This window comes from Geodermatophilus bullaregiensis (genome assembly GCF_016907675.1).
Lineage (GTDB): Bacteria > Actinomycetota > Actinomycetes > Mycobacteriales > Geodermatophilaceae > Geodermatophilus > Geodermatophilus bullaregiensis.
Genome location: NZ_JAFBCJ010000001.1, coordinates 3086264 through 3543547, shown reverse-complemented (window position 1 = coordinate 3543547; position 457284 = coordinate 3086264). Strand labels below are relative to the sequence as shown.

The window sequence follows — 457284 nt, the reverse complement described above, 5'->3', positions numbered from 1 at the left end:
TCGGAACCAGTCCATCGCCGCCTTACCGACGAAGGCGTTCCCCGCAACCGCAGCCGCGGCTGTGCAGGCGCAGGCCTGGAGTACGGACCGCCGCTTCACGCCTTGCATGATGACTCCTGTCCTGCTGTCGCCGACCACGGCTGCGGCGCGTGCTCGAGTGCACGGCTGGGACGTCCGGTCGGACCTGGTCCGACCAGCCGTGTCGAGCCCCAGCGTCCGGGATGGGACGCACGGGGAAGTCCCAGCCCATGGCCGCCGGCGGAGACGCACGCCGGGGAGAACGTCTGCCGGACCCCCGGGACCGGTTCGACCAGGACGAACCACCCCGGCAGCAACGTGACGGCGAGCCGCATCGAGACCTCCGGTGGGGTGGAGGATGCGCCACGGCGACGGGTCGACGCGATGCTCCACCAAGGAGCGGTCCACCTGTGTCACCGCACCTCTCGGGTCGGCCCGATCACTCCTGGCGCTGCATCGCAGCGATCCCGGCTTGCCACGCCTGCTCGGTCATCCCGTCCTCCGGGAAACGGTCCGTGAGCTCGAGCAGGACCATGCCGTGGACGAATGCCCATGCCGCGCGGGCCCGGGCGGGGTCGCCCGTGGCTCGCTGGAGCGGCGCGGCGGTGCGCTCCTCCAGCCCCGGAGGCAGGTCCGCGCGGGGCAGGGGCCGGTCGGTCATCAGCCGGTACAGGTGCGGGTGCCCGTGCGCGAAGGCGCGATAGGCCTCGACGAAGGCCGCCAGGGGCTCCGGCGTTCCATCGGTGGCCGCCTCGAACGCGGCGGCGGCCTCCTCGAAGCCCGCGATGACGATGGCGACCTCCAGCGCCTCCTTGCCGGGTACGTGCTTGTACAGGGAGGGGGCCCGGATCCCCAGGACCTCGGCGATCCGGCGCATGGTCAGCGCGTCCGACCCCTCCCGCTCCAGGACGTCGCGGGCGACGGCCACGATCTCGCGCGCGCGGACCGAGAGCGGGTCAGCCACGGATGTTCGGGGCCGCATGCTCCGCCCGGCTCTTCAGCGCCTCGTTCATCGCCACGAAGGCGGGCAGCGTGCTCCGGTCCAACCATGCGGCGAGGAACGGGACCAGCACGCCTCGGAAGTCCTCCTGCTGGACCAGCCGGGTGCCGCTTCCCCGCGGCTCGAGAGTGAAGACGTGCTCGGCGTCCATCAGCCCGGGCATCCCCGACGTGCCGCGCCACCGCAACTGCCGGGGCACGTCGACCTCGACGAGCCGTGGGCGCAGGGTCGTCGCCCGACCGCCGACCGGCTGCATGGTCACGGTCAGCCGACGGCCCAGCTCCACGACCCCCTCGGCCCGCAGGATGAACGGGTTCCACGCCGGGTAGGCGGCCAGGTCGGTGAGCACCTCCCACACCTGCTCAGGTGTGGCATCGATGTCGACGTCGGCGGACAGTCGCTTGGCCATGACACTCCTCCTCGGATCGGCTAATGCTGTTAGCTCCCAGGATGGCTAACCCCGTTAGCCGCGTCAAGACCTGGATGCGCACGGTCTTCGGTCAAGGCTCTTGGGTCGCTGGTCCCACACACCCCGCGCCCCGCCGGCCCAGCACCACGGTCGGCGCCAGCACTGCGGCAGTGCATGCGGGGAGGGACCCACGGCGTTGGTCGAGCGAACCGGCCCCGGTCCCCCCGCTCCGCGGGTCCCAGCACGCGTGGATCTGCACGGCCGGGTTGCCGGGTCACAGCCGGAGCGGCCGCCCCGCGCTCGACCGACCGGAGCGGGGCGCCCGCCCGATCGCCACGCACCAGGTCGGTCAGGCCCCTGGCGGCCTGAACGCCCCGCGGACCTCCCTCGCCTTGCCGAGGACGGTGAGCAGCTGGTCCTGGTCCAGCAACTGGTGGGTCTCCAGACGTCCCAGGGTGCCGCTGCTGAAGGAGGTGACGCTGACCGCGGCGGCGGTCTCGGCGTCCGGCGCCTCCAGAACGACCAGACCGTCGTGCCCGCCGAGCATCCAGTACAGCGCCTCCAGCCGGCCGCCGGCGGCCTCCGCCGCGGCTCGCACAGCAGCGGTGCGATCCCCCGGCTGGTCGATCAACCGAGACCACGTCTCCGCGGTGTAGGAGAAGAACACGACGAACCTCGGCATCTCCGACCTCCTCGCGGGCGCCGCCGATCGTGTTCGAGATCCGACCAGTTCGAGCCAGGGACGTCCAGGGTCTTCGGGCGGTGGAACGGCGCCCGGACGCCGCGGTCCCCGAGTGGGCGCAGTCGGCCACGACGGACGAGCCCCGCTCGCAGCTACGGTGAAGGGGCGCCCAGCGAGTCGGGGGTGGAGCCGAGCGGACCCGGACCCCGGGTCCCCAGCCTGCCAGGCCGTCATGATCGCGTTCACGCCAGTGCCACGACGGCGGTGAGCACCTACAGCCACCTGTGGCCCACCGCGGACGACCGCACGAGGCTGGCCGCCGGACATCTGTACGCGGGCAGTCGCCGACCGGGTGCGGTCGATGACTCAAACGAGCCACCGGCCTCCACAGACGGCTTCAGTGAGCCGTCGAAGCGGAACGAACCTGGGGTCATCGGACGCCGTCGACAACTGGTGAACACACTCTCCGAGCTGCGCGTACGCAGTTGAGCTCGATCGGCAGGAACGGGCCGTGGCCGACCGTTCTGCGGACTGTGTGCGGACTGCTCGCGGTTCGGCTCACCCCTCCACGCACCCCGTGCCCGTGGTGTCGACTGCTCTGGAGTCCGCTGGAGTCCGGTCGTGTCCTCCGCGGGTCCCCGCTGCCGGCTGAGCCCGGAGGAGGCATGACCTGCTTCCTGATCTGGCACACCCGGCGCACCGGCGAACTCGACCTCACCGAGTCCGTCGGCGGGCGCGCGAGGTGGCTCCGGCCGCTCCCGTCAAGGCGAAGGGCGCCCGTACCCACGCGGATCTGGGAGTCGTCGTCTCGGCACCACCACCCGGCGCCGTCACCGGCCGCTCCCGGTCAGGGACGGGCTCCCGAACTGATGCTCCCCACCGCCGACCGGGGATCCACCGCCGGCGCCACTCGGTGATCCCGACCGTCCTGAACCGGTTGACGACCGCACGTTGCCGACCGTGCACGAGGTCGACGGCCGAGCGCTCACGCCCGGTCGTCGGGGTCACAGTCAGGGGCCATGGTCAGGGGGTCGGGACGGTGATGGTGGGGACCGTGATGGTGGGGACCGTGATGGGCTCCGCGGTCGTCGGCTCCGCGGTCGTCGGCTCCGCGGTGGTGGGTGCTGCGGTGGTCGGCTCCGCCGTCGTCGGCTCCGCGGTGGTGGGCTCCGCGGTGGTCGGCTCCGCGGTGGTGGGCTCCGCGGTGGTGGGCTCCGCGGTGGTCGGCTCCGCCGTCGTTGGCTCCGCGGTGGTGGGTGCTGCGGTGGTCGGCTCCGCCGTCGTCGGCTCCGCGGTGGTGGGTGCTGCGGTGGTCGGCTCCGCCGTCGTCGGCTCCGCGGTGGTGGGTGCTGCGGCCGTCGGCTCCGCGATCGTCGGCTCCGCGGTGGTGGGCTCCGCGATCGTGGGCTCCGCGGTGGTGGGTGCTGCGGTCGTCGGCTCCGCGGTCGTCGGCTCCGCGGTCGTCGGCACCGCGGTCGTGGGTGAGGCGGAGGCGCTGGTCTGTGACGGCGTCGTGGTCCCCGCCGAGGTGCTGGCCCCGGCCGGGGTGGCCGCGGACGAGGTGGTCGCCGCGGACGAGGTGGTCATCGGGGCGGAGTCGTCCGTCGGAGCTGGCGTCGTCGTCTGCGGAGGCGTCGTCCGGGACGGAGTGGTGGGGATCGTCGGCGTCGTCGTGTCGGGGAGGGACTGCGCGAGAGGGGTGTCACTGGAGCCCTCAGGCGTGGCGGTCGCGCCACCGGTGGTCCGTTGCCCCTCCGGTGGGGGCGCCCCGGACAGGGCTGGGTCCGCGAGGGTCATCGGTCCGGAGGGGTCGGGGCTCGATTCGTCCGAGGTCGAGGTGCCGGCGACCCCGTCCCCCGTCGCCGCCACTCGCCCGTCTGCGGCCTTGCCGTCCGCACGGTCCTGCGAGGCCTGTACGGCACCGGCCACGCCGAGGAGCATCCCGAGGACGGCGGCGCCGGTCAGGAGGCGCCTGGCCCTCCCGAGGTCCGTGAGGCGCCCCCGCCGCGCCGGAGCGACCAAGACGGCCGGGGAGGTGCCCTGCACAGCACGGCCGGGACGGCCGGCCGGTGGCGGGGTGGAGGTCGGGGCTCCGGCTGCCTGGGTGGCCTGCTCGCCGGCGTCGCCGGCGTCGGTGGTGTCGGTGGTGTCCGGGTCGTCGGTGGTGCGGCCGGCTGCCTGGCGGGCCTGGATGCCGGACTTGTTGCTCAGCGCCAGCTGCGGGAGGAACAGGAACACCACGAACCCCAGCGCGGCCGCGCCGGCGGCGATGAGGAACACCAGGTCGATGGCGTCGGCGAACCCGGCCTTGAACGGCAGGGCCAGCAACGCGGGCAGGTCCTGGATGAAGGAGGTGTCCGACAGGTCGCCGCCGGCCGGCAGCCGGCCGCTTGCCAGGGCCTCGGCGACCCGGGGGTCGGCCGCCGCGGCCGCGGTCACCGACTGCTCGATGTCGCCGGGCAACCGGCTGAACAGCACCGACAGGAAGGCGGCCGTGCCGATCGTCGCGCCCATCTGCCGGAAGAAGGTGACCGAGGAGGTCGCCACCCCCATCTCGCTGGGCGGGACGGCGTTCTGCACCGCCAGCACCGCCGGCTGGAAGTTGAACCCCAGTCCCACGCCGAGCAGCACCATGCACGGCACCAGCGCCCAGAACGAGGTCTGGGCGCCGACCACGACCGACAGCGACACCAGGGCCGCGGTCATCAGCACCGTGCCGGCCAGCGGGAAGACCCGGTACCTGCCGGTCTTGGAGATCGTGATGCCCGAGCTCATCGCGCCGATCATGATGCCGACGACCAGCGGGATCATCTGCAGGCCGGCGACGGTGGCGCTGGAGCCGTGCACGATCTGCAGGTACTGCGGCAGCAGCAGCAGACCGCCGAACATGCCGGCGCCCACCACGACGCTGCCGGTGGTGGCCACGGTGAAGCTGCGGTTGCCGAACAGCCGCAGCGGCAGCAGCGCCTCGGTGCCGTAGGCCCGCTCGGCGAGCAGGAACAGCACCAGGCCGACGGCGCCGATGGCGTAGCAGACCAGGGCACGCGTCGACGTCCAGCCCCACAGGCGGCCCTGCTCGGCGATGACCAGCAGCGGCACGATGCAGGTGATCAGGGCCAGCGCGCCGGGCCAGTCGATGCGGTGCTCGCGCCGCTGGTGGGGCAGGTGCAGCACCCGCCAGACCGCGGCGAAAGCCAGCCCGCCCAGTGGCACGTTGATCAGGAAGATCCACCGCCAGCCGTCCAGGCCCAGCAGGGAGCCCTGCCCGGCGAAGAACCCGCCGATGACCGGGCCGAGCACGCTGGAGGCGCCGAAGACGGCCATGAAGTAGCCCTGGTAGCGGGAGCGCTCCCGCGGCGGCACGATGTCGCCGATGATCGCCAGGGCCAGCGACATCAGCCCCCCGGCGCCGATGCCCTGCACCGCCCGGTAGCCGGCGAGCTGGTACATCGAGTCGGCCAGGCCGCAGAGCACCGAACCGGCCACGAAGGCGGCGATGGCGAACAGGTAGAAGGGCCGCCGGCCGTAGATGTCGGAGAGCTTGCCGTAGAGCGGGGTGCTGATCGTGGAGGTGATCAGGAACGCCGTCGTCGCCCACACCTGCAGGTCATAGCCCTGCAGGTCATCGGCGATGGTGCGGATCGCGGTGGCCACCACCGTCTGGTCCAGAGCGGCGAGGAACATCGCGACCATCAACCCGGCGACGATCGTGAGGATCTGCCGGTGGGTGAAACCGCCGTCCTCGGCCGGGGCGGTGGCCGCCACGCGGGCATCCCGGCGCTCGGCCGCACTACTGCGCGAGGTCCGGGTCATGAGCTCTCTCTCGGGGACGAGGACGGCGGGCTCGGTGGGCCGACGACCCACCGGTGTTGCGGTGGTCGGTCCTCGGAGCGGCAGTCGTCGGCACGGCACTCGTGGAACGGCTCGGCCACCGAGTGCTCCGGGGTCGACCGGGTCCGCGAGTGGTTCAGGCCGGGTCCCGATCTGCAACGGGGCCAGGTCATGGCTGCTCCTCGGTGGTACCGGTTCACCGGTGACGACGGGCACGCCACATGGGTGGAGGCCTGCGCGTCGACCCCCGAGCGGATCCGGCTGGCAACTCCCGGATGAGACACGTCAGTCAGGACCAGGCACACGCTATGGCCGCTGCAGAGACGGCCACATCCGCCGCAGGTCTCATGCCGAGCACACGACCATCGATGTAGAGGAGGACCGTGAGGCCCTGCGACCTGAGGTGCGGGTCATCGGCACCTCCACCGAGTGGCAGCGGACACAACAGGCACGATGTCCCGTTCCGGGATCAGCGTCGGGCGCGTCAGGGCTGGAGCCGCCTCCCACCCGGGAAGGGGGTCGAGCGGGGCAGGACCGGTGTCCGGGCTCGAGAGCCGGTGGCGCCGCCACCGACGCCAGGTGCCGGCTCAGCGGGTCCGGTAGCGCGTGTGGACCAGTCCGCTGTCGAAGGCGCGCTCCTCGACCAGCTCGAGATCGAGGCGCACGCCGTCGGGGAAGAACCGCTGGCCGCCGCCGACCACGCTCGTCGTGACGAAGAGGTGGTACTCGTCCACCAGGCCGGCCGCGATCGCCTGGGCGGCGAGGTCCGGGCCGTCGACGGTGAGATCGGACCCCGCCTCGGCCTTGAGCCGGCGGACCGCGTCCGGGTCGAAGGTCCGCTCGATCCGGGTCCTCTCGCTCGACACCGACTCCAGCGTCGTGGAGTGGACGATCTTCTCGGCGGCCTGCCAGTCGTGCGCGTACTGCAGGACGTGCGGCGGCGCGGCGGGGTCGGTGTGCGCCGTCTCCCAGAAGACCATCGTCTCGTACGTGCGCCGGCCGTAGAGGTACGTGCCGACGGAGCGGAAGACGTCGCCGATGAAGGCGTGCACCTCCGGGACCTCGGCCCCCGCGCCGAGGTCGCCCTCGGCCGCCTCGGCGTAGCCGTCGAGCGAGGTGATCATCGAGTAGGTGAGCTTGACCGCCCTGACCAGCGCATTCACAGCTGGGCACCGTCGGCTGCAGTTGACCGGTCCTGACCGGTTTGCGGACTCCGTGCGGACTGTCCCCCGCGCCCGGGGCCAGTCGCCGAGCGGTGTCCGCCTCGTGACCCAGCCTCCTCGCCCGCCGATCACACCGGCCGTGGATGGAGCTCATCGGTGCTCAGTCTCATCCGTGCAACTCCCGCTGTGAGGGTGACGGCGCCGTCCTCGGCGCAGCGGGCCCGATCACTGCGGACCGCCCAGCAGACCGACTGTGCGCCGGTACGGGCCGGGTGATGCTCCGGCCGATCCGCTGCCCGGGCGGGCGGATGTCGAAGCCGGCGGCGACTCGCCCGGTCGTCAGGACCTGGGCCGGCTCGAGGAGGTGGCCGACCTGCGGCGGTGACGGACCGGAACGCCACGGGTCGGGGTCAGCCGCGACGGCCGGTGGCCACGGCAGGTGGTGCACGAGGACGTGGGCCGTGGGCGCGGGCCGACGGGCCGCAGCCCCCGGGAGGAGGGCCAGTGGTTTCCCCGGGCGCGAGCACGCGTTCGTCAGTGCGACGGTCGTGCCGCCCGTGAGGGGAGGTGGATTCGTGGACGGTGCGCCGGTGCTCCTGGCCGTCGCGGGGAGTCGTGGCGAGGCGGACCTGATCGTCGGGCTGCTCCGCAGCCACGGCCTGCGAGCGGCCGTGGTGACGGACGACGCCGGAGGCCAGGAGCCGCAGCTGCAACTGCAGGGCGGGGTCCGCGTGCTCGTCGCCGCGTCCGACGAGGCCTCGGCCCGTCGGCTCGTCGCCGACGCCGCACCAGCGGCCGCACCGGTGGAGGACAGCTGATCGGGTCTCGGCGGCCCGTGGCCTCGCCTGATCCGAACCAGCTCCGCCTAGACCGACCGACACCACACGCCACACCCCGCCGCCCGTGAACAGAACGGAGTCCGTCATGACCGGCACCCTCGAGGCCGCCGTCGAGATCCGCCCGTTCCACGTCGACATCCCGGATGCGGCGCTGGAAGACCTCCGTCGACGCATCGCGGCCACGAACTGGCCCGAGAAGGAGACCGTCGAGGACCAGTCCCAGGGCGTGCCCCTCGCCATGGTGCAGGAGCTCGCCCACCACTGGATGACGGACTACGACTGGCGCAGCTGCGAGACGATGCTGAACTCCCTGACGCACTTCATCACCGAGCTGGACGGTCTGGACATCCACTTCATCCACGCTCGCTCGCCGCACGAGGACGCGCTGCCGATCGTCGTCAACCACGGCTGGCCCGGCTCGATCATCGAGCAGCTCAAGATCATCGACCGGCTGACCGATCCCACGGCGCACGGTGGCAGCGCCGCGGACGCGTTCCACGTGGTCGTCCCCTCCATGCCCGGCTACGGGTTCTCCGGGAAGCCGACCAGCACCGGATGGGGGCCCGAGCGGATGGGCCGAGCCTGGGCGGAGCTGATGCACCGCCTCGGTTACGACCGCTACGTCGCCCAGGGCGGCGACTGGGGCGCGTTCGTCGTCGACCAGATGGGCCTGCAGGCGCCTCCGGGACTGCTCGCCATCCACACCAACATGCCCGCCACCGTTCCGGCCGACGTCGACAGGGCACTCCAGCTCGGTGAACCGGCGCCGTCCGGTCTCTCCGCGGAGGAGGGACGTGCCTACGCCCAGCTGGCGAGGACGTTCACGCAGGTGGAGTACGCCCGCATGATGGCGGCGCGCCCGCAGACCCTGTACGGCATCGCGGACTCCCCGGTCGGCCTGGCCGCCTGGCTCCTCGACCACAACGACGCCGACGGACAGCCGGCCGCCGCGGTCACGGCTGCGCTCGACCGGGACACGAGCGCCTCGGGCGAACTGACGCGCGACGAGGTCCTGGACAACACCACGCTGTACTGGCTGACCAAGACGGGAGTCTCCGCGTCCCGCCTCTACTGGGAGTACCGGGGTGGGTTCTTCAACACGAAGGGCGTCACCATCCCGGTGGCCATCACGGTCTTCCCCGGTGAGCAGTACCAGGCGCCGCGCAGCTGGGCGGAGCGCGCCTACCCCGAGCTCGTCTACTACAACGAGGTCGACCGGGGTGGCCACTTCGCTGCATGGGAGCAACCGCAGCTCTTCGTCGAGGAGCTCCGCGCAGCCTTCCGCTCGCTGCGCCGGCCACAGCGGTGACGCCGCACCCGGGCGGTTCCCCCCGTGCCGGAGGTCAGGCGTCGACCAGGGAGTCCCACGGGCGCGATGCGGCCGCAGGCACCGCGACCTCGTGACGCGACACCGCGCAGCAGGGAGCACGGTCCACGGGGGCAGCGGCCTCGTCCTCCCCTGCAGCGACCGTGGGCGGCTGCAGGCGGACCTGCTCACCTCCATCGACCCCGGACCGCACGAGAGGACACACCTGCCGTGACCGGAACCCGCCCGAACCACGTGGTGCTCGTCCACGGCCTCTGGGTCACCCCCCGCAGCTGGGAGAACTGGGTGCCCTACCTCGAGGGCAAGGGCTTCACCGTGCACACCCCCGCCTATCCCGGTCTCGAGATCGAGGTGGAGGCCCTCCGAGAGGACCACGACAGGATCGCGAGCCTCACGGTCCGCGAGACCCTCGCTCATCTGGCCGACGTGATCGGCACCCTGGACAGTGCGCCGATCATCATCGGCCACTCGTTCGGCGGCACCCTCACCCAGCTGCTGCTCGCCCGCGGACTCGGTGCCGCCGGTGTGGCCATCGACTCGGCCCCGACCGAAGGCGTCCGGGTCAGCCCGCCGGCTCAGGTCAAGGCGCTGTTCCCCGTGCTGAAGAACCCGGCCAACCGGCGGAAGGCGGTGGAGTTCACCCCCGAGGAGTTCCACGACGCCTTCACCAACACCCTCACCGCCGAGGAGTCCGAGGCCGTCCGGGACCGCTACGCCATCCCGGCCCCCGGCTACTGGGTGTGGGAGTACGGGATCCTCGCCAACCTCAAGCCCGGCCACCAGGACACCTGGGTCGACTACTCCGCCGACCGTGCACCCCTGCTCTTCATCGCCGGCGGGGAGGACCACATCATGCCGCCGGCGGTGAACCGGTCGAACGCCAAGCACTACAAGCGTTCCCCGGCGGTCACCGACTACCACGAGTTCGAGGGCCGGGACCACTGGACCTGCGGGGCGCCCGGATGGGAGGCAGTCGCCGACCGTGCGCTGGACTGGGCGCTGGCCCAGGCCACCGGCCCGGCGCGGCCGACCGCAACGACCGCCTGACCAGCGAGCCAGCGCCGCGGCCCGGACTCAGCCCCCTGCTGGACGGGCACTCACAGGCTGGAAAGCCTGCAGCCGGTAGAGGGCGCCGGCATGGCGCCGGCCGCGGTCTCGACCCCGACCAACATCGTCGATCACGCCCTGCTGCCCGAGACCCTGGATGCGCTGAGGCCGTCCACACGAGGCCCTCGACGAGCGCGGACTCCTCGGTCGGATCGCCCACCGCGGCGAGCCCACACCGATCCAGGTCGGGAGACGACGAGTCATCGGGCGGACCCGCTCCTGGCTGGATGACTTCGGCGGACTGCGCCGCCGCACCTGACGTCGCCGCGCCTGCGTGGACGCCCACCTCGCCCTGGCCGCCGCGATCACCACCATCCGTGGACCTCGCCGGGCGGCTTGGTACCTCCACCGTCGGGACGCGCGACCAGGATCACCACGGACCCGCTGACCTACTGACGGGAGCTGCTGAGCGCGACGGCCCGAAGTCAGCACCGGATCGCAGCCTCCCTGCGCCAGCATCCGAACAGGTCGACCGCCTGTCCGACGACTCTGCACGAGCCCTGACTCCCAGAGGTCCCTCCGACGACGTCGACGCGGCCCTGCTGCACCTTCGCGTCCCTGCCAGGCCGGCGTGGTCCTGCCGCTCACACTTCAGGGACACATGGGCTCAACCGGCGTGTATCACGCGTGTGCGTCCGATCTCTGTCTGTCGAACCCGAGGCACGGCGCCCCGGGCGGAGACAGGGAGGCTCCTGTGCCAGTCACCGTGGGGAACTTCGTCGTTGCAGCTGATCAACCCCTGAAGCTCAGAGAGCACGGCGACACGAGAGTCGTGACGTTCACCATCCCCGCCCATCCCGCGCTCACCAAGAACACGAGAGCGGTGGTGAGTGCACAAACCGAAGTCGACGTGCAGGCCGACCTTCTCGGGTGGAGCCTGCTCATCAACAACGTGAGCGTCACCGCGTTCAAGGAGAATCGAAGCCGCCTCGGGGCAGTCCAGGAGGAGTTCGATGCAGATCTCCTTCGCGTCGGGCAGAACCAGGCGAAGGTGACCTTCAACTTCGGCCAGGGAAAACTGGAGGTGTCAGACCTGGTGGTCCATTACAGGGTGGACATCTGACCCGAAGCTGACGCGGCCGGGCCGAGCGCGCAGTCGGGGCCGCTGACAGCGACGACACGTCGCGTACACGAGTCGCTGCCAACAGGTCATGGGATGCGCGATGACCTGGACGCGTGACGCTGGGGTGTCGTCCTCCAGGTCAGTGGTGCGCCAGGCTCATCGCCCGAAGCCGGGCCTCGTGCCGGGAGTGCCACGGGCTGCCGGTCGTGGTCGGGGCGCGGATGACGGACGCCCGGCGCTGACGGTGGGATGGTCGTCAGCCGACCGCGAGTGCGGTCGGTGCTGTGTCGATGGCGGTGACGGTCCAGGTGTCGCGGTTGGCGACGCCGAGGTGGCGGGCGTTGCGGCGGGTGGCGATCTGGTCGCCGACCCCGATGCGCTGCCCGGCCCGGGTGGGAGCGACCCGGGTGTCGTCGACCCGGCCGGCGGCGATCAGCCGGTCTCGGATGGCGGCGCTCGGCTCGCCGGCCTGCTCGCGGGTGTCGACCACCACCGCGAGGTCGGCTGCCCGGCTGACAGCGGCAGCGATCGCAACCAGGGAACCCGTCATCCGGCGCCGTCTGCGCAACCTGGTCGGTGCGGACGAAGCGGTGCACCGCGTCGAGGGTCAGGTGGGCTGCCGGGTCGACCTGGCGGGGCGGCGCGGTCCAGGACGCCGCTGCGGCCGACGGCGGCGAGTTGGTGCCGGTCGCCGAGCAGCGCCATCAGGGTCACGTTCCCGTCGGCGACGGTCAGCAGCGAGCGGGCGGTGTCCTGGTCGAGCGTCCCGGCCTCGTCGACGACCAGCAGGTCCCCCGAACGAGCTCCGCCTCGGCCCCTGGGCCGGCGTGGGCCGCGCCGGTGACCCGGTCGGCGTCGCCCACGGCCAGCCGGGTCCAGGCGCCGTCCTCGGTCCAGTGCCAGCCGTGCTGGGAGGCCAGCCACGCCGCCGACCTCGCGGCAGCGCCCACCTCCGCGGCGGCCACTTCGGCCGCCTCGAGGGTCGGGGTGACCAGGTTCCTCCACGGAGGCGACCGTGAGGTTGCTCTGCACACGTCCCACGGTCGGGTTCTCGGCTGCGACGCGACCGCTAGCCTCGGGCCACGATGATCCGTGGGCGCAGGGACGAGGACCTCGACCGCCTGTGCGACGTCCTCGGCGAGCTGGACGACCATGCCGGCGTCCTCGCGGGACGGCAGCCGCGGGACTGGCTGCAGGAGGTCGACGCCGAGCGCTCGTGGGTGTTCGACCAGGCGCCGGTGAGCGTTGCCCCGACCCGGAACGTGGTCGGCCACGTCCAGATCTACCGGCCGCTCGACGCCCGCTGGGTCCTCGACGTCGTCGCACAGACCCACCGGAAGGCCGACGACCTGCTGGTGATCGGACGACTGTTCGTGAAGCCGTCCAGGCACGACTATGGCATCGCGCGGTACCTGCTGAGGCAGTCGGTGAAGTACGTCGAGACGCGCGGAGGTCTACCGGTGCTGGACCCGGACGACCTTGCCTTCGTGCCACACTCGCTGTGCGCCGAGCTCGGCTTCAGGGACTTCCGGACCGGTGACTGCATCCCGAGTGTCCTGATCCGGGCAGAGTGACCGCACAGTGACCACGGTGGTGGACCAACCGTTGCGGCTCTTGCACGGGCCATTGCCGTACGGGCAGGGCGGACCACAGGCCTGGGTCTGTCTCTGAAGGCTGCCGTCGGGACATCCGGTCACGCGACGTCCGGCGGCTCTTCGTGTCTGCTGGTGACACGCTCGTGAGGGGACCAGCACTCGATGGTGTTCCCGATTCGAGGGAGATCGGCTCAGCCGATGCCGACCGGATCCGGCTGGCTCTGGCAGGCATCCGGGCCGCGCAGGACGAAGTACGGCCGCGCACACGGCTGGCCGACAGAGCTGAACCGGGCCCGCTTCTACGAGTCCCGCTGGGACCGCGACGAGCGAGAGCTTGGCGGCTAGCTGAGCGGGAGGGACGGTTCCATCGATCGTCTGCAGTCGACCGATGGAACCTGACCGCGTGACCCAACCTTTTCAGATTCGGCGGCTGCCCTGAACGTACGCGCGTCGACTCTGTGCGCGCTCCGAGCGCGGCAGTCGGTGACTAGCTGACCAGCTCGCATGGGGGATTGACCTCCCCGAGGCCGACTTCCGGGCGATCGTGTACCAGTCGATCAAGGACTGACCGGCGGTTCCGGGCGGCGGCGGGTCCCCGCCGCCGCCCGCGGCTCATCGCCTCCGGGCTGCGACGTCGTCACCGTCCAGCGGGACCTGGCGCACGCCGGCGCCACCACGACGCTGAACAGCTACAGCCTCCTCTGGCCCACTGCTGAGGACCGCACGAGGCGTGCCGCCGAGGAACTCTTCGCGGACAGTCGCGGACCGGGTGCGGACTCGGCCACCCCAACAAGTCGCTAACCTGCACGAATGCTGTCACCTACACGTTGAAGCGGAACTCCACGACGTCGCCGTCGGCCATGACGTAGTCCTTGCCCTCGATGCGCACCCAGCCTCGGGACTTGGCCTCGGCCATCGAGCCGGCCTCCATCAGCTGGTCGTAGGACACGACCTCGGCCTTGATGAAGCCGCGCTGGAAGTCGGTGTGGATGACACCGGCCGCCTGCGGGGCGGTCGCGCCGACCGGGATGGTCCAGGCGCGCGCCTCCTTCGGCCCCGCCGTCAGGTAGGTCTGCAGCCCCAGCGTCCGGAAGCCCACCTTCGCCAGCTGGTCGAGGCCCGGCTCGTTCTGCCCGATCGACTCCAGCAGCTCGGCGGCCTCCTCGGCCGGCAGCTCGGTCAGCTCGGCCTCGGTCTTCGCGTCGAGCAGGATCGCCTCGGCCGGCGCCACCAGCTCCCGCAGCTCGGTGATCAGCGACTCGTTGGCCAGCTCGTCGGCGTCGACGTTGAAGACGTACAGGAACGGCTTGGTCGTCAGCAGCGTCAGCTCGCGCAGCGGTGCGGGGTCCACGCCGGCCGCGAACAGCGTCTGCCCACCGTCCAGCACCTCCTGCGCCGCCTGCGCGGCCGCCAGCAGCGCGGCCCGCTCCTTGTCCTTGCGCGACTCCTTCTCCAGCCGCGGGATGGCCTTCTCCAGCGTCTGCAGGTCGGCGAGGACGAGCTCGGTGTTGATCGTCTCGATGTCGTCGGCCGGGTCGACCTTGCCCTCGACGTGCACGACGTCGGGGTCGCTGAACACGCGGATCACCTGGCAGATGGCGTCGCTCTCGCGGATGTTGGCCAGGAACTTGTTGCCCAGACCCTGCCCCTCGCTGGCGCCGCGCACGATGCCGGCGATGTCGACGAACGACACCGTCGCCGGCACCACCTTCTGCGACGAGAACAGCTCGGCCAGCTTGCCCAGCCGCTGGTCGGGCACGCCGACGACGCCGACGTTCGGCTCGATGGTGGCGAAGGGGTAGTTGGCCGCCAGGACGTCGTTCTTGGTCAGCGCGTTGAACAGGGTCGACTTGCCGACGTTGGGGAGACCGACGATCCCGATGGTGAGACTCACGGGGGTCCAGGGTAGGCGGTCGCCGGCCAGACCCCGGACCGCCGACGCCGCCGTCACGGCCGCGCGGCACCCGCGGGCCGGTACGGCTCCTCGCGGACGGCGTGGGCGGCGACCAGCTTGACCACCAGCAGCGGGCCGAACCAGCCGAGGCCCGCCGGTGCGGCCACCAGCGGCGCGCCGGTCAGCGCGACGGTCACCACCGCGGCGGCGAGCGGGCGCCGCAGGTAGAGCGGCGCGCGGACGACGAGGACGGTCCCGGCGAGGCAGAGCAGGTACCAGGCCAGCGCCCACGTCCACGACGCGCCGGGCAGCAGTGCGGCGACGGCGAACGGGTGCAGGTGCAGCGCGGAGAACCCGGTGGGGCTGCGCAGGAACCGTCGCACCGGCGGGAGGTCGGCCGGCGCAGGCGAGTGGTAGAGCCGTTTCGCCGTCCCCAACGCGTTGGCCGGCACCCCGCCGGCGACGTCGACGGTGAGCGCGAGGACCACGAGCCACTGCCACCACTGCCACGGCACGTCCTGCACGACTGCGACGCCGACCACGGCCCCTGTGGCGAGGCCCGCCGCCGCCCAGACCGACCACCGCTCCGCACGGACGGCGCCCGTGCCGAGCAGCCAGTCCGGCCGGCCCGCCGGGACCACCCAGTCGACGACCGCGACGTCCCCACGCTCGCTCATGCGGCCGAGTCAGGCACGGGACCGCAGGGTTGTCGACCTACTCCGGCAGGCCCGGATCCCATCCGCTCCCCGGAGGAGGTCGCGGCGCCTGCCGTGCCCTCGCGCCGCAGGGGTTCCAGACACGACCATCGGGTGATGCCGACCCCCGTCGACCTCGCCGCCGTCCTCGCCTCGATCGACCAGCCGTGGTCCCCGCACACCGTCGCCGTCCTCAACGACCACGACCTCCGCGTCGTCCACACGCGCGGCGAGTTCACCCGCCACAGCCACCCCGAGACCGATGAGGTGTTCCTCGTCCTCTCCGGCTCGCTCACCATCCGCATGGACGACGGTGACGTCACCCTGGGGCCCGGGCAGCTGTACGTCGTCCCGAAGGGCACCCCGCACCAGCCGTACTCCCCCGATGGCGCGCAGGTGCTGCTCGTCGAGCCGAGCGCGACCGTGAACACCGGCGACAGCCCGAGCGAGCACACGGCCGAGCGCCGCGTGGTCGAGCAGTAGGGATCAGGCCGCCGGGGCCAGCGGTGCCGGGACGCGTCCGAGGCCACCGCCGGCCGGACGGCCACGGTCACCGCGACCCCGGCCCCGGCAGCAGCCCCCGCTCGACCGCGACCATCACCGCGCGGGTCCGGTCGTCGACGCCGAGCTTGGCGAACACCCGCAGCAGGTGGGTCTTCACCGTGGCCTCGCCGATGAACAGCTCCCGGCCGATCTCGGCGTTGGTCAGCCCGCGGGCCACCCCGGCCAGCACCTCCAGCTCCCGGGCCGTCGGCACCTCCACCGCGGGCGCCCGCATCTTCGACACCAGCCGGGCGGCCACCGGCGGCGCGAGCACCGTCTCCCCGCGGGCGGCGGCGCGGACGGCGTCGGCCAGCAGCGGCAGCGGCGCGTCCTTGAGCAGGTAGCCGGTGGCGCCGGCCGCGACGGCGCGCACGATGTCGGCGTCGGTGTCGTAGGTGGTCAGCACGAGCACCCGGACGCCGGGGTGCGTGACCGCCAGCTTCTCGGTCGCGGTCACGCCGTCCATGCGCGGCATCCGCAGGTCCATGAGGACGACGTCGGGCTGCAGCGACGCCACGAGAGCCAGCGCCTCGGCCCCGTCGGCGGCCTCCCCGACGACGTCGAGGTCGGGCTGCGCCGCCAGCCAGCCGACCAGCCCGCCGCGCACCACCGGGTGGTCGTCGACCACCAGCACGCGCGTGCTCACGAGCCGGGCACCCGCACGGTCACCCGCGTGCCCGCGCCCGGCGCCGAGGCGACGTCGACCTCGCCGCCCACCTGCGCCACCCGCCCGCGCAGGCCCTCCAGCCCCGACCCGGCGACCGCGGCGGGGTCGAAGCCCACGCCGTCGTCCTCCACGTGCACCGACACCTGGCCACCCACCCGGGACAGCCGCAGCACCACCGCCGTCGCCCCCGCGTGCCGGCGGACGTTGGTCAGCGCCTCCTGCGCCCCGCGCAGCAGCACCACCTCCTCGTCCCGCCGCAGGCCCGGGGCGGCGTCGAGCGCCGCGGTGTCCACCCGCACCGCCAGCCCGGTCTCGCGCGCGAACCGCTCGGCCAGCCGCTGCAGCGCCTCGACCAGCGTCGACCCGTCCAGCGCCACGGGCCGGAACGCCGCCACCACCGCCCGCGCCTCGGCGAGGTTGTCGCGGGCCACCTCCTCGATCACCGCCAGGCGCTCCCGCGCGCCGTCCGGGTCGGCCGGCAGCAGCGCGGACGCGGTCTGCGCCATCACGACGATCGACGTGTAGCCCTGCGCCAGCGTGTCGTGCACCTCCCCCGCCAGCCGCTCGCGCTCGGCCAGCACGCCGCGCTCGCGCTCGGCCGTCGCCAGCTCCGACCGGGTCGCCTCCAGCTGGGCGATCAGCGAGGCCCGCTGCGCGCTCTGGTGCAGCACCCGGCTGATCCACAGGCCCAGGGCGAGGCTGAACGTCAGGCTGACGGCGGTCTCGAGCAGGACGTCGGTGCGTCCGGACGCCGCCGTCGCCACCGGACCGGCGGCGCTGGCCACCGAGAGCGCGACGGTCCAGAACAGGCCGGTGAGGGTCCCCTGGACGACGAACCAGACCTGCGGGTAGGCGAGGAAGAGCAGGAACAGCAGCCTGTCGCCCAGCCAGCCGATGAGGCCGAAGGCGACGACGAGGACGCACAGGTACAGCACCGCCCGGCCGCGCGCGCCGGACGCGATCGCCGGCGCCCCGGCGACGGCGTAGGCGACGGCCAGCAGGGCCAGGACGACCAGGACGGGCTCGCGCCGGTCGTCGCCGACGGCCTCCCCGGCCACCGTGGAGACCACCGCGAGCAGCCAGAGCGCGGCGGAGATGACGTGCAGACCGACGACCGTCGCGTGCCACCCGCGCTCGGACAGCGGCTCGCCGTCGTCGTCCCCCGCCGGTGGGGGGACGACGACGGCGGCCAGCCGGCGCGTCAGGCTCACGCGGTCCGGCGCCAGCGGAAGGTCCGGGCGCACACCACGACACCGATGATCACCCATGCGGCCAGCACCAGGGCAGTGGTCCCGTGCTCCCAGCTGCCGGCCGGCTCGACGGCCGCGGCGGCGTCGGGGAGGAACACCGAGCGCATGCCCTGCACCAGCCACTTCAGCGGGAACACCGCGGCCACCTCCTGCATCCACGACGGCAGCTCCGAGAAGACGAAGAAGACCCCGGAGAAGAACTGCAGGACGATGGCGAACGCGGCGATCCCGTTGCCCACCGAGCGGGTGCTGCCGACCGAGGCCACCGCGATGCCCAGCACCGTGCCGGCCAGCGCGCCGCCGAGCACCACCCAGGTGAAGGTCAGCCAGCGGCCGGTGTCGGCGGGCAGCGGCACGTCGTAGGCGGTCGCGGCCACGGTGAGCAGCACCGCCAGCTGCAGCACCGTCGTCACCAGCACCTGGCCGGCCTTGCCGAGGAAGTAGCCCACCGCCGGGGTGCCGAGGGTCTGCAGCCGGGCGAGGTCGCCGCGGTCGCGCTCCTCGGCGATCGCCGTCCCGACCGCCTGGAAGCTGGTGAGCATGATGCCGGTGGCGGCGATCCCGGCGAGGAAGTACTGCGCGAACGGCACCCCGCCCGGCCGGTCCTCGTCGGCGAACACCGACGCGAAGATCACCAGCATCACGATCGGGTAGGCGAAGGAGAACACCACCTGCGCCGGGTCGCGGACGAACAGCCGCAGCTCCATCAGGGTGCGGGCCGCGCCGATGGCGGCGGCCGACGGCGGCGCCGGCCGCCGGGTGGCAGGGGGCAGGACGGCGGTCATCGGAGGTCTCCCTCGGGGGTCGCGGGGACGGCGCCGACCATGCGGAGGTAGACGTCCTCCAGGCCGGGACGGGTGACGGTCAGGCCGGGCACCTCGCCCGACGGGTGCGCGGCCAGCAGGTCGCGCAGGACGGCGGCCGGTTCGCGGGTGCGCACCTCGCGGGTCGCGCCGTCCTCGGTCCAGCGGACGGTGGCGACCTGCCGCAGCGCGGCCCCGAGCTCGTGCGGCGGGGCGACCTCGACCAGCCGGCCGTCGGTGAGGACGCCGACCCGGTCGGCCAGCTCGGCGGCCTCGTCGAGGTAGTGGGTGGTGAGGACGACGGTGGTGCCGCCGGCGCGCAGCCCGCGGACCAGCTCCCAGAACCGCCGGCGGGCGACCGGGTCCATGCCGGTGGTCGGCTCGTCGAGGAACAGCAGCTCGGGGCGGCCCTGGACGCCGAGCGCCACCTCCAGCCGCCGCCGCTGGCCGCCCGACAGCCGCGCCACCCGGGTCCCCGCCGCCGCGGTCAGCCCCACCGCCTCGATCAGCTCGCCGGACTCCCGCGCGGTGCCGTGGTAGCGGGCGAAGTGGTCGACGGTCTCCCGCACGGTCAGCGCGTTGCCGGCCCCGGTGCTCTGGCCCACCACGCCGACGCGGTCCCGCCACGCCCGCCCGGCCGTCCCCGGGTCCTCCCCGAGGACGGTGACCTCGCCGGCGTCGCGCCGGCGCACGCCCTCGAGGACCTCGACGGTCGTCGTCTTGCCCGCGCCGTTGGGCCCGAGCAGGGCGAAGACCTCGCCGCGGCGGACGTCGAGGTCCAGGCCGTCGACCACCGCACGGTCGCCGTACCGCTTGACCAGCCCGCGCACGCGGACCGCCGTCTCCTCGTCGCGCGCCGCGGCCGCGGGGGCCGACGCCGTCCGGGTCGCTGTCATGGCACCACCCTGTCCCCGCCCGGCGTCCGGCGGGACGGCCGTTGCGTGGGTCCGCCGTCCACCGGTCGGTGGACCACGGGGGACGAGGCGTCAGCCGGCGGTGCCGAGGACCGGCCGGCCGGCCAGCGCGCCGACCACCTCGACCGCGGCGTCCCAGTACCGCGCGTAGTGGTCCGGGTCGGCGTTGCGCTGGGTGCGGTGCGCGGCGATCGTCGGCGGCAGCGACCGCCAGTCGGGCACCTCCTGCAGCGCCCGGAAGAAGTTCGTGGCACTGGTGGTGGGGTCCATCCGGTCGGCGTAGGAGCCCCAGGCGCCGTTGGCCCGCTGCTGGAACAGCCCCCGGGAGTCGGGCCCGACGGCGTCCCCGCGGTCGAGGACCCGCAGCGAGGACTCCCCCATCGCGGTCATGACACCGAGGGTCTGGGCGCAGGTGTCCAGGCCCAGCGCCTCCCCCGCGTTGACGATCGCCGCGGCGTTGGCCAGCTGCTCACCGGCGTACCCGGCGACCGGCCCCCCCGGCACGGTGGCCGGGTCGACCCGGATCCCGGCCTCGGCCGCCGCGCACTCCGCCGAGGGCGGCGCCTCGGCGGTCACCTGGCGCACCACCAGCAGTGTCCCGAGGACCGCCAGGACGACGGCGACCACGACGAGCGCGCGTCGTCCCCGTGTCCCGTGCACACCCGCCCAACGGACGGCGGGCCACCAGGGTCCCCGACCCCCGGCCTACTGGACCGGCGCGTCCGGCGGCGGCAGCTGGACGCGCAGCTGCTCGTCGACGGAGGTGACGCCGTCGATCGCCAGCAGGGTCGGGCGGGCGTCGGCGGGCGCCTGGCCGGTGATCAGCCCGAGCGTGCCGAGGACGCGCTCGACCCGCATGCCGGAGGCGCTCAGCGCCCGGGCCACGGCGTCCATCTCGGCCAGGTGCCCGTCGTCGACGGTCACGCTGAACTTCGCCAGAGGGGGTGCCACGGCGGGAGACTACGCCGCTCCGGCGCCTTCCTGGGGTGCCAGGACCAGCCCGCTGCCGACGTCGACCGACGGCTCGAGCAGCCGCCGGCTCGCCTGGGTCAGCGTCGCCCACAGCTCGTAGCCGCGCCGACCGGTGGCCTCGGCCCACAGCGCAGCGAGCCCGGCGACGTGCGGCGTGGCCATGCTGGTGCCGCTGATCGTGTTGTAGCGGGTGGGCATCGGCCAGGTCGACAGCACGTCGAGCCCGGGCGCGGCCACGTCCACCTCGCCGCCCGGGGTCGCCAGGCTGCGCGCGGAGAACCAGGTCACCGCCAGGCCCGGGTCGAGGGCGCCCACGGCCACGATCTCGACGCTGTTGGCCGGCGCGCCGACGAAGCCGGGGTCGCCGTTCTCGCGGTCGGCGTTGTTGCCGGCCGCGGCGATGACCAGCGACCCCTGCTGCAGCGCCCGCCGCCCGGCGGCGGAGTAGGGCGGGTGGGCCTCGGCGACGTCGGCGCCCAGCGACATCGACAGGACGGCGCAGCCGTTGGACACCGCCCAGTCCATGCCGGCCAGGATGCCGCCGTCGTCGCCGCTGCCCTCGTCGCTGAGCACCTTGCCGATGAAGACCTCCGCCTCCGACGCGACGCCGTAGCGCGGCCCGGCCGGGGGCAGGCGGGGGCCGCAGGCGGTGCCGGTGCAGTGCGTGCCGTGGCCGTGCCCGTCCTGCGCCGAGGTCACGCCGGGCACGAACGACTCGGACGTCACCGAGCGGCCGGCGAAGTCCGGGTGCTCGAGGTCCAGGCCGGTGTCGAGGACGGCGACGCGGATCCCCCGGCCGGTGAACGGCGACGTCGTCGCCTGCACCGCCTGCAGGCCCCAGGTGGCCGCCGGGGTGTCGGCGAACGGCGGGGGCGGGGCGGCGCCCCCGCCCCCTCCCCCGCTGCCGACGAGGCGGCCGGCGAGGTCGGCGACGCCGTCCCGGTAGCCCTCGACGTAGGACGACACGTCCTCGGGCAGCACGTGGTGCACCAGCTCGGGCGACACGGACAGCACCGGACGGCGGTCCGCGGTCGCCGACCGCAGCGCGGTGACCTGGTCGGGGGCGGCCGAGACGACGGCGATGCCGAGCCGGGCGAACACCGTGGCACCGGCGTCGTGCAGGGCCTGCGCGGACACCTGGCCGGACGTGAAGTCCCGCGAGTCGGCGACGTCGGAGATCCCGGCCGCCGACCAGTCCACCGCCGCGTCGTCGGCGGTGTCGGCGAAGACGACGACCTGCCGCCCGGTGGTCTGCACCGCCGGGCGCCTGCTCCGGCCGGCGCCGGCTCGCGGATCGATCACGGGTCCCCCTCGTCGACGGACGTGCGGGGACCCGGCCGGTCGGTGACCCGCCGCTCCCCCTCCGCCGGGGCGGGCGCCCGGCGGTCCCCGCAGTCTGCTGGGCAGGGGGAACGGCCGCGAGCCGGCCGGTCCACGGCGGCGTCCGGAAACCGCCAGTCATCCCCTCGACCCGGTGCCATGCTCGTGTCCGTGACCGCTTCCCTCGACGCCGAGCGCTGCTATCGCGCGGTCGCCAGCCGGGACGCCCGCTTCGACGGCTGGTTCGTCACCGCCGTCCGCACCACGGGCATCTACTGCCGGCCCTCGTGCCCCGCCCGCACGCCCGCGGCGGCGAACGTCTGCTTCTTCGGCACCGCCGCCGGCGCCCATGCCGCCGGCTTCCGCGCCTGCCGCCGCTGCCGGCCCGACGCCGTCCCGGGCTCCCCGGAGTGGGACGTGCGCGCCGACGCCGTCGCCCGCGCCATGCGGCTGATCGCCGACGGCGAGGTGGAGCGCACCGGCGTCCCCGGGCTGGCCGCGCGGCTGGGCTACTCCGAGCGGCAGGTGCACCGGCTGCTGGTCGGCGAGCTCGGCGTCGGCCCGCTGGCGGTGGCCCGTGCCCAGCGCGCGCAGACCGCCCGGGTGCTCATCGAGACCACCGACCTGCCGATGGCCGACGTCGCCTTCGCCGCTGGGTTCGCCAGCGTGCGGCAGTTCAACGACACGATCCGCGAGGTCTTCGCGTGCACGCCGTCGGAGCTGCGCCGGCGCCGGCCGGGGGGTGACGGCGGCACGCCGGGCTGGCTGACCCTGCGGCTGGCCGCCCGCGCGCCGTTCGACGCTGCCGAGGTGCTGCACTTCCTCGGCGCGCACGCCGTCCCCGGCCTGGAGGAGTGGGACGGGACGACGTTCTCCCGCGTGCTCGACCTGCCCGCCGGACCGGGCGTCGTCCGCCTGTCCCCCGCGGCCGACGGCGGCCCGGCCGTGACCGCCCAGCTGCTGCTGGCCGACCTGCGCGACCTGCGCGCCGCCGTCCCCCGCTGCCGGCGGCTGCTGGACCTCGACGCCGACCCGCTCGCCGTCGACGACGTGCTCGGCGACGACCCCGCGCTCGCGCCGCTGGTGGCCGGGGCGCCCGGCCGCCGGGTGCCCGCCTCGCCCGACGCCCCGGAGACGGCGGCGCGCGCGGTGCTCGGGCAGCAGGTGTCGGTGGCCGGCGCCCGCACGCTCACCGCCCGCGTGGTCGCGCTGGCCGGGACGCCGCTGCCCGAGCCGGTCGGCACCCTCACGCACGCCTTCCCCCGGCCGGCGGCACTCGCCGAGGCCGACCTCTCCGCCGTCGGCCTCACCGGCGCCCGCCGCCGCACGCTCACCGGGCTGGCCGCCGCGCTCGCCGACGGCCGGGTGGCGCTCGACCCCGGCTGCGACCGCGAGCAGGCCGCCGCCGACCTGCTGGCGCTGCCGGGCATCGGCCCGTGGACGGCGTCGCTGGTGGTGATGCGCGGGCTCGGTGACCCCGACGTCTGGCTGCCGGGCGACCTCGCGCTGCGCCGGTCGCTGGCCGCGCTGGGCAGCTCCGACGCCGACGCCGCGACCCGCTGGCGGCCGTGGCGCTCGTACGCCGCGGTGCACCTCTGGGCGCTCGCCGCACCCACACTGTTCACCCGCTCCCCCGCTTCCGATCGGAGTGCGTCATGACCCCACCCGCCGCCCGCTTCGCCACCGTCGCCACACCCCCGGGCCCCTTCACCGTCGTCGTCACCGACGGTCCCGACGGCGGTGACGTCGTCCTCGCCGCCGGCTGGACCGACGACGTCGCCGAGCTGCTGCCCGTCGTCCACCGCTCGCTGCGGCCGACCTGGGTCGAGCGGGTCGACTCCCTGCCGGTCCTCGACGCCGTCGAGTCCTTCCTCGCCGGCGACGTCACCGCCATCGACGGGGTCCCGGTGCGGCAGCGCTCCGGACCGTTCCTCGAGGACGCGTGGGAGGTGCTGCGCACCGTGCCCCCGGGCGAGCCCGACACCTACGCCGCCTTCGCCGCCCGCTGCGGCCGGCCCACGGCGGTGCGCGCCGCGGCCAACGCCTGCGCCCGCAACGCCGCCGCGCTGTTCGTGCCGTGCCACCGGGTGCTCGGCTCCGACGGCGGCCTGGGCGGCTTCCGCTGGGGGACGCCGGTGAAGCGCTGGCTGCTCGACCACGAGGCCGAGCACGCCCCCGTCCCCGTCGAGGCATAGCGGGACCCCGTCCTCCCCACCACCCGCACGCTCGCGACGGGCCCCGGGACGGGGCCGCCTCCCAGGAGATGTCGGTGCGCTGAGGCACCCTGCCAGGCGTGGACGCCGCCTCGCTCCTGCTCGGCCTGCTCCTCGGCGCGCTGCTGGGGGCCGCCGTCACGCTGGGGGTCGTCACGCTGTCGGCCCGCCGGCGGCCGGCCGAGTCCGGGCTCGACCCGCTGCACGAGTCGATCGACCACCTGCACCGGCTGCTCGCCGGGATGGAGCAGGCCCGGGCCACCGCGCACGGGGAGCTGCGCGAGCAGATGGGCACGGTCGGGCAGACCAGCGCGCTGCTGCGCCAGGAGACGGCGGCGCTGGTGACCGCGCTGCGCACCCCGCACGTGCGCGGCCGGTGGGGCGAGGTGCAGCTGCGCCGGGTGGTCGAGGTGGCCGGCCTGCTGGAGCACTGCGACTTCGTCGAGCAGCCGTCGTCGACCAACGACGAGGGCGCCGGCGTCCGGCCCGACCTGGTGGTCACCCTCTCCGACGGGCGGCAGGTCGTCGTCGACGCCAAGGTGCCCTTCACCGGCTACATCGAGGCGGTGCAAGCGCCCGACGAGACGGTCAAGGCGCAGCGGGTCGCCGCGCACGCCCGGCAGCTGCGCGCGCACGTCGACCAGCTCGCGGCGCGTCGCTACCCCACCGCGTTCCGCCCGGCGGCACCGTTCACGGTCCTGTTCGTGCCCTCCGACGGCTTCCTCACCACGGCGCTCGAGGCCGAACCCGGCCTGCTCGAGTACGGCTTCGGCCGCGACGTCGTCATCGCCACGCCGAGCACGCTGCTGGCCCTGCTGCGCACGGTGGCGCACTCGTGGCGGCAGGAACGCCTGGCCCGCGACGCCGACCAGGTCATCGAGGTCGGCCGCCGGCTGCACGCCCGCCTGGCGACGCTGTCCGGGCACCTCACCCGGCTCGGTGCGGCGCTCGGCTCGACGCTGACCCGCTACAACGAGACGGTCGGCTCCTACGAGCGCTCGGTGCTCGCCGCCGCGCGCCGCTTCGAGGACCTCGGCGTCGGCGAGACGCCGGTGCCCGCGCCCGCGCCGGTGGAGGCGGTGGTCCGGGCACTGCGCCCGGCCGACGACGACGCCGTCCCCGACGACGCGGCGCCCGACGACGCCGTGGGGGTCGACGGCCCGGTGCGGGTCGACGACGTGGTCCGGATCGACCGGCCGCCCCTGCCCGGGCGGACCCTGCTGCCCCACCGGGACCTCCGGCCGGATCGGGAGCTCCGGCCGGACGCCGACCGCCTGGACGAGGCCGGACCGGCGCTGCGCTGGCGGACCGGGGGGACCGCGGACGTCTGACCGGCGGGCACCGGCAGGTCACCGGCCGGCCGCCGGGCCACCGGGGGACCTCCCGTCCCGCCCGTCACACCACCCCCGCCCCTCACCGAGAGTTGCCAAATCGACACGGGGACCTGTCAGCGGGTGACATCGGGAACCGGTCCCGGAGGGAGCCGGCCGTCGCTACGGTGAGCACCGACAGCGGCCCGGACCGGGCCGGCCGGTCCGGACGGGAGGTACGCCATGGCCTCGGCGAGCGCCGCCGACACCTGGCGGGACAGCGGAGTGCGCCCGCAGCGCCCCCAGGCCCGCCCGCAGCCCCCGCGCCCCGACCTGACCGGACCGGACCGCCCCATGCGCATGTCCCGCCCGCCCGTGCCGCCGCCCCCGCCGCGGGGCCGCCCCGCCGGGCCCGGCGCCGGCCACGCTGGCGGCCACGCCACCGGCCGGACCGCCCGTCCCGCCGGTGACGCCCGGCCCCCGGCCGCCCGCGCCGCGCAGCACGTCCCTCACCCGGGTGGGCGCCCGGTGACCGACCGCTCCGCCGGCGACGTCCCCGAGCGCCGTGGCAGCCGCGCCTCCGGCCACGGCGCCGAGCGCTCGAGCAGCCGGATCGCACCCCCCGCGGAGGGCGGCAGCCGGCTACGCGGCGTCCTCGCGGTGCTCGGTGTCTTCGTGATCACGCTGGCCGGCGGCGCGCTCGACTCGTTCCTCGGTGTCGGACTCGGCACGCTCACCCTCGTCACGCTGGTGGCGGCCACCGCCGTCGCGACGCTGCTGGTCCGCAAGCGCGACCTGCTCACCCTCGTCGTCGCGCCGCCGCTGGTCTTCGTCGCGGTGGCCGCGGTCAACGTGGGCCTCGCACCGTCGGCCAGCCTCAACCTGCCGACCATCGCCACCGTGCTCGTGCGCGGCTTCCCCACCATGGCCGTGGCCACCGTCGTCGCCGTCGTCGTGGCGGTCGTCCGCTGGGCCGCCCGGCGCTGACAGGAGGACCTCCCCGCGGGGGGGGCCACGACGGCAGAGGGGCCCCCTCCCGACCGGGAGGGCCCCTCTGCGCGTCCGGGGGACGGGTCAGGAGGCGGTCTCGCCGCGCTTGGGGCGCAGCTCGTGCGGCAGGGCGAACACCAGCCGCTCCTCGGCCGCCTTCACCGTCTCGACGTCGGGGTAGTCGCGCGCGGCCAGCCAGTCGAGGACCTCGCTGACCAGCACCTCGGGCACCGACGCGCCGCTGGTGACACCGACGGTCCGCACGCCCTCGAGCCAGGCCGGGTCGATCTCGGCGGCGTAGTCGACGAGGTGCGCGGCGCGGGCGCCGGCCTCGAGCGCCACCTCGACCAGCCGCACCGAGTTCGACGAGTTGGTCGAGCCCACGACGATCACCAGGTCGCACTCGGCGGCCATCTGCTTGACCGCCTGCTGGCGGTTCTGGGTGGCGTAGCAGATGTCGTCGCTGGGCGGGGACTGCAGGCCGGGGAAGCGGTTCTTCAGCTGGTCCACCGTGGCCAGCGTCTCGTCGACCGAGAGCGTGGTCTGCGACAGCCACACGACCCGCTCGGGGTCGCGCACCTGGACGTTGGCCACGTCGTCGGCGCCGTCGACGAGCTGGATGTGCGACGGCGCCTCGCCGGAGGTGCCCTCGACCTCCTCGTGGCCGCGGTGGCCGATCAGCAGGATGTCGTAGTCGTCGCGGGCGAACCGCTTGGCCTCCTGGTGCACCTTCGTCACCAGCGGGCAGGTCGCGTCGATGGTGCGCAGCTGCCGCGCCGCGGCCTCCTGGTGCACCGCCGGCGAGACGCCGTGGGCGCTGAAGACGACGACCGAGCCCTCGGGCACCTCGTCGGTCTCGTCGACGAACACCGCGCCGCGCCGCTCGAGGGTGGCCACCACGTGCTTGTTGTGGACGATCTGCTTGCGGACGTAGACCGGTGCGCCGTGGATCTCCAGCGCGCGCTCGACGGCCACCACCGCCCGGTCGACGCCGGCGCAGTAGCCCCGGGGATCGGCCAGCAGGACCCGTCCGCGCTGATCAGCCATGCACCCATCGTAGGTGGCGCGCCGTCGGCTGCCGGGCTCCCGAGGAGATGCGCGACACGCCGACGGCGCGGAGTGCCGCCCGACCGGGTGGCCGGGCGAGAGGCCACGATGCCGTTCCGCGGAGCCTGCGGCAGGCTGGGGCCATGTCCCGTGAGATCCCCGAGCCGATCCGCGCCGCCGCCGGGCTGGCCGTCACCGTCCTCGACGAGGCCCGCCGGCTCCCCTCGACGTTGACCGGGCTGCCGGTGCGCCTCGTGGGTCTGGCCCTGCAGACGGCGATGAAGTTCCAGCAGCAGTGGTCGGGTCTGGTGGCCCGCGGCGACGAGGTGCTCACCGGCCTGCGCGGTGAGAGCGAGCCCGGCATGGCCACCTTCGACGAGGACGAGGAGGACGCCGGCGGCGCCGCACTGGTCGCCGAGCCGATCGACGTCCTGCGCACCTCGGCCTTCGACCGCGCACCCGACGTCGACACCACCGGCATCACCGACGACGAGGTCGCGGCCCTCCCCGGCGACCCGGCCGCCGATGCCGTCGTCGCCGCGGTCGAGGACACCGCCGCGGCACTCGACGACACCGACGCCCGCATCGGCGACACCGAGGTCGTGCTCACCGAGGTCGACGTCATGGAGGTCGACGTCGACACCGACGCGGCCGGCCTGGTCGACGACGAGGCCGCCGGGCTGCCGCCGGACCCCTCCCCGGCCGAGGTCGTCGCCGCGGTCGAGTCCATCACCGACCAGGTGCAGGGCGCCGAGGAGGCCGAGGTCGCGCTGCAGGCCGCCGACACCGGGCTCACCACCGAGGACGCCCTCGAGAGCGCGCTGCTCGAGGCCGAGGGCACCCCGGAGACCGCCGGGGACACCACCGAGCAGGACACCCCGGCCGCCAGCGACCCGGGCGGCTCACCCGTCGGTGAGCTGGCCGGCGCCCCCGACGTGGGCAGCGACGACACGACGATCCCGGACGCCGCCGACTCCGGCACCGCCGACACCGACATCGGCCGGGCCGACACCGACACCACCGGCGCCGACGCCGGCGTGCTCGGCGAGGACGCGCAGTCCGGCACCACGACCGACGACGCCGCGACCGAGGTCGACGTCATCACCCCGGACGGCGAGGTCGCCACGGTCGAGGGCACGGTCACCGACGAGGGCGTCGTGGCCCCGGAGGACGCCGACGCGGCGACCACGGCCGAGGACACCACGACCGAGGCCGCCGAGGCCGACGCCACCGCCACCGGCGGGGGCAGCGACGTGGTCACCGACGAGCACGCCCGCGTCGACGAGCAGATGGGCGCCGAGCCGGACGCCGCCGACTCCGGCGGCGGCACCACGACCGCCGACACGACGAGCACGACCGCCGACACCACGGTCGAGACGACCGGGGACACCGTCACGGAGGGTGGCAGCGACGTCGTCACCGACGACCACGCCCGCGTCGACGAGCAGATGGGCGCCGAGCCGGCCGCGGCCGAGGGGGCCGGCCCGACCGACACCGCGACCGACACCGCGACCGGCGAGGCCGCGGTCGAGGCCACCGACGAGGGCGGCACCCCGGTCGCGGCGGCCACCGGCGTGCCGGCCGACGCCGGTGGGGCCGACACCGCCGACGAGGACACGGCCGGGGTGGAGTCACCGATCGATGGCTACGACTCCTTCACCATCGCCCAGCTGCGCGGCCGGCTGCGCGGCTACCAGCTGGCGACCGTGCAGGACCTGCTCGCCTACGAGGAGGCGACCCGCGCCCGGCCGCAGTTCGTGACGATGCTGCGCAACCGGCTGGAGAAGCTCGAGCAGCAGGCCGCCGACGCCAGCCCGCTGCAGCCGCGGGGCTGAAGGCACCCACCGCACCACTCGGCGGCCCGGGACCTCGCACCGGGGACCCGGGCCGCTGCCGTCGCCCCGTGGGTCCCGGGCGGCCGTGTCGGTCGCGTTTGGCACCCTCGGGGACATGACCGCCCCCTCCTCCCCCGAGGCGCCCTGGCCGGTGCGCACGGTGGCCCGCAAGGTCGCCGAGTGGATCGGCCGGCTCGGCGAGGTGTGGGTGGAGGGTCAGGTCGCCCAGCTGTCCCGGCGCGGGTCGGCAACGGTCTTCCTCACCCTCCGCGACCCCGCGGCCGACCTCTCGGTGCCGGTGACCTGCGCCCGCGACGTCGCCGACCGGCCGGGCCTGGAGCTCACCGAGGGCGCCCGCGTCATCGTGCGGGCGCGGCCGGACTACTACATCGCCCGCGGCTCGTTCTCGCTGCGCGCCACCGAGATCCGCGCGGTCGGGCTCGGTGAGCTGCTGGCCCGCATCGAGCGGATCCGCCGGCTGCTGGCCGCCGAGGGCCTCTTCGACGCCGCCCGCAAGCGCCCCCTGCCCTTCGCCCCGGCCGTCGTCGGCGTGGTCACCGGCAAGGACTCCGCCGCCGAGCGGGACGTGCTGGTCACCGCGCGCCGGCGCTGGCCCGCGGTCCGCTTCGCCGTCCACCACAGCCTGGTGCAGGGCGTCAACGCCGCGTCGTCGGTCATCGAGGGGCTGCAGCGGCTCGACCGCGACCCGGAGGTCGAGGTCATCGTCGTCGCCCGCGGCGGCGGCTCGGTGGAGGACCTGCTGCCCTTCTCCGACGAGGGGCTGGTGCGCGCGATCGCCGCCTGCCGCACGCCGGTGGTCACCGCCGTCGGCCACGAGACCGACACCACGCTGGTCGACCACGTCGCCGACGTCCGCGCGGCCACCCCGACCGACGCCGCACACCGGGTGGTGCCCGAGATCGGCGAGCAGCGGCGGCTGGTCGACGGGCTGCGCGCCCGTGCCCGGCACCTGCTCACGGTGCGGCTCGACCAGCAGGAGCGGTGGCTCGAGGGGGTGCGCAGCCGGCCGGTGCTGGCCGCCCCCGAGCGGCTGCTGCACGGCCGGGCCGACGACGTCGCGGCCCTGCGTGCCCGCGCGCGCCGGACGCTGACGCACCGGGTGGAGAGCGCCGAGCGCGACCTCGAGCACGCCCGCGCCCGCGTCTCCGCCCTCTCCCCGCAGGCCACGCTGGAGCGCGGCTACGCCCTCGTGCAGCGGGCCGACGGGGCGCTGGTGCGCGACCCCGCCGAGGTCGGCGACGACGAGCCGCTGACGGTGCGGGTGGCCGGGGGCCGGCTGCCGGTGCGCGTCGACCGCGACACGGGCGGCGTCGGTGGCGCCGGGCAGGATGGGCAGGCGTGAGCGCGCCCGAGCCGACCCCCGACCAGCCGACCCCCGACCAGCCGACCCAGACCTACGAGCAGGCGCGCGAGGAGCTGGCCGAGGTGGTGCGCCGGCTCGAGGCCGGCGGGCTGACCCTCGAGGAGTCCCTCGCCCTGTGGGAGCGCGGCGAGGCGCTGGCCGAGCTGTGCCGGCACTGGCTCGACCGCGCCCGCGAGCGCCTGGCCGCGGCCGGGCCGGCCGACCAGCAGGGCTGAGGTCCGGCGGCCGCGTCCTCAGCCGGTCGCGACCGGCGCGACCGAGGCGGCCACGGTCTCGAGCTCCTCGTCGTCGGCGGAGCCGGTGACCAGCACCGTCACGCCGGCGTCCTCCCGGGACAGGACCGTCTCCCCCCGCGTGCTGGTCGAGCGGGTCCACTCCTCCCCGGACAGCTGCACGCTGCCGTCGGCCTCCGCGCCCTCGAGCACCGCGGTGAGCGGGTCGGCCTCCGGGTCGTCGCTGACGACGAAACCGGCGTACTCCGTCGACGGCGTCACGTAGCCGATCTCGAGGGTGACCGGGGCCCCCTCGACGGCGTCGCCGGCGTCGGTGCGCGCGCTGGTCGACCGGTAGCCGTCGGGCAGCCCGGTGGGCACGGGGACGGCGTAGCTCGCGCGCGCCGACGCCAGCTGCACGGTGCTGGACGGGTCGATCGGGCGGACCGGGTCGCCGTCGCCCTGCCGGAAGGCGATCCAGCCGACCGCGAGCAGGCAGATCACCACCAGGGGCAGCAGCGACCGGATCATGTTGGCCGCGCTCATCCGGTTGGCGCGCTCGACCGCGGACGCGGGCGGCGGGGGCTGCTCGTCCGGGGTCTGCTGCGCCTGCTCGCCCGGCGGGCCACTCGTGGTCACTCCCCTAGGATCGCAGCACCGCCCACCCACCCCGTCGCGCCGGCGCCGGTGGCCGAACTGGAGGTCCCGTGACCCTTCCCGTGCCCGATGGCCCGCTGACCACGAGCACCCACGCGAGCAGCTTCCGCGCCGACCGGCCCGCGCCCGACCGCAACCTCGCCCTCGAGCTGGTCCGCGTGACCGAGGCCGGGGCGATGGCCGCCGGCCGCTGGGTGGGCCGCGGTGACAAGAACGGCGGCGACGGCGCGGCGGTCGACGCGATGCGGGCCCTCATCGGCACGGTGAGCATGCGCGGCGTCGTCGTCATCGGCGAGGGCGAGAAGGACCAGGCGCCGATGCTCTTCAACGGCGAGGAGGTCGGCGACGGCAACGGCCCGGAGTGCGACGTCGCCGTCGACCCGGTCGACGGCACCACGCTGATGGCCAAGGGCATGCCCAACGCGATCGCGGTCATGGCGGTGGCCGACCGCGGCGCCATGTACGACCCGTCGGCGGTGTTCTACATGGACAAGATCGCCACCGGCCCGGCCGCCGCCGACGTCGTCGACATCACCGCGCCGGTCGCGGAGAACATCCGCCGGGTGGCCAAGGCCAAGCACAGCTCGGTCTCCGACGTCACCGTCTGCATCCTCGACCGGCCGCGCCACGAGCAGCTCGTGCACGAGGTCCGGGAGGCCGGCGCGCGGATCAAGTTCATCACCGACGGCGACGTCGCGGGCGCGATCGCCGCCGCCCGCGAGGGCACCGGCGTGGACCTGCTCATGGGCATCGGCGGCACCCCGGAGGGGATCATCACCGCCTGCGCGCTCAAGTGCATGGGCGGCGCGCTGCAGGGCCGGCTGTGGCCCAAGGACGACGAGGAGCGGCAGAAGGCGATCGACGCCGGCCACGACCTCGACCGGGTGCTCTCGATCGACGACCTGGTCAGCGGCGACGTCTTCTTCGTGGCCACCGGGATCACCGACGGCGAGCTGCTGCGCGGCGTGCAGTACCGCGCCGGTGGCTGCACGACGCAGTCGCTGGTCATGCGCTCGCGCTCGGGGACCATCCGCGCGATCGACAGCCTGCACTCGCTGGAGAAGTTGCGCGCCTACTCCGCGGTGCCCTTCGACCGCTCCGACCCGGAGCACTGAGCTCCCCGATCACGCAGCGGGCCCGGCGTCCTGGTGGACACCGGGCCCGCGCGGCCCCGCCGCAGGGTCCCGCCGCGACCCCCGCGAGCGGTGGGGAGGACGAGGTCCTTCCTCAGTCGGTGAGCCGGCTCTCGCAGGTGCCCAGCTCCTCGTAGGGCAGCCGCCCGGCGCAGGTGCCGGCGTACTGCTCGTAGTCCGAGCCGACCGGGGTCCCGCGCCACAGGTCGTCGCAGACCGCGTAGTCCCCGGCGAAGCAGGCCTCGGCCTGCTGCTGGAAGAGCGGGTCGTCGCCCAGACCGGTCGGCGGCGCGGGGTCGGTCGGGGTGACCGCGCCGCCGCCGTCGCCGAGGCGCTGCTCGCAGGCGGCGACCTCGTAGTCCACGCGCCCGGCGCAGGTGCCGGCGTACTGCTCGTACTGCGACCCGGTCGGCGACGTGCGCCACAGGTCGTCGCAGGCCGCGAGGTCCCCGTCGAAGCAGGCCTCGGCCAGCGGCTGGTACCGACCGTCCGGGTCCGGGCCCAGGCCGGTCGGCGGCGTCGCCTGCCCCGCGGCGCCGCCACCTCCGGGGGAGGACGGCGAGGAGGACGAGGACCCCGACGACGGGCTCGACGACGAAGCGCTGCCCGAGGTGGTCGGGTCGGCGACCGGCGTGGTGTCGTCACCGCGCAGGAGGAAGAAGAGCCCGACGGCGAGGCCGGCGATCAGCAGCACACCGGCGACGCTGAGCGCGACGACCAGGTTCCTCCTGCCCGTGGGCGGCTGCGGCTGGCCGAAGCCCGGCTGGCCGTAGGGCTGCCCGTACTGCTGCTGCGGGTCGTAGCCACCCGGCTGGCCGTACGGCTGCTGGCCGTACGGCTGGTTCGGGTCGTAGCCGTACTGCTGGCCGTGGGGCTGGCCGTACTGGGGGCCGTACTGCTGGCCGTACTGGTTCGGGTCGTGGCCACCCGGCTGTCCGTACGGCTGCTGTCCGTACGGCTGCTGCGGGTCGTGGCCGGCGGGCTGGCCGAACGGCGCGGTCTGCTCCCGCTCGCCACCGGGCGGGCCGAACTGGCCGGGTGGGAACTGCGCGGTGGGCGGCGCCGGCTGGCCGGGCTGCCGGGCGGGGTCGTCGGACTGGCCCCAGCCAGGCTGCCCGGGCGGCCGGCCCGAGGGGTCGTTGCCGCCCTGGGGCGGATACGGGGGCTGGGACATGGTGTGCGGACTCCTGGGTCGAGGTCGTGTGCGCAGGTCAGGCTAGGTCTGGCCGGGGACGCCGAGAAGCACGGCGAGGTCACGGGACGGCTCCGGCCGGCCCCACCACCCGCCCGCACCGCGGTCCCGTCCCTCGGGCACCGGGAGGGTCCAGCGGCTCAGTCCAGGTCGGTGCAGTACGGGACCTCGTACTGCTTGACCCGGCCACCGCAGGTGGTGGCGTACTCCTCGTAGGCCGACAGCGGCGGGGACTCCAGGTAGAGGTCGTCGCAGGCCTGCAGGTTGCCGTCGAAGCAGCTCTGGGCGTAGCCGTCGAGGACGGGGTCGGAGCCGAGCCCACCGGGCGCCACCGGGTCGAACTGCTCGACCGACCCCAGGACCCCGCCGGTCGGGTACGGGTCGGCGTACCAGCCGAGGTCCTCGGTCACCGACGAGGTCATGCCCTCGCCGATCGCCTGGCCCACGTCGTCGGCCGCGCCGGTGAGCACCAGGGCGCCGACGGTGGCGGCCAGCACCATGCCGAGGGCGAGGACGGCGGCCGTGGCGAGGGCGGTGAGCACCGGGCGGCCCCCGGACGCGGGCGCGGCGGGAGCCGGCGCCGGCAGGGTGACGGGGGTGCGGCCGGCGGTGGGGTCCCAGGTCCCCCACGGCGTCCAGGCACCCGGGGCAACGGCACCGGCAGGGACGGCACCGGCCGCCGGCGGCGCCCAGGAGGGCGGGTCCCAGGACGGCGGGACGGGGGTGGGGCCGTCCGCGGGCGACGGGTGGGACACGGGTCCTCCTCGGGACTGGCGGCGTCCGCGCACGCTAACGGCCCGCACGGGTCCGTCCCGCGTCCCCACCCCGGGCCTGGGAGGGGTGGGGAGGACGGGGTCCTTCTAGGGTCACGCGTGCAGCACCGACCCCACCGACACCACACGGGAGCGCAGCGTGGCCACCGAGCAGGACTACCGCGTCGAGCACGACTCCATGGGGGAGGTCCGCGTTCCCGCATGGGCCAAGTGGCGGGCCCAGACCCAGCGCGCCGTCGAGAACTTCCCCATCTCCGGCACCCCCATCGAGCGTGAGCTCATCGCCGCCCTGGCCGCCATCAAGGGCGCCGCGGCGCGGGTGAACGCCGACCTCGGCGTGCTCGACGGCGAGGTCGCCGGCGCGATCGCCGACGCCGCCGCCTCGGTCGCCCGCGGCGAGTGGGACGAGCACTTCCCGATCGACGTCTTCCAGACCGGCTCGGGGACGTCGAGCAACATGAACACCAACGAGGTCGTCGCCAGCCTGGCCACCGAGGCGCTCGGGAAGCCGGTGCACCCCAACGACCACGTCAACGCCTCGCAGTCGTCCAACGACGTCTTCCCCTCGGCCATCCACGTGGCCGCCACCCGGGCGATCGTCCGCGACCTGGTCCCGGCGCTCGAGCACCTGGCCGGCTCCCTGGAGCGCAAGGCCGAGGAGTTCGCCGAGGTCGTGAAGAGCGGCCGCACCCACCTCATGGACGCCACCCCGGTCACCCTCGGCCAGGAGTTCGGCGGGTACGCCGCGGCCGTGCGCTACGGCGTCGAGCGGCTGCAGGCCTCGCTGCCGCGCATCGGCGAGCTGCCGCTGGGCGGCACCGCCGTCGGCACGGGCATCAACACCCCACCCGGCTTCGCCGCCGCGATCATCGACACGCTCGCCGCCGAGCTGGAGCTGCCGCTGTCGGAGGCCCGCGACCACTTCGAGGCGCAGAGCTCGCGCGACGCCCTCGTCGAGGGCTCGGGCCAGCTCAAGACGATCGCCGTCGGCCTGGTGAAGATCGCCAACGACCTGCGCTGGATGGGCTCGGGCCCCCGCACCGGCCTCGGCGAGATCCAGCTCCCCGACCTGCAGCCGGGCAGCTCGATCATGCCCGGCAAGGTCAACCCGGTGATCCCGGAGGCGACCATCCAGGTGGCCGCCCAGGTGATCGGCAACGACGCCGCCGTCACCTTCGCCGGCACCACCGGCGTCTTCGAGCTCAACGTGACGCTGCCGCTCATGGCCCGCAACGTGCTCGAGTCGATCCGGCTGCTGGCCAACGTCAGCCGGATCCTCGCCGACCGCTGCGTCGACGGGATCGTGGCCAACGTCGAGCAGTGCCGCACCTACGCCGAGTCCTCGCCGTCCATCGTCACGCCGCTGAACAAGTACATCGGCTACGAGGAGGCGGCCAAGGTCGCCAAGCAGTCGCTGGCAGAGCAGAAGACCATCCGCCAGGTGGTGCTCGAGCGCGGCTACGTCGAGCAGGGCAAGCTCACCGAGGCCCAGCTCGACGAGGCCCTCGACGTCCTGTCGATGACCCACCCGTGACCGGCGGGGGTGGACCCGGCGCCGTCGCGGCACCGGTCCACCCCTGCCGCGGGCGGCTCCCTGTCGTCTGGACCGCCCGACGCCAGTAGCGTCGGCCCACGATGACCGAGACAGCTGGCAGCCGTGCCGACACCGCCCCCGAGGTATCTCTCCGGCACGGGGGAGGTGAGCTCCCGCTGCGCGTGGTGCCGGCCACGGAGGGGTCCGCCGGCCTCGACGTCTCCAAGCTCCTGGCGACGACGGGGCAGGTCGCCCTCGACATCGGGTTCGTCAACACCGCCGCGTGCACGTCGGCGATCACCTACATCGACGGTGACGCCGGGATCCTGCGCTACCGCGGCTACCCGATCGACCAGCTCGCCGGCAAGGCGAGCTTCCTGGAGGTCAGCTACCTCCTGATCTACGGCGAGCTGCCCACCGCCGACCAGCTGGGCGAGTTCGACGAGCGGCTGCGGCGGCACACCCTGCTGCACGAGGACCTCAAGCAGTTCTTCAAGGGCTTCCCCCGCGACGCGCACCCGATGCCGGTGCTCTCCTCGGCGGTCAGCGCCCTGTCGACCTTCTACCAGGACTCGCTGGACCCCTTCGACGAGCGGCAGGTCGAGATCTCCACGGTGCGGCTGCTGGCCAAGCTGCCGACCATCGCCGCCTACGCGTACAAGAAGTCGGTCGGCCAGCCGTTCCTCTACCCCGACAACTCCCTCGGCCTGGTCGAGAACTTCCTGCGGATGACCTTCGGCTTCCCCGCCGAGCCCTACGAGGTCGACCCCGAGCTCGCCGCCGCGCTGGACATGCTGTTCGTGCTGCACGCCGACCACGAGCAGAACTGCTCGACGTCGACGGTCCGGCTGGTCGGCTCCTCGCACGCCAACCTCTTCGCCTCGGTCTCGGCCGGCATCAACGCGCTGTTCGGCCCGCTGCACGGCGGGGCCAACCAGTCGGTGCTGGAGATGCTCGAGGCGATCCAGCGCGACGGCGGCGACATCGACCGCTTCGTCGAGCGGGTGAAGAAGAAGGAGCCCGGTGTCAAGCTCATGGGCTTCGGCCACCGGGTCTACAAGAACTACGACCCGCGCGCGACGATCGTCAAGCAGACCGCCGACACGGTGCTCGACAAGCTGGGCGGGGACAACGAGCTGCTCGACCTGGCCCGCCAGCTCGAGGAGATCGCGCTGTCCGACGACTACTTCGTCGAGCGCAAGCTCTACCCGAACGTCGACTTCTACACCGGGCTGATCTACCGGGCGATGGGCTTCCCCGTGCGGATGTTCACCGTGCTGTTCGCCCTCGGCCGGCTGCCCGGCTGGATCGCCCAGTGGCGGGAGCTGATGGACGACCCGGCCACCAAGATCGGTCGCCCGCGGCAGGTCTACACCGGCGAGACCGAGCGGGCCTTCGTCCCGCTCGCCGAGCGCTGACCCGGACGGACATGGGCAGCGAGCCGCCCGGCGAGGACGCCCTGGTCCTGCCGCCGATCCCGCTGGCCACCGGGCGGCTGCTGCGCAACGACGACGACCGGCCGGTGGCGATCACCGCCGTCGAGCTGGTCGTCTCCACCGCGGACGGCGCCGAGCACCGCATCCCGCTGGTGCCCCGGCACGGCGCCTGGTGGCCCCCCGACCGCTGACCCTCCCTGCGTCCGTGCCCGTCCGCGGAGGTGCTCCGTGCACCTCCGCGGGCGGGCACGGTCGTGCCGCACGCCCCTGCTCCCGCACCGGTCCCCCGGGTGGGGGCACTCCCTCCCCCGGAGGGGTGAGACCGCCTCCCCCCTCCCTCCTCCGGGTCCTCCGCCGCGTCGATGAGACGGCTGAGCGCTCCACGGCACCGTGCCGCGGGGCCGGCCACGCCAGTCGAGACGCCCGGGGGGACCACGCCGTGCCCGCACCACGCACGACCACCCTCCCGCGTCCCCCGGCGGCCGGCCGCGCCGTCCCCGGTCCGGAGCTCACCGCCCGCGAGGCCGAGGCGCTGCGCGCCCTGCTGGCCGCCCGCGCCCCCGGGACCCGCGCCGCGCGGCCGGGCACACCCCGCCCGCGCGCCGGCACCCCCGGCAAGCCCGCGGCGAGGAAGCGGACGCGCACTCCCGCCCGCCGCCGTCCCGCCGCCCGCCCGGCCGCTCCCCGCCGCACCGGCGGGCGCGGGCCCTGGCGCGCCCGGCTGCTCGTCGTCGGCCTGGCCACCCTGCTGGTGCCGGTGCTCGCGGTGCTGGTGGCCCCCACCACGTCGGCACCCGGCGCGGCCACCGTGCCCGCCGACGCGACCGGGCTGGCGCTGGCCGCCCGCAGCACGCTGCTGCAGGACGCCGACGCCTACCGGCGGCTGCAGACCGAGATCGCCGCGCGCCGCGCCGAGCTGCAGCAGGCGGTGGCCGCCGAGCAGTCGGCCCGCGCGGCCGTGGCCGCCGGGCAGGCGTCGGTCGGCGCCGCCGCGGCCGACCTGTACCGCGCCTCGGCCACCACCCGCATGCCGGTGCTGGGCCTGGACGCCACCGCGCCCGGCACGACCGCCGACGTCCTCTACGTCCAGGCCCTGGCCGACCGCGCCGCCGGCGACCGGGAGGCGACGATCGCCCGCGCCCAGCGCGCCGGGGCCGCGGCGCGGACCGCCGCCGCGCGGGTGGCCGCCGCCCAGGACGCCGTCGACGCCGCGACCGAGCAGGCCGGCACGCTGCTGGCCGACGTCCGCTCGACCGTCGCCGGCCTGGGCCTCGACGTCTCGGTGCAGCTCGCCGCGCTCGGCACCGTCCCGGCCGCCGGCGACCAGCAGGTCCGCAACACCGCCGCCCTGCAGCGCTGGCAGGCCTACCTCACCGGGTTGGCCGCCGCCGGGATCGAGCCACCGGCGGCCGCCGAGCTGGCCGACCCGGCCGCGCTGCCCGAGGGCTTCTCCCCCGCGCTCGACGCTGCGGGGCAGGCCGTGCCCGGCGTCGCGTGGGCCGTCGCCGGCAACCGCCCGGTGACGGTGCTGCCCGCCGAGACCGTGGCCGCCGTCAGCGGCGCGCTGTCGCAGGTCGGCCGCCCCTACGTCGCCGGCACCGCCGGACCCGGCACCTACGACTGCGGCGGCCTCGTCGCCGCCTCGTGGCTGCTCGGCGGGTACGCCCTGCCCGGCACCGCCGCGGAGCAGTGGGCCGCCGCCCCGGTGGTGCCCGCCGCTCAGCTGCAGGTGGGCGACCTGGTGGTCTCCGACGGCGGCGCCGACGTCGGGATCTACCTCGGCGAGGGCGACGTGCTCGGTGCCTCGGCGGCCACCTACCAGGTCGGCGTCCGGTCGCTGCCCGACGACGCCCGCGCCGTCCGGATCACCCTCCCGGCCCCGGCGGAGCCGAACGCGCCCCTGCCCGCCTCGGTCTCCGGCCGCGGTGCCTGCGGCGCGCCGCCGGCCCCGGTCGGGCCGGTCAGCCCCGCCTGGGGCGGGTGGGCCAACGGCCGCATCCCGACCTCGGCGCTGTGCCCGGTCGCCCGCGGCCACGCGCTGCGCTGCGACGCGGCGGCCGGCTACACGGCGCTGGCGCAGGCCTACCAGGCCGCGTTCGGCACCCCGCTGTGCATCACCGACTCCTACCGGTCGATGGCCGCCCAGACCGACGCGTTCCGCCGCAAGCCCGCGCTGGCCGCCGTCCCGGGGACGTCGAACCACGGCTGGGCGCTGGCGGTGGACCTCTGCGGCGGGGTCAACGTCGCGGGCACGCCCCAGTGGACCTGGATGACCCGGCACGCCGGCGAGTTCGGCTTCGTGAACCCCGACTGGGCCCGGCCCGGTGGCGAGAAGCCCGAGCCGTGGCACTGGGAGTTCGGCACCCTCGCCTGAACGGCCCCCCTGCAGGGTCCCGCCGCGAGCCTGCGAGCGGCGGGGGGCAGGGGGGTCCTTCTGCTACAGCCAGCGGAGGTCGGGGACGCGGGCCCAGGGCAGGCGCACGCAGGGCTCGCCGGTCTCGCCCGCCAGCCGGGTGGCCACGGCGGCCGAGGCGCAGGCCAGCGGCCGCGCCGGGGTGACGACGACGTGCGGCTCCTGCAGGCGCAGTCCGGCGTCGGCGATCCGCGCCAGCAGCCGCCCGGGAGCGGCCAGCGCGGCCGAGGCCAGCACCGGCGCGCCGGGGTGCGACCACAGGGCCACCGGTCCCTCCACGCGGAGCACGCCACCGGAGTCGGCGGCGCGGGCGGTGGCGGTGGTGCGGGTGCGGGCGACCACGGCGGCGTCGACCCCGTCGGAGGGCGTCCAGGCGACGGCGCGCTCCCCCCGGCGGACGACGACCTGCCAGCCGACGGCGGTCCGGGTGGCGTCGGTCCAGTCGAGGACGGCGAGGCCCGAGGCGGCGGCCGCGGCGTCGCTGACCGGGCGGGCACCGACCCAGTCGGTGAGCGCGGCGGCGACCCCCGCGGCGGTGGGTGCCACACCGGCGTGGGTCATGTCCTCGGCGAGGTCGACCAGCGTGCTGCGCACCCGGCGCTCGTCCTCGGCGAGGACCAGCACGGGGCCGCGCACGGGGTCGCGGAGGAGGGCGGCACGCAGGCCGCCGGTGGCCAGGCCCGGCAGCACCGCGGCGGCCGCCGCGCGCACCTGCTCGGCGGTGACCGGCTCCGGCCGCGTCCGCTGCAGGAGGCCGGCACGGGACCGGGCGACGCGCCCGGGGGTCACCGGCGACGCCCGGAGAGGGCCGCGCGCAGGGCGGCCGGCAGCGCGGCCGCGTCCAGGACGCTGTCGAGCTCGGCCGCCGACAGCCGCACCGGCAGCACGTCGTCGGCCCAGCCGGTCACCCGGCGGACGCGGGCGGCCGGGGCCGGCCAGACGGCGTCGCGGGCGGCGGCCACGTGCAGCTCGGTGAGCACGTCGGCGAGGTGGACGGCGGTGACCGGGTGCACCGCCGGCTCGGCCAGGGCGGCGCGGACGGCGGCCGCGAGCTGCGCGCGGTCGTCCTCCGACAGCCAGTGCGGCAGCAGGACGGCGGCGGTGGGGTCGCCGGCGGGCAGGACGCTCACCGTGCACCTCCCCCCGGACGGCTCTGCGGTCCCGGCTCACCGGCGCCGGCGGCGCGGGCGGGACTCGCGGTCACACCCTCCCTATCGGCAGGTCGGTGCCCGGTTCGACCCGGCGGCACCACACCGTCCCCGCGAGCTACTCGCTGAGCTCGGTCAGCCGGTCCTTGAGCACCCGCTCCACGCGGTCGGCGTGCACGTTCATGTTCCGCACGGAGGTGCCGAGCTCCGCGGAGACCTGCGTCTTGGTCTGCCCGCCCCAGGTGGTGAGGTACCAGGTCGCCCAGCCGAGGACGTTGGGCTGGGCGGCCCGTTGGCCGCGGGCGGCGGTCGGGTCCGGCGCGCAGGCGGCGGTCAACGCGTGCGACAGGACGGTCTGCTCCGCCTCGTCCATGATCTGGTCGGGCGCCTCGTCGGAGTCGGGCAGGAGCACCTCCGTGGCGTCCGGCCCGCCGTCGAGCGACTGCAGGTTCCGCAGCGAGTTGAGGGTGGCGACCGTCTGCGAGTTGCGGCGCAGCGTGGCCACGCTCTGGCCCATGAAGGCGGCCAGCTCGCGCTCGGTGGGCCGCCGCTGGTGCTCGGCCTGGAAGGCCGCGATCGCCTTCTGCTGCCGGTTCTCCGTGTCGGCCGCCGTGCGGCCGTGGGCGTTGCGGCCCAGGTCGTGCACCCACTTGGACAGCTGGGTGGCGAGGAAGGCCCCGAACGGGACGCCCTTGGTCTCGTCGTACTGGCCGACGGCCTTGAGGATCCACTCGGCCACCTGCTGCCCCAGGTCGTCGGGGTCGGGCAGGTGCAGGCGGATCGTGCTCATGTTGCGCTGCAGCCGCTTGAGGCTGACCGGCAGGTAGTGCCGGCACAGGTCGTCGAGGAAGGCGGGCGGCAGGTCGCGCGGTGCGCGCCGGCGGACGCCGGGCTCCGCGCGCAGCCCCACGGTGGTGCAGCCCTGCTCGGCGCACCACGCGCGGATCCAGTCGGCCAGCAGCGGGCCCTGGCCGCACGGGCCGTCGACGCGGTAGAGCCCCTCCCCCTCGTCGTGGCTGACGGTCACGCCGTCGGGCAGGTCGGCCCGGAAGCGCGCCAGCGGCAGCTCCCGGTCGACCCGGAAGTGCACGCGGTCGCGCGGGGTGATCGGGGTCCGTGCGAAGCCCTCGGCCTCGGGCACGCCGCCGAAGACGAGCGGTGCGCGGAACGGGGTGGCGGTGTCGGAGGACGGGGCGGGGGCGGGGTGGTTCACCGGGACTCCAGGACGATCGCGGGGAGGACGACTTCCGAGCAGGAGGCACCTGCGACCCCTCAGCAGGGGCGCGCTGCCGGCCCCGTCCCGGGCCCCGCCCTGAGCTCGCGAGGGGTGGGGAGGACGGGCGGCCCTCCTGCAGGGTCCCGCCCCGAGCGTCAGCGAGGGGTGGGGGGCAGGAGGGTCCTTCTTCAGGCGGGGACGTGCTCGACCGGCCGGGCGGCGCGGGGCGCGGGGACGGGGCGGACGTCGTCGTCGCCGGCGGCCAGCAGGACCTGGGCGGCGGCGCGCTCGGCCGGACCCGGCTCGGCGGCGTAGACCGGCATGTGGTCGTAGAGGACCGTGAAGAGGTCGCTGACGAAGGCGTAGGCCGCCTGGGCCTGCAGGGAGAACCGCGCGATGGCCTCGCGGGGGCCGAGCTCGACGCCGACGGTCACGCGGACGACGCGCTCGTCCTTGCCGAGGCCGCTGACGGCGAAGCCGACCGCGGGGTGCGCGGCGGCCAGCGCGGCCAGCTCGGCGAGGCAGCGGCGGGTGGACCCGCGGCGCGGCCGGAGCTGGACGTGCACGACGACGGTGTCCGCCGGGCCGGCCCCGGCCAGCTGGTCCGTGCTTGCTGCAACGCTCTGTCGCAATGTGATCGCCCCCTGTGACGTGCTTGGGGGCAACTCTGGCGGATGAGCGGACAGTGACGGGCACACAACTCGCCGTGCCCTGCGCAATGTCGGGGTCGACCTTCGTCAGGTCTTGCCCAGGACGGGGTCCCGACCGGTCCGGCGGGTCCGCGCCACGGCGAGAGTTGCCGAGCCGCGGACCCGCCGTCGGTGGTGAGTCGTCAGCGGGCGGGCGCCTCCGGCGAGGCGGCAGTCCGGGCGGTGGTGTCGGCGGCCGCGGCCGTGGCACCAGCCGGGGCGGCGGGAGCGGTGTCGGCGCCCGGGGCGAAGGCGGCGAGGGCGCCCAGCGTGTCGGCGGTGACCTGGGCGGCGAGCAGGTTGGCCTCGGCGATCTGCCGGTAGACCTCCTCGCGGTGGATGGTCACCTCGCGGGGGGCCTTGAAGCCGAGGCGGACGGTGCCGCCGCGGACCTCGACGACGTGGACCTCGATGTCGTCGCCGATGCGGATCGTCTCGCCGACGCTGCGGGTCAGTGTGAGCACGGGTACCCCTCCATGGGTGTGTCTCGGCCGTCCTGGCGTGGCCCCGTCCAGAGGCTCGTCCCGAGCGTGCGAGGGACGAGGAGGACGGGGTGTCCTTCTTCTATCGGCGCAGGGGACGCCGGATGGGATGACGACCATCGGACAGGACCACCTGGGTGGCCCGCCAGTTCGCCGGGTTGACCACCAGGGGCGCGCGCAGGTTCGCCGTCGCCGCCGCCGGCCCCTCGGCCGGGACGGTCACCAGGCAGTACACCTGGGCGTCGGAGACGTCGTCCAGGCCCAGGTCGGCGAGCGCCGCGGGCGGGACCACCGGCGTGTAGTCCGGGAAGTACCGGGCCGGGGGCACGACCAGGAACCGCGGACCGCCGGCGTCCAGGGACTGCAGCCAGAACAGCAGGCCGTCGCCGTCGGCCGTGACGAGCACGTAGTCACGGAACTCGGGGAAGCCGGGCAGCGGGGTCACCAGGCCGAGCAGGGGCAGCGTGGCGACGGGGGCGAGCGTCATCGGAGGAAGTCCACGAGCGAGGGCTGGATGACCTTGGAGGTCGCCGAGAGTGCGGCCTGGTAGCCGGTCTGCTGGAACTGCAGCTGCATGATCGTCTTCGGCAGGTCGACGTCCTCGACCAGGGCCAGCTGCTTGCTCAGCGACAGCTGGAGGTCGGTGTTGGTCTGGGCGGCGGTCCCGACCCGCGCGGCGCGGGCACCGATCGACGACACGGCGGTCAGCAGCCGCTCCACCGCCACGTCGAGGGCGGCGAGGTCGTCGCCGAGCGCCTCGGGGGCCCCGGCCACGTCGGTGGCGATCTTGCCCACCAGCGCGAACAGGTCCGTGCCGGACGGGTCCCCGAACGCCTCGGGTCCGGTGACGTCGATGCGGACGTCCTCGGCGTCGGCGATCCGCCGGGTCACCCCGACGACCGGGACGCCGTAGGCGCCGCCGACGCCGTCGTAGGCACCCGTGGCGTCGTAGGCGGTGGCCCCGGAGGTGATGCCGCCGAACAGCGGCCGGCCGTCGACGGACTGGTTCGCCAGCCCCAGCAGGCTCTCCCGCAGGGCGGCGACCTCGGTGCTGATGGCGACCCGGCCGCTCGCGGACAGGACGCTGCTGTTGGAGGCCTGGACGGTGAGGTCCCGGACCCGGTTCACCTGCGTGACCATGCTCTGCAGCGTGGTGTCGGTGAAGTCCATCCAGCCCTGCGCGTCGGAGATGTTGCGTGCGTGCTGGACCGCGGCGCCCTGGTCCTGCCGGACCTGCATGGCCCGGTTGACACCGGACGGCGAGTCCGACGGCTTGCTGACGACCTTGCCGGACGTGAGCTGCTGCTGCAGCTTGCCGAGGTCGGAGAGGTTGCGGTTGAGACCCTGCAGCGCGGTCTGCGTCACGGCCCGCTGGGTGATGCGCACTCAGGTCACCGCCCCACGAGACCGGTGCGGCTGATCAGGGTGTCCAGCGCCTCGTCGATCGTCGTGATCATCCGGGCGGCCGCGTTGTAGGCGTGCTGGAACGCCATCATGTTGGTCATCTCCTCGTCGAGGTTGACCCCGGAGACCGACTCGCGCGCGGCGTCCACCTGCGCGGAGAGGACGGACTGCACCTCGAGGTTCCGGGTCGCCACGGAGGCCTCCACGCCGAGGCTCACCACGAGCTTGCGGTAGAGGGCGTCGGGGCCGGCGGGGTCCAGGCTCAGCGTGAACAGGGCGTCGGCGTTGCGGGCGTCGGCCGACGGGGTGCCGCCGGTGACCGCCGGGGAGACCCCGGCCGCGGCGACCCGCGCCGGGTCGGTGACCCGCAGGGTGAGGTTCGCGGCCGTGACCGCGCTCAGGTCGACGGGGTCGGTGCCCGACCCGTCGTCGAACAGCGGCCCACCCGGGGCGCCGGTCGCGTCGAAGCCGGCGGTGTGCGCCGCGTTCAGGCTGCCGGCCAGCGACCGCGCCAGGGCGTCGAGCTGGGTCCGGTAGCCCGGGACGATGGTGGTCAGGGCGGTGAGCTGCCCGCCGGCCGTCCCGCCGGTGCGCAGGGTCGTGCCGCCGGGGTCGGTGACCAGACGGGGGGCGTCGGTGCCGACGCCGTCCGGGTCGTCGGTCCCGGCCAGCCGCACCCCGATGGCACTGGTGCCCGAGACCAGCGTGGTGCCGCCGATCGTCACGTCGACGACGCCGTCGGCCCGCGGCACCACCGTGGCACCGACGGCCTGCGCCAGCCGGGAGACCAGGGAGTCACGCCGGTCCGCGAGCTCGTTGACCGGCAGGCCGGAGAGCGTCGCCAGCCGGATCGAGTTGTTCAGGTCGGCGATCGAGACCGCCGCGGTGTTCACGTCGGCGGCGAGCACCGCGAGGCCGTCGCGGGTCTGGTCCCACTGCTGGTCCAGGGCGGCCCGCGTGGTGTGCAGGCCGGCGGCCAGCGTGTCGAGGCGCTCGACCACCTGGCTGCGCGGCGCGAGCTTGAGCGGGTTGGTGGTGAGGTCGCTGAAGGCGGACCACACGTCGGTGAGCATGCTCTGGATGCCGCTGCTGCCCGGCTCGCGGAAGTTCTCCTCCACCTGGCCGAGCGCTGCGCTCTCCGCCGTCAGCCGGGCGGTGTTCGCCGTCTCCAGGTGGCCGCGGGCCTCGAGGAAGGCGTCCCGCACGCGGCGGACCCCCTCGACGTCGACGCCGCCGTCACTGCCGTTGCTCACCGAGTGGACCGCCGGGACCGCGGTCCCGCCCATGGCCTGCAGGTCGACCCGCTGCCGCGAGTAGCCCTCGGTGTTGACGTTGGCGATGTTCTGGCCGGTGACGTCCATGCCGCGCTGGGCGGCCCACAGCGCCGTCGTCGCCGTGTTGAGCGAGCTGAACCCGCTCACAGGGCACCGTCCAGGGTGACGGCGCGGTGCGCCGAGGACTGCGAGCGACCGCTGGCGCCGTACGTGCCCGCCGACGGGGGCCGCACCGACAGCAGCGCGTCGCCGATGGCCGACAGCCCGCCCTCGATCAGCTCGCGGTTGGCGTCCGACAGGCTGCGCAGGTCGGTGACCAGCACGAGCAGCGCCTCGTGGTGCCGGGCGAGCAGGTCGTTCCACGGCGCGGGGGCCACCTCGGCGAGCTGGCGCAGCGAGGGGTCGACCCCGACGCCGAGCCGGGTCGCCAGCGACTCGGTGACCGCGGCCCGCTCGACCTCGAGCGTGCGCAACTGGTCGAGCACGACCTCGATCTCGTGCGCGATGCGCGCCAGCCAGCGCGTCTTGCCCGACAGGATGAGGTACTGCTTCTCCTCCGCCTTGAACAGCAGCAGGTCGAGCAGCTCCTGCTCCCGCCACAGCAGCGTCGACAGGTGCTGGAAGTCCACGTCCGCCACCGCCTCCCTCGTCCTGCCGGCCGGGCGGTCCCCGGCCGGCGTCGTCAGCGGTCAGGCCATCGGCACCGGGCGACAGACCCTCAAGCCGAGATCGCGGGATCGGCAGATGTTGCCCCTCGGAGGTGGTGCGGTCCGGCCCGGGGGCAGCCGAGGAAGCAGGCGTGCCAGCAGCCCGCCTCCCGGTGACCGAGCGCCCCGCCCACCTGCGCCCCGCCACCCCGCGCAGCGTCCCGCTGCGCGGCGCTCCCCCGCGCGTGGCCGCCCCGCCCGCCGCGACGGCGAGGTCGGAGGCCGACGTCGAGGCGCTCGTCACCGCGCACCTCCCCCTGTGCTCCTTCGCGGTCAACGCGGTCGCCGCCCGCATCTCGCTGCCCGGCCACGTCAGCCGCGACGACCTGCTCTCCTGCGCCAGGCTCGCGCTCGTCGAGGTCGCCCAGCGCTTCGACCCCTCTGCCGGGGCCGCCTTCGCCACCTACGCGCTCCCCCGCCTGCAGGGCGCCGTCCTCGACGAGCTGCGCTCCGGGGACTGGGCCAGCCGGTCGGTCCGCGCGGCCGCACGGCGCACTCAAGCCGCGGCCGACGCGCTGACCATCCGGCTGGGCCGGCCGCCCACGCGCGAGGAGCTCGCCGAGAGCCTCGGCGTCCGCCGTGGCGAGCTCGACGCGCTGCAGGTCGACGTGCACCGCGCGGTCATGGTGAGCATCGACGCGGAGAGCGGCGGCGACGGCGGCTCGCTCGATCTGCCCGACCCCGGCGAGTCCCCCGAGCGCGCGGTGCTCCGCGGCGAGCGCTCCCGCTACCTGCACGACGCGATCCGGGCACTCCCCGACCGGCTGGACGAGGTCGTGGAGCGCAACTTCTTCGGTGGGGAGTCGCTGACCGACATCGCCGCCGACCTCGGCGTCACGCTCTCCCGTGTCTCGCAGATGCGCGCCCGTGCGCTGACGCTGCTGCACGCGGCGATGAGCGAGGTCTGGGACGGCCGGGCGGTGGCCGCCGACGGCGGCGTGCGCGCCCGCAACCAGCAGCGCCTCTACGTCGACCGGGTCGCCGGCCGCGGTGCTCCCGACCGTGGGGCGCCTCCGGTCAGCGCACCCCCGCTCCCCCGCAACCGCACGGCCTGGCAGCGGGCCTACGGGGCGGCCCGACCCGCCTGAGTGAGAAAACGGGGAAGAAGATCCCGGTTCGCCTCAAGACCCGGCTGATCCCAGCCGTAACACCTCGTGCAAGCCCCGCAGCACGGATGCAGCGGGAACAGGGAAAGACCCCGTCCAAGGAGGATCACCATGGGTCTGCGCGTCAACACCAACATCGCGGCACTCAACTCGTACCGCAACCTGTCGGCCACCGACACCCAGATGGGCAAGTCGCTGGAGAAGCTCTCCAGCGGTCTGCGCATCAACCGCGCCGCCGACGACGCGGCCGGCCTGGCCATCTCCGAGGGCCTCCGCTCGCAGATCGGTGGCCTCAAGGTCGCCGTCCGCAACACCCAGGACGGCATCTCCGTCGTCCAGACCGCTGAGGGCGCTCTCACCGAGACCCACAGCATCCTGCAGCGCATGCGCGACCTGGCCGTCCAGGCCTCGTCCGACGGTGGGCTGAACGCCGACGCCAAGAAGGCCATCCAGTCGGAGATCGGCCAGCTCAAGTCCGAGCTGAACCGCATCGCCGACACCACGCAGTTCAACGGCAACAAGCTCCTCGACGGCACCTACACCGGGAAGAGCTTCCAGGTCGGCGCCAACCAGGGCGAGACGATCAGCGTGGGTGTCGCCACGGCCATGAACATCACGGGGCTGGGTGTCTCCGGGGTCTCGGTGACCGCCGGGACCGCCATCAGTGCCGTCACGGTCCAGCCGGTGACCGCTGGTGCGGCGGGCACGGTGACCATCTCGGCGACGCAGCTCGACACGCTCGACGAGCTGAAGAACCTGAACGGCACCATCACCGTCGGCAGCAAGAGCCTCGACCTGTCCACGGTCAAGCTCACCGGTGCGACCGTCGACGACCAGCGGGCCTCGCTGGTGACCGCCATCAACACCGCGTTCGGCCCCAGCGCCACCGCGGCCGGCGGTACCGGCGCGGACCCCCTGGTCATCACCGGCGTGACCGGCGGCGCCGGCGAGACGGCGCGGGCGGCGGCCGACCGTGCGGTCGTGTTCTCGGCGTCGACCGGCGCCGACACGGCCATCACGGCCATCGAGAACGCGATCAAGACCGTCTCGACGGTCCGCGCCGACCTGGGTGCCGTGCAGAACCGGTTCGAGCACACCATCAACAACCTGAACGTCGCGGTCGAGAACCTGTCGGCGTCCGAGTCGCGGGTCCGCGACACGGACATGGCGCAGGAGATGGTGAGCTTCACCCGCTCGCAGATCCTGTCGCAGGCCGGCACCGCGATGCTCGCCCAGGCCAACTCCAGCTCGCAGGGCGTCCTGCAGCTGCTGCGTGGCTGATCCCACCCCGTAACACCGCACCACCCCGGTGAGGGGGGAGGCCCCGCGCCTCCCCCCTCACCCACATCCGCCCCCGCCCGACACCGGAGGAACCGACATGGCAGGAATGGCCGTCGACGGCCTCGTCTCCGGGCTGGACACCACGAGCCTGATCAACCAGCTGGTCTCGGCCGAGGCCGCGCCGCAGACGGCGCTGAAGACCCGGCTGAGCGCGACCACGGCCGCCGCCACCGCCTACCGCACCGTCAACAGCCGCATGGACTCCCTGCGCAGCGCGGCCGAGGCGCTGAGCTCGGCCGACCTCGCCGCCGCGCGCACGGCCACCAGCAACAGCACCGACGTCACCACGAGCGCCACGTCCTCGGCGGTGACCGGCAGCAGCCTCTCCTTCTCGGTCACCGCGGTGGCCAGTGCCCACACCGTCACCAGCCACCTCGAGTGGAGCTCGGCCACCGCGGACGTGCGCACCCCCAGCGCCGGCGGCACCGACATCGGCTGGCCCATCCAGGTGCGCAAGATCGACGGGACCGCCGACGGTGCGCTCGTCGGCACCATCGACGTCCCCGCCGGCGCCACCCTGCGCGACGCCGCGGCCGCCATCAACGCCAGCGAGTACGGCCTGCGGGCCACCGTCGTCCAGCTGGCCCCGGACCGGTTCCGGCTGCAGGTCACCAGCGCGGGCACCGGCGAGGCCTCGCAGTTCCGGCTCCGCGGCGCCGGCGAGACCACCGAGACGGCGGGCTCGGCCTTCGTCGTCGAGCCCCCCGGCCGGGACGCCGAGCTGGTGCTCAGCAACGGCCTGGTCGCCCGCTCTTCGACCAACACCTTCGCCGAGCTGCTCACCGGGGTGTCGGTCACCGTGTCGAAGGCCGCCCCGACCGCGACCACGACCGTCCGGGTGGCCAGCGACCCCGAGAGCGTCGCCGCCAAGGTGCAGGCCTTCGTCGACGCCGCCAACGCGGCGCTCAAGGAGATCAGGACCCAGAGCTCCTCGGCCCAGGGCAGCACCGCCGTCCTCAAGGGCGACAGTGCCCTGAGCAGCCTGACCAGCGAGATCCTGACCAAGTTCGCGAGCGCGGTCGACACCTTCGGCTCGCCGGCGACGCTGGGCATCCAGCTGAAGAAGGACGGCACGGTGCAGTTCGACAAGGCGACGTTCCTCGCCGCCCTCGAGAGGGACCCGGCGAAGGTCCAGGGCATGCTGGGCGGCGTCCCGGCGAAGCCCGGCCCCCCCGCCACCGAAGCGGTCGAGGGCCTGGCCCAGCGTGTGCAGGCGCTGGCCCAGCGTGCCTCGGACGCGGCCACCGGCACCCTGACGAGCCTGGCCAAGGGTCGCGACACCCTCGCCAAGGACATCCAGAACCGCATCGCCGACTGGGACACCCGGCTCCAGCTGCGCAGGAACATGCTGACCCGCCAGTTCACCGCCATGGAGACGGCGTTGAGCTCCCTCAAGTCACAGTCGAGCTGGCTGGCCGGCCAGCTCGCCTCGCTGCCCAGCTCAAGCTGACGCCCGTCCGGCCGATGCTCCCCGTACCACCGCACACCCAGGAGTCAGCTCGATGAGTGCCGCGTCCCTCCGCGCCCGTTACCTCGACGACGCCGTCAGCACCGCGTCGCCGCAGCAGGTCCTGGTCATGCTCTACGACCGGCTGGCCCTCGACCTCGAGCGCGCTCAGGTGGCGCTCGCCGGCGGCCGCCCCGACGACGCCGACGCGCAGCTGCGGCACGCGCAGGAGATCGTCTTCGAGCTGCTGAGCAGCCTGCGGGTCGACGCCTGGGAGGGCGGGCCGCGCCTGGCCGCCCTCTACAACTGGCTGCTCGCCGAGCTCACGCAGGCCGGTCTCAAGCGCGACCGCAACCGGGTCGCCTCCTGCCTGCAGATCGTCGAGCCGCTGCGCGACGCGTGGCGCCAGGCCGCCGTCAGCCTGGCCGCGAGTCCCGCATGACCCCGCCGGACTCCCCGGCGGAGCGGCGCCACGCGGAGTGGACCGTCGTCCTCGAGGAGATGGAGGGCGAGGTCATCGACGCGGAGCGCTCCATCCGGGGCAACCGCGCCGAGGAGATCGCCGCCTGGGGCCGGCGCATGGAGGACTGGGTGCCGCCGAGCGCCCTCGGTCCCCTGCCGATGGACCTGCGCGAGCGCGCCGCCCGGCTGCTGCAGCACCAGCTCGCCGTCGCCGAGGAGCTCGTCGAGCGGATCACCCAGTCGCAGCGCCAGCGCGACCTGGCCGCCCGCATGGCCTACCGCCCCCGCCCGGTCGCCGCCTTCGTCGACCGCGCCCTGTGACCCCCTCCCCGTAACCCGCACTCCCCCGACCACCCGGCCGGGCCCGCCACACCCCGTGGCCGGCCCGGCCGTCGTCGTTCCCGGGCCCCGGGCGGTCACAGGCGCACCGGGCAACCCGTTCGTGCCGCCCGTCCCACCGGTCACCCGTGTGGCGGACGACGGTCAAGCGGCCGCGGCCGGCTGCCGAGGAGGGACCTGCACGGACAGCACCACTCTCGCCACGGATCGGCGGCCCTCCCCGCGCTCGCGCGGGTGTCCCGACGTACCCGGAGGCCTGTCGTGTCCTGCCGTCCTGCCCGCCGGCGGTCCGCCCGATGATCGGCGACGTCACCACGACGACGCTGCACGCCGCCCTCGCCGGGCTGGCGCAGCGCAGCCGCGTCACCGCGGACAACATCGCCAACGTCCAGACCCCGGGCTTCCTGGCCGGCCGCACCGACTTCGAGTCCTCGCTGCGCACGGAGCTGCGCCAGGGCACGTCGCCCACGGTCTCCGGTGGCTCGATCGCCCGCTCCTTGGAGCCCACCCGCGAGGACGGCAACAACGTGAACCTCGACAGCGAGACGGTCATCGCCACCGAGACCGGCCTGCGCTACCAGCTCGCCCTCAACGCGCTCGACGGCAAGTACGGCCTCCTGCGCTCGGCCCTGCGGACGGCGTGACGTGTTCGACAGCCTCGACATCTCCGGGTCCGGCCTCTCGGTGCACCGCCGCTGGATGGACGCCGTCTCGGACAACATCGCCAACATCAACACGGTCAGCTCGACCGACGGCGAGGCGTTCAAGGAGCGCATGGTGGTCGCGCAGGCCGTGGACTACGGCTCGGGCGAGGGCGGCGTGCGCATCGCCGGCGCGGAGTTCGGCAGCGGCGAGGGCCGGCTGGTCCACGAGCCCGACCACCCGCTGGCCGACGACGAGGGCTACGTGCGCTACCCCGACATCGACCTGGGTGAGCAGATGACCCAGCTGATGATGGCCCAGCGCGGCTACCAGGCGAACCTGGCGTCCATGGAGCGGGCCACCACCGCGTACCAGGCCGCCCTGCAGCTCGGGAAGGGCTGACCATGACCTCCCCCATCGGCGGCGTCTCGCTGCCCGGCGTGCCCAGCATCGGTGCCCTCGGCGGGGTCGGCGACGCCACCGCCGCGGCGTCCGCGCCGAGCACCACCGGCGACGGCTTCGCCGCCACCCTGGCCGGCGCGGTCGACCAGCTGCAGGGCCTGCAGTCGACGTCGAGCGGTCTGGCCACCGCGGCCGCCACCGGCGACCTCAAGGACGTGCACGACTACATGATCGCCGCGCAGGAGGCCTCGCTGGCCACCGAGGTGGTCGTGACGCTGAAGAACAAGGCCGTCGAGGCCTTCACCGAGATCATGAGGATGCCCATCTGATGCCCGCCGCACTCGCCGGGCCGCTGGGGAAGCTGCGCAGCGCCCTGGACGCGATCAGTCTCGGCCAGAAGGTCGTCATCGGCCTGCTCGTCGCCGCGCTGGGCCTGGGCGGCTTCTCCTTCTACAGCTGGATCACCACGCCGACGATGGCGCCGCTGTTCTCCAACCTGGCCTCGACCGACGCCTCGGCGATCGTCGACGAGCTCAACGCGAGCGGTGTCGCCTACGAGCTCGCCGACGGCGGCGGCACGATCATGGTCGCCAACGACCAGGTCTACGACCTGCGCCTGCAGATGAGCGGCAAGGGCCTGCCGGCCGGCTCCGACACCGGCTACGCCCTCCTCGACGAGCAGGCCATCACCACCAGCGAGTTCCAGCAGCAGGTGCAGTACCAGCGCGCCGTCGAGGGCGAGCTGGCCAACACCCTCGAGGCCCTCGACGGCGTCTCGCAGGCGGTCGTGCACGTGGCGCTGCCGGAGGACGAGGTCTTCGCCACCGACGAGGGCGAGCCGACCGCCTCGGTGCTGCTGGACCTGGCGCCGGGCACCGACCTCGGCGGCGAGCAGATCCAGTCGATCACCAACCTGGTCTCCTCGAGCATCGAGGGCATGGACCCCGAGCAGGTCACCGTCAGCGACTCGACCGGCCAGCTGCTCTCGGCCGCCGGCCAGGGCGTGACGTCGGCGTCCGGCGACGCCCGCTCGCAGATGGAGACCGACTACGAGACCCGGCTGGCCGCCAACGCCCAGTCGATCCTCGACACGGTCCTCGGCGCCGGCAACGCCCGGGTCTCGGTCCGCGCCGACCTGGACATGTCGCAGCGCGACAGCACCGCGACGACCCACGGCTACACCGAGGGCACCCCGCCGGAGTCCGAGCAGACCTCGCGCGAGACCTACACCGGCGACGGCACGGCCGTCGGCGGCGTCCTCGGGCCGGAGAACACCGCCGACGCCGCGGACGGCACCGGCGGCGGGCAGGCGACCTACGAGACCGAGTCGACGACGGCCAACAACTCCGTCGACGAGACCGTCACCAACACCGTCACCGCCCCGGGCGAGGTCAAGCGGCTCACCGTGGCCGTCGTGCTCAACGACACCGTCGCCGGTGACCTCAACCAGGCGCAGGTGCAGGACCTGGTCGGCAACGCGGTCGGCCTGGACGCGGCCCGCGGTGACGACATCAGCCTCGCCTCGCTGGCCTTCGACACCAGCGCCGCCGACGAGGCGGCCGCCGAGATGGCCGCGGCCCGCGAGGCCGAGCAGCAGGCGCAGATGTGGTCGCTGATCAGGACCGGCGGCATCGCGCTGGGCATCGCGCTGCTCGTGCTCGTCGTCTGGCTGCGCTCGCGCCGCCGCGGCGAGGACGAGGAGGACGACGAGGACTACCCGCTCGAGCTGGACGAGGGCGTCATGGCCGAGCTCGAGCGGCTGCGGGTGGCCAGCGCGCGGGACGACACCGCCGTCCTGGACAACCGGGCGCTGGAACTGGAGGCCGCGGAGCGGCAGCGGGTGCGGGGGGAGATCTCGAGCATGGTCAGCGAGCGTCCGGACGAGGTGGCGCAGATGCTGCGCGGTTGGCTGAGTGATGTGAAGTGACGCTGGCCAGTGTCGAGCAGCTGGTGGGCGCGGGCGGGACCAACCTCCCCGCGCTGCCGCCGGCTCCCCCGCGCCCCGAGCTGCCGGGCCTGCGCAAGGCCGCGGTCTTCCTCGCGCAGATGAACAAGGAGGAGGCCGGCGTCCTGCTGGCCAAGCTGCGGCCCCGCGAGGTCGAGGCCCTCACCCGCGAGATCATGAAGCTCGGCTCCATCGAGCCCGATGACGTCGACGGCGTGCTCACCGAGTTCCACCAGATGATGAGCGCGCAGCGCTACGTCGGCCGCGGTGGCGTGGACTTCGCCCGCGAGATCCTGGCCGCGGGCCTGGGCGAGGACAAGGCCGAGGGCATCCTGGCCCGGCTCAACGTCGTCTACACCGAGGTCCCGTTCGCCTCGCTGCGCAACGCCGACGTCCGCCAGCTGGTCACGTTCCTCAAGGACGAGCACCCGCAGGTCATCGCGCTGGTCCTGGCGCACCTGAGCGCCGCGCAGTCGGCCGAGGTGCTCTCCGGCTTCAACCCCGAGCAGCAGGCCGAGGTGGCCCACCGGATCGCCACGATGGACCGCACCTCCCCGGAGATGGTGCGCCTGGTCGAGGAGGAGCTGGGCCGGCGCATGGGCTCGCTGCTCGCCCACCAGGACATGTCCACCGTCGGCGGCGTGGAGACCCTCGTCGAGATCATCAACCGCTCGCCGCGGCCGACCGAGCGCTCGATCCTCGAGTGGCTCGACAGCTCCGACCCGGAGCTGGCCGAGCAGGTGCGCGCGCAGATGTTCGTCTTCGAGGACATCGTCACCATCGACGACCGCTCCATGCAGCTGGTGCTGCGCGAGGTCGCGGGCAACGAGCTTGCCACCGCCCTCAAGGGCGTGCGCCCCGACGTCCGGGACAAGGTCGTCCGCAACCTCTCCGAGCGCGCCGCCGAGAACCTCGCCGAGGAGATCGAGCTGCTCGGCCCGGTCCGCGCCCGCACGGTCGAGGAGGCCCAGGGCAAGGTCGTCGCGGTCATCCGCACCCTCGAGGAGCAGGGCGTGCTGACCATCTCGCGCGGCGGGGACGATGAGTTCGTCTCCTGAAGGACCCCAGGAAGGACCCCGTCCCCCCCACCGCTCGCGCGCTCGCGGCGGGACCCTGGACGGGGCCGCTCACCGGATGGGCCGGGACACCGTGCTGCTGCGCGGGGCCTCGGCCAGCGCGGCAGCGCCCTACCGCTCGGTCCCGGGGACGACGGTGCCGGCGGCGCCGCGGCCCGCGCCGCAGCCGGCCGGCCCGTCCCCCGTGGTGGCCACCGCCCCCGAGGTCGTCGAGCGGCGCGCCACCACCCGCCGCGCCGCCGACCTCCCGGTGCCCAACGGCCGCGGCGTGCTGCGGCTCGGCGACGTCTACGCCGAGGAGCTGACCCGGCTGCGCGAGTTCGCGCACGGCGAGGGCTTCTCGGCCGGCCACGCCGAGGGCATCGCGGTCGCCGGCCAGGTGGTCGCCGAGGCCGAGGCCGCCGCGGCGGCCCGGCTGGCCGACGTGCAGGCTCGCTGGGAGCGGCGGATGGCCTCGGCGACCGCGGCGCTCGGCGCCGCCGTCGCCGCCCTGGAGGCCGCCGCCGTGCCGACCGCCGACGACGTGCGCGACACCGTCCTCGACGGCGTGCTCACGCTGGTCGAGGACCTCCTCGGCCGGGAGCTGTCGGCCACCACCACCGCCGGGGTCGACGCCATCCGCCGCGCGCTGACGCTGGTGCCGTCCGACGCGCCGGCGGTCGTGCGGCTGCACCCCGACGACCTCGCCGAGGTGCCGCCTTCGGCGCTGGCCGCGCTGCCGCCCACGGTCACCGTGGTCGGCGACGGGACCGTCGAGCGGGCCGGCGCGATCGCCGAGTCCGGTCCGCGCCGGGTCGACGCGCAGCTGTCGACGGCGCTGGCGCGGGTCCGGGCGGTGCTGTCGGCGTGAGCGCCGCCGCCGTCCTCGCCCGGGCCCGTCTCGCCGCGCGCCCCGAGCTCACCGGCTCCGTCGTCGGCGCCATGGGCCTGACCCTCACCGTGGAGGGCGTCGTCGCCGCGGTCGGCGACCTGGTCGAGGTCGACCCCGGCCCGCGCGGGCTGATGGCCGAGGTCGTCGCCGTCTCCCGCGACCGGCTCACCTGCATGCCGCTGGGCGAGCTCGGCGGCGTCCACGCCGGGGCGCCGGTCCGCAACACCGGCATGCCGCTGCAGGTGCCGGTCGGCGAGGCGCTGCTCGGCCGGGTGCTCGACGGCCTGGGGCGGCCCGTGGACGGGCACGGCCCGCTCGGCGCGGGCGTCGACTGGGTGGACCTGGCCAGCGAGACGCCGCACGCGCTGTCGCGCCGCCGGGTCGAGGAGCCGCTGCCGGTCGGCGTCCGCGCGCTGGACACCCTCGTGCCGGTCGGCAAGGGGCAGCGGCTGGGCATCTTCGCCGGCTCCGGCGTCGGCAAGTCCACCCTGCTCGCGCAGATCACCCGCGGCACCGAGGCCGACGTCCGCGTCATCGGGCTGATCGGCGAGCGCGGCCGCGAGGTCAAGGAGTTCCTCGAGGAGAACCTCGGCGCCGAGGGCATGGCCCGCACCGTCGTCGTCGTCGCCACCTCCGACGAGCCGCCGCTGGTGCGGCTCAAGGCCGCGTTCGTGGCCACCCGCATCGCCGAGGGCTTCCGCGACCAGGGCCGCGACGTGCTGCTGCTCATGGACTCGATCACCCGCACCGCGATGGCCCAGCGCGAGGTCGGCCTCTCGGCCGGCGAGCCGCCCGCCACCCGGGGCTACCCGCCGAGCGTCTTCGCGATGATGCCCAAGCTGCTGGAGAAGGCCGGCCCCGGCGCGACCGGGTCGATCACCGGCCTCTACACCGTGCTGGTCGAGGGCGACGACCACAACGAGCCGATCGCCGACACCGCCCGCTCGATCCTCGACGGGCACGTGGTGCTCACCCGCAGGCTCGCCACCACCGGCCACTTCCCGGCCATCGACGTCCTGGAGTCGATCTCCCGCGTCGCCGGGGCGGTGACGACGCCGGCCCGCATGGCCGACGCCCGCGAGGCCCGCCGACTGCTCGGCGCGCTGCGCGACGTCAAGGAGCTGGTGGAGATCGGCGCCTACCAGCCGGGCAGCGACCCGCTGGTCGACCGCGCCCGGGTGCTCTCCCCGGCGCTGGACGCCTTCCTGCGCCAGCCGCTGGACGACACGACCGCCCCCGACGACGCGTGGTCGATGCTGCACCGGCTCGTGACGGCGGGCTGACGTGGGCAAGCGGGCCGCCTTCCGGCTCGAGCCGGTGCTGCGGATCCGCCGCGCGGCCGAGCAGGCCGCCTCCCAGGCCGCCGCCGAGGCCGACGCCGCGGCACGGGAGGCGCACCGCCGCGCCGACGAGCAGGCCGCCGCACTGGCCACCCGGCTGCCCCCGCCGTCGGCGCCCGCGCACGTCTTCCTCGCCGCGATGGTCGCATCGGGCGCCGCGGCTGCCGATGTGACAGCTGCACGGGCGACGGCGCAGGCCTCGGCCGAGCACGCCGGACTGCTCCGCGCGCGGTGGACTGCCGCCGCCCAGGAGACCAAGGCGCTGGAGAAGCTGCGCGAGCGGCACCTCCTGGCGCTGCGGACCGCCGAGGCCGCCGCGGAGGAGCGGGCCGTCGACGACCTGGTGACGCGCCGGCACGCGGTGCGCGCCGCGGGGAACGAGGGAGAGGAGGAGCCGTGGAGGGCCTGACCGCGGTGCACAGCCGCATCGCCGAGATCCAGAACCGGATCCTGACCTTCGCCTCGGCGTCGTCGACCTCGACGTCGGCCGCCACGTCGTCGGCGTGGTCGAGCGCGGCCGCGGCCGCCGGCCTCACCGGCACGTCGGCCACCGCCGCGACCGCGGCGCCGGGGAGCAGCGACCTCGAGTCGCAGGTCGTCGCGGCGGCGTCGCAGTACCTCGGCGTCCCCTACGCCTGGGGCGGCACCGACCCCTCGGTCGGGCTGGACTGCTCCGGCCTGGTGCAGCGGGTCTTCGCCGACCTCGGCATCGACCTGCCGCGCACCAGCTCGCAGCAGGCGACCGCCGGCACGCCGGTCGCGAGCCTCGACGAGGCGCGCCCCGGCGACCTCGTCTTCTTCGACAACTCCTCGTCACGCCCGGGCATCGACCACGTCGGCATCTACGTCGGCGACGGCAAGATGATCGCCGCCCCGCAGGCGGGCGAGAAGGTCAGGATCCAGGACGTCGGCGACCCGGCGCTCATCCGCCGGGTGCTGCCGCCGGCCGCCGCCGCGTCGGGCCCCGCGCCGGCCCTCGCGGCGACCGGCACCGGGTCGGGCCTGGCCGGCGTCCCCTACGCCGACCTGTTCGCCGCCGCCGGCGCGCGGCACGGCGTCGACCCGGCGCTGCTGGCCGCCGTGGCGAAGGTCGAGTCCGGCTTCGACTCCTCCGCCGTCTCCTCCGCGGGGGCCACCGGCCTCATGCAGTTCATGCCGGCCACAGCCCGCGGCCTCGGCGTCGACCCCTCCGACCCGGCGTCGGCGGTCGACGGCGCGGCCCGCTACCTGCGCCAGCTCACCGACCGCTTCGGCTCCACCGACCTGGCGCTGGCCGCCTACAACGCCGGGCCGAGCGCGGTGGCGCGCGCCGGCGGTATCCCGCCCTACGCCGAGACCCAGTCCTACGTCCGGAAGGTCACCAGCGCCGCGGAGGCGTACTCATGACAGCTCCAGCCCTGACCGCCGTCCTCCCCGCCCCCGCCCCCGCGGCGGCCCCGCCCGCCGCCGACCCCGGCTCGGCCGCCGGCTTCGCCTCCGCGCTCGACACCGCGGTGGCCGACAGCACCTCCGCCGACGCCGGCACCGGCCGGGCCGCGGCCGACGACGACGTCCCGGCCGACGACGAGGTCGCGCCCGCACGTCCCGAGGTCCCCGGCGACGTGCCCGACGCCCCCGCGGACGGGACGCCGGTCGCCGGCCTGCCCGCCGGGTGGGCGCTCGCGCTGGTCCTGGGCACCCCGGTCCCGCACGGGAACGGCCCGGGGTCGACCGCCGCGCACGGCGCCGTGGCCGCCGGCGAGGTGGCCGTCCCCGGCGTCGCCGCCGGCCTGCCGCGCGGCCTCGCCGGCGCCGAGCCCCTCGCGGGAGCCCTCCCCGGGGCCGCACCGGCCACCCCCGGCACGCCCGCGACCGGTCTGCCCCTCCCCGCCGACCCGGCCGGCGCGGTCCCCGCCACCGGCGTCCCGTCCGCCGCGCCGGCAGCGGCCGCCCCGGCACCCACCACGCCCGCGGCCGCGCTGCCCGAGGTCCTGGTCGTCGTCGCCGCGGGCCCCGCCCCCGCCGCCGCTCCCGCCACCGCCCCCGCCGACCCCGGGCCGGGCACCTCCGCGCCGTCGCCCGTCGGCGCGACCGCCGCGGCACCGGTCCCCGCCGGGGCGGCCGGCGGGGGCGCGCAGCCGGGCACCGGCGACCCGCAGGACCGCCCGGGCGACTCCCCGGCCGCCGTCCCCACGGCTCCCGCCGCGGGTGCCGCCCCCGCCCCGACGGCACCGGTCGCCACGACCCCGGCCGTCCCGGCGGCGACCGACACCCCCGCCCCGCCGGTCGCCGGCCAGGTCGCCCCCGCCGTCGCCACGCTGGCCTCCGGTCCCGACGGCACCCACACGATGACGCTGGTGCTCACGCCCGAGACGCTCGGCCAGGTCGAGGTCCGGGTCACCGTGACCGCGGGCACCCTGGACCTCTCCCTGCGCGGCGCCTCCGAGCACGGCCGGGCCGCGCTGCTCGACGCCCTGCCCGACCTGCGCCGCGACCTGGAGGGCGCCGGCCTGACCTGCTCGCGGCTGCAGGTCGACCGCGACCCGGCCGGCTCGGCACAGTCGCAGGCACAGCAGGCCTGGCAGCAGGCCCAGCAGGGCGGCGACCGCTCCGGCGGTCGCGGCCAGGCCGACGACCGCGCCCGCCCGTGGCAGCGCGGCACCGACCCCGACGGGAGCCGACCGGCTGCCGCCGCCATCCACCCCGCGTCGAGCGGCCTCGACGTCCGGGCCTGAGAGGAGCCGACGATGACCGACCCCGTGGGCGGTGTGGGCAGCACCCCGGCCTCGTACACCGCCACGACCTCGGTGGACCGCAGCGACCAGATGGGCAAGGACACGTTCCTGCAGCTCCTGGTCGCCCAGATGCGCTACCAGGACCCGGGCAACCCCACGAGCACGACCGAGTTCATGTCGCAGACGGCGACGTTCACGCAGGTCGAGAAGCTCGAGGAGATCGCCTCGCAGAACGCCTCGCTGCTGTCCCTGCAGCGCTCCCTGTCCGCGGGGGCGCTGGTCGGCCACACCGTCAGCTGGACCGCCGAGGACGGCACCACCCAGACCGGGTCGGTCTCCTCCGTCCGCTTCAGCGGCGACGAGCCCACCGCGGTCGTCGCGGGCACCGAGGTGTCCCTCGGCCGCCTGACCGAGATCTCGCTGCCGGCATAGCGAAGGACCCCCCTGCCACCCGCAGCTCGCGAGCTCGCGGTGGGGCCCTGCAGGGGGGCCACCACCGACCTCTGACCTCCTCCTGAAAGGCCTCCCCCGTGCTCCGATCGATGTTCTCGGCCATCTCCGGCCTGCGCGCCCACCAGACCAAGCTCGACGTCACCGGCAACAACATCGCCAACGTCAACACGGTCGGCTACAAGTCGAGCCAGACCGTCTTCGAGGACACCCTGTCCCAGGTCATCCGCAACGGCTCGGCACCGACCGACCAGACCGGCGGCACCAACCCCGCGCAGGTCGGTCTCGGCGTCAAGGTCGCCGGCATCACGACCAACTTCGGCCAGGGCTCCACGCAGAACACCGGCCGCTCGACCGACTTCATGATCAGCGGCGACGGGTTCTTCGTGACCCGGTCGGGCAACGAGTCGCTGTACACCCGCGCGGGGTCCTTCGACTACGACGGCCTCGGCAACCTGGTCACGCCCGACGGCGCCCAGCTGCAGGGTTGGATGGCCCAGGACGGCGTCGTCTCCACCAACGGCGCGATCGGCCCGCTGACGATCCCCTTCGGCCAGGTCATGGCCCCGACGCGGACCCGCGAGGGGACGGTCGTCGGCAACCTGTCGACGGCGTCGACGGCCGCCGACCCCCTCGCCACCCCGCCGGTCGCGGCCACCGCGGTGCAGACGCAGATCACCGCCTACGACTCGCTGGGCACCGCCCACCAGATCGCCCTGACCTTCACCAAGGCCGGCGCCAACCAGTGGGACGTGGCCGCCAGCGAGGGCGGCGTGCCCATCGGCGGCGCCCAGCGCATGTCCTTCGACCCGTCGACCGGCCTGCCGCTGACCGGCACCGCGTTCACCGTCCCGGTCGCCGGCGCCAACTGGCCCGGCGGTGGCATCGCCGTCGACCTCAACGGGATGACCGAGTTCGGCGGCAAGACGTCGCTGACCCCGGACGACGTCGACGGCAACGCCATGGGCACGCTGCAGTCGATCTCGCTGAGCGGCGACGGCACGATCATGGGCGTCTACTCCAACAGCCTGCGCGAGCCGATCGGCAAGCTGGCGCTGGCCACCTTCGCCAACCCCAGCGGCCTGTCCAAGGCCGGGAACACCAGCTTCCGGGTGGGCGACAACTCCGGTCAGCCGGTCATCGGCGAGGCCGGCAGCGGTGGCCGCGGCTCGCTGACCGCGGGCGCGCTGGAGATGTCCAACGTCGACCTCGCCGAGGAGTTCACCGGCCTGATCGTCGCCCAGCGCGGCTTCCAGGCCAACAGCCGCGTCATCACAAGCTCCGACGAGATCCTGCAGGACCTGGTCAACCTCAAGCGCTGACCGAGGGCCCCTCGCCCTCCACGCCGCGCTCCGCTCGGCGCGGGCCCCCCGCGAGGGGGCCGTCACCGGCCCGGCACCCGCTCCCCCGGGGTACCGGGCCGCGTCGCGTCGTCCCTCGGTCCGCTCCTCGCGCGCGAGCGGCGGCCCGGGACGCGTGTGACGTGCGGGAACGCGGTGCCCGGTCACCCGCGCGGGGGATGCGGCGGGGGCGGTTCGGCTCAAGCAGCGCGCGCGCAGGACCGATGGTCTCTGCGACCGGCACCGCACCCACCGCGGCCGCCTCCCGCCCCACCGAGCCAGAGGACCGACCCGTGATCCGTGTGACGCGCCTGAACGGGGAGCACTTCGCGCTCAACCCCGACCTCATCGAGCGGGTCGAGGGTCACCCCGACACCGTGCTGTTCCTCGTCGACGGCACCAAGTACATCGTCTCCGAGCACGTCGACGACGTCCTCGACGAGATCCGCGAGTACCGCGCGAGCATCCTCGCCACCGCCTACGCGATGGACCGCGGCACCTACCGCACCCCCGCCCAGCCGGCCGACGACGCGCCCCGCGCGTCGGTCGTGCCCTTCCCGGCCCGCGAGGAGCGCTGACCCGTGGACCCCTCCACCCTCATCGGGTTCGTCATCTCGCTCGTCGCCCTCCTGGTCTTCATGGTCATGGAGGGCGCCGACCCGACGTCGCTGCTGTTCCTCCCCGCCATCATCCTGGTGATCGTCGCCACCTTCGGCGCGGCGATGTCCGGCCAGACGATGAGCGACCTCACGAAGGTGGGTGGCTGGTTCAAGCTGGCCCTCATGCCGGCCAAGGTGCCGCCGGCGACCGACCAGATCCAGACGCTGGTCACCCTCGCCGAGAAGGCCCGCAAGGAGGGGCTGCTGGCGCTGGAGGCCCAGGTCAAGTCGATCGAGGACCCGTTCCTCAAGCGCGGCCTGCAGATGGGCATCGACGGCACCGACCCCGAGGAGCTGCGCGCCGTCCTGGAGAGCGAGATCGCGGCCATGAAGGCGGAGGACAAGGTCGCCGCCAAGTTCATGACCACGATGGGCGGCTACGCGCCGACCATCGGCATCGTCGGTTGCATCGTCGGCCTGATGAACGTGATGGGGAGCCTCAGCAACCCCGAGGCCCTGGGCCCGATGATCGCCGCGGCCTTCGTCGCCACGCTGTGGGGCGTCATGGCCGCCAACTTCTGGTTCCTGCCGATGGGCGCCAAGATCGTGCGGGTCAGCGAGCTGAAGGCGGCCCAGATGGAGCTGCTCGTCGAGGGCATCGCCGAGATCCAGGCCGGCACCAGCCCGCGCGCCGTCCGGCTCAAGCTCACCTCCCTCATCCCGCCCAGTGAGGTCGCCAAGGAGGCGGCATGAGCTCCGGCGGCCACGGCGGCCGCCGCCGGGCCAGGAAGCACGAGGAGGAGGAGCACGAGAACCACGAGCGGTGGCTGGTGTCCTACGCGGACATGATGACGCTGCTCCTCGTGCTGTTCGTGGTGCTCTTCGCGATGAGCCAGGTGGACAAGGAGAAGTTCGCCGCCCTCGCCAGCGGGCTCTCGGAGGCCTTCGGCGCCCCCGTGACCGCGATGCAGGGATCGGCGGGCAACCCCGAGGCCTCGGTCCTGGACTCCCTCGACGCCGCCGTCGACGTGCAGATCCCGCCCGCCCCGGCCGCGCAGGAGTCGGTCGACGCCGCGGCCGCCGAGGCCGCCCGGCAGGAGGCCCAGCGGGTCGCCGCGGAGGCCCAGGCGGAGTACGACGAGCTGGCCGCCGCGCGCGACGCGATCGACGCCGCCCTCGCCGCCGCCGGGTACGCCGACACCGCCCGCTACGAGATCGACGAGCGCGGCCTGGTCGTGCACATCGTGTCCGACCCGGTCCTCTTCGGTCCCGAGGAGGCCGACCTGCGGCCACAGGGCCGCGACATCCTCGACGCCGTCGCCCCGACGCTGGCCGCGCTGCCCAACCGGCTGGGCATCGAGGGCCACGCCAACCACCTGCCGGTGACCCCGGGCGGGCGGTGGCCGTCGAACTGGGAGCTGTCGGCCTACCGGGCCACCACCGTCGTCCGGTACCTGGCCGCCGCCGGCGTCCCGCAGGACCGCCTGTCCGGCACCGGCTACTCCGACACCCGCCCGCTGGTGCCGAGGACCGACCCGGACGCCGTCTCCGTCAACCGCCGCGTCGACATCGTCGTGGTGTCGAACGCCTCCGCCGAGGCCACCGAGCTGCTGCCCGGCCTCGACGCCCCCGCACAGGAAGGCACTCCCGAGTGAGCACCAAGAGCAAGGCCAAGGACAAGGAGAAGGACGCCGACGGCGAGGAGGCCGCGGGCGGTGGCAAGAAGAAGCTGCTGCTCGTCCTGGTCGTCCTCCTGGCCGCCGCCGGCGCCGCCGCGTACTTCTTCCTGTTCGCCGGCAGCGGCGAGGCCGCGGCCGAGGAGCCGGTGGCCGGCGAGGTCGTCGCCCTCGAGCCGGTGACGGTCAACCTGGCCGGCGGCGGCTACCTCAAGGTCGGCATCAGCCTGCAGACGACCGAGGACGCCGCCGGCGGCGGGCACGGGAGCGGCGGCGTCGACGGGTCCAAGGCCCTCGACATCCTCATCGCCACCTACTCGCAGGCGCAGCCCGCCGACGTGACCGGCGCCCGCGAGGCGCTCAAGGAGTCGCTGGAGCAGCAGATCATCGAGGCCTACACCGACCACGACGTGGAGATGGTCATGGGGATCTACTTCACCGAGTACGTCACCCAGTGACCGCAGCGCCACCGGCCCCTGCGGTGGCGCCGGCCCCACCGGACACACCTCGGTGACACCCCGGCGCACCACGCGTCACACCCTCCCCGGCTGACCGGCGGCGCCCCGCGCCGCCGGTCAGCTCGCGTTCCGGGCCCGCCGATGAGGGGACCGTGACCCGCCCCGAGAACGCGACCGCGCCCACCGGGCCCGGTCCGCAGTCGCCGGGCGTGGGCGGCCGCAGCCGGCGCGGTGCGCCCCGCACCTACGACTTCCGCCGCCCGACCAAGCTCTCCCGCGAGCACGTCCGCGTCCTGCAGATCGCGCAGGAGTCCTTCGCCCGCCAGGCGACGACGGTCCTCACCACCCTGCTGCGCACCGGCGCCCGGCTGGAGCTGCTCGGCATCGAGCAGCACTCCTACGACGACTACGTCGCCACGCTGCCCAAGCCCTGCTTCCTGTCGACGTTCACCCTCGAGCCGCTGGCCGGCAAGGGGCTGCTGGCCTACCCGCTCGACATCGCGATGGCCACCGTCGACCACATGCTCGGCGGCTCCGGCGCCGCCACGCAGCCCGAGCGGCCCATGACGGCGATGGAGACCACCATCACCGGGCAGCTGCTCACCCGGCTGCTGCAGGAGTTCACCGCGGCGTTCACCCACGTGGCCGACCTGCGGCCGGTCTCCGACGGGATCGAGTACGACCCCGCGCTGGCCCAGGCCGCGGCCGGCTCGGACACGGTGATGGTCGCCCGCTTCACCATGACCATCGGCAGCCGCGAGGGCGACGCCTCGCTGGTGCTGCCGTTCTCCTCCTTCGCCAACGCGCTCAACAGCGCCGCGTCCCCGCAGCTGTCGGAGTCCGCGCAGCGGGAGCGGCAGCGCGCCGCCGAGGCCCTCGCCGACCGGCTCGAGCTGGTGCCGGTCGACGTCAGCGTGCGGTTCACGCCGCTCGAGGTCTCCTCCGAGGACCTGCTCAGCCTCACCGTCGGTGACGTCCTGCTGCTGAGCCACCCGCGCGACGCCCCGCTCGAGGTCACCACCAACGACGTCACGTTCGCCCACGCGATCGCCAGCAACCACCGGCGTCGGCTGGCCGCCGCCATCGTCCCCACCCCGTCCGCCGCCGCGAAGGACCCCGCATGACCGCCACGCTCGACCCCGCCCAGGCCCACTCGCAGGCGTCGGAGACCATCACCGCCGTCGTCGTCGCCGCCGCGCGGGCCGCGGCCGCCCTCGTCCCGGCCGGCACCGAGCTGGCGCCGGGCGCTGCGGTGACCGACCCCGACGCCGTCCCGCTGCCGCCGTCCGCGGCCGCCGCGGTCAGCGCCCGGCTCTCCGGCGAGGTCACCGGCGACGTCGTCCTGGTGCTCTCCGCCGAGGTCGTCGAGGCACTCGACAACTCCCCCGTCGGCCCGATGGACGTGGCCACCGCGCTGCGCCCGGCACTGGAGGCGGCCGCGGCCACCCTCGGCCGGGTCCGCGTGGACGCCGAGCGGACCGAGGACCCGGTGACCGCGCTCGACGGGCTGCGGGACAAGGGCATGTTCGTCGCCGTCCCGCTCGTCGCCGGCGACGACCACCAGGCGACCCTCGCGCTGCAGGTGACGCTGCCGACCGCGGCGCGCACCCAGCGCGGCAGCCTGGAACTGCTGCGGCACGTGGCCATGGAGGTCACCGTCGAGATCGGCCGCACCCGGATGACCGTGGGCGAGCTGCTCTCGCTGCACCCCGGCGAGGTCGTCGAGCTCGACCGCGCGGCCAGCGCCCCGGCCGACCTGCTGGTCAACGGCACGCTCATCGCCCGCGGCGAGGTCGTCGTCGTCGACGAGGACTTCGGCCTGCGGATCAGCGAGATCGTCACCGACGCCGCCACGGAGATCGGGCAGGCCGCGTCGTGACGTGGATGGTCATCCGGCTCCTGCTGTCGCTGGCGTTCGTCGGCGGCGTGCTGTGGTTCGCCGCGCGGCTGGCGCAGAAGCGCGGCCTCGGGCAGTCCGGCGGCATGGTCGACGTCGTCGCCCGCCAGCGCCTGGGCCGCACGAGCACCGTGAACGTGGTGCGCATCGCCGACCGCGTGCTGGTCGTCGGCGCCACCGAGGAGCAGGTCACCCTGCTCGCCGAGCTCGACGGCGACGTCGTGGAGGCCACGCTCGCCGAGCGCGCGGCGCCGCCGACCGGTGAGGACGGCGAGCCCCTGCCGGCCGCCCGACCCGGGGCGCGGGTCGGCGGCGCGCTGGCCGGCTCGGTCCTCGACCGCAACGGCTGGACCGGCTTCGTCACCCAGCTGCGCGACCGGACGGTCCGCCGCTGATGCGCGCCGCCCCGCCCGCCGCCGTCCGCGGCCTGCCCCGCCGGGTCGCCGTCCTGCTGCTGGCCCTGCTCGGCTGCGCCGTCGCCGGCGTGCTGCTGGCCGGGCCCGCCGCGGCCGCCCCCACCGCGCCCACGGCACCGACCGCGCCCACCGCGCCGGCCGTCCCCGCCGTCGACGGCGGCGTGGACATCTCGGTGGGCAGCGGCAGCCCCAGCACCTCGGTCACGCTGATCCTCGCCGTCACCGTGCTCTCGGTGGCGCCGTCGGTGCTGCTGCTGTGCACCTCGTTCACCAAGATCGCCGTCGTCCTGTCGCTGACCCGCAACGCGCTGGGGTTGCAGTCCTCCCCGCCCAACTCGGTGCTCACCGGCATCGCGCTGTTCCTGACCCTGTTCGTGATGGGCCCGGTCATCGGCGACGTCAACGAGGTCGCCGTCCAGCCCTACATGGACGGTGCGCTGAGCGCCACGCAGGCCTACGACGTCGGCGTGGTGCCGCTCAAGGAGTTCCTGCTCGACAACACCCGCGACGACGAGCTGCAGCTCATGGTCGGCCTCTCCGGCGAGGAGCAGCCCGAGGACCGGGCGGCGGTGAGCATGACGACGCTGGTGCCGGCGTTCGTGCTCTCCGAGCTCAAGAGCGCCTTCATCATCGGGCTGGTCGTGTTCATCCCGTTCCTGGTGCTGGACATGCTGGTCAGCGCCGCGCTCATGGCGATGGGCATGATGATGGTGCCGCCGTCGATCGTGTCGCTGCCGTTCAAGCTGCTGCTGTTCGTCGTCGTCGACGGCTGGGCGCTCATCACCACCGCGCTGGTGGGGAGTTACACGTGAGCGAGCTCGCGAGCTCACGGATGAGCACGGCAGTGCCGCGAACGACGGCGACGAGCGCCAGCGAGGAGTCGTCGTGAGTGACGCCGATGTCACCGAGATCGCCGTGCAGACCATGATGGTGGCCGCCAAGGTCGCCGCCCCGGTCCTGCTGACGGCGCTGCTGGTCGGCTTCCTGATCTCGCTGTTCCAGGCGGCGACCCAGATCCAGGAACCGACGCTGTCCTTCGTGCCGAAGATGATCGCGGTCGCCATCGCGCTGCTGGTCACGGGCAACTGGGTCCTCGCGGAGCTGGTCAGCTTCACCGAGACCCTGTTCGACTCGCTGCCGCGGCTGCTCGGGCGGACCTGACCGGCATGGACCTCGAGGTCCCGGCGGTCACCCTCGCGGCCCTGCTGCTGGCCACCGCCCGTGCGGCCGGCTTCGTCCTGCTGGCCCCGCCGTTCAACACCCGCGCCGTCCCGGCGCCGGTCAAGGGCGCCCTGGCGCTGGCGCTCGCGGTCGCCCTGGTCGACCGCGTCGCCCCCGGGCTGCCCGACCCGACCACCGGCTTCCTCGTCGTCACCGCGGTCAGCGAGGTCGCGATCGGCGCGGCGCTGGGCTTCGTCGTCCAGCTGTTCTTCACCGCCGTCCAGTTCGCCGGCGAGCTGCTCGACGTCACCGGCGGCTTCACGCTGCAGCCGGCCTACGACCCGCTGGCGATGACGATGAACTCCGTCGTCGGCAAGCTGCACTCGCTGCTGGCGACGACGCTGCTGTTCACCAGCAGCGGGCACCTGCTCATCGTCCGCGGGTTCGCCACCTCCTACGAGGGGCTGCCGGTGTCCGGCGGGTACCCGGCCGAGGCCGTCGGCGAGGTGGTCGTGACGGCGTTCTCGATGATGTTCCTGTCCGCGCTGCAGATCGCCGGGCCGATGGTGGCGGTGCTCCTGCTGGCCGACGTCGCCCTGGCGCTGCTGTCGCGGGCCGCCCCGGCGCTGAACATCTTCGCCATCGGCTTCCCCGTCAAGATCATGTTGACCCTCGCCCTGCTCGGGCTGACCTTCCCGCTGCTGCCGCCGGCCCTCGACGCCCTGCTCGAGCAGGCCACCCGCGCGGTCATCGGGTTCCGGAGCGGGTGAGGGCGGGTGGCCAAGGACGGCCCGGGTGGTGAGAAGACCGAGAAGCCCACTCCGCAGCGCATCAAGAAGGCGCGCAAGGAGGGGCAGATCCCGCGCACCCAGGAGCTGGGCACCTGGGCGGGGGTGGCGGTGGCCAGTGCGCTGCTGCCGATGCTGGTCGGCAACGCGTTCGACGCCGTCGGCCGGCTGTTCGTGCAGGTCGGCTCGGTGGCCGAGCACCCCGAGCCGGAGGCGGTCTCGGTGCTGCTGGGCGAGGCGCTGTCGGCGTTCCTCGGGACGCTGCTGCCCACCGCGATCGGCCTGATGCTCGTCGGCGCGCTCGCCTCGGCCGCGCAGGGCGGGGTCACGGTGTCGGCCAAGGGCATGAAGCCGACGCTGCAGAAGTTCAACCCGTTCCCCGGGATGAAGCGCATGTTCGGCACGCACGGCCTGTGGGAGGCGGTCAAGGCCGTCCTCAAGACCGCGGCGCTGGGCACGGTCGTCGTCGTCACCAGCGGGCGAGCGCAGGCGATGGTGTCCGCGTCGGGCGCCCTGCCGCTGTCGGCGGTGGTCGCCACCTTCGCCGACTCCGCCGTCCTCATGTTCCGCGTCGTCGCCGTCACCGGCCTGGTCATCGCGATCGCCGACTACGTGATCGTGCGCATGCAGATCATGAAGAAGCTCAAGATGAGCAAGTACGAGATCCAGCAGGAGCACAAGCAGTCCGAGGGCGACCCGCACGTCAAGGCCCAGCGCCGCGCGGCCGCCCTGGCCATCTCCCGCAACCGCATGATGGCCGACGTCGCCACCGCCGACGTCCTGCTGGTCAACCCCACCCACGTCGCCGTCGCGCTGAGGTACGAGCCCGAGCGCGGCGCGCCCCGGGTGGTGGCCAAGGGCGCCGACGAGATCGCCGCGAAGCTCCGCGAGAAGGCCGCCGAGGCGCGGGTGCCGCTGGTGCAGGACGTCCCGCTGGCCCGGGCGCTGCACGCCTCCTGCGAGATCGGCCAGGAGGTACCGCCCCAGCTGTTCACCGCCGTGGCCCGGGTGCTCGCCTTCGTGATGCAGCTGGGCAACCGCGGGGTGCGCGGCGGCTTCCACCGGCCCGGCTTCGAGGCCCCCGACGTCGCCGGCCTGCCGAGGGCCGGCCGCAGGCGGGCGCCGATCGCCTCCTGACCCCCGCCGCACCGCACACCCCCGCCGACGGCGAGGGGTGTGCGGGTGCTGCCGTCCCCTGGGGCGGGTGTGACGGGTGGGTCGGGGGCCGTCGCCCTCCCCCGGGCGGCTGCCGATGGAGTGCCCGTGCGAGGGATGACGAAGGCAGCCGTGCCGATCGGCGTGGTCGCCATCGTCCTGATGCTGGTCGTGCCGCTGCCTGCCGCCGTGCTGGACATGCTGCTCGGCTTCAACATCACGGCGTCGCTGCTGATCCTGCTGGTCTCGATGCAGATCAAGCGGTCGCTGGACTTCGCCGTCTTCCCGTCGCTGATCCTCATCGCGACGCTGTTCCGGCTGGCGCTCAACGTCTCCTCCACCCGGCTGGTGCTGACCGACGGCTACGCCGGCAAGGTCATCGAGGCCTTCGGGCACTTCGTGATCGGCGGCTCGCTCGTCGTCGGCCTGGTGATCTTCGTGATCCTCACGATCATCCAGTTCGTCGTCATCACCAACGGTGCCGGGCGCGTGGCCGAGGTCGGTGCCCGCTTCACCCTCGACGCCATGCCCGGCAAGCAGATGGCCATCGACGCCGACCTCAACGCCGGTCTGATCAACGAGAAGCAGGCCCGCAAGCGGCGCACCGAGGTCACCGCCGAGGCCGACTTCTACGGCTCGATGGACGGTGCCTCGAAGTTCGTCAAGGGCGACGCCATCGCCGGCATCATCGTCACGCTGATCAACCTCATCGGTGGCTTCGCCATCGGCGTCATGAGCAAGGGCATGGCCCCCGCCGACGCCGTCTCCACCTACTCGCTGCTGACCGTCGGCGACGGCCTGGTCTCCCAGATCCCGGCGCTGCTGCTGTCCACCGCGACCGGCATCATCGTCACCCGCTCGGCCACCGAGGGCGACATGGGCAGCGACCTGCTCGCCCAGCTCGGCCGCTTCAAGCAGCCGGTGCGCATCGCCGGTGGCGCGGCCCTGGCGCTGTGCCTCATCCCCGGCCTGCCGAAGCTGCCGTTCGTGGTCATCGGCGGCTTCTTCCTCGTCATGGCCTCGCGGATGAAGGAGGCCCTGCCCGAGGACGACGAGGCGGCCGCCCCCGCCGTGGCCGACGAGCCGGCCCCGGACTCCCCCGAGGCGATCGCCGAGAAGATGCGGGTCGACCCGCTCGAGCTCGAGGTGGCCTTCGACCTGGTCGACCTGGTCGACACCTCCCGCGGCGGCGACCTGCTCGACCGGGTCAAGGCGCTGCGCCGGAAGGTCGCGATGGAGACCGGCCTGGTCATCCCGCTGGTCCGCACCCGCGACAACCTCGACCTGCCCGCGTCGCAGTACGTCATCTGGCTCAACGGCGTGCCGGCCGCGAAGGGCACCTCCCCCGCGGGCACCGTGCTGGCCATCGGCGACGCCCTCGACGGGCTGCCCGGCCGGCCCACCCGCGAGCCGGTGTTCGGCCTGCCCGCCAAGTGGGTGCCGGTCGAGCTGCAGCGGCAGGCGGAGATGGCCGGCGCGACCGTCGTCGACCGCTCCTCGGTCATCACCACGCACCTGGCCGAGGTGGTCCGGCAGAACGCCGCCGAGCTGCTCGGCCGCGAGGACGTCCGGCTGCTGGTGGAGATGGTCCGCCGCACCCACCCGGTCGTCGTCGAGGAGCTCACCCCCGCGCTGCTCACCCTCGGCGAGGTGCAGCGGGTGCTGCACGCGCTGCTGGCCGAGAACGTCTCCATCCGCGACCTGGTGCGCATCTTCGAGGCCCTCTCGGTCCGGGCGAAGGTGTCCACCGACGTCGACGGCCTGGTCGAGGCCGTGCGCGCGTCGCTCGGCTCGGCGATCAGCCACCCCTACGTCACGCCCGACGAGCGGCTGCACGTGCTGACGCTGGAGCCGGGCTTCGAGCAGCGCCTGCTCGAGGCGGTCCGGCAGAGCGACGGCGGCCAGGTGCTCGCCCTCGACGCCGGCTCGGTCGACGCGCTCGTCACCGGCTGCAGCGGGCTGCTCGAGGACGCCGAGAGCCACGGCCTGGCGCCCGTGCTCGTGTGCTCCCCCCAGGTCCGGGCCGCCCTGTCCCGCCTGATGCGCCAGGTCCTGCCCCGCCTTCCGGTGATCTCCTACTCGGAGGTCTCCCGGACGGCCCAGATCGAGTCACTGGGAGTGGTGAACGGTGCCGTTGCCATCCGTTGAGGCGCCCACGCCGGAGGCGGCCGTCGCCGCGGCGCGCGAGCGGTACGGCTCCTCCGTGCGGATCACCGGCGTGCGCCGCATCCGCTCCGGCGGGGTGCTGGGCTTCTTCGCCACCGAGCGCTTCGTCGCCGAGGTGGAGGACGTCGAGCCGGCGGTCACGCGCCGTGCCTCCCGGGAGCCCGCTCCGCTGTCGGAGTCGGCCCGCCGGATCGAGGCCGCGCTCAGCCGCGACGCCGGTCCGCTGTCCGACGACTCCGACGTCTGGCGGGCGCACGAGCTGCGCCGCGCGCGGGCCGCCGCCCCGGCTGCCGCCCGTCCCTCCGCCGCCCGTCCCTCCGCCGGTCGTCCTGCCGCCGGTCGTCCTGCCGCCGGTCGTCCTGCCGCCTCGCGGTCGGCGGCCGGAGCGCGCCCCGCTGCCGGGCTGCCCGACCCGGTCGCCGAGCTGGCCGGCCTGTTCGGCTCCGACGGTGACCAGCCCGAGGTCGACCTGTACTCCCGGTCGGCGTTCCCGACGGCCGCCTCCCGCGCCGGCGCTCCCCGTGCCGCCGCCGCTCCCCGTGCCGCTGCTGCTCCCCGTGCGGCCGCTGGTCCCTGGTCCGCCGCGGACCGGTCCGCTGCCGTCCCCGCCGCTGCCCCGGCTGCCGGGCGGACGGCGACCGCCGGTGCCCGCCGCGCCCCGGTGCGCCCGCCCGCGACGCCGGTCGAGGACGCCGCCGGTCCCTCGCTGTTCACCGCCGCGCTGGCGCAGGTCGTCGCCGGCGACCGCGAGGTCCGCGAGGCCGTCGACGACGCCGTCGCCTCCGCCGCGGCCGCCTCCGCCGCGGCCGCGCTGCGCTCGGCTGCCCCTCCCGAGCGCGAGGAGCGGGCCGCCCGGTCGGTCGTGCGCACGCCCGCACCGGCGCCCGCCGCCCCCGCCATGCCGCTCGCCGCAGCGCTCGCCGCGGTCGCCGCGGTCACGCCCGCGCCGGCACCGGCCCCCGCGCCGGTCGCCGCGCCGGCACCCGCCGTCGCCGAGCAGCCCGCGCCCGCCGCGGCCGCCGTCGTCGAGGCCCCGCCCGCCGCGCCCGCCGCAGCCGCCGTCGTCGAGGCCCCGCCCGCCGCGGCTCCGGTCGTCGAGGTCGCCGTCGAGCTGCCGCGGGTCGCCGAGCCGGCCGAGGTCGCCGCGCCCGAGGTGGACATGTGGGCCGAGCCCGTCCCCGCCGTCCGCCCGGCGGTGCCCGCCCGGCCCGCCGCCCAGCAGGCGCACGCGCCTGCCGCGGCGGAGGCCGACGAGCCGTCGGCGGAGGACGTCGCCGACGAGACCGCCGACGACGAGTCGCTGCTGGCCGAGCTCCTCGGTGACGCGGCCGAGGACGAGCACCGGGCCGAGCCCGCCGTCGAGCAGCCGGTGCTGGCCGTCGTCGGCCGCGCGGTCGACACCGTGCAGCGCCGCGTCGCTGCCGAGGTCGCCGTCGCCGACGAGCCGCCCACAGACGTGCTGCCGGCCGTCGTCGTCGAGCCGATGGAGGTCCCGGCACCGCAGCCGGTGACCTCGGAGTGGGCCGCCGAGGAGCAGCCCGCCGGCCCGTCCACCGGGCGCGAGGAGGCGATCGCCGAGGTGCTGCGCGCCGCGCTCGCCCACGACACCCCCGACGACGCGCTGACCGACATCCTCCGCGGCGTCCTCGCCAGCGCCTCGACCCAGGGCGGCGTGCACCGCGGCCGCCCGCCGGTCCCGGTCAGCTCGCGCCGCGTCACCGCCGAGCCGGGCTGGGTCGAGGCCTCGGCCGAGTCCGACGAGTGGGAGGTGGCCGCCGACGTCCGGGACGACGTCGAGCCGCTGGCCCTCGCGCCCACCGCCAGCGACCCGGCCCCGCTGCCGCTCGACGCGACCGCCGTCCTCCCCCCGCTGTCGCTGCTGCCCCCGCCGACCCCCGGCACGGAGCTGGCGGTGCCGCGGCTGCTGGGTCGCCCGCCGGTCCCGCCGGCGCGGCGGCTGCCGCCGGTGCCGGGTCAGGCCGTCGCCCGGGTGTCCGCGCCGCGGTCGGCCCAGGGCCTGGCCACCGTGACCCGCCTGCCGGTCGACGCGCGCGCCGCCGGCGGCTGGTCGAGCGGCCGGGTCGTCGTCCCCTCCGTGCGCGAGCGCGGGGTGGGCGGTCCCTCGGGCGGCGACCTCGTGGACCCGCGGGTGGTCGAGGCGGCCGGCACCGTCGCCCGGCTGCGGGCGCTCGGCCTGCCCGAGGAGCTGCTCGGCGCCGGCTTCCCCGCCGAGGTCGCCGCGCACGGCACCTACGCCGCGCTCACCCGGGCCCTGGGCGGGGCGCTGCCCCCGGCACCGTCGGCCCCCGCCGGCGCCGGGGAGGTGCTGCTGGTGGTGGGTCCCGGCGTCGAGACGCTGGCCGCCGCCCGGTCGCTGGCCGTCTCCATGCGGCTCGACGGCGACCGGCTGCAGTGGGCCACCCGTGGCGACCTCGCCGCGCTGGCGGCCGAGGGCAGCCGGATCACCTCGGTCGACACCGCGATCGAGCGCAAGCAGGAGGCCGCCCGGGCCGGCACGCCGACCGTCGTCGCGGTCGACGCCCCGATGCGCGCCGGTGGGCGCACCTGGCTCGAGCAGATCATGGCGATCTTCTCGCCGGTCGCCGTCTGGGCCGTGGTCGAGGCCACCCGCAAGCCCGAGGACGTCGGGCCGTGGCTCGACGCGCTCCCCCGCGTCGACGCCCTCGTCGTCCAGGACACCGACCTGACCGCCGACCCCGCCGCCGTGCTGGGGCGGACGGCGGTGCCCGTGGCCCTCCTCGACGGCGTCCGGGCGACCGCGCACCGCTGGGCCTCCCTGCTGTGCGAGCGACTGGAGGCACCGGGGGCATGAGCCCGCTGCGCTGGGACGTCCTCGCGGTGGGGTTCGTGCTGGCCCTGCCGGTGTTCGCGCTCGGCCTGCGCGGCGACTTCTCGGCCGACGAGGTCGTCGTCCGGCTGCCGTGGTGCCTGCTCGCGGGCTGGGGCGCGGTGGCGCTGCTGCGGTTCGCCGCGACGCCGTCCCGCCCGCCCGGCACCGAACGGACGCCGTCCGCCACCGCCGGCGACCAGGACCGCACCCCGACGCCCTGACCCGACCGCTCCTGGGGTGCTGTGCGACCCGCTGGGGTCCTGCAGCACCCCGGCAGGTCGCAGTCGGCTCCAGGACCGGGTCGTCCACAGGCAGGGCGCTGTCCACGACCCCGCCAGCGCCGGCCCGACGAGCTGCCCGGCGCGCGACGGTCCCCCGCGTGAGCGATGCCCCACCCCGCGTGGTCCTCCGCCGCGACGCCCTCGACCAGGGCTTCTCCGACGACGAGATCGGGCGCCTGACCCGGCGCCAGGACTGGGTCCGCCTGCGTCGCGGCGCGTACCTCGACGGAGCCCCTCCCGACGGCGCAGCCGCGCGGCACCGGCTGCTGGTCAGGGCTGCGCTCGGCGGCCTGCGTCGACCGGCCGTGGTCAGTCACCAGTCGGCGGCGGTGCTGTTCGGCCTCCCGCTGTGGGGCGTGCGGCTGGACCGGGTCCACGTCACCCGCCGGCCGCCGTCCTGGAACGACGCCAGCCGTGCCCTCGTCGTCCACGTCGGGAGCCTGGGCGACGACGAGGTGGTCGAGGTCGGCGGTGTCCTCGTCACCAGTCCTGCGCGGACCGCCGTCGACCTCGCCCGCACGCTCCCGTTCGACCGCGCCGTCGTCGTCCTGGACGCGGCCCTGCACACCGGCCTGTGCACCGGACCGTCACTGAGCGAGGCGCTGGGCCGCTGCGCCGGTCGGCCAGGGGTCCGGTCCGCGAGCCGGGCCGTGTCCTTCGCCGACGGCCGGAGCGAGAGCGTGGGCGAGAGCCGGAGCCGGGTGGCCCTGCACCGGCTGGGTCTGGTGCCGAGCGACCTGCAGTTCCGCGTGCGGACGCTGGACGGGGTGCTGCTCGGCCGGACCGACTTCGCCTGGGAGGACCGCCGGGTCGTCGGTGAGTTCGACGGACGCGTCAAGTACGGCCGGCTGCTGCGGCCGGGGCAGCTACCCGGTGACGCCGTCTTCGAGGAGAAGCGGCGCGAGGACGCGATCCGGGACGAGGGCTGGGGCGTCGTCCGCTGGACCTGGGCCGACCTCGACTCCCTCACCCGGCTCGGCGCCCGCGTCCGGCGAGCGCTCAGCCGCGGCGGATGAGCCACTCCTGGGGTGTTCCTCGACCTTCGGGAGTGCTGCAGGACCCCAGTGGATCGAGCAACACCCCAGGAGAGCTCGGGCGGGGCCGCGCCGGGCGTCAGAGCGGGAGGTCCTCCAGCATCTCGGTGACCAGGGCGGCGATCGGCGAGCGCTCCGAGCGGGTCAGCGTGACGTGCGCGAACAGCGGGTGCCCCTTCAGCTGCTCGACCACCGCCGCGATGCCGTCGTGCCGGCCCACGCGCAGGTTGTCCCGCTGGGCGACGTCGTGGGTGAGCACCACCCGCGAGCCCGAGCCCAGCCGCGACAGCACGGTCAGCAGCACGCCGCGCTCGAGCGACTGCGCCTCGTCGACGATCACGAACGAGTCGTGCAGCGAGCGGCCCCGGATGTGCGTCAGCGGCAGCACCTCGATGAGGTCGCGCGAGGCGATCTCCTCCAGCACGTGCCTCGACACCAGCGCGCCGAGCGTGTCGTACACCGCCTGCGCCCAGGGCGACATCTTCTCGCCCTCGCTGCCCGGCAGGTACCCGAGCTCCTGCCCGCCGACGGCGTACAGCGGCCGGAAGACGACGACCTTCGCGTGCGCCCGCCGCTCCATCACCGACTCCAGCCCTGCGCACAGCGCCAGCGCGGACTTCCCGGTCCCGGCCCGCCCGCCGAGCGAGACGATGCCGATCTCGGGATCGAGCAGCAGGTCGAGGGCGATCCGCTGCTCGGCCGAGCGCCCGTGCAGCCCGAACGCCTCGCGGTCGCCGCGGACCAGCCGCACCTGCTTGTCCGGCATGACCCGGCCCAGCGCCGACCCGCGCGAGGACAGCAGCACCAGCCCGGTGTGCGCGGGCAGCTCCGCCGCGGCCGGCACGTGCGCCTCCCCGCCGTCGTAGAGGTCGTCGAGCTCGGCGTCCTCGACCGACACCTCGGCCATCCCGGTCCAGCCGGCGTCGACGGCGTCGTGCACCCGGTACTCGTCGGTCTCCAGGCCGACGGCGGCCGCCTTGACCCGCAGCGGCACGTCCTTGGTGACCAGGCAGACGTCACGGCCCTCGGCGCGCAGGTTGAGCGCCACGACCATGATCCGGCTGTCGTTGCTGTCGGCGCGGAAGCCGGCCGGCAGCACCGACGGGTCGCTGTGGTTGAGCTCCACGTGCAGGGTGCCGCCGTCCTCGCCGATCGGCACCGGCGCGTCGAGCCGGCCGTGCGTGACCCGCAGCTCGTCGAGGATGCGCAGCGCCTGCCGCGCGAACCAGCCCAGCTCCGGGTGGTGCCGCTTGTCCTCGAGCTCCCCGATCACCACGAGCGGGAGCACCACGTCGGCGCTCCCGAAGCGCAGCAGGGCACCCGGGTCGGACAGCAGGACGGAGGTGTCGAGGACGTGCGTGCGACGAGCGGTCACGAGGCATCTCCCGTGGGGCGCGGTGATGGCGCGCCCCGGCTCGAGGGGGACCGGGGCCCCGGCACAGGGACCGGGCACCGGCCCCCTGGTCGACGGTGTCGTCAGCACCAACCGGGCCTCCCGTGGACGGCGGGGCGGGCCCGTCGTCCACCCCGGACGCTAGAGCCGGCAGGTGACAGGAGCATGACGACGAGGGGGCGTGTCCCCCCTCCGGGGCACACACCCGCCCCAGCCGTCCCACGGAACGGGGTCACCCGTGCCGGCCGCGCCCCGGGACGTCGGGCGGCCACGGCTGCTGCCAGGAGGCCGGCATCTCGCGGGTCGGCGGCACCTCGCGGGACGGCGGCACGTCCCGCGGCGGCCAGTCGTCGCGCGGCCAGTCGTCGCGGGGCGGCCAGCCGTCGAGCCGGTCGGGGCCCTCGGGACGGCGGTCGCGGCGGCTGCGCGACCGGTCCCGGGCCGGGCCCCGGCGCGGGCGCAGCGCGACCAGCGCCCAGAGCACGGGCACCAGCAGCACCGGCCACTGCAGCGCCAGGTCGCCGACCCACAGCAGCCCGGCGAGCAGCAGGACGAACAGGCAGCCCGCCGTCCACAGCCCGAGGGCGCGGGCCTCCTGCGGGTCGCGGCGGGACACGGCTCAGGCGGCCGGCAGCTCGGCGGTGACGACCGCCGGGGTCAGCGGCTCGTCGAGCAGCCGGACGAAGCGGTCGGCGACGTCCTGCCCGGCCGGGCGGGCGTCCAGCCAGCGGGCGAGCAGGTCGTAGCCCTCGACGTAGGTGGTGATGTAGGCGCGCCACAGCGGGTGGGTGAGGAAGCGCAGCTGCTGGCGGGCCCGCTCGGCGCTGACCAGGGACCAGCGCTGCAGGTAGGCGGTCACCTCGTCGGCGTCGGCGCCGCGGTCGTGCAGCAGGACGGCGGCGTCCTGGCGCACCCGGTTCAGCGGCGCGGCGGCCGCGGCGATCCGCTCGGCGAGGTGGCCGTCGAAGCCCAGCCCGAGGTCACCGAGCACCTCGGCCGCCCACGGCCCCCAGCCGGGCCCGACCGCGGCGTCGACGCCGAGGTCGGCCAGCCCCTCGGCCATCAGGCACTCGGGGGTGTTCACCAGGAAGACGGTGTGCTCCAGGTGCCCGACCCGCTCGACCAGCCCGCGCTCCTTGCGGCAGTGCTCGGTGTGGTGCCCCGGGTAGGACTCGTGCGCCACCAGGTGGGCGAGCTGGCTGAGCCGGTGCGGCAGGTCGGCGTTGATCGCGACCCGCGAGCGGTAGTCGCCCTCGTAGTAGTTGAAGCCCGACCACGGCCTGTCGGTGACCACCTCGTAGCGCACCGTCTCGACCTCGGGCAGGCCGTAGCGGCCGCGGACCCGGTCGCGCAGGGCGCTGGACAGCGTGTCCACCGCCTCGCCCAGCCGCTGCGGCGGGCACTCCTCGCGGCGGCGGTGCGCGGCGTACCGCTGCGCCAGCGTCCCCTCGCCGGGCAGCAGCGTGCCCAGCTCGGCGTGCGCGGCGGCGTAGGCGGCCGGGTCGCCCAGGGTGAGGTCGACCTGGAAGTAGCTGCGCACCTCGTCGAGGAAGCCGACCGGCTCGCCGCTCATCTTCCGCGCGCTGCACTCCAGACCGGTGAGCTGGCCGCGGAGGAAGTCGGCCCGGTCGTCGGGCAGCCCCGCGGCGTCGAGCTCGCGCAGCAGCGCCCGGGCCCGGTCGCGCAGCCCCTGCGGCGTGGGCGCCGGCTCGTCCTCGACCTGCGCGCGGATCCGCGGGTCACCGGTGTAGGCGTCGACGAAACCGGCCTCCAGGCGGTCGAAGCGCAGCCCCAGCCGGACGTACTCGAGGGGGACGTCGACCGCGCCGGCCGCCGCGCCAGGTGTCATGGCGGCCAGTCTCTCAGCCGCCGAAGCGACGGTGCCGTGCGGCGTAGGCCCGCAGCGCGCGCAGGAAGTCCACCCGGCGGAAGTCGGGCCAGTACACGTCGGTGAAGTAGAACTCCGAGTGCGCGGTCTGCCAGAGCAGGAAGCCCGACAGCCGCTGCTCGCCGCTGGTGCGGATGACCAGGTCGGGGTCGGGCTGGCCGCGGGTGTAGAGGTGCTCGGCGATGTGCTCGACGTCGAGGACGCCGATCAGCTCGTCGAGCGTCGTCCCCCGGCTGGCGTGCTCGGCCAGCAGCGACCGGACGGCGTCGGCGATCTCCCGCCGTCCGCCGTAGCCGACGGCGAGGTTGACCGTGGCCCCCGGCCGGTCGCGGGTGACCTCCTCGGCCTCCTTGAGCACGGTGACCGTCTCGGCCGGCAGCAACCCCAGCGCGCCGACCGGGTGCAGCTGCCAGCGGCGGTCGGGGGCGGAGAGGTCCTCGACGACGCCCTCGATGATCCGCAGCAGCGGGGTCAGCTCCGGCTCGGGCCGCGACAGGTTGTCCGTCGAGAGCAGGAAGAGCGTGACCACCTCGACGCCGGCCTCGTCGCACCAGCCGAGGAAGGAGGCGATCCGGTCGGCGCCGCGGCGGTGCCCGGCGTTGGGGTCGAGCAGGCCGGTGGCCCGGGCCCAGCGCCGGTTGCCGTCGATGATCGCGCCGACGTGGCGGGGGACGTCGGCGCCGACCAGCTGCCGCGCCAGCCGGCGTTCGTAGAGCTGGGTCAGGACGTCGCGGACCCACTGACGCGTCCCCACGGGGCACACAGTAGGCCCCGGGCGTTCACGTTCCGCAGCCGTCCCGGCGCGGCGTGCTGCCGAGCCGGGGAGGTGCCGGGGACCTCACAGGTCGCTGCCGGTGCACCGCCACCCCCGGCTCCGTAACCTCGGTCCATGAGCGCTGCCGCCCCCGACGACCGCGAGCCGGTCCGGGTGCAGGCCGACGACGGGGCCGAGCTCGAGGCCACCCGCGGGCCTGCCGTCGCCACGGTCCTCGAGGAGGGCCAGCAGGTCGAGCGGACCTGGGTCGCCGAGGACTTCGCCGACTCCGACTGGGAGCACCCCGACACCCGCCCGCGGATGCGCGGGTGGCTGCACCTGTTCGCCTTCTGCGGCGCCGTCGTCGCCGGCGCCGTCCTGATCCCGCTGGCCGCCGTGCTCGGCGCCCGGTCCGGGTTCTCCGTCGCGGTCTACTGCGCCACGATCTGCGGGCTGTTCGGGATCAGCGCCCTGTACCACCGCCGCCGCTGGTCACCGCGCGGCTGGAAGATCATGAAACGGCTCGACCACTCGATGATCTTCTTGTTCATCGCGGGCACGTACACGCCCTTCGCCCTGCTCGCCGTCGACGAGCCGACCGGCTACTGGGTCCTCGGCGGGGTGTGGGCGGGCGCGCTGGCGGGCGTCTGCCTCAAGCTCAGCTGGCCGACGGCGCCGCGCTGGGTCGGCGTCCCGCTCTACGTCGGGCTGGGCTGGGTGGCGGTCTTCATCCTCACCGACATCCTGCACATCGCCGGGGTGACCTCCCTGGTGCTGCTGGCCGTCGGCGGCGTGCTCTACACCCTCGGCGGCATCGCGTACGCGATGAAGAGGCCCAACCCCGTGCCCGGTGTCTTCGGCTACCACGAGGTCTTCCACGCCATGACCGTCGTGGCCGCCGTCTGCCACTACATCGCCGTCTACTTCGCGATGTACAACTCGCCGTTCCTGTGATGGAGGACCCCCTCCTCCCCACCCCTCGCACGCTCGGGGCGGTGCCCTGGAGGGGGCCAGCTCAGGCGAACGGCGGTCGCGGGTCCGCGCGGCTGGACAGCCTCCCGGCGGTGCGCCAGGTGCGGGCGACGAGGTCGCGGTCGGCGTCGGTCACCAGGTTGCCCATCACCCGCAGGGCCACGGTCATCAGCGCGCGCGAGCGCATGCCGACCGGGCCGGCCGCGGGCAGGAAGCGCGGGACGGTGAGCAGGCCGGCCAGCCGGCGGGCGATGGAGAACGCCTCGCCGTAGTGCCGCCGCAGCTCCGCCGGCCAGGCGGCGCTCCAGTCGTCGTCGCCGAGGAGGTCGACCACGGTGCGGCCGGTCTCCAGGCCGTAGTCGATGCCCTCGCCGTTGAGCGGGTTGACGCAGCCGGCCGCGTCGCCGACCAGCGCCCAGTTGCGCCCGGCCACGCCGGAGACCGCCCCGCCCATCGGCAGCAGCGCCGACGCCGGCGCCTCCACGGGCCCGGACAGCCGCCAGTCCTCGCGGCGGGCGTCGGCGTAGACCTCCATCAGGGCCTTGAGCTGCACCCCGGCCGGACGGCGGGCGGTGGCCAGCGTGCCGACGCCGATGTTGACCTGCCCGGACTCCGCGCCCAGCGGGAACACCCAGCCGTAGCCGGACAGCAGCTCGCCCTCGGCGCCGCGCAGCTCCAGGTGGGAGGAGATCCACTCGTCGTCCGCCCGTCCGGAGCGCACGTAGCCGCGGGCGGCGACGCCGTAGGCGGTGTCGCGGTGCCACTCGCGGCCGAGCACCCGGCCCAGGGGCGAGCGGACGCCGTCGGCCACGACCAGCCGCCGGCAGCCGACGGTGACCGTCTCGTCGTCCGCGGTCTCGAAGACGACGCCGGTCACCCGGTCGCCGTCGCGCTCGACGTCGACGGCGCGGGCACCCTCCAGCGGGACGGCGCCGTCGGTCGTCGCCACCTCGCGGATCCGGGCGTCGAGCTCGGTGCGCGGGACGGCGCTGCCGTGGTCGGGGAACTCCCCGCCGGGCCAGGGCAGCTCCCACGTCCGGCCGAAGCCGGCCGCGCGCAGACCGCGGTTGCGGGCCCGCGCACGCGCCCACTCCCCCAGGCCCAGCCGGTCGAGCTCGGCGATCGCGCGGGGGGTCAGCCCGTCGCCGCACGCCTTGTCGCGGGGGAAGACGGCGGCGTCGGCGAGCAGCACGTCGTACCCGGCGCGCGCCGCCCAGGCGGCCGCGGCGGACCCGGCCGGACCGGCTCCCACCACCAGCACGTCGGTCGCGGCGGGGACGGCGGGGGCAGGGGGCACGACCCCAGTGTCCCTGCTCGTCGCGGCAGCTCAGCCGAACAGGGGGAACCGGGCGGCGGCCTCGCCGAGCCCGGCCCGGTCGGCGTCGGTCAACGGCTCCCGGCCGGTGCCGCGGCGGGCGGCGGTCGCGTCGTCCCACCCGGCCGGCAGCGGCCCGCCGTACAGGCCCTCGAGCACCCGCCGCACCTCGGCCAGCGCCTCGGCGGGCGGGCCGGGCCGGTCCAGGTGCGCCACCAGGTCGAGGTGGTGGACGGCGGCCTCGACGGCGAGCGTGGACAGCAGGTCGTCGGGGCGCAGCACCCAGCCCTGGGTGCCCAGCAGCTCGTCGGGCCGCGCCCGCCCGGCGGCCACCCCCACCGCCGCGACGAGCTCGGCGTACACGGGCGCCAGCTCGGGCAGCCCGGTGGTGGCGCTGGCCCGCACCCGGGTGCGCCAGGCGGTGTCGGCGTCCTGCTCGGCGGTCGGCTGCCAGGACCGCCAGTAGGCGACGGCGTCGGTGGTGGGCGGCCCGCCCGCCGGGGTGGCCAGCGCGACCAGACCCCGGCGGGCGTCGTCGACCAGGTGCAGGGTGAGGTCGAGGACGGCCCAGCCGGCGCACCCGCTGGGCTGCCATGCCTCCTCCGGCGCCAGGTCGGAGACGGTGGCCGACAGCGCGCCGCAGGTGGACCGCAGGAGTTCCAGGCTCACCGCGGCAGCCTCGCAGAGCGTCAGTCGAGGCGCGGACCGCGCGCCCGGACCTCCTCCACCGACGACATGGCGTCGCGCAGCTCGGTCAGCCACGCGTCCGCGTGCTGCCCGACCAGCCGGACCGCCCAGACCAGGGCCTCGGAGCGGGAGCGGGCCACCCCGGCGTCGACCAGCGTGTCGAGCACCAGCCGCTCGGCCTGGCGCAGGCGGGTCATCACCGGCACCGAGGCGTTGGTGAACACCTCGCGGACGTCGCCGCACGCGGCGCCCCAGGCCACCGAGCGGCCGTAGCGCTGCTGCGCGGCGTCGGCGATCGCCATCCGCTGCTCGCGGGTGTCCTCGCGGAAGCGGGCGATCCGCCCGGCCCGCGCGGCGCCCGGGTCGCCCTCGCCGGCGTCGGGCTCGGCCAGCGGCCCGACCACGGTGATCTCGTCGCGGTCGACCACCAGGTCCACCGGGCCGGTGAACCACTCGTCGGGCAGGCGGCCGGCGAACCAGCCGGCCACCTCGGCGCGGTCCACCGGCGGCGAGGTGTCGCCGCCGCGGCCACGGCCGCCGGGGCCGCGGCCGCGGAAGCCGGCGGCGCCCATGCGGGCGAAGGGGTGGTCGGCGAAGCGATGGTGTCCGTGCACGACGGCCTCCTGCGGTCTCTGATTACGTGATTACACGGTAAGACCGGATGCCCGTCTCAGGAAGGGGTCATCGCTGCGCCGAGAGCGGACACGTCGGTCACCGGCGCCGCACACACGAACCCGCGGCAGACGTAGGCGGCCGGGCGCCCGCCGATCGCCGGCCGTCCGGCCAGCAGCGGCACGCCCGGGGTGTCCGGCTCCCCCACGACGACGACGGCGCCCGGGCTCGTCGACGCCCGGGCGGCCGCGGCCAGGGCGTCGCGGTCGGGCCCGGCCGGGCCGCTGACGGCCACCTCCAGCGGCCCGGCCAGCAGCGCCTCGGCCACCGCCGCGGCCCACCCGGCCGCGCGCGGCGCCCGGCGGACCAGCCGGCCGAGGGAGCCGACCGCCGCCTCGCCCAGCTCGCGGTGCCGCGGGGAGCCGGCCAGGGCCGAGGAGGTGACGGCGGCCCCGGCGGCCGCGGCGATCCCGGCCGGCGTCGGCCCGTCGGTCGGGTCGAACGGCCGGGCGACGAGCGCCTCGGCGTCGGCCGCGGTGTCGTGCCAGCCGTCGGCGTCCACGAACCGCTCCGCGACGACGTCGAGCAGGTCGCCGGCGAGCTCCAGCCACCGGCCCTCGCCGGTGGCCTGGTGCAGCGCGAGCAGGCCCTCGGCGAGGTCGCCGTGGTCCTCGAGGACGCCGGCCGGCGCCCCGGCGACGCCGTTCCGCGAGGCCCGCCGCAGGCGGCCGTCGAGCCAGTGCACGTCCGCGAGCAGGGTGGCCGCCCGGCGGGCCGCCGCCACCGACGCCGGGGACCCGGTGAGGACGCCGTGCTCGGCGAGGGCGGCGATCGCCAGGCCGTTCCAGGCGGTGACCACCTTGTCGTCGCGGGCCGGCTGCGGCCGCCGCGCCCGGGCGGCCAGCAGCCGCTCCCGGACCGCGGCCAGCCGGGCGGCGTCGTCGGGGTCGCGCGGCAGCTGGAGGGTGGAGCTGCCGTGCTCGAAGGTGCCGGCGTCGGTCACCCCGAACACCCGCGCGGCCCACCGGCCGTCGTCCTCGCCGAGCGCCTCGACCAGCTGGCCCGGCGTCCACACGTAGGTCAGCCCCTCGACGCCCTCGGTGTCGGCGTCGAGCGCCGAGGCGAAGCCGCCCTCGGGCGTGCCGAGGTCGCGGACGAGGAAGGCCGCCGTCGCGTCGGCCACCCGGCGGGCCCACGGCTCGCCGGTGGCCCGCCACAGGTGCAGGTAGACGCGCAGGAGCAGGGCGTTGTCGTAGAGCATCTTCTCGAAGTGCGGCACTGCCCACCGCTCGTCGACGGAGTAGCGGGCGAAGCCGCCGGCCAGCTGGTCGCAGATGCCGCCGCGGGCCATCGCCTCCAGCGTGCGGCGGGCCATCTCCAGCGCGGCGCCGTCGCCGGTGCGAGCGTGCGCCCGCAGCAGGAACTCCAGGAGCATCGACGGCGGGAACTTCGGCGCCCCGCCGAAGCCGCCGTACCGGCCGTCGTGCTCCCCGGCCAGCGCGGCCACCGCGGCGTCGAGGTCGGCGGCCGCCACCGGGCCGGGCGGGCCGAGGTCCAGACGGCGGGAGATGCCCTCGGCGATGCGGCTGCCGGCCGCCTCGAGCTCGTCGCGGCGCTGCGTCCACGCGTCGGTGACCGCGGTGAGCAGCTGCCGGAACGACGGCACGCCGCGCGCGGGCCGCGGCGGGAAGTAGGTGCCGCAGTAGAACGGGCGCCCGTCGGGGGTGGTGAACACCGTCATGGGCCAGCCGCCGGAGCCGGTGAGCGCCTGGGTGGCGGTCATGTAGACGCCGTCGACGTCGGGCCGCTCCTCGCGGTCGACCTTGACGCAGACGAAGCCGGCGTTCATCTGCGCCGCCGTCGCCGCGTCCTCGAACGACTCGTGCGCCATGACGTGGCACCAGTGGCAGGCCGCGTAGCCGACCGAGACCAGCACCGGGACGTCGCGCTCGCGCGCCTCGGCGAAGGCGTCCGGGCCCCACTCGCGCCAGTCGACGGGGTTGTCCGCGTGCTGCAGCAGATAGGGGCTCGTGGCGTCCGCGAGACGGTTCGGCACGGACGGGACCTACCCCCACCCGGCCGGGCCCACCCGGCCGATCACGGACCGTGAGCCGGGGACGACGGGGACGAGACCTGCCACCTCGTGTCGCACCGCGGGGCCGACGTTCTGGCAGATCCTGCCCATCGCCGGGCGGCGGATCGACACGTACGGGCAACTCCGGCCATGGCGCTTCCCGGCGTGTCGTCGCACTCTTCCCCCGTCCGCACGTCCCCACCACCGATGCTGGAGGATCCCGTGGTCTCCACCCGCACCCGCGCCGCCGTCGTCCTCGCCGCCACCGCGGCCGCCGTCTCCGTCGCGGCCGCCCCGGCCACCGCCGCCCCGTCCTGCGGGGTCGTCTGGGGCTCGACGCCCGAGACGGCCGCCGACTCCGGCGGTGGCACGCTCGACGACGTCCGCACCGGCCGGCACGACTGCTACGACCGGCTGGTGCTCGACCTCGACGGGGTCGACGCCGGCGACGTCGGCTACGACGTCCGCTACGTGCCCGCGGTCCGGCAGGACGGCTCCGGCACCGCCGTCCCGCTGCGCGGCGCCGCCGACCTGCAGGTCGTCGTGCACGTGCCCGCCCACGACGGGGCCGGCCGGGCCACCTACGACCCGGCGGACGACGCCGAGGCCGCGGACGTCAGCGGCTACAGCACCTTCCGCCAGGTCGCGTGGGCCCGGTCCTTCGAGGGCCGGAGCACCGTCGGGCTCGGCGTCCGCGCCCGGCTGCCCTTCCGGGTCGTCGTCCTGGACGGCCCGGACGACGGCGCCCGCCTGGTCGTCGACGTGGCGCACGCCTGGTGAGCGCGCGGGGGCCGGCCGGCCGGCGCCTGCCGGCCGGCCTCCGGTGCCCGGGGAGCGACCGCCGGGTCAGCCCGCCGCGGGCAGGGCGACGGCGCTGCCGCCGACCCGGACGCCGCTGCCGGGGTCCTGCGGCACCTCGACGGTGAGGACGCTCGGCCGGCCCATGTCCTCGCCCTGCAGCACGGTGAGGACGGCCGGCAGCCCGACGTGCCCGCCCTCGCGCAGGTAGCCGCCCAGCGCGGCGGCGGCCGCTCCCGTGGCGGGGTCCTCCACCACGCCGCCCGGAGGGAACGGGTTGCGCGCGGCGAAGGTGGTGGCGTCCTGCCGCCACACGAGGTCGACCGTCGTCCAGCCGCGCCGCGCCATGAGGTCGGCCAGCGCCGGCCGGTCGTAGTCCAGGTCGCGCAGCCGCGCCCGGGTGCGCGCGGCGAGGACCGGGTGCCAGGCGCCGGCGTAGGCCACCCGCGGCGGCAGGGCGGGGTCGAGGTCGCCGGCCGGCCAGCGCAGCGCGGACAGCAGCGCGCGCAGGTCGGCGTCCTCCAGCGGCACCGTCCTCGGCGGCACGCTGGTCAGGGTGGCGCGCCAGGCGCCGTCGTCGCCGCGGTGGGTGACCACCTCGACGGGGCCCGCCGCGGTGGCCAGCAGCAGCCGCCCGGCACCGGAGCGCTCGGCGGTCGCCACCGCGGCGGCGATCGTCGCGTGGCCGCAGAAGCTGACCTCGGCGCGCGGGCTGAAGTAGCGGACGCCGACGCGGTCCGGGCCCGGCAGGAGGAAGGCCGTCTCGGAGTAGCCCACCGCAGCGGCGGTGGCCAGCATCTGCCCGTCGGTCATGCCGGTCGCGTCCAGGACGACGCCGGCCGGGTTGCCGCCGCCCGGGTCGGTGCTGAAGGCGGTGTAGCGCAGCACCTCCCCGGGCGCCGGTGCCGGCCGCTCCCCGGCGCCGTCCCGGTCGTCGGTGGTGGGGGTCACGGCTCCTCCTCGGACCGGGTCGACCGGCTCAGAACTTGGCCGCCACGTCGCGGGCGGCGGCGTGCGCGCGCCGGCGGGCACCGTCGGCGTCGGCGGTGACCAGCCCGGGGCGCAGGGAGACCTCCTGCACGTCGGACACCCCCGCCCAGGCCAGCCAGTCGCGCAGGTAGGGCGCCTGGAAGTCCGAGCCGAACGACGACGGGCGACCGGGACCGTACACCGCGCTGGTCAGCAGCAGGACGGCCTTCTTGCCCTGCAGCAGCCCCGTGTAGCCGGCCTCCGGGTCGAAGCCGAAGAGCATGCCGGGCTGGCTGACGACGTCGATGAACTGCTTGAGGACGTAGGGGATGCCGGCGTTCCACATCGGGACGCTGAACAGGTAGCGGTCGGCGGCGTCGAAGCGCTCGAACGTCGCCACCGTCCGCGCCCACGCCTCGCCCTCGGCGCCCTCGGGCACCCCGCCGGCGAAGACGGTCATCTTGGCCGCGGCGGCGGTCGGTCCGAACCCGGGCAGGCTGCCGTCCCACAGGTCCAGGGTGTCGACCTCGTCGAGGGGGTTGAGCTCGCGCCAGGTGTCGAGGAACGTCGTCGCCAGGGCCAGCGACTCGGAACGGGCGCCGCGCGGCGAGGCGGACACGTGCAGCAGTCGGGACATCGGGACTCCTCCGTTCGGCCGCGGCCCTCCGCCGCGTCGGGTCCCGACCGTGCACCCGCGACCTGTCACGCCGCTGTCACGGCCGCGTCAGGACGCGACCGGCGGTCCTCCGCGACGCCGGGCGGTAGCTTGCCCTCGTCGCGGTCACCGACGTCGCACGGGAGCCGGCCGGTGGAACTGCTGGTGCTGGGCCCGCTGGAACTCCGGCGGGAGGGCCGGCCGGTGACGGTCCGGCGCGGCCGCCCCCGCCGGCTCCTGCTGTCCCTGCTGCTGCACCGGGGCGACCCGGTGGCCCCGGGCACCCTGGTCGACCGCCTCTGGGGCGACGACCTCCCGGTCGACGCCGCCAACGCCCTGCAGGTCCTCGTCTCCTACCTCCGCCGGACCCTCGCCGGCACACGGCTGCGGATCGAGCACACCCCGGCCGGCTACCGGCTGGCCGTCGACCCGGACGCCGTCGACCTCCTCCGCGTCGAGCGGCTGGTCGCGGCCGGCCGGGCGCCGGGCGCGACGCCCGCCGAGCGCCTGCGGGCGGCCACCGGGGCGCTGGCCCTGTGGCGCGGGCCGGCGCTGGCCGAGGTGGCCGAGGACGACTTCGCCCAGGGCGAGGTGGCCCGGGTGGAGGAGCTCCGGCTGCAGGCGCACGAGGCGCGCGCCGAGGCGCTGCTGGCCCTCGGGCGGTCCGACGACGTCCTCCCCGACCTCGGCCGGCTGGTGCGCGAGCACCCCTACCGCGAGCGCTTCGCCGGGCAGCTGGCCCTCGCGCTGTACCGCGCCGGACGGCAGGCCGACGCGCTCGCCGTGCTCGACGCCGCCCGCGCGCGGCTGGTCGGCGAGCTGGGGCTCGACCCGGGGCCGCAGCTGCAGGAGCTCGCCCGGCAGGTGCTCCGCCAGGACCCCGCGCTCGACGCGCCTGCCGGCGCGGTGCCGGCCGGGCCGCCGCCCGCCGTCCCGCCGCCGGTGGTGCCCGCCGCACCGGCGACGTCGCCGGTGCCCCTGCCGCTCACCTCGCTGGTCGGGCGGGACGACGACGTCGCCGCGGTGCGCCGGGCGCTGACCCGGCACCGGCTGGTCACCCTCACCGGTCCCGGCGGCACCGGGAAGACCCGGCTGGCGGTGGAGGCCGTGCGCGCGGCCGAGCACACCGTCTGGTGGACCGACCTGGCCGCCACTCCCCCGGGTGGGGTGGTCGTGGCCGTCGCCGCCGCCACGGGGACCGGCTCGACGTCGGCGGACGGCGCCCTCGCGGAGCTGGTGCGCGGGATCGGCGGCCGCGACGCGCTGCTGGTGCTCGACACCTGCGAGCACCGGGCCGGCGAGGTGGCCGCGCTGGTCCGGGCGCTCACCGCCGGGTGTCCCCGCCTCGGCGTCCTCGCCACGAGCCGGCGCCCGCTGGGGGTGCCCGGCGAGCTGGTCCTGGCGGTGCCGCCGCTGCCCCTCCCGGCCGGCGGCGACCTGGCGGCGGTCGCGGCGTCCCCGGCGGTGCGGCTCTACGGCGAGCGGGCCGCCGCGGCCCGCCCCGGCTTCGTCCTCGACGCCGGCAACGCCCGTGACGTCGCCGCCGTGTGCCGCCTGCTCGACGGGCTGCCGCTGGCCATCGAGCTCGCCGCCGCCCACGCCGCGGCGCTCAGCCCGGCCAAGACCGCGGCGCTGCTCGGCGACCACACGCGCCTGCTCGGCGAGGGCGAGGGCACCGGCCGGCACGCCGGGCTGCGCGCGGTCATGGACTGGAGCTACGGCCTGCTCTCCGCCGAGGAGGCGGCCTTCCTCGACCGCCTGTCGGTCTTCGCCGGGGCGTTCCCCCTCGAGGCGGCGGTGGAGGTCGCCGGCGCCGGCCTCGCCGCGGACGGCCTCCGGCTGCTGCTCGGGCTGGTCCGGCAGTCGCTGGTGGCCGCGGCCGGCGACGACCGCTTCCGGCTGCTCGAGACCGTGCGGGCCCACGCCGCGGCCCGCCTGGCGCGCGACCCCGCCGAGGCGGGGTCGGCCCGGGACCGGCACGCCCGCTGGTACGCCGCCTTCGCCGAGGAGGCCGACCGCAGCATCCGCGGCGCCGACCAGGCCGGCTGGCTCGCCGACCTGCGCACGGCCGGGCCCGACCTGCGGGCGGCCCTGCGCCACTGCCTCGACGGCACCGCGTCGCGCGCGGACCTCGGCGCCCGGCTGGTGTGCGCGCTGTCCTGGTACTGGTCCCACGAGGGCTCCTTCGCCGAGGCCCGCACCTGGGTCGCCGCGGCGCGGGCCGCCGGTCCGCACGGTCCGCGGCTCGACGCCTCGCTGCGGCTGGCGGCGGGCATGCACGCCGAGTCGGTCGGCGACCTGCACACCGCCGAGCACGAGTGCCGCGCGGCGGCGGCCGGCTTCGCCGCCGTCGGCGACGTCCGCGGCGAGGCCCGCGGCCTCCTGCACCTGGGCACGGCGCACTGGGCCCTGGGACGGCCGGCGGAGGCCGCCGCGGCGCAGGACCGGTCCATCGCGCTGTACCGGTCGGTGCGCTCCGACAGCGGCGCGGGCCTGGGCCTGGTGCTGCGCGCCCGCACGGCACTCGACGCGGGCGACGCCGCGGCCGCCCGGGAACTGCTGCTCGAGGCCCGGCCCGTGCTGGACCGCGCCGGCGACCGGCACCTGGTCGCCCTCTGCCTGGAGCAGCACGCCCGGACCTGCCTGGCGCAGGACGACCTGGCCGGCGCCGGCGACCTGGCCGGCGAGGCGCTCGGGGTGTTCGAGGCGGCCGGCTACCCCGAGGGCGTCACCGCGGCGCTGCAGACGCTGGGCCGCGTGGCCCTCCGCCGCGGCGACCCGGGCGCGGCGTCGGGCCGGTACCGGCGGGCCGCCGGCAACGCCCTCGACCTCGGGCACCCCGCCGCCGTCGCGGAGAGCCTCGAGCTGCTCGCGGAGGCGACCCTCGCCGCGGGGGACGCGCCGGCCGCCGCGCGGCTGCTCGGCGGCGCCGAGCGGGTGCGGGCCGACCACGGTCTCCCCCGCACCCGGTCACAGGCCGCCGAGCACGACCGCTGGCAGCCCCGGCTGCGCGCCGCGCTCGGCGACGGCTACGCGGCGGCGGTGGCCGACGGCGGACGGCGTCCGGTCGAGGACCTCCTCTGAGCCGGCCGGCACCGGGTGGTGGACACAGGCTGAGTACTGAGTCCATACTCAGGACCGTGGCCGTCACCGAAGCACTCTCCCTGTTCGGTGACCGCTGGGTCCTGCTGGTCGTCCGCGAGGCGGCGCTCGGCGTCCGGAGGTTCACCGACCTGCAGCAGACGACGGGTGCCCCGCGCACCGTCCTGGCCGACCGGCTGCGCCGGCTGGTGGCCGCCGGGGTGCTCGAGCAGCGCGAGTACGTGCTGCCCGGGGCCCGCCCGCGGCCGGAGTACGTCCTGACGCCGGCCGGACGCGACCTGCTGCCGGTCCTGGCGGCCTTCTCCGACTGGGCGGCGCGGCACCTGGCCGACGACCGCCCGCCGGACGTGACCTACCGGCACGCCGGCTGCGGCGGCCACGTGGGCGCGCACCTGGTGTGCGACTGCGGGGCCGACATCACACCGGGCGACCAGCTGGTCGCCTCCGTCCTCCGAGAGGGAGCCCGATGAGCACCACCCTGCCGTCCACCAGCGACGCCACCTTCGCCGCCGACGTCCTCGCCAGCGACCTGCCCGTGCTGGTCGACTTCACCGCGTCGTGGTGCGGGCCCTGCCGCATGGTGACGCCGGTCCTCGAGCAGCTGGCCGAGGCCGAGCGGGACCGCCTGCGGGTGGTGCAGCTCGACGTCGACGCCAACCCGGAGGTCACCCGGGCTCACCACGTGCTCGGTATGCCGACCATGTCCCTGTTCCGGGACGGCGAGGTGGTGACGACCATCGTCGGCGCCCGGCCGCGGGCGGCGATCGACCGGGCGCTCGAGCCGTACCTCGCGGCGCGCTGACCCGCCGGGCGGGCCCGCCGGCGTCAGCGCGCCGGCGGGTCCGTCCGGCCGTCGTCTCCGGACCGGCCCTCGGGGCGGGGCCCCTCGATGGCGCGCGGCGCCCTGCGCAGCGAGTCGAGCACGTCCTGGCCGGGCTGCCGCGGCGGGTCGACGAGCTCGGCCGGCGTGTCGGGGACGACCACCGACGGCCCGTCGTCCTCGTCGAAGCTGCGCGGCAGCTTCTTGAGGTGCCCGCTCATCGACCTGACCAGCAGCGCCGACGCGGCCAGCAGCACCAGGATGAGGAACAGGCCCAGCGGACCGGACTTGCCGACGTCCTCGGGCAGCTGCGGCTCGGCGGCGAGCACGACCTGCAGACCAGCGGATCCCAGCGGCGTCACGGGACCGGCACCTCGCTGCGGATGCCGGCGAACAGGTCGTCCTCGGGGAGGGCCGAGTCGACCAGCGAGCGGGCCAGCTCGTAGTCCTCGGTGGGCCACACCCGCTGCTGCAGGTCCATGGGGCAGGCGAACCAGCGGCCCTGCGGGTCGATCTGGGTGGCGTGCGCGATGAGCGCGGCGTCCCGGACCGGGAAGTACTCGGCGCAGGGCACCCGCGTGGTGACCCGGGCGCTCATGTCGCGCTCCGGGTCCCAGTTGGCCAGCCACTCGGCGTAGGGCGAGTCGGCGCCGGTCTCGAGCATGGCCTCGTGCAGCGCCCGCGTCCGGGTCAGCGTGAAGCCCATGTGGTAGTAGAGCTTGCTCGGCTGCCAGGGCTCCCCGAGGTCGGGGTAGCGCTCGGGGTCACCGGCCGCCTCGAAGGCGAGCACCGACACGTCGTGGGTCTTGACGTGGTCGGGGTGCGGGTAGCCGCCGCGCTCGTCGTAGGTGAGCACGACGTGCGGGCGGAACCGGCGGATCAGCGCGACCAGGGGCGCGGCCGCCTCCTCGGTGGGCACCAGCGCGAAGCAGCCCTCGGGCAGCGGCGGCAGCGGGTCGCCCTCGGGCAGGCCCGAGTCGACGAACCCGAGGAACTCCTGCTGGACGCCGAGGATCTCGCGGGCGTGCGCCATCTCCTCGGCGCGCAGCTGCGGCAGCCGCTCCCACACCTCGGGGCGGTCGAGCGCCGGGTTGAGCACCGAGCCGCGCTCGCCGCCGGTGCACGTCGCCACCATCACCTCGACGCCCTCGGCGACGTACTTGGCCATCGTCGCCGCGCCCTTGCTCGACTCGTCGTCGGGGTGGGCGTGCACGGCGAGCAGGCGCAACGGGTCCGCATCGGTCACCCGACCAGTGTCCCCCGGCGCGGCACCGGGACGCCGCGGACCCCGCCCCTCGGACGGGTGGGTGTGCTGCTCGTCACTGTGCGGTCGGATACGTTCCGTCTCCCCTGCGGGCCCCGGCACCACCGGAACAGGTCCGTGCAGGGGCCCCTCGGCCGGTGTTAGCTTGGCCGGATCGACGTCGCCGCCTCCCGGCCGGGAGGTGGCCCCCGAGCTGCAGGAGTACCACGCGTGACCACCGGCACTGAAGAGCAGGGCATCTGGCTGACCCAGGAGGCCCACGACCGGCTGAAGGCCGAGCTCGACCAGTTGGTGGCCGGACGGCCGGCCATGGCCGCCGAGATCAACGCCCGCCGCGAGGAGGGCGACCTCAAGGAGAACGGCGGCTACCACGCCGCCAAGGAGGAGCAGGGCAAGCAGGAGGGCCGCATCCGGCAGCTCACCGACCTGCTGCGCAAGGCCCGCGTGGGCGAGCCGCCGACGACGGCGACCACCGCCGAGCTCGGCACGGTCATCACGATCAGGTTCCAGGGCGACGACGAGACCGAGAAGTTCCTCCTCGGTTCGCGCGAGATCGCCGGCACCACCGATCTGACCGTCTACTCCCCGGAGTCGGCGCTCGGCGCGGCGATCCTCGGCTCGGCGCCGGGCACCACGGTCACCTACCAGGCCCCGAACGGCCGCGACATCACCGTCGACGTCGTCGCCGTCGAGCCGTTCGTCCCCTGACGCCCGTGGGCCGCGGGGTGCGGTCCCGGCGCGCGGAGAACACCGGGTTCGAGTGCGGGTGGTGCCACTCCCCCGTCCCGGCGAACACCGACGGGCACTACCGCAACCACTGCCCGTACTGCCTGTGGTCGCTGCACGTCGACGACCTGCCCGGTGACCGCGCCAGCGGGTGCCGGGGGCTGATGGAGCCGATCGGGCTGGTCGAGAAGTCGGGCAAGGGCTGGCAGGTGGTGCACCGCTGCACCACGTGCGGCCACCGCCAGCCCAACCGGCTCGTCCGCGACGGCGACGCTCCCGACGACCTGGACCTCGTCCTCTCGCTCCCCTGGCTGTAGGCGCCCACTGGGGTCCCCCTCGTGGTCCTGGGGTCTCGCAGGGCCCCAGGACCACGAGAACGACCCCGGGAGCCGCGTGTGAACGCCCGTTGCCGGTGCCGTCAGACCGGCGCGAGCCTCCGCACGCTGAGGTCTGCGACATCGAGGACGTGCACGCCGTCGTCGTTCGCGTACACCAGCACCCGGCCGTCCCGCATGACGGCCGCGGTGTCGACGGGGTGCCACGGGCGCTGGTCCACCACCTCCCCGTCATCGGTCAGGCGGACGAGAGTGTGGCGGCGCCCCTCGTAGCCCACCCGCAGGACGACCCACGTCCCCGATGCCGCGTCGTGGCTGACGGGGCCGATCCCCTCGTCCGGCCACGCGACGGACGCACGCGCCGCACCGTCCCGGTCGAAGACACGCAGCACCGATCCGCTCTCCTCCGCCTCGACGACCGCGACGGTCTCCGGACCGCCCGCGGCGTGGCTGACGGAGAAACCGACCGCGGGCGTGCGCCGCCACGACGGAGTCAGGTCGGCATCCGCCAGCCGCAACCACCCGGTACCGGCCAGGAGCGTCGTCCGCGGGTCGAGCGCGACGACCGTCGTGACCCCGCGCAGGGACGTGAGCTCTCGACCGGTCGTCGCATCGAGGACCACGGTCGGTTGGCTCGCGTAGCCGACGGCGACCCGGCGGCCGGACAGGACGGTCAGCTGCTGCACGTTCGTGCGTGATCGGTTCTGCCACGCGCGTCGCCCGTCGAGGCCGTACGCACAGACGCCGTGCCGCGCCCAGGCGCCGGCGACGACGACCGGGACCGGACCTGACGCGAGGGTCAGCCGGGTGCCACCGGCGTCGAGGACGGTGTCGAAGGCAGCGACGCGCACACCGCGGAACGACGACCAGACCTCGACCGCCCGCTCCCAGGCGCCGATGACGACGAGGTCGTCGTCCCACGGCGCGGCGGCCGGGTGCCGGATGCGGCTGCCCACGGGTCAGGCGGGGGCGAGACCGCGGCGGCGCAGCAGCGGGGCGGGGTCGGCGTCCCGGCCGCGGACGGCGCGGAAGGCCTCCAGCGGGTCCACCGACCCACCGCGGGCGAGCAGCCGGTCGCGGAAGACGTCACCGTTCTCCCGCCGCAGCCCGCCGTTGTCCTTGAACCACTCCACGGTGTCGGCGTCGAGGACCTCCGACCAGATGTAGGAGTAGTAGCCGGCCGCGTACCCCCCGGCGAACACGTGCTGGAAGTACGTCGTCCGGTAGCGCGGCGGCACCAGGTCGGAGGAGACACCGGCGTCGGCCAGCGCCCGGCGCTCGAACTCCGCCGGGTCCCCGACCTCGGTCTCCGGCGTGATCCGGTGCCACGCCTGGTCGAGCAGCGTCGCGGCCAGGTACTCCAGCGTCGCGAAGCCCTCGCCCCACAGCGACGCGGCGTCGATCGCCTCGACGACGGCGGCCGGCAGCGGCTCGCCGGTCTCGACGTGGCGCGCGTAGTGGCCCAGGACCTCCGGCCACAGCGCCCACATCTCGTTGACCTGGCTCGGGAACTCGACGAAGTCCCGCGGCACCGCGGTCCCGGCGAAGCGCGGGTAGGTGACCGCCGAGCTCAGTCCGTGCAGGGCGTGGCCGAACTCGTGGAACAGCGTGGTGACCTCGTCGAGCGTGAGCAGCGTCGGCCGGCCCTCGGGCGCACGCGCCACGTTGAGGTTGTTGACGACGACCGGCCGGGTGCCGAGCAGCCGCGACTGCGTGACGAACGAGCTCATCCACGCCCCGCCGCGCTTGCCCTCCCGGGCGAGGAAGTCGCCGAGGTAGAGGCCCACCTGCTCGCCGTCGGGACCGGTGACCGCCCAGACCCGCACGTCGGGGTGGTAGCCGGCCAGGTCGGGGCGCGGGGTGAAGCGGTAGCCGTAGAGCAGCTCCGCCGCGCGGAAGACGCCGTCGACCAGGACGCGGTCCAGCTCGAACCACGACCGCAGCGCCGTGGTGTCCACCGAGTACCGCTCGGCGCGCACCCGCTCGCTGTAGAACGCCCAGTCCCAGGGCGCCAGCTCGGTCACGCCGTCGCGGGCGGCGACCTCGACCAGCGCCTCGGCCTCGGCCCGCGCGTTGGCCACCGACGGGCCGACCATCGAGGTCAGCATCGCGTCGACGGCGGCGGTGCTGCCGGCGGTCTGGTCGGCCAGCACCAGGTCGGCGTGGGTGGCGAAGCCGAGCAGCCGCGCACGCTCGGCCCGCACCCGGGCGATCCGCGCGGCCACCGGCCCGTTGTCGTGCTCCCCGGACGACGCGCGGCCCACCGACGCCTCGAACACCCGGCGGCGCAGCTCCCGGTCGCGCAGCCGGGCCAGGACCGGCTGGCCGGTGGGCAGCAGCAGCGGCAGGACGTACCCGTCGAGGTCCCGGTCGGCGGCGGCACGGGCCGCGGCGGCCACCTCCTCCTCGCCCAGCCCCTCGAGCTCGGCGGCGTCGGCGACCCGGACGGCGGCGGCCTCGGTGGCCAGCTGGAGGTTCTGCCCGAACCGCGTGGACAGCTCCGAGAGCTCGCGGTTGAGCCCGGACAGCCGCGCGCGGCCGGCGTCGTCCAGGCGCGCCCCGGCCAGCACCCGGTCGAGGTGGTGGCGCTCGACCAGCCGGACCGCCTCGGCGTCCAGCCCGGCGTCGTGCCGGGTGGCGTGGACGGCGTCGACGCGGGCGAACAGCGCCGGGTCCAGGCGCAGCGCGTCGGCGTGCGCGGCCTCCAGCGGCGCCACCTCCCGCTCGATCTCGCGCAGGCGCGGACTCGACAGCGACGACGCGAGGTTGCCGAACACCGCCTCGGCGCGGCGCAGCAGCCGTCCCGAGCGCTCGAGGGCCTCGATCGTGTTGCCGAAGGTCGGCGGCTCGGTGGACGCGGTGACCGCGTCCAGCTCCGCGCGCTGCTCGGCCATCCCGGCCAGGACGGCCTCGCGGCAGTGCTCGAGCGAGATGTCGGCGAACGGCGGCAGCCCGAAGGGCAGGGGCGACGACTCGAGCAGCGGGTTGTCGGTGGACACGGCGGGGGCGGGCTCAGCGCTCATCGCCGTCCATCCTGCGCTCCTGCACCGCCTTGCGACGCCGGTGGGGCGGGAGCCGGGCCGAGGGACGCGGGTGGCCCGGGACCCACCGGTCCCCGGGCCACCCCCGTCCCCGCCCGTCCCGGCGGGGACGCCGTCCTAGCGGCTGGCGGTCCGGCGGTAGATCCGGACCGACAGCGGCACGAAGACCGCCAGCAGCAGCGCCGACCAGATCAGCGTGTAGAGCACCGGGTGCTGCAGCGGCCACGCGTCGGGGGCACCCAGCCCCGGCGCGGTGTTGCCGAACAGCTCCCGGGCGGCCTGCACGACCGCCGACACCGGGTTCCAGTCCGCGATCACCTTCAGCACCGTCGGGAAGTTGTCCGTCGGCACGAACGTGTTGGCGATGAAGGTCAGCGGGAAGATCACGATGAAGCTGGCCTGCTGCACCACCTCGGGGGTGCGCACGAGCAGGCCCACGGTCGCCATCAGCCAGCTCATGGCGTAGGCGAAGAACAGCAGCAGCGCGAAACCGGCCAGCGCCTCGAGCAGCGAGGACCGGATCCGCCAGCCGACGATGAGCCCGGTCACACCCATGACCACGATGGAGAGCGCGTTGAGCGCCAGGTCGGCGACCGTCCGGCCGACCAGGACCGCCGAGGACGCCATCGGCAGCGACCGGAACCGGTCGATGAGGCCCTTCTGCAGGTCCTCGGCGAGGCTCGCCCCGGTGATCGTGCTGCCGAAGACGATGGTCTGGGCGAAGATCCCCGGCAGCAGGAACTCGGCGTAGCTGATGCCCTGGATGGGGATGGCGCTGCCGAAGACGTAGCGGAACAGCAGCACGAACATGATCGGCGACAGCGTCGCGAAGACGATGAGCTCCGGGACCCGCCTGACCTTCACCAGGTTGCGGCGGGTGATCGTGAGGCCGTCCTCGACGGCGACGGACAGCGCGCTCATCGGGCACTCCCTGCGGTCTCGGCCGGCGTGCGCCCGGCGGCCACCTGCGCGGGTCCTGTGGGGTCGGCGCCGTCCTCGGCCGCGTGGCCGGTGAGCGCGAGGAACACGTCGTCGAGGTCGGGCCGGCGCAGCCCGACGTCGAGCACCTCCACGCCGGCGGCCGCCAGCAGTCCCAGCGCCTCGGCCAGCGCCTCGGTGCCGCCCCGCACCGGCAGGCTCAGCCGGCGGTTCTGCTCGTCGAGGTGCGGCTCCCCGGCGCCGAGTGGCGCCAGCTGCCGGGCGGTCTCCACCAGGTCGTCGGCGCGGCCGACCGTGAGCTCCAGCCGCTGCCCGCCCACCTGGGCCTTGAGCTCGTCGGCGGTGCCGCGGGCGATGACCCGGCCGTGGTCGATGACCACCATCCGGTCGGCCAGCCGGTCGGCCTCCTCGAGGTACTGGGTGGTGAGCAGGATCGTCGTCCCCCCGCCGGCCAGGTCGGCGATGAACTCCCACATGCCCAGCCGGCTGCGCGGGTCGAGCCCGGTGGTGGGCTCGTCGAGGAAGAGCACCCGGGGCCGGGCGATCAGGGAGGCGGCGATGTCCAGGCGCCGGCGCATGCCGCCGGAGTAGGTCTTCGCCGGCCGGGACGCGGCGTCGCTGAGGTCGAAGCGCTCGAGCAGCTCCCCGGCCCGGGCCCGCGCCTCGCGCTTGCCGAGCCGGTAGAGCCGGCCGACCATCTCCAAGTTCTCGAAGCCGGTGAGGTACTCGTCGACGGCGGCGTACTGCCCGGTGAGCCCGATGACCGAGCGCACCCGGTCGGGCTCCCGGACGACGTCGACGCCGGCCACCTCGGCGCGGCCGCCGTCGGGCAGCAGCAGCGTGGTCAGGATGCGGACGACCGTCGTCTTGCCCGCACCGTTGGGCCCGAGCAGGCCCAGCACGCCGCCCTCCGGGACGGTCAGGTCGACACCGGCCAGCGCGGTGTTCGCGCCGAAGCGCTTCTGCAGTCCCTCGACGAGGATGGCGTCGCTCATGCTGGCGAAACTACGTGTGGCCGCCGACACTTCCCGAGCCCTCGTCCTGCTCCAGCCACCGGTCGCACGCCGTACCGACCGCGGCGGCGCGGAGAACTCATCGCCGCCCCCGGGAGGGCCCGCCGCGAGTGGACCGTGGGGGCGGCCCCGTCAGCCCGCGGTCACCTCGTAGCCGGCCCGGCCGAGCGCGGCGAGCACCTCGTCGGCGTGCGTGGGCCCCCGCGTCTCCAGGACGACGAAGACCTCCACCTCGCCCAGCCCCAGCCGGGTCGCGGTCCGCTCGTGCTCGACCTCCAGCACGTTGGCGCCCACGTCGGCCAGCGCCGTGAGCACCGCCGCCAGCGACCCGGGGCGGTCGGGCACGCGCAGCCGCAGCCGCAGGTACCGCCCGGCCGCCGCCATGCCGTGCTGCACCACCTTGAGCATCAGCACCGGGTCGATGTTGCCGCCGGAGACCACCGCCACCACCGGCGGCGGGAACGCGGCCGGGTCGGCCAGCACCGCGGCGACCGCGGCGACCCCCGCCGGCTCGACGACGAGCTTGGCCCGCTCCAGGCAGAACAGCAGGGCCTGCGAGAGGTCCTCCTCGCTCACGGTGCGCACCTCGTCGACCAGCTCCCGCACGTGCGCGAGCGTCAGCTCCGCGGGCGCCCCGACCGCGATGCCGTCGGCCATCGTCGTCATCCCCGTCAGCGGCACCGGCCGGCCCGCGGCCAGGGACCCCGGGAAGGCGGCCGCCGCCGCGGCCTGCACCGCCACCACCCGGACGCCGGGCCGCCGGTCCTTCACCGCCGCCGCGATGCCCGACACCAGCCCGCCCCCACCGGTGCAGACGACGACCGTGGCGACGTCGGGGCACTGCTCCAGGACCTCGAGCCCGACCGTGCCCTGCCCGGCGATGACGTCGCGGTGGTCGAACGGGTGGATGAAGACCGCGCCGGTCTCCCGCGCGTGCGCCGTGGCGGCGGCCAGCGCCTCGGTGAGGGTGTGCCCGGTCAGCCGGGCCTCGGCGCCGTAGCCGCGGGTGGCGGCGACCTTGGGCAGCGGCGCGCTCTCGGGCATGAACACCGTCGCCCGGACGCCCAGCATGCGCGCGGCCAGCGCCACCCCCTGCGCGTGGTTGCCCGCGCTGGCCGCGACGACGCCGCGCGCCCGCTCGTCGGGCGTGAGCCGGGCCAGCCGGGTGTAGGCGCCGCGGAACTTGAACGAGCCGGTGTGCTGGAGGTTCTCGCACTTGAGCCAGACCGGTCCGCCGACCCGCTCGGCGAGAGCGCGGGAGTGCTCCAGCGGCGTGCGCCGCACGATCCCCTCCAGCAGCGCTGCCGCGTCGGCGACGTCCGCCCCGCTGACCAGCGGCGTCGTGCCCGCCACCTGCTCCACCCCGGTCATGCCCGGATCCTCCCAGCCCGGACGGCGGACGGTGCCCCGATCGCCGGCACCGTCGTACCGTGTCGGGGGTGACGGACGTCGCCCCAGCGCAGACCCCACCCGCACCGACGACCCTCGGCGAGCTCCGTGCCGGCGGAGCCGCCTTCCGGCCCGTCAAGGCCGAGATCCGCGCCAACCTGCTCGCCCGCCTCGGCGCCGGCGAGCCCACCCTGCCCGGCATCGTCGGCTTCGAGGACACCGTCGTCCCCGAGGTCGAGCGAGCGCTCATCGCCGGCCACGACCTCGTCCTGCTGGGCGAGCGCGGCCAGGGCAAGACCCGCCTCATCCGCACCCTCGTCGGGCTGCTCGACGAGTGGACCCCCGTGCTGGCCGGCAGCGAGCTCAACGAGCACCCGCTGGCACCGATCAGCGTGTGGGCGCACCGCCAGATCGCCGAGCACGGCGACGCCACCCCGGTCGGCTGGCTGCACCGCAGCGAGCGCTTCGGGGAGAAGCTGGCCACCCCGGACACCAGCGTCGGCGACCTCATCGGCGACGTCGACCCGATCAAGGTGGCCGAGGGCCGCACGCTCGGCGACCCCGAGACCGTGCACTACGGCCTGGTCCCCCGCACCAACCGCGGCATCTTCAGCGTCAACGAGCTGCCCGACCTCGCCGAGCGCATCCAGGTCGCGCTGCTCAACGTGCTCGAGGAGCGCGACATCCAGATCCGCGGCTACCGGGTGCGGCTGCCCCTGGACCTGCTGCTGGTGGCCAGCGCCAACCCCGAGGACTACACCAACCGCGGGCGGATCATCACCCCGCTCAAGGACCGCTTCGGCGCCGAGGTGCGGACCCACTACCCGCTCGAGCTCGCCGACGAGGTCCGCCTGCTGCGCCAGGAGGCGCACACCTCGTGGCTCGGCGGGCCGAGCCGGCACGACGCCTTCGACGCGCCGATCGTCCCCGAGCACCTGCTCGAGATCGTCGCCCGCTTCACCCGGCTGGTCCGCGAGTCCAGCCACGTCGACCAGCGCTCGGGCGTCAGCGCCCGCTTCGCCATCGCCGGGCTGGAGACCGTCGCCGCCTCCGCCGTCCGCCGGGCCGCCGTCGCCGGGGAGACCCGGCCGGTGGCGCGGGTGGTCGACCTGCCGGGCATCGTCCCGGCCAGCCGCGGCAAGGTCGAGTTCGCCGACTCCGGCAGCGACCCCGACGACGACCGCGAGATGGAGGTGCTGGAGCACCTGCTGCGACAGGCCACCGCACAGACCTTCCGCGCCCGCTGCGGCGGGCTGGACCTGACCGGTCTGCAGGAGCACTTCACCGGCGGGGAGACCGTCGAGTCCGGCGAGCTGGTGCCCGGCGCGGCCCTGCTCGGCCAGCTCGGCACCATCCCGAGGCTGGCCGAGCTGCTCGGCCGCATCGGGGTCCCCGAGGGTGAGGAGTCGGCCGAACAGGCCGCCGCCGCGGTCGAGTTCGCGCTCGAGGGCCTCTACCTCACCCGCCGGCTGGCCAAGGACACCGACGGCTCGCGGACGGTCTACGGGGCATGAGGGGCGAGCTCGCGAGCCCCTCCGGAGACGGAGCCAGGCCCCTGCTCGGGGAACCGACGAGCGCCAGCGAGGAGGGGGCATGAGCAGGTCCCGCCCCGGCAGGGGGTACCGGTACGGCCGCTGGCGGGGCGGGCCGGACCCGCTCGCCCCGCCCTACGACCTGGGCAGCGCCGTCGACGAGATCGGCGACTCCGTCCTCGGCGGCAGCGGCGTGCGCGAGGCGCTGCGGGAGCTGCTGCGGCGCGGCATGGACGGCCGACGCGGCCTCGACGAGCTGCGCCGCTCCGTCCGCGACCGGCTGCGGCAGGCCCGCCAGGCCGGGCGGATGGACGGCACGCTGCAGGAGGTCCGCGAGCTGCTCGACCGGGCGCTGCAGGCCGAGCGGCGCGAGCTCTTCCCCGACCCGGACGACGCCGCGCGCCTGGCCGAGGCAGAGCTCGACGCGCTGCCGCACGACACCGCGGGTGCGGTCCGCGCGCTCAAGGACTACCCGTTCCGCTCCGGGGAGGCCCAGCAGGCCTACGACCAGATCCAGGACCTGCTGCGCCGGGAGGTGCTCGACAGCTCCTTCGCCAACATGAAGCAGGCGCTGCAGAACGCCACCGAGGGCGACATGCAGGCGGTCAAGGACATGGTCGCCGACCTCTCGCAGCTGCTCGACGCGCACAACCGCGGCGAGGACACCGACGAGCAGTTCCGCGAGTTCATGGAGAAACACGGGCAGTTCTTCCCCGACGACCCGCAGTCGGTGGACGAGCTGGTCGACTCCCTCGCCCGCCGGGCGGCCGCGCAGGAGCGGATGATGGCCGGCCTGTCGCCCGAGCAGCGGGCGGAGCTGGCCGACCTCATGGCCCAGACGATGTCCGACATGGGGCTGGCCAGCGAGATGGCGCACCTGCAGGACGCGCTGCGGCAGGCCCGCCCCGACCTGCCGTGGGGTCAGCGCGGGCAGGTGCCCGACGGCGAGCAGTCGCTCGGCCTGGGCGACGCCACCAGCGCCGTCGCCGAGCTCGCCGACCTCGAGGCGCTGTCCAACCAGCTCTCCCAGGGCTACGCCGGCGCCTCGCTGGCCGACGTCGACCAGGAGCTGCTGGAGCAGGCGCTGGGCAGGGAGGCGGTCGACGACCTCGCCGCGCTGCGCCAGATGGAGCGCGAGCTGGAGCGGCAGGGCTACCTCAACCGCTCCGACGGCAAGCTGGAGCTCTCGCCCAAGGCGGTCCGCAGGCTCGGCGCGACCGCGCTGCGGCGGGTGTTCGCCGAGCTCGACGCCACCGGCCGGGGCGAGCACGACGTCGCCGACGCCGGGTCGGCCGGGGAGCTGACCGGCAGCTCGCGGGAGTGGCACTTCGGCGACGAGCAGCCGCTCGACGTCGTCCGCACGGTCCGCAACGCGGTGCTGCGCACCGCCGGCGAGCCGCGCGCCGACGGCACGCGGACGGTGCGCATCGCCGTCGAGGACTTCGAGGTGGTCGAGACCGAGCGGCGCACCGGGGCCGCGGTCGCGCTGCTGGTCGACCTGTCCTACTCGATGGCGCTGCGCGGCACGTGGGGCGCGGCGAAGTCGACGGCGATGGCGCTGCACTCCCTGGTGACCACCCGGTTCCCGCAGGACGCCATCCAGATCATCGGCTTCTCCTCCACCGCGCAGGTGCTGCGCCCGGAGACGCTGGCCGAGCTGTCGGTGGACACGCTGCAGGGCACCAACCTGCAGCACGGGCTGATGCTGGCGCGGCGCTTCCTGGCCCACCACCGCGACGCCGAGCCGGTGGTCCTGGTGGTCACCGACGGCGAGCCGACGGCGCACCTGGAGGACGACGGCACCCCCTACTTCTGCTGGCCGCCGATGCCCGAGACGATCGCCAAGACCGTCGCCGAGGTGGAGCGGGTGGCCCGGTCGGGCGCGACGCTCAACGTCTTCGCGCTCGACCCGGAGCCGGGGCTGGTGCAGTTCGTCCACGACATCACCGCCCGCGCCGGGGGCCGGGTGTTCACCCCCGACAGCGAGCGGCTGGGCGAGTACGTCGTCGCCGACTACCTGCGCACCCGTCGGGGACGCCGGGCACGCTGAGGGAGGGCCTGCACCCCGTGGACGTCGAGGAGGTCGGTCTCGACGTCGTCCTGCCGCTGCGCAGCGCGGTGCTGCGCGGCGGAGGGCCGGCCGCGATGCCGGGTGACGACGACCCGGCCACCGTCCACCTCGCCGCGCGGACCCCGGACGGCGCCGTCGTCGGCGTCGTCCGGCTGTCCCCCGCGCCCTGCCCGTGGCGCCTGCACGCGCGGGCCCCGTGGCAGCTGCGCGGCATGGCGACCGACGCGACCGTGCGCGGCGCCGGCACCGGCCGGGCGCTGGTCGAGGCGGGCCGCGCGCTGGTCGCCGCCCGCGGCGGGGACCTGCTGTGGTGCAACGCCCGGGAGTCCGCGGCCGGCTTCTACGAGCGGATGGGCTTCGCGGTGGTGACCGACCGCTTCGACGTCGACCCGATCGGCCCCCACGTCGGCATGCTCACCGCAGTGGGTGCGAGCGGCTCGAGCTGATCCCCGGGATCGCGCCGGCGCGGAAGGCGTCGACGAAGAGCCGGTGGTCCTCCTGCGCCTGCCGCGCGTAGGAGTGCGCGAACGCGACCAGGTCCGCGACGAACTCCCCCCGGCGGTCGCCGACCATCGCCACGATCGCCTCCTCGGTCTGGAAGTCGACGAGGGTGTGGTCGCTGTCGGCGTCCCCGACGCAGTGCATCTTCGCCGTCGCCCGGCCCAGCTGGGCCAGCACCGGGGCGATCTCGTCGGGCTCGGTGAGGTCGTCCCACTCGAGGTCGACCTCGTAGGGCGAGAGCTCCTGGACGACGAAGCCGACGCCGTCGATCTCGGTGTGGCCGAGGAACTGCGAGGCGTTGGCCTGCAGCGCCCGCTGGCTGACCGCCGTCCGGTGCCCGTGGTGCTCGAAGTACCCGCCGATCCGCGGGTCGCGCACCACCCGGCTCGGCGCGGCCACGTTGCCCTGCTTGAGCGACAGGACGACGTCGTTCTCCAGCGCCTGGTCGTAGCCCTCGAGCAGCACGTTGTAGGCGGGCAGCCCGGCGCTGCCGATCCCGAAGCCGCCGGTGCCGATGACGTCCTTGACGTCGTAGGCGACGTCGCGGCGGCGCACCGGCGGCACGACCGTCGTCCGCCACCGGTCGAGCGCGGCCAGCACCCGGTCGCGCTCGTCGCCGTCGAGCCGGCGGGTGCGGCCGCCGTCGGTGAACCGCCGTGCGTAGCCCTCGACGACGGTCATCCGGTCGAGCAGCGAGCCCCGGGTGCGCGTGGTCGTCTCCAGGATCGCCTCGTGGACGGCGCCCTCGGTGTTGGCCGTGGTCAGCGCGAAGGAGCGGTCGTCGTCGGAGCGGGTGAAGGCCTCGACCTGGTCGAGGTAGGAGTGCAGGTAGGTGCCCAGCAGGTCGCCGATGACGTCGTCACCGAGCGCCTTGCGCCAGGCCAGCAGGGCGAAGCTGGCGACGAAGCGGCGCAGGTCCCAGCTGACGTGGCCGACGTAGGCCTCGTCGAAGTCGTTGACGTCGAAGACGATCCGCCCGGCGCCGTCCATGTAGGTGCCGAAGTTCTCCGCGTGCAGGTCGCCCTGGATCCACACCCGGCTGGTCCGCTCGTCGCACCAGCGGTCCTCCAGCACGTCCATGTCGGCGTAGAAGAGGCAGGCGCTGCCGCGGTAGAAGGCGAACGGATCGGCGGCCATCTTGCGGAACTTGGTGCGGAAGGCGTCGGCGTCGGCGGCCATCAGCTCGGAGAAGGCGTCCACCAGCACGTCGACGATCACCGCCGAGCGGTCACCTGGGCTTCCCTCGGAGGACACCCGTCGGGGGGATTCGGACACGGGGGGCACCGTAGAGGCTCGATAGCCTGCGGGGACAGACGGTTGCGGGGCGCGACGATCGGGGTCGGCGGTGACACGAGCAGGCACGGCACGGCGGTGGGCGGCCGGCGCCGCCTACGGCAGCGGCGGGGCCGGCCTGGCCGGCGCGGGGCTGTTCGGGCTGCTGCGGCTGCAGGCCCGCGCGGCCCGCCGCAGGGTCGAGTCGCACTCCTCCCAGCAGGACCCGCCCTCCGGTGACGGCGTCTACGGCAAGCGGCGCGGCAAGCCCCTGGTGTTCACCGTCCTCGGCGACTCCAGCGCCGTGGGCCTCGGCGTCGACCGCGCGGCCGAGACACCCGGCGCGCTGCTGGCCGCCGCGCTGGCCGAGCTGGCCGAGCGGCCCGTCCGGCTGCGCCGACTCGCGGTCTCCGGCGCCGAGTCCTGCGAGCTCGACCCGCAGGTCGACCGGGCCCTGGCCGAGCACCCCGACGTCGTCCTGATCATGATCGGCGCCAACGACGTCACCACCCGCACCCGCCCGGCGGTCTCGGTGCGCCACCTCGCCGACGCCGTGCGGCGGCTGCGGGAGGCCGGCGCGGAGGTCGTCGTCGGCACCTGCCCGGACCTCGGCACGGTCCGCCCGATCGGCCAGCCGCTGCGGCTGCTCGCCCGGCGGTGGAGCCGGCAGCTGGCCGCGGCGCAGACGATCGCGGTGGTCGAGGCCGGTGGCCGCACGGTCTCCCTGGGCTCGGTGCTCGGCCCGAGCTTCGCCCAGGACCGCACACTGTTCAGCGTCGACGAGTTCCACCCCAGCGCCGCCGGTTACGCCTCGGCGGCCGCGGTCATCCTGCCCGCGCTCGCCGACGCCGTCGGCGTCTGGCCGGCGCACGCCGAGGGCCGCCGGCGGCGGCGCGGCGCCGTCCGCCCCGTGGCCCGGGCCGCGGCGCGGGCCGCCGGCCGGCCGGGCACCGAGGTGCGCGCCACCGAGGTCCGCGGCTCCCGGACCGGCCCGCTGGGCACCTGGGCGCGGCTGCTGCGCCGCCGTCCGACCGAGCTGCCGACCCCGGAGGAGGCGCCCGTCACGGAGGTGCCGGTCGGCTGAAGGAGGCCCCCCTACAGGGCGCCGGTAGGGCGTGAGCCGCGCCACAGGCGGTGGACCGCACGGCGTTCTGCCCGCATCCGGCTGCCTACCCGGGGGTAGTTTCCCCGGTGACCCGACACCCGGCACCTCCGGCCGGGCCCGCCTCATCGTGGAGGACCCCATGCCCGAAGCAGTCATCGTCGCGACCGCGCGCTCGCCCATCGGGCGTGCGTTCAAGGGGTCGCTCAAGGACCTGCGCCCCGACGACCTGACCGCCACCATCGTCCGCGCCGCGCTGGACAAGGTGCCCGCGCTGGACCCGGCCGACATCGACGACCTGATGCTGGGCTGCGGCCTGCCCGGTGGCGAGCAGGGCCACAACATGGGCCGCGTGGTCAGCGTCCTGCTCGGCATGGACCACCTGCCGGGCACCACGATCACCCGCTACTGCTCCTCGTCGCTGCAGACGACCCGGATGGCCATGCACGCCATCAAGGCCGGCGAGGGCGACGTGTTCGTCTCCGCCGGCGTGGAGATGGTGTCCCGGTTCGTCAAGGGCAACAGCGACTCGCTGCCCGACACGCAGAACCCGGCCTTCCTCGACGCGCAGGCCCGGGTGGCCAAGACCGCCGAGAGCGGCGCGGACTCCTGGACCGACCCGCGGCAGAACGGCGAGGTCCCCGACGTCTACGTCGCCATGGGGCAGACCGCCGAGAACCTGGCGCTGCTCAAGGACGTCTCCCGGCAGGAGATGGACGAGTTCGCCGTCCGCAGCCAGAACCTGGCGGAGAAGGCGATCGAGGAGGGCTTCTGGGAGCGGGAGATCACCCCGGTCACCACCCCTGACGGCACCGTCGTCAGCAAGGACGACGGCCCCCGCGCCGGCACGACCCTCGAGGGCATCTCCGGCCTCAAGCCGGTCTTCCGTCCCGACGGCCGGGTGACCGCGGGCAACGCCTGCCCGCTCAACGACGGCGCCGCCGCGGTGGTCGTCATGAGCGACACCAGGGCCCGCGACCTCGGCCTGACCCCGCTGGCGCGCATCGTCTCCACCGCGGTCACCGGCCTCTCGCCGGAGATCATGGGCTACGGCCCCGTCGACGCCTCGCGGCTGGCCCTGCAGCGGGCGGGCATGACCGTCGACGACATCGACCTGGTCGAGATCAACGAGGCCTTCGCCGCGCAGGTCATCCCGAGCTACCGGGACCTGGGGATCGACATCGACAAGCTCAACGTGCACGGCGGCGCCATCGCCGTCGGCCACCCGTTCGGCATGACCGGCGCCCGGATCACCGGCACGCTGCTCAACGGCCTGCAGACGAGGGACGCGACCTTCGGCCTGGAGACCATGTGCGTCGGTGGCGGCATGGGCATGGCCATGGTGCTGGAGCGCCTCTCCTGAGCTGATCCCGCACACGACGGCGGCCCGGTCCCTTGCTGGGGGCCGGGCCGCCGTCGCCCGCGGGCCCCGTTCCCGGCCCCGTCGGGCCCGGGAACGGGAGTGGCCCGGCCCCCGAGGGGACCGGGCCACCGACCGCCATCGGCTCAGTTGTCCTGGAAGTAGGACAGCAGCCGCAGGATCTCCAGGTACAGCCAGACGACCGTGACGAGCAGGCCGAAGGCGATGTACCAGGCGAACTTGGCCGGGGCGCCACGGCGGATGGCCTCGTCGGCCATGTCGAAGTCGAGCAGCAGCGAGAAGGCCGCCACGCCGATCACGACGAGGCTGAAGACGATGGCCAGCGGGCCGCCGTCGCGCAGGCCCAGGCCGCCGGGGACGAAGAAGCCGATCACCAGGTTGACCAGGACCAGGGCCAGGACGCCGAACAGCGCGCCCACGACCCAGCGGGTCAGCTTGGGGGTGACCCGGATGGCGCCGGTCTTGTAGACCACGAGCATCCCGGCGAAGACACCGAAGGTGCCGATGATCGCCTGGACGACGATCCCCGGGTAGATCGTGTTGAAGGCCTCGCTGATGGCGCCGAGGGCGACACCGTAGAGCGCGCCGTAGGCCAGGGTCGCCGCCGGGTTGGCGATCTGCTTGAAGGCGATCACCAGGCCCAGGACGAAGGCCACGAGCACCGCGGGCAGCGCCAGGCCCCAGGCAGCCTGTCCGGGCAGCGCCCAGACGACGGCCGCCGCGAGGACGGTCACCAGGAACGACAGACCCGTCTTCTGGACGACGTCGTCCATGGTCATGTACCGGGTGGCCGGCGGGCTGAACGGCTGGCCGGCGGGGGCCGGGGCACCGTAGCCCTGTGGCGCGCCGTAGCCCGGCTGGCCGTACTGCTGGCCGTAGCCGGGGGCGGCGTAGCCCTGCTGGCCGTACTGCTGCTGGCCGTAGCCGGGAGCGCCGTAGCCCTGCTGGCCGTACTGCTGCTGGCCGAACTGCTGCTGGCCCCCACCGGACGCGGTGTTGGCGAAGCCCCGGCCGAAGACCGGGTTGTGGCTGGGCATCGTCATCTCCTCGAGGTGACTGGTCGGTCCGTGGGCTGCCGTCTCGCACCCCACTCGGTTCCTACAACGCCACAGGTGGCCTGCGCGTTCCGCAGGGGGACACCTACCCCGGTCGGGGGAACGGACACGCCGGGGGCGCGGCACCGTGCGGTGCCGCGCCCCCGGGTCGTGCCGTCGCGCAGGTCAGACCGCGTCACCGCCGTGGCCGTGGTCGTGGTCGTGGCCGTGGTCCGGGGAGAGCCCGCCGCCCCCGACCTCCATGCCCGAGGGCTGGCGGTACTGGCGGGCGTCCGGGTCGCCCTCGAACGTGCCGCCCGGGACCGGCTGGCCGGTCACGCCGTTCACCCGGGCCGTGTCGTAGGCGAGGGTGAGCACCGCGTAGGCGATGGCGTCGGAGTTCTGGTCCAGCGCGTCGCGGTCGACGTTGCCGATCGTGTCCCCGGCCTGGTGGTAGTTCGGGTCGTAGGCGGTGCCTGCGGTGCCGCCGTAGTCGGCGGCCTGCTCCGGCGTCTTGATCCCCTCCGCGCCGGTGAACAGACCACCCGACGGGATGCCCGCGAGGATGAAGGCCTGGTAGTCACTGCGGCCGCTGAACTCGGTCGCCTCGTACGGCAGCTGGCGCTGCTCGTAGTAGTCCTCGAACACGTACTCGATCTGGTCCGAGCCCTCGGGCACGACCACCGGCGCGGTGAACGCCGACTGGTCACCGTCGTAGATGAACCGGGCGAAGTTCGGCGAGCCGACCATGTCGAAGTTCAGGTACAGCCCGATGTCGGCCACCTGCTGCTCGTCGAGCTGGGAGACGTAGTGGTTCGAGCCCAGCAGGCCGTACTCCTCCGCGCCCCACCACGCGAAGCGGATGGTGTTCTGCGGCTTGGTCTCGGCGACGTCCTGGGCCACCTCGAGGATCGCGGCGCTGCCGCTGCCGTTGTCGTTGATGCCCGGCCCGGCGGCCACCGAGTCGAGGTGCGCGCCGGCCATGACGACGTTGTCCGTGGTGCGGCCGGGCAGCTCCGCGATGACGTTCTCGGTGTCGCGGAGCTCGCTGACGGTCGTGACCGCGAGGCGGACGGTGTCGCCCTGGAGGTCGACGCCGGCCTGGTGGCTGACGCCCACCACGGGGACGGCGCCCTCGATCGGCGCGCCGAGCGTGGGCGAGAGCAGGTCCTCGCGGCCGGGCTGGCCCTCGTTGAACAGGACGACGCCGGCGGCTCCCGCCTCCACGGCGTTCGCGACCTTCTCCCCGAAGGTGCAGGTGCCGCGCTGGAGCAGGGCGATGTTGCCCGCGGTGAAGGTCGCGAAGTCGGCGTCCTCGCAGCCGCTGGTGTTGCCGTTCGCCGCCGGCGACGGCGGGATGACGACGTCGACGGCCTGCACGACGCCGGTCACGTCCCCGGTGCCGGAGTAGGTGGCCACCGCGTAGTCGGTGCCCTCGACGAAGGTGAGGGGGTCGGGCGAGACCCGGCTGAAGACGCTGGGGCTCGTCTGCTCGAAGAACGGGAACTCGAAGGGCTGGCGGGTCACGGTGTACCCGGCGCCCTCGAGCTGCTCGGCCACGTAGTCGACCGAGGCGTCGTAGCCGGGGCTCCCGGACACGCGGGTGCCGCCGTTGTCGTCGGCGATGCCCTGCAACGCCTCGAGGTGCTCGGTGACGCCGTCGACCGTCACGCACTCGGTCAGCTTGGCGACGGTGTCGTTGTTCCGGTTCTCGCAGCCGTTGCCACCGGCGGCACCGGCGGGCAGCGCGGCGACCACGCTGCCGGCCAGCGCGAGCACGCCGGCACTGCCGATCACGGCGAGCCGCGACCGGCGGGACGGATGGACCTGGGTCATGGACGTCTTTCCCCTCGAACGTCGGAGTGAGCTCCGTTGCTCACGAGGAATCACCCTGTCAAGAGAGTCACGGGGGACGTCAAGCCCTGTGTTTCCTGCGGCCGATGGTGTACGCGGCCGGAAGGTGTCGTGAGCCGACGACACGACCGTGCCCCCGGTGGGACTCGAACCCACACTGCGACCCTTTTAAGGGGCCTGCCTCTGCCGGTTGGGCCACGGGGGCGCACGCCGGGGCCGCGCGGGCCCCGGCGGGAGATCAGCGGGCCTGGGCGCGGTCGGCCGCCGTCGGGGCGGGCATCTGCCCGGTGCCGCCGACGCCCGCGGCCGTGACGAACTCGCGCCGCGGGTCCTGCAGCTGGCCCAGCGCGATGACCTCGCGGCGGAACACCGACGCCAGCGTCCAGTCGGCGACCACCCGCGCCTTGCGGTTGAACGTGGGCACGCGGCTGACGTGGTAGCTGCGGTGCATGAACCAGGCCGGCCAGCCCTTGAGCTTGACGCCGTAGACCTGCGCGACGCCCTTGTGCAGGCCCAGGCTGGCCACCGAGCCGGCGTACTCGTGCCGGTAGGCCTGCGGCTGCTGACCGCGCAGGACCGCGACGACGTTGTCGGCCAGCCGCTTGGCCTGCCGGACGGCGTGCTGGGCGTTGGGGGCGGTGGTGGCGCCGGGCTGCTCCTTGGTGATGTCCGGGACGGCGGCCAGGTCGCCGGCGGCCCAGGCGTCCTCGGTGCCGCTGACCTGCAGCGTCGGCTCGCACCGGACCCGGCCGCGCTCGTCGAGGGGCAGGTCGGTCGAGGTCAGCAGGGGGTTGGGCTTGGTGCCCGCCGTCCACACGAGGGTGTCGCTGGCGAACTCCGCGCCGTCGCTGAGCCGGACCACGCCCTCGTCGGACACCGACTCCAGGCGGGTGTTGAGCCGCACGTCCATGCCGCGGGCGGTGAGCTGCTTGACCGTCCAGGCGGCCATGTCGAGGTCGACCTCGGGCAGGATCCGGCCGGTCGCCTCGACCAGCACCCAGCGCATGTCACCGGTCGACAGCCGCGGGTAGTAGTGCTCGACGGCGTAGCGGGCCATGTCCTCGAGCTCGGCGAAGGCCTCGATGCCGGCGTAGCCGCCGCCGACGAAGGTGAAGGTGAGCGCGCGGGTGCGGACGTCGGGGTCGTCGGTGGAGGCCGCGGCGTCGAGCCGGGCGAGCACGTGGTTGCGCAGGTAGATGGCCTCGCCGACGGTCTTGAAGCCGATGCCGTGCTCGGCCAGGCCGGGGATGGGCAGGGTGCGCGCCACCGAGCCCGCCGCCATGACCAGGACGTCGTAGGAGAGCTCATAGGGGTGCCCCTCGGCCGGGACGATGCGGGCGCGCTTGTCGGCGTGGGAGATCGAGTCGACCGCCCCGGTCACCACCCGGCAGCGGTCGAGCGTGCGCCGCAGCGGGACGACGACGTGCCGCGGCTCCACCGAACCGGCCGCCGCCTCGGGCAGGAAGGGCTGGTAGGTCATGTGGGGCTGCGGGTCGACGACGACGATCTCCGCCCGCCCGCGGGACAGCTTCTTCTGCAGCCGCAGCGCGGTGTAGAGACCGACGTAGCCACCGCCGACCACGAGCACCACCGGACGGGACGCGGGACCCGGACGAGACATGGGCCCAGCCTAGGGGCGCGGGCCCCCGCCGACAGGGTGGCCGGAGCCCGGCTGCGCCGCTCCCCCGGCGGCGATCTCCGTGGCCCGGGCGAGGACGGCGTCGAGCATCGGCTCGGTCAGCCGGCCGGTGAAGGTGTTCTGCTGGCTGACGTGGTAGCTGCCGAGCACGGTCAGCTCACCCGGCGGCCCGGTCAGCGTGACCTCGGCGCCGTGGCCGAACGCCGGGCGCGGGCGGGGCAGCGCGTAGCCGGCGCCGGCGAGCACCGGCCACGTCGCCGTCCAGCCGAAGCCGCCGAGGACGACGACCACCCGCAGGTGCGGCAGCAGTGCCAGCTCCCGCGCCAGCCACGGGTTGCAGGTGTCGCGCTCGGCGGGCGTCGGGGCGTTGTCCGGCGGTGCGCAGCGGACCGCCGCGGCCACCCGGACGCCGGTCAGCTCGAGGCCGTCCCCGACGTGCGTGGACGTCGGCTGGCTGGCCAGCCCCGCCCGCCAGAGCGCGGCGAAGATCCAGTCGCCGCTGCGGTCGCCGGTGAAGACCCGCCCGGTGCGGTTCCCGCCGTGCGCGGCCGGCGCCAGCCCGACGACGGCGATGCGGGCGTCGGCCGGGCCGAGGCCGGGCACCGGTCGGCCCCAGTAGTCCTGGTCGCGGAAGGACGCCCGCTTGACCCGCGCGACCTCCTCGCGCCAGGCCACCAGCCGCGGGCAGGCACGGCAGCCCGACACCCGGGCGTCGAGGACGGCGAGGTCGCGGGCGGACCGGGCGGACCGGACGACGCCGGCAGGGGTGCGCGTGACCGGGAAACCGGCGGCGTCGACTGCCACACCGCCCAGTGCACCACCCGGGCCGGGTCGCACGCCGCGGGGGGCGGGACGGCATGATCGGCCCATGGCCCGCAAGGAGAAGGCGCCGCTGACCTGGAAGCTGCTCGGCTCGGGACTCGCGATCCCGGCGGGGATCGCGGCCCGCAAGCTCACCGACGCGGCCTGGTACGCCGCCCGCGGCACCACCCCGCCGAAGAACCCGGCGGCGCCCGGGGTGACCTGGCCGGAGGCACTGGCCTGGGCCGCCTTCTCCGGGGTCGTGGTCGCCGCCGGCCGGCTGGTGGCCGCCCGCGGGGCCGCGGCCGCCTACGAGTCGCTGACCGGCAAGCTGCCCCCCGGTCTCAACGAGGGTCCCTGACGGCGCGGGGCCTCACGGGCGCGCGAGACGCAGCGCGATCCCGTCGAGGATGTCGTGCTCGCTGACGACGACCTCGTCGAGCGCCAGCGCGTCCATGACCACCCGCAGCACCAGCGCGCCGGCGCCGATGACGTCGACCCGGCCCGGGTGCATCACCGGTGAGGCCGCCCGCCGCTCGCGGGTGGCGGTGAGCAGCCCGGCGGTGACCGAGCGGACGGCGCCCACCGGGATGCGCGAGCCGTGGATGGCCACCGGGTCGTAGGCGGGCAGCCGCAGCGCGAGCGCGGCGACCGTGGTCACCGACCCGGCCAGGCCGACCAGCGTGGCGGCCTCACCCACCGGCACCGCCGCGGCGACGTCGGCCAGGCCGGCCCGGATGTCGGCCTCGGCGCGCTGGATCTCGTCGGCGGACGGCGGGTCGCCGTGCAGGTGCCGCTCGGTCAGCCGCACGCAGCCGACGTCCACCGAGCGGGCGGCGCGCACCCCTCCGGCGTCGCCGAGGACGAACTCCGTCGAGCCGCCGCCGATGTCGACCACCAGGTACGGCGGGCGGGGCGGCGGGCCACCGTGCGCCGCGGCCGCGGCGGCGAGGGAGGCGGTGGCCCCCAGGTAGGAGAGCCGGGCCTCCTCGTCGCCCGGGACGACGTCGGGCAGCTGGCCCAGGGTCCGGTGCACCATCGCCTCGAAGTCTGCGCGGTTGGCTGCGTCGCGGGTGGCGCTGGTGGCCACCATCCGCACCGCGGTGGCGCCGAGGTCGCGGGCCTGCGCGGTGTACTCGGCCAGCACCCGGCGGGTGCGCTCGATCGCCTCGGGCGCCAGCCGGCCGGTGGCGTCGACGCCCTGGCCGAGCCGGACCACCTCCATGCGGCGCAGCAGGTCGGTGTGCGCGCCCTCGGCGGGGACGTCGGCGACCAGCAGGCGGATGGAGTTGGTGCCGCAGTCGACGGCCGCCACGCGGGTCACGGGCCCTCCTCGGGGGGCGCGCACGGCCCGGCCGCCCACCACTCGCCCATCTCGGCCACCGCGCGGTCGCCGACCGGGTTGACCCCCGGGCCGGCGGCCAGCGCGTGCCCGGCGAGGGCGTGCAGGCACTTGACCCGGTCGGGCATGCCGCCGGCGGTGGCGCGGGTGGGCAGTTCGCCGAGCACGTCCCGCTCGGCCAGGTAGGCCTCGTGGGCGGCCCGGTACCCCGCGGCGAGCTCGGCGTCGGTGCCCAGGTCGGCCTGCCACTCGCGCATCCGGCCGGCGGACTCCAGCCGGCTGGCGGCCGCGGCCGCCCGCGGGCAGGTGAGGTAGTACAGCGTCGGGAACGGGGTGCCGTCCTCCAGCCGCGGGGAGGTCTGCACGACGTCGGGCTGACCGCAGGGGCAGCGGTGCGCCACCGCTCGCACCGCCCGCGGGGGCCGGCCGAGCTGGCGGGCGACGAGCTCGCGCTCCTCCGGCGTCACCGGCTCGCGCACGCGCTCCCCCGGCCCGCTCACTCCCCCGCTCCCGCGCCGGCGTCGTCGGCCTCGGCCACCGACCCCAGGAGCTCGTCGTACCAGGGCTGCGCGGTGTCGGGGACGTCGGGCAGCGTGCCGGCGTCGCCCTCGGCCGCCTCGCCGTCGACCACCACGACCAGCCGGTCACCGGGCAGCACGTAGGCCAGCCGCTCGCGGGCCTGCCGGGCGGTCCAGGCCGGGTCGGCCTGGCGCTCCAGCTCGGCCTGCAGGTCGGCGATCCGCGCGTCGAGGGCCGTGCCCTCGGCGGCGAGCCCGGCCAGCTCGGCCCGGCCCTCCAGCCACTGCCGCACCGGGCCGGCCAGGGTCAGCGCCAGCAGCAGCACGAGCCCCACCAGCAGCACGGCCCGGCCGGTGAACAGCGGACGGCGGGCCGTCGTGGCGCGCGGTGCCGGCCGCGGGGTGCGCCGGCCCGGCCGGGCCGCGGCGGGACGGTTGCCGGCACCCGAGCGGCTCCCGGCCGGCACCGGCCGTGATGCGGCGTGCGACAGCGGGCGGCCGGTCGACCGACGTCGGCCGGTGCCCGCGCTCATCGGGCGGGTGCGCTCATCGAGCCTGCAGCCGCGGGAAGGCCGCACTCCCTGCGTAGCGCGCGGCGTCGTCGAGCTCCTCCTCGATGCGCAGCAGCTGGTTGTACTTGGCCACCCGCTCGCTGCGGGCCGGGGCGCCGGTCTTGATCTGCCCGCAGTCGGTGGCGACGGCGAGGTCGGCGATCGTGGTGTCCTCGGTCTCGCCCGAGCGGTGGCTCATCATGCAGCGGTAGCCGCTGCGGTGCGCCAGGTCCACCGCGTCGAGGGTCTCGGTGAGCGTGCCGATCTGGTTGACCTTCACCAGGAGGGCGTTGGCCGCGCCGCGCGCGATGCCGTCGGCGAGGCGGGTGGGGTTGGTGACGAACAGGTCGTCGCCGACGATCTGCACGCGGTCGCCGAGGGCGGCGGTCAGGGCGATCCAGCCGTCCCAGTCCTCCTCCGACAGCGGGTCCTCGATCGAGACGATCGGGTAGTTCGCGACGAGGTCGGTGTAGTACTCGGTGAGGTCGCCGGCCGAGAGCGTCTTGCCCTCGAAGGCGTAGCCGGCCTCGCTGTGGAACTCCGTCGCCGCGACGTCGAGGGCGAAGGCGACGTCGGTGCCCACGGAGTAGCCGGCCTGTTCCACGGCCCGGACGATGAGGTCGAGAGCCGCGCGGTTGCTGGACAGGTTCGGCGCGAAGCCGCCCTCGTCGCCCAGCCCGGTGGCCAGGCCGTCCTTCTTCAGCACCGACTTGAGCGCGTGGTAGGTCTCGGTGCCCACGGCCAGCGCCTCGGTGAAGGTGGCCGCCCCGATCGGGGCGATCATGAACTCCTGGACGTCGACGTTGCTGTCGGCGTGGGCGCCGCCGTTGAGGATGTTCATCATCGGCACCGGCAGCAGGTGCGCCGAGGGACCGCCGACGTAGCGGAACAGCGGCAGGCCGGTGGACTCGGCTGCCGCGCGGGCGACGGCGAGGCTCACCCCGAGGAGGGCGTTGGCGCCCAGGCGGGACTTGTCCGGCGTGCCGTCGAGGTCGAGCAGCCGCTGGTCGACCAGCCGCTGCTCGGTGGCCTCGTAGCCCACCAGCTCGGGGCCGATGACGTCGAGGACGCCGTCGACGGCCTTGGTGACGCCCTTGCCGCCGTAGCGCTCACCGCCGTCGCGCAGCTCCACCGCCTCGAAGGCGCCGGTGGAGGCGCCGCTCGGCACCGCCGCCCGGGCGATCGTCCCGTCGTCGAGGGCGACCTCGACCTCCACGGTGGGGTTCCCGCGCGAGTCGAGGATCTCCCGCGCGCCTACGGCGTCGATGCTGGGCACGGGGAGCAGCCTAACCAGGCGCCCGTGCTGCTGCGGGGTGCCGCTCCCGGCTCAGTCCTGTGTGCGGCGCCGGGCCTCGGCGTCGAGCTCCCCGGCGTAGCGGCGGACCGCCTCCCGCAGCGCGTCCTCGGCGTCCCAGCTGCGCTGCGCCGCGGCGGTGACGACGGCCAGCAGCCGCTCCCCCAGCTCCTCCGGCGAGGCAGACCCCAGGTCGGCCGGCTCCGGCGTCGGGAACCCGGCGCGGCCGGCCCGGCGCACCAGTGCCGCGCCCCACGCCGCGGCCGGCTGCGAGCGCGACACGCCCTCGGTGGGCGAGCGCCGCTGCTTCTCCGCCTTCTTGATCTCCTCCCAGCCCGCCTCGACGCCGGCGACGTCGCGCGGACCGGCGTCCCCGAAGACGTGGGGGTGGCGGCGGACCAGCTTGTCCACCAGGTCGCCGGCGACGTCGTCGACGTCGAAGCGCCGCCCGTCGCCGGCCTCGGCGGCCACCCGGGCGTGGAAGACCACCTGCAGCAGCACGTCGCCGAGCTCCTCGCGCATCGCGACCGGGTCGTCGTCGACGATCGCGTCGTAGGCCTCGTGCGCCTCCTCCAGCAGGTAGCCGCGCAGCGAGGAGTGCGTCTGCTCGGCGTCCCAGGGGCAGCCGCCCGGCGAGCGCAGCCGGTCCATCACCGCGACGACGTCGAGCAGGCGGACGCCGGGGGGCTCGGGTGCGCCGTCGACGACCGGCGCGTCGGGCACGTCCTCCCCCGCGGCGGCCAGGACGACGACCTCGCCGGGCAGGGCGGCGGCGGCCGCGGCGTCCGGCACGTCGGCGACCTCGCGGCCCGCGGCCCGCAGCGCCTGCGCGGTCGCGGCGGCGCCGGGCAGCGCGGCCGCGGTACCCCCGGCGGTCAGCGCGGTCCAGCCGGCCGGGCCGAGCAGTCCGGGCAGCCGCGGGCTGACGGTGACGACGAGGGCGACCGGCACCGCCTCAGCCGCCCGACCCGGTCGCGGTCGGGTCGGCGGCCGCGGGCCCGTCGTCGAGCAGGTCGACGACGCCGCCGTCGGGCACCTGCACGACGTCGTCCTCGAGCGACCCGTACCGCGGGTTGACGGTGATGCCGAGGTCGGTGCGGACGTCGTCGACCAGCGCGGTCCCGGCCTCCTCGACACCGGTCGCCGCCTCGCTCTCCAGCTGGGTCCGGACCTCCTCGAACGAGGGGGTGGCCCGCTGCCCCACGAAGGCCACGACCACGCCCGGGACGTCGGGGACGGTGACGGTGAAGCCGCTGTTCGGCGTGGCGGCGGTGACGCCCTGGACCAGCGGCGCGGGGACCTCGGAGACCGCGGTCGGCTGCAGCGCCGGGAGGGTGATCTCGCCCGGGAAGCGCGCGGCCACCGCCGGGTAGGAGGCCGGGTCGGCGGTCAGCTCCGCGACGACGGCGTCGGCGGTGGCCTGGTCGGGCACGACGAGGTAGCCGAGCTCGACCTGCTCGAACTGGCCGCGGACCTCCTCGTAGCGGGCCCGCAGGGCCGCCTCGTCGAGCGCGCCGCCCTCGCCCGTGGCCGCTGCCAGCTCCCGGCGGACCAGCTGCTGGCGGGCGCTGGCCAGGACGTCCTCGCGGGCGAAGCCCTGCGCGGCGGCCTGGGCGAACAGCGCCTCGGCGTCCTGCCCGGCCAGCGCCTGCGCGACGAACGCGTCGACGTCGCCGTCGGTGACCTCGACGTCGTAGCGCTGCTCGGCGACGGCGTACACCCGCTCGCGCAGCAGGAGGGTGAGCACCTGGCGGGTGTAGTCCGCCTCGCTGCCGGCGGCCGCCTCGGCGATCACCGGGTCGGCCAGCCGCTCGTCGACCTCCGCCTGCAGCTCCTCGACGGTGACCTGATCGTCGCCGACGTAGGCGGCCACGCCGGGCGAGGTCCGGCAGCCGGTCAGGGCGACGACGGCGGCCACGAGCCCGAGGGCGACGGCGGTCGGTCGGCGGGTGCGCACGTCCCGCAGACTCCCACACGGAGGACCCCGGCCTCCTCACCCCTTGCAGGGCGTCCGGTTCAGCTCGCGGCGGCCACCGGCTGCTCCAGCACCGCCGTCAGCAGCGAGTGCAGGTGCTCGAGCAGGGCGACGTCGCGCAGCGGGGTGCGCCGGTCGGGACCGACGGGGACCTTGAGCGACACCGCCTCGACGGCGGCCTTGTAGGTGGCGCCGTCGGCCAGCCGGGCCAGCCGCATCTGCTGCGACTCGCGCAGCGGCACCGGGCTGATCCGGATGGCGCGGCCCTGCAACGAGACCTCGGTGACGCCCAGCCGGCGCACGGCGGCGCGGAAGCGGGCGACGGCCAGCAGGTTGAGCACCGGGGCCGGCGCGGCGCCGTAGCGGTCGGTGAGCTCGTCGAGCACGGCCTGCGCCTGGTCGTCGTCCTGCACCGCGGCCACCTTGCGGTAGGCCTCCATGCGCAGCCGCTCGCCGGGCACGTAGTCGTGCGGCAGGTGGGCGTCGACCGGCAGGTCGACCCGCACCTCGGCGGGCTCGGCCGGCACCTCCTCGCCGGTCAGGGAGGCGCGGTAGTCGCTGACCGCCTCGCCGACCAGCCGGACGTAGAGGTCGAACCCGACCCCGGCGATGTGCCCGGACTGCTCGCCGCCGAGCAGGTTGCCCGCGCCGCGGATCTCGAGGTCCTTCATCGCCACCGCCATGCCGGCGCCGAGGTCGGTGTTGTGGGCGATGGTGGTCAGCCGGTCGACCGAGGTCTCGGTCAGCGGCCGTGTCGGGTCGTAGGTGAAGTAGGCGTAGGCGCGCTCGCGGCCGCGGCCGACCCGGCCCCGGATCTGGTGCAGCTGGGAGAGGCCGAAGGTGTCGGCACGGTCGACGATCAGGGTGTTGGCGTTGGGGATGTCCAGGCCGGACTCGACGATCGTCGTCGCCACCAGGACGTCGTACTCCTTCTCCCAGAAGCCGACCATGATCCGCTCGAGCTCGTGCTCCTTCATCTGGCCGTGGCCGACCGCCACGCGGGCCTCGGGCACCAGCCGGCGGATCTTCGCGGCGGCCTTGTCGATGGACTGCACGCGGTTGTGGATGACGAAGACCTGGCCGTCGCGCAGCAGCTCGCGGCGGATCGCGGCGGCCATCTGCTTGTCCTCCCAGGCGCCCACGTAGGTGAGCACCGGGTGCCGCTCCTCCGGCGGGGTGAGGATCGTCGACATCTCGCGGATGCCGGTCAGGCTCATCTCCAGCGTGCGCGGGATCGGGGTGGCCGACATCGACAGGACGTCGACCGCCGTCCGCATGGTCTTCAGGTACTCCTTGTGCTCGACGCCGAAGCGCTGCTCCTCGTCGACGACGACCAGGCCGAGGTCCTTGAAGCGGGTGGTCGCCTGCAGCAGCCGGTGCGTGCCGACCAGGACGTCGACCTCCCCGGCGGCCAGCCTGCGCAGCGTCTCGGCGCTCTCGGCGTCGGACTGGAACCGGGAGAGCACCGCGACCGTCACCGGGAACTGGGCGAAGCGCTCGGAGAAGGTCTTGAAGTGCTGGTCGGCCAGCAGCGTCGTCGGCACGAGGACGGCGACCTGCTTGCCGTCCTGCACCGCCTTGAACGCCGCGCGGACGGCGATCTCGGTCTTGCCGTAGCCGACGTCGCCGCAGATGACCCGGTCCATCGGGACCGGGTTCATCATGTCGGCCTTGACCTCCTCGATCGCGCCGAGCTGGTCGGGGGTCTCCTGGTAGGGGAAGGCGTCCTCGAGCTCGCGCTGCCAGACGGTGTCGGGGCCGAAGGCGTGGCCCTTGGTGGCCATCCGGGCGGAGTAGAGGCGGATGAGCTCGGCGGCGATCTGCTTGACCGCCTTGCGCGCCTGACCCTTGGTCTTCTGCCAGTCCGAGCCGCCGAGCTTGGACAGTGCCGGTTGCTCGCCGCCGACGTAGCGGGTGAGCTGGTCGAGGGCGTCGGTGGGCACGAACAGCCGGTCCGGCGGCTGGTTCCGCTTGGACGGCGCGTACTCGACGATGAGGTAGTCGCGCTGGCCGCCGTGCACGGTGCGGCTGACCATCTCGACGTAGCGGCCGATGCCGTGCTGCTCGTGGACGACGAGGTCGCCGGGCTGCAGCTGCACCAGGTCGACGGCGTTGCGGCGGCGGGCGGGCATCTTCACCGCGTCGCGCATCGTCGTGCCGCGCTGGCCGGTCAGGTCGTGCTCGGTGACCAGCACCAGGCCCACGCCCGGGAAGGCGAAGCCGGACTCGAGGTTGCCCTGGGTGATCGAGGTCAGCCCCGCCTCCGGGGCGGAGTCGACCCCGGGCACCAGCCGGACGCCGAGGTCGGCGGCGGTGAACTGGTCGGCGGCGCGCTGGGCCGGGCCCGGTCCGGCGAAGGTGACGACGACCCGCCGGCCCTCGCGGGTCCAGCCGCGCAGCACCTCGACGGCGCGGTCGAGGTCGCCGGAGAAGCGCTCGACGGTCGTGGCGTCGAGGGTGACGTGGGTGTCGTCGTCCTCGGGAGCGAGGGTGAACGCGCCCGTCGTCCACCACGGCAGGCCGCGGCCGCGGGCGGCGGCCTCGACGTCGGCGAGGTCGCGGAACGACGACGCCCCGAGGTCCAGCGGCGCCTCCCCGGCCTCCGCGGCGGTGGCCCAGGACGCGGCGAGGAACTCCTCGGCGGTGCGCACCAGGTCGGCGGCGCGGGTGCGGACCCGCTCGGGGTCGGCCACGAGCACGTGGGTGCCCGCGGGCAGCAGGTCGGTGAGCAGCTGCATGTGCGCGTCGCCGATGAGCGCCGGGGTCAGCGACTCCATCCCCTCGACGGCGATGCCCTCGGCCAGCTTGCCGAGCACCTCGATCAGGCCGGGGTGCGCCACGGCCAGGTCGGCGGCGCGGGCGCGGACCTCGTCGGTGAGCAGCAGCTCGCGGCACGGCGGCGCCCACAGCCGGTCGGGCCGCTCGTCGAGGGAGCGCTGGTCGGCGGCGGAGAAGTAGCGCAGCTCGTCGACCTCGTCGCCCCAGAACTCCACGCGGACCGGGTGCGGCTCGGTGGGCGGGAAGACGTCGAGCAGGCCGCCGCGGACGGCGAACTCGCCGCGCTTCTCGACCAGCTCGACGCGGGTGTAGGCGGCGTCGACCAGGGCGGCGGCGACGTCGTCGAGCTCGGCGGTGTCCCCGGGCCGCAGCTCGACCGGCACGAGGTCGCCGAGGCCGGGCGCCAGCGGCTGCAGCACGCTGCGCACCGGCGCGACGAGGACGTCGACGGTGCCGTTGTCCCCGGGGGTCGTCAGGTCGCGCAGCACGGCCAGCCGGCGGCCGACGGTGTCCGCGCGCGGGGACAGCCGCTCGTGCGGCAGCGTCTCCCAGGCGGGGAAGGTCTCCACCCGGCGGCCGGGCAGGAAGCAGCGCAGCAGGTCGGCGGCGACGTCGGCGTCGCGCTCGCCGGCGGTGACCAGCAGGACCGGCACGCCCGCGCCCGGCGCGCGGGCGGCCAGCGCGGCGGCGACCAGCGGCTGCACCGGCGGCGGCGCGGGGACGGCGAGCTCGGCGGACCCGGCGGCGGCCACCACGCGGGCCATGCCGGGATCGGTGAGGACGACGTCGAGCACGCCGCGCAGGCTCACGGGGGACTTCCTCCAGGGGGATCGGACGGCCCGGACGGTCGCCGCCGGACGCGGCACGGACCCCCGTCCAGGTTAGTCCGCCCGGACGTCCCCCGCCGGGTCCTCAGGAGGTGAGCGAGCGGATCCCACGCGCCGCGGGCTCGCCGGCCTCGATGGCCTGCAGCGCCCGGCGCAGCACGGTGCTCGACGTGTGCACCGTGTAGGGGAAGTAGCGGACCTCGACCCCGACGCCGGCGAAGTCGCGCTCGAGCCGCTCGCCCTTCGGCGTCCCGCGCCAGTCGTCGCCCTTGAAGATCACGTCGAAGCCCACCTCGCGCCAGGTGTCGAGCTTGTCCGGCACCGTCTCGGCGTGGACGTCGTCGACGAAGCGGAGGCTGCGGACGATCTCCATCCGCTCGGCGAGCGGGATGACCGGCAGCCGGCCCTTGGTCAGCAGCACGACCTCGTCGGAGACGACCCCGGCGACCAGCCGGTCGCAGTGCGCCGCGGCGTGCCTGAGGACGTTCAGGTGCCCGACGTGGAACAGGTCGTAGGCACCTGGCGCGTAGCCGATCACCGTCACGTGGTCTCCCCCTCCGCTGCCGCCCAGGTGCGGCCCGAGCGACGACGGTAGGGCCGTTCCGGTCACGCAGAGTCACCGGAACCGGAGGTCCACCCCAACGTGTGGGTGACGCCGCGGCCCCGGTCGACCGGTCTCCCCCTGACGGATGAGGCCTGCCCCGCCGGGCGCCCGCGCACCGTCCGGCCGATCTACCGTCGCGACGACGAGAGCCCGCTGCCGGTGCTCCCGACCGGCCACGCCCCGGTCCGCCGGCGTGGCACCGGGGGACGGACATGGAGTTGCACGACTACCTCGCCGCGCTGCGGCACCAGTGGCGCGTCTGGGTCGGTGCGACCCTGCTCGGCGTGGTGCTGGCGGTCGCCGTCGTGCTGGTGGCGCCGCGCACCTACACCGCCTCGGCCAGCGTCTTCGTCTCGGTGTCCCCGTCGATCCCGAACAGCGCCCAGTTCGTGGCGCAGCGGGTGAAGAGCTACCCCGACGTGGCCGTCAGCGAGACGGTGCTCGACGCGGTCGTCGACGACCTCGGGCTCGACCTGACGCCGGCCGAGCTCGCCGACCGGGTCGAGGCCACCAACCCCGCCGACACCTCGCAGGTCGTCGTCGCCGTGTCCGACCGCGACCCCGAGCGGGCCGCCGCCCTCGCCGACGCGGTCGCCGACCGGCTGGCGAGCGTCGTCGAGGACCTCGAGAGACCGGCACCGGGCAACCGGCCGGTGCGGCTCACGGTGACCGACCCGGCCACGGTCCCGACGTCCCCGTCGTCACCCGTGGTGAGCAACGTCCTCGTCGCCGGCCTGGCGCTCGGCCTGTTCCTCGGCCTCGCGGTCGCCGCCCTCCGGAGCCGGGCCGACGACCGGCTGCACTCGGCCGGCGACGTCCGCGCCGCCTGGGGCGACGGTGACGGCGGCGGGGCGGTCGAGGTGCTCACCCGGTACCGCCGGCGCCGCGTGGGAGGGCTGACCGCGCGGCCGGCCGACGTCCTGGCCCGCCGCCTGGTGCTGGCCGCCGAGGACGCGCCGGTCACCGCCGTGCTCACCTCCCCCGGCCTGGCGGGCGGCCCCGCGGCCGCCGCCCTCGCCGACGAGATCGGCGCCGCGGTGGAGGCCCGGGGCACCTCCGCCGCCGTCTCCCGGGCCCAGATCCCCGGTCCACGGCCCCTGTCGCGGGTGCAGCTGGAGGTCGTCGACCCCCGGGCGCCGCTGCGGCTGTGGCGCCGGGCGGCCGAGCAGGGGCAGACGGTCGTGCTGGTCGTGCCGTCGGGAGCGGTGACCGCCGCGGAGCTGCAGGAGATGCGGGACGTCCTCGCCGCGGGCGGGGTGCGGCGGCCGGCGGTCGCCGTCGTGCCGCGGCCGTCGCGGCGCCGCTCGTCCGCTCCGCGGGCGACCTCCGGCGACCGGCCGGGCACGGACGGGTCCACGGCCACCGGCGTCGGGCCGGCGGGCCGCGAGCCGGCCGGTGCCCTGCGCGCCTCCCGGTGACCGGGTGACGGCCACCGCGGGCCGCCCCTCCCCGCCGCGCGCCGGGACCGTCCGCCGGGCGCCGGTGCTGCGCCGGCCCGCGGGTCAGCTGGCCGTCGCGCTGCTCCTCGTCGCCGCGACCGTCGGCTGGCGGCGCGGCCAGTACTTCTCGGGGACCGTCGACACCGTCGTCGCGGGGAAGGCGGCGGTCGGCCTCCTGGCGCTCGGGCTGGCGTTCCTGGCCGCGACGGGCGGGTCCCGGCGACCGGTCGGCACCGGGACGCTGTGGGTGCTGGCCGCCCTGCTGGGCGGATCGGTCCTCGGCGCCTGGACCTCCGGCAGCGTGTTCTCCGGAGGGCTGGTCGCCACCCGGGTGGCGATCGTCGGCCTGGCCGTCTTCCTGCTGCTGCGCAGCGCCGACGCCCGCTCGGTCCTGCTCGCCCTGACCCGGGCGTGCGGGCTGGTGGCGCTGGCCGCGACCGTCACCGGCCTCCCGTCGGCCGCCACCGGCCGCCTGGCCGGCGGGCTGCCCCCGCTCGCGCCGAACGAGCTCGCCCTCCTCGCGGGCGTCGTCGTGCTGGTCGGCACGTGGTCCCTCCTCCTCGGCGGCGGCCGGTGGCCCACCGCCCTCGCCGTCCTGGCGGCGACGGGCGTCGTCTGGGCGACCGGCTCGCGCACCGGGCTGGCCATGCTGCTGCTCGGGGTCCTCGTCGTCGTCCTGCACGTCCGCCGGTTCCCGCTGTGGTCCCTCGTCGGTGGCCCGGTCGCCGCGGCGGCCGCCACGGCGGCGGCCCTCGGCACCGACCTGCTGGCCGGCTTCGCCGGCCGCGACGGCGACGGCATCGGCACCCTGGAGTCGCGCTTCATCGCCTGGGACGCCGCCCGCACGTGGGCCGGCTCCGCCTGGCAGGCGGTCCTCGGCGGCGGCCTGTCGGTGAAGGTCATCCGGGTCCGCGGTCAGTGGTGGACCGAGCAGCCGCTCGACAGCAGCTGGGTGTCGGTGTTCGTCCAGGCCGGCGTCCTCGGCCTCGCGATCGCCGCCTGCTGGGTGCTGTGGGTGGTGCGCGGAGCCCTGCGGGTGCCTCCTCCGCACCGGGCGCTGCTGCTCGGCCTGCTGGTGTTCCTGGTGGGCCGCAGCGTCGTGGAGAGCGGCCTGTTCGACGCCACGCCGGCCTTCCTCCTCTTCCTGGCTGTCTCGCTGCTCGCGGAGGGCGGTGGCCGCCGGCGGCTGCAGCACGAGTCGGCGCCACCGGGCGGGCCGGCGGCGCGGTCCGCGGACGACCGACGGGAGGTGGGGATCGGATGAGGGTCGTCGTCGACGCCTACTGGTGGATCGAGGGCCAGGTGTCCGGGCGGCGGGTCGTCGACTCGCTCGTGCGCACCTGGGCGGAGGCCTTCCCCGGTGACGAGCTGACCGTCGCGGTCCCGCGCCGGCACCTGCCGCAGGTGACCGAGCTGGTCGCGGGGACCTCGGTCGGCGTCGTGGCGGTGCGCCGCTCCCCGCACGGGGTCAGCGTCCTCACCGAGCTCGGCCGGGCCGCCACCCGGGCCGGCGCCGACGTCGTCCTCGCCCAGAACTACACGCCGCTGCGGACGGGGGCGCTGCGCGCCACGTTCGTCCACGACCTGATGTTCGACGAGCACCCCGAGTTCTTCACCCGGGTGGAGCGGGCCTACTTCGCCGGCATGCCCTGGTCGGCCCGCCGCGCCGACCTGGTGCTCACCTCGACCCGCGCCGAGGGCGACCGGATCGCCCGCTGCCGGCCGGAGCTGGCCGGCCGGGTCGTCCCGGTCGGGCTGGGCGTGCCGGAGTCCTTCCGGTCCCGGCGGGCCACCGATCCCGGCGTGGGCCTCACGCCGGGCGGCTTCCTGCTGTGCGTGGGCCGGCTCAACGTCCGCAAGAACGTCGGCCGGCTGGTCGAGGCCCTCGTCTCCGGCGGTGGCCTGGTGACCCCCGAGCGGCCGCTGGTGGTCGTCGGCGAGCCGGACGGCAAGGGCGCCGGACCGGCGCCCGGTGACGCCCGGGTCCGCTTCCTCGGCGGGGTCGACGACGGCAGCCTGGCGTGGCTGTACGCCAACTGCCGGCTGTTCGTCTTCCCCTCCCTCGACGAGGGGTTCGGCCTGCCGGTGGTCGAGGCGGCCCTCTCCGGTGCCCCGATGGTGCTCAGCGACATCCCCGCCTTCCGCGAGCTGGCGCCCGGCGCCGCCTTCTTCGACCCGCACGACCGGGGCTCGATCGCCGGAGCGGTGCGCGCCGAGCTCGCCGGGCCGCCCAGCCCCAGCCCCACGGTGCAGGTGCCGAGCTGGGGCGAGGTGGTGGGCCGCATCCGCCAGGCGGTCGAGGAGCGGCTGGCGCTGCGCTGACGTCGGATCAGGCCGGCACGCGCCCGCGGCGCACGTCGACCGCGGTCGCGCCGAGGAGGGGCCGGAGGACCGTGCGCCGCACGGCGACGGCGACCAGCAGCGGCCCCGCGGCCAGTGCCAGTGGCGCCCAGACCTGTCCCCCGTCGACCAGCACGACCAGGCCGCACACGACGCCCAGCCCGCCGAGCTCGAGCAGCCGCAGTCCCAGGACCCGGCGTTGGCGCCGGTGGACCGTCGCCAGTCCGGCGTAGGGCAGCAGGACCGCGCTGGCCACCGCGTAGGCACTCCACCCGGCGACAGCGGCTCCGGGGACGGCGTAGGCACCACCGGTGAGCAGCGGCTCGGCCACCGGCTGCAGCACGACCGCCAGCGCCCCGATCGCGGCGACCACGGCCGCCAGCACCAGCGCCACCCGGTCGGCGGCCCGCAGCTGGTCGGCGGCCGGCCGCCCGCGGGTGGCGACGAGGTGCGGGAGCAGGAAGGACCCCAGCCCCGTGACGACGACCAGGGTGGGAGCGGTGTAGACCCGGGCGGCCTCCAGCGGCCCGTAGGCCGCGGCACCGGCGGCGGCGACCACGAGCAGCCGCAGACCGGTCATCAGCAGCGGCCGGATCGTCTGGGCAGCGGCCCGCCACGCGCCGAAGCTCCACACCGCCGCCAGGTCAGGGGTCCGCCACGGACCGCACCGCCGCTCGGCCGCGGGGAGCCGCTGCCAGGCGACGGCCGCGGCCGCGGTCTGGCCGAGGAGCAGGGCGAGGGCGAACGAGGCGAGCGACAGCGGTCCGGTCGCCGCGCAGGCCCCGAGCGTGCCGACCGCCACCAGCAGTGCGGTGCCGTCGACGGCGGGCAGTGACCAGAACCGGCCGGCGGCCATGAGCAGCCGGCGCAGGGTGTCCTCGAGGACGAAGGCGGTCACCGCCGCCCCGAGCAGCACGGCGGGCCACCCCGTCAGGAGCCCGGCCGCCGCGGCCAGCAGCGCCCCGACCAGCCCGGCGGCGCCGGCGACGCCCACCGCGCACACGTGCAGGGCGGCGCGGGTGCGGGGCTCGGCGCGGTCCAGCACGGTGAGCGAGTCACCGACCAGGCCGCTGACCACGGCGGTGACCAGCACGGTGCACCCGTAGGTCAGGGAGAAGGTGGCCAGCCCGGCCGCTCCCAGCTCCCGTGCCGCGGCGACGGAGAGGACGAGGCCGGCGACGGCCTGGGTCACCTGGCCCGTCACCGCCCCGGCGACCGGCCGCCGCACCAGCCGGAGCAGCCGGGTGGCGCCGCCCCACCTCCCCCGGGCCGGGGCGCTGCCCGGAGCCTCGCACCCCGGGACGGCGGGCCGCCGGGGTGCGCGGCCGGCGGCGGTCACCCGACGGGGGTGACGGTGATGCCGGGGAAGCGGACGGCGGTGGCCGCCGTGCTGCTGCTCGGCCGGTGGGCGCCCAGGCCGACCCCACCGGGGGCCTGCAGGGCGGCGGTGGTGTCGGTGCGGACGAGCTGGGGAGCAGCCGGCTCGGCCTGCCCCTCGGCCCACACCGTGGCCCGCACCTCGGTGCTGCCCACCCCGGCGGTCACGACGCGCACGCCGAGCACCGTGCCCGGCGTCCAGGTCAGCCCGGGCACGACGACCTCCCCACCGGGGAAGGTCTCGGTGCCGCCGGTGAGCCGGGACAGCGCCAGGCCGACCCGGCCGTCGGCCATCACCCGCACCCGCACGCGGTACTCCTGGCCGGCGGCGACCCGCCGGCCGGTCACGTACACGAACGTGCCCGTCCCGGTCGGCGACGTGTCCAGCGTGAACGACGTCGTGACCTCGGCCGCGGTCGTGGACACCTCGCCCAGGTAGGAGCCGGTGTTGGCCCCGGCGAGGGGCAGGGCCAGCTCCGCCGCCGAACCGGTCACCGACTGCCGGGTCCCGCCCACGGCCACCGTCCAGGCCCCGCCCACCTCGGCGACGCCCAGCCCGCCGCTGACCGGGCGGTCGAACCCGTCCTGCGCCAGCGGTCGCGGCCCGGACGGGGGCTGCTCCTGCGGCGCCGACACCGTCACCTGCTCGGTGACCGCGTGCGTGGCACCGTCGTCGTCGGTCACCGTCAGCGTCACCGGGTAGGTCCCCGGCTGGCGGTAGGTGTGGGACGCGGTGGGCCCCTGGGCCGTGGTCCCGTCCCCGAAGTCCCACCGGTGGGCGGCCACCGTGCCGTCGGCGTCCGACGAGGCCGACCCGTCCACGCGGACCGACAGGTCGGTCACCGCGGCGGTGAGGGCGGCCGTCGGCGCGGCGTTGGCCGGCGGCTGCTCGACCGCGCTGCGCGTGCCGGCCGTGAACGAGGCGAAGCGGACCGTGGTCGCGGCCGTGGAGCTGCTCGGCCGGTGCACCGCCAGGCCCAGTCCGCCGGGCGCCTGGAGCACCGCGGTGGTGTCGGTGCGGGTCAGCTGCGGCGCGGGCTCGGTGTTCCCGGTCCAGACCGTCCCGGTCACCTCCGTGCTGCCGACGCCGGATACCTGCACCCGCACGGAGACCGTCGAGCCCGCCGTCCAGGTCACCCCCGGGACGACGACCTCGCCGCCCGGGAAGGTCTCGGTGCCGCCGGTGAGCCGGGACAGCGCCAGGCCGACCCGGCCGTCGGCCATCACCCGCACCCGCACCCGGTACTCCTCGCGGAGCCCGACCGACCGGCCGGTCACGTACACGTACGTGCCGGCGCCGGTCGGTGCGGAGCTCAGCGTGAAGGAGGTCCGGACGTCGGCCGCCACCTGCGCCACCTCACCGAGGTGTGCCGCGGTGGTGGCGCCGGCCGTCGGCAGGGTCAGGGTCGCCGCGCCGCCGGCCACCGACTGCCGGGCCGCCCCAACCGAGGCGGTCCACGGGCCGCCGACGTCAGCGGTCCCCAGGCCGCCGGTCACCGTCCGCTCGAAGGCGTCCTCGGCGACCACGCCGCCTCCGGTCCGCGGTGCCACGGTGACGTCCCTGGTCACGGTCCCCGTCGCGCCGTCGTCGTCGGTGACGGTCAGCCGGACGGGGTAGGTCCCGGCCGTGGCGTAGGTGTGCGACGCCCTCGCCCCCGTGCCGGTGGCGCCGTCGCCGAAGTCCCAGGCGTACGCGGCGACGGTCCCGTCCCGGTCGGCCGAGCCGGTGCCGTCGACACCGACGACCAGCCCGCTGACGGCGTCCGTGAACGCCGCGGTGGGCGCCTGGTTGGGCGGCGGCGCGGTGACGGTGACCTGCCGGGAGACGGTGCCCACGGCCCCGTCGTCGTCGGTCGTCCGCAGGGTGACGGTGTAGGTGCCGGCCGTGGCGTAGGCGTGGGTCACCGTCGGCCCGGTGGCGGTGGTGCCGTCGCCGAGGTCCCACGCCCAGGAGGCCACCGTGCCGTCCGGGTCGGCGGAGGTCGAGCCGTCCAGCGTGGCGGTGAGGTCGGAGACCCCGTGGGTGAACGCCGCCGTCGGGGACAGGTTGCCCACGGTCCCGGTGCTGCCGGCGCGGAAGTGCTCCGCGACCCGGTCGGCGGACAGCACCGTCGGGTAGACCGCAACCTCGTCGACCCGGCCGCTGTACCAGGACTCCGCCTCGACCTCCCAGCTGTACCCGCCGCCGATCCGCCACCAGCCGTGGCCGGGCTCGCCCGTGACCACGTCGGAGCGGGCGGCGACCTGCGCGCCGTCCACGTGGAGCGCCATCGAGCCCGCCCGGAACGTGGCGACCACGTGGTGCCAGCGGCCGTCGTTGTAGGCCCGCGGGCTCGTGACGACGGTCTTCGCGTTCTGCCAGACGCCGAAGTGCAGCCGTCCCGCGCGGTCGAAGTAGACGAGGCGGTCGTGGCTCGGGGCGATGCCGCTGCTGCGGTTGCCGAACTCCACGACGATGCCGCCGGACGTCGTCCGGGTGTTGACCCAGGCCTCGAGCGAGAAGACCGGCGGTGCCGGCACCTGCACGGTGCTCGCGGCCAGGCCCGAACTGGTGCCGTTGAGCTGCGCCGCGGTGTCCGTGTCACCGGTCAGCGCGCCGGCCTGGCCGCGCGCCACCCCCGTGCCGACGGCGAGGTCGTAGCCGCCGGCCTGGTCCAGCGACGCGCCGCTGCGCTCACCGAGGGACCACAGCGACTCGGCACCGTCGGCCCGCACCACCTGGACGTAGGGCCGGGCCGGCGTGTTGCCCGCGGCGACGGTGACCGGGGTCCACGGACCGGTGTTGCGGTTGCCCTGCGGGTCGGTGACGGTGACCCGGTAGGTGTGGGTGCCCGCGGTCAGGCCGCGGTCGGTGAACGAGAGGCGGTCACGGTCCCACCAGCTCTGCCCGGTGGTGACCTCGTACACCGGGGTGGTGCCGTTGTCCCGGTGGACCCGGTAGGTCAGCACCTCGTTGTCGGGGTCGTGGCTCTCCTGCCAGACGACCCGCGCGGTGCCCGGGGCCGGCGAGGTGACCGTGGGGGTGAGCCCACCACCGGTGGGGGCCATCCTGCTGGGAGCCGTGCCGGGGAGGGCGAAGCGGACCAGGCCCTGCTGCGACGTGCTGTTGACCCGGGGGAACTCCCCGGCGTAGACGACGTAGCGGTCGTTGCCGGTCACCGACCACGCGGCCTGGTTCTGGCCCGTGGCGCTGCCCACGGCCAGGATCGGCCACCAGCTCAGCAGCGAGGGCGCCGGCCGGCGCACGAAGTTGGCGTTCTGCCAGGTGAAGGGGCCGTTGGTGCCGGTGGCGGCGGTGCTGAAGGCCGCCGCGTGGCGGAACTGCTTGGGGTTGTACTCGGCCCAGCCACCGATGTTGCCGCACTGGTGGGCGTGCGAGGCCGTGTACAGGGCCCCGCCCAGCGGGAAGCTCGAGTAGGTGTCCCCGCGGCAGGTGCTGGCCCACAGCAGCCGTCCGCCGGTCGCCTCGGCGGCGAAGGCGCTCTCGAGGTTCCCCGGGCCGTAGTAGTCGTAGGCGGTGCCGTAGACGGCGCGGCCGTCGGTGGACAGGCTCCACACCGCGGAGTTGACGCCCTGGTTGGTGACCAGCTGGTTGACCTCGAACGGCCGGGTGACGCCGCTGTCGGGGTCGAGGGCCCCGATGCCGGTCGACTTGACCCCGTTGAGGCCGTCGAACCGGCCCGCGACGATCACGCTGCCGCCGGCGAGCACCAGCGCCTGGACGTCGTTGCTGGTCTGCCGGTTCTTCGGGTCGTAGACGACGTTGCCGCTGGCGTCGCGCCTCGGGATCGCGTTCGCCTCGTCCTGCCAGACCGGCAGCACGTTGCGGTCCGTCGGGCCGACGTCGGGCACCGGGGCCCACGGCAGCAGGGCGCCGTTCGTGGGGGAGACGGCGGCCAGCCGGGTGCGGCTGGCCGAGCCGACGGCGGTGATCGTCCCGCCGAGGTAGACGGCGTCGGCGGAGGCGGCGATCGCGCGCACCTGACCGCTCACGCTGGGCCGCCAGTCGGGCACCAGGGCCCCGGTCCGGGTGTCGTAGGCGGCCACCCGGTTGCGCGGCTGCCCGTTGGCGACGGTGAAGTCACCGCCGACGTAGACGCGCGTGCCGTCGGGTGAGGCCGCGATGGCCAGCGCCTGGCCGTTGAGGTCCGGCGCGAACGACGTCACCAGCTGGCCGGTGCGGATGTCGTAGGCCAGCAGGTTCCGTCGGGGGACCTCCTGGGTGCCCGGCGCCGCGCCCGCGGGGCGGGCGGTGGTGAACCGGCCGGCGACGTAGACGGTGTCGCCGACGACGACCTGCGCCCAGGCGACGCCGTCCCTGCCGTCGGCGGCCTTGCCGATCTGCACCGTCGGCAGCGCGTCCGCGGTCACCGTGACCGGGGTCGCCGGATCGGCCGGGTCGGCCGGCGCGGAGTCCGCGCGGGCCGCCGTCGGTGTCGCCAGGCCCAGGACACCGGCCACCAGCAGCAGGCCCAGCAGGCCCGCGATCGTCCGGTAGGCGGTCGTCGTCGACCGCCGCACACGTGCAGACACGTTCGTCTCCCCCACGTTCCCGGGCAGCCGGATACCGGGCTGCCCTTCACCGAGAGTGACGGTGACACGGGCGCAGGGGTCGGGGGATCACCCGGGCGGGTGGCCCACCTCGGAAGACTGCCCGCCGATCACCCGTCTGTGTCACCGAGCGTGACCGGTGCCCGCGGGCGGACACGGCGACGCCCGCCCCTCCGGGTGGAGGGACGGGCGTCGGCCGGGTGGGTGCGGGAGGTCAGTCGGCGGAGCCGGTGAACACCAGGTAGGGCGCGCCGGCCTGGTAGCCGACGGCGAGGGTGAGGGCGTCGCGCTCCCCCTCGGGGACGCTGAAGACGTAGACGCCGGTCGCGTCGGCGCCGGGACCGGCCGTGCCCGTGAACGGCGCGGACGACGGGTCGTCCAGCGGCGAGGCGGGCGCGGCACCGGGACCGTGGGACAGGTCGACGGCGACGGCGTCGAGGGACACCGGCGCGTCGGTGCCGTTGGTGATCCGCACGGTGACCCGGACCGCGGGCCCGCCGACCTGGCCGGGTCCCTGGCCGCCGGCCTCGATCGCCTCGATGCCCTCGACGGCGGCCGTCACGCCGTTGCCGACGCCGGCCTGCTCGGTGAGGGCGACCGGCGCCAGCCTCGGGGGCAGCTCGTCGGCGGCCTCGGTGGGACCGGTGGGCTCGGGCGTGGGGGGCGGCGGCGGGACGGTGCCGGTGGGCTCGACGATCTCCGTGGGCGCGGGCGTGGGGGTCGCCTCCGTCGTGGTCGGGGCCGCGGAGACACCCGGACCGCCGTCACCGCTGCCGGCGACGGCGAGCGCCAGGAGCGCGGCGGCCAGGACGGCCCCGGCGGCGACCAGCAGCAGCCGCCGGCCGGTCGGCCCGCGCCACGAGCCGTACTGCTCCGGGAGCCTCATCGGGTCAACCCCTCCATCTCGCGGTACCAGCGGCGCAGCGCCAGCACCAGGTAGGCGGCGGTGGCCAGCGCCAGCGCCGTGTAGACCCCGAGGAAGACGGCCGGGGCGCCGAGCAGGACGAACACGAGGCACAGGACCCCGTAGTCGGTCGGCGCGACCAGGAGCGAGCGCAGCACGCCGGGCCGCTCCGCCGTCCGTTCCGCGCGGGTGCGCGCGCCGTGCCGGGCGCGCAGCGCCTCGTTGAGCAGCGTGACCGTGAAGTGCACGACCGCGAGGACGCAGAAGCCGAGCGGGACCAGCAGCCACCCGGGGTGCAGGTCCGCGAGCCGCCAGAGGGCGAGCGCGACGGCCAGGTGCACGCTGGAGTTCTTCGCGCTGTCGACGACGTGGTCGAGCCACTCCCCCGCCGGTGACCCGCCGCCCCGGAGCCGGGCCAGTTGCCCGTCGGCGGAGTCGAGCGCGTAGCCGAGCACCAGACAGGCGGTGACGACCGCGCCGGTGACCCAGCCGGCCGGCGCGACGGCGAGGATCGCGATGCCGGACGCCGTCCAGGTCGCGCTGAGCGCCGTCACCGCGTTCGGGGTCAGGCCCGCGTGGAAGGCCAGCGCCGCGAGCACCCGGCCCAGCGGGCGGTTGACGAAGCGGGACCAGGCCGGGGCGCCCGTGGCGCCCTTCTGCGCACCGGCGAGGCGGCGGACCGTCCCGACGAGGGTCTCCCCGGCGCCCGGGGCCGCGACCGCGGTCACTGCTGGGCCGCCGGGTGCGCGTCCCACGTCGTCGGGGCGGCCGACGGGAGCGGCACGACGTTGTCCGGCACCGCCGCGGGGACCGGGCGGGGCGCCGGCGGCAGGTCGGCGGCGCTCGGCCGGCGGCGGCCGGTGGGCCGCCGCGCGGGGACCTCCCCGGCGACCAGCCGCCGGGCGAGCTCCTCGTAGCCGTCGGCGACGTCGTCCCAGTCGTAGCGGGCGGCGAGGATGCGCGCGCGGCGCCCGGCCCGCCGGGTGCCCTCCGCGTCGGCCTCCACCGCGGCCAGCTCTCGGGCCACGTCCCGGGGCGTCCGGAAGTAGCGACCGGCGTCGCGGACGACCTCGCGGTTGAAGTCGACGTCGAAGGCGGTCACCGCCGCGCCGGCGCCGATGGCGCGCAGCAGCGAGGGGTTGGTGCCCCCGACCGAGTGCCCGTGCAGGTAGGTGCAGCAGTTGGCGTAGAGCTGGTCGAGCAGCTCCTGGTCCCACAGCCCGCCGAGGAAGCGCACCCGGGAGTCGGCCAGGGCGTGCACGCGGCGGGTGTACTCGTCGGCGTAGGGCGCCGAGCCGACGACGACCAGCGGCGTAGTGGCCTCGCTGGCGGTGTACCCCTCGACGACGACGTCGACGTGGTTCTCCGGCTCGAAGCGCGCGACGACCAGGTGGTAGCCGCCCGGCTCGAGACCCAGCTCGGCGAGCCGGTGCGACCCCGGCGCGATCAGCGGGGCGCCGTAGGTCAGCAGCGTCGTCGGGGCGGCGAAGGCCTCGCGGTAGTACTCGGCGATCCCCTCGGCGTCGGCGATGAGCACGTCCGACCAGCGGACGGCGAGCGCCTCGGCGACGCGGTAGTAGCGCCGGCCGGCGCCGCCCCACTTGGCGCGCTTCCACTCCAGCCCGTCGACGTGGGTGGCGACCGGGATGCGCGCGGCCCGCAGCGCCGGGAGCAGGGGGGCGTTGGCGGCGTTGAAGACGATCGCGGCGTCCGTGCGGTGGGTCACCAGGTGCCGGACCGACAGGGCGGTGTGGCTCAGCGTCTCCAGCGAGCGGCGGCGGGCGGCCGGCAGGTGCACCAGCTCCATGCCCAGGTGCTCCTCCGGGCGCCCGGCGTCGCCCCCGGGCGGGGTGCGGCAGTAGACGACCACCCGGTGCCCGCGGTCGGCGAGCCGGCGGCCCACCTCCTCGACCGCGGTCTCGAAGCCCCCGTAGCGCGCCGGCACGCCGCGGGTGCCCACCATGGCGATGCTCATGCGGTTCATGGGTCAGTCCTTCGATCCGGTCCGGTGCAGCACTGCGCCCGGAGCTGCACCGACGCTAGGGACGAGGGAGGGCTCGACTCCTCACCCGGTGGGGTGGGAGGAGGGTGAGGTCGGGAGGGCCCGGTGGGCGCCGGAGCGGCTGGGCACGGCGCGCACGGTCCTGACGAGGGTCAGCGCGTCGAGGGCCGGCGACCGGTTCCCACGTGGCGGAGGTCCGGCGCACCCGGGCGGGAGCGGGCGGTGCGCCGGGACGGCCGGCGTCGTGGCGGTGCCCGGCCGACCCGGTCAGCTGCGGGGGTGGACGACGTTCTGCGCCGCCTCGAGGCCGTGCGCGAGGAGCTCCTCGGTGGCGTCGGCGGCCTCGGCCACGAGCAGGTCGAGCTCCTTGCGCTCGGTGGCGGAGAAGTCCTTGAGGACGAAGTCGGCCGGGTCCTGGCGTCCGGGCGGGCGGCCGATGCCGACCCGGACCCGCAGGTAGTCGCGGGTGCCGGTGGCGCGGCTGACGGAGCGCAGGCCGTTGTGGCCGCCCTCCCCGCCACCGCGCTTGAGGCGGACGGCGGCGAAGGGGACGTCGAGCTCGTCGTGGACGACGACGAGGTCGGCGACCGGCAGCTTGTGGTAGTCGAGCAGTCCGCGCACGGGGCCGCCCGACTCGTTCATGTACGTCGTCGGCCGGGCGAGGACGACGCGGCGGCCGGCCAGGCGCCCCTCACCGGCCAGCGCGCGGGCGCGGGCGCCCTTGCCCGCGGTGAGCTTCACGCCCATCCGGGCGGCGAGCTCGTCGAGGACCATCGCCCCGACGTTGTGCCGGTTGCCGGCGTAGCCGGGTCCCGGGTTGCCCAGCCCCACGACGAGGAAGGGCCCCTCCGAGGGAGGGGACGCCGCAGGGGCGCCGGCGGTGCCGGCGCCCCTGCGGGTCGTGCTCTCGGTCAGTGCAGACCTCAGCTGTTCTCGGTGGACTCGATCGACTCGCCGCCACCCTGCGCCTGCGGCTCGGGGACGACGTCGCCCTCGCCGGTGCCGCCCTCGGCCGGGGCGGACTCCTCGCGCTCGATGCCGGCCTCGGCCTCGGCCTCGGCGAGCTCGGCCTCGAGGGCCTCGGCGGTCGGGGCGCCCAGGAAGCCGATGACCAGCGCCTCCGGGTCGGTGACCAGCGTGGCTCCCCGCGGCAGGACGAGGTCGCCGGCGGCGATGTTCTGGCCGGCCGTGCGACCGGTCACGTCCACCTCGATCGTGTCGGGCAGCGCGGTGGCGTCGGCCTCGATCGAGACGGTGTTGAGCTGGTGGTTGGTGATCGCGTCCACGCCCGGCTCGCCGACGACGACCAGCGGGACCTCGACGGTCGTCCTCTCGCCGCGGCGCACCAGCAGCAGGTCGACGTGCTCGTGGGTGCGGGTCAGCGGGTCGCGCTGGACCGCCTTGGTGAGGGCCAGGTGCTCGGTGCCGTCGAGGACGACGGTGATCAGGGCGTTGCTGCCGCCGTTGCGGAGGACCGCGGCGAACTCCAGGGCCGGCAGGGACAGGTGGACGACGTCCTGGCCGTGCCCGTACAGGACGGCGGGGACGCGGCCGGCGCGGCGGGTCCGGCGGGCGCTGCCCTTGCCGAACTCGGTGCGGGGCTCGGCGACGAGGCGGTGGTCAGCCACGGTGGTGTGCTCCTCGGGAGGTGGGTCTGGCGTCGGTGGCCGGCACACGGCGCGGCACGCCCTCGAGGGCACACGCACGTCGATCACGGAGTCGGAGGACCGCTCCCTCGCCGGGCGGTGCCATCCTACCCGGCTCCGTCGGACGGCTACGACGCGCCGCCGAAGAGGCTCGTGACCGAGCCGTCCTCGAAGACCTCCTTGATGGCGCGGGCGAGCAGCGGGGCGATGGACAGGACGGTCAGCTTGTCGAACTGGCGGGCCGGCTCGATGGGCAGCGTGTTGGTCACGATGACGTCGCTGATGCGGCTGTTCTTCAGGCGGTCGACCGCCGCGCCGGACAGGACGCCGTGGGTGGCGCAGACGATGACGTCGGCGGCGCCGGCCTCGAAGAGCGTCTCCGCGGCCTTCACGATGGTGCCGCCGGTGTCGATCATGTCGTCGACGAGGATGCAGACGCGGCCCTCGACCTCACCGACGACGCGGTTGGCGACCACCTCGTTGGGCCGCATGGGGTCACGGGTCTTGTGGATGAAGGCCAGCGGGACGCCGCCGAGCTTGTCGCTCCACCGCTCGGAGACGCGCACCCGCCCCGAGTCCGGGGAGACGACGGTGATGTCGCGGTCGCCCCAGTGCGCCTTGACGTGGTCGACCAGCAGGTCGAGGGCGAAGAGGTGGTCGACCGGGCCGTCGAAGAAGCCCTGGATCTGCGCGGTGTGCAGGTCGACGGTCATGAGCCGGTCGGCGCCGGCGGTCTTGAACATGTCGGCGACCAGCCGGGCGGAGATGGGCTCGCGGCCGCGGTGCTTCTTGTCCTGGCGGGCGTAGGGGAAGAACGGCGCGACGACGGTGATCCGCTTGGCCGACGCCCGCTTGGCGGCGTCGACCATGAGCAGCTGCTCCATGAGCCAGGTGTTGATCGGCGCGGTGTGGCTCTGCACGATGAAGGCGTCGCAGCCGCGCACCGACTCCTCGAAGCGCACGAACAGCTCGCCGTTGGCGAACTCGTAGGAGGCGGTGGGGGTCGGCGTCACGCCGAGGTGGCCGGCGATCTCGTCGGCCAGCTCCGGGAAGGCCCGGCCGGAGAAGAGCATCAGGCTCTTGCTGGTGGTCTGCCGGATCGCGCTCATCGGCTCTGCTGCCCCTACTGCTCGTGGTCCACGTCGGGCGCTGCCGGCCGGTCCGCCCCCTCGGGCCCGGGGCCGGCCGCACCCTCGGCCGGTCGCGTCGCCGCCGCGGCGGCCTGCGCGGCGGCGGTGCCCGGCCGGCGACGGCCCACCCAGCCTGCCACATTGCGCTGGGCGGCCCGTGCCACACCCATGGCCCCCGGTGGGACGTCCTGGGTGATCACCGAGCCGGCCGCGGTGTAGGCGCCGTCCCCCACGCTGACCGGCGCGACGAGCATCGTGTCCGAGCCGATCCGCACGTGGTCGCCGATCGTCGTGTGGTGCTTGGCCACCCCGTCGTAGTTGACGAACACCGTGGCCGCCCCGACGTTCGCGCCCCGACCGATGGTCGCGTCGCCGACGTAGGAGAGGTGCGGCACCTTCGAGCCCTCGCCGACGCGCACGTTCTTCGTCTCGACGAAGGCGCCCACCTTGGTGCCGCGCGCGAGGTCGGTGCCCGGGCGCAGGTAGCTGAACGGGCCGACCGTGGCCTGCGGTCCGACGGCCGAACCGAGGACGTGGGAGCGCACCACGCTGGCGCCCTCCCCCACCGCGGTGTCGACCAGCGTGGTGTCGGGCCCGACGACGGCGCCGGTGGCGACCGACGTCGTCCCCCGGAGCTGGACACCGGGCTCGAGCAGCGCGTCGGGCTCGACGGTGACGGTGACGTCGACCCAGGTGGTGGCCGGGTCGACGACGGTGACGCCGGAGCGCATGAGCTCGTCGAGCACGCGGTCGTTGAGCGTGCGGCGGCGCGCGGCGAGCTCACGGCGGTCGTTGCAGCCCAGGACGTCGTCGGGGTCCGCGGCGCGGACGGCGGCGACCGGCGCCCCGCCCTCGGCCAGCGGGGCGAGCGCGTCGGTGAGGTACTGCTCCCCCTGGGCGTTGTCGGTGGCGAGCCCGGCGAGGACCCGGCGCAGCGTCGCCGCGTTGGCCACGTACACGCCGGCGTTGACCTCGCGGACCGCCCGCTGCTCGTCGGTGGCGTCCCGCTCCTCCACGATGGCCAGCAGGTCGCCGTCGGCGCCGCGGACGATCCGCCCGAGCCCCGTCGGGTCGTCGACCTCGGCGGTGAGGACGGTGAAGACGCTGTCCGCGGCACGGTGCCCGTCGACGAGCGCGGTCAGGGTGCCGGTCGTCAGCAGCGGGGCGTCGCCGTTGACGACCAGGACGGGGCCCTCGAGGTCGGGGACCGCGGCCAGTGCGACGGCGGCGGCGTGCCCGGACCCGCGCTGCTCCTCCTGCACGACCGGCCGGGCGGCGGGCGCCACCGCGGCGAGGTGCTCGGCCACCGCCTCGCGGCCGGCGCCGACCACCACGAGCGTCGTGCCGGCGCCCAGCGGCGCGGCCGCCGCCAGCACGTGGCCGAGCATGCTGCGCCCGCCCATCTCGTGCAGGACCTTGGGCGTGGTCGAGCGCATCCGGGTCCCCTGCCCGGCGGCGAGGACGACGACGGCGGCGACTGCCTGCTGCGGGCTCACGGAACTCCTCCGACGGTGGGCGGGACCGCCGGAGGGCGACCCGGCGCCTCGGCGCGGGTGGCGCGTGTCCTCGGCGCTGCTGGGGGACTCGGACTCGAACCGAGACTTCCCGGCTCCAAAGGCCGGCGGGCTGCCGATTACCCCATCCCCCACCGCGGCGCCGTCCCCGGGCGGCGCCCCGCGGGACGAGCCTAGGGCGCCCGCGGCGGCGGGGCACGGAGCGGGGCGGGCCGCGGCGGGCGAGGGCTCGGACGGCGAGGTCACGGCCGGTGACGTAGGTTACGGCTCGTAGCCACCGGCAGTCGCGCCGGAGCGTCCTTGCAACGGACGACCCCCTGGAGGCCATGTGTCCGCTCCTTCCCTCACCCGGCCCGCGGCCCTCCGCTCCGCTGATCCCGACCGGGGCCTGCCGCCCAACGCGCTGGGGAAGGAGAAGGGGCACCTCGAGCAGCTGACGCTCTACGTCTTCGTCGTCGTCCCGTTCCTGGCGCTGGCCGCCGTCGTGCCGGCGGTGTGGGGCTGGGGACTGTCCTGGCTCGACGTCGGCCTGTTCGTCGCCTGCTACTTCGTGCCGCTGCTCGGGGTCACCGTGGGTTACCACCGGTACTTCACGCACGGGTCGTTCAAGGCGACGCGTCCGCTGCGGATCGCCCTGGCGATCGTCGGCTGCATGGCGATCCAGGGCCCGGTCGTGCAGTGGGTCGCCGACCACCGCCGTCACCACGCCTTCTCCGACCGCGACGGCGACCCGCACTCGCCGTGGCGCTACGGCGACGACACCCGCGCGCTGCTCAAGGGCATGTTCCACGCCCACCTGGGCTGGCTGTTCGACCGGCGGCAGACCAACGCCGCCCGCTACGCACCCGACCTGCTCAAGGACCGCGGGCTGCGCGTCACCAGCCGGCTGTTCATCGTGTGGGCCTTCCTCAGCCTGGCCCTGCCGGCGGCCGTCGGCGGCCTGGTCACGGGCAGCTGGGCCGGTGCCTGGACGGCGTTCTTCTGGGCCGGGCTGGTGCGCACGGCGCTGCTGCACCACGTGACCTGGTCGATCAACTCGATCTGCCACGTGGTGGGCAACCGGCCCTTCGCCTCGCGGGACCGGGCCACGAACTTCTGGCCGCTGGCGATCCTCAGCGGCGGCGAGTCCTGGCACAACCTGCACCACGCCGACCCGACCTGCGCCCGCCACGGCGTGCTGCGCGGGCAGATCGACATCAGCGCACGGGTGATCTGGGTGTTCGAGAAGCTCGGCTGGGCGCACTCGGTGAAGTGGCCCGACCCGGTCCGCCTGGCCGCCAAGCGCCGCGACGCCGTCCCCGCCACCGGGGTCGCCTGAACCGCTCCGGTCCGGGTCCGGCTCCGGTGCCGACCGGAGCAGGACTCAGACCGGCTCGGTGGAGGCAGGGGCGGTCACGTCCCGCCCGACCGGGTGGGACCTGTCGACCCGGCCGGGGCGGGGTGCCCGTGACCACCGGTGCCGGCCCACGCCCAGAGCGGCGAGCTGGAGCGCGAGTGCCGTGCCCCACGCCGCCGACCCGGTCATCTCCAGCAGCTCCTCGGTGACCATCATCGCCGTGTACCCGGCCCGCTTGACGTCGCCGTCCCACTGCACCGCCTCGAGGACCTGGGCGACACCCCAGGCCACCGCCCCGGCGACCCACGGGAGGAGCACCTCGGGCCGTCGGCGGACCTGCCAGGCCACGCCCACCCAGGCCACGGCACCGGCCAGTACGACCGGTGAGTACAGCAGCTGCCAGTCGACGCCGGTGGCGGACTCCAGCCGTTCGTGCACCGAGAAGCTCTCGTCGACCGCCATCAGCGCGAACAGCAGGGCGAGGGGCCACGTGGACGCCCGGCGGCTCGTCGACCGGCCCAGGACGGCCGCAGCGAGCGCGCACCACCCGAGCAGGAGGGCCGAGAAGGCCGCCGGGACCGTGTACTCGCCGTCCAGGTCGAGGTGCCTCCACCCCGACTCCGCACCGACCGCGACCACCCCCAGGACGGCGAGCACGGCGATGACGACGAGGACGCCGACGACTGCACGGTTGATCGGGACGGGCAGCCGCGACCGGCCACTCTCGGACTCGGCACGCGGCTGACCTGGCACGGCGGCCAGCATCGGTGAGCCGACTCCACCGGTCAAGCTCCCGGTCACCCTCCGTTCACCCACCTCACCCCTGCCGGGGGGTCAGCCGACCAGCCGCGCCCCGGGCACGGGGCCGTGCACCACGCGCACGGTCCGGAACACGCCCTCCCCCGCCAGGACGGCGGCCAACCGGACGGCGGCGTCCTCGTCCTCGGCCAGCGCGGCCACGGTCGGTCCCGAGCCGCTGACCAGCGCTCCCGTCGCGCCGGCGTCGGTGGCGCTGCGCAGCGCACGGCGCAGCGCCGGCCGCAGCGAGACCGCCGGCGCCTGCAGGTCGTTGGTCAGCGCGGTGGCCAGGGCGTCGGGCGGTCCGCTGCGCAGGGCGGCGAGGACCGCCTCGGGCGAGGGCGACTGCGCGCCCTCGGGCAGCCGGCCCGCGGCGCGCAGCCGGTCCAGTTCGGCGTAGACCGCCGGTGTGGACAGCCCGCCCTCGGCGATGCCGAGCACCCAGTGCCACTGCCGCCGGGCCAGGACCGGGGTGAGCAGCTCCCCGCGGCCGCTGCCCAGCGCGACGCCGCCGGCGAGGCCGAAGGGCACGTCGCTGCCGAGCTCGGCGGCCAGCGCGGTGAGGTCGCCGCGGGTGGCGTGGGTGCCCCACAGCGCGTCGAGGGCGACGAGGGTGGCCGCGGCGTCCGCGCTGCCCCCGGCCAGCCCGGCCGCGGCCGGGATGGCCTTGTCGACGGCGATGGCGGCCTCGGCGGGCACGCCGGCGTGCTCGGCGAGCAGCTCGGCGGCCCGCCACACGAGGTTGCGCCGGTCGGTGGGCACCGGGTCGGGCCCAGCGGCGCCCTCCCCGGTCACGGTGACCGACAGGCCCTCGCCGCGACGCACGGTGACCGTGTCGAGCAGCGAGACGGCCAGGTAGACCGTCTGCAGCGCGTGGAACCCGTCGGACCGCAGCGGCCCGACGGCCAGCGAGACGTTGACCTTGGCGGGGGCGTGCGCGGTGACCGCGCCGTCCCCGCGGGTGTGCCCGGCCCCGCCCGGCGACGACCAGCTCACGGCGCGACCGGGTCGGTCGCCGCCAGGCGGGCGAAGTCGGTCACCGACAGCTGCTCCCCGCGGGTGGCGGGGTCGATGCCGGCCGCCCGCAGCCGCGCCTCGGCGGCGGCGGCGCTCCCGGCCCAGCGGGCCAGCGCGGCCCGCAGGCCCTTGCGGCGGGTGGCGAAGGCGGCGTCGACGACGGCGAAGGTGGCGGCCCGGTCGCCGGGCGGGGGCGGCCGGCGGTCGAGGGCGACCAGCCCGGAGTCGACGTTGGGCTCGGGCCAGAAGACGCGGCGCCCGACGGCGCCGGCCCGGCGCACCTCGCCGTACCAGGCGGCCTTGACCGACGGCACGCCGTAGGCGGAGCCGCCCGGCGGGGCGGCCAGCCGTTCGGCGACCTCGGCCTGGACGAGGACCAGCGCGCGCCGCAGGGAGGGCAGCAGCTCGAGCAGGTGCAGCAGGACGGGCACCGCCACGTTGTACGGCAGGTTGGCCACCAGCGCCGTCGGAGGGGCCCCGGGCAGCTCCGTCACCCGCAGCGCGTCGGCCTCGACCACGGTGAGCCGGCCGGCGAGGTCGGGCCGCCGCCCGGCCACGGTCGCCGGCAGGAGGGCGGCCAGCCGCGGGTCGATCTCGACGGCGGTGACGGCGGCGGCCGCGGGCAGCAGGCCCAGGGTCAGCGACCCGAGGCCGGGGCCGACCTCCAGGACGACGTCGTCGGGCCGCAGCCCGGCGGTGCGCACGATCCGCCGGATGGTGTTGGCGTCGTGCAGGAAGTTCTGCCCGAGCGTCTTGGTGGGACGCAGCCCGAGCTGCTGGGCCAGGTCGCGGATCGCGGCCGGGCCCAGCAGCCCGTCGCCCTGCTCGGGGGTGCTCAGCGGTCCGGCTCAGTCGAAGAGGTGGTGTCCACAGCCCCACTGTCCGGCTCCGGAGCGCGCGTAGAGCATCTGGGCGCGCAGCGTCTGCTCCGCCACCGAGGCCGCAGCGGGGTCGCCGACCCCGCCCACGGACTCCCACGTGGTCCGGGAGAACTGGTACAGCCCGCGGTACTTGCCCGTGGAGCTCAGGGCGTCCGGCCGGCCGCCGGACTCGCACTGGGCCAGCGCCGCCCAGTTGAGGCCGTCGGCGCTGGCCGGGACGGTCCCGGACGACGCCGCGACCGGGCGCTCCTTGGTGCCGACGCTGACCAGCTCGTCGACCGGCTCACGGGTGACGGTGGTGCCCACCTGCTCGCGGGCGGTCTGCACGCCGTCGACGACGGTGATGCGGAAGGTGGTGGCCTGCTCGCCCTCCACGCCCTCCTGGGTGACCGTCTCCTCGCCCTCGAGTGCCTCGGGGTCCTCGGTCTCGACGGTCTCGTAGTCCAGCGGGCTGGTCTCGACGACCTCGCTCACCTGCACCCGGAAGACCTGCAGCCGCATGCCGGCCAGCAGCGGCTGGTCGGGGTAGAGGCTGGTGCGGTCGGTCGCGCCGAGGGTCACGCCCTGCTCGGCGAGCAGGTCGCCGGCCGTGGCGGCGGTGGTGGTGACCACGCGCGAGGCGCCGTCGACGACGAGCACGACGTCCTTCGGCGTGGAGATCGACAGCGCCATGCCGTCCAGCGGGAGCCGCTCGCTGCGGCTGGCCGAGAGCACCAGGCCCTCCGCCCGGTAGCCGAGCTGGTCGAGCGCCTCCTCGACCGACAGCGCGGTCACGTAGACCTCGCTGGCGACGCCGTCGACGGTGAGCTGCAGTGGCCGGGCGCGGTTGAGGACGACGGTGTCACCGTCGCCGACCTCGGCGCCGAGGTCGGGGAGGACGACGTCGTGCGCCTGCGCCTCCAGCCCCTCCTCGTCGAGCACCTCGCCGACCGTGTCGGCGTAGGTGCTCACCTCGCGGACCTGCCCGTCGATGGTCAGCGTCACCGACTTCTGCGCGGCGAACCAGGCCAGGGAGCCGCCCACCAGTCCGAGCAGGACCAGGGCGAGGAGGGCGAGCTTGAGCGTTCGGGGCACGGCACTTCCACGAGGTCAGGGGCGCCGGGCGGAGGCGATCGCAGGACGCGCGGCAGCCGACCACGAGGGGGACCCCAGGGCCGTCGGACGCCGCCCGGATCGATCCCCCATCCCGGCTGTCGGTCACGACACGGTAACGAGCGCGGTGCGTCTAGCAACGGTGCACGCAGAGTGAAGCAGCCGGGCGACACGTCGATTCGGCACCACGCCGACACGGTGAGTGACGAACGCGCCGCGTGGGACGGGGGGGACAGCCGTGGTCGGTGGGGTCAGCTCGTGATCGAGGTCACCGCGGAGCGGACACCCCGATCAGGGCACCGGAGCCCGATCCGCGCCTCCGCCGGCCGGCCCTCGGCCGGCCGGCGCGCTCTGGTCAGCCGGTGAGGGCGCGCTCGTCCGCGCGCACCGGGCGCAGCCAGGTCAGCAGGAAGCACGCGACGGCGAGACCGGCGGCCAGGCTCGCGAAGCCGCCGGCGACCAGGGCGACCGGCAGCAGGTCGACGTTCTCGGTCACCCGGTCGCCGAGGTCGATCCCGGCGACCAGCAGGAGCGTGCCCAGCGGCAGCAGGGCCAGCACGCTGGCCGCAGCGGTGACGAGGTGCGCCGTCCAGGTGCGCAGCGCCTCGTCGACCGGCACGTCGGCACCCTCGGCCGGCAGCGGCCGGGTGAGGACGCGCAGGAGGGCGGCCTCGGCCAGCAGCCAGACCGCCAGCGGCACGGCGAGAGCGACCACCCCGACGGTGTCGGGCAGGTCGCCGCGCTGCCACATCACCGCGGCGACGACGACCTCCGCGACGACGACGGCGCGCATGGTCCACAGCAGCCACGGCGAGACCTGCTCGCTGCGCCGGGGGCGGCGGGCGGGGTCGGAGAGCCGCCAGCGCGGCCGCGGCCGGGTGGCCTCGGCCAGCACCACGCCGGTGAGCAGGCCGATCACCAGGGCCGGCAGCCACAGGAACACCGACGCCTCGGCGAACATCCACACGCTGGCCGCGATGCCGACGACACCGAGCAGCAGGCCGAGCCGGCGCACCCGCCGGCCGTGCTGTGCCTGTCGCTGCAGCGTGGCGACGCCCTCCGGGGTCGGGGTGGCGAACTCCACCCCCGCCGACGCGACGGCGCGGCGGCCGGCCGCCAGCGCCCACGCCCGGGCGAGGAGCACACCGGGCACCAGGACGGCGATGAAGAGAACCACGGCGATGAGGCGTCCCACGGGGACCAGTGTGCCCCGCCTGCGGGCCGCCCGGTCGGCCCCGCTGCAGGGGCCCGCGCCGGGCGTCGCGAGGCGCGGGCAGCCGGCCCCCGCAGGGACCCGCGCCGGGCGGCGGCGGGGCGTGGGGGGTGGGGGGGTCCTCCTGCTACCAGGGGCCGAAGACCCGCTCGGCGGTCGCGGTGAGGGCGTCGCACAGCTGCGCGAGCTCCACACCGGTGACCTCGGCCAGCGCCCGCACGGTGTGCGGCACCAGCCGCGAGGCGTTGGGCCGGCCGCGGTACGGGACGGGGGTGAGGAACGGCGCGTCGGTCTCGACGAGCAGCTGGTCGACCGGGGTGAGCGCGGCGGCCTCGCGCAGGTCGCCGGCGTTGCCGAACGTCAGCGTGCCGGCGAAGGACAGGACGTGGCCACGCTCGACGCAGGCCCGCGCGAAGGCGGCGTCGCCGGAGAAGCAGTGCAGGACCGTGTGCTCGGGCGCACCCTCGTCGTCGAGCACGCGGAGGATCTCGCCGTGCGCGTCGCGGTCGTGGACGACCAGCGCGACGCCGTGCTCCTTGGCGATGCGGATGTGCGCGCGGAACGACGCCTCCTGCGCCGCCCAGCCCTCGGGGCCGGTGCGGAAGCGGTCGAGCCCGGTCTCCCCCACCGCCCGCACCCGCGGCAGCGCGGCGAGCCGGTCGATCTCGGCCAGCGCGTCCCCGCCCGCCCCGCCGGCGCCGGCCTCGTTCGGGTGCACCGCGACCGCGGCCAGCACGCTGGGGTGCCGCGCGGCCAGGTCGGCCGACCACCGCGACGAGGCGACGTCGACCCCGACCTGCACCAGCCGGGTCACGCCGACGGCGGCCGCGGCCGCGATCTCGGCGTCGACCCGTTCCCCGGTGGCCCACTCGCCGTGCCCGTCGGCCGGGCGCTCGCCCAGGACGATGTCGAGGTGGGTGTGGCTGTCGAGGGCGGGCGCCGGCAGCGGCTCCGGGGGCGGCGGCGGCTCGCCCCGCCGGTTGGCCCGCGACGCGGCCGACCGGCTCACTCGTCTCCCACGAGCCGCCGCAGCTCGTCGGCGACGATCGACTCGTCGAGCTTCCTGAACACCGGGGTGGGCGGCGCCAGCGGCGTGCCCGACGGCAGCGGCCGGGACGCCCACACCGCCTGCGCCGACTCGTAGTCGCCGGTGATGACGGGGTAGGGCGAGCCGTCGTCGAGGTCGGTGACCTCCTCGATCCGCGGGGACGGCGACCACGTGCCGGTGCCGCCGAGCAGCTCGTGCACCTTCTGCGCGGAGTGCGGGAGGAACGGCGTGAGCAGCCCGTTGCAGTCGCTGACCGCCTGCAGCGCGGTGTGCAGCACGGTGTCCCGGCGGGCCGGGTCCTCCTTGAGCTTCCACGGCGCCTGGTCGGACAGGTACTTGTTCGCCTCGCCGACCACCCGCATCGCCTCGGTCGCCGCGGCCTTCTGGCGGTTGCGCGACAGCAGCTCCCCGATCGGCCCGAACGCACCCTGCGTCGCGGACAGCAGCGCGCGGTCGGCGTCGGTGAGCTCGCCCGGCGTCGGGACGGCGCCGACGTTCTTCGCCGCCATCGACACCGTGCGGTTGACCAGGTTGCCCCAGCCGGCGACCAGCTCGTCGTTGTTGCGGCGCAGGAACTCCGCCCAGGTGAAGTCGGTGTCCTGGCTCTCCGGGCCGGCCGCGGCGATGAAGTAGCGCAGCGCGTCGGCGTCGTAGCGGGCGAGGAAGTCGCGCACGTAGATGACGACCTGGCGGGACGAGGAGAACTTGCGTCCCTCCATGGTGAGGAACTCGCTGGAGACGACCTCGGTGGGCAGGTTGAGCCGGCCCAGCGAGCCCGGCGTCCCGCCCCGGTCGCCCTCGCCGTCGTAGCCGAGCAGCTGGGCGGGCCAGATCTCGGCGTGGAAGACGATGTTGTCCTTGCCCATGAAGTAGTAGGCGTCGGAGTCCGGCGTCTGCCACCACTGGCGCCACGCGTCGTCGTCCCCGGAGCGGCGGGCCCACTCGATGGACGCCGACAGGTAGCCGACGACGGCGTCGAACCACACGTAGATCCGCTTGTCGGGACGGTCGCGCCAGCCGTCGAGCGGCACGGCCACGCCCCAGTCGATGTCGCGGGTGTAGCTGCGCGGCTTGAGGTCGGTGAGCAGGTTCTTGGCGAAGTTGAGGACGTTGGGCCGCCAGCCGCGCCGCGAGTCCAGCCAGTCGCCCAGCGAGCGGGTGAAGGCCGGCAGGTCGAGGAAGTAGTGCTCCTCCTCGACGAACCTCGGCGTCTCCCCGTTGATCCGGCTCCGCGGGTTGATCAGGTCGACCGGGTCGAGCTGGTTGCCGCAGTTGTCGCACTGGTCGCCGCGGGCGCCGTCGTAGCCGCAGATCGGGCAGGTGCCCTCGATGTAGCGGTCGGGCAGGGTGCGCCCGGTCGAGGGGCTGATCGCGCCGAGCGTGGTCTTCGGGAAGACGTAGCCGTTCTTGAGCAGGCCCAGGAAGATCTCCTGGCTGATCGCCGCGTGGTTGGCCGTCGTCGTCCGGGTGAACAGGTCGTAGGACAGCCCGAGCGACTGCAGGTCGTCGACGATCACCCGGTTGTTGCGGTCGGCGATCTCCCGGGGGCTGACGCCCTCGGCGTCGGCGGCGACGGTGATCGGCGTCCCGTGCTCGTCGGTGCCGCTGACCATGAGCACCCGGTCACCGGCCATCCGGTGGTAGCGGCTGAAGACGTCGGAGGGGACGCCGAAGCCGGAGACGTGGCCGATGTGCCGCGGGCCGTTGGCGTAGGGCCAGGCCACGGCGGTCAGGATGTGCCGATCACTCACGTGTCGAGCCTAGGCGGCGGGGTCCACCCGGTTCAGTGCTGGCCGGTACCCGCGGTGGCGGGGGCGGGGAGCTCACCGCCCACCGGGGTGGTGACGGCGAGGGTGCACAGGGCCAGGCCGATGACCGCCACGGTGGCCAGCCGCACCCGCGGGTGGGTCACCGCCGCGGGCGCCTCGTGCCGCGGGCGCACCACGGCAGCCCAGGCCAGCGCCGACGGCGCGGAGGCCAGCAGCAGCTTGCCGACCGGGACGGCGAGAGCCAGCAGCGCCAGCGCCGGCAGCGGCAGCGGCAGCGGCAGCGGCAGCGTGACCGGCAGGCCGTCGAGGACCGGGGTGAGCAGGCCGAGCAGGAGCAGCCCGGCCACCAGGACCACCTCGGCGCACGCCACGCCGGCCGCCAGCCGGCGCCCGGGCCCCTCCAGGACCCCCAGCGCGGCGGCCCCGCAGGCCACGATCCAGCCCGCCAGCCCCCCGAGGACGGCCACGACGACGGGACCCGCAGGCCGGGACGCGGCGGTGAGCAGCCCGTCGAGGCCGGTCAGCCCGCAGGCGAGCAGGGCCAGCGACTGCAGTCCGCAGACCGCGGCCAGCAGGAGGACGGCGAGCGGCCGGCGGCGCGGGTGGCCGGCCGCGCCGGCGGGCCGGATCGGGAGGGGGGCGTCGAGGACGCTGGTCGCCACGGGTCTGCTCCTGGCCGGGGACGTCGGTCACCGGTCAGGTCGTCGCGTGCGGGCGGGCTCCGGAGGTGCGCCGGAGCCCGCCTCACCCGTCCGAGGGGGTCATCGGCGGGCGATGTTGTCGGCGGCCGACATCCGCTGCCCCGTGGCCATCCGGCTGTGGCCGCGGCTGTACGCGAAGTACATGCCGATGCCGAGCAGCATCCAGATGCCGAACCGCAGCCAGGTGTCGGTGGGCAGGTTGGACATCAGCCACAGCGAGGCGAGCGCCGAGACGATCGGCAGGACCGGCACCCACGGGACCCGGAAGGAACGGTGCAGGTCGGGACGGGTGCGCCGCAGCACCCAGACGCCGATCGACACGAGGAAGAAGGCGAAGAGCGTGCCGATGTTCACCAGCTCCGCGAGTGCGGTGAGCGGGACGAACCCGGCGAGCAGCGCGACCACGATCCCGGTCGCGATCGTGATGCGGTACGGGGTGCCGTACCGGGGGTGGACCTTCGCCAGTCCGGGTGGCAGCAGGTGGTCGCGGCTCATCGCGAACAGCACCCGGGACTGACCGAGCATCAGGATCATCACCACCGAGGTGAGCCCGGCCAGCGCGCCCAGCGAGATGATGCTCGAGAAGACCGGCATCCCGTTGGCGGAGAACGCGCCCGCGAGCGGTGCGGTCGCGCTCAGCTCGGTGTAGTTCTGCATCCCCACGACCACGAGCGAGACCGCCACGTAGAGCACGGTGCAGATCGCCAGCGAGCCGAGGATCCCGCGCGGCATGTCCCGCTTGGGGTCGCGCGTCTCCTCCGCCGCGGTGGCCACGATGTCGAAGCCGATGAACGCGAAGAAGACGATCGCTGCGCCGGCGAGCACGCCGCCCCAGCCGAACGTGCCGGGGCTGAACCCGGTGAGCAGCGAGATCAGCGGCGTGTGCAGCCACCCCTCCTCCCCCGCGGCCGCGGGCTCGGCCGGCGGGACGAACGGTGAGTAGTTGTCGGCGGTGGTGTAGAAGAACCCGACGACGATGACCAGCAGGACCACGGCCAGCTTGATGGCCACGATGATGGTGGTGACGCGCGAGGAGAGCTTGATCCCGAGGATCAGGACGCCGGTCATGATCAGCGTGATCACGATCGCCGGGATGTTGACCGTCGCCGTCTCGCCCGCGATCGACGTCGGCAGGGGCGTGCCGATGTCGGCGAGCAGCTGGTTGAGGTACCCCGACCAGCCGACCGCCACCGTGGCCGCGCCCAGGGCCAGCTCCAGGACGAGGTCCCAGCCGATGATCCAGGCGATGAACTCGCCGAAGGTGGCGTAGCTGAACGTGTAGGCCGACCCGGCCACCGGCACCGTCGAGGCGAACTCGGCGTAGCAGATCGCCGCCAGGCCGCAGACCACGCCGGCGATGACGAACGAGATGGCCACCGCCGGGCCGGCCTGGTCGCGTGCCACCAGGCCGGTGAGCACGAAGATACCGGTGCCGATGATCACGCCGACGCCGAAGACGGTGAGGTCCAGGCCCGACAGGTTCTTCTTCAGCCGGTGTTCCGGCTCGTCGGTGTCGCGGATCGACTCCTCGACGGACTTGACCCGGCGGGACCCTGCGGTCACGGCGTCCTCCTCGGCGAGCGCGACGCCGGCCTGGACTCGGCCGGCCTCCCCGGCAGCGTGGCACGGTGGCCGGTGGCCCGCACGCCTACGCTCCTCTCGCCCGCCCCCCGGCGGGACGGGAGGAGGAACGCGGTGAGCGATCAGCAGACGGACGGCCCACCCGGGCTGTACCTGCCGGCCCCCCGGCCGCGACCCGCCGGTGCCCCGCGACCGGCCCGCACGCGGCCCGACGGCGCCGGCGCCGTCGTCGACTGTGCCGTCTACGTCCAGGGCCGCCGCGAGCCGCCGGTCGAGCCGGGCCAGGCGCTGGCCGCCGCCGTCGAGCGCGGCGGGTTCGTGTGGCTGGGGCTGTTCGAGCCGACCGAGGCCGAGCTGGGCGCGATCGCCGAGCGCTACGGCCTGCACCCGCTGGCCGTCGAGGACGCCGTCTACGCCCACCAGCGGCCCAAGCTCGAGCGCTACGACGACGACCTGTTCATGGTGCTCAAGACCGCCCGGTACGTGGAGCACGAGCAGCTGACCGCCAACAGCGAGGTGGTCGACACCGGGGAGGTCATGGTCTTCCTCGGCCAGCACCACGTGATCACCGTGCGGCACGGCGACCACAACGACCTGACCGACCTGCGGCACCGGCTGGAGGAGCAGCACGACCTGCTCTGCCACGGGCCGGCCGCGGTGCTCTACGCGGTGGCCGACCTCGTCGTCGACACGTTCGTCGACGTCGCCGAGCAGGTGCAGGACGACGTCGACGAACTCGAGGCGTCGGTGTTCAGCCCCGACCGCACCGACGACATCGGCCGGCTGTACCAGCTCAAGCGGGAGCTGATGTCGCTGCGGCGGGCGGTCGGGCCGCTGGAGGTGCCGCTGCAGAAGCTCTCGGAGCGGCAGGTCGACGCCGTCCCCGAGGCGATGCGCAGCTACTTCCGCGACGTGCTCGACCACGCCATCCGCGTGCGCGACCAGGTGTCCGGCCTCGACGAGCTGCTGACCTCGATCCTGCAGGCCTCGCTCGCGCGCACGTCGATGGCCGACAACGAGGACATGCGCAAGATCTCGGCCTGGGCGGGGATCATCGCCGTCCCGACCGCGATCGCCGGCATCTACGGGATGAACTTCGAGTTCATGCCCGAGCTGCGCTGGCGCTGGGGGTACCCGATGGTGCTGCTGGTCATCGTGGTCGCCTGCCTGCTGCTCCACCGCGGCTTCAAGCGCAACGGCTGGCTCTAGCGCCGCGGCTGCGGGGTCGCGGCGTGTGCACACATCGCGAGCCGGTCGCCGTCGAGGGCGCAGTACGTGCACACGACGTGATCACCGCACGAGCGCCGTCCGGATCTTGGCCAGGATCTGGGCAGGGCGGTGGAGATCCGCGGCGGTCACGAAGACGACGGTCCAGCCCGCCGCCTGCAGCCGGTTGAGCCGCTGCCGGTCGCGGGCGAACCGACCCGGCTCGGCGTGCCAGGCACCGTCGTACTCGACCGCGACGCGGAGCTCGGGCCAGGCGAAGTCGACCCGGGCGATCTCGCGGCCCTCGTACCGGACGGCGTACTGGGCCACCGGTGCCGGCAGCCCGCCGCCGGCCATCCGCAGGCGCAGTCGCGTCTCCTGGGGTGACTCCGCCAGACCGTCCGCCCGGCTGCAGGCCCGCCGGACCCGGGCAGAGGCGGCCCTCGGCGTCGCGACGCGGGCACGGAGTTCCCCGAGGTCGACGACACCCGCAGCGACCATCCGGTCGATCGCCACGACGGCCTCCTCCGGTCCACACAGGGCTGCCACGCGGACGGTCGCCACCAGGGGGCACACCACCCGCACCCGCCCGCGCACCCGGACGTCGGCCGGATCCAGCTGCAGGCGGCGCACCCGAACGCCCGGGATGCGCCGCGGGTGTGACCCCGGAGGGAGGACGAGCTCGACGTCGTCGCGCTCGTCGGCGAGGTCCACACCCCACAGCACCGCCGCGCTCGGCCCCGAGACGACGGCGCCCGGGAGCAACAGGCGGGCCGCCGCCCGGGCGCGCAGCCGGTGCGAGTCGGGCACCCGGGCGTCGACGTAGACGTCCCGGAAGAGCGCCCGGCACGTCGGACCCCGCAGTTGCGCAGGGGTGAGCAGGCCGCGACGGACGACGTCCGTCCCGCGGAAGACGTGGTCGCGCAGTGGGTCGGGCAGGGGTCTCGTCGGCATGCGCGCAGGCTGACCGCTCGCGCGCACGCCGCCGTCCTCGTCGTCCACAGGCGACGCCGTGTGCACGTGTCGCTCCCCGGACGCCCGCACGACCGCGACGTGTGCACACGCGGCCGTCCGGCGGGAGCGGGTCAGGTGTCCTTGGTGGCGACGACGGCGTCGTAGACGGTGCGGCGGGGCAGGCCGGTGCGGGCGACGACGGCGCGGATGGCGTCCTTGCGGGTGGCGCCCGCGGCCTCCTCGGCGGCGACCTCGGCGGCCAGCGCGGCGGCGTCCATCGTCACCGCCCGCGCCGGAGCACCCGCGACGACGAGCGTGATCTCCCCCCGCACCCCGTCGGCGGCCCAGGCGGCCAGCGCGGACAGCGGCCCCCGCCGGACCTCCTCGTGCGTCTTGGTCAGCTCCCGGCAGACGGCGGCCTCCCGGTCGGCGCCCAGGGCCGAGGCGGCGTCGGCCAGCGCGTCGGCCAGCCGGTGCGGCGACTCGAAGAAGACCATCGTGCGGCGCTCGTCGGCCAGCCCGGCCAGCCGGGACCGCCGCTCCCCGCCCCTGCGTGGCAGGAACCCCTCGAAGCAGAAGCGGTCCACCGGCAGCCCCGAGACCGCCAGCGCCGTCGTCACCGCCGAGGGCCCGGGCACCGAGGTGACGTCGACGCCGGCCTCGATCGCCGCGCGCACCAGCGTGTAGCCGGGGTCGGAGACCGACGGCATGCCGGCGTCGGTGAGCAGCAGGACGGTCGCGCCGTCGGCCAGCGCCGCGAGCAGCCCGGGCAGCCGCGCGCGCTCCACCGACTCGTGGAAGGTGACCACGCGCCCGGTGAACACCACCTCGAGGTCGGTGGCCAGCCGGTGCAGCCGGCGGGTGTCCTCGACGGCGAGCACGTCGGCCTCGGCCATCACCCGGCGCAGCCGCGGGCCGACGTCGCCGGGCTGGCCGAGCGGTGCGCCGCCGAGCACGAGCCGTCCCGTCACGCCCCGAGCCTGTCACGCCGGCCCGCCGGAGGCCCGCCTGCCGGGGCCCGGCGCGAGCCCGCGGGCGTCAGGGGGCAGGCGGGTCCCTTCACTACCCTGAGGCCCATGGCGGTGCTGGCTCCCGAGCGCACGGACGCCGGGGACCCGCCGGAGGCGCCGGCCCGCGCGGCCCGCCGCTGGCCGCCGCCCCGGCCGCGCGTCGACCGCATCCCCCCGCTGCCGGCCGACCGGTGGCTGTCGTGGCTGCTGGCCCTCGCCCTCGGCGTCCTCGCGCTGGGCGGCCGGCTGGTCGGCATCAGCTACCCGGACACCCTGCTGTTCGACGAGGCGTACTACCCGCCCCAGGCGTACGACCTGCTGACCTGGGGCCACGAGTACAACCGCGGCTACACGTTCATCGTCCACCCGCCGCTGGGCAAGTGGCTGATCGCCGGTGGCGAGCACCTGTTCGGCTACACCAGCTCCGGGTGGCGCTTCCCGTCCGCGGTCGCCGGGGCGGTGGCCGTCGTCGTCCTCACCCGGCTGGCCCGGCGGCTGACCGGCTCGACGCTGCTCGGCCTGGTCGCCGGGCTGCTGCTGGCCCTCGACGGCTTCGCCTTCACCGTCTCCCGGATCGGCCTGCTCGACGTCTTCCTGCAGGTGTTCGTGCTCGCCGCGGTCGCCTGCCTGGTCGTCGACCGCGACCGGGTGCGGGCGCGCGTCCGCGCCCACCGGCCGGTCCCCCGCACCGGCTTCCGCCTCGGCCCGCGCGGCTGGCGGATCGCGGCGGGCCTGCTGTTCGGCTGCGCCTGCTCGGTGAAGTGGAGCGGCGTGTACTTCCTGGCCTTCTGCGCGGTCCTGTCGCTGTTCTGGGACCGCGCGGCCTGGCGCGAGGCCGGCGTCCCCGCGCCGACGGCGACCGCCCTGCGCCGCGGCCTGCCCGGCGCGACCTGGGCGCTGGTGGCGGTCCCGGTGCTCACCTACCTGGCCGGCTTCGCCGGGTGGTTCCTCGGGGAGACCGCGCAGGGCCGCTGGTGGGCGCAGCGCAACCCGGACACGGCGTTCCCGTTCGTCCCCGACGCGCTGCGCTCCTGGTGGCACATGCACGTCGAGTGGTGGACCTTCCACAACGGCCTGTCGACGCCGCACCCGTGGGAGTCGGGCCCCTGGTCGTGGCTGGTCAACGGCCGGCCGATCCTGCTGTGGAACCCGCAGGGCCTCACCGACGCCTCGGGCGAGCAGGTGATCCGCTACATCCTCATGGTCGGGACGCCGACCCTCTGGCTGGCCTTCGCGCCCGCGCTGGTCTGGACGGGCTGGCGGATCGTCGCCCGGCGCGACCCGGCGGCGGTGCTGGTCGCGGTCGCCGTCGCCGCGGGGTGGGGGACGTGGTTCCTCAACCCCGAGCGCACGATGTTCATCTTCTACACGGCCCCGGTCCTGCCGTTCTTCGTGCTGGCCGTGACCCTCGTGCTGCAGGACGTCCTCGGCCGGCCCGGCGCTCCCCCGTGGCGCCGCAGCGCGGGCCTGGCCGCCGTCAGCGGCTACGTCGCGGTCGTGGCCGGCACGTTCGCGTTCTTCCACCCCGTGCTCGCCGGGCGCCCGCTGTCGCACGCGGAGTGGCTGCTGCGGATGTGGTTCCCGTCCTGGTTCTGAGGACGCCGCCGGCCGGCCCTACGGTGGTCGTCACCGGCTCCCGGGAGGACCATGCGATGACCAGCCCCACCGACCGCCCGCGCGTCCTGTCGGCACAGGACGGCGACGTCTGGACGATCACGCTCGACCGGCCCGAGGCGGGCAACGCCCTCGACCCGGCCACGGCCGAGCAGCTGACCGCGGCGCTCGAGGCACGCCCCGACACCACGCGGACGGTGCTGCTGCTGGGCAACGGTGAGCGCTTCTGCGTGGGCGGTGACGTGCGCGCGTTCGCCGGCGCGGAGGACCCCGGCGCGTTCGTCGGGCAGCTGGCGCACGACTGGCACGAGGTGGTGCGCCGGCTGCTGTACAGCCCGGTGCCCGTCGTCGCCGGCGTCCAGGGTGCGGTGGCCGGGGCAGCGGTGGGGCTGGTCGGGGCGTGCGACGTCGTCGTCTGCGCCCGCTCGACGAAGTTCCGCCCGGCCTACGGGGCGCTGGGCTTCTCGCCCGACGGCGGCAGCTCCTGGGCGCTGACCCGGGCCCTCGGCGCCCCGCGGGCGCTGGAGCTGATGCTCACCGACGGCTCGCTCACCGCCGCCGAGGCCCACCAGTTCGGCCTGGTCGCCCGCCTGGTCGAGGACACCGACCTGCGCGCGGCCGCGGTCGCCCTGGCGCACACGGTGGCCGCGGGCCCGGTGCGCGCGATGGTCCGCACCCGGGGGCTGGTCCGCCGGGCGGCGATCCGCACGCTGGAGGAGCAGCTGGACGACGAGGCGCGGCTGATCGCCGAGTCCGCCGCCGACCCGGAGGGCCGGGAGGGGGTGCGGGCGTTCGTCGAGAAGCGGCGGCCGGACTTCCGCGGCGCCGTCTGAGCCCTCACGGCTCCGCCGCGACCGGGACGGGCGCCACCAGCAGCGGGTCGGGCCGGCCGACGACGTCGTCGCGGCGGCCGCGGTAGTCGACCACCGACAGCACGTGCCGGAGCGCCTCCAGGCGGGCCCGCCCCTCGTCGTCGGCGGCGAGCACCGTCCACGGCGCGGCGGCCGTCGACGTCGCGCCGAGCAGCGCCGCCTCCGCCACGGGGTCGGCGTCGGGCCGGGCCGCGGAGAACCACAGCTTGACCAGGAGCACCCCGCCGCCGGCCAGCACCCGCTCGAGCGTCGTCAGGTCGCGCAGGGGCGCGTCCCGCCGGGCGGGGTCCCGGGCGAGAGGTCCGCACCAGGACCGGTCGAACACGACCACGTGCCCGGCGGCGGGCAGGTGCGCGGCACGGTCCGGCGCCCCGGCCGGCACGACGGTCACCGTCCGCGGGTCGAGGTGCTCGACGAGGGCGGCCGCGACGCCGCCCTGTCCTGCGTCGCGAGCGCCCTCCAGGACGACGACCACCCGCCGGCCCTCCTCGCGGACCCAGGCCTGCAGCTTGAGCAGCTCGATCTGCAGGTGCAGCAGGCGGACGTCGTCGGCGACGGGCAGCGGCCGTTCCGGCGGGACCCGCTCGACGCGCCGCACCGGCGGCCGCGCAGCGCGGTGCACCAGCGGGCGCGCGGGCGGCGGCACCGGTGGCGGCAGGGTTCGGCGGGGCGACCCGGGCGGATCGGCGGGCGCTCCGGCGGCGGCGCGCGGCCCGGGCGCGGCCACCGGCTCGGGCAGGCGGAGGATCGTCAGCGGCGTCCACAGCACGCGCGGCCGGCCGTCCCAGTCGAGCCGGACGCGCACCTGGCAGCGGCCGTCGTCCTCGTGCCGCCAGCCGAGCAGCGCGGCGGGCCGCCAGACGGCGTCCAGGAGCACCTCGACGGCCAGCGCCTCCCGCAGGCGAGCGACCGGGCGCGCGGCCTCCCGCAGGGAGGCGACCGGATGCTCCCCCGCTGCCACGGGGAGGACGGTAGGCGGCCCGGGGCCCCGGACCGGGGACGTCGGCGCCGCGCGGTTTGACGAAGTCGCGTCCCCGTCGCTGTCGATCGGCGACCTGCGCGCAGCCGCACCCGGGCCGGCCGGGCCCGCTCAGCAGGAGGGGGTCAGCGTGGTGGTCACCGACGCGGACGTCCACGTCCCGCGGTAGGCCGACAGCCGGAACGTGTACGCGGTGCCGTTCACCAGCGGCCCCTCTGTCGCGGTCGGCGTCGTGATCGGCGTGATCGGCCGGGTCGACTGCACCGTGCCGCCCGAGCTGCGCTCGAGGTGGTAGCCGGTCGCCCATGAGCTGGAGCTAGCCGTCCACGAGAGCGCCGCCTCGACCAGGGGGGCCACGGGCCGCAGGGCGATCGTCTGGGCGACGTACTCGGTGGTGGAGCCGGCCAACGAGGTGGAGCGGGACGGGGTCGTGCCCGGCCCGACGAATGACTCGTCCGCCGCGGTGACACCCTCGCTGTCGGAGCTGAGCTTCCAGCGTTCGCGGAGGCCCCCGGGCGTCGGGAACGGCGCGACCCGCCTGCCCAGGAGGTACACGACCATCGTGTCCTTCACCGTCGTCGTCACCGTCGGCAGGGTGACCGTCTCACCGGCACCCGTGACCCTGGCGGAGACGGCGACGGGGCTGCTCCGGTCGACGCCGCCGTAGGCGAGGATCCCGCCCACCATGTCCCCGGGGCTGGAGTCGGGACGGGTGAACGTCGCGGTGTCGGCGCCCGTGGCGACCTTGTGGTACACGGCGGAGGTCACGAACCCGCCGCTCGTGTCCGTGAAGAGGTGGGTCCAGTCGCTGGGCGCGCTGATCGTCGCGGCTCCGTAGTAGGCGACCTGGGCCACCAGGACGTCGCCGACCTGGGTCGTGGCAGGAGGGCTGAGGGTGAGCGGTGACTGGCTCGTCGCCGTGGTGGCCCCGCGGAACGTGATGGGCGTCCGGGTACAGGTCTGGACCGCCGTCAGTCCCGTCGGGGCCGCGACCCCGTCGGTGGCCCACGCGCCGGCGGGGTTGGCGGTCACCGAGGTGAACCGCGCGGACGCGCCGGGCAGTAGGACCGTGAGGGCCAGCAGGCCCAGGGCGCCGACGACGGCGGCGAGCACGCGGCGGGGTAGCTGCCGCGGGCGCCTCGACCGTGTCATCGCCGTCCTCCGTCCGGGTCCCGCCCGGTCGCGGGGTCCTCGCCGGTGCATCGGCCGCGGGCCGTGCCGACTTGAGTGGCCGCCCCGTGAGCCCTCCCCCGGAGGGGGGACCTGCGCCGGCGCTCAGCGCGCCGTGGCCGTCTCCTGCCACGGGTACTGCACCTGCACGACGAGGTCCTCGACCTCGGCCCCGCTGACCGGTCCCTCGACGCCGGCCATGCGGGCCTGGTCGCGGCCGCCGGCCTTGGAGGCGTACAGGGCCGTGTCCGCGGCGCCGAGCAGGTCGGCGGCGGGCAACCCCGCCCCGCGCTGGCAGGCGATGCCGACGCTCGCGGTGATCGGGCGCGGCGCCTCGACGTCGGCCAGGACCTTCCGGATGCGCCGCGCGAACGCGATGGCGTCGTCGGCCTCCGCGCCCGGCATGACCACGGCGAACTCCTCGCCGCCGTAGCGGGCGACGACGTCGCCGAGCCGCGCGCTCGACCGAAGCGCCGCGCCGACGCCGCGCAGGACGTCGTCGCCGGCCTGGTGGCCGAAGGTGTCGTTGAGCTTCTTGAAGTGGTCGAGGTCGAAGATCAGCACCGCCAGCGGCGCGTCGGTGCGGGCGGCGAGCGACAGCTCGCGGTCCAGCGCGGCGTCGAACGCGCGGCGGTTGAACACCCCGGTGAGGCCGTCGGTGAACGCGCTGCGCTGCAGGTGCTCGAGCAGCGCCACGCGGGCGAAGGCGGTCGCGGCGTGGGCCACGGCCTGCTCGGCCACGCCCACCCGGCGCTGCTGGATGCGGGACCCGGTGCGGGCGTCGTCGGTGAAGGTGAGCACGCCGCTGCCCTGGCCGTCGAGCCCGAACGGGATGGCCACTACGCGGCGGGCCCCGTCGAGCACCTCGTCGACCCAGGCGTCGGGGGCGGTCACCGCGGCGAGGAAGGTGCTGCCGTGGCGGCCGACGTCGTCGAGCAGGGAGCCCTCGGCGGGCGCGCCGACCTCCCGCAGCACCTCCACCTCGCCGTCCCCGCGCCGGCGCAGCGCCAGGTCGACGGGAGGACCGGCCGCGCCGGCGGGCACGTGGCAGTGCACCGCGGCGATCGCGGCGTCGGCCGCGTCCACGGTGAAGTCCAGCAGCGCCTCGGCCACCGCGGTGGTGCTCTCCGCCTCGTGCAGCGCCGCGGCCAGCCGGCGCAGGGCCTCCTCGTCGTAGCGGCGCCGCCGCAGCTCGCGCTCGTTGACCGCGCCGAGGACGGCGGTGGTCACCGCCGTCACCCACACCACGGTGAGGAAGACGCTGTAGGTGACCGCGTCGAAGCCCTCGACCCCGGCGCGCGCGGGCAGGGAGCCGGTGGTGACGCCCTCCAGCACGCACATGACCACGAGCGAGTGCCACAGCGCGAGCTTGAGTCCGCTGCGGAAGGAGCTCAGCAGCGAGACGGCCAGCACGTGCAGCACGATCACGTAGACGACGGGGCTGCCGATGCCCCCGGTGACGTAGAGCGCCCACCCCAGGTGGACCGCGTCGAGGATGACCGGCACGGTGATCGCCAGGACCGCCCAGCGGCGTCCCCGGCCCGACAGCTTCTGCAGCAGCAGCCCGAACGCCAGCAGCGCCACCCCCGGCAGCACGAGGTACTCGACGGGCAGCGTCTCCGCCGTCCGCGTGAGCGGCCAGGCCGCCAGGGGCAGCGCCACGACCAGGCCGGTGCGGACGGCGAGCAGCCACCGCAGCCGGTCGGCCAGCGGCAGGAGGTCGAGGTCCTGCGGCGCGGACGAGGATGCCTGGCTCATGTCGTGGTCCTCGGCGTTCGGGGGAAGTCCTGGAATTCGTGCACGTCGGAGCTGACCCGGGCCAGCGCCAGCTTGGGGTCCCGCCGGTCGAGCCGGCCCTGGACGAAGAGGAAGCCGACCACCCCGCCCACCAGCGCGAGGGGGAACTGCCCGTCCTGGGCGACGGCGACCGCCGTCTCCCCGACCGCGGCGGCCACCTCCGCGACCGCCTCGGCGACCGCCTCGGCGACCGTCGCCGGCGGGGCCTCCAGCGGCTCGGCCTGGACGACGTCGCCGGTCCGCGGCGGGTCGTCCGACGGCGGTGGCGTCGGGCTCGGGGCCTCCGGGGTGGGGATCGGCTCCGGCGTGGGCGCCGGGACCACCTCCGGCGTCGGCTCCGGCGTGGGCGTGGGCGTGGGCGTGGGTTCCGGTTGCGGCACCGGCGTGCGGGCCGGGACGGCGGACGGCGTGGGCTCCGGCGTGGGCTCGGGGGCCGGTGGGTGGGGCTCGACGTCGAGCGCCCAGACGAACGTGGCCGCGGCGCGGCGACCCTGTGCCGTGGGGTCATCGGGGACGGAGACGGTCAGCCGGAAGACCGCCCGGGACGCCACCTCCGGCCGCCAGCCCGTCGGGATGCCGGCGATGGCGTCGGTGGGCAGCTGGGCGAGCGTCCCTCTCCAGACCGGCACGCCGGAGAAGGTGGCGCACCGGGCCGGGTCGGCGAGCGTGCCGGCCTCGATGCCGACCTGGAGGTAGGGGGCCAGGTCGCCGCCGGTCCCCGTGGCACTGAGCTCGACCTCGCCGAGCGACTCGGCCGACCCGGTGACCGCGAGCGCGACGCAGGCGCTCTCGGTGCGCCCGGGGGTCAGGCCGGTGGAGCGGAACAGCGCGGCGCCGCCGCGGTCGTCGACCAGGCTGACCGCGGTGGTGCCGGCGGCCGCGGGGGTGGTGCCGACCGGCAACCCCTGGGCGGCGAGGGCGGCGAACAGGGCGGCGCCGACCAGCCAGGCGGCGGCGCGGCCGCCGCCGGCGGCACGCCGGGGAGCGGTCTGCGGTGCTCGGAGCACGCTGTCCTCCTCCCCGGCGCGGTACCGGCCTCCTGGTGTCATCGGCTCCGCGGCGCGGTTGTTGAGCGGGGCGGGCGACGGATCAGACGGCGGTGCCCACGGCCGGGGCGCCGAGCCGGTCGGCGGTGGTGCGGCCCCGCGGTGCGGGGACGCGGTCGGCAGTGGTGCGGCCCCGGCCGCCGCCGGACCGGCCGGCGACGACGACGGCGGCCGCGGCGAGCAGGACGGCGGTCGCGCCGATCGGGCCCCATCGGCCCTCGGCCCGCCAGTACGCGGGGAGGCCGATGTAGGGCACCCGCAGCTGCACCTGGCCGATGACGCTGGCCGCCGGCACGTGCGTGGTGTCGTTGCTCTGGTTGGCGTCCCCCCGGGTGACCAGGGCGCCCTGCTCGTCGAAGGACACCAGCCGGTGCACCACGAGCCGCTCGGCGCTCGAGGGGTCGGGGAACAGCAGGATCTGACCCGACTCGAGGTCCGGCACGGCGACCGGCCGGGTCAGCACCACGTCGCCCTCGGCGAGCTGCGGCGCCATCGAGCCGGAGACCACCACGTGGCCCTCGAAGCCGACGAGCCGAGGCACCAGGGCCAGGACACCGAGCCCGGCGACGGCCACCAGGACGACCGCGACGGCGATCCGGCCGGTGGCCGCGGCCCGGGCCGGCCACGAGGGAGCGGGAGGCGTGGTCACGTGTTGCGCGCCTCCCACGTGATGGTGGCGTCGGAGCGGGACCGCTGCGCGTTGTTGTCGTCCTTGACCAGGTAGGAGATGCGCAGGGTCAGCGACGTTCCCGGGGCGACCGGGGTGCCCAGCGACAGCCCGGTGGTGTAGTCGGCGCGGGTGCGCAGCGCGGTGAGCGTGGCCGCCTGGTCGGCAAGGGGGTCGTTGGCCTGGCGGGTGTTGAACAGGAAGGTCCGGGTGGCGTTCTGGGTGAACCCGGCGGTGCAGTCGGGCGCCACCATGGTCGTCCCGGTCACGTTCTGCCCACGCTCCACGCTCATCACGAGGTAGCTGTCCAGGGTGGCGCCGCCGCCGGCCGGCGTGCCGACGTACATCCGGATGTCGGCGGGGACGTCGCCGGTGTAGTCGAGGCGGATGCAGCGGGACTTGGTGGCACCGGGGACGAGGCCGGTCTCGACGGCGCTCTGGAACAGGGCCGTGTTGCTGTCGTTGTCGGCCAGCGCGACGCTGCCGGTCTGCCAGGAGTTGCCCGGGTTGGCCGTACTGGCCGAGAAGGCCGCGTGGGTCGAGCTCCAGGTGAGCGCCACGCTCAGCACCAGGCCCACGGGGACCGCACCGGCCAGCACGGATCGGCGACCGCGGCGCAGGGAGGCGCGCACGATGCCTCCTTTCGTGAGGTGACGCAGGGGCTCTGCGTGCTGGTCACAGCAGGCATCGGGCGTCCCGGCGCGGGCCATGAGCGCGGCGGCGGAGGGGTCACCCGACCGGGTGAGTCGAGGGGGGACGGGGCCGGTGCGGACGGCGCCGGAGACACGTCAGGCCGGGCCCCGGAGGGCCCGGCCTGACGGGAAGCGGGGTGGAGCTGAGGGGATTTGAACCCCTGACCCCCTCGATGCGAACGAGGTGCGCTACCGGTCTGCGCCACAGCCCCTGACGGACGACGACGATACCGCCCGCCGTGCCGGGTGCCGCCGGCGGGGGCGGCACCCGGGACGGGAACGACTCAGCCGTTGACCACGCGCGGCTGGTAGAGGTCGACGTCGGCGAAGCCGATGTCGTCGTCGTCCAGGCCCACGACGGCGCTGTCCTGCCAGCCGGCCGGCGTCGGCGTGCGGGCGGCCACCACGCGGCCCGGGCGCAGCGGGTGCACGGGCGCCAGCGGCAGGCTCGGGTGCGGCAGGCCGACCGTCGAGTGGCCCGGCTCCTCCTCGGCCACGGCCGGGGCCGGCTCGGCGACCCGGGCCGGCTCGGCGAACCGGACCGGCTCGGCGACCGGGGCGGGCCGCGGCGCGGGCTCGGGGCGGGCGGCCGCCGGGCGCACGCGGGCCGCGGCACGGGCGGCGCGGCGGGCGGCCATCTGCTCGCGGCGCGCGGCGGCCCGCAGCACCGCGAGGTAGCCGACCAGTGCGACGTCGAGCAGCCCCTGCAGCAGCCACAGCCACGGCGACACGGCCAGCGCGCCGACCAGCGCGAGCACCGTCAGCGCCAGCAGCCCGGCCAGCGTGCGGCGGCGGACGGCGTGCACGTCGACCCGCAGCTCACCGGTCCGGCGCAGCGTGTCGCGGTCCACCGACACCCGCTCGGTCGCCGCGGAGCGGACCGGGTCACCGGCCCGCCGGCGCTGCAGCGTCCGGCCCTGACCGACCCCGGCACGGGTCGAGGAGGTGTCACGGGTCACCACCATGGGCACCAGCACCACGAACCACAGCACGACCAGAGCGGCGAGCAGCACGCCTGACCCCATCGAGAACACCACCCGTCACACGAGTCACTTGCCGCGGCAGGTTATGCAGGTCGCTCCCCCGGGAGAGGGAGGCGCGCGGGCGTGTCGCCGGAGTGTTGTGTGACGGGAGTGGCGACCGCGGCGGCGTGTCGACACGGAGTCGGTCGAGCACCCACGGTCAGCGTGCTACCGCGGGGCCTCAGCGCGGGGCGCGGGACAGCCAGTGGCGCAGCACGCCGCCGGGGAGGTCCTCGGCCAGCAGGGCGTAGGACAGGTGGTCGCGCCAGTCGCCGTCGATGTCGAGGTAGCGCCGCAGCAGCCCCTCGCGCCGGAACCCGAGCCGCTCGACCAGCCGCTGGCTGGGCAGGTTCTCCGGGCGGATGTCGGCCTGCAGCCGGTGCAGCCCGACGGGGCCGAACACGTGGTCGCACACCAGCGCCACGGCCAGCGAGGCCATCCCCCGGCCGGCCACCGCCCGGTCGACCCAGTAGCCCAGCGACCCCGACCGCAGGGCGCCCCGCACGACGTTGTCCACGGTCACCTGCCCGGCCAGCCGCCCCTCGACCCGGACGGCGAAGGGCATCGACGTGCCGGCCCGCGCCCGCCGCAGCAGCGACCGGCGCATCGCGCGGTAGGCCGCCGGTGTGTGCCGCACCGACCAGGCGACGCCGGCCGTGGGCTCCCACGGCCGCAGCCACGACTCGTTGGCCAGCCGCAGCCGGCTCCACTCGGCGGCGTCACCCCGGCGCAGCGGGTGCAGCCGGACCGGCCCGTACGCCAGGGTCGCCGGCCAGCCGGGGTGCTGCAGCGGGTCGAGGTCCAGCTCAGCCGCCCAGCAGCAGCGGCATGACCGTCACCAACCCGCCCTCGGCGACCTCGGTGACGTCCTCGTCGACCACGATCAGGCAGTTGGCCCGCGCCATGCGGGCGAGCATCGCCTCGTCGCCGTCGCCGAGCGGCTCGACGACGTAGCCGCCGTCGGGGTGGCGCATGACCTGCCCGTGCAGGTACTGCCGGTAGCCCAGCGGCGAGACCAGCCGCTCGGCGGTGATGGCCTGCACCGTGCGGCGGAACAGCTGCCGCTTGCCCAGCATCGAGCGGATCGCCGGGCGGACGAAGACCTCGAAGGACACCAGGGCGGCCACCGGCTCGCCCGGCACGCAGATCACCGGCACCCCGTCGCGGCCCAGCCGGCCGAAGCCCTGCACCGCGCCGGGGTGCATCGTCACCTGGCGGAAGCGCATGGGCCCGAGCTCGGCGAGCACCTCCTGCACGAGGTCGCCCTCCGTGGTGTGCGTGCCGGCGATGAGCACCAGGTCGCTGCGCAGGAGCTGGCTCTCCAGCACCTCGGTGAGCCGGCGCCGCTCGGTGGGCAGGATCCCCCAGCGGTAGGCCGAGGCGCCGGCGTCGCGGGCGGCGGCGGCCAGCGCGTAGGTGTTGACGTCGACCACCTGGCCCGGCGTCGGGGTGGCGGTGATGTCGACCAGCTCGCTGCCGGCGGACAGGACGGCGACCCGCGGCCGGGGCCGCACCTGCACCCGGTCGCGGCCCACGGCGGCCAGCAGGCTGATCTGCGCGGGGCCGATCGGCGTCCCGACGTGCACGGCGGCGGTGCCGGGCGAGACGTCGTCGCCGGTGCGGCGGACGTAGCCGCCGGCCTCCGGGGCGGCGTGCACCTGCACCCGCACCACGCCACCGTCGGTCCACACGGCCGGGACGACGACGTCGGCGCCGGTGGGCAACATGGCCCCGGCGGTCACCTTGTGCGCCTGGCCGGGGGTCAGCGCGCTCGGGCCGGCGGCGCCGGCGACGGTCTCCCCGACGACGGCCAGCTCGACCGGCGCGTCCGGCGCGGCACCGGCGACGTCCTCGGCGCGGACGGCGTAGCCGTCGAGCGCGGCCTGGTCGAAGGCGGGCAGCGCGCGGGCGCTGACCACCTCCTCGGCGCAGAGCAGGCCCTGGGCGTCGAGGACGGCGAGCTCGATCGGCTCCGGCTGCGGGACGGCGGTGAGGATCTCCTCGAGGTGGGTCTCCACGGTGCGCAGCACCGGCGTCTCGGGCGCGGCCGGGCGCGGCGGTGGCACCTGCCCGGGGTCGATCTGCGCCGTCGCGTGCACGGTCGGCGCCGGCGACGCCGGGGGGTCGACGGTGGCGCCGCTGCGCAGGTCGAGCGCCGTCGTGTCGCGGGCCGCCACCCGCGCCCGCCCCGTGCTGTGCTCGGTCATCCCCGAGATCGTCCCCCCTGCGGGGGCCGGGTCAGGCCTGCGACGCGCCCTCGGCCGGCAGGTCGGCCACGAACTCGGTCAGCCACGAGCGCAGCGCCGGGCCGAGGTCCTCGCGCTCGGAGGCCAGCCGGATGACGGCCTTGAGGTAGTCGAGCTTGTCGCCGGTGTCGTAGCGGCGGCCGCCGAAGACGACGCCGTGCACCGGCTGCCCGCGCTCGACCAGCGTGGCCAGCGCGTCGGTCAGCTGGATCTCTCCGCCGCGGCCGGGCTCGGTCCCGCGCAGCACGTCGAACACCTCGGGCGCCAGCACGTAGCGACCGATGATCGCCAGGCTGCTGGGCGCCTCGTCGACCGGCGGCTTCTCCACCAGGCCGGTGATCGACACCACGTCGTCGGACCCGCCCGGCTCGACGGCGACCGCGCCGTACTTGTCGATGTTCTCCTTGCCCACGTCGAGCAGCGCGACCACCGAGCCGCCGTGCTCGGCCTGCACGGCGAGCATCTGCTCGAGCAGGTGGTCGCGGGCGTCGATGAGGTCGTCGCCCAGCAGGACGGCGAAGGGCTCGTCGCCGACGAAGGCGGCGGCCTGCAGCACCGCGTGGCCCAGGCCGCGGGCCTCGCCCTGCCGCACGAAGTGCACCTGTGCGACCTCGGTGGACTCGTGGACGGCGGCCAGCCGGCCGGCGTCGCCCTTCTTCTCCAGCGCCGTCTCGAGCTCGGGCGTGCGGTCGAAGAAGTCCTCGATCGCGGCCTTGTTGCGGCCGGTGACCATGAGCACCTCGCGCAGGCCCGCGCGCGCGGCCTCCTCGACGATGTACTGCAGCGCCGGGCGGTCGACGACCGGCAGCAGCTCCTTGGGCACCGCCTTGGTGGCGGGGAGGAACCGGGTGCCCATCCCCGCGACGGGGATGACGGCCTTGCGCGCCGGGCGCGTGCGCGGGGACTCCACACCGGGAGCCTAACCAGCCCGCCCGGAGCGGCTCGCCGGCCAGTCCTGCGGAACACCCGGGGCCACTAACCTCGTGCGGTGACCACCCCGCACGACGGCGAGCCGGCCAAGGCGGCGCTCCGCGACCGGTTCCTGGCCCGCCGCCGGGACCGCTCACCCGCCGAGCGCGCGACCGCGGCCGCGGCGGTGGCCACCACCCTGCTCCGGCACCTGGCCCGCGTGCGCACGCTGGCCGCGTTCGTCCCCGACGAGACCGAGCCGGGCACCGGCCGGCTGCCGGCCGCCTTCACCCAGCTGGGCGCCCGCGTCCTGCTGCCCGTCGTCCCCGACAGCGGCCGCGACCTCGGCTGGGCGGTCGACACCGGCCGGCTGGCCCCGGGCCGGTTCGGGCTGCTCGAGCCGGTCGGCCCGCGGCTCGGGCCGACCGCGGTGGGGGCGGCGGAGGTCATCGTCGTCCCCGCGGTGGCCGTCGACCTGGCCGGCACCCGCCTGGGGCGGGGCGGCGGGTACTACGACCGGGCGCTGCGGCACACCCGCCCGGGCGCCGTCGTGGTGGCGCTGGTCTTCGACGACGAGCTCGTCGAGCGGCTGCCCGCCCTGCCGCACGACCGGCCGGTGACCGCCGTCGTGACCCCGGACGGCGGATGGCGGGCCTTACCCGCCGGTAGGTGACACGGTGGGCCGACCCGTCAGCGTCGACAGGAAGGCCACCGTGTCACCGGAGATCGTCACCATCCTGGCGCTCGTCGCGATCTTCGCGATCGCCACGTTCCTGCCCATCAACATGGGCGCGCTGGCCTTCGTCGCCGCCTTCGTGGTCGGGACCCTGTCGGTCGGGCTGAGCACCGACGACATCCTCGCCGGTTTCCCGGCCGGACTGGTGCTCACCCTCATCGGCGTCACGTACCTGTTCGCCATCGCGCAGAACAACGGCACCGTCGACCTGCTGGTGCGCGGGGCCGTGCGCCTGGTCGGCGGCCACGTGGCCGCCATCCCCTGGATCATGTTCCTCGTCACCGCGGTGCTCACCGCCATCGGGGCGCTCTCCCCCGCGGCGGTGGCGATCATCGCGCCGATCGCGCTCACCTTCGCCGCGCGGCACGGGATCAGCCCGCTGCTGATGGGCATGATGGTCATCCACGGCGCCCAGGGCGGCGGCTTCTCCCCCATCAGCGTCTACGGCGTCACGGTCAACGAGATCGTCGAGGAGTCGGGCCTGCCGAGCAGCCCGCTGGCGGTCTTCCTGGGTGCCCTGCTCTTCAACCTGGCCATCGCGCTGGTCCTGTTCTTCGCCCTCGGCGGCCGCCGGCTGCTCGGCCGGAAGGTGGCGGCCGAACCCCTGGCCCACACCGAGCACGCGCACGGCACCCTCGTCCGGGGGCACGGCGCCGCACCCGGGCCCGGGGTCGGCGGGGACGACGACGAGCACGTCCACCCCGACGTCCCCCAGCCGGTGCGCCTCGAGCAGGTCGTCACGCTGGTCGGGCTCGTGGTCGTCGCCGTCCTCGCGCTCGTCTTCGACCTCGACATCGGGTTCGTCGCCATCACCGTCGCGGTCGTCCTCGCGCTCTTCTCGGCGCAGCAGCACAAGGGGGCGGTCACCCAGATCAGCTGGTCGACCGTGCTGCTCATCGCCGGCGTGCTGACCTTCGTGTTCGTCCTGCAGGAGGCCGGGACGATCGACTACGTCGGCGACGCGGTGATCGGCCTCGGCGTCCCGCTGGTGATCGCGCTGCTGCTGGCCTACATCGGCGGCGTGGTGTCGGCCTTCGCCTCCTCGACCGCGATCATCGGCGTCGCCATCCTGCTGGCGGTGCCGTTCCTGGAGTCGGGGGCCATCAGCGCCGTCGGCGTGGTGGTCGCCCTGTCCGTGGCGTCGACGATCGTCGACGTCAGCCCGTTCTCGACCAACGGCGCGCTGGTGCTGGCCAACGCGCAGGACGTCGACCGGGACCGCTTCTACAAGCAGATCCTCGCCTACTCCGGGATCGTCGTGACCGTCGGACCGTTCCTGGCCTGGCTGGTCTTCGTCGTCCCGGGCTGGCTGTGACCCGATCGGGAGCCGTCGTGACCGGACCACTGGACGGCGTCCTCGTCGTCGACCTGACCCGCGCCCTGGCCGGGCCGCACGCCGCGATGATGCTCGGCGACCTGGGCGCCCGCGTCATCAAGGTGGAGAGCCCCGGCAGCGGCGACGACACCCGCGGCTGGGGACCGCCGTTCGTGCAGCCGGACTCCGGCGACCGGGAGTCGACGTACTTCCTGTCGGCCAACCGCAACAAGGAGTCGGTCACCCTCGACCTCAAGGACGAGAGCGACAAGGAGCTGCTGCGGGAGCTGGTGCGCCGCGCCGACGTCCTGCTGGAGAACTTCCGGCCCGGCACGCTGGCCCGTCTCGGTTTCGGCACCGGGGTGCTCGCCGAGCTCAACCCGCGGCTGGTGACCCTGTCGATCAGCGGCTTCGGCCACGACGGGCCCGAGGGCAGCAGGGCCGGGTACGACCAGATCGCCCAGGGCGAGGCCGGGCTGATGTCGCTGACCGGGCCGGGACCGGAGGACCCGCAGCGGGTCGGCGTCCCGATCGGTGACCTGCTGGCCGGCATGTACGGCGCCTACGGCGTCCTCGCCGCGCTGCACGAGCGCGAGCGGACCGGCCGCGGGCAGGTGGTGCGCACCTCGCTGCTGGCCGCGATCGTCGGCGTGCACGCCTTCCAGGGGACGGCGTGGACCGTGGGTGGGCAGGTCGGCCGCGCCCAGGGCAACCACCACCCCTCGATCGCGCCCTACGGCCTCTTCCACTGCAGGGGCGGCAGCGTGCAGCTGTCCTGCGGGTCGGAGGGGCTGTGGCGGCGGCTGTGCGCCGAGTTCGGCCTGGACCCCGAGGCGCCGGGCCTGGCCACCAACGGCGAGCGCGTGGGCAACCGGGACCGGGTGATCGATCTGCTGGAGGGGGTCTTCGCCGACATCCCACCCGAGGACCTGCTCGCCCGGCTGGCCGCCGCCGGCGTCCCCGCCGGGAAGGTGCGCACGATCGACGAGGTCTACGGCTGGGAGCAGACCCTGTCGCAGGGCCTGCTGGTCGACGTCGAGCACGCCACGCTGGGCCGGCTGCAGCTGCCCGGCCCGCCGCTGCGCTTCTTCGCCCCCGGTCCCGACGGCGAGACCGAGACGACCCGCCGCGACCACGCCGCGCCGCCGGTCCTGGGCGGCTCGGACGCCGAGATCCGCGCCTGGCTCTCCGGCGGCCACGATCAGGTGACCTGATCGTGGCGCGTCCTCCCTCACCGTGGGCGGTGCGGGAGGACGCGCTGCGGTGCGGGAGGACGGCCCTCGACGGTCAGGACGGCGCGCGCTGCGCCCGGAGCGGCACGCCGGTCCTCGAGCTCGCCGACGTCGTCGCGGGAGAGCCGCCGGGCCGGGTCGCTCAGCCGGCGACGTCGCTGCCGTGGGCCACGCGCCGGCTGGCGTCGGGGTCGAGCCGGTCGACGACGGTCTCCAGGATGTCGCGCAGGGACTCGGTCTGCTGCGGGGTGAGCGGGTCGAACAGCGCGGCGCGGACCGCGGCGACGTGACCGGGGGCGACGTCGCGGACGACGTCCCACCCGGCGTCGGTGAGCACGGCCACGTTGCCGCGGCCGTCCTCGGGGGACCGCTCGCGCCGGACCCACCCGCGGTCCTCGAGCCGGGCGACGGTGTGCGAGAGCCGGCTCTGCGACTGGTTGGCCCGCCGGGCGAGGTCGCTCATCCGGCGGCTGCGGCCGGGGGCCTCCGAGAGCATCGCGAGGACGATGTAGGCGGCGTGGGTGAGCCCGGCGTCACGCTGGAGCTGGGTGTCGAGCTCGCGCGGCAGCAGCTCCGCGACGGTCAGCCACGCCCGCCAGGCACGCTGCTGCGTCTCGTCGAGCCAGGGGTGTGTCACGCGCGGGAGGCTACCGGCGTGTTGGACCTTGATAGCCCCTGCCCGAGCGCGTGCAGCGCTCACGGCGTGGGGCGCTGGGCGGGCGTCCCGGGGGCCTCGGCGTACCCGCTGGTCGGCGTCCGCCACCACCCCGGCGACCACCGACGGAGGGACGGCGACCCGTGCACCACCGACCCCGGAGGTCTCCTCGGCCGGCCGGTGACGCGGGTCCCGCCCCGGGAACCGCCGGGAGGGTGTGCGGACCCGGGACGGGAGCGGCACCTGATGCCGTCGTGGGCGTGGACGGTGGCCGGCGTCGCCGGCGGGCTGCTGTGCTGGGTGCTGCTGGTCGCGGCGCTCTGCTGCACCGGCCCGACGAGCTGCGGCTGCGGGAGCTCCTGCGGCTGCTCCCCGATCCCCGACGTGCTGCGGCTGGTGCGGCGACTGGCCGCCGACCGGACGCTGCCGCGGGGCGTGCGGATCCGGCGCCGTGGCGGCTGCTGGCCCACCTCCTGTCGCCGGTGGACCTGGTGCCCGACGTCCTGCCGGTGCTCGGCCACGCCGACGACGAGGTCGTCGCCCTCGTGCTGCGGTCGGTGGCCCGCCGCGCCGGGTCCGAGGCGGTCGCGCGGCACCGGCCGGGCGCACCCGACGGTCTGGCCGCCCTCCACCGGGCGACCCGGATGCCCGGCTGAGGCCGCCGTCCGCCCGTGCCGGGTGCCCGGCGGCCCGACACCGGTCACGGTGCGTGGACGCTGCGGCCAGCGTGTCGCATCATTGGCAGTCGAGGGTCCCGAGTGCCAGCCACCCGACCGGCACCGGGACCGCCCGACCCACGCTCGACCAGGAGTGTCCCGCCGTGCCCACGTACCAGTACGCCTGCACCAACCCCGAGGACAAGCACCAGTTCGAGGTCGTGCAGTCCTTCACCGACGCGCCCGTGGCCGAGTGCCCGACCTGCGGTGCCCCGGTGCGCAAGGTGTACGGCTCGATCGGCGTCGTCTTCAAGGGATCGGGCTTCTACCGCACCGACAGCCGGTCGAAGGCCTCGGCCGGCGACTCGTCGTCCTCGGGCACGTCGTCGTCCGGCTCGTCGTCCGACTCGTCCTCGCCGTCGGCCCCGGCGGCGAAGAAGGAGTCGGCCACCTCGAGCACCCCCTCCCCGAGCGGGACCAAGGCCGCCTCCGGCTGACGGTGGCGCGTCCACAGCCCGACGCGCTCTCCACAGCTCCGCGGCGCCGCCCCTGCCGGCGGCGCCGGGCGGCGAGCCTGGGCCGGTGCTGCGCCTGCGCCGACCCCGCTCCCCCGTCACCCTCCTGCGCCGGTGCCTGGCCGCGGCCCTCGCCGTCGGCGCGCTGGTGCTGGCCCTCCGCCCGCCCGCGGCACCGGCCGCGGTGCCACCGCCCGGGACACCCGTGGTCACCGCCGCCGCCGACCTCCCGGCCGGCACGGTGCTGGCGACGGCGGACCTGGCGTCGACCGCGCTGCCGGACGCCGCCGTGCCGGCCGGGGTGGCCCTCGACCCCGCCGCGCTCACCGGCCGGGTGCTCGCCGCGCCGGTGCGGGCCGGCGAGCCGGTCACCGACGTCCGCCTGGTCGGCCCGGGGCTGACCGCGCTGCTCCCCACCGGTCAGGTCGCCACGCCCGTCCGGCTGGCCGACCTGGCCGTGGCCGGGCTGGCCACCGCCGGCGACCGGGTCGACGTGCTGGCCACCGCGCCCGGTGCCGTCCGGGCCGAGGTGGTCGCCCGGGCCGCGCTGGTCCTGGCCGCTCCGCGGGCCGCCACGGAGGACGCCACGGAGGACGCCACGGCGCCGACCGACGCCGGGCTGCTCGTGCTCGCCGTCGACGAGGCCACCGCCGCCGCCCTGGCCGCGGCGGCGACCACCGCGACGCTCACGCTCAGCCTCCCGGCCGGACCCGGCCCGCCGTGAGGACCCGCCGGGATCGGCCGGGCGCCGCGACCCTGCCCGGCCGGCGCCGAGGGGTCAGTCGCTGCCCCAGTGCGGGGGGCGGTCCTCGAGGTACCGGCGGTCGTCGTCGCGCTCCTCGGGCCGCTCACCCCAGCCGACGTCGCGGTCGTCCGGCGCCCGCTCGGCGGGCGCGGCGGGCGCCGGGGGCGGACCGCCCTCGACCGGCACGCCCAGGCCGTCGAGCACCGCGGCGGCCGGGAGCGCGGCCAGCACCGGCCCGGGCACGGCGAGCTTGGCGCCGCGCGTGCCCGAGCCGACGACCACGAGGTCGGCGGCGGCCACCGCGGCGTCGACCAGCACCGGCCAGGACGCCGGCAGGCCGATCGGCGTGATGCCGCCGTAGGCCATCCCGCTCTCGGCGACCGCGACGTCCTGCGGCGCGAACGACGCCTTGCGCGCGCCCAGGTGCCGGCGCACCAGGCCGTTGACGTCGGCGCGGGTGGTGGCCAGGACGACGCAGGCGACCATCGTCGTCTGCCCCGCCCGGCGCGCGGCCACGACGACACAGTTGGCCGAGGCCTCGGGGGGCACCCCGTAGGCGGCGGTGAAGGCGGCGGTGTCGGCCAGGTCGTCGTCGACCGGGGCCACCCAGGCCGGGCCGGGCAGCGCGGGCAGCGCCGCGGCCACCGGCGCGCCGAGCAGGTCGGGCCGCTCGGCCGCGGGGACCCAGGTCAGCGAGCCGAGGGCGGGCGCGGGGGCATCAGGGGTCTCCGGCACCCCCCGATCCTGCCCCGCCTGGATCCCCGCGACGAACGGCAGGTCCCCGGCGGGTGGGCGGGACCGGCAGCCAGCAGGATGAGGACCATGATCGGTCAGCTGCACTCCGTCGTGATCGACGCGCCCGACGCGCACGCGCTCGCCACCTTCTACGCCGACCTGCTCGGGATGGAGGTGAGCACGGGCGGACCCGGCGACGACTGGGTCGTGGTGACCGGCCAGGGGTACCGGCTGGCCTTCCAGCAGGCGCCGGACCTGGTGCCACCGGACTGGCCCGACCCCGGCCGACCCCAGCAGTTCCACCTCGACGTGCGGGTCGCCGACATCGAGCAGGCCGAGCCGGAGGTGCTCGCGCTCGGCGCGCGGACGCTGCCCGGTGGCGGGGGCGACTTCCGCGTCTACGCCGACCCGGCAGGCCACCCCTTCTGCCTGGTGTGGGACGCATGAGCGGGCCGGAGATGCCGGGCGTGGACCGCGCCTCGGCCAGCGCCTTCGTCGCGGCCACCGGCTTCGACGTCGCGGAGATCAGCGGCACCCGCGTCACCGGCACCGTCGAGCTCGGCCCCGACCAGCACACGCCGTGGGGCGTGGTGCACGGCGGGGTCTACTGCGCGGTCGTCGAGTCGGCGGCGTCGATCGGGGCCAGCGTCGCCGTCGCCGACCGCGGCCAGTTCGCCGTCGGGGTGAACAACAGCACCGACTTCCTGCGGCCGGTCACCGCCGGCCGGGTCGACGTCGTGGCCGAGCCGGTGCAGCAGGGCCGCACCCTGCAGCTGTGGCAGGTGCTGCTGACCCGCGCCGAGGACGGCAAGCTCGTCGCCCGCGGGCAGGTGCGCCTGCAGAACGTGCCCCTGCCGGGAACGGAGCGACCCGGCTCGTGATCCCGCCCGGGGCGTGACCACGTCCGACGCGACCGGGCGCCGGGCCCGCGCGGTCGCCGCCGCCACGGCGGTGGCCGCCGCGCACGGCGTCCGGTCCGCCGGGGCGGAGGTGGTGCACGACGGCGTCAACGTCGTCGTGCACCTCGCCCCGGCGCCGGTGGTGGCGCGGGTGGCCACCCTGACGCCGCTGCTGCGCCCGGACCCGGGCCGCCCGTTCGGCCGCGAGGTCGCCGTGGCCGGCGGGCTGGCCGCGGCCGGCGCCGCCGTCGTCCCCCCGAGCGACCTGCTGCCGCCCGGACCGCACGAGCACGGAGGACTGACGCTGACCTTCTGGCGGCACGTCGAGGTGCTGCCCACCGCGCCCGGTCCGGCCGAGGTGGCCGCCGCGCTGGCCGCGCTGCACGGCGTGCTGGCCGATCTGCCCGTGACCGGGACGCCGCTGGACACCCCGCTCGACGACCTGGCCGCCTTCACCGGGCGGGCCGGCGACTGGGGTGTCCCCGCCGCCGTCCGCGCGCGGATGACGGAGCGACTCGACCGGCTGCGACCGCGGCTGGCCGGCGTACCCGTGCGGCCCCTGCACGGTGACGCGCACCCCGGCAACCTGCTGGCCACGCCGGACGGGTGGCGGTGGACCGACCTCGAGGACACCTGCGCCGGGCCGGTCGGGTGGGACCTCGCCTGCCTGCGCAGCACCTCCCGGCTCGACGGCCGGGTGGCGCTGGACGCGATGGGTGCACCCTCCGACGCCGAGCTGGCGCCCTGGCTGGAGCTGCGCCGGCTGCACGGGGCGGCGTGGTGGACCGTCGTCGCGGCCGGCCACCCGGAGCGGCGGGAGCGGGCCACCGCGGTGCTGACCGAGGTCCTCGCTCAGACCAGCGGCAGCGCCGGCTCCCGGTAGGTGGTGCCGGCCAGCGCCGGCGGCAGGACCTCGGGGTCGATGACCACGGAGAACAGCGCCCGCGGGTCCTGCAGCGTCGCCGGCGGGCGGGCGGCGGCGCGCGGCACGACGCGGTCCCAGCGGGCCGGCCGGCGGTGCGGCAGCAGCTCGCGTCCCTCGAAGAGGTAGTCCCCGAGCACCTCCCCCACCAGCAGGCCGGCGCCGTGCTCGACGGGCAGCCCCACCGGGTCTCCGGGGCGGATCTCGTCGAGGAAGGTCGACAGCTGGCGCAGGTCCTTGCTCGGCCGCCGTCCCGAGAGCTCCTTCGCCAGGGCGCGCAGCTCGGCCGGCGAGAGACCGGTGGCGTCGACGTCGATCCCCGACTGGGTGCCGAGCCCCACGACGCCGGCGGCCAGACAGGCGCCGAGCTCGTTGTGCGCCCGCGGCCGCACGACCCAGACCCGCGTGCCCTCCGGCTCGGCGGCGGGTGGGACGTCGTCCGGGCCGGGCCACAGGTAGGGCAGGTCGTCGGGCTCGACGCCGAAGAGCGGCTGGAACAGCGGCCGGTAGAAGTCCGGGTCCTTGGCCAGCAGGTTCGAGCGGTGCGACAGGTGCAGCGCCTCGTTGCCGACCCAGGAGGGCAGCAGCCCCGCGCGGGCCAGCTCGTCCTGGGGGGCGCCGGCGACGTCGGGGGCGAACTCCGCGATCAGCGTCTGCGTGCTGTCGGCGAAGCCGCGCTCGCGCCAGACCTGCACCGTCGCCAGGCCGTAGACGACCAGCGCCGCGGTGCGCCCGCGCCACATGTGCACGACCGGGTGGGAGGCCCAGCCGTAGTCGGGCAGCTCGAGGGCGCGCAGCACCTGGAGGGTCTCCACCCGCTGCTTGCCCAGGCGCGGGGAGTCCAGCAACCGGGCGCTCCCGACGAAGTCGGGCACCGGCAGGAAGGTCTGCATCGGGCCCGTTCCTGCCCGCCCGGGTGGCGGGTCAACCGCCGAGCGCCTCCAGCGCCGCCTCCCAGCGGGCGCGGCGGGCGCCGTCGTCCTGCTCCCACCAGGCCGGGCCGCGCTCGCCGAGGCCGGTCTTGGCCAGCTGCACCCGGTCGCGGGCGGCGCGCACGGCGACGGGGTCGGTCGCCGTCCGGACGGCCGAGCGGGCCGTGCCCAGGTGCGACAGCAGCCGGGCGCGGACGTCGTCGGGGAGGGACGGGTCGGCCGCCCGCCACCGCCGCCCGTCGACGACGATCCAGCGGCCGTCGTCGGTGCGGCCGACCTCGCGGCGGGTCACGCGCCGCAGCGGCGGGCGAGCTCCGGCAGGACGGTGCCCAGCGGGGCGTCGACGCGGACGTCGGCCCTGGCGTCGCCGCGGGTGGGCCCCAGGTTGACCAGGGCCACCGGGACGCCGAGCTCGGCGGCGCGCAGCACGAACCGGTAGCCGCTCATGACGGTCAGCGAGGAGCCGAGGACGAGCAGGCTGCCGGCGTGCTCGAGCATGTCGAAACAGGTGTCGACCCGGTCGCGGGGCACCGTCTCGCCGAAGAAGACGACGTCGGGCTTGAGGGGGCCGGCGCCGCAGGCGGTGCAGTCGACCATCACGAAGCCGTCGAGCACGTCGTCGGGGAGCTCGGCGTCGCCGTCGGGGTTCACCTCGTCGGCGTGCGGGCCGAAGCCGGGATTGGCCGCGCGCAGCCGCCGGTGCAGCTCGGCGCGGCCGGCGACGTCGCCGCAGGCCAGGCAGACGGTCCGGTCGAGGCCGCCGTGCAGCTCGACGACGTCGCGGGCGCCGGCGGCCTGGTGCAGGCCGTCGACGTTCTGCGTGACGACCCCGCCGAGCAGGCCGGCGCGCTGCAGCCGGGCGACGGCGGAGTGGCCGGCGTTCGGCCGGGCGGCGGCCATCTGCGGCCAGCCCACGTAGCTGCGCGCCCAGTAGCGGTGCCGGCCGCGGGGGTCGCGGCGGAAGGTCTGCCAGGTCATCGGGGTGTGCCGGCGCAGCGAGCCGGTGGCGCCCCGGTAGTCGGGGATGCCGGAGTCGGTGGACAGGCCGGCGCCGGACAGGACGAGGACGTCACCGTCGGCGACCAGGCCGGCCAGGTCGTCGAGCCCGGCGACCCCGGTGCGGGTCGGCTCGACGGCGGGGAGAGCGGCGGTCACCGGACCATCGTCCCCTCGAACGGCGGACCGCGCCGTGGGCTCAGGCGGCGCCGGCGGAGGCCGACAGCTCCTGCTCCAGGCGGCCGAGCAGGTCGTCGTGGACGCGGCGCAGACCCCGGGGCGCGAAGGTGCGCTCGAAGAAGCCCCCGACGCCGCCGGCGCCGTCCCAGGTGGTGCGCACCCGCACGGTGCTGGTGCCGGCGTCGGCCGGGGTGACCGTCCAGGTGGTCACCATCGACGAGCGGGTGTCGCGCTCGACCAGCGTGCCGTCGGGCTCGCTCACCTCGATCAGCTGCTCGCGCACCCGCTTCGACGTCGCGGCGAAGCGCCAGTGCACGCGGGTGCCCGAGCCCTGGCCGCCGGCCTCGAGGCGGTAGTCGCTGAACTGCTCGGGCAGCACGCGCGAGCGGGTCCCGGCGTAGTCGGCGAGGGCGGCGCGCACCCGGTCAGCCGGAGCTCGGACGACGCGTTCGGCGGTGGCCACGACCTGTCCCATGCGCCCATCCTGCCCCGAGGAGCCCGGCCGGCGCCGGTCAGCGGGCCGGTTCCGCCGGGCGGGACCACCGCAGGACCTCCGGTGCGGCGGGGTCGCTGTTGTCGACGACGACGTGTGCGGCCGCCACCGGACGCGCCTCGGTCCGGTACAGCTCCTGCGCCGGGAGGTAGCGGCCGCGGTACCGCTCCTCGACCACCTCCGCCGAGCCGGGGGCCGGCAGGTCGCGCCGGAGAGCGCGCGCCAGCGTCACCTCCTCCGGCACGTGGACGTACACGCCGAGCGTCCACCACCGGCGCAGCTCGGGGCGGAGCAGGAACACCCCGTCCACCAGCAGCACGCCGTCCGCCGGCACGTCGTCCACCCGCACCACGGCCGCCCGGTCGGTCCGGTGGTCGAAGACCGCGACCTCGACGGCGGCCGCCCCGCGGGCGAACGGCGCGAGCAGGCGGTCCTGCAGGGCGTCGAGGTCGAAGGAGTCGCGGTAGCAGCCCTCCGGGGACAGGTCGCCGCGTCGCAGGCGGACGGCCCGGGGAGCGTGGAAGCCGTCGATCGAGGCCCGCACCACGGGCCGGTCGACCAGGGCGGCGACCCGGTCCGCCAGCGTCGTCTTGCCGGCGGCGTCGGGCCCGTCGACGGCGACCAGGGCACGGCCGCGCCGCCCCACCGCCCCGACGGCGGCGGCGAGGTCCGCGGCGAGCGTCATGGCGCGCCCCGTCCGGCACCCGGCGCGGACCCCGGCTCAGCGGCGGCGCATCCCACGCCGCGATCCTGCCGCCGTCAGGGTCCGGGGTGCCCGCCCGCCCCCTGACGGGCAGGGGTGAGCAGGCTCACCGATCCGCTCGCTGACCACCGGGTAGGCCCGTCTGGTGAACGAACTGCTGTCCCGGACCCGCGCCGGCTCGGGCGAGCCCCTGCTGCTCCTGCACGGCATGGGCAGCTCGCGCCGCGACTTCGCCGCCGTCGTCCCCCTGCTGACCGGCCGTTTTGACGTGCTCGACGTCGACCTCCCCGGGGTGGGCCGGTCACCGGCCCTGGAGGAGCGGCCCACCGTCGCGGCCACCGCCGACGCCGTCGAGCGGACGCTGGACGACGAGGGCATCGGGTCGGTGCACGTGCTCGGCAACTCGCTCGGTGCCCGCGTGGCGTTGGAGCTGGCCCGCCGCGGCCGCGCGCGCTCGGTGGTGGCGGTCGCGCCGTCCGGGCTCAACGTGCCGCCGGAGCGGGTCGTGCAGGGCAGCGGCATGGCCCTGGCCCGGGTCGTCATGCGCACCGGGGCCCCGCTCGTAGGCCCGCTGTCGCGCTCGGCCCTGGGCCGCGCCGCGCTGCTGGCGCCGCTCAAGGCCCGCCCGTGGTCCACCTCGCCCGAGGAGGCCGTCGGGGCACGGGAGGGGTTCGCCGACTCCCGCGACTTCTGGCGCACGCTGCTGTGGGGGCTCCTGCTCGACGTCCCGCGGGGCCTGGACCGCATCGACTGCCCGGTCACCCTCGTCCAGGGCGTGGCCGACTGGATCGCCTCGGGACAGACGGTGCGCTACCTGCCGCTGACGCCGGGCTCCCGGTTCGTCCCGCTGGTCTGGGCCGGTCACGCGCCGCAGTCCGACCGGCCGCGGACGATCGTGCGGCTCGTCGAGGAGACCGCCGCGCAGGCCGCTCAGCCCGCGGACTCCTCCGCGTTGAGGTACGAGCAGCGGAACCGGGCGCCGGACATCGCCTCGGTGAAGCGCACCTCCCAGGCCGGGTCGGCCGCTGCGAAGGCCGTGTAGACCCGGTCCTCCAGCACGACCGGCAGCCCGTCGAGGCCGGTGTAGGAGCGCCGCAGCAGCACCCGCGTCTCGCCGTCGACCTCGTCGTGCGCCGGTGCCCAGCGGGCCGCGGCGACCGCGGCGGCCAGCTGGGCGCGCCGGCGTCCCGGCGGCTGGGCCGGCCGGGCGCCGGGGGGCGCGGACGGTCCGGCCGACCACACGCCCAGCCCGTAGAGCAGCAGACCGGCGACCAGCAGCAGGAGCACCAGCTCGGCGAGCAGGACCACCATGGACCGACGGTAGCCAGCCGGCACCGCCGCGGGCAGCCTCCGGACACCAGTTCGCTAACCTCGACCGGCACTCCCCGCCCGGCCGCCGGCCGACGAGCCCCCGTAGCTCAGGGGATAGAGCATCGGTTTCCTAAACCGTGTGTCGCAGGTTCGAATCCTGCCGGGGGCACCACGAAAGTGCTGGTCAGCGGCTAGCCCGCGCGCCGGATGCGAGCCACAAGGGCATCAGGTCGGGGCTCAGTCAGCACCTGGTCAGCACGAGCGGCGTCCAAGCGGTCGGCGACCGCGTCCAGCTCGTCGGGGAACAGGTGGCCGTAGCGGTCCAGCGTCATCTGCGCCGAGGCGTGGCCCAGCATCGACTGCACCCCCTTCACCGACGCGCCGGAGGCGATGGCGAGAGATGCGGCGGTGTGCCGGAGCTCGTGCGGGGTGAGGCCCGAGAGGCCAACGGCGGCGGCCGCCCGGTCGAACCAGTCGCGTCGGAAGTTCTGGACCCGCAGCGGCGTGCCGGCCCGGGAGGCGAACACCAGGTCGCTCGGCGCCTTTCCGACGAGCTGGCGGCTGAGCTCCTCCCGGATGAAGCGGGGCACCACCACCGAGCGGTGCTGATGGGTCTTCGGCGGGCCGAACACCATCTCGCCGTCGACCTCGGTGACCGCCTCCACGACGTCGATGCGCCCCCTGAGCGGGTCCACGCGACGCGCACGCAGGCCGGTCAGCTCTCCCCAACGCAGACCGGTGTAACCGGCCACCAGGACCATCAGGCGGTGCGGGCCGCAGCCGTCGGCCAGGTCGGCGAGCTGCTGGTGGGTGAGGTAGCGGCGGTCGGACCTCGGCAGGCGGGGCAGGCCGACACCGGTGGCCGGGTTCCGTGCCAGCCGGTTGTCCCTCACCGCGTCGTCCAGCATCGAGGACAGCAGGTGATAGGCCTGCCGGGTCCTGGACGCCGACAGTTCGGCGCGCATCGCGGCCACCCAGGCGACGACGTCGGAATGCCTGATCTTGGTCAACGGGACCGTGTTCCAGGTCGGGAGCACACGGGTGGCCAGCAGTGACCGGTAGGACGACAGGGTCTTGGGCTTGAGGTGGACTCGGCCTGCCATCCAGGTCTCGGACCACTGCCCCACCGTCATCTTCGACCGACCCGGGTCGACCCAGGTGTCGTTCCTGATCGCCGACTTCTGCTCCTGCTCCCACAGGTCGGCGTCCCGCTTGCGGCGGAAGTTCCCGTTCGTGTGCTGCCTACCGGCGGCGTCGCGGTAGAAGCCGACCCCACTTGTCTCCGCGCTTGTATGCCATCGCTCACCCCTCTGGTCGGGTCGCACGCCGGTAGGACGCCTCGGTCCGCGTCGAGGCGCGCCCAGCCTCGCGCGGTCGAGGACCTGGCACGAGGGTCCGCGGCTCGACACCGACGTCGACCTGCACCATTGGAGCCGGATTCCGCTCAGCCGCGCCCTGGTCGCCGCGCATCGATCCAGGCATGCAGGTCGTCGCGGCGGTAGAGGACGCGGCGGCCGAGGCGGAAGCTGTGCGGTCCGGTGCCCAGGTGGCGCCAGTACCGGAGGGTGGCGACGGGGGCGCGCAGCAGCTGGGCTGCTTCGGCGATGGTGAGCAGCTCGGCGGTGTGATCAGGGCCGGGGGTCTGGTCGGTCATGGCTGTCTCCGAGGGCTGGGCGGGTCTGGGCGGCTGTCCACCTGGAGAAGGCGCCGTTTCGCGGCCAGTGGTGACAGCCCACGGCCAACTTCTCCGGTCGACCTTCCGTTTTCCTCCGGTTCGGCCCCTGTGGCCGGTGGCTCGGCAGATGGGAGCCGCCGATGTGACGGCCCGCCGTGGGGGCCGGCGCCGGGTGGTGGCCTCCGGCAGGGAACCGACTTCACCAGGGACCTGGCGGAGGTCGGTAGCTCCTTCACTCGTCCTTCAGTTCTCCTGCGTGGCCGCTCACCCGGCTCGACAGCAGGCCGGGGAGCGACCCCGCTCACCGCCTGAGGCTCGGGGTGACACCGCGCGCGGACCGTGGCCCGTGGCGCTCGGACTCGGGCCACGGGACAGGTGTGGGGTAGCCGGTCGGCCCCGGCGCGATGGCCCGGCGCTGCTGGCGGTCGGCGTCGTGGTGCGCGCGCCAGGCGTCGCGGGCTGCGGTGAGCCGGTCGGGCAACTGGCCTGCGAACACGGGGTCCGCCTGCAGGTCGGCGATGCGGGTCCGGGCGGCGGCCAGCTCGTGCCGGGTGGTGGCGACTGATCGCTCGACGTCGGCCAGCCGCCCTGCCGGGTCGGGTGCCCAGGCCAGCGGTCCGAGCGGGTCGAGCCGTTCGGCACGGCAGCGCTGCGCCTCGGCCAGGGCGGCTCGGGCCTGCTCGCCGGTCCGCCGGGCGGCCTCGGCGGCGGCGTGCAGTGTGGCGTGCTCGGGATGCTCCCGTTCGGCGGCCCGGCGGGCGGTGGCGTGGAATGCCCGCCACAGCGCTTGCCGGTCGTCGAACCGGTCGGCCACCCGCGCGAGCTGCTCCGGGTCGGTGGGCAGTCCGGGCAGATGCGGGCGCCACCGATCGGCCCAACCGGCCAGCTGCTCACCGGCCCGGGCGACGGGCGCGCGCTTGAGACCCCACCAGCCGGGCCCATCGAGCACCAGCCGGGCTATAGCGCGGGCGGTGCCGCGCTCGGCGTCCCAGGCGGCGAGCAGGCCGTCGCGGATGCGGTCGGTCTGCTCGGCGAGGACGGTGTCGACGGCCTGCACCCGCTGCATGGCTCGCTGGGCGGTGTGAGCTGCGTCCGGGGACCGGTCCTCCAGCCGGGCCAACTCGCCGGCGTGGGAGGTCTCCAGCGCCACGGCCTGGCGCAGGACGTCGCACCAGGGCTGCAGGACGGTCAGCTGCTCGAAGCAGCGCTGCTCGACCGTCCACGCCATCTCCGGTGTCCACGGTCGGGCCGCGGGGTTGAGGGTGACCGTGTAACCGGGGCCTGCAGCTCGCGGACGTGTGGCGCACCTTGTGTTCGGGGTTGGTGCGCGAGGCGTAGTAGTCCGGGCCGAGGTCGACAAACTGTTCGTCGTCGTCGGCGAGCAGCGCCCAGACGATGACGAGGATCGATCGTCCGATCGCCACGATGGCGCGGTTCTTGCCGCGGCAGCGGGCGATGCAGCGGTAGCGCTCGCCGAGGAAGGTCTCGGTGCGCCCGGCACTGACCGCACTCTCGCCCAGGATCCGGGCCAGGTGGGGCTTGCCGTGTTCGGTGCTAGCGTGGCCCTCCGGCCGGCCGGCGGACTCGCTGACCCCCGGCGCGAAGCGGACCCACGAGGCCAGATGGCCAGAGGTCGGGAAGCGCCTCATGTCGGTGCCGATCTCGGCCAGGTTCATTAGCGCGGCGACCGGTCCCACTCCGGGGATCGCATCGAGCTTGGCGACCGCGGGACCGAGCTCGCCGAGCTGGGCCTCGATGCGGGCCTGCACGGTAGCGATGTCGGCGGTGGCCGCGTCGACGCGGTGCAGCATCTGGGCGAGCAGGAAGGCGTGGTGCTCGGTGAACTGGCCGGTCAGCGCCTCGGTCAGCCGGGCGGTCTTGGAGCGCAGCGAACCGCGCGTCAGATCGGCGAGCACCGCGGGAGCCCGCTCGCGGCGATCAGCGCGGCCATGATCGCCCGCCCAGAAGCGCCGAACGAGTCACTGACCACCACAGACAGCTTGATCAGGGAGTCCTTGAGCAGCTCGTCCACCCGCTGCTTCTCCGCGGTGCGTACGCCCAGCAGATCAACCCGGTAGCGGGTCAGATGACGCAGCTGCCGGATCGCCGGTGGCGGCACGAAGGTCGGTCGCAGCAGCTGCCGCCGGCCACCTTGCACAGCCAGACGGCGTCCAGCCGGTCGGTCTTCGGTCGACCCGGTCCGGCGTCCTCCACACTGCCGTGGTCGGGGCCTCCCTCGTCGTCACGGGCACCAGTGCTACGCCAGAACCTTGCCGTGGGGACGAGGCCCTACCTACGCTGGAATCCTTCAAGAGGGCCCAGGGCGGTGCTTGCCTCGGGAGAAGCCTATGTCTGCACGACCGGCTCGGCTGGAGTCCATCGACGTCGGGGACATCCGGATCACCTATATCCCGGATGGAGACGTCGTGGGGTCGGCGACGGCGGTGTTCCCGTCCTCGGACGAGGCGCTATGGCAGGCGCACCGACAGTTCCTGGACGCGGACGGGAAGCTCGTCATGACCCTGGGCGGCTTCCTCGTCGAGGTAGCCGACCGCAAGATCGTGATCGACCTGGGGTTCGGTGACATGACCGCCCCCTTCCCTCCGTTGGAGGCGTTCTTCCGGGGCGGCTCGCTGCTCGAGAACCTTGAGAGGGCCGGCGTGCAGGCCGCGGATGTCGACACCGTCGTCTTCACCCACATGCACTTCGATCATGTGGGCTGGACCTCGCGGGACGGTGCGTTGACCTTCCCCAACGCCCGGTACATGGCCGGCGAGGGGGAGTTGGAGTTCTGGCGGTCCGTCACCAACGCCGATCTGGCTGCCCTCGGTCCACATGCTGACGCCGTTCAGTCACCGCTCGGGGATCGCTTGGAGACAATGCGTGATGGGGGGGCCGTTGCACCGGGGGTGACCGTACTCGCCAGCCCCGGTCACACACCCGGGCACTGCTCGGTGGTGGTTTCTTCGGGGGCTGAGCGGGCGATCATCCTTGGTGATGTCGTGCATTGCCCACTGCAATTGACGATGATGGACATGGCGATCATCGCCGACGTCGATCCGGCCGCCGCGGCCAGGACGAGGGAAGCCATCGTCTCCGAGTTGGATGGCGACGAACGCATGATCGGCGCTGCCGGCCACTTCAGCGGCTCGGTCTTTGGCCGGTTGCTTCCAGTCGAGGGGCGGACCTGGGTCCGTCTGTAGCCCGCGACGCTCGGATGACTGTGTCTTCGAGGTTGCGTCCTGCCCCTACCCACGGGCAGCGTTCCCAGGTCTCGCTTTCTCGCGTCGATCGGGTGATCGGGTGATCGGGTGATCGGATGATCGGATGATCGGATGATCGGATGATCGGATGAGGTTATTGGCTCGCCCCATAGTGGGCCGCTTTGAGGCAGTCCCCATGGAGCGTTAGTTGGGTCTGATCGATGGTAATGACGGCTTCAGACCTCGCCCATTCCGTGGGCCGGAAGCCCTGGGTGTAGACGTTGGCCCCCGGGTCGACAAGACGGGCAACGAGGTCGAGGGCTCGGGCAAGCTCCCGGGCCGGTACCAGGTCAGCATCGAACTCCACTGCAATGACTCGCAGCGCCCTTCCGGCGGCCCGCTGCAGCCGGCGTCCTCGGCCGGCTGCGGGGCGGCGTCGCTCCTGGCGGCGGTACTCCGACTCCGTCGATGGTCCGCCTTCAGTCCGCAGATAGTCCGTAAGACGCCCACTTCCGCCCGACGACCGTCAATCACACTCAGCGCTATATTCGCTGGTCAGAGACCTGCTGGTGTAGGTCGGCGTAGGTCAACAACCCGGCCACAATCATGTCCGGGATCACGCCACGGATCGCCCGCCGCGGCATCGAGACCAGCGATCGGCTGGGCCGGCACCGCTGGGTCATCGAGCGCTCTCCGGCCTGGCTGACCGGCTTCCGCCGGCTGACCCTGCGCTATGAGCCCTGCGCCCGGCTGTTCACCGCATTCCTCACCCTGGTCGCAACGCTCACCTGCTACAAGAAGCTCTCCACGTGAGACAAGATTCAAAGCGATGGCGAGTCGGTGACGTGCCGGTGACGCGCCGGTGACGCACGCCCGGGAGGCTTTGTATCACGACGCAGACCGGGCACGGGGGACGAGGATGGCCTTCTACTGCTCACCGCATGGATACAGCAGAGACCGTGCTATCACCAAGGGAGGAATGACGGTGGCAAACGAAGGTCACGGCTACAACATCGAGGTAGGCTTTGTTGGCGGACTGAATCCCGGTCAGCAAGCCGCGTTCAAGTCAGCAGCGGACCGCTGGTCTCTGATCGTCTCTGCCGACGGGCCCGCCGCTGCGAAGCCGAGCGTGCCGGAGTGGTCGCTGTGACTGCGGCGGGCGTGCCTCTCGGGAAGGTGCTGGAGCACCTCGAGGTGTTCCAGGCCATCGCCAACGCCAACAACGGCAACCGGGCCTCGGGCACGTCCGGCTACCGGGGCAGCGTCGACTACGTGGTCGGCAAGTTGCGGGCCGCCGGCTACGCCCCGCAGGTCCAGACCTTCTCCTTCCCCTTCTTCCAGGAGGTCAGCCCGGCCACGGTCAGCGCGGGCGGCAGGCAGCTCGCCGCCGCGGACGTCGCGGTCATGACCTATTCCGGCTCCGGGACCGTGACAGCACCGGTGCAGGCCGTGGGAACGACCGGCGAGCAGGGCGCGAGCACCAGCGGGTGCCAGGCCGGGGACTTCGCCGACTTCGTGCCGGGGAACATCGCCCTGCTGCAGCGGGGCACGTGCGCCTTCGGGGTGAAGGCCGCCAACGCGGCGGCCGCCGGGGCGTCCGCGGTGCTGATCTTCAACACGGGACTGCCCGGGGCGGAGGGGGCGGTCGCCGGCACCCTGGGCGACCCGGGGGTGACGACCGTCCCCGTGGTCGGCCTGAGCTACGCCGCCGGGGTCGCCCTGCTGGGCGGGGGCGAGGTGACGGTCAGCACGCAGACCGTCTCCGAGAGCCGGGAGACCTTCAACGTCCTCGCCCAGACCCGCTCGGGTGACCCGGAGCGCACGGTCATGGTCGGCGCGCACCTGGACAGCGTCCCGCAGGGCCCCGGGATCAACGACAACGCCTCCGGCTCCGCGGGGATCCTCGCCATCGCCGAGGTGCTCGCGGGCACGGAGACCACCAACGCCGTGCGCTTCGCCTGGTGGGGCGCGGAGGAGTTCGGCCTGCTCGGGTCCCGCCACTACGTCGCGGACCTCAAGACCAACGATCCCGCGACGCTGGGGAACGTCGCGCTGTACCTGAACTTCGACATGATCGGCTCCCCGAACCACGGCCGCTTCGTCTACGACGGCGACGCCTCGGCGTTCGGCCCGGACGACGGCTCGGTGCCCGCCCCGGCCGGCTCGGCCGCGATCGAGGCGGCCTTCCACGAGCACTTCGGCTCCCTGGGCCTGGCCTCGGGCGAGACCGAGTTCAGCGGCCGCAGCGACTACGGGCCGTTCATCGCCGAGGGCATCGCCTCCGGCGGGCTCTTCACCGGCGCCGAGGGGATCAAGACCGTGGAACAGGCCGCGCTGTTCGGCGGCCGGGCCGGCATCGGCTACGACTTCTGCTACCACGCGTCGTGCGACGACCTCAGCAACATCGACCACCGGACGCTGGACGAGATGACCGCCGCGGCCTCCGCCGTGACCCTGCGCTTCGCCAACTCCCCCCTGGACCTCGAGGAGGAGGGCCGGCGGCTACTCGCCGCCATGGCGCCCGTACCCGCCGCCACCGTCGACCAGGGACACGGCCCGAGCAACGCCGCCGAGGCGAGACAGCCGCACTGAGGCGGTCACGCTGGGGCCGATGCCCGGCCCCACCGCGGAGACCGAGGCCCGCACAGGATCCAACGGTTACGAGCAGGCCGGGCAGCCGCGTCTGTCCACGCGTGGACGATGCTCTTGGGCCGCGACCGACTGTGCGTAGGAACGCGTCAGTGGCCGCGTCCTGAGTCTCGACGGTTGGGCGCGGCCACACCTCTGCCTGCTTCCCGACAACCGGCGCCCCTCCGGCTGTCGCGGGGCGAGGGAAGGGTGGGCCGGAGGCCCATCCCGCAGGGACGCGGAGCGCCCTTCCGGCGACCGAGACAGGCGGAAGGCTGCCACCGGGTGGGAAGCGGCACCTCCAGCATCGGCACGGCGTCCCCAGGCGGAGGGGTCTGACGCACGGCTGCTCGTGCTTGCGGACATCTGGTCAGCACTCGGTCAGCAGAATGTTCGTCAAGGGCCGTCGACAGCACTCACCAGCTCGGCACAACACCGCAGGTCAGAGCCACAATGAGCGACCGGAGCCCAGGTCAGGACCACGCCTGGATCGGTTTCCTGAACCGTGCGTCGCAGGTTCGAATCCTGCCGGGGGCACCACCAGCGGCTGACCGTCGGTCCCGGAAGGGGCTGACCGTTGGCCGCCGGCACGACGGCGGAAGGCCCCGCCGGCGCCGTGCGGCAGCGGCTGCCAGAACGGCAGCTCGGTCAGCTGCACGCGGGACTTCTGCTGCCCGCAGATCTTCGGCGGCGCGCCAGCCGGGGTGGACACCGTCGGGTCGGTGGTCAGGCGGCGGCCGGTGGGCGGCTTGGCCATCGAGGCCGGCTCGAGGTCGCAGCGCAGCGACCCGAGCAGGCTCGACGAACGCGTAGGTGGTGAGCACCGCCTCGAGCCGGCCGTCGGCTCCCCCGGGTCCGTCGCGGAGCTCGGCCAGCCGGGCCGAGCAGCGTTGTTCGAGGCGCATGCGGTTCAGCTCCGCCAGGGCGCGCCGAGGGTCCCGGGCAGACGCCTGTCGGGTGCCGCGACCGGGAGCATGGGCATGCTCCGGCCGACCACGAAGGACCACAGCACCGCAAGCACACGGGGGACACCCATGCCCAGGACGACCAGCCGCCGTCTCCGCGGACCCGCGGCTCGCCTCGCCGGCTCGCGGCAGCGACGGACCTTCGAGTTCCAGCTCACGACGCCGGCGTTCCTGGTGGTTCTGGCCTGGGTGTCGCTGATGGGCACGTACGGGGTCGCCCGCACGGACGCCGCGCAGCTGTGGGAGCTGGTGCCGGCCGGGGCCTTCGTGCGCGCCCACATGAGCAACTTCGCTCTGTCGAGCATCCTGCTGCTGGTGGCGGGCGGACGCGTGCTGCTCGAGGACCTCCCTCGCTGGCGAATGTGGGCGTGGGCCGGAGCCCTGGCGCTGGTGAACGTCCTCGTCGAGTCGGTGGTGACCGTCCTCAACACGCCCGACCCCGTCGATGCCGCCGCAGGCCTGCTCGGCCTCGCCATCACCATGCTGGGACTGGTCGTCATCGGTCGCGTCGGTCTGCGCCGGCCGGCAGTCCCCGGCTCGGGCCTGGCCGCCCGCTCGTCGGGAGCGGGCGCCGCCCCGCTCGACGAAGCAGCGCGTACCGAGTGCAGTCGCTGACCCGATCAGCACGTCCCCTCGCCGTGGAACTCCTCGGCCGACGGGGGTCGCCTGCTGGCCGAGCTCGTGACGGCGTTGTGCCGATCGGTTGGCGGCCGTGACCGCCGACGCCGGCGGCGATGTGCGCTGAGGGCTCGTGCTGGAGACCAACGTGCACCGTAGGCGCACAGTGCTGCAGCTCACGCCTCCCACTGTGGTCAGGCGACCGGCACCAGTGACCACCAGCGTGCGAGCGCGGGCCAGCACCTGGCAACCAACGCGCACACCGCTGTGGCAACTCGCCGCCGACCGTGTGAGCACTCCACGCCGGTGCGTGCTGCGCCGCAGGTCCGAGCAAGGGTCAGCACCCCGCGCAGCGCAGGTGGGTGCCGTGCCCGGCGTCTCGGCCGAGACCTGTCCGAACGCCCGCGCGACGGGGTGAGCCGCCGCACGTCGTCCGGTGTCAGACGGTCTCGGGGACACGCAGGTGGGCGAGGACGAGGTCGAACTCCGCCACCTCGGTGACCCGCATGCCCATGTGCTCGGTGAACTCCTCGCGCATCGCCTGGGCCTGACCCCTCGCGCGGTTCATGGTCTGGCGGCTGTCGTAGGTGGCGGCGGTCGCGCAGCGGCCGGTCCCGTGGTCGACGAGGAGGCTCACGCTGCAGAAGCCGGGCAGGTCGTCGACGCGGGGGGCGATGTTCCTGCGGAAGGCGTCGACGATGCGGTCCATCCGGCCGATCGGGCCCTTCGTCCACATCACGCGCGTGGCGGCACCCCGCGGGGCCTCGCGCACGCGGTGGAGCACGGCGACGGACCACTCGGCGACCTCGATCTCGTCGTCCGTGCCACGGACCGTCCGGATCGCCTTCTCACGGACGGACCGGACGGCCTCGGCACTGCGGTGCATGGACTCGGGGTCGACCCAGGACGTGGTCACGATGCACCGGCCGGTGTGGCGGTCGACCAGCATGGAGAGCCCGACGCAGCCGTCCATCCGCTGGACGGCGGGCATGACCTCGTCGCGGACGTAGGCGATCCCGTCGTCGATGGCCGTCGGGTCACCGCGGAAGGTGGTCGATCGGGTGTACATGCCGGTGCCTCCCCCTCGAGGCGGCGGTGCCCCAGCGGCGTCGCCGCGCGGACCGACTGTCCTCGGGGGGCGGCTCAGGGGCAACGCCCTCGCGCGGGGCGCAGGCCGCCCGGAGGTGGGCAGCGACGACCCGGACCGGTTCGGCGGTCCGTCGGCCGGTCCGGCCGGCGTCGACCGGACACCGACCGGGCCGTCGAAGCAGGGGGGACCCGGCGGTCCCTCAGTCGAAGAGGACGACCCCCCGGACGTTCCTGCCGTCCCGCATGTCGGTGAAGCCCTGAGCCACCTGCTCGAGGGTGTAGGTCCGGGTGACGAGGGCGTCGAGCTGCAGCGTGCCGGCCGCGTACTGGGCCAGCAGGTTGGGGATGTCCCACCGCGGGTTGCACCCGCCGAAGAGCGCCCCCTGGAGCCGCTTCTGGAACACCGTGAACATCGTGGGGTTGATCGGGATGCCCGCCTGCCGCATCCCCCCGGTCCCGGTGAGGACGACCGTGCCGGCCTTCCGGATCGAGTTCACCGCCTCGGCGATGTGCTCCCCGGTCACGACGCCGACGGTGACGACGGTCGCGTCGGCGCCCTGCCCGTTCGTCATGGACTGGGCGATGGCGGTCGCCTCCTTCATGGAGTCGGTCGTGTGCGTCGCCCCGAACCGCTCGGCGGTCTCCCGCTTGAACTCCACCGGGTCGACGGCGATGACCGCGCGGGCGCCGATGGCGCGGGCGGCCTGCACGCTGTTGACGCCGACCCCGCCGACACCCATGACGATGACCACGTCGCCGGCCTGCGCATCGGACATGTTGGTGACCGATCCCCATCCCGTGGCCACGCCGCAGCTGACCAGCGCGGCCTTCTCCAGCGGCACGTCGCGGTCGATCCTCACCACCGACCGGGCGTCGACGACCGTGTGCTCGCTGAACGCCGAGACGCCGGAGTGCTGGACCACCGGCCTGCCCTGGTAGGAGATCCGGAAGCTCGTGGGGTCGTCGAGCCGCGCCCCGGTGAAGAGCCGGGCCCCGAGGTCGCAGAGGTTCTGCCGTCCGGTCGAGCACATCCGGCACTGCCCGCAGACGGCGATGAAGCTGAGCACGACGTGGTCGCCCTCGGCCCACCCCGGGGTCTCGGGGCCGACGCCGACGACGACGCCGGCTCCCTCGTGCCCGCCGGCGATCGGGAGCCGGAAGGCCGGGGAGTCGCCCACGGCGACGTGGTCGTCGGTGTGGCAGAGCCCCGCGGCGACCATCTTGACCAGCAGCTCGCCCCGGCGGGGCCCGTCGAGGTCCACCTCGGTCAGCTCGTACTCGCCGGGCTGTGCGTGCAGGACTGCGCTGCGGGTCTTCACGTGGGCTCCTCACCGGGGTCGGGATCTCGCGGGCGCCGGGCGGGGACGACGCCGTCCGGCTCCGGCCGCGTTCGTCCCACGAACCCGCACCCGGCGAACGTGCCAGCAGCGGCGCCTCCGGACAAGGGACCGCGCACCGACGGCGCCGGGCCGGAGGGTCGCGGGCCGGGAGGATCGCGGGCCGGTGGGGTACCGGCTCCCCATGGCAGTGCGCAGCGCCGCGGTCGCGGCCGGGGGGCAGTGGGTCGACCCCGACGACGGGATCCGCTATCCCGCCGGTGAGGTCCACGCGTGGGAGCGCGGGCGCAACGAGACGGTCTGCGGGCTGTCGCTGAGCAGGTCCCGGCTGACCCGCTTCCCGCACGTGAGCTGGGCCGACGTCCAGCCGGAGTCGGGCCGGCACGCCGAGGAGGTGCAGGCCGTGTGCCGGCGCTGCCGGGCCGCCCAGGGGGCCCGCCGGGACGACCGCGGCTGGACGCGGAGCAACCCGCGCCCCTGAGCCGGACGGCCCCCGGCCGTGCGACCTGCGGGTGACACCCGCCCGCGGAGGGAAACTCCAGGGGCTGCGAGGCGTTACCGTTCCAGATGCACGTCGTACCCGCGGCAACGGCGCCGCGGGACCTGCGGAGGTGGGAACGCAACGATGGAGACCACGGTGGTCGACGTCCCAGAACGGGGACGCTTCGAGGTGCGGGTCGGCGACCGTGTCGTCGGGTTGGCGAGCTACCACGTCGAGAACGGCCTGATGACCCTGCCGCACACCGAGGTCGACCCGAGCATGGGTGGCCGCGGCCTCGGCAAGGCGCTCGTCAGCGGCGTCCTGGAGGCCGCCCGCGAGCGCGGACTGCACGTCCTCCCGTACTGCTCGTTCGTCCGCCACTACATCCAGCAGCACCCCGAGACGCTGGACCTGGTCACGGACGACGACAAGCCGCACTTCGGCCTGGCCACCGCCGACCACTGAGCACCGGGCGCTGACCTGCGGCGCCCCGCCACGTTGCCTACCGTGGCGCTGGTGCCCCCCGCCCTCGTCTGGTTCCGCCGAGACCTCCGGTTGAGCGACCACCCCGCACTGCTCGCCGCCTGCGAGGCCGCCGGCCCGGAGGGCACGGTCGTGCCCCTCTTCGTCGTCGACCCCCGGCTGTGGGAGCCCTCCGGCCCGCCCCGCCGGGAGTTCCTGCGGAACTGCCTGGCCGACCTGCGCGAGCAGACCGGCGGGGCGCTGGTCATCCGCTCCGGCGACCCGGCACGCCTCGTGCCCGACCTCGTGCGCGAGACCGGCGCGGGGAGCGTGCACGTCTCCGCGGACGCCGGCGTCTACGGCCGGGCCCGCGACACGGCCGTGGAGCAGGCGCTGGGCGGGGTTGCCCTCGTGCGCACCGGCTCGCCCTACGGCGTCACACCGGGGCGGCTGACCAAGGACGACGGCACGCCGTTCAAGGTCTACTCCCCCTTCGCCCGGGCCTGGCGGGCGCGCGGGCTGCACGGGCCGGCACCGCGCCCGGACGACGTCCCCTGGGCCGCGGGCCTCGCGCCCGGTGACCTGCCGCCGGCGCAGGACCTCGGCGGCACGGTCCTGCCCGCGGCCGGCGAGCGTGCCGGCCGCGACGCGTGGGCACAGTTCCGCGACCAGCGGCTGCTCGGCTACGCGTCGGCCCGCAACACCCCCGGCGCCGACGGCACCAGCCGCCTGTCGGCGCACCTCAAGTACGGCACCGTGCACCCGCGGACCCTGTCCGCCGAGGCGCAGCGGCTCGGCGAGGACCACTCCGAAGCGGTGGACAAGTTCGTCGGCGAGCTCATCTGGCGCGACTTCTACGCCGACGTCCTCTGGCACCGCCCGGAGACCGCCCGGGAGCCGTTCAACCCGCAGATGACGGCGATGGAGTACGACACCGGCCCGGTCGCCGACGAGCACTTCGCCGCGTGGGCGCAGGGCCGCACCGGCTACCCGATCGTCGACGCCGGGATGCGCCAGCTGCACGGCGAGGCCTACGTGCACAACCGGGTGCGGATGGTCGTCGCGTCGTTCCTGGTCAAGGACCTGCACGTCGACTGGCGGCGCGGCGCCCGCTACTTCCTCGACCACCTCGTCGACGGCGACCTGGCCAGCAACCACCACGGCTGGCAGTGGGTGGCCGGCACCGGCACCGACCCCTCGCCGTACTACCGGGTGTTCAACCCGACGCGGCAGGGCCAGCAGTTCGACCCCGACGGCGCCTACGTGCGGCGCTGGATCCCGGAGCTGCGCGACGTCCCCGACCGGTACGTGCACGAGCCGTGGACCGCGCCCGGCGGGCCGCCGGAGGGCTACCCGGCGCCGATCGTCGACCACGCCGAGGAGCGACAGGTGGCGCTGGCCCGCTACCAGGCGGTGCGGGGTGCCTGAGGGCCACACCCTCTTCCGGCTGGCCCGGGAGCAGTCGGCGCTGTTCGCCGGCCGGCCGGTGCACGTGACCAGCCCGCAGGGCCGCTTCGCCGCGGGCGCCGCCCTGCTCGACGGGCGGGTGGTCGACGAGGTCACCAGCTACGGCAAGCACCTGTTCGCCTGCTTCGGCCCCGACACCCTGCACGTGCACCTGGGCCTCTACGGCACCTACACGACCGGTCTCGGCGACCCGCCGGCCCCGCGCGGCGCGCTGCGCATGCGGTGGACGGCCGAGGGCCCGGACGGCGGCGGCGTGTGGACCGACCTGCGCGGGGCGACGGCGTGCGACGTCCTCACCCAGCCCGAGGTCGACGCCATCCTCGACCGGCTCGGTCCCGACCCGCTGCGCACCCGCCGCGGCGGCCCGCTGTCCTACGCGCGGGTCGGCCGCAGCCGGACGGCGGTCGGCGCGCTGCTCATGGACCAGTCGGTGCTGGCCGGCGTGGGCAACGTCTACCGCGCCGAGATCCTCTTCCGGCACCGCATCTCCCCGTTTCGGCCGGGCCGCGACGTCGGCGCCGACGAGTGGCAGGCGCTGTGGGACGACCTGGTCGTGCTCCTGCGCGCCGGCGTCCGGCTGGGCCGGATCGTCACCACGAACCCGGCCGACCGGTCCCGGCGCTCGGGCGCCGTCCGCCGGGAGGACGCGCACTACGTCTACCGGCGCACCGGCCTGCCCTGCCGGATCTGCGGCACCGAGGTGCGGACGGCGGAGATGGTCGGCCGCAACCTCTACAGGTGCCCCGTCTGCCAGGCCGCCTAGCGCAGCCCCGCGTCCGGGATCACGTGGTCTCGACGGGGACGGCCCGGCCTACAGCGCGCCCTTGGCGGGGTCGCCGGCGGGGACCGCGTCCAGCACGGTGACCGACGGCGCCCCGGTGAGCTTGCCCTCGAGGCGGCCCGACAGCGCCGTCAGCGCCTCGGCCTTGCCGTGCGCGGCCAGCGCCTCGGGGCTCTCCCACTTCTCCACCATCACCAGGGCTCCGTCGCGGCCCTGGTGCAGCGAGTAGCGCTCGCAGCCGGGCTCCTCGTGGACCCGCGGCACCGCCTCGAGCACCGCCTGACGGACCTCGTCGGCGTGCTCGGGCCTGGGACTGATGGTGGCGACGACGACGACGGACACAGGGGGTCCCCTCTGCTGCGGGCGGCGGGTGGGCCGGGTGGTGACCTGGCGCACGACCGCCCGGCGGGGCCAGGATGCCAGTCGTGGCGGACGACGGCGCTCTGACCCCGGCCGGCGGCCGTCCCCTGCGCGTGGCCGTGGTCGGCGCCGGGCCGGCCGGCATCTACACCGCCGAGGCGCTGGTCGGCCGCGCACCGGTCCCGGTCACCGTCGACCTGCTCGACCGGCTGCCCACCCCGTTCGGCCTGGTCCGGCACGGCATCGCCCCCGACCACCCGAAGATGCGGGCGATCCGCGACACCCTGCACCGGGCGCTGGACGACCCCGGCGTCCGCTTCGTCGGCAACGTCGAGATCGGCACCGACGTCTCCCTCGAGGAGCTGCGGGCGCACGTCGACGCCGTCGTCTACACCTACGGCGCCGCGCTCGACCGGCCGCTGTCCATCGAGGGCGAGCAGCTGACCGGCAGCCTCGCCGCCACCGACCTGGTGGCCTGGTACTGCGGGCACCCCGACGCCGACCGGGCGCGGGTGGAGACGGCGCTGGTCGGTGTCCGCCGGGCCGTCGTCGTCGGGGTCGGCAACGTGGCCCTCGACGTCGCCCGGGTGCTGTGCCGCGCGCCGCAGGAGCTCGAGCCCACCGACATGCCCCAGCACGTCCTCGACACCCTCGCCGCGACGGCGGTCGAGGAGGTCACCGTGCTCGGCCGGCGGGGCCCGGTGCAGGCGACCTTCACCACCAAGGAGCTCGACGAGCTCGGTGAGCTGGCCGAGGCCACGGTGCTGGTGGACCCGGCCGACCTGCCCGGCGAGGACGAGCCCCGGCCGCCGGACCGGCTGGTCGCCCGCAACGTCGACGTCCTCCGCCAGTACGCGGCCAACACCGCCCCGCCCGGCCGCACCCGCCTGACCCTGCGCTTCTACCGCCGCCCGGTGCGCATCCTCGGCACCGACCGGGTCACCGGCGTCGAGGTCGAGCGGACGGCGGTCGACGACGAGGGCCGCGCGGTGGGCACCGGCGAGACCGAGGTACTGCCGGCCGACCTCGTCGTCCGCTCCGTCGGCTACCGCGGCGAGGGCCTGCCCGGGCTGCCGGTCGACCCGCGCACCGGCACCGTCCCGAACGACGACGGCCGGGTGCTGCGCGACGGCACCGCCTCCGCCGGCGAGTACGTGGCCGGCTGGATCAAGCGCGGGCCCACCGGCGTCGTCGGCACCAACAAGCACGACGCCCGGGAGACCGTCGCCGCGCTGCTGGCCGACGCCGAGGCCGGCGTCATCGGCCCGCACGGGGACCGCGACGACCTGGTGCACACCCTGCAGGCCCGCGGTGCCGAGCCGGTGCTGCTGGAGGACTGGCGGGCCATCGACGCCGCCGAGGTCGCCCTCGGCGCCACCCGCGGGCGGGCGCGGACGACGCTGCACGAGCGCGAGGCGCTGCTCGCCGCGGTCCGGGCGGCCGCCGCGCGCTAGGCGGGCACCGCGGAGATCAGCTCCCGCGCGGCGTCGCCCGTCGCCGCGGCGGCGAAGCGGATGAGCGTCTCGGTGTCGGGCTCCAGCCGCAGCGGTGCGCCGTCGGCGGTGAGCGCCACCCCGCCGGCCGCGGCGAGCACGGCCAGCCCGCCGGCGACGTCGTGCACGTGCGTGCCACCGCGGTCGAGGTTGTGCCAGGCGCCGGCCGAGCCGTCGGCGACCAGGCAGACGTCGACGGCGGTGCAGCCGGTCACCCGGACCCGGCGGGCGGTGCTGGGCACGAGGACGCCGCGGCCCGTCGGTGCCGTGGGCGCGACGAGCGTGCTCCCGGGGCGCACCCGCGCCGGCACGCCGTCCCGCCAGGCACCGGCCTCCCCGGCCCCGGCCCAGCGCCGGCCCGACGACAGGTCGACCACCAGCCCGGCCACCGCGCGGCCGTGGTGCACCAGCGCCGCGGAGAACGCCCACGGCGGCAGGCCGGCGCGGAAGTTGCCGGTGCCGTCGAGCGGGTCGAGCACCACCCAGGGCTCGTCGCCGGGCACGGTCAGGTCGGCGCGCTCCTCCGACAGCACGGTGACCCCGAGCTCGGCCATCACCTCGGCCGCGGCGTCGTGCGCGGCCTCGTCGGCGGCCAGCGACCAGCTGCCGTCGGCCTTGACCCGGTCGCGTCCGCTGTCGCGGGCCAGCGCGACGGCCACCTCCACCTGCGTGGCCGCCAGCGCGGCGAGGTGCCCGAACCGGTCGGCCAGCGGGGCGCCGGCCGGCGGCGGCGCGACCTCCACGACCCGTCCGGTGCCGGCGTCGCGCACCTGCGAGCAGCCCCACGCCGAGGCGACGGCGAGCAGCGCGGTGCGCCCGGTGACGTGCGTGGACCGGTGGACGACGACGGCCTCGGTGATGCCCTCGTCGGTCCAGCGCCGGCGCAGGTGCGCGGCCGCGCCGTCGCCCACCAGCAGCCGGGCGCCGGGGTCGAGCAGCTCGGGGGCCAGCGCGGCCGGGCTCATCCCCAGCAGCTCGGCGGCGGTCCAGAGGTCCTCTCCGGACGCGGCGACCCGCATCGTGCCCGTCTCGCCCACGGTCCCCCGCTCCCTGCCCCGTCGTCCCCCCGCACGGTAGGCCCCCGGGCGGGGTAGGGCGCCGGGGTGCCCGACCCCCGCACCGGCCTCGACGACGTCGACGTGGTGTTCCTCGTCCACCGGGAGCCGCCGGACCTGCTGGTCCGCCACCACGCGGCGGTCGCGGCCGCCACCGGCCCGGGCTGGCGCGGCCGCGCCCTGCTGGTGGAGAACGCGGCCCTGCCGCGGACCTCCGCCGCCGCCCGCGAGCAGCTGCGGGCCCGCTACCCCGACGCCGACCGGCGGGTGCTGACCTCGCGGCGCAACCTCGGCTTCGCCCGGGCCATGGACCTCGCGCTGGACGCCTGCGGCGGCCGCTACGTGGCGCTGGTGAACTCCGACGGCGAGCCCGACCCCTGCATGCTGCGCCGGCTGGCCGGGGTCCTCGACGCCGAGCCCGCAGCGGTGTGGGCCGCGCCGGCCGTGCACGGGCCCGGGGAGGACGACGACCCGCCCGGACCGCCCGTCGCCGTCGGCGAGCTCGCCGGCACCGCGCTGCTCGTCCGCCGGGAGGAGTTCCTCGCCGCCGGGGGCTTCGACCCGCTGTACTTCTTCTACAACGAGGACCGCGACGCCTCCTCCCGGCTGCGCGCGGCGGGGCACCTGCTGCTGCGCGTGCCCGACACCGTCTTCCGGCACCCCAAGGACGGCCGCACCGCCCGGGCGGTCCTGCTGCGCGAGTGGCACTACGCCCGGACCGTCCAGGTGCTGGTGCCCCAGCACGAGCCCCGGCCGGTCCGCGCGACGACGGCCTTCCTCGGCCGGCGGGTCCGCTCGGTCGGCCGCCACCTGCGCGACGGCGACCTGCCCGGTGCGGCCGGCATCGCGCTGGCCACGCTCGAGCTGCCGCGCGGGCTGCTGGCCGGAGCCGCGCGCCGGCACCGTCCCTGGAACGGCGCGCGGCTGACCGCCTGGCTCGACCGCGTGCGCCGCGACGTCGAGGTGCACGCGGGCTGAGCAGCGGGCACCCTCCCCGCGTGCTGACGCTGCGCGCCGAACCCGCCGCCCCCTCCCCCGCCGACCACGGGGAGGGCCCCGTCTGGGACGCCGACCGGGCCGAGCTGCTCTGGGTCGACATCTCCGCCGGTCTGCTGCGGCGGGCCACCGTCGACGCCGCCGGCGAGCTGACCGAGACCGGCTCGGCGCGCGTCGGGGACACCGTGGGCGTCGTCGCCCCCGCCGCGGCCGGCGGCTGGCTGGCCGCGGCCGGCGGCGGGTTCACGCACGTGGCCGTGGACGGCACCGCGCGGGTGCTGGTGGACCTCCCCCCCGAGGGCGGGAGCGAGGCCGACGGCGGCACCCGCATGAACGACGGCGCCTGCGACCGGGCGGGGCGCTTCTTCGCCGGGACCATGGCCTTCGACGAGCGCCCCGGCGCCGGCACGCTCTACCGGCTCGGCACCGACGGCACCGTCACCACCGTGCTCGACGGGCTCACCGTCTCCAACGGCCTGGGCTGGTCACCCGACGAGCGCACCGTCTACCTGGCCGACTCCGGCCCCGGGCTGGTGCACGCCCACCGCTACGACCCGGGGAGCGGGGCGTTCACCGACGGCCGGGTGCTGCTCGAGACCGGCGGCCCCGACGGCGTGGCCGACGGGCTCACCGTCGACGACGAGGGCTGCCTCTGGACGGCGATGTGGGGCGGCGGGCAGGTGCGCCGCTGGTCACCGGACGGCGATCTGCTCGCCGTCGTCGAGGTGCCGGTGGCCCACACGTCCAGCTGCGCCTTCGCCGGGCCCGGGCGCGACCTGCTGGTGATCAGCACGTCGCACGGCGGGGGCGACGAGCCCGAGGCCGGCCGGCTGTTCACCGTGCGCCCGGGCGTCACCGGTCCGCCGGCGCAGCCCTACCGCGGCCCCCTGGCCGGCCTGCGCCCGTCGTAGGTGGACGGGGCGGGTCCTCCTCAGCTCTCCTGGAGCAGCTGCAGCGCGGCGGCGGCCAGCTGGTCGCCGGCGTCGGCGCCCCGCTGGAACTCCTCGGCGGCACCGGCGAGGTCACCACGCTCGGCGAGCAGCACCCCGAGGTTGTGGTGGCAGTACACGTCGCCGGCCGCGATGCCGGCCCGGTAGGCCTCCTCGGCGGCCTCGTCGTCGCCGAGCTCCTCCCGGTAGAGGTTGCCCAGCGGCAGCCAGGCCACCTGCTCGCCGAGCTTGGCGCCGCGCTCGAGCACCGCGCGGGCCTCCTCGGGGCGGCCGGTCTGCAGCAGCAGGGCGGCGAGGTCGGCGCGGGCGGCCGCGAAGTGGACGGCCCCCGCGCGCAGCCGCGGCTCCAGCGCCGGGTCGAGCGTGGCGCACCACTCCCAGCAGGCGACGACGGCGTCGGCCTCGTCGTCCCCGGCGGCGGCGAGCCGGCGGGCGACCTCGAGGGCCTCCTCCCGCTCCCCCTGCTCGCGCAGGAGGAACGCCAGCTGCAGCCCGCCCTCGGTGTCGCCGGCGTCGGCGGCACCGCGGTAGGCGGCCATCGCCCCCGCGAGGTCACCGAGCTGCTCGAGCACCAGCCCGAGGTTGCGCCACGCGTCGGGTTCGCCACCGGCCAGCGCGACCTCGTAGGCGTCCACGGCCTCGGACCAGCGCTCCTGCGCGGCGAGGCTGTTGCCCAGGTCGTAGTAGCCGGTGGCGTCCCCGAGCGCGGCCGCCCGGCGGAAGCACCACTCCGCGTCGGTGTGCCGGTCCGCGTCGGCGAGGTCGCAGCCCAGCTCGATGAGCTCGTCGGCGTCCTCGGAGGCCTGCAGCCGCCAGAGGCGCGCGTCCAGGTCCTCGGTCATGACGCCGATGATCACCGGCCTGACCTGGGCGCACGCCCTCCGTCGGGGTGAGGTCACCCCAACGTGTCCGGCGGTGCTCCTCGCGGGTGTCCCCCGCCGGGTTCAGGCCCGTCCGGCCCGCAGCGCGTCCTTCAGCCTGGTCTTGCCGCTGGTCCGCAGCAGGGCACCGGAGTACACCCGACCGCCCAGCCGGATCACCAGCGCGACGGCCACCAGCATCAGCAGGACGGCGACGCCGACCTCCCAGAGCGCCACGTCGCCGGCCGCCTGCCGCACCGGCATGACCATCGGCGAGAACCCCGGCACGAACGAGGTGACCACCGCGAGCGTCCCGGACGGGCTGCTCGCCGCCTGGACGGCGATGAGGAAGCCGACGATCAGCACCAGCGAGGCCGGCGTGAGGACGCTGCCGAGGTCCTCCTGCCGGCTGACCAGCGACGCGGCGACGGCGAACAGCGACGCGAACAGGGCGTAGCCGAGCACGAACCAGAACAGCACCCAGGCCACGGTGCCGATCAGGTCGCCGGGCACGTCGACGACGTCGAGGGCCAGCGCACCGGTGACGCCGATGACGGCGATCAGCGCGATCTGCGCCAGCCCCAGCGCGCCCAGACCGAGGATCTTGCCCGCGAGCAGGTGCCAGGGCCGCATGGTGGCCAGCAGCAGCTCCACCACCCGGCTCGACTTCTCCTCGACCACGCCCTGGGCCACGAACTGGCCGAACAGGATGATCAGGCTGTAGAGCATCACCACGCCGACGATCGCCACGACGGTGCGCTGCCCGGCCGCTGCGGAGTCCTCGTCCAGCGCGGTCACCGTCACCTGCGGCAGGTCGCCGGGGTCGACGCCGGCCTCGGCCAGCACGCCGTCGAGGGCCACCGCCCCGACCGCGCCGGAGGCCAGCGCCTCCAGCGTCGGGTCGGACTCGCGCAGCACCAGCTCGGGGTCGGCGCCGGTGCCGCCGAGCACGGCGGCGTCGACGTCCTCGTCCTCGACGGCGGTGCGCGCGGCGGCGTCGTCCCCGAGCTCGACGACGGTGACGTCGAGGCCGAGGACCTCCCCCTGGGCCTGCAGCGCCGGGCCGAGCCGGCCGGCGTCCCCGGTCACGCCGATGCGGCTGTCGTCACTGCCGGAGTTGACGACGACCTGGAAGGCGAGGAGGCCGACGATGAGCAGGAGCATCACCGCCGAGCCGACGAGGAAGGTCTTGTCGCGCAGCCGGGTGGAGACCTCGCGGGCGGCGACCAGGCGGACCAGGGCGCCGCTGCCGAGCGGGCTGCCGGAGGCGGTCACGCGGCCACCTCCGCCCGCTGGGCGGGCTGCTGCGCCGGGTCGGCGACGGCCTCGCGGAACAGCTCGACCAGGGTGGCCTCGCGCCAGGCGAAGTGGGTGACCCGGCCGGTGCGCAGCGCGGCGGCCAGGACGGCCTGGTCGTCGGTGCCGTCGGCGAGCTCGAGCAGCGTGTCGCCGGCCCGCTCGGAGACGACGCGCACGCCGGGGACGGCGCCGGCCCAGCCCGGGCCGGCCTCGGGGGCGACGACCCGCAGCACCCGGCCGGCATCGCGGCGGCGCAGGTCCTCGACCGTGCCGCTGGCCACCATCCGGCCGCGGGCGAGGATGCCGACGGCGTCGCACAGCCGCTCGACGAGGTCCAGCTGGTGGCTGGAGAACACGACCGGCACCCCGGCGCGGCACTGCTCGAGCAGCGCCTCGGCCAGCGAGTCCACGCCGACCGGGTCCAGACCGGAGAACGGCTCGTCGAGGATGAGCACCTCGGGCCGGCTGACCAGGGCGGCGGCGAGCTGGACCCGCTGCTGGTTGCCCAGGGACAGCTCCTCGACCCGGGAGCGGCGGCGCTCGCCCAGGCCCAGCCGGCCGGCCCACTCCTCGGCCGCGCGGGCGGCCGCCGCGGCGTCGAGGCCGTGCAGCCGGGCGAAGTAGGTCAGCTGCTCCCCCACCCGCATCTTCGGGTAGAGCCCGCGCTCCTCCGGCATGTAGCCGATGCGCCGCCGCATCTCCTCGTCCAGCGGCCGCCCGCGCCACCGGACCTCGCCGGCGTCGGCGCGGGCCAGGCCCATCGCGATGCGCATGGTCGTCGTCTTCCCGGCGCCGTTCGCGCCGCAGAAGCCGAACATCGAGCCGGGGGCGACGGTGAAGCCGACACCCTCCAGCACGTGGTGGTCGCCGTAGCTCTTGTGGAGCCCGTCGAACTCGAGCACTACCCCTCCGTCCGCTGACCCCCGTGCGCCGCCGACGCTATCGGTCGTGGCAGCGGCCACGACAGGATCCGGAACGAATCGGGACCGCAGCGAGACCCGGCGTGCCCGGCCGCCGGCCACGTCCCCACCTCGCGCGCCCGGCCGACCTGCGGTGTCATCGGGACATGAGCCAGGAGAACGTGCCCGCCTCCCCGCCCCACGGCGTCGGGCTCGACGGGCTGCGTGCCGCGGCGGCCGGCTGCCGGGCCTGCGAGCTGTGGGAGCCGGCCACGCAGACGGTGTTCGGCGAGGGCCCGGAGACGGCGCGGATCGTCTTCGTCGGTGAGCAGCCGGGCGACCAGGAGGACCGCAGGGGCGAGCCGTTCGTCGGCCCGGCCGGGCGGCTGCTCGACCGGGCGCTGGCCGAGGCCGGCATCGAGCGCAGGGACGCGTACGTGACCAACGCCGTCAAGCACTTCCGGTTCACGCCGACGCCGAAGCGGCGGATCCACCAGTCGCCGGGCGCCGAGCACATCCGGGCCTGCCGGCCGTGGCTGGAGGCGGAGTTCGAGGTGCTCAAGCCCGAGGTCGTCGTCTGCCTGGGGGCGACGGCGGCCAAGGCGCTCATCTCGCCGTCGTTCCGGATCACCAAGGAGCGCGGCAGGCTCATGCCGTGGACGCCGCCGGGTGTCGCGAGCGCGGAGGCCGGGGACGACGAGGCCGACGAGGACGCGCCCGCGCAGACCTGGATGCTGGCCACCGCGCACCCCTCGGCGGTGCTGCGGGTGCCCGAGGAGGACCGTCCCAAGGCCTACGACGCGCTCGTCGCCGACCTGCGCGTCGTCGCCGGCGCCCTGGCCTGAGAGGAGACGACGTGGAGCCGGTCTACACCGCCGAGGCAACCGCCACCGGAGCCCGCACCGGGGAGGTCGCCTCCTCCGACGGGCGGCTGGAGCTGGCGCTGTCCCGTCCCGCGGAGATGGGTGGCGACGGCGGCCCGGGGACCAATCCCGAGCAGCTGTTCGCCGCCGGCTACTCGGCCTGCTTCCACAGCGCGATGCGCTTCGCGCTCAAGCCGCTGGGCCTGTCCCCCGCGGCGCTGGAGGGGTCCTCGGTCACCGCGCAGGTGCACTTCCTGCGCGGGGAGGCCGGCGACTTCGGTCTGGCCGTGGACCTCACCGGGCACCTGCCGGGTCTGGACGAGGAGCAGGCGCGGGCGCTGATGGAGCGCACCCACACGATCTGCCCCTACTCGCGCGCGACGACGGGCAACGTCGAGGTCGGCCTGCACGTGGCGCCCGGGACCTGAGCGCCCAGGGGTCAGCGCGCCACCACCCGCGAGGCCCGGAAGTGCAGGAACGAGGGCACCAGCAGCGCCACCACCGCCATGGCGAGCACGATGACGACGCCGCCGGAGACCATCGCCACGCCCACCCCGGCGGCGCTGGCCACCGCCCCGGCGCGCAGGTCGCCCAGCCGGGGCCCGCCGGCGACCACGACGAGGAACACCCCCTGCATGCGGCCGCGCATCTCGTCGGGCGCCGCCGTCTGCAGCATCGACGAGCGCAGGACGGCGCTGACCATGTCGCCGGCGCCGGCCACCGCCAGGCAGAGGACGGCCAGCCACAGGGTCGGCGCCAGCCCGAACCCGACGATCGCCAGGCCCCACACGACGATCGCGGCCAGCACCACCGCGCCCTGCCGGTCGACCCGCGACACCCACCCCGAGGTCAGCCCCATCAGCAGCGCGCCGATCGAGATCCCGGCGTAGAGCCAGCCCAGGCTGTTGGGCGACCCGGCGTAGCGGCCCTCGGAGAGCTCCGGGAACACCGCCTGCGGCCAGGCGAAGAGCATGGCGATCACGTCGACGACGAAGGTCATCAGCAGCACCGGCTGGGTGCGCAGGAAGGCGAAGCCCTCACCCACCCCGCGGACGGCGGCGCCCAGGCGCAGCGGCCCCGTCCGCCCGCCCGGCGGCAGCGGCGGCAGGCCGCGCAGCAGGACGACGGCGACGGCGAGGGTGACCGCGTCGACGACGTAGGCCAGGAACAGGTCGCCGGCGCCGATGAGGACGCCGGCCAGCAGCGGCCCGACGATGACCCCGGCCTGCCGGACGGTCATCGCCAGCGCGTTGGCCGCCGGCACCCCCTCCGGGCCGACCAGCGCGGGGATGACGGCGCTGCGGGCGGGCTGGTTGACCGCGGTGAAGCCGGAGACGGCGGCGGCCAGCACCCAGAGCAGCCACAGGTTCCCGCCGCCGGGCAGCAGCGCCTGGGCGGCCAGCAGCGCGCTGGTCACCGCCGACCCGGCGCCGGTGACGACCATCAGCGTGCGCCGGTCCATGGCGTCGGCGATCGACCCGCCGAGCAGGCCGAAGACGACCAGCGGGACCAGCGCCACGATCGACGTGACGCCGACCAGCAGCGAGTCGCGGGTGAGCGCGTAGACCTGGAACGGGACGGCGACCAGCGTCATCTGCTGGCCGATCATCGTGGCCGTCACGCCCCAGAACAGCCGGCGGTAGCCGGGGTTGCGCAGCGGGCTGGTGTCGATCGCCCAGCCGCGGCGGCGGACCGGCGCGGGCACCTCCGCCACGCCCTCGGCCGGGTCGGCGGGCGGCGGCTCGCGGGCGGGTGGGTCGCCGGGCGGTGGCTCGCCGGCGGGACCGCTCACGGGGCCAGCCGCTGCAGCACCCAGCCGCCGCCCTCCTCGTCGTCGCGGACGAAGCGCAGCCGGTCGTGCAGCCGTCCCGGGCCGCCCTGCCAGAACTCGATGCTCCCGGGCACCACCCGGTAGCCGCCCCAGGTCGGCGGCCGCGGCACCTTCTCGGTCGGCGTCCCCTCGTCGAGCAGGCGGACCCGCGTCTCGAGCTCCTCCCGCGAGTCGACGACCGTGGACTGCAGCGAGGCGACGGCGGCCAGCTGGGCCTCGCGCGGGCGCGGGTCCCACAGGTCGTCGGAGGCGGTGTCGCCGACGCGCTCGACCCGGCCGGTCACCCGCACCTGGCGCTGCAGCGCGTGCCAGGGGAAGACCAGCGCCGCGCGCGGGTTGGCCGCGAGCTGCGCGCCCTTCGCCGATGCGTAGCTGGTGCCGAAGACGAACCCCTCCTCGTCGTAGCCCTTGAGCAGCACGATCCGGGCGTCGGGGGCGCCGTCGGCGTCGGCGGTGGCGACCACGACCGCGTTGGGGTCGGGCACGTCCGCGGCGACGACGTCGCGGAACCAGCGGTCGAACTGCTCGAGCCAGGAGGGCGCGAGGTCCTCCTCGCGCAGGCCCGGGCGGTCGTAGTCCCTGCGCATGCGGGAGAGGTCGGGCACCCCGCCATGCTGACACCGCCGACCGCCCCCGGCGCGCGGCGCCCGCCCCGGGGACGGCCCCGGACGGTTCCCGCCGGGCGGCGGCCCCGCCTGTTCCGGGGGTGGGGACACGGCCTAGATTCCCCCTGCAGTCGTGCGCCGTCCCTGTGCGCGCACGAGGTCCGCGCGCAGAGGAGCATGCGAGATGGCCGACGACTTCGTACCCGGCCTGGAGGGCGTCATCGCCTTCGAGACCACGATCGCCGAGCCCGACAAGGACGGCGGATCCCTCCGCTACCGCGGGGTCGACATCGAGGACCTGGTCGGCAAGATCACCTTCGGCAACGTCTGGGCGCTGCTGGTCGACGGCAAGTTCGGGCCGGGCCTGCCGCCGGCCGAGCCGTTCCCGATCCCCGTGCACACCGGCGACGTCCGGGTCGACGTGCAGGCCGCGCTGGCGATGCTGACCCCCATCTGGGGCTACAAGCCGCTGCTGGACATCGACGCCGAGGAGGCCCGCGAGGAGCTCGCCCGGGCCGCCGTGATGGCGCTGTCCTACGTGGCGCAGTCCGCCCGCGGCATCGGCATCCCGGCCGTGCCGCAGCGGCGGGTCGACGAGGCCTCGACGATCGTCGAGCGGTTCATGGTGCGCTGGCGCGGCGAGCCCGACCCGCAGCACGTCGCCGCCGTCGACGCCTACTGGACGTCGGCCGCCGAGCACGGCATGAACGCCTCGACGTTCACCGCCCGCGTCATCGCCTCCACCGGTGCCGACGTCGCCGCCTCGCTGTCCGGCGCGATCGGCGCGATGTCCGGCCCCCTGCACGGCGGCGCGCCGTCCCGGGTGCTGCACATGCTCGACGGCGTCGAGCAGTCGGGCAACGCCGAGACCTACGTCAAGGACCTGCTCGACCGCGGCGACCGGCTGATGGGCTTCGGGCACCGCGTCTACCGCGCCGAGGACCCCCGCGCCCGCGTGCTGCGCAAGGCCGCCAAGGAGCTGGCCGCACCGCGCTTCGAGGCCGCGCTGGCGCTGGAGCAGGCCGCGCTCAAGGAGCTGCGCGAGCGGCGGCCGGACCGCCCGATCGAGACCAACGTCGAGTTCTGGGCGGCGATCGTGCTCGACTTCGCCGAGGTCCCGAGCCACATGTTCACGTCGATGTTCACCTGCGCCCGCACGGCCGGCTGGTGCGCGCACATCCTCGAGCAGAAGACGACCGGCCGCCTCGTGCGCCCGTCGGCCCGCTACATCGGCCCGGAGGCGCGCAGGCCCGAGGAGGTCGAGGGCTTCGACACCATCCAGGTCAAGGCCGTGAACGAGCCCGCCCCGGCCTGATGTAAGGACCCTCCTGCCCCCCACCACTCGCAGGCTCGCGGCGGGACCCTGCAGGAGGGCCGCCCTTGCCCCACGCCTCGCACGCTCGGCGCGGGACCCTGAAGGGTGGCCGTTCCAGTCCCTCACCAGGAAGACACCCAGTGACCATCCAGATCCCCGCCGACCTGCTCCCCGCCGACGGCCGGTTCGGCTGCGGCCCCTCGAAGGTCCGCCCCGAGGCCCTGCAGGCACTGGCCTCCGACGGCGCCGGAGTGATGGGCACCTCCCACCGCCAGGCGCCGGTCAAGGCCCTGGTCCGCCAGGTCCGGGAGGGGCTGGCCGAGCTGTTCGACCTGCCCGAGGGCTACGAGGTCGTGCTCGGCAACGGCGGCACGACGGCGTTCTGGGACGCCGCGACCTTCGGCCTCATCCGCAGGCGCAGCGCGCACGGCACCTACGGCGAGTTCTCGGCGAAGTTCGCCGCCGGGGTGGCCGAGGCGCCCTTCCTCGAGGAGCCGGTGGTGGCCAAGGGGGAGCCGGGGACGCTGGCGCTGCCGCAGGGACGGCCGGGCGTCGACGCCTACGGGTGGGCGCACAACGAGACCTCGACCGGCGTCATGGCGCCGGTGGGGCGGCCGCGCGGCGCGGACGACGACGCGCTCGTCCTGGTCGACGCGACCAGCGGCGCCGGCGGCCTGCCGGTCGACGTCGCCCAGACCGACGCGTACTACTTCGCGCCGCAGAAGTCCTTCGCCTCCGACGGCGGGCTGTGGATCGCCCTGATGAGCCCCGCGGCGCTGGAGCGGGTGGCCGAGATCAAGGCGTCCGGGCGGTGGGTCCCCGGCTTCCTCGACCTGTCGATCGCCATCGACAACTCGGCCAAGGACCAGACGTACAACACCCCCGCCGTCGCGACGCTGTTCCTGCTGGCCGACCAGATCCGCTGGATGCTCGGCCTCGGCGGCCTCTCGGGGGCGGTCGCGCGCAGCCGGGAGTCCTCCCACCGACTCTACGGCTGGGCGGAGAAGTCGCCGTACGCGACGCCGTTCGTGGCCGACCCCGCGCAGCGCAGCCTGGTCGTGGGCACCGTCGACCTCGACGCGTCCGTCGACGCCGCCGCGATCGCCACGACGCTCCGGGCCCACGGCGTGGTCGACGTCGAGCCCTACCGCAAGCTCGGCCGCAACCAGCTGCGGGTCGGCATGTTCCCGGCGGTCGACCCCGACGACGTCAGCGCGCTGACCGCCTGCATCGACCACGTCGTCGAGCGGCTCTGATCGGCCCCGCTGCAGGGGCCCGCGCCGAGCGTCAGCGAGGCGTGGGGGGCAGCGGGGCCGATCAGCGGGCGCTCTCCCCGTCGGCCGGCTGGACCGCCAGGCTGGGGAAGTCGCTCAGGTCGCCGGTCGGGCGGCGGTCCCAGCTGCGGAACGTGAGGTCGGTCTGCAGGTACAGCGCGACCAGCTCCGCGGTGCTGCGGATGCCGTCGAGGTGCGTGCGCTCGTTGCCGTGGCTGCCGTCGATGCCGAACCCGATCAGCGCCGCGCGGGTGTTGGCGCCCGCCTCCAGCGCGGAGGCCGCGTCGGACCGGTAGTACTTGTAGACGTCGCGGCGGTGCGGCACCTCGTGCACGCGGCACAGGTCGATCAGGTGCCGGGTCAGGTGGTAGTCGAACGGGCCGGTCGAGTCCTGCATCGCGACGTTCACGCACTGCTCGGACGACGCCTGGCCCGGCGCCACCACCGAGGTGTCGATGGAGACCAGCTCGGCGACGTCGGCGTCGAGGCCGTGACTGGCGCCCAGGCCCACCTCCTCGGCGATGGTCACCAGCAGGTGCGCGGTCACGGGGACCTCGACGCCGTGGTCGATGATCGCCTTGAACGCGCCGAGGGCTGCCGCCACGCCGGCCTTGTCGTCGAGGTGCCGGGAGTTGACGAACCCGCTGCTGGTGACCACCGGCTGGGCGTCGATCGCGACGAAGTCGCCCACCTGGATGCCGCGGCGCTCGAGGTCGGCCCGGCTGTGCACCACCTCGTCGACCCGGACCTCGACGTGGTCCCAGCCCACGCCCTGCTCGTCGACCTCGTCGCCGAAGCGGTGCCCGCTGGCCTTGATCGGCAGGATCGTGCCGGTGTGCCAGTAGTCCCCGGTGACGTCGTCGGAGAAGATCGTCACCCGCGCGCCCTCGGCGAACCGGGCGCTGTGCGTGCCCACCGGGACGATCGCCAGCCGGCCGTTGTCCTTCAGCTGGGACACCATGCAGCCGATCGTGTCGGCGTGCACGACCACCGTCCGGTCCGCGCCCGGTGACCGGCTCGGCAGCTCGGCGATCAGCGCCCCGCGGCGGGTGACCTCGAAGTCCAGGCCGAGGTCGCGCAGCTCGCCGCCGATGAGCTGCATGACGTGGTCGGTGCGGCCCGAGGGGCTCGGGATGGTGAGCAGCTCGAGCATCACGCGCTGCACGTAGTCCATGTCGATGGGCAGCCGCTTCTGCCCCGCGTCGACCGGGGAGGGCAGGAAGCGCTCGTTGGGCTCGAGGTCGTCGCGGACGAGGCCGTCGTCGTCCCGGGGACCGGTCAGCATGGGCGCCGAGTCTAGGGCCGGGCCGGCACGCGACCGGGGCCACGGGGGCACGACTCCCGGGCCCGCGTCGACGATCCCGCCGCCCGCCACGCCGGGAACCTGCGGCGCGCTCCCCGTGATCGCGGATAGCCTCGCGCGTGGTCCGGTGTCCCCCGGGCCGTCCGCTGCCCGTCGTCGCCGCCCGAGGAGGTCACCGTGCGCCCCCTGCGCCTCGTGGCCCTGTCCGAGGACGGCCGCAGCCTCGTGCTGGCCCTCGAGGGCGCCGACGGCGACGAGGAGCGCTTCGAGCTGCGGATCGACGACCGGGTCCGGGCGGCCGCCCGCGGCGACACCCGCCGGCTCGGCCAGATCGAGGTCGACAGCGCGCTCTCGCCCCGGGTGATCCAGCAGCGCATCCGCGCCGGCGAGACCCCCGAGCAGGTGGCGCAGGCCTCCGGCACGCGGGTCGAGCGGATCATGCGGTTCGCCCACCCGGTGCTGCAGGAGCGCGAGCGCGTCGCCGAGCAGGCCCGGGAGGCGCGGGTCCGGCTGTCCGAGGGCACCCAGGGCGTCGCGCTGCAGCAGTTCCTCGCCGAGCGGCTGCGGCTGCTGGGCGCCGACCTCGACGCCGTCCGCTGGGACGCCGCCCGCTCCGACGACGGCACCTGGGTGGTCTCCGCCGCCTGGCAGGCCGGCGCCAAGGAGGGCACCACGCAGTGGGCCTACGACGTGCCCGCCCGCGCGGTCAGCCCGCTCGACGCCGCCACGCGCGACTTCGCCGAGGGCACCCGGCTGGTGCGCGTCGTCCCCGGGGTCCCGGCCGAGCGGCCGTCCCTGCCGGTGCACCGCAGCGCGGCACCCCAGGACCGCGCGACCCCGCAGGACCGCGGGACGTCCCAGGACCGCGCGACCGCGCAGGACCGCGGCACGCCGCCGGCCGCGGAGCTGCCGCGGAGCGGTCCGGCCGACCGCCGCGCCGACGTGCCCGACGACGAGGACGTCTCCGAGCACGACACCGTCGTGCTGCGCACCGGTGAGACCGACGGCGAGGACGAGGACCCGCGCGCCCGGGTGCCGGCCTGGGAGGACATCGTCTTCGGGGTGCGCCGCAACCACTGACCGGCGGGTGTGACCGGTCGGACGTGTCCAATCGAATCGCCCCGGGTAACCCACTGCTCGAACGCACGAGCACGCGTGGGAGTGGAGCGAGACATGTCGATGTCGGTGTCGATGCCGCTGGGCGGCGTCCAGGTCGGGTCCTACGACAGCTACCAGCAGGCGCAGGCCGCGGTGGACCACCTGTCCGACGAGAAGTTCCCGGTCGAGAACGTCACGATCATCGGCTCGGACCTGAGGATGATCGAGCGGGTCACCGGCCGGCTGACCTGGGGCCGGGTGCTCGCCGCCGGTGCGGCCAGCGGTGCCTGGTGGGGTCTGTTCGTCGGCCTGCTGCTGGGCATCTTCGCCCCCAGCGGCACCAGCTGGGTGAGCTCGGTGCTGACCGGCCTGCTGATCGGCCTCGTCTTCGGGGCGCTGTTCGGCGCGATGGGCTACGCGGCCACCCGCGGCCAGCGCGACTTCACCAGCACCTCGCAGATCACCGCGAGCCGCTACGACGTGATGTGCGACCCGTCGCGGGCCGAGGAGGCGCGCACCATCCTCGCCCGCTGGTCTCTGCGCCAGTAGCGGAAGGACCCCGTCCTCGTCCCCCTCGCGAGCTCGGGGCGAGCCTCTGGACGGGGCCACGTGGCCTCCAAGGACCGTTCCAACGGGTCACCTGAGCGCGGCGAAGGCCACCGCCGCGGCGGCGGCCACGCCGAGGGAGTCCACGCCGGCGCGCATCGGGATCCGGGCGTGCACCCGCGCCGCGGCCTGCGCCCCGGGCGTCAGGCCGGGGCCCTCGGCGCCGAGCAGTACGGCCGTGCGCGGGTGCGCCCTCGGGTCGACGTCGGCGAGGTCGACCGCGTCCGGCGCGGGGGTGAGCGCCACGGTGAGGTACCCGGCGTCGTGCAGCCGGGCCAGCCCGCCCGGCCAGTCGGGCAGGACGGCGAACGGCAGCGCGAGCACGTGCCCCATGGAGACCCGCACCGACCGCCGGTAGAGCGGGTCGGCGCAGCGCGGGTCCAGCAGCAGCCCGTCGACGCCGAGGGCCACCGCCGAGCGGGCGATCGAGCCGAGGTTCTCCGCGTCGTTGAGCGCCTCGAGCACGGCCAGCCGCCGGGGCGCGGCCGGGTCGGGACCGGCCAGCAGCGCGCCGAGGTCGGCCGGCGGGTGGCGGTCGGCGGAGGCGAGCACCCCGCGGGTCAGCCGGAACCCGATCAGGTCCGACAGCGCCCACGGGTCCATCTCGTAGGCGGGTACCCCCTCGGGCAGGTCGAGCTGGGCCAGCCGCCCGGGGATGCCGAGCACCGCCCGCACCCGGTACGGCGAGGCGAGCAGCCGCTGCACCGCCGGCACGCCTTCCACGATCACCGGGCCGGTCCCCCGCGACCGGCCGGCCGGCCGGTCGCCGGCGTGCAGGTCGCGGAAGTCGGCGACCCGCTCGTCGGCCGGGTCGAGGATCTGCTCGGGCACCGCCCGATCCTCCCCGAGCGCCGCGCGCGCCCTGCCCCCAGGATCCAGTGGTGCCCAACAGAACCGTCGTCGTCGGGGCCGGCATCGCCGGCGTCGCCTGCGCCCGTGCCCTGAGCTCGGCCGGGGTGCCGGTGCGCGTCCTCGACCGCGGCCGCCGCCCCGGGGGCCGCATGGCCTCCCGCACCCTGCACGACCGGGTCACCGACACCGGCGCCTCCTACCTCACCGCCGCCGACGACTCGCCGTTCGCCGCCGTGGTCGAGGACTGGGTCGCCCGCGGACTGGCCCGTCCCTGGACCGACACCTTCGCCGTCGCCGGCCCGGACGGCGTCGAGCGCACCACCAGCGGGCCGGTGCGCTACGCCGCGCCCGGCGGCCTGCGCTCGCTGGTCGCCGACCTCGCCGCCGGCCTGGACGTCGAGCAGGAGCGCACCGTCGAGCGGGTGGGGCCCGGCCCGCGGGTCGACGGCGAGGAGGCGGCGGGCGTCGTCCTGGCCCTCCCCGACCCGCAGGCCCGCCGCCTGCTGCCGGCCGACCTCGCCGGCCGGCTGCTCGGCGATCGGGAGTGGCACCCCACCCTCGCGGTCGTCCTCGGCTGGGACCGGCGCCGCTGGCCGGCCGGCCTGCACGGCGCGTTCGTGCACGACGACCCGGTGGTCGAGTGGATCGCCGACGACGGCGACCGCCGCGGCGACGGCGCCCCCGTCCTCGTCGCGCACACCACGCCCGGCACCGCCGCGGCGCACCTCGCCGACCCCGACGCCGCCGCGCCCGCGGTGGCCGCGGCGGTGCGGCGCGTGCTCGGCATCGACGCCCCGCCGGCCTGGACGCACGTGCACCGCTGGACGTTCGCCAAACCGGCCCGGCCACGCGAGGAGCCGTTCGGGCTGGCCGACGGCATCGGGGTCTGCGGCGACGGCTGGCGGGCGCCGTCGAAGGTGGAGAGCGCCTGGACCTCCGGCCACCTCCTCGGGACCGAGCTCGGCGGCAGCTGACGCCGGGCGGACTCGCCCCGCCGCGGTCGCGGTCCTGGTCGGCGGCCCGTTCCTCGTCGTCGAGCTGTCGATCCCACCACCGCGACGCCGTTGGCCGTTGACCCGGCCGGGTAACTCATCTAGCGTTGAGTTCATCAGGCGTTGAGTTCCGTCCCCTGGAGGCCGCCATGACCGACGCCGTCACCGTCCGGGACCTCGTCGTCGACCGCGGGCACCGCCGGGTGCTGCACGAGCTGTCGTGCACCGTGCCGGCCGGCCGGGTCACCGGCCTGCTGGGCCCCAGCGGCAGTGGCAAGACCACGCTGCTGCGCGCGCTGGTCGGGGTGCAGCGGGTCCGCTCGGGCACGGTCACCGTGCTCGGCGAGCCGGCCGGCAGCCCCGGTCTGCGCGCCCGGGTCGGGTACGTGACCCAGTCGCCGAGCGTCTACCCCGACCTCACCGTCCGGGAGAACGCCCGCTACTCCGCCGCCCTCTACGGCCGCGGCGCCCGCGAGGCGGACGACGCGCTGGTCGCCGTCGGTCTGGCCGACGCCGCCGGGCAGCTGGTCGCCGACCTCTCCGGCGGGCAGCGCGGCCGCGTCTCGCTGGCCTGCGCGCTGGTCGGCGAGCCGGAGCTGCTGCTGCTCGACGAGCCGACCGTCGGCCTCGACCCGGTGCTCCGGGTGGAGCTGTGGACCCGCTTCGCCGAGCTGGCCGCGGCCGGGACGACGCTGGTCGTCTCCAGCCACGTGATGGACGAGGCCGGCCGCTGCGACCGGCTGCTGCTCCTGCGCGAGGGCCGGCTGCTGGCCGACGCGACGCCGGGCGGACTGCGGGCCGACGCCGGCACGCACGACCTCGAGGAGGCCTTCCTGACCCTGGTGCGGCGCGGAGAGCAGGTGGCGGCATGACCACCCTGACCAGGACCCGGACCCGGACCACCGCCCCCGGTACCGCGACCGTCACCGGCCCGGCCCTCGCCACCACCGGCCGCGTGCTGCGCCAGCTGCGGCACGACCACCGCACCGTGGCCATGATGCTGGTCCTGCCGAGCCTGCTGCTCGGCCTGCTGTACCTGCTGTGGGCCGACCTGCCCACGCTGCCCGGGCAGCCGTCCACCTTCGACCGCGTGGGCCTGACGATGCTCGGCGTCTTCCCCTTCGTGGTGATGTTCCTGGTCACGAGCATCGCGATGCTGCGCGAGCGCACCTCGGGGACGCTGGAGCGGCTGCTCACCACGCCGCTCTCGCGCGGCGCGCTGCTGGCCGGCTACGGCGCCGCCTTCGGCCTGGCCGCCGCGGCGCAGGCGGTGGTCACGGTGACGGTGGCGACGACGCTCTACGACCTCGACGTCCGCGGCCCGCTGTGGGCGGTCGTGCTCATCGCCGTCGTCGACGCCGTCCTCGGGGTGGCGCTCGGGCTGCTGGCCAGCGCCTTCGCCCGCAGCGAGTTCCAGGCCGTGCAGTTCATGCCGGTCGTCGTCCTGCCGCAGTTCTTCCTGTGCGGGCTGCTGGTGCCGCGCGAGCAGATGGCCGGCTGGCTGCAGGCGGTCAGCGACGTCCTGCCGCTGACCTACGCCGTGGAGGCCCTGCAGGAGGTCGCGGGGTCGGCGACGGTGACCGGCACGATGTGGACCGACGTCGGCGTCGTGGCCGGCGCGGCGGTCCTCGCCCTCGCGCTGGCGGCGGCGACCCTGCGGAGGAGGAGCAGCTGAGCCACGCAGCGCGGCGGCCCACCGGGCGGCGCCCCACCGGACGGCGTCCCGGCAACCCCGACACCCGCGAGGCGGTGCTGGCCGCGGCCCGCACCGCCTTCGCCGAGCGCGGCTACGACGGCGCCTCGATCCGGGCGATCGCCGGTGCGGCGGGGGTGGACCCCGCGCTGGTGCACCACTACTTCGGCACCAAGGACGCGCTCTTCCTCGCCGCGGTGGAGGCGCCGGCCGACCCGGAGGACTTCCTGCCCGAGGTCCTCGCCGCGCCGCCGGACCGGCGCGGTGCCGCCGTCGTCGGCGTGGTGCTGCGGGTCTGGGACGGCCCCACCCGGCCGGCCGTCCTGGCGCTGGTCCGCTCGGCGGTCAACCACGAGTGGTCGGCGGCGCTGCTGCGCGAGTTCGTGCTCGCGAAGGTCGTCCGCCGGGTGGTCGGCACGATGGACGTGCCGGTCGAGGAGCGCGAGGCGCGCGGCGCGCTGGTCGCCTCCCAGGTGGTGGGCCTGGTGATGACCCGCTACGTCCTCCGGCTGGAGCCGCTGGCCTCGGCCTCGCCGGCGTCGGTCGTCGCCGCGATCGGGCCCACGGTGCAGCACTACCTCACCGGCGAGGTCGTCCTCCCCGGCAGCGACCGGCCGTAGTCGCGCCCCGGCCGGGTGCCGGACGGGCCGGGGCGCCGGGATCGTCGGCGGGACGTGGCACGATCCGACCCCGCGCCGAACGGACGGAGACACGATGACCACGGCCACGAGGACGGACACGCCGTCAGCGACGCTGCCCGCAGCCGACAGCCACGACCTGATCCGCGTGCTGGGCGCGCGGGTGAACAACCTCAAGGACGTCAGCGTCGAGATCCCGAAGCGCCGGCTGACGGTGTTCACCGGCGTCTCCGGCTCCGGCAAGAGCTCGCTGGTGTTCGGCACGATCGCCGCGGAGTCGCAGCGGCTGATCAACGAGACCTACAGCGCCTTCGTGCAGGGCTTCATGCCGTCGCTGGCGCGCCCCGAGGTCGACCTGCTCGAGGGGCTGACGACGGCGATCATCGTCGACCAGGAGCGGATGGGCGCCAACCCGCGCTCCACCGTCGGCACCGCCACCGACGCCAACGCGATGCTCCGCATCCTGTTCAGCCGCCTCGGGCAGCCGCACATCGGTCCCCCCACGGCGTTCTCGTTCAACGTCCCGACGCGGAAGGCGAGCGGGGTGATGAGCACGGAGAAGGCCGGCGGCCGGGTCGAGAAGGCCGTGGTGCGGGACGTCGTCTACATGGGCGGCATGTGCCCGCGCTGCGAGGGCATGGGCTCGGTCTCCGACTTCGACCTCACGGCCCTCTACGACGAGTCGAGGTCGCTGAACGAGGGTGGCCTGATGGTCCCCGGCTACAGCATGGAGGGGTGGTACGGCCGCCTCTTCCAGGGCGTCGGCCTCGACCTCGACAAGCCGATCGGCAGGTACACCAAGAGGGAGATGAACGACCTCCTCTACAAGGAGCCGACCAAGATCAAGGTCGAGGGCGTCAACCTCACGTACGAGGGCGTCATCCCGAAGGTCCAGAAGTCGATCCTCTCCAAGGACGTCGACTCGCTCCAGCCGCACGTCCGGCGGTTCGTCGAGCGCGTGATCACGTTCCAGACCTGCCCCGAGTGCGACGGCACGCGGCTCACCCCGGAGGCCCGGTCGTCGACGATCGAGGGCAGGAACATCGCCGACCTCTCCGAGATGCAGATCAGCGACCTCGCCGACTGGGTCCGCGCGCTCGACGCGCCGTCCGTCGCCCCGCTCCTCGCCGGGCTGCGGCACCTCCTCGACTCGTTCACCGGGATCGGGTTGGGGTACCTCTCGCTCGGCCGGCCGGCGGGCACCCTGTCCGGGGGCGAGGCGCAGCGGACCAAGATGATCCGCCACCTCGGCTCGTCGCTCACCGACGTCACCTACGTCTTCGACGAGCCCACGATCGGCCTGCACCCCCACGACATCGAGCGGATGAACACGCTGCTGGTGCAGCTCCGCGACAAGGGCAACACGGTGCTGGTCGTCGAGCACAAGCCCGAGACCATCGCGATCGCCGACCACGTCGTCGACCTGGGCCCCGGCGCGGGCACCGCGGGCGGCACGGTCTGCTTCGAGGGCACCGTCGAGGGGCTGCGGGCCAGCGACACCATCACCGGACGACACCTCGACGACCGGGCGAGACTCAAGGACTCGGTGCGTGCGCCGTCCGGCGCCCTGGAGGTCCGTGGCGCGTCGACGCACAACCTCAGGGACGTCGACGTCGACATCCCGCTCGGCGTGCTCTGCGTGCTCACGGGCGTCGCCGGCTCCGGCAAGAGCTCGCTGGTCAACGGCTCGGTGGCCGGCCGCGACGGCGTGGTGGTGATCGACCAGGGCGCCATCCGCGGTTCACGGCGGAGCAACCCGGCGACCTACACCGGACTGCTGGAGCCGATCCGCAAGGCGTTCGCGAAGGCCAACGGCGTGAAGCCGGCGTTGTTCAGCTCCAACTCGGAGGGCGCCTGCCCCGCGTGCAACGGCGCCGGCGTCATCTTCACCGAGCTGGGCGTCATGGCCACCGTCGAGTCCGTCTGCGAGGTGTGCGAGGGCAGGCGGTTCCAGGCGTCGGTGCTGGAGTACACGCTGGGCGGTCGCACCATCGCCGAGGTGCTCGCGATGTCGGTGGCCGAGGCCGAGGGGTTCTTCGGCGACGGCGCGGCACGCACGCCGGCTGCGCACACGATCCTGGACCGGCTCGCCGACGTCGGCCTCGGCTACCTCACCCTCGGCCAGCCGCTCACCACGCTCTCCGGCGGCGAGCGGCAGCGGGTCAAGCTGGCGTCCCAGATGGCCGAGAAGGGTGACGTCTACGTCCTCGACGAGCCGACCACCGGCCTGCACCTCGCCGACGTCGAGAACCTGCTCGGCCTGCTCGACCGGCTGGTCGACAGCGGCAGGTCGGTCGTCGTCATCGAGCACCACCAGGCGGTGATGGCGCACGCCGACTGGATCGTCGACCTGGGCCCCGGCGCCGGTCACGACGGTGGCCGGGTCGTCTTCGAGGGCACCCCGGCCGACCTCGTCGCCGCCCGCTCCACCCTCACCGGCGAGCACCTCGCGGCCTACGTCGGCGGCTGACCGCGGCCCGCCCGGACGGCCCGCCGGGTTCACCCGGCGGGCTACCGGCGGGCCACCCGCGCCAGCTGGCGGGCCTGGGCGACCAGCCGGCCGGTGGCGTCCCAGATGCGGCACTCCTCGTCCGACCAGCCGCCGGTCACCTCGGTGGAGCGCGACTCGACCAGGCACCAGCCCGGTGCCGGCAGCGCGCGGACGAGCACCTGCAGCTGCACCGTGGGCGCCCAGCCCGGCTGGCCGACGGCGAAGGCGGTCGGCGGCAGCGCGTCGGCGAACAGCAGCAGCGCCAGCGGGTCGGGGGCGCGGCCGTCGGCCAGCCGGATCCAGGCCCGCAGCACCCGCCGGTCCGAGGGGCGGCCGACCGTCCAGCCCGCCGTCGCGGGGTCCAGCCGGGTGTCGATCTGCCGGGTCAGCCCCACCGCCGGCCCGCCCTCGCTGCTCCGGGTCGCCACGCAGTCGTCGGGCCCGGGCAGCTGCGGCGCGGGGTTGACCGTGTAGTCGGCCGGGTCGGTGCCCAGGGTCGCCGTCGTCACGTGGACGGCGAGCGAGGGGCCGGCCGCGCCGGACAGCAGGACCGAGGAGTGCGCCAGCGTGCGCCCGGCCGGCCCCGGCGTGACGGTGAGGTCGGCCGGGCCGCCGGGGGTGGCGCGCAGGTAGCTGGCCGACAGCGCGACCGGGTGCGGGTGGGGGCTGTCGAGCAGCGCCGCGCGGGCGACGACGCCGAGCAGGTAGCCGCCGTTGAGGACCCCGCCGCCGACGTCCCAGTCCGGGTCGAGCTCGGCGCGGTACCCGCCGCCCTCGGTGCGGGAGACGGCGGTGGCCCGGTCGAAGGCGTTGCCGGGGGCGGCGTCGGTCTGCGGCACGGCCGACAGGGTGCCAGGGTGCCTGGACATGGAGTACACGCACCTGGGCCGCAGCGGCCTGTCGGTCTCACGGTTGTGCCTGGGCACCATGAACTTCGGCTGGAAGACCGAGGAGGCCGACGCGCACGCGGTCATGGACCGCGCGCACGCCGAGGGCGTCAACTTCTTCGACACCGCCAACGTCTACGGCTTCGAGGCCGGCAGGGGCCGCACCGAGGAGGTGCTCGGCACCTGGTTCGCGCAGGGCGACGGGCGCCGCGAGCGCACCGTGCTCGCCACCAAGGTCTACGGCGGCATGTCCGACTGGCCCAACGACACGTTCCTGTCCGCGCGGAACATCGTGCGCGCGTGCGAGGCCTCGCTGGGCCGCGTGCAGACCGACTGGATCGACCTCTACCAGTTCCACCACGTCGACCTGGCCACGCCGTGGGACGAGATCTGGCAGGCCTGCGAGACGCTCGTCGCCCAGGGCAAGGTCCTCTACGTCGGGTCGTCGAACCACGCGGCCTGGCAGCTCGCCGCGGCCAACGAGGCGGCCGCGCGCCGGCACTTCCTCGGACTGGTCAGCGAGCAGTCGCACTACAACCTGCTCACCCGGCACGTGGAGCTCGAGGTGCTGCCGGCCGCACGGCACTACGGCATCGGGGTCGTCCCGTGGAGCCCCCTGGCCCAGGGCCTGCTGGCCGGCGTCCTGGGCGACGAGGAGGGCGACCGGCGGCACCTGGAACGCAACCGGGAGCGCATCGAGCGGCACCGCCCGGCGCTGCAGGCCTACGAGGACGCCTGCCGCGAGTGGGGCCTGGCCCCGGCCGACGTCGGGCTGGCCTGGCTGCTGCACCAGGACGGCGTGACGGCGCCGATCGTCGGGCCGCGCACGATGGCGCAGTTCGAGGGCTCGCTCGCCGCGCTCGACGTCCGCCTCGAGCAGGCCCAGCTCGACCGGCTCGACGAGGTCTTCCCCGGCTACCGCACCGCGCCGGAGGAGTACGCCTGGTGAGGCAGGGTCAGGGGACGGGCCAGGCGGCCAGCGGCTCGTGCCGGCCGGCGGTGCTGCGCACCAGCGCGACCTCTCGCAGCGGCCACTCCGGCCCGCGGTAGCCGGCCAGCCGGTCGGGCAGGTCGCCGTCGGCCGGCCGACGCGGGAGCCAGCGGCCCAGCGTCAGGTGCGGGCGGAACGGCCGGTCCTCGACCGGCAGGCCGAGCGCGCGGGCGGCGGCGGCCAGTCGGCCGGCCAGTGCGGTGAGGACGCCGACGTCACCGTCGAGCCCGGCCCAGCACACCGCGGGCCGGCGCCGGGACCCGAACCGGCCGGCCCCGGCCAGCCGCAGCGTCGCCGCCGGCGTGCCGGCCACCGCGGTCCCGACGGCGGCGCTGAGGTCGGGCAGCAGCGCGGGTGGGACGGCGCCCAGGAACAGCAGGGTGAGGTGCCAGCGGGCCGGGTCGCCCCAGCGCGGCTCCCCCGGGCTCCCGCGCAGCGGTGCCAGCGCCCGGGCGAGGTGGTCGCGGGCCGGCGCCGGCGGGGCCACTGAGACGAACAGCCGCAGCGCCGCCGGCTCGCTCAGCGGACCGACAGGCCGGCCTCGGCCAGCGCGGTCTCCACCCGCAGCCGCTCGACCTCGCGCGGGAAACCGGGCGGCAGCGTGGCCAGCGTGTTCGGGACGGCGAACTGCGCGGCCGCCTCGACGAGGACGTCGTCGTAGGCGGCCTGGAAACCGCGCCGGCGCACCTGCGGCGAGCCGGCCGGCACCCGGTCGAGCTGACGGGCCAGCCGGCGCAGGTCGGCGGCCACCTGCTCGACGGGGCGGTGCACCGGCTCGGGCGGCGGCTCGAGGCCGCGCGCCCGCCGGTGCGCGGTCCGGCGGGCCCGCAGGTCGAGCCGGAGCTGGCCGGAGAAGAGGCGGAAGGCCAGGCCCATCGCGGCGAAGCTGCCCACGAGCAGGCCGGTGATCGCGAGGAGGTGCAGCAGGGCCTCGGTCATCGCGCTCCGACCTGAGAGGACGGTGGACGCGACGGTACGACGGCGCGCCGCCGCCCGCCAGGGGAGCAGCTCAGCCGGCCGGCGCCGGACGGCGGCGGGCCAGGACCAGCCCGGCGCCGAGGCCGGCGACCACCACGACGCCCCCGCCGAGGATGAACCCCCACGGGGCACCGAGGTGCTCGGACACCCAGCCGATCAGCGGCGCCCCGAGCGGCGTGCCGCCCATGAAGCACGTGAAGTACAGCGCCATGACCCGCCCGCGCACCTGCGGGTCGGCGCCGAGCTGCACGAAGCTGTTGTTGGCCACGCTGAACACCAGTGCGGCCGCGCCGGCGGGCACCAGCAGGACGGCGAACGAGGCGTAGCCGGGCGCCAGCCCGCAGGCGATCGTCAGCAGCCCGAAGACCACCGCGGACCCGACGAGGAAGCGCTGCCGCGGCCGGGAACTGCGCCGGGTGGACAGGAACGCGCCGGTGAGCGAGCCGACGGCGAACGTCGTCGACAGCAGGCCGAAGGCCTCCGCCCCCAGGTCGAAGACCTCGCGGGCCATGAGCGCGATGGTCACCTGGTAGTTGAACCCGAAGGTCCCGATGACGAAGGCCAGCACCATCGCCAGCACCAGGTCGGGGTGCGACCAGGTGTAGGCCAGGCCCGCCCGCAGCTGGCCGCGGCCGCGCGCCACCGGGGTGCTGCGGCGCAGCTCCTCCGGCCGCATGAGCGACAGCGCCCCGATGGTGAACACGAAGCTGGCCGCGTTGACGAAGAACGCCGGCGCGGTGTCGCCGCCGGAGGCGCCGATGAGCAGCCCGGCCAGCGACGGGCCGACCAGCCGGGCGCCGTTGAAGATCGTCGAGTTCAGACCGACGGCGTTGGCCAGCAGGTCGCCGCCGACCATCTCCGAGACGAACGCCTGGCGCACCGGGGCGTCGATCGCCGTCACCGACCCGAGCGAGCCGGCCAGCAGGAACACGTGCCAGAGCGCGATGGCGCCGGTGACCACCAGGGTGCCGAGCACCAGGGCCAGCAGCCCCATGAGCACCTGCGTGACGACGAGGACCCGGCGCTTGTCGTAGCGGTCGGCGAGCACCCCGCCGTACATGCTCAGCAGCAGCGTCGGGCCGAACTGCAGCGCGGTGACCAGGCCGATGGCCACCCCGCTGTCGCCGGAGAGCTGCAGCACCAGCCAGTCCTGGCCGATGCGCTGCATCCACGTGCCGGTCAGGCTGACCAGGTTGGCCGAGGCGTAGAGCCGGAAGTTGTGCACCCGCAGCGACCGGAAGGACCCCCGGCCGGGCGCCGGCGAGGTCGTCGCGGGGGTCGTCTCAGCGGCCGTCGACGTCACCCACCGGCGAGGTCCTCCATGATCAGCGCGGCCTCGCGCAGGGTCGCGCGCTGCTCGGCGGTGAGCCGGTGCAGCTGCCCGGACAGCCACGCCTCGCGGGCCCGCGCCTCCTCGGTGAGCAGGTCGTCGGCGGCCGGCGTCAGGTCGATGACCACCTGGCGGCCGTCGGTGGGGTGCGGGCTGCGGGTGACCAGCCCCATCCCCTCGAGCGCGACGACGACGCGGGTCATCGACGGCGGCTGCACCCGCTCGTGGGTGGCCAGCTCCCCCGGGCTCATCGCGCCGTGCCGCTTGAGCGTCGACAGCGCCGCGAGGTGGGTCAGGGTGACCGTGGTGTCGACCCGCTGGTTGCGCAGCCGCCGGGAGAACCGCATGACGGCCAGTCGCAGGTCGTGGGCCAGCGCCGCGGTGTCCAGCGTCGACCGGGTCACGGCCAGAGCCTACCTGCGACCCTTAGCGGGGCTCAGAACAGCTGCTGCAGCGGCTCCAGGGCGAAGTACACGACGAAGGCGGCGGCGATGACCCACATCAGCGGGTGCACCTCCCGCCCCCGGCCGACCGCCGTCCGCAGCAGGACGTAGCTGACCACGCCGGCGCCGATGCCGTTGGTGATCGAGTAGGTGAACGGCATGAGCGCGATGGTCAGGAACGCCGGGATGACCAGGGACATGTCGTCCCACTCGAGGGTGCGGATCTGGCTGATCATCAGCGCGCCGACGACCACCAGCGCCGGGGCGGCCGCCTCCGAGGGGACCACCTGCACCAGCGGGGTGAAGAACATCGCCAGCAGGAACAGCACGCCGGTGACGACGCTGGCCAGCCCGGTCCGGGCGCCGTCGGCCACCCCGGAGGCGCTCTCGATGTAGGTGGTGTTCGACGAGACGCCGGCCGCGCCACCGGCGGCCGCGGCCACGGAGTCGACCAGCAGCACCGGCTGGGACCCCGGCAGGTTGCGGCGCTCGTCGAGCAGGTCGCCCTCGGCGCCGACGGCGGTGACCGTGCCGACCGTGTCGAAGAAGTCGGCGATCATGATCGAGAAGACGACGAGCAGCGCGGCGACGACGCCGATCCGCTCGAACCCGCCGAACAGCGAGAACTGCCCGACCAGCGAGAGGTCCGGGGCGCTGACGACCTCGCTGGGCAGGCTGGGCACCTGCAGCGCCCAGCCGCGCGGGTTGGCCTCGCTGCCGTCGGGACCGATCCGCGGCCCGATGGAGGCCACGGCCTCCACGACGATCGCCAGCACCGTCGAGGCGACGATGCCGACGAGCAGCGCGCCGCGCACCCGGCGGACGACGAGGACGGCGGTCAGCAGCAGCCCGACGACGAAGACCAGCAGCGGCCACCCGGCGAGCTGGCCGCCGACGCCGAAGCTGATCAGCGGCGTGCCCGGGCGGATCACCCCGGCGTCGGCCAGGCCGATGATCGTGAGGAAGAAGCCGATGCCGACCGCGATCGCCGTCTTCAGCTGCGGCGGGATGGCCTCGAACACCGCCTTCCGGAACCCGGTCAGCACCAGCACGGTGATCAGCAGGCCCTCGACCACGATCAGGCCCATGATCTCCGGCCAGGCCAGCTGGGTGGCGGCGAAGACGGCGACGATGGCGTTGATGCCCAGGCCCGCGGCCAGCGCGAAGGGGTACCGGCCGACGACGCCCATGAGGATCGTGAGCACACCGGCGACCAGCGCGGTGACCGCCGCGATCGCACCGAAGGGCAGCGTGGCGCCGGTGATGTCGGCGCCGGACAGGATGATCGGGTTGAGCACCACGATGTAGGCCATCGTGAAGAAGGTGGTCAGCCCGCCCCGGACCTCGCGGCCCACGGTGCTGCGTCGCGCGCCGATCGAGAAGTACCGGTCCAGGCCGTTGCGCGGCCGGATCCTCGGGCCCTCGCTGCGCCGGGGCCGGGACGCACCGGCGGCGACGTCGGCCGGCGTGTCACCGACGTGGCCGGCGGCACTCGCGCCGGCGGGGGGACGGGACTTCTCGGGCATGGGGGCTCCTGCGGACGCTGCTGCCGGGCGGTGAGCGGCGACAGCGTGCCACACCGCCCGTCCGCCTCCCCGCGGGTCCGGGCGCCGCGGGGCCTAGGGTCGCCGCGTGCCCCGCCCCGAGCCGAGCCCGCCCAAGCAGGCGCCTCCCCCGCTGCGCGTCGACACCACCCGCGTGGTGCTGACCGGGACGGCGCTGTGGGTCCTCGCCCTGGTCGTCGTGCTGCTGCTCGGCGACCGGCTGGAGCCGGTGTGGACGTGGACCTGCGTGGCCGGCATCGTGCTGCCGTTCCTGGGGCTGGCCATCATGCGCTGGCAGCGGCAGAAGGACCCCTCCGCCTCCCACCGCTCGCACGCTCGCGGCGGGACCCCGCGGAGGGGCCGTTCCGGGCCGGTCACCTAGAGGACGTCGAAGTCCGCGGTGTCGTAGCGGGCCGACGTCACCACCTCGGCGGGCTCGCCGGCGGCGAGGGTCGCCTGGCTGTGCGCGCCGCAGCCGTAGTCGACGGCGACGACGCGGCCGTCGGCGGGCGCGTACTCGTTGCCGCAGGCGCCCAGCAGCCCGCGCAGGGAGCCGGCCAGCGGCAGGAAGAACCCGCAGGTGCCGCAGGGGCCCGGGGCCTGGCGGGCCATGGCGGCGCGCGGGCCGAACTCGCCGGCCAGCCAGCGGGCGGCCGCGGTGCTGCGCCCCTCGCGGGACATCACCCGCTCGCGACCCAGGCCGAGCTCGGTGGCCAGCGCCTGCGCCTCCGGGTCGGCCGCGGCGTCGTCCTCGGTGGTGTAGGAGGGCACCAGGCGCGGGTCGTCCTCGGTGGCGGGCAGCACGTCGCCCACGGAGAGGTCGCCGGGGCGCAGCCGCTCGTGCCAGGGCACCCAGGCCGGCGCCAGCAGCGCGGCGTCACCGGGCAGCAGCACGACCTCGTCGACGGTGACCTCGTCGCCGTCCGGGACGCGGGCGAGGGTGACCGCCCAGTGCCAGCCGACGTAGCCGGGCTGGCGGCTGGCGAAGGAGTGGGTGAGCACCTGGCCGAGCGCGCCGGGCGGCACCCCCCCGGCCGGGTCGCCGAGCGGCTCGGGTGTGGCGCCGAGGTGCCCACCGACCAGCGTGGGGTCACCGGCGGTCTCCTCGGCCGCGGCGCGGGCCAGGTCGACCGCCGCGGTCAGCGGGTCGCCGTCGGCGGAGTCGGGGTGCACGCCGCCATTGTCGCCGATGCCCCTCCCGGGGAGGAGGTCGCGGGGGGCGCGGCGGTCACGCGCTCGTCCCGGTGACGCCGGTCGCGGTCCCAGCTCCTGCTCAGGGAGGTACGGCACCATGGACACGTGCCGTCCTCGCGTCCGCCCGGGTCCTCCCGGGGTCTGCTGCGCCGCCGCCCGGTGCCGCCGCAGCCGGACCCCGGCTCGCCCGACCGCGTGGACACCACCCCGCTCGGCCTGCCTGCGGCGGAGCCGCGGCCGGGCACCCGACCGATGGCCACCGCTCCCCCGGGCCGGCCGCCGTACCAGGGCCCCCCTACGGCCCCCGCACCACCGGCGTACCAGGTCCCGCCCCCCGCGCTCCCGCCGGCAGCACCGCCGCCGGCAGCCCCCCGGCCTGCGCCCAAGGCGACCGTCACCCGGGTCGCCGTCGCGCGCACCCGGGAGCTGACCGGTGCCGCCGTCGCCCGCGTGCGGGCGGCCAGCCGGGCCGACGGCGCGGGGGAGAGCGGACTGACCCACCTGCTGTGGGTCAACGCCCTGCACATGGCCGGCGACGCGATGGTCGCCGTCTCGCTGGCCGGCACCCTGTTCTTCGCCGCCACCACCGACGCCCAGCGCGGCAACGTGGCGCTGTACCTGCTGGTCACCATGGCGCCGTTCGCGGTGGTGGCGCCGGTCATCGGCCCGCTGCTCGACCGGCCGCAGCGCGGGCGGCGGTGGGCCCTGGGCGCGGCGTCGTTCGGCCGGGTGGCCCTGGCGCTGACGATGGCCGCCCACTTCGACGACTGGTGGCTCTACCCGGCGGCGCTCGGGGTGCTGGTGCTGTCCAAGGGGCACAACGTGCTGCGCGCCGCGGTGGTCCCGAGGGTGCTGCCCCGCGCGATGTCGCTGACCTCGGCCAACGCCCGCCTGTCGGTGTTCGGCCTGGTCACCGCGGGGGTCTTCGGCGGCGTCGGCGCCGGGCTGGCCGCGCTGGCCGGCTTCGCGCCCCTGCTGTGGGCCACGGCCGCCGTCTTCGCCGTCACCGGGGTCATGGCGGTCCGGCTGCCCCGCCACGTCGACGTCCCCACCGGCGAGCAGCCGGCCGACGTGCTGAGCACCGGCCCGGACCCGCGGTCCGGTCGCCGGCGCCGCACGGTCAACCCGCACGTCGTCCTGGCGCTGCGGGCCACCGCGGCGCTGCGCGGGCTGGGCGGGTTCCTCACCATCTTCTGCGCGTTCCTCGTGCAGGCCACCGTCGCCGACGCGTGGGATGCCACCCTCGCCCTCGGCGCGATCGCCGGGGCGGCCGGCGCCGGCAGCGTGCTGGGCACCGGCATCGGCTCGCGGCTGCACGCCGCCGACCCCGACCGGGTGGTCGTCTGGTCGGCCGGGGCCGCCGCGGTGGTCACCGTGCTGGCGGCGGTGTTCTCCGGCCTGGCGACGGCGGCCGCGGTCGCCGGTGTCGCGGCGGTCGCCAACGCGCTGGGCAAGGTGTCCCTCGACGCGATCGTCCAGCGCGAGGTGCCCGAGAGCCTGCGCGCCTCGGCGTTCGCGCGGTCGGAGACGGTGCTGCAGCTGGCCTGGGTGGTCGGCGGCGCCCTCGGCATCGCGCTGCCGCCGATCGGCTGGCTGGGTTTCACCGTCGCCGCCGCGCTGCTCGTGCTCGCCGTCGGCCTGGTGCTCTGGACCCCGCGCCGGCGGCGGTGGGCACCCGTCGACCCGGCGGCCCCGACCGTGCCGGACGCGCCCCGGGTGACCGACCCGCCCACCGTCCCGGAGGGCCGGGCGTGAGCAGCAGGGGCACCGGGGTCCTGCTCGCCGGCGTGCTGACGGCTGCGCTGGCCGGCTGCACCTCCGGCGGGTCCTCGGCGCCGCCGGACGTGACGGTGACGGCCGGGCCGCAGGAGGTCAGCGCCCGGCCGACCCAGTACTGCGGCGACGGCGAGGGACAGCGCTACGAGACCGAGCCGCCGGTCGTCGAGGTCTCCCCCGACACCCCGATCGTGCTCACCGTGCCGCAGGAGGTCGCCGACAACGGCTGGGCCGTGCAGGTCTACGACGAGCGGCTGGAGCAGCGGCTCGGCGAGGTCGACGTCGAGGACGGACAGGCCCGGTTCGACGGCATCAACAGCTCCGACGTCGTCCCGCCGGCCTTCTACCTCGTGGTCGTCGAGGACGAGCACGGCGACTGCGTGCTCTCCGGTGCGTGGCCGATCGGCTTCCTGCGGGCCGGCGGCGACGTCGGGGTCGAGCCGACGCCGTCACCGGCCCCGGTCACCCCCGCCGGCTGACGGCTCAGGCCTCGAGGTCGCCGGCCACCGCGCGCAGCACCGCGGCCACCTTGCGCGACTCGGCGCGGTCGGGGTGCCGGCCGCGGCGCAGGGAGTTCGAGACGTCGTCGAGCAGCTTGATCAGGTCCTCGATGATCGGGACCAGCTCGTCGGGCTTCTTGCGGTGCTGCGCGGCGACCTTGGCCGCCACCGACGGCAGCGGGTCGAGGACGCGGACCTGCAGCGCCTGGTCGCCGCGCCGGCCGGCGACGATGCCGAACTCCACCCGCTGGCCCGGCTTGAGCTCGGTGGTGCCCGACGGCAGGGCGTCCTTGTGCACGAAGACGTCGGGACCGTCCTCGCGCGAGAGGAAGCCGAAGCCCTTCTCGGGGTTGAACCACTTGACCTTGCCGGTGGGCACGTTCGTTCCCTCGCTCGCGGGTGTCCCGGCCCCGGGGGCCGGCCGACGGCGGTGCCCCCGCACCGCTCCCGCCCAGGTTAGCCGCTGCGTCGACGGGTCTCTCAGCCCGCGCCGACCTCCGCCCCGACCACCCCGAGGCGGCCGAGCAGGTCGAGGAAGACGACGGCGAAGTCGTTGTCGGCGACCTCGCGCCGGACGGTGGCCCAGTCGACCTGCTCGCGCAGCGCCCGCGCCACCGGGAGCAGCCGGGAGAAGTCGCAGTAGTGCTCGTCGAGCGCCATGAGCTTGGTGACCAGGATGTCGGTGGCCGCGAGGACGGGCATGTGCACCGAGAGCACGGCCCTGTCCTCGGCGCGCTCGATGAGGTCGCTCTCCACCGGGTGGCCGCAGGTGCGCCACAGCACGTCGACGAACGAGTTGCCCTGGACGACCTTGGTCAGCCAGTCCTCGGCCGGGTCCTCGACCTGCAGGCCGGCGTCGTGGAGGACCTTGACCGCCCGTTCGGCCTCGGCGGAGGGGACGAGGAAGTCGGCGTCGTGGTCGGGCTCGGGGGCACCGCGGACCCAGGCGGCGTACCCACCGCACAGGGCGAAGGGGACACCGCCCTCCTTGAGGGCCACGGCGGTGCGCTTGAGGAGGTCGCGGATCTCGTCGCGGTCGGAGGGCTGCACGCCCGGCTGCTACCCGCGACCGGGCGTGCCACGCACGCGTGAGGACGGGGCGGCCGGGGCACGCAGGACGTCGTGCGCATCGCGACCTTCAACATCCTGCACGGGCGCTCGACGGTGGACGACCGGGTCGACGTCGACCGGCTGGCCGCCGGGGTGAAGACCCTGGACGCCGACGTCCTCGGTCTGCAGGAGGTCGACCGCGACCAGCCGCGCTCGATGAACGCCGACCTCACCGCGGTGGCCGCCGAGGCGATGGGCGCGGTCGACTCGCAGTTCGTCGCCGCGCTGGCGGGCACTCCCGGCGGCACGTGGATGGCCGCCACCGGTGACGAGCAACCCGGCTCGGCCAGCTACGGCATCGCCCTGCTGTCGCGCTTTCCGGTGGTGTCCTGGCGGGTGGTGCGGCTGCCGGCGCTGAACGGGCGGGTGCCGGTGTGGTTCCGGGGTGCCCGGGCGCCGAAGCTGGTCGGCGACGAGCCGCGGGTGGCCGTGGCCGCCGTGCTCGACGGCCCGCAGGGTCAGTTCACCGTGGCCGCCACCCACCTGTCGTTCATCCCGGGCTGGAACTCCTTCCAGCTGCGCCGGCTGGTGCGCTCGCTGGCCGGCACCCGCGAGCCACTGGTGCTGCTCGGCGACCTGAACATGGAGCCGCGGCAGGCCACCCGGGTCACTGGCCTGCGGTCACTGGCCGCGGGCGCGACCTTCCCGGCCCACGCCCCCACGCGGCAGCTCGACCACGTGCTGGCCCGCGGGCGGCTGGTGGCCACCGGGGCGGCGGAGGCGCCCCGGCTGCCGCTGTCGGACCACCGCGCGCTCGTCGTCCCCGTCCGGGTGACGTGAGCGGAGGAGGACCCCGCCGGCCCCCTGCAGGGTCCCGCCGCGAGCCTGCTGGTGGCGGGGGCAGAGGAAGGACCCCGTCCTCCCCACCCTTCGCGAGCTCAGGGCGGGACCCGGGACGGGGCCTCAGGCGTTGCGGACCGCGGCGGCCGACTGCAGGCCCAGCTCCTCGACGGAGGTCTCGCGCATCTCGACCTTGCGGACCTTGCCGGTGACCGTCATCGGGAACGCGTCGACGACCTTGACGTAGCGCGGGACCTTGTAGTGGGCCAGCTTGCCGGCGCAGAACTCGCGCAGCGCCTCGGCGGTCAGCGGCTCGGCGCCCTCGCGCAGCCGCACCCAGGCCATGAGCTCCTCGCCGTAGCGCTCGTCGGGGACGCCGATCACCTGCGCGTCGACGACGTCGGGGTGGGTGTAGAGGAACTCCTCCACCTCGCGCGGGTACACGTTCTCCCCGCCGCGGATGACCATGTCCTTGATCCGGCCGACGATGTTGAGGTAACCGGCCTCGTCCATGACGGCGAGGTCGCCGGTGTGCATCCAGCGAGCGGCGTCGATGACCTCGGCGGTCTTCTCCGGCTGCTGCCAGTAGCCGAGCATCACCGAGTAGCCGCGGGTGCAGAACTCCCCCGGCGTCCCGCGCGGCACGGTGATGCCGGTGGCGGGGTCGACCACCTTGACCTCCAGGTGCGGGTGCACCCGCCCGACGGTCGACGTCCGGCGGTCGAGGTCGTCGTCGGCGCCGGTCTGGGTGGAAACCGGGGAGGTCTCGGTCATGCCGTAGCAGATGGTCACCTCGGCCATGCCCATCTCGGCGACCACCCGCTTCATCACCTCCACCGGGCACGGCGAGCCGGCCATGATCCCGGTGCGCAGGCTGGAGAGGTCGTAGGTGCCGAAGTCGGGCAGCGCCAGCTCGGCGATGAACATCGTCGGGACGCCGTAGAGCGACGTGCACCGCTCGTCCTGCACGGCCCGCAGGGTGGCCGCCGGGTCGAAGGCCGGCGCCGGGACGACCATCGTCGCCCCGTGGCTGGTGGCGCCGAGGTTGCCCATCCCCATGCCGAAGCAGTGGTAGTAGGGCACCGGGATGCAGATCCGGTCGGCCTCGGTGTAGCCGCAGCCCTCGCCCACGAAGAAGCCGTTGTTGAGCAGGTTGTGGTGGCTGAGCGTGGCGCCCTTGGGGAAGCCGGTGGTCCCCGACGTGTACTGGATGTTGATCGGGTCGTCCGGCGAGAGCTCGGCGGCCCGCTCGGCCAGCAGCCCCCGGTCGGCGGCCCGGCCGGTGGCCATCAGCCGCTCCCACTCCGGGTCGCCGAGGAAGACGACCTGACGCAGGTCCGGGCACTCGCCGCGGACCTCGGCCACCATCGCCCGGTAGTCGCTGGTCTTGAACTCCGGCGCGGCCACGAGCACCGAGATCCCGGCCTGCTTCAGCACGTAGGCCAGCTCGTGCGTGCGGTAGGCGGGGTTGATGTTGACCAGGATCGCGCCGAGCTTCGCCGTCCCGTACTGGACGAAGACCCACTCGGCGCAGTTGGGCGCCCAGATGCCGACCCGGTCACCCTTCCGCGCGCCCAGGGCGTCGAGGCCGAGGGCGCAGGCGTCGACGTCGGCGACCAGCTGCGGATAGGTCCAGCGGCGGCCGGTGGCGCACTCGACCAGCGCCTCGTGGTCGCCCACCCGCGCCGCCGTCCGGTCCAGGTCCGCACCGATCGTGTCCCCGAGCAGGGGGACGGTCGAGGTGCCGCTCGCGTAGGACGGCAGCGCGGGCCCGCTCATCGCCGGCGGTTCTCCGGGAGCTGCACCCCGGCCCGGTTGGGCTTGTCGGTGGGGTGGGCGTAGCGGATCCGCTCCGGCGGCAGCGGGAAGCTGTGGTCCTCGCCGAACGGCGACAGCGGGCCGGCCATCTCGCCGAGGAACTCGGTCACCGGCGGCCCGGCGTCCTCCGACTGCCCCCAGGTGGGCTCGACCAGGTGAGCGTGCTTCTCCTTGCGCTTGGCCATGTCGCCTCCGTGCTCCGGGCGCACCCCCGAGGGTGCGCGTCGGGCTCATTCTCGCGTGCCCGGAGTACTACCCGCAGCAGCCGCACCCGCATCACCCCCGATCGCGGGGAGTGCGGCGGGACCGGCCGGCGGTGCGGGCGCCGTAGAGGGTGGGCAGGCCCTCGGCGGTGAGCACCCACTGGCCGCTGCCGACCGGCGCCGCGCGCACCTCGCCGCCGTCGAGGTCCTGGACCTGGCGGGTGCGCCACACCGAGGTGCTGACCAGGCGCAGCCGCACCGGCTCGTCGTCGGGGTCCCACTCGTCGTAGCCCTCGGGCTCGAAGGCGACGATCGCCGGGCCGGCGATGCGCAGCAGCCCGCGCTGCCACCCGACGGCCGACAGCCCCCGCCGCCAGCGCAGCGCCCGCAGCAGGCCGCCCAGCCCGGCCACCGCGGCGGCGAGGCCGCCGACGACCAGCACGACCACGACCATGCCGACGAGGGGCAGGGGGCGGCCGCGGTCCTCCGCGACGCTGATGGCCACCGCGCCGAGCAGCACGGCCAGGACGACGGCGATGACCCCGCCGGCCAGCCAGCGCAGCGCACCGGCCCGGTAGCCCTCCAGCGCGGCGCGGGTGTGCGGGTCGTCGGCGGCCGGGTGCACGGCCTCCATGCTGGCAGGACCGGGTGCGACGGCGGCAGGGCCGCCCGCGCCGACGTAGCGTTGACCGGATGCCTGCCGACCGTCCCGCCACGCTGGCCGCGTGGCTGCGCACCCGCAGCGACGCCCAGCTCGCGGCACTCCTCGCCGCGCGGCCCGACGTCGCCCGGCCCGCACCCTCGGACGTCGTCGCGCTGGCCAGCCGGCTGGCGGTCCCGGTCTCGGTGGACCGGGCGCTCGACGACCTCGACGCGGCCACCCTGCAGGTGCTCGACGTCGTCCTGCTGGCCCCGACCGGCGGCGTCGAGGCCGCGGACGTCGCCGCGGCGCTGCCCGGCCTGCCCGACGACGTCGTCGACGCCGCGGTCGACCGGCTGACCACCCGGGCGCTGCTGTGGGGCGACGACGTCCTGCACGCCCCGGACCAGGTGCGCCGCGCCGTCCGCCACCCCGCCGGGCTGGGCCGCCGTGCGGCCGAGCTGCGGGTGACCCTGCCGGCCGACCTGGCCGCCGCGGTCGGCGCGCTGGAGCCGGCCGAGCGCGAGGTGCTCGAGCGGCTGGCCGGCGACCGGCCGGTGGGCCACCTGCCCGAGACCGGCGCCGGCGCGGCCTCACCGGCGCGCCGGCTGCTGCAGGCCGGGCTGCTGGCGCGGATCGACGCGCTCAACGTCGAGCTGCCCCGCGAGATCGGCCTGCTGCTGCGGGGGGACCAGCCCTACGGGCCGCCGCGGTTGCGCCCCGAGCCGGCCGTCGTCGAGCGCGACCCGGCCGCCGTCGACCGGCAGGCCGCGGGGGCGGCGCTGGAGGCCGTCGGGCGGGTGGGCGAGCTCCTGGCGGTGCTCGAGGAGGAGCCGGCCGGGCTGCTGCGCAGCGGCGGGGTGGCCGTGCGCGACCGCAAGCGGCTGGCGAAGGCGCTGTCGGTGTCGGAGGCCGACGCCGGCTGGCTGCTCGAGCTCGCGTTCTGCGCCGGCCTGATCGACGTCGGCGGTCCGCACCGCGACGAGTGGCTGCCCACGCGGGGCTTCGACCTGTGGCGGGAGCAGCCGCTGCCCGACCGGTGGGCGACGCTGGCCGCCGGCTGGCTGGAGAGCACCCGGCTGCCCTCGCTGGTCGGGCAGCGCGACGTCGCGGGCAAGGCGGTCAACGCGCTCTCCCCCGACCTGGTGCGGCACACCGCCCCGGGCATCCGCCGCTCGGCGCTGGCCGCCCTCGCCGACTCCCCGCCGGGCCGGGGGCTGGCGCCCGACGACCTGGTGACGCTGCTGCGCTGGCGCACCCCGCGGCGGGCCGACCGGCTGGCGCCGGTGCCCGACGTGCTCGCCGAGGCCGGGCGGATCGGCGTCCTGGTGGGCGGGGTGCTGTCCCGCGGCGGCCGCGGCCTGCTGGCGCGGGGCGAGGAGGGCGCCGCCGACGGCATGGCGGGCCTGCTGCCCGAGCCGGTCGACCACGTGCTCGCCCAGCCCGACCTGACCCTCGTCGCGCCGGGGCCGCTGGTCGCCCGGCTCGCCGACACGCTCTCCGTGGTGGCCGACGTCGAGTCCTCGGGTGGCGCGACGGTGTTCCGGGTGTCGGAGGGCTCGATCCGGCGCGCGCTGGACGCCGGCTGGTCGGCCACCGACCTGCACGACCTGTTCACCCGCGCCTCGCGGACGCCGGTGCCGCAGGCGCTGGACTACCTGGTCGACGACGTCGCCCGCCAGCACGGCCGGCTGCGGGTGGGCGCGATCGAGTGCTACGTCCGCTCCGACGACCACGGGCTGCTGTCCCAGGTGCTCGGCGACCGGCGGACGGCGCCCGCGGAGCTGCGCCGGCTGGCCCCGGGCGTGCTGGTCAGCGGCCTGGGCGCCGACGAGGTGCTCACCGTGCTGCGGGCGGCCGGGTACGCACCGGCCGGGGAGTCGCCGGGCGGGGCGGTCCTCACCCGCCCGCCGGCCCGGCCCCGCGCGGCCGGCCGGCGTCCCGGCCCGCCGCCGTCACCGGCCGGGCGGCCGCTGACGCCGGCCGAGACCGACGCCACCGTCCGCGAGATCCGCGCCGGTGACGCCGCCCTGGCCGCCCGCCCGGCCGCCCCCGTGCGGCAGGTCCCGGGCGTGACCACCGCCGGGACGCTGGAGCTGCTCTCGCGGGCCATCCGCGACGGCGTGCCGGTGTGGCTGGGCTACGTCGACGCCCAGGGCAGCGGCAGCCAGCGCGTGGTGCAGCCGGTGTCACTGGGCGGTGGTTTCCTCCAGGGCTGGGACGAGCGCCGGCAGGAGAACCGCACCTTCGCGGTGCACCGGATCACCTCGGTGGCGCTCGCCGACGAGGAAGCACCGGCCGCCGGCAGCGGTTGACCTGACAGACCCCCGCCGAGGAGAGGCTCCCCATCACGTGAACGACGGACCGCTCATCGTCCAGTCGGACAAGACCCTGCTGCTCGAGGTCGACCACCCGCAGGCGCGCGAGTGCCGGGCGGCCATCGCGCCGTTCGCCGAGCTCGAGCGCTCGCCCGAGCACGTGCACACCTACCGGGTCACCCCGCTGGCGCTGTGGAACGCCCGCGCCGCGGGGCACGACGCCGAGCAGGTCGTCGACGCCCTGGTGCGCTACTCGCGCTACCCGGTGCCGCACGCGCTGCTGGTCGACGTCGCCGACACGATGGACCGCTTCGGCCGGCTGACGCTGGCCAACGACCCGGTGCACGGGCTGGTGCTCACCACCACCGACCGCGCGGTGCTCGAGGAGGTCGTCCGCTCCAAGCGGGTGGCCCCGATGCTCGGTGCCCGGATCGACGCCGACACCGTCGTCGTCCACCCCTCCGAGCGCGGCCGGCTCAAGCAGGCGCTGCTCAAGGTGGGCTGGCCGGCCGAGGACCTCGCCGGCTACGTCGACGGGCAGGCGCACCCGATCGAGCTGGACCAGGACGGCTGGCACCTGCGCGACTACCAGTCCGAGGCCGTCCAGGGCTTCTGGGCCGGCGGCTCGGGCGTCGTCGTCCTGCCGTGCGGCGCGGGCAAGACGCTGGTCGGGGCCGCGGCGATGGCCGAGGCCAAGGCGACCACGCTGATCCTGGTGACCAACACCGTCTCCGGGCGGCAGTGGAAGCGCGAGCTGATCGCGCGCACCTCCCTGACCGAGGAGGAGATCGGCGAGTACTCCGGCGAGCGCAAGGAGATCCGCCCGGTCACCATCGCGACCTACCAGGTGATCACCACCCGCCGCAAGGGCGAGTACCGGCACCTGGACCTGTTCGACGCGCAGGACTGGGGCCTGATCGTCTACGACGAGGTGCACCTGCTGCCCGCGCCGATCTTCCGGCTCACCGCCGACCTGCAGTCCCGCCGCCGGCTCGGGCTGACCGCCACCCTGGTGCGCGAGGACGGCCGGGAGGACGACGTCTTCTCGCTCATCGGGCCCAAGCGCTACGACGCCCCGTGGCGCGACATCGAGGCGCAGGGCTACATCGCGCCGGCCGAGTGCATCGAGGTGCGGGTCGCCCTGGACGACGAGGAGCGGATGACCTACGCGGTCGCCGAGCCCGAGGAGCGGTACCGGATCGCCGCGACGGCGATGTCGAAGCTGCCGGTGATCCGGCGGGTGCTCGACCGGCACCCCGGCGAGCAGAAGCTGGTCATCGGCGCCTACCTCGACCAGCTCGACGAGCTCGGCCGGGCGCTGGACGCACCGGTGATCCAGGGCTCGACGACGAACAGGGAGCGGGAGCGGCTGTTCCAGGCCTTCCGCACCGGCGAGGTCACGACCCTCGTCGTCTCCAAGGTCGCCAACTTCTCCATCGACCTGCCGGAGGCCGCGGTCGCCGTCCAGGTCTCGGGGACCTTCGGGTCGCGGCAGGAGGAGGCCCAGCGGCTCGGGCGGGTGCTGCGGCCCAAGGCCGACGGCCGGCAGGCGCACTTCTACACGGTGGTCAGCCGCGACACCCTCGACGCCGAGTACGCCGCCCACCGGCAGCGCTTCCTCGCCGAGCAGGGCTACGCGTACACGATCGTCGACGCCGCCGACCTGGCCGGCCCCGGCGAGGTCAACGGTCCCGACTGGGTGGACGAGCCCGCCGACTGAGGAAGGACCCCTCTGCCCCCCGTCAGTGGTGACCCCTCACCCCGCCGGTCGGCGGGGCCGCGACCGGCGGAGGACGACCGCGGCTCCCCCGGCGGCGGTGCCGGCGAGCGCCACCGCTGCTGCCAGGCGCAGCCAGAGCGGCCAGCGACCTCGGTCGACGGCGCCCGCCTCCCGCACCTCGAGGTCGGCGACGAGTCCGGCCGCCAGCTGGAAGCGGCCCACCCCGTAGCGCCCGTCGCTGGTGGGGACGGCGCTCAGCCGGCGCGCAGCCGAGCCGTCCAGCGGGACCTCGGTCACCCAGTGCCGGTCCGGGTCGTCCACGTCGCCGCCGACGCCGTCCGGCACGAGCACCGCCACCCGGTCGACCGCGGGCCAGCCGAGCACCCGGCCGGGGCCGGCGTCCCGGCGGTCGAGCGGCGCGGGCACCGGTCCGCCCGCCCCCGTGGCGTCGACGAAGGCGATGCCGTTCCCGGAGGCCCCGCCCGGCGCCCCGCAGCCGCTCGAGGAGTCACCCCCCACGCTGAGGCAGCCGGCCGTCGAGACCGCGAGGAGGCGACCGTCCGGTGACCAGGCGGCCGGCCCGTCGAGGTGGTGACCGGCCGGCAACCCGACGGTGCGGAGGACCGCACCGTCGAGGGACAGCACCTCCAGCGCGCCACCGGCGGCTGCGCTGTGCTGGACGGCGAGCTCCGAACCGTCGGGGGCGAAGGCCGCCGTCGTCACCCCGGAGGCACCGGGCAGGTCGGTGGCGCGCCCGGTCTCCAGATCGAGCAGCCCCACGGCCCCGGCGATGGGCGCGCCCCCGTGGGGGTTCGTGGGCGCGGGCGTGCTGAGGAACGCGAGGAGGCGACCGTCCGGGGACCAGGCCAGCGGGAGCACGCCGCGCCCGTCCGACGCCGGGAGGAGGTCCACGCTGCCGTCCGTCAGGTCGAGGACGGCGACGTCGGGCCGTGGGGTGTCGTGGTCCCCGACGGCGATCCGGGTGCCGTCCGGGGACAGCAGCATGGGTGCGGGGTCCCCCTGGGTCTCCCCGCCGGCGCGGTCCTCGGCGACGTCCACGCGGCGCACCACGTCGTCGTCGGCGCCGACGACGACCGCCTGGGGGAAGTCGAGGAACTCGACGCCGAACCCGTGCTGGAAGAGCGCCACCGCACGTCCTGGCGGGGACGACGACACCGGACCCGTCAGGTGCGAGTACTCGCCCACCCGGTCGGGCACGGTCGGCGCGCCGGCTCCCGGTCGGCCGGCCGCGCTGCCCGCGGGCACCAGCGCCACGGCCAGCGCCGGCAGGACGACTGCGCCGGTGATCGACGTCAGCAGCCACTTCCCCGTCGGCACGACGCGAGCATGGCACTGCCGCGCCCCCGGACAGGCCCGGCGCAGGCCCGGTGTGGCGCGCTCGGGCGTGCGGGAACGGGCCGACGGCGGCCGGCGAGCGTCCGTCCAGGTCAGTACGGCGGTGGTGTGGTGGCGGTGGTCAGCCCGGTGAGGGTGGTGAGGGTGAGGGTGCCGTCGGGGGCGAGGTGGTGGCGCCAGCCGGAGGCCTGGTGCTTGCCGCGGTGGTCGGTGGTGAAGTAGCCGACCGGGTTGCCCGCGGCGGTGGGTCCGGCCGGCCAGGGGGTGTGGTGGTCGAGGTGCCCGCCGCGGGGCACGGGGCGGCGGCAGCCGGGGAGGCAGCGGCGGTCGCGGGCGCGCACGTGCCGGTCCAGCGCGGCGCCGGGGGTGTAGCCGGCGGTGGCGGCGGGCGGGTGCAGGCCGGTGCCGTGGTCGGCGGCCCGGCGCAGGGCGGGCAGGTCGGTGAGGGCGAGCAGGGCGCCGGTGAGGGCGAGGCGGGGCCGGTCGGTGAGCCCGCCGCCGGCGGTGCGGGCCAGCAGCGCGGCGAGCGCCTGACGGTGCTGGTCGGTGGCGGCGGCCAGCGCGGTGAGGGTGTCGCCGGCGGTGCCGGCCCGGCCGCCGGGACCGGCCTGCCAGGTGGCCTCGTCGGTGGCCGCGGCGCGTTCGGCGGTGGCGACCAGCCGGTGGGCGCGCCCGATCGCGTGCTGGGCGGTGAGCAGTGCGGCGCCGGCGGCGTCGACGGCACGGTCGGCGCGCCCACCAGCCGTCACCGGGATCGGCCGCCTCGGGATCGGCCGCAACGGGATCGGCCGGCGGCGCGGAACTGGGTGGCGGGGCGAGGTCCGTCAGGGAGTCGCCGCTCCACTCGTCGGGTGGTGGACCGTCGCGTTCCAGCCAGCAGAGCAGTTCTGCCTCGGTCAGTGGGTCGGGATCGTCGTCGTCGAGCTCGCCGGCCGGCACCCGGTCCTCCAGCTCGGCCGCCCACGGCGCCCGGTCGGCCGCCGCCGGCCGCGACGCGGCGAACTCCGCCACCGCCCGCGCCCGCAGCGCGGCCTGCCGGGCGATCCCCCGGTCGGCGGCCTGCACCGCCCCCAACGGCCCCGACGACAGCGCCACCGGCGAAGCCAGCCCCGGCTCGGCGGTCAGCACGTCGTCCACGCGTTCGGTCACACGTTCGAGCAACCGGGCGCACAAGCCCCTGAGCTGCGAGAACACCGACAAAGCGCAGCGGAACGACGTGGTCTCCCCGGGAGATCGGCTTCGTCGGGACGGCGGGCGCGGTGTCCAACGCCGTCTTCCACGCCACCGGCGTCCGGGTGCGGGAGCTGCCGGTGACCCTGGACGAGCTGCTGCCCGGACTGCCCCTTCGGCTCCGGCCCGCGCCGGCCGCCGTCCCGGCTGCCTCGCTCCCCCGACCCGTCCTATCGTGCAGGTGTGGCAGCGAAGGACCTCCAGGACCTCGTCCGGCGTCGCCTCTGGGAGGCGCGGCTCTCGGTGTACGGGGCCTCGCGGCGCGCCCGGGGGGCGATCGCGCCCGAGGTCATCGAACGGCTGGGCCGCTCCCGCGGCCGGGCGTTCATCAGCCCTCAGCTGGCCGGGCACCTGGCCCGGGCGCTGGACGTCCCGGAGAACCGCGTGCGCCGCGCTGCCGGCCTGCCGGAGGTCCACGACCCGCGCGTGGACGAGCCCACCGGCCCGCACCTGCGCCTGGTCACCGGGAAGAGCTGACCGCACGGCGCCGCGGGGTCAGAGCTCGAGCCGCACGAGGACCTCGTCGCGGACGTCGTCGGCCGACAGCCGCAGCGCGCCGGGCCAGCGCCCGACCTCGACCCAGCCGAGGTGCGCGTAGAGGTCCTCCAGCCCCGCACCGCCGCGTGCCTGCAGGTGCAGCGCGGTCAGGCCCAGGTCGTCCCGGGCCGCCCGCGCCGCCTCGGTCACCAGCGCCCGGGCCACGCCGGTCCCCCGGTGCGCGAGCGCGGTCTGCACGCGCGACACCGACGCCCAGTGCGCGGTGAGCCGGGCCGCGTTGCCGGTGACCAGCAGCCAGCCGGCCAGGTCGCCGTCGGCGGTGGCCACCAGCAGCCGGGACAGCCGCGGGTCCAGCCGGCCGGCCATCTCCTCGACCGTCCGCGCCACGTCGGCGGGGTCCACCGGCGGGAACGGGAAGCCGACGGCGCCGCCGGCGTCGGACACCGCGCGCCAGCACTCCGCCAGCGCGGCGCGCAGCGGCGGCGTCACCTGCCCCGGCGCGGTCAGCCACCGCAGCGCCACCTCGCTCACTCGCCCAGCCTGCCCGAGGCGGGTGGGGCCGGCGGGGCGGACGGACCGGTCCGCGCGCCGCGTGACGCACGCCACGCACCGGCCGCCGCGGAGGACGTCCGCGCTGGTCAGCGACGTGTGGGCGGTGCCGTATACGTCGTCGGCGGCGAGGCGCGCGGGAGGTGGCCGGTTGGGCGTGTCTCCGGCGGCGCAGGCAGGATGGGTTCCGAGATGGCGAGCGCAGCACGGGCCGGGGCGGTCGCCCCGCAGACGACCAGCCGACCGCTCCGGGCGTGGCAGCAGGCCGCACTCGACAGGTACGAGGAGCAGGCGCCGAAGGACTTCCTGGTCACCGCGACCCCGGGCGCGGGCAAGACGACCTTCGCCCTGACGCTGGCCGCGCGGCTGCTGCAGCGGCGCGAGGTCGCGCGGGTCATCGTCGTCTGCCCCACCGACCACCTGCGGCTGCAGTGGGCCGACGCCGCCGACCGGCTGGGCATCGTGCTCGACCCCGGGCTGACCAACGCCGTCGGCCCGGTGCGCGCCGGCACCCAGGGCTACGTCACCACCTACGCGCAGGTGGCCGGCAAGCCGATGCTGCACGCGGCCCGCGCCACCGCCGTCAAGACGCTGGTGGTCCTCGACGAGGTGCACCACGCCGGCGACGGCCTCTCGTGGGGTGAGGCGATCGAGGAGGCCTACGGCTTCGCCGCCCGCCGGCTGTGCCTGACCGGGACGCCGTTCCGCACCAAGGTCGACGAGCGCATCCCGTTCGTCCGCTACGAGGAGGACGGCTTCGAGGGCGACGCCGCGGAGGCCGGCGCCGGGCTGGTCAGCCGCGCCGACTACACCTACGGCTACAAGGAGGCGCTGGCCGACAGCGTCGTCCGCCCGGTCGTCTTCGCCGCCTACACCGGCACCTCGCGCTGGCGGAACTCCGCCGGCGAGGTCGTGGCCGCCTCGCTGTCGGAGGCCGGCACCCGCTCGGTGGAGATGGCCGCCTGGCGCACCGCGCTGGACCCCAAGGGGCAGTGGGTGCCGCACGTCATCGCGGCCATGGACGACCGGATCACCCACCTGCGCGAGGAGGGCGGCATGCCCGACGCCGCCGGGCTGATCCTCGCCAGCGACCAGGACGACGCCCGCGCCTACGCGAAGATCGTCCGGCGGGTGACCGGCAAGGCGCCCGAGCTGATCCTCTCCGACGACCCCAAGGCGTCGAAGAAGATCGAGCGCTTCGCGACCGGGTCGGCGCGGATCGCCGTCTGCGTGCGGATGATCTCCGAGGGCGTCGACGTCCCGCGGGCCGCCGTCCTGGCGTGGATGACCTCCTACCGGACGCCGCTGTTCTTCGCCCAGGCCGTCGGCCGCGTCGTCCGCTCGCGGGCGTCGCACGAGACCGCCACGGTGTTCCTCCCCGCGGTCCGGCCGCTGCTGGGGCTGGCCGCCTCGCTGGAGAAGGAACGCAACCACGTCATGCCGCCGCCCAAGGCGCAGGACCCGGAGGCGCTCGACCTCGACCCGCTGCCGCCCGAGGAGCGCGAGGCGGTGGGCCTGAAGCAGTGGGAGGCGCTGGAGGCCGACGCCCGCTTCGCGCACGTGCTGCACGGCGGCACCGCGCACACCGGCGCCGGCTCCGGTGCGGTGGCGGTCGCGCCGGAGGACGAGGACTTCCTCGGCATCCCCGGGCTGCTCACCGCCGAGCAGACGGCGTCGCTGCTGGCCAGGCGCGACGACGAGCTGCGGCTGCGGATCGCCCAGCGCTCGCACCTCGACGACGACACCGGTGAGCTGCCGCTGGTCGAGGACCACCCCGACGAGGACGACGCCGGCCGCTCGTGGCGCGACGCCGCCGAGCTGCGCCGCGAGATCAACCGCCTGGTCAGCCGGGTGTCGGCGAAGACGTCGACGCCGCACGCCGTGGTGCACACCCAGCTGCGGCAGTCGGTGCCCGGCCCGCCGTCGGCCTCGGCGTCGGTCGACGTCCTCCGCGCCCGCCGCGAGCGCCTCCGCACCATGCTGTGAGGCTGTGCACTTCCGCGGAAGTGCACGCCGCTACCCCGTCGGCAGCAGGCCCCTCGACGCGGCGACGGCGACCGCCTCGGTGCGGCTGCCGGCGCCGAGCTTGGCCAGGATGTTGCTGACGTGCACGCTCGCGGTCTTCTCGCTGATGTAGAGCTCCGCGCCGATCTGCCGGTTGGTGCGGCCGCGGGCCAGCAGCGCGAGCACCTCGGTCTCACGCGGGGTGAACACCGCCGCCGTCTCCACGACGCGGCCGGTGCCGGGCAGCTCCAGCCGTGCCCGGCGGGCCAGCGCGGTCACCGCGGCCAGCAGCGGCGCCGCCCCCAGCGCGCGGGCGGTGTCGGCGGCCGACCGCAGCGGCCCGGCGGCGCCCGACCGGTCCCCCGCCGCAGTCAGCGCCTCGGCCAGCCGCCACCGGCTGCGCGCCTGCTCGTACACGTGCCCGTAGCCGAACGCCTCGACCGACGCCGCCCACCGCTCCGGCGCCGCCTCCCCGGCCAGCCGCGCGGCCTCCGCGTCGAGGCGGGCGATCCAGGCGGCGGCCTCGACGCCGTACCCGCCGACCTCCCGCTCGTGGTCGGCGACCGCCGCGCGGGCCCGCGCGACCAGCTCCTCCCCCGCCGCCGCCCACTCCGCCTCCGCGGTCGCGTCGCCGGCCAGCCGGGCGGCGGCCGCGGCGTCGGCCACCGGTGCCAGCGCGGTCGTCACCAGCCGGACGACGGCGATCCGGTCGGCGCCCCACAGCTCCTCCAGCCGCGCGTCCGCGGCGCGCGCGGTGGCCAGCGCGGCCGCCGGGTCCTGCGCCCAGGCGGCCAGCTCCAGCTCGGCGCCGGCCGTGGACACCAGCAGCAGCGCGTGCGCGCCCAGCCTGCCGACCAGCCCGCGGGCCCAGGCGATCCGCGCCGCGACCCCCGTGTCCCCGCGGCCGACCTGCACCAGCAGCCCCGCGGCGCGCACGTGCGCGGCCATCTCCGGCACCCGCGCCAGCCGGTCGGCCAACGCCAGGCTGCCGTCCCAGTCGCCGAGGACGTACCGGGACAGGACGCCGAGGTGCCGCAGCTCCGCGGCGTAGAAGGACCACTCGACGCCGAGCCCTCCCGCCCGCGCCAGCCCCGCGTCGCTCCAGCGCAGCGTCTCCTGCGACGCACCGTCCTCGTAGGCGACGATCGCCAGGTTGAACAGCACCCGCATCTCCACGTCGGGGTCGCCGGACCGGCGGGCGCGGGTCAGGGCCTCCTCCAGCCGGGTCCGCAGCTCCCGCCCGCCGCGCGAGCGGGCCAGCGAGACGGCGACGTCGGCCCACGCGCTGTCCAGGCCGAGCGCGTCGGCGGCGGCCAGCGCCTCCTCCGCGGCCGCCTCGGCCTCCGCGCGGCGGCCCATCTCGTAGCAGGCGCGGGCGTGCGTGGCCGCCGCCCAGGTGCGCACCGGCGACGGCGGTGACGCGGGCACCAGCGCCATGGCCGCGGTGGTCTCGCGCAGCGCGGAGGCCTGGTCCTCGACGCGGGCCAGCGCCTGGGCCAGGGTGTAGTGCACCCGCGCCCGCAGCTCGCGGTCGCCGTCGGGGCCCAGCACCTCCTGCGCCGCGCGCAGCAGCGCCACCGCCCGGTGCAGCTCCCCGCCGCGGCGGGCGGCGGCCGCGGTGTCCAGCAGCAGCTCGGCCTGGCCGCGGCCGGCCCGCCCGGCGGCGTCGGGCACCGCCGGCCACAGCGCGAGCGCCGTCTCCAGGTGCTGCAGCTGCTCGGCCGGGGCGCCCACCCGCCGGGCCTCGTCGGCGGCCTCCAGCGAGGCGGCCAGCGCGCCGGCCAGGTCGTTGCTCTCGCGCAGGTGGTGGGCGCGCTCGGCGGCGGTGCCGGCCGACGGGACGGCGGCCAGGTGCGCGGCGACGGCGGCGTGCAGCCGCACCCGCTCGCCGGGCAGCAGGTCGGCCAGCACCGCCTCACGCAGCAGTGCGTGGCGGAAGCGGTAGGCGCCGTCGGGCGAGACGACGAGCAGGTGGGAGTGCACCGCCTCGGCCAGCGCCCGCTCCAGCTCGGCGGCGTCCAGCCCGCCGACCGCGGCGACCAGCTCGTGCCGCACCCGCCGTCCGGCCACCGCCGCCACCCGCAGCACCTGCTGGGCGGCCGGGCCGAGCTGCTCGACCCGGGCGAGCAGCACGTCGGTGAGGCCCAGCGGCAGCGTCTCGCCGGCGAGGCCCGCGGCCAGCAGCTCCTCGGCGTAGAAGGCGTTGCCCTCGGCGCGGGCCACCACGTCGTCGACCGTGCGGTCGGGCACCCCGGCGGCCAGGCCGCGCACGAGCTCCTCGACCGCCGTGTCGGGCAGCGGGCCGAGGTCGAGCCGCTCGACCCCCGGCAGCCGCACCAGCTCGGCCAGCAGCGGCCGCAGGGGGTGGCGGCGGTGCAGGTCGTCGGAGCGGTAGGAGGCGACGACGGCGACCGGCTCGTCGGCCAGCCGGGCGAGCAGGTAGCGCAGCAGGTCGCGGCTGGAGCGGTCGGCCCAGTGCAGGTCCTCGAGCAGCACGAGCAGCGGCGTGCCGGCCGCGAGCCCGGCCAGCGCGGCGGCGACCGCCTCGAACAGCTGCAGCCGCCCGTCGTCGACCGGCGGGCGCAGCGCCGCGATCGGGCTGCCGAGGTCGGGGGCCTCGGGCTCCCGTGCCGCCGTCGCGCGTGCGGCGAACAGGCCGGCCGCCCCGTCGCCGAGGTCGGCCGCGACGGGACGGAGCAGGTCGACGAAGGGCAGGTAGGGCAGGCCGACCTCGCCGAGGTCGACGCAGTGCCCGGTGAGCACCCGCAGCCCGCGGCCGGCGGCGCGGACGGCGAGCTCGTCGAGCAGGCGGGACTTGCCGACGCCGGCGTCCCCCGCCACGAGGACCGCGGACCCGCGGCCGGCCCGCGCACGGTCGACGGCGGCGAGGAGGGTGGCCAGCTCGTCGGCCCGGCCCACCAGGGGTCGCTCGTCCCACCGCGGCACGGCGCCGATCGTGGCACGCGATGCCGACGGGGCGGCCCCCGCGGACGCGGGGACCGCCCCGTCGGGGGCAGGGGGGACCTTCCTCAGCGGGACCGCCGCAGTCGCCACGGGCCGCGGCGCGTGCGGGCGCGGGTGCCGTGCCCGAGGGCCTGCAGCACCTCACGCCGGTAGGCCAGTTCCGCCTCGAGTCCGGGGTTGGGGTAGGTGGTGTGCACGACCGTCTCCTCGTGTCGTCGTCCCGGTGTGGACGACGACCACGGTCGGTCTGAGGTGGGGTCCCGGGCATCGGGCGACCGGGCACTCCTCCCGCACCGCCGGCGTCTGAGGCCCCTCAGACGACCTCAGGAGAGGCTCAGCGCAGGTCGGTGCCCCTCGTCTCGGGCAGGGTGAGGATGCCGAGGAAGGCGACCACCGCGGCGCCGGCGACGTACCAGAAGAAGACCGTCGGCATGCCCCGGCTGGACAGCGCGGTGATCACCAGCGGCGCGGTGCCGCCGAAGATCGCGACCGTCGTGTTGTACCAGGCGCCGATGCCGGTGGCCCGCAGCTCCGTCGGGAACAGCTCGCTCATGATCGCCGGCGCGAGCGAGGCCATCGCCGCGTAGAGGCCCAGCCCGACGCAGAAGACCACGATCAGCGACGGCAGGCTGTCGCGCACGAGGTAGGACAGCGGGACGACGAGCACCGCCGTCGCGGCCGACCAGGCCAGCAGCACGGGCTTGCGGCCGATCCGGTCCGACAGCGCGCCGTAGGGGTAGCAGAGCGCGATGAACAGCGCCGTGCCGATCGACAGCGCGATGAAGACGTCGTTGCCGTCGGCGTCGCGGAAGTTGACGGCGAACGGCGTCAGGGCGCTGAAGAAGGTGTAGTAGCTCAGCGTCGACAGCAGCGTGAACGCGCACAGCTGCAGGACCGACCTCGGGTGCTCCTTGATCGTGCGCAGCAGCGGGTTGGTGGTCGCCCGCGCCTTCTCGGCGTTCTCCTCGAAGCTCTCGCTCTCCACCAGCGACCGACGCAGCCACAGGCCGACGAACCCGAGCAGGCCGCCGACGGCGAAGGCGATGCGCCAGCCGTAGGACTCCAGCTGCGCCTCGTCGAGCACCGCGGTGAGCAGCACGCCGAGCAGCGAGGCCAGCAGCAGCGCCGACCCGGTGGAGATGTAGAAGAACGCCGAGTAGCGGCCTCGGCGCTCCGGCGGGGCGATCTCGGCGAGGTACGCCGAGGCGCCCGACACCTCACCGCCCAGGCTGAGCCCCTGGGCGATGCGGGCGACCAGCAGCAGGGCCGGCGCCAGCCACCCGACGGCGGCGTAGGTGGGCAGGACCGCGATCATCAGCGACCCGCCGGCCATGAGCAGGATGGTCAGCAGCATGCCGGCCTTGCGCCCGCGCAGGTCGGCGAAGCGGCCGATGACCACCCCGCCCAGCGGCCGGAAGAAGAACGCCAGCGCGTAGGTCGACGTCGTCCCGATCAGCGACAGCGCCTCGTTCTCCGACGGGAAGAACTGCCCGGAGAAGTAGACGAGGAAGGTCGCGTAGACCGTCCAGTCGAACCACTCGACGGCGTTGCCGATGCTCGCCGAGACCAGCGTGCGGACCGGCAGCTGGTGCTGCTCCTCGGCCCCCTGCCGTCGAACGCTCTGCGCCATGTGGAGCCACGCTAGTGACGAGGGACACGTCCGGCACGGCGAGATGGGCGCGCGGGGGCACCGGGAGGCGGGAAGGCTGGGGGACGACGAGAGGAGCCCCCGTGCCCGAGCTGCCCCCGACCGTCTTCGTCCTCTTCGGCGCCACCGGCGACCTGGCCGCGCGCATGGTGCTGCCGGCCTTCGACCGGCTCGACCGCCGGGGGCTGCTGCCCCGGGACTGGCGGCTGGTCGGCAGCGGCCGCGGCGAGCGGTCCGACGACGACTTCCGGCAGCTGGTCCGCGACGCGCTGGCCGAGCACGGCGACGGCGCGCCGGCCGACGGGCTGACCGACCGGCTGCGCTTCGCCGGCGGCGGCTTCACGCCCGAGGACCCCGGGCAGCTCGCCGACGCGGTCGCGCAGGCGCGGGAGGAGCTCGGGGACGGCGCTCAGCTGGTGCACTACCTCGCCGTCCCGCCCGGCGCCTTCGAGGGGATCACGCGCGCCCTGGACCGCCACGGCCTGGCGGAGGGCAGCCGCGTCGTCTACGAGAAGCCCTACGGCACCTCTCCCGGCGGGTTCCGCGAGCTCGACGAGCTCGTGCACTCGGTGTTCGACGAGGAGCAGGTGTTCCGCATCGACCACTTCCTCGGCAAGGAGGGCACCCAGGACCTGCACGTCCTGCGCTTCGCCAACGGCCTGTTCTCCTCGGTGTGGAGCCGCGAGCACGTGGCGCAGGTGCAGGTCGACGTCCCCGAGACCCTCGACGTCGCCGACCGCGCGGAGTTCTACGACGCCACCGGCGCCGTCCTCGACATGCTGGTCACCCACCTGTTCCAGGTGGCCGCGGAGGTGGCCATGGAACCGCCGGTCTCGCTGACGCCGGCCGACCTGCAGGAGGCCCGCGAGGCGGTGCTGGCCGCGTTCCGGCCGCTGGCGCCCGAGGACGTCGTCCTCGGCCAGTTCGAGGGCTACCGCGACCTCGACGACGTCGCCGGCGACAGCCGCACCGACACCTTCGTCGCGGCGCGGCTGTGGGTCGACACCGACCGCTGGCACGGCGTCCCGTTCCTGCTGCGCACCGGCAAGCGCATGGCCGAGGGGCACCAGAAGGTGACGCTGGTGATGCGGCGTCCCGACGGGCCGGTGGGCGCCCTGCCCGGCGGCGGGAACACCGTGTCGCTGTCGCTGTCAGGGGCCGGGGCGCTCGACCTCGGGCTGGTGGCCAAGCGCCCCGGTCCGGACCTGGAGCTGGCGGTCGCCGGCACCTCGCTGGACCTGGCGTCCGTCCCCGGCGGGGAGCCGCTGCCGGCCTACGCCTCGCTCATCCACGACGTGCTGGTCGGCGACCGGTCGCTGTTCACCACCAGCGCGGGGCTGGCGCAGGCCTGGCGGGCGGTGCAGCCGGTGCTCGACGACCCGCCGGAGCTGCGGCCCTACGCGCCCGGCTCGTGGGGGCCGGCGCAGGCCGCCGCGCTGGCCGACCCGTGCGGGTGGGCGCTGGGGAGCTGAGGTCCGGGCCGGGCTCTGGTCGCCTCGCGGCGAGAAGCACGATGCGGCTCCGGACCCCCGACCGGAGTCGGGGCGGTGGTCCACAACGGCGGTATCCAATTGGCACCCGGGGACACAGAGTCGCCCGGCCCGGACGGTTCCGACCGTACCCCTCCCGCGGCGCTCACACACGCCGATCGCGGGGTGTCAGACTCCGGCCGTGGCCGACCTGACCCGCACCGAGGCCGCCGTCCTGGACGCCGTCGACGAGGCCGCCGCCGTCGACCTGCTGTGCCGCCTGGTGGCCGTCCCCTCGGTCGGCGGGACGGCGGCGGAGGGCGAGGTGCAGTCCCTGGTCGCCGGTGAGCTCGACGCGCTGGGCTGCGACGTCGACCGCTGGGCGATCGACCTCGCCGCGGCCGCCACCGCCCCGGACGCGCCGGGCCAGGAGGTGCAGCGGGAGGAGGCGTGGGGCGTCGTCGGCACGCTGCCCGGCGACGGCGACCCGGCGCTGGTGCTGTGCGGGCACTCCGACGTCGTCCCGACCGGCGACCGGACGCTGTGGGCCGGCGACCCGTTCACCCCGCGCCTGGCTGGCGGCGCCGTGCACGGCCGCGGCACCTGCGACATGAAGGGCGGCCTCGTCTCCGCGCTGGCCGCGCTCGCCGCGGTCCGGGCGGCGGGGGTGCGGCTGCGCCGGCCGGTGGCGGTGCACAGCGTCGTCGGCGAGGAGGACGGCGGCCTCGGCGCGTGGGCGACGCTGGCCCGCGGTCACCGCGGTGACGCCTGCGTCATCCCCGAGCCCACCGACGGCGCCGTCGTCACCGCCGCGGCCGGGGCGCTGACCTTCCGGCTGGAGGTGACCGGCGCCGCCGCGCACGCCGCGATGCGCGACCGCGGGGTGAGCGCCGTCGAGCTGTTCGCCGACGTGCACGCCGACCTGCGCGCGTTCGAGGCCGAGCGGCAGCGCACCGCCGACCCGCGCTTCACCGGCGAGCGGTACCCCTTCGGGCTGTCGATCGGCACGGTGCGCGCCGGGGAGTGGGCGTCGACGGTGCCCGACCGGCTCGTCGCCGAGGGCCGCTACGGCGTGCGGCTGGGCGAGCCGGTCGGGGACGCCCGTGCCGCGTTCGAGGGCCGGGTCGCGGCGTTCTGCGCCGGGCACCCGTGGCTGGCCGCGCACCCGGTGCAGGTGTCCTGGGCGGGCGGCGCCTTCGCCAGCGGTGAGCTCCCGCCGGGCTCGGCGCTGCTCGGCGAGGTGCGTGCCGCCGTCGTCGACGCGGGAGGCCCGCCGCCGCCCGAGCGCGCCGTGGCCGCCGGCACCGACCTGCGCCTCTACGCCGCCGCGGGCGTCCCGGCACTGCACCTCGGGCCCGGCGACCTGCACCTGGCGCACGGCCCGGCCGAGCGGGTGCCGGTGGCCGAGGTGACCGCCGTCGCGCGGGCGCTGGCACTGCTCACCCTCCGCCGCTGCGGGGTCGCGTGATCGCCTACGAGGACTTCGCGGCCCTGACCGGCGACTCCCCCACCGCGCGCACCGAGTGGGCCGCCGTCGTCGCCGCGTGGAGCGAGCCGCACCGCCGCTACCACGACCTGCACCACCTGGCCGCCGTCCTGGGCCTGGTCGGGGAGCTGTCCGCCGCGGCCGACGACCCGGCCGCCGTCGCGCTGGCCGCCTGGTACCACGACGTGGTCTACGACCCGCGCCGCGAGGACAACGAGCGGGTCAGCGCCGAGCGGGCGCGCGCCGGCCTGCGCGGGCTGGTGCCCGCCGCGCGCCTCGACGAGGTGGCCCGGCTGGTGCTGCTCACCGCCGGGCACGACCCCGCGCCGGGCGACGCGGACGGCGCGGTGCTGTGCGACGCCGACCTCGCCGTGCTGGCCGGGCCGCCGGAGTCCTACGCCGCCTACGCCTCGGCGGTGCGCGCGGAGTACGGGCACCTGTCCGACGAGGACTTCACCGCCGGGCGGATCGCGGTCCTGGAACGCCTCCTGGCGCTGCCCGCGCTCTACCGGCTGCCGGCCGTGGCCACCGACTGGGAGCCGCGGGCGCGGGCCAACCTCACCGCGGAGCTCGGCCTGCTGCGGTCCCGCGCCTCTTGACGCGCAGGCCGGCGCCCACCAGCCGGGCGAGCAGCTCGCGGGCGCCCACCGGCTGCGCGCCCGCGGCCACGGCGACGTCGTAGAGGTCCTCGGGGACGTCGTAGTGGTCGCCCTGGAAGACCCGGCGCGGGATGCCGAGCTCGGCGGCGACGAAGGCGTGCAGCTCGTCGTGGGAGACGTCGCTGACCAGGTGCGACCACCGGCGGCCGCGCCATGGCCAGACCGGGGGGTCGATGAGCACGGCCACGGAGTGCAGTCTGCCGGGCGCCGACTAGCGTCGTCCGGGTGAGCAGGGAGATCCGCTGGGGCGTCGTCGGGCCGGGGCGCATCGCGCAGAACGTGATGGGCGACTTCGCGCACGTGGAGGGGGCGAAGCCGGTGGCCGTGGCCTCCCGCTCGGCCGAGCGCGCGGAGACCTTCGCGCAGCAGCACGGGCTGGAGCGCGCGTACGGCTCCTACGCCGAGATCCTGGCGGACCCCGACGTCGACGTCCTCTACGTCGCGACCCCGCACCCGCAGCACCACGCGGTCGCCCTGGCCGCGATCGACGCCGGCAAGGCGCTGCTGGTGGAGAAGGCGTTCACCGCCACGACCGCAGGGGCCGCCGAGGTGGTCGACCGGGCCCGCGAGCGCGGCGTCTTCGTCATGGAGGCGATGTGGACGCGCTTCCAGCCCGCCGTCGTCGCGCTGCGCGAGCTGGTGGCCGACGGCGCGATCGGCGAGGTCCGCTCGGTGCAGGCCGACCTCGGCGTCGACCGCGCCTACGACCCCGCCGACCGGCTCTTCGCCCTCGAGCTCGGCGGCGGGGCGCTGCTGGACCTCGGCGTGTACGTCGTCTCGTTCGCGCAGATGCTGCTCGGCGCGCCCGACACCGTCACCACCGCCGGCTCGACCTACCCGACCGGGGTCGACGCCGAGGCCGCGCTGCTGCTCGGGTGGGACGACGGCCGCACCGCCACGCTCACCACCTCGCTGCGCTACCCGACGCCCGGGCAGGCGCGGGTCTTCGGCACCGGCGGCTGGATCGACGTCCTCCCCCGCTTCCACCACCCGGACACCATCGTCCTGCACCGCACCGGCGCCGGGCCGGAGACCATCACCCGCCGGCCCGACGGCGTCGGCTACTCCCACGAGCTGGCCGAGGTCACCGCGTGTCTCCGGGCCGGGCGCACCGAGAGCGCGGTGATGCCGCTGGCCGACACCCTCGCCGTCCAGGACGTGCTGGGACGCGCCGCCGAGCAGCTCGGCGTCGCCCATCGGGAGGATCCCGACGCGCTCGCTGTGTGACGCTCCACGTTCCGCGGTGTGGTGCCGATGACACCGGACTCCCCCGGGGCCGGCACCGACCGGGGCCAGCACCGGCGCAGCCACTCCGGCGACGGCGACTCCGACGACGACTGAGCCCTCCTACTCCGGCGGGCCGGGGCCCGCTCCCGCGAGCGGCGTCCCGGCCTGCGGCGCCTCCGGGGACGTCCAGGCCCGCCCGGAGGCCTGCTCGGCGGTCGGCACGCGGGTCGGCGTCCCGCCGGTGCGGCGGACCGCGTCGGCGAGGACGACCGCGTCGGTGACGGCCGCGCCGCCGGGGTCGTTGTTGAGGTACACGAGGACCTCGCCGTCCCCGTAGGTGTCCGCCAGCCGCTCGGCCCACAGCCGCAGGGTCTCGGGACGGTACGCCCAGCCCTCGGCGCCGGTGTGCAGCCGCAGGTAGCCCCAGCCGGTGGTGCGCCACAGCGGGGTCACCGGCCGCTCGGCGCGGTCGGCCCAGCACAGCGCCGCGCCGTAGCGCTCCAGCAGCGCCCGGACCTCGTCGGTCTCCCACGTCGCGTGCCGCGGCTCGACGGCCACGCGGACGCCCGGCGGGAAGCAGGCCAGGCAGTCACGGAGCAGGCCGGCGTCGGCCCTGAGCGTGGGCGGGAGCTGCAGCAGGACGACGTCGAGGCGGTCGCCTAAGCCCTCCGCGTGCTGCACCAGCCGGGCGACGGGCTCGTCGGGCTCGCGCAGCCGCTTGACGTGGGTGAGGAAGCGGCTGGCCTTGACCGCCCAGCGGTAGTCGGCCGGCGTCCGCGCGCGCCAGGCGGCGAAGGTGCCGCGCTCGGGCAGCCGGTAGAAGGCGGCGTTGCTCTCGACCGTGGCGAAGTGCTGCGCGTGGTGCTCCAGCCACAGCCGCTGGGGCATGCGCTGGGGGTAGAAGCGGCCGCGCCAGTCGCGGTACTGCCACCCCGACGTCCCGATCACCACGGCCACGCCCGCCGCCTACCCGGCCCGCCCACGGCGTGCACGTGCGGTCCCCCGGCGTGGGGACGGGGACGTGCACGCGGACCAGCACACGCGCAGCGCCCTCCCGTGCGGGTCCAGGGGGCCGTCAGGGCGTGTTCGTCCCGCGACCGGGCCCGCAGACGCCGACAGGGGCGGCCCCGCGGTGCGGGACCGCCCCTGCCGGGCAGTGCGTCGTGCTACGAGCGGGCGGGACTCAGAAGTCCATGCCGCCCATGCCGCCGTCGCCGCCCGGCATGGCCGGGGCGGACTTCTCCGGCTTGTCGGCGATGACGGCCTCGGTGGTGAGGAAGAGCGCCGCGATGGAGGCGGCGTTCTGCAGCGCCGAGCGGGTGACCTTGGCCGGGTCGATGATGCCGGCCGCGACCAGGTCCACGTACTCGCCGGAGGCGGCGTTGAGGCCCCAGCCGGTCTCGGAGTTGCGGACCTTCTCCGCCACGACGCCGCCCTCGAGGCCGGCGTTGATGGCGATCTGCTTCAGCGGCGCCTCGAGCGCGACGCGCACGATGTTGGCACCGGTCGCCTCGTCACCCTCGAGCTCGAGCTTGTCGAACGCGACGGCGGTGGCCTGCGCGAGAGCGACGCCACCACCGGCGACGATGCCCTCCTCGACGGCGGCCTTGGCGTTGCGCACCGCGTCCTCGATGCGGTGCTTGCGCTCCTTGAGCTCGACCTCGGTCGCGGCGCCGGCCTTGATGACGGCGACGCCACCGGCCAGCTTGGCCAGGCGCTCCTGCAGCTTCTCGCGGTCGTAGTCGGAGTCCGACTTCTCGATCTCGGCGCGGATCTGGTTGACCCGGCCGGCGATCTGGTCGCTGTCGCCGGCGCCCTCGACGATCGTCGTCTCGTCCTTGGTGACGACGACCTTGCGGGCGCGGCCCAGCAGCTCGAGGCCGGCGTTGTCCAGCTTGAGGCCGACCTCCTCGCTGATGACCTGACCACCGGTGAGGATGGAGATGTCGGCGAGCATGGCCTTGCGGCGGTCACCGAAGCCGGGGGCCTTGACGGCGACCGACTTGAAGGTGCCGCGGATCTTGTTCACGACCAGGGTCGCGAGGGCCTCGCCCTCGACGTCCTCGGCGATGATGGCCAGCGGCTTGCCCGACTGCATGACCTTCTCCAGCAGCGGGAGCAGGTCCTTGACCGAGCTGATCTTCGAGTTGACGACGAGCACGTACGGGTCGTCGAGGACGGCCTCCATGCGCTCGGCGTCGGTGACGAAGTAGGGCGAGATGTAGCCCTTGTCGAAGCGCATGCCCTCGGTGAGCTCGAGCTCGAGGCCGAAGGTGTTGCTCTCCTCGACGGTGATGACACCTTCCTTGCCGACCTTGTCCATCGCCTCGGCGATGAGCTCACCGATGGCGGTGTCGGCGGCGGAGATCGACGCGGTGGCGGCGATCTGCTCCTTGGTCTCGACGTCCTTGGCCGTCGAGAGCAGGTACTCGGTGACCGAGGCGACGGCCTTCTCGATGCCCTTCTTCAGGGCCATCGGGTTGGCGCCGGCGGCGACGTTGCGCAGACCCTCGCGGACGAGCGCCTGGGCGAGCACGGTGGCGGTGGTGGTGCCGTCACCCGCGACGTCGTCGGTCTTCTTCGCGACCTCCTTGACCAGCTCGGCGCCGATCTTCTCCCAGGGGTCCTCGAGCTCGATCTCCTTGGCGATGCTCACACCGTCGTTGGTGATGGTGGGAGCGCCCCACTTCTTCTCGAGGACGACGTTGCGGCCCTTGGGGCCGAGCGTCACCTTGACGGCGTCGGCGAGGGTGTTCATGCCCCGCTCGAGGCCGCGGCGCGCCTCTTCCTCGAAGGCGATCATCTTGGCCATGTGGTGATGTCCTCCATGCATGGATCGCTGCACGGCCGGGACCGGCGCCCGCGACGGACGACACCGGCGCCGCGGGCGCTCACGTGGCCCGCGCTCCAGTGCCTCACCGTTCCGACCTGATTGGCACTCGGCACTGTCGAGTGCCAATCGAGAGTCTGGCACTCGCCCCTGCCGAGTGCAAGAACGGGGGTGGGAGCCGGCTGTTCTCGGGGCCCCGGTCAGTCGGAGAGCCGCGCGAGGACGGCGGTCCAGACCGCGCCGAACGCGGCCAGCGGGACCAGCCACGACCAGCCGTACGGGGAGAACCCGACGCCGAGCACCCACACCCAGCCGCTCTCCGGGTTGTCGGCGGCCAGGCCGACCGACAGCCACGCCCAGGGCAGCACCGCCCAGGCCGCGGTCCCGGCCAGCCAGGACCACAGCCGCCGCGGCCGCCGCCGGCCGACGGCGCGGCCCACGAGCACCACGGTGGCCACCGCGAGGACCCAGGTGACCAGCCGGGTGCCGCCGGACCCGCCGGTGCGCACCCCGGTGGCGTGCAGGACGGCGGAGCCGACGAGGAGGAGGACCAGCACGGCGCCGTGGGCGGCGAGCAGCGCCGGCGCCCAGCTCGGTGGCGGGCTCCCGCCGTCCCCGGACACGGCGGCGGCCCGGCCCCCACGACGGGGACCGGGCCGCTGCACGTCTCGATCGGGGTTCAGGCGGTGCGCACCGCGTCGGCCTGGGGGCCCTTCTCGCCCTGCACGACCTCGAAGGTGACCCGCTGGCCCTCGTCGAGGCTCTTGTACCCGTCCATCTGGATGGCCGAGTAGTGGACGAAGACGTCCTGGCCGCCGTCGACGGCGATGAAGCCGAAGCCCTTCTCGGCGTTGAACCACTTCACGGTGCCCTGTGCCACGTGTGCTCCCACGTTTCGTGCGTGCGGACGGACCCCGGGTTCCGGGGGCCGGGTACAGCTCTTCCGCCCGTCGGACACGAACGTGGAACTGACAACCGCGCGAGAACGTACAACAGCGGGCGCCACCTGGGCAGTCACCCGGCGCCGGGGACGTGGCCCGATCGGGGGGTGCGGTCACCCGCCCGGACCGGTGCCGGCGGGTCGCCCACGCCCCTACCCGATGAGCCCGGCCGCCCGTGCCGACCGCAGCGAGGGCTCGACCCGGTGCGTGGGGCCGACGACCGGCTCCAGCGGGTCGAGGGTCTTCAGGCCCTCGCCGGTGTTGAGGACGACGGTCTCCCTGGTCGGGTCCAGCCGCCCGTCCCCGACCAGCTGCCGCAGGACGGCGACGGTCACCCCGCCGGCGGTCTCGGCGAAGACGCCGGTCGTGCGGGCGAGGTCGCGGATGCCCTGCACGATCTCGTCGTCGCCCACGCGGCCGACCGCGCCGCCGGTGCGCCGGATGGCGTCGAGGGCGTAGGGGCCGTCGGCGGGGTTGCCGATGTTCAGCGACTTGGCGATGCCGGTGGGCCTGACCGGCCTGACGACGTCCCAGCCGTTGTCGAAGGCGGTGGCGATCGGGTCGCAGCCGGCCGACTGGGCGCCGAACACCGTCCACTCGGTGGCCTCGACGATGCCGGCGGCGGCCAGCTCGCGGAAGGCCTTGTCCACCTTGGTCAGCAGCGAGCCCGACGCCATGGGGATGACGACCTGGGCCGGGATCCGCCAGCCGAGCTGCTCGGCGATCTCGTAGCCCATCGTCTTGGAGCCCTCGGCGTAGTACGGCCGCACGTTCTGGTTGACGAAGGCGGTGTCCTCGAACTCGTCGGTCTCGGCGAGCTCGCTGGTCAGCCGGTTGACGTCGTCGTAGGAGCCGTCGACGGCGACCAGCGTCTGGCCGTAGACCGCCGACTGCACGACCTTGCCCGGCTCGAGGTCGGCCGGGATGAAGACGTAGGAGGGCAGGCCGACGCGGGCGGCGTGCGCGGCCACCGAGTTGGCCAGGTTGCCGGTGGAGGCGGCGGCGATCTTGGCGTAGCCCAGCCGCTTGGCGGCGGTGGCCGCGAGGCTGACCACGCGGTCCTTGAAGGAGTGCGTGGGGTTGGCCGAGTCGTCCTTGACCCACAGCCCGCCGGTGATGCCGAGCTCGGCGGCCAGCCGGTCGGCGCGCACCAGGGGCGTCATGCCGGGGTCGAGCGAGACGCGGTCGGCGGGGTCCTGGCCCACCGGCAGCAGGGCGGCGTAGCGCCAGATGTTCTGCGGGCCGGCCTCGATCTGCTCCCGCGTCACCGCGCGCATGCGCTCGGGGTCGTAGTCGACCTCCAGCGGGCCGAAGCACTGCGCGCAGGCGTGCTCGGCGATGAGGCCGAAGGTGGCGCCGCAGTTGCGACAGACCAGGCCTCGGGCGGGGCTCGGGGGCACCGGGCCGCCGGCGCCGGAGTCGGCCTGAACGGATCCGGGAGCGGTCAGGGTCATGCGACGACTACCTCCTCATCTTCCCCGCGGCGGGCCGTCGAGCCGCGCGGGACGGAATTGGCACCTCTCGCCGCTCGCGCAGCGCGGTTGCCGGGGCTTCACCGGGCCGTGTCCCTCTGCCCCTCTGGATGAGTGGAACGCCGCCGACTCTACCCGGGTCCCGGGAGCCGGCCCGGGCCCGGCCATGCTGAGGACGTGGCAGCGCGCATCGTCTACACCGACCTCGACGGCACGATGGTCGGCCCGCGGGGATCGTTCTGGCACACCGTCGACGGCGCGCCCACCGCGGAGCCGGCCACCGCGCTGCTGGAGCTGCACCACGCCGGCGTCCCGCTGGTCATCGTCAGCGGCCGCACCGCCGACCAGGTGACCGAGGCGGGCCGGATCTTCGCCGCCGACGGCGCGATCGCCGAGCTGGGGTCGCTGGTCACGTGGAAGGGCGGCCGGGAGCGCCACCAGCTCACCGGCGAGCTGCCGGCGGAGCACGCCGGGCGGACGCCGGTGGCGGTCATGGCCGAGCTCGGGGTCGTCGAGGACCTCTGCGCCGCGCACCCCGGCCGGCTGGAGTGGCACGCGCCCTGGCACACCACGCACGAGGGCGACGCGCTGCTGCGCGGCTACGTCGACCCGCTCGCCGTCGACGCGTGGCTGGCCGAGCGGGGTGTCGGGTGGCTGACGCTCAAGGACAACGGCGCCATCCCGGCCTCGGCCCGGCTGGCACTGGCGCCGGAGGGGCAGCTGGCGCGGGTCTACCACCTCATGCCGCGCGGCATCACCAAGGGCGCGGCGATCGCCTGGGACCTCGAGCGCCGCGGGATCGACCCCGCCGACGCCGTCGCGGTCGGCGACAGCGTCAGCGACCTGGAGATGGCACCCGCCGTCGGGCGGCTGTTCATCACCGCCAACGGCGCCGAGGTCGACGGCATGGCGCCGCTGCTGGCCGCCGTCCCGAACGTCACCGTCACCGGGGCCGCGATGGGCGAGGGCTGGGCCCAGGCGATCCGCGCCTCCCTCTAGGACGTGACGTCGCGCCTCGCGAAGTGCCGGAACGCCAGCGCGGTGAAGACGGCGGCGTAGACCAGCGACTGCACCACCCCGCGGAAGAGGTCCGAGGAGTCGACCGGTGTCTGCAGCAGGTCGGTCCAGGCGAACTCCTCCGCCGTCGGGAACCAGTCGCGGATGGACCCGAGCTGCTCGACCTGGTCGAGGATGGCGAACACGAACATCGTGAACACCGCCCCGCCGACGGCGGCCAGCGGCGCGTCGGTGACGGTGGACAGCCAGAACGCCAGCGTGCCGACGACGAGCAGGTGCACGGCGAGGTAGCCGAGCATCCCGGCCAGCCGCAGCATCCCCTCCCCCTGCGACAGCGTCACCCCGATCGGCGTCTGGATCTCCTCGAAGCCGAACGCGATGCCCCCGGCGACCACCGCGACCAGGGCGAGGGTCAGCAGCGCGGCCACCGACATCACCAGCGCGGCGGCGAACTTCTGCCGCAGCAGCCGCGACCGCGGGACCGGGGTGGCCAGCGTGTAGCGCAGCGAGCCCCACTGCGCCTCGCTGGCCACGGTGTCGCCGAAGAACAGCGCGTAGACGACGACCAGGAAGAAGCCCGTCGTCGCGAACAGCACGAACAGCGTGAAGTTCAGGCCGCTGGACGTGGCGACGTCGACGAGGTTGATCCGGCTGTTGGTCTGCGCCTCCTCGCTGGCGCCCAGCTGCAGCGCGGCGATGAGCACCAGCGGGAGGGCGATCATCAGCGCGAACACGCCGATGGTGCGCCGCCGCTTGAACTGCCGGCGCAGCTCGACCGACAGCCGCAGCGTCCGCTCGGGCCGGTAGCCGGCGACCGCGCCGGTGGCCTGGACGTGCTCGGTGGTGCTCGCCATCAGTTCTCCCCCACCAGGGCCAGGAACGCGTCCTCCAGCCGGCGCCGCGGCGTGAACTGGTCGACGGCGACGTCGGCGGCCACGAGGGCCTGCAGCGCGGCCGCGCGCGAGGTCTGCGGGCCCAGGTCGGCGACCAGGCCCTCGTCGGTGTGCTCCACGGTGACGCCGGGCAGCCCGGACAGGACGGCGGCCGCGCGGTCGGCCTCGGCGTCGTCGGCCAGGCCCACGAGCACCGCGCCGCCGGTGCCGACGATCTCCTCGACCGTCCCCTGCGCGATCTTCTGCCCCTTGGCCATGACCACCACGTGGGTGCAGGTCTGCTCGATCTCGCTGAGCAGGTGGCTGGAGACGATGACCGTGCGGCCGGTCGCGGCGTAGGAGCGCAGCACCGCGCGCATGGCGTGGATCTGCGGCGGGTCCAGGCCGTTGGTCGGCTCGTCGAGCACCAGCAGGTCGGGCAGGCCGAGCATCGCCTGCGCGATGGCCACCCGCTGGCGCATGCCCTGGCTGTAGCGGCGCACCGGGCGGTCGATGGCCGCGCCCAGGCCGGCGACCTCGATGGCCTCCTCCATGTGCGCGTCCGCGGCCGGCCGGCCGGTGGCGGCCCAGTAGAGCGTGAGGTTGTCGCGGCCGGACAGGTGCGGCATCAGGCCGGTGCCCTCGACGAAGGAGCCCAGGCGCGAGAGCACCGGGGCGCCCGGGCCGGCGGCGTGGCCGAAGACGCTGATCCGGCCCTCGTTCGGGCGGATGAGCCCCATGAGCATCCGCAGCGACGTCGTCTTGCCCGCGCCGTTGGGGCCGAGCAGGCCGAGCACCTGACCGCGGCGGACCTCGAAGGACAGGTCGCGGACGGCGACGAAGCCGTCCTTGTAGGCCTTGGTCACGCCCTCGAAGCGCAGCGGCACGTCCTCGCCGTCGGGCTCGACCGCGCTGGTCACCCGACGCCGGCGGCGGCCCCACAGGGACCCGGCCAGCAGGCCGAGGAGCCCCAGCGCGACGACGGCGGCCAGCAGCCACCACCACCGCGAGGTGCCGCCCTCGGCCTGCGCCTGGCCCTGCACGGCGGGGGCGGCGAGCGTGCTGCCGCCGTTGCCCGCCCCGGCGAGGGCGACGGAGTAGACGGTCGCCTCGGCCGGCAGCGCGAAGGCCTGGTCGGTCGAGGAGACGACGACGCGCATGGTGTGGCCGGCCTCGAAGCGGTGCACGATGCCCGGCAGCGTGACGGTGACCTCGGTCGGCGCCGTCGGGTCGGGCGACAGCCCGCGGAGCGCGAGGGGGGCGACCACGCCGCCGGGCAGCGTCTGCGCGCCGTCGGGGCCGACGTCGTAGAGCTTGGCGAACAGGGTCGCGCTGCCGCTGGGCGAGGCGACGGCGAGGTCGACCGTCGGCGCGCCGACCACCTCGACGGCGTCGGCGAGCGGCTCGGTGGAGAAGGCGGCGAACTGGCCGGGGATCTCCACCGCGGTGCCGCCGAGCGCCGAGGCCAGCGACCCGAGCCCCGGGACGGTGGTGATCGCGGCGGGGGTGCCGCCGGCGGGGGTGACCACCGGCTGCGTCGGCCCGTCGAGGGCGAGGTCGGTCCGCTCGGCCGGCTCGCCGCCGTCCAGGCCCGGGTACGCGCCGGCGACGACGCTCTGCGAGCCGCCCTGGACCGAGCCCAGGCCGCTGCCCAGGCCGGTCGGGGCCGGGAACCGGAAGCCGGTGCCGGGGTCCTCGCCGCGGGCGGGGTCGTCCTCGTCGCGCAGGTGCCAGTCGAACCAGCCGGCGACCAGCTCGCGCAGGTCGGCGGTCTCGCGCTCCGAGGCCTGCGAGTCGTGGCCGCCGGCGTACCAGACGACCTTGACCGGGGTGCCGTTGGCGGCGATCCCCCGGGCGTTGGCGTCGGCCTGGCCGAGGCCGAACAGCGAGTCCTCGGTGCCCTGCACGAGCAGGGTCGGCGCGGTGATCCGGTCGAGCACCGCGGCCGGGCTGCTGCGGTCGAGGACGGCGGCGACCTCCGGCGTCAGGGTGCCGGTGGCCGCGGCGCCCTGGTAGGCGGCGCAGATGTCGGCGCGGAAGCGGCCGCAGGTGAGCGCCTGCTCGACCGCCGCGGGGTCGAGGGCGGAGGTGTCGATCGAGGAGGGGTCGAAGGACGGGACGCCCTGACCGGTCCCGCCGGAGGCGGCCGCCCCGTCGCCGCCGGTGTCGCCGCCGTCCTCGCCGTCCTCGGCCTCGCCGGCGCCCCCTCCGCCGAGCGCGTCGAGCAGGCCGCCGCCGGTCGGCACGGCACCCACACCGAAGAACAGCCCGGCCCACAGCCGCTTGTAGACGCCGGCGTCGGCGTCCTGCGGCGTGGCCGCGACCGTGGCGGCGTCGGTGGTGCCGGTCTGCGAGGGGAACAGCGCAGCGGTCAGCGAGTGCCAGGTGATCTGCGGCGCGATGGCGTCCACCCGGTCGTCGTAGGCGGCCCCGAGCAGGGACAGCGCCCCGCCGTAGGAGGCGCCGGCGACACCCACCCGCGGGTCGCCGTCGCCGTCGAGCAGGACGTCGTCGCGCTCGGCCAGCAGGTCGAGCAGCGTGGAGAGGTCGGCGACCTCGTAGCGGGGGTCGTCGAGGCCGATCTGCCCGGTGCTCGCACCGAAGCCGCGGGCGGAGTAGGTCAGGACGACGTAGCCGCGGCCGGCCAGGTCACGGGCGTCGTCGGCCACCGACTGCTTGCTGCCGCCGAAGCCGTGCGCCAAGACGACGGCCGGGGCGGGCGAGTCCGCAGAGGCCGACGCCGGCAGGTGGAGGGTGGTGTCGAGCTCGACGGCGTCGGCACCGGAGCCCGACGGCACCCGCGCCTCCTCCGTGGACACGTCCTCGGCGGCGGCCGCCGTGGCGGGCAGCGAGACGAGGACCGTGCCGGCGAGCAGCAGGCTGGTGAGGGCGCCGAGGGCCGCGCGGGCGCCGGAGCGCGGGCGGGGACGCACGGGCCCGCGGACGGGGCGCACGCTGCGGCCAACGGACGGCGTCGCACGGGTGTTCCGCAGGGGACCGCGGCGTGCGGAGCGGGCTCGGGTCAGGGCCGCCACTCGCCCGTGACGACGACGACCAGACCCGGGTCGGCCACGCCGGGGACCTCGAAGAAGCGCACGGTGGGCCCGACGGTGACGCCGGGGAAGAGCTCCATCAGCTGCAGGGCCGACTGGCGCTGCGTCTCGTCGCCCGAGGTGAAGAAGACGGTGGTCGTCGCGATCTCGCTGCCCTGGTACTCACCGACACCGGCCGCGGTCCACCCCTCGGCGACGAAGGCGCCGGAGACGTCGCCGGCCAGCCCGCCGACGTCGGTGGCGTTGAGCACGGTCACCGGCACCCGCACCGGCGTCGTGGGCGCCTGCTCGACCGGCGGCAGCGGGTCGACCGACAGCGGGGGCAGCGGGCCGGAGGGAGGTGCCACGGTCGCCGGCGCGGTGGCCGGCGCGGGTTCGGTGGCCCCGGTCTCCTGCGCCGCCGGGGAGGTGAAGCTGTAGACGCCGAGGACCACGAGCGCGACCACGACGACGGCGAGCAGGGCGAGGACGGGCCGCCGCCGGCGCGGGCGGTCCTCCTCGTCGTCGTCCCCGCGCAGCGCCGACGGGGAGACCCCGGCCCGGCGCGCGGCCTTGCGGCGCTCGACCTCCATCGCCTGCCGCTCGGCCCGGGACGCCGCGCGGCTGCCCACCACGCCGGTGGACGGGCCGGTGGAGGGACCGGTCGGCGGGCCGGCGACGGGCTCGTCGCGGCGGTCGCGGGTCGCGCGGCGCCGGTCGGCGACCCCGCGGTCGGGGATGGCCTCGGTGAGCGGCGCGGGCGCCGGGGCGGCGGCGCGGTCCCGCGCGACCTCGCGGTCGGGGATGGCCTCGGTGAGCGGCGCGGCCGCCCGGGCACGGGCGGACTCGCGGTCGGGGATCGCCTCGGTGGCCGGGGCCGCGGCCGGGGTGGCACCGGGGCCGGACGGGCGGGTCCAGTCGCGGTAGGCCGAGGAGCCGCCGCCGGAGGGCGGGGTGGCGGAGGGCGGGGTGGCGGACGGCGGGGCGGCGGACGGCGGTGCGGCGGGGGCGCGGCCGTTCCCGGCGGACCCGCGGTCCTCCTCGGGCGCGGGGCGGGCTGGCTCCACGGACGCGGGACGGGCCGGCGCGGCGGTCGCCGCACGGCCGCGCGCGGCGGGCCGGGCGGGCTGGTCCCAGGGGTCGAGGGGCGGCGCCGCGGGTCCGGGTGCGTCGAGCTGAGGGCTCGGCACCGCCTGGAAGGGCGCCATCGTGGTCCCGGGCGCGGCGGGGCGGGCCGGCGGCTCGGGGGCAGGGCGCACCGCCCCGGCGGGCGGGACCGGCAGCCGCGGCCGGGTCAGCGGTGCGGGTCCGGCCGGTCGGGACCGGGCGGCCGGGGCCTCGGGCTCGGGAGCGCGGGACGGCCGGGTCCCGGCGCGCGCCGGGCGTGACCAGGCGGCGGGCACCTCGGGCCCGGCGGGGCGCTCGGGCACCGGGGGCGCGGCCACCGGCGGTGCGGCCGGGCGCGCCGGTGCCGGTGGCGCGGGCGGGCGCCCGGCGGCCGGTGGCGCGGCCGGACGGCCGGTGAGCGGGCGGCGCCGGTCGCCGTCACCGCCCAGCAGGGCGTCGCGCCGGCGGTCGGCGCGGCTGCGGCCGGGGGTGGTGGCGTGGTCGCTGAGGTCGGGTGGCACCGGCGCGGCACCGGGCGGGATGGCGCCGGACGGCGCAGCGACGGGCTCCGGGGAGGCCTGCGGAGGCGCCGACGGCGGGGCGTCGGTACGGCGTCGGCCACCGGCCGCCGGGGCGGCCGGCCGGTCCGGTTGGTCACCAAACGACGCCGCATGCCTGCCCACGGTGACCAAATCTAGATGGCGGAGGAGCCCTTGCCCAGGATGTGAGGCGAACGCCGCTGTCGCCGGGCGCTGCGCAGCCGCCGCAACCGGCGGACCAGGAGGGGGTCGGCGGCCAGGGCGGCAGGCCGGTCGACCAGGGCGTTCAGTACCTGGTAGTACCGCGTCGGGGGGACGCCGAACTGCTCGCGGATCGCCGTCTCCTTCGCACCGGCGTGGCGCCACCACTGCCGCTCGAAGGCCAGCATCTCGTGCTCGCGCCGGGTCAGGCCCACGGGCTGTGCAGGGGCCTCGCTCGACGCCGTGCCCTCCGGCGGGGAGGCCGCGGGGGTGGGGTCGGGGCTCATGGTCGGGGACGTCCGTTCGATCGGGGGGAAGCCGTCACCGACCACGGTAGGCCCGGGTACCGACACTCGGCGGCGCGCCGTGCACGGGTCGCCCGATCCGTGATCACGGGCCCGCTCACGCGGCGGCGGGCACCCGCTCGGCGGCCGCACGGCGCCCCGCCGCGCGGGCGGAGCGCAGGCTGTCGACGGTGAGGACGACCAGCGCGGCCCACACGATGGCGAAGCCGGCCAGCCGCGCGGGGGGCATCGGCTCGGAGAACACGAAGACGCCGATGGCCAGCTGCATCAGCGGCGTGAGGTACTGCAGCAGGCCCACCGTGGACAGCGGGATGCGCCGCGCGGCCGCCGCGAACAGCAGCAGCGGCACCGCCGTGGCGATCCCGGAGCTCAGGAGCAGCAGCAGGTGCCCGGTGCCGGCGGTGCCCGCCGTCCCCTGGCCCGAGGCGTGCAGCACGCCGAGGACGGCCAGCGCGGGCACCACCGCCACCGCCGTCTCCACGAACAGGCCGGGGGCCGCCTCGACGCGGACCAGCTTCTTGAGCAGGCCGTAGCTGCCGAAGGTGCCCGCCAGGGTCAGGGCGATCCACGGCGGCCGGCCGTAGTCGACGGTGAGGACGCCGACGGCGACCGCGGCCAGCGCCACCGCCGTCCACTGCAGGGGACGCAGCCGCTCGGCGAAGACGACGACGCCGAGGAGGACGCTGACCAGCGGGTTGATGAAGTAGCCGAGCGAGGTCTCGACGACGTGGCCGGAGTTGACGCCGTAGACGAAGACCAGCCAGTTGGCCGCGATGAGCACCGACGCCCCCGCCAGCACGAGCATCGTCCGGAGGTCGGTGACGGCGGCCCGCACCAGCGACCAGCGGCGCAGCACGGTGAGGAGCAGGGCGACGAACAGCAGGGACCACACGACGCGGTGGGCGACGATCTCCAGCCCGCCGGCCGGCTCGAGCAGCGGGAAGTAGAGCGGGAAGACGCCCCACAGCCCGTAGGCCGACAGCCCCGCCGCCGTCCCCAGCCGCCGCTCGTCCACGGACGGACCGTACGCCCCGGCAGGTGGGGTCGTGAGCCGCGCTCAGGACCGGCGCCTCACCCGGTCTGGATGTAGTCGACCAGGTGGGCGCGCTCGTCCTCGAGCTCGTCGAGGCGGGCCTTGACGACGTCGCCGATCGAGACGATGCCGAGCAGCCGGCCGTCCTCCACGACGGGCACGTGGCGGACCCGGTGCTCGGTCATCAGCCGGGCCAGGTCGTGCACCGAGGCCGTCGGGACGCAGGTGCGGACCTCGGCGGTCATCAGCGCCGACACCGGCGCGTCGACCACGTCGGGCCCCGAGGCGTGCAGCCCCCGGACGACGTCCCGCTCGGAGAGGATCCCGTCGACGACGCCCGCAGCGCCGGAGACGACGAGCGCGCCGACCCCGTGGTCGGCGAGCAGGGACAGCGCGGCGCGGACGCTGGCCCCGGGCTCGACGGTGACGACCTCCGGACCCTTGCGACGCAGCAACTGGGCGATCTGCACGGGGCCCTCCCTCTCTCGGCGCCCGGAGTGTCCACCCGCACGCGCCGCGCGGACAACGGTCCTCCGCGCGGCCCGCGCACCCCTCCCCCGGGTGGCGCGGGCGGCCTACCGTCGGGGTGTGCGCACGAAGCACGAGGCATCCCCCTCCCTCGCCCGCCCGACGCCGTGGCAGTGGCTGCGCTACGCCTTCGGCGGCCGCCTGCCCCGGGCGCTGTCGGCGTGGGTGCTCTCCGACACCACCCGCACCGGGTGGGTGCGCCGGCACCTGGCCCGCTCGGTGGTGCAGCTCTCGCCCCTGGTGGCGCTGTGCCTGCTCGTGGTGCCGGTGGCGGTCACCTACCGGCTGACCGCGGCACTGGGCGGCCTGCTCGTGGGGCTCATGTACTCGGTGGCGTTCATGGTGGAGACGACCGAGCACCGGGTGGCGAAGGCCGGCTACCCGGCCGGCACCGCCGCGCGCCTGCGCGAGGAGCGCGCCGAGCGGGCGCGGGCCGCGCGCGTGGAGCAGCGCTTCCCCTACCGGATCGGCGGGTCCGGCAGCTTCGACTGACTCACCGCACCAGCGGGGCGAGGACGGCGACGGCGTCGTCCCGGAAGGCCGGCGTCACCTGACCGTCGCGCTGCACGAGCTCCAGGAGCGCGGCGGCCTCGTTGCCGAGGTCGAAGACCGGCAGGGCCGGCATGCGCCGCAGCGCCGCCAGGACGCCCTCCGCGGCGGGACCGACGGCGGCGGGGTCCGCCTCGGCCCGGGCGAGCAGGTCGACCAGCGCCCGGTGCGGCGCCGGGTCGGCCAGCTCCAGCAGGGTCGGGACGGTCGCCCGCTCGAAGGCCTCGGTGAGCCGTCCCTGGTCGGTGCCGGCGGTCACCGCCTGCAGCACGTCGGCGGCACGGGCGGCCGTCTGGTCGGCGGGCACGCGGTGGTCGAGGGCGAAGAGCTGCTCGAACACCTCCGGTCCCCCCGGCCCGACGGCGAGCGGGTCCTGCTCGAGCATCGCCACCAGGTCCACCAGCCGCTCGGGCCGGACGACGTCGTCGAGCACCTGCTGGACCCGCTGGCCGACGCCCGCGTCGAGCTCACCGGCGAGCACCGCCTCGGCGGCGGCCGCGTTCGCCGCGATCGCGGCCGACCGCCGGGGCCCTCCCTCGAGGGACTCGATCCGCCGGAGGTCCGCGAGCACCTCGCCGGCCCGCGGCCCCACGGCGTCAGGAGTCTGCTCCGCCGCCTCGGCGAGGGCGGCGATGGTCAGCCCCAGTCGCTCCGCGGGCGTCGCGGCGGTGGCCGGCAGGGCGGGCAGGAGGGGTGTCCCACCCGTGACGGGGGCGGCGCCGGTCTCCGCCGGGGGCTCGGTCGCGGTCGCCTGCCCCGCCGCCGCGGGCCGCTCCGCGCCGACGTCCGGGGACGGTCCCCGGCCGGGCCAGAGGAGGGTGAGGACCACGGCGAGCAGCCCGGCGAGCAGCAGTCCGACCCCGAGCGGCCACGCCGCCCGGCGGCGCCGGCGGACGGGGGCACGGTGGCTGGTGTGGGCGTGCGCGGGGCGGTGTGCACCCGCGGGCGGGACCGCCCGCCGCTCCACCGGCCCGGGGATCCCGACGTGCAGCACGGCGGGGCGTACGACGACGTCGGGGACGACGCCACGGGGAGCCGCGGCGACCGGTGCGGTCCCGGCACCGGCCCACGACGCGGCGACCTCGCCGAGCGCCACCTCCAGCTCCTCCGGTGGAGGGCGCCGGGCCGGGTCGGGGTCGAGCAGCCGTTCCAGCACCGGCTGCAGGGGTCCGGAGCGGACGTAGGGCGCCTGCTCACCCGACACGACCGCGGCCAGCGTCCCCGCGGCGTCGCCGCCCTCGTACGGCGGGCGGCCCTCGACCGTGGTGAAGAGCGTGGCGCCCAGCGACCAGAGGTCCGACGCGGGACCCGGTGACTCCCCGAGCGCCAGCTCCGGGGCGGTGTAGCCCGGGGAGCCGATCAGCAGGCCCGTCCCGGCGAGGGCGGCGTCGCCGACGGACTCGGTGACGCCGAAGTCGGTGAGGAAGACCCGGCCCGGTGAGGCGTCCCCCTGGGCACTGAGGAGCACGTTGGCGGGCGTGACGTCCCGGTGCAGGACGCCGATCCCGTGGGCCGCGCGGAGGACGCCGAGGACGGCCAGGCCGACCAGGGCCGTCCGCTGCGGCGACAGGGGCCCGTCCCGCGTGACCACCTCGGAGAGCCGGGTGCCCGGCACGTCCCGGAGGACGACGTGGGTCGCCGCGCCGTCGTCGACGACGTCGAGGACGGGCACGGCGCCGGGGTGGTCCAGGTGGATGAGGGCGCGGGCCGCACGCACGGTCTGCTCGCGGAGGACGGCGGGGTCGGTGCCGGGCACCTCGACCGGGAAGGTGACGTCCCGGACGAGCACGTCCCGTCCGAGGACAACGTCCTCCCCGCGCCGGACGGAGCCCGTCACACCGGCGTCCAGCTGCTCGTGCAACCGGTAGCGGTCCCCGACGAGGCGCCCGCCGTCCGCGGCTCGGACCATCGTGCCGCAGTACCCGTCCTGAGCAGCGGGTACGCCGTCCCGCAGGGACGACGTTGGGTCACCGGACGCTGACCGCAGGGCTCGCTGGTCGACGTCCCGGAGCCGACGGGGGGACTCGAACCCCCAACCGCCCGATTACAAGTCGGGTGCGCTGCCAGTTGCGCCACGCCGGCGGGACACGGGAACAGGTCCCGGGACAGGATAGGGACACCGCGGGGCCCCCTCGGCGCCACCCGGCTCGGCCGGCCCGCTGCTCGCTACGGACTCCCCCCGGAGCCGACGCGAGCGCCAGGAGGCCATCGGCTCCACCTGGTCGACCTGGCCGGACCCGGGGACGGTGAGGCCCGGGACGACCTTCGGGGCGGCGAGGAGCAGCGCACCGAGGACGAGCAGCACGACGGCCGTCCCGCAGGTCGCCACCCGGCGCCACGGCAACGTCTTCTCCAGGGCGATCACCCCGGCGACGAGTGCCGTCCAGGTGACGCTCATGACGCCGAGCGCGAACAGCGACGCCATCAGCGCCCAGCAGCAGCCGACGCACCAGGCGCCGTGCTGCGCACCCATCCGCAGCGCTCCCCGGCGCCCGTCGCGCCACACGCCGAGCAGGAAGCCCAGTGGACTGCGGCACCTGCCCAGGCAGGCGTCCTCGAGCGGGCTCAGCTCGTAGCCGGCCGCCACGAGGATCGTGACGCCCGCGATCCACCGGCCCGCGCGGTCCCGGGCGAGCACGCCGCCCGGCCCCGCCGGGGCTCAGGCTGCGTCGGTGCCCGCGGCCGGCCCCCGGCGCAGCCAGCCGGCCGGGTCGCTGCCGGGCACCGGCCCCTCGGCCAGCCAGCGGGCGAAGCCCTCGGGGTCGCGCCGCTCGAGCTCGTCGAGGGTCTCCTGGCGACGGCGGACGACGGCCTGCCGCGCGGCCGGGTCGAGCCGGCCGGCCAGGGCCGCGGTCGTGCCGAGCCACTCCTGGCCGAGCGCGGCGGTCGACAGCGTCGCCACCGGCGGCAGGGACAGCACGGTCGCGCCGGCCTCGGCCTGGCGCGCCCCGGTCACCGGCCGCTGCGTCCCCACCGGCGCCGCCGGCGGGGAGGGGGCCGCCGCGGTGCCGGGTCGGCGCCCGGCCGAGCGCCCGGCGCGCACCAGCCAGACGCCCAGCCCGGCGACGACGAGCAGGGCGCCGGCCAGCGCGGTGAGCGCCGGGCCGCCGAGCGCGGCGGTGCCGGACAGGAACAGCAGGACGCCGATCGTGACCGCGCCGGTGCGCCACGCGGCCTCCAGCGGCGCCGGGCCGCCGTCCCCGGTGGACTCGCGGGCCACCCCGGCGGCCAGGCAGGCGGTGACGACGGAGGCCAGCCCGACGGCCAGCAGCCCGGCGGGCCGCAGGGCGAGGCCGCCGAGGACGGCCACCGCCGTCCCGGCGAGCAGGACGAGGCCGAGGAGCAGGCGGGCGGGCAGACCGCGGGTGGACACGAGCAGCCTCCAGAGCACAGGCCGGGCACGGCGTCCGTCCGTCCTCGGGGAGGAGCGGCCGGGGTGCCCCCCTACCCCGCGACCGTCCGCCCGCACACCGTGGCCGGGCGTGTCGTGGTCCGCCCGGTCGCGCACGGCAGGATCGGCGCCCGTGACCTCCGTCGTCGACCTCGGGCCGCGGCTCGCCGTCGTCCTGGTGCTGCTCACCGCCGCGGCCGCGGCGGGTGGCCGGCTCTCCGGCCTGGGTCAGGAGCGGCCGGTGGTCGTCGCGGCGCTGCGGGCGACCGCGCAGCTGGCCGCAGTCTCGGCGGTGCTGCTGGTCGTCGTCGGCTCGCTGTGGCTGTCGGCGGCCTTCGTGCTGCTCATGGTCGGCGTCGCGGCGGTGACCGCGGCCGGGCGGGTGAGCGGCCTGCCGCTGCGCTCCCCCGGTGCCCCGCGCCGGGTGGCGACGGCGGGGCTGGCGGTGGCCGGCGGTGCCGCCCCGGTCGTGGCGCTCGTGCTGGCCAGCGGGACGGTGCCGCTGCGCGGCGAGGCGGTGGTGCCGATCGCCGGCATCCTCGTCGGCGGGGCGATGACCGCGACGTCGCTGGCCGGACGGCGGCTGCGCGAGGAGCTGACCACCCGGCGCGGCGAGGTCGAGGCGGCCCTGGCGCTGGGCCTGCTCCCCCGCGACGCCGTCCTGGAGGTCGCCCGCCCGGCCGCCGCCACCGCGCTCGTGCCGCCGTTGGACCAGACCCGGACCGTGGGCCTGGTCACGCTGCCCGGCGCGTTCGTGGGCGTCCTGCTCGGCGGGGGCAGCCCGCTGGCGGCCGGTGCCGCCCAGCTGCTCGTGCTGGTCGGGCTGCTGGCCGCCGAGGTGGCGGCCGTGTGGGTGGTCACCGAGCTGGTGGCCCGGGGGCGGGTGCTGGCGGGCCTGCCCCGCTGAGGTCCCGCCCGTGGGTCTGCCTAGGGACCTCCGCCCAGGGACCTCACAGGCGCTCCGCAGGGGCCCACCAGACGCCCGGCGCACCGTCGTGGGTGCGAGGGCGGCGGACGGCAGCCCAGGAGGAGGACCAGGACCGTGACCGACGGACACCCGTACACGAACCCGGCGCAGCAGCCGACCGGTGCGACCCCGGGGTGGACCCCGCCGCCGTCCGCGCCGCCCAGCGGCTCCTGGTACCCGCCGGCCGGCACCGCGACCGCGACCCTGCCGCCGGTGGCGCCGCCCGCGCCGCGCCGCACGGGCCGGCTGCGCGTCGGGGTCGCGGCCCTGCTCGCCGGCGCCCTCATCGGGGGCGGCACCGGCGCCGGCGTCGTGGCCCTGACCGACGACGGCGGCACCGCGGCCGCGACCACCACCGGCGCGCAGAGCGTGGTCATCACCGACCCGGAGTCGGCGACCGCGGTGACCGCCGCCGCCGCGAAGGCCGCACCCAGCGTCGTCACCGTCTACGTGACCAGCGGCTCGGGCTCGGGCAGCGGCTCGGGTGTCGTCCTCTCCGAGGACGGCTACGTCGTCACCAACGACCACGTGGTGAGCCTCGACGGCAGCGCCGGCAGCGCCACCGTCCAGGTGCGGACCTCCGACGGCACCCTCTACGACGCCACCGTCGTCGGCACCGACCCGACCTCCGACCTGGCCGTGGTGCAGCTCAGCGGTGCCAGCGGGCTGACGCCGGCCACCTTCGCCGACTCCGACTCGGTGCAGGTCGGCGACCTCGCGGTCGCGATCGGCGCCCCGCTCGGCCTGTCCGACACGGTCACCGACGGGATCATCAGCGCCACCAACCGCGCGGTGGCCACCGGCTCCACCCAGGACGACGCCACGGTCATCGACGCGCTGCAGACCGACGCGGCGATCAACCCGGGCAACTCCGGCGGCGCGCTGGTGGACGCCGCCGGCGAGGTGGTCGGCATCAACACCGCCATCGCCTCGGTCGCCTCGGGCATCCCGGGCCAGGAGTCGCAGAGCGGCAACATCGGCGTCGGCTTCGCGATCCCGAGCAACACCGCCCAGCGCATCGCCGAGGAGATCGTGCAGACCGGATCGGCCACCCACGCCGTCCTCGGGGTGCAGGCGCAGACCGCGGCCAGCGACACCAACAGCGAGGTCGGCACCGGCGCGCAGGTCGTCCGGGTGCAGGACGGCGGGGCCGCCGCGTCGGCCGGCCTGCAGGCCGGTGACGTGGTGACGGCGGTCGGCGACCGGGCGGTCACCACCTCCACCGAGCTGACCGCGGCCGTGCGCGGCGCCGCCCCCGGTGACGAGGTCACGCTGACCGTCCGCCGCGACGGCCGCACCTCGACCGTCGACGTCACCCTCGGCAGCAGCGACGGCTGAGCCGTTGCCCGCTCCGGACCGGCACCCTCCTCCGCCTAGGCTGGGGAGGGTGTCGTCGTCCCGGGTCCCGCCGTCGCCGACCGTCCCGCTGACCTCCTCGCTCGACGACCCGGAGCGCGCCGAGGGGCTGCGCCGGATGAAGCGGCTGGCCACCTCGCTGTTCCTGGCCGCCGCGGCGGTCTTCCTCGCGTGCGTGCTGCTCGGTGAGGAGACCGGCGCGTGGGTGGGCTACGTGCGGGCCACCGCCGAGGCGTCCATGGTCGGTGCGCTGGCCGACTGGTTCGCCGTCACCGCGCTGTTCCGGCACCCGCTGCGGATACCGATCCCGCACACGGCGATCATCCCGCGCAAGAAGGACCAGATCGGCGCGAGCCTCGGCGCCTTCGTGCAGGAGAACTTCCTCACCCGCGCCGTCGTCGACGAGAAGCTCGCCACCGTCGACGTCCCCGGCCGGCTCGGTGCCTTCCTGGCCGCGCCCGGACGGGCCGAGCGGCTGGCCGGGGACGCCGCCGTCGCGCTCTCCGGCGTGACCGACCTGCTGCGCGACGACGACGTCCAGGACGCCGTCGCCGGGCTGGTCGACCGCAAGCTGCACGAGACGCCGGCCGCGCCGGTCCTCGCCCGCGTGGTCGAGCTGGTCGTCGACGGCGACCGCCACCAGGAGGTGCTGTCGGCGGCGCTGCGCTACCTGGCCCGCTTCCTGCAGGACAACCGCGTCGTCTTCCGGGCCCAGCTGGGGGACGCCTCGCCCGCGTGGGTGCCCGACTGGGTCGACGACCGGGTGTTCGACCGCGTCTTCGCCGGCGTGCAGTCCTTCCTCGACGAGGTCGGCGACGACCGGCACCACGAGCTGCGCCGGGTCTACGACGCCCGGCTGCGCACGTACGTGCACGCGCTGCGCACCGACCCCGACACCGCCGCCCGCGTCGAGGCGTTCAAGAAGGAGCTGCTCGAGCACCCCGCGGTGCGGACCTGGTCGTCGTCGCTGTGGACCAACGCCAAGACGGCGTTCCTCAGCGCCGCCGCCGACCCCGACTCCGAGCTGCGGGCCCGGGTCGCCGGCCTCATCCGCGACGCCGCCCGGCTGCTGCAGACCGACCCGCGGGTGCGCGAGCGGGTGCAGCGGCAGTCGGTGCGGGTGGCCGGGTACCTGGTCGAGCGGTTCTCCGGCGACCTCGCCGACGTCGTCGGCACCACGGTCGCCCGCTGGGACACCGAGGAGACCAGCCGCCGCATCGAGCTGCAGGTGGGCCGGGACCTGCAGTTCATCCGCATCAACGGCACCGTCGTCGGCGGCCTGGCCGGCCTGGTGATCTACACCGTCGCCCAGCTGCTGGGCTGAGCCCGGCGACGATCAGGTGACCTGATCGTGCAGCGTCCTACCGCACGTCCCACCGTCAGGTAGGACGCTCGACGATCAGGTCACCTGATCACCGCAGCGTCTCAGCGGCGAGCCGCTGCCGCGGCGTAGAGGGCGATGCCGGCGGCGACGCTGACGTTGAGCGACTCGGTGTCGCGGGCGATCGGGATGCGCAGGACGACGTCGCAGCGCTCGCGGACCAGCCGGGACAGGCCCGTCCCCTCGGCGCCCACCACGAGGGCGAGCGGGTCGGCGAAGCCGTCGAAGTCGTGCAGGTCCGTCTCGCCGTCGCCGGCCAGGCCCACGGTCACCAGGCCGGCGTCCCGGTAGGAGGCCAGCGCGCGGGCCAGGTTGACCGCGCGGGCCACCCGCAGCCGGGCCGCCGCACCCGCGCTGGTGCGCCAGGCCGAGGCGGTCATGCCGACCGCGCGCCGCTGCGGGACGACGACGCCGTGCGCGTCGAACGCGGCCGCCGAGCGGACGACGGCACCGAGGTTGCGCGGGTCGGTGACGCCGTCCATGGCCACCACCAGCGGCGGGCGGCCGGAGTCCCGGGCGACGTCGAGCAGGTCGTCGGGGTGCGCGTACTCGTAGGGCGGCACCTGCAGGCCGATGCCCTGGTGCAGCGCGCCGTCGGACATCCGGTCGAACTCGCCCTTGCCGACCTCGAGCAGCGGCAGGCCGCGGTCGGCGGCCAGCTGGACCGCCTCGGTGATCCGCTCGTCGGTCGCCGCCCGGCTGTCGCCGGTGACGACGTAGAGCGCGGTCGCCGGGATCTGCGCGCGGAGGGCCTCGACGACCGGGTTGCGGCCCAGCAGCAGCTCGGGCGCCTCGTCGGCGCGCTGACGGCTGCGGTCGCGCTCGGCCCGGCGGCGGGCGTCGGCCTGGGCCCGCCGCTGGGCGGGGTGCCCGGTGCGCTTCTCGGCGGGCGGGGTGGCTCCGCGCCCGGCCAGGGACCGGCGGTTCTTGCCGCCGGTGCCGGCGGTGGCCGTCTTCTTGCCGGCACCGCTCGTGCGGCCGCGGCGCTGGCTGTTGCCGGCCATCAGCGGGTCAGCTCCCATCGGGGTCCCTGCGGGGTGTCCTCGACCTGCACGCCGAGGGCGGTGAGCCGGTCGCGCAGCGCGTCGGCGGTGGCGAAGTCCCTGCGCGCGCGGGCGGCCTGCCGCTGCTCGAGCGCCAGCCGGACCAGCCCGTCGGTCACCTCGGCCAGCCGGTCGTCTCCGCCACCGGCCCACCGCGGGTCGAGCGGGTCCAGGCCCAGGACGCCGAGCATCGCCCGGACCGAGCCCAGCGCGCCGGCGACCGCCTTCTCGTCCCCGGCGGCCAGCGCGGTGTTGCCCTCGCGCACCGCCTCGTGGATCGCGGCCACCGCCGCGGGGGTGCCCAGGTCGTCGTCCATCGCCGCCCGGAACACCTCCGGCAGCGAGGTGTCCTGGTCGGCGCCGACCCGCTCGGCCGCCCGCTGGACGAACGACTCCAGCCGCCGGTAGGCCGCGCCCGCCTCGGCCAGCGCGGCGTCGGTGAACTCGATCGTCGACCGGTAGTGCGGGGCGACCAGGTAGTAGCGCAGCTCGACCGGCCGCACCCGCGCGACGACCTCGTCGACCAGCGCGGTGTTGCCCAGCGACTTGCTCATCTTCTCGCCGCCGAGGGTGACCCAGCCGTTGTGCAGCCAGTACCGGGCGAAGCCGTCGCCGGCCGCCCGCGACTGCGCCTGCTCGTTCTCGTGGTGTGGGAAGCGCAGGTCCAGCCCACCGCCGTGGACGTCGAACTCCGGCCCGAGGTAGCGCTCGGCCATCGCGGAGCACTCCAGGTGCCAGCCGGGCCGGCCCCGGCCCCACGGCGTCGGCCACGCGGCGGTGTCGGGCTCGCCGGGCTTGTGCGCCTTCCACAGCGCGAAGTCGCGGGGGTCGCGCTTGCGCTCGTCGGTGTCGGTGTCCGCGGCGGGCTCGAGGTCGTCCACCCGCTGGCGGGTCAGCGCGCCGTACCCGGGGAACGAGCGGACGTCGAAGTAGACGTCGCCGTCGACGGCGTAGGCGTGCCCGCGCTCGACCAGCCGCTCGATCAGCTCGACCATGTCGGGCACGTGCCCGGTGGCCCGCGGCTCGTAGGTGGGCGGCCGCACGCCGAGCGCGTCGTAGGCGCGGGTGCAGGCCAGCTCGTTCTCGTAGGCCCAGGCCCACCACGGGACGCCGGCGGCGGCGGCCTTGACGAGGATCTTGTCGTCGATGTCGGTGACGTTGCGGACCAGCGTGACGTCGAGCCCGTGCCCGTGCTCCAGCCAGCTGCGCAGCACGTCGAAGACCAGGGCGGCGCGCACGTGCCCCACGTGCGGCGGACCCTGCACGGTGAGCCCGCAGACGTACATCGAGGCCTGTCCCGCACGCAGGGGCGTGAAGTCGCGGACCGCGCGGGCGGCCGTGTCGTACAGGCGGAGGCTCACCGTGGCGAGTCTACGGAGGCCCCGCGGACGACCAGCGCCGTCGCCACGGCCGCCCGGCCCTCCCCGCGCCCGACCAGCCCCAGCCCGTCGGTGGTGGTGGCGGTCACGCTGACCGGGGCGCCGAGCGCCGCCGACAGCGCCGCCTCGGCCTCGGCCCGGCGCGGGCCCAGCTTCGGCGTCGGCGCGACCAGCTGGACGACGGCGTTGCCGACCCGCCAGCCGGCCGCGGACAGGGTCTCCCGCACGTGCTCGAGGACGGCGACGCCGCGGGCCCCGGCCCAGCGGGGGTCGTCGGTGCCCAGCAGCCCGCCGATGTCGCCGAGGCCGGCCGCGGACAGGACGGCGTCGGTGAGCGCGTGCGCCACGACGTCGCCGTCGGAGTGCCCGGCGCAGCCGTCCGCGCCGGGCCACTCCAGGCCGGCCAGCCAGCACTCGCGGCCGGACTCGACCGGGTGGACGTCGACGCCGAGGCCGACCCGCGGCAGCTCGGTCACCGGGCCGCCTGCAGCCCCGGCACCTGGAGCTCGGCGAGGTGCAGGTCGTGCGGCACGGTCACCTTGGCCGCGCGCTCGTCCCCGGCCACGGTGGTCACCGGGACGCCCGCGGCGCGGACCACCGCGGCGTCGTCGGTGAGCTCGACGCCGTCGGCCAGCGCGGCGTAGGCGGCCACGAGCGTCGCCCGGTCGAAGCCCTGCGGCGTCTGCACGCGGCGCAGCGGCGCGCGGGGCACGGCGTCGGTGACCACGCCGTCCGCGTCGACGACCACGGTGGTGTCGACGACCGGCAGCACGGGGACGACGGCCCGCGCGCCGGCGGCCAGGGCCGCGAGCACACGGGTGACGACGGCGGGCGGGGTGAGCGGGCGGGCGGCGTCGTGCACCAGGACGGCGTCGGCGCCGTCCCCGGCGGCCGCCAGGCCGGCGCGGACCGACGCGGTGCGGGTGGTCCCGCCGTCGACCAGCCGCACACCGGCGGGCAGGACGGCGGCGAAGGCGTCCCGCTCACCGGCGGGCACGGTCACCACGACCTCGTCGACGCCGCCGTCCAGCAGGGTCAGCACCGACCAGGCGACCAGCGGGCGCCCGGCCAGCGGGACCAGCGCCTTCGGCCGGTCGGCCCCCAGACGCGAGCCACTCCCGGCCGCTGCGACGACGCCGACAGCGGACACGGGAGTGGCCGGGTGGAGCAGGGAGTGCGAGGGAGAGCTCAGCTGGCGAGGACCTCGTCGAGGAGGACCTCGGCCTTGTCCTCGTTGGTGCCCTCGGCGAGCGCGAGCTCGCTGACCAGGATCTGGCGGGCCTTGGACAGCATCCGCTTCTCGCCGGCCGACAGGCCGCGGTCCTTGTCGCGGCGCCACAGGTCGCGGACGACCTCGGCCACCTTGTTCACGTCACCGGAGGCCAGCTTCTCGAGGTTGGCCTTGTAGCGGCGCGACCAGTTGGTCGGCTCCTCGGTGTGCGGGGCGCGCAGGACCTCGAAGACCCGGTTGAGCCCGTCCTGCCCCACGACGTCGCGGACGCCGACGATCTCTGCGTTGTCGGCCGGCACGCGCACGGTCAGGTCGCCCTGGGCGACCTTGAGCACGAGGTAGGCCTTCTCTTCACCCTTGATGGTCCGCGTCTCGATCGCCTCGATGAGCGCGGCACCGTGGTGCGGGTAGACGACGGTCTCGCCGACAGTGAAGCCCATGTGTGTGTGACCCCTTTCGCTGTCCCCAGGTTAGCACGGCAGACTGACGTCCGGACAGAGCCGTCATCTCATATGCGCAGGTCAGAGGCCTGGTGAAGTACCGGGGAGGGGTTGACACAGCGTGGTCGGTGTGCGTGCGCACCGCTCGCGGACGTCGTCCGTCGGGGCCCTCGTGCGCGCCACGCACGCCCCGCCGGCGCTCGCGGTGACCGCGGTCGCGACCCTGCTGGCGGTCGCCGCGCAGCTGTCCGCCGGGCGGGTGACGCTCGTGGGGCTGGCCGTCCTCGCAGGTCAGGCGTCCATCGGGTGGAGCAACGACTGGCTCGACGCCGACCGAGACCGCGCCGTCGCGCGGGCCGACAAGCCGGTCGTGCAGGGTGCGGTGGACCCCGCGGTGCTGCGCACGGCGGCGCTCGCGGCGGCCGCCGCGGCCGTCGTGCTCTCGCTGCTGCTCGGCCCGGTCCCCGGCCTGCTGCTGCTGGTCCTGGTGGCCAGCGGGTGGGCCTACAACGCCGGACTGAAGCGGACCGCGGCCTCGGGACTGCCCTACCTGACCGGTTTCGGCGCGCTGCCGGCCGGGGTGGTGGCCGCGGCGCCGGGCGCACCGGCGGCGCCGTGGTGGCTGCCCGCCGCCGGAGCGGCGCTGGGCGCCGCGGCGCACCTGGCCAACGTCGCGCCCGACATGGAGGAGGACCTCGCCACCGGGGTCCGCGGGCTGCCGCACCGGCTGGGCGCGCGGGTCTCGGCGGCCGTCGGGGCCCTGCTGCTCGGGACGGCATCGCTGGTGCTGGTCCTCGGCCCGGACGGTCCGCCGGCGTGGTGGGGCTGGGCCGGGCTGGTGCTCGCGGTGCCGGCGGTCGCCGTCGCGGCGCTGGCCGGCACGGACCGCTTCCGCCGGCTGGCCTTCCCGGCGGTGCTGCTGCTGACCGTCCTGGACGTGGTGCTGCTGCTGGCCGGCGGGGCCGCGCTCACCTGAACGCGGCCCCGCCGTGGCTCACTTGCGGCCGTTGCCGTTGCCGTTGCCACCCGCGTTGCCGTTGCCGTTGCCGTTGCCGTTGCCGCCACCGGTGCTGGTCGCGGCCGGGGCGGGGGCCGGCGCCGGGGCAGGCGCGGCCGCGGCCGGCTGCTCGGTCACGGGCTGGGGGTCGGCCGGCTGCTCGACGACCGGGGCCGGGCCGCTCCCGCCGTTGCGGGCGGCCTGACGCTCGGCCTGACGCTCGGCGTTGCGCTGGTGGGCCGCGTCGCTGACCCGCTCGCCGGTGGACCAGCCGTTCTGGGCGCCCTCGCTGACCCAGTCACCGAAGGACTGGTCCGGGTCCGGGCCCTCGGCCCACTGGGCCGCGGCGGCCGACCCGGGGTCGACAGCGGGGACCTCGTCGACGGGCGCCGCGTCGGTGGGCGTCCCGTCGACGGGCACCTCGTCGGTGGGCGTCCCGTCGACGGGCGTCTCGCCGACGGGCACCTCGCCGACGGGCGTCCCGCCCGTCTCCTCCTCGGTCGGCTCCTCGGTGTCCGGGGTCGGGGTGGCCGTCGTCGCGTCGTCCTGGGTGGGGGCGGCCGGGTCCTCGGTGCCGTCGTCGACGGACTCGACGGAGGAGCCCGTGTCGTCCGGGCTCACCAGGGTGACGGTGGTGGCCGTGCCCGTGAGGGCGACGGCGACGGCGCCGGAGGCACAGGCGGCCTTGGCGACGACGCCGGCGGAGGCGATCTTGGCGGCGAGCGTGGTGAGGAGCATGCGGGGTCTCTTCCGTGAGGCCCGGGCGGGGTGCCCGGCCGTCCGCGTGGACGGTTCCGATGTGTCGGTGAGCAGACCGGTCGCCAGCAGCTCGGCCAGGGCCGCGTTCGGCCGCCCGGGCGTCGTGGCACCGGCCCGGACCGCGTCGGTGAACGCGGTCAGGTGCGCAGCGCCCTCGGGCACGGGACGGCCGGCGAGGCAGGCCGCGAAGGCCTCCTCGTCGGTCCGGACGTCGGCTGGCGTGGTCATCTCGCTCCCGTCATCGCCGGACGGGTGGGAAGGGGTGCGCACGTCCCGTCCGCCGTCCCAGCCGTCCCACCCGTCCGGGGGGTGCCGGCCGGCTCGAGCTGGGCGCGCAGCCGGCGCAGCCCGCGCCGCTGGAGCGCCTTGACCGAGCCGACGGACCGGCCCATGACCTCGGCGACCTGCTCGACGGTGAGGTCGGCGAGCACCCGCAGCAGCAGGACCGAGCGCTGGTCGGCCGGCAGTCCGGCGCACGTGCGGTGCACGGCCTCGGTGCCCAGGCGGGTGAGGACGTCGTCCTCCACGTCGCCGCCGGGTGTCTCGGGCAGGCAGTCGCCGGCGTCGTCGGCCAGCTGCGGACGGCGGCTGCGGCGGCGCCAGTCGTCGACCAGCCGGCGGTGGGCGATGGTGAACACCCAGGAGCGCAGCGCGTCCTCGTCCCCGGTGAAGCCGCCCAGGCCGCGGAAGACGGCGAGGAAGGTCTCGCTGGCCAGGTCGTCGGGGTCGAGCGCCCCGTGCAGCCGCAGGTATCCGGTGACCGCCGGGGACAGGTCCCGGTAGAGCACCTCGAAGGCCCACGCGGCGCCCGCCTGGGCCGCCGCGAGGACGTCGTCGAACGCCGGACCCGTCGCCATCCGCACCTCCCACCGAGATCCCGTGTGCGGGAGGCATCGGCAGCCGCGGTGCGGAACTGGACCGCCGTCCCCCGGACGGGCGGCGGGGGCCGGGGGTGCTCAGGGGGCGGCGGTGCCGCGGGCGGCCTCCTGCTCGACGACGAGCGGGAGGTCCTTGAGCCGGTCCAGGCCCTGCAGCGGACGGCGCATGCGCTGGTTGCCGGCCAGCCGCTCGCGGTTGCGCTCGAGGAAGGCCCAGTAGCCCGCGGTGTAGGGGCAGGCGTCGTCGCCCAGGCGCTTCCTGGGGTCGTAGGGGCAGCCGCCGCAGTAGTCGCTCATCCGGTCGATGTAGGCGCCGCCGGCGGCGTAGGGCTTGGTGGCCAGCGCCCCGCCGTCGCCGTGCTGGCTCATGCCGACGACGTTGGCCACCATCACCCAGTCGTAGCCGTCGACGAACGTGCGGTGGAACCAGTCGGTCATCGCCAGCGGGTCGATGCCGCGCTGCAGCGCGTAGTTGCCCAACACCATCAGCCGCGGGATGTGGTGCACCCACCCGTCGCGGCGCAGGTCCCCGAGGACGCCTCCGAGGCACGCGGCGTCGACGGCGCCGTCGTCGAGGTCGGCCATCCACCGCGGCACCGGCTCGGTGGCCCGCAGGTGGTTGGCGTGCCGGTAGTGCCGGCCGAAGTGCCAGTAGGTGTGCCAGATGTAGTCCCGCCAGCCCATGACCTGGCGGATGAAGCCCTCGACGCTGTTGAGCGGCAGCGGGTCGCCGTCGGCGGCGCGGGCGCGGGCGGTGTCCTCGGCGGCGTGCACGACCTCCAGCGGGTCGAGCAGGCCGAGGTTCATCGCCGGCGACAGCAGCGAGTGCGCCAGCCAGCGCTCGCCGGCGAGCATCGCGTCCTCGTGCGGGCCGAAGACGCCCAGCCGCGTCGTGAGGAAGTCCGACAGCCGGGTGAGCGCCTCCTCGCGGGTGACGGGGAACAGCCGCGGGCCGTCGTCGCCGACGAAGGAGACCTCGCCGTCGGCCTCCCAGCGGTCGAGGTCGGCGCGGACCTGCTCGTCGATCTCGTCCTCGGCCGGCCACCACGGCTCCGGCGCCGGCGAGCGGCCGTCCCGCGGCGGGGGCTCGCGGTTGTCCTGGTCGAAGTTCCACCGCCCGCCCAGCGGCTCGGCGCCGTCCATCAGGACGCCGAGCCGGCGGCGGGCGTCGCGGTAGAAGTCCTCCATCAGCAGCCGCCGGCCGCCGCGCCCCTCGGCCCAGCGGGCGAACTCGCCCTGGCTGCTGACGAACCCGCGGGCGGCGAGCACCTGCAGGCCGGGACGGCGCAGCACGTGGTCGCGGCTGCTCCAGGTGGTGGGCGCGCACACCGACAGGGGCTCCCCGTACCGGTCGAGCGCCTCGGCGTAGGTGGTGACCTGGTGCAGGTGCGCCTGCTCGCCCAGCTCGGCGGCCCGGTGGCGCAGCGCGGACAGGACCAGGTGCGCCTTCTGCCGGTGGAAGCGGCGGCGAGCGAAGACGGCTTTCGACTCGACGAGCAGGACCGGCTGGTCGGGCGCGTCGAGGAAGTGGGGGCCGAGCTGGTCGGCGAAGGTCCACCGGCGGGTGCCCGGGGCCCGTTCGGGGAAGTCGGCCAGCGCCGGGTCCCGCTCCTCCGCGCCGGCGCCGGCCGAGCCGCGACCGGGGTGACCCATCGACCTCACCTCCCGGCGGACATCGTGGGGCGACCGTTAGGCTCGGCGCGACTCGGCCACCGAACTCGCGGTGGCCGTGCACGTGCTCGCTGGAGGTCGACCGCTGTGAACCGCGCGCTGCGCGCCACCGTCGTGGGTGCCCTCGTCGTCAGCCCGGTCGCGCTCGGTGCGTGCAGCGCCGGCCAGGTCTCGCAGACCGGCACCCAGGACCGCGACAAGGTCGGCCCCCAGGCCCAGGTCGAGGACGTCCTGCTGCGGCAGGTCCTGCTCGCCTACCCCGAGGAGGGCCGGTACGAGGAGGGGGACGACGCCGAGCTGATCGTCACCATCGTCAACGCCTCCAACGAGACCGAGACCCTGACCGGCATCGAGGGCGAGGGCTTCAGCGGGCTGCAGGTGGCCGGCACCGGCCCCACACCCTCGCCGTCCTCCCCGCCCGGCAACCAGCCCACGGCCACCCCGACACCGGGCTCCACCGGCGCCACGCCCGGGAGCCCGACGCCCGCGACGCCGTCCGCGCCGTCCGCGCCGACCAGCAGTCCCTCCCCGGAGGCGAGCTCGGAGCTGGCCCTGGAGATCCCCGCGGACTCCTCGCTCTTCGTCGGCCGCGAGGACGGCTCGACGATCACGCTGCAGGACCTCACCGAGCCGCTGACGCCGGGGCAGGACCTGACGCTGACGTTCACCTTCGAGCAGGCCGGCGAGATCACCACCCAGGTGGTCGTGGCCGGTCCCGAGGAGGAGCTCGAGCGCGCCGAGCCCTTCCACTTCGACACCGAGGAAGAGTCCGACGAGCCCAACACCGAGGCGGAGTAGGGACCCCGCGCCCCACCGCTCGCAGGCCCGCGGCGGTCCCCTGTAGGGGGCCGTGGCCTCCCGGGGAGTGTCGGTGGCCGCACCTACCGTGGCGGTGTGCCTCCCTCCGGTGTGAAGTCCGCACGTCCCGCCCACCGCTGCACCGAGTGCGGCTACGCCTCGGCGAAGTGGATGGGGCGCTGCCCCGAGTGCCAGGCCTGGGGGACGCTGCAGGAGGCCGGTCCGCCGGCGGCCGCGCTGCGGGCGGTCGCGGCCGGCCCGGTCACCGCCCCCGCCCGGCCGATCGCGCAGGTCGAGCTGACCGGTGCGCGCGCGGTCCCCACCGGCATCGCCGAGTTCGACCGGGTGCTGGGCGGCGGCCTGGTGCCCGGCGCGGTCGTGCTCGTCGCCGGGGAGCCCGGGGTGGGCAAGTCCACGCTGCTGCTCGAGGTCGCGCACCGGGTGGCGGCCAGCAACGGCCCGACGCTGGTGGTCTCCGGCGAGGAGTCCGCGGCCCAGGTGCGACTGCGCGCCGAGCGCATCGACGCCCTGCACGACCGGCTGTACCTGGCCGCCGAGACCGAGCTGTCGGCCGTGCTGGCGCACGTCGAGCAGGTGGCGCCGACGCTCCTGGTCCTCGACAGCGTGCAGACGGTCCGCTCCCCCGCCGTCGACGGCACCGACGGCGGGGCCTCGCAGGTGCGCGCCGTGGCCACCGCGCTGACCGCCGTCGCGAAGTCCCGGGCGATGACCACCATCCTCGTCGGGCACGTCACCAAGGACGGTGCGATCGCCGGCCCGCGGGCGCTGGAGCACCTGGTCGACGTCGTCGTCTCCTTCGACGGCGAGCGGCACTCCACCCTCCGGCTGGTGCGGGCCACCAAGAACCGGTTCGGCCCGGCCGACGAGATCGGCTGCTTCGAGATCGGCGACGGCGGCGTGGTCGGCGTCCCCGACCCCTCGCACCTGTTCGTCTCCCGCCGCACCGCGTCGGTGCCCGGCAGCTGCGTCACCGTCACCATGGAGGGCAGCCGGCCGCTGCTGGCCGAGGTGCAGGCGCTGGTCGCCACCAGCGCCGGCGGCGGCTCCCCCCGCCGGGCGGTCAGCGGGCTGGACTCCCAGCGGGTGGCCATGGTCAACGCCGTCGTCGAGCGCCGCGGCGGGGTCCGGCTGGCCGACGCCGACGTCTTCGCCGCCTCGGTCGGCGGGGTCAAGATCGCCGAGCCGGCGGCCGACCTCGCGCTGGCGCTGGCGATCGCCTCGGCGTCGCGGGACACCCCGCTGCCCGAGGGCATGATCGCGCTCGGCGAGGTGGGGCTGTCCGGGGAGATCCGCCGGGTCGGGGGCACCGCCCGGCGGCTGGCCGAGGCCGCCCGCCAGGGGTACCGCCTCGCGCTCGTGCCGCCAGACGCCGGTCCGGCACCCAAGGGCATCCGCCTGATGGAGGTACCCGACCTGGGCGCGGCACTGGCCGGGCTGTTCCCCGGGTGAGGCGGGCGGAGGCCCGGGGCCCGGCCGCGGCGGACCGATGGCGGCCGTCGCCCACCGCACCCCGCTGCCGACCGGCCGGTGGGCGTGCCACGTAGACTCGGCCGCCGGACCACGTCGACGTCAGGAGCGCCCGTGCCCCCCGCTGTGGACTCCGAGGTCGCCCTCAGGGAGCTCCTCGGCCGCATCGCCCCGGGGACCGCGCTGCGTGACGGCCTGGAGCGCATCCTGGCCGGCCGGACCGGGGCCCTGATCGTGCTGGGCTACGACCGGGTCGTGGAGTCCATCTGCACCGGCGGCTTCGCCCTCGACGTCGCCCTGTCGGCCACCCGGCTGCGCGAGCTGGCCAAGATGGACGGCGCGGTCATCCTCTCCTCCGACGGGCTGCGCATCGTGCGCGCCGGCGTGCACCTCATGCCCGACCCGACGGTGCCCACGGAGGAGTCCGGCACCCGTCACCGCACCGCCGAGCGGGTGGCCGTGCAGACCGGGTTCCCGGTGATCTCGGTCAGCCAGTCGATGCACATCATCAGCGTCTACGTGGCCGGCCGCCGCTACACCCTCGAGCACCCGACGACGATCCTCGCCCGCGCCAACCAGGCCCTCGCGGCGCTGGAGCGCTACAAGCTGCGGCTCGACGAGGTGGCCAGCACGCTCTCGGCGCTGGAGATCGAGGACCTGGTCACCGTCCGCGACGCGATGAGCGTCAGCCAGCGGCTGGAGATGGTGCGGCGGATCGCCGACGAGATCGAGGGCTTCGTCGTCGAGCTGGGCACCGACGGCCGGCTGCTGGCCCTGCAGCTCGACGAGATGCTGGCCGGCGTCGAGGAGGACCGCGCGCTGCTGGTCCGCGACTACCTGCCCGGCGGCGTCGGGCGGCGGCCGCGGAGCATCGAGCAGGTCCTCACCGACCTGCGGGCGCTGTCGGCCACCGAGCTGCTCGACCTGTCCGCGGTGTCCCGCTGCTACGGGCTGCCCACCTCGGCCGAGGCGCTGGACTCCCCGGTCAGCCCGCGCGGCTACCGGCTGCTGGCCCGGGTGCCGCGGCTGCCCGCCGGCATCATCGACCGGCTGGTGGACCACTTCGGCGGCCTGCAGAAGCTCCTGGCCGCCACGATCGAGGACCTGCTGGCCGTGGAGGGCGTCGGCGAGGCCCGCGCCCGCGGCATCCGCGAGGGGCTCTCCCGGCTGGCCGAGACCTCGATCCTCGACCGCTACAGCTGAGGAAGGACCCCCGTGTCCCCCACCCGTCGCTGACGCTCGGGGCGGGACCCTGCAAGGGGCCGTCGTCGTCCCGGGGTCTCACAGCGGTGTGCGCGTTGGTTGCCAGGTGCTGGCCCGGGCTCGCACGCCGGCGGGCGCAGGTGCCGGTCGGCTGACCACGGTGGGAGGCGTGACGTGCAGCAGTGTGCGCCCACGGCGCATCTCGGTCTCCGGAACGAGCCCTCAGCGCACATCGCCGCCGGCGCCGGAGGCCACGGCCGCCAACCGATCGGCACACCGCTGTCAGGTGATCTGCAGCGGTGCGTCGGGGCTGGTCTTGGTGTCCAGCCGGGCGCGGAGCACGTACTGCCCCGGCGCCACCGGCACCCGCTCGGCAGTGCAGGTCGGCTCGCTGGTCAGCCCACCCCAGGTCAGCGGGAACACCACCTGCTCGCCGGGCGCCAGCGTGCGGGTGTCGCTGCTGGCCTCGGGGAAGCAGTCGTTGCTGCCCCACAGCCGGTTGCCCGCCGCGTCGAGCAGCACCATCTCCTGCAGGCCCTTGTCGAGCACACGGGTGCACGGCACGGTCGCGGTGTTGGTGACGACGAGCTCGAGGACCGGCTGCGAGCCCGCCGGCACCGTGCCCGGCGTGCGCACCTCGAGGGCGAGGACGTCGTCGCGGCAGACGGCACCGGCCTCCTGCACCGGAGGCGCCGGCGCGGCCGGGGCGGGCGCAGGGGCACCGGTGGGCGGCGTCGGCGTCTGCACGCTGGCCAGCGACGGGACCACGCGGTCGAGCGCGGGAGTGCCGGCCGGCGCCGACGTCGGCGCCGCCTCCGCGGCCGCGGCCTCGCCGTCCGAGCCGGTCAGCAGGGCCACCCCGAGCCAGCCCCCGCCGCCCAGCAGGGCCAGCAGGAGGACCAGCACCAGGAGCCGCCGCCGCCAGTAGACGGCGGCCGGCAGGGGCCCGACCGGGTGCAGCACGCCGACGACCGTAGTCGGGGACCGCTCCCCCGCCCATGGCGGCACGCCGCTCCGGCGGGCGGGCACACTGGACCCCCGTGGACAGCCCCGCCGCAGCTCCCCCGGCCGCCGAAGGGGGCGGGCTCGGGGACGCCCTCGTCGACTGGTACGACACCGCCGCGCGCGACCTGCCGTGGCGGCGCCCGGACGTGGACCCGTGGGCGGTGCTGGTGAGCGAGGTGATGCTCCAGCAGACGCCGGTCGCGCGGGTCGAGCCGGTGTGGCGGGACTGGGTGGCGCGCTGGCCCACCCCCGCCGACCTGGCCGCCGCCTCGCCGGCCGAGGTCATCCGCGCCTGGGGCAAGCTCGGGTACCCGCGCCGGGCGCTGCGGCTGCGCGAGACCGCCGTCGCCCTCACCGAGCGGCACGGCGGCGCCGTCCCGGCCGACGTCGCGGCCCTGGAGGCGCTGCCGGGCGTCGGGACCTACACCGCCCGCGCCGTCGCCTGCTTCGGCCACGGGCAGCCCCAGCCGGTCGTGGACACCAACGTGCGCCGGGTGGTCGCCCGGCTGGTGCACGGCCGGGCCGAGGCCGGGACCGCCCGCGCCTCCGACCTCACCGACGTCGCGGCGCTGGCCCCGGCCGACCGGGACCGCGCGGTGCGCTTCTCGGTGGCCGTCATGGAGCTGGGAGCGCTGGTCTGCGTGGCCCGGACGCCGCGCTGCGGGGTGTGCCCGGTCCGGGACCGGTGCGCCTGGCGGCTGGCCGGCAGCCCGGCGTCGGACGGCCCCGCGCGCCGGGTGCAGCGCTTCGCCGGCACCGACCGGCAGGTGCGCGGCCGGCTGCTCGACGTCCTGCGGGCCGCGGACGGCCCGGTGCCCGCCGCGGCGCTGGACGCCGCCTGGGACGACGCCGCCCAGCGCGCCCGCTGCCTGGACTCCCTGCTCACCGACGGCCTGCTCGAGCAGCTCCCGGACGGCCGGTTCACCCTCCCGGCCTAGCGTCCGACACGCGTCCTCCCGCACCGCAGCGCGTCCTCCCGCACCGTGCGCGACCGGGGAGGACGCGCCACGATCAGGTCACCTGATCGTCGCCGGAACGGCCGCCGGGATGCGGCGAGGGCCGCCCCCCGCGGTGCGGGGGACGGCCCTCGTCGGGTCGTGCCGGGCGGTCAGTCGCCCTTCTTGAGCGAGGTGCGACCCTCGCCGTCCTCGTCGTCGCCGACCGCCAGGGCGACCGGCGGGGTGTCGGGGACGTCGATCGGCTTGGCCTCGCCGCGGAAGGTGAAGGTCGCGGTCGGGCCCTCGCCCTCCACGTCCACCACGATGATCTGACCGGCGGTCAGCTCGCCGTAGAGGATCTTCTCCGACAGCGCGTCCTCGATCTCGCGCTGGATGGTCCGGCGCAGCGGCCGGGCACCCAGCACCGGGTCGAACCCACGGGCCGCCAGCAGCCTCTTGGCGTCCTGCGTGATCTCCAGCGACATGTCCTTGTTCGCCAGCTGGCCCTCGACGCGGGCGACCATGAGGTCGACGATCTCGATGATCTCGTCCTCGGTCAGCTGGTGGAACACGACGATGTCGTCGATGCGGTTGAGGAACTCCGGCCGGAAGTGCTGCTTGAGCTCCTCGTTGACCTTGAGCTTCATCCGCTCGTAGTTCGACTGCGTGTCGTTGCCGACCTGGAAGCCCAGACCCACGGCCTTGGAGATGTCCCGCGTCCCGAGGTTGGTCGTGAGGATCAGGATCGTGTTCTTGAAGTCCACGATCCGGCCCTGACCGTCGGTGAGCCGGCCGTCCTCCAGCACCTGAAGCAGCGTGTTGAACACGTCCGCGTGCGCCTTCTCGATCTCGTCGAAGAGGACCACCGAGAACGGCTTGCGCCGCACCTTCTCGGTCAGCTGGCCACCCTCGTCGTAACCGACGTAGCCGGGAGGGGCACCGACGAGCCGCGACACGGTGAACCGGTCGTGGAACTCGCCCATGTCGATCTGGATGAGCGCGTCGTCCTCGCCGAAGAGGAACTGCGCGAGCGCCTTGGCCAGCTCGGTCTTACCGACACCCGAGGGGCCGGCGAAGATGAACGAGCCACCGGGGCGACGCGGGTCCTTGAGGCCCGCCCGGGTGCGCCGGATCGCCTGGGAGACGCTCTTGATGGCCTCTTCCTGGCCGATGATCCGCTTGTGGAGCTCGTCCTCCATGCGGAGCAGACGGGTCGTCTCCTCCTCGGTGAGCTTGAAGACGGGGATGCCGGTCCAGTTGGCCAGCACCTCGGCGATCTGCTCGTCGTCGACCTCGGCGACGACGTCCATGTCGCCGGCCTTCCACGCCTTCTCGCGCTCGGCCTTCTCGCCCAGGAGGGTCTTCTCCTTGTCGCGCAGCGACGCGGCCTTCTCGAAGTCCTGCGCGTCGATCGCCGACTCCTTCTCGCGACGGATGGTCGCGATCCGGTCGTCGAACTCGCGCAGGTCCGGGGGCGCGGTCATCCGCTTGATCCGCATCCGGGCGCCGGCCTCGTCGATCAGGTCGATCGCCTTGTCCGGCAGGAAGCGGTCGGAGATGTAGCGGTCGGCCAGCGTCGCGGCGGCCACCAGGGCGCCGTCGGTGATGCTGATCCGGTGGTGCGCCTCGTACCGGTCGCGCAGGCCCTTGAGGATCTCGATCGTGTGGGTGAGCGTCGGCTCGCCCACCTGGATCGGCTGGAAGCGGCGCTCGAGGGCGGCGTCCTTCTCCAGGTGCTTGCGGTACTCGTCGAGCGTGGTGGCGCCGATGGTCTGCAGCTCACCGCGGGCCAGCATCGGCTTGAGGATGCTGGCGGCGTCGATCGCGCCCTCGGCGGCACCGGCACCGACGAGGGTGTGGATCTCGTCGATGAACAGGATGATGTCGCCGCGGGTGCGGATCTCCTTGAGGACCTTCTTCAGGCGCTCCTCGAAGTCACCGCGGTAGCGCGACCCGGCGACCAGGGCGCCGAGGTCGAGGGTGTAGAGCTGCTTGTCCTTCAGCGTCTCGGGGACCTCGCCCTTGACGATGGCCTGGGCCAGGCCCTCGACGACGGCGGTCTTGCCGACGCCGGGCTCGCCGATCAGGACGGGGTTGTTCTTGGTCCGGCGCGAGAGGACCTGCATGACCCGCTCGATCTCCTTGGCCCGCCCGATGACCGGGTCGAGCTTGGAGTCGCGCGCGGCCTGGGTCAGGTTGCGGCCGAACTGGTCGAGGACCAGCGAGGTCGACGGCGTGCCCTCCGACGGGCCGCCGGCCGCGGCCGGCTCCTTGCCCTGGTAGCCGCTCAGCAGCTGGATGACCTGCTGGCGGACGCGGTTGAGGTCGGCACCCAGCTTCACCAGGACCTGGGCGGCGACGCCCTCGCCCTCGCGGATGAGGCCGAGCAGGATGTGCTCGGTGCCGATGTAGTTGTGGCCGAGCTGCAGCGCCTCGCGCAGCGACAGCTCCAGGACCTTTTTGGCCCGCGGGGTGAAGGGGATGTGGCCGGAGGGGGCCTGCTGGCCCTGGCCGATGATCTCCTCGACCTGCTGGCGGACGCCCTCGAGCGAGATGCCCAGGGACTCGAGGGCCTTGGCCGCGACACCCTCACCCTCGTGGATCAGGCCCAGGAGGATGTGCTCGGTGCCGATGTAGTTGTGGTTGAGCATCCGGGCCTCTTCCTGGGCCAGGACGACCACCCGACGGGCTCGGTCGGTGAACCGTTCGAACATCTGCTGCTTCTCCTCTGACCGGCTGGTCCGGCACTGTCCTCCCCACGAGCGGGGAGGAGCACCCGACGTCCGTCGGCGCGCTGGGGCACCGGTCTTTCCACTGTAGTCACGGACCACGCCGTCCTGTCGGTGCACGACCGGCGGGGCGGTGGGTGGCTGCCCGGTCCAACCGACGGTGACCGGGCGGTGTTCCGGTGCCGTTACGCCGACAGCGGACGGCGGGTCAGGACCGGGACGACGACGGCCCGGCCCCACGCGGGGACCGGGCCGACGGTCACGTGCTGGAACGGCCTCCCTGCAGGACCCCGGGCTGAGCTCGGGAAGCCCGGGGGGCAGGGAGGTCCCTCTTCAGTGGGCGGCTTCGTAGGCCTCGACGACGCTGGCCGGGATGCGGCCGCGGTCGCTGACGTTGTGGCCGTTCTTGCGGGCCCAGTCGCGGATCGCGCCGGCCTGCTCGCGGTCCATGCGGCCACCGCCGCCGGTGGCGCGGGAACGGCCGCCGCCGGAGGCGCGCCCGCTGCCGCGGCCGACCTTGCGCGCGGCCTGCACGTACCGGGAGAAGGTGTCGCGCAGTTCCTTCGCGTTCTTCTCCGACAGGTCGATCTCGTAGTTCGTGCCGTCGAGCGAGAAGCTCACCGTCTCGTCGGCGGGGAGGTCCTCGTCGAGGTCGTCACTCAGGATGACCTGCACCTTGCGCGCCATTGGTATTCCTCACACTCTCCGGCGGAAGCCGGGATCGGATTGTCGTCCGCCTGCTCCGGACACTGCTGCCATTCGACCACACAATCGGCCGCACGCACCAATCACGCGGAGTGACCCGCCCATTCCGGGGGAGAAAGGCCAATACCCGAAACGGCACGGTCCTCAGGAGAGCGGGCGCACCAAGGGGAACAGGATCGTCTCCCGGATACCGAGACCGGTGAGCGTCATCATCAGCCGGTCGATGCCCATTCCCACGCCACCGGTGGGCGGCATGCCGTACTCGAGCGCCTCGAGGAAGTCCTCGTCGAGCACCATCGCCTCGGGGTCGCCGGCCGCGGCCAGCAGCGCCTGCTGGGTGAACCGCTCGCGCTGCGCCACGGGGTCGACCAGCTCGGAGTAGCCGGTGCCCCGCTCGATGCCGCCGATGTAGAGGTCCCACTTCTCGGCCAGGCCGGGGGTGGTCCGGTGCGCTCGGGTCAGCGGCGAGGTGTCGACCGGGTAGTCGACGACGAACGTCGGCGCCTGCAGGGAGTCCTGCACCAGCGCCTCGAACAGCTCCTCGACCACCTTGCCGGGCAGCCACGCCGGGTCGACGCCGACGTCGTGCCGCTCGGCGAGCCCGCGCAGGTGCTCGACCGGTGTCCCCGGCGTCACCTCCTCGCCGACGGCGTCGGAGACCAGGGCGTACAGCGGCACGTGCGGCCACTCCCCCGACAGGTCGACCTCGGTGCCGTCGTGGTGGCGTGCGACCAGGTCGCCGAACAGCGCGGTGCAGCTCTCCTGGACCAGCTCGCGCGTGGTGCGGGCGACGTCGCGGTAGTCGGCGTGGGCCTCGTAGAACTCCAGCATCGCGAACTCCGGCGAGTGCGAGCTGTCGGCGCCCTCGTTGCGGAAGTTGCGGTTGATCTCGAAGACCTTCTCCAGCCCGCCGACGATGCACCGCTTGAGGAACAGCTCGGGCGCGATCCGCAGGTACAGGTCGAGGTCGAAGGCGTTCATGTGGGTGCGGAACGGCCGCGCGGCCGCGCCGCCGTGCACGGTCTGCAGCATCGGCGTCTCGACCTCGAGGAACCCCCGCCCGGTCAGCCCGGCCCGCAGCGCGGCCACCACCGTGGCCCGCTGCCGCACGGTGCGCCGCGCCTCGTCGCGCACGATGAGGTCGACGTAGCGGCGCCGGACCCGCAGCTCCTCGCTCATCGGCCGGTGCGCCACCGGCAGCGGCCGCAGCGCCTTGGCCGCCATCTGCCACGCGTCGGCGAAGACCGACAGCTCGCCGCGCCGCGACGTCCCGACCTCGCCGGTGACCAGCACGTGGTCACCGAGGTCGACGTCGGCCTTCCACGCGGCCAGCGCGTCCCCGCCGACCCGGTCGCGGGAGAGCATGACCTGCAGCTCGGCGTCGCCCTCGCGCAGCGTCGCGAAGCACAGCTTGCCGGTGTTGCGGCTGAAGATGACCCGGCCGGTGACCCCCACCCGCTCGCCGGTCATCGTGTCCGGCGGCAGGTCCGGGTGCGTCTCGCGGACGGCGGCCAGCGTGGTCGTGCGCGGCACGGTGACCGGGTACGGGTCGACGCCGGCCTCGCGCAGCCGGTCGAGCTTGCCGCGGCGGACCCGCACCTGCTCGGGGAGCTCGTCGTCCGGGAGGCCGGGGGGCAGGTCGGTCACGGCGCCCGAGCCTACGGGCGTGCGCCGCGCCACCCCGCCGCGCTCCCTAGCGGCGACCGGTGGCCTGGTGGCGGTCGAAGGCCAGCCGCAGCCCGTGCACGGTGAGGTCGGGCTCCCGCTCGGCGATCGTCCGGCAGCTGTCGGCCACCAGCGGGGCCAGCCCGCCGGTGGCGACGACGACCGGCGCCGCGCCGAACTGGGCGACCAGCTCGGCGGCGATGCGGGCGACGAGCCCGTCGACCAGGCCGGCGAAGCCCAGCACCAGTCCCGACTGCAGGGCCGCGACGGTGTTCTTGCCGATCGCCTGCGCCGGCACGGTCAGCTCCACCGAGCGCAGCTGGGCCGCGCGGCTGGCCAGCGCCTCCAGGCTCACCTCGACGCCGGGCGCCAGCGCCCCGCCGAGGAACTGCCCGTCGGGGCCGACCGCGTCGACGTTGGTCGACGTGCCGAAGTCGACGACCACGACCGGCCGGCCGCGCCCGTCGGGCCACCGGCCGAAGAGCTCGTGCGCGGCCAGCGCGGTCACCACCCGGTCGGCGCCGACCTCGCGCGGGTTGTCCACGTGCAGCGGGACGCCGGTGCGCACGCCGGGGCCGATGAGCACCACCGGCACCTCGAGGGAGTCCAGCAGCTGGCGCAGCGCCGGCAGGAGGGCCGGCACGGTGGAGCAGGCGGCGACACCGGTGACCTCGGTGTCGTGCAGCAGCCCGCGCCACAGCATCCGCAGCTCGTCGGCCGTGGCCCGGGCGTGCGTGGTCACCCGCCAGCAGCCGACCCGGCGGGCGCCGTCGAAGGTGGCCAGCACGGTCTGGCTGTTGCCGACGTCGACGGTGAGCAGCATCAGCCCGCCCGCAGGTCGAGGGCGAGGTCGAGGATCGGCGAGGAGTGCGTGAGCGCGCCGACCGACAGGAAGTCCACGCCGGTGGCCGCCACCTCGCGGGCGACGGCGAGCGTGAGCCCGCCGGTGGCCTCGAGCTCCGCCCGGCCGCCGACCAGGCCCACGACCTCGCGCAGCTGCGCCGGCGTCATGTTGTCCAGCAGCAGGAAGTCCGCACCGGCCTCGACCGCCTCGACCGCCTGGGCGGGGGTGTCGGCCTCCACCTGCACCGGCACCCGCGGCGCCCGCTCCCGGACGGCGGCGACGGCGGCGGCCACCGACCCGGCGGCGGCGACGTGGTTGTCCTTGACCATCGCGACGTCGTAGAGGCCCATCCGCTTGTTCGACCCGCCGCCGCAGCGCACCGCGTACTTCTCCAGCGGCCGCAGGCCCGGCGTGGTCTTGCGGGTGTCCAGCACGACGGCGCCGGTGCCCTCGACCGCGTCCACCCACGCCCGGGTGGCCGTCGCGATGCCGCTGGCCCGGCTGGCGATGTTCAGCGCGCTGCGCTCGGCGGCCAGCAGCGCGCGCACCGGCCCGCGGACGGTGAGCAGCACGTCGCCGCGGGCCACCCGGTCGCCGTCGGCCGCGCCGGCGGTGAGGGTGGCGCCCGGCGCCAGGCGGGTGAACACGCGCGCGGCCACGGGCAGGCCGGCCACGACGCCGTCGGCGCGGGCGACCAGGTCGGCGGTGCCCAGCTGTGCCGGCGGGACGGTGGCGGCGCTGGTGACGTCGCAGGAGACGGCGAGGTCGGGCGCGCCGGGCAGCACGGCGCCGCCGGCGAGGTCCTCGGCCAGCGTGCGCTCGACCAGGTCGTCGACCCACGCCTCGGTCAGGCCGGTGCCCTCCAGGGAGCGCGGGTCGGGGCTCACCACGCCGTCCCCGCGGGGGTGCCGACCGGGCGGCGGGTCAGCCGCAGCCGGCCGCCGTCGTCGAGCCGGACGTCGAGGTGCACGCGCCAGCGGTCGTCGGTGCCGGGGTGGTCCTCGCGCCAGTGGCAGCCGCGGGTCTCCTCGCGGGCGGTGGCCGCGGCGGTCAGCGCACCGGCGACGGTGAGCAGGTCGGTGGCCTCCCAGCTGTCGACGCCCGGTGCGGCGCCGGGACCCTCGGCGAGCTGCGCGGCCAGGGCGGCCAGCCGGCCGGTGGCCCCGGCCAGCCCGGCGCCCGAGCGCAGCGCCGCGACCCGGCCGGACATCGTGTCGGTGACCGCGCGGCGGCCGGCCGGGTCGAGCAGCCCCGCCGTCGCGGGCGCGGCGTCGCGGACCGGCGTGGCCGGCGGCAGGCCACGGGCCAGCTCGGCGCCGATGCGGGCGGCGAACACCAGCCCCTCGAGCAGCGAGTTCGACGCCAGCCGGTTCGCCCCGTGCACCCCGGTGCTGGCCACCTCACCGCAGGCGTAGAGCCCGGGCACCGTCGTCCGCCCGGCGAGGTCGGTGGCCAGGCCGCCCGAGGCGTAGTGGGCCGCGGGCGTGACCGGCACCAGGTCGGTGACCGGGTCGACGCCCTCGGCCCGGCAGCGGGCGACGATGGTCGGGAACCGCCCGGCCAGGCCGGGGATCGCCCGGGCGTCGAGCCAGACGTGGTCGACGCCGTCGCGCAGCTGCACGCGGGTGACGGCCTTGGCGACGACGTCGCGCGGCGCGAGCTCGGCCAGCGGGTGCACGCCGGTCATGAACCGCTCCCCCGCGCCGTCGCGCAGCACCGCCCCCTCGCCGCGCAGCGCCTCGCTGACCAGCGGCTGCTGCCCGCGGGCGCCGGGGCCCAGGTACAGCGACGTCGGGTGGAACTGGACGAACTCCAGGTCGGTGGCGACCGCCCCGGCGCGCAGGCCGAGGGCCACGCCGTCGCCGGTGGACACCGACGGGTTGGTGGTGGCGGCGTACACCTGCCCCATCCCGCCGGTGGCCAGCACCACCGCGCGGGCCCGCACCGCGCCGACGCCGTCCTCGGTGCCCTCGCCGAGCACGTGCAGGGTGACCCCGGCGGCCCGGCCGGTGGCGTCGGTGAGCAGGTCGAGCACCATCGCGTGCTCGACGAGGCCGATGCCCGGGTCGGCGTGCACGGCCTCGCACAGCGCGCGCATGACCTCGGCCCCGGTCGCGTCGCCGCCGGCGTGCACGATGCGGTCGGTGGAGTGCCCGCCCTCGCGGGTGAGCAGCAGCTGCCCGGCCGCGTCGCGGTCGAAGGCCGCGCCCCACTCGATGAGCTGGCGCAGCCGCGCCGGGCCCTCGGCCACCAGCGCGGCGACCGCCTGCGGCTCGCAGAGCCCGACCCCGGCGACCTCGGTGTCGCGCGCGTGCGCCTCCGGGGTGTCGGCCGGGTCGAGGACGGCGGCGATCCCGCCCTGCGCCCAGCGGGTCGAGCCGTCGTCGACCCGGACCTTGGTGACGACGGCGACCGACAGTCCCGCCGCCCGGGCGTGCAGGGCCACGCAGAGCCCGGCGACGCCGGAGCCGACGACGCAGACGTCGGCCGCCAGCTCCCAGCCCGGCGCCGGGGCGGCCAGCCGGGTCGGCAGGCCGACGACCGGCGCGGTCGCCAGCAGGCTCACCTGACCGGCACGCCGAGGTCGCTGCGCCGCTGGTCCACGGCGCCGGGCACGGGGGCGGAGGGGTCCCCGCCGAGCTCGACGACGCGGTTGGCGCCGTCGACGTGCACGACCCTCGGGACGGAGGACTTCGCCTCGGTCTCGTCCATGAGGCCGTAGCCGATCAGGATCACCAGGTCGCCGGGGTGCACCAGGTGCGCGGCGGCGCCGTTGATGCCGATGACGCCGCTGCCCCGCTCGCCGGGGATGACGTAGGTCTCCAGGCGGGCGCCGTTGGTGACGTCGACGATCGCCACCTGCTCGCCGGGCAGCAGGTCCGCGGCGTCGAGCAGGTCCTCGTCGATCGTCACCGAGCCCACGTAGTGCAGGTCGGCCTGGGTGACCGTCGCCCGGTGGATCTTGGACTTGAGCATCGTGCGCATCATCGGGGCTCTCCCAGGGTGACGGCGGTGTTGTCGATGAGTCGGGTGTCGCCGGCGCGGGCGGCGACCAGCAGCCGGGCCGGGCCGGCGGCCGGCGCGGGGCCGAGGTCGGGGTCGGTCAGTGCCAGGTAGTCCCGGCGCAGGTCGGGCGCCTCGGCGAGGACGGTGCGGGCGGCCGCCAGGACGGCGTCGGCCCCGTGCGGTCCGGCGCCGGCACCGGCGCGCAGGGCACGGGACAGCGCGACGGCGGTGACCCGCTGCTCCGGCGTCAGGTAGCGGTTGCGGCTCGACAGCGCCAGGCCGTCGTCCTCGCGGACGGTGGGCACGCCGACGACCTCCGGCGGCAGCGCCAGCTCGCGCACCATGGCGCGGATCAGCGTGAGCTGCTGGTAGTCCTTCTCGCCGAAGAACGCGAGGTCGGGCCGGGCCAGGCCGAACAGCGTGGCGACGACGGTCAGCACGCCGGCGAAGTGCCCCGGCCGGACGGCGCCCTCCAGGACGTCGCCCAGCGGCCCCGGGTGCACGGTCACGCCGGCCGCGCCGGGCGGGTACACCTCCTCCACCGGCGGGTGGAAGACGACGTCGGCGCCCTCCTCGGCCAGCGCGGCGAGGTCGGCGTCCCACGTGCGGGGATAGCGGTCGAGGTCCTCGCCGGGGCCGAACTGGGTCGGGTTCACGAACACCGAGACGACGACGCCGCCGGCGCGCTCGCGGGCGGCGCGGACCAGCGCGCGGTGCCCCTCGTGCAGCGCGCCCATGGTGGGCACCAGCGCCACCGGGCCGGGGAGACCGGCGACCAGGTCGCGCAGCGCGGCGGCCGTCTCCGCGACGGCGGGCCACGTCCCGGCCGGCTGGACCGCGGTGGTCACCGGGAGCCGGCCGGGTCGGCGGCCTCGTACAGCAGATCGAGCAGGGGAGCGCCCTCGTGCCGCCGGAGCCGGCCGGCGGCGACGGCCCGCTCGGTGGTGCGCTGGGCCATCGCGACGTAGGCGGCGACCGAGGCCGGCGCGCGCTCGGTGAGCGTCTCCAGGTGGTCGCGCACGGTGCCGACGTCACCCCGGCTCACCGGGCCGGTCAGGCCCCGGTCGCCGCGGCGCAGGCCGTTGTCGAGCGCGGCGGTGAGCAGTGGCGCCAGCACGCGCGCCGGCGATCCCACTCCGGCGGCGCGCAGCAGGTCGGCGGCCTCGGCGACGAGGGTGACCAGGTGGTTGGCGCCCGTGACCAGTGCCGCGTGGTAGAGCCGCCGGTCGGCCTCGGCGACGAAGAACGGCTCGCCGCCCATCTCCAGCACCAGGGTCTCGGCGACCGGCCGGTGCCCGGGCCGGCTGGTGACGCCGAACGGGACGCCGGCGAGCCGCTCGGCGTCCTCGGGGGCGCCGGTGAAGGTCATCGCCGGGTGCAGCGCCAGCGGCAGGACACCGGCCCGCTCGGCCGGCTCCAGGACGGCCAGCCCGTGCGCACCGGAGGTGTGGAAGGCGAGCTGGCCGGCCCGCCAGCGCCCGGTGCCGGCCAGGCCCGCGACCAGGCCGGGGAGCGTGTCGTCGGGGACGGCCAGGACCACCAGGTCGGCCGCGGCCACGACCTCGTCGGCAGGCAGCAGGGGGACGCCGGGCAGCAGCCGGGCGGCGCGCTCGGCGGAGGCGGGTGACAGGCCGGCGGCGGCGACCACGTCGTGGCCGGCGGCGGCGAGGGCGGCGCCCAGGACGGCGCCGACCCGGCCGGCGCCGATGACGCCGACGCGGAGGCGGGCGGGAGCGCTGGTGGCGGGCGGCAGCCCGGCAGCGCGGGGGGTCCTGCGGGCAGCAGGCATCGGTGCACCTCTCGTTCCAGTCCCTGGCGGGTACCGGACTCGGGTCGGGCCGTCGTGGTCGGCGGCCGGTGCTGCGGGGTGGTGCGGGGTGGTGCCGGCACCGGCCCCGCTGCGACCGGGTGTGTGCCACGCGGGCGAGGTGCCGACCGCGAGTGTGTGAGCCCCCGGCCACCGCTGCAACGCCGGAGCACTGTGGGGTGGGTCACCTCCAGCGCCGGGGGCGCCGACGGGGGTGCGCGGGGCGCCGTCCGGAGCCGGTCCTACGGTGTCGGCGGCGGCCGGCACCGACGCCGGGCGAGCGGACACCGAGGAGTCACGTGGGCACGGTCGAGGGCACGTTCCAGGGACGCACCGCACTGGTCACCGGCGGCAGCCGGGGCATCGGGCTGGCGATCGCCCGCAGCCTGGCCGACCGGGGCGCGCGGGTGGTGCTCACCGCCCGCAAGCCGGAGGCGCTCGAGGAGGCGGTCACCGCGCTCGGCGGCCCGGACGTCGCCGTCGGTGTGCCGGGCAACGCCGGGGACCCCGGGCACCGCGCCGAGGCGGTGCGCACGGCGGTCGAGCGCTTCGGCAGCCTCGACCTGCTGGTGGGCAACGTGGGGATCAACCCGGTCTACGGCCCGATGATGGAGCTGGGCCTGGACTCCTTCCGCAAGATCCTCGACACCAACGTCGTCGGCACGCTCGGCCTGGTGCAGGAGGCCTGGCGGGCGTGGATGGCCGAGCACGGCGGCTCGGTGCTGGTGGTCGCCTCGGTCGCCGGGCTCAAGGCCTCCCCCGGCATCGCCGGCTACGGGGTGAGCAAGGCCGCGCTGGTCAACCTGGTGACGCAGCTGGCCGTGGAGCTCGGGCCGAGGGTGACGGTCAACGCGGTGGCCCCGGCGGTGGTGAAGACCCGCTTCGCCGGCGCGCTCTACGAGGGCCGCGAGGAGGAGGCCGCGGCGCAGTACCCGGTCGGCCGGCTGGGCGAGCCGGAGGACGTCGGTGAGGCGGCGGCCTACCTGCTCGGCGCCGGCTGGGTCACCGGCCAGACGCTGGTCCTCGACGGCGGCGCGCTCTCCCGCGGCCCCGCCTGAGCCCCTCGGCCCCCGTGCAGGGCCCCGCCGCGAGCGTGCGAGCGGTGGGGGGCGCGGGGGTCCGTCACCGGCCGAGCACGCGGGCCAGGACGTCGTCGCCGTCGCCCTCGTCGCGGTGGCGGTGCCGGCGGCCACCCGGGGTGACGCCGCTCTCGGCGAGGATCTGCGCCAGCCGGGTCGCCCCGGCGTCGTCCGGCTCCGGCGGGACCGGCGCGTACGAGGGCACCGGCCGGCCGCCCGCGGCGTGCCCGGCAGCGGCGGCGTGCACGGCAGCGGCGGCGTGCACGGCCGGCCGCTCGATCGTCAGCTGCTCGGCGGGCCCCGGGGCGGGTGCGTCCACCGGGTCGGTGCGGCGGCGGCGCAGCGCGGGGTCCTCGGCCGGCACGGGCGGCAGCGAGGGCAGCGGGCGGGGGGCCGGCTCGGGCTCCCGCGCCACCACCGGGGCGGCCACGGTCGCTCCCGCGGTCCCGGCCGGCACGGGGTCGGGCCGGAGCACGGCCGGGGACGGCGGCGCGGCGACCACCTCGGGCCGCGCCGCCGTCGCGAGGGGCGCCTCCTCCGCGCGCCGGTCGTCGAGGGACAGCACCGGCCAGCCGGCGCCCAGGTCGCGGGCGACGTCGGTATGCCAGGCGGCGGTCGCGGGCTCGATCGGCTCGCGGCCGGGCGTCGTCCGCACCGACTGGGTGCGCATGACCAGCCGCTCGACGTGCATCTCCCCGGAGCGCTGCTCGGTGAGCTCCGCCCGCAGCCGGCCGACGTCGGCCCGCAGGCCGGCGAGCTCGGCGAGCTCACCGCGCAGGGCGCCGACGGCGGCCAGCTCCGCGCGGAGCGCGGTCAGCCCGGACAGGCCCTCGCGCAGGCCGGCCAGCTCGCTGCGCAGCGCGTCGAGCTCCCCGCGCATCGCCTCCTCCGCCTCGCGCCGGACCTGGTTCTCCAGCTCCAGCTCGTACTGCTGGCGTGCGGCGACCTCCCGCTCCAGCTCCCGGTCGTAGGCCCGGCGCAGCTCGGCCTCGACGGCCGCGGTGTCGGACCGCGGCGTGTCCTCGGCGGTCTCCCCCCGACGGCGTCCGGCGGCGACGGCGGCCGCCAGGCAGGCCCAGGCGACGGCGACGACGGCGATCCGCAGCAGCTGGGGGTCCTCGGTCAGGAAGACGGCGGCGGTGGCGGCCAGGGCCAGCAGGCCGCCGACGGCCAGCCCGGCCGCGCGCAGCCCGGGGGAGCCGGCCGTCCCGTGTGCCCGACGGGCTGCTGTGTCGTCCGCTCCCCGCATGGGCTCAGGGTAACGGTGAGCGAGCCCCCGACTCCGGCACGCGAGCGTCTGCGTGCCGGAGCCGGGGGCTCGCTGCTGACCTGAGGGAACGGCCGCGCTGCAGGGCCCCGCGCCGAGCGTCAGCGCGGCGTGGGGGGCAGCGGGGTCCCTCTATCGGGCGAGGGCCGCGTCGGAGCTGAAGACCAGGCCCATCGAGACCTCGCCCTGCGTGATCGCGGCCTTGGTCGCCGGGCCGCCGGCGTCGAACTCGCGGAACTCGGCGAACTGCAGGCCGTAGGTCTCCTCCAGCCCCGGCTGGCAGAACGGCCGGGTCGGGCACTCGGCCGGGCCGCCCAGGACCAGCGAGCCGTCCCCGCAGGCGTCCGCGAGTTCCGACAGGGTGGTCACGCCGAGCCCGTCGGCGAACTCCTGCGTCACCGCGAAGGCGTTCTGGTTGGCCGCCTCCGACGGCTGGCCGAAGGTCAGCCCGACCCCGTCGGCCAGCGGCTGCAGGGCGTCGCGGGTCGCCTGGGCGTCACTGCTGGCGATCGGCGTCGGGTCGGGCCCGTTGACCTGGGCGTTGAGCGCCTCGGTGACCGTGGCGAGGTACTCGGGGAAGACCTGCAGGTCGACGCCGGAGATGAGGGCCGGCAGGTAGAGGTCGCGGTTGCCCACCTCGCGGACCGAGGCGTCGAAGCCGACCGCGTCGAGGACCCCGGCGTAGACGTTGGCCAGGATGGTCGACTCGGTGAAGTTGCTCGCCCCCACCACGATCGGGCCGCTGCCCGGCTCGAGCCCCTCGGTGACGCCGCTCTCCTGCACCCAGGCGGCGGCGACGTCCTCGGCGCTCTGCCGCTCGAGGTCGACCGCGGCGTTCATCTCGATGAGCTGCTCGGTCGTCATCGCGGCCGAGACGGCGTCGAGCGCCGGGATCAGCGCGGGGTTGGCCGCGGCGGTGGCCGCGGTGACCGCCGGCACGACGTTGTCGGCGTTCTGCAGCTGCTGGTCGTCCTCGAGCACGACGAGCTGCTCGCCGGCCACCGGGGCGCAGGCGTCGCCGGTGGCGGCCGAGCCGCTGGCGCCGGTGGAGCCGCCCGTGCCGGACGAGCCGGACTCCCCGCAGGCCGCGGTCAGCAGGACCGCCGCGAGGGCCAGGGGGGTGAGGACGCGGGGCATGCGCATGAGCTGTCCGCCTTCTGTGTCCCGCGCGGCGTGCGGCCGCGACGCGTGTCTGGCGGGGGATCCCGCGCGGGCCATGCAACCGCCGTGCGCTCCACCCCGGCAATCGCCCCGCCAGAGTGTTGTGAGCTCGTTACCTGCTCCCGCCGGGGCGCGCCGCGCAGGTCACAGCGGCACTCCGCTGGCCGTCGGTTCCGGAACCCCGACGCCCCCTCCGGCCGTGCGCGCGCGGAGGAACGGCAGCCGCCGCGGGCCCGGTGTGGCCGCCCACGACACGAGGGCGAGCACCAGCTCGGCGAGCAGCGCCAGCCCCGCCACCAGGATGGCCCCGGCGATCATGACGCCGTAGTCCTGCTGGCCGAAGCCGAGGTTGACGATCCGGCCCAGTCCCCCGCCGCCGACGAGCGCGGCCAGCCCCGCCGTCGCCACGACCTGCACCGCAGCGGTGCGGATCCCGGTCATCACGAGCGGGAGGGCCAGCGGCAGCTCGACGCGGGCGAGCACCTGGCCGCGGCTCATCCCCATGCCGCGGGAGGCCTCGCGGACCTCCGGGTCGACGCCGCGGAAGCCGACGAAGGTGTTGGTCAGGATCGGCGGGACGGCGAAGACCGCCAGCGCGATCGCCGTCGCCCGGTTGCCGAAGCCGATCGGGCTGACCGCGAAGAGGGTGAGCAGCGCCAGGGTGGGCACCGCGCGGCTGACGTTGGACAGGACGACGACCAGCCCCGCGCCGCGCCGTGCCGTGCCGAGGGCGGTGCCGACCGGGAGCGCGACGAGCATGGCGGCGAGGACGGCGGCCGCCGAGATGCCCAGGTGCTCGAGGGTCAGGTCGGTGATGCCGTTGGGACGGCTCCAGTTGAGCGGGTCGTTGAGGTAGCGCAGCGCCCGCGAGAAGTCGCTCACGCGCGCGCCGCCCGCGCCCAGGGCGTGAGCAGCCGCTCGACGCCGGCCAGCAGCAGGTCGGCGGCGAGCGCGAGCAGCACGCAGCCGACCGCGCCGGTGACGATCTCGGCGCGGTAGAAGTTGGCCGCGAACCCGCCGGTGATCAGCTGTCCCAGCCCGCCGTGGCCGACCAGGACGCCGACCGTGGTGAGCGCGACGGTGGACACCGTGGCGATCCGCAGCCCGGCCATGAACGCCGGCAGCGCCAGTGGCAGGTCCACGCGCCAGAACGTCTGTGCCCCCGACAGCCCCATGCCGCGGGCGGCCTCGCGGACGTCGTCGGGCACGCCCTGCAACCCGGCCAGGAAGTTGCGCACCAGGATGACCAGCGAGTAGGCGACCAGCCCGACCAGCACCGTCGTCGAGGACAGCCCGGTGAAGGGCACCAGCAGCGCGAACATCGCCAGCGAGGGGATCGTGTACACGACCGTCGACAACCCCAGCACCGGCGCCGAGAGGAGCCGGCTGCGCCGGGCGGCCAGCGCCAGCGGGAGCGCGAGCGCGGCCCCGATGACGACGGCGGCCACGGTGAGCCGGACGTGCTCGCCGGCGTAGGCCAGGATGGTGTCCCAGTTGTCGCGCACGTACGACGGCCGGAACCACGGGTTCGGGGCCTCGTCGACCGCGAGCACCCCCACCGCGGGGTCGCTCACCGCGTCCTGCAGCGGACGCGCACCCAGGGAGGTCACCCGGTGGACGCTACTGCCGAAGGCGGCGCGGACGGCACCGCGCAGGAGATCCGGCTCGAGGGGGTCAGCAAGACCTACGCCGACGGCACGGTCGGCGTCGAGCGGCTCGACCTGACCTTCGCCGCCGGCGAGCTCAGCGTCCTGGTCGGACCCTCGGGCTGCGGCAAGACGACGACCATGAAGATGATCAACCGGGTCATCGAGCCGACGACCGGGCGGATCCTGCTCGGCGGCGAGGACGTCACCCGGGTCGACGCCGACCGGCTGCGCCGCCGCATCGGCTACGTCATCCAGAACGTGGGCCTGTTCCCCCACCAGACGGTGCGCGCCAACGTGGCCACCGTGCCGCGGCTGCTGGGCTGGGACCGGCGCCGGATCCGCGCCCGCGTCGACGACCTGCTGGCCACCGTCGGCCTCGACCCCGCCGTCCACGGCGACCGCTACCCCGCCCAGCTCTCCGGCGGCCAGCGGCAGCGGGCCGGGGTGGCGCGGGCGCTGGCCGCCGACCCCGCCGTCCTGCTCATGGACGAGCCGTTCTCCGCCGTCGACCCGGTGGTCCGCGAGCGGCTGCAGGCGGAGTTCCTCCGGCTGCAGGAGACCGTCCGCAAGACCATCGTCTTCGTCACCCACGACATCGAGGAGGCCGTGCGCCTCGGCGACCGGATCGCGGTGATGAGCACCGGCGGGCGGGTCGAGCAGTTCGCGCCGCCCGCCGAGCTGCTGGGCCGGCCGGCCAACGCGTTCGTCGCCGACTTCGTGGGCGCCGACCGGGGCCTCAAGCGGCTGGCGGTCACCGCCATCGAGGTCGACGACCTCGAGCGGCCGCCGGTGGTGCACGTCGCCGACGGGCTGGCCGACGCGCGCGCCTCGCTGCAGGCCGCCGGCGCCCGCTGGGCGGTCGTCCTCGACGGCGACGGCCGGCTGCACGGGTGGCTGTCGGCCGAGCGGGCCTCCGGCCCGGGCACCGTGGGGTCGGCGGCGCACCGCATGGAGGCCTGGGTGCCGGTGGACGCCACGCTGAAGACGGCGTTCGCCACGATGCTGCAGCACGAGGCCGGCTGGGTCGCGGTGCTCGACGGCGACGTCTTCCTCGGGGTGCTCACGCCCGAGTCGCTGCACGCGGCGCTGCGCCGCTCGGTGGAGGGCACGGTGCCGGAGACCGCCGGCGCCGCGGTCCCCGCCTGGAGCCGTCCCTAGGCGCGGACGCCGCCCTCGGGCCGGTCGTCGTCGCGCTGCGGCGGCACCCGGCAGATCGACTCCAGCCACAGCGCCGCGGCGGTCAGACCCACCGCGAGGACCACGCCCAGCACCGCGGTGACCGTGTCGCCGGAGGCGGCCTGCAGGCGCGACACCGCGGGTGCGACGTGCAGCAGCACCCCGGCCCAGACGCCGGTGAAGACCGCGCCGACGAAGGCGCTGGCCTGGGCGAGCACCGCCAGGCGGGCCACCACCATCGGCTCGACGCGCCGGACCAGGGGCGCCGCCGCCTCGGCGGGGCGCCCCTCGCGGCTGCCGCGGCGGGCGTCGCGCTCGGCGGCCAGCCGGGCGCGCAGCGTGCGGGCGCCGAGGGCCTCGGCGACGGCGAGCACGCCCAGCGGCACCGGCAGCCACCAGCGCAGCGACGGCAGGTCGCCGTAGGTGGCGCGCACGACCAGCCAGGCGGCCAGCGCCAGCCCGGCTGCCACGACGACCAGGTCGCGCCGGTTGACCGGCCTCAATGCAGGTGCTCCCACCTGACGACCGCGGCGACGTCGTCGGCCGGCAGCGCCGCGACCAGGTCGGCCACCCGGCCGTGCCCGGGCAGGACCGCGGTGGGCTCCAGGGACAGCCACGGCAGGAGGACGAAGGCCCGCTCGTGCGCCCGGGGGTGCGGCAGGGTCAGCGCGGGGTCGTCGGAGAGCACCGGGGCGCCGTCGTCGCCGGTGACCGTGACGACGTCGACGTCCAGCGTGCGGGCGCCCCAGCGCACCTCGCGGGTGCGGCCGGCGGCCTGCTCCAGCTCCTGCGCGCGGGCCAGCCAGCCGGCGGCGTCGCGCTCCCCGCGGACGACGACGACCGCGTTGAGGTAGGGCGGCTGCTCGACGGGGCCCCACGGCGGCGTCTCGTACAGCGTCGAGCGGGCCACCAGACCGTCGGCCCCGAGCGCCTCGATCGCGGTGCGCAGCGCGCGGGCGCGGTCGCCGAGGTTCGCGCCCAGGGACAGGACCGCGCGGCTCACGGCCGCTGCCTGCGGATGGTGACGGTGACGTCGTCGAACGGGACGCCGAGCTCGGCCTGCGGCTTGTGCACGGTGATCTCCGCGGCCTGCACGAGCGGGTCGGCGAGGCAGACGTCGGCCAGCCGCCGGCACAGCGTCTCGAGCAGGTCGACCGGCTCGCCGGTGAGGACGGCGTGCAGCCGCTGGGCCAGCTCGGCGTAGTCCACCGTCAGCGCGAGGTCGTCGGTGGCGGCGGCGGGCGCGGTGTCGACCTCGAGGACGGCGTCGACGGTGAACGTCTGCCCGTTCTCCCGCTCGAAGCCGTGGACGCCGTGGTGGGCGTGTGCCGTCAACCCGCGGACGGCGATCCGGTCCGGCGCGCGGTCAGTCACGACGGACCTCCTCGCGGGCGCGCTGCACGGCGGCCACGGTGCGGACGGCGTCGGCCGAGGCGGCGGCGTCGTGCACCCGCACACCCCACGCGCCGGCCTCCGCGGCGAGGACGGTGGTGGCCAGGGTCGCGGCGTCGCGTCCCTCGGCCGGTCGCAGCGCGCCGTCGGCGCCGGCGAGCAGCCGGCCGAGGAAGGACTTGCGGGAGGCACCGACCAGCACCGGCAGGCCGAGCGCGACCACCCGGGGCAGCGCCGCGAGCAGCGCCCAGTTGTGCGCGGCCTGCTTGGCGAAGCCCAGCCCCGGGTCGAGCACGAGCCGGCCGGGGTCGACCCCGGCCGACAGCGCGGCGTCGACCCGGGCGGAGAGCTCGGCGCACACCTCGGCGACGACGTCGCCGTAACCGGCCCGCGCGTACATCTCCCGGCTGTGGCCGCGCCAGTGCATGAGCACCCACGGGACGCCGGCGTCGGCCACCAGCGCGGCCATCCCGGCGTCGGCCAGCCCGCCGCTGATGTCGTTGACCAGCACGGCCCCGGCGGCCAGCGCGGCCTCGGCGACCTCGGTGCGGGTGGTGTCCACGCTGACCCGCACGCCGGCGGCGGTCAGCTCGCGCACCACCGGCACGACGCGGCGGCGCTCCTCGTCGGCGTCGATCCGGTCGGCGCCGGGGCGGGTGGACTCCCCGCCGACGTCGACGTAGTCGGCGCCGGCGGCGGCCATGGCCAGGCCGTGGGCGACCGCCACCTCGGGGTCGGCGAAGCAGCCGCCGTCGGAGAACGAGTCGGGCGTGACGTTGAGGACGCCCATGACCACGCACCGCCCCGGGTGCAGCAGCGCGGCGCCGGCCGCGGTCACCGGCCCAGGACGAGGCTCATCGCCTCGGCGCGGGTGGCCGCGTGGTCGCGGAAGACACCGCGGACGGCGGAGGTGACCGTCGTCGAGCCGGGCTTGCGGATGCCGCGCATCGCCATGCACAGGTGCTCGGCCTCGATGACCACGATGACGCCGCGGGGCTTGAGGACGTCGGAGAGGGCGTCGGCGATCTGCCGGGTCATCCGCTCCTGCACCTGCGGGCGGCGGGCGAAGACGTCGACCAGCCGGGCCAGCTTCGACAGGCCGGTCACCCGGCCGTCCTCGCCCGGGACGTAGCCCACGTGCGCGACGCCGTGGAAGGGCACCAGGTGGTGCTCGCAGGTCGAGTACATCGGGATGTCCTTGACCAGGACCATCTCGTCGTGGTCCTCGTCGAAGACCGTCGCCAGGGTCTCGGCCGGGTCCTGCCAGAGCCCGGCGAAGGTCTCGGCGTAGGCGCGGGCCACCCGGCCCGGGGTGTCCTGCAGGCCGGGACGGTCGGGGTCCTCCCCCACCGCGAGCAGCAGCTCACGGACGGCGGCCGCCGCCCGCGCCGTGTCGATCCTCGACGGGTCGGCGCGGACCTCGTCCTCCGGTTCCTCGGCGAGCTGGCTCACGCCGCCGCCTCGCCGGCGCCGCCCGGCAGCGCCGGCGAGGCCGCTGCGCCCGCCGGCCCGCTCATCTCTGGACGGGTGCGCCGACGTCACCGACCGCGGTGCTGCCGCCCTTGACCAGGCTGCTGCCGCTGCCGTTCCCGTTGGCGCCGTGGCCGTTGGACTGCGCGGCGGCCTCGGCCGGGGTCAGCACCGGCGGCTGGTCCGACGGCGTCCGCTTGCCGAAGCCGTTGTAGGGGGCCAGCGAGGGACGCTTGGTGACCGGCGCGCAGATGCGGGCCATGTCCTCCTTGGAGAGGGTCTCCTTCTCGATCAGCTCGAGCACGAGCTGGTCGAGCACCCCGCGGTACTCCACGAGGATCTCCCACGCCTCGTCGTGCGCGGCCTCGATGAGGGCGCGCACCTCGCCGTCGATGTCGGCGGCGACGGCCTCGGAGTAGTCCGGCCGCGAGCCCATGTCCCGGCCGAGGAACGGCTCGGACTCGGTGCTGCCGTACTTGACCGCGCCGAGCTTGGCGCTCATGCCGTACTGGGTGACCATCGCGCGGGCCATCGAGGTGGCCTTCTCGATGTCGTTGCCCGCGCCGGTGGTCGGCTCGTGGAAGACCAGTTCCTCGGCCGCCCGCCCGCCGAGGGCGTAGGCCAGCGTGTCGATCATCTCCGAGCGGGTCTGGGTGTACTTGTCCTCGGTCGGCAGCACGAGCGTGTGCCCCAGCGAGCGGCCGCGCGGCAGGATCGTCACCTTGTGCACCGGGTCCAGGTTGGGCAGCGCGTGCGCCACGAGGGCGTGCCCGCCCTCGTGGTAGGCGGTGACCTTCTTCTCCTTCTCGCTCATCGCCCGCGTCTTGCGCTCGGGCCCGGCGACGACGCGGTCGATGGCCTCCTCGAGGACGGCGTCGGTGACGACCGAGGAGTTCTGCCGGGCGGTGAGCAGCGCGCCCTCGTTGAGCACGTTGGCCAGGTCCGCGCCGGTGAAGCCGGGGGTGCGCCGGGCGACGGTCTCCAGGTCGACGTCGGGTGCAAGCGGCTTGCCCTTGGCGTGCACCTCGAGGATCCGCTTGCGGCCCTCCAGGTCGGGCCGGTCGACGGCGATCTGCCGGTCGAAGCGGCCCGGGCGCAGCAGCGCGGGGTCGAGGATGTCCGGCCGGTTGGTGGCGGCGATCATGATGACGCCGCCCTTGACGTCGAAACCGTCCATCTCGACGAGCATCTGGTTCAGCGTCTGCTCGCGCTCGTCGTGGCCGCCGCCCATGCCGGCGCCGCGGTGCCGGCCGACGGCGTCGATCTCGTCGACGAAGATGATCGCCGGGGCGTTCTGCTTGGCCTGCTCGAACAGGTCGCGCACGCGGCTGGCGCCGACGCCCACGAACATCTCGACGAAGTCCGAGCCGGAGATCGAGAAGAACGGCACGCCGGCCTCGCCGGCCACCGCGCGGGCCAGCAGGGTCTTGCCGGTCCCGGGCGGGCCGAACAGCAGCACGCCCTTGGGGATCTTGGCGCCGACGGCCTGGAACTTGACCGGGTTCTGCAGGAAGTCCTTGATCTCCTGCAGCTCCTCGATGGCCTCGTCGGCCCCGGCCACGTCGGAGAACGTCGTCTTCGGGGTGTCCTTGGTGACCTGCTTGGCCTTGGACTTGCCGAAGGCCATGACGCCGCGGCCGCCACCCTGCATGGAGTTGAACAGCCAGAACAGCAGCAGCAGGAGGATCAGGAAGGGCAGGAAGCTGATCAGGACGCTGACGAAGACGCTGTCCTGGGTGACGTTGGTGGTGAAGTCGACGCCGTCGCCCTCACCGCCGATACCCGACACGAGGGCGAAGACGTCGTCCGAGGCGCCGATCGGGTAGGACGCGCTGATCTGCTCGTTGCCGTCGACCGGTTCGGTCAGGTCGAGGTCGAGGGTCTGTTCCTTGTCGTTGATGGTGACCGACTCGACGTTGCCGTCCTCGATCTGCTCCAGCGCGACGGAGGTGTCGACGGGCTCGTAGCTCGAGCCGCCACCGAGGAAGGACGACAGTCCGAGGGCCACCAGGACGACGAGCACGACCCAGAACCACACGGAGCGGAAGATCTTCTTGCGTTCCATACACCGATGCCGGGCAGCCGGAGGGCTCCGGCCTGGCCCGTCGACCCTCCTGATCGTCCGGGTGACGCGCCGCGCGCGCCGGGCGGGCACCCTCGCGCGGTCCAGCGTCGTTGCGCTCGACGGTACACCGGGACGGCTGTGCGTCCCCTGTCCGCGAGCTGGGCACACCCTGCCGGGTAGCCCCGTCGGTGCCCCACCCGCAGCGGGCCGGGGCGGCTCAGCGCGCCGATCGGCCTCGGTGCAGGGGCCCGCGCCGAGCGAGCGAGGCGTGGAGGGTACCGAGGTCCTCGTGGGCTCCTGGCCGCGCTGTCACCGTGAGCCGCCCTGCGAGGGTCGTGCCCGAGCGGGGCCCGAAGGGCTCCGGGAAGGGTGCGACGGCTGAGCTCGGCGCAGGCCGGGGACGGCTCCTGGCCGCGGTGTCGACCGGTAGGTCGACCACGTCACTGGTACACCTCGGGCTTCAGCGTCCCGATGTAGGGCAGGTCGCGGTAGCGCTCGGCGTAGTCGAGGCCGTAACCGACGACGAACTCGTTGGGGATGTCGAAGCCGACGTAGCGCACCGGCACCTCGACCTTGATCGCGTCGGGCTTGCGCAGCAGCGCGCAGACCTCCAGCGAGGCCGGCCGCCGCCCGCCGAGGTTCTTCAGCAGCCAGGACAGCGTCAGGCCGGAGTCGATGATGTCCTCGAGCACCAGCACGTGCCTGTCGGAGATGTCGCGGTCGAGGTCCTTGAGGATCCGGACGACGCCCGAGGAGCTGGTGGAGCTGCCGTAGGAGGAGACGGCCATGAACTCCATCTGGGTGGGCAGCTGCAGGGCCCGGGCGAAGTCGCTCATGAACAGCACCGCGCCCTTGAGGACGCCGACGAGGAGCACCTCGCGCCCGGCGTAGTCGCGGGCGATCTCGGCGGCCAGCTCGGTGATCTTGGACTGGATCTGCTCCTCGGAGAGCAGCACGTGGTCGATGTCGGGGCCGTAGCCGTGGTCGGGGCCCAGCGCGCCCTGCGGGGCGGGAGTGGACGCGGTCTCGCTCACGGGTGCTGCTCCTCGGGATCGGGGACCGGGCGGGGATCGGCGGCCGGCCGGGCCCTCCCGCCGCGGCAGCCGGCGGGCCGCAGCACCAGCCTGCCAGACGCCCGGAACGCCTCGGCACCGCCCGGGAGCGCCACCGGCCCCTGGCCGCGCCAGCCGGTGAGCAGCGCGTCGACGGCGCCGAGGTGGGTCGCCTGCAGGTCGGGGACGCCGCCGTTGCGCAGCCACCCGCGCAGCACCCGCCGGCGCAGCGCGGCCGGCAGCGCGGCCAGCTCGCCGGCCGGCAGGCAGCCGTCGCCGGCCAGCCGCGCCAGGTGCCCGGCGGCCAGCCCGTCGAGGGCGTCGAGGTCCTCCCTGAGCTGCTCGGCGGTGCGGGCCAGGGCGGGGGCGACACCGCCACCCAGCACGTCCTCCAGCAGGGGCAGCACCTCGGCGCGCAGCCGGGCGCGGCGGTGGGCGGGGTCGGTGTTCCACGGGTCGTCCCACACCGGCAGGCCGAGCGCGGCGCACGCCTCGCGGGTGACCGACCGGCGGACGCCGAGCAGCGGGCGCCAGAACGGCGGGCGCTCGGCCACCATGCCCGCCACCGAGCGCGGGCCCGACCCGCGGCCCAGGCCGAGCAGCACGGTCTCGGCCTGGTCGTCGAGGGTGTGCCCGAGGGCGACGCGGGCCCCGTGCCCGGCGGCCGCCCCGGCGAGGGCGGCGTACCGGGCGGTGCGGGCGGCGCCCTCGGGCCCGCCGTCGGCACCGACGGTCACGGGCAGGACGAGCACCGGGTCCAGGCCGAGGTCGCGCACCAGGTCCGCCGTCCGCCGGGCCCGCCCGGGCGAGCCGGGCTGCAGGCCGTGGTCGACGGTGACCGCGCCGGCGGGCACGCCGGCACGCGGCGCCTCGAAGGCCACCGCGGCGGCCAGCGCCAGGGAGTCCCCTCCCCCGCTGACGGCCACCAGCACCGGCTGCGGCGAGCCGCGCAGGCCGGGCCGGACGGCGCTGCGGACGGCGGCGACCGCCGGCGGCGGCCCGCTCACCGGCGTCCGGGGGTCAGGCGGTGACGGCCGGGCGGCCGTGCACCCGCTCGACCCAGCGTGCGGGCTCGGTGAGCTCCTCGACCAGCGGCAGGTTCTCCGGGCCGGCCCACACGCGGTTGAAGCCCTCCATGCCGACCAGGTCGACGACGCCGCCGACGAAGAGCCGGCCGTCGGCGTACTGCTTCATCTTCTGCTCCAGGCCGAGCAGCCGGCGCAGCACGCGGTCGAGCGGGCCGCGGCCCTTGCGGCGCTGGGCGAAGCGCTTGCGCAGGGTGCGCACCGAGGGCACGACGTCGGGGCCCACCCCGTCCATGACGTACTCGGCGTGCCCCTCCACCAGGCTCATCACCGCGGTGACCCGGTCGAGGACGGCGCGCTGGGCGGGGTCGCGCACGAGCGCCATGAGGCCCTGCGAGCCGGTGTCGTCGTCGCCGCCGCGGACGGCGTCGGTGATGCCGCGCAGCAGGTCGGCCATGCGGTCGCGCAGCGCGTCGGGGCTGAGGTCGGTGGCCTCGACGAACTCGGAGATCTGCGCCTCGAGGTGGTCGCGCAGCCACGGGAAGGCGGTGAACTGCAGCTGGTGGGTGACCTCGTGCAGGCAGACCCAGAGCCGGAAGTCCGACGGGTCGACGCCCAGCCGGCGCTCGGCGTCGACGATGTTGGGCGCCACCAGCAGCAGTCGCCCGCCGGTGCCGAAGACCTCGTACTGGCCGAGCACGCGCGAGGACAGGAACGCCAGCAGGCCCCCGGCCTGCACGCCGGTGGCGCGGGAGCCGATCGCGGTGGCCAGCGGCCCCGGCCGGGTCTCCTGCCGCTCGGTGAGGGCGTGCACCAGCGGGTCGAGCAGGGTCGCCATGCCGGTGGCGTTGGCGTCGATCCAGCCGGGCCGGTCGACGACGGCGACCTCGGGCACCGGCCCGCCCTCGACCGGGCGCAGTCCGGTGAGGCCCTCGACGTGGGCGACGGCCGTGGCCGACGCCTCGTGCAGCTCGCGGACGACGTCCGCGGCCTCCTGCCGGGTGGTCGTCGGCCCCGGCCCGGCCAGCCGGCGGGCCGTCCGACCGGCGAGATCCCAGTCGACCAGTGCGCTGCTGCTCATCGCCTCACCGTAGGCCCTCCTGCAGGGGCCTGCCGCGACCCTGCGAGCGGCGGGGGCAGGAGGGTCCTTGCCTCAGCTGCAGCCGCAGGCGGCCAGCGTGGAGGCGACGGCATCGAGGGCGGCCTCCTCCGGGTCCCCGCCGCCGGAGGTGCCGTTGGCGACCAGCGCGTAGGCGAGCAGCCGGCCGTCGGCGGTCACGACGGTGCCGGCGAGGGCGTGCACGCCGAGCAGGGTGCCGGTCTTGCCGCGGATCGCGCCGGGCGCGGTCGCGGGGTCGTCGTCGCCCCGGTCGAACAGCGTGCCGTCGTAGCCGGCCACCGCCAGGCCGGACAGGACGGCCGAGGTCCCGGCGAGCGAGCCGTCGGCGGCCCCGGTGACGAGGTCGGTGAGGACGTCGGGGGTGACCAGGTCCAACCGGGACAGGCCGCTGCCGTCGTACAGGTCGACGTCGGACACGTCGACCCCGGCCTCCTCCAGGGCGTCGGTGACCCCCTGCGCGGCCCCCTCGAAGGTCGCCGGCAGGCCGCGGGCCAGTGCGACGTGGCGGGCCAGCGACTCGGCCAGCAGGTTGTCCGACTGCGACAGCGCCTGCTCGACCAGCCGGGTGACCGGGGCGGAGCGGACGCTGCCGAGCGTCGCCGCCCCGTCGGGGGCCGGGCCGAGCTGCACCGTCGCGCGGGGCGCGCCGAGGGCCGCGGCCAGCGCGGCACCGGCGTCGGTGCCCGGCTGCCCGCTGCGCGGGTTCTCCCCCGACGTGACGCGGGCGCCGTCGACGGCGGTGGCCGTGACCGGGGCGGCGTAGCTCGACGGCGCGTCCTCGGGCCCCCAGCCCTCCGCGGTGAGCGGGCCCTCGAACAGCGAGTTGTCGACGACGACCCGGCTGACCGTCGTCCCCGGCGGGAGCGCGGCCTGCACCTGGGTGGCCAGGTCGGCGACGGTCGCGGCGCCCGGGTAGGCCAGGGAGGGCGCGGTGGTCGACAGGGTGGGGTCGCCGCCGCCGACGAGCACGACCTCGTCCGGGGTGGCGCCGGCGACGACCCTCGTCTCGAGGGTGTCCGCGGGGTCGAGGGTGGTGAGGGTGGCGACGGCGGTCAGCAGCTTGGCCGTGGAGGCCGGGGTCACCGGGTCGCCGGCCTCCTGGTCGAACAGCGTCTGCCCGCTGGCGACGTCGACCACCTCGGCCGACACGCCGCCGAGCAGCGCGGGGGCGGCCAGCAGCGGGGTCAGCCGGGTGGCGAGCACGTCGGGGTCGGGCGCCGGCGCACCGGTGGACAGGGCGGCCAGCACCGGGTCCGGCTCCCCGACCGCGGGCAGCGTGGCGGCGGCCCGGTCGGCGGGGTCGTCGGCGGCGCCGTCCCCCGACCAGACGACCACCCCGACCGCGACCAGCGCGGCGACCAGCACGACCGCCAGGACGGTCAGCAGGAGCCGCCGGCGCAGCCGCCCGTAGCTCGGCGTGACGGTCGTCGACCCGTTCGGCGCGATGGTGCCCTCCCCCGGAAGAGGCCCCGGTCCGGACCTGCGCCGGTGGGCCTGGTACCGGTGGGCCACACTACGTGCCGTGCAGTTCGACGTGACGGTAGAGATCCCCAAGGGCCAGCGGAACAAGTACGAGCTGGACCACGCCACCGGGCGCATCCGGCTCGACCGGATGCTGTTCACCTCCACGCGGTACCCGGCCGACTACGGGTACATCGAGAACACCCTGGGCCAGGACGGCGACCCGCTCGACGCCCTGGTCCTGCTGGAGGAGCCGACGTTCCCCGGGTGCCTGATCACCTGCCGGGCCATCGGCATGTTCCGGATGACCGACGAGGCGGGTGGGGACGACAAGGTCCTCACCGTCCCGGCGACCGACCCCCGCATGGCCCACCTCCAGGACATCACCGACGTCTCGGAGTTCGACCGGCTGGAGATCCAGCACTTCTTCGAGACCTACAAGGACCTCGAGCCGGGCAAGTCGGTCGAGGGCGCCAACTGGGTCGGGCGGGCCGAGGCCCAGGCCGAGATCGAGGCCTCGCTCAAGCGCGCCCAGGAGGCCGGCGGCCACTGACGGCCGCTCCTCCCCACTCGTCCCCGGCCCCTTGGGCCCCTGACCGCACGACGGACGACCGACGGCGGTGCACCCCTCAACGGAGGTGCACCGCCGTCGTCGTGTCCGGGGTGCTCACAGCGGCGTGCGCGTTGCTTGCCAGGTGCTGGCCCGGGCTCGCACGCCGGCGGGCGCTGGTGCCGGTCGGCTGACCACGGTGGGCGGCGCAACCTGCAGCAGTGTGCGCCCACGGCGCACGTTGGTCTCCAGGACGAGCACTCAGCGCACATCACCGCCGGCGTCGGAGGCCACGGCCGCCGACCAACCGGCACACCGCTGTCAGGCCCGCGGGTCGTGCAGGACCGCGGTGAGGAACCCCAGCTCGCCGCGGTAGCCCTCGAGCCACTGGCGGCGGTGGGTGCGGGCGGCGTCGAGGGCCTGCTCCCGCTCGTCGGCGGTGGGCGCCTCGGTGAGCGCCCAGTCGGTGAGCGCGCCGGTCCAGCACCACTCGTACTCGTCCCACTCGGCGAGCGTGGACAGGTGCCCGTACCCCGGCTCGAGGCCGGCGCGGGCGACCTCGGCCAGCAGCCCGGGCAGGTCGGGGAGCTCGCCGGGCCGGCGCCCAGACCGGCCAGCGCGCGGGGGCTCGGGCCGGCCTCCCAGAAGGCGTCGCCGAACAGCAGCCGGCCGCCGGGGCGCAGGTGGCCGCGCAGCGCGGCGAGCGTGCCGGCGGGGCCGCCGAAGACGTGCGTGGCGCCGATGCAGACGACGACGTCGAAGGTGCCGCCCCGCCAGCCCGCGGCGTCGGCCTGCACGAGGTCGACCTGCCGGACGAGCCCGGCCATCGCCGCGCGGTCGCGGGCGGCGTCGAGGGCGGGGGCGGAGGTGTCCACGCCGACGCCGGTCAGGCCGGGCGAGGCGGCCAGCAGCGGCAGCAGCCACGCGCCGGAGCCGCAGCCGAGGTCGAGGACGCGGCCGTGGCCGGGCGGGGCCAGCCGCTCGAGCAGCCGGCGGAGACCCTCGTCGGAGACGGGGGCGGCGACGGGGTGCCAGCGGTGGGCGACCGCGCTGAGCCGGGCTCTGTCCACGGCCGCATCCTGGCCGACGCCGGTCAGCCGCCGGTGACGTCGTCCCCCGGCGGGCCGGCGCGCAGCTCGGCGGCCAGCGCGGCGAAGACGGCGCAGGTCGCCGGCACCTCCTGGGAGAGGACGGCCGCCACGCGCGCGGGGTCGGGCAGGGAGCCCTCCTGCGCGGCCTCGTCCCACTCCGCGCAGGCGCGGGCCAGCGGCTCGGCGCCGAGGGTGGCCGCGGCTCCGCCCAGGCGGTGCGCGGCCTGCTGGAGGAGGACGGCGTCGCCCGCGACCGCCGCACCCTCGACGGCGGCCACCGCGGCGGGGGCCTGCTCCACGAAGAGGTCGAGCAGCGTGGCGACGAGCTCGCGCTCCTCGTCGCTGTCGACGGCGCCGAGGTCGGCGACCCGCTGGCGCACCACCCCCTCGAGGGCGGTCTCCGGCGCGCCGAGGACCTGGGCGATCGCCGCGGTCAGCTCGGCGACGGTGCAGGGCTTGCCCAGGTAGACCGCGCCCAGGGCGCGGCCGGCGGCGACGTCGCCGGGCAGCGCGCGGGCGCTGAGGAACACGACGGGCACGGTGGCCGAGTCGGGGTGCGCGCGCAGCGAGGAGACCAGCCCCAGGCCGCTGCCGCCGGGCATGAACATGTCGGTGACCACGACCTCCGGCGGGACGGCACCGCCCATCACCGCGCGGGCCTCGGGGGCCGAGGCGACGGCGTGCACCCGGTGCCCGGCCCACCGCAGCCGCGCCTCGAGCAGGAGGCGGGTGGTGTCCTCGTCCTCCACGAGCAGCACGGAGGCCACGGGCCCCTCCTCGATCCGTCGTCCGCCGGGCCGGCCGCCCGCCGCGTCACCGGGACATCGGCAGGGAACAGCTCCGACTGGAGCCGATCGAGGTCCGGCGCCGCGGCCGGGTCAGATCAGGCCGCGGGAGCGCAGGTCGCGCAGCTCGGCGAAGACCCGGCGGCGGATCTGGTCCTCGCGCTTCTCGCCGATGCGCAGGAAGCGCAGGGACAGCTCCGTCCGCTCGTCCTCCCGCGGGTGGCGCCGCACCACCTCGGCGTCGACGGTGAGGCGCTCGCCGTCGAGGTCGACGGTCACCGGGACGACGGTGCCGGGCTCGACGGCCGGCTGCTTCGCGGAGTCGCCGGCCAGCAGGCAGCGGGTGCCGCCCTCGCTGAGGTCGAGGGTGGCGCCGGGCAGGACGGTCTGGCCCACCTTCAGCTCCAACGGCACGTCCAGGGGCGCCCGGACGGCGGCCCGGCGCTGACCGCGCGACGAGGGCCCGATGGTGCGGACGCGCCAGGTGGGGTCGTCCTCCTTGGTGACGGCGACCAGCTCGGCCGGCACCGACCGGAGCTCCTCGGGACCGCGCCAGATCAGCTCGAGGTGCTCCCCGGGCTCCAGCCGCACGCGGCGCTGCTCGGCGTCCGTGCCGACGCTGAGCACCAGCTCGCCCGCCGACACCTGCTCGACGAAGCTGACCAGCACGTCGTCGCGGCTGACCGCCTTGACGTCGACGACCGACCGCTCCTCCGGGTGGTCGACTCCCGGCGTGCTCATCGCTGTTCCTCTCGCTCGTCATCCGTGACGCGGGCGCCCCGCGTGGGGCCCCGAGCGCATGGTCGGCACTCCGCCGCCCAGGGGTGAGGGGTGCACGGACCGGCTCCCTCCGAAGGAGGACGCGCGCGCCGACGAGCGATGATGCCGGACCGGGAGCTGCTCCGGCGGGACGCCGGGCGAGGGAGAGCCGCCTGTCGGAATCGAACCGACGACCTTCTCATTACGAGTGAGATGCTCTACCGACTGAGCTAAGGCGGCGGGCGTGCGGCACACAGCCTACGACACCCCCGCGGGCGGGCCGCGACGGCCCGGTCCTCAGGCCGGCAGGCGCAGCGCCACGGTGAGCGCCTCGACGGCGACCTGCGGCTTCACGTTCTGCTCGAGCGCCGTCCGGCAGGCCAGCACCGCGTCGATGCGGCGCAGCGCGCCCTCGGCGCCGATCCGCCGGGCCAGGTCCTCGGCGTCGGCACGGCGGTCGGGGTGGTTGAGCGGCAGGGCCTCGCCCGGGGCGGCGTGCAGGACCAGCGCGTCGCGGTAGAGCCCGGCCAGGTCGACCAGGGCGCGGTCCAGCGAGTCGCGGCCGATGCGGGTCGCCCGCGACCTCTGCCGGCGCTCGAGCTCCTTGAGCTGCCCGGCGCCGCGGCTGGCAGCCGCGACCCCCGGGCCGCGCGCCCCGACGCCGAGGCTGGCCTTGACCGCCTCGGTCTCCGCGCCGTCGAGGGCGGCGCTGGTCCGGTCGGACTCCTCGCGGGCGGCGCCCACCAGGTCGTCGGCGGCGGTGAGGCAGGCGGCCAGGGAGACCAGCGACAGCGGGATGTCGAGCACCGCCTTGCGGGCCAGCCGCGCGCTCTCCTCACGGGCCAGGTGGCGCGCCCGCCCGACGTGCCCGCCCGCCGCGGCGGCCGACCACGCGGCCAGCGCCGGGTCGACGCCGTCGCGGCGCACGAGGACGTCGGCCACCGCGTCGACCGGCGGCGTGCGCAGGGCGACCACGCGGCACCGGGAGCGGATGGTGACCGGGACGTCGTCGGGGTGCAGGCTCGGCGCGCAGAGCACGACGACGGTGCGCGGCGGCGGCTCCTCGATCATCTTGAGCACCGCGTTGGCCGCCGCCTCGCTCATGCGGTCGGCGTCCTCGACGATGATCGTCTGCCAGCGCCCCTGCGACGGCGCCCGGCCGGCGACCCGCACCAGCTCGCGGGCCTCCGCGACCCCGATCGACAGCCCGTCGGGGACGATCACGACCACGTCGGCGTGGGTGCCGGCCAGCGCGGTCTGGCAGGCGTGGCAGGTGCCGTCGCCGCCGGCGGGGCACTGCAGCGCCGCGGCGAACGCCCGGGCGGCGACCGACCGGCCCGACCCCGGCGGCCCGGTGAACAGCCACGCGTGGGTCATGGCCGCGGGGTCGGCGACGGCGGCCTGCAGCTCGGCGACGGCGGCCGGCTGGCCCACCACCTGCGCCCACACACCGCCGGGGGCGCTCACGCGACCCGCCCCGGCAGGAGGGGCGCCACCCGCTCGCGGACGGCGGTGGCGAGGTCCTCGGCCGGCCGCGCGGCGTCGAGGACGAGGTAGCGCCCCGGCTCGGCGGCGGCCAGGTCGCGGAAGGTGGCCCGCACCCGCTCGTGGAAGTCCAGCGACTCCGACTCCAGCCGGTCGGCGGCGGCGCGGCCGAGGGCGCGGGCGAGGCCGGCCTCGGCGGGCAGGTCGAGCAGCACGGTCAGGTCGGGCACCAGACCGCCGGTGGCCCAGGCCGACAGCCGGCGCACCTCGTCGAGGTCGAGCGTGCGCCCGGCGCCCTGGTAGGCCAGCGAGCTGTCGACGAAGCGGTCGGTGACGACCACCTCGCCGGCGTCGAGCGCGGGGCGCACCACCGCGGCGACGTGGTGGGCGCGGTCGGCGGCGTAGAGCAGTGCCTCGGCGCGCGGGGACAGGCCGGCGGTGGCCGGGTCGAGCAGCAGCGCGCGGATGCGGGCGCCCGGCGGGGTGCCACCGGGCTCGTGGGTGATCCGGGCCGGGACCTCGTGCCGCCCGAGCCAGTCGAACAGCAGGCGGACCTGGGTGGACTTGCCGGTGCCCTCACCGCCCTCGAAGGCGACGAACAGCCCGCGGCCGGGCGGGCGCGGGTCGGCGTCGATCGCGGGTCTCCCGGAGCTGTGCGGTCCTCTCGCCGGTCCGCCCGGCGGCGGCCCCACGGTACCGGCCGGCACCGACGTCCCCGGGCGTCTCCTACGGTCGCGTCGTGGACACCGCCTGGGACCCCGCCGCCTACCTCCGCTACGCCGGCGAGCGGGCCCGCCCCTTCGCCGACCTGCTCGCCCGGGTGGACGCGGCCGACCCGCGGGTCGTGGTCGACCTCGGCTGCGGCGAGGGCGCGCTCACCGCGTCGCTCGCCGCGCGCTGGCCCGGCGCGCGGGTGACCGGCGTCGACTCCTCGCCGGAGATGCTCGCCGCAGCGGCCGCGCACGCCGTCCCGGGGCGGGTGGCCTTCGTCCAGGGCGACGTGCGGGACTGGCGGCCCGACGGGCCGGTCGACGTCGTGGTCAGCAACGCCGTCCTGCACTGGGTGCCCGGGCACGCGGCGCTGCTGGCGCGGTGGGCCGGGCACCTGGCGCCCGGCGGCCGGCTGGCGGTGCAGGTGCCGGGGAACCACACCGCCCCGACGCACCGGCTGCTGGCCGACCTGTGCACGTCCCCGCGGTGGGCCGGGCGGCTGGCCGCTGCCGCTCCCCCGGCCGACGCCGTGCTCGACCCGGCCGGCTACCTCGACGTCCTCACCGGTGCCGGGCTGGCCGCCGACGTCTGGGAGACCACCTACCTGCACGTGCTGCGCGGTCCCGACCCGGTGCTGGGGTGGGTGCGCAGCACCGTGCTGCGGCCCGTGGTGGCGCTGCTGGACGACGCGGAGGCCGCCGAGCTCACCGCCGCCTACGCCGCGGCGCTGCGGGAGGCCTACCCGGCCCGTCCCGACGGGACGACGGTGCTGCCGTTCCGCCGGGTGTTCGCCGTGGGCGGGCTCAGCGCGGGGTGAGCCGGTGGGCGTCGGTCCGGTAGGGCAGCTCGAGGACGTCGCGGCCGCGGGTGTCGGGGTGGGTGGCCAGCAGCTCGCGGATGCCGCCGAGGAAGGCGGCCCGGCCGGCGGCGTCCATGGTGGCGACGTAGCTGCGGGTGCCGATGCCACCGACCACCTGCTCGGGCGTGACCGGCTGGACGACGCGGGACTCCGCCGTCGCGACGTCGGCGGGCAGCGTGGCGGCGAAGGCGGCCACCACGCCCTGGTCGGCCTCGTGCCCACGGGCCTCGCCGGCCAGCGCCGCGCCGAGCGCGGCGACCCAGGGCACCCGCTCGTCGCGCACGTTCCAGACGAACCCGACCGTGCCCCCCGGGCGCAGCACGCGGCGCAGCTCCGCGGCGGCCGGCGCGGGGTCGAACCAGTGGGCGGCCTGACCGGCCACGACGGCGTCGACGGTGGCGTCGGGCAGCGGGACCTGCTCGGCGCCGCCGACCAGCGCCGGGACGTCGGGGTGCCGGGCGCGCAGCTGGTCGAGCATCTCCGCGGACGGGTCGACGGCGACGACCTCGTGCCCGGCGGCGACCAGGACGTCGGTGAGCAGGCCGGTGCCGGCGCCCAGGTCGAGCACCCGCCGCGGCCGGTCACCGAGCAGGAACGCCACCGCGTCGGCGGGGTAGCCCGGCCGCAGGGCGGCGTAGTCGGCCGCGACCGAGCCGAAGGACGTGCGCCGCTGCCGCCAGGTCGCGGGGTCCACCGGGTCGGTCACGGCCCCCCTCAGCCGGCGGGGACGGCGTCGGTGCCCGCCGCCGTCCTCTTCGCTGCCGTCTTCTTCGCCACCGTCTTCTTGGCCGCGGTGGACTTCTTGGCGGTGGTCTTCTTGGCGGTGGTCTTCTTCGCCGCCGCCGTCTTCCGGGTGGCCTTCTTCGTCGTGGGCCGGCTGCGGCGGTCGGCGAGCAGCTCGGCGGCCCGGTCGAGGGAGATGGTCTCGACGTCGTCGCCCTTGCGCAGGCTGGCGTTGGTCTCGCCGTCGGTGACGTAGGGGCCGAACCGGCCCTCGCGGACGGTCACCTGCCCTTGCGTCACCGGGTCGGCGCCCAGCTCCTTGAGCGGCGCGGCGGCGGCCCGCCGGCCCCGCTGCTTGGGCTGGGCGAACACGGCCAGCGCCTCGTCGAGGGTGACGGTGAACAGCCGGTCCTCGCTCTCCAGCGAGCGGGAGTCGGTGCCCTTCTTCAGGTACGGCCCGTACCGGCCGTTGAGCGCCTGGATCTCCTCGCCGTCGGGCGCGGCACCCACGGTGCGCGGGAGGGTCAGCAGCCGCAGCGCGTCCTCGAGCGTCACCGTCTCCGGCGTCATGGAGGACAGCAGGCTGGCCGTGCGCGGGGCCTCCTTGCTGCCCTCGGGCACGACCGTGGTGACGTAGGGGCCGTAGCGGCCGGCCTTCACCAGCACCGGGTGGCCGGTGTCCGGGTCGGTCCCGAGCTGGCGGTCACCGGACGGCGCGGCGAGCAGCTCGGCGACCTTCTCGCCGGTCAGCTCGTCGGGCGCGAGGTCCTCGGGGATGCTGATCCGCGCCCCGTCCTCACCGCCGGCCTGCAGGTAGGGGCCGTAGCGCCCGACCCGGACGACGACGGGCTCCCCGTTCGGCCCGGTGGCGCGCAGCGGGATCGAGTTGACGCCGCGGGCGTCGATCTCCTCCAGCTGCTGGCCGATGACCTGCTTGAGGCCGCCGGAGGCGGCGATGCCGCCGGCGTGGTGGCCCTGGCCGCCGAAGTAGAACTCGGTGAGCCAGTCGACCCGGCCGAGGCCGCCGCTGGCGATCTCGTCGAGCTCGTTCTCCAGCAGCGCGGTGAAGTCGTAGTCGACCAGCGCGGCGAAGTGCTGCTCCAGCAGGTTGACCACCGCGAACGCGACGAAGGAGGGCACCAGCGCGGCGCCCTTCTTCCACACGTACCCGCGGTCCTGGATGGTCTGCATGATCGACGCGTAGGTCGACGGGCGGCCGATGTTGAGGTCCTGCAGCCGGGCCACGAGGCTCGGCTCGGTGTAGCGCGCCGGCGGCGTCGTGGTGTGGCCCTTGGGCTCGAGCTCGCGGGTGTCGAGCTGCTGGCCGCGCTCGACGCGGGGCAGCCGGCGCTCGGCGTCGTCGCTGCCGTGGTCGTCGTCGCCGGTGTTCTCGTCGCGGGACTCGACGTAGGCGCGCAGGAAGCCCGGGAAGGTGATGGTGCGGCCGCTGGCGGTGAACTCGACCCGCTCGTCGGTGGTGCTCCGGCCGGCCAGCCGGATGCTGACGGTCTGCCCGACCGCGTCGGCCATCTGCGAGGCGACCGTGCGCTGCCAGATGAGCTCGTAGAGGCGGAACTCGTCGCGGGCGAGCTGGCCGGCCAGCTGGCCGGGGGTGCGGAAGGAGTCACCGGCGGGGCGGATCGCCTCGTGCGCCTCCTGCGCGCCCTTGACCTTCTTGCTGTAGCGGCGCGCCTCCGCGGGGACGTAGGCGTCGCCGTAGAGCTCGCGGGCCTGCGTGCGGGCGGCGTTGATCGCCTCGTTCGACAGGTTGGTCGAGTCGGTCCGCATGTAGGTGATGTGGCCGTTCTCGTAGAGCCGCTGGGCCACCCGCATGACCTGCGCCGACGACCAGCCGAGCTTGCGGCCGGCCTCCATCTGCAGCGTGGAGGTGATGAACGGCGCGTAGGGACGGCGCCGGTAGGGCTTCTCGTCGACCCGGCTCACCGTCACCTGCCGGCCCTCGAGCCGGGCGGCCAGCCCGCGGGCACCGGCCTCGTCGAGGTGGACGACGTCGCCGGTCACCTGGCCGGTCGCCGGGTCGAAGTCGCGGCCGGTGGCCACGCGGCTGTCGTCGACGCTGACCAGCCGGGCGCGCAGCGTCGTCGGCTCGCCCGCGTCGGTGCCGGAGCCGGCCCGGCCGGGGACGGCGAAGACGCCGTCGAGGGACCAGTAGTCGGCCGCGGTGAACGCCATCCGCTCCCGCTCCCGCTCCACGACGATGCGGGTGGCCACCGACTGGACGCGGCCGGCCGAGAGCTTGGGGAGCACCTTCTTCCAGAGGACCGGGCTGACCTCGTAGCCGTAGAGGCGGTCGAGGATGCGGCGGGTCTCCTGCGCGTCGACCAGGGCGGTGTCCAGCTCGCGCGGGTTGGCCACGGCCCGGGCGATCGCCTCGGGCGTGATCTCGTGGAACACCATCCGGCGGACCGGGACGCGGGGCTTGAGGGTGTCGACCAGGTGCCAGGCGATGGCCTCGCCCTCGCGGTCCTCGTCGGTGGCGAGGTAGACCTCGCTGGCGTCCTTGACCAGCTGCCTGAGCCGACTGACCTGCTGCTTGCGGTCGGGGCTGACCACGTACAGCGGCTCGAAGGAGTTGTCGACGTCGACCCCGAGGCGGGCCCACGAGGCGCCCTTGTGCTCGGCCGGGACGTCGGCGGCGTTGCGCGGCAGGTCGCGGATGTGCCCGACGCTGGCCTCGACGACGTAGCCGTTGCCGAGGTAGCCGGCGATCTTGCCGGCCTTGGTCGGCGACTCCACGATGACCAGCGGCCGGCCACCCCCGGTGGCGGCGGGGCGGCGGCGGGCGGGCGTGCTGGTGCCACCGGCGGTGCGGCCGGTGCTCTCGCCGTTCTTCGCGGTCTTCGTGGGCACGGTGCTCCTGTCGGTGGTGCTGGTCGTGGCGGCGCGGCGCGGTGGTCGGCACACCCGGTGCGCCCCCTCGGCGGGCCACGGTAGGCCACGACGCCGGAACGCGACCGGCTGGCGACCCCGCGTGGGCGCGCCGTCACCGGCACCAACGGCGCAGCGCGCCGCCTGTTCCCGGGGTCCGCGCGCCGCCCGGCCGCAGGGCCGGTCCGCCGGCTCAGTCCGGCCGGCGGGTGTCGGTCACCACCTCGCCGAGTGCGGCCAGCGTCGGCCGGGCGGGGTCGAAGTAGCCGCCGTGGCCGGTGTCCCAGTCGGCCAGCAGCCCGGTGGAGCCGAACTCGGGGACCCAGGTGTCGGTCCCGAACCAGCCGAGCTGGGAGACCGGGTCGACCGGTGAGGTGGCGTCGTAGACCTCGGCGGCCTCGAGGTCGCCGGCGTCGCCCTCCATCCCCGGGCTGCCCAGGAGCACGACGGCGTCGGCGGCGAGCCGGCCGGGCTGGTCGGCCGCCTCGTCGACGACCACGGTGCCGTAGCTGTGGGCGAGCACGGTGACCCGCGGGAGGGTCCCGGCCCGCGCCGGGTCCGCCGCGCGGGCGGCCGCCAGCCCGGCCAGGTCCCCGGCCAGCGCCACCCCGCCTTGAGCCGCCCGCGACCGGGTGACCATCCGGCCCAGCTCCCGGCCGGCCGGCGGCCGGTAGCCGAACCAGGCGAGGGTGGCCACCGAGGCGGCCGGCGCGGCGCGCAGGGCCGCGTCCGCGACCGCCTGTGCCCGGTCGCCCTGGTCGTCGAGGTCCTCGGCGGCCACGTTGCCCACCCCGGGCACGAGGACGCCGACGCCCTCGGCGGTGTCGAGGTCGCCGTAGGCGAGCGCCACGAGCTCCCGTGCGGGGTCGAGGACCCACAGCTGGACCGGCCGACCGGCTGCCTCCTCGGCCTCGATCTCGGCGGCGACGGCCAGCGCCGTCGCGTACCCGGCGCCCGAGGGGTCGCCCAGCGCCTGCTCCAGCAGCAGCCGGTTGGCCCGGTCCCGCGCCCAGGCCGGCACGCCGTGCAGGCTGCCCACCGCGGCGGGGTCCGCCGCGGTCAGCGACGTCCGGGCCGGCCCGGACAGGTCCGCCCACCAGGAGGCCACGGCCTCGGGCGGCGTGGTGGGGGGCGGGGTGAGCACCGGCACGAGGGCCAGCCCGCGGCCCACGGCCGCCGCCAGGCCGGCGAAGTCGGCGGGGACCACGGGCCCGAGCCCGCCGACCGCGGCGAGCGGCTCGGCCGAGGTCGCGGCGTGCAGGGCCGCACGCGCCGCCGCGGCCAGTGCACGGGCCGCCAGGCCCGCGACCCGCTGGGCGGCGGCCGCCTGCCCGGCCAGCTCGGCGGCGTGGCCGGCCACCTGCGCGGCGGTCGCGTCGGCGGGCAGCGGGACCGGCGCGGGCGGCACCACCCCACCGGTCTCCTCCAGGGCGACCGGGACCGCGGCCGCCTCGGCCAGCGCCTGCTCGGCCAGCTCCTGCGCGGTGCGCGCCTCCCGGGCCGTGTCCCACAGCCGCTCGAGGGACGCGCCGAGGGCTCCGGTCACGGCGGTCACCACCGAGGACACCTGACCGAGCGCGGTGGCGGCCTCCTGCCCGGCCGGCCCGTACCAGACCCGCACGTCGGCCAGGGTGCGGGCGACGGCCTCGACCCGGGCGCGCCACGGCGGCAGCCGCTCGGCGACCGCCTCGAGCGTGTAGACGGCCCCGTCGAGCAGAGGGGTGTCCCAGGCCGCGACGGCCGTCAGGCCGGGGGCGCTCACGCCGCCGCCCCGGCGTCGGCCGCTGCGCGGGCGAGCAGCAGCCGGTCGGAGAGGGCCGCGTCCTGCAGGCGGTAGGAGTGCACCGCGGCGAGCAGCGTCCCTGCGGTCGCCTCGGCGCCGGCGACCACGTCGGCGAGCAGCGTCGCCCACGCCCGGCCGGTGCCCCCCGCCTGCTCGGCCGCGCTCCCGCTGACCGCCGTCGCCAGGGACACCGCCGTGGCGCGACAGAGGTCGACGTCCCCGGACAGCTCGGCGGCGAGGGCGGCGAGCTCCTCACCGAGCGCCTGGACGGCGTCGAGTCGGACGGCGATCTGCACGGACAAGGGACCCTCCTGGCGTCGGCGCCGGCCCGGGGTGGACCGGCGCCGCGGACGCTAGGAGCGGGGACGGGCAGCGGGCGTCGCGCCGTCCACAGCCGGGGATCCGTCCACAGCCGGGGGCCCGCCCACGACCGGCGCGGTCAGTCCCGGACCGGCGGTGTCGTCGGTGCTCCCGCCCACGACGACCGAGCGGCGCTTGGAGACCACCACGGACAGCACGATGACCACGACGGCGCCCAGCGCGATCACCAGCCGCAGGACCGTGTTGGCATCCTCCCCGACCGACAGGGCGACGACCGCGGGAGCGATGATCAGCGCGACGAGGTTCATCACCTTGATCAGCGGGTTGATCGCCGGGCCGGCGGTGTCCTTGAACGGGTCCCCGACCGTGTCGCCGATGACCGTGGCGGCGTGCGCCTCGCTGCCCTTCCCGCCGTACGCGCCGTCCTCGACCATCTTCTTGGCGTTGTCCCAGGCACCGCCGGAGTTGGCGAGGAAGACCGCCATCAGGGTGCCGGCGGCGATGGCGCCGACCAGGTAGGCCGCCAGCGGGCCGAAGCCCAGGCCGAAGCCGACCGCCACCGGCGCGAGGACGGCGAGCAGGCCCGGGGTGGCCAGCTCGCGCAGCGAGTCCTTGGTGCAGATGTCCACGACGGCGCTGTAGTCCGGGCGCTCGCTGTAGTCCATGATCCCGGGACGGGTGCGGAACTGCTCCCGCACCTCGAAGACCACTCGCCCGGCCGCTCGCGAGACGGCGCTGATCGCCAGCCCGGAGAAGAAGAACACGACCGCAGCACCCAGCACCGCGCCGACGACGTTGTTCGGGTTCACCAGGCTGAAGGCGTTCCCGAGGGCGCCGCCGGCCTCGTCGAGGGCGACGGCGATCTGGGCGTTGTACGAGCCGAAGAGGGCGGTCGCGGCCAGGACCGCCGTCGCGATCGCGATGCCCTTCGTGATGGCCTTGGTGGTGTTGCCGACGGCGTCGAGGTCGGTGAGCACCCGGGCGCCCTCCTCGTCGATGTCCCCGGACATCTCGGCGATGCCCTGCGCGTTGTCGCTGACCGGCCCGAACGTGTCCATCGCGACGATGACGCCGGCCGTGGTGAGCAGGCCGCAGCCGGCCAGCGCCACCGCGTACAGCGCCGCGCCGCCGCCGATGAGGAACGCCCCGTACACCGCGCCGCCGATGAGGAGCGCGGCGTAGACGGCGGACTCCAGTCCGAGCGAGATGCCGGAGAGGATCACGGTGGCGGGGCCGGTCAGCGAGCTGCGGCCGATGTCCCTGACCGGCTTGCGACTGGTCTCGGTGAAGTAGCCGGTGAGCTGCTGGATGGCCGCGGCGAGCACGACGCCGACGAGCACCGAGAGGAACCCGAGGACCTGCGGGCTGACCGCCATGTCGACGCCGTCGGAGATGCTCGGCAGGTAGGTGAACGAGGCCGCGGCGACCAGGACGAGGGAGACCACGGCGGAGGTGAAGAAGCCACGGTTGATGGGTGCCATCCCGCTCGAGTCGCTCTTGCCCGGCCGGGTGGCGAGCACCCCGACCATCGACGCGATGACGCCGACACCGGCGACCAGGAGCGGGAAGACCATGCCCTCCGCGCCGAAGAAGACCTGCCCCAGGATCAGTGCGGCGACCAGCGTGACGGCGTAGGACTCGAAGAGGTCCGCGGCCATCCCGGCGCAGTCGCCGACGTTGTCGCCCACGTTGTCGGCGATGGTGGCGGCGTTGCGCGGGTCGTCCTCGGGGATGCCGGCCTCGACCTTGCCGACGAGGTCGGCGCCGACGTCGGCGGCCTTGGTGAAGATCCCGCCGCCGACGCGCATGAACATCGCCAGCAGCGCCCCGCCGAAGCCGAAGCCCTCCAGCACGATCGGCGCGGTGTCGTCGAAGAGGAGCAGCGCGAGCGCGGCGCCGGAGAGCCCGAGGCCGACGGTGATCATCCCGACCACACCACCGGTGCGGTAGGCGATGCGGAAGGACGGCTGGTAGCCGCCCGCGTTGGCCGCCGCCGCGACGCGGACGTTCCCGCGCGTGGCCAGGGTCATGCCGATGAACCCGACCGACGCGGAGAACAGCGCGCCGACGAGGAAGAAGACCGCCCGCCCCACGCGGGTCCCCCACCCACCGTCGGCCACCGGGAGCACCAGGAGGAGGAGGAAGACGACCACGGCGAAGACGCCGAGCGTGCGGAACTGTCTGCGCAGGTACGCCGCGGCACCCTCCTGCACCGCCTGCGCGATGTCGCGCATCCTCACCGTGCCCTGGTCGGCGGCCAGCACGGCGCGGACCAGGTACGCGGCGAAGGCGAGGGCGGCGAGCGAGATGGCGAGGACGATCGTCACCAGGGCGACGTCCCCGCCGGAGAGCGCACTGTCCGGCATGTGTTCCTCCATGCGGTCGGCTGCCGCCCGGGCACACGCTCCGGTCGGCGGAGGTACGCGTCCAGTCCGCACAGGCCTGCGCGGCTGTGCGCGGGAGTGTAAGGGAGGTCACACCCCGTACCGGTAGCCCTGCGGCGGTCGGAATCCGCTACGCGCGGCCCGGCGCGACGTCGCCCGGAGGTGTGACAGTGGGGACGTGACCACGCTCCACCCGGTCCGGCCGGCTGCTCCCCCATCCGGCCAGGAGGGTGCACCAGGGGGTGCTCCGGGCCCGGGGGCCGCGTCCCCCGCTGCGGCGGTGCACGGGTCGGCCGCCGCGCACGGGTCCGGGCAGAGCGGCACGCACCCGGGCTCGGTCCCGCCCGGCGCGGACCTGCTCGACGGGCTGCTCGCCGGGACCCCGGACGACGAGCACCCGGTCACCCACGTCCACCGCCTGGCCGTGCGGGAGAGCCGCACGCTGCCGTGGCCCGAGTGGGTGGACCCCGGCCTCCGCCGGCGGCTGGAGGAGGCGGGGGTCCGGGAGCCGTGGCGGCACCAGGTCGAGGCCGCCCGGCTGGCGCACGACGGCACCTCCGTGGTGGTGGCGACCGGGACGGCGTCGGGCAAGTCGCTGGCCTACCAGCTGCCCGCGCTGACCCGGCTGGCCGAGGACCCCCGGGCCTGCGTGCTCTACCTCGCCCCGACCAAGGCCCTGGCCCGCGACCAGCTGGCCTCGGTGGCCGTGCTCGCCGACCCCTCGGTGCGGCCGGCCGCCTACGACGGCGACACCCCCGCCGAGGAGCGCGACTGGGTGCGCCGGCACTCGCGGTGGATCGTCACCAACCCCGACATGCTGCACCGCAGCGTGCTGCCGGCCCACCAGCGGTGGTCGTCGACCCTGCGCCGGCTGGCCTACGTCGTGGTCGACGAGTGCCACGCCTACCGCGGGGTGTTCGGCTCGCACGTCGGGCACGTGCTGCGCCGGCTGCGCCGCATCTGCCGCCGCTACGGGGCCGACCCGGTGTTCGTGCTCGCCTCGGCCACCGTGGCCGAGCCCGCCGCGGCCGCCACCCGCCTGGTCGGGACCCCGGTCGTGGCGGTGACCGACGACGGCTCGCCCCGGCCCGGCGCCACCTTCGCCCTGTGGGAGCCGCCGCTGACCGAGCGGACCGGCGAGCACGGTGCACCGCTGCGCCGGTCCGCGGCCGCCGACGCCGCCGGGCTGCTGGCCGACCTCGTGGAGCGCGGTGCGCGCACGCTGGCCTTCGTCCGGTCGCGCCGCAGCGCGGAGTCGGTGGCCGAGCAGGCGCGCCGGTTGCTGGCCGAGCGGGGCCGCGACGACCTGGCGCGCCGCGTCGACTCCTACCGCGGCGGCTACCTGCCCGAGGAGCGCCGGGAGCTCGAGCGGAGCCTGTCGGCCGGGGAGCTCCTGGGGGTGGCCACCACCAACGCCCTCGAGCTCGGCATCGACATCGCCGGCCTGGACGCCGTCGTGCTGGCGGGGTACCCCGGCACGCTGGCCTCCCTGTGGCAGCAGGCCGGCCGGGCCGGCCGCGCGCAGCGGGAGTCGCTGGTCGTGTTCGTGGCCCGCGACGACCCGCTGGACCACTACCTGGCCCACCACCCCCGGGCGGTGTTCGGCCGTCCGGTCGAGGCGACGGTGACCGACCCGGCCAACCCCTACGTGCTCGGGCCCCAGCTGTGCTGCGCGGCGGCCGAGCTGCCGCTCACGCCCGAGGACCTGCCCGACTTCGGCGGTGCCGTGGCCGCGGCGCGGCTCGACGAGCTGGTCGCCGCGGGCGCGCTGCGCCGCCGGCCGGCCGGCTGGTACTGGGCCGGGCGGGGACGCCCCGACGTCGACATCCGCGGCAGCGGTGGCGAGCCGGTGGCGATCATCGAGGGTGCGACCGGCCGGCTGCTGGGCACCGTCGACGGCGGCGCGGCGCACGCGACCGTGCACACCGGCGCGCTCTACGTCCACCGCGGCCAGACCTTCGTCGTCGACGAGCTCGACCTCGACGACGCGTGCGCCGTGGTGCACGCCGAGGCGCCGGAGTGGACCACCGTCGCCCGCGACGTCACCGACCTCGGCGTCGTCGCCACGGACCGGACCCGGCGCCTGGGCACGGTCACCGCGCACACCGGGGTCGTGGACGTCACCAACCAGGTCGTGGCCTACCAGCGGCGGCGGGCCGGCACCGGCGAGGTGCTGGCCGAGTTCCCGCTGGACCTGCCGCCGCGCCAGCTGCGCACCCGCGCCGTCTGGCTGACCCTCGACGCGCGGGCGGTCGCCCGCGCCGACGTCGACGACCTCGCGCTGCCGGGGTCGCTGCACGCCGCCGAGCACGCGGCGATCGGCATCCTGCCGCTGCTGGCCACCTGCGACCGGTGGGACCTCGGTGGGCTGTCGACCGCGCTGCACCCCGACACCGGCACCGCGACGGTGTTCGTCTACGACGGGCACCCCGGCGGCGCCGGCTTCGCCGAGCGGGGGTTCGCCGCGCTGCGGCGCTGGCTGACGGCGACGCGCGCCACCGTGGCCAGCTGCGAGTGCGAGAGCGGCTGCCCGTCCTGCGTGCAGTCGCCCAAGTGCGGCAACGGCAACGAGCCCCTGGACAAGGCCGGCGCCGTCCGCGTGCTCGACGTCGTGCTCGACGAGCTGGCCGCCGCGGAGGCCGCCGGCGAGGACGGCACGGACGGCGGCACGGACACCGCGGCGCCCGACGAGGACCTGGCGCCCGACGAGGACCTGGCGGCCGACGAGCGGCCGCACGGGCCGGTCGCCGGCCCGGTCGCCGCCCGGCCCGTGGACGACATCGTCTTCTGACCCCGCCGTCCCCGACACCGCGCCGTCCCTTCCGCTTCACACGGGCGCGGCCGCTGCCGATCCCCTGTGAGGTGGCGCGGCCGCACCACCGGCGCGCGCGGGAGGAGGGTCCGTGGCACACGGCACCGACCGCCCGGAGGGCCGGCCGCTGGTCCTCGCCGGCTACGTCGCCGCCCTCGCCGCCGCCGCGGTCGCCTTCGGCCTCGACCCCACCCTCGGCGTCCTCGCCGGCGCGCTGAACGTCGTCTTCGGGGTCTACTTCTGCCGGCACCTGGCCTTCGCCGTCGCCGCCGCCCGCTGGGCCGAGCGCGACCTGCTCGCCGCCGACGTCGGCCTGGACGCCTACACCCCGCCGGTCGCGGTCCTCGTCGGGTGCAAGAACGAGGAGCTCGTCGTCGACGGGATGGTCGCGGCGCTGCTGGCGCTGGACTACCCGCCCGACCGGCTCACCCTGGTCGTCGTCGACGACGGCTCCGAGGACGCCACCGGCGCCAAGCTCGACGCCTGGGCCGCGCGGGAGCCGCGGCTGCGCGTGCTGCACCGGCCCCCGGGTTCCGGCGGGGGGAAGTCCGGCGCCCTCAACGACGCGCTGGCCCTGGTCGAGGCCGAGGTGGTGCTCGTCTTCGACGCCGACCACGAGCCCGAGCCCTCGGCGCTGCGCCGCCTGGTGCGGCACTTCCGGGACCCCGTCGTCGGCGCCGTCATGGGCCGGTGCGTGATCCGCAACGGCCGGGACTCGCACTTGGCCGGCACGGTCTTCGTCGACTACCTGTCCGGCTACCTGGTCAACGAGTACGGCCGCCAGGCCCTGTTCGAGCTGCCCGCCTACGGCGGGGCCAACTGCGCCGTGCGCATGTCCACGCTGCGCGCGCTCGGCGGGTGGAACCCCGAGACGGTCACCGAGGACACCGACCTCACGCTGCGCATCCTCGTGGCCGGGCAGCGGGTGCGCTACGACGTCTCGGCGATCGACTTCGAGGAGGCGGTGGTCAGCGCCCAGCGCTTCTGGAAGCAGCGCTACCGCTGGGCCCGCGGCCACCAGAAGTGCCTGCGCGACCACTGGTGGCCGCTGATGCGCACCCCCCACCTCTCGCCGCTGGAGAAGGCCGAGACGTCGCTGTTCCTCGCCGTCTACCACGTGCCGATGCTGTCCGGCCTCGGGCTGCTGCTCACCGTCCTGCGCGCGTTCGGGGTCGGGGACCTGCCGGTGATCGGGCTGCTCCCGCTGTCCATGCTGCTGTTCATCGGCCCGCTGGCCGAGCTGTGCGTCGGCCTGCTGGTCGGCCGCGTGGAGCGCCGCTCGGCCTGGCGGCTGCTGGGCTTCCTGCCCGCCTTCGCGCTGTCCATCTGGATCACCTCCCGCGCCTACGTCGACGGGATGCTCGGCCGGCCCTACACCTGGGTGAAGACGACGCGGTCCGGCGTCACCTCGACGGTGGACCCGGCCGTCCCGCCGGAGCTCCCGCCCGGCGGCACGGACCCCGCCGCCGCGACCGCGCCCGGTACGCGGCCGCGCTCGTTCGCCGCGGCCATCCCTCCCGGGCGGCCCGGGGGCCCACGGTGACCGCGGGCGGCCTGGCCCTCCCGCCGGTCCGGCGCAGCGCCTGGCGAGCGGCGAACCGGCGACTGCTGCCGGTCGCGCTGGACCTGGCGCTCGCCGCGGCGATCTGCGTGCTCGGCTTCCGGTACCTCTCCCGGCCCCTGCAGGTGCTCGAGGCGGCCGTCCTCGCCCGGGTCCTGGGGTGGACCGCCCCGGGGCAGGCCTCCGGCGTCGTCCCCACCCACGTCCTGCTGTTCCGCGGCGACGGCGAGATCATCGACGCGGTCGTCACGCTGTCCTGCTCCTCCGTGCTGTCGGTGCTCGGACTCGTCGCGCTGACCGCCGTGGTCCTCCGCGGCCGCGGGCTGCACGCCGTGGCGGGTCTGCTGGTCGCCGTCGCCGCGCTGCTGGTCCTCAACCACGGCCGGCTGCTGGTCTCCGCCCTGGCCGGCCTGTGGTGGGGAGAGGGCGCCCTGGTGGGGTTCCACGACTGGGTCGGCACGCTGTGGAACCTGGTCGCGACGCTCGGCGGCTTCCTGCTGATGGTGTGGATCGCCCTCCCGGCCCTCGACCGGGCGGAGCAGGACGTCGAGGGCCGGCACACCGCGCGCCGTCCCGACAGCTGGGCGCGGCCCGGACTGGGCTACCGCGCGGCGGAGGAGGACGACGTCCGGCGCGGGCGTCGCCGGCAGGCCACGCTCACCGGGCTCCTCCACCGCTACGTGTACCCGCGCCGCCTCTCCGCGTGGCTGGCCGCCCGCCGCGAGGCCGCCCGCATCGACTACCGGCTGGGGCACCTGCCCGCGCACCTGCGGGTGCAGCGCATCGGCGAGCTGGTCGCGGACGGGTTGGGCGCGCACCCCGCGTCGCTGGTGGCGGTGGCCACCTACGAGCAGGACCCCGTCGTCCTCGACTCCCTCGCCGAGGCCGTGGCCGCGCGCCAGTGGGAGCCGGTCACCGGCGAGCGTGTGGCCGCCCTCCGGCTGTGGGCCCGGGGGTGGCTGATGGCCCGGGGGCCGCAGGACGGCGCCCCCGACCCGGCGCCGGTCCCCCCCGCCGGGACGCACGTCACGGTGCCCGTCTGCCGGATCGCCGTCCCGCCGGTCGCGGCCGGGTCACCGACCCGGTCCTCGCCGACGCCGCCGCGGCGGCCGCCGCCGGACCCCCTCGCTCCCCCGCACCCCGCCACGTTCGCCCGTGCGCCCCGCGCGCCCGACCTCCCGGAGGCTCCCCGGTGACCTCGACCCTGCCGGCCCGTCCGACCCCGCCCGTGGCCGGGCGGCACGAGGCACCGGGGGGGCCGGCGGTGCTCGTCACCGGTGCCGGCGGCCCGGCCGGGGTCGCGGTGGTCCGCCGCCTGGTGGCGCTGGGCCACCGGGTGGTCGGGGTGGACGCCGACCCGACGGCGGCCGGCTCGGCGCTGGCCACCGCCGGTGCCACGGTCCCGCGCGCCGACCACGCGCGCTTCGTCGACGCGCTGGTGGGCGTGGCGAGGGCGCACGGGGCCGACGCCCTCATCGGGACCGTGGCCGAGGAGCTGCCCGCGCTCGCCGCGGGGGCCACGCAGCTGACCCGGGCCGGGGTGGCGACGTGGCTGCCCGACCCGACCGCCGTGGCCCTGTGCTGCGACAAGGCCGCGTTCGCCCGGACCGTGCGGGCGGCCGGCGTGCCGCACCCCGCCACCACCGACACCGGTGCCGGGCTGGGGCAGGTCCCCGGCCCGTGGGTGGTCAAGCCGCGGGCGGGCCGGGGCAGCCGGGGCGTGCGGTTGCTCGACAGCCGCTCCGCCGTGGCCGAGGCCCTGCGGGAGGACGCGTCGCTCATCGCGCAGACCCGGCTGGGGGGCCGGGAGTTCACCGCCGACGCCCTGGTGGCCCGCGACGGCCGGCTGCTCACGGTCGTCCCGCGGTGGAGGGACGACACCCGGGCGGGCATCTCGGTGAAGGGCGCCACCTTCGACTCGCCGGTGGTGACCGACGTCGTCGCCGGCGCGCTCGAGGCCGTCGGGCTGACCGGCCCGGCCAACGTGCAGGGGTTCGTCGCCGACGACGGCCGCGCCACCGTCGTCGAGGTCAACCCGCGCTTCTCCGGCGGGCTGCCCCTGACGCTGGCGGCCGGCGCGGACGTCGTCAGCGCCTACCTGACCGGCATCCGCGACCCCGGCGCGGACCTCCCCTCCCTGTGGTTCACGCCCGGCGTCCGGATGAGCCGGTACCTCGCCGAGACCTACAGCGCCGACGACGGCAGCCCGGTGCCCGACCCCTGCGGGACCGCGCAGGTGCCGGCGTGACCCGCGCCCGGCGCGTGCTGGTGCCCTTCGGCACCCGGCCGGAGGTGGTCAAGCTGGCCCCCGTGGTGTCCGCGCTCACCGCCGCCGGGCACGCCGTCGACGTCGTCGACACCGGGCAGCACACCGACCCGGCGCTGTCGACGCGGCTGCAGGAGGCGCTGGGGCTCGCGCCCGGCTGCCGGTTCACGCTGCCGACCGGCGACGCGGCCGCCCGGCTGGGCGCCCTGCACGCCGACGCGGCGCGGGCGGTGGCGCGGCTGCGGCCCGACGTCGTCCTGGCCCTCGGCGACACCAGCACCGTCCCCGCGTACGCCCTGGCCGCCCGCGGCGCCGGGATCCCCTTCGTCCACCTGGAGGCGGGCCTGCGCAGCCTCAACCCGCGCAGCGTCGAGGAGGTCAACCGGCGGGTGGCCGCGGCGGCCGCCGCGCTGCACCTGGCCCCCACCCGCCGGGCCGCGGCCTTCCTCGCGGCCGAGGGGGTGCCCGCGGAACGGGTCTTCGTCGTCGGCAACCCGGTGGTCGACACCCTGGTGTCCCGCGGCGTCCGGCCGGTGCCCGTGGCCGAGCGGACCGGGGTGCTCGTCACCGCGCACCGGCCCACCAACGTCGACGACCCGGTGCGCCTGGAGCGCCTGGTCGGGGTCGTGCGGGCCCTGGCCGACGACGTCGGGCCGGTGACCTTCCCGGTGCACCCCCGGACGGCGGCCCGGCTGGCGGCCACCGGTCTGGACGCCGGGCTGGCGCACCCGGACGTCACCCTGACCGGCCCCGTCGGGTACGACGCACTGCTGGGCGCGCTGGCCTCGGCCCGCCTCACGGTGACCGACTCCGGCGGGATCCAGGAGGAGGCGGCCTACCTCGGCGTCCCCGTCGTCGTCCTGCGCGGGTCCACGCCCCGGTGGGAGGGCGTGGAGGCCGGGACCACCACCCTGGCGAGCCTGGCCGACGACGCCGCGGCCGGCGCCGTCCTCACCGCCGCCCTCCGGCACACCTCCGCCGAGGGCCAGGCCCGCGCCGCCACGCTCCCCTGCCCCTACGGCGACGGGACGACCGGCCGGCAGGTCGCCGCCCTGCTCGCCGACCAGGCGACCGACGCGCTGCTGGCCCTCGACGAGCCGGACTTCTCCGACGGGCGGTTGCCCTGGTGAGCGCCGGGCCGCTGCCCCCGTGGGGAGGGCCCCCGCCGCTGGGGGTGGTGGTCGACCTGGACGACACGCTCTACCCGCAGGCCGCCTACCTGGCCGGCGCCGCCGAGGCCGTCGGCGCCGCCGCCGCGGCGGCCGGGCTGGACGGCGCCCGGGTGCACGCCGCCCTCCGGCGCGAGCTCGCCGCCGGGTCCGACACCGGCGGCACCATCGACCGCGCGCTGCTGGCCGCCGGGGTGCCCGCCGGTGAGGTGCCGGGGCACGTCCCCGCCCTGGTGTCCGCGTTCACCGCCCACGCGCCCGGGGTCCTCGCGCCCTACCCGGGGGTCGTCGAGGCCCTCACCGCCCTCGCGGAGGCCACCGCCGTCGGGTGCCTGACCGACGGCAACCCGGCCGTCCAGGCCGCCAAGGTCGCCGCGACCGGGCTCGGCCCGCTGCTCGGCAGCGTCGTGGTCACCGACGCGCTCGGCGGCCGGGCCGCGAGGAAGCCCGTTCCCGCCGGGCTGCTCGAACTGGCCGGCCGGCTCGGGGTCCCCGCCGACCGCCTGCTGGTCATCGGGGACCGTCCGGGCAAGGACGTCGCCGTCGCGGCGGCGGTGGGCGCGCGGGCGATCCGGGTCCGGCAGGGCGAGTACGCCGCGGCGCCGGACCGGCCGGCCGCCTGGGCGGTCACCGCCTCCTTCCCGGCCGCCGCGGAGCTGGCCCTCACGGTGCTGCGCGGCGCCGGCGCGCCCCTGACCGTGGCGCGGTGACCCCCCGGGCGGGTGATCCCGGGCGCGCACGCCTCTCCCCGCCGCCCCCGCCGGCCGATGGCCCCCTGGTGGGCGGTCGTGCGCCCGGTCAGGAAGGGGTTCGACCATGGCAGGCAAGACGCGACGCCGGCGGCCGTCGCTCGGGACGCGGCTCGCGGTGACGGCGGCGGCGGGCGCCGTCGCGGTGCTCGGGACACCGGGCTCGGCGGTCGCCGCCGGCGGACCGGTGAAGCCGCTGGTGACGTGCGTCATCCCCGCACAGGACGGCTCCTGGACGGCGGTCTTCGGCTACGAGAACCCCACTCCCCTGACCTGGACCGAGGCCCGGGGCTTCGAGAACGTCCTGACCCCCGGCCGCTTCGACGGCGCGCAGGTCACCTCGTTCGCGCCGGGGACCCACCAGGGCGCCTTCTCCGTCCGGGTCCCGGCGACCTACCCGAGCGTCGAGTGGCAGGTGCACAGCCGGCACGTCACCGCCTCGCGGGACGACAGCACCCGCTGCCCCTCCTCGACCGAGCTGCCGGCCGACGGCAACGGCATGGGCACCCCGATGGTCCTGGTCGCCGCCGGCGTCGTCGGGGCGGCGTCGATGGCCGTCTCCCGGCGTCGGCGCCCGCGCCCGGACACCGCTGCCGCCGCGGGCCCGCCGTCGACCTGACGCCGCGCGCGAGCCCGGCCACCTGACGGCCGGTCCTCCCCCGGAGGGGGGAGGACCGGCCGTCGTGCTGCACGCGGGCCCCGGATCGGCCGATGAGGGGGTGTCGGGCGGGGAGGCCGCCTCGAGTCGTGGAGGACACCGGCCATGGACGGCGGACGGACGGGGAGCACGGGACGCAGCGTCCTGGCCATCGGAGCGCACCCCGACGACATCGAGCTCGGCTGCGGCGGCGCCCTGCTGGCCCACGCCGCGGCCGGCGACACGGTGACGGTGCTCGTCGTCACCGGCGGGGAGAACGGCCCCGGTGACGACCTGCACGTCGCCGGCCGCCGCGCCGAGCAGGAGCGGGCGGCCGAGCTGCTCGGTGCCCGGCTGCTGTGGGGCGGGCTGCACGACTGCGAGGTCGCGGCCGACTCCTCCACCGTCCGCCTGATCGAGCAGGTGCTGCAGTCGACCCGCGCCGACCTCGTCTACGTGCACGCGCCGGACGACAGCCACCAGGACCACCGGGCGGTGGCGAGCGCCACGCTCGCCGCGGCACGGCGGCTGCCCCGCGTGCTGCACTACCAGAGCCCGTCGACCCTGACCTTCACCCCGACCGTCTACGTCGACGTCACGGCCTACGTGACCGGCAAGCTCGCCGCGCTCGCCGCGCACGCCTCCCAGGTGGAGATGTCCGCGATGGTCGAGCCCGACGCCGTCGTGGCCTCGGCCCGCCACTGGGGAGCGCAGGCCCGGATCGGCTACGCCGAGGCGTTCCAGCCCACCCGGATGGTGCTCGACCTCGCGCCCGCTGCTGCCTCCTTCGCCGCCGCCGCCGCCGCCCCCGAGGGAGTGCCCGCCGCGTGGTCGCTGACGCCGTCCGCCGGCACCCGGGCCGGCTGACCGGGCACCGCGGCGGGGGCCTCAGCGGCGGAGCGCCTGGCTCTCCCGGTACGAGCGGTCGCGCACGGCGCGGAGCAGCGCGACCGGCTGCAGGTTCTCGGCGCCCAGGGTCGGCAGGAACCGCAGCGTCTCCGCCTGCGCGTCGGGCACCGCCGGGCCCAGGGTCAGCCGCCCCCACCGCGCCCAGCCGCCGGTGAGCGACGCGGCGAGCAGCTCCCAGCTCGTGCCCGTCCCCTCGCCGCGCGCCCCCAGCAGGACCACGCGGCCGCTGCCGGTCCGGTAGGGCAGCACGGAGGAGAACGTCCGGCCGAGCGGCGCCGGCAGGAACACGTGGCGCAGGCCGGGCGGGCCCCCCGCGGTGTTGACCAGCACGTCCAGCGGCCCGCCGTCCCGGCCCAGCCCCCCGAACCGGACGGCGAGCCCGACGACGTCGGGCAGCGGCTCCGGCAGCCCGGCGCCGCGCGAGACGCGGACCACGACGTGGTGGCTGCCTGCCTCGTCGAGGACCCGGGCGCCCCAGCCGCCGCCGCCGCCGACCACGACGGTCCCGGTGGACGCGTGCCCCCGGGGGTGGAAGACGCGGGCGCCGCACCGCCGTGCCGAGGGCAAGTGCGGACGCCGTGACGGCACGGGGCAGGGAGAGCAGGTCCATGCCGTCCGGCTACCCGACCGGGCGTCCGGCGACCCCTCGTCGCCCTGCGCCGGAGGTGCGGGCGGTGCGCGGCTGACAGACTGGCGGCGACCGCGCAGCCGGCGGTCGCCCGGGCACCCGCCGCGCGGGCCGACGCAGGAGGTGGCGTGGCCGACGACCCGAGCCGGCCCGCCGTCGCGGTCGTCACCGGGGCCGCCAGCGGCCTCGGCGCCGCCGTCGCCGGGGCGCTGACCGCCGCCGGCTGGCGGGTCGCCGCGTTCGACCTGCGGCCCAGCCCGGCGACCGCGCTGGGGGTCGAGGTGGACGTGACCGACGCGGCCGCGGTCGAGGCGGCCGTCGACCGGGTGGAGCGCGAGCTCGGCCCCGTCGGCGCGCTGGTCACCGCGGCCGGCGTGTACGAGATCCTCCCGGTCGAGGAGATCGACGACGCGCGCTGGCACCGGATGATGGCGGTCAACCTCTCCGGCACCGCCAACGCCTGCGCCGCCGTCGTCCCCCGGATGGTCTCCCGCGGTGAGGGCGGCGTCGTCACCGTCTCCTCGGACCTGGGGGTCGGCGGCAGCCAGGGCGACGCCCACTACGCCGCGAGCAAGGGCGCGATCGTCGGGTTCACCCGGGCGCTGGCCACCGAGGTCGGCGGCACCGGCGTCGCCGTCAACACCGTCGCGCCCGGTGCCGCGGACACGCCCATGCTCGAGGACACCTCGCCCTGGCGGTCGGCCGACTTCCTGGGCACGCTGCCGGTCCAGCGGCTGGTCCGTCCCGACGAGATCGCCGCGGCCGCGCTGTTCCTGCTCGAGGCGGGGACGGCGCTCTGCGGCCAGGTCCTCTCCCCGAACGCCGGGGCGACCATCTGATGGCCGCCCGCACGGCACTCGTCCGGTGCGACGACGCCGCGGTGGCCGAGGCCGTCGTGGCGCGGCTGACCGCCGACGGCCTGCGCGTCACCGCGGTGGGTCCCGCGGCCGACCCGGACGGCGCCGTCGCCGGGGCCGCCGGGGACGGCGTGCTGCACGCCCTCGTCTGCGCCGTCGGACGGCCCTCACCAGGGCCGTTCCCCGGCGCCGACCCCGCGCGCTGGTACGCGGGGGTGACGGCCTGCCTGACGCCCGCCTTCCGGCTCGCCCGGGCGGCCGCGCCGGCGCTGCGCCGGTCCGGCGCCGGGCGGCTGGTGTTCCTCGGCAGCGGGTGGACGACGGTCGACCGCCCGCAGGCCACGGCCGACGCGGCGGTGCAGGGGGCGCTGGTGGCGCTGACCAAGACCCTCGCCCGCGACCTCGGCCCGGACGCCGTCACGGTCAACGAGGTCGTCGCCGACCCCGCCGCGCCGCCGTCCCCCGCGGTGGTGGCCGCCGCGGTGTCCTACCTGTGCGGCGACGCGGCCGGGTCGGTCGTCGGGCAGCTGCTCACCCTGGGCCGGGGCGGGCCGCTGCGGCCCTGAGGGTGCTCAGCGGCCGAGCCGGAACGCCACCGCCCGCACCGGGGCCCCGTCGGCCCCGGCCAGCCGCAGCGGCAGCACGCTGACCACCGCGTCCTCGGCCGGCACCGCCCCCAGGCCCCGCAGGTTCTCGACGATCACTCCGCCGGCGCCGAGCACCTCGAGGTGGGCGGCGAACCCGTCGGCGGGTGCGCCCCCGACCACGGTCTCGTCGAGGCTGAGCGCGTCGAGCCCGACGGTGCGGACGCCGGCGGCCACCACGCGGGCGGCGGCGTCCCCGGTCAGGTACGGGTGGTCGAAGTAGGCGTCGGTCCCCCAGTGCTCGTCCCACCCGGTGCGCAGCAGCAGGATGCGCCCGGGGCCGAGCAGGGACGCGCACGGCGCCAGGTCCGCCCACTCGATCCGGCCGTGCGGCGGCTTGCCGCGGACGTCGGCGACGACGGCCGGGCCGAGGAAGTGCTCGAGCGGGAGCTCGTCGACGCGGGCGCCGTCCTCGAGGAAGTGGTACGGCGCGTCGACGTGCGTGCCGGTCTGCGAGCCCATCCGCACGTGCAGGACGTTGTAGCCGTCGGCCGCGACGGTGGCCGCGGGGCTGAAGCGGGCCACCGGGTCGCCCGGGTAGACGGGGGTGTCGTCGTCCAGCGGGTGCGAGAGGTCGACCACCTCGCGGACGGACGGGGCAGGACCGGTCACCGGGGCTCCTCGGGGTCGGCGGTCACGGGCGGGGGTGAGGACCACAGGACCTCACGGGTCGTCGAGGGGCCCAGCCAGGTGCGCGGCGGCGGGGCCTCGTGGGCCGCCGTACCCCGCCCGCCACGGCACCCCTCGTCGGCGTCCGTCCTCGGCATCTCAGCATGCCGGGTCACCTCTGTGAAACGATCGTTGCCCATCAGGCAACCCGGCTCTACCCTCTGCGCACCGCGGTGGCCCGTCCACCGCCACAGCGGGAGGTGCACGTGAGCGGAGCAGAGGTCGCCGAGCAGCGGCGGCCACGGGTGACCGAGGTGGAGCAGCACGGGATCGACACGATCCCGGACGCGGAGCGGACGTCGGGTCCCTTCGACCTGTTCCGGATCCAGTTCGGCGGGGCCAACACCTTCGCCACGGTCATCCTCGGCACCTTCCCGGTGCTGCTGGGCCTGGACCTGGTGCAGGCCGTGGCCGCGACCGTCGTCGGCGTGGTCGTCGGGGCGCTGATCCTCATGCCCATGGGCCTGTTCGGCCCGCGGACCGGCACGAACAACGCGGTGTCCTCGGGCGCGCACTTCGGCGTCCGCGGCCGCGTGCTGGGGTCGTTCCTCTCCCTGCTGACGGCGATCTCGTTCTACTCGATCTCGGTGTGGGTCAGCGGGGACGCCCTCGTCGGCGCCGCCACCCGGCTCTTCGGGACCGGCGACTCCGACCTGCTCCGCGGGGTGATCTACGCCGTCCTCGGCGCCCTGGTGATCGTGGTCGTCATCTACGGCTACCAGCTGATGCTGCTGGTCAACAAGGTCGTGGTGCTGGCCAACACGTCGCTGATGCTGCTCGGGCTGGTCGCCTACGCCACCTTGTTCGACTTCGGCTACGACCCCGGCCCGGAGGCCTACGCGCTCGGCGGGTTCTGGCCGACGTTCGTGCTGTCCGCGCTGATCGTCATGGGCAACCCGGTCAGCTTCGGGGCCTTCCTCGGCGACTGGTCGCGCTACGTCCCGGCCGGCACCCGCCCGTCGCGGCTGATGGGGGCGACGTTCCTCGGCCAGCTGGCCACGCTGGTGCCGTTCCTCTTCGGCGTCGGGACGGCGACCCTCGTCGCCGGTGAGGCCGACTACGTCTTCGCGCTGATCCAGGTCTCGCCGCTCTGGTACGCCGTCCTGCTCATGGTCGTGGCGTTCCTCGGCGGCATGTCGACCGGCGTGACCTCCCTGTACGGCACGGGCCTGGACTTCTCCTCGGTCTTCCCCCGCCTCAACCGGGTGCAGGCGTCGCTGGTCATCGGGGCGCTGGCGTTCGCGTTCATCCTGGTGGGCCGGCTGGTGTTCGACCTGCTGGCCAGCGTCAACGCCTTCATCGGCGCGATCGTCATCTGCACGACGCCCTGGATGATCATCATGATGATCGGCTACTGGGTGCGCCGCGGGTACTACTCGCCCGAGGACGTGCAGGTCTTCAACCAGGGCCGGGTCGGCGGGCGCTACTGGTTCAGCAGCGGGGTGAACTGGCGCGGGATGGCCGCCTGGGTCCCCGCGGCGGTCGTGGGGCTGCTGTTCGCCAACTACCCGCCGCTCATCGTGGGCCCCTTCACCGACGCGGCCGGCGGGGTGGACATCAGCCTGCCCATGTCCCTGGGTCTCGCGGCGGTCGTCTACCTGGCCCTGCTGTTCGCCTTCCCCGAGCCCCGGTACGTCTTCGGACCGGCCGGCCCGCGGCTGGTCCCGGCGAAGGAGGCCGAGGTGGTGCCGGTGACCGACGACCCGCGCGCCTCGGTGCACCGCGCCGGGCGCCGCCCGCAGCCGGTCGCCGGGCAGCCGGTCGCCGGGCATCCGGTCGCCGGGCATCCGGTCGCCGGGCATCCGGTCGCCGGGGAGCCGGTCGACCGGTGAGCGAGCGCACCGACGTCGCCGGCGAGGTGCGCGAGGCGGCCGCCGCTCTCGTAGCGGCGTTCGGACGCAACGACCTGGAGGAGTACCTCGCCTGCTTCCGCGAGGACGCCACGTTCCTCTTCCACGGCACCGACCGGCTGCTGACCTCCCGCGAGGAGTACCGGAGTGAGTGGGACTCCTGGGTGCGGGAGGACGACTTCCGGGTGCTGGGCTGCCGGACCTCCGGCACGCGCGTCCAGGTGCTCGGGGACACGGCCGTGCTGACGCACGCGGTGCGCACGACCGTGGCCACCCGGGCGGGGCGGGAGGAGCTGTGGGAGCGGGAGACGATCGTCTTCTGCCGGGACCCGTCCGGGCGGTGGCTGGCCGTCCACGAGCACCTCTCGCCCGCTCCCGGGGCGGCCGGGTAGCCGCGGTCACGGCTGCACCGGGCCGGCGCGGGCGGTCCCCGTCGCCCGGCGGGTGCCCAGCGGCCCCAGCCGGACGCCCACCTCGACGGTCACGTCGACGACGGCGCCGTCCCCCACGGCGCAGGTGGTGAGGGCGGCGCCGTTGGCCTGCGCCACCTCGCCGGCGGTGGCGCAGGCGGCCGGGTCGCCCACCACCGCCCGGGACGCGGCGGCCAGGGCGGCCAGGTCGGCCGCGGAGCCGGCCCGGTGGCGGGCCACGACCGCGGCACCGACCAGCACCGCGGCCAGGCCGACGGCGGCGAGGACCCCGGCCAGCGCCACGGCCCACACGGTCGCGGACCCGCGCTCCCTCCCCCCGGCCGTCACCCGGCACCCCCGGTGGCGACGCCGGGCTCCAGCCGGGCGACCGCGGTCGCGGCCACGCCGACGCCCAGGTGCACCGCGCCCAGCGGAGCGACCTCGGCGCTGACCGTCACCCGCACCTCGGCTCCCTCGACGGACACCGTGGTCAGCGCCCCGTCGGGGGCGGCGGAGGCGGTGACGGCACGGACGACGGCGAGGTCCTCGCCGCGGGCGGCGGCCCGGGCGCCCTCACGGGCCGCGTCCACGCAGCGCAGCTGCGCACCGACCACGACGACGGCCGCGACGACCGCGGCCAGCACCAGCAGCAGCACGGGCAGGACGACGGCGGTCTCGGCGGTCACCATCCCCGCCTCCCGGCGGTCGTGCGGGACGCCGCCCCGCCGCAGCCGCCGCACCCGGGGCGGCCGTCGCGGCCGCCGCACCCGGGGCGGCTGTCGCGGCCGTCGCACGGTCAGGACAGGACGCCGAGCGCGGACTCGACCAGGTCGCCGAGTGCGCTGACGATCGAGCCGCCGGTCACCACGCGGTAGAGCACCGCGGCGAAGGCGCAGGCGGCGACCGTGCCGACGGCGTACTCGGCGGTGCTCATGCCGGCCTCGGCGGTGGCGGCGACCCGGTCCCAGCGACCGGCGAGCCGTCCGCGGCGGGGCGGCGTCGCCGAGGACGCGGCGCCGTCGGGGTCGGGCTGCTCGGGGTCGGGCTGCTCGGGGTCGGGCTGCTCGGGGTCGGGCTGCCGGGCGGCGGCCTGGGGGGCGGGCGGCTGGTGGGCGGTCACGTGTCCTCCTCGGGGTCCGGCCCCGGTCTGCGGGGCACGCACCGACCCTCGCGGCGCCCGGTGGGCGTCTCCAGGTCCCGGCCGGACCTGTGGGGAACCGGCCGGCCTGTGGACACCGCCCACCCGGACACCGCTCACCCGAACACCTGGCCGGCGATGCCGATGACCAGCGGCGCGATGCCCAGGCAGACGAAGGCGGGCAGGAAGCACAGCCCGAGCGGGGCGAGCACCCAGACGCCCGCGCGGCGCACCCCGGCCTCGGTGCGGCTGCGGGCCGCGGTGCGCGCCTCGCCGGCGAGGGTGTGCAGCGCGGGCACCGCCGCGGCTCCGGACTCCCCCGCCCGCACCAGCACCCGGCTCAGCCCGGCCAGCTCGGCCGGCGTGGCACTCCAGGCCACGTGCGGAGCCGCGCCCAGCCGCAGCCGGCCCGCGACGGTCGCGAGCGCCTCGCCCAGCGGACCCGGGAGGGCCGGCGCGACGGCGGCCAGCGCGCTGCCGACCGGCAGGCCCGCGCCCAGGCAGACGGCCAGCAGGTCGCAGGCCACCGGCAGCTCCGCCGTCACCTGCTCGCCACCGTCGTCCCGGCCCGACGCGCGCTGCAGCAGCCGGTCGGCCACCACGGCGGCGACCAGCCCGCTCACGGCGCCGGCCGCGCCACCGAGCAGCAGGGCCGTGGCGAGGCCGGCGGCCACCGGGAGCAGGAGGCGCCGGCTGCCGCCGGGCGGCGTCCCGGCGACCGGAGGGGAGGCGACGGGCGACGGGCCGGGCGACCGGGCCACGGCCCGCACACGGGCGGCCAGCCGCGCGGTGGACGGCGGCCAGGCGCACAGCGCGGCGGCGAGCAGCAGCGCCGCCAGGGCGGTCGTCACGGCGTCCCGCTCACCGCAGGGCCCGCCGGACCAGCCGCGCCGACCACGCCAGCCCGGCCGCCTCCAGGGCGACGCCGAGGACGAGCAGCACCTGCCCGGCCGCGGTCGTGGTGAGGACCGCCCACGGGGCGGCGCCGATGCCGCTGCCCATCGCCAGCGCCAGCAGCGGCAGCCCGGCCAGCAGCGCGGCACTGGCGCGCGGACCGGCGGTCGCCGAGCACAGCTCCAGCCGCTGCCGCCGGCGGGCGCGCAGGTCGTCCTCGACCGCGCCGGTGACCGCGGCCAGCGAGCAGCCGGTGCGGGCGCTGAGCAGCACCGCCGCGGCGACCCGGTCGAGCGCGCGGTCGAGGTCCGACCGGGCCTCCAGCGGACCCGCGCCCGGGGCACGGAGCGCCCGGGCGAGCGCCGCACCGGACTCGGCGTCGGCGCACACGGCGACGGCGGACCCCGTCGCGGCCTCCAGCGGGCGGCCGCTGCGCAGCTCGGCACCGAGCGCGGCGAGCGCATCGGCGAGGGCGTCGAGCCGCTCGTCGTCGCGGCGCTGACCGCGCTGCCGGACGGCGGCGCGCACGGCGCCGGCGGCCAGCACCCCGGCCAGCACGGCGACCAGCGGGGTGCTCAGCAGCGCTCCCCCGGCGCCGGCCAGCGCCGCGGCGAGTCCGGGCCAGGCCGGCGGCGGCACCGTGGCCGCCCACCGGGTGCGCGCCGATCCCGCGCGGGTCAGCCGGCGCAACCGCCGGCGCCGGTGCACCGACCGGCCGGGCCAGAGCAGCACCGCCGCCGCGACCAGCACCAGCGCCCCGGTCACGCCGCCGTCCCGTCGAGCAGCGCGGCCAGCCGCGGCTCCCCCGGGCACGGGCCGCCGTCGGCCCGCCAGCCCGGTTCGACGGTCACCAGGTCACCGTCGCGGCGGACCACGCCGATCTCGTCGACCCGCCGACCCGCCGGGGTGCGGCGCAGGTGGACGACGACGGCGAGCGCGGCCGCCGCCTGGCTGTGCACGGCCCGGCGGTCGAGGCCCGCGGCGACCCCGAGTGCCTCCAGCCGTGCCGGCACCTCTCCCGGCCGGTTGGCGTGCAGGGTGCCGCAGCCGCCGTCGTGCCCGGTGTTCAGTGCGGCGAGCAGGTCGGTCACCTCGGCGCCGCGGACCTCACCGACCACCAGCCGGTCCGGCCGCATCCGCAGCGCCTGGCGCACCAGGTCGCGCAGCGTCACCCGGCCGACGCCCTCGACGTTGGGCGGGCGGGTGAGCAGCCGGACGACGTGCGGGTGGGCCGGCGTCAGCTCCGCGGCGTCCTCGCACAGCACGATGCGCTCGCCGTCGGGCACCTCGCCGAGCAGCGCGGACAGCAGGGTGGTCTTGCCCGACCCGGTGCCCCCGGTGACGAGGAAGGCCAGCCGCGCGTGCAGCACCGCCCGCAGCAGCCCCTCCGACGCACCGGGCAGCGTCCCGTGCGCGGCGAGCTCCGCCAGCCCCAGCGAGCAGCGGCGCAGCACCCGCAGCGACAGGCAGGTGCCGGCGCCCGAGACCGGCGGGAGGACCGCGTGCAGCCGCGTGCCGTCGGGCAGGCCGGCGTCCACCCACGGCGCGGCGTCGTCGAGTCGGCGTCCGGCGCTGGCCGCCAGCCGCACGGCCAGCCGGCGGACGGCGTCCTCGTCGGGGAAGCGCACCCCGGCCCGCTCGAGGCCGGCGCCGCGGTCCACCCACACCTCGGCGGGGCCGTTGACAAGGACGTCGGTGACCGCGGGCTCGCGCAGCAGGGGCTCCAGCGGTCCGGCGCCGGCCAGCTCGTGGACCGCGTCCCGGACCGCGTCGAGGACGTCGGCGTCCCCGAGCAGGCCGGCCTCCTCCCGCACCAGCGCGGCGACGGCCGCCCGGCTGGGCGGTCCGGGCTCGAGGGCCAGGCGGGCGCGGACCCGCTCGACCAGCGGCAGCGCGCTCACGCCGCCCACCGGGACCGGTCGAGCTCGCCCAGCAGCCGGCGGGTGAGGGCACCGAGGGGACTGCGCGGGGCCACGGACGGCGGCTCACCCCGCTCCCCGCGCGGCAGGGCGCCGCGGTCGTGGCCCAGCTCCGCGGCCACCGGGCGGCCGACCACGGTCGCCACCTCCTGTCCCGACAGGCCGCCGGGGACCGGACGCGCGATCAGGTGGGCCGCCGACCAGGGCGCCGGGCCGGCGGGTGGACCGGACACCAGCAGCCGGGCAGCGGACGCCGCGCGCAGCCGCGCGGGGACGACCAGCACGGCGAGGTCGGCCTCGGCGAGCACGGCCTCGGCCAGCCCGTCACCCCGCGGGCCGGGGCGGGGCAGGTCGACCACCACCGGCCATCCGCAGGCACGGGCGGCGTCGACGACGGCGGTCAGCGCCTCGGCCGGCAGCGGCGCGGGGTCCTCCCGGGAGGCGGCCAGCACGTGCACCCCGCCGACCTCGGGCAGGGCGGCGAGCAGCGCGTCGCCGGCCACCCGGCCACGCACCCCGGTCAGCGCGGGCCACCGCAGCCCCTCGGCGTCCTCGCCTCCCAGCAGCAGGTCCAACCCGCCGCCCCACACGTCGGCGTCGACCAGCAGCACGCCCTCGGTGTCCTCAGCCGCGGTGACGGCCAGCGCGGCGGCCAGCGTGCTGGCGCCGGCACCGCCGCAGCTGCCGCCCACCACGACCAGCCGGCCGCGCTCGACCGGCGAGCGCACGGCGTCGGCGGCACGGGACACCAGCCACGCCTCGTCGTCGGGGAGGACGGCGACGCGCTCGGCGCCCAGCTCGACCGCGGCCGCCCACGCCGGCGCGGGGAGCGGGTGCGCCGCCACGACCACCACGCCCGGCCGCCGGGGCAGCGCACGGACCGCCGGGCTGGCGAGGACGTCGGCACCGAGCAGGACGACCGGGGCCTCCCGGACGGCACGCCGCAGCGCCGGACCGCCGGTGGCGACCTCCGGTTCGGTGCCGGCCGCGGCCAGGAGCCGCAGGACGTCGTCGAGGAGGTCCTCGTCGGTGCTGACGACGAGCGGACGCGAGCGCGGGACGGATGACGGGCGGGAGGGCAGGCGGGGAGGCACGCGACCGAGCCCAGCGCAGCGGGGAGCCGGGGCGGCGCCGCGGCCGGGATCTGTGGATGACCCGGAGGGGTGTGGACGGCGCGCGCGTGCCCGTCGGCACCCCCCGATCCGCTTACAGTCGTGAGCTGTGACCCGCGCCGCGGCGTTCTTCGACCTGGACAAGACGGTCATCGCCAAGTCCAGCACCCTGGCCTTCGGCCGCCCCTTCTTCGCGGGCGGTCTGATCAACCGCCGCGCCGTGCTCAAGGGCGCCTACGCGCAGTTCACCTTCTCCCTCGCCGGCGCCGACGCGGCGCAGATGGAGCGGATGCGGGCGCAGATCACCCGGATGGCCACCGGCTGGGACGTCGCGACGGTGCACGACATCGTCCGGGAGACGCTGCACGAGATCGTCGACCCGCTGGTCTACGCCGAGGCCGCCGACCTCATCGAGGAGCACCGGGCGGCCGGGCGGGAGATCGTCATCGTCTCCAGCAGCGGCGCGGAGATGGTCGAGCCGATCGGCGAGATGCTCGGCGCCGACCGCGTGGTGGCCACCCGGATGGTGACCGCCGACGGCCACTACACCGGCGAGATCGACTTCTACGCCTACGGCGAGAACAAGGCCGTGGCGATGCGGCAGGTGGCCGCCGAGAGCGGCTACGACCTGGCCGACTGCTACGCCTACAGCGACTCGGTCACCGACCTGCCCATGCTCAGCGCCGTCGGGCACCCCACGGCGGTCAACCCCGACCGGGCACTGCGGCGGGCCGCCGCCGAGCGGGGCTGGCCGGTGCTGGAGTTCACCCGGCCGGTGGCCATGCGCTCGCGCTTCCCGGTGCCACCGGCGCCGGTGGTGACCGGCGCGGCCGTGGGCGTGGGCGCGGCGGTCGCGGGGCTGGCCTGGTACGCGCGGCGGCGGGCGCTGCGCGTCGTCCCGGCCGCGGTCGCGCCCCCGGTGCCCGCGGTGCCCGTCGCCGGCCGCTGGCGACGCCGCGGCGCCTGAAGGAGGGCCGCTGGTCAGAACGGGAGCCGCTCGCGGACGCCGTCGGCCAGCGTGCGGACGGCCGACACCGGCGTGAACGCCCGGGCCGCCTCGGTGAGCGCCGCCTGCTCGTCGGGGCGCAGCTCGACGTCGCCGGCCGCGGCGTTGGCCTCCACCTGCTCCACGCCGGACGCGCCGGGGATGACGACCACCTGCGGCAGCGAGACCAGCCAGGCGAGGGCGATCGTCCCGGGACGCACGCCGTGCGCGTCGCCGACGTCGCGGAGGACGTCGAGCAGCGGCTGCACCCGGCGCAGGTTCTCCGTGCCGAACAGCGGGTTGGCCGCCCGCACGCCACCCGGCCGGTGGTCGACGTCGTAGCGGCCACCGAGCAGCCCCTGCGCCAGCGGGCTGTAGGCGATGACGACCCGCTGCTCGCGCTCGGCGAAGGGTACGAGGTCCGCCAGCGCGCCCGGCCGGGCGAGGGAGAACTGCACCTGGTTGCTGACCACCGGGCGGCCCAGCGCGGCGTCGGCGGCCCGCCAGCGCGCCGGCGAGTAGTTGGAGACGCCGACCGCGCCGATGCGGCCCTCGTCGAGCAGCGTGCGCAGCCCGGGCATCGTCACGGTGTCGGGGACGACGGGGTTGGGCTGGTGCACCTGGTACAGCGGGATCCGCTGGAGCCCCAGCCGCCGGGCGCTGCCCTCGAGCCGGTTGCGGACCACCGGCGGGAACGGCGCCACCGGGAAGAGCTTCGAGGCGACGACGACCTCGGCGCGCTCGTCGCCCAGCGCCTCGCCGAGGATCCGCTCGCTGCGGCCGAAGCCGTAGACCTCCGCGGTGTCGAAGAGGGTCACGCCCAGGTCGCGGGCGCGGCGCACGATGTCCTTCGCCGCCCCGGAGGCGTACCCCTCGCCGTAGCCCCACTCGCGGGAGCCGAACTGCCAGGTGCCCAGGCCGATCCGGCTGACCCGGCCGACCCCGTCGACGTCGAGATAGCGCATCCGCCCACCCTCTCCCGGGCCGGTGCGGGCCGCAGGGCGGACGGCGGGCGGTCAGCCGCGCAGGATGGCCTCGGCGATCGCCAGGCCCTCGCGGGCGCCGAGCTCGGTGGCCCGGCAGCAGTGGACCAGCCAGGCGGCCACGCCGTCGGGGCCCCCGGAGGCGTAGCCGGCCAGGCGTCCGCGGTACTCCTCGGCGCCCAGCTCGGCGAACCCGACCTCGGGCACCGACACGGCCTTGGGGTCCAGGCCGCGGCCGATCGTGGTGAGCCGGCCGGCGGCGCGGGCGACGACGCCGTCGGCGGTGCCGAACGGTGCCAGCGCGGCGAGCTCGCCGTGCACCAGGCCGGCGACGAGCACCGCCGGCACCGCCGAGGTGCTCGTGACCACCTGGAGGAGGCCGTTCAGCCGGGGCCCGGCGTGCGGTGCGGGCCGGCCGAGGTCGGCGCGGTCGACCAGGTCGGCGGCGGCCAGCACGTGCAGCCGGGCGAGCACCTGACCGGGCGCCCGCGACCAGGTGTCGACCATGGACCCGAGCCCGACCGAGACCCGCAGCGAGCCCTGCACGACCGGGTCGTCCACCGAGCCGGCGCGCAGGTCGGCCAGCGCCACGTCGACCCCGTCCAGGGCCGCGGAGGCGCGGGCGCCGCGCAGCGCCGACTCGCTGCTGACCTCGGCCGACCGGTTGCGCATCAGCCGGTGCGCCAGGAGCCGGTCGATGCCGGCGCGCGCGGCGTCGGCGGCCTCACGGACCCCGGGGAGGTCGAGCAGCGGAGCCAGCGGGTCGGCGCCGGCGGACGCGGCGGCGGGGCGGCCGGCCCCCGGCCGGACGGGGATGGTCACGCCCCGACGGTACGAGCCGCCGGGGTCCGCCCCGACAGGGCCGTCCCCGTCCGGAGCCGCCGCGCGCGCTGTCCTACGCTCGGCGACCACCATGGCCCGTCCGCTCACCCTCCTCCTCGTCCGGCACGGCCAGAGCGAGTGGAACGCCGCCGGGCTCATGCAGGGCCAGACGGCGCACGTGCCGCTCACCGCGCTGGGTCACGAGCAGGCCGCGGCCGCGGCGCGCGAGCTGGCCGCCCTGCGGCCGGGGGCGGTGCTGTCCAGCGACCTGCGCCGGGCGGTGCAGACCGCCGAGCACTGCGCCCGCGCCACCGGACTGCCGTTCACCACGACGCCCGCGCTGCGCGAGCAGGGCTACGGGGTGCTGGAGGGCCGGCCCTCCCGGGAGCTGTGGGACGTCGTCGACTGGACCGATCCGCACTGGTCGGCCGAGGGCGGCGAGAGCCTGGCGCAGCTGCACGCGCGGGTCGCGGACCTCCTCGCGCGGCTGCGGGCCGAGCCACCGGTCGGCGTCGTCGCGCTGGTCACCCACGGGGACACCATCCGGGCCGCGCAGGCGGTCGCGGCCGGGCTCGGCCCCGCGCAGATGCCCGCGGGAACGCCGCACAACGGCACGGTCACCCGCCTGGACCTCACCGCGGGAACGGCACCGTGAGCAGGGTGCTCGTGCTCGGCGGGTCGCGGTCGGGGAAGTCGGCGCACGCGGAGGCGCTGGTGGCCGGCCGCGCCGACGTCGTCTACCTGGCCACGTCGACGCCGGCCGGCGGCGACGACGAGTGGGTACGGCGGGTGGCCGCCCACCGCGCCCGCCGCCCGGCCGGGTGGACGACGCTCGAGACGACGGCGCCCAGCGACCTGCTGCGCGGTGGCACGGTGCTGGTCGACAGCGTGACCACGTGGGTCGCGGCGCTCATGGACGAGACCGGGGTGTGGACCGACGAGCCCGGCGCGCTCGACCGGCTGGCCGGCCGCTGCGACGCGCTGGTCAACTCCTGGACGATGACGCCGGCGCACGTGGTCGCGGTCAGCGACGAGGTCGGCCTCGGCGTGGTGCCCGAGACCCGGTCGGGACGGCTGTTCCGCGACACCCTCGGCGAGGTCAACCAGCGGCTGGCCGGCACCGCCGACGAGGTCTGGTTCGTGGTCGCCGGCCTGCCGCAGCGCCTGCGGTGAGCGCGCGGCGCCCGTGGGCCGGCCCGCTGGAGTCGGTCGCGCTGCTCACCGTGGTGAGGGTGCCCGCGGCTGCCGCGGCCTCGACCCGCGGCGTGCTGCCGTGGGCGCCGCTGGTCGGCCTGGCGCTCGGCGGCGGAGCGGCCGGCGTCGGCGTGCTGGGTGCCCACCTGGTGTCCCCGCTGGCCGGGGCGGTGGCCGCACTGGCCGCCCTCGCGGCGCTGACCCGGGCGCTGCACCTCGACGGGCTGGCCGACACCGCCGACGGGCTGGGGCCGCTGCGCGGCCGTGAGCGGGCCCTGCAGGTGATGCACCAGGGCGACGTCGGCCCGTTCGGCGTCGTGACGCTCGTGCTCACGCTGCTGGTGCAGGCGGCGGCCGGGGCGGCCCTGCTCGAGCGGGACGGCGGCTGGCTCGCGCTGTGGACGGCGGTGGCCGTGGCCCGGCTGGCGATGGCCCGCACCGGCCTGCCCGGCGTGCCGACCGCCGCGGGCTCGGAGCTGGGTCGGGCGGTCGCCGGCACGGTGTCGGCGCCGTGGCTGGCCGCCTGGGTGCTCACCGTGGGCGTGCTCGCCGGGGCGGCTGCGTGGCTGGTCGCCGGTCCCGGCGCCGCGGCGGCACTGGTGGGCGCGTCGGCCGCCGGGCTGCTCGCGGCCGAGGGCGTGCGGGTACGGGCGACGGCCCGCCTCGGCGGGATCACCGGGGACGTGATGGGGGCCATGGGCGAGGCGGCGGCGACCGTCGTGCTCGTGGTCGCCGCCGCCTCGCTGCCCTAGCGGCCGCGCCGGCCCCGTCCCGGGCCCCCCTGAGCTCGCGGAGGGTGGGAGGACGGGGCCCTCCGATCAGCGGCGGCGGGTCAGCGAGCCGAGCAGCCGGCCCAGCCCGCCCGAGGCCGCCGTGGTCGGGGCCCCGCGCCCCATGCGCCGGGTCGGGGTCCCGGCGGACATGCGGGTGCGGCCCATGCCGCGCGTGGTGCCCGTGGTGCGGCCCATGCCGCGCCCGGTCGTGGCACGCCCCGCGGTGGCGCGGCCTCCGGCGGCGCCCCGACGAGCCGTGGTCTCAGCAGTTCCGAGGAGTCGGTTCAGGATGCCCATGCAGGTCAGGTACCCAGTAGTCGAGCGCGCGAACCCGTGTGGTGGCCCTTCTGCAGGGGCCCGCCGCGAGCGTGCGAGCGGCGGGGCGGGAGGGTCCTCCCTCACGCCGACGCACCCTGCTGAGCCGGGGTCTCGCCGCCCTCCAGGTCGCCCTCGGTGTCGAGGTAGGCCTGCCGCAGCTCGGCCAGCAGCGCCGGGTCCGGCTCGGCCCACATGCCCCGGTCCACCGCCTCGAGCAGCCGCTCGGCGATGCCGTGCAGCGCCCACGGGTTGGACCGCTCCATGAACTCCCGGTTCTCCGGGTCCAGCACGTAGGTCTGGGTGAGCTTCTCGTACATCCAGTCGGCGACCACGCCGGTCGTGGCGTCGTAGCCGAACAGGTAGTCCACGGTCGCGGCCAGCTCGAAGGCGCCCTTGTACCCGTGCCGGCGCATCGCGGAGAGCCACTTGGGGTTGACCACTCGCGCCCGGAAGACCCGCGAGGTCTCCTCGGTCAGCGACCGGGTGCGCACCTGCTCCGGCCGGGTCGAGTCGCCGATGTAGGCCGCGGGCGCCTTCCCGGTCAGCACGCGGACGGTGGCCACCATCCCGCCGTGGTACTGGAAGTAGTCGTCGGAGTCGGCGATGTCGTGCTCGCGGGTGTCGACGTTCTTCGCCGCCACCGCGATCCGCCGGTAGGCCGACTCCATGTCCGGCCGGGCCTGCACGCCGTCGAGGTCGCGGCCGTAGGCGTAGCCGCCCCAGACCGCGTACACCTCGGCCAGGTCGGCGTCGCCCCGCCAGTCCCGCGAGTCGATCAGCGACAGCAGCCCCGCCCCGTAGGCGCCGGGTTTGGAGCCGAACACCCGGGTGGTCGCCCGCCGGCGGTCGCCGTGCCCGGCGACGTCGGCGTCCACGTGGGCCCGCACGAAGTTCCGGTCCGCCGGCTCGTCCAGCCCCGCCACCAGCGTCACCGCGTCGTCGAGCATGGTCACCACGTGCGGGAAGGCGTCCCGGAAGAACCCGGAGATGCGCACGGTGACGTCGATCCGCGGCCGGCCGAGCTCCTCCAGCGGCACCGGCTCGAGCGAGGTCACCCGCCGCGACGCGTCGTCCCACACCGGGCGGACGCCGAGCAGCGCGAGCACCTCGGCGACGTCGTCGCCCGAGGTCCGCATCGCCGAGGTCCCCCACACCGACAGCCCCACCGAGGGCGGGTACTCGCCCGTGTCGGCCAGGTACCGCTCGACCAGCGACTCGGCCATCGCCTGCCCGGTCTCCCACGCCAGCCGGGAGGGCACCGCGCGCGGGTCGACGGAGTAGAAGTTGCGCCCGGTCGGCAGCACGTTGACCAGCCCGCGCAGCGGCGAGCCCGACGGCCCGGCCGGCACGTAGCCGCCCTCGAGGGCGTGCAGGGTCGCGTCGAGCTCGTCGGTGGTGCGCTCCAGCCGCGGCACCACCTCCTCGACGGCGAACCGCAGGACGGCGGCCACGCCCTCGTCCTCGCGGCCCAGGACCTCCCGCACGACCGGGCCGACGGCCTCCGCCGTCCAGCCCCGGTCCTCCATGCCGGCGACCAGCGCCCCGGCGGAGGCCTCGACGGCGTCGGTGGCGTGCAGCCCGGCGGAGCCGTCCTCGGCCAGGCCGAGCGCCTCCCGCAACCCGGGCAGCGCGACCGCGCCGCCCCAGATCTGCCGGGCCCGCAGCATCGCCAGCACCAGGTCGACGCGGGCCGAGCCCGACGGCGGGGTGCCCAGCACGTGCAGGCCGTCGCGGATCTGCGAGTCCTTGATCTCGCAGAGCCAGCCGTCGACGTGCAGGATCATCTCGTCGAAGTGCTCGTCGGCCGGCCGCTCGTTGAGCCCCAGGTCGGCGTCGAGCCTGGCCGCCTGCAGCAGCGTCCAGATCTGCGCGCGGACGGCGGGCAGCTTCCCCGGGTCCATCGCCGCGATGTTGGCGTGCTCGTCGAGCAGCTGCTCCAGCCGGGCGATGTCGCCGTAGGAGTCGGCGCGCGCCATCGGCGGCACCATGTGGTCGACCAGCGTGGCGTGCGCGCGGCGCTTGGCCTGCGAGCCCTCGCCGGGGTCGTTGACGAGGAACGGGTAGACCAGCGGCAGGTCGCCGATCGCGGCGTCGGGTCCGCACGAGGCCGACAGGCCCACCGTCTTGCCGGGCAGCCACTCGAGGTTGCCGTGCTTGCCCACGTGCACCAGCGCGTGCGCGCCGAAGACCGACCGCAGCCACCAGTAGGCGGCCAGGTAGTGGTGCGAGGGCGGCAGGTCGGGGTCGTGGTAGATCGCGATCGGGTTCTCGCCGAAGCCGCGCGGCGGCTGCACCATCACCACGACGTTGCCCGCCCGCAGCGCGGCGAAGACGATGGCGCCGTCGCTCCCGTCGACGAACAGCGAGCCGGGGGCCTCGCCCCAGTGCTCGGTCACCGCCGCGCGCAGGTCCTCCGGCAGCGTCTCGAAGAACGCCCGGTACTCCGCCGCCGGGATGCGCACCGGGTTCCCCGACAGCTGCTCGTCGGTGAGCCAGTCGGCGTCCTGTCCACCCGCGGCGATGAGCGCGTGCACCAGCGCGTCGCCGTCGAGGTCGGCCACGCCGGGCAGCGCGTCGGGGCCGTCGAACGGGCCGACGTCGTAGCCCTGCCCGTGCATGGCGGCCAGCAGCCGCACGACCGAGGCGGGCGTGTCCAGCCCGACGGCGTTGCCGATCCGGGCGTGCTTGGTCGGGTAGGCCGACAGCATGACCACGATCCGCCGCTCGGCCGGCGGGGTGTGCCGGAGCCGGGCGTGCGCCACCGCCGTCCCCGCCACCCGCGCCGCGCGCTCGGGATCGGCCACGTAGGTGGTCAGGCCGTCGGAGTCGGTCTCCTTGAAGGAGAACGGCACGCTGATCAGCCGGCCGTCGAACTCCGGGATGGCGACCTGGTTGCCGACGTCGAGCGGGGAGAGCCCGTCGTCGTCGGCCAGCCAGTCGGCGCGCGAGCGGGTCAGGCACAGCCCCTGGACGACGGGCACGTCGAGGGAGGCGAGCTGGCCGACGTCCCAGGCGCCGTCGTCGCCCCCGGCCTGCGCGGTGGCCGGGCGCGAGCCGCCGGCGGCGAGCACGGTGACCACCAGCGCGTCGGCGGTGCGCAGGACGTCGAGCAGCTCGTCGGAGACGCTGCGCAGCGACGAGGTGAACACCGGCAGCGCCTGGCCACCGGCGTCCTCGACCGCGCGGCACAGGTCCTCGACGAAGGCGGTGTTCCCCGCGAGGTGGTGCGCCCGGTAGTAGAGGACGGCGATCCGCGGCCCGCTCGTGGTGCCGGCGGTGCGCTCCAGGACGCCCCAGTCCGGCGCGACGGCGGGCGGCTCGAACCCCTCGCCGGTGAGCAGCACGGTGTCGGAGAGGAACCGGTGCAGCTGCACGAGGTTGTCCGGCCCGCCCTGCGCGAGGTAGCCGTGCGCCTCGGTGGCCACGCCCATCGGGACGGTGGACAGCTCCATCAGCTCGGCGTCGGGCACCTGCTCCCCACCGAGGACGACGACCGGCGCGGGCCCGGCCAGCAGCGGCGCGAGCATCTCCTCGTACTGCCGGCGCACGCCGAGGATGCGGACGACGACCAGGTCGGCTCCCGCGGTCAGCGCCGCGACACCGTCGTCGCCGAGCCGGACGGGGTTGCCGAGCCGCCAGTCCGCGCCGCTGGCGCGGGCGGAGAGCAGGTCGGTGTCACTGGTGGAGAGCAGGGCGAACACGCTGCGTCCTCACTCGGGGTCCGCGCCCCGGGTCGTCGGGCACGGCAGCCGGAGTGTCTGGCTCCCCCGGGGACCCGGGGACACAGTGGCGGGACCGCGCCGGGTTCGCACCGGCTTCCTGCGCGCACTGCCGTGGTGGGCTGACGGTACCGCCCGCACCGACCGGCTCCACGGCGCGCGGAGCCGTCAGCCCGGCCGGCCGAGGGCGGTCACTCCGCGCCGAGGGCGGTCACTCCGCGCCGAGGGCGTCGGCCACGCGGTGGTGGACCGTGGCCTCCGCCGCCCGGCTCTGCCGCTCCAGCGTGCGGGCCAGCGCGCGGCGCGCCCACCCGTTGGCCGGGGCCAGCTCGACCAGTCGCAGCAGGGCCTCCTCGGCCCGGCGCAGCTGGGCCGACCCGTAGTAGCTGCGGGCCAGCAGCTCGAGCGCCGCCTCGTTGGCCGGCTCGGTCTCGACCAGCGGCTCCAGCAGCCGCGCGGCCTCGGCGGGCTGCCCCATCGAGAAGAACAGGTCGGCGCGCAGGTACTCCGAGTGCAGGTCGGTCTCGAACGGTGGGGTCATGCCCGCTCAACGGCGCCGCCCGGAGCCGTCTTCCCGAGATCACGACACGCCCGGCCGCATGCCGGACGAGGAAGTCCGCAACCAGGTGCATCCGGACGCCATCAGATTGGGAACAACCGGTGTCAGCAGCACCGAGCCCCGAGGGAGCACCGCCATGGCACTGTCCCTGCACCGCCGCCGGACGGCGGACCGCGCACCGGCGGCCGCCCCGTCCGCGAGCACGACGCCTGATCCGCAGCCGCCGGCACCGCAGACCCCGGCTCCGCAGACGCCGGCACCGCGGATCCCGACCCCGCGGACGTCCGGGTCCGGCGGTCGCGTGTTCGCCGTCCAGCGCGTCGGCGCCTTCGTCGTCGCCGGCGTCATCGCCGTCTTCGGCGTCCTCGGCCTGCTCAACGGCCTGGACTTCTTCTCCACGGACGGGGAGCGCGTCCTCGGGCTGTCGTCCAACGGCCTGCTGTCGACGATCTCGCTGGTCACCGCCGTGGTCCTGGTGGCCGCCGCGCTGCGCGGGCCGCGGATCGCCTCGACGATCATGATCGTCATCGGCGTGCTGTTCCTGGTCTCGGCGCTGGCCAACCTGGCGGTCCTCAACACCGACTTCAACTTCCTGGCCTTCGGCCTGAGCAACGTCGCCTTCTCCGTCGTCGCCGGGCTGGTCCTGCTGATGCTCGGCGCCTACGGGCGGGTCAGCGGCAACCTGCCCGCCGACAGCCCGTACGCGCGGGAGACCGGCGACGACGCGCCGCTCCTGGCCGCCGACGAGTTCCCGTCGACGCCGGCCGAGTTCGCCGTCGAGCGGGCGATGCGGGACGCCGAGGTCGCCGTCGTGCAGCACGTCGCGTCCTTCGACCAGCGCCGCCGGGTGGCCGCGATGGCCCAGGTGACCAGCCGCAAGGAGCGCCGCGAGGTGTGGCTGTCGTTCGACCGGGCCCGCCGCGACGCCTGACGCGGGGAGGGGCGGGACGATCGCCGCATGACGGTCGCCCCACTCCCCCTGTCGGCCTGGCCGACGCCGCTCGACCCGGCGCCACGGCTGGCCGGCGCCCTCGGCCTGCACCCCGGTGACCTGTGGGTGAAGCGCGACGACCTGACCGACCTGGGCGGCGGCAACAAGGTGCGCAAGCTCGAGCACCTGGTCGCCGAGGCGGTCACCGGTGGAGCCACCGTGCTGGTCACCAGTGGCGGCGCGCAGAGCAACCACGCCCGGACGACCGCCGCCGCGGCCGCCCGGCTGGGACTGGGCGCCGTCCTGGTCCTGGCCGGCACGCCGTCTGCCGAGCGGCCGGGCAACCTCGCGCTCGAGGGCCTGCTCGGCGCGCGGGTGGTGACCGCCGGTGACGTCGACAGCGCGGCGCTGGAGCGTCGGGTCGAGGAGGTCGCCGCGCGGTTGCGGGCCGACGGCGAGGTCCCGGCCGTGCTGCCGCTGGGCGGGTCGTCCCCGACGGGTGCCCGCGGCTACCTGACCTGCGCCGGCGAGCTCCGCGAGCAGGCACCGGACGCCGCGCACGTGGTGGTGGCCGTGGGGTCGGGCGGCACGATGGCCGGCCTGGTCGCCGGGCTCGGGGGTGACCGGGTGCTCGGCGTCGACACCGGCGCGGTGCCGGACCCGGACGAGCGGGTGGCCGGGCTGGCGGCCGCCCTCGGCGCGTCGGACGCGCCGAACCGCCTGCGCCACGACCAGGTCGGCGCCGGGTACGGGGTGCTGACCGCGGCGGCCGCGGCGGCGATGCGGACGGCGGCGCGCACCGAGGGCCTGCTGCTCGACCCGGTCTACACGGGCAAGGCGCTGGCCGGGCTGGCCGCGGCGGTGGGCGACGGCTCGATCCGGCCCGGGGAGCGCACCGTGTTCGTGCACACCGGCGGCCTGCCGGGGCTGTTCGGGCACCCCGTCGCGGCCGGGCTGGCGGCCGGGGTGCTGGCCGGCCCGACGTAGCCTCGCGGGCGCCATGTCCTCCCCCGCCACGTCCTCCCCCGCCACGTCCCCTCCCGCCGGGTCCGCCGCCGCCGTACCCCGCGGCCGGGTCGACGCCTGCCCCGGCGCGCTGCAGACGCACACCGCGGCCGACGGCGAGCTGGCCCGGGTACGGGTCCCCGGCGGGCTGCTCACCTCCGCCCAGCTGCGCGTGCTGGCCGCGGCCGCCCGCGACCTGGGCGACGGTGCGCTCGAGCTCACCAGCCGGGGCAACCTGCAGCTGCGCGGGCTCGCGCCCGAGGCGGCGCCCGAGCTGGGCCGCCGGCTGGCCGCGGCCGGGCTGCTCCCGAGCGAGAGCCACGAGCGGGTGCGCAACGTGCTGGCCAGCGCGCTGACCGGCCGGTCCGGCGGTCACCTCGACGTCCGGCCGTGGGTGGCCGCGTTCGACGCCGGCCTGTGCGCCGACCCCGCACTCGCCGCACTGCCCGGCCGCTTCCTCGCCACGCTCGACGACGGCCGGGGCGACGTCACGGGCCTCGGTGGCGACGTCGGCCTGCTCGCCCTCGACCCCGACACCGTGGCCCTGACGCTCGCCGGCGTGGACAGCGGGCTGCGGGCGACGCCCGCGGACGCCGTCGACCTCGCGCTGGCGGCCACCCGTGCCTTCCTCGCCGAGCGGGCCGCGCAGGGCGGCACCGCCTGGCGGCTGGCCGAGCTGCCCGACGGGCCCGCACGGGTGGCCGCCCGCCTGCCCGGCCCCCGCGCGGCGCCCGTCCCGCTCCCGCCGGCCGCCGTCACCGGCCCCGTCGGCGCCGAGGTCCAGGCGGACGGGCGGACGGCGCTGGCCGGCGTCGTCCCGCTGGGCCGGCTCACGGCCGCCCAGGCCGACCTCCTGGCGAGCCTCGCCGACGAGGTCCAGCTGACCCCGTGGCGCAGCGTCGTCGTGCCCGACCTCGACGAGCACCGCGTGGACGACGCGGCCGTCGACCTGCACCGGACCGGCGTGGTCCTCGACGCGGACAGCCCCTGGCTGCGGGTGACCGCGTGCGCCGGCCGGCCCGGGTGCGCGAGGTCGCTGGCCGACGTCCGGGCCGACGCCGCCACGGCGGTCACCAGCGGCGCGCTCCCGGCCGGCGGCGCGCGGCAGCACTGGGCCGGCTGCGAGCGCCGGTGCGGCCGCCCGCGCGGGGACGTCGTCGACGTCGTCGCCACCCCCGCCGGCTACCGCGTCAACTGCGGAAGGACCCCCCTGCCCCCCACCCCTCGCTGACGCTCGGGGCGGGCCCCTGCAGAAGGGCCACCCCGGACGGTCACTCGGGGAACCGGCCGCCGGCGGGGATCTCGGTGCCCTCGTCGAGCTCCGCCCGGCGGCCGACCAGCGCGATGTCGCCGTCGCCGCCGACGGAGCAGCCACGCCCCACGTCGACGCCGTCGTCGACCACCGCGCGGGTCACCGTCGCGCCCGACCGCACCCGCACGCCGGGCAGCAGCACCGAGTCGACGACGGTCGCGCCGACCTCCACCACCACGCCGGGGGACAGCACCGAGCCGCGGACGTTGCCGGAGATGCGGGTGCCGCCGGAGAGCAGGCTGTTCTCGATCTGGCCGTCGTCGAGCACCCGGGCCGCGCTGTGCCGGCCACCGCGGGTGTGCACCGGCCACGCCGGCTCGTCGAGGTCGATCGGGGGCTCGGCGGAGAGGAAGTCGCGGTGCGCCTCCCAGTACGACGGCACCGTGCCGACGTCGCGCCAGTACCCCGTCAACGGGTACGCCCGCGCCAGGCCGTCGCGGGTCTGCGCCGGCAGCAGGTGGGTGCCGAGGTCCTCCAGGTCGTCCTCGCCCACCTCCGACTGCAGCTGCTCGAGCCGGTCCAGCGTCGGGCCGGGACTGAAGACGAACACCTCGTTGGTCGCGGTCGTCGTCGCCGGCTCGTCGGGCTTGTAGGCGTAGCCGGTCACCCGGTCGCCGTCGACCTCGACGATCCCGTAGCGCGCGGCGTCGTCGGCGGCCACCTCCGTGGTCACCATCGTCACCTCCGCGCCCGACTCCAGGTGCGCCTCGGCGACCTCCCGGTAGTCCAGTTTGTAGACGGCGTCGGAGCTGACGACGACGAGCGCGTCGGCCCCGTGCTGACGGATCAGGTCGGCCTGCCGCCACAGCGAGTTGGCCGTGCCGGTGTTCCACCCGCCGCGCTCGGTGCCCTGGAACGGCGGCAGCGTCATCAACCCGCCGGTGGTGCGGTCGAGGTCCCACGGCCGCCCGTTGGCCAGGTGGTCGGCCAGCGAGGTCGGGTGCTGCTGGATCGACACCCACACGTCGGCGATCTGCGAGTGCTCGCAGTTGCTCAGCGGGAAGTCGACGAGCCGGTAGACACCGGCGAACGGGACGGCGGGCTTGGCGCGCCGCTCGGTGAGCAGCTCCAGCCGCCCGCCGGCGCCACCGGCCAGCACGAGGACGAGTACGCGGGGAAGGGCCATGCCCCCGGCTACCCGCCCGCCCGTCCGGCTACCCGGCCAGGGACGGGACGTAGCCTCGCTGCCGATGCCCGGGTACGAGTACGAGAGGGACGGCGCCGAGATCTACCGGCAGTCGTTCGCCACGATCCGCGCCGAGGCGGATCTCACCGGCCTGCCCGAGGACGTCGCCCGGGTGGTCGTCCGCATGGTCCACGCCTGCGGTCAGGTGGACCTGGTCGACGACGTCGCGTACAGCCCCGAGGTCGTCCGCCGTGCCCGCGAGGCCCTCCACGCCGGTGCCCCCGTGCTGTGCGACGCGCAGATGGTCGCCTCGGGCGTCACGCGCCGCCGGCTGCCGAAGGACAACGACGTCGTCTGCACGCTGAACGACCCGCGGGTCCCCGCGCTGGCCGCCGACCTCGCCACGACCCGCACTGCCGCGGCGCTGGAGCTGTGGCGCGACCGCCTCGACGGCGCCGTCGTCGCCATCGGCAACGCGCCGACCGCGCTGTTCCACCTGCTGGAGATGGTCGCCGCGGGTGGGCCGCGGCCGGCCGCCGTCCTCGGCATCCCGGTCGGCTTCATCGGCGCCGCCGAGTCCAAGGAGGCCCTGGCCGCCTCCGACCTCGAGTTCCTGGTCGTCCGCGGCCGCCGCGGGGGCAGCGCCATCACCGCCGGCGCGGTCAACGCGATCGCGAGCGACGTCGAGTGACCGGCCGCCTGTACGGCGTCGGGCTCGGTCCCGGCGACCCGGAGCTGGTCACCGTCAAGGCCGCCCGGCTCATCGGCGCCGCCGACGTCGTCGCCTTCCACGCCGCCCGGCACGGCCGCTCGGTCGCCCGCGCGCTGGCCGAGCCGTACCTGCGCGCGGGGCAGGTCGAGGAGCTGCTGGTCTACCCGGTCACCACCGAGACCACCGACCACCCCGGCGGCTACCAGGGCGCCATCGACGAGTTCTACGAGGCCGCCGCCGCCCGCCTGGCCGCCCACCTCGACGCCGGCCGCGACGTCGTCGTCCTGGCCGAGGGCGACCCGTTCTTCTACGGGTCCTACATGCACATGCACAAGCGGCTCGCGCACCGCTACCCCACCGAGGTCGTGCCCGGCGTGACCAGCGTCAGCGGGGCCGCGGCGGTGGTGGGGCGGCCGCTGGTCGAGCGCGACGAGGTGCTCACCGTGCTGCCCGGCACGCTGCCGGCCGACGAGCTCGCCGAGTGGCTGGCCACCACCGACTCCGCCGCGGTGATGAAGCTCGGCCGCACCTTCCCGCAGGTGCGCGAGGCGTTCGAGGCGGCCGGCGTGCTCGACCGCGCGCTCTACGTCGAGCGGGCCACCACCGACCGGCAGCGCACGCTGCCGCTGGCCGACGTCGACCCGGAGACGGTCCCCTACTTCTCCCTCGCGCTGCTGCCCAGCCCGCTCACCGGCCCCGGGCAGCCCGACGAGGGCGCCCCGGTCGCGGCCGGCGGCTGCGCGCCCGGGGAGGTCGTCGTCGTCGGCCTGGGCCCCGGCTCTCGGGGGTGGACGACGCCCGAGGCCGCCGACGCCGTCGCCTGCGCCGACGACCTGGTCGGCTACGGCCCCTACCTCGACCGGGTGCCGGCCAACCCCCGGCAGACCCGCCACCCCAGCGACAACCGGGTGGAGGCCGAGCGGGCCGCGCACGCGCTGGAGCTGGCCCGGTCCGGTCGGCGGGTCGCCGTCGTCTCCAGCGGCGACCCGGGGGTGTTCGCGATGGCCGCCGCGGTGCTGGAGGTGGCCGCCCGGCCCGAGCACGCCGGCGTCCCCGTCCGGGTGCTGCCCGGGCTCACGGCGGCGCAGGCCGTGGCCGCCCGGGTCGGCGCGCCGCTGGGCCACGACTTCGCCGTCATCAGCCTCTCCGACGTGCTCAAGCCGCTCGACGTCGTCCTGGACCGGCTGCGGCACGCGGCGTCCGCCGACCTGGCCATCGCCCTTTACAACCCGCGCTCGAAGGCCCGCCCGCACCAGCTCGGCGAGGCCCTGACCGCGCTGCTCGAGGTCCGCAAGCCGGACACGGTCGTCGTCGTCGGCCGCGACGTCGGCGGGCCGCAGGAGCGGGTCACGGTGACGACGCTCGGCGAGCTGGACCCCGAGACCGTGGACATGCGCTGCCTGGTGCTCGTCGGCTCGTCCCAGACGCGGGTGACACCGTCCGGGCAGGTGTACACGCCACGCCGCTATCCGGCGTGACACACCGTTGCCGGGAACAACCAGCTCCCGCGCCGGCTTGTCCTGACCCGTGCCGACCGCCCGACTCCCCCGCCCGGCCGCGTTCTGGACCGTCACGGTGCTGCTCGTGCTGGTGCTGGCCGCCTCCGGCGTCCCGTCACCGCTCTACCGCGTCTACCAGGAGCAGTTCGGCTTCGGTCCGGGCGTCCTGACGCTGGTCTTCGGCATCTACGCCTTCGCCCTGCTCGCCGCGCTCCTCGTGGTGGGCGGCCTGTCCGACCACGTGGGCCGGCGGCCGGTGCTGGCCGGCGGGCTGCTGCTGCAGGCGGTGGCGATGGTGGTCTTCCTCGCCGCCGACGGCGTGGGCTGGCTGCTGGCCGCCCGCGTGCTGCAGGGCCTGTCCACCGGCGCGCTCACCGGGACGCTCGGCGCGGCGCTGCTGGACCTGCAGCGCGGCGAGCGGCCGCTCGGCCCGCTGGTCAACAGCGTCTCCCCGGGCCTGGGCCTGTCCCTCGGCGCGGTGGGCGCGGGGCTGGCCATCGAGGGCATCGCCGAGCCGACGCCGTGGGTGTTCGGCGTGCTGACCGTCGTCTTCGTGCTCGGCGCCGCCACCGCCTCCGTGCTGCCGGAGTCCTCGCCGCGGCTGCCCGGCGCGCTGGCCTCGCTGCGCCCGCAGGTCGAGGTGCCCCGGCCGCAGCGGCGGGCGTTCCTCGTCGCGGTGCCCTGCCTGGTGGCGCTGTGGGCGATGGGCGGGCTGGTGCTCTCGCTCGGCCCGTCGCTGACCGCCGGCGTGTTCGGGCTCACCGACCACCTCGTCGGCAGCCTGCTCATCCTGTGCATGCAGGGCGCCGGGGCCGTGGGCGGCCTGCTGGCCCGCGACCTGGCGCCGCGCCGGGCGATGGCCGGGGGCTGCGTGGTCTTCGCCGTCGCCGTCGGGGCGCTGCTGGTCTCGCTGGTGACCGGCGCGGCCTGGCTGTTCTTCGTCTCCGCCGCGATCTCCGGACTCGGGTTCGGCGCGGCCTTCCTCGGCGCGGTCGCCACCGTCACCGCCGGGGTCGCGCCCGGCCGGCGCGCGGGGCTGCTGTCGAGCATCTTCGTCGTCGGCTACCTCGGCTTCAGCATCCCGGCGATCGCTGCCGGGATCGCCTCGGCCGCCCTCGGGCTCGAGCTGGTCGCCGTGGTCTACGGCGCCGTCGTCATCGCACTCGCGCTCGGCGCGGCGGTCGGGCTGCGCCTGTCGGGCCGTCCCGACCCCGCCGCGGCGCCGGTCGAGGAGCCCGCCGAGCCGCTGGCGGCCTGAGCCGGGCCGCCACAGCGGACGACGTTGCTGCCCGGTCTCACCGGGGACCTCGCCTCGGTGGCCCGCTGAGCTGCGAGAACTGTCGTAGCCCGGCCGTAGGTTCACCTCGTGCAGGAGATCGAGGAGGAGCAGCGGCCGTTCGCGGGCGGTCTGCTCGACCTGCTCCTGACCCGGCCCACGGAGCTGCCGCGGCTGCCGGTGGGGTTGCTGACCCGCGAGCAGAAGGCCGCCGAACTGCAGCGGGTCGCCGCCCTCGAAGCCCAGACCGCCGCGTACAAGGCCGAGCTGGTCCTCGGCCTGGCCGATGACACCCCGGATGACCTGGACCCTGCGCCGGGTACGCCGGGTGCCAGGCGGGGGTCGTGGGCGCCGGACACGGAACTGCCCGGGGTGTCGGAGTTCTTCACCGCCGAGCTGGCCATGGTGCTCAACTGCGGCCGCCGGTCGGCCTCGCTGCTCGCGCACCGGTGCTGGGTCTACCGCGAGTCACTGCCCGCCACCTGGGCGGCCATGTCCGCCGGCGCTCTGGACGAGGCGCGGGCCAAGGTGCTCGTCGACGTGCTGGAGCACACCGACCCGGCGGTGGCGCGGGCGGTGGAGGCCCGGCTGCTGCCCGACGCGGCGAACGTGACCACGCACTCGTTGAGGAAGCGGGCCATCGCCGCGCTGCTCGCGGTCGACGCCGACGCGGTGGACCAGCGGCGGAAGGAGGCCGAGCGGCACGCCGACGTGCGCGTGCACCCCGCCCCGCGGGAGGGCATGGCCACCCTGGCCGCCGAGCTGCCCGCGCCGACCGCCGCGGCCTGCCACGACGTGCTCGACCGGCTGGCCCGGATGCTCAAGGCCGACGGCGACGAGCGCCCGGTTGGGCAGTTGCGCGCTCACGTGCTGGCCGACCTGATCCAGCGCCCCTGGGACACCTCCCGCCCGCCGGTGACCGCGCACCTGCAGCTGATCGCCGGCCTTGACGCGCTGGCCGGCCGTTCCCCGGAGCCGGGGGAGGTCGACGGACTGCCGATCACCATCGGCCAGGTGCGTGAGCTGCTGGCCCAGCTCGACGCCCTCGGCCTCCGGACGCCCGTCGGTGGGTCGGTCACCCTCGCCCTCGCCGACGATGGTGCGGTGCGCGCCACCGCCGCCCTTGACCGGCTGCGCCGGCTGGCCCGCCGCGGCTGCCCCGAGCACCCGGTCGAGGACGACTGCGGGTGTGCGGTCCTCGATCGCCCCGAGCCCGTCGACACCTACACGCCCTCTGCGGCGCAGCAGACCTTCATCCACACCCGTGACCGCACCTGCCGCTTCCCCACCTGCGGCCAGCGGGTCGGGTGGGCCGACGCCGACCACGTCGTCCCGCACGCCTGCGGCGGCGCGACCGACTGCGCCAACCTGTGCTGCCTGTGCCGCAGCCACCACCGGCTCAAGACCTTCGCCCGCGGCTGGCGCTTCGCCATGGACCCCGATGGCGTCCTGCACGTGACCACCCCGTCGGGGATCACCCGCACCACGAGACCCCCGGGCCTGCGGCCACCCCCGTCGGCGGCCGACCCGCCGCCACCGCAACCCGACCCACCGGCCGCGACCGAGGACCCGCCACCACCGGACGACGACCCACCACCGTTCTGACCGAGCAGGTCGTCCGTCGGCTTCCCGCCCGACAGGGGGGCCGACGGAGCCGCGTCGTCCTACCGACCCGGATAGGGCTGGGCCTTCAGCGCACGGGCCAGGTGCGCCGCGTTCTCGGCCAGGGTCCTCGTCGTCGAGGCGACCGCCTCCGGCGTCTCCTCGAGGTCGTTGTAGTCGCGGCCGCCCATCGCCTCGTCGTTCCAGTACGTGGCGCCCTGCGCGGGGACGGTGAACCCGATGTCGTTGAGGCCCTGGAAGAGGTCGGCGCTGATCTTGTGGGCACCGTCCTCGTTGCCGACCACGCACACCACCGCGACCTTCCCGGTGACCAGCGGCCGGCCGGAGTCGTCGGTCTCGGACAGCTCGCCGTCGAGCCGTTCCAGCACCCGCTGGGCGACACTGCTCATGTGGCCGACCCAGGTCGGCGTCGAGACGACGAGGACGTCGGCGGCCACGAGCTTCTCGCGGATGCCCGGCCACGCGTCCCCCTCGCCCATGTCCACCTCCACGCCTGGCTTGACGTCGTGGTCGACGACGCGGACCACCTCGGAGGCGAACCCCTGCTCGCCGAGCACCTCGAGGACCTGGCCGGCCAGGAGCTCGCTGGACGACGGTGCCGGGGACGGCTTCAGGCTGCAGATCAGGGCGAGGGCACGGGGTGACGCGGTCTCGGTCATGCCCCTGACCTGCCCCGAAGCAGGCCGGTCTCACACATCAGGATCGTGCGCGACCGACCGCGGCGCAGAAGCGGTCGTGGTCGGTGCGCGCCGCACCGAGCGGCGCCAGCACCTCCTCGTCGGCCACCTCGCCCACCCGGGCGGTGAGCCGGCGTCGGGCCGTCCGCGCCCGGCGTCTGGCTCCGGCGGCCACCAGCGGCCGGCAGACCAGCGCCAGCAGCAACCCGGCCAGCAGCCCGCCGACCAGCAGCAGCGTGGGCAGCGGGATCCCCTGCACGCGCGGGAGCGGGACGACGTCGTCGAGCTGCAGCAACCCCAGCCCGACCAGCGCCAGCAGCCACAGCGCCCCGACGAGGGCGGTCAGCGCGAGCAGCCACTGCAGGCCGCCGACGGCGCGCTGCCACAGCGGGGTGCGGTCGGGGCCGAGGTCGGTGCCGGTGACGGCGCGGTCGAGCCGGTCGGCCAGCCGCTCCTCGGTGTCCTCCGACGTCCGGCGCAGCTCGTCGCGCCACGCCTGCGGCAGCCCGCGCCCGGCGTCGTCCCGGGCCCGCCGGAGAGCGGCGTCCATGCCGGCCCGCTGCACCGCCCCGGCCTCCGGCAGCGAGGACCGCACCCGCTCGTCGCCCAGGTGCAGCCGGCCCAGCGGGTCGGCGCGCAGCTTCGACGTCCAGCGCAGCACCGGCCAGCCGGTGTGCGCGACGCCGTTGCGGCGGGTCGAGCGCTCGACGGCCGACACCACGGCCGGCACCCCGGCGGCGTCGGCCAGGGCGCCGGTGAGCTGCTCGCGCGCGGCCCGGTCGGGGCCGCGGTCCCTGCCGAGGTCGGTCGCGCAGTGGACCGCCAGCGCGGTGGCGGCACCGCGGGCGTCGGCGGTGAGCCGGTCGGTGGCCGCCTTGCGGGCGCCCACCCGGCGGGCGAGCTCGGCGCGCAGCTCGGGCAGGCCCAGCCCGCTGCGCGCCGCGGCGGGCAGCACCGGCGTCCCGGCCAGGCCCTCCTCGTCGAGCAGCCGGCGCAGGTCGGTCAGGCAGGCCACGGCGGCGGCCTCGTCGAGCCGGTCCACCTGGTTGAGCACCACGAGCAGCACACCCGCGTGGCCCGCCAGCGGCGCGAGGTAGCGCGAGTGGACGGCGTCGTCGGCGTACTTCTGCGGGTCGAGCACCCACACCAGCACGTCGACCAGCTGCACCAGCCGGTCGACCTCGAGCCGGTTCTCCAGCCGCACGCTGTCGTGGTCGGGCAGGTCGAGCAGCACCAGCCCGTCGAGCGCCGGGTCGGGGTCGGTCACCCGGTGCCGGCGCGGCACCTCCAGCCAGTCGAGCAGACGGTCGGCGCCGTGCTCGCCCCAGACGCTGGCGTGCGCCACCCCGGTGGTCGGCCGCCGCACACCGGGTGTACTGACCTCGGCCCCCGACAGCGCGTTGAACAGCGTCGACTTCCCGCTGCCGGTGGCGCCGGCCAGCGCGACGACGGTGGCGTCGCCCAGTGCCTCGCGGGCACCGGCCTTGGCCAGCAGCGACCGGGTGGTGCCGACCTCGGGCACCTCCAGGCGGCCCTCGGCCACCTCGACCGCCTCGCGCAGCGCCGCCAGCCGGTCGGCCAGGGACAGCTCCCGGGCCCTCACGCGGCGGCCCCGCGGGCGGCGGCCAGGGTGGCGACGGCGGCGCGGAGCCGGTCCGCGGCGTCGTCGGCGGGGGCCGCGTGGGTCAGCAGGTCCTCGAAGCGGTCCTCCTCCCAGCGCAGCAGCCGGTCGGCGCGGGCGTCGAGGTCGGCGCGGGCCCGGGTGGCCAGCGCGCGCACCGCGGCGTCGCCGAACACCGCCTCGAGCACCCGCTGCCCGACCGCCGTCGTCCCGCCGGCGATGGCGAGCTCCGCGCCCGACAGCCCCGCCGTCGACGCGAAGACGGCGACCATGACCACCGCGCCGGCGCCGTTGACGCCCCACGACAGCAACCGCGCCTGCGAGCGCTTGCCCGCGCCCTCCTCGCGCACCAGGTCGAGCACGTACCCCTGCCAGTCGCGCACCTCCTCGGCGGCCACGGGCGCGAAGTCCGGCGAGACCCCGGACAGCTCCTCCTCGCGGCCGGTCAGCAGCCCCGGCCCGCCCGGCAGCGACCGCCACGCGGTCACGGTGCGGTCGGCGGCGCGGTCGGCCTCGGCCCGCAGCAGCGTCTCGACGCCGGACTCCAGCGCGCCCTGCAGCGAGTCCGACGACGTCGGCCGGCCGGTCAGCGCGGCGGCGAGCCGGTCGCGCAGCCGGCCCACCTGGGTCTGCAGGGAGCGCATCCACTCACCGGTGCCGACGAAGTCCTGCCAGCGGGCCAGCACCTCGCCGCGCAGCAGGCTGCCGTTGCTGACGCCCTCGCTGACCGCGTCCCGCGCGCCGTCGTAGGCGGCGTCGGCGGCCGACCGCAGCGCGTTCGCCGCGGCGGCCTGCTCGTCGACCCCCGCGGCCACCGCGGCCACCCGCCCGTCCAGGCTCTCCAGCGCGCCGGCCAGCGTCTGGCGCACGACGGCGGCGCGCTGCTCCTGGTCGGCGGCCAGCCCGCGCAGCCAGTCGCGCAGCGGCGCCACCTGCGCCTCGGGGAGGAAGCCGTCGGTGAGCGGCCGCTCCTCGACCACGAACAGCCGGGCCGAGCCCAGCCCGCCGCGCTGCAGCATCGCGGCGAGGTCGGCGGCCACCTCGGTGACCGCCTCCGGCGGCGTCCGGTCCAGGACGACGGCCAGCGCGGTGCCCCGCTCCTGCGCCGTCCGCAGCAGGTCCCAGGGGACGGCGTCGGCGTAGCGGGCCGCCGTCGTCACGAACACCCACAGGTCCGCGGCCGACAGCAGCTGGCCGGCGAGGTCGCGGTTGGCCTCCACCACCGAGTCGACGTCGGGGGCGTCGACGAGCGCCAGTCCCGGCGGCAGCGCCTCGGTCGTGACCAGCCGCAGCCCGCCGGTGACGTCGCCCTCCCCCGTGGTGCGGGCCAGCCCGGGCAGGACCCGGTCGCCGGAGAAGGCCGCGCGGTCGACCGGCGAGCAGACCAGCACCGGCGAGCGGGTGGTCGGGCGCAGCACGCCCGGCGCGGTCACGCGGGCGCCGAGCACGCTGTTGACCAGCGTGGACTTGCCGGCGCCGGTCGAGCCGCCGACCACCGCCAGCAGCGGGGCGTCGAGGTCGCGCAGCCGCGGCAGCAGGTAGTCGTCGACCTGGTCGACCACCGCCCGGGCGGTGCGCGAGGTGGTGTCGCGGGACGGCGTCACCAGGCCGAGCGGAGCGGCGGCGACGGCGTCGCGCAGCTCCTGCAGCGCGTCGGTCAGCGGGGGCGCGGTCACGGCTGGTACCTAGCCCGGACGGCGCCCCGCTACCCGTCGAGCGCCGCGAGCGCGGCCGGCACCTCCCCCGGCGTGGCCACTACGAGGGCCGCGCCGGCCCCGGCCAGCTCCCCCGGACCGCCCGGTCCCCACCCGGCGCCGACGCACGCCAGCCCGTGCGCGGCCGCGCCGAGGACGTCCTGCGCCCGGTCGCCGACCAGCACGGCGGGGCGCCGGCCGGGGTGGGCGGCGAGCGCGGCCGCCACCACCTGGTCCTTGTGCCGCACCGCGCCGTCGAAGGTGGCGCCGTGCACGCTCGCGAAGGCGCGCAGCATGCCCACGTGCCCGAGCACGCGGACGGCGAAGGCCTGCGGCTTGCTCGTCGCGACGGCGAGCACGGCGCCGCCCTCCCGCAGGGTGCGCAGCAGCTCGGGGACGCCGTCGTACACGGTGACGTCGAGCAGCGCGCCGGCGGAGTGGTGCGCCCGGTAGGCGGCCACCGCGCGGTCGACGTCGGCACCGGTGAGGCCGAACACGGTGGCGAAGCCGTCCTGCAGCGGCGGGCCGACCATGTCGCGCAGTTGCGCCGGGGTGGGCTCGGGCAGGCCCAGCTCGGCCGCGGCGGCCCGCACCGAGGCGGCGATGCCCGGCGTCGAGTCGACCAGCGTGCCGTCGAGGTCGAACAGGACGAGCGGGGTCACCCCTCGCCCTCGGAGTACACGCCCAGCTCGTTCCCCGCGGGGTCGGCGAAGTGGAACCGGCGTCCCCCGGGGAACGCGTACGGCTCCTCGACGACCCGGCCGCCCGCCCGCCGCACCGCGGCCACGGACGCGTCGAGGTCGGCCGAGAAGAGCAGCACGAGCGGACCGCCGGGACGCACGTCGTCGCCCAGGCGCAGGCCGCCGACCTCCGCGGCGTCGTCCCGCGGGTCGCGGATGCCGGAGTAGCCCGGCCCGTAGCGGGTGAACCGCCAGCCGAACGCCTCGGCGTAGAAGCGCTCGGCCGCCTCGAGGTCGGTCACCGTCAGCTCGACGTAGTCGATGGCGTGGTGCCGGTGGGGGGAGGGGTCGGCCATGCGCACATCCTCCCGGCCCGGTCAGCGGGTGACGGCGTCGAGGAACGCGGTGACCCGCTCGCGCAGCTCGGCGGCGCGCTCCTCCCCCACCTCGACCGGGTCACGCTCGCGCAGCCACGGCGGGATCTCGGTGCGCGCGCGGGCGGCGCAGCCGAGGTCGGCGCACACGTAGGTGCCGACCGAGTCGCCGTTCCGCCCGGCCTCCCCGGCCCGCCGGGCGGTGAACAGCGAGACCGCGTCACCGGAGTGCGTCGCCTGGCAGAGCAGGCACATGACCGTGCGGCGGGCCGACATCCGCGTGTCGGCCGCCCGCAGCGCCACGCCCACCGGCCGGCCCTCCCGCTGCACGACGAGGTAGCCGCGCAGCGGCGCGCGCGGGTCGCGCCAGCCGAGGACCTCCAGCTCCTCCCACGGCAGGTCGGCGAGGTCGCGCGGGAGGGTGGCGGAGTTCGCCTCGCCCTTCGAGCAGTTGACGAAGGAGCGCCGCAGCTGCTGCTCGGTCATCGGTTCCACGAGGAGCCATCCTCCGTTCCGGCACCGGCCCGTCTCAACCGGTCTCCCGCACCCAGGCGAGCGCCTCCTCCACGGTGGCCACGACGTGGACCCCGGCGGGCACCGGCGGGCGGCGCACCAGCACGACCGGCAGCCCCAGCTGCCGGGCGGCGGCCAGCTTGGCCTCGGTCATCGACCCGCCGGAGTCCTTGGTGACGACGACGTCGACGCCGTGGCCGCGCATCAGCGCCACCTCGCCCTCCACCGTGAACGGCCCCCGCGCCAGCAGCAGCACCGCCCCCGCCGGCAGCGGCCCGCCCGGCGGGTCGACCGAGCGCACCACCACCCGCCCGGCCAGCCCGGCGAAGGCGCCGACGCCCTGCCGGCCGGTGGTGAGCAGGACCGTGCCGGCGTCGCGCACGGCCTCGGCGGCCTCCCCCAGCGAGCCCACGTACCGCCAGTCGTCGCCCGGGCCCGGCGTCCACCCGGGGCGCTGCACCCGCAGCAGCGGGGTGCGCTGCCGGGCCGCCGCGGTCGCCGCGGAGGCGGTGATCCGGGCGGCGAACGGGTGGGTCGCGTCGACGACGGCGCGCGGCCGGTGCTCCGCCAGCCAGGCGGCCAGGCCGTCGGCGCCGCCGAAGCCGCCCACCCGCACCTGCCCGTCGGGCAGCACCGGGTCGGCCACCCGCCCGGCCAGGCTGGAGAGGACGTCGACGCCCTCGGCGACCAGTGCAGCGGCCAGCCGCCGCGCCTCCCCGGTGCCGCCGAGGACGAGCACCCGCCCGGTCACCGCGCGCCGCCGGGGAACATGGCCCCGTGAGCAGGGACGGCGCCGCGGGGCTGCGGCACGGCTGGACCACCGGCGCGTGCGCGACGGCGGCCACCACCGCGGCCTACACCGCGCTGCTCACCGGCGAGTTCCCCGACCCGGTGACGATCGACCTGCCGAACGACCGGCACCCCTCGTTCGCGCTGGCGACGGAGGCGCTCGAGCCGGGCGCCGCCACGGTGGGGATCGTCAAGGACGCCGGCGACGACCCCGACGTCACCCACGGCGCCCTGGTCAGCGTGCGGGTCACCCACGGCGAGCCCGGCAGCGGCGTCGTGTTCCGCGCCGGCGAGGGCGTGGGCACGGTGACCAAGCCCGGGCTGCCGCTGGCGGTGGGCGAGCCGGCGATCAACCCGATGCCGCGGCAGTTCGTGCGGGAGCACGTGGCCGCGGTGGCCGCCCGCCACGGCGGCAGCGGCGACGTCGTCGTCGAGGTGGCCATCGAGCACGGCGCCGAGCTGGCGAGGAGGACGTGGAACCCGCGGCTGGGCATCCTCGGCGGGCTGTCGGTGCTGGGCACGACCGGCGTCGTCGTCCCGTACTCGTGCTCGTCGTGGATCGACTCGATCCGCCGCGGCATCGACGTCGCGCGCGCCGCCGGGCGCGAGCACGTGGCCGGGTGCACCGGCTCGACCAGCGAGAAGACGGTGCAGGCGCTCCACGACCTGCCGGAGGACGCGCTGCTGGACATGGGCGACTTCGCCGGCGCCGTGCTGAAGTACTTGCGCCGCCACCCCGTGCCGCGGCTGACCGTGGCCGGCGGCATCGGCAAGCTGGCCAAGCTCGCCGACGGCCACCTGGACCTGCACTCGGGCCGCTCGCAGGTGTCGTTCGCCTCGCTGGCCGACCGGGTGGCCGCCGCGGGCGGCGCCCCGGACCTGGTCGAGGGCGTCCGCGGCGCCAACACCGCGCTCGACGCGCTGCGCCAGTGCCAGGAGGCCGGCCTGCCGCTGGGCGACCTGGTGGCCGCCGGCGCCCGGGAGACGGCGCTCGGCGTGCTGCGCGGTGCACCGGTCGAGGTCGACGTCGTCGTCGTCGACCGCGCCGGCGTGGTGGTGGGACTGGCCCCGCTGTAGGGGCCCGCCGCGAGCCGGCGAGCGGTGGGGGGCAGCGGGGTCCTTCAGGCCTGAGCGCGGCATCTCGTCGTCGAGTAGAGGTGGCTGTCGGGGAACTGCTCCGCGGTGAGCACCGGGCCGACGACCACGATCGCCGTCCGCCGCACCCCCGCCGCCTCCACCTGGCCGGCGATGTCGGCGAGCGTGCCGCGCAGCACCAGCTCGTCGTCGCGGCTGGCCCGGGCGACGACGGCGACCGGGCCGTCGTCGCCGTAGTGCTCGGCCAGCTGCGGTGCGAGCTCGGCCATCCGCTGCACGGCCAGGTGCAGCACGAGCGTGGCGCCGGTCGCGGCGTAGGCGGCCAGCTCCTCGCCCGGCGGCATCGGCGTCGACCGGGCCGAGGTGCGCGTGAGGACGACGGTCTGGCCGACCCCCGGCACGGTCAGCTCGCGCTTGAGCGACGCGGCCGCCGCGGCGAACGCCGGCACCCCCGGGACGACGTCGTAGGGCACGCCCGCGGCGTCGAGCCGGCGCATCTGCTCGGCCATGGCGCTGTAGACCGACGGGTCACCGGAGTGCAGCCGGGCGACGTCGTGGCCGGCCTCGTGCGCGGCGACCAGCTCGGCGGTGATCGCGTCGAGGTCGAGGTCGGCGGTGTCGACCAGCCGCGCGCCGGGCGGGGCGGTGTCGAGCAGCTCGCGCGGCACCAGCGCGCCGGCGTAGAGGCAGACGGGGGCGCTGGCGATGACGCGCGCCGCCCGCAGGGTGACGAGGTCGGCCGCCCCGGGACCGGCCCCGATGAAGTGCACGGTCACCAGCGGGTCACCGACCAGATGGTCACGGGCATCGCGGGCCGCCACCCGGTGAAGGAGCCCACCGGCTCGGCGCGCTGCACCCCGACGCGCACCAGCTCGCCACCCACCCGGGCGTGCCACCGCGCGAGCACCCCCTCGCTCTCCACGGTGACGGCGTTGGCCACCAGCCGGCCGCCCGCGGGGAGGGCGTCCCAGCACGACTCGACCAGCAGCGGCGTGGTCAGCCCGCCGCCGATGAACACCGCGTCGGGCGCGCCCAGCCGGGACAGCACCTCCGGCGCGTGCCCGTGCACCACCCGCAGGTACGGGACGCCGAGCCGGGCGGCGTTGCGCGCGATCCGCCCGGCCCGCTCCGCCGAGGCCTCCACGGCGACCGCGCGGCAGGTCGGGGAGGCGCGCATCCACTCGATGCCGATCGAGCCCGCGCCCGCGCCGACGTCCCAGAGCAGCTGCCCCGGGACGGCGGCCAGCCGGGCCAGCGTGATCGCCCGCACCTCGGACCTCGTCAGCTGCCCGTCGGACTCGTAGGCGCCGTCGGGCAGGCCCGGCGTCGTCGGCAGCGGCACGGTGCCGCGGTCGGCCCGGCACTCGACCGCGGTGACCACCAGCGCCGGCGCCGGCTGCGCCCAGGTGGCCGCCGTGCCGGTGCGCACCTCCTCGTCCGGGCCGCCGAGCCCGCCGAGCACGGTGACCGGGCTCTGCCCGTAGCCGCGGCCGGACAGCAGCGCCGCCACCTGCGCCGGGGTCCCGCCGTCGGAGCCGAGGACGAGCAGCCGCGCGCCGGGCTGCACGTGCGGGTGCAGCAGCTCGATCGGGCGGCCGACCAGGCTGACCACGCAGGTGTCCTCGACGGCCCAGCCCAGCCGCGCGCAGGCCAGCGACACCGACGACGGCGCCGGCAGCACCCGCACCCGGTCGGCGCCGAGCAGCCGGGTCAGCGTGGTGCCGATGCCCGAGAGCATCGGGTCGCCGCTGGCCAGCGCCACCACGGCGCGGCCGGCGTGCTCCTCGACCAGGCCGGGCAGCGCCTCGGTGAGCGGCGAGGGCCAGGGCACCCGCTCCGCGGTCACCTCCGGCGGCACGAGGCCGAGCTGCCGGGCGCTGCCGAGCAGCACCTCGGCCCGCTCGACCTCGGCGCGCGACGTCGGCGCCAGCCCGTCCCACCCGTCGGCGCCGATCCCGACGACGACGACGGGCACGCCCGGCACCGGTGCGGCGGGCGCCGAGACGGCCTCCCCGGTCACGCGGGCAGCTCCCCGCGGGGCCCGGCGGCCTCGGTCAGGAGCCGCTCGCGCAGGTCCTCCGGGAGCCGGTCGACGTAGACGACGCCGTCGAGGTGGTCGACCTCGTGCTGCAGGCACCGGGCGGCCATGCCCGTGGCCTCGATCGACACCGGCCTGCCCTTCACGTCCACGCCGTCCACGCGGGCGCGGAAGGCCCGGGACAGGTCCGCGTAGGGGCCGGGCACCGACAGACAGCCCTCCTCGGTGAGCTCCTCGGCGGGCTCGCCCTCGGCCGGCCGGAGGACGGTCAGCCGCGGGTTGACGACGTAGCCGACGACGTCCTCGCCCCGCGCGTCGGGGCAGTCGATGACGAACACCCGGGCGTCGACGCCGATCTGGTTGGCCGCCAGGCCCACGCCGTCGGCCTCGCGCATCGACGCGAACATGTCGAGCACCAGCCGGCGCAGCCGCTCGTCGAACTCGCTCACCGGCGCGCACGGACGGTGCAGCACCTCGTTGCTGCCGTAGGTGACGATCGGCCGGGCGACGCCGTCGTAACGGCCGGGCAGACGCATGGCCGCGATCCTAGGAAGCGCCCTCGGCAGGATGGTCGTGTGCTGCTCCGCCACGTGCCCGACCGCCGCGTCCGCGGGGACCTCCCGACCGCCCTCGGCCTGGCGCTCGGCGCGGCCGCCGACCTGCTGCTGGCCGACCCGCGGCGGCGCCACCCGGTCGCCGGCTTCGGAACGGCGGCCGCGGCGCTCGAGCGGCGGGTCTGGCGCGACTCCCGGGCGGCCGGCGCGGGGTACGCGACGGTCCTCGTGGCCGGGGCGGCCGCCCTCGGGACGGCCGGGACGCGCCTGACCCGCGGCCGGCCCGCCGCGCGGACGCTCGCGGTCGCCGCCGCCACCTGGACGGTGCTGGGCGGCACCTCGCTCGGCCGGGCCGCCTCGGCGGTGTCCGGCGCGCTCGAGGCCGGCGACCTGCCCGCGGCCCGTGGCCTGCTGCCCACGCTGGCCGGGCGCGACCCGAACGCGCTGGACGCCGGCGAGCTGGCCCGGGCCACCGTGGAGTCGGTCGCGGAGAACACCTCCGACGCCGCCGTCGCCCCCCTGGTGTGGGGCGCGCTCGCCGGACTGCCGGGCCTGCTCGGCCACCGCGCCGTCAACACCCTCGACGCGATGGTCGGCCACCGCTCGCCGCGGTACGCCCGCTTCGGCTGGGCCGCCGCCCGCGCCGACGACGTCGCCAACTGGCTGCCCGCCCGGCTGACCGCGGCGCTCACCGTGGCCACCGCACCGCTGGCCGGGGGCTCGGCCCGGGACGCGCTGCGAGTCTGGCGCCGCGACGGCGCCGCCCACCCCAGCCCCAACGCCGGCCGCTGCGAGGCGGCCGCGGCCGGTGCGCTGGGTCTGCGGCTGGGCGGCCGCAACGTCTACGGCAGCCGGGTGGAGGACCGGCCGGTGCTGGGCGAGGGCCGGGCCCCCGACAGCAGCGACGTCGCCCGGGCGGTGCGGCTGTCGCGGGCGGTGTGGCTGGCCGCCGCGGCCCTGGCGGTGGTGAGCCGGGCCGTGGTGGGCAGGCCGGCCCGCCGCGGCTGAGCGGACGACGTCCGCGGCCCGCGCCGGTGCAGGGCACCGCGCGGCTCGGGGAGGACGGGGAAGCCGGCCGGGTCGGTCCGCGGGTGGCTGGCCGGTGGGTCGGCCGGGCCGCGGCCGCCACGGGCGGCGATGACGAGCGTGGTGACCGAGAGGCCACCCATCGCGAGCAGGAACAGCAGGACGAGCACTCCACCTGAGGTCATGACCGAAGAGTGGCACCGTCGGAACTGGACGAGAGCAGTCCAATCCGGCATGGTGGCCCGCATGCCACCGCGGGTCGAGCAGTCCACCGCCACGGAACTGGCCGCACTGGTCGGTCGGCTCGACGAGCTGCCCGGCCCCCGCTACGCCGGCCTGGCCCGCCGCGTCCGCGAGCTCGTCGCGCTCGGCCAGGTGCCGGTGGGCACCCGGCTGCCGGCCGAGCGCGACCTGGCCGCAGCCCTGGCGGTCAGCCGGGTCACCGTCGCCTCGGCCTACCGGCTGCTGCGCGAGGAGGGGCACGCGAGCACCCGGCACGGCGCCGGCACCGTCGTCGAGGCGCCGTCGGCCGACCCGGTCTGGCACGCCCCGACCACCGACCCCGCCGTCCTCGACCTCGCCCACGCAGCGCCCGAGGCCGCGCCGCAGCTGCTGCCGGCCTACGCGCAGGCCCTCGCCCGGGTACCGGCCGTCCTGGCCGGCCACGGCTACGCGCCCGGCGGGCTGCCCGAGCTGCGCGCCGCCGTCGCCGACCGCTACACCGCCCGGGGCCTGCCCACCGACCCCAAGCAGGTGGTGGTCACCGCCGGCACCGGCGACGCCACCGCGCTGGTCGTCGAGACGCTGCTGCAGCCCGGGGACCGGGTGCTCGTCGAGCACCCCACCTACCCGGGCGCGCTGGGCATCGTCGGCGCGGCCGGCGGCCGGTGCGTGCCGGTGGCCGTCGACGCCGCCGACCCCGACGCGGTGGTCGGCGCGGCCGCCATCGCCGTCCGGCAGAGCAGCCCGCGGATGGCCTTCCTCATGCCGGACTTCTCCAACCCCAGCGGCGCGCGGCTGTCCGCGGCCGGCCGCCGGCGGCTGGCCGCGACGCTGTGGCAGCAGGGCGTGCTGACCGTCGTCGACGAGGTCACCGCCGAGCTGTGGCTGGACGACGACGGGCCGCTGCCGCTCTACGCCGCGGGCCTGCCCGACGCGGCGACGGTCACCGTCGGCGGGCTGTCCAAGGCGGTGTGGGGCGGCCTGCGGATCGGCTGGCTGCGCACCGACGCCGCGCTGGCCGCCTCCCTGGGCGCCGCGCTGGGCCGCCGGCAGCTGTCGGTCGGCGTCCTCGACCAGCTCGCCGCCGCCGTGCTGGTGCGCGACCTCGACGCCGTCCTCGCGGAGCGCCGCGCGCTGCTCCGCGAGCGCCGCGACGTGCTGCTGGCCGAGCTGGCCGCCCGGCTGCCGCACTGGACGGCGCCGCGGCCGTCCGGCGGGCTGTCGGTCTGGTGCGGCCTGCCGCCCGGGCCCGGCTCGGCCGCCCTCGTGGCCGCCGCGGCGCCGCTCGGACTGGAGCTGGCCGAGGGCCGCGCCTTCGGCACGGGGACGGCGTTCGACGACCACCTGCGGCTGCCGTTCACGCTCCCTCCCGAGCAGCTGCGCTCGGCCGTGGCCACGCTGGCCGCCGTGGACGCGGCCCTGCGCAGCGGGCCGCCGGCGCGGTCCCCGGCCCGGTTCGTGACGGTGGTGTGAACACCGGGTCGGCCTGTTCCGACCACGTGCGGTGACGCCTCGGAGCGACTAGCGTCAGGGAGGTCCCCGAGCGGCCGGGCTCACCCGGCATCCGCGGAAGGTCGAACCCACGGCTGTGCGGCGCTCAACCGGGCCCTCGCCCGGCGCGCGTCCCCGGAGCACGCCATGACGTCGACCCAGTCCCGTGTCCTCGACCGGCACCGCACGGCCTCCCCGGGGGCGGCGGTGCCCCTGCCCCGCCCCCCGGCACCCTCACCGCTGACCACCCGGCGCACCCGCCTGGCCGGCCGCTGGCGCTACGACCGCGCCAGCGGCGAGTGGGAGTGGTCGGAGGAGATGGCCGAGCTGCACGGCCTGCCCGCCGACGGGCCCGGGCCGTGCACCGAGGTCCTCGTGGCCGCGCAGCACCCCGACGACCGCCCGCGCACGGTCGACGCGCTGTCCGCGGCGGTGACCGGCGCGGAGGCCTTCTGCCTGGAGGTCCGGCTGCGCAGCGAGTGCGGGGCCGACCGCCGCGTCCTCTTCCTCGGTGAGCCCCAGCTCGACGCCGACGGCACGGTGACCGCCGTCGAGGGCATGGTCGTCGAGGTCCCGCGGCCGGCCGGGGGGACCGCCGACCGGGTGGCCGAGCTGGAGACCGAGGTGACGCAGCTGCGCACGGCGATGGCCAGCCGGGCACCGATCGAGCAGGCCAAGGGCGTGCTCATGCTGCTCACCGGGTGCGGCGACCAGGTGGCCTTCGACCTGCTCGCGCACATCTCCAGCCACACCCACCGGAAGGTGCGCGAGGTCGCCGTCGACCTCGTGGCCTCGGCGTCCGGGCACGGCACCCTGCCCGACGACATCCGGGCGATCCTGCGCGACGCCTGCCCCCCGGACCGCCGGGTGCCCTGACCGGGCCCCTCCCCTCCCCCGCCGCCCTGCCTCCCCGGCGCCCGGAGCGGCGGGGGAGGATGCCCGGGGTCGGTGCCGGTGCCGCGGACGCCGGCGCGCTCCGAGCGAGGGGAGGCCGGCGTGTTCTACCTGGTCGTGCGGTTCGTGCTGCGACCGCTGTTCTGGCTGGTGTTCCGGCCCCGGGTCACCGGGCGGGCCAACGTGCCGGCGACCGGGCCGTTCATCATCGCCAGCAACCACCTGTCGTTCATCGACAGCATGGTCATCCCGCTCTCGGCGCCGCGGCGGGTCGGCTACCTGGCCAAGGCCGAGTACTTCACCAGCCCCGGTGTCGGCGGCTGGCTCACGCGCAACCTGTTCACCGCCCTCGGCGCGCTGCCGGTCGAGCGGCAGACCCACCGGGCCGCCCAGGAGGCGCTGGACACCGCGCTCGGTGTGCTGCGCGCCGGCGGCGGCTTCGGGATCTACCCGGAGGGCACCCGCTCGCGCGACGGCCGGCTGGCCCGCGGGAAGACCGGGGTGGCCTGGCTCGCGCTCACCGCCGACTGCCCGGTGGTCCCCGTCGGCGTCCGCGGCACCGACCGCATCCAGCCGGTGGGCTCGCGCTGGCCCCGGCCGCACCGGTTCTCCGTCGTCTTCGGTGAGCCGCTGACCTTCCCCGAGCACCGCGGGCAGGCGGGCAGCAACCGGGCCCGCCGCGAGGTCACCGACCGCGTCATGGAGGCGATCGCGGAGCTGTCGGGCCAGGAGAAGGCCGGGTGGGGCGCGCCTCGCGGGGTCTCGTGAGCGGCGCCCTGCTCGTCGCCGGGACGACGTCGGACGCCGGCAAGTCGGTCGTCACCGCCGGCATCTGCCGGTGGCTGGCGCGCCAGGGCGTGCGGGTGGCGCCGTTCAAGGCGCAGAACATGAGCAACAACTCGGTGGTCACCGCCGACGGCGCCGAGATCGGCCGCGCCCAGGTCATGCAGGCCGCCGCCGCCCGCGTCGAGCCCGAGGCGGCGATGAACCCGGTGCTGCTCAAGCCCGGCGGGGACGACGCCAGCCAGGTCGTCGTCCTGGGCCGGCCGGTGGCCGAGGTGACCGCGCTGTCCTACCGGCCGATGAAGGCGGCGCTGCTCGAGCAGGTGCTGGCCAGCCTGGCCGACCTGCGGTCCCGCTTCGACGTCGTCGTCTGCGAGGGCGCCGGCTCCCCCACCGAGATCAACCTGCGCGCCGACGACATCGCCAACATGGGCCTGGCCACCGCGGCCGGCCTGCCGGTGGTCGTCGTCGGCGACATCGACCGGGGCGGCGTCTTCCCCGCGCTCTACGGCACGGTCGCGCTCATGCCGCCGGCCGACCAGCGGCTGGTGGCCGGGTTCCTGGTGAACAAGTTCCGCGGCGACGTCCGGCTGCTCGCGCCCGGCCTCGACCGGCTCACCGCGCTCACCGGGCGGCCCACCCTCGGCGTCCTGCCGTGGCTGCCCGGCGCGGCCGTGGACGTCGAGGACTCCCTGGGCATCCCCACCGGCGCCTCCGCGGCCGGCCCGGCGCACGGCGAGGACGTGCTGCGGGTGGCCGTGGCCCGGCTGCCGCGGCTGTCCAACTCCACCGACCTGGACGCGCTGGCCGCCGAGCCGGGCGTGCTGGTCCGCTTCGTCACCCGCCCGGAGGAGCTGGCCGACGCCGACCTCGCGGTGCTGCCCGGCACCCGCGCCACCGTGACCGACCTCGGCTGGCTGCGCTCGACCGGCCTGGCCGACGCGGTGGCCCGGCGCGCGGCCGAGGGACGGCCGGTGCTCGGCATCTGCGGCGGGCACCAGATGCTCGCCCGCTCGATCACCGACGACGTCGAGTCGCGGGCCGGCGCCGTGCCCGGACTGGGCCTGCTGCCGGCCGACGTCCGCTTCGCGCGCGAGAAGACGCTGGGCCGCCCGTCCGGGGAGGCGCTCGGCCAGCCGGTCCACGGCTACGAGATCCACCACGGCGTGGTCACCTACGACGAGGCCGGCGCCGAGCCGTTCCTCGACGGCGGCCGGGCCGGGTCGGTGTGGGGCACCACCTGGCACGGCGCGCTGGAGAACGACGGCTTCCGGCGGGCGTTCCTGACCGAGGTCGCGCGGGCGGCCGGCCGGCGGTTCGTGCCCGCGCCGGACACCTCCTTCGCCGCGGTCCGGGAGCAGCGGCTGGACGCCCTCGGCGACCTGGTGGCCGAGCACGCCGACACCGCCGCGCTCCGGCGGCTGATCGAGGAGGGCCCGCCGCCCGGGCTGCCGCTGCTGCCGCCCGGAGCCGGCCTCAGCGGCTGAGCAGGACCTCCTCGACGAGGTCGGCGGCGCGCGGCGCTACCGGCCGCGTCCATCGCGGCGCGGCCATCGGCGCCACGTGCCCGGCGAAGGGCAGCACCGGCAGCAGGAGCCGGGCGCTCACGCCGCGCCGTCCAGGTCCGCGGTCAGGAGCTCCCGGACGTCGTCGGGCCAGGGGACGGCGCCGCCGCCGGCAGTGGCCACGTAGGTGTTCCGGACGACGCAGCACACCCGCTCGCCCACGCGGACGGTGAACCGCACGGTGACGCTGGTGCGGCCCAGCCTCTCGGCCTCGGCGCCGACGGTGACCGTGTCACCCCAGCGGGCCGGCGAGGACCACTCCAGCGAGCTGGCCTTGACCACCGGGTCGGCCCGTGCGGCGAGCTCGTCCCACGGCAGGCCGATCGCGCGCCACCACACCATGGACGCCTCGTCGGCCCACACCAGGTAGTGCGCGTTGAAGACCACGCCCTGCTGGTCGCACTCGACGAAGCGGACCGGGGAGCTCCACGTGACCGGCACGGAGGGCACGCTAGCCGGACGCCGCGCGGGGCTACCGTGCCCGCGTGCACGCCGACGGCTCCCCCGACCCGGTCCTGGCGACGTACCGGCCGCCCTCGCAGCTGGTGCTGGACAAGGAGATCGACCACATCGACGGCCACTGCCGCGCCTTCGTCGGGCTCGCGCCGTTCGCCGTCCTCTCCACCGCGGACGCCGGCGGCGCGCCGGAGGTCTCCCCGCGCGGCGGCGACCCGGGCTTCGTGAAGGTGCTCGACGAGCACCGGCTGGCGCTGCCCGACCGGCAGGGGAACAACCGGCTCGACAGCCTGCGCAACGTGGCCGCCAACCCGCAGGTCGCGCTGCTGTTCCTCGTCCCGGGCGTCGAGGAGACCCTCAAGGTCTACGGCACCGCCGAGCTGGTGCCGGCCGACGCCCTCGACGTCGACCTGACCGAGTTCGGCCGCGCGCCACGCTCGGTGCTCGTGGTCACCGTGCAGCGGGCCTACCTGCAGTGCGCGAAGGCGGTGATGCGCTCGGGCCTGTGGGACCCGGCCGCCCGGGTGGAGCGGGACGCCCTGCCACCGTTCGGCGTCATGATCCGTGACCACTGCCGGCTGGAGACGCCCCTGCCCGACGACGCGACGATCCGCGCGGAGCTGTCGCTCGAGCTGTGACCCGTCCTGTCGGGGGTCCCTGCCAGGCTGCGACCGTGGCGACGGACTTCCAGGTGACGATCGACTGCACCGACCCGCACCGGCTCGCCGAGTGGTGGGCCGAGGCGCTGGGCTGGCAGGTGGAGCCGACCGACGAGGCGTTCGTCCGGCGGATGGTCGAGGCCGGGCACGCCACCGAGGCCGACACCGTCGTGCACCGCGGCGTCCTCAAGTGGCGGGTCGGCGAGGCGATCACCTCACCCGACCCGGGCCGGCCGCGGGTGCTCTTCCAGGTGGTGCCCGAGGCCAAGACGGTCAAGAACCGGGTGCACCTCGACGTGCACGTGGGCGCCGACCGGCGCGAGGCCGAGGTCGCGCGCCTGGTCGCGATGGGTGCCACCGAGCTGCACCGGGCCCGGCAGGGGCCGCTGGAGTGGGCGACGCTGGCCGACCCGGAGGGCAACGAGTTCTGCGTCGCCTGACGGGACCGGGCCGCGGGCGCTAGCCGAGCCGGACGTCGCGCGCCAGCCGCCGGTAGGCGATGGTGCGCTCGGCGACGCGGCGTGCGCGGCGGCGGCGGCGGGGACCGCGTTCGGTGCCGAGGTAGCGGGCGTCCTCGACCAGCTGGAACGCGGCCAGGACGCTGGCCCTCACCTCCCGCGGGCGCGGGCCGGCGGGGATCACGGGCTGGGCCGAGGTCATGGGGAGCCCCCTCTCCCGGGGCACCGGTAGCGACGGTCCCCGTGACGCCATGGTGCCCGCCGCGGACCGTCCGTAACCGGTACCGGCTCGAATTGGTACCGGAGTGACGAACGGGACAGTGGAGGCGTTCCGCGCACGGGTCCGTACCGTGCCGGCATGAGCCGCCAGAGCCGTCTCGTGGGCACCCTCGTCCGGCTGGTGCGCGCCGCCGCGCCGGTCGTCCGCCGCGCCGCGGAGGCGGGCCGTCCGGCCGGCTCCCGGGCCCGCCGGTCGGCCGGCCGCCCGGCGGCCCCGGCGCCCGCGGGCATCGACGTCGGCCACCGTCCGCGTGCCGACGGGCGGCCCGACCCGGGGGAGGTCGTCTGGGCCTGGGTGCCCTTCGACGAGGGCGACGGCCGCGGCAAGGACCGCCCGGTGCTCGTGGTCGGCCGGCGCGGCGACGAGCTGGTCGGCCTGGTGCTGAGCAGCAAGGACCACGACCGGGACGCCGCGGACGAGGCCCGCCACGGGCGGACCTGGATGGACGTGGGCACCGGGGGGTGGGACGGCCGCCGCCGCCCGAGCGAGGTCCGGCTGGACCGGCTGCTGGTGCTCGACCCGGCACGGGTCCGGCGGGAGGGCGCCGCCCTGGACCGGCAGCTGTTCGACGAGGTGGTCGCAGCCGCCCGGCGCACCCAGGGCTGGTGACCTCAGGCGGGGACCGCGGCGAGCCGGCGCTTGGCCATGGCGATGGGGAGCTGCCCCACCAGGGCCGGCAGCAGCCAGGCCAGCGGGCTGCCGGTCTGGGCGACGAGCAGGCCGGTGGTGAGGGCGATGTAGGAGCCGCCGAGCAGGTGCGGCTGCAGCAGCGGCCAGCGCCGCCAGCCCCGCCGCCGGGCGAGCGCACCGGCGACCGCCAGCGCCTCCGTCAGCAGTCCGAAGAGGACCAGCCAGGCCAGGCCCGGCCGCACGGACGCCAGCCCGGCCCCGGTCGCGGCCACCAGCAGGACGGCGACCTGGTAGCCCGCGGCGGCGGACCGGGCGGGCCTGCCGGACAGGCGGGCGGCCAGCCAGACCGGTCCGAGCAGCAGCCCGGCCGTCCCGGCGCCGACGTGGAGGAGGAGCAGGGTCTCGGGCACGTCCCGACCGTCGCAGCGCGGACGGGCCGGCCGGTAGCGCCGGCCGTCACCGCCCGGCGGTGACGGGTGTCAGTCGGCGACGTCGTCGCGGCTGGGCTGCCGCACGGCCGGGCGCAGGTGGTAGACGCCGGTCTGCCCGGGGAGCGGCTGCAGGTCGTAGCGGGAGACGACCTTGGGCCCGTCGTGCAGGTGCACGTGCGTGACCGTGGGCAGCGGGTCGCCGTGGCGCGCGGCACGGACCTCCACCCGCCCGTCGAGCGGGCCGCCCACGAACAGCAGGACGGTGTCCTCGGTGTGCTCCGGCCGGGCCTCCCCGGGCGCCTCGACCGCCTCGACGTCGGGCAGGTCGGTCTCCCTCCTGGCTGCGCTCACCCGGACGAGAGTAGGCGCCCGGACGACGGTCTCAGCCCGGCCGCCGCGCCAGGTACCGGGCCAGCAGGGGTGCGCCCAACAGCATGACGAACAACCGCAGCACCTGGACGGCGAGGACGAAGGTGGCGTCGGCGCCGGTGCCGGTGGCCGTGGCGAGGACGGCGTAGAGCCCGCCGGGGGTGGTCGCGAGGTAGGCGTCGAGCCGGCTGACGCCGGTGGCCGCGCTCAGCACCTCGCCGAGCCCGGCACAGGCGGCGATCAGCCCGAGGACGATCGCCAGGGCCAGGGGGAGGGCGCCGCCGATGGTGCGCAGGCTGTCCCGCGTGAAGCTGACGCCGACCTGCAGGCCGATGAGCAGGAAGGCCGCCGTCTCGACGAGGCCGGGGACCGCGGCGCCGCCGGAGAGCCCGCCGAGATCGAGCACGGCGGCGGCCAGCATCGGCCCGAGCAGCGCGGGCACCGGCAGGCGCACGAGCCGCGCCAGCGCGGAGCCGGCCAGCGCGCACCCGGCGGTGAAGAGCAGGTCGGCGGCCCAGCCCGCGCCGCCGGCCGCGGGAGCCGCGCTCCCGGAGCCGGGTTCGGCGCCGTACACGGCCGTCGCCACCACCGGCATGAGCACGACGACCAGCAGCACCCGCAGGTACTGCAGGACGGCGACCATCCGGTCGTCGGCACCGAGGTCGCGGGCCATCGCGGTGATGCCCGAGGCACCGCCGGCGATCATGGCGAACGCGCCGGTGACGGGGGTGATGCCGGGCTGCAGCCGCAGCAGCGACCCGGCGGCGACGGTGAGGAGCAGGGTGGCGACGGTGACCAGCAGCACCGGCAGCCAGTCCTCGCCGAGCGCGGCGAGGGTGTCGAGGTCGACCAGCGCCCCGATCGAGACGCCGACGACGGCCTGCGCGGCCGCCGTCCCCGTGCGGGGCACCGCCAGCGGCGTGCGGCCGGCCAGCCCGCGGACCAGCCCGGCGAGCAGCCCGCCGAACAGCGCCGCCGAGGGGACGCCGGCCCGGTCGAGCAGCCAGCTCGCGAGGGCGGCCCCGGCCACGACCAGCGCGGCGTCGGCGAGCCGGCGGAGGGGCGCGCGCGCCACCCTCACACGCCGGTGATGCGGCGCAGCTCGGCGACGTGCGCGTCGAAGGCGGCCCGGCCGGCCCTCGTCAGGGCCAGGGAGGTGCGCAGCCGGGAGGCGCGGGTCGCCTTGGACACCCGCACGTAGCCGGCCTCCTCCAGCTGCTTGACGTGCTTGGACAGCACCGAGTCGCTGACGCCGACCGCGTCGCGGACGGTGGCGAAGTCCATCGTGTCGACGGCGGCCAGCAGCCCGCAGACCTGCAGCCGCGGCGGCGGGTGGATGACCGCGTCGAAGTGCGGCGCGACCGCGGTCACAGCTCGCTGCGCAACTGCGCGACGAAGGCCCGCCCCCACCAGCGGCTGACGCCCATGACGGCCAGACCCATGACCGCCGACGCCGCCAGGACCACCCCGCGGACGTCCCAGACGAGCTCGAGGGATGCGACCAGCGCCCAGGCGATGCAGAGCGCCAGCCAGACCTGCAGCGGCCGCTGGGGTCCTCGCTCGCGGGCGTCGATGCGCATCCTGACGCGCCGTTGCCACACCACCACGACAACGCGTAGCCCGACGAGGAAGAGGACGAACGCGGCACCGGTGATCCACCAGTCGTGCGTGGCGTACGAGCCGAGGAAGCCGAAGACGAGCAGCCCGAGCGTCACGTCCCACCCCCACGACGAGTGCCGCTCGAGACGATCGGCCAGCGCCTTCCGGTCAGCACGGAGCACCTCCAGCTGCGCCGCGGCGTGTGCCACGTCAGCCGGGCGTCCGTCCTCCGTGCCGGACGACGCCCTCCCCAGGTCGCTCACCGCAGGCCCAGCTCGTACTCGGCGAGGAAGGCGGTCGCGGCCACGACGAGCACCCACGTGACCCAGGACCACGTCGCCCGTCGCGTCCGGCCGGCGCGCCATCCGCTGACCCACGTGCCCGTGGCCCGCCGGAACGTGACGCGGATGCCCCACACTCCCACGACGGCCAGCAGCAGTACGGGGACGACCACCCAACTGCCCTGCAGTGACTGCAGGCCGAACAGGAGGAACAGCCACAGGCCGAGCCCCACGTCCCACGGCCACCACGGGCCGGAGTGCTCGAGACGGTCCGCCAGCGCGACCCGGTCGGCCTGCAGGGTGGCCAGCTGTGCCGCGGCCGCCGTCGGGTCCGTCGTCCCGTCGCTTTCCATGCCGGAAAGCATGGCCGGTCACTTTCCAGCTCGTCAAGTGACCGGCCGGGGTGTCACCCGGCGGGATCGGCGTGGTCGAATGGCGCAACCACAGCGACGGCAGTGGAGGAAGCCCGGTGCGACTCCGGCGCGGTCCCGCCACTGTGACCCGGCCACCCGCCGGGGAGTCAGGAACTCCCGCCGTCGCCTCCTGCCACCTCCGGGCGTGGACACCCGGGGAGAGGACCCGTGCCCGCGCATGACGTACCCCTTCGGCGCCGTCGTCGGCATGGACGACATGCGGCTCGCTCTCCTGCTCAACGCGGTCTCGCCGGCCATCGGCGGCGTCCTGGTGCGCGGCGAGAAGGGCACGGCCAAGTCCACGACGGTGCGCGCGCTGGCCGCCGTCCTCCCGCCGGTGGCCGTCGTCGCCGGCTGCCGCTTCGCCTGCGACCCGGCCACCCCCGACCCCGGCTGCCCCGACGGTCCGCACGACGCCGGCGTCCCGGGCCCGACCCGGCCGGCGCGGCTGGTCGAGCTCCCGGTCGGCGCCTCGGAGGACCGCGTCGTCGGCTCGCTGGACCTCGAGCGGGCGCTCACCGAGGGCGTGAAGGCCTTCGAGCCGGGGCTGCTGGCCGCCGCCAACCGCGGCGTCCTCTACGTCGACGAGGTCAACCTGCTGCACGACCACCTGGTCGACCTGCTGCTCGACGCCGCCGCGCTCGGCACCGCCTACGTCGAGCGCGAGGGCGTCTCGGTGCGGCACGCGGCCCGGTTCCTGCTGGTCGGCACGATGAACCCCGAGGAGGGCGAGCTGCGCCCACAGCTGCTCGACCGGTTCGGCCTCACCGTGGAGGTGGCTGCGCCGCGCGACCCGGCCGAGCGCGCCGAGGTCGTCCGCCGGCGGTTCGCCTTCGACGCCGACCCGGCCGGGTTCGGGGCCGCCTGGGCGCCCGAGGAGGCCGGCCTGGCCGCGCGCATCGCCGAGGCGCGGACCCGGCTGCCCCGCGTCGTCCTCTCCGACGACGCGCTGCGCCAGGTCACCGCCGTGTGCGCCGCCTTCGACGTCGACGGGCTGCGCGCCGACCTGGTCACCGCGCGCACCGCGATCGCGCACGCCGCGTGGTCCGGCCGAGACGAGGTCACCGAGGACGACGTCCGCGTGGCCGCCCGCCTCGCGCTCCCCCACCGCCGCCGGCGCAACCCCTTCGACGCGCCGGGCCTCGACGACGACACCCTCGAGCAGGCGCTGGAGGACTCCCGCCCCGACGACCCGCCCGAGGGCCCCGACGACGACGGCGGCGCGCCCCCGCCCGACGGCGGCCCCACCGGGGACGAGCCGGGATCACGCGATCTCGACGGCGACAGCGCCCCCGAGCCGCCGGGAGCGCGCGATCTCGACGAGGGGGACGGCGAGGGGCAGGGCGCGGCGGCGCGGGAGAGGGCCGCCGTCGCGCCGTCCGACCCGTTCCGCGCCCGGCGGCTCGAGGTGCCCGGCATCGGCGCCGGCGCGGCCGGCCGCCGGTCGAGGGCACGCAGCGAGCGCGGCCGGGTCGTGGGCTCGGTCCGCCCGTCGGGGCCGGTGACCCGGCTGCACCTGGTCGACACCGTGCTGGCCGCCGCGCCGCACCAGGTCGCCCGCGGCCGCACCGGTCCCGGCCTGCGCGTGACCCGGGAGGACCTGCGCCAGGCCACGCTCGAGGGGCGCGAGGGCAACCTCGTCCTGTTCGTCGTCGACGCCAGCGGGTCGATGGGCTCGCGGCAGCGGATGGGTGCGGTCAAGGGTGCCGTCCTCTCCCTGCTGCTCGACGCCTACCAGCGCCGCGACAAGGTCGGCCTGGTCACCTTCCGCGGCGGCGGCGCCGAGCTGGCACTGCCGCCCACCTGGTCGGTCGAGGCCGCCGCGGCCCGGCTGCGCACGCTGCCCACCGGCGGGCGGACGCCGCTGGCGGCCGGGCTGCAGCGCGCCGCCGAGGTGCTGCGGGTGGAGCGGGTGCGCGACCCGCAGCGGCGGCCGCTGCTCGTCGTCGTCACCGACGGGCGGGCCACCGGCGCGCGCGGCAGCGACGCCCTCGGCGCGGCGCACGCGGCCGCCCGGCGGCTGGCCGGGGCGGGGACGGCCGGCGTCGTCGTCGACTGCGAGTCCGGGCCGGTGCGGCTCGGGCTGGCCGGCGTCCTCGGGGCGCACCTCGGCGCGCAGACCCTGCGGCTGGCGGAGCTGGCCGCCGACGCGCTGGCCGCCACCGTCCGCAGCGCGCGAGAGGCGGCCTGACGTGCCCCAGGGACAGGTCGCGGTCACCCCGCAGGACGGGCTCACCACGCGGCAGCGCCGCAACCGGCCGCTGCTCGCCGTGCACACCGGCGAGATGAAGGGCAAGTCCACCGCCGCGTTCGGCATGGCGATGCGGGCGTGGAACCAGGGCTGGTCGGTCGCGGTCTACCAGTTCGTCAAGAGCGCCAAGTGGAAGGTCGGCGAGGAGAACGCGCTGACCGCGCTGGGCCGGCTGCACGAGCAGACCGGCGAGGGCGGCCCGGTCGTCTGGCACAAGATGGGCTCGGGCTGGAGCTGGTCGCGCCGCCAGGGCACCGAGGTCGACCACGCCGCCGACGCCGCCGAGGGCTGGGCGCAGATCACCCGCGACCTCGCCGCCGAGGCCCATCGGTTCTACGTGCTCGACGAGTTCACCTACCCGCTGAAGTGGGGCTGGGTGGACGTCGACGACGTCGTCGAGACGCTGACCAACCGCCCCGGCAACCAGCACGTCGTCATCACCGGCCGCGACGCCCCACCCGCGCTGGTCGAGGCCGCCGACCTCGTCGTCGAGATGACGAAGGTCAAGCACCCGATGGACGCCGGTCAGAAGGGTCAGCGGGGGATCGAGTGGTGAGCGTGCCGCGCGTGGTCGTCGCGGCGCCGACGAGCAACGCGGGCAAGACGTCGGTCGCCACCGGGCTGGTCGCCGCGCTGGCCGCGCGCGGGGCGGCCGTCTCCCCGCACAAGGTCGGCCCCGACTACATCGACCCCGGCTACACCGGCCTGGCCGCCGGCCGCCCCGGCCGCAACCTCGACCCGGTGCTGGCCGGCGAGGAGCGCGTCGTCCCGCTGTTCCTGCACGGCGCGCGCGGTGCCGAGGTCGCCGTCGTCGAGGGCGTCATGGGGCTGTTCGACGGCGCGACGTCCCCCGACGTCGCGCCCGGGTTCGCCTCGACGGCGCACGTCGCCCGGCTGCTGCGCGCGCCCGTGGTCCTCGTCGTCGACGCCGGCGCGCAGGCGCAGAGCGTCGCCGCGCTGGTGCACGGGTTCGCCACCTTCGACCCCACCGTGCGGCTCGGCGGCGTGGTGCTCAACCGGGTCGGCAGCGACCGGCACGAGCAGATCCTGCGCGAGGCGCTGGGCGCGTCCGGCCTGCCCGTGCTCGGGGCGGTCCGCCGCCTGCCGGAGCTGGGCACGCCGTCGCGGCACCTCGGCCTGGTGCCCGCCGCGGAGCGGTCGGCCGAGGCGCTGGCCACGGTCGCGCGGCTCGGCGAGGTGGTGGCCGGCAGCGTCGACCTCGACGCCGTCCTGCGGCTGGCCCGCACCGCACCCGACCTCGACGTCGCTCCCTGGGACCCGGCCGCGGAGGTCACCGTCGTCCCCGGCCGGCCGCGGATCGCCGTCGCCGGCGGCCCGGCCTTCACCTTCGGCTACGCGGAGAACGCCGAGCTGCTGGCCGCGGCCGGCGCCGAGGTGGTTCCCGTCGACCCGCTGCGCGACGAGGCGCTCCCCGAGGGCACCACCGGGCTGGTCGTCGGCGGCGGCTTCCCGGAGGTCTACGCCGAGCAGCTGTCGGCCAACGAGGGACTGCGCGCCGACGTCGCCGCGCTGGCCGCCCGCGGCGGGCCGGTCGCGGCCGAGTGCGCCGGGCTGCTCTACCTGTCCCGGGAGCTCGACGGGCACCCGATGTGCGGCGTCCTCGACGCCGCGACGGCGATGTCACCGCGGCTGACGCTCGGCTACCGGGCCGCGGTCGCCGTGACCGACAGCGTGCTCGCCGCGGCCGGCACCCGGGTGCGGGGCCACGAGTTCCACCGCACGCACGCGCTGCCCGGGGCCGGCGCCACCCCGGCGTGGCAGTGGTCGGCGGCCGGGGCGGAGGGCTTCGTCGCAGGCTCCGTGCACGCCTCCTACCTGCACCTGCACTGGGCCGGCAGCCCGGCGCTGCCGCAGCGGTTCGTCGCCTCGTGCGCGGCACGCAGCCGTCCCGACCGATCGGAGCAGCATGCACATCGCTGAGGGCTTCCTGCCGGCGCCGCACGCGATCGGCTGGACCGTCGCCGCCGCCCCCTTCGTCGTGCACGGCGCCCGCGCGGTGGCCCGGGAGGTGCGCGAGCACCCCGAGTCGACGCTGCTCCTCGGCGCGGCCGGCGCCTTCACCTTCGTGCTCAGCGCGATCAAGCTCCCCTCGGTCTTCGGCAGCTCCAGCCACCCGACCGGCACCGGCGCCGGCGCGGTGCTGTTCCGCCCGCCGGTGATGGCGCTCCTCGGCACGGTGGTCCTGCTGTTCCAGGCGCTGCTGCTGGCCCACGGCGGGCTCACCACGCTCGGCGCCAACGCGTTCGCCTTCGCCGTCGTCGGGCCGTGGGCCGGCTACGGCGCCTACCGGCTGACCCGCGCGCTGGGCGCCGGGCTGCTGCCCGGCGTCTTCGTCGCCCTCGCCCTGGCCGACCTCGCCACCTACGTCACGACGTCGCTGCAGTTGGCCCTGGCCTTCCCCGACCCGGCCGGCGGCCTCGCCGGCGCGGCGGTGAAGTTCCTCGGCGTCTTCGCCCTCACCCAGGTGCCGCTGGCGGTCGGCGAGGGGCTGCTCGGCGTGCTGCTGTTCCGGGTGCTCACCGTCAACGCCCGGCCCGAGCTCGAGCGGCTGGGCGTGCTGCCGCCGGAGCCCGCGCCCACCGAGGAGCGCGCGTGACCCGCCGCCGCCTGGTCACCGCCCTGCTCGTCCTCGCCGTGCTCGCGCTGTTCGCCCTGCCCCTGCTGCTCGACGGCGGCGCCGAGTACGCCGGCACCGACGGCCAGGCCACCGCGGCGATCGAGGAGTCGGGCTACCGGCCGTGGTTCGAGTCGGTGTTCTCGCCGTCGTCGGCCGAGGTCGAGTCGGGGCTGTTCGCGCTGCAGGCCGCGCTGGGCGGAGGCGTGCTCGGCTACGTGCTCGGCCGGCTGCGCGGCCGCCGCCAGGCGGCCCGCCCCGACCAGCAGCCCGCGGACGACACGTGACCGAGCTCGCGAGGTCACACGAGGACACGGCAGCGGCCGGCACGGGCTCGACGAGCGCCAGCGAGGAGTGCCCGTGAGCGGACTGGCGGTGGACGACGCCGCCTGGGCCAGCGCCTGGCGCGCCCGCTCCCCCGTCGACAAGCTGCTGCTCTGCGCCGGCCTGGTGGTGTGCGCGCTGGTCCTGCCGGCGTGGCCGGGCAGCCTGCTGGTGGCCGTCACCGCCGTCGTCCTCGCGCTCGGCCCCGCCCGCGTGCCGGCCCGCACCTTCGGCCGGGCGGTGCGCTGGCCGCTGGCCTTCGTCGTCGTGGGCGCGCTGACCGCCGTCGTCTCGGTCGGCGGCGACGGGCTCGGCTGGGCGCCCGACGCCGCCGCCCGCGCCGGCTCGCTGGTCGGGCACTCGGTCGCCGGCGGTGCGGCGGTGCTGCTGCTGGCCACCACCACACCGGTGTCGGACCTGTTGCCCGCCCTGCACCGGCTGCGCGTCCCGGCCGCCGTGGTCGAGGTCGCGTCGGTGACCTACCGGCTGCTGTTCGTGCTGCTGGAGAGCCTGTCCACCATCCGCGAGGCGCAGGCCAACCGCATGGGCTACTCGTCGCTGCGCCGCTCCTACCGCTCGTCGGGCGTGCTGGCCGCGGCGGTGCTCACCCGCTCCTGGGACCGCGCCCGGCGGATGCAGGAGGGCCTGGCCGGCCGCGGCATGGAGACCGGGCTGCGGGTGCTGCCCGAGGCCCTGCCCTCGTCGCGCGGCTTCCTCGCCGCCACCGCGGCCGGGCTCGCGGCGATCGTCGCCGTCGGGGTGCTCGCCGCATGAGCCACCGGACGCTGACCGCCGAGGGCCTGGTCGTCGGCTACGAGCGCGGCCGCCGCGTGCTCGACGGCGCGTCGCTCACCGTCCCGGCCGGACGCCGCCTGGCGGTGCTCGGCGCCAACGGCTCGGGCAAGACCACCCTCCTGCGCTGCCTGTCCGGCGCCCTGCGCCCCGACGCCGGCGGCGTCGCCGTCGACGGCGCCCTGCTGCGGCACACCCGCGGGGGCCTGCGCGCCCACCGGCAGGAGGTCCAGCTCGTGCTGCAGGACCCCGACGACCAGCTGTTCAGCGCCTCCGTCGCCCAGGACGTCTCCTTCGGCCCGCTCAACCTGGGCCTGCCCGAGGAGCAGGTGCGCCAGCGGGTGGCCGAGGCGCTGCGGCTGCTCGCCGTCGACGGCCTGGCCGGCCGGCCCACCCACCAGTTGTCCTACGGCGAGCGCAAGCGCGTGGCGATCGCGGGGGCGGTGGCCGTGCGCCCGTGCGTGCTGCTGCTCGACGAGCCCACCGCGGGCCTCGACCCCTCCGCGGTCAGCGAGGCCCTGGCCGCGCTGGCCCGGCTGCAGGACTCCGGCTCGACCGTCGTCATGAGCACCCACGACGTCGACCTCGCGCTGCGCTGGGCCGACGAGGTGGCCGTCGTCGTCGGCCGGCGGGTGGTGCAGGGCCCGCCGGAGGTGGTCCTGGCCGACGACGACCTGCTCGCCCGCGCCCGCCTCGACCGGCCGTGGGCGCTCACCGTCGGCGCCCGCCTGCGCGAGCTCGGCCTGCTGCCCGACGGCGCCCTCCCGCGCGACGCCGCCGCCCTGCTGGCCGCGCTGCCGGAGCGGCCGGGCGTCCCCAGGTGAGGGTCACCGTCGGCGTCGGCGCGGTGTCGGGCGTGCGCGCCGCGGAGGTGCTCGCCGCCGTCGACGCCGTCCTGCCCGCGGGCGCCCGCGTGACCGGGCTGGCCACGCTCGACGTCCGCGCCGCCGAGCCCGGGCTGGTCGCCGCCGCGGCCGACCGCGGCTGGCCGCTGACCGGTCACCCCGCCGCCGCGCTGGCCGCCGTCGCCGTCCCGTCGCCGTCGCCCCGGGTCGCCGGCGCGGTGGGGACGGCGTCGGTGGCCGAGGCCGCCGCCCTGCTCGGTGGCGGGCGGCTGGTGGTCGGCAAGACGGTGCGCGGCCGGGTCACCGTGGCGGTGGCCGCGTGACCGACGTCGACCTCGACCACCACGGCGACGCCGAGCTCGCCCCCGGCCTGGCCGACCTCGCGGTCAACGTCCGCCCCGGCACCCCGCCGCCGTGGCTCCGGGAGGTGCTCCGGGCGGCCCTCGACGACGTCGCCGCCTACCCCGACGCCGGCCCGGCGCGCGCCGCGGTGGCCGCCGCGCACGGCCGCGACCCCGCCGAGGTGCTGCTCACCGCCGGCGCCGCCGAGGCGTTCGTGCTGGTGGCGCGGGCGCTCACGCCCCGCCGCGCGGTCGTGGTGCACCCCTCGTTCACCGAGCCGGAGGCGGCGCTGCGCGCGGCCGGGCACCCGGTCGAGCGGCTGCTGCTGGAGCCCCCCGGGTACCTCCTGCGCGAGGTGCCCGACGACGCCGACCTCGTCGTCCTCGGCAACCCGACCAACCCCACCTCGGTGCTGCACCCCCGCGAGGCCGTCGCCGCGCTGGCCCGCCCCGGCCGGGTGCTGCTGGTCGACGAGGCGTTCGCCGACACCGTCCCCGGCGAGCCGGGGTCGCTGGCCGACCGCACCGACCTGCCCGGGCTGATCGTCGTCCGCAGCCTGACCAAGACCTGGGGGCTGGCGGGGCTGCGGGTCGGCTACGCGCTCGGCCCGGCGCCGCTGGTCGCGGCGCTGGCGGCCGCGCAGCCGCACTGGCCGCTGTCCACGCCGGCGCTCGCCGCCGCGGTCGCCTGCACGGCCCCGGCCGCCCGGGCGGAGGCCGCCGCCGCGGCGCGGGAGCTGGTCGCGCACCGCGCCGCGCTGCTGACCGCTCTCCCGGACGGCGTCGCCGTCGCCGGGGAGCCGCGGTCGTCGTTCGTGCTGCTGCGGGTCCCGGACGGTGCACGCGTCCGCGCGGCGCTGCGGGAGCGGGGCTGGGCGGTGCGCCGCGGGGACACCTTCCCGGGCCTGTCCCCCGACCACCTCCGGGTGGCCGTGCGCGACCCGGCGACCTCGCGCGCGTTCGCCGCGGACCTCGCTGCGATCCTTGGGGGGAACGCCGTCCCCGGAGGAGATCCGCTGAGCACCCACCCGACCGTGTCCGCGGCCCGCGGGCAGGCCTCGTGAGCGCCACCCCCGTCGACCCCGTGACCGGCGTCGTCTACCCCGTGGGCCTGCGGCTGCTCGACCGCCGCGTGGTGGTGGTGGGCGGTGGCCAGGTCGCCCACCGCCGCGTGGCCGGGCTGCTGGAGGCGCGCGCCCGCGTCACCGTGGTCAGCCCCGAGGTCACCCCCGCGCTGGAGGCGCTGGTCGAGCCCGGCTCGCTGGCCTGGGTCCGCCGCCGCTACCAGACCGGCGACCTCGACGGCGCCTGGTACGCCGTGGCCGCCACCGACGACCCCGCCGTCAACGCCGCGGTGGCCGAGGAGGCCGAGCGCCTGCACGTCTTCTGCGCCCGTGCCGACGACCGCTCGGCGTCCAGCGTCTGGACCCCCGCCGTCGGCCGGCAGGGCGACCTGGTCGTCGGCGTGCACGGCGGCGGCGACCCGCAGCGGGCCGTGGGCGTGCGCGACGCCGTCGTCGCCGGGCTGACCGACGGCAGCATCCGCGACCGCGCCTCCCGCGAGCCCGAGGGCGGGCGGGCCGGCAGCGTCGTCCTGGTCGGCGGCGGGCCGGGCGACCCGGGGCTGATCACGGTGCGGGGGCAGCAGGCGGTCGCGCAGGCCGACGTCGTCCTGGCCGACCACCTGGCGCCGCAGTCGCTGCTGGCCTCGCTGCCGCCGGAGGTCGAGGTCATCGACGCCTCGAAGCTGCCGCGCGGGCGGTCGATGGCGCAGGAGCAGATCAACGCGCTGCTGGTCGAGCACGCGCTGGCCGGCAAGCGGGTGGTGCGGCTCAAGGGCGGCGACCCGTTCGTCTTCGGCCGCGGCATGGAGGAGCTCGAGGCGTGCGTGGCCGCGGGCGTGCCGGTCGAGGTCGTCCCGGGCGTGACCAGCGCGATCGGCGTCCCGGGCCTGGCCGGCATCCCGGTCACCCACCGCGGGCTGACCCACGAGTTCGTCGTCGTCTCCGGGCACGTGCCGCCCGGGCACCCCGCCTCGCTGGTCGACTGGCCGGCGCTGGGCCGGCTGCGCGGCACGGTCGTGGTGCTCATGGGCGTGGACACCGCCGGGGCGATCGCCGCGGCGCTGGTCGAGCACGGCCGCGCCCCGGACACCCCGGTCGCCGTCGTCGCCGACGGGTCGACGGCGACCCAGCGGGTGGTCCGGACGACGCTGGCCGGCCTCGCCCGGACGCTGGCCGACGAGGGCATCCGCCCGCCCGCGGTGTGGGTGGTCGGCGAGGTCGTGTCGCTGGGGGCCTGAGCGCTACCGTCCCGCCCATGGGAGCCGTCGCGGTCCGCGCCACCCGTCCCGCCGCCGCCGCGCTCGCGCCGGTCCTGGTCGTCCAGGGCGCGGGTGTCCGCCGGCGCACGCCCGTCCTGCCGGAGGCGGCCGGGCCGCGCAGCGGGGCCGTGCCGGGCGACGGGCCGCCGCTGACCGTGGCGGTCGTCGGTGAGTCGCCCGCGGCCGGCGTCGGCGTCACCACGCAGGACGACGCGCTCGCGGCCCGCTTCGCCGCCGCGCTGGCCGGCCGCTGCGGCCGCGCGGTGCACTGGCGGCTGTCGGCGCGCACCGGGACGACGGCGCAGCGCGCCACCGACCGCCTGGTGCCCGGGCTGGCCGGCCCGCCCGCCGACGTCGTCCTGGTGCAGCTCGGGGTGAACGACACCCTGCGGCTGCGCGCACGGGCGGCCTGGCGCCGTGACGTCACCGCCCTGCTCGACGCGCTGGCGCCGCTGGTCGCACCGGACGGCGTCGTCGTCCTGGCCGGGTTGCCCGACCTGGCCGCCTTCCCCACGCTCCCGCAGCCGCTGCGCGGGGTCCTCGGCCGGCACGCCCGCGTCCTGGACCGCGAGCTGGACGCCCTGGCCGCCGCGCGGCCGGGGGTCCGCCACGCCCCGACGCCGCCGCTGTCCGGCCGGGAGCACTTCGCCGGGGACGGCTTCCACCCGAACGCCGCCGCCGTCCGGGAGTGGGCGGCCGACCTCGCCGGGGTCGGCCTGTCCGGCCGCCCCGCCCGCTAGATGTTGGCGCCGTCCGGCGGCGGTCCGTCGGGGAGCGGTGCGGCGAAGCCGTTGCCGCCGGCCCGCGGGGCCGGCATGCCGACGGTGTAGGAGGTCATCGACAGCGAGCCGTAGGCGTAGCCGTCGACCAGCACGTCGGCCGTCGTCCCGGTCGCAGCGGCCATGCCGGCCACGTAGAGCAGTGGCAGGAAGTGGTCGGGCGTCGGGACGGCGAGGTCGAAGTCGCGGTGGCCGTCGAGCCGCGAGATCCCCGCGGGGTCGGTGAGCATCAGCTCCTCGGCCTGCTCGTCGAAGCGCTGCGCCCAGTCGAACCCGGCGTCGGGCAGGGCGCGGCTGACCCCGCCGAGGTTGTGCACCACGTTGCCGCTGCCGATCACCAGCACGCCGTCCTCGCGCAGCGGCGCCAGCGCCGCCCCCATCTGCAGGTGGTGGTCGGCGCTCTTGAGCGCGTTGATCGACAGCTGCACCACCGGGACGTCGGCCTCGGGGAAGGCGTGCAGCAGCACCGACCAGGTGCCGTGGTCGATGCCCCAGCTGTCCAGGTCGGCGCCCACCCAGGTCGGGGAGACGACGTCGGAGACCTGCTCGTGCAGCTCCGGGAGGCCCGGGGCGTCGTAGTGGACGTCGAAGAGCTCGGGCGGGAAGCCGAAGAAGTCGTGGATGGTGCGCGGCCGGGCCATCGCCGTCACCGCGGTGGCGTGCACGTACCAGTGGGCCGAGACGACCAGGATCGCCCGCGGCCGGGGCACCGACCGCCCGAAGGCGCGCCAGGCGTCGGTGTAGCGGTTGCGCTCGAGGGCGTTCATCGGGTTGCCGTGGCCGATGAAGGCGGCGGGCATGAGGGTCATGCGGCTCTCCTCATCCGGCGTCGGGGAAGACCGTGCCGTCCCGGATCCTCCCGCGCCCGGCCGGGCCGCGCGAGAGGCACCGGGGCGTCACCCCGCGTCGCCCCGGGCGGTCACCCCGCGTTGCTGGCGGGCGGCACCCGCCGCAGCAGCGGCGAGAGCCACCGGGCGCCGGCCCCCTGCCCGGCGGCGACGTCGCCCGGGTTGGACAGCGCGCAGGTCTTCAGCGACAGGCAGCCGCAGCCGATGCACGACGACAGCCCGTCGCGCAGCTGCTCGAGCGCCGCGATCTGCTCGTCGAGCCGGTCGCGCCAGCCGCGCGAGAGCCGCGCCCAGTCGCGGGCCGACGGCGCGCGCCCCTCCGGGAGGGTGTCCAGGGCGGCGCGGATCTCCGGCAGCGACAGCCCGACGTTCTGCGCCGCGCGCACGAAGGCCAGCCGCCGCAGCACCGAGCGGGGGAAGCGCCGCGCGCCCCCGGCGGTGCGGGTGGCGGTGACGAGCCCCTGCGCCTCGTAGTAGCGCAGGGCCGACGGCGCCATCCCGGAGCGGGCGGCCACCTCACCGATCGACAACCCGTCCACCGCACCCCCTTGACCTCAAGTCGGCTTGAGGCCCGAGCCTACGGCCATGACACCTCGCACCGCACTGGTCACCGGCGCCTCCCGCGGTCTGGGCCGCGCCCTCGCCGGCGCTCTCGCCGCCCGCGGCTGGCGCCTCGTCGTCGACGGCCGCGACGCCCGCCGTCTCGCGGACGCCGTCGCCGGGCTGCCCGACCCCGGCCTGGTCACCGCCGTGGCCGGCGACGTCGCCGACCCCGCCCACCGCGCGGCCCTGGCGGCGGCCGTCGGCGGCCGGCTCGACCTGCTGGTCAACAACGCCAGCGACCTCGGCCCCACCCCGCTCCCACCGCTGGCCGACCTCCCGCCCGCCGCCCTCGAGCGCGTGCTCGCGGTCAACACCGTGGCGCCCCTGGCCCTGCTGCAGGCGGTGCTGCCCGCCCTCGAGCGGGCCGGCGGCACGGTCGTGTCGGTCAGCAGCGACGCCGCCGTCGAGGCCTACCCCGGCTGGGGCGGCTACGGCGCGAGCAAGGCCGCCCTCGACCGGCTCACCGCCGTGCTGGCCGTCGAGCACCCGCGGCTGCGCGTCTACGCCGTCGACCCCGGTGACATGGACACCGACATGCACCGGGCCGCGGCACCCGAGGACGACGGCCTGCCGGCACCCGAGACCGTCGTCCCGGCCCTCCTGCGCCTGCTCGACGACGACGCCCCACCCAGCGGCCGGCTCCGCGCCGCCGAGCTCCTGCCGGCGGGGGTGACCCGGTGACCACGACCTTCGCCCTCCCGCCCGGCAGCGAGGCGACGGCGCCGCCCGAGCACCGCGGCCTGACCCGCGACGGCGTCCGGCTCATGGCCGTGCGCCCGGGCAGCGTCACGCACGCCCGCTTCACCGACCTCCCCGACCTGCTCGAGCCGGGCGACCTCGTGGTGGTCAACACCTCGGCGACGCTCCCCGCCCGCCTCGACGCCCGCCGTGCCGACGGCCGGGTGGTCCCGCTGCACGTGTCCACGGCGCTCGACGACGGCTCCTGGGTGGTGGAGGTCCGCCGTCCCGGCAACGACGGGCCCGAGACGGGGCTGGAGCCCGGCGCCGAGCTGGGTCTCCCCGGCGGCGTCCGGCTGCGCCTGCGGACCGGCTTCCCCGACCCGGCGCGCCCGTCGCGGCTGTGGCGGGCCCGGGTCGAGCCGGCGGTCGCGCTCGTCCCCTACCTGGCCGAGCACGGCCGGCCGGTGCGCTACGGCTACCTGCAGGCACCCGTGCGGCTGGCCGAGACGCAGAACGTCTACGCCACCGAACCGGGCAGCGCGGAGAACGCCAGCGCCGGGCGGCCGTTCACCGACCGGCTGCTGGTGCGGCTGGTGGCGCGCGGCATCCCGGTGGTCCCGCTGGTGCTGCACGCCGGCGTCTCCAGCCCGGAGCTGCACGAGCCGCCGGCGCCCGAGCGCTACCGCGTCCCCGAGGTCACCGCGCGGCTGGTGACCGCCACCCGGGCCGCCGGGCGGCGGGTGGTCGCGGTGGGCACCACGGTCACCCGGGCGCTGGAGACCGTCACCGGCGACGACGGCGTCACCCGTGCCGGCGAGGGCTGGACCGACCTCGTGCTGGGTCCGGACTCCCCGGCGCGCGCGGTGACCGGACTGGTCACCGGGCTGCACGCGCCCGAGGCCAGCCACCTGCTGCTCCTGGAGGCCGTCGCCGGGCCGGACCTGGTGGACAGCGCCTACCGGGCGGCGGTGGCCGGGGGCTACCTGTGGCACGAGTACGGCGACTCGATGCTCTTCCTGCCCTGAGGGGCCGGCGCGACGGGGCGGGCGGGTGGACCCGGGCGCCCCGTCGCCGGCTCACCAGAGCCCGGCCGCCGCCTCCAGCAGCACCTGCCGCTCCGCGGGTGGGCGGCCGGGGCACGCGGTGCACACCGGCTGGGCCGGCAGCCGGTACAGCAGGCAGCACGAGACCCGGCGCACGAACCGGACGCCGCCGACGTCGGTGTACCGCGGCGCGGGCAGCGGCTCCCCCACGGCCGCGGCCACCGGGGCGGCCAGGGCGGTCACCGTCGCGACGTCGCCCAGCGCCCGGCCCACCGCCAGCAGCCGGCCGGCCAGCGAGTCGGTGGCCACCGCCCACAGCGGCCGCTCGCGCACGCCGCCGGCCCGGGCCACCGCGGTGACCACCGCCGCGAGCGTCTCCCGCAGCTCCCCCGCGGGGTCCGGCCCCGGCGGCGCCGCCGAGACGCCGGCCACCGGCAGTCCCCCGGTCAGCTCGTACAGGGTCGTGTCGGCCAGCCGCGCCGACAGCGGCCGGCCGGTGGCCAGCCCCGCCACCACCGGCGTCAGCAGCACCGCCGAGGCCGAGTACCACCACACCGTGGCCAGGACGCGGCGGTCGTCGCCGCGGTACCGGTGGCCGAGCGCGGTGACCCGCCGCGCCGTCCAGTCCGGGTCGGCCAGCAGCGTGGCGGGCACCGGGCGGGCCGACGGCGGCGGCAGCAGCCCCAGGCCCGCGGCGCCGGGCACGCGGGCTGCCACCACCGCCTGGGGTCCGCCGTCCACCGGCCCAGTCTCACCGGTCGCCGCGGGCAGGTCGCCGTGGACCCTCCGCGTGGCTGGGTCGGGATCTACGGTGTGTGCTGGACCACGCCGCCCGCCGCCGGGTGGCACAGCCGATACGGAGGGAGCCGCCACGTGAGCGAGTCGACCGTGCAGGAGGGCCGCCGCTTCCCGGCGCCGGAGCAGCTGGCCGCCCAGGCGAACGTCGGCCCGGACGTCTACGCGCAGGCCGAGAGCGACCGGCTGGCCTTCTGGGAGACCCAGGCGCGCCGGCTGACCTGGACGCAGGAGTGGGACCAGGTCCTCGACTGGTCCAACCCGCCGTTCGCCAAGTGGTTCGTCGGCGGCAAGCTCAACGTCGCCTACAACTGCGTGGACCGGCACGTCGAGGACGGCCACGGCGACCAGGTCGCCTACCACTGGGAGGGCGAGCCCGGCGACACCCGGACCATCACCTACGCCCAGCTCCAGGACGACGTCTGCCGGGCCGCCAACGCCCTGCTCGAGCTCGGCGTGCAGGCCGGCGACCGGGTCGCCGTCTACATGCCGATGATCCCCGAGGCGGTCGTCGCGATGCTGGCCTGCGCCCGCATCGGCGCCGTCCACATGGTGGTCTTCGGCGGCTTCTCCGCCGACGCGCTGGCCAGCCGGATCACCGACTCCGGCGCCGTCCTCGTGATCACCGCGGACGGCGGTTACCGGCGCGGGGCGCCCAGCGCGCTCAAGCCCGCGGTCGACGACGCGGTCGGCCGCACCGACAGCGTCCGCAACGTGCTGGTGGTCCGGCGCACCGAGCAGGACGTGGAGTGGTCCGAGGGCCGCGACCTGTGGTGGCACGACGTCGTCGACCGGCAGTCGGCCGAGCACACGCCCGAGTCCTTCGACGCCGAGCACCCGCTCTACATCATGTACACCTCGGGGACGACGGCGTCGCCCAAGGGCATCCTGCACACCTCCGGCGGCTACCTCACCCAGGTCGCCTACTCGCACTGGGCGACCTTCGACCTCAAGCCCGACGACGACGTCTTCTGGACCTCGGCCGACATCGGCTGGGTCACCGGCCACAGCTACATCGTCTACGGGCCGCTGGCCAACCGGGCCACCTCGATCATGTACGAGGGGACGCCGGAGACCCCGCACCGCGGCCGCTGGTTCGAGATCATCGAGAAGTACCGGGTGAGCATCCTCTACACCGCACCGACGGTGATCCGCACGTTCATGAAGTGGGGCGAGGACGTCCCGGCCGGCTTCGACCTCAGCAGCCTGCGGGTGCTCGGCTCGGTCGGTGAGCCGATCAACCCCGAGGCCTGGCTCTGGTACCACGAGCACATCGGCGGCGGCCGCTGCCCGATCGTGGACACCTGGTGGCAGACCGAGACCGGCGCGCACATGATCAACCCGCTGCCCGGCGTCACCTCGCTCAAGCCCGGCTCCGCGCAGACGCCCTTCCCCGGCATCTCGGTGAAGGTCGTCGACGACGAGGGCAACGAGCTCGGCGACGACTCCACCGGCCTGCTGGTGCTCACCGAGCCGTGGCCGGCGATGCTGCGCACCATCTGGGGCGACGACGACCGCTACGTCGACACCTACTGGTCGCGGTTCGGCGAGCAGGTCTACTTCGCCGGCGACGGCGCCAAGAAGGACGACGACGGCGACATCTGGCTGCTCGGCCGGGTCGACGACGTCATGAACGTCTCGGGGCACCGCATCTCCACCACCGAGGTCGAGTCCTCGCTGGTCGCGCACCCCACGGTCGCCGAGGCCGCGGTCGTGGGCGCCAGCGACCCGACCACCGGGCAGGGCATCGTCGCCTTCGTCATCCTCCGCGGCGCCGCCGAGGACTCCGGCGACGAGCTGGTGCAGCAGCTGCGCAGCCACGTGGCCAAGGACATCGGCCCGATCGCCAAGCCGCGTCAGATCATGGTCGTGCAGGAGCTGCCCAAGACCCGCTCGGGCAAGATCATGCGCCGGCTGCTGCGCGACATCGCGGAGAACCGCGAGCTCGGCGACGTCACCACCCTCACCGACTCCTCGGTGATGAACCTGATCAAGGACAAGCTGCCGGCCAGCTCCTCGTCCGACGACTGAGGAAGGACCCCTCTGCCCCCCACCGCTCGGACGCTCGCGGCGGGCCCCTGCAGAGGGGTGGCCCGTCCTTCCCACCCTCTCGCGTGCTCAGGGCGGGACCCGGGACGGGGCCACCTCGGGCGCCCCGGCGTCCCCCCGCGCAGCTCGCGCGGGGGGACGCCGGGGCGCGGCGTCCGCGATCATGGGGGACGATCCTCCCGAGAGGCCGCCGCCCGCGGCCGTCCCGACGTGTCCGACCAGGGAGGAGCCCCCGTGGCCCACAGCGTGTCGTCGTCCACCCCGCCGGCCGAGCGGCGTACCGGCTCGGCCGTCACCACCGCCACCGACCCCTCCGTGGGGGCGCTGGTGCAGAGCGCGATGGCCGACGTCTCCACGCTGATCCGCGCGGAGATCGAGCTGGCCAAGACCGAGATCACCGGCTCGGCGAAGAAGGCCGGCGTCAGCGTCGGCCTGTTCGCCGCCGCGGGCGTGCTGCTCGCCTTCGCCGGCATCTACCTGTTCGTGACGCTGGCCGAGCTGTTCACCTGGCTGGGGCTGCCCCGCTGGGTGTCCTACCTGATCGTCACCGTCGGCCTGCTGGTCGTCGCCGCCCTGGCCGGTCTGGTGGGCCTGCGGATGCTCAAGAAGATCGACAAGCCCGAGCGGACGCTCGAGTCGCTGCGCGAGCTGCCCGAGGTCATGCACCGCGAGGCGCCCGGCCAGCGCCGTCGCGACCTGCCGACGGTCAGCAACGGCCGCGTCGAGCGGCGCGGCCCCGACACCTACCTGGTCTGAGCGCCGCCGCCGAGCGCCCCGCCCGCTCCGGGCGGGGCGGTCGCGGGCCGGGCACCGTCCCCGCCGACGAGCGGCCCGATGCCACGAGCGTCCTGCTGCCCGGCCCGTGGGTGCACCGCGACGCCTCGGCCAACGGCGTCCGGCTGCACCTGGCCGAGGCCGGCGAGGGCCCGCTGGTCCTGCTCCTGCACGGCTTCCCGCAGTTCTGGTGGACCTGGCGCCACCAGCTCCCGGTCCTCGCCGAGGCCGGGTTCCGCGCCGTCGCCCCCGACCTGCGCGGCTACGGCGCCAGCGACAAGCCCCCGCGCGGCTACGACCTGCCCACCGCGGCGAGCGACGCGGCGGCGCTGGTCCGGGCCCTCGGTGAGCGCGACGCCGTCGTCGTCGGGCACGACTGGGGCGGCCTGGTGGCCTGGACGATGGCCGCGCTGCACCCGCGCAGCGTGCGCCGCCTCGTCGTCGTCTCGATGGCCCACCCGCGGCTGCTGCGCGCCGGGCTGGCCGAGCGCGCGCAGCGCCGCGCCCTGCGGCACGTCCTGGGCTTCCAGCTGCCGCGGCTGCCCGAGCGGCGGCTGACCCGCGCCGACGACGACCCGGTCGCCGACTTCCTGCGCCGCTGGGCCGGACCCGCGTGGACGCACACCGCCGACTTCGCCGAGGCGGTCGGGCACTACCGCTCGGCGGCGCGGATCCCGCAGGCGGCCTACGGGTCGATGGAGTACTTCCGCTGGGCCGGCCGGTCCCAGCTGCGTCCCGACGGGCTGCGCTACGCCCGCCGGATGGCCGCGCCGGTCACCGCACCCACCCTGCAGCTGCACGGCACCGCGGACCCCCTCGTGCTGCCCGGCACCGCCCGCGGCTCGGGCCGCTACGTCGCCGGGGCCTACGAGTGGCGGGAACTGCCCCGCGTCGGCCACTTCCCGGCCGAGGAGGCCGCCACCGAGGTCACCGCCGCCATCCGCGACTGGTCCACGTGACGTACGGAACGGCCACCTCCTGGGGTCCCTCCGCCTGCGCGTGCGAGGCGTGGGGGAGAGGTGGTCCTCCCGCTACTCGCAGGGGCCGGTGTCCACCGGCGCGGTGCTCGCCGCGCCCTGGCGGGCGGCGGGGGCGACCTGCTCGGCGGTCAGCGCGTAGCCGGTGAGCGGGTCGTCGATCGCCGAGGCGAAGACGACACCGAGCACGCGGCCGGCGGGGTCGAACAGCGGGCCGCCGGAGTTGCCCGACCGCACCTCGCCGCGGAGGGCGTACACCTCGCGCTCGACGGTCCGGGTGTCGCGGAAGTCGGGACCGCTGATGTCGCCGCGGTCGCGGACGCGGGCCGGGCCGACGAACAGGTCCCCGCCACCCGGGTAGCCCATGATGATCGCGTCGTCACCGGTGCCCGAGGACTGCGGCGCGAAGGCCAGCGGCACCTGCGGCAGGCCGGGGACGGCGAGCACCGCGACGTCGACCTCCTCGTCGACGTAGACCGGCGTCGCCTCGTACTCCTCGCCCTCCGCCAGGACCACCGGGTCGGTGACGCCGGCCAGCACGTGGGCGTTGGTCATGACCCGGCCGGCGGCGTAGACGAAGCCGGAGCCGTCGATCTGCCGGGAGCACGACGGCGCGACCCCGCTGATCTTCACCACCGAGCCGGTCACCTGGCCGACCACGGGACTGCCCAGCAGGGCCTGGTCGGGCTCCGGGACGTCGCGCACCTGGGTGGGGGTGAGCGGGTCGAGGACGTCGGGCAGACCGCGCCGGTCGATCGCCTCCCGCAGCGAGTCGTACACCGCCCGGACGCTGTCGGGGACCACCCGGTCGACCACCTGCACCAGCGCCGACGCCCGGACCTGCCCGGCGACCTGGGGGAAGGGCGCGCTGGCCAGCGGGGTGGCGACCATCCACGCCACGAGCAGCACCGCCACCGCCGAGACCACGGCGCCGGTCACCGAATCGAGCACCTCGGCCGGCTCCCAGGTGACCCGCCGGCGCACCGCCCGCCCGATGGCGCCGGCCAGCACCTGCCCGATCAGTGCCCCGGCGAGGACGACGACCAGCGCCGCGAACACGCGGGTGACCGGCGAGCCGTCGAGGCGGTCGGCGACCGGGCCCGACAGCTGCGCGCCGAGCACCGCCCCGCCGAGGAAGCCGAGGAAGGAGGTCGCCGACACCAGCAGGCCCTGCCGGAAGCCGGAGAAGGCGAAGGCGAGGGCGAGGGCGACGAGGAGGAGGTCGACCAGCACCACGGTTCAGCCCGAGACCGTCATCACGCCGGACTGCCCCAACTGCACGTGGAAGGTGCAGTCGAAGGGGTGCTCGCCCGGCACGGTGACCTCGAACTCGATGGTGCGGCTCTCCCCCGGCGCCAGCAGCGGGATCTCCTCGGCGATCGGCTCGGGGCCGGCGTCCGGGCGGAAGCGGAAGTTGTGCGTCATCTGCTCGGCGGTGCTGGTCACGGTCAGCCGGACCCGGCCGGGGGCGACGGTGAAGGTGTCGGGCACGAAGACGTAGTCGTCGGGGCTCTCGATGGTGACCTCCTGGACCCCGTCCTCGGCGGTGGTCACCGTGCCGGCCGACGGGTCCGAGGGCTGCGCCGAGGTGCCGGCCGCGCCCGGGCCGCCCTCGCTGCCGCAGCCGGCCAGTCCGCCGGCGGTCAGCAGCACGCCGCACAGCAGCGCCGGGACGCGCCCGGCCCGTCCCCTCGTCCCGCTCATCGCGAGGGAACGGTACTTGCCGGACCGCCGTCGGGCGGGGGGTCCGCCACCGTCGGCGCGGCGGCGTCCTCGGCACCGCCCTCGCCCAGCGAGCCGGGTACCACGGCCGGCCGCGCACCGGCGGCCTCCAGCGGCCGCACGTCGCGGACGTCCCACGGCCGCGCCAGCCCGGCGGCCTCGAGCACCGCGTCGAGCAGCCCGGCGGTGAAGCCCCAGACGACCATCCCGGCCACCCCGAAGGCCGGGCCGACGTAGCCCGAGGAGTGCCGCACGCGGAAGCGGTTGGCCGGGTCGGCGAGCTCGGCCAGCGGCACCCGGGCCACCCGCGCGACCTCCCGCGGGTCGCCCACGGTGACGTCCCGCGGGTCGTCCCACCACGCCACGACGGGGACGACGAGGTTGTCGGAGGGGCCGAGGAACAGCTCCGGCAGCGTCGCGAGCACCCGCACGCCGGCCGGGTCGATGCCGGCCTCCTCCTGCGCCTCGCGCAGCGCGGTGCCCACGGGGTACTCCTCGCCCGGGTCGGCGCCGCCCCCGGGGAAGGCCGGCTGACCGGCGTGCGTCCGCAGCCGCGGGGACTTCTCGATGAGCAGGACGTCGGCGCCGCGCGGTCCCTCGCCGAAGAGGATCAGCACCGCCGAGCGGCGCGCGGTGGCACTGGGACGCGGCGTGCGGTGGCGCAGCGGGAGGTCGGGACCGGCCTCGAGCAGGCGGCGCACGTGGTCCGGCAGGCCGGTGAGGTCGACCCCGGCCAGCACGCCGGTCACAGCTGCACCCCGAGGTGCTCGGCGACCAGCGCCCGCAGCTCGTCGAGCGAGGTCACCTGACCCGTCCGCACGAAGGCGACCGACCCGTCGGCGGTGAGGAACACGGTGTGCGGCAACCCCCGCAGACCCAGCGCCGCGGCGACGTCCCCCTGCCCGTCGAAGGCGCCGGGGAGCGTCACGCCGGCGTCGTCGGCGAAGGAGGCCGCCTGGGGGACGCCGTCCTGGCTGACGACCCCCACCACCCGGACGCGGTCGCCGGCGAGGCCGGCGAGCTGCTGCACCCAGGGCAGCTCCTCACGGCACGGCTGGCACCAACTGGCCCACAGGTTCAGCACGGTGGGCACGCCCTGCGCGAGCCCCAGGTCCAGGGTGCCCCCGGTGAAGCACTCGATCGGCGGCACCGCCGACAGGTCGCTGTCCGCGGCCGGCTCGTCGGGCTGGTCCGGGCAGGCCGCGAGGTCGGTGTCCGTGCCCGCGACCGTGGCGCGCTCCACGGCCTGCACCTCGTCGGCCTCCGACGAGGTGCAGGCCGACAGGAGCAGGCCGAGCCCGAGCAGCGCGGCCGCCCGCCGCCTCGCGTCCCCCCGGTCCCCGGTGCTCACTCGGTGTCCGACGCCGCGGGCGTCTTGACCAGCCCGAGCGCCGCCTCGGGGTCGGTGGGGCCGATGCCGTAGGACGGACACCAGCGGGCCAGTCCGCAGGCCCCGCACGCGGCCTTCTTCGCGTGGCAGACCCGCCGGCCGTGGAAGATCACGCGGTGGCTGAACATCGTCCAGTCGCGCTTGGGCACCAGCTCGGCGACCTCGGCCTCGACCTTCACCGGGTCCTCCTCGGCGGTCCAGCCGAAGCGGCGGACCAGCCGGCCGAAGTGCGTGTCGACGGTCAGCCCGGGGACGCCGAAGGCGTTGCCCAGCACGACGTTGGCCGTCTTGCGGCCCACCCCCGGCAGCGTGACGAGGTCGGCCATCCGGCCGGGCACCTCGCCGTCGAACCGCTCGACCAGCGCCTGCCCGAGGCCGATGACCGAGGTGGCCTTGGCCCGGAAGAAGCCGGTGGGCCGGAGGATCTCCTCGAGCTCGGCGCGGTCGGCACCGGCGTAGGCGGCCGCGCCGGGGTAGCGGGCGAACAGCCGCGGCGTGACCTTGTTCACCGTCTTGTCGGTGGTCTGCGCCGAGAGCACGGTGGCCACCAGCAGCTCCAGCGGCGTGCCGAAGTCCAGCTCGCAGTGCGCGTCGGGGTGGATCACGGCCAGCTCGCGCGCCATCCGGCGGGCGCGGCGGGTGCGGGCCAGCGGCGTCTCGTCGGGATCGAACGGCGGGGCGGCCGGGCGGCGGGCGGGAGCACGGCGCGCCGCAGGGCGCGCGTAGGCCGGCGAGGACACGCGGTCGAGGGTAGGCGGCGCCAGCGACACCGCCGGTCCCGTGCCACCATGGACGCACGGGTCCGGACAGGGCCTGCCCGCGGACGACCGGACCGGGAGGTGGACGTGGTCGCGCTCATCGTCATCCTCTTCCCCCCGATGGTCATCGCCTTCCTGCTGATCATGGAGCGCGTCGAGGAGCCGCTGCGCCGGCCGACGTCGCCGCGCGAGGTCGCCGACTTCCTCCAGTCCGCGACGCAGGGCGAGGTCGACACGCTCGCCGCCTCGGGCATCCGCCGGGCCATGGCCCGCTGGCGCCGGCGGCGCCGCTCGCGCGTGCAGAAGCGCACCGAGCCGCTGGTCTGACGCAGGACCCTCCTGCCCCGGGAGGGGGAGGCCACCCGACACCGGACGGGTGACGACGGGCACAGCCCCCTAGACTCCCCGTGGACGTGGGTGCCGTCGGCCCCGCAGGTGACGCGCGAGCAACGAGGTGGAGACACGACGTGGTGGACGAGGTGCTGGCCCAGTCCGGGATCTTCCAGGGGCTCTCGGAGGAGGCCGTCGGCCCCGTCGCCAGCCGTCTGGAGACGATCACCCTGCCCCGCGGCCGGGTCGTGTTCAACGAGGGTGAGCCCGGCGACAGCCTCTACATCGTGCTGAGCGGCAAGATCAAGCTGTCCCGCCGCGCCCCCGACGGCCGCGAGAACGTGCTCGCCGTCATGGGTCCCTCCGACCAGTTCGGCGAGCTGTCGGTCTTCGACCCCGGCCCGCGCACGGCCACGGCCACGGCGGTGACCGACGTCCGGCTGGCGAAGATGCCGCAGTCGGTGCTGCGCCCGTGGATCGAGGCGCACCCCGAGATCGGGGAGCAGCTGCTGCGGGTGCTGGCCCGCCGCCTGCGGCGCACCAACGACTCGGTGGCCGACCTGATCTTCACCGACGTCCCCGGCCGCGTGGCCAAGGCGCTCCTGCAGATGGCCGACCGCTTCGGCAGCCGCGAGGCCGACGGTCTGCGGGTCAAGCACGACCTCACCCAGGAGGAGCTGGCCCAGCTGGTCGGCGCCTCCCGCGAGACGGTGAACAAGGCGCTGGCCGACTTCGTGCACCGCGGCTGGATCCAGCTGCAGGGCAAGTCGGTCGTCGTCCTCGACGAGGACCGCCTGCGCCGCCGCGCGCGCTGACGCTCCGGGCGCCGGTGGCCCCGGAGGTCACGAGGGGAGCGGCACGACCAGGCGGATCCGGGTGCCGTCGGGCAGCACGGCCCAGCGGCCGTCGGGCTCGTCGGCGAACGTCGGCGTGATCGGGCTCAGCGGGGCCGGCGGCGAGCCGGCCAGCGCCGAGGCGACGTCGGGGAACGCGGCGAGCTGGTCGAGGGTGTGGATCGTCGGCGGCAGCATCGGCCGCGTGCCGGCGCGCATCTCGGCCAGCGCGGCCTCCGGCGTCAGCCAGCTGGCCTCGTCGGCCTCGCCGGAGACGTCGCGGGCCTCCTGCCCGGCCGGCAGCGCCGCGGCGAAGAAGCGGGTGTCGTAGCGGCGCGTCTCCTGCGGCGGGGTGATCCAGTGCGCGAAGGGCCGCAGCAGGTCCGAGCGCAGTGCCAGCCCGCGGGCGGCCAACAGCTCGGCGAGCGACAGCTCCCGCGTCAGCAGCGCCTGCCGCTGCGCCTCCCACTCGTCCCCGGAGACGTCGGGGACGACGTCCGGCCCCTCCGACCCGGCGGGCGCCCCGGCCAGCAGGACGCCGGCCTCCTCGAAGGTCTCCCGGACGGCGGCGCAGACCAGCTCCCGGGCACAGCGCTCGTCGCAGCCCAGCGAGTCGGCCCACACGGCCGGCGCCGGCCCCACCCACGCGACGTCGGTGTCGCCGTCGCGCGGGTCGACGCCCCCACCGGGGTAGGCGGTCATCCCGCCGGCGAAGGGCATGCCCCTCGTGCGCCGGAGCAGGTGCACCTCCAGGCCCGTGGCGCCGTCGCGCAGCAGCAGGACCGTCGCCGCCGGCCGGATCGCCGTGGTCATCGCAGGGCGACCATCAGCGCAGTTCGACGGTGAGCTCGACCTCGACCGGGGCGCCGAGCGGCAGCTCGGCGACGCCGATGGCGCTGCGGGCGTGCCGGCCGGCCTCGCCGAACACCTTGCCGAGCAGCTCGCTGGCGCCGTTGACCACCCGCGGCTGGCCGGTGAAGCCCTCGGCGCTGGCCACGTAGCCGACCACGCGCACCACGCGGGCCACCGAGTCCAGGCCGACCAGCTCGTCGACGGCGGCCAGCGCGTTGAGCGCGCACAGCTTCGCGTCGGCGGCGGCGTCCTCCGGGTCGACCGAGCCGCCGACCTTGCCGGTGCGCCGCAGCCCGCCGTCGACGAAGGGCAGCTGGCCGGAGGTGAAGACCAGCTGCCCGCTGCGCACGGCCGGCACGTAGGAGGCGACGGGCGCCGCCACCGGGGGCAGCCGGATGCCGAGCTCGGCCAGCCGCGCCTTCCAGCTCTGGGTCGGCGTCCCCTGGGCCTGGGTCATCGGGGCGCCCTCAGTCGACGGGGCGCTTGAGGTAGGCCACCGGCTGCCCGGCGCCGTTCGGACCGGGCAGGACGGTGACCAGCTCCCACCCGTCGACACCCCACGAGTCGAGGATCGCCTTGGTGTTGTGGATCAGCAGGGGGATGGTCGCGTACTCCCAGCGGCGACGGGCCGGTTCGCTCATGGGGCACGACGCTAGCGCAGGTCCTCGGCCTCGTCCCGCGTCCCACCTCGAGCGTGCGAGGGGTGGGGAGGACGAGGTCCGCATAGTCTGGTCGGGGTGAGCTCCCAGCCCCTCCCCGTGCGCTGCCACGTCGTGACCGGCAAGGGCGGCACGGGCAAGACGACCGTGGCCGCCGCCCTGGCCCTCGCCCTGGCCGCCGGGGGACGCACCGTCCTGCTCGTCGAGTGCGAGGGCCGCCAGGGCATCGCGCAGCTGTTCGACACGCCACCGCTGCCCTACGAGGAGCGCCGGGTCGCGGTCACCCGCAACGGCGGCGAGCTGCGCGCCCTGGCGATCGACGTCGAGGAGGCCCTGCTCGAGTACCTCGAGATGTTCTACAACCTCCGGCGGGCCGGCCGGGCGCTGCGCAAGATGGGCGCGGTCGACTTCGCCACCACCATCGCCCCGGGCCTGCGCGACGTCCTGATCACCGGGAAGATCAAGGAGGCGGTCACCCGCCGCGAGAACGGCCGTCCGGTCTACGACGCCGTCGTGGTCGACGCCCCGCCGACCGGGCGGATCACCCGGTTCCTCAACGTCACCGGCGAGATGGCCGGCCTGGCCCGCTCCGGGCCGATCAAGACCCAGAGCGACGGCGTGATGGCGGTGCTGCGCTCCCCGCAGACGGCGGTGCACCTGGTCACCCTGCTCGAGGACATGCCGGTGCAGGAGACCGCCGACGCCATCGGCGAGCTCACCCAGGTGGGCCTGCCGGTGGGCTCGGTCGTCGTCAACATGGCCACCGAGCCGGTGCTGCCGTCCGCGAGCCTGGCCCGGGCCGCCGAGGGGCGGCTCACCGGCGCCGACCTCGCGCCGGGACTGACCGCGGCCGGGCTCCCGGCCGACGACGCGCTGGCCGACGCGCTGGCCGCCGAGGCCGTCGAGCACGCCCAGCGGTGGGCCGCCCAGGACGCGCTGCGCACCCGGGTGGAGTCGCTGGGACGGCCGACGGTGGAGCTGCCGCTGCTGGCCGCCCCGATCGACCTCGGCTGCCTGTTCGAGCTGGCCGGCCGCCTCGAGGACCACCTCGGTGCGGAGGTGGCCGCGTGAGCGCCGCGGAGCAGACCCCCGGCACGGCCTCGCGTCCCGCTCGGGCGGCCGCCCGGCCGGCGACCGACCGGCTCGCCCCGCCCCTGGACCTGGCGGCGCTGGTCGCCGACCCCGACACCCGGATCGTCGTCTGCTGCGGCTCTGGCGGCGTCGGCAAGACCACGACGTCGGCCGCGCTGGCGCTGGCCGCCGCGCAGGCCGGCCGCCGGGTCGTCGTCCTCACCATCGACCCCGCCCGCCGGCTGGCCCAGTCGCTCGGGCTGGTGGAGCTGGACAACGAGCCGCGGCCGGTCGACGTCCCGGGGGTCCCCGGCGAGCTGCACGCGATGATGCTGGACATGAAGCGCACGTTCGACGACATCGTCGTGGCGCACTCGACCCCGGAGCGGGCCGAGCAGATCCTGGAGAACCCCTTCTACCAGACCCTCTCCTCGTCCTTCGCCGGGACGCAGGAGTACATGGCGATGGAGAAGCTGGGACAGCTGCGGGCCGGCGACGAGTGGGACCTCATCGTCGTCGACACCCCGCCGTCGCGGTCGGCGCTGGACTTCCTCGACGCCCCGAACCGGATGAGCCGGTTCCTCGACGGCACGATGATCCGACTGCTCACCGCCCCCGCCCGGGCCGGCGGCCGCGCCGGGTTCAAGTTCGCCAGCGCCGGCTTCATGATCTTCACCCGGATCATCTCCAAGATCCTCGGCGGGCAGCTGCTGCGCGACATCTCCGCCTTCGTGGCCGCGCTGGACACGATGTTCGGGGGCTTCCGCGAGCGGGCCACGGCCACCTACGAGCTGCTGCGCAAGCCGGGCACCTGGTTCGTCGTCGTCGCGACGCCGGAACCCGACGCGCTGCGGGAGGCCTCCTACTTCGTCGACCGGCTCTCCGCCGAGGGGATGCCGCTGGCCGGGCTGGTGCTCAACCGCACGCACCCGCCGGCGAGCACCACCCTGTCGGCCACCCGCGCCGAGGCCGCGGCCGAGGCGGTCGACGACGGGGACGCGGCCGCGGCACTCGTCGCCGGCGCGCTGCGGGTGCACGCCGAGCGGATGACCCTCGCCACCCGCGAGCAGCGGCTGGCCGACCGGTTCACCAGCGCCCACCCCGAGGTGGCGGTCCGGACCGTCCCCGCGGCGGCCGGCGACGTGCACGACCTCGACGGCCTCCGGACCATGGGCGAGGCCCTGACGGGCGCGGACGACGACACGCCGACCGGCGTGCCGCGCGCCCGGGTGCTGCCCGCGCGCCGCGCCTGAGACGGGACCCGGCGCGCCGGGACGCGCCGTACATTGGCGGCGATGTCCACTCCCGCCCGCTCCCGGGTCCTGGTCAAGCTCGCCACGATGGTCGTCGTGGCCGGCGCGCTCGTCGCTGCCCTCGCGCTGCCCGTCGTCGGCGGGGCCGGCGTCGTCGCGAGGAACTCCGCGTCACTGCTCGACGCGCTGCCGGTGGAGCTCACCGACGCCACGCCGGCCGGCAACTCCCGGGTGCTGGCCGCCGACGGGTCGCTGATCACCAACTTCTACGCGAACAACCGCACGGTGGTGACGTCGGACCAGATCGCCGACGTCATGAAGCAGGCGCTGGTCGACATCGAGGACTCGCGCTTCTACCAGCACAACGGCCTCGACGTGCAGGGCACGCTGCGCGCCGCGGTGACCAACGTCGCCGCCGGGTCCGTGCAGGAGGGTGGCTCGACGCTCACCCAGCAGCTGGTCAAGCAGACCCTGCTGGAGACCGCCGACACCGCCGAGGACCGGCAGGCGGCGACCGAGCAGGACATCGGCCGCAAGCTGCGCGAGGCCCGCCTGGCCCTCGCGCTCGAGGAGACCTACGACAAGGACGAGATCCTCACCCGGTACCTCAACATCGTGTACTTCGGGCAGGGCGCCTACGGCATCCAGGCCGCCGCCCAGAAGTACTTCAGCGTCAACGCCGCCGACCTCACCCTCCCGCAGGCGGCGATGCTCGCCGGGCTGGTGCAGAGCCCGGCCAACGACGACCCGGTCACCAACCCGGAGAACGCGCAGGCCCGCCGCAACCAGGTGCTGCAGCGGATGTTCGACCTCGGCCACGTCACCGAGGCCGAGCTGACCGAGATCTCCGCGCAGCCGGTGCAGGTGGCCCCCAGCCCCAACGCCCCCAACGGCTGCATCGACGCCACGGTCGGCGGCTTCTTCTGCGCCTACGTCGCCGGGTACCTCACCGGCACGCTCGGCATCAGCCAGGAGCAGCTCGACAACGGCGGCCTGACCATCCAGACGACGCTCGACCCCCAGCTGCAGACCCTCGGTGACCAGGCGGTGCTCACCACCCTGCCGATGGGCGACCAGCTCGCCGGCATGTTCACCGCCATCGCGCCCGGCACCGGCCACGTGCTCGCGATGAGCGTCAACCGCCAGTACGGCTGCTCGGACCCGCAGTGCGAGTCGGTGGTCCTCAACACCGTCGCCAGCAAGGGCGCCGGGTCGACCTACAAGGTGTTCACCGCCGCGGCCGCGCTCGAGGCGGGCGTCCCGGCCAGCCACGTGATCAGCACGCCCGGCGGCCAGTACACCTCCCGGGTCTACACGAACGGCAGCCAGCCCTACAGCGTCGAGAACGCCAGCGAGAACTACCCCGACACCCTCGACATGGTGGGGGCGCTGGTCCGCTCCTCGAACACCTACTTCCTCGCGCTGGAGGACCGCCTCGGCAGCGTCGAGGGCCCGGTCCGCATGGCCGAGCGCATGGGCATGAACTTCGACCAGCCCAACCAGACGCCGGCCGACCGGATCATCGCCGAGAACCGGGGGTCGTTCACCCTCGGTGCCGAGGCGACCAGCCCGCTGGACCTGGCCAACGCCTACGCCACCCTCGGCGCCCAGGGCACCCAGTGCGACCCGGTGCCGGTGCTGCAGGTGCTCGACCGCAACGGCGAGCCGCTCACCGGCGACGACGGCCGGCCCCTGGTCACCGGCGACAACTGCACGCCGGACGCGATCCCGCCCGGCATCGCCAACACGCTGGCCAACATCCTCGTCGGCGACGTCGCCAACCCCGAGGGCACCGGGACCCGGGCGGCCATCGCGGGTCACCAGATCGCCGGCAAGACCGGCACCTCGCAGGGCCGGGACTCGGTGGCCTTCGTCGGCGTCATGCCCGAGTACGCGGTCAGCGTCATGGTCTTCAACCCCAAGACCCAGCAGGACGTCGGCGGCTACGGCGGCAACATGCCGGCGACGATCTTCCGGGACGCGATGACGCCCTACCTCGCCGACAAGCCGACCGGGACCTTCCCGCCCTCCGACCCGGCCCTGCTGGGCCAGGGCCAGCCCCCGTCCGTGGACGGTCCGGTCCCGGCCACCGGGGACGACGCGGCCGACCAGGCGCCGGCCGCCACGGGCAACGGCAACCGGGGCGGCAACCGGGGCGGGGGCGGCGGCCGCGGCAACTGAGGGAGGACCCCGCTGCCCGCACCTCTCGCGAGCCCGCGGCGGGCCACCCGTGTCCCTCAGGCCAGCTGGCGGCGGACCTCCGCGGCCACGCGGGCACCCTCGGCCCGGCCGGCGACCTCCGCGTTGGCCGCGCCCATGACCCGGCCCATGTCCCTCATGCCCGTGGCGCCGGTCCGCGTGATCACGTCGGCGACCAGGGCGGCGAGGTCGGCGTCCTCGAGCTGCGCCGGCAGGTAGCCGGCCACGACCTCGCCCTCGGCCCGCTCGCGGTCGGCCTGCTCGGCCCGGCCGGCGCCCGCGAAGGCCTCGGCGGCCTCCCGGCGGCGCTTGGCCTCCCGCCGCAGCACCGCGAGCACCTCGTCGTCGCTGAGCTCGCGGGCCTCCTTGCCGGCGACCTCCTCCGCGCTCACCGCCGCGAGCACCATGCGCAGCGTCGCGGTGCGCAGCTCGTCCCGGGACTTCATCGCGGTGGTCAGGTCGGCGCGCAGCTGATCCTTGAGGGCGGACACGGCCCCAGCCTGGCACGGCACCTCCGGCACGGGACGCCCGGTGGCGCACCGGCGGCGCCCGTAGGCTCCGGGACCGTGCGCTGGTACACCCTGCCCTCGGCCGCTGTCGCGGCGGGCACCGCGACGCTGGGCTACGCCTCGCTCTACGAGCGGACCCGCTGGACGCTGCGCCGCTTCGACGTCCCCGTGCTGGCCCCCGGCTCCGCGCCGCTGACCGTCCTGCACCTGTCCGACCTGCACATGACCGCCGGCCAGCGGTCCAAGCAGGAGTGGGTGGCCTCGCTGGCCGCGCTGGAGCCCGACCTCGTCGTCGACACCGGCGACAACCTGGCCGGGGTCGACGCCGTCGGCCCGACGCTGCGCGCGCTGGACCCGCTGCTGGACCTGCCCGGCGCCTTCGTCACCGCGTCCAACGACTACTTCGCGCCGCGGCCGAAGAACCCGTTCACCTACTTCACCCGGACCGAGAAGCGGGTGCACGGCGTGGAGCTCCCGTGGCACGACCTGCGCGACGGGCTGACCGCCCGCGGCTGGCTCGACCTCACCAACGCCACGGGCGAGCTCACCGTGGCCGGCCGGCGGATCGCCTTCGCCGGGGTCGACGACTCGCACCTCGGGCGGGACCGCTACGACCTCGTCGCGGGCCCCGCCGACCGCACCGCCGACCTGCGGGTGGGACTGGCGCACTCCCCCGAGCCGCGGGTGCTCGACCGCTTCGCCGCCGACGGCCACGACCTGCTGCTGTGCGGGCACACCCACGGCGGCCAGCTGCGGGTGCCGTTCTACGGCGCGCTGGTGACCAACTGCGGCATCGACCGGGCGCGGGCCCGCTGGCTGCACCGGTGGGCGCCGCCGGCGCCCGGCCGGCCCGCCGGCACCTGGCTGCACGTCTCGGCCGGGCTCGGGACCAGCCCGTACGCACCCGCCCGGTTCGCCTGCCCGCCCGAGGCGACGCTGCTCACCCTCACCGCCCGGGAGCCCTGAGACAGGACCCTTCCCCCTGCAGACCGGCCGCGGGGACCGGGACGGTACAGTCGTCCCCGCACGCCTCGGGGTGTGGCGCAGCTTGGTAGCGCGCGTCGTTCGGGACGACGAGGCCGCAGGTTCAAATCCTGTCACCCCGACCCACGGCTCAGGGGCCGCCGCAAGGCGGCCCCTGAGCCGTTCCCGGGCCGGGATCGTCCGTCCCCGGTTGGGGAGGCCGCGCGGCGGGCACCGGGGGACCTGATGACCGAGTGGTTGCTCCTCCTCGCCGCCGTGGTGCTCACCGCACTCACCGGCTTCTTCGTCGCCGCCGAGTTCTCCCTCACCACCGTGGACCGGGGGCGCGCCGAGGAGGCCGCCCGCGCCGGTGACAGGGGGGCCGGCGGCGTGGTGACCGCGCTGCGGTCGCTGTCCACCCAGCTCTCCGCCGCCCAGCTGGGCATCACGCTGACCACGCTGGTGGTCGGCTACCTGGCCGAGCCCGCCCTGGGCGAGCTGCTGCGCGGCCCGCTGGAGGCGGTAGGCCTGTCCGGCGGCGGCGCGACGGCGGTGTCCTACGGCCTGGCCCTGGCGCTGGCCACGACCCTGCAGATGCTGCTCGGCGAGCTGGGACCCAAGAACCTGGCGATCGCCAACCCGCTCGGCGTGGCCTCCTTCGTCGCCCCGGGCATGCGGGCGTTCACCGCCGTCGCGGGTGTCGTCGTGACCAACCTGCAGCGGCTGGCCAACGCGATCGTGCGCCGGCTGGGCTTCGAGCCCCGCGAGGAGCTCGACTCCGCCCGCGGCGCCGACGAGCTGGCCGCCGTCGCCCGGCGCTCGGCCGAGGAGGGCGACCTCTCCCCCGTCGCCGCCCGGCTGCTGGAGCGCTCGCTGGGGCTGCGGCAGAAGTACGCCACCGACGTCATGACCCCGCGCACCCGGCTGTGGACGCTGCGGGCCAGCGCCACGGCCGCCGACGTGCTCGTCGCGGCCACCGAGTCGGGCAACTCCCGCTTCCCCGTGTACGGCTCCGACCTCGACGAGGTCACCGGGGTGGTGCACGTCAAGCGCGCCGTCGCCGTCCCCGAGGCCGAGCGGACCCGCCGCACGGCGGGCGAGCTGGCCGACCCGGTGCTCGCCGTCCCGTCGTCGCTGCGGCTGGAGCGGCTCGTGGACCTGCTGCGCGAGCAGGGCCTGCAGATCGCGCTCGTCGTCGACGAGTGGGGCGCCACGCACGGCGTCGTGACGCTGGAGGACATCGTCGAGGAGCTGGTCGGCGAGATCACCGACGAGACCGACCAGCCGCTGCGCACGCTGCGCCGGGTCGGCGAGGGCCGGTGGGTGCTCTCGGGCCTGCTGCGCCCCGACGAGGTGCGCGAGCGCACCGGCATCCCGGTGCCCGAGGGCCGCTACGAGACGCTGGCCGGGTACCTCGCCGAGCACCTGCAGCGGCTGCCCGAGGCCGGCGACACCGTGGAGCTCGACGGCGCGCGGCTCACCGTGGAGTCCCTCGACGGCCGCCGCGTGGCCCGCGTGCGGGCCGAGCGGACGGTGGTCCTCCCGCCGGGCGCCACGGCCTCCCGGGTCCTCGCCGAGCAGGAGGTCGCGGCGTGAGCGACGTCGTCAGCCTGCTGGTCCTGGTGGCGCTGCTGCTGGGCAACGCGTTCTTCGTCGGCGCGGAGTTCGCGCTCGTGTCGGCCCGGGTCGACCAGCTCGAGCCGCGCGCGGACGCCGGCAGCGCGCGGGCGAGGAAGACCCTCGCCGCCATGCGCAACGTCTCGCAGATGATGGCCGGCGCGCAGCTGGGCATCACGCTGTGCTCGCTGGGTCTCGGTGCCGTCGGCGAGCCCGCGGTCGCCCACCTCATCGAGGCGCCCATGGCCGCCCTCGGCGTCCCCGAGGGGCTGCTGCACCCGATCGCGCTGGTCATCGCGCTGTCGATCGTGACGGTGCTGCACATGGTGCTCGGCGAGATGGTGCCCAAGAACATCACCATCGCCGGCCCCGACCGGGCGGCGATGGCGCTGGGCCCGGCGCTGGCCACCTTCTGCCGGGTGCTGCGCCCGGTCATCTGGTTCTTCAACACCACCGCCAACGTCTTCGTGCGGCTGTTCGGCGTCACCCCGACCGACGAGGTGGCGGCCAGCTTCGACGAGACCGAGATCCGCTCGATGGTCACCCAGTCCCGGCGCGAGGGTCTGCTCGGCAGCGAGGTCAGCCAGCTGGCCACCGGCGCGCTGACCTTCGAGCAGCACACCGTCGAGGACGTCCTGCTGCCGATGGAGGGCGTGGTCACCGTGCCGCGCTCCACCACGCCCCGGCAGCTGGAGGCCGTCGTCGCCGAGCACGGCTACAGCCGCTACCCGGTCCAGGGCGAGGACGGCGCCCTGCTGGGCTTCGTGCACGTCAAGGACGTGCTGGGCATCGACGCCGCGGGCCGCGACCGGCCGATCCCCGAGGACACCGTCACCCCGCTGGTGCCCCTCGCGCCGGGCTCCCCGCTGCCCGAGGTGCTCGCGGAGATGCGCGCCCAGGGCGCCCACCTCGGTGGCGTGGTCGCCGACCGGCGCACCGTGGGCCTGGTGGCGCTGGAGGACGTGCTGGAGCTGCTCATCGGCGACGTCCGCGACGCCGCGGCCCAGCACACGCGGGCCGTGGCCGACCGGGCCGCCCGCGACGGGCGGACCGGGTACCCGGCGGGCGCCGGCGCCGGGGGACGATGACCGGGTGAGTGCCGAGACCGCCGAGACCGCCGCGCCCGTCCTCCCGCCCGACGTCACCGCCCGGTGGCAGGCGCGCTTCCGCGCACCCCGGGTCAGCCTGCCCGACTGGGCGCTGCACGCCCCCCACCGCAGCCTGTACTCCTCCGACGCCAGCGGCGTGGTCGAGCAGTACGCGTGGGACCGCACGACCGACGCGCACCGCCAGGTCACCGACCGGGCCAACGGCACCCTGATCAGCACGATCAGCCCGGACGGCGAGACGATCTGGTGGTTCGCCGACACCGACGGCGACGAGTTCGGCGTCTGGATGGTGCAGCCGTTCAGCGGCGGCGCGGACCGGGTCGCCGTCCCGGAGGTCGGGCCGGCCTACCCCGCCGGGCTGGAGATCGGCGCCTCCGTCGTCGCGGTCGGCCGCTCCACCGACGACGGCAGCGAGCTGTGGCTGGTCCCCTCCGGCGGGACGCCGCGGGTGGTCTACCGGCACGCGGACCCGGCCTCGGTGGACGCGCTCACCCTGGACGACGAGCTGCTGGTGATCTCGCACTCCGAGCACGGCGACCCGCGCTACCCGGCGCTGCGGGTGCTGCGCACCGACGACGACTCCGTGGTGGCGGAGAAGTGGGACGGCGAGGGCCGCGGCCTGCACGCACTGGAGTTCGCGCCGCTGCCCGGCGACCGGCGGCTGCTGGTGGGTCACGAGCGGCGCGGCCGGGAGGAGCTGCTCGTCTGGGACGTCGCGACGGGCACCGAGACCGAGATCGTGCTCGACCTGCCCGGCGACGTGACCGCCGGCTGGTTCCCCGACGGCTCGGCACTGCTCGTCGGCCACGACCACGCCGCCCGCAGCGAGCTCCACCGCTACGACCTCGGCAGCGGGGCACTGGAGCGGCTGGACACCCCGCGCGGCGTCGTCCGCGGGGCCACCGCCCGCCCCGACGGCACGGTGGAGCTGGCCTGGTCCTCCTCGCAGGAGCCGCCGGTGGTGCGCCGCGCCGACGGGCCGGTGGTGCTGGCCGCGCCCGGCGGGGAGCCGCCGGAGGCCTACCCGGTCGAGGACCGCTGGGTGCCCGGGCCGGGTGGCGACGTCCACGCGCTGGTGGTGCGCCCGGCGGGGCCGGCCCCGTACGCGACGGCGTTCCTCGTGCACGGCGGGCCGGAGGCGGCCGACGACGACTCCTACCGCGCCCGCCGCGCCGCCTACGTCGACGCCGGGTACGCCGTCGTGCACGTCAACTACCGCGGCTCCACCGGCTACGGCAGCGCCTGGCGGGACGCGCTCACCGGCCGGCCGGGGCTCACCGAGCTCGAGGACGTGGCCGCCGTCTACGACGCGCTGGTCGAGGAGGGCTTCCTCGACCCGTCGCGGGCGGTGCTGACCGGCGGGTCGTGGGGCGGGTTCCTCACCCTGCTCGGCCTGGGCACGCAGCCCGAGCGCTGGGCCGCGGGGATCGCCGAGGTGCCGGTGGCCGACTACCTGGCCGCCTACGAGGACGAGATGGAGGGCCTGCGGGCCTACGACCGGGCGCTGTTCGGCGGCTCCCCGGACGAGGTGCGCGACGTCTACGTGCGGTCCTCGCCGATCACCCACGTCGAGCGGGTGCGCGCGCCGGTGCTCGTCGTCGCCGGGGCCAACGACCCGCGCTGCCCGATCCGCCAGATCGAGAACTACCTGGCCCGGCTGGCGGAGCTCGGCGCGCCGCACGAGGTGTACCGCTTCGACGCCGGCCACGGCTCGCTGGTCATCGAGGAGACGATCCGCCAGGTGGAGACGGCGCTGTCGTTCGCGCTGCGGCACGTCCGGCCGGGAGGCGTGCGGGCAGCAGGGTGACGACGGCGAGGGTCACCAGCAGGTAGAGGTCCTCGACGACGATCCCGAGCACGCCGGCGTCGTGGTGGTGGCCGGTCAGGGCGAAGGCGAACCAGATCGACGACGAGGCGAGCACGAGTGCCGTGACGGCCGCCAGGGACGCGGCCAGGACGCGGGAGCGGTCCCGCCACCACCGCGGGGTGCCCGGCGCGGGCGGGGCGCCGGCGGCGAGGTCGACGAGCACCACCAGCGCCGGCACCAGCCAGACGAAGTGGTGCGACCAGGAGACCGGGCTCACCAGGCAGGCGGCCAGCCCGGTGAGCGCGACGCCGGTCAGGTCGTCGCCGGCGCGGGCCGCCCGCACGGCGCGGGTCAGCACCAGCGCCAGGGCGCCGACGGCCAGCACCAGCCACACCGCCCGCGGGGGCTCGCCGGGGTCGACGAGGCGCGCGAGCGCACCCAGCAGCGACTGGTTGGAGGTCTTGTCCAGGCGGCCGACCCGCTCGGTCTGCCACAGCGTCTCCGTCCAGAACCGCCACGACGTCGCAGGGGCCACGGCTGCGGCCAGCAGGGTCGCTCCCGCGGCGGTGGCGACCGCGACCCCGGCCGCGCGCCGTCGTCCGGTGAGCAGCAGGTACACGACGAACAGGCCGGGGGTCAGCTTCACCGCCGCGGCCAGCCCGGTGCCGACGCCCGCCCACCGGGAGCCGCGCCGCACGGCGGCGACGTCGGCCAGGACGAGCGCGGCCAGGAACAGGTTGACCTGGCCGAAGCCCATCGTCTCCCGGACCGGCTCGAGGACGAACAGCACGGGGACGGCGGCGACCCAGGTGAACGGCAGCGGCCACCCGTGCCGCCGGGCCACCGGGACGACCAGCCACCGCGCCAGCCCGGCCAGGACGGCGACGTTGAGCAGCGTGTGCGCGCTCGCCACGGCCCAGAAGGGCAACGCGGCCATCGGGACGACCAGCAGGGCGGCGAACGGCGGGTAGGTGAAGCCGTAGGGGCTGCGGCCGTGGGTGAAGTCGTACAGCGGCCGCCCGTCGAGCCACCAGGCGACGGCGCCGCGGTAGACGCGCAGGTCGAAGAAGTCGTGCCACGGGTCGTTGGGCACCACCGTCGACACCCCGGCCACGACGGCGGTCAGCAGGACCACGACCGCGACCTGCCCCGCGACCCGGGCACGGCCGGCCGGGAGCGGGGTCCTGCCGCCCACCGGAGCCGGCCGCCCTCGACGCTCTAGCGGCCCCGCTCCAGGAGCAGCTCGGCGATCTGGACGGTGTTGAGGGCCGCCCCCTTGCGCAGGTTGTCGTTGCTGACGAACAGCGCGAGGCCGCGGCCGCCGTCGACGCCGTCGTCCTGCCGGATGCGGCCGACGTAGCTCGGGTCCTGCCCGGCGGCCTGCAGCGGGGTGGGGACGTCGGTGAGCTGCACGCCGGGCGCGGCCGAGAGCAGCTCGGTGGCGCGCGCGACGCTGATCGGCCGGTCGAACTCGACGTTGAGCGACAGCGAGTGCCCGGTGAAGACCGGCACCCGCACGCAGGTGCCCGACACCCGCAGGTCGGGGATGCCGAGGATCTTGCGGCTCTCGTTGCGGAGCTTCTGCTCCTCGTCGGTCTCGAACGAGCCGTCGTCGACGACCGAGCCGGCCATCGGCAGCACGTTGAACGCGATGGGTGCGACGTACTTCCGGGGCTCCGGGAAGGTGACCGCCGCGCCGTCGTGGGTGAGCTCGGCGGCCTTGTCGACCACCGCGCGCACCTGCCCGTCGAGCTCGTCGACGCCGGCGACACCGCTGCCGGACACCGCCTGGTAGGTGCTGGCGACGATGCGCACCAGCCCGGCCTCGGCGTGCAGGGGCTGCAGCACCGGCATCGCGGCCATGGTGGTGCAGTTCGGGTTGGCGATGATCCCCCTGGGGACGTCGGCCAGGGCCTGCGGGTTGACCTCGCTGACGACCAGCGGGACGTCGGGGTCGCGGCGCCAGGCGGAGCTGTTGTCGATGACGGTCACGCCGGCCGCGGCGAAGCGCGGGGCCTGCGCGCGCGAGGTCGACGCACCGGCCGAGAAGATCGCGATGTCCAGGCCGGTGGGGTCGGCGGTGGCGGCGTCCTCCACGGTGATCTCGCCGCCGGCCCACGGCAGGGTGCTGCCGGCGGAGCGCGCGCTGGCGAACAAGCGCAGCTCGGCCAGCGGGAAGCGGCGCTCGGCGAGCAGCCGCCGCACGACGGCGCCGACCTGGCCGGTCGCGCCGACGACCCCGACCCGCAGGCCGTCGCCGCCGGGAGTGCTGGGGGTGCTCATCGTCCGGTCCCTCCGTAGACGACCGCCTGCTCGTCGGCGGTGCCGAGGTCGAAGGCGTCGTGGACCGCGCGGACGGCGACGTCCACGTCGGTGTCGCGGCACACCACGGAGATGCGGATCTCCGAGGTGCTGATCAGCTCCAGGTTGACCCCGGCGTCGGCCAGCGAGCCGAAGAAGCGGGCCGACACGCCGGGGTGCGAGCGCATGCCGGCGCCGACCAGGCTCACCTTGCCGATGTGCTGGTCGAAGCGGACGTCGCTGTAGCCGACGGTGTGCTTGACCTGCTCCAGCGCGGCGATGGCCGCCGGGCCGTCGCTCTTGGGCAGCGTGAAGGAGATGTCGGCGAGCTTGCTGGCCTGGGCGGACACGTTCTGCACGATCATGTCGATGTTGATCTCCGCGTCGGCGAGGACCCGGAAGATCCGCGCGGCCTCGCCCGGCCGGTCCGGGACGCCGTAGACGGTGATCTTGCCCTCGCTGCGGTCGTGCGCGACGCCGGTGATGATCGCCTGTTCCACGCTGAGGTCCTCCATCGAGCCGGCCACCACGGTGCCGGGGAGCTGTGAGTAGGAGCTGCGGACGTGCACGGGGATGCCGTAGCGGCGGGCGTACTCGACGCACCGGAGCACCAGCACCTTCGCGCCGGAGGCGGCCAGCTCGAGCATCTCCTCGTAGGTGACCGTCTCCAGGCGCCGGGCGTTGGGGACGATCCGCGGGTCGGCGGTGAAGACGCCGTCGACGTCGGTGTAGATCTCGCAGACGTCGGCCCGCAGCGCCGCGGCCACGGCGACGGCGGTGGTGTCCGAGCCGCCGCGGCCCAGGGTGGTGATGTCCTTGGTGTCCTGGCTGACGCCCTGGAACCCGGCGACGATGACGATCGAGCCCTCGTCGAGCGCCGAGCGCAGGCGGCCGGGCGTGACGTCGATGATCCGCGCCCTGCCGTGGCTGGAGGTGGTGATCACCCCCGCCTGCGAGCCGGTGAACGACCGGGCCTCGTAGCCGTGCGTGCTGATCGCGATGGCCAGCAGCGCCATGGAGATGCGCTCGCCGGCGGTGAGCAGCACGTCGAGCTCGCGGCCGGGCGGGTCGTCGGTGATCTGGCTGGCCTGGTCGAGCAGCTCGTCGGTGGTGTCGCCCATCGCGGAGACGACCACGACGACGTCGTTGCCGGCCTTCTTCTCCGCGACGATGCGCTCGGCCACGCGCTTGATGTGGGCGGCGGAGGCCACGGAGGAGCCACCGTACTTCTGCACGACGAGGGCCACGGGTCCACAGGCTACCGATGCGGGCGGGCGGCGCCCGACTCCCCGTCCGTGTGCACCCCCGTTGCGCCCCTCCGCCCCGGCACGATGTGATCGCCGGGTGACCGCTCCCGAGGACTGGCTGCTCAGCACCGAGGAGCGGGGGAACACGGCCACGGACCTCCCGGCGTGGACCGAGGGCAACCTCGCCGTCCCCCTGGTGCACGGGACCACCTACTTCGACCGGCTGGTCGAGGTGGTCGAGCAGCTCGACGAGAACGACCACCTGTTCTTCACCGACTGGCGCGGCGACCCCGACGAGGAGCTGCGCCCCGGCGGGCCGACGGTGGCCCAGATGTTCACCGAGGCGGTCCGCCGCGGGGTGACCGTGCGCGGGCTGGTCTGGCGCTCGCACGTGGACTGGCTGTCGTTCAGCGCGCGGGAGAACCGGGCGCTCGACCGCGAGGTGGAGGACGGCGGCGGCCTGGTGGTGCTCGACCAGCGGGTGCGGCGCGGGGGCAGCCACCACCAGAAGCTGGTCGTCTGCCGGCACGACCAGGACCCCACCAGGGACGTGGCCTTCGTCGGCGGCATCGACCTGTGCCACAGCCGGCGCGACGACGCCGACCACCGCGGCGACCCGCAGACGCTGCCCATGTCCTCGGCCTACGGACCCACACCGCCGTGGCACGACGTCCAGCTGGAGATCCGCGGACCGGCCGTGGCGGCGGTGGACACGGTCTTCCGGGAGCGCTGGGACGACCCGACCGACCCCGATTCGGGCAACCCCATCGCGCACGTCCTCGACCGCCTCGGGCGCGGCCGGGTGGACGCCGACACGCTGCCGCCGCAGCTGCCGCCCCCGCCGCCGGCCGGGCCGCACCTGGTGCAGAACCTGCGGACCTACCCCGCCATCCGGCCGCCCTACGACTTCGCCCCGGACGGGGAGCGCTCCATCGCCCGCGGCTACAGCAAGGCGGTCAGGCGCGCCCGCCGGCTGGTGTACCTCGAGGACCAGTACATGTGGTCGGCCGACGTGGCCCGCCTGTTCGCCGAGGCGCTGGCCGAGCACGACGACCTGCACCTGGTGGTCGTCGTCCCGCGGGTCCCCGACCAGGAGGGCGCGATCGCCGAGCGGCCGCAGTACGTCGGGCGGTGGGAGGCGATCGAGGCGTGCCGGCGGGCCGGCCGCGACCGGGTGCACGTCTACGACGTGGAGAACCACGAGGGGACGCCGGTGTACGTGCACGCCAAGGTGTGCGTGGTCGACGACGTCTGGGCCAGCGTGGGCAGCGACAACTTCAACCGGCGCTCGTGGACCCACGACAGCGAGCTGTCCAGCGCCGTCCTCGACACCACCCTCGATCCCCGGGAGCCGCGCGACCCGGCCGGCACCGGCGACGGTGCGCGCACCTTCGCCCGCGACCTGCGGCTGCAGCTGGCCCGCGAGCACACCGACCGGGCCGCCGACGGCGGCGAGGACGCCGACCTGGTCGACCCCGCGGCGTTCGTCGCCACGCTCGACGCCGCGGCCGACGCCCTCGACGCCTGGCACGACGGCGGCCGCGTCGGCCCGCGTCCCCGTGGCCGGCTGCGCCACCACCGGCCCGAGCGCCTGTCGCTGACGACCCGGCTGTGGGCCACGCCGGTCTACCGCCTGGTCGACGATCCCGACGGCCGACCCCTGCGCCTCCGCCGCCGCGGCGAGTTCTGACCGGGCCCACCACCTCCGAGCCCGGCGGCGACGGCCGGGCCCCACCCGGCACAGTCGTGCTCTGCCTGCTCCTGTGAGCAGAGCACTCTCCAGGGACACCCACGACGGCTCCAGGAGGAGGGGCGCGCCGGATGCTGCAACCGTGTGCGACCTCGACCTACCCGGTCTGATCCGGCGGATCCGGCGCGTCGCCGACCTGTCCCAACGGGAGGTCGCCCGGGCCACGGGGATCCCGAGGGCGACGGTCGCCGCCGGCGAGGCCGGCACGCGCGGGCTCGACGTCCGGGCGCTGGCGCGGCTGGCGGCCGTGGCGGGCTTCGGCTCGCGCTGGTGGACGGCGAGGGCGTGGAGGTCGCCCCGATGGACGCAGGCGCCGTCCGGGACGAGGGCGGCCGGTGCTTCCCGGCACACCTGGACACCCGGCACGGCGACGACGGCTGGTGGCACGGGCCGCACCGGTACGACCGGCCACCGGTCACCTCCACGTTCACCCGCGACCGACGGGAGCGGGACCGTCGACGCGGGCGTCGCGGGACGCCCGACGACCACCAGCGACCGCAGCCGGGGGACGCTCCGGCGGAGCGGGCGGCGGCACGTCGCGCCGCGGCGCGGGAGGCACGGGCGGAGGAGCGACGGCGGCGCCTCGAGGCCGGGGAGATCGCCCCGGCCGACCTGGGCTTCGAGTGCACGTGCCCGGCCGCGTGCGACGAGCTCGACGACCGGTCCGGCCCGCCGAGGCACGCCGCGGACTGCCCGTGTGGCTGCGACGTCGGCTGACCCGCTGCTACGGTGAGGACCGTGCGCGGCAGCCTCCTGCTTACCCGCCGCGGCGAGGCCCTCTCCTAGGTCGGCCCCCTCGCCGCGGAGATCCTGCCGTGGTCGGGTGCGTCCCCGGCGCCTGCTGACCGCCCCCAGGAGCGACAGTCCAGCCCGCGCCAGAGGAGTCGAGTCCCCGTGAGCACCCCGCAGCACCCGCACGCCCGCAACCCCCAGCGTCCCTCGCGGATGCCGATCCACCGCTACGCCCCCTTCCAGCCGATCGACCTGCCCGACCGCACCTGGCCGGAGACGGTCACCACCGCGGCCCCGCGCTGGTGCGCCGTCGACCTGCGCGACGGCAACCAGGCCCTCATCGACCCGATGACCCCCGACCGCAAGCGGCGGATGTTCGAGCTGCTGGTCCGGATGGGCTACAAGGAGATCGAGGTCGGCTTCCCCGCGGCCAGCCAGACCGACTACGACTTCGTCCGTCAGCTGGTCGAGGACGACCTGGTACCCGACGACGTCACGATCCAGGTGCTCACCCAGGCCCGCGACGAGCTGATCGAGCGCACCTTCGAGTCGCTGCGCGGCGCCCGGCAGGCGATCGTGCACCTCTACAACTCGACCAGCACCCTGCAGCGCCGCGTCGTCTTCACCAGCGACCGCGCCGGCATCGTGGACATCGCCGTCCACGGCGCGCAGCTGGTGCGCAAGCTGGCCGAGCAGATGGGCGACACCGAGATCCGCTACCAGTACAGCCCGGAGTCCTTCACCGGCACCGAGCTGGACTTCGCCGTCGAGATCTGCAACGCGGTCACCGACGTCTGGGAGCCCACCCCTGACCGGCCGACCGTCCTCAACCTGCCGGCCACCGTCGAGATGGCCGAGCCGACGGTCTACGCCGACCAGGTCGAGTGGATGCACCGCAACCTGGGCCGCCGCGACGCCGTCGTCCTGAGCCTGCACCCGCACAACGACCGCGGCACCGCCGTCGCCGCCGCCGAGCTGGGCCACCGCGCCGGCGCCGACCGCATCGAGGGCTGCCTGTTCGGCAACGGCGAGCGCACCGGCAACGTCGACCTGGTCACCCTGGGCCTGAACCTGTTCAGCCAGGGCATCGACCCGCAGATCGACTTCTCCGACATCGACGAGATCCGGCGCACCGTCGAGTACTGCAACCAGCTGGGCGTGCACGAGCGGCACCCCTACGGCGGCGACCTGGTCTACACCGCGTTCTCCGGGTCGCACCAGGACGCGATCAACAAGGGCTTCGCGGCGCTGGCCGCCGACGCGCAGGCCGCCGGCACGGCCGTCGACGAGATGCCCTGGGCGGTCCCGTACCTGCCGATCGACCCCAAGGACGTCGGCCGCAGCTACGAGGCGGTCATCCGGGTGAACAGCCAGTCCGGCAAGGGCGGCGTCGCCTACATCATGAAGACCGAGAACCAGCTCGACCTGCCCCGCCGGCTGCAGATCGAGTTCAGCGCGGTCATCCAGCGGCACACCGACGACGAGGGCGGTGAGGTGACCGCCCAGCAGATGTGGGCCGCGTTCAGCAGCGAGTACCTGCCCGACCCGGACGCGCCGTGGGGCCGCTTCGCGCTCAGCGGCCACCGGCACACCGCCCACGGCGACCAGGTCGACGAGATGGTGGTCGAGCTGACCGACGAGGGCGTCCCGGTGGTCGTGGAGGGCCGGGGCAACGGCCCGATCGCGGCCTTCGTCGACGCGCTGCGCAGCCTCGACGTCGACGTCCGCGTCCTGGACTACGCCGAGCACGCGCTCTCGGCCGGCGGCGACGCCCGGGCCGCGGCCTACGTCGAGTGCGCCGTCGGCGACCGCGTGCTGTGGGGCGTGGGCATCGACCCGAACATCGTCTCGGCGTCGCTGCGCGCGGTCGTCTCGGCGGTGAACCGGGCTCAGCGGTAGTCGGCGGACCCCGCTCCGGGGCGCTCGGGCGGGGCGTCACCGGGCTCGTCGCCGTGGTGGCCCGCGTCCTGGTGACCGGCACGGCCGAACTCGTCGACCAGCAGCAGGTCCCGGCGCACGTGCCGGCGGCGGTAGGCCACCCGGCTGATCAGGTGCGCGCTGACCGGCGCGGTCAGCAGCTGGAAGGCCGCCACGAGCAGCAGCATCCAGGCGTTGGCCCAGCCGTCCAGCCGGATGGCGGCCCCGACCATGACGAGCAGGACCCCGAGCACCTGGGGCTTGGTGCCGGCGTGCATCCGGGACAGCACGTCGGGGAAGCGCACCAGCCCCAGCCCGGCGGTGAGGCAGAGGACGGCGCCGGCCAGCAGGCAGGTGAAGGCCACGACGTCGGCGAGTACGGTCACGACCGGCTCTCCCTCTCCTCGGCGGCCACCGGCAGGCCGAGGTCGCGGCCGTCCCCGGTACGCGAGCGCAGCAGCATCCCGCCGACGTAGCGGGCCACCGACACCGAGCCGACGAAGGCCAGCAGCGACACCACCACGAGCACCGGCACGAGCGTCGGGTCGCGCACCAGCGCGGCGTGGACCGCGAGGCCGGCCGCGATGATCACCAGGAGCGTGTCGGTGGCGACCACCCGGTCCAGCAGCGACGGACCGCGGGCCAGCCGGACGAGGGCGAGCAGCGCTCCCCCGCCGATGAGCGCGTACAGCGCCGCCGCGACGAGCGTCACGGTGTCGGCACCCCCTCTGTCCGGTGCCCCTCGAGGGCGGCGACGTCGTCGGCGGACCCGAACGCCCGGACCAGCCGCTCCTCGACCACGAGGACGTGGGCCTTCTTGCGTGCCACGTCGGCCATGTCGCGCACGGGCAGCAGGTGGAGGGTCATCACCCGCTGCTCCCGGTCCAGGTCCAGCACCAGGGACCCGGGGACGAGCGAGGTCGCCTCGGCGACCATCGTCAGCAGCAGGTCGGAGTCGGCGCGCAACCGGACCTGCACGATCGCGGTGCGGTGCACCCCGCCGGGCCGCAGGGCCTGCCAGGCGACGTCGGCACCGGACACGAACAGGTCGACGACGAAGTGCCCCAGGAAGGCCAGCAGCGGCGCCGGCCGGACCCGGACCCCGCCGACCACGTGCGGCAGCGGCAGCAGTGTCAGCACGGTCAGGGCGACGAGCAGGCCGGAGAGCAGGTTCGCCCACGACCAGGTGCCCCACAGCAGCATCCAGACCACGACCAGCCAGACGACCAGCGGGACCTGGTGGCGCAGCCGGGTCGCGGCGGGCTCGACGCTCACGGAGCCTCCTCCGTCCCGAACACCGAGGACACGTAGGGCGTGCGGTCGATCAGGTCCGTCGCGGCCCGGTCGGCCAGGCCGTACAGCGGCCCGGCCAGCCCGGTGAGGGCCACGGTGAGCGCGACCAGCGCCGCGGTGGCACCCACCATCGTCCCCGGCAGCGGACGCAGCGCACGGACCGCCCCCGCCGCGGGCGGGAGGTCGGGCTCGGTCGCCGTGGCCACCGCGGTGTGCCGGCGCCAGGCCTCCTGCAGCGGGGTGCGCGCCCCGCCGTCCGGGGACGTCTCCCCGTCGGCGGACGCCGCACCGTCACCCGGGGGCCGCGGGCGCAGCGTGGCGGCCGCGGCGGCCGCCGCCGCGGCCGCGGTGTCCTCGGCCGGCGCCTGGCTCGGGGACCGCCAGAAGGCGCGCGTCCAGACGCGGGCGACCGCGAGCAGCGTGAGCAGGCTGGTCACCACCCCGCCGGCGACCAGCACGTGCGCCGCGGCGCTGCCCTCGGCGACCCCGGCCTGCAGGAGGCCGAGCTTGCCGATGAAGCCCGACAGCGGCGGGATCCCGGCCAGGTTCATCGCCGGCACGAAGAACAGCACGGCCAGCAGCGGCGAGCGCCGGGCCAGGCCGCCGAGCCGGTTCACCGACGTCGTCCCGCCCTGCCGCTCGACCAGCCCGGCGACCAGGAACAGCGTCGTCTGGATGGCGATGTGGTGGGCCACGTAGAAGACCGCGCCGGCCAGCCCCGCCGCCGTCCCCAGGGCGATGCCGAACACCATGTAGCCGATGTGGCTGACCAGCGTGAACGACAGCATCCGGCGCAGGTCGCTCTGCGCGACCGCGCCGAGGATGCCGATCAGCATCGTGGCCAGCGCCGCCCACATCAGCACGTCGTCGAGCGCGCCGCCGGGGAACAGCAGCGTCTGGGTGCGGATGATCGCGTACACGCCGACCTTGGTGAGCAGGCCGGCGAAGACGGCGGTGACCGGGGCCGGTGCGGTCGGGTAGCTGTCGGGCAGCCACGCCGACAGCGGGAAGACCGCGGCCTTGATGCCGAACGCGATGAGCAGCATCGACTGCAGCAGCACCTGCGTGCCCTCGGGCAGCTCGCCGAGCCGGACCGCCAGCTGCGCCATGTTCACCGTGCCGGTCGCGGCGTAGAGCAGCCCGATCGCGGCGAGGAACACCAGCGAGCTGGTCAGGCTGACCACGATGTAGGTGATGCCGCCGCGGATGCGCGTCGCCGTGCCGCCGAGGGTCAGCAGCACGTAGGAGGCCATCAGCAGGATCTCGAAGCCGACGTAGAGGTTGAACAGGTCGCCGGCGAGGAAGGCGTTGCCCACGCCCGCGACGAGCACCAGGAACGTCGGGTGGAAGATCGACAGCGGCGTCTCCTCCGACCCGTCGGCCGCGCCCTGGCCGACGGCGAACAGGAGGACGCCCAGCGCCACGGTCGAGGCGACCACCAGCATCAGCGCCGACAGCCGGTCGACGACCAGCACGACGCCCAGCGGGACCGGCCAGCCGCCGACGGACACCGAGCTCGCGCCCTCGGCGTCCGCCACGAGCAGCAGGACCACCGAGACGGCGAGCACGGCGGACAGCACCGTCACGCTGAGGGTGCGCTGGAAGGTCGGGTGGCCGGACACCAGCAGCGCGCCGGCCGCCCCCAGCAGCGGGAGCAGCACCGGCAGCGGGGCGAGGACCTCGATCACCGGGTGCCGCTCCCCGCGGGCAGGTCGACGTCGTCGGCCAGGTCGTCGAGGTCCCTGGCGAGGCTGTCGGCGTGGCCGGCGGCGCGGTCGTCGGGGGCCAGGTCGTCCGGGTCGAGCTCGTCGGCGTCCGGAGCCCGCCGGGAGGCGACCCGGCGGTCCTCCTCGTCGGTGCCGACGGCCTCGTTGCGGGCCAGCCGCCAGGAGCGGTGGATGATCGCCAGCACGAACGCCGAGACACCGAAGGTGATCACGATGGCGGTCAGGATCAGCGCCTGCGGCAGCGGGTCGTTGATCTCCTCCGGGTCGGAGTAGCCGAGGATCGGCGCCAGCCCCGCGGGTCCGCCGGTGGACAGCAGCAGCAGGTTGGTCGCGTTGCCCAGCAGCACGAAGCCCAGCAGCACACGGGTGAGACTGCGGTCGAGCAGCAGGTAGACCCCCGCCGCGTAGAGCCCGCCGATCATCACCGGCAGCACGATCGTGGGGGTCATCGCAGCACCACCTCCCCGGGGTCGAGTTCGATCGGGTCCTCCTGGTCCTCCTGGCGGTCGAGCTCGGCGCCCAGGCTGCGCAGCACGTCGAGGACCAGCCCGACGACGATCAGGTAGACGCCGCAGTCGAAGAACAGCGAGGTCACGAGCTTGACGTCGCCGAGCACCGGCAGCGTCGTCTCCAGGATCGCCGTCTGCAGCACCCCGGCCCCCAGCAGGAGGCCGGCGACGCCGGTGCCGCCGGCGAAGAGCAGCCCGCTGCCCAGCAGCAGGCCCGGCGCGACCGGCGCGGCCTCGCCCAGCTCGTAGCGCCCGCCGGCCAGGTAGCGCAGCACCAGCGCCAGGCCCGCGACCAGGCCGCCGGCGAACCCGCCGCCGGGCTCGTTGTGCCCGCTGAAGAGCAGGTACAGCGAGAACACCGTGATGGTGTGGAACAGCAGCCGGGTGACCACCTCGAGCACCACCGAGCGGCGGGCCGGGTCGAGCGTCGCGGTGGCGGCCAGCCAGCGGTCCCGCGGGGCCCGCCGGCCGGGCCCGCGCCGCTGCACCAGGTCCGCGCGGGTCACGCGGTCGACGCCGCCGGTGCGGCCGCGGAGGAAGACCAGGCTGGCCACGCCGGTGGCGGCGACGACGAGCAGCGAGATCTCGCCGAGGGTGTCCCAGGCGCGGATGTCGACCAGCGTCACGTTGACGACGTTCTTCCCGCCGCCGAAGTCGTAGGCCGGTCCGGGCCAGTCCTCCGACACCGGGACGGCGGTGCGAGCGGACAGCGCCACCGCGCCGACGGCGGCCATGAACGCGCCCACCGCGACCGCGATCACCCCGCGGACGGCGCGCTCGCGCGGCCGGTGCCGCTCGGAGATGTCCTTGGGGAGCTTGCGCAGCACCAGCACGAAGACGACGAGGGTGAGCGTCTCGACGAGGAACTGCGTGAGCGCGAGGTCGGGGGCACCCTGCAGCGCGAAGACGACCGCGATGCCGTACCCGGTGACGCCGACGACCAGCACCGCCGACAGCCGCTGGCGGATCCGCAGGGTCAGCGCGGCGGCGGTCACGACGACGACGCCGACCACCGCCTGCACGGGGGTGTCCCAGGCCCGCCACTCGCCGGGCCACGGCGCGCGGGTGAGCAGCAGCGTGCCGGGCAGGGCCAGCACCACCACCAGGATGGTGCCGAGGTAGGCCGGCAGCGAGCCGCGCTGGGTGGTGCCGGTGACCAGCACCGAGAGCCGGTCGATGCCCTGGACGACGTTCCAGTAGCCCTCGTCGGCCGAGGCGCCGACGGCCACCCGACGCTGCAGCCGCTGGACCCGTTCCCGGACGGCGAACAGCGCGGCACCGCCGGCGACCGTGAGGGCGGACAGCGCCAGCGCCGGCTGCCAGCCGTGCCACAGCGCCAGGTGCTCGGCCTCGGGGGCCAGCAGCGGCAGCGTCTCGCCGTAGGCGGCGACCAGCGGGTCCAGCAGCGGGCTGGCCGGCCCGAGGACCAGCCCGGTCAGCGCCAGGACGGCGGGCGCGGCCAGGAACAGCGGCTCCGGCGGGTGCTCGAGTCCGGTGTCGGGCGTCCCGGGTTTGCGGGCGAAGGCACCCCACACGAAGCGGGCGGTGTAGGCGGCGGTGAGCACCGAGCCCGCGACCAGCCCGGTGAGGACGACCAGCGCGACGGTCCGGTCGGGCAGGCCGCCGTCCAGCAGGGCGGTGAACGCCGCCTCCTTGCCGACGAAGCCCAGCAGGGGCGGCAGCCCGGCCATGGAGGCCGCGGCGGCCGTGCCGACGGCGGCCAGCACCGGCACCCGGCGGCCGAGGCCGGAGAGCCGGCGCAGGTCGCGGGTGCCGGTCGCGTGGTCGATGACGCCGACGGTGAGGAACAGCGTGGACTTGAACAGCGCGTGAGCGATCGTCATGGTCAGCCCGGCGACGGCCAGCTCGGAGCTGCCCGCACCGACGAGCGTGACCAGGAAGCCCAGCTGGCTGACCGTGCCGAAGGCCAGCAGCAGCTTGAGGTCCTTCTGCCGCAGCGCGCGGTACCCGCCGACGAGCATGGTCGCCACACCCAGGCCCAGCACCACCGGCCGCCAGCCCGGGACGTCGGCCAGGCCCGGCGCCAGCCGCGCGACCAGGTAGACGCCGGCCTTCACCATCGCCGCGGCGTGCAGGTAGGCGCTGACCGGCGTCGGCGCCTCCATGGCCGCGGGCAGCCAGAAATGGAAGGGCACGAGCGCGGACTTGGTGACCGCACCGGCCAGCACCAGGGCCGCGCCGACGGTCATCGCGGTGCCGCTGCCGGGGTCGGCGACGACCTCCGACAGCAGGAACGAGCCGCTGGCCTGGCCGATCACGATCAGCCCGACCAGCATGGCCAGGCCGCCGGCGGTGGTCAGGATCAGCGCCTGCGACGCCGCCCGCCGCGCGGCCAGCCGCCGTCCCGAGCCCCCGATGAGGAGGAAGGAGAAGACGGTGGTGAGCTCCCAGAACACGTAGAGCAGCAGCAGGTCGTCGGCGAGGACCAGGCCGAGCATGGACCCGGCGAAGGCGGTGAGGCAGCCGGCGAAGCGGCCGGTGCCCTCCTCGCCCGGGGCGAAGTAGCGGGCGCAGTAGACCAGCACCAGGGCGCCGACGCCGGTGACCAGGGCGGCGAAGGCGAGCGCCAGGGCGTCGAGCCGCAGCGCCACCTCGAGCTGGAGCGCGGGGACCCACGGCACCGTCTCCCGCTGCTCCCCGCCGGCGAGGACCGGGCCCAGGCGGGACAGCACCCACCCGAAGGCGGCGGCGGGCACGAGCGCCAGGACGAGGAAGGCCTGCCGCCCCCACCACCGCACGAGCACGGGCGCCAGCACGCCGGCGATGAGGTGGAGGAGCAGTAGTACGAGCACGTGTCTCCGGGAGTCGAGGGCGGCTCGGGGACACCAGTGACGTCGGTCGGACGACGGCCGGCGGTGACCCCCAGCCTACCCGGCCACGATCAGGTCACCTGATCGTCGCGCGTCCTCCCCGACCGCCCACGGTGAGGGAGGACGCACTGCGGTGCGGGAGGAGGGCGCGGCTCAGCCCTCGGCGAGCTCGGCGGCGGCCAGCCAGTCGGTCTCGACCTGCTCCTTCTCCGCGAGCAGCTCCCGCAGCCGGCCGTCGAGCTCGAGCACCCGCGCGTGGTCGGTGGCCGCGGCGGCGAGGTCGGCGTGCAGCCGCTCCTCCTCGGTCCCCAGCCTCTCCAGCCGGCGCTCGAGCCGGGCGGCCTCCTTGCGCGCCGCGCGGACCTCGGCCGCCGAGGGCCCGGCGGCGACCGGCGCCGCGGCCGCCGGGGTCAGCCCGCCCCCGGAGGAGGGCAGGACCGCCTCGCCCGCCGCGCGGCGCGCCAGGTACTCCTCGACGCCACCGGGCAGCGCGGCCAGCGAGCCGTCGCCCATGAGGGCCACCACCGAGTCGCACACCCGGTCGACGAAGTACCGGTCGTGGCTGACCACCAGCACCGTGCCGGGGAAGGAGTCGAGCAGGTCCTCGAGCTGGGTGAGCGTGTCGATGTCGAGGTCGTTGGTGGGCTCGTCGAGCAGCAGCACGTTCGGCTCGGCCATGAGCAGCCGCAGCAGCTGCAGCCGGCGCCGCTCACCGCCGGAGAGGTCGCCGACCGGCGTCCACTGCCGCGACGCCGGGAACCCGAACCGCTCGGCCAGCGACGACGCCGAGATCTCCTGGTTGCCGATCCGCGCGATGCGGGCGATCTCCTGCACCGCCTCGAGCACCCGCAGCCGCGCGGGCAGCTCGGTGACGTGCTGCGACAGGTGGGCCGGCGCCACCGTCTGCCCGCGCACCACGCGGCCGCGGTCGGGCTCGGTCTCACCGACCAGCAGCCGCAGCAGCGACGTCTTCCCGGCGCCGTTCACCCCGACCACGCCGATCCGGTCGCCGGGGCCGACGTGCCAGGTCAGGTCCCGGAACAGCGGGCGCGGGCCGTCGTCGGCGGGGACGGCGTAGTCGACGTCCTCGACGTCGTAGACGGTCCGGCCGAGCCGGCGGGCGGCGAAGCCCTTGAGCGCCATCGTCTCGCGCGGCGGCGGCTCGTCGGCGATCAGCGCCTCGGCCGCCTCGATGCGGAACCGCGGCTTGCTGGTGCGCGCGGGCGGCCCGCGGCGCAGCCAGGCCAGCTCCTTGCGCACCAGGTTCTGCCGCCGCTCCTCGGTGACCGCCGCGATCCGCGAGCGCTCGGCCCGGGCCAGGACGTACGCCGCGTAGCCGCCCTCGTAGGCGTGCACCGCGCCGTCGGCGACCTCCCACGTCTGGGTGCAGACCTCGTCGAGGAACCAGCGGTCGTGGGTGACGACGACGAGCGCGCCGACCCGCCGCGTGACGAAGTCGGCGAGCCAGGCCACGCCCTCGACGTCGAGGTGGTTGGTCGGCTCGTCGAGGACGAGCAGGTCCAGCGGGCGGATCAGCTGCGCGGCCAGCGCCACGCGCCGCCGCTCGCCGCCCGACATCGGCGCGACCGGGCTGTCCAGCCCCAGCCGGTCGAGCTCCAGGCCGGTGAGCACGCTGCGGACGCCCGCGTCGGCGGCCCACTCGTGCTCGGCGGCGAACAGGCTCTCCGGCAGGACGACGTCGCGGACGGTGGCGCCCGGCGGCAGGGTGCCGGACTGGTCGAGGACGCCGACGGCGAGGTCACCGCGCCGGGTGACGCGCCCGCTGTCGGGGTCCTCCTGCCCGGTCAGGACGCCGAGCAGCGTGGACTTGCCGCTGCCGTTGCGGCCGACGACGCCGATCCGCTCGCCGGACGCCACGCCGAGCGAGACGTCGTCGAGCAGCACGGTCGTGCCGTGCGCCTTGGACACCCGCTCGAGGTTGAGCAGGTTCAGCGGGGCGCTCACCGTCGGGTCCAGGTCATGGGGTCCCCAGTATCACCGGTCCCCGTCCCGCCCTCCGTCAGGCGGCGGGGACGTCTCCTCCGGGCAGCGCTAGTGGACCGCAAGGGGTCCGCAAGTCGCGTCCGGAGAGTCGACGTCAGCACTCCCCGGCACCACGGGGGCGAGAGCGGAGGACGACATGAGCACCACGGCAGCGGCGCACGACGCGGCGTCACCCGGTCCGGCGCCGGCCGGGCCGCACCTGCGGGCGGTCCCGCCACTGCCGGAGCCGGCCCGGGGGACGACGGCGCCGGGCACGACGGCGCTGTGGTGGGCGCGGCTGCTGCGCCGCGGCCCCGGCCCGGTCGAGCACTCGCTGGTCGCCGTGAACTCCGACCGCTTCCCCGACGGCACCCGCGTGGACATGACCGCGGTCGACGCCCGCGGCCGCCGGCCGGCCGGGTGGCAGGTCGACGTCCGCTTCCGGGCCGCCGACGGCCGGGTGCTCCGGATCGAGGTCGCCGAGCCGCTGGCCGCGCTGTGCCCGCCGATGTGGTTCGCCGAGGTGCACCACGCCTCGAGCGCGCTGCCCTCGACCTCGCTGCTGGCCTTCCGGGGCGCCGCGTTCCGGCCCGGTGCGCTGGTCGGCCCGCACGAGCTGGCCGCCGCCGGCGTCCGCGCCGCCGACCGCATCGGCGAGGTGCGCTGGTGGACCCGCTCGGGCCTGGTCGACACGGTGACCGTGGCGCCGGTGTACCGCCGACGCGGCGTCGCCCGCACGCTGGTCACCGCCGCCGAGGGGCTGCGCTCGCTGCGCGGCTGGGCGCCGCTGCGCTCCGACGGCCGGCTCACCGACGCCGGTGCCGGCTGGCTGGCCGGCGCCCCCGCCCCCTGGCGGCCGCGGCTGGCCGAGCGCACCGAGGTGCTGGCCCCCGAGGACACCGACGAGGGGCCGACCGGCGTCGCCCGCCTGCTGCGCTGAGTCACCGGCCCGTCACCCTCGACGGGCAGAAAGGCGGCGCGCCACCGGATCGCGCCGTCCCGTTCTGCAGCGCGGCCCGGGCCCGCCTAGCGTCGGCCCGGTGCTGCCCGCGGTCCCCTGGTCGGAGGTGGAACGCCGTGCCCGCACCGTCCCCGGCGGACCCGTGGTGCGGTCCGGGGGCGCCGACGACCTGACCGTGCGCGGCCTGGTCACCGACTCGCGCCGGGTGGTCCCCGGATCGCTGTTCGCCTGCGTCCGCGGAGCGGCCAGCGACGGGCACCGGCACGCCGCCGCGGCGGCCGCCGCCGGGGCGGCCGCCCTGCTGGTGGACCGCCCGGTCGACACGGACCTGCCCGTCCTCTGCGTGCCGTGGGTGCGCGCGCACCTGGGCCCGCTGGGCGCCCTGCTGGCCGGCGATCCCGGGCGGCAGCTGGGCCTGGTGGGCGTGACCGGCAGCAACGGCAAGACGACGACCAGCGCGCTCGTCGGCGGCGTGCTGGAGGCCGGCGGTGACCGCACGGGCGTCGTCGGCACGCTCGGCGCCCGGGTCGGCACCCGGTCGCGGCCGACGGCGCTGACCACACCCGAGGCCCCGGAGCTGCACGAGCTGCTGCGCTGGATGGTCGACGCCGGGGCGCGGCGGGCCGTCGTCGAGGCCTCCTCGATCGCGCTGGACCGCGGCCGCCTGGACGGGCTCGACCTCGACGTCGCCGTCTTCACCGGCTTCGAGGAGGACCACCTCGACCACCACGGCACCCTCGAGCACTACTGGGCCAGCAAGGCGCGGCTGTTCGAGCCGGACCGGACGGCGGCCGGCGTGGTCGTCGTCGACGACCCGTGGGGGCGGCGGCTGGCCGACCAGGCCCAGGTGCCGGTGACCCGGGTGGGGACGGCGGCCGACGCCGACGTCCGGGTGCTGGGCTGGCGGACCGGCGCCGCGGGCACCGAGGTGCTGCTGGCCGACGACACCGGCGGGCACCGGGTGCGCAGCCGCCTGGTCGGCCGGGTGCACGTGGGCAACCTGGCCGCGGCCTGGGCGACCGGCCGGGTGCTCGGCGTGCCGGCCGACCGGATCGCCGCGGGGCTGGCCGCGGTGGTCCCGCCGCGCGGCCGCGGCACCGTGCTCGGCGGGTCGGGACGGCCGGTGGTCGTCGTCGACTACGCGCACACGCCGCACGCCCTGGCCGCGGCCATCACCACCTCCCGCGACCTGTGCGGCCCCGGCGGCCGCGTGCACCTGGTGCTCGGCGCCCGCGGCCGGCGCGACCGCTACAAGCGGCAGGGGCTGGGCGAGTCGGCCCGCGCCGCGGACTGCGTGTGGCTGACCAACGAGGGCAGCCACGGGGAGGACCCGGCGGCGATCATCGCCGAGCTGCGGGTCGGCCTGCTCGGCACGAGTGCGGCCGTGCGCACCGTCCTCGACCGGCGGCAGGCCATCTCGGCCGCCGTCCGCGCGGCCGGCCCGGCCGACGTCGTCCTCGTCGTCGGCCGCGGCCACGAGACGCGGGTGCTCGACACCGCCGACCCGCGCGACGCCGTGCACCTCGACGACGCCGAGGTGGCCACCACCGCGCTGATCGCCGAGCACGGCCCGCCGGTCCGCGGTGCCGGCCGCGCCGAACGCGCCTCCTGACGGGTCCCGTCCGCCGGCGGAGGACACGGGCGAGTCTCAGCGCTACGGTCGTCGCTAGTTGAGCCCTCAACCGAGGAGGCCGGCCGTGCCCGCCGTGACCGTCGAGGACACCACCACGCTCCCCCGCGTCCCGCTGCCCGCCCCGGGCACCGTCCGGCGCCGCACCCGGTCGGTGACCACCGCGCCGTCGGGCCTCGAGGGCGAGGGCTTCCCGGTCCGCCGCGCCTTCGCCGGCGTCGACCTGCGCGACCTCGACCCGTTCGTCCACACGGACCAGATGGGCGAGGTCGAGTACGCACCCGGCGAGCCCCGCGGGACCTCCTGGCACCCGCACCGGGGGTTCGAGACCGTCACCTACACCATCGACGGCACCTTCGAGCACGCCGACTCCCACGGGGGTGGCGGCACCATCAGCAACGGCGACACCCAGTGGATGACCGCCGGCGGCGGCGTCCTGCACGTCGAGCGGCCGCCGGAGCACCTGGTGCGGAGCGGCGGGCTGTTCCACGGCCTGCAGCTGTGGGTGGACCTGCCGCGGGCCCGGAAGTGGGTGGAGCCCCGCTACCAGGACCTGCGTGCCGACGTGTCCGTGCTGCTGGCCAGCCCCGACGCCGGGGCGTTCCTGCGGGTGATCGCCGGCGACGTCGGCGGGCACCGCGGCCCCGGCTCGACCTGCACGCCGATGGCGATGGTGCACGCCACCGTCTCCGCCGGCACGACGCTGGACCTGCCGTGGGACCCCTCGTTCAACGCGCTGGTCCACGTCCTGTCCGGCGCCGGCTCGGTGGGCGTCGACGGGGCGCCGGTGCGCGCCGGCCGGCTCGCCGTCCTCGGCCCGGGCGACACGGTGACGGTCCACGGCGCCGTCCACCAGGAGTCGCGGACGCCGGCGCTCGACGTCGTCGTCCTCGGCGGCCGGCCGATCCGCGAGCCGATCGCGGTGCACGGGCCGTTCGTCATGGACTCCCGGCAGGAGGTGCTCGACGCCGTCGCCGACTTCTCGGCCGGCCGCCTGGGCGCCGTGCCCGCCCAGCACGTGCCGCACGCCGCCGTCCGGGGCGGGAGCGGCCGGTGACCACGACCCCCGGTGGCGGCTTCCCCGCGGCCGCCGGGCGCTGCATGCTGGCCGCCACCGGTCGCCGACGCCAGGAGCCGCCCGTGTCCGTCTTCCCGCCCATCCCGCTGGCCGAGTGGGCCGACACCAAGGAGACCGTGCACCGGTTCCTGCAGGTCGTCGGCAAGCTGCGGCTGGCCAACGCCCCGCGGCGCAACCACTGGTGGCACATCCCCTTCCACCTCACCGGCCGGGGCCTCACCACCCGGCCGATGGGCTTCGACCCCGTCTTCGCCGTCGACCTCGACCTGGTCGACCACCGGCTGGAGGTGACCGTCGCCGACGGACGGCGGGCGTCGTTCCCGCTGCCGGGGCTGAGCGTGGCGGCGTTCTACCGGCAGCTGCTGGACACCCTCTCGGCCCTGGGCCTGCCGGCCGGCGTCGATCTGCCGGTCCCGTTCGACCTGGCCGACCGGACCCCGTTCGCCGAGGACGAGCACCACGCGTCCTACGACCCGGCGATGGTGACCCGCTACTGGGTGGTGCTGGGCCAGGTGGCGCAGGTCCTGGAGGAGTTCGCCGGCCGCAGCTACGCCAAGACCAGCCCGGTGCACCACTTCTGGCACACCTTCGACCTCGCCGTCACCCGCTTCTCCGACCGGAGGGTGGAGCAGCCGGACACCGTCGACCCCGTCACCCGCGAGGCCTACTCGCACGAGGTGATCAGCGCCGGCTTCTGGTTCGGTGACGCGCAGGTCCCCGAGCCGGCCTTCTACTGCTACACCGCGCCCGAGCCGGCGGGCCTGGCCGAGGAGCCGCTGCGGCCGGCCGGGGCCCGCTGGATCGACAGCCGCGGGGCCCACCTCGCGCTGCTCCCCTACGAGGACGTGCGGACCGCGGACGACCCGCGGGGTGTCGTCCTCGACTTCCTGGAGAGCGCCTACGCCGCCGGCGCCCGCCGCGCGGGCTGGGACCTCGGCGCCCTCCGCTGTCCGACCGCACCCGAGCCCCGCTGACCCGCCCACCCGCCCGGAGGCCCCGTCATGAGCAACCTCGACCGCCGCCCGCCCGCCCGCGAGCTGGGCGGCCTGGCCGGGACGACCGCCGGCCCGGCCCTCGACCTGCTGCCCGGCCGGGAGGTCGCCCTGGGGGAGAGCACCCGGGTGCGGCGGCTGCTGCCCACGCTGGGCCGGCGGATGGTCGGCGCCTGGGCGTTCGTCGACCACTACGGCCCCGACGACGTCGCCGACGGCCCGGGGATGCAGGTGCCGCCGCACCCGCACACCGGGCTGCAGACGGTCTCCTGGCTGCTGCAGGGCCGGGTGCACCACCGCGACTCGGTCGGCAGCGACGTCGCCTTCGGCCCCGGCGAGCTGGCGCTGATGACCGCCGGGCACGGCATCAGCCACTCCGAGCAGTCGCCGGTGCCCCACCCCCGGTACCTGCACGGCGCCCAGCTGTGGGTGGCGCTGCCCGACGCCGCCCGCGACACCGCGCCCGCCTTCGAGCACCACGCCACCCTGCCGGGCTTCGACTCCGACGGGGTGCGGGCCACGGTGCTCCTGGGCGGGTTCGGCGGGGCGACGTCGCCGGGGACGGCGCACACCCCGATCGTCGGGGTCGACCTGGACCTCGCCGCTGGCGCCGACGTCGAGCTGCCGCTGGAGCCGGACTTCGAGCACGCGCTGCTCGGCGCCTCCGGCGGTGCCGACGTCGAGGGCGCGCCGCTCGCCCACGGGGCGATGGTCTACCTCGGCACGGGCCGCCGGACGGTGCGGATCCGCACCGGGGCGGCGGCGAGGCTGCTGCTCCTCGGCGGCGAGCCGTTCGAGGAGCAGCTGGTGATGTGGTGGAACTTCGTCGGCCGGTCCGGCGAGGAGATCGTCGAGTACGCCGAGCGGTGGAACGCCGAGGACGAGCGCTTCGGCGTCGTCGAGGGCTACGAGGGCGACCGCCAGCTCGCCCCGGCGCTGCCGCCGGTACCGCTCAAGGCCCGCGGACGGGTCCGGTGAGCGTCGACGACCGCCACCTCGGCTTCCTCGCCGAGCACCGCTGGGGTGTGCTGGCCACCGTCAAGCGGGACGGCCGGCCGCAGCTGTCCAACGTCGGCTACGCCTACGACCCGGCGCAGCGGCTGTTCCGGGTGTCGGTGACCGCCGACCGTGCCAAGACCCGCAACCTGCAGGCCGATCCGCGGCTGACCCTGCACGTCTCGTCGCAGGACTTCTGGTCGTGGGTGGCCGTCGAGGGCACCGCGGAGCTCACCGCGGTGGCCGCCGACCCGCACGACGCCGCGGTCGAGGAGCTGGTCGCCTACTACCGCGGCGTCTCCGGCGAGCACGAGGACTGGGACGACTACCGGCGGGCGATGGTGGCCGACCGGCGGCTCGTCGTCCGGTTCACCCCCACGCACACCTACGGCCAGCTCCGCGGCCAGGCCCGGCCCCGGCCGGCACGTCCCCAGCGCGCCGACCCGGGCCCGCCACTCAGGCCGCCGCGGGCTCCTGCATGACGGTGAAGGCCGCGCCCCACGGGTCGGTGAGGACGGCGAAGCGGCCGAACTCGGTGTCCATCGGCGCCATCGTCACCTTGCCGCCGGCGGCCTCGACCGCGGCGACGGTCTCGTCGGTGGAGGAGACGCCGAAGCAGGTGGCCCACCCCTTCGGCGCGCCGGGACTGGTGCCGCCGAGCCCGCCGAGCGGGCGGTCGGCGGTGGCGAAGGTGGTGTAGCCCTCGACCCCGGGGACCTCCTCGTAGGTGAAGCCGAAGACCGCGGCGTAGAACTCGCGGGCCGCGGCCGGGTCGTCGACCGCGGCATCGTTCCAGACCAGGGAGCCGGGCTCGCCGTACACCTGGACGCCGGTGTGCGCTCCCGCCTGCCACAGGCCGAAGGCGTTGCCCTGGGGGTCGGCCGCGACGACCATCGTGCCCATCGGCCCGACCTCCATCGGCTCGACGACCACGGTGCCGCCGGCCTGGCGGATCCGGTCGCAGGTGGCCGCCGCGTCACCGGTCGCGAAGTACGTCGTCCAGGACGGCGAGGCGGAGGGGTCCATCAGGGGGCCGAGGCCGGCGGCCTGGTGGCCGTCCTTCAGCGCGTTGACGTAGCCGCCGAACTCGGGGCTGTCGGCCGTCCAGTCCCAGCCGAGCAGCGAGCCGTAGAAGGCCTTGGCCGCGGGGACGTCGGGCGCGCCGTAGTCGATCCAGCAGGGTGTGCCGTCGGGCCAGGGGGTGTCGCGCGTGGGCATGGTCTCCTCCTCGGGGATCGGGGAGGGCACCGTCCCACCCGGGGCCGACAGTTCTCCACCCCCTCGGCTCCGCGACCGCCGCTCGTGTGCACGTCCGCGGCAGTGCACACGAGGCGGTCAGAAGCGCCCGCCGCCGGTGCGCCCGCGGCTGCGCGAGCCACCGAACCCGCCGCCGCGGGGCCGCCCGCCGCCTCCGCCGCGCCCGCCGCCGAAGCCGCCGCCGAGCCCCCCGCCGCCGTAGCCGCCACCGAACCCGCCGCGGGCGCCGCCGGCCAGGATGCCGCCGAGCACGAGGCTGCCGAGGTCCACGCCGCCCCGCCCGTACCCGCCGCCCCCGTACCCGGGCCCGTAGCCGCCGCCGTACCCGCCACCGCCGTAGCCACCCGACCAGGTGCTGACGTCGTCCTGGGCGAGCTGCAGCGCCTGCTGGGCCAGCTGGTCGGCCACCTGCGCCTCCCGCAGCGCGCCCTCGGGGTCGGTGCGGCCGGTGCCCGCGGCGACGTCGAGGTGGCGCTGCGCCTCGGCCAGCCGGGTGCGCGCGTCCGGCCCGACCGCGCCGCGCCGGGTGGCGATGAAGTCCGCCGCCGCGGCCACCGTCGAGCGGGCCCGCAGCAGCGTCTGGTCGAGCGCGGCGGCGGCCCGGCGGGTGCGCGTCTGCGCGTCGCGGGCCACGGCCAGCGCCTGCTCGAGCGCGAGGTCGGCCTCCTCGAGCCGGCGCAGCGCCGTGACGGGGTCCGGGAGCCCGCCGTCGCCGGGGTGCAGCGCCTCGTCGGCGGCGGCCAGCCCGGCCTCCGCGCGGGCCACCTGGGGGCGCAGGCCGGCGCTGTTCCCGCCGGAGGACAGCAGCGCGCGGGCCTCGGCGAGGTCCTCCTCGGTCTCGGCGCGGACGGCGGGGATGCGGGTGGCGGCGGCCTCGAGGTCGCGCTCGAGCCGGGCGACGGCGTCGAGCAGGGTGCCCACCTGGGCCAGGGCGTCCTCGGCGGCGCGCAGGTCGCCCACCGCCTCCCCGGACCGGCCGGCCTCGAGGGCGGCACGCGCCTCGGCGGCCTCCTGCTCGGCGGCGGCCAGCCGTGCGCGGGCCTGGTCGAGGTTGTCGGCGACCGGAGCCAGCGCCGCGGCGGCGTACCGGCGGCGCAGCCGGGCCATCCGCTCCTCGTCCTGGGGCAGCCGCCCGTGCAGCGCGGTGATCCGCGGCCCCAGACCCTCGAGCACCTGCGGCGCGGTCCGCTCCAGGTCGCGCAGCTGGGCGAACGCCTCGGCCTGGGCGTCGAGCCGCTCGTCGGCGGCCGAGGTCAGCGCCAGGATCTCGGTCACCACGGCGCGCCGGGTCGGCTCGTCCTCGAGCACCTCGTCGTCGAGCCGCTGGCGCAGCGTGAAGGCGCGGGTGAGCTCCTGGCGCGACTGCGCCAGCGCCTCGGCGAACCCGGCCACGGCGGCCTCGCCGTACTGCAACCGCGCGAAGTCGAGGTCCAGCGAGGAGGTCTTCACCGCCTCGTCGAGGTCGAGCAGCGCGGAGCTCGCCCGGCCCTGCAGCTCCTCGGTGGGCACGCCGGCGTACGGGTCGGGCCGCTCCAGCCGGGTGGTGGGCGGCGGCTGCGCCTCCCGGCGACGGCGCCGGGACCGCGCCACCAGGTACGCCCCGCCCCCGACGACGGCGATCCCGCCGACGACGGCGGCGGTGGCCCCGCCCGACCCGCTGCCCGACCCGGCGTCCGGGGACGAGGACGTCGACGCCGCCGTGCCGCCCAGCCCGCCGGCGAAGGCCACCGCCGCCGCGGCCCAGTCGTCGACCGCGAGCTCGGGCTCCACCTCGGTGGCCAGGAACCCGTCGATCTCCGCGGTGCTCGACGGGAAGGCGTCGTCGACCCAGTAGCCGTACTGCCGGTCGTCCACCGCGACGGCGAGCAGCGCGTCGGTGCGGCCGAGCCCCGACGCCTCCGCCGTCTGCCGGGCCCACTCCCCGCCGTCCAGGCCGTCGAAGCCGAGGACGTAGACGACGAACACCTGCGTGCCGTCCTCGGCCTGCCGGTCGTCGATCGCGGCCTGCACCCGGGAGGTGTCGCCGCCGAGCACGCCGGCGACGTCGGTGACCTCCCCGGGCACGGAGGAGGGCGGCTCGGCCAGCGCGGGCCCGCCGCCGGCGAGCCACAGCACCGCCGCGACGGCGAGGACCCCCATCAGCCGGCGCACGGGACCGACCCTAGGCGCGGGACGCCGCCCGAGCAGCCCGGCCGGGTAGGACGCCCCCAACCGGGTAGGGCCCGGTCAGCCCAGCACCCGGCCCGAGGAGGACCCGTGAGCGAGAACGACCGCATCCCCGCCAGCCAGCTGCCCCCCGGGGCGGTGCGCCGGGCGGGCAACTGGGCGGTCGGCAACCGCGACGGGGAGCTCTTCGCCGTCTCGCGGCGCTGCCGCCACCAGCTGGCGGACATGTCGAAGGGCAGCCTCGACGCCGACGGCTGCCTGGTCTGCCCCTGGCACGGGGCCCGCTACGACGTCCGGACCGGGGAGATGGTCCGGGGCCCGCGCGGCTTCCTCGGCTACCACGGCCCGACGCCGGGCTACACCCAGTTCGTCCGCGCCTACAGCCGCGTGCTGCGGCTGCGGGTGAGGAGGGCCCTGCGGCGCGGGGACGACGTCGTCGTGGAGTGACGCCGGCCCCCTGCAGGGGCCTTCCCGGGTCTAGCTAGCGCCGCTCGATCGGGGCGTCCAGGCCCTGGACCAGCGCGTCGCTCTCGGGGTTCGCGGTGCCGGTCGCGGCGATGGCCACCCCCTGGCTGGCGGCGACCTCCTCCGGCGGGCGCGGCCGCAGGAGCCCGTCGCGGATCTCCTCGGCCCAGTGGCAGCTGACCAGGTGGCCGGTGCCCAGCTCGCGCAGGACGGGGACCTCGTCGTCGCAGCGGGTCTCCTGCCGCCACGGGCAGCGGGTGTGGAACCGGCAGCCGCTGGGCGGGTTCGCCGGCGAGGGCAGGTCGCCGGCGAGCAGGATGCGCTCGCGGCTCTCCTCGACCACCGGGTCCGGCACCGGCACCGCGCTCATCAGCGCCCGCGTGTAGGGGTGCAGCGGCTGCTCGTAGAGGACGTCGGACGGCGCCTGCTCCACGAGCGACCCGAGGTACATGACGCCCACGACGTCGCTGATGTGCCGGACCACCGCCAGGTCGTGCGCGATGACCAGGTAGGTCAGGCCCAGCCGCTGCTGCAGCTCCTCGAGCAGGTTCACCACCTGCGCCTGGACGCTGACGTCGAGCGCGGAGACCGGCTCGTCGGCGATGAGCAGGTCGGGCTCGAGCGAGATGGCCCGGGCGATGCCGATGCGCTGCCGCTGGCCGCCGGAGAACTCGTGCGGGTAGCGGCGCAGCGCCGCCGCGGGCAGGCCGACGGCGTCGAGCAGCGTCCGGATCCGCTGCGCGATGCCGGCCTTCCCCCCGCCGAGCCCGTGCGCCTGCAGCGGCTCGGACAGCAGCGACTCCACGTCCTGCCGCGGGTCGAGGCTGCCCAGCGGGTCCTGGAAGACCATCTGCATGCGCCGGCGCATGTGGCGCAGCGGCTCACCGGACAGCGCCGCGACGTCGGTGCCGTCGAAGACCACCCGGCCGGCGGTGGGCTCGACCAGCCGGAGGACGGCGCGGCCGAAGGTCGACTTCCCGCAGCCGGACTCCCCCACCAACCCGTAGGTGGTGCCCCGGTCGACGGTCAGGTCGACGCCGTCGACGGCGCGGACGTGGCCGACGGTGCGGTCGAAGAACACGCCGCGCTTGATCGGGAAGTGCACCTCGAGGCCCTCGACGCGCAGCAGGGGCTCGCCCGCGGCGGTCACCGGGCAGCTCCCGAGGCGGTGGCCCCGGCGGGGGCCGGCGGGTGGGTGAGCGGGTGGCGGCAGCGCAGCTCGCGCCCCGGCCCGTCGTACTCCAGTGGCACGGTGCTCCCCGCGACCTCGGTCAGGCAGTCGTCCTGGGCGTTGTCGCAGCGCGGCGCGAACGCGCACCCCTCGGCCCACGGGATGGCGTCGCGGGCCGAGCCGCGGATCGGGTGCAGCGGGACGCCGCGCGCGCCGTCCAGCCGGGGCACCGAGGCGAGCAGGCCCCCGGTGTAGGGCTGCCGGGGGCGGGCGAACAGGTCGTGCCGGTCGGCGGACTCGATGATCCGGCCGGCGTACATGACGTGCACGCGGTCGCACAGCCCGGCGACCACGCCGAGGTCGTGGGTGATCATCACCAGCGCCGTCCCGGAGTCGACGACGAGCTCGCGGAGCAGCTCGAGGATCTGCGCCTGGATGGTCACGTCCAGCGCGGTGGTCGGCTCGTCGGCGATGAGCAGCCGGGGCGAGCAGGCCAGCGCCATCGCGATGAGGGCGCGCTGCCGCATCCCGCCGGAGAGCTGGTGCGGGTACTCCCGGAGCCGGCGCGCCGGGTCGGGGATGCCCACCCGGTCGAGCAGGTCGGTGGCCTCCGCGGCCGCCTGCTTGCGCGACATGTCCCGGTGCTCGACGAGCACCTCGGTGACCTGCGTGCCGATCGACACGGTCGGGTTCAGCGAGGACAGGGGGTCCTGGAAGACCATCGCCATGTCCGCCCCGCGCAGCGAGCGCAGCGTCCGGTCGGAGGCGCCCACGAGCTCGCGGCCGTCGAAGCGGACCGACCCGCCGACGCGCACCCCACGCCGGGGCAGCAGCCCCATGATCGCCAGTGACGTGACCGACTTGCCGCACCCGGACTCCCCGACCAGGCCGATCGTCTCGCCCGCGGCCACCGAGAAGCCGACGCCGTCCACCGCGCGGGTGGGCTGCTCGCCGCGTCGCGAGAAGGTGACCGTGAGGTCCTCCACCTCGAGCACCGGGAGGTCCCCGCGCGCGGGGCCGTCGGCCGGCAACACCTCCATCGTCACGCCGCGCTCACCTCCGGAACTTCGGGTCGAGGGCCTCCCGCAGCGACTCCCCGAGCAGGGTGAAACCGAGCGCGACCACGATGATGCACAGCGCCGGGTAGACGGCCAGCTCCGGGCGGATCGAGAGGAAGTCCTGGGCGTTGGACAGCATCGCCCCCCACTCCGGCCGCGCCAGGTCGGGGTCGCCGAGGCCGAGGAACGACAGCGCGGCCGCCTCGATGATCGCCGTCGCCAGCGACAGCGTCGCCTGCACGATCACCGGGGACAGCGAGTTGGGCAGCACGTGGCCGAGGACGATGCGCCCGCGTCTGACCCCGAGCGCCCGGGCGGCGAGGGCGTAGTCGCTGCCCCGCTGGGCGAGCATCGACCCGCGCAGCAGCCGGGCGAACACCGGTACCTGGGTGACCGCGATGGCGATCATCAGCGCGTACTGGTTCTGCCCCAGCAGCACCGAGATGCTGATCGCCATCAGCAGCCCGGGGATCGACAGCAGGATGTCGACGAACCGCATGACCACGGTGTCCACCCAGCCGCCGAACGCGCCGGCCAGGACGCCCAGCGCCATGCCGACGGCGGCGCCGAGGACGGTGGACACCACGCCGATCAGCAGCGACTGCCGCGAGCCGTAGACGAGCCGGGACAGCGTGTCGCGCCCCAGGTTGTCGACGCCGAGGGGGAACCCCTCCCGGCTGCCGGGGATGAAGCCGGGCCGGATCTCCGACAGCAGCGTCTGCGCCAGCGGGTCGCGGGGGGCCAGCAGCGGCGCGAAGGCCGCCACGACGAGGAAGGCCACCACGATGACCGCGCCGGTGATCGCCACGGGGTCGCGGCGCAGGCGGCGGACGGCGCTCTTGGTGAGCGAGACACCGCCCTCGCCCTCGGGCACCTGACCGGCCCGCGCCGCCAGCTCGTCGATGCGGCGCCGTCGGACGTCGCCCACCGCGGTCATCTGACCCTCACTCTCGGGTCGAGCAGGCCGTAGGAGATGTCGACCAGCAGGTTGACCAGCACGTACACGATCGCCAGCAGCAGGATGAACCCCTGCAGGATGGAGAAGTCGCGGGCGAAGATGGCGTCGCGCAACGCCGAGCCCACGCCCCCGAAGGCGAACACGGTCTCGGTGAGGACGGCGCCGGAGAGCAGCAGGCCGGTCTGCAGGCCGATCGTCGTCGACACCGGGAGCAGGGCGTTGCGGATGACGTGGCGGCGCCGCACCGTCTGCGTGGCCAGCCCCTTGGCGTTCGCCGTCCGCACGTAGTCCTCGTTCACCACGTCGAGCACCGACGCCCGGGTGATGCGGACGATGATGGCCAGCGGGATGGTGCCGAGCGCGATCCCGGGCAGCACGAGGTGCGCCATCGCGTCCCAGGCGGCGTCCCACTCCCGGGTCAGCAACCCGTCGAGCACGTAGAAGCCGGTGACGCGCGTGGCCTCGATGCGCACGTCCTGGCGGCCCGAGCCCGGCAGCCAGCCCAGCTCGACGGCGAAGAGCAGCCGGAGCAGGTAGGCGAGGAAGAAGACCGGGATCGCCACGCCGAGCAGCGACCCGATGACCGACGTCGAGTCCAGCCAGCTGCCGTGCCGGCGGGCGGCGAGGTAGCCCAGCGGCACCCCGAGGCCGATGGCGAAGACCATCGCGAACAGCGTCAGCTCGATCGTGCCCGGGAACCGCTCGAGGAACTCCTCGGTGACCGGGCGGCCGGTGCGCGCGGAGACGCCGAAGTCGAGGGTGAGCGCGCGGCCGAGGAAGCGCAGGTACTGCACGTAGATCGGCTGGTCGAGGCCGAACAGCTCGTTGTAGCGGGCGATGGCCTCGGGGGTGGCCCGCTCCCCCAGGGCGGCCTGGGCCGGGCCACCGGGGAGGGCCCGGAGCCAGGCGAAGAGCAGGACCGACAGGCCCAGGAGGATGGGGACGAGCTGCAGGAGCCGTCGGACGATGAAGCGGAGCACGGCGCTCGGTCAGCCCTTTCCTCGTTCCGACGTCACAGCGTTCGTCCCGCCGGCGGCTGCCAGCCGCCGGCGGGACGAACGAGGGTCAGCCGCTGATCGAGACGGTGGAGAAGACCTCGGCGGTCAGCGGGCTCGGCTCCAGGCCGCTGACCTCCTCCGAGACGACCAGCGCCGGGGGCGAGTGCGAGATCGGGACACCCGGCAGGTAGTCCATGATTCGGCGGTTGGCCTCCTGGTACAGCTCGGTGCGGTTGCCCGCGTCCGGCTCGGCGTCGGCCTGGGCGAGCGCCTCGAAGATCTCCGGCGCGCTGAACGCCCCGAACTCCGCCGACGCCTGGCCGTTCGACGCCTCGGCGAAGAAGGTGCCGATGAAGTTGTAGGCGTCGTTGTAGTCACCGGTCCACCCGAGCAGGTGGATGTCGGCCTGGCCGGCCTGCACCGCGTTCAGGTAGTCCGGGTTCCACGGCAGGGCGACCGGCTCGATGGTGAAGCCGGCGTCGGTCAGGTTCTGGCTGACGACCTGGTAGATCGCGGCCGGGTCCGGCAGGTAGGGCCGGCTGACGTCGGTCGGGTAGTAGAACCGCAGCGTCGTCCCCTCGGCGCCGGCCTCCTGCAGGAGCTGGCGGGCACGCGCCGGGTCGTACTCGTACGCGGTGACGTCGTCGGCCCAGCCGTCGACCGTCGGTGGCATGAACTGCGTAGCCGCCTCGGCCCCCTCGGGCAGCAGGGAGCTGACGATCGTGTCGCGGTCGATCGCGTGCGCGATCGCCTGGCGCACCCGTGGGTCCTGCAGGGCGGGGTTGGCGTTGGTGCCGGGGACGTTCCCCCCGTTGAAGCCCAGGTACAGGATGTTGAACGGGTCGCGCACCAGGACCTGGAAGCCCTCGTCCTCGAGCGTCTGGTAGTCGGCCGGGGCGACGAAGTCGTAGCCGTCGATGGACCCGGCCTGCAGCTCCTGCCGGCGGGTGTTCTGGTCGGAGATGGTGCGGAAGATGATCTCGTCGAGCAGCGCGGGGTCACCCCAGTAGTCCTCGTTGCGGACGATGGTGACCTGGCCGTTGCCGCGGTCCCAGCTCTCGAACCGGAACGGGCCCGTGCCGGTCGGGTGCTCGAGGGCGTACTCGGAGTAGGTGAGCGCGTCCTCGCTGCCGGAGAGGTTGTCCG

General features: G+C 75.9%; 445 protein-coding genes, 8 tRNA genes, 4 pseudogenes and 3 riboswitches (2 of these 460 only partly in view). Of the genes and pseudogenes, 201 read left to right on the top strand and 256 right to left on the bottom strand.

The window, feature by feature from the left end:
- The 6 genes from JOD57_RS16845 to JOD57_RS16820 all read right to left on the bottom strand — a co-directional run.
- Positions 1-108: the beginning of a tryptophan-rich sensory protein gene (locus JOD57_RS16845; RefSeq protein ID WP_204693063.1), read on the bottom strand. It extends 393 nt beyond the left edge of the window; only the first 108 of its 501 coding nucleotides appear in the window; the start codon lies at positions 106-108; its stop codon lies beyond the left edge, outside the window.
- A 349-nt stretch (positions 109-457) separates the two neighbouring features.
- Positions 458-982 (bottom strand): TetR/AcrR family transcriptional regulator, encoded by a 525-nt coding sequence (locus JOD57_RS16840; RefSeq protein WP_307824745.1) that lies wholly within the window; start codon positions 980-982, stop codon positions 458-460.
- Entirely contained in the window at positions 975-1427 is a 453-nt protein-coding gene (locus JOD57_RS16835) for an SRPBCC domain-containing protein (protein WP_204693061.1), read from the bottom strand. Before JOD57_RS16835 ends, JOD57_RS16840 begins: the two co-directional genes overlap by 8 nt.
- A gap of 349 nt (positions 1428-1776) precedes the next feature.
- The gene (locus JOD57_RS16830) at positions 1777-2109 is read right to left on the bottom strand and encodes a GYD domain-containing protein (protein WP_204693060.1); all 333 of its coding nucleotides are present in this window, start codon (positions 2107-2109) and stop codon (positions 1777-1779) included.
- Positions 2110-3132: 1023 nt separating this feature from the next.
- Positions 3133-5874 carry an MDR family MFS transporter gene (locus tag JOD57_RS25555; protein ID WP_372440250.1) on the bottom strand — a complete coding sequence of 914 codons (2742 nt, stop codon included), beginning with the start codon at positions 5872-5874 and terminating at the stop codon, positions 3133-3135.
- A gap of 653 nt (positions 5875-6527) precedes the next feature.
- Entirely contained in the window at positions 6528-7103 is a 576-nt protein-coding gene (locus JOD57_RS16820) for a dihydrofolate reductase family protein (RefSeq protein WP_307824744.1), read from the bottom strand.
- A 575-nt stretch (positions 7104-7678) separates the two neighbouring features.
- Here JOD57_RS16820 and JOD57_RS16815 point away from each other — a divergent pair.
- The 4 genes from JOD57_RS16815 to JOD57_RS16800 all read left to right on the top strand — a co-directional run bounded on the left by JOD57_RS16815 (position 7679) and on the right by JOD57_RS16800 (position 11439).
- On the top strand, positions 7679-7921 hold the full coding sequence (locus JOD57_RS16815) for a hypothetical protein (protein ID WP_204693059.1): 243 nt from the start codon (positions 7679-7681) through the stop codon (positions 7919-7921).
- A 106-nt stretch (positions 7922-8027) separates the two neighbouring features.
- A complete protein-coding gene (locus JOD57_RS16810) occupies positions 8028-9251 on the top strand; it encodes an epoxide hydrolase family protein (RefSeq protein ID WP_204693058.1) in 1224 nt (407 codons plus the stop codon).
- Positions 9252-9479: 228 nt separating this feature from the next.
- Positions 9480-10316, top strand: a complete 837-nt coding sequence (locus JOD57_RS16805; RefSeq protein WP_307824743.1) for an alpha/beta hydrolase — start codon at positions 9480-9482, stop codon at positions 10314-10316.
- 754 nt (positions 10317-11070) lie between these two features.
- Positions 11071-11439 carry a hypothetical protein gene (locus tag JOD57_RS16800; protein WP_204693056.1) on the top strand — a complete coding sequence of 123 codons (369 nt, stop codon included), beginning with the start codon at positions 11071-11073 and terminating at the stop codon, positions 11437-11439.
- 289 nt (positions 11440-11728) lie between these two features.
- Here JOD57_RS16800 and JOD57_RS16795 read toward each other — a convergent pair.
- Positions 11729-12434 (bottom strand): annotated as a pseudogene (locus tag JOD57_RS16795) (AAA family ATPase); the annotation flags it as partial.
- 90 nt (positions 12435-12524) lie between these two features.
- Here JOD57_RS16795 and JOD57_RS16790 point away from each other — a divergent pair.
- Positions 12525-13013, top strand: coding sequence for a GNAT family N-acetyltransferase (locus JOD57_RS16790; RefSeq protein WP_239568548.1), 489 nt, complete (start codon positions 12525-12527; stop codon positions 13011-13013).
- An 841-nt stretch (positions 13014-13854) separates the two neighbouring features.
- Here JOD57_RS16790 and ychF read toward each other — a convergent pair.
- Entirely contained in the window at positions 13855-14928 is a 1074-nt protein-coding gene (ychF, locus tag JOD57_RS16785) for a redox-regulated ATPase YchF (RefSeq protein ID WP_204693054.1), read from the bottom strand.
- Between the two features lie 53 nt (positions 14929-14981).
- Positions 14982-15605: a hypothetical protein gene (locus JOD57_RS16780; protein ID WP_204693053.1), complete on the bottom strand. Its 624-nt coding sequence runs from the start codon at positions 15603-15605 to the stop codon at positions 14982-14984.
- A gap of 135 nt (positions 15606-15740) precedes the next feature.
- Here JOD57_RS16780 and JOD57_RS16775 point away from each other — a divergent pair, with 135 nt between their 5' ends.
- Positions 15741-16106, top strand: coding sequence for a cupin domain-containing protein (locus JOD57_RS16775; RefSeq protein ID WP_204693052.1), 366 nt, complete (start codon positions 15741-15743; stop codon positions 16104-16106).
- Between the two features lie 67 nt (positions 16107-16173).
- On the opposite strand, the gene JOD57_RS16770 is transcribed toward JOD57_RS16775, so the two are convergent.
- The 7 genes from JOD57_RS16770 to JOD57_RS26980 all read right to left on the bottom strand — a co-directional run bounded on the left by JOD57_RS16770 (position 16174) and on the right by JOD57_RS26980 (position 22074).
- Complete coding sequence (locus tag JOD57_RS16770; RefSeq protein WP_204693051.1) at positions 16174-16812, bottom strand: response regulator; 639 nt, start codon at positions 16810-16812, stop codon at positions 16174-16176.
- Positions 16809-18044 (bottom strand): sensor histidine kinase, encoded by a 1236-nt coding sequence (locus tag JOD57_RS16765; protein WP_204693050.1) that lies wholly within the window; start codon positions 18042-18044, stop codon positions 16809-16811. The genes JOD57_RS16770 and JOD57_RS16765 overlap by 4 nt, the downstream gene beginning before the upstream one ends.
- Complete coding sequence (locus JOD57_RS16760) at positions 18041-18868, bottom strand: ABC transporter permease (protein WP_204693049.1); 828 nt, start codon at positions 18866-18868, stop codon at positions 18041-18043. The genes JOD57_RS16765 and JOD57_RS16760 overlap by 4 nt, the downstream gene beginning before the upstream one ends.
- On the bottom strand, positions 18865-19782 hold the full coding sequence (locus JOD57_RS16755) for an ABC transporter ATP-binding protein (RefSeq protein ID WP_204693048.1): 918 nt from the start codon (positions 19780-19782) through the stop codon (positions 18865-18867). Before JOD57_RS16755 ends, JOD57_RS16760 begins: the two co-directional genes overlap by 4 nt.
- A 90-nt stretch (positions 19783-19872) precedes the next feature.
- Positions 19873-20427, bottom strand: a complete 555-nt coding sequence (locus tag JOD57_RS16750) for a hypothetical protein (protein WP_204693047.1) — start codon at positions 20425-20427, stop codon at positions 19873-19875.
- Between the two features lie 78 nt (positions 20428-20505).
- Positions 20506-20751 carry a hypothetical protein gene (locus tag JOD57_RS16745; protein WP_204693046.1) on the bottom strand — a complete coding sequence of 82 codons (246 nt, stop codon included), beginning with the start codon at positions 20749-20751 and terminating at the stop codon, positions 20506-20508.
- 9 nt (positions 20752-20760) lie between these two features.
- Positions 20761-22074, bottom strand: coding sequence for a S8 family serine peptidase (locus JOD57_RS26980; protein WP_204693045.1), 1314 nt, complete (start codon positions 22072-22074; stop codon positions 20761-20763).
- A 189-nt stretch (positions 22075-22263) separates the two neighbouring features.
- Between JOD57_RS26980 and JOD57_RS16735 the strand changes: the two genes are divergently transcribed.
- The 4 genes from JOD57_RS16735 to JOD57_RS16720 all read left to right on the top strand — a co-directional run bounded on the left by JOD57_RS16735 (position 22264) and on the right by JOD57_RS16720 (position 26602).
- Positions 22264-23751 carry an AlkA N-terminal domain-containing protein gene (locus JOD57_RS16735; protein WP_307824742.1) on the top strand — a complete coding sequence of 496 codons (1488 nt, stop codon included), beginning with the start codon at positions 22264-22266 and terminating at the stop codon, positions 23749-23751.
- A complete protein-coding gene (locus tag JOD57_RS16730; RefSeq protein ID WP_204693043.1) occupies positions 23748-24287 on the top strand; it encodes a methylated-DNA--[protein]-cysteine S-methyltransferase in 540 nt (179 codons plus the stop codon). The genes JOD57_RS16735 and JOD57_RS16730 overlap by 4 nt, the downstream gene beginning before the upstream one ends.
- Before the next feature lie 98 nt (positions 24288-24385).
- Positions 24386-25636 (top strand): DNA recombination protein RmuC, encoded by a 1251-nt coding sequence (locus tag JOD57_RS16725; protein WP_307824741.1) that lies wholly within the window; start codon positions 24386-24388, stop codon positions 25634-25636.
- Between the two features lie 507 nt (positions 25637-26143).
- On the top strand, positions 26144-26602 hold the full coding sequence (locus JOD57_RS16720) for a DUF6542 domain-containing protein (protein WP_204693042.1): 459 nt from the start codon (positions 26144-26146) through the stop codon (positions 26600-26602).
- Between the two features lie 87 nt (positions 26603-26689).
- Here JOD57_RS16720 and JOD57_RS16715 read toward each other — a convergent pair whose 3' ends face one another.
- Positions 26690-27652: a 4-hydroxy-3-methylbut-2-enyl diphosphate reductase gene (locus tag JOD57_RS16715; protein WP_204693041.1), complete on the bottom strand. Its 963-nt coding sequence runs from the start codon at positions 27650-27652 to the stop codon at positions 26690-26692.
- 143 nt (positions 27653-27795) lie between these two features.
- Here JOD57_RS16715 and JOD57_RS16710 point away from each other — a divergent pair, with 143 nt between their 5' ends.
- The 3 genes from JOD57_RS16710 (at position 27796) to JOD57_RS16700 (ending at position 31086) form a co-directional block, all read left to right on the top strand.
- On the top strand, positions 27796-29487 hold the full coding sequence (locus JOD57_RS16710; RefSeq protein ID WP_204693040.1) for a hypothetical protein: 1692 nt from the start codon (positions 27796-27798) through the stop codon (positions 29485-29487).
- A 115-nt stretch (positions 29488-29602) separates the two neighbouring features.
- Positions 29603-30850 carry an exodeoxyribonuclease VII large subunit gene (gene xseA, locus JOD57_RS16705; protein WP_204693039.1) on the top strand — a complete coding sequence of 416 codons (1248 nt, stop codon included), beginning with the start codon at positions 29603-29605 and terminating at the stop codon, positions 30848-30850.
- Complete coding sequence (locus tag JOD57_RS16700; protein WP_204693038.1) at positions 30847-31086, top strand: exodeoxyribonuclease VII small subunit; 240 nt, start codon at positions 30847-30849, stop codon at positions 31084-31086. Before xseA ends, JOD57_RS16700 begins: the two co-directional genes overlap by 4 nt.
- 18 nt (positions 31087-31104) lie before the next feature.
- On the opposite strand, the gene JOD57_RS16695 is transcribed toward JOD57_RS16700, so the two are convergent.
- Entirely contained in the window at positions 31105-31722 is a 618-nt protein-coding gene (locus tag JOD57_RS16695) for a DUF4245 domain-containing protein (protein WP_307824740.1), read from the bottom strand.
- A 68-nt stretch (positions 31723-31790) separates the two neighbouring features.
- On the opposite strand from JOD57_RS16695, the gene glpX reads away from it, so the two are divergent.
- Positions 31791-32855, top strand: coding sequence for a class II fructose-bisphosphatase (gene glpX / locus JOD57_RS16690; RefSeq protein ID WP_204693037.1), 1065 nt, complete (start codon positions 31791-31793; stop codon positions 32853-32855).
- Between the two features lie 112 nt (positions 32856-32967).
- On the opposite strand, the gene JOD57_RS26415 is transcribed toward glpX, so the two are convergent.
- Together JOD57_RS26415 and JOD57_RS16680 are read right to left on the bottom strand one after the other, a co-directional pair.
- Positions 32968-34047, bottom strand: a complete 1080-nt coding sequence (locus JOD57_RS26415) for a chromosomal replication initiator protein DnaA (protein ID WP_204693036.1) — start codon at positions 34045-34047, stop codon at positions 32968-32970.
- A 158-nt stretch (positions 34048-34205) separates the two neighbouring features.
- Complete coding sequence (locus JOD57_RS16680; protein ID WP_204693035.1) at positions 34206-34820, bottom strand: hypothetical protein; 615 nt, start codon at positions 34818-34820, stop codon at positions 34206-34208.
- Between the two features lie 157 nt (positions 34821-34977).
- Between JOD57_RS16680 and JOD57_RS16675 the strand changes: the two genes are divergently transcribed.
- The 4 genes from JOD57_RS16675 to JOD57_RS16660 all read left to right on the top strand — a co-directional run bounded on the left by JOD57_RS16675 (position 34978) and on the right by JOD57_RS16660 (position 40182).
- On the top strand, positions 34978-36372 hold the full coding sequence (locus tag JOD57_RS16675; RefSeq protein WP_204693034.1) for a class II fumarate hydratase: 1395 nt from the start codon (positions 34978-34980) through the stop codon (positions 36370-36372).
- 101 nt (positions 36373-36473) lie between these two features.
- Positions 36474-37790, top strand: coding sequence for a citrate synthase (locus JOD57_RS16670; protein ID WP_204693033.1), 1317 nt, complete (start codon positions 36474-36476; stop codon positions 37788-37790).
- An 11-nt stretch (positions 37791-37801) separates the two neighbouring features.
- Positions 37802-37999, top strand: a complete 198-nt coding sequence (locus tag JOD57_RS16665; RefSeq protein ID WP_204693032.1) for a hypothetical protein — start codon at positions 37802-37804, stop codon at positions 37997-37999.
- Between the two features lie 248 nt (positions 38000-38247).
- Positions 38248-40182, top strand: a complete 1935-nt coding sequence (locus JOD57_RS16660; RefSeq protein WP_204693031.1) for an NlpC/P60 family protein — start codon at positions 38248-38250, stop codon at positions 40180-40182.
- Positions 40183-40245: 63 nt separating this feature from the next.
- Here the strand turns inward: JOD57_RS16660 and JOD57_RS16655 are convergent, their stop codons facing one another.
- The 9 genes from JOD57_RS16655 to JOD57_RS16615 all read right to left on the bottom strand — a co-directional run bounded on the left by JOD57_RS16655 (position 40246) and on the right by JOD57_RS16615 (position 47072).
- Complete coding sequence (locus JOD57_RS16655) at positions 40246-41010, bottom strand: hypothetical protein (RefSeq protein WP_204693030.1); 765 nt, start codon at positions 41008-41010, stop codon at positions 40246-40248.
- The gene (locus JOD57_RS16650; protein WP_204693029.1) at positions 41007-41351 is read right to left on the bottom strand and encodes a hypothetical protein; all 345 of its coding nucleotides are present in this window, start codon (positions 41349-41351) and stop codon (positions 41007-41009) included. Before JOD57_RS16650 ends, JOD57_RS16655 begins: the two co-directional genes overlap by 4 nt.
- A gap of 136 nt (positions 41352-41487) precedes the next feature.
- Positions 41488-42582, bottom strand: coding sequence for a sigma-70 family RNA polymerase sigma factor (locus JOD57_RS16645; protein WP_204693028.1), 1095 nt, complete (start codon positions 42580-42582; stop codon positions 41488-41490).
- 191 nt (positions 42583-42773) lie between these two features.
- Positions 42774-43151, bottom strand: a complete 378-nt coding sequence (locus tag JOD57_RS16640) for a hypothetical protein (protein ID WP_307824739.1) — start codon at positions 43149-43151, stop codon at positions 42774-42776.
- Between the two features lie 266 nt (positions 43152-43417).
- Complete coding sequence (gene csrA, locus JOD57_RS27440) at positions 43418-43738, bottom strand: carbon storage regulator CsrA (RefSeq protein WP_307824738.1); 321 nt, start codon at positions 43736-43738, stop codon at positions 43418-43420.
- A gap of 100 nt (positions 43739-43838) precedes the next feature.
- Positions 43839-44243 carry a flagellar assembly protein FliW gene (fliW, locus tag JOD57_RS16630; RefSeq protein ID WP_204693026.1) on the bottom strand — a complete coding sequence of 135 codons (405 nt, stop codon included), beginning with the start codon at positions 44241-44243 and terminating at the stop codon, positions 43839-43841.
- On the bottom strand, positions 44240-45142 hold the full coding sequence (gene flgL, locus JOD57_RS16625) for a flagellar hook-associated protein FlgL (RefSeq protein WP_204693025.1): 903 nt from the start codon (positions 45140-45142) through the stop codon (positions 44240-44242). The genes fliW and flgL overlap by 4 nt, the downstream gene beginning before the upstream one ends.
- A gap of 5 nt (positions 45143-45147) precedes the next feature.
- Positions 45148-46581 carry a flagellar hook-associated protein FlgK gene (gene flgK / locus JOD57_RS16620; RefSeq protein WP_204693024.1) on the bottom strand — a complete coding sequence of 478 codons (1434 nt, stop codon included), beginning with the start codon at positions 46579-46581 and terminating at the stop codon, positions 45148-45150.
- Entirely contained in the window at positions 46578-47072 is a 495-nt protein-coding gene (locus JOD57_RS16615; RefSeq protein ID WP_307824737.1) for a flagellar protein FlgN, read from the bottom strand. Before JOD57_RS16615 ends, flgK begins: the two co-directional genes overlap by 4 nt.
- Positions 47073-47233: 161 nt before the next feature.
- On the opposite strand from JOD57_RS16615, the gene JOD57_RS16610 reads away from it, so the two are divergent.
- The 32 genes from JOD57_RS16610 (at position 47234) to JOD57_RS16455 (ending at position 77080) form a co-directional block, all read left to right on the top strand.
- Positions 47234-48229: a sigma-70 family RNA polymerase sigma factor gene (locus JOD57_RS16610; protein ID WP_307824736.1), complete on the top strand. Its 996-nt coding sequence runs from the start codon at positions 47234-47236 to the stop codon at positions 48227-48229.
- A gap of 129 nt (positions 48230-48358) precedes the next feature.
- On the top strand, positions 48359-49528 hold the full coding sequence (locus tag JOD57_RS16605; protein WP_204693023.1) for a flagellin N-terminal helical domain-containing protein: 1170 nt from the start codon (positions 48359-48361) through the stop codon (positions 49526-49528).
- A 97-nt stretch (positions 49529-49625) separates the two neighbouring features.
- A complete protein-coding gene (gene fliD, locus JOD57_RS16600) occupies positions 49626-51038 on the top strand; it encodes a flagellar filament capping protein FliD (protein WP_204693022.1) in 1413 nt (470 codons plus the stop codon).
- A gap of 52 nt (positions 51039-51090) precedes the next feature.
- Positions 51091-51477: a flagellar export chaperone FliS gene (gene fliS / locus JOD57_RS16595; RefSeq protein WP_204693021.1), complete on the top strand. Its 387-nt coding sequence runs from the start codon at positions 51091-51093 to the stop codon at positions 51475-51477.
- Positions 51474-51818 (top strand): hypothetical protein, encoded by a 345-nt coding sequence (locus JOD57_RS16590; protein WP_204693020.1) that lies wholly within the window; start codon positions 51474-51476, stop codon positions 51816-51818. Before fliS ends, JOD57_RS16590 begins: the two co-directional genes overlap by 4 nt.
- A 314-nt stretch (positions 51819-52132) precedes the next feature.
- Positions 52133-52480, top strand: coding sequence for a flagellar basal body rod protein FlgB (locus tag JOD57_RS16585; RefSeq protein ID WP_204693019.1), 348 nt, complete (start codon positions 52133-52135; stop codon positions 52478-52480).
- A gap of 1 nt (position 52481) precedes the next feature.
- Entirely contained in the window at positions 52482-52880 is a 399-nt protein-coding gene (gene flgC, locus JOD57_RS16580) for a flagellar basal body rod protein FlgC (protein WP_204693018.1), read from the top strand.
- Between the two features lie 2 nt (positions 52881-52882).
- A complete protein-coding gene (gene fliE, locus JOD57_RS16575; protein ID WP_204693017.1) occupies positions 52883-53209 on the top strand; it encodes a flagellar hook-basal body complex protein FliE in 327 nt (108 codons plus the stop codon).
- The gene (gene fliF, locus JOD57_RS16570) at positions 53209-54807 is read left to right on the top strand and encodes a flagellar basal-body MS-ring/collar protein FliF (protein ID WP_204693016.1); all 1599 of its coding nucleotides are present in this window, start codon (positions 53209-53211) and stop codon (positions 54805-54807) included. Before fliE ends, fliF begins: the two co-directional genes overlap by 1 nt.
- The gene (gene fliG, locus JOD57_RS16565) at positions 54804-55883 is read left to right on the top strand and encodes a flagellar motor switch protein FliG (RefSeq protein ID WP_204693015.1); all 1080 of its coding nucleotides are present in this window, start codon (positions 54804-54806) and stop codon (positions 55881-55883) included. The genes fliF and fliG overlap by 4 nt, the downstream gene beginning before the upstream one ends.
- Positions 55884-55959: 76 nt before the next feature.
- Positions 55960-56751, top strand: coding sequence for a FliH/SctL family protein (locus tag JOD57_RS16560; RefSeq protein ID WP_204693014.1), 792 nt, complete (start codon positions 55960-55962; stop codon positions 56749-56751).
- Entirely contained in the window at positions 56748-58055 is a 1308-nt protein-coding gene (locus tag JOD57_RS16555; RefSeq protein WP_204693013.1) for a FliI/YscN family ATPase, read from the top strand. The genes JOD57_RS16560 and JOD57_RS16555 overlap by 4 nt, the downstream gene beginning before the upstream one ends.
- A 1-nt stretch (position 58056) precedes the next feature.
- On the top strand, positions 58057-58521 hold the full coding sequence (locus JOD57_RS16550; RefSeq protein WP_204693012.1) for a flagellar FliJ family protein: 465 nt from the start codon (positions 58057-58059) through the stop codon (positions 58519-58521).
- On the top strand, positions 58509-59498 hold the full coding sequence (locus tag JOD57_RS16545; RefSeq protein WP_204693011.1) for an NlpC/P60 family protein: 990 nt from the start codon (positions 58509-58511) through the stop codon (positions 59496-59498). The genes JOD57_RS16550 and JOD57_RS16545 overlap by 13 nt, the downstream gene beginning before the upstream one ends.
- Positions 59495-60826, top strand: a complete 1332-nt coding sequence (locus tag JOD57_RS26405) for a flagellar hook-length control protein FliK (RefSeq protein WP_204693010.1) — start codon at positions 59495-59497, stop codon at positions 60824-60826. The genes JOD57_RS16545 and JOD57_RS26405 overlap by 4 nt, the downstream gene beginning before the upstream one ends.
- 12 nt (positions 60827-60838) lie before the next feature.
- Positions 60839-61258: a flagellar hook capping FlgD N-terminal domain-containing protein gene (locus JOD57_RS16535; RefSeq protein WP_204693009.1), complete on the top strand. Its 420-nt coding sequence runs from the start codon at positions 60839-60841 to the stop codon at positions 61256-61258.
- A 98-nt stretch (positions 61259-61356) separates the two neighbouring features.
- On the top strand, positions 61357-62598 hold the full coding sequence (locus tag JOD57_RS16530; protein WP_204693008.1) for a flagellar hook protein FlgE: 1242 nt from the start codon (positions 61357-61359) through the stop codon (positions 62596-62598).
- A gap of 311 nt (positions 62599-62909) precedes the next feature.
- Entirely contained in the window at positions 62910-63194 is a 285-nt protein-coding gene (locus JOD57_RS16525; protein WP_204693007.1) for a flagellar FlbD family protein, read from the top strand.
- Positions 63195-63197: 3 nt separating this feature from the next.
- On the top strand, positions 63198-63968 hold the full coding sequence (locus tag JOD57_RS16520) for a motility protein A (protein WP_204693006.1): 771 nt from the start codon (positions 63198-63200) through the stop codon (positions 63966-63968).
- Complete coding sequence (locus JOD57_RS16515; protein ID WP_204693005.1) at positions 63965-64870, top strand: OmpA/MotB family protein; 906 nt, start codon at positions 63965-63967, stop codon at positions 64868-64870. Before JOD57_RS16520 ends, JOD57_RS16515 begins: the two co-directional genes overlap by 4 nt.
- Positions 64867-65349: a flagellar basal body-associated FliL family protein gene (locus JOD57_RS25525; RefSeq protein ID WP_204693004.1), complete on the top strand. Its 483-nt coding sequence runs from the start codon at positions 64867-64869 to the stop codon at positions 65347-65349. The genes JOD57_RS16515 and JOD57_RS25525 overlap by 4 nt, the downstream gene beginning before the upstream one ends.
- A gap of 152 nt (positions 65350-65501) precedes the next feature.
- The gene (locus JOD57_RS26975; protein ID WP_204693003.1) at positions 65502-66473 is read left to right on the top strand and encodes a flagellar motor switch protein FliM; all 972 of its coding nucleotides are present in this window, start codon (positions 65502-65504) and stop codon (positions 66471-66473) included.
- A complete protein-coding gene (gene fliN / locus JOD57_RS16500; RefSeq protein WP_204693002.1) occupies positions 66470-67228 on the top strand; it encodes a flagellar motor switch protein FliN in 759 nt (252 codons plus the stop codon). Before JOD57_RS26975 ends, fliN begins: the two co-directional genes overlap by 4 nt.
- 5 nt (positions 67229-67233) lie before the next feature.
- The gene (locus JOD57_RS16495) at positions 67234-67641 is read left to right on the top strand and encodes a FliO/MopB family protein (RefSeq protein ID WP_239568543.1); all 408 of its coding nucleotides are present in this window, start codon (positions 67234-67236) and stop codon (positions 67639-67641) included.
- Positions 67641-68474: a flagellar type III secretion system pore protein FliP gene (fliP, locus tag JOD57_RS16490; RefSeq protein WP_204693000.1), complete on the top strand. Its 834-nt coding sequence runs from the start codon at positions 67641-67643 to the stop codon at positions 68472-68474. Before JOD57_RS16495 ends, fliP begins: the two co-directional genes overlap by 1 nt.
- 73 nt (positions 68475-68547) lie before the next feature.
- Positions 68548-68823, top strand: a complete 276-nt coding sequence (gene fliQ, locus JOD57_RS16485; protein ID WP_204692999.1) for a flagellar biosynthesis protein FliQ — start codon at positions 68548-68550, stop codon at positions 68821-68823.
- A 5-nt stretch (positions 68824-68828) separates the two neighbouring features.
- Positions 68829-69593 (top strand): flagellar biosynthetic protein FliR, encoded by a 765-nt coding sequence (fliR, locus tag JOD57_RS16480; RefSeq protein WP_204692998.1) that lies wholly within the window; start codon positions 68829-68831, stop codon positions 69591-69593.
- 6 nt (positions 69594-69599) lie between these two features.
- A complete protein-coding gene (locus tag JOD57_RS16475) occupies positions 69600-70748 on the top strand; it encodes an EscU/YscU/HrcU family type III secretion system export apparatus switch protein (protein ID WP_204692997.1) in 1149 nt (382 codons plus the stop codon).
- A 135-nt stretch (positions 70749-70883) separates the two neighbouring features.
- A complete protein-coding gene (flhA, locus tag JOD57_RS16470) occupies positions 70884-72914 on the top strand; it encodes a flagellar biosynthesis protein FlhA (protein WP_239568541.1) in 2031 nt (676 codons plus the stop codon).
- Positions 72901-75765: a hypothetical protein gene (locus JOD57_RS16465; protein ID WP_204692995.1), complete on the top strand. Its 2865-nt coding sequence runs from the start codon at positions 72901-72903 to the stop codon at positions 75763-75765. The genes flhA and JOD57_RS16465 overlap by 14 nt, the downstream gene beginning before the upstream one ends.
- On the top strand, positions 75762-76004 hold the full coding sequence (locus JOD57_RS16460; RefSeq protein WP_204692994.1) for a hypothetical protein: 243 nt from the start codon (positions 75762-75764) through the stop codon (positions 76002-76004). Before JOD57_RS16465 ends, JOD57_RS16460 begins: the two co-directional genes overlap by 4 nt.
- 158 nt (positions 76005-76162) lie before the next feature.
- On the top strand, positions 76163-77080 hold the full coding sequence (locus tag JOD57_RS16455; protein WP_204692993.1) for a hypothetical protein: 918 nt from the start codon (positions 76163-76165) through the stop codon (positions 77078-77080).
- 97 nt (positions 77081-77177) lie between these two features.
- On the opposite strand, the gene phoH2 is transcribed toward JOD57_RS16455, so the two are convergent.
- The 4 genes from phoH2 to JOD57_RS16435 form a co-directional block, all read right to left on the bottom strand.
- Positions 77178-78473, bottom strand: coding sequence for an RNA 5'-3' helicase PhoH2 (gene phoH2 / locus JOD57_RS16450; RefSeq protein ID WP_204692992.1), 1296 nt, complete (start codon positions 78471-78473; stop codon positions 77178-77180).
- A 250-nt stretch (positions 78474-78723) separates the two neighbouring features.
- A complete protein-coding gene (locus tag JOD57_RS16445; RefSeq protein WP_204692991.1) occupies positions 78724-79107 on the bottom strand; it encodes a hypothetical protein in 384 nt (127 codons plus the stop codon).
- A gap of 3 nt (positions 79108-79110) precedes the next feature.
- Positions 79111-80340, bottom strand: a complete 1230-nt coding sequence (locus JOD57_RS16440) for a DUF885 domain-containing protein (protein ID WP_204692990.1) — start codon at positions 80338-80340, stop codon at positions 79111-79113.
- Positions 80341-80353: 13 nt separating this feature from the next.
- A complete protein-coding gene (locus tag JOD57_RS16435; RefSeq protein ID WP_204692989.1) occupies positions 80354-81133 on the bottom strand; it encodes an isoprenyl transferase in 780 nt (259 codons plus the stop codon).
- 135 nt (positions 81134-81268) lie between these two features.
- Between JOD57_RS16435 and trhA the strand changes: the two genes are divergently transcribed.
- Entirely contained in the window at positions 81269-82087 is an 819-nt protein-coding gene (gene trhA, locus JOD57_RS16430; RefSeq protein ID WP_204692988.1) for a PAQR family membrane homeostasis protein TrhA, read from the top strand.
- Positions 82088-82148: 61 nt separating this feature from the next.
- Here trhA and JOD57_RS16425 read toward each other — a convergent pair whose 3' ends face one another.
- From JOD57_RS16425 to JOD57_RS16410, 4 genes are read right to left on the bottom strand one after another with little or no spacing between them, the layout of a single operon-like run.
- Positions 82149-83402 carry a geranylgeranyl reductase family protein gene (locus JOD57_RS16425; RefSeq protein WP_204692987.1) on the bottom strand — a complete coding sequence of 418 codons (1254 nt, stop codon included), beginning with the start codon at positions 83400-83402 and terminating at the stop codon, positions 82149-82151.
- Between the two features lie 30 nt (positions 83403-83432).
- Positions 83433-84089 carry a maleylpyruvate isomerase N-terminal domain-containing protein gene (locus tag JOD57_RS16420; RefSeq protein WP_204692986.1) on the bottom strand — a complete coding sequence of 219 codons (657 nt, stop codon included), beginning with the start codon at positions 84087-84089 and terminating at the stop codon, positions 83433-83435.
- A 20-nt stretch (positions 84090-84109) separates the two neighbouring features.
- Entirely contained in the window at positions 84110-84721 is a 612-nt protein-coding gene (gene abmR / locus JOD57_RS16415) for an ATP-binding transcription factor AbmR (RefSeq protein ID WP_204692985.1), read from the bottom strand.
- A gap of 56 nt (positions 84722-84777) precedes the next feature.
- Complete coding sequence (locus tag JOD57_RS16410; RefSeq protein WP_204692984.1) at positions 84778-86775, bottom strand: thioredoxin domain-containing protein; 1998 nt, start codon at positions 86773-86775, stop codon at positions 84778-84780.
- A gap of 240 nt (positions 86776-87015) precedes the next feature.
- Here JOD57_RS16410 and JOD57_RS16405 point away from each other — a divergent pair, with 240 nt between their 5' ends.
- The gene (locus tag JOD57_RS16405; protein ID WP_204692983.1) at positions 87016-87573 is read left to right on the top strand and encodes an AMIN-like domain-containing (lipo)protein; all 558 of its coding nucleotides are present in this window, start codon (positions 87016-87018) and stop codon (positions 87571-87573) included.
- A 66-nt stretch (positions 87574-87639) separates the two neighbouring features.
- Here JOD57_RS16405 and JOD57_RS16400 read toward each other — a convergent pair whose 3' ends face one another.
- Together JOD57_RS16400 and JOD57_RS16395 are read right to left on the bottom strand one after the other, a co-directional pair.
- Positions 87640-88542: a PhzF family phenazine biosynthesis protein gene (locus JOD57_RS16400; RefSeq protein WP_204692982.1), complete on the bottom strand. Its 903-nt coding sequence runs from the start codon at positions 88540-88542 to the stop codon at positions 87640-87642.
- 28 nt (positions 88543-88570) lie between these two features.
- A complete protein-coding gene (locus JOD57_RS16395) occupies positions 88571-89197 on the bottom strand; it encodes an FMN-dependent NADH-azoreductase (RefSeq protein ID WP_204692981.1) in 627 nt (208 codons plus the stop codon).
- A 171-nt stretch (positions 89198-89368) separates the two neighbouring features.
- On the opposite strand from JOD57_RS16395, the gene JOD57_RS16390 reads away from it, so the two are divergent.
- Genes JOD57_RS16390 through trxA form a run of 3 tightly spaced genes read left to right on the top strand, consistent with a single transcriptional unit; the run spans position 89369 to position 93119 of the window.
- Entirely contained in the window at positions 89369-92299 is a 2931-nt protein-coding gene (locus tag JOD57_RS16390) for an ATP-binding protein (RefSeq protein WP_204692980.1), read from the top strand.
- Between the two features lie 56 nt (positions 92300-92355).
- Entirely contained in the window at positions 92356-92787 is a 432-nt protein-coding gene (locus JOD57_RS16385; RefSeq protein ID WP_204692979.1) for a winged helix-turn-helix transcriptional regulator, read from the top strand.
- Positions 92784-93119 carry a thioredoxin gene (gene trxA / locus JOD57_RS16380; RefSeq protein ID WP_275582093.1) on the top strand — a complete coding sequence of 112 codons (336 nt, stop codon included), beginning with the start codon at positions 92784-92786 and terminating at the stop codon, positions 93117-93119. Before JOD57_RS16385 ends, trxA begins: the two co-directional genes overlap by 4 nt.
- Positions 93120-93142: 23 nt before the next feature.
- On the opposite strand, the gene JOD57_RS16375 is transcribed toward trxA, so the two are convergent.
- Both JOD57_RS16375 and mca read right to left on the bottom strand, forming a co-directional pair.
- Positions 93143-93499: a hypothetical protein gene (locus JOD57_RS16375; protein ID WP_307824735.1), complete on the bottom strand. Its 357-nt coding sequence runs from the start codon at positions 93497-93499 to the stop codon at positions 93143-93145.
- Entirely contained in the window at positions 93496-94383 is an 888-nt protein-coding gene (mca, locus tag JOD57_RS16370) for a mycothiol conjugate amidase Mca (RefSeq protein WP_204692978.1), read from the bottom strand. The genes JOD57_RS16375 and mca overlap by 4 nt, the downstream gene beginning before the upstream one ends.
- Positions 94384-94611: 228 nt before the next feature.
- On the opposite strand from mca, the gene greA reads away from it, so the two are divergent.
- Positions 94612-95109 carry a transcription elongation factor GreA gene (gene greA, locus JOD57_RS16365; RefSeq protein ID WP_204692977.1) on the top strand — a complete coding sequence of 166 codons (498 nt, stop codon included), beginning with the start codon at positions 94612-94614 and terminating at the stop codon, positions 95107-95109.
- A 5-nt stretch (positions 95110-95114) separates the two neighbouring features.
- Positions 95115-95444 (top strand): RNHCP domain-containing protein, encoded by a 330-nt coding sequence (locus tag JOD57_RS16360; RefSeq protein WP_307824734.1) that lies wholly within the window; start codon positions 95115-95117, stop codon positions 95442-95444.
- A 101-nt stretch (positions 95445-95545) separates the two neighbouring features.
- On the opposite strand, the gene JOD57_RS16355 is transcribed toward JOD57_RS16360, so the two are convergent.
- From JOD57_RS16355 to ilvA, 5 genes are all read right to left on the bottom strand, one after another.
- Positions 95546-96418 carry a hypothetical protein gene (locus JOD57_RS16355; protein WP_204692976.1) on the bottom strand — a complete coding sequence of 291 codons (873 nt, stop codon included), beginning with the start codon at positions 96416-96418 and terminating at the stop codon, positions 95546-95548.
- Between the two features lie 3 nt (positions 96419-96421).
- Entirely contained in the window at positions 96422-98485 is a 2064-nt protein-coding gene (locus JOD57_RS16350; protein WP_204692975.1) for a M3 family metallopeptidase, read from the bottom strand.
- A 135-nt stretch (positions 98486-98620) separates the two neighbouring features.
- Entirely contained in the window at positions 98621-99424 is an 804-nt protein-coding gene (locus JOD57_RS16345; RefSeq protein WP_204692974.1) for an ABC transporter permease, read from the bottom strand.
- Positions 99421-100437, bottom strand: a complete 1017-nt coding sequence (locus JOD57_RS16340; protein WP_204692973.1) for an ATP-binding cassette domain-containing protein — start codon at positions 100435-100437, stop codon at positions 99421-99423. The genes JOD57_RS16345 and JOD57_RS16340 overlap by 4 nt, the downstream gene beginning before the upstream one ends.
- 150 nt (positions 100438-100587) lie before the next feature.
- The gene (ilvA, locus tag JOD57_RS16335) at positions 100588-101826 is read right to left on the bottom strand and encodes a threonine ammonia-lyase (protein WP_204692972.1); all 1239 of its coding nucleotides are present in this window, start codon (positions 101824-101826) and stop codon (positions 100588-100590) included.
- A 68-nt stretch (positions 101827-101894) separates the two neighbouring features.
- Between ilvA and JOD57_RS16330 the strand changes: the two genes are divergently transcribed.
- The 3 genes from JOD57_RS16330 (at position 101895) to JOD57_RS16320 (ending at position 105893) form a co-directional block, all read left to right on the top strand.
- Positions 101895-103358, top strand: coding sequence for a sigma 54-interacting transcriptional regulator (locus JOD57_RS16330; RefSeq protein ID WP_239568538.1), 1464 nt, complete (start codon positions 101895-101897; stop codon positions 103356-103358).
- 79 nt (positions 103359-103437) lie between these two features.
- A complete protein-coding gene (locus tag JOD57_RS16325) occupies positions 103438-105426 on the top strand; it encodes a VWA domain-containing protein (protein WP_204692970.1) in 1989 nt (662 codons plus the stop codon).
- 17 nt (positions 105427-105443) lie between these two features.
- Positions 105444-105893 (top strand): GNAT family N-acetyltransferase, encoded by a 450-nt coding sequence (locus tag JOD57_RS16320; RefSeq protein WP_307824733.1) that lies wholly within the window; start codon positions 105444-105446, stop codon positions 105891-105893.
- Here the strand turns inward: JOD57_RS16320 and JOD57_RS16315 are convergent.
- Positions 105862-107166, bottom strand: a complete 1305-nt coding sequence (locus tag JOD57_RS16315) for a DUF2252 domain-containing protein (protein ID WP_307824732.1) — start codon at positions 107164-107166, stop codon at positions 105862-105864. The two genes, JOD57_RS16320 and JOD57_RS16315, sit on opposite strands and share 32 nt — an antisense overlap.
- A 127-nt stretch (positions 107167-107293) precedes the next feature.
- Here JOD57_RS16315 and JOD57_RS16310 point away from each other — a divergent pair, with 127 nt between their 5' ends.
- On the top strand, positions 107294-108304 hold the full coding sequence (locus tag JOD57_RS16310; RefSeq protein WP_204692969.1) for an SGNH/GDSL hydrolase family protein: 1011 nt from the start codon (positions 107294-107296) through the stop codon (positions 108302-108304).
- A gap of 160 nt (positions 108305-108464) precedes the next feature.
- Positions 108465-109685, top strand: coding sequence for an acetyl-CoA C-acetyltransferase (locus tag JOD57_RS16305; protein ID WP_204692968.1), 1221 nt, complete (start codon positions 108465-108467; stop codon positions 109683-109685).
- A 143-nt stretch (positions 109686-109828) separates the two neighbouring features.
- On the opposite strand, the gene JOD57_RS16300 is transcribed toward JOD57_RS16305, so the two are convergent.
- From JOD57_RS16300 to JOD57_RS16280, 5 genes are all read right to left on the bottom strand, one after another.
- Complete coding sequence (locus JOD57_RS16300; RefSeq protein ID WP_204692967.1) at positions 109829-110740, bottom strand: Bax inhibitor-1/YccA family protein; 912 nt, start codon at positions 110738-110740, stop codon at positions 109829-109831.
- Positions 110741-110923: 183 nt separating this feature from the next.
- Positions 110924-112573 (bottom strand): M28 family metallopeptidase, encoded by a 1650-nt coding sequence (locus JOD57_RS16295; RefSeq protein WP_204692966.1) that lies wholly within the window; start codon positions 112571-112573, stop codon positions 110924-110926.
- 149 nt (positions 112574-112722) lie between these two features.
- Positions 112723-112796 (bottom strand) — tRNA-Leu (locus JOD57_RS16290).
- Between the two features lie 33 nt (positions 112797-112829).
- Complete coding sequence (locus JOD57_RS16285; protein ID WP_204692965.1) at positions 112830-114212, bottom strand: NAD(P)/FAD-dependent oxidoreductase; 1383 nt, start codon at positions 114210-114212, stop codon at positions 112830-112832.
- Positions 114213-114221: 9 nt separating this feature from the next.
- Positions 114222-115034 carry a uracil-DNA glycosylase gene (locus JOD57_RS16280; protein WP_204692964.1) on the bottom strand — a complete coding sequence of 271 codons (813 nt, stop codon included), beginning with the start codon at positions 115032-115034 and terminating at the stop codon, positions 114222-114224.
- Between the two features lie 64 nt (positions 115035-115098).
- Between JOD57_RS16280 and JOD57_RS16275 the strand changes: the two genes are divergently transcribed.
- Positions 115099-115392 (top strand): DUF4235 domain-containing protein, encoded by a 294-nt coding sequence (locus JOD57_RS16275; RefSeq protein ID WP_204692963.1) that lies wholly within the window; start codon positions 115099-115101, stop codon positions 115390-115392.
- Positions 115393-115404: 12 nt separating this feature from the next.
- On the opposite strand, the gene JOD57_RS16270 is transcribed toward JOD57_RS16275, so the two are convergent.
- The 8 genes from JOD57_RS16270 to JOD57_RS16235 form a co-directional block, all read right to left on the bottom strand.
- Positions 115405-116355, bottom strand: a complete 951-nt coding sequence (locus JOD57_RS16270; RefSeq protein WP_204692962.1) for a Ppx/GppA phosphatase family protein — start codon at positions 116353-116355, stop codon at positions 115405-115407.
- Complete coding sequence (locus tag JOD57_RS26390) at positions 116352-116873, bottom strand: DUF501 domain-containing protein (RefSeq protein ID WP_307824731.1); 522 nt, start codon at positions 116871-116873, stop codon at positions 116352-116354. The genes JOD57_RS16270 and JOD57_RS26390 overlap by 4 nt, the downstream gene beginning before the upstream one ends.
- The gene (locus JOD57_RS16260) at positions 116870-117424 is read right to left on the bottom strand and encodes an FtsB family cell division protein (protein WP_204692961.1); all 555 of its coding nucleotides are present in this window, start codon (positions 117422-117424) and stop codon (positions 116870-116872) included. The genes JOD57_RS26390 and JOD57_RS16260 overlap by 4 nt, the downstream gene beginning before the upstream one ends.
- A 13-nt stretch (positions 117425-117437) precedes the next feature.
- Positions 117438-118718, bottom strand: coding sequence for a phosphopyruvate hydratase (gene eno, locus JOD57_RS16255; protein ID WP_204692960.1), 1281 nt, complete (start codon positions 118716-118718; stop codon positions 117438-117440).
- Between the two features lie 51 nt (positions 118719-118769).
- Positions 118770-119687, bottom strand: coding sequence for a nucleoside triphosphate pyrophosphohydrolase (locus JOD57_RS16250; RefSeq protein ID WP_204692959.1), 918 nt, complete (start codon positions 119685-119687; stop codon positions 118770-118772).
- Between the two features lie 4 nt (positions 119688-119691).
- The gene (locus JOD57_RS16245; RefSeq protein ID WP_204692958.1) at positions 119692-120693 is read right to left on the bottom strand and encodes a SurA N-terminal domain-containing protein; all 1002 of its coding nucleotides are present in this window, start codon (positions 120691-120693) and stop codon (positions 119692-119694) included.
- A gap of 59 nt (positions 120694-120752) precedes the next feature.
- Entirely contained in the window at positions 120753-124298 is a 3546-nt protein-coding gene (gene mfd / locus JOD57_RS16240) for a transcription-repair coupling factor (protein ID WP_204692957.1), read from the bottom strand.
- Between the two features lie 103 nt (positions 124299-124401).
- Positions 124402-124860, bottom strand: coding sequence for an FAD synthase family protein (locus JOD57_RS16235; protein WP_204692956.1), 459 nt, complete (start codon positions 124858-124860; stop codon positions 124402-124404).
- Between the two features lie 272 nt (positions 124861-125132).
- Here JOD57_RS16235 and JOD57_RS16230 point away from each other — a divergent pair, with 272 nt between their 5' ends.
- Genes JOD57_RS16230 through JOD57_RS16220 form a run of 3 tightly spaced genes read left to right on the top strand, consistent with a single transcriptional unit; the run spans position 125133 to position 128681 of the window.
- Positions 125133-126338, top strand: coding sequence for a YveK family protein (locus JOD57_RS16230; protein WP_204692955.1), 1206 nt, complete (start codon positions 125133-125135; stop codon positions 126336-126338).
- Between the two features lie 4 nt (positions 126339-126342).
- The gene (locus JOD57_RS16225; protein ID WP_204692954.1) at positions 126343-127623 is read left to right on the top strand and encodes an O-antigen ligase family protein; all 1281 of its coding nucleotides are present in this window, start codon (positions 126343-126345) and stop codon (positions 127621-127623) included.
- A complete protein-coding gene (locus tag JOD57_RS16220) occupies positions 127620-128681 on the top strand; it encodes a glycosyltransferase family 4 protein (RefSeq protein ID WP_204692953.1) in 1062 nt (353 codons plus the stop codon). The genes JOD57_RS16225 and JOD57_RS16220 overlap by 4 nt, the downstream gene beginning before the upstream one ends.
- Positions 128682-128688: 7 nt before the next feature.
- On the opposite strand, the gene JOD57_RS16215 is transcribed toward JOD57_RS16220, so the two are convergent.
- The 10 genes from JOD57_RS16215 to JOD57_RS16170 form a co-directional block, all read right to left on the bottom strand.
- Positions 128689-130038, bottom strand: a complete 1350-nt coding sequence (locus tag JOD57_RS16215) for an MATE family efflux transporter (protein WP_307824730.1) — start codon at positions 130036-130038, stop codon at positions 128689-128691.
- Positions 130035-134609, bottom strand: a complete 4575-nt coding sequence (locus tag JOD57_RS16210; protein ID WP_307824729.1) for a PKD domain-containing protein — start codon at positions 134607-134609, stop codon at positions 130035-130037. The genes JOD57_RS16215 and JOD57_RS16210 overlap by 4 nt, the downstream gene beginning before the upstream one ends.
- A gap of 232 nt (positions 134610-134841) precedes the next feature.
- Positions 134842-135513, bottom strand: a complete 672-nt coding sequence (locus JOD57_RS16205) for a hypothetical protein (protein WP_204692952.1) — start codon at positions 135511-135513, stop codon at positions 134842-134844.
- Positions 135510-136259: a CDP-alcohol phosphatidyltransferase family protein gene (locus JOD57_RS16200; protein WP_204692951.1), complete on the bottom strand. Its 750-nt coding sequence runs from the start codon at positions 136257-136259 to the stop codon at positions 135510-135512. The genes JOD57_RS16205 and JOD57_RS16200 overlap by 4 nt, the downstream gene beginning before the upstream one ends.
- Positions 136256-137515 (bottom strand): DUF1972 domain-containing protein, encoded by a 1260-nt coding sequence (locus JOD57_RS16195; protein WP_239568536.1) that lies wholly within the window; start codon positions 137513-137515, stop codon positions 136256-136258. Before JOD57_RS16195 ends, JOD57_RS16200 begins: the two co-directional genes overlap by 4 nt.
- Before the next feature lie 285 nt (positions 137516-137800).
- Positions 137801-138364, bottom strand: coding sequence for an aminoacyl-tRNA hydrolase (gene pth / locus JOD57_RS16190; RefSeq protein ID WP_307824728.1), 564 nt, complete (start codon positions 138362-138364; stop codon positions 137801-137803).
- 92 nt (positions 138365-138456) lie between these two features.
- The gene (locus JOD57_RS16185; protein ID WP_204692950.1) at positions 138457-139161 is read right to left on the bottom strand and encodes a 50S ribosomal protein L25/general stress protein Ctc; all 705 of its coding nucleotides are present in this window, start codon (positions 139159-139161) and stop codon (positions 138457-138459) included.
- 146 nt (positions 139162-139307) lie between these two features.
- On the bottom strand, positions 139308-140288 hold the full coding sequence (locus JOD57_RS16180) for a ribose-phosphate diphosphokinase (protein WP_204692949.1): 981 nt from the start codon (positions 140286-140288) through the stop codon (positions 139308-139310).
- Positions 140289-140302: 14 nt separating this feature from the next.
- Positions 140303-141805 (bottom strand): bifunctional UDP-N-acetylglucosamine diphosphorylase/glucosamine-1-phosphate N-acetyltransferase GlmU, encoded by a 1503-nt coding sequence (gene glmU, locus JOD57_RS16175; protein ID WP_204692948.1) that lies wholly within the window; start codon positions 141803-141805, stop codon positions 140303-140305.
- A gap of 79 nt (positions 141806-141884) precedes the next feature.
- A tRNA-Gln gene (locus tag JOD57_RS16170) sits at positions 141885-141957 on the bottom strand.
- Positions 141958-142151: 194 nt separating this feature from the next.
- Here JOD57_RS16170 and JOD57_RS16165 point away from each other — a divergent pair.
- Positions 142152-143141, top strand: a complete 990-nt coding sequence (locus JOD57_RS16165) for an acyl-CoA desaturase (protein WP_204692947.1) — start codon at positions 142152-142154, stop codon at positions 143139-143141.
- A 45-nt stretch (positions 143142-143186) separates the two neighbouring features.
- On the opposite strand, the gene JOD57_RS16160 is transcribed toward JOD57_RS16165, so the two are convergent.
- The 9 genes from JOD57_RS16160 to JOD57_RS16120 form a co-directional block, all read right to left on the bottom strand.
- A complete protein-coding gene (locus tag JOD57_RS16160) occupies positions 143187-143912 on the bottom strand; it encodes a DUF8692 domain-containing protein (RefSeq protein WP_204692946.1) in 726 nt (241 codons plus the stop codon).
- Positions 143913-143993: 81 nt separating this feature from the next.
- Positions 143994-144953 (bottom strand): 4-(cytidine 5'-diphospho)-2-C-methyl-D-erythritol kinase, encoded by a 960-nt coding sequence (locus JOD57_RS16155; RefSeq protein ID WP_204692945.1) that lies wholly within the window; start codon positions 144951-144953, stop codon positions 143994-143996.
- A complete protein-coding gene (gene rsmA, locus JOD57_RS16150; protein WP_307824727.1) occupies positions 144950-145678 on the bottom strand; it encodes a 16S rRNA (adenine(1518)-N(6)/adenine(1519)-N(6))-dimethyltransferase RsmA in 729 nt (242 codons plus the stop codon). Before rsmA ends, JOD57_RS16155 begins: the two co-directional genes overlap by 4 nt.
- A gap of 144 nt (positions 145679-145822) precedes the next feature.
- Complete coding sequence (locus JOD57_RS16145) at positions 145823-146929, bottom strand: resuscitation-promoting factor (protein WP_204692944.1); 1107 nt, start codon at positions 146927-146929, stop codon at positions 145823-145825.
- Positions 146930-147302: 373 nt separating this feature from the next.
- Complete coding sequence (locus tag JOD57_RS16140) at positions 147303-148142, bottom strand: hypothetical protein (RefSeq protein WP_204692943.1); 840 nt, start codon at positions 148140-148142, stop codon at positions 147303-147305.
- Between the two features lie 145 nt (positions 148143-148287).
- Entirely contained in the window at positions 148288-149169 is an 882-nt protein-coding gene (locus tag JOD57_RS16135) for a TatD family hydrolase (protein WP_204692942.1), read from the bottom strand.
- Positions 149166-150959 carry a methionine--tRNA ligase gene (metG, locus tag JOD57_RS16130; RefSeq protein ID WP_204692941.1) on the bottom strand — a complete coding sequence of 598 codons (1794 nt, stop codon included), beginning with the start codon at positions 150957-150959 and terminating at the stop codon, positions 149166-149168. The genes JOD57_RS16135 and metG overlap by 4 nt, the downstream gene beginning before the upstream one ends.
- Before the next feature lie 32 nt (positions 150960-150991).
- Complete coding sequence (locus tag JOD57_RS16125) at positions 150992-151639, bottom strand: hypothetical protein (protein ID WP_204692940.1); 648 nt, start codon at positions 151637-151639, stop codon at positions 150992-150994.
- Between the two features lie 99 nt (positions 151640-151738).
- The gene (locus tag JOD57_RS16120; protein ID WP_204692939.1) at positions 151739-153241 is read right to left on the bottom strand and encodes an amino acid permease; all 1503 of its coding nucleotides are present in this window, start codon (positions 153239-153241) and stop codon (positions 151739-151741) included.
- A gap of 132 nt (positions 153242-153373) precedes the next feature.
- Here JOD57_RS16120 and corA point away from each other — a divergent pair, with 132 nt between their 5' ends.
- Positions 153374-154468: a magnesium/cobalt transporter CorA gene (gene corA / locus JOD57_RS16115; protein WP_204692938.1), complete on the top strand. Its 1095-nt coding sequence runs from the start codon at positions 153374-153376 to the stop codon at positions 154466-154468.
- An 81-nt stretch (positions 154469-154549) separates the two neighbouring features.
- Here the strand turns inward: corA and JOD57_RS16110 are convergent, their stop codons facing one another.
- Together JOD57_RS16110 and rsmI are read right to left on the bottom strand one after the other, a co-directional pair.
- A complete protein-coding gene (locus JOD57_RS16110; RefSeq protein WP_204692937.1) occupies positions 154550-155419 on the bottom strand; it encodes an endonuclease domain-containing protein in 870 nt (289 codons plus the stop codon).
- Positions 155420-155550: 131 nt separating this feature from the next.
- Positions 155551-156390 carry a 16S rRNA (cytidine(1402)-2'-O)-methyltransferase gene (gene rsmI / locus JOD57_RS16105; RefSeq protein WP_204692936.1) on the bottom strand — a complete coding sequence of 280 codons (840 nt, stop codon included), beginning with the start codon at positions 156388-156390 and terminating at the stop codon, positions 155551-155553.
- Positions 156391-156495: 105 nt separating this feature from the next.
- On the opposite strand from rsmI, the gene JOD57_RS16100 reads away from it, so the two are divergent.
- Positions 156496-158025 carry a dolichyl-phosphate-mannose--protein mannosyltransferase gene (locus JOD57_RS16100; RefSeq protein WP_204692935.1) on the top strand — a complete coding sequence of 510 codons (1530 nt, stop codon included), beginning with the start codon at positions 156496-156498 and terminating at the stop codon, positions 158023-158025.
- A 56-nt stretch (positions 158026-158081) separates the two neighbouring features.
- Entirely contained in the window at positions 158082-158876 is a 795-nt protein-coding gene (locus JOD57_RS16095; RefSeq protein ID WP_204692934.1) for an enoyl-CoA hydratase/isomerase family protein, read from the top strand.
- A 4-nt stretch (positions 158877-158880) separates the two neighbouring features.
- Here JOD57_RS16095 and JOD57_RS26970 read toward each other — a convergent pair whose 3' ends face one another.
- The 11 genes from JOD57_RS26970 to galU all read right to left on the bottom strand — a co-directional run bounded on the left by JOD57_RS26970 (position 158881) and on the right by galU (position 169444).
- Positions 158881-159876, bottom strand: a complete 996-nt coding sequence (locus JOD57_RS26970; RefSeq protein WP_204692933.1) for a polyphosphate kinase 2 family protein — start codon at positions 159874-159876, stop codon at positions 158881-158883.
- Positions 159877-160005: 129 nt separating this feature from the next.
- Complete coding sequence (locus tag JOD57_RS16085; protein WP_204692932.1) at positions 160006-161046, bottom strand: hypothetical protein; 1041 nt, start codon at positions 161044-161046, stop codon at positions 160006-160008.
- A 123-nt stretch (positions 161047-161169) separates the two neighbouring features.
- On the bottom strand, positions 161170-162822 hold the full coding sequence (locus JOD57_RS16080; protein ID WP_204692931.1) for a GGDEF domain-containing protein: 1653 nt from the start codon (positions 162820-162822) through the stop codon (positions 161170-161172).
- Complete coding sequence (locus JOD57_RS16075; protein WP_204692930.1) at positions 162819-163868, bottom strand: hypothetical protein; 1050 nt, start codon at positions 163866-163868, stop codon at positions 162819-162821. Before JOD57_RS16075 ends, JOD57_RS16080 begins: the two co-directional genes overlap by 4 nt.
- An 82-nt stretch (positions 163869-163950) precedes the next feature.
- Complete coding sequence (locus JOD57_RS16070) at positions 163951-164556, bottom strand: signal peptidase I (RefSeq protein WP_204692929.1); 606 nt, start codon at positions 164554-164556, stop codon at positions 163951-163953.
- Positions 164553-165206, bottom strand: a complete 654-nt coding sequence (locus tag JOD57_RS16065) for a hypothetical protein (protein ID WP_204692928.1) — start codon at positions 165204-165206, stop codon at positions 164553-164555. The genes JOD57_RS16070 and JOD57_RS16065 overlap by 4 nt, the downstream gene beginning before the upstream one ends.
- A gap of 198 nt (positions 165207-165404) precedes the next feature.
- A tRNA-Ala gene (locus JOD57_RS16060) sits at positions 165405-165478 on the bottom strand.
- A gap of 72 nt (positions 165479-165550) precedes the next feature.
- The gene (locus JOD57_RS16055; RefSeq protein ID WP_307824726.1) at positions 165551-166279 is read right to left on the bottom strand and encodes a SepX/GlpR family protein; all 729 of its coding nucleotides are present in this window, start codon (positions 166277-166279) and stop codon (positions 165551-165553) included.
- A 190-nt stretch (positions 166280-166469) separates the two neighbouring features.
- Positions 166470-167021, bottom strand: a complete 552-nt coding sequence (locus JOD57_RS16050; RefSeq protein ID WP_275582468.1) for a GNAT family N-acetyltransferase — start codon at positions 167019-167021, stop codon at positions 166470-166472.
- Between the two features lie 73 nt (positions 167022-167094).
- Complete coding sequence (gene glp, locus JOD57_RS16045) at positions 167095-168495, bottom strand: molybdotransferase-like divisome protein Glp (RefSeq protein ID WP_204692926.1); 1401 nt, start codon at positions 168493-168495, stop codon at positions 167095-167097.
- Between the two features lie 31 nt (positions 168496-168526).
- Positions 168527-169444: a UTP--glucose-1-phosphate uridylyltransferase GalU gene (gene galU / locus JOD57_RS16040; protein WP_204692925.1), complete on the bottom strand. Its 918-nt coding sequence runs from the start codon at positions 169442-169444 to the stop codon at positions 168527-168529.
- Positions 169445-169522: 78 nt separating this feature from the next.
- Here galU and JOD57_RS16035 point away from each other — a divergent pair, with 78 nt between their 5' ends.
- The 3 genes from JOD57_RS16035 to JOD57_RS16025 are packed head-to-tail and all read left to right on the top strand — an operon-like array spanning position 169523 to position 172708.
- Positions 169523-170116, top strand: coding sequence for a 5-formyltetrahydrofolate cyclo-ligase (locus JOD57_RS16035; RefSeq protein ID WP_204692924.1), 594 nt, complete (start codon positions 169523-169525; stop codon positions 170114-170116).
- Positions 170117-170120: 4 nt separating this feature from the next.
- The gene (locus tag JOD57_RS16030) at positions 170121-171494 is read left to right on the top strand and encodes an SLC13 family permease (RefSeq protein ID WP_307824725.1); all 1374 of its coding nucleotides are present in this window, start codon (positions 170121-170123) and stop codon (positions 171492-171494) included.
- Between the two features lie 17 nt (positions 171495-171511).
- Positions 171512-172708 (top strand): CaiB/BaiF CoA transferase family protein, encoded by a 1197-nt coding sequence (locus JOD57_RS16025; RefSeq protein ID WP_204692923.1) that lies wholly within the window; start codon positions 171512-171514, stop codon positions 172706-172708.
- Between the two features lie 160 nt (positions 172709-172868).
- On the opposite strand, the gene JOD57_RS16020 is transcribed toward JOD57_RS16025, so the two are convergent.
- Positions 172869-173363 (bottom strand): MarR family winged helix-turn-helix transcriptional regulator, encoded by a 495-nt coding sequence (locus JOD57_RS16020; RefSeq protein ID WP_204692922.1) that lies wholly within the window; start codon positions 173361-173363, stop codon positions 172869-172871.
- 500 nt (positions 173364-173863) lie between these two features.
- On the opposite strand from JOD57_RS16020, the gene JOD57_RS25515 reads away from it, so the two are divergent.
- The 3 genes from JOD57_RS25515 to cpaB all read left to right on the top strand — a co-directional run bounded on the left by JOD57_RS25515 (position 173864) and on the right by cpaB (position 175276).
- Complete coding sequence (locus JOD57_RS25515) at positions 173864-174037, top strand: YkvA family protein (protein WP_239573224.1); 174 nt, start codon at positions 173864-173866, stop codon at positions 174035-174037.
- 164 nt (positions 174038-174201) lie between these two features.
- Positions 174202-174534 (top strand): FmdB family zinc ribbon protein, encoded by a 333-nt coding sequence (locus JOD57_RS16010; RefSeq protein WP_204692921.1) that lies wholly within the window; start codon positions 174202-174204, stop codon positions 174532-174534.
- Between the two features lie 85 nt (positions 174535-174619).
- The gene (gene cpaB / locus JOD57_RS16005) at positions 174620-175276 is read left to right on the top strand and encodes a Flp pilus assembly protein CpaB (protein ID WP_204692920.1); all 657 of its coding nucleotides are present in this window, start codon (positions 174620-174622) and stop codon (positions 175274-175276) included.
- A gap of 54 nt (positions 175277-175330) precedes the next feature.
- On the opposite strand, the gene JOD57_RS16000 is transcribed toward cpaB, so the two are convergent.
- The gene (locus JOD57_RS16000; RefSeq protein WP_204692919.1) at positions 175331-176032 is read right to left on the bottom strand and encodes a YbaK/EbsC family protein; all 702 of its coding nucleotides are present in this window, start codon (positions 176030-176032) and stop codon (positions 175331-175333) included.
- An 87-nt stretch (positions 176033-176119) separates the two neighbouring features.
- Between JOD57_RS16000 and JOD57_RS15995 the strand changes: the two genes are divergently transcribed.
- Genes JOD57_RS15995 through JOD57_RS26965 form a run of 3 tightly spaced genes read left to right on the top strand, consistent with a single transcriptional unit; the run spans position 176120 to position 177814 of the window.
- Entirely contained in the window at positions 176120-176479 is a 360-nt protein-coding gene (locus JOD57_RS15995; RefSeq protein ID WP_204692918.1) for a VOC family protein, read from the top strand.
- Entirely contained in the window at positions 176476-176913 is a 438-nt protein-coding gene (locus JOD57_RS15990; protein ID WP_204692917.1) for a PaaI family thioesterase, read from the top strand. Before JOD57_RS15995 ends, JOD57_RS15990 begins: the two co-directional genes overlap by 4 nt.
- Positions 176914-176926: 13 nt before the next feature.
- Positions 176927-177814 carry a phosphotransferase family protein gene (locus tag JOD57_RS26965; protein WP_204692916.1) on the top strand — a complete coding sequence of 296 codons (888 nt, stop codon included), beginning with the start codon at positions 176927-176929 and terminating at the stop codon, positions 177812-177814.
- Here JOD57_RS26965 and JOD57_RS15980 read toward each other — a convergent pair.
- The 5 genes from JOD57_RS15980 to JOD57_RS15960 are packed head-to-tail and all read right to left on the bottom strand — an operon-like array spanning position 177784 to position 181139.
- A complete protein-coding gene (locus JOD57_RS15980) occupies positions 177784-178746 on the bottom strand; it encodes an MSMEG_6728 family protein (RefSeq protein ID WP_204692915.1) in 963 nt (320 codons plus the stop codon). The genes JOD57_RS26965 and JOD57_RS15980 overlap by 31 nt on opposite strands.
- Positions 178747-178777: 31 nt before the next feature.
- Positions 178778-179077, bottom strand: coding sequence for a biopolymer transporter Tol (locus tag JOD57_RS15975; RefSeq protein ID WP_204692914.1), 300 nt, complete (start codon positions 179075-179077; stop codon positions 178778-178780).
- A complete protein-coding gene (locus JOD57_RS15970) occupies positions 179074-179940 on the bottom strand; it encodes an NAD-dependent protein deacetylase (RefSeq protein WP_204692913.1) in 867 nt (288 codons plus the stop codon). Before JOD57_RS15970 ends, JOD57_RS15975 begins: the two co-directional genes overlap by 4 nt.
- Positions 179941-179980: 40 nt before the next feature.
- Positions 179981-180436, bottom strand: a complete 456-nt coding sequence (locus JOD57_RS15965) for an SRPBCC family protein (protein WP_204692912.1) — start codon at positions 180434-180436, stop codon at positions 179981-179983.
- A 37-nt stretch (positions 180437-180473) separates the two neighbouring features.
- Positions 180474-181139: a nucleoside/nucleotide kinase family protein gene (locus JOD57_RS15960; protein WP_204692911.1), complete on the bottom strand. Its 666-nt coding sequence runs from the start codon at positions 181137-181139 to the stop codon at positions 180474-180476.
- A gap of 163 nt (positions 181140-181302) precedes the next feature.
- On the opposite strand from JOD57_RS15960, the gene JOD57_RS15955 reads away from it, so the two are divergent.
- Positions 181303-182199, top strand: a complete 897-nt coding sequence (locus JOD57_RS15955; RefSeq protein ID WP_204692910.1) for an alpha/beta fold hydrolase — start codon at positions 181303-181305, stop codon at positions 182197-182199.
- Here JOD57_RS15955 and JOD57_RS15950 read toward each other — a convergent pair.
- Positions 182088-182468 carry a hypothetical protein gene (locus JOD57_RS15950; RefSeq protein WP_204692909.1) on the bottom strand — a complete coding sequence of 127 codons (381 nt, stop codon included), beginning with the start codon at positions 182466-182468 and terminating at the stop codon, positions 182088-182090. The genes JOD57_RS15955 and JOD57_RS15950 overlap by 112 nt on opposite strands.
- Before the next feature lie 96 nt (positions 182469-182564).
- Here JOD57_RS15950 and JOD57_RS15945 point away from each other — a divergent pair.
- Positions 182565-182640, top strand: a tRNA-Arg gene (locus JOD57_RS15945).
- Between the two features lie 19 nt (positions 182641-182659).
- On the opposite strand, the gene JOD57_RS26960 is transcribed toward JOD57_RS15945, so the two are convergent.
- The 5 genes and pseudogenes from JOD57_RS26960 to JOD57_RS15925 form a co-directional block, all read right to left on the bottom strand.
- A complete protein-coding gene (locus JOD57_RS26960; protein ID WP_204692908.1) occupies positions 182660-183793 on the bottom strand; it encodes a tyrosine-type recombinase/integrase in 1134 nt (377 codons plus the stop codon).
- A gap of 119 nt (positions 183794-183912) precedes the next feature.
- Positions 183913-184122 (bottom strand): helix-turn-helix transcriptional regulator, encoded by a 210-nt coding sequence (locus JOD57_RS15935; RefSeq protein ID WP_204692907.1) that lies wholly within the window; start codon positions 184120-184122, stop codon positions 183913-183915.
- A gap of 322 nt (positions 184123-184444) precedes the next feature.
- Positions 184445-185371 carry an FUSC family protein gene (locus JOD57_RS15930; RefSeq protein ID WP_239573223.1) on the bottom strand — a complete coding sequence of 309 codons (927 nt, stop codon included), beginning with the start codon at positions 185369-185371 and terminating at the stop codon, positions 184445-184447.
- 316 nt (positions 185372-185687) lie between these two features.
- A pseudogene (locus tag JOD57_RS25500) lies at positions 185688-185819 on the bottom strand (transposase); the annotation flags it as partial.
- Positions 185820-186043: 224 nt separating this feature from the next.
- On the bottom strand, positions 186044-186301 hold the full coding sequence (locus tag JOD57_RS15925; protein ID WP_204692906.1) for a transposase: 258 nt from the start codon (positions 186299-186301) through the stop codon (positions 186044-186046).
- A 190-nt stretch (positions 186302-186491) separates the two neighbouring features.
- Here JOD57_RS15925 and JOD57_RS15920 point away from each other — a divergent pair, with 190 nt between their 5' ends.
- From JOD57_RS15920 to JOD57_RS15895, 6 genes and pseudogenes are all read left to right on the top strand, one after another.
- Complete coding sequence (locus JOD57_RS15920; protein WP_204692905.1) at positions 186492-187346, top strand: MBL fold metallo-hydrolase; 855 nt, start codon at positions 186492-186494, stop codon at positions 187344-187346.
- 615 nt (positions 187347-187961) lie between these two features.
- A pseudogene (locus JOD57_RS15915) lies at positions 187962-188159 on the top strand (transposase); the annotation flags it as partial.
- Positions 188160-188265: 106 nt separating this feature from the next.
- A complete protein-coding gene (locus JOD57_RS15910) occupies positions 188266-188496 on the top strand; it encodes a hypothetical protein (RefSeq protein WP_204692903.1) in 231 nt (76 codons plus the stop codon).
- An 11-nt stretch (positions 188497-188507) separates the two neighbouring features.
- Positions 188508-189938 carry a M28 family peptidase gene (locus tag JOD57_RS15905; protein WP_307824724.1) on the top strand — a complete coding sequence of 477 codons (1431 nt, stop codon included), beginning with the start codon at positions 188508-188510 and terminating at the stop codon, positions 189936-189938.
- 496 nt (positions 189939-190434) lie between these two features.
- Positions 190435-190514, top strand: a tRNA-Arg gene (locus tag JOD57_RS15900).
- A gap of 494 nt (positions 190515-191008) precedes the next feature.
- Positions 191009-191554, top strand: a complete 546-nt coding sequence (locus tag JOD57_RS15895) for a hypothetical protein (protein ID WP_204692902.1) — start codon at positions 191009-191011, stop codon at positions 191552-191554.
- 442 nt (positions 191555-191996) lie between these two features.
- Here the strand turns inward: JOD57_RS15895 and JOD57_RS15890 are convergent, their stop codons facing one another.
- Both JOD57_RS15890 and JOD57_RS15885 read right to left on the bottom strand, forming a co-directional pair.
- Positions 191997-192626 (bottom strand): hypothetical protein, encoded by a 630-nt coding sequence (locus JOD57_RS15890; protein ID WP_204692901.1) that lies wholly within the window; start codon positions 192624-192626, stop codon positions 191997-191999.
- A gap of 220 nt (positions 192627-192846) precedes the next feature.
- Positions 192847-193965, bottom strand: coding sequence for an NDMA-dependent alcohol dehydrogenase (locus tag JOD57_RS15885; protein ID WP_204692900.1), 1119 nt, complete (start codon positions 193963-193965; stop codon positions 192847-192849).
- A 202-nt stretch (positions 193966-194167) separates the two neighbouring features.
- Between JOD57_RS15885 and JOD57_RS15880 the strand changes: the two genes are divergently transcribed.
- From JOD57_RS15880 to JOD57_RS15865, 4 genes are all read left to right on the top strand, one after another.
- On the top strand, positions 194168-194464 hold the full coding sequence (locus JOD57_RS15880; RefSeq protein WP_204692899.1) for a hypothetical protein: 297 nt from the start codon (positions 194168-194170) through the stop codon (positions 194462-194464).
- 144 nt (positions 194465-194608) lie between these two features.
- The gene (locus JOD57_RS15875; protein WP_204692898.1) at positions 194609-194929 is read left to right on the top strand and encodes a GNAT family N-acetyltransferase; all 321 of its coding nucleotides are present in this window, start codon (positions 194609-194611) and stop codon (positions 194927-194929) included.
- Between the two features lie 51 nt (positions 194930-194980).
- Complete coding sequence (locus tag JOD57_RS15870) at positions 194981-196354, top strand: cryptochrome/photolyase family protein (protein ID WP_204692897.1); 1374 nt, start codon at positions 194981-194983, stop codon at positions 196352-196354.
- The gene (locus JOD57_RS15865) at positions 196347-197156 is read left to right on the top strand and encodes an Fpg/Nei family DNA glycosylase (protein ID WP_204692896.1); all 810 of its coding nucleotides are present in this window, start codon (positions 196347-196349) and stop codon (positions 197154-197156) included. Before JOD57_RS15870 ends, JOD57_RS15865 begins: the two co-directional genes overlap by 8 nt.
- A gap of 48 nt (positions 197157-197204) precedes the next feature.
- Here the strand turns inward: JOD57_RS15865 and JOD57_RS15860 are convergent, their stop codons facing one another.
- On the bottom strand, positions 197205-197516 hold the full coding sequence (locus JOD57_RS15860; protein ID WP_204692895.1) for a putative quinol monooxygenase: 312 nt from the start codon (positions 197514-197516) through the stop codon (positions 197205-197207).
- Positions 197517-197599: 83 nt separating this feature from the next.
- Between JOD57_RS15860 and JOD57_RS15855 the strand changes: the two genes are divergently transcribed.
- The gene (locus tag JOD57_RS15855) at positions 197600-198988 is read left to right on the top strand and encodes a ferredoxin--NADP reductase domain-containing protein (RefSeq protein ID WP_204692894.1); all 1389 of its coding nucleotides are present in this window, start codon (positions 197600-197602) and stop codon (positions 198986-198988) included.
- On the opposite strand, the gene JOD57_RS15850 is transcribed toward JOD57_RS15855, so the two are convergent.
- On the bottom strand, positions 198985-200064 hold the full coding sequence (locus JOD57_RS15850; protein WP_307824723.1) for an inositol monophosphatase family protein: 1080 nt from the start codon (positions 200062-200064) through the stop codon (positions 198985-198987). The two genes, JOD57_RS15855 and JOD57_RS15850, sit on opposite strands and share 4 nt — an antisense overlap.
- Positions 200065-200130: 66 nt before the next feature.
- On the opposite strand from JOD57_RS15850, the gene JOD57_RS15845 reads away from it, so the two are divergent.
- Complete coding sequence (locus JOD57_RS15845; protein WP_204692893.1) at positions 200131-201060, top strand: glycosyltransferase; 930 nt, start codon at positions 200131-200133, stop codon at positions 201058-201060.
- Between the two features lie 20 nt (positions 201061-201080).
- The gene (locus tag JOD57_RS15840; RefSeq protein WP_204692892.1) at positions 201081-201989 is read left to right on the top strand and encodes an SMP-30/gluconolactonase/LRE family protein; all 909 of its coding nucleotides are present in this window, start codon (positions 201081-201083) and stop codon (positions 201987-201989) included.
- A 20-nt stretch (positions 201990-202009) separates the two neighbouring features.
- Here the strand turns inward: JOD57_RS15840 and JOD57_RS15835 are convergent, their stop codons facing one another.
- The 3 genes from JOD57_RS15835 to JOD57_RS15825 all read right to left on the bottom strand — a co-directional run bounded on the left by JOD57_RS15835 (position 202010) and on the right by JOD57_RS15825 (position 205089).
- Entirely contained in the window at positions 202010-202870 is an 861-nt protein-coding gene (locus tag JOD57_RS15835; protein ID WP_204692891.1) for a tetratricopeptide repeat protein, read from the bottom strand.
- A gap of 102 nt (positions 202871-202972) precedes the next feature.
- Positions 202973-204163, bottom strand: a complete 1191-nt coding sequence (locus tag JOD57_RS15830) for an ABC transporter permease (RefSeq protein ID WP_204692890.1) — start codon at positions 204161-204163, stop codon at positions 202973-202975.
- The gene (locus tag JOD57_RS15825) at positions 204160-205089 is read right to left on the bottom strand and encodes an ABC transporter ATP-binding protein (protein ID WP_204692889.1); all 930 of its coding nucleotides are present in this window, start codon (positions 205087-205089) and stop codon (positions 204160-204162) included. The genes JOD57_RS15830 and JOD57_RS15825 overlap by 4 nt, the downstream gene beginning before the upstream one ends.
- A gap of 164 nt (positions 205090-205253) precedes the next feature.
- On the opposite strand from JOD57_RS15825, the gene JOD57_RS15820 reads away from it, so the two are divergent.
- Together JOD57_RS15820 and JOD57_RS15815 are read left to right on the top strand one after the other, a co-directional pair.
- Complete coding sequence (locus tag JOD57_RS15820; RefSeq protein ID WP_204692888.1) at positions 205254-205931, top strand: UdgX family uracil-DNA binding protein; 678 nt, start codon at positions 205254-205256, stop codon at positions 205929-205931.
- 11 nt (positions 205932-205942) lie between these two features.
- Complete coding sequence (locus JOD57_RS15815; RefSeq protein WP_204692887.1) at positions 205943-206377, top strand: organic hydroperoxide resistance protein; 435 nt, start codon at positions 205943-205945, stop codon at positions 206375-206377.
- Between the two features lie 11 nt (positions 206378-206388).
- Here JOD57_RS15815 and JOD57_RS15810 read toward each other — a convergent pair whose 3' ends face one another.
- Together JOD57_RS15810 and pdxH are read right to left on the bottom strand one after the other, a co-directional pair.
- Positions 206389-207741, bottom strand: coding sequence for an MFS transporter (locus JOD57_RS15810; protein WP_204692886.1), 1353 nt, complete (start codon positions 207739-207741; stop codon positions 206389-206391).
- On the bottom strand, positions 207738-208385 hold the full coding sequence (pdxH, locus tag JOD57_RS15805; protein ID WP_204692885.1) for a pyridoxamine 5'-phosphate oxidase: 648 nt from the start codon (positions 208383-208385) through the stop codon (positions 207738-207740). The genes JOD57_RS15810 and pdxH overlap by 4 nt, the downstream gene beginning before the upstream one ends.
- A 184-nt stretch (positions 208386-208569) precedes the next feature.
- On the opposite strand from pdxH, the gene JOD57_RS15800 reads away from it, so the two are divergent.
- Both JOD57_RS15800 and serC read left to right on the top strand, forming a co-directional pair.
- Positions 208570-209700 (top strand): citrate synthase 2, encoded by a 1131-nt coding sequence (locus JOD57_RS15800; protein ID WP_204692884.1) that lies wholly within the window; start codon positions 208570-208572, stop codon positions 209698-209700.
- Positions 209701-209840: 140 nt separating this feature from the next.
- Positions 209841-210956 carry a phosphoserine transaminase gene (gene serC, locus JOD57_RS15795; RefSeq protein WP_204692883.1) on the top strand — a complete coding sequence of 372 codons (1116 nt, stop codon included), beginning with the start codon at positions 209841-209843 and terminating at the stop codon, positions 210954-210956.
- Positions 210957-211017: 61 nt separating this feature from the next.
- Here the strand turns inward: serC and JOD57_RS15790 are convergent, their stop codons facing one another.
- On the bottom strand, positions 211018-212259 hold the full coding sequence (locus JOD57_RS15790) for an osmoprotectant NAGGN system M42 family peptidase (protein ID WP_204692882.1): 1242 nt from the start codon (positions 212257-212259) through the stop codon (positions 211018-211020).
- A 195-nt stretch (positions 212260-212454) separates the two neighbouring features.
- On the opposite strand from JOD57_RS15790, the gene sepH reads away from it, so the two are divergent.
- A complete protein-coding gene (gene sepH, locus JOD57_RS15785) occupies positions 212455-213357 on the top strand; it encodes a septation protein SepH (protein WP_204692881.1) in 903 nt (300 codons plus the stop codon).
- Between the two features lie 93 nt (positions 213358-213450).
- Positions 213451-213924, top strand: coding sequence for a YflT domain-containing protein (locus JOD57_RS15780; protein ID WP_204692880.1), 474 nt, complete (start codon positions 213451-213453; stop codon positions 213922-213924).
- An 87-nt stretch (positions 213925-214011) separates the two neighbouring features.
- Here JOD57_RS15780 and JOD57_RS15775 read toward each other — a convergent pair whose 3' ends face one another.
- Complete coding sequence (locus JOD57_RS15775; protein WP_204692879.1) at positions 214012-214812, bottom strand: TrmH family RNA methyltransferase; 801 nt, start codon at positions 214810-214812, stop codon at positions 214012-214014.
- A gap of 50 nt (positions 214813-214862) precedes the next feature.
- Between JOD57_RS15775 and JOD57_RS15770 the strand changes: the two genes are divergently transcribed.
- From JOD57_RS15770 to JOD57_RS15750, 5 genes are all read left to right on the top strand, one after another.
- Positions 214863-215807 (top strand): NAD(P)/FAD-dependent oxidoreductase, encoded by a 945-nt coding sequence (locus JOD57_RS15770; protein ID WP_307824722.1) that lies wholly within the window; start codon positions 214863-214865, stop codon positions 215805-215807.
- 167 nt (positions 215808-215974) lie between these two features.
- Complete coding sequence (locus JOD57_RS15765; protein ID WP_204692877.1) at positions 215975-216697, top strand: ABC transporter ATP-binding protein; 723 nt, start codon at positions 215975-215977, stop codon at positions 216695-216697.
- Positions 216694-217500, top strand: a complete 807-nt coding sequence (locus JOD57_RS15760; RefSeq protein ID WP_204692876.1) for an ABC transporter permease — start codon at positions 216694-216696, stop codon at positions 217498-217500. The genes JOD57_RS15765 and JOD57_RS15760 overlap by 4 nt, the downstream gene beginning before the upstream one ends.
- Before the next feature lie 74 nt (positions 217501-217574).
- Complete coding sequence (locus tag JOD57_RS15755; RefSeq protein WP_204692875.1) at positions 217575-218138, top strand: TetR/AcrR family transcriptional regulator; 564 nt, start codon at positions 217575-217577, stop codon at positions 218136-218138.
- Between the two features lie 94 nt (positions 218139-218232).
- Complete coding sequence (locus JOD57_RS15750) at positions 218233-220626, top strand: ATP-binding cassette domain-containing protein (RefSeq protein ID WP_204692874.1); 2394 nt, start codon at positions 218233-218235, stop codon at positions 220624-220626.
- 41 nt (positions 220627-220667) lie between these two features.
- Here the strand turns inward: JOD57_RS15750 and JOD57_RS15745 are convergent, their stop codons facing one another.
- The gene (locus JOD57_RS15745; RefSeq protein ID WP_204692873.1) at positions 220668-221486 is read right to left on the bottom strand and encodes a thioesterase family protein; all 819 of its coding nucleotides are present in this window, start codon (positions 221484-221486) and stop codon (positions 220668-220670) included.
- Positions 221487-221514: 28 nt separating this feature from the next.
- On the opposite strand from JOD57_RS15745, the gene JOD57_RS15740 reads away from it, so the two are divergent.
- Positions 221515-222483, top strand: a complete 969-nt coding sequence (locus tag JOD57_RS15740) for an aldo/keto reductase (protein ID WP_204692872.1) — start codon at positions 221515-221517, stop codon at positions 222481-222483.
- A 7-nt stretch (positions 222484-222490) separates the two neighbouring features.
- On the opposite strand, the gene thpR is transcribed toward JOD57_RS15740, so the two are convergent.
- The 5 genes from thpR to JOD57_RS15715 form a co-directional block, all read right to left on the bottom strand.
- A complete protein-coding gene (gene thpR / locus JOD57_RS15735; protein ID WP_275582465.1) occupies positions 222491-223024 on the bottom strand; it encodes an RNA 2',3'-cyclic phosphodiesterase in 534 nt (177 codons plus the stop codon).
- A gap of 20 nt (positions 223025-223044) precedes the next feature.
- The gene (locus JOD57_RS15730) at positions 223045-223464 is read right to left on the bottom strand and encodes a hypothetical protein (protein ID WP_204692871.1); all 420 of its coding nucleotides are present in this window, start codon (positions 223462-223464) and stop codon (positions 223045-223047) included.
- 70 nt (positions 223465-223534) lie between these two features.
- Positions 223535-224806, bottom strand: a complete 1272-nt coding sequence (locus JOD57_RS15725) for an MFS transporter (protein ID WP_204692870.1) — start codon at positions 224804-224806, stop codon at positions 223535-223537.
- Positions 224803-225237 (bottom strand): MarR family winged helix-turn-helix transcriptional regulator, encoded by a 435-nt coding sequence (locus JOD57_RS15720; RefSeq protein ID WP_204692869.1) that lies wholly within the window; start codon positions 225235-225237, stop codon positions 224803-224805. Before JOD57_RS15720 ends, JOD57_RS15725 begins: the two co-directional genes overlap by 4 nt.
- 32 nt (positions 225238-225269) lie before the next feature.
- The gene (locus JOD57_RS15715; RefSeq protein WP_204692868.1) at positions 225270-226802 is read right to left on the bottom strand and encodes an NCS2 family permease; all 1533 of its coding nucleotides are present in this window, start codon (positions 226800-226802) and stop codon (positions 225270-225272) included.
- A 106-nt stretch (positions 226803-226908) separates the two neighbouring features.
- On the opposite strand from JOD57_RS15715, the gene JOD57_RS15710 reads away from it, so the two are divergent.
- The gene (locus JOD57_RS15710; protein ID WP_204692867.1) at positions 226909-227202 is read left to right on the top strand and encodes a DUF2530 domain-containing protein; all 294 of its coding nucleotides are present in this window, start codon (positions 226909-226911) and stop codon (positions 227200-227202) included.
- On the opposite strand, the gene JOD57_RS15705 is transcribed toward JOD57_RS15710, so the two are convergent.
- Positions 227199-227993 carry a DUF3027 domain-containing protein gene (locus JOD57_RS15705; RefSeq protein WP_307824721.1) on the bottom strand — a complete coding sequence of 265 codons (795 nt, stop codon included), beginning with the start codon at positions 227991-227993 and terminating at the stop codon, positions 227199-227201. The two genes, JOD57_RS15710 and JOD57_RS15705, sit on opposite strands and share 4 nt — an antisense overlap.
- 126 nt (positions 227994-228119) lie before the next feature.
- Between JOD57_RS15705 and JOD57_RS15700 the strand changes: the two genes are divergently transcribed.
- Together JOD57_RS15700 and JOD57_RS15695 are read left to right on the top strand one after the other, a co-directional pair.
- The gene (locus tag JOD57_RS15700) at positions 228120-229769 is read left to right on the top strand and encodes an MFS transporter (protein WP_307824720.1); all 1650 of its coding nucleotides are present in this window, start codon (positions 228120-228122) and stop codon (positions 229767-229769) included.
- The gene (locus JOD57_RS15695; protein ID WP_307824719.1) at positions 229766-230269 is read left to right on the top strand and encodes a DUF2771 family protein; all 504 of its coding nucleotides are present in this window, start codon (positions 229766-229768) and stop codon (positions 230267-230269) included. The genes JOD57_RS15700 and JOD57_RS15695 overlap by 4 nt, the downstream gene beginning before the upstream one ends.
- A 4-nt stretch (positions 230270-230273) precedes the next feature.
- Here the strand turns inward: JOD57_RS15695 and JOD57_RS27435 are convergent, their stop codons facing one another.
- On the bottom strand, positions 230274-230669 hold the full coding sequence (locus tag JOD57_RS27435) for a cold-shock protein (protein WP_204692866.1): 396 nt from the start codon (positions 230667-230669) through the stop codon (positions 230274-230276).
- A 101-nt stretch (positions 230670-230770) separates the two neighbouring features.
- On the bottom strand, positions 230771-231340 hold the full coding sequence (locus JOD57_RS15685) for a nucleotidyltransferase family protein (RefSeq protein WP_204692865.1): 570 nt from the start codon (positions 231338-231340) through the stop codon (positions 230771-230773).
- Between the two features lie 72 nt (positions 231341-231412).
- On the opposite strand from JOD57_RS15685, the gene JOD57_RS15680 reads away from it, so the two are divergent.
- Positions 231413-232180 carry an endonuclease/exonuclease/phosphatase family protein gene (locus tag JOD57_RS15680; protein WP_204692864.1) on the top strand — a complete coding sequence of 256 codons (768 nt, stop codon included), beginning with the start codon at positions 231413-231415 and terminating at the stop codon, positions 232178-232180.
- Between the two features lie 123 nt (positions 232181-232303).
- Here JOD57_RS15680 and JOD57_RS15675 read toward each other — a convergent pair whose 3' ends face one another.
- The 3 genes from JOD57_RS15675 to JOD57_RS15665 all read right to left on the bottom strand — a co-directional run bounded on the left by JOD57_RS15675 (position 232304) and on the right by JOD57_RS15665 (position 234826).
- Positions 232304-233959, bottom strand: a complete 1656-nt coding sequence (locus JOD57_RS15675) for an AMP-binding protein (protein WP_204692863.1) — start codon at positions 233957-233959, stop codon at positions 232304-232306.
- A complete protein-coding gene (locus JOD57_RS15670) occupies positions 233956-234183 on the bottom strand; it encodes a hypothetical protein (RefSeq protein WP_204692862.1) in 228 nt (75 codons plus the stop codon). Before JOD57_RS15670 ends, JOD57_RS15675 begins: the two co-directional genes overlap by 4 nt.
- Before the next feature lie 91 nt (positions 234184-234274).
- Positions 234275-234826 carry a hypothetical protein gene (locus tag JOD57_RS15665; protein WP_204692861.1) on the bottom strand — a complete coding sequence of 184 codons (552 nt, stop codon included), beginning with the start codon at positions 234824-234826 and terminating at the stop codon, positions 234275-234277.
- Positions 234827-234894: 68 nt separating this feature from the next.
- On the opposite strand from JOD57_RS15665, the gene JOD57_RS15660 reads away from it, so the two are divergent.
- Together JOD57_RS15660 and JOD57_RS15655 are read left to right on the top strand one after the other, a co-directional pair.
- Positions 234895-237156 (top strand): helicase C-terminal domain-containing protein, encoded by a 2262-nt coding sequence (locus JOD57_RS15660; protein ID WP_204692860.1) that lies wholly within the window; start codon positions 234895-234897, stop codon positions 237154-237156.
- A gap of 37 nt (positions 237157-237193) precedes the next feature.
- Complete coding sequence (locus JOD57_RS15655) at positions 237194-238879, top strand: DNA repair helicase XPB (protein ID WP_204692859.1); 1686 nt, start codon at positions 237194-237196, stop codon at positions 238877-238879.
- Positions 238880-238915: 36 nt separating this feature from the next.
- Here the strand turns inward: JOD57_RS15655 and JOD57_RS15650 are convergent, their stop codons facing one another.
- Complete coding sequence (locus JOD57_RS15650) at positions 238916-240217, bottom strand: TolB family protein (protein ID WP_204692858.1); 1302 nt, start codon at positions 240215-240217, stop codon at positions 238916-238918.
- 110 nt (positions 240218-240327) lie between these two features.
- Complete coding sequence (locus tag JOD57_RS15645; protein ID WP_204692857.1) at positions 240328-240984, bottom strand: hypothetical protein; 657 nt, start codon at positions 240982-240984, stop codon at positions 240328-240330.
- A gap of 664 nt (positions 240985-241648) precedes the next feature.
- Between JOD57_RS15645 and JOD57_RS15640 the strand changes: the two genes are divergently transcribed.
- Positions 241649-241942: a hypothetical protein gene (locus tag JOD57_RS15640; RefSeq protein ID WP_204692856.1), complete on the top strand. Its 294-nt coding sequence runs from the start codon at positions 241649-241651 to the stop codon at positions 241940-241942.
- 18 nt (positions 241943-241960) lie between these two features.
- On the opposite strand, the gene JOD57_RS15635 is transcribed toward JOD57_RS15640, so the two are convergent.
- The gene (locus JOD57_RS15635) at positions 241961-242494 is read right to left on the bottom strand and encodes a GNAT family N-acetyltransferase (protein WP_204692855.1); all 534 of its coding nucleotides are present in this window, start codon (positions 242492-242494) and stop codon (positions 241961-241963) included.
- A gap of 210 nt (positions 242495-242704) precedes the next feature.
- On the opposite strand from JOD57_RS15635, the gene JOD57_RS15630 reads away from it, so the two are divergent.
- Positions 242705-244498 (top strand): DEAD/DEAH box helicase, encoded by a 1794-nt coding sequence (locus JOD57_RS15630; RefSeq protein ID WP_204692854.1) that lies wholly within the window; start codon positions 242705-242707, stop codon positions 244496-244498.
- A gap of 30 nt (positions 244499-244528) precedes the next feature.
- Here the strand turns inward: JOD57_RS15630 and JOD57_RS15625 are convergent, their stop codons facing one another.
- The 3 genes from JOD57_RS15625 to JOD57_RS15620 form a co-directional block, all read right to left on the bottom strand.
- A complete protein-coding gene (locus tag JOD57_RS15625; protein WP_204692853.1) occupies positions 244529-247462 on the bottom strand; it encodes a helix-turn-helix transcriptional regulator in 2934 nt (977 codons plus the stop codon).
- An 83-nt stretch (positions 247463-247545) separates the two neighbouring features.
- The gene (locus JOD57_RS26385; protein WP_275582090.1) at positions 247546-247677 is read right to left on the bottom strand and encodes a hypothetical protein; all 132 of its coding nucleotides are present in this window, start codon (positions 247675-247677) and stop codon (positions 247546-247548) included.
- Positions 247678-247814: 137 nt separating this feature from the next.
- A complete protein-coding gene (locus JOD57_RS15620; RefSeq protein ID WP_204692852.1) occupies positions 247815-249110 on the bottom strand; it encodes an MFS transporter in 1296 nt (431 codons plus the stop codon).
- 101 nt (positions 249111-249211) lie between these two features.
- Here JOD57_RS15620 and JOD57_RS15615 point away from each other — a divergent pair, with 101 nt between their 5' ends.
- From JOD57_RS15615 to JOD57_RS15605, 3 genes are all read left to right on the top strand, one after another.
- Positions 249212-250600 (top strand): glucose-6-phosphate dehydrogenase, encoded by a 1389-nt coding sequence (locus JOD57_RS15615; protein WP_204692851.1) that lies wholly within the window; start codon positions 249212-249214, stop codon positions 250598-250600.
- A 199-nt stretch (positions 250601-250799) separates the two neighbouring features.
- The gene (locus tag JOD57_RS15610; RefSeq protein WP_204692850.1) at positions 250800-252065 is read left to right on the top strand and encodes an ArgE/DapE family deacylase; all 1266 of its coding nucleotides are present in this window, start codon (positions 250800-250802) and stop codon (positions 252063-252065) included.
- Positions 252062-252682, top strand: a complete 621-nt coding sequence (locus JOD57_RS15605; protein ID WP_307824718.1) for an HD domain-containing protein — start codon at positions 252062-252064, stop codon at positions 252680-252682. Before JOD57_RS15610 ends, JOD57_RS15605 begins: the two co-directional genes overlap by 4 nt.
- On the opposite strand, the gene JOD57_RS15600 is transcribed toward JOD57_RS15605, so the two are convergent.
- Positions 252642-252929 carry a DUF4031 domain-containing protein gene (locus JOD57_RS15600; protein ID WP_204692849.1) on the bottom strand — a complete coding sequence of 96 codons (288 nt, stop codon included), beginning with the start codon at positions 252927-252929 and terminating at the stop codon, positions 252642-252644. The two genes, JOD57_RS15605 and JOD57_RS15600, sit on opposite strands and share 41 nt — an antisense overlap.
- A 38-nt stretch (positions 252930-252967) precedes the next feature.
- Between JOD57_RS15600 and JOD57_RS26955 the strand changes: the two genes are divergently transcribed.
- The gene (locus JOD57_RS26955) at positions 252968-253969 is read left to right on the top strand and encodes a Gfo/Idh/MocA family protein (RefSeq protein WP_204692848.1); all 1002 of its coding nucleotides are present in this window, start codon (positions 252968-252970) and stop codon (positions 253967-253969) included.
- Positions 253970-254089: 120 nt separating this feature from the next.
- Here the strand turns inward: JOD57_RS26955 and JOD57_RS15590 are convergent, their stop codons facing one another.
- The 5 genes from JOD57_RS15590 to thrC form a co-directional block, all read right to left on the bottom strand.
- Positions 254090-254926 (bottom strand): DUF72 domain-containing protein, encoded by an 837-nt coding sequence (locus JOD57_RS15590; RefSeq protein ID WP_204692847.1) that lies wholly within the window; start codon positions 254924-254926, stop codon positions 254090-254092.
- Positions 254927-255152: 226 nt separating this feature from the next.
- Positions 255153-256781, bottom strand: a complete 1629-nt coding sequence (gene groL / locus JOD57_RS15585) for a chaperonin GroEL (protein ID WP_204692846.1) — start codon at positions 256779-256781, stop codon at positions 255153-255155.
- 218 nt (positions 256782-256999) lie between these two features.
- On the bottom strand, positions 257000-257422 hold the full coding sequence (locus JOD57_RS15580; protein ID WP_204692845.1) for a hypothetical protein: 423 nt from the start codon (positions 257420-257422) through the stop codon (positions 257000-257002).
- Between the two features lie 56 nt (positions 257423-257478).
- The gene (locus tag JOD57_RS15575; RefSeq protein WP_091109274.1) at positions 257479-257679 is read right to left on the bottom strand and encodes a cold-shock protein; all 201 of its coding nucleotides are present in this window, start codon (positions 257677-257679) and stop codon (positions 257479-257481) included.
- A 213-nt stretch (positions 257680-257892) separates the two neighbouring features.
- Positions 257893-259194 (bottom strand): threonine synthase, encoded by a 1302-nt coding sequence (gene thrC / locus JOD57_RS15570; protein WP_204692844.1) that lies wholly within the window; start codon positions 259192-259194, stop codon positions 257893-257895.
- 12 nt (positions 259195-259206) lie between these two features.
- A riboswitch (SAM riboswitch) is annotated at positions 259207-259329 on the bottom strand.
- 60 nt (positions 259330-259389) lie between these two features.
- Here thrC and JOD57_RS15565 point away from each other — a divergent pair.
- Positions 259390-260211: an HAD family hydrolase gene (locus JOD57_RS15565; protein ID WP_204692843.1), complete on the top strand. Its 822-nt coding sequence runs from the start codon at positions 259390-259392 to the stop codon at positions 260209-260211.
- On the opposite strand, the gene JOD57_RS15560 is transcribed toward JOD57_RS15565, so the two are convergent.
- The 6 genes from JOD57_RS15560 to JOD57_RS15535 all read right to left on the bottom strand — a co-directional run bounded on the left by JOD57_RS15560 (position 260208) and on the right by JOD57_RS15535 (position 267788).
- Positions 260208-261083, bottom strand: coding sequence for an ABC transporter permease (locus JOD57_RS15560; RefSeq protein WP_204692842.1), 876 nt, complete (start codon positions 261081-261083; stop codon positions 260208-260210). The two genes, JOD57_RS15565 and JOD57_RS15560, sit on opposite strands and share 4 nt — an antisense overlap.
- Positions 261083-264034 carry an alpha/beta fold hydrolase gene (locus JOD57_RS15555; RefSeq protein WP_307824717.1) on the bottom strand — a complete coding sequence of 984 codons (2952 nt, stop codon included), beginning with the start codon at positions 264032-264034 and terminating at the stop codon, positions 261083-261085. Before JOD57_RS15555 ends, JOD57_RS15560 begins: the two co-directional genes overlap by 1 nt.
- Before the next feature lie 89 nt (positions 264035-264123).
- The gene (locus JOD57_RS26950) at positions 264124-265761 is read right to left on the bottom strand and encodes a LytR C-terminal domain-containing protein (RefSeq protein WP_204692840.1); all 1638 of its coding nucleotides are present in this window, start codon (positions 265759-265761) and stop codon (positions 264124-264126) included.
- Between the two features lie 173 nt (positions 265762-265934).
- A complete protein-coding gene (locus tag JOD57_RS15545; protein ID WP_204692839.1) occupies positions 265935-266267 on the bottom strand; it encodes a DUF3263 domain-containing protein in 333 nt (110 codons plus the stop codon).
- A gap of 115 nt (positions 266268-266382) precedes the next feature.
- Positions 266383-267300, bottom strand: a complete 918-nt coding sequence (gene rarD / locus JOD57_RS15540; protein ID WP_204692838.1) for an EamA family transporter RarD — start codon at positions 267298-267300, stop codon at positions 266383-266385.
- Positions 267301-267356: 56 nt separating this feature from the next.
- The gene (locus tag JOD57_RS15535) at positions 267357-267788 is read right to left on the bottom strand and encodes a CBS domain-containing protein (RefSeq protein WP_204692837.1); all 432 of its coding nucleotides are present in this window, start codon (positions 267786-267788) and stop codon (positions 267357-267359) included.
- Positions 267789-267906: 118 nt separating this feature from the next.
- Between JOD57_RS15535 and JOD57_RS26375 the strand changes: the two genes are divergently transcribed.
- Positions 267907-268338, top strand: coding sequence for a DUF5313 family protein (locus JOD57_RS26375; RefSeq protein WP_204692836.1), 432 nt, complete (start codon positions 267907-267909; stop codon positions 268336-268338).
- Position 268339: 1 nt separating this feature from the next.
- Here the strand turns inward: JOD57_RS26375 and JOD57_RS15525 are convergent, their stop codons facing one another.
- From JOD57_RS15525 to JOD57_RS15510, 4 genes are all read right to left on the bottom strand, one after another.
- Positions 268340-270304: a serine/threonine-protein kinase gene (locus JOD57_RS15525; protein ID WP_204692835.1), complete on the bottom strand. Its 1965-nt coding sequence runs from the start codon at positions 270302-270304 to the stop codon at positions 268340-268342.
- Between the two features lie 100 nt (positions 270305-270404).
- Positions 270405-270477 (bottom strand) — tRNA-Thr (locus JOD57_RS15520).
- Entirely contained in the window at positions 270440-270982 is a 543-nt protein-coding gene (locus tag JOD57_RS15515) for a DUF2182 domain-containing protein (RefSeq protein ID WP_372440302.1), read from the bottom strand. Before JOD57_RS15515 ends, JOD57_RS15520 begins: the two co-directional genes overlap by 38 nt.
- 72 nt (positions 270983-271054) lie before the next feature.
- The gene (locus tag JOD57_RS15510; RefSeq protein WP_204692834.1) at positions 271055-271768 is read right to left on the bottom strand and encodes a hypothetical protein; all 714 of its coding nucleotides are present in this window, start codon (positions 271766-271768) and stop codon (positions 271055-271057) included.
- A 151-nt stretch (positions 271769-271919) separates the two neighbouring features.
- Between JOD57_RS15510 and JOD57_RS15505 the strand changes: the two genes are divergently transcribed.
- The 3 genes from JOD57_RS15505 (at position 271920) to JOD57_RS15495 (ending at position 275433) form a co-directional block, all read left to right on the top strand.
- Positions 271920-272693, top strand: a complete 774-nt coding sequence (locus tag JOD57_RS15505) for an ABC transporter permease (protein ID WP_204692833.1) — start codon at positions 271920-271922, stop codon at positions 272691-272693.
- Positions 272694-272828: 135 nt separating this feature from the next.
- Positions 272829-274091, top strand: coding sequence for a S1C family serine protease (locus JOD57_RS15500; protein WP_204692832.1), 1263 nt, complete (start codon positions 272829-272831; stop codon positions 274089-274091).
- Between the two features lie 49 nt (positions 274092-274140).
- The gene (locus tag JOD57_RS15495) at positions 274141-275433 is read left to right on the top strand and encodes a DUF445 domain-containing protein (protein ID WP_204692831.1); all 1293 of its coding nucleotides are present in this window, start codon (positions 274141-274143) and stop codon (positions 275431-275433) included.
- Positions 275434-275534: 101 nt separating this feature from the next.
- Here JOD57_RS15495 and rlmB read toward each other — a convergent pair whose 3' ends face one another.
- The 5 genes from rlmB to JOD57_RS15470 are packed head-to-tail and all read right to left on the bottom strand — an operon-like array spanning position 275535 to position 279583.
- The gene (gene rlmB, locus JOD57_RS15490; protein ID WP_239568531.1) at positions 275535-276512 is read right to left on the bottom strand and encodes a 23S rRNA (guanosine(2251)-2'-O)-methyltransferase RlmB; all 978 of its coding nucleotides are present in this window, start codon (positions 276510-276512) and stop codon (positions 275535-275537) included.
- Positions 276494-277894, bottom strand: coding sequence for a cysteine--tRNA ligase (cysS, locus tag JOD57_RS15485; RefSeq protein ID WP_204692830.1), 1401 nt, complete (start codon positions 277892-277894; stop codon positions 276494-276496). The genes rlmB and cysS overlap by 19 nt, the downstream gene beginning before the upstream one ends.
- Entirely contained in the window at positions 277891-278388 is a 498-nt protein-coding gene (gene ispF / locus JOD57_RS15480; protein WP_204692829.1) for a 2-C-methyl-D-erythritol 2,4-cyclodiphosphate synthase, read from the bottom strand. The genes cysS and ispF overlap by 4 nt, the downstream gene beginning before the upstream one ends.
- A complete protein-coding gene (gene ispD, locus JOD57_RS15475; RefSeq protein WP_204692828.1) occupies positions 278385-279062 on the bottom strand; it encodes a 2-C-methyl-D-erythritol 4-phosphate cytidylyltransferase in 678 nt (225 codons plus the stop codon). The genes ispF and ispD overlap by 4 nt, the downstream gene beginning before the upstream one ends.
- A gap of 38 nt (positions 279063-279100) precedes the next feature.
- On the bottom strand, positions 279101-279583 hold the full coding sequence (locus tag JOD57_RS15470; protein WP_091373028.1) for a CarD family transcriptional regulator: 483 nt from the start codon (positions 279581-279583) through the stop codon (positions 279101-279103).
- A gap of 130 nt (positions 279584-279713) precedes the next feature.
- On the opposite strand from JOD57_RS15470, the gene JOD57_RS15465 reads away from it, so the two are divergent.
- Positions 279714-280559 carry a UbiA family prenyltransferase gene (locus JOD57_RS15465; protein WP_204692827.1) on the top strand — a complete coding sequence of 282 codons (846 nt, stop codon included), beginning with the start codon at positions 279714-279716 and terminating at the stop codon, positions 280557-280559.
- Positions 280560-280577: 18 nt separating this feature from the next.
- Here JOD57_RS15465 and JOD57_RS15460 read toward each other — a convergent pair whose 3' ends face one another.
- From JOD57_RS15460 to JOD57_RS15450, 3 genes are all read right to left on the bottom strand, one after another.
- Positions 280578-281567, bottom strand: a complete 990-nt coding sequence (locus JOD57_RS15460) for a hypothetical protein (protein ID WP_204692826.1) — start codon at positions 281565-281567, stop codon at positions 280578-280580.
- Positions 281564-282196, bottom strand: a complete 633-nt coding sequence (locus JOD57_RS15455; RefSeq protein ID WP_204692825.1) for an RNA polymerase sigma factor — start codon at positions 282194-282196, stop codon at positions 281564-281566. The genes JOD57_RS15460 and JOD57_RS15455 overlap by 4 nt, the downstream gene beginning before the upstream one ends.
- Positions 282197-282295: 99 nt before the next feature.
- Entirely contained in the window at positions 282296-283870 is a 1575-nt protein-coding gene (locus tag JOD57_RS15450) for a cryptochrome/photolyase family protein (RefSeq protein WP_204692824.1), read from the bottom strand.
- A 105-nt stretch (positions 283871-283975) separates the two neighbouring features.
- Here JOD57_RS15450 and JOD57_RS15445 point away from each other — a divergent pair, with 105 nt between their 5' ends.
- The 3 genes from JOD57_RS15445 to disA all read left to right on the top strand — a co-directional run bounded on the left by JOD57_RS15445 (position 283976) and on the right by disA (position 287377).
- A complete protein-coding gene (locus JOD57_RS15445) occupies positions 283976-284686 on the top strand; it encodes a copper chaperone PCu(A)C domain-containing protein (protein ID WP_204692823.1) in 711 nt (236 codons plus the stop codon).
- Between the two features lie 96 nt (positions 284687-284782).
- Positions 284783-286156, top strand: a complete 1374-nt coding sequence (gene radA / locus JOD57_RS15440; RefSeq protein ID WP_307824716.1) for a DNA repair protein RadA — start codon at positions 284783-284785, stop codon at positions 286154-286156.
- Positions 286157-286288: 132 nt separating this feature from the next.
- Entirely contained in the window at positions 286289-287377 is a 1089-nt protein-coding gene (disA, locus tag JOD57_RS15435; RefSeq protein ID WP_204692822.1) for a DNA integrity scanning diadenylate cyclase DisA, read from the top strand.
- 282 nt (positions 287378-287659) lie between these two features.
- Here the strand turns inward: disA and JOD57_RS15430 are convergent, their stop codons facing one another.
- Positions 287660-288340: a MucR family transcriptional regulator gene (locus tag JOD57_RS15430; RefSeq protein WP_204692821.1), complete on the bottom strand. Its 681-nt coding sequence runs from the start codon at positions 288338-288340 to the stop codon at positions 287660-287662.
- A gap of 77 nt (positions 288341-288417) precedes the next feature.
- On the opposite strand from JOD57_RS15430, the gene JOD57_RS15425 reads away from it, so the two are divergent.
- Positions 288418-289320: an iron-sulfur binding domain-containing protein gene (locus tag JOD57_RS15425; protein ID WP_307824715.1), complete on the top strand. Its 903-nt coding sequence runs from the start codon at positions 288418-288420 to the stop codon at positions 289318-289320.
- A gap of 170 nt (positions 289321-289490) precedes the next feature.
- On the opposite strand, the gene JOD57_RS15420 is transcribed toward JOD57_RS15425, so the two are convergent.
- The 9 genes from JOD57_RS15420 to JOD57_RS15380 all read right to left on the bottom strand — a co-directional run bounded on the left by JOD57_RS15420 (position 289491) and on the right by JOD57_RS15380 (position 300058).
- A complete protein-coding gene (locus tag JOD57_RS15420) occupies positions 289491-292034 on the bottom strand; it encodes an ATP-dependent Clp protease ATP-binding subunit (protein WP_204692819.1) in 2544 nt (847 codons plus the stop codon).
- A gap of 348 nt (positions 292035-292382) precedes the next feature.
- Positions 292383-292736, bottom strand: a complete 354-nt coding sequence (locus JOD57_RS15415; RefSeq protein WP_204692818.1) for a histone-like nucleoid-structuring protein Lsr2 — start codon at positions 292734-292736, stop codon at positions 292383-292385.
- 162 nt (positions 292737-292898) lie between these two features.
- Positions 292899-294401 (bottom strand): lysine--tRNA ligase, encoded by a 1503-nt coding sequence (gene lysS, locus JOD57_RS15410; RefSeq protein WP_204692817.1) that lies wholly within the window; start codon positions 294399-294401, stop codon positions 292899-292901.
- A 46-nt stretch (positions 294402-294447) separates the two neighbouring features.
- On the bottom strand, positions 294448-295242 hold the full coding sequence (locus JOD57_RS15405; RefSeq protein WP_204692816.1) for a type III pantothenate kinase: 795 nt from the start codon (positions 295240-295242) through the stop codon (positions 294448-294450).
- Entirely contained in the window at positions 295242-296150 is a 909-nt protein-coding gene (gene nadC / locus JOD57_RS15400) for a carboxylating nicotinate-nucleotide diphosphorylase (RefSeq protein WP_307824714.1), read from the bottom strand. Before nadC ends, JOD57_RS15405 begins: the two co-directional genes overlap by 1 nt.
- Positions 296147-297829, bottom strand: a complete 1683-nt coding sequence (locus JOD57_RS15395; RefSeq protein WP_204692814.1) for an L-aspartate oxidase — start codon at positions 297827-297829, stop codon at positions 296147-296149. Before JOD57_RS15395 ends, nadC begins: the two co-directional genes overlap by 4 nt.
- Positions 297826-298239, bottom strand: coding sequence for an aspartate 1-decarboxylase (gene panD / locus JOD57_RS15390; RefSeq protein ID WP_275582088.1), 414 nt, complete (start codon positions 298237-298239; stop codon positions 297826-297828). The genes JOD57_RS15395 and panD overlap by 4 nt, the downstream gene beginning before the upstream one ends.
- 8 nt (positions 298240-298247) lie before the next feature.
- On the bottom strand, positions 298248-299117 hold the full coding sequence (gene panC / locus JOD57_RS15385; RefSeq protein ID WP_204692812.1) for a pantoate--beta-alanine ligase: 870 nt from the start codon (positions 299115-299117) through the stop codon (positions 298248-298250).
- On the bottom strand, positions 299114-300058 hold the full coding sequence (locus tag JOD57_RS15380) for a Rossmann-like and DUF2520 domain-containing protein (RefSeq protein ID WP_204692811.1): 945 nt from the start codon (positions 300056-300058) through the stop codon (positions 299114-299116). The genes panC and JOD57_RS15380 overlap by 4 nt, the downstream gene beginning before the upstream one ends.
- A gap of 317 nt (positions 300059-300375) precedes the next feature.
- Here JOD57_RS15380 and JOD57_RS15375 point away from each other — a divergent pair, with 317 nt between their 5' ends.
- A complete protein-coding gene (locus JOD57_RS15375) occupies positions 300376-301134 on the top strand; it encodes an SDR family oxidoreductase (RefSeq protein ID WP_204692810.1) in 759 nt (252 codons plus the stop codon).
- Positions 301135-301198: 64 nt separating this feature from the next.
- Here JOD57_RS15375 and JOD57_RS15370 read toward each other — a convergent pair whose 3' ends face one another.
- The 4 genes from JOD57_RS15370 to JOD57_RS15355 all read right to left on the bottom strand — a co-directional run bounded on the left by JOD57_RS15370 (position 301199) and on the right by JOD57_RS15355 (position 305193).
- Positions 301199-302404: a DUF6779 domain-containing protein gene (locus tag JOD57_RS15370; RefSeq protein ID WP_204692809.1), complete on the bottom strand. Its 1206-nt coding sequence runs from the start codon at positions 302402-302404 to the stop codon at positions 301199-301201.
- Positions 302405-302554: 150 nt separating this feature from the next.
- Entirely contained in the window at positions 302555-303565 is a 1011-nt protein-coding gene (locus JOD57_RS15365) for a glycine betaine ABC transporter substrate-binding protein (protein ID WP_204692808.1), read from the bottom strand.
- A 162-nt stretch (positions 303566-303727) separates the two neighbouring features.
- On the bottom strand, positions 303728-304465 hold the full coding sequence (locus tag JOD57_RS15360) for an ABC transporter permease (protein ID WP_307824713.1): 738 nt from the start codon (positions 304463-304465) through the stop codon (positions 303728-303730).
- Positions 304462-305193 carry an ABC transporter permease gene (locus JOD57_RS15355; protein ID WP_307824712.1) on the bottom strand — a complete coding sequence of 244 codons (732 nt, stop codon included), beginning with the start codon at positions 305191-305193 and terminating at the stop codon, positions 304462-304464. Before JOD57_RS15355 ends, JOD57_RS15360 begins: the two co-directional genes overlap by 4 nt.
- 3 nt (positions 305194-305196) lie before the next feature.
- Here JOD57_RS15355 and JOD57_RS15350 point away from each other — a divergent pair, with 3 nt between their 5' ends.
- Entirely contained in the window at positions 305197-306390 is a 1194-nt protein-coding gene (locus JOD57_RS15350) for an ABC transporter ATP-binding protein (protein ID WP_204692807.1), read from the top strand.
- Here JOD57_RS15350 and JOD57_RS15345 read toward each other — a convergent pair.
- From JOD57_RS15345 to dacB, 10 genes are all read right to left on the bottom strand, one after another.
- Positions 306387-306926 carry a DUF3180 domain-containing protein gene (locus tag JOD57_RS15345; RefSeq protein ID WP_307824711.1) on the bottom strand — a complete coding sequence of 180 codons (540 nt, stop codon included), beginning with the start codon at positions 306924-306926 and terminating at the stop codon, positions 306387-306389. The genes JOD57_RS15350 and JOD57_RS15345 overlap by 4 nt on opposite strands.
- Positions 306908-307411: a 2-amino-4-hydroxy-6-hydroxymethyldihydropteridine diphosphokinase gene (folK, locus tag JOD57_RS15340; RefSeq protein ID WP_204692806.1), complete on the bottom strand. Its 504-nt coding sequence runs from the start codon at positions 307409-307411 to the stop codon at positions 306908-306910. Before folK ends, JOD57_RS15345 begins: the two co-directional genes overlap by 19 nt.
- Positions 307408-307782 (bottom strand): dihydroneopterin aldolase, encoded by a 375-nt coding sequence (gene folB, locus JOD57_RS15335; RefSeq protein ID WP_204692805.1) that lies wholly within the window; start codon positions 307780-307782, stop codon positions 307408-307410. Before folB ends, folK begins: the two co-directional genes overlap by 4 nt.
- Positions 307775-308638 (bottom strand): dihydropteroate synthase, encoded by an 864-nt coding sequence (gene folP / locus JOD57_RS15330; protein ID WP_307824710.1) that lies wholly within the window; start codon positions 308636-308638, stop codon positions 307775-307777. Before folP ends, folB begins: the two co-directional genes overlap by 8 nt.
- Positions 308635-309252, bottom strand: a complete 618-nt coding sequence (gene folE / locus JOD57_RS15325) for a GTP cyclohydrolase I FolE (RefSeq protein WP_204692804.1) — start codon at positions 309250-309252, stop codon at positions 308635-308637. The genes folP and folE overlap by 4 nt, the downstream gene beginning before the upstream one ends.
- 61 nt (positions 309253-309313) lie before the next feature.
- Complete coding sequence (gene ftsH / locus JOD57_RS15320; protein WP_204692803.1) at positions 309314-311335, bottom strand: ATP-dependent zinc metalloprotease FtsH; 2022 nt, start codon at positions 311333-311335, stop codon at positions 309314-309316.
- A 440-nt stretch (positions 311336-311775) separates the two neighbouring features.
- Positions 311776-312369 carry a hypoxanthine phosphoribosyltransferase gene (hpt, locus tag JOD57_RS15315; protein WP_372440247.1) on the bottom strand — a complete coding sequence of 198 codons (594 nt, stop codon included), beginning with the start codon at positions 312367-312369 and terminating at the stop codon, positions 311776-311778.
- A complete protein-coding gene (gene tilS / locus JOD57_RS15310) occupies positions 312366-313394 on the bottom strand; it encodes a tRNA lysidine(34) synthetase TilS (RefSeq protein WP_204692802.1) in 1029 nt (342 codons plus the stop codon). The genes hpt and tilS overlap by 4 nt, the downstream gene beginning before the upstream one ends.
- 13 nt (positions 313395-313407) lie before the next feature.
- Positions 313408-314493 carry an Rv3626c family coenzyme F420 biosynthesis-associated protein gene (locus JOD57_RS15305; protein ID WP_204692801.1) on the bottom strand — a complete coding sequence of 362 codons (1086 nt, stop codon included), beginning with the start codon at positions 314491-314493 and terminating at the stop codon, positions 313408-313410.
- 72 nt (positions 314494-314565) lie between these two features.
- Positions 314566-316044, bottom strand: a complete 1479-nt coding sequence (dacB, locus tag JOD57_RS15300; protein ID WP_307824709.1) for a D-alanyl-D-alanine carboxypeptidase/D-alanyl-D-alanine endopeptidase — start codon at positions 316042-316044, stop codon at positions 314566-314568.
- A 10-nt stretch (positions 316045-316054) separates the two neighbouring features.
- On the opposite strand from dacB, the gene JOD57_RS15295 reads away from it, so the two are divergent.
- On the top strand, positions 316055-316546 hold the full coding sequence (locus tag JOD57_RS15295; protein ID WP_204692799.1) for an inorganic diphosphatase: 492 nt from the start codon (positions 316055-316057) through the stop codon (positions 316544-316546).
- Here JOD57_RS15295 and JOD57_RS27320 read toward each other — a convergent pair.
- The 6 genes from JOD57_RS27320 to tmk form a co-directional block, all read right to left on the bottom strand.
- Complete coding sequence (locus JOD57_RS27320) at positions 316429-317613, bottom strand: methyltransferase (protein WP_204692798.1); 1185 nt, start codon at positions 317611-317613, stop codon at positions 316429-316431. The genes JOD57_RS15295 and JOD57_RS27320 overlap by 118 nt on opposite strands.
- Positions 317614-317636: 23 nt before the next feature.
- A complete protein-coding gene (locus tag JOD57_RS15285) occupies positions 317637-318401 on the bottom strand; it encodes an Hpt domain-containing response regulator (RefSeq protein ID WP_204692797.1) in 765 nt (254 codons plus the stop codon).
- Between the two features lie 111 nt (positions 318402-318512).
- Complete coding sequence (locus JOD57_RS15280) at positions 318513-319160, bottom strand: flagellar brake protein (RefSeq protein ID WP_204692796.1); 648 nt, start codon at positions 319158-319160, stop codon at positions 318513-318515.
- Between the two features lie 185 nt (positions 319161-319345).
- A tRNA-Thr gene (locus JOD57_RS15275) sits at positions 319346-319418 on the bottom strand.
- A 57-nt stretch (positions 319419-319475) separates the two neighbouring features.
- Positions 319476-320645: a DNA polymerase III subunit delta' gene (locus JOD57_RS15270; RefSeq protein WP_204692795.1), complete on the bottom strand. Its 1170-nt coding sequence runs from the start codon at positions 320643-320645 to the stop codon at positions 319476-319478.
- Positions 320642-321370: a dTMP kinase gene (tmk, locus tag JOD57_RS15265; RefSeq protein WP_307824708.1), complete on the bottom strand. Its 729-nt coding sequence runs from the start codon at positions 321368-321370 to the stop codon at positions 320642-320644. Before tmk ends, JOD57_RS15270 begins: the two co-directional genes overlap by 4 nt.
- Before the next feature lie 32 nt (positions 321371-321402).
- On the opposite strand from tmk, the gene JOD57_RS15260 reads away from it, so the two are divergent.
- Complete coding sequence (locus tag JOD57_RS15260; RefSeq protein WP_204692794.1) at positions 321403-322191, top strand: trans-aconitate 2-methyltransferase; 789 nt, start codon at positions 321403-321405, stop codon at positions 322189-322191.
- On the opposite strand, the gene JOD57_RS15255 is transcribed toward JOD57_RS15260, so the two are convergent.
- The 5 genes from JOD57_RS15255 to JOD57_RS15235 all read right to left on the bottom strand — a co-directional run bounded on the left by JOD57_RS15255 (position 322178) and on the right by JOD57_RS15235 (position 330315).
- Positions 322178-322939 carry a class I SAM-dependent methyltransferase gene (locus JOD57_RS15255; RefSeq protein ID WP_307824707.1) on the bottom strand — a complete coding sequence of 254 codons (762 nt, stop codon included), beginning with the start codon at positions 322937-322939 and terminating at the stop codon, positions 322178-322180. The two genes, JOD57_RS15260 and JOD57_RS15255, sit on opposite strands and share 14 nt — an antisense overlap.
- Before the next feature lie 8 nt (positions 322940-322947).
- Positions 322948-325827 (bottom strand): type I DNA topoisomerase, encoded by a 2880-nt coding sequence (gene topA, locus JOD57_RS15250; protein WP_204692793.1) that lies wholly within the window; start codon positions 325825-325827, stop codon positions 322948-322950.
- 211 nt (positions 325828-326038) lie between these two features.
- Positions 326039-327607, bottom strand: a complete 1569-nt coding sequence (locus JOD57_RS26945) for an alpha/beta hydrolase (RefSeq protein WP_204692792.1) — start codon at positions 327605-327607, stop codon at positions 326039-326041.
- Positions 327604-327930 carry a hypothetical protein gene (locus tag JOD57_RS15240; protein WP_204692791.1) on the bottom strand — a complete coding sequence of 109 codons (327 nt, stop codon included), beginning with the start codon at positions 327928-327930 and terminating at the stop codon, positions 327604-327606. Before JOD57_RS15240 ends, JOD57_RS26945 begins: the two co-directional genes overlap by 4 nt.
- Before the next feature lie 51 nt (positions 327931-327981).
- Positions 327982-330315, bottom strand: coding sequence for a sodium-translocating pyrophosphatase (locus tag JOD57_RS15235; RefSeq protein ID WP_239568520.1), 2334 nt, complete (start codon positions 330313-330315; stop codon positions 327982-327984).
- Positions 330316-330613: 298 nt separating this feature from the next.
- Between JOD57_RS15235 and sftH the strand changes: the two genes are divergently transcribed.
- From sftH to JOD57_RS15195, 8 genes are all read left to right on the top strand, one after another.
- Complete coding sequence (gene sftH / locus JOD57_RS15230) at positions 330614-333124, top strand: DEAD/DEAH box helicase (RefSeq protein ID WP_204692790.1); 2511 nt, start codon at positions 330614-330616, stop codon at positions 333122-333124.
- Positions 333125-333236: 112 nt separating this feature from the next.
- The gene (locus tag JOD57_RS15225) at positions 333237-334688 is read left to right on the top strand and encodes a glycosyltransferase family 2 protein (protein ID WP_204692789.1); all 1452 of its coding nucleotides are present in this window, start codon (positions 333237-333239) and stop codon (positions 334686-334688) included.
- Positions 334685-335902: an exosortase/archaeosortase family protein gene (locus JOD57_RS15220; protein ID WP_204692788.1), complete on the top strand. Its 1218-nt coding sequence runs from the start codon at positions 334685-334687 to the stop codon at positions 335900-335902. Before JOD57_RS15225 ends, JOD57_RS15220 begins: the two co-directional genes overlap by 4 nt.
- Positions 335899-336954, top strand: a complete 1056-nt coding sequence (locus tag JOD57_RS26940; protein ID WP_204692787.1) for an ATP-grasp domain-containing protein — start codon at positions 335899-335901, stop codon at positions 336952-336954. Before JOD57_RS15220 ends, JOD57_RS26940 begins: the two co-directional genes overlap by 4 nt.
- Positions 336951-338102 (top strand): non-hydrolyzing UDP-N-acetylglucosamine 2-epimerase, encoded by a 1152-nt coding sequence (wecB, locus tag JOD57_RS15210; RefSeq protein ID WP_204692786.1) that lies wholly within the window; start codon positions 336951-336953, stop codon positions 338100-338102. The genes JOD57_RS26940 and wecB overlap by 4 nt, the downstream gene beginning before the upstream one ends.
- Positions 338099-338851 (top strand): HAD family hydrolase, encoded by a 753-nt coding sequence (locus JOD57_RS15205; protein WP_307824706.1) that lies wholly within the window; start codon positions 338099-338101, stop codon positions 338849-338851. Before wecB ends, JOD57_RS15205 begins: the two co-directional genes overlap by 4 nt.
- Before the next feature lie 106 nt (positions 338852-338957).
- Positions 338958-339509 (top strand): hypothetical protein, encoded by a 552-nt coding sequence (locus JOD57_RS15200; RefSeq protein ID WP_204692785.1) that lies wholly within the window; start codon positions 338958-338960, stop codon positions 339507-339509.
- A gap of 144 nt (positions 339510-339653) precedes the next feature.
- The gene (locus tag JOD57_RS15195; RefSeq protein ID WP_204692784.1) at positions 339654-340394 is read left to right on the top strand and encodes a PIG-L deacetylase family protein; all 741 of its coding nucleotides are present in this window, start codon (positions 339654-339656) and stop codon (positions 340392-340394) included.
- A 21-nt stretch (positions 340395-340415) separates the two neighbouring features.
- Here the strand turns inward: JOD57_RS15195 and JOD57_RS15190 are convergent, their stop codons facing one another.
- A complete protein-coding gene (locus JOD57_RS15190) occupies positions 340416-341003 on the bottom strand; it encodes a hypothetical protein (RefSeq protein ID WP_204692783.1) in 588 nt (195 codons plus the stop codon).
- Positions 341004-341192: 189 nt separating this feature from the next.
- Here JOD57_RS15190 and JOD57_RS15185 point away from each other — a divergent pair, with 189 nt between their 5' ends.
- Both JOD57_RS15185 and JOD57_RS15180 read left to right on the top strand, forming a co-directional pair.
- Positions 341193-341903: an SDR family NAD(P)-dependent oxidoreductase gene (locus JOD57_RS15185; RefSeq protein ID WP_204692782.1), complete on the top strand. Its 711-nt coding sequence runs from the start codon at positions 341193-341195 to the stop codon at positions 341901-341903.
- Positions 341903-342487 carry an SDR family oxidoreductase gene (locus JOD57_RS15180; RefSeq protein ID WP_204692781.1) on the top strand — a complete coding sequence of 195 codons (585 nt, stop codon included), beginning with the start codon at positions 341903-341905 and terminating at the stop codon, positions 342485-342487. The genes JOD57_RS15185 and JOD57_RS15180 overlap by 1 nt, the downstream gene beginning before the upstream one ends.
- 6 nt (positions 342488-342493) lie before the next feature.
- Here JOD57_RS15180 and JOD57_RS15175 read toward each other — a convergent pair whose 3' ends face one another.
- Positions 342494-343177, bottom strand: a complete 684-nt coding sequence (locus JOD57_RS15175; RefSeq protein ID WP_204692780.1) for a cyclase family protein — start codon at positions 343175-343177, stop codon at positions 342494-342496.
- Positions 343178-343440: 263 nt separating this feature from the next.
- On the opposite strand from JOD57_RS15175, the gene JOD57_RS15170 reads away from it, so the two are divergent.
- Both JOD57_RS15170 and JOD57_RS26935 read left to right on the top strand, forming a co-directional pair.
- The gene (locus tag JOD57_RS15170) at positions 343441-345066 is read left to right on the top strand and encodes a purine-cytosine permease family protein (protein WP_307824705.1); all 1626 of its coding nucleotides are present in this window, start codon (positions 343441-343443) and stop codon (positions 345064-345066) included.
- Entirely contained in the window at positions 345063-345476 is a 414-nt protein-coding gene (locus JOD57_RS26935) for a YybH family protein (protein ID WP_204692778.1), read from the top strand. Before JOD57_RS15170 ends, JOD57_RS26935 begins: the two co-directional genes overlap by 4 nt.
- Positions 345477-345482: 6 nt before the next feature.
- Here JOD57_RS26935 and JOD57_RS15160 read toward each other — a convergent pair whose 3' ends face one another.
- The 7 genes from JOD57_RS15160 to ssd all read right to left on the bottom strand — a co-directional run bounded on the left by JOD57_RS15160 (position 345483) and on the right by ssd (position 350539).
- Positions 345483-345842, bottom strand: a complete 360-nt coding sequence (locus JOD57_RS15160; protein ID WP_307824704.1) for an Rv3654c family TadE-like protein — start codon at positions 345840-345842, stop codon at positions 345483-345485.
- Positions 345839-346183, bottom strand: coding sequence for a TadE family type IV pilus minor pilin (locus tag JOD57_RS15155; protein WP_204692776.1), 345 nt, complete (start codon positions 346181-346183; stop codon positions 345839-345841). Before JOD57_RS15155 ends, JOD57_RS15160 begins: the two co-directional genes overlap by 4 nt.
- A gap of 107 nt (positions 346184-346290) precedes the next feature.
- Positions 346291-346614, bottom strand: coding sequence for a DUF4244 domain-containing protein (locus tag JOD57_RS26930; RefSeq protein ID WP_307824703.1), 324 nt, complete (start codon positions 346612-346614; stop codon positions 346291-346293).
- Between the two features lie 134 nt (positions 346615-346748).
- The gene (locus JOD57_RS15145; protein ID WP_307824702.1) at positions 346749-347483 is read right to left on the bottom strand and encodes a type II secretion system F family protein; all 735 of its coding nucleotides are present in this window, start codon (positions 347481-347483) and stop codon (positions 346749-346751) included.
- A 10-nt stretch (positions 347484-347493) separates the two neighbouring features.
- Positions 347494-348291 carry a type II secretion system F family protein gene (locus JOD57_RS15140; RefSeq protein ID WP_204692775.1) on the bottom strand — a complete coding sequence of 266 codons (798 nt, stop codon included), beginning with the start codon at positions 348289-348291 and terminating at the stop codon, positions 347494-347496.
- Positions 348288-349427, bottom strand: a complete 1140-nt coding sequence (locus JOD57_RS15135; RefSeq protein ID WP_204692774.1) for a TadA family conjugal transfer-associated ATPase — start codon at positions 349425-349427, stop codon at positions 348288-348290. Before JOD57_RS15135 ends, JOD57_RS15140 begins: the two co-directional genes overlap by 4 nt.
- Positions 349424-350539, bottom strand: coding sequence for a septum site-determining protein Ssd (gene ssd / locus JOD57_RS15130; protein ID WP_307824701.1), 1116 nt, complete (start codon positions 350537-350539; stop codon positions 349424-349426). The genes JOD57_RS15135 and ssd overlap by 4 nt, the downstream gene beginning before the upstream one ends.
- Before the next feature lie 127 nt (positions 350540-350666).
- Here ssd and JOD57_RS15125 point away from each other — a divergent pair, with 127 nt between their 5' ends.
- Positions 350667-351524, top strand: a complete 858-nt coding sequence (locus tag JOD57_RS15125; RefSeq protein WP_204692772.1) for an HAD family hydrolase — start codon at positions 350667-350669, stop codon at positions 351522-351524.
- 14 nt (positions 351525-351538) lie between these two features.
- Here JOD57_RS15125 and JOD57_RS15120 read toward each other — a convergent pair whose 3' ends face one another.
- Both JOD57_RS15120 and JOD57_RS15115 read right to left on the bottom strand, forming a co-directional pair.
- Positions 351539-352507, bottom strand: a complete 969-nt coding sequence (locus JOD57_RS15120) for an aldo/keto reductase (protein WP_204692771.1) — start codon at positions 352505-352507, stop codon at positions 351539-351541.
- A 51-nt stretch (positions 352508-352558) separates the two neighbouring features.
- Positions 352559-353347, bottom strand: coding sequence for a Fic family protein (locus tag JOD57_RS15115; protein ID WP_204692770.1), 789 nt, complete (start codon positions 353345-353347; stop codon positions 352559-352561).
- A 91-nt stretch (positions 353348-353438) separates the two neighbouring features.
- Between JOD57_RS15115 and JOD57_RS15110 the strand changes: the two genes are divergently transcribed.
- The 3 genes from JOD57_RS15110 to JOD57_RS15100 are packed head-to-tail and all read left to right on the top strand — an operon-like array spanning position 353439 to position 355293.
- Positions 353439-354002: a histidine phosphatase family protein gene (locus tag JOD57_RS15110; RefSeq protein WP_204692769.1), complete on the top strand. Its 564-nt coding sequence runs from the start codon at positions 353439-353441 to the stop codon at positions 354000-354002.
- Positions 353999-354520 (top strand): bifunctional adenosylcobinamide kinase/adenosylcobinamide-phosphate guanylyltransferase, encoded by a 522-nt coding sequence (gene cobU / locus JOD57_RS15105; RefSeq protein ID WP_204692768.1) that lies wholly within the window; start codon positions 353999-354001, stop codon positions 354518-354520. The genes JOD57_RS15110 and cobU overlap by 4 nt, the downstream gene beginning before the upstream one ends.
- A complete protein-coding gene (locus JOD57_RS15100; protein WP_307824700.1) occupies positions 354517-355293 on the top strand; it encodes an adenosylcobinamide-GDP ribazoletransferase in 777 nt (258 codons plus the stop codon). Before cobU ends, JOD57_RS15100 begins: the two co-directional genes overlap by 4 nt.
- Before the next feature lie 66 nt (positions 355294-355359).
- Here the strand turns inward: JOD57_RS15100 and JOD57_RS25475 are convergent, their stop codons facing one another.
- The 3 genes from JOD57_RS25475 to JOD57_RS15085 form a co-directional block, all read right to left on the bottom strand.
- Entirely contained in the window at positions 355360-355509 is a 150-nt protein-coding gene (locus JOD57_RS25475) for a hypothetical protein (RefSeq protein ID WP_239568510.1), read from the bottom strand.
- Between the two features lie 203 nt (positions 355510-355712).
- A complete protein-coding gene (gene cobN, locus JOD57_RS15090) occupies positions 355713-359333 on the bottom strand; it encodes a cobaltochelatase subunit CobN (protein WP_204692766.1) in 3621 nt (1206 codons plus the stop codon).
- Positions 359334-359385: 52 nt separating this feature from the next.
- A riboswitch (cobalamin riboswitch) is annotated at positions 359386-359453 on the bottom strand.
- Between the two features lie 109 nt (positions 359454-359562).
- Positions 359563-359892, bottom strand: coding sequence for a tetratricopeptide repeat protein (locus tag JOD57_RS15085; RefSeq protein WP_204692765.1), 330 nt, complete (start codon positions 359890-359892; stop codon positions 359563-359565).
- Between the two features lie 154 nt (positions 359893-360046).
- On the opposite strand from JOD57_RS15085, the gene JOD57_RS15080 reads away from it, so the two are divergent.
- From JOD57_RS15080 to cobG, 3 genes are read left to right on the top strand one after another with little or no spacing between them, the layout of a single operon-like run.
- On the top strand, positions 360047-360841 hold the full coding sequence (locus JOD57_RS15080; RefSeq protein ID WP_204692764.1) for a DUF4383 domain-containing protein: 795 nt from the start codon (positions 360047-360049) through the stop codon (positions 360839-360841).
- Between the two features lie 27 nt (positions 360842-360868).
- Entirely contained in the window at positions 360869-361828 is a 960-nt protein-coding gene (locus JOD57_RS15075; protein ID WP_204692763.1) for a pyridoxal-phosphate dependent enzyme, read from the top strand.
- A gap of 13 nt (positions 361829-361841) precedes the next feature.
- Positions 361842-363077 (top strand): precorrin-3B synthase, encoded by a 1236-nt coding sequence (gene cobG / locus JOD57_RS15070; protein WP_204692762.1) that lies wholly within the window; start codon positions 361842-361844, stop codon positions 363075-363077.
- Positions 363078-363117: 40 nt separating this feature from the next.
- Here cobG and JOD57_RS15065 read toward each other — a convergent pair whose 3' ends face one another.
- Complete coding sequence (locus JOD57_RS15065; protein ID WP_204692761.1) at positions 363118-364284, bottom strand: glucose-1-phosphate adenylyltransferase family protein; 1167 nt, start codon at positions 364282-364284, stop codon at positions 363118-363120.
- A gap of 64 nt (positions 364285-364348) precedes the next feature.
- Here JOD57_RS15065 and JOD57_RS15060 point away from each other — a divergent pair, with 64 nt between their 5' ends.
- From JOD57_RS15060 to JOD57_RS15045, 4 genes are all read left to right on the top strand, one after another.
- Positions 364349-364975 (top strand): precorrin-8X methylmutase, encoded by a 627-nt coding sequence (locus JOD57_RS15060; protein WP_204692760.1) that lies wholly within the window; start codon positions 364349-364351, stop codon positions 364973-364975.
- Positions 364972-366474, top strand: coding sequence for a precorrin-2 C(20)-methyltransferase (locus JOD57_RS15055; protein ID WP_204692759.1), 1503 nt, complete (start codon positions 364972-364974; stop codon positions 366472-366474). The genes JOD57_RS15060 and JOD57_RS15055 overlap by 4 nt, the downstream gene beginning before the upstream one ends.
- Before the next feature lie 49 nt (positions 366475-366523).
- Positions 366524-367753 (top strand): MFS transporter, encoded by a 1230-nt coding sequence (locus tag JOD57_RS15050; RefSeq protein ID WP_204692758.1) that lies wholly within the window; start codon positions 366524-366526, stop codon positions 367751-367753.
- 108 nt (positions 367754-367861) lie between these two features.
- Complete coding sequence (locus tag JOD57_RS15045; protein ID WP_307824699.1) at positions 367862-369376, top strand: HNH endonuclease signature motif containing protein; 1515 nt, start codon at positions 367862-367864, stop codon at positions 369374-369376.
- 59 nt (positions 369377-369435) lie between these two features.
- Here the strand turns inward: JOD57_RS15045 and JOD57_RS15040 are convergent, their stop codons facing one another.
- From JOD57_RS15040 to JOD57_RS15010, 7 genes are read right to left on the bottom strand one after another with little or no spacing between them, the layout of a single operon-like run.
- Positions 369436-370053: a flavodoxin family protein gene (locus JOD57_RS15040; RefSeq protein WP_204692757.1), complete on the bottom strand. Its 618-nt coding sequence runs from the start codon at positions 370051-370053 to the stop codon at positions 369436-369438.
- 37 nt (positions 370054-370090) lie between these two features.
- Complete coding sequence (locus JOD57_RS15035; RefSeq protein ID WP_204692756.1) at positions 370091-371674, bottom strand: GTPase; 1584 nt, start codon at positions 371672-371674, stop codon at positions 370091-370093.
- Positions 371671-373368: a GTPase family protein gene (locus JOD57_RS15030; protein ID WP_204692755.1), complete on the bottom strand. Its 1698-nt coding sequence runs from the start codon at positions 373366-373368 to the stop codon at positions 371671-371673. Before JOD57_RS15030 ends, JOD57_RS15035 begins: the two co-directional genes overlap by 4 nt.
- A gap of 29 nt (positions 373369-373397) precedes the next feature.
- Entirely contained in the window at positions 373398-374048 is a 651-nt protein-coding gene (locus tag JOD57_RS15025) for an HAD hydrolase-like protein (RefSeq protein WP_204692754.1), read from the bottom strand.
- Positions 374045-374422, bottom strand: a complete 378-nt coding sequence (locus JOD57_RS15020; RefSeq protein WP_204692753.1) for a VOC family protein — start codon at positions 374420-374422, stop codon at positions 374045-374047. Before JOD57_RS15020 ends, JOD57_RS15025 begins: the two co-directional genes overlap by 4 nt.
- 21 nt (positions 374423-374443) lie before the next feature.
- Positions 374444-374926, bottom strand: coding sequence for an FBP domain-containing protein (locus tag JOD57_RS15015; RefSeq protein WP_239572143.1), 483 nt, complete (start codon positions 374924-374926; stop codon positions 374444-374446).
- A 43-nt stretch (positions 374927-374969) separates the two neighbouring features.
- Entirely contained in the window at positions 374970-375704 is a 735-nt protein-coding gene (locus JOD57_RS15010; protein ID WP_204692751.1) for a cobalt-precorrin-6A reductase, read from the bottom strand.
- A 26-nt stretch (positions 375705-375730) separates the two neighbouring features.
- Between JOD57_RS15010 and JOD57_RS15005 the strand changes: the two genes are divergently transcribed.
- Positions 375731-376819, top strand: coding sequence for a cobalt-precorrin-5B (C(1))-methyltransferase (locus JOD57_RS15005; protein WP_204692750.1), 1089 nt, complete (start codon positions 375731-375733; stop codon positions 376817-376819).
- Positions 376820-376863: 44 nt separating this feature from the next.
- Here the strand turns inward: JOD57_RS15005 and cobM are convergent, their stop codons facing one another.
- From cobM to def, 3 genes are read right to left on the bottom strand one after another with little or no spacing between them, the layout of a single operon-like run.
- A complete protein-coding gene (gene cobM, locus JOD57_RS15000; protein ID WP_204692749.1) occupies positions 376864-377613 on the bottom strand; it encodes a precorrin-4 C(11)-methyltransferase in 750 nt (249 codons plus the stop codon).
- A complete protein-coding gene (cbiE, locus tag JOD57_RS26925) occupies positions 377610-378857 on the bottom strand; it encodes a precorrin-6y C5,15-methyltransferase (decarboxylating) subunit CbiE (protein WP_204692748.1) in 1248 nt (415 codons plus the stop codon). Before cbiE ends, cobM begins: the two co-directional genes overlap by 4 nt.
- Complete coding sequence (def, locus tag JOD57_RS14990; protein WP_204692747.1) at positions 378854-379411, bottom strand: peptide deformylase; 558 nt, start codon at positions 379409-379411, stop codon at positions 378854-378856. The genes cbiE and def overlap by 4 nt, the downstream gene beginning before the upstream one ends.
- A gap of 39 nt (positions 379412-379450) precedes the next feature.
- Between def and JOD57_RS14985 the strand changes: the two genes are divergently transcribed.
- The 5 genes from JOD57_RS14985 (at position 379451) to JOD57_RS14965 (ending at position 385332) form a co-directional block, all read left to right on the top strand.
- A complete protein-coding gene (locus tag JOD57_RS14985) occupies positions 379451-380437 on the top strand; it encodes a cobalamin biosynthesis protein (protein WP_307824698.1) in 987 nt (328 codons plus the stop codon).
- 264 nt (positions 380438-380701) lie between these two features.
- The gene (yczR, locus tag JOD57_RS14980; RefSeq protein ID WP_204692746.1) at positions 380702-382150 is read left to right on the top strand and encodes a MocR-like transcription factor YczR; all 1449 of its coding nucleotides are present in this window, start codon (positions 380702-380704) and stop codon (positions 382148-382150) included.
- Between the two features lie 165 nt (positions 382151-382315).
- Positions 382316-383044, top strand: coding sequence for an ANTAR domain-containing protein (locus JOD57_RS14975; protein WP_204692745.1), 729 nt, complete (start codon positions 382316-382318; stop codon positions 383042-383044).
- A 120-nt stretch (positions 383045-383164) separates the two neighbouring features.
- Entirely contained in the window at positions 383165-383830 is a 666-nt protein-coding gene (locus JOD57_RS14970; protein ID WP_204692744.1) for a lysophospholipid acyltransferase family protein, read from the top strand.
- Positions 383827-385332, top strand: a complete 1506-nt coding sequence (locus tag JOD57_RS14965; protein ID WP_204692743.1) for a cobyric acid synthase — start codon at positions 383827-383829, stop codon at positions 385330-385332. Before JOD57_RS14970 ends, JOD57_RS14965 begins: the two co-directional genes overlap by 4 nt.
- Here the strand turns inward: JOD57_RS14965 and JOD57_RS26350 are convergent.
- Together JOD57_RS26350 and JOD57_RS14960 are read right to left on the bottom strand one after the other, a co-directional pair.
- Positions 385322-385453 carry a hypothetical protein gene (locus JOD57_RS26350; RefSeq protein ID WP_275582087.1) on the bottom strand — a complete coding sequence of 44 codons (132 nt, stop codon included), beginning with the start codon at positions 385451-385453 and terminating at the stop codon, positions 385322-385324. The two genes, JOD57_RS14965 and JOD57_RS26350, sit on opposite strands and share 11 nt — an antisense overlap.
- The gene (locus JOD57_RS14960) at positions 385450-385851 is read right to left on the bottom strand and encodes an acyl-CoA thioesterase (RefSeq protein ID WP_204692742.1); all 402 of its coding nucleotides are present in this window, start codon (positions 385849-385851) and stop codon (positions 385450-385452) included. The genes JOD57_RS26350 and JOD57_RS14960 overlap by 4 nt, the downstream gene beginning before the upstream one ends.
- Positions 385852-385895: 44 nt before the next feature.
- On the opposite strand from JOD57_RS14960, the gene JOD57_RS14955 reads away from it, so the two are divergent.
- Positions 385896-386504, top strand: coding sequence for an MSMEG_1061 family FMN-dependent PPOX-type flavoprotein (locus tag JOD57_RS14955; RefSeq protein WP_204692741.1), 609 nt, complete (start codon positions 385896-385898; stop codon positions 386502-386504).
- A gap of 35 nt (positions 386505-386539) precedes the next feature.
- Positions 386540-386965 (top strand): VOC family protein, encoded by a 426-nt coding sequence (locus tag JOD57_RS14950; RefSeq protein WP_204692740.1) that lies wholly within the window; start codon positions 386540-386542, stop codon positions 386963-386965.
- Between the two features lie 19 nt (positions 386966-386984).
- On the opposite strand, the gene JOD57_RS14945 is transcribed toward JOD57_RS14950, so the two are convergent.
- Positions 386985-387185: a hypothetical protein gene (locus JOD57_RS14945; RefSeq protein ID WP_204692739.1), complete on the bottom strand. Its 201-nt coding sequence runs from the start codon at positions 387183-387185 to the stop codon at positions 386985-386987.
- Positions 387186-387341: 156 nt separating this feature from the next.
- Here JOD57_RS14945 and JOD57_RS14940 point away from each other — a divergent pair, with 156 nt between their 5' ends.
- Positions 387342-387872, top strand: coding sequence for a type II toxin-antitoxin system PemK/MazF family toxin (locus JOD57_RS14940; protein ID WP_204692738.1), 531 nt, complete (start codon positions 387342-387344; stop codon positions 387870-387872).
- A gap of 2 nt (positions 387873-387874) precedes the next feature.
- Here the strand turns inward: JOD57_RS14940 and JOD57_RS14935 are convergent, their stop codons facing one another.
- From JOD57_RS14935 to JOD57_RS14910, 6 genes are all read right to left on the bottom strand, one after another.
- A complete protein-coding gene (locus tag JOD57_RS14935; RefSeq protein WP_204692737.1) occupies positions 387875-388303 on the bottom strand; it encodes a hypothetical protein in 429 nt (142 codons plus the stop codon).
- 69 nt (positions 388304-388372) lie between these two features.
- Positions 388373-388675: a DUF8847 domain-containing protein gene (locus tag JOD57_RS14930; RefSeq protein ID WP_307824697.1), complete on the bottom strand. Its 303-nt coding sequence runs from the start codon at positions 388673-388675 to the stop codon at positions 388373-388375.
- Between the two features lie 31 nt (positions 388676-388706).
- Positions 388707-389768 (bottom strand): AbrB family transcriptional regulator, encoded by a 1062-nt coding sequence (locus tag JOD57_RS14925; protein WP_204692736.1) that lies wholly within the window; start codon positions 389766-389768, stop codon positions 388707-388709.
- Positions 389769-389770: 2 nt separating this feature from the next.
- Positions 389771-390064, bottom strand: a complete 294-nt coding sequence (locus tag JOD57_RS14920) for a transcriptional regulator (protein ID WP_204692735.1) — start codon at positions 390062-390064, stop codon at positions 389771-389773.
- Complete coding sequence (locus JOD57_RS14915; RefSeq protein ID WP_204692734.1) at positions 390061-390501, bottom strand: hypothetical protein; 441 nt, start codon at positions 390499-390501, stop codon at positions 390061-390063. The genes JOD57_RS14920 and JOD57_RS14915 overlap by 4 nt, the downstream gene beginning before the upstream one ends.
- A 50-nt stretch (positions 390502-390551) precedes the next feature.
- Positions 390552-390926, bottom strand: a complete 375-nt coding sequence (locus tag JOD57_RS14910) for a hypothetical protein (protein WP_204692733.1) — start codon at positions 390924-390926, stop codon at positions 390552-390554.
- A 105-nt stretch (positions 390927-391031) separates the two neighbouring features.
- A riboswitch (cobalamin riboswitch) is annotated at positions 391032-391103 on the top strand.
- Positions 391104-391164: 61 nt separating this feature from the next.
- Here JOD57_RS14910 and JOD57_RS14905 point away from each other — a divergent pair.
- From JOD57_RS14905 to JOD57_RS14855, 11 genes are all read left to right on the top strand, one after another.
- The gene (locus JOD57_RS14905) at positions 391165-393177 is read left to right on the top strand and encodes a putative cobaltochelatase (protein WP_204692732.1); all 2013 of its coding nucleotides are present in this window, start codon (positions 391165-391167) and stop codon (positions 393175-393177) included.
- A gap of 1 nt (position 393178) precedes the next feature.
- The gene (gene cobO, locus JOD57_RS14900) at positions 393179-393793 is read left to right on the top strand and encodes a cob(I)yrinic acid a,c-diamide adenosyltransferase (RefSeq protein ID WP_204692731.1); all 615 of its coding nucleotides are present in this window, start codon (positions 393179-393181) and stop codon (positions 393791-393793) included.
- Entirely contained in the window at positions 393790-395178 is a 1389-nt protein-coding gene (locus tag JOD57_RS14895; protein WP_204692730.1) for a cobyrinic acid a,c-diamide synthase CobB, read from the top strand. The genes cobO and JOD57_RS14895 overlap by 4 nt, the downstream gene beginning before the upstream one ends.
- Positions 395165-395854, top strand: a complete 690-nt coding sequence (locus JOD57_RS14890) for an energy-coupling factor ABC transporter permease (RefSeq protein ID WP_204692729.1) — start codon at positions 395165-395167, stop codon at positions 395852-395854. The genes JOD57_RS14895 and JOD57_RS14890 overlap by 14 nt, the downstream gene beginning before the upstream one ends.
- Complete coding sequence (locus JOD57_RS14885) at positions 395851-396159, top strand: energy-coupling factor ABC transporter substrate-binding protein (protein WP_204692728.1); 309 nt, start codon at positions 395851-395853, stop codon at positions 396157-396159. The genes JOD57_RS14890 and JOD57_RS14885 overlap by 4 nt, the downstream gene beginning before the upstream one ends.
- Before the next feature lie 73 nt (positions 396160-396232).
- Entirely contained in the window at positions 396233-396970 is a 738-nt protein-coding gene (gene cbiQ / locus JOD57_RS14880) for a cobalt ECF transporter T component CbiQ (RefSeq protein ID WP_204692727.1), read from the top strand.
- Positions 396967-397812, top strand: coding sequence for an energy-coupling factor ABC transporter ATP-binding protein (locus tag JOD57_RS14875; RefSeq protein ID WP_204692726.1), 846 nt, complete (start codon positions 396967-396969; stop codon positions 397810-397812). Before cbiQ ends, JOD57_RS14875 begins: the two co-directional genes overlap by 4 nt.
- Positions 397809-398156, top strand: coding sequence for a cobalamin biosynthesis protein (locus JOD57_RS14870; RefSeq protein WP_204692725.1), 348 nt, complete (start codon positions 397809-397811; stop codon positions 398154-398156). Before JOD57_RS14875 ends, JOD57_RS14870 begins: the two co-directional genes overlap by 4 nt.
- Positions 398153-399238, top strand: a complete 1086-nt coding sequence (cobC, locus tag JOD57_RS14865; protein ID WP_204692724.1) for an Rv2231c family histidinol phosphate aminotransferase CobC — start codon at positions 398153-398155, stop codon at positions 399236-399238. The genes JOD57_RS14870 and cobC overlap by 4 nt, the downstream gene beginning before the upstream one ends.
- Complete coding sequence (cobA, locus tag JOD57_RS14860; protein WP_204692723.1) at positions 399235-400476, top strand: uroporphyrinogen-III C-methyltransferase; 1242 nt, start codon at positions 399235-399237, stop codon at positions 400474-400476. Before cobC ends, cobA begins: the two co-directional genes overlap by 4 nt.
- Positions 400477-400493: 17 nt before the next feature.
- Positions 400494-401237: an SGNH/GDSL hydrolase family protein gene (locus JOD57_RS14855; RefSeq protein ID WP_204692722.1), complete on the top strand. Its 744-nt coding sequence runs from the start codon at positions 400494-400496 to the stop codon at positions 401235-401237.
- Here JOD57_RS14855 and ygiD read toward each other — a convergent pair.
- The gene (ygiD, locus tag JOD57_RS14850) at positions 401234-402085 is read right to left on the bottom strand and encodes a 4,5-DOPA-extradiol-dioxygenase (protein WP_204692721.1); all 852 of its coding nucleotides are present in this window, start codon (positions 402083-402085) and stop codon (positions 401234-401236) included. The genes JOD57_RS14855 and ygiD overlap by 4 nt on opposite strands.
- Before the next feature lie 110 nt (positions 402086-402195).
- A complete protein-coding gene (gene soxR / locus JOD57_RS14845; protein ID WP_204692720.1) occupies positions 402196-402663 on the bottom strand; it encodes a redox-sensitive transcriptional activator SoxR in 468 nt (155 codons plus the stop codon).
- 46 nt (positions 402664-402709) lie between these two features.
- Between soxR and JOD57_RS14840 the strand changes: the two genes are divergently transcribed.
- Both JOD57_RS14840 and JOD57_RS14835 read left to right on the top strand, forming a co-directional pair.
- Positions 402710-403408, top strand: coding sequence for an SDR family NAD(P)-dependent oxidoreductase (locus JOD57_RS14840; protein WP_204692719.1), 699 nt, complete (start codon positions 402710-402712; stop codon positions 403406-403408).
- Positions 403405-404433: an S-adenosylmethionine:tRNA ribosyltransferase-isomerase gene (locus tag JOD57_RS14835; protein WP_204692718.1), complete on the top strand. Its 1029-nt coding sequence runs from the start codon at positions 403405-403407 to the stop codon at positions 404431-404433. The genes JOD57_RS14840 and JOD57_RS14835 overlap by 4 nt, the downstream gene beginning before the upstream one ends.
- A gap of 51 nt (positions 404434-404484) precedes the next feature.
- On the opposite strand, the gene JOD57_RS14830 is transcribed toward JOD57_RS14835, so the two are convergent.
- Complete coding sequence (locus tag JOD57_RS14830; protein WP_307824696.1) at positions 404485-405192, bottom strand: (2Fe-2S)-binding protein; 708 nt, start codon at positions 405190-405192, stop codon at positions 404485-404487.
- Between the two features lie 132 nt (positions 405193-405324).
- Between JOD57_RS14830 and acs the strand changes: the two genes are divergently transcribed.
- The 3 genes from acs (at position 405325) to JOD57_RS14815 (ending at position 409028) form a co-directional block, all read left to right on the top strand.
- Positions 405325-407277 (top strand): acetate--CoA ligase, encoded by a 1953-nt coding sequence (acs, locus tag JOD57_RS14825; protein WP_204692717.1) that lies wholly within the window; start codon positions 405325-405327, stop codon positions 407275-407277.
- Between the two features lie 252 nt (positions 407278-407529).
- Positions 407530-408051 carry a phage holin family protein gene (locus JOD57_RS14820; RefSeq protein ID WP_204692716.1) on the top strand — a complete coding sequence of 174 codons (522 nt, stop codon included), beginning with the start codon at positions 407530-407532 and terminating at the stop codon, positions 408049-408051.
- A 110-nt stretch (positions 408052-408161) separates the two neighbouring features.
- On the top strand, positions 408162-409028 hold the full coding sequence (locus JOD57_RS14815) for an alpha/beta fold hydrolase (protein ID WP_307824695.1): 867 nt from the start codon (positions 408162-408164) through the stop codon (positions 409026-409028).
- 72 nt (positions 409029-409100) lie between these two features.
- Here JOD57_RS14815 and JOD57_RS14810 read toward each other — a convergent pair whose 3' ends face one another.
- The 5 genes from JOD57_RS14810 to nth are packed head-to-tail and all read right to left on the bottom strand — an operon-like array spanning position 409101 to position 412898.
- A complete protein-coding gene (locus tag JOD57_RS14810) occupies positions 409101-410279 on the bottom strand; it encodes a MarP family serine protease (protein ID WP_307824694.1) in 1179 nt (392 codons plus the stop codon).
- A gap of 6 nt (positions 410280-410285) precedes the next feature.
- Positions 410286-410750, bottom strand: a complete 465-nt coding sequence (locus tag JOD57_RS14805) for a cupredoxin domain-containing protein (protein WP_204692714.1) — start codon at positions 410748-410750, stop codon at positions 410286-410288.
- Entirely contained in the window at positions 410747-411517 is a 771-nt protein-coding gene (locus tag JOD57_RS14800; protein WP_307824693.1) for an NUDIX hydrolase, read from the bottom strand. The genes JOD57_RS14805 and JOD57_RS14800 overlap by 4 nt, the downstream gene beginning before the upstream one ends.
- Positions 411514-412119 carry a TlpA family protein disulfide reductase gene (locus tag JOD57_RS14795; RefSeq protein ID WP_204692713.1) on the bottom strand — a complete coding sequence of 202 codons (606 nt, stop codon included), beginning with the start codon at positions 412117-412119 and terminating at the stop codon, positions 411514-411516. Before JOD57_RS14795 ends, JOD57_RS14800 begins: the two co-directional genes overlap by 4 nt.
- A complete protein-coding gene (gene nth, locus JOD57_RS14790) occupies positions 412116-412898 on the bottom strand; it encodes an endonuclease III (RefSeq protein WP_307824692.1) in 783 nt (260 codons plus the stop codon). The genes JOD57_RS14795 and nth overlap by 4 nt, the downstream gene beginning before the upstream one ends.
- Before the next feature lie 105 nt (positions 412899-413003).
- Between nth and JOD57_RS14785 the strand changes: the two genes are divergently transcribed.
- Both JOD57_RS14785 and JOD57_RS14780 read left to right on the top strand, forming a co-directional pair.
- Positions 413004-413243 carry a hypothetical protein gene (locus JOD57_RS14785; protein ID WP_204692711.1) on the top strand — a complete coding sequence of 80 codons (240 nt, stop codon included), beginning with the start codon at positions 413004-413006 and terminating at the stop codon, positions 413241-413243.
- Positions 413244-413383: 140 nt separating this feature from the next.
- Complete coding sequence (locus JOD57_RS14780) at positions 413384-414061, top strand: Crp/Fnr family transcriptional regulator (RefSeq protein ID WP_443667587.1); 678 nt, start codon at positions 413384-413386, stop codon at positions 414059-414061.
- Between the two features lie 27 nt (positions 414062-414088).
- On the opposite strand, the gene JOD57_RS14775 is transcribed toward JOD57_RS14780, so the two are convergent.
- Genes JOD57_RS14775 through sp36 form a run of 3 tightly spaced genes read right to left on the bottom strand, consistent with a single transcriptional unit; the run spans position 414089 to position 415572 of the window.
- Complete coding sequence (locus tag JOD57_RS14775; RefSeq protein ID WP_204692710.1) at positions 414089-414892, bottom strand: NUDIX hydrolase; 804 nt, start codon at positions 414890-414892, stop codon at positions 414089-414091.
- A gap of 13 nt (positions 414893-414905) precedes the next feature.
- Positions 414906-415388 (bottom strand): RidA family protein, encoded by a 483-nt coding sequence (locus JOD57_RS14770; protein ID WP_204692709.1) that lies wholly within the window; start codon positions 415386-415388, stop codon positions 414906-414908.
- Between the two features lie 10 nt (positions 415389-415398).
- Positions 415399-415572, bottom strand: a complete 174-nt coding sequence (gene sp36, locus JOD57_RS14765; RefSeq protein ID WP_204692708.1) for a Sp36 family protein — start codon at positions 415570-415572, stop codon at positions 415399-415401.
- A 96-nt stretch (positions 415573-415668) separates the two neighbouring features.
- Here sp36 and bagA point away from each other — a divergent pair, with 96 nt between their 5' ends.
- The 3 genes from bagA to JOD57_RS14750 are packed head-to-tail and all read left to right on the top strand — an operon-like array spanning position 415669 to position 420095.
- Positions 415669-416661 (top strand): ATPase BagA, encoded by a 993-nt coding sequence (bagA, locus tag JOD57_RS14760; RefSeq protein WP_204692707.1) that lies wholly within the window; start codon positions 415669-415671, stop codon positions 416659-416661.
- Positions 416658-417914 carry an ATPase BagB gene (bagB, locus tag JOD57_RS14755; RefSeq protein WP_204692706.1) on the top strand — a complete coding sequence of 419 codons (1257 nt, stop codon included), beginning with the start codon at positions 416658-416660 and terminating at the stop codon, positions 417912-417914. The genes bagA and bagB overlap by 4 nt, the downstream gene beginning before the upstream one ends.
- Before the next feature lie 42 nt (positions 417915-417956).
- Complete coding sequence (locus JOD57_RS14750; protein ID WP_204692705.1) at positions 417957-420095, top strand: transglycosylase domain-containing protein; 2139 nt, start codon at positions 417957-417959, stop codon at positions 420093-420095.
- Positions 420096-420151: 56 nt separating this feature from the next.
- On the opposite strand, the gene JOD57_RS14745 is transcribed toward JOD57_RS14750, so the two are convergent.
- Positions 420152-420604, bottom strand: coding sequence for a GatB/YqeY domain-containing protein (locus JOD57_RS14745; protein WP_204692704.1), 453 nt, complete (start codon positions 420602-420604; stop codon positions 420152-420154).
- 75 nt (positions 420605-420679) lie between these two features.
- Between JOD57_RS14745 and JOD57_RS14740 the strand changes: the two genes are divergently transcribed.
- From JOD57_RS14740 to JOD57_RS14720, 5 genes are all read left to right on the top strand, one after another.
- Positions 420680-421588 carry a metallophosphoesterase gene (locus JOD57_RS14740; protein ID WP_204692703.1) on the top strand — a complete coding sequence of 303 codons (909 nt, stop codon included), beginning with the start codon at positions 420680-420682 and terminating at the stop codon, positions 421586-421588.
- A 66-nt stretch (positions 421589-421654) separates the two neighbouring features.
- A tRNA-Pro gene (locus tag JOD57_RS14735) sits at positions 421655-421728 on the top strand.
- Positions 421729-421831: 103 nt separating this feature from the next.
- Positions 421832-423181: a hemolysin family protein gene (locus JOD57_RS14730; protein ID WP_204692702.1), complete on the top strand. Its 1350-nt coding sequence runs from the start codon at positions 421832-421834 to the stop codon at positions 423179-423181.
- Entirely contained in the window at positions 423178-424290 is a 1113-nt protein-coding gene (locus JOD57_RS14725; protein ID WP_204692701.1) for a hemolysin family protein, read from the top strand. Before JOD57_RS14730 ends, JOD57_RS14725 begins: the two co-directional genes overlap by 4 nt.
- 4 nt (positions 424291-424294) lie before the next feature.
- Positions 424295-426118, top strand: a complete 1824-nt coding sequence (locus JOD57_RS14720) for a S9 family peptidase (protein ID WP_204692700.1) — start codon at positions 424295-424297, stop codon at positions 426116-426118.
- On the opposite strand, the gene JOD57_RS14715 is transcribed toward JOD57_RS14720, so the two are convergent.
- From JOD57_RS14715 to JOD57_RS14705, 3 genes are all read right to left on the bottom strand, one after another.
- Complete coding sequence (locus JOD57_RS14715; protein WP_204692699.1) at positions 426030-427253, bottom strand: glycosyltransferase 87 family protein; 1224 nt, start codon at positions 427251-427253, stop codon at positions 426030-426032. The genes JOD57_RS14720 and JOD57_RS14715 overlap by 89 nt on opposite strands.
- A gap of 83 nt (positions 427254-427336) precedes the next feature.
- Complete coding sequence (locus tag JOD57_RS14710) at positions 427337-428401, bottom strand: aspartate-semialdehyde dehydrogenase (protein ID WP_239568504.1); 1065 nt, start codon at positions 428399-428401, stop codon at positions 427337-427339.
- Positions 428398-429666: an aspartate kinase gene (locus JOD57_RS14705; RefSeq protein WP_204692698.1), complete on the bottom strand. Its 1269-nt coding sequence runs from the start codon at positions 429664-429666 to the stop codon at positions 428398-428400. Before JOD57_RS14705 ends, JOD57_RS14710 begins: the two co-directional genes overlap by 4 nt.
- A 97-nt stretch (positions 429667-429763) precedes the next feature.
- On the opposite strand from JOD57_RS14705, the gene JOD57_RS14700 reads away from it, so the two are divergent.
- The 4 genes and pseudogenes from JOD57_RS14700 (at position 429764) to leuA (ending at position 434047) form a co-directional block, all read left to right on the top strand.
- Positions 429764-431356, top strand: coding sequence for a phospholipase D family protein (locus JOD57_RS14700; RefSeq protein ID WP_307824691.1), 1593 nt, complete (start codon positions 429764-429766; stop codon positions 431354-431356).
- 73 nt (positions 431357-431429) lie between these two features.
- Positions 431430-431660, top strand: a pseudogene (locus JOD57_RS27315) (helix-turn-helix domain-containing protein); the annotation flags it as partial.
- A 26-nt stretch (positions 431661-431686) separates the two neighbouring features.
- Positions 431687-432133, top strand: a complete 447-nt coding sequence (locus JOD57_RS14695) for a hypothetical protein (protein ID WP_239568480.1) — start codon at positions 431687-431689, stop codon at positions 432131-432133.
- 177 nt (positions 432134-432310) lie between these two features.
- Entirely contained in the window at positions 432311-434047 is a 1737-nt protein-coding gene (gene leuA, locus JOD57_RS14690) for a 2-isopropylmalate synthase (RefSeq protein WP_307824690.1), read from the top strand.
- On the opposite strand, the gene mnhG is transcribed toward leuA, so the two are convergent.
- From mnhG to JOD57_RS14655, 7 genes are all read right to left on the bottom strand, one after another.
- A complete protein-coding gene (mnhG, locus tag JOD57_RS14685; protein ID WP_204692695.1) occupies positions 434038-434451 on the bottom strand; it encodes a monovalent cation/H(+) antiporter subunit G in 414 nt (137 codons plus the stop codon). The genes leuA and mnhG overlap by 10 nt on opposite strands.
- Positions 434448-434777 carry an MrpF/PhaF family protein gene (locus JOD57_RS14680; protein WP_204692694.1) on the bottom strand — a complete coding sequence of 110 codons (330 nt, stop codon included), beginning with the start codon at positions 434775-434777 and terminating at the stop codon, positions 434448-434450. The genes mnhG and JOD57_RS14680 overlap by 4 nt, the downstream gene beginning before the upstream one ends.
- Positions 434774-435340, bottom strand: a complete 567-nt coding sequence (locus JOD57_RS14675) for a Na+/H+ antiporter subunit E (RefSeq protein WP_204692693.1) — start codon at positions 435338-435340, stop codon at positions 434774-434776. Before JOD57_RS14675 ends, JOD57_RS14680 begins: the two co-directional genes overlap by 4 nt.
- Complete coding sequence (locus JOD57_RS14670) at positions 435337-437046, bottom strand: Na+/H+ antiporter subunit D (protein ID WP_204692692.1); 1710 nt, start codon at positions 437044-437046, stop codon at positions 435337-435339. Before JOD57_RS14670 ends, JOD57_RS14675 begins: the two co-directional genes overlap by 4 nt.
- On the bottom strand, positions 437043-437534 hold the full coding sequence (locus JOD57_RS14665; protein WP_204692691.1) for a Na(+)/H(+) antiporter subunit C: 492 nt from the start codon (positions 437532-437534) through the stop codon (positions 437043-437045). Before JOD57_RS14665 ends, JOD57_RS14670 begins: the two co-directional genes overlap by 4 nt.
- Complete coding sequence (locus tag JOD57_RS14660) at positions 437531-440407, bottom strand: Na+/H+ antiporter subunit A (RefSeq protein WP_204692690.1); 2877 nt, start codon at positions 440405-440407, stop codon at positions 437531-437533. Before JOD57_RS14660 ends, JOD57_RS14665 begins: the two co-directional genes overlap by 4 nt.
- A gap of 171 nt (positions 440408-440578) precedes the next feature.
- Positions 440579-442390: an ABC-F family ATP-binding cassette domain-containing protein gene (locus tag JOD57_RS14655; RefSeq protein ID WP_204692689.1), complete on the bottom strand. Its 1812-nt coding sequence runs from the start codon at positions 442388-442390 to the stop codon at positions 440579-440581.
- Positions 442391-442565: 175 nt separating this feature from the next.
- Here JOD57_RS14655 and JOD57_RS14650 point away from each other — a divergent pair, with 175 nt between their 5' ends.
- The 6 genes from JOD57_RS14650 (at position 442566) to JOD57_RS14625 (ending at position 448547) form a co-directional block, all read left to right on the top strand.
- Positions 442566-443348: a hypothetical protein gene (locus JOD57_RS14650; protein ID WP_204692688.1), complete on the top strand. Its 783-nt coding sequence runs from the start codon at positions 442566-442568 to the stop codon at positions 443346-443348.
- 100 nt (positions 443349-443448) lie between these two features.
- Positions 443449-444981, top strand: coding sequence for a Mur ligase family protein (locus JOD57_RS14645; RefSeq protein WP_204692687.1), 1533 nt, complete (start codon positions 443449-443451; stop codon positions 444979-444981).
- A gap of 85 nt (positions 444982-445066) precedes the next feature.
- On the top strand, positions 445067-446056 hold the full coding sequence (locus tag JOD57_RS14640) for a pirin family protein (protein WP_204692686.1): 990 nt from the start codon (positions 445067-445069) through the stop codon (positions 446054-446056).
- Entirely contained in the window at positions 446053-447051 is a 999-nt protein-coding gene (locus tag JOD57_RS14635) for a DUF5996 family protein (protein ID WP_307824689.1), read from the top strand. Before JOD57_RS14640 ends, JOD57_RS14635 begins: the two co-directional genes overlap by 4 nt.
- A 27-nt stretch (positions 447052-447078) precedes the next feature.
- A complete protein-coding gene (locus tag JOD57_RS14630; RefSeq protein ID WP_204692685.1) occupies positions 447079-448047 on the top strand; it encodes a pirin family protein in 969 nt (322 codons plus the stop codon).
- The gene (locus JOD57_RS14625) at positions 448044-448547 is read left to right on the top strand and encodes a PPOX class F420-dependent oxidoreductase (protein WP_204692684.1); all 504 of its coding nucleotides are present in this window, start codon (positions 448044-448046) and stop codon (positions 448545-448547) included. Before JOD57_RS14630 ends, JOD57_RS14625 begins: the two co-directional genes overlap by 4 nt.
- Here the strand turns inward: JOD57_RS14625 and JOD57_RS14620 are convergent.
- Together JOD57_RS14620 and JOD57_RS14615 are read right to left on the bottom strand one after the other, a co-directional pair.
- Complete coding sequence (locus JOD57_RS14620) at positions 448522-449283, bottom strand: VOC family protein (protein WP_204692683.1); 762 nt, start codon at positions 449281-449283, stop codon at positions 448522-448524. The two genes, JOD57_RS14625 and JOD57_RS14620, sit on opposite strands and share 26 nt — an antisense overlap.
- A 117-nt stretch (positions 449284-449400) precedes the next feature.
- A complete protein-coding gene (locus tag JOD57_RS14615; RefSeq protein ID WP_204692682.1) occupies positions 449401-451473 on the bottom strand; it encodes a TPM domain-containing protein in 2073 nt (690 codons plus the stop codon).
- 105 nt (positions 451474-451578) lie between these two features.
- On the opposite strand from JOD57_RS14615, the gene JOD57_RS14610 reads away from it, so the two are divergent.
- On the top strand, positions 451579-451935 hold the full coding sequence (locus JOD57_RS14610) for a Rieske (2Fe-2S) protein (RefSeq protein ID WP_204692681.1): 357 nt from the start codon (positions 451579-451581) through the stop codon (positions 451933-451935).
- A 34-nt stretch (positions 451936-451969) separates the two neighbouring features.
- Here JOD57_RS14610 and JOD57_RS14605 read toward each other — a convergent pair whose 3' ends face one another.
- The 5 genes from JOD57_RS14605 to JOD57_RS14585 form a co-directional block, all read right to left on the bottom strand.
- Complete coding sequence (locus JOD57_RS14605; protein ID WP_204692680.1) at positions 451970-453103, bottom strand: ABC transporter ATP-binding protein; 1134 nt, start codon at positions 453101-453103, stop codon at positions 451970-451972.
- Positions 453100-454164 carry an ABC transporter ATP-binding protein gene (locus JOD57_RS14600; protein ID WP_204694862.1) on the bottom strand — a complete coding sequence of 355 codons (1065 nt, stop codon included), beginning with the start codon at positions 454162-454164 and terminating at the stop codon, positions 453100-453102. Before JOD57_RS14600 ends, JOD57_RS14605 begins: the two co-directional genes overlap by 4 nt.
- Positions 454165-454177: 13 nt before the next feature.
- Complete coding sequence (locus JOD57_RS14595) at positions 454178-455119, bottom strand: ABC transporter permease (protein WP_204692679.1); 942 nt, start codon at positions 455117-455119, stop codon at positions 454178-454180.
- Positions 455116-456120, bottom strand: coding sequence for an ABC transporter permease (locus tag JOD57_RS14590; protein WP_204692678.1), 1005 nt, complete (start codon positions 456118-456120; stop codon positions 455116-455118). Before JOD57_RS14590 ends, JOD57_RS14595 begins: the two co-directional genes overlap by 4 nt.
- Positions 456121-456205: 85 nt before the next feature.
- Positions 456206-457284, bottom strand: partial view of an ABC transporter substrate-binding protein gene (locus tag JOD57_RS14585; RefSeq protein ID WP_204692677.1) — the 3' portion only. It continues 628 nt past the right edge of the window; only the last 1079 of its 1707 coding nucleotides appear in the window; the start codon falls outside the window, past its right edge; it ends in the stop codon at positions 456206-456208.

Excerpts from the sequence above, each read along its gene's own strand:
- JOD57_RS16835 (WP_204693061.1), bottom strand. The coding sequence starts at position 1,427 with ATGGCCAAGCGACTGTCCGCCGACGTCGACATCGATGCCACACCTGAG.
- JOD57_RS16830 (WP_204693060.1), bottom strand. The coding sequence starts at position 2,109 with ATGCCGAGGTTCGTCGTGTTCTTCTCCTACACCGCGGAGACGTGGTCT.
- JOD57_RS16810 (WP_204693058.1), top strand. The coding sequence starts at position 8,028 with ATGACCGGCACCCTCGAGGCCGCCGTCGAGATCCGCCCGTTCCACGTC.
- JOD57_RS16790 (WP_239568548.1), top strand. The coding sequence starts at position 12,525 with ATGATCCGTGGGCGCAGGGACGAGGACCTCGACCGCCTGTGCGACGTC.
- JOD57_RS16780 (WP_204693053.1), bottom strand. The coding sequence starts at position 15,605 with ATGAGCGAGCGTGGGGACGTCGCGGTCGTCGACTGGGTGGTCCCGGCG.
- JOD57_RS16775 (WP_204693052.1), top strand. The coding sequence starts at position 15,741 with ATGCCGACCCCCGTCGACCTCGCCGCCGTCCTCGCCTCGATCGACCAG.
- JOD57_RS16760 (WP_204693049.1), bottom strand. The coding sequence starts at position 18,868 with ATGACCGCCGTCCTGCCCCCTGCCACCCGGCGGCCGGCGCCGCCGTCG.
- JOD57_RS16755 (WP_204693048.1), bottom strand. The coding sequence starts at position 19,782 with ATGACAGCGACCCGGACGGCGTCGGCCCCCGCGGCCGCGGCGCGCGAC.
- JOD57_RS16730 (WP_204693043.1), top strand. The coding sequence starts at position 23,748 with ATGACCCCACCCGCCGCCCGCTTCGCCACCGTCGCCACACCCCCGGGC.
- JOD57_RS16715 (WP_204693041.1), bottom strand. The coding sequence starts at position 27,652 with ATGGCTGATCAGCGCGGACGGGTCCTGCTGGCCGATCCCCGGGGCTAC.
- JOD57_RS16710 (WP_204693040.1), top strand. The coding sequence starts at position 27,796 with ATGTCCCGTGAGATCCCCGAGCCGATCCGCGCCGCCGCCGGGCTGGCC.
- xseA (WP_204693039.1), top strand. The coding sequence starts at position 29,603 with ATGACCGCCCCCTCCTCCCCCGAGGCGCCCTGGCCGGTGCGCACGGTG.
- JOD57_RS26415 (WP_204693036.1), bottom strand. The coding sequence starts at position 34,047 with ATGTCCCAGCCCCCGTATCCGCCCCAGGGCGGCAACGACCCCTCGGGC.
- JOD57_RS16670 (WP_204693033.1), top strand. The coding sequence starts at position 36,474 with ATGACCGAGACAGCTGGCAGCCGTGCCGACACCGCCCCCGAGGTATCT.
- JOD57_RS16665 (WP_204693032.1), top strand. The coding sequence starts at position 37,802 with ATGGGCAGCGAGCCGCCCGGCGAGGACGCCCTGGTCCTGCCGCCGATC.
- fliW (WP_204693026.1), bottom strand. The coding sequence starts at position 44,243 with ATGACGCTCGCCCCCGTCGCCACGCTGCCCCTGCTCGGCCTGGTGACC.
- JOD57_RS16605 (WP_204693023.1), top strand. The coding sequence starts at position 48,359 with ATGGGTCTGCGCGTCAACACCAACATCGCGGCACTCAACTCGTACCGC.
- fliD (WP_204693022.1), top strand. The coding sequence starts at position 49,626 with ATGGCAGGAATGGCCGTCGACGGCCTCGTCTCCGGGCTGGACACCACG.
- fliS (WP_204693021.1), top strand. The coding sequence starts at position 51,091 with ATGAGTGCCGCGTCCCTCCGCGCCCGTTACCTCGACGACGCCGTCAGC.
- JOD57_RS16590 (WP_204693020.1), top strand. The coding sequence starts at position 51,474 with ATGACCCCGCCGGACTCCCCGGCGGAGCGGCGCCACGCGGAGTGGACC.
- JOD57_RS16585 (WP_204693019.1), top strand. The coding sequence starts at position 52,133 with ATGATCGGCGACGTCACCACGACGACGCTGCACGCCGCCCTCGCCGGG.
- fliE (WP_204693017.1), top strand. The coding sequence starts at position 52,883 with ATGACCTCCCCCATCGGCGGCGTCTCGCTGCCCGGCGTGCCCAGCATC.
- fliF (WP_204693016.1), top strand. The coding sequence starts at position 53,209 with ATGCCCGCCGCACTCGCCGGGCCGCTGGGGAAGCTGCGCAGCGCCCTG.
- JOD57_RS16560 (WP_204693014.1), top strand. The coding sequence starts at position 55,960 with ATGGGCCGGGACACCGTGCTGCTGCGCGGGGCCTCGGCCAGCGCGGCA.
- JOD57_RS26405 (WP_204693010.1), top strand. The coding sequence starts at position 59,495 with ATGACAGCTCCAGCCCTGACCGCCGTCCTCCCCGCCCCCGCCCCCGCG.
- JOD57_RS16535 (WP_204693009.1), top strand. The coding sequence starts at position 60,839 with ATGACCGACCCCGTGGGCGGTGTGGGCAGCACCCCGGCCTCGTACACC.
- JOD57_RS16515 (WP_204693005.1), top strand. The coding sequence starts at position 63,965 with ATGAGCTCCGGCGGCCACGGCGGCCGCCGCCGGGCCAGGAAGCACGAG.
- fliN (WP_204693002.1), top strand. The coding sequence starts at position 66,470 with ATGACCGCCACGCTCGACCCCGCCCAGGCCCACTCGCAGGCGTCGGAG.
- JOD57_RS16495 (WP_239568543.1), top strand. The coding sequence starts at position 67,234 with ATGGTCATCCGGCTCCTGCTGTCGCTGGCGTTCGTCGGCGGCGTGCTG.
- fliP (WP_204693000.1), top strand. The coding sequence starts at position 67,641 with ATGCGCGCCGCCCCGCCCGCCGCCGTCCGCGGCCTGCCCCGCCGGGTC.
- fliR (WP_204692998.1), top strand. The coding sequence starts at position 68,829 with ATGGACCTCGAGGTCCCGGCGGTCACCCTCGCGGCCCTGCTGCTGGCC.
- flhA (WP_239568541.1), top strand. The coding sequence starts at position 70,884 with ATGACGAAGGCAGCCGTGCCGATCGGCGTGGTCGCCATCGTCCTGATG.
- JOD57_RS16460 (WP_204692994.1), top strand. The coding sequence starts at position 75,762 with ATGAGCCCGCTGCGCTGGGACGTCCTCGCGGTGGGGTTCGTGCTGGCC.
- JOD57_RS16440 (WP_204692990.1), bottom strand. The coding sequence starts at position 80,340 with ATGACACCTGGCGCGGCGGCCGGCGCGGTCGACGTCCCCCTCGAGTAC.
- trhA (WP_204692988.1), top strand. The coding sequence starts at position 81,269 with ATGAGCGCTGCCGCCCCCGACGACCGCGAGCCGGTCCGGGTGCAGGCC.
- JOD57_RS16395 (WP_204692981.1), bottom strand. The coding sequence starts at position 89,197 with ATGTCCCGACTGCTGCACGTGTCCGCCTCGCCGCGCGGCGCCCGTTCC.
- trxA (WP_275582093.1), top strand. The coding sequence starts at position 92,784 with ATGAGCACCACCCTGCCGTCCACCAGCGACGCCACCTTCGCCGCCGAC.
- JOD57_RS16350 (WP_204692975.1), bottom strand. The coding sequence starts at position 98,485 with ATGAGCGCTGAGCCCGCCCCCGCCGTGTCCACCGACAACCCGCTGCTC.
- JOD57_RS16345 (WP_204692974.1), bottom strand. The coding sequence starts at position 99,424 with ATGAGCGCGCTGTCCGTCGCCGTCGAGGACGGCCTCACGATCACCCGC.
- JOD57_RS16340 (WP_204692973.1), bottom strand. The coding sequence starts at position 100,437 with ATGAGCGACGCCATCCTCGTCGAGGGACTGCAGAAGCGCTTCGGCGCG.
- ilvA (WP_204692972.1), bottom strand. The coding sequence starts at position 101,826 with ATGACCGGGGTGGAGCAGGTGGCGGGCACGACGCCGCTGGTCAGCGGG.
- JOD57_RS16325 (WP_204692970.1), top strand. The coding sequence starts at position 103,438 with ATGAGCAGGTCCCGCCCCGGCAGGGGGTACCGGTACGGCCGCTGGCGG.
- JOD57_RS16305 (WP_204692968.1), top strand. The coding sequence starts at position 108,465 with ATGCCCGAAGCAGTCATCGTCGCGACCGCGCGCTCGCCCATCGGGCGT.
- JOD57_RS16300 (WP_204692967.1), bottom strand. The coding sequence starts at position 110,740 with ATGCCCAGCCACAACCCGGTCTTCGGCCGGGGCTTCGCCAACACCGCG.
- JOD57_RS16295 (WP_204692966.1), bottom strand. The coding sequence starts at position 112,573 with ATGACCCAGGTCCATCCGTCCCGCCGGTCGCGGCTCGCCGTGATCGGC.
- JOD57_RS16285 (WP_204692965.1), bottom strand. The coding sequence starts at position 114,212 with ATGTCTCGTCCGGGTCCCGCGTCCCGTCCGGTGGTGCTCGTGGTCGGC.
- JOD57_RS16275 (WP_204692963.1), top strand. The coding sequence starts at position 115,099 with ATGGCCCGCAAGGAGAAGGCGCCGCTGACCTGGAAGCTGCTCGGCTCG.
- JOD57_RS16260 (WP_204692961.1), bottom strand. The coding sequence starts at position 117,424 with ATGAGCGCGGGCACCGGCCGACGTCGGTCGACCGGCCGCCCGCTGTCG.
- JOD57_RS16230 (WP_204692955.1), top strand. The coding sequence starts at position 125,133 with ATGGAGTTGCACGACTACCTCGCCGCGCTGCGGCACCAGTGGCGCGTC.
- JOD57_RS16220 (WP_204692953.1), top strand. The coding sequence starts at position 127,620 with ATGAGGGTCGTCGTCGACGCCTACTGGTGGATCGAGGGCCAGGTGTCC.
- JOD57_RS16205 (WP_204692952.1), bottom strand. The coding sequence starts at position 135,513 with ATGAGGCTCCCGGAGCAGTACGGCTCGTGGCGCGGGCCGACCGGCCGG.
- JOD57_RS16195 (WP_239568536.1), bottom strand. The coding sequence starts at position 137,515 with ATGAACCGCATGAGCATCGCCATGGTGGGCACCCGCGGCGTGCCGGCG.
- JOD57_RS16180 (WP_204692949.1), bottom strand. The coding sequence starts at position 140,288 with ATGAGCGCGATCCGGCAGACCACCAGCAAGAGCCTGATGCTCTTCTCC.
- JOD57_RS16110 (WP_204692937.1), bottom strand. The coding sequence starts at position 155,419 with ATGCCGACGAGACCCCTGCCCGACCCACTGCGCGACCACGTCTTCCGC.
- JOD57_RS16100 (WP_204692935.1), top strand. The coding sequence starts at position 156,496 with ATGGCGGTGCTGGCTCCCGAGCGCACGGACGCCGGGGACCCGCCGGAG.
- JOD57_RS16095 (WP_204692934.1), top strand. The coding sequence starts at position 158,082 with ATGACCAGCCCCACCGACCGCCCGCGCGTCCTGTCGGCACAGGACGGC.
- JOD57_RS16085 (WP_204692932.1), bottom strand. The coding sequence starts at position 161,046 with ATGACACGGTCGAGGCGCCCGCGGCAGCTACCCCGCCGCGTGCTCGCC.
- JOD57_RS16080 (WP_204692931.1), bottom strand. The coding sequence starts at position 162,822 with ATGAGCCAGGCATCCTCGTCCGCGCCGCAGGACCTCGACCTCCTGCCG.
- glp (WP_204692926.1), bottom strand. The coding sequence starts at position 168,495 with ATGACCGAGCACAGCACGGGGCGGGCGCGGGTGGCGGCCCGCGACACG.
- JOD57_RS15995 (WP_204692918.1), top strand. The coding sequence starts at position 176,120 with ATGATCGGTCAGCTGCACTCCGTCGTGATCGACGCGCCCGACGCGCAC.
- JOD57_RS15990 (WP_204692917.1), top strand. The coding sequence starts at position 176,476 with ATGAGCGGGCCGGAGATGCCGGGCGTGGACCGCGCCTCGGCCAGCGCC.
- JOD57_RS15980 (WP_204692915.1), bottom strand. The coding sequence starts at position 178,746 with ATGCAGACCTTCCTGCCGGTGCCCGACTTCGTCGGGAGCGCCCGGTTG.
- JOD57_RS15965 (WP_204692912.1), bottom strand. The coding sequence starts at position 180,436 with ATGGGACAGGTCGTGGCCACCGCCGAACGCGTCGTCCGAGCTCCGGCT.
- JOD57_RS15960 (WP_204692911.1), bottom strand. The coding sequence starts at position 181,139 with ATGACGCTCGCCGCGGACCTCGCCGCCGCCGTCGGGGCGGTGGGGCGG.
- JOD57_RS15950 (WP_204692909.1), bottom strand. The coding sequence starts at position 182,468 with ATGGTGGTCCTGCTCGCCGAGCTGGTGCTCCTGCTGCTGGTCGCCGGT.
- JOD57_RS15935 (WP_204692907.1), bottom strand. The coding sequence starts at position 184,122 with ATGACCGACCAGACCCCCGGCCCTGATCACACCGCCGAGCTGCTCACC.
- JOD57_RS15930 (WP_239573223.1), bottom strand. The coding sequence starts at position 185,371 with ATGGCGTGGACGGTCGAGCAGCGCTGCTTCGAGCAGCTGACCGTCCTG.
- JOD57_RS15920 (WP_204692905.1), top strand. The coding sequence starts at position 186,492 with ATGTCTGCACGACCGGCTCGGCTGGAGTCCATCGACGTCGGGGACATC.
- JOD57_RS15910 (WP_204692903.1), top strand. The coding sequence starts at position 188,266 with ATGGCCTTCTACTGCTCACCGCATGGATACAGCAGAGACCGTGCTATC.
- JOD57_RS15895 (WP_204692902.1), top strand. The coding sequence starts at position 191,009 with ATGCCCAGGACGACCAGCCGCCGTCTCCGCGGACCCGCGGCTCGCCTC.
- JOD57_RS15890 (WP_204692901.1), bottom strand. The coding sequence starts at position 192,626 with ATGTACACCCGATCGACCACCTTCCGCGGTGACCCGACGGCCATCGAC.
- JOD57_RS15880 (WP_204692899.1), top strand. The coding sequence starts at position 194,168 with ATGGCAGTGCGCAGCGCCGCGGTCGCGGCCGGGGGGCAGTGGGTCGAC.
- JOD57_RS15875 (WP_204692898.1), top strand. The coding sequence starts at position 194,609 with ATGGAGACCACGGTGGTCGACGTCCCAGAACGGGGACGCTTCGAGGTG.
- JOD57_RS15835 (WP_204692891.1), bottom strand. The coding sequence starts at position 202,870 with ATGACCGAGGACCTGGACGCGCGCCTCTGGCGGCTGCAGGCCTCCGAG.
- JOD57_RS15820 (WP_204692888.1), top strand. The coding sequence starts at position 205,254 with ATGAGCCAGGAGAACGTGCCCGCCTCCCCGCCCCACGGCGTCGGGCTC.
- JOD57_RS15800 (WP_204692884.1), top strand. The coding sequence starts at position 208,570 with ATGGCCGACGACTTCGTACCCGGCCTGGAGGGCGTCATCGCCTTCGAG.
- JOD57_RS15790 (WP_204692882.1), bottom strand. The coding sequence starts at position 212,259 with ATGCTGACCGGTCCCCGGGACGACGACGGCCTCGTCCGCGACGACCTC.
- JOD57_RS15780 (WP_204692880.1), top strand. The coding sequence starts at position 213,451 with ATGTCGATGTCGGTGTCGATGCCGCTGGGCGGCGTCCAGGTCGGGTCC.
- JOD57_RS15765 (WP_204692877.1), top strand. The coding sequence starts at position 215,975 with ATGACCGACGCCGTCACCGTCCGGGACCTCGTCGTCGACCGCGGGCAC.
- JOD57_RS15760 (WP_204692876.1), top strand. The coding sequence starts at position 216,694 with ATGACCACCCTGACCAGGACCCGGACCCGGACCACCGCCCCCGGTACC.
- JOD57_RS15750 (WP_204692874.1), top strand. The coding sequence starts at position 218,233 with ATGACCACGGCCACGAGGACGGACACGCCGTCAGCGACGCTGCCCGCA.
- JOD57_RS15740 (WP_204692872.1), top strand. The coding sequence starts at position 221,515 with ATGGAGTACACGCACCTGGGCCGCAGCGGCCTGTCGGTCTCACGGTTG.
- JOD57_RS15730 (WP_204692871.1), bottom strand. The coding sequence starts at position 223,464 with ATGACCGAGGCCCTGCTGCACCTCCTCGCGATCACCGGCCTGCTCGTG.
- JOD57_RS15715 (WP_204692868.1), bottom strand. The coding sequence starts at position 226,802 with ATGCCCGAGAAGTCCCGTCCCCCCGCCGGCGCGAGTGCCGCCGGCCAC.
- JOD57_RS15675 (WP_204692863.1), bottom strand. The coding sequence starts at position 233,959 with ATGAGCGGGCCCGCGCTGCCGTCCTACGCGAGCGGCACCTCGACCGTC.
- JOD57_RS15670 (WP_204692862.1), bottom strand. The coding sequence starts at position 234,183 with ATGGCCAAGCGCAAGGAGAAGCACGCTCACCTGGTCGAGCCCACCTGG.
- JOD57_RS15660 (WP_204692860.1), top strand. The coding sequence starts at position 234,895 with ATGCCTGCCGACCGTCCCGCCACGCTGGCCGCGTGGCTGCGCACCCGC.
- JOD57_RS15630 (WP_204692854.1), top strand. The coding sequence starts at position 242,705 with ATGGCGAGCGCAGCACGGGCCGGGGCGGTCGCCCCGCAGACGACCAGC.
- JOD57_RS15620 (WP_204692852.1), bottom strand. The coding sequence starts at position 249,110 with ATGGCGCAGAGCGTTCGACGGCAGGGGGCCGAGGAGCAGCACCAGCTG.
- groL (WP_204692846.1), bottom strand. The coding sequence starts at position 256,781 with ATGGCCAAGATGATCGCCTTCGAGGAAGAGGCGCGCCGCGGCCTCGAG.
- thrC (WP_204692844.1), bottom strand. The coding sequence starts at position 259,194 with ATGACCCTGACCGCTCCCGGATCCGTTCAGGCCGACTCCGGCGCCGGC.
- JOD57_RS15560 (WP_204692842.1), bottom strand. The coding sequence starts at position 261,083 with ATGGCGAGCACCACCGAGCACGTCCAGGCCACCGGCGCGGTCGCCGGC.
- JOD57_RS15545 (WP_204692839.1), bottom strand. The coding sequence starts at position 266,267 with ATGAGCCCCGACCCCACCCCCGCGGCCTCCCCGCCGGAGGGCACGGCG.
- JOD57_RS15525 (WP_204692835.1), bottom strand. The coding sequence starts at position 270,304 with ATGGTCCGAGCCGCGGACGGCGGGCGCCTCGTCGGGGACCGCTACCGG.
- rlmB (WP_239568531.1), bottom strand. The coding sequence starts at position 276,512 with ATGGGAGCTGACCCGCTGATGGCCGGCAACAGCCAGCGCCGCGGCCGC.
- JOD57_RS15470 (WP_091373028.1), bottom strand. The coding sequence starts at position 279,583 with ATGGGCTTCACTGTCGGCGAGACCGTCGTCTACCCGCACCACGGTGCC.
- JOD57_RS15460 (WP_204692826.1), bottom strand. The coding sequence starts at position 281,567 with ATGACCACGCCAGCCGACGTCCGGACCGACGAGGAGGCCTTCGCGGCC.
- JOD57_RS15455 (WP_204692825.1), bottom strand. The coding sequence starts at position 282,196 with ATGGCGACGGGTCCGGCGTTCGACGACGTCCTCGCGGCGGCCCAGGCG.
- JOD57_RS15450 (WP_204692824.1), bottom strand. The coding sequence starts at position 283,870 with ATGGGTCACCCCGGTCGCGGCTCGGCCGGCGCCGGCGCGGAGGAGCGG.
- JOD57_RS15420 (WP_204692819.1), bottom strand. The coding sequence starts at position 292,034 with ATGTTCGAACGGTTCACCGACCGAGCCCGTCGGGTGGTCGTCCTGGCC.
- JOD57_RS15415 (WP_204692818.1), bottom strand. The coding sequence starts at position 292,736 with ATGGCGCGCAAGGTGCAGGTCATCCTGAGTGACGACCTCGACGAGGAC.
- JOD57_RS15405 (WP_204692816.1), bottom strand. The coding sequence starts at position 295,242 with ATGCTGCTCACCGTCGACGTCGGCAACAGCCAGACCGTGCTGGCCACC.
- panD (WP_275582088.1), bottom strand. The coding sequence starts at position 298,239 with ATGCTCAAGTCCAAGATCCACCGGGCGACGGTCACCCAGGCCGACCTG.
- JOD57_RS15380 (WP_204692811.1), bottom strand. The coding sequence starts at position 300,058 with ATGCCTGCTGCCCGCAGGACCCCCCGCGCTGCCGGGCTGCCGCCCGCC.
- JOD57_RS15370 (WP_204692809.1), bottom strand. The coding sequence starts at position 302,404 with ATGCGGGGAGCGGACGACACAGCAGCCCGTCGGGCACACGGGACGGCC.
- JOD57_RS15365 (WP_204692808.1), bottom strand. The coding sequence starts at position 303,565 with ATGCGCATGCCCCGCGTCCTCACCCCCCTGGCCCTCGCGGCGGTCCTG.
- ftsH (WP_204692803.1), bottom strand. The coding sequence starts at position 311,335 with ATGGAACGCAAGAAGATCTTCCGCTCCGTGTGGTTCTGGGTCGTGCTC.
- JOD57_RS15305 (WP_204692801.1), bottom strand. The coding sequence starts at position 314,493 with ATGAGCAGCAGCGCACTGGTCGACTGGGATCTCGCCGGTCGGACGGCC.
- JOD57_RS15280 (WP_204692796.1), bottom strand. The coding sequence starts at position 319,160 with ATGAGCACGCCGGGAGTCGACCACCCGGAGGAGCGGTCGGTCGTCGAC.
- JOD57_RS15235 (WP_239568520.1), bottom strand. The coding sequence starts at position 330,315 with ATGCCGGACAGTGCGCTCTCCGGCGGGGACGTCGCCCTGGTGACGATC.
- JOD57_RS15200 (WP_204692785.1), top strand. The coding sequence starts at position 338,958 with ATGGCAGGCAAGACGCGACGCCGGCGGCCGTCGCTCGGGACGCGGCTC.
- JOD57_RS15195 (WP_204692784.1), top strand. The coding sequence starts at position 339,654 with ATGGACGGCGGACGGACGGGGAGCACGGGACGCAGCGTCCTGGCCATC.
- JOD57_RS15180 (WP_204692781.1), top strand. The coding sequence starts at position 341,903 with ATGGCCGCCCGCACGGCACTCGTCCGGTGCGACGACGCCGCGGTGGCC.
- JOD57_RS15155 (WP_204692776.1), bottom strand. The coding sequence starts at position 346,183 with ATGGTGACCGCCGAGACCGCCGTCGTCCTGCCCGTGCTGCTGCTGGTG.
- JOD57_RS15120 (WP_204692771.1), bottom strand. The coding sequence starts at position 352,507 with ATGCGCTATCTCGACGTCGACGGGGTCGGCCGGGTCAGCCGGATCGGC.
- JOD57_RS15110 (WP_204692769.1), top strand. The coding sequence starts at position 353,439 with ATGGCCCGTCCGCTCACCCTCCTCCTCGTCCGGCACGGCCAGAGCGAG.
- JOD57_RS25475 (WP_239568510.1), bottom strand. The coding sequence starts at position 355,509 with ATGGGCCGCACCACGGGCACCACGCGCGGCATGGGCCGCACCCGCATG.
- JOD57_RS15085 (WP_204692765.1), bottom strand. The coding sequence starts at position 359,892 with ATGACCCCACCGTTCGAGACCGACCTGCACTCGGAGTACCTGCGCGCC.
- JOD57_RS15080 (WP_204692764.1), top strand. The coding sequence starts at position 360,047 with ATGGCACTGTCCCTGCACCGCCGCCGGACGGCGGACCGCGCACCGGCG.
- JOD57_RS15075 (WP_204692763.1), top strand. The coding sequence starts at position 360,869 with ATGACGGTCGCCCCACTCCCCCTGTCGGCCTGGCCGACGCCGCTCGAC.
- cobG (WP_204692762.1), top strand. The coding sequence starts at position 361,842 with ATGTCCTCCCCCGCCACGTCCTCCCCCGCCACGTCCCCTCCCGCCGGG.
- JOD57_RS15065 (WP_204692761.1), bottom strand. The coding sequence starts at position 364,284 with ATGGCCCTTCCCCGCGTACTCGTCCTCGTGCTGGCCGGTGGCGCCGGC.
- JOD57_RS15060 (WP_204692760.1), top strand. The coding sequence starts at position 364,349 with ATGCCCGGGTACGAGTACGAGAGGGACGGCGCCGAGATCTACCGGCAG.
- JOD57_RS15040 (WP_204692757.1), bottom strand. The coding sequence starts at position 370,053 with ATGACCGAGACCGCGTCACCCCGTGCCCTCGCCCTGATCTGCAGCCTG.
- JOD57_RS15020 (WP_204692753.1), bottom strand. The coding sequence starts at position 374,422 with ATGGCCGACCCCTCCCCCCACCGGCACCACGCCATCGACTACGTCGAG.
- JOD57_RS15015 (WP_239572143.1), bottom strand. The coding sequence starts at position 374,926 with ATGACCGAGCAGCAGCTGCGGCGCTCCTTCGTCAACTGCTCGAAGGGC.
- def (WP_204692747.1), bottom strand. The coding sequence starts at position 379,411 with ATGCGTCTGCCCGGCCGTTACGACGGCGTCGCCCGGCCGATCGTCACC.
- yczR (WP_204692746.1), top strand. The coding sequence starts at position 380,702 with ATGCCACCGCGGGTCGAGCAGTCCACCGCCACGGAACTGGCCGCACTG.
- JOD57_RS14975 (WP_204692745.1), top strand. The coding sequence starts at position 382,316 with ATGACGTCGACCCAGTCCCGTGTCCTCGACCGGCACCGCACGGCCTCC.
- JOD57_RS14945 (WP_204692739.1), bottom strand. The coding sequence starts at position 387,185 with ATGACCTCGGCCCAGCCCGTGATCCCCGCCGGCCCGCGCCCGCGGGAG.
- JOD57_RS14940 (WP_204692738.1), top strand. The coding sequence starts at position 387,342 with ATGAGCCGCCAGAGCCGTCTCGTGGGCACCCTCGTCCGGCTGGTGCGC.
- JOD57_RS14910 (WP_204692733.1), bottom strand. The coding sequence starts at position 390,926 with ATGGAAAGCGACGGGACGACGGACCCGACGGCGGCCGCGGCACAGCTG.
- JOD57_RS14905 (WP_204692732.1), top strand. The coding sequence starts at position 391,165 with ATGACGTACCCCTTCGGCGCCGTCGTCGGCATGGACGACATGCGGCTC.
- JOD57_RS14890 (WP_204692729.1), top strand. The coding sequence starts at position 395,165 with ATGCACATCGCTGAGGGCTTCCTGCCGGCGCCGCACGCGATCGGCTGG.
- JOD57_RS14875 (WP_204692726.1), top strand. The coding sequence starts at position 396,967 with ATGAGCCACCGGACGCTGACCGCCGAGGGCCTGGTCGTCGGCTACGAG.
- JOD57_RS14855 (WP_204692722.1), top strand. The coding sequence starts at position 400,494 with ATGGGAGCCGTCGCGGTCCGCGCCACCCGTCCCGCCGCCGCCGCGCTC.
- ygiD (WP_204692721.1), bottom strand. The coding sequence starts at position 402,085 with ATGACCCTCATGCCCGCCGCCTTCATCGGCCACGGCAACCCGATGAAC.
- JOD57_RS14840 (WP_204692719.1), top strand. The coding sequence starts at position 402,710 with ATGACACCTCGCACCGCACTGGTCACCGGCGCCTCCCGCGGTCTGGGC.
- JOD57_RS14805 (WP_204692714.1), bottom strand. The coding sequence starts at position 410,750 with ATGAGCGGGACGAGGGGACGGGCCGGGCGCGTCCCGGCGCTGCTGTGC.
- JOD57_RS14775 (WP_204692710.1), bottom strand. The coding sequence starts at position 414,892 with ATGACCACGGCGATCCGGCCGGCGGCGACGGTCCTGCTGCTGCGCGAC.
- JOD57_RS14770 (WP_204692709.1), bottom strand. The coding sequence starts at position 415,388 with ATGACCCAGGCCCAGGGGACGCCGACCCAGAGCTGGAAGGCGCGGCTG.
- sp36 (WP_204692708.1), bottom strand. The coding sequence starts at position 415,572 with ATGAGCGAACCGGCCCGTCGCCGCTGGGAGTACGCGACCATCCCCCTG.
- JOD57_RS14750 (WP_204692705.1), top strand. The coding sequence starts at position 417,957 with ATGTCCACTCCCGCCCGCTCCCGGGTCCTGGTCAAGCTCGCCACGATG.
- JOD57_RS14730 (WP_204692702.1), top strand. The coding sequence starts at position 421,832 with ATGACCGAGTGGTTGCTCCTCCTCGCCGCCGTGGTGCTCACCGCACTC.
- JOD57_RS14710 (WP_239568504.1), bottom strand. The coding sequence starts at position 428,401 with ATGAGCACCCCCAGCACTCCCGGCGGCGACGGCCTGCGGGTCGGGGTC.
- JOD57_RS14665 (WP_204692691.1), bottom strand. The coding sequence starts at position 437,534 with ATGACCCCCACGATCGTGCTGCCGGTGATGATCGGCGGGCTCTACGCG.
- JOD57_RS14650 (WP_204692688.1), top strand. The coding sequence starts at position 442,566 with ATGAGCACCACGGCAGCGGCGCACGACGCGGCGTCACCCGGTCCGGCG.
- JOD57_RS14630 (WP_204692685.1), top strand. The coding sequence starts at position 447,079 with ATGAGCAACCTCGACCGCCGCCCGCCCGCCCGCGAGCTGGGCGGCCTG.
- JOD57_RS14620 (WP_204692683.1), bottom strand. The coding sequence starts at position 449,283 with ATGCCCACGCGCGACACCCCCTGGCCCGACGGCACACCCTGCTGGATC.
- JOD57_RS14600 (WP_204694862.1), bottom strand. The coding sequence starts at position 454,164 with ATGGAGGTGTTGCCGGCCGACGGCCCCGCGCGCGGGGACCTCCCGGTG.
- JOD57_RS14595 (WP_204692679.1), bottom strand. The coding sequence starts at position 455,119 with ATGACCGCGGTGGGCGACGTCCGACGGCGCCGCATCGACGAGCTGGCG.